Source organism: Methylotenera mobilis JLW8, assembly GCF_000023705.1.
Classification (GTDB): domain Bacteria; phylum Pseudomonadota; class Gammaproteobacteria; order Burkholderiales; family Methylophilaceae; genus Methylotenera; species Methylotenera mobilis.
The window spans coordinates 865,072-1,326,444 of the sequence record NC_012968.1 but is presented as its reverse complement, the minus strand read 5'-3'; the positions used below and the strand labels follow the sequence as shown (position 1 = coordinate 1,326,444).

416 protein-coding genes, 7 tRNA genes, 2 other RNA genes and 1 pseudogene (1 of these 426 only partly in view) are annotated in these 461,373 nt (G+C 44.5%); 176 read left to right on the top strand and 250 right to left on the bottom strand.

Features of this window, described 5'->3' with window-relative positions:
* Both MMOL_RS06210 and MMOL_RS06205 read left to right on the top strand, forming a co-directional pair.
* Nucleotides 1-24, top strand: the 3' portion of a protein-coding gene (locus tag MMOL_RS06210) for a diguanylate cyclase domain-containing protein (protein WP_015832165.1). It extends 1,071 nt beyond the left edge of the window; 24 of the gene's 1,095 nt are visible here — the last part of the coding sequence; the start codon falls outside the window, past its left edge; the stop codon is at nucleotides 22-24.
* Between the two features lie 405 nt (nucleotides 25-429).
* Nucleotides 430-2,208: a monovalent cation:proton antiporter-2 (CPA2) family protein gene (locus tag MMOL_RS06205; RefSeq protein ID WP_015832163.1), complete on the top strand. Its 1,779-nt coding sequence runs from the start codon at nucleotides 430-432 to the stop codon at nucleotides 2,206-2,208.
* Between the two features lie 6 nt (nucleotides 2,209-2,214).
* On the opposite strand, the gene MMOL_RS06200 is transcribed toward MMOL_RS06205, so the two are convergent.
* Complete coding sequence (locus tag MMOL_RS06200; RefSeq protein ID WP_015832162.1) at nucleotides 2,215-3,147, bottom strand: LysR family transcriptional regulator; 933 nt, start codon at nucleotides 3,145-3,147, stop codon at nucleotides 2,215-2,217.
* 122 nt (nucleotides 3,148-3,269) lie between these two features.
* On the opposite strand from MMOL_RS06200, the gene MMOL_RS06195 reads away from it, so the two are divergent.
* The gene (locus MMOL_RS06195) at nucleotides 3,270-3,503 is read left to right on the top strand and encodes a DUF2798 domain-containing protein (RefSeq protein ID WP_015832161.1); all 234 of its coding nucleotides are present in this window, start codon (nucleotides 3,270-3,272) and stop codon (nucleotides 3,501-3,503) included.
* A gap of 333 nt (nucleotides 3,504-3,836) precedes the next feature.
* Here the strand turns inward: MMOL_RS06195 and MMOL_RS06190 are convergent, their stop codons facing one another.
* Nucleotides 3,837-5,180: a putative bifunctional diguanylate cyclase/phosphodiesterase gene (locus MMOL_RS06190; protein WP_015832160.1), complete on the bottom strand. Its 1,344-nt coding sequence runs from the start codon at nucleotides 5,178-5,180 to the stop codon at nucleotides 3,837-3,839.
* 36 nt (nucleotides 5,181-5,216) lie between these two features.
* The gene (locus MMOL_RS06185) at nucleotides 5,217-6,992 is read right to left on the bottom strand and encodes a PAS domain-containing protein (RefSeq protein WP_015832159.1); all 1,776 of its coding nucleotides are present in this window, start codon (nucleotides 6,990-6,992) and stop codon (nucleotides 5,217-5,219) included.
* 132 nt (nucleotides 6,993-7,124) lie between these two features.
* Here MMOL_RS06185 and hrpA point away from each other — a divergent pair, with 132 nt between their 5' ends.
* Nucleotides 7,125-11,210, top strand: coding sequence for an ATP-dependent RNA helicase HrpA (gene hrpA / locus MMOL_RS06180; protein WP_015832158.1), 4,086 nt, complete (start codon nucleotides 7,125-7,127; stop codon nucleotides 11,208-11,210).
* Nucleotides 11,211-11,228: 18 nt separating this feature from the next.
* Entirely contained in the window at nucleotides 11,229-12,173 is a 945-nt protein-coding gene (locus MMOL_RS06175) for a hypothetical protein (RefSeq protein WP_015832157.1), read from the top strand.
* A 98-nt stretch (nucleotides 12,174-12,271) separates the two neighbouring features.
* Here MMOL_RS06175 and MMOL_RS06170 read toward each other — a convergent pair whose 3' ends face one another.
* A complete protein-coding gene (locus MMOL_RS06170; protein ID WP_015832156.1) occupies nucleotides 12,272-12,859 on the bottom strand; it encodes a hypothetical protein in 588 nt (195 codons plus the stop codon).
* A 206-nt stretch (nucleotides 12,860-13,065) separates the two neighbouring features.
* Here MMOL_RS06170 and MMOL_RS06165 point away from each other — a divergent pair, with 206 nt between their 5' ends.
* Both MMOL_RS06165 and MMOL_RS06160 read left to right on the top strand, forming a co-directional pair.
* Nucleotides 13,066-14,856 carry a pyrroloquinoline quinone-dependent dehydrogenase gene (locus MMOL_RS06165; RefSeq protein WP_015832155.1) on the top strand — a complete coding sequence of 597 codons (1,791 nt, stop codon included), beginning with the start codon at nucleotides 13,066-13,068 and terminating at the stop codon, nucleotides 14,854-14,856.
* A 19-nt stretch (nucleotides 14,857-14,875) separates the two neighbouring features.
* A complete protein-coding gene (locus MMOL_RS06160) occupies nucleotides 14,876-15,517 on the top strand; it encodes an arylesterase (RefSeq protein WP_015832154.1) in 642 nt (213 codons plus the stop codon).
* 38 nt (nucleotides 15,518-15,555) lie between these two features.
* Here MMOL_RS06160 and MMOL_RS06155 read toward each other — a convergent pair whose 3' ends face one another.
* Nucleotides 15,556-15,831: a SemiSWEET transporter gene (locus MMOL_RS06155; RefSeq protein WP_015832153.1), complete on the bottom strand. Its 276-nt coding sequence runs from the start codon at nucleotides 15,829-15,831 to the stop codon at nucleotides 15,556-15,558.
* Complete coding sequence (locus MMOL_RS06150; protein ID WP_015832152.1) at nucleotides 15,831-16,763, bottom strand: DUF808 domain-containing protein; 933 nt, start codon at nucleotides 16,761-16,763, stop codon at nucleotides 15,831-15,833. Before MMOL_RS06150 ends, MMOL_RS06155 begins: the two co-directional genes overlap by 1 nt.
* Nucleotides 16,764-16,859: 96 nt before the next feature.
* Here MMOL_RS06150 and MMOL_RS06145 point away from each other — a divergent pair, with 96 nt between their 5' ends.
* Entirely contained in the window at nucleotides 16,860-19,079 is a 2,220-nt protein-coding gene (locus MMOL_RS06145; protein WP_015832151.1) for a heavy metal translocating P-type ATPase, read from the top strand.
* 18 nt (nucleotides 19,080-19,097) lie between these two features.
* Here the strand turns inward: MMOL_RS06145 and MMOL_RS06140 are convergent, their stop codons facing one another.
* From MMOL_RS06140 to MMOL_RS06035, 22 genes are all read right to left on the bottom strand, one after another.
* On the bottom strand, nucleotides 19,098-20,438 hold the full coding sequence (locus MMOL_RS06140) for a tetratricopeptide repeat protein (protein WP_015832150.1): 1,341 nt from the start codon (nucleotides 20,436-20,438) through the stop codon (nucleotides 19,098-19,100).
* A 22-nt stretch (nucleotides 20,439-20,460) separates the two neighbouring features.
* Entirely contained in the window at nucleotides 20,461-21,381 is a 921-nt protein-coding gene (locus tag MMOL_RS06135; RefSeq protein ID WP_015832149.1) for an ExeA family protein, read from the bottom strand.
* Nucleotides 21,382-21,384: 3 nt separating this feature from the next.
* Nucleotides 21,385-23,136 (bottom strand): pilus (MSHA type) biogenesis protein MshL, encoded by a 1,752-nt coding sequence (mshL, locus tag MMOL_RS06130; protein WP_015832148.1) that lies wholly within the window; start codon nucleotides 23,134-23,136, stop codon nucleotides 21,385-21,387.
* Between the two features lie 37 nt (nucleotides 23,137-23,173).
* Nucleotides 23,174-23,572 carry a hypothetical protein gene (locus MMOL_RS06125; RefSeq protein WP_238524355.1) on the bottom strand — a complete coding sequence of 133 codons (399 nt, stop codon included), beginning with the start codon at nucleotides 23,570-23,572 and terminating at the stop codon, nucleotides 23,174-23,176.
* Nucleotides 23,573-23,580: 8 nt separating this feature from the next.
* Nucleotides 23,581-24,303: a mannose-sensitive agglutinin (MSHA) biogenesis protein MshJ gene (locus tag MMOL_RS06120; protein ID WP_015832146.1), complete on the bottom strand. Its 723-nt coding sequence runs from the start codon at nucleotides 24,301-24,303 to the stop codon at nucleotides 23,581-23,583.
* Nucleotides 24,300-24,899 (bottom strand): PilN domain-containing protein, encoded by a 600-nt coding sequence (locus MMOL_RS06115; protein ID WP_238524354.1) that lies wholly within the window; start codon nucleotides 24,897-24,899, stop codon nucleotides 24,300-24,302. Before MMOL_RS06115 ends, MMOL_RS06120 begins: the two co-directional genes overlap by 4 nt.
* A gap of 146 nt (nucleotides 24,900-25,045) precedes the next feature.
* Entirely contained in the window at nucleotides 25,046-25,996 is a 951-nt protein-coding gene (locus MMOL_RS06110; RefSeq protein ID WP_238524353.1) for an agglutinin biogenesis protein MshI, read from the bottom strand.
* A gap of 159 nt (nucleotides 25,997-26,155) precedes the next feature.
* A complete protein-coding gene (locus MMOL_RS06105; protein WP_015832143.1) occupies nucleotides 26,156-28,546 on the bottom strand; it encodes a DUF6701 domain-containing protein in 2,391 nt (796 codons plus the stop codon).
* Complete coding sequence (locus MMOL_RS06100) at nucleotides 28,543-29,625, bottom strand: hypothetical protein (protein WP_015832142.1); 1,083 nt, start codon at nucleotides 29,623-29,625, stop codon at nucleotides 28,543-28,545. The genes MMOL_RS06105 and MMOL_RS06100 overlap by 4 nt, the downstream gene beginning before the upstream one ends.
* 28 nt (nucleotides 29,626-29,653) lie before the next feature.
* On the bottom strand, nucleotides 29,654-30,124 hold the full coding sequence (locus MMOL_RS06095) for a hypothetical protein (RefSeq protein WP_015832141.1): 471 nt from the start codon (nucleotides 30,122-30,124) through the stop codon (nucleotides 29,654-29,656).
* Nucleotides 30,121-31,026 (bottom strand): type II secretion system protein, encoded by a 906-nt coding sequence (locus MMOL_RS06090; RefSeq protein ID WP_238524352.1) that lies wholly within the window; start codon nucleotides 31,024-31,026, stop codon nucleotides 30,121-30,123. Before MMOL_RS06090 ends, MMOL_RS06095 begins: the two co-directional genes overlap by 4 nt.
* Nucleotides 31,010-31,687: a type IV pilus modification PilV family protein gene (locus MMOL_RS06085; protein WP_015832139.1), complete on the bottom strand. Its 678-nt coding sequence runs from the start codon at nucleotides 31,685-31,687 to the stop codon at nucleotides 31,010-31,012. The genes MMOL_RS06090 and MMOL_RS06085 overlap by 17 nt, the downstream gene beginning before the upstream one ends.
* A complete protein-coding gene (locus tag MMOL_RS06080; RefSeq protein WP_015832138.1) occupies nucleotides 31,677-32,138 on the bottom strand; it encodes a pilus assembly FimT family protein in 462 nt (153 codons plus the stop codon). Before MMOL_RS06080 ends, MMOL_RS06085 begins: the two co-directional genes overlap by 11 nt.
* A gap of 65 nt (nucleotides 32,139-32,203) precedes the next feature.
* Nucleotides 32,204-32,650, bottom strand: coding sequence for a prepilin-type N-terminal cleavage/methylation domain-containing protein (locus MMOL_RS12295; RefSeq protein ID WP_015832137.1), 447 nt, complete (start codon nucleotides 32,648-32,650; stop codon nucleotides 32,204-32,206).
* Between the two features lie 158 nt (nucleotides 32,651-32,808).
* On the bottom strand, nucleotides 32,809-33,351 hold the full coding sequence (locus MMOL_RS06070; protein ID WP_015832136.1) for a prepilin-type N-terminal cleavage/methylation domain-containing protein: 543 nt from the start codon (nucleotides 33,349-33,351) through the stop codon (nucleotides 32,809-32,811).
* A gap of 26 nt (nucleotides 33,352-33,377) precedes the next feature.
* Complete coding sequence (locus tag MMOL_RS06065; RefSeq protein ID WP_015832135.1) at nucleotides 33,378-33,845, bottom strand: hypothetical protein; 468 nt, start codon at nucleotides 33,843-33,845, stop codon at nucleotides 33,378-33,380.
* 6 nt (nucleotides 33,846-33,851) lie between these two features.
* Complete coding sequence (locus tag MMOL_RS06060) at nucleotides 33,852-35,078, bottom strand: type II secretion system F family protein (protein WP_015832134.1); 1,227 nt, start codon at nucleotides 35,076-35,078, stop codon at nucleotides 33,852-33,854.
* Between the two features lie 6 nt (nucleotides 35,079-35,084).
* The gene (locus MMOL_RS06055; RefSeq protein ID WP_015832133.1) at nucleotides 35,085-36,788 is read right to left on the bottom strand and encodes a GspE/PulE family protein; all 1,704 of its coding nucleotides are present in this window, start codon (nucleotides 36,786-36,788) and stop codon (nucleotides 35,085-35,087) included.
* Between the two features lie 301 nt (nucleotides 36,789-37,089).
* The gene (locus MMOL_RS06050; protein ID WP_015832132.1) at nucleotides 37,090-37,554 is read right to left on the bottom strand and encodes a NanQ anomerase/TabA/YiaL family protein; all 465 of its coding nucleotides are present in this window, start codon (nucleotides 37,552-37,554) and stop codon (nucleotides 37,090-37,092) included.
* A gap of 11 nt (nucleotides 37,555-37,565) precedes the next feature.
* Entirely contained in the window at nucleotides 37,566-38,972 is a 1,407-nt protein-coding gene (locus MMOL_RS06045) for a leucine-rich repeat-containing protein kinase family protein (RefSeq protein WP_015832131.1), read from the bottom strand.
* A gap of 98 nt (nucleotides 38,973-39,070) precedes the next feature.
* Nucleotides 39,071-39,146 (bottom strand) — tRNA-Asn (locus MMOL_RS06040).
* A 53-nt stretch (nucleotides 39,147-39,199) separates the two neighbouring features.
* Nucleotides 39,200-39,275: transfer RNA gene (locus tag MMOL_RS06035), tRNA-Asn, on the bottom strand.
* A gap of 208 nt (nucleotides 39,276-39,483) precedes the next feature.
* On the opposite strand from MMOL_RS06035, the gene MMOL_RS06030 reads away from it, so the two are divergent.
* On the top strand, nucleotides 39,484-40,683 hold the full coding sequence (locus MMOL_RS06030; RefSeq protein WP_238524351.1) for an AsmA family protein: 1,200 nt from the start codon (nucleotides 39,484-39,486) through the stop codon (nucleotides 40,681-40,683).
* A 98-nt stretch (nucleotides 40,684-40,781) separates the two neighbouring features.
* Here the strand turns inward: MMOL_RS06030 and MMOL_RS06025 are convergent, their stop codons facing one another.
* Together MMOL_RS06025 and MMOL_RS06020 are read right to left on the bottom strand one after the other, a co-directional pair.
* Entirely contained in the window at nucleotides 40,782-41,984 is a 1,203-nt protein-coding gene (locus MMOL_RS06025) for a pyridoxal phosphate-dependent aminotransferase (protein ID WP_015832129.1), read from the bottom strand.
* A 163-nt stretch (nucleotides 41,985-42,147) separates the two neighbouring features.
* Entirely contained in the window at nucleotides 42,148-43,155 is a 1,008-nt protein-coding gene (locus tag MMOL_RS06020; protein ID WP_015832128.1) for a trypsin-like peptidase domain-containing protein, read from the bottom strand.
* A 297-nt stretch (nucleotides 43,156-43,452) separates the two neighbouring features.
* On the opposite strand from MMOL_RS06020, the gene uvrB reads away from it, so the two are divergent.
* The 8 genes from uvrB to radA all read left to right on the top strand — a co-directional run bounded on the left by uvrB (nucleotide 43,453) and on the right by radA (nucleotide 51,143).
* Nucleotides 43,453-45,486, top strand: a complete 2,034-nt coding sequence (uvrB, locus tag MMOL_RS06015) for an excinuclease ABC subunit UvrB (protein WP_015832127.1) — start codon at nucleotides 43,453-43,455, stop codon at nucleotides 45,484-45,486.
* A 205-nt stretch (nucleotides 45,487-45,691) separates the two neighbouring features.
* Entirely contained in the window at nucleotides 45,692-46,075 is a 384-nt protein-coding gene (gene rpsF, locus MMOL_RS06010) for a 30S ribosomal protein S6 (RefSeq protein ID WP_015832126.1), read from the top strand.
* A complete protein-coding gene (gene priB / locus MMOL_RS06005; protein ID WP_015832125.1) occupies nucleotides 46,076-46,360 on the top strand; it encodes a primosomal replication protein N in 285 nt (94 codons plus the stop codon).
* A gap of 38 nt (nucleotides 46,361-46,398) precedes the next feature.
* Nucleotides 46,399-46,632, top strand: a complete 234-nt coding sequence (gene rpsR / locus MMOL_RS06000; RefSeq protein WP_015832124.1) for a 30S ribosomal protein S18 — start codon at nucleotides 46,399-46,401, stop codon at nucleotides 46,630-46,632.
* Between the two features lie 12 nt (nucleotides 46,633-46,644).
* Nucleotides 46,645-47,094 (top strand): 50S ribosomal protein L9, encoded by a 450-nt coding sequence (gene rplI / locus MMOL_RS05995; protein ID WP_015832123.1) that lies wholly within the window; start codon nucleotides 46,645-46,647, stop codon nucleotides 47,092-47,094.
* Between the two features lie 213 nt (nucleotides 47,095-47,307).
* Complete coding sequence (gene dnaB, locus MMOL_RS05990) at nucleotides 47,308-48,690, top strand: replicative DNA helicase (protein ID WP_015832122.1); 1,383 nt, start codon at nucleotides 47,308-47,310, stop codon at nucleotides 48,688-48,690.
* A 9-nt stretch (nucleotides 48,691-48,699) separates the two neighbouring features.
* Entirely contained in the window at nucleotides 48,700-49,785 is a 1,086-nt protein-coding gene (gene alr / locus MMOL_RS05985) for an alanine racemase (protein WP_015832121.1), read from the top strand.
* Nucleotides 49,785-51,143, top strand: coding sequence for a DNA repair protein RadA (gene radA, locus MMOL_RS05980; protein ID WP_015832120.1), 1,359 nt, complete (start codon nucleotides 49,785-49,787; stop codon nucleotides 51,141-51,143). Before alr ends, radA begins: the two co-directional genes overlap by 1 nt.
* A gap of 90 nt (nucleotides 51,144-51,233) precedes the next feature.
* On the opposite strand, the gene hpnE is transcribed toward radA, so the two are convergent.
* From hpnE to hpnC, 3 genes are read right to left on the bottom strand one after another with little or no spacing between them, the layout of a single operon-like run.
* A complete protein-coding gene (gene hpnE / locus MMOL_RS05975; protein WP_015832119.1) occupies nucleotides 51,234-52,562 on the bottom strand; it encodes a hydroxysqualene dehydroxylase HpnE in 1,329 nt (442 codons plus the stop codon).
* A gap of 29 nt (nucleotides 52,563-52,591) precedes the next feature.
* A complete protein-coding gene (gene hpnD, locus MMOL_RS05970; protein WP_015832118.1) occupies nucleotides 52,592-53,434 on the bottom strand; it encodes a presqualene diphosphate synthase HpnD in 843 nt (280 codons plus the stop codon).
* 31 nt (nucleotides 53,435-53,465) lie between these two features.
* On the bottom strand, nucleotides 53,466-54,338 hold the full coding sequence (hpnC, locus tag MMOL_RS05965; protein WP_015832117.1) for a squalene synthase HpnC: 873 nt from the start codon (nucleotides 54,336-54,338) through the stop codon (nucleotides 53,466-53,468).
* 175 nt (nucleotides 54,339-54,513) lie between these two features.
* On the opposite strand from hpnC, the gene MMOL_RS05960 reads away from it, so the two are divergent.
* The 5 genes from MMOL_RS05960 (at nucleotide 54,514) to MMOL_RS05940 (ending at nucleotide 56,702) form a co-directional block, all read left to right on the top strand.
* A complete protein-coding gene (locus tag MMOL_RS05960) occupies nucleotides 54,514-55,263 on the top strand; it encodes an S-methyl-5'-thioinosine phosphorylase (RefSeq protein ID WP_015832116.1) in 750 nt (249 codons plus the stop codon).
* Nucleotides 55,264-55,312: 49 nt separating this feature from the next.
* Nucleotides 55,313-55,858 (top strand): peptide deformylase, encoded by a 546-nt coding sequence (gene def, locus MMOL_RS05955; protein ID WP_015832115.1) that lies wholly within the window; start codon nucleotides 55,313-55,315, stop codon nucleotides 55,856-55,858.
* Nucleotides 55,859-55,904: 46 nt separating this feature from the next.
* Nucleotides 55,905-55,994 (top strand) — tRNA-Ser (locus MMOL_RS05950).
* An 82-nt stretch (nucleotides 55,995-56,076) separates the two neighbouring features.
* Nucleotides 56,077-56,355, top strand: a complete 279-nt coding sequence (locus MMOL_RS05945; RefSeq protein WP_015832114.1) for a cupin domain-containing protein — start codon at nucleotides 56,077-56,079, stop codon at nucleotides 56,353-56,355.
* 74 nt (nucleotides 56,356-56,429) lie between these two features.
* Nucleotides 56,430-56,702: a cupin domain-containing protein gene (locus tag MMOL_RS05940; protein ID WP_015832113.1), complete on the top strand. Its 273-nt coding sequence runs from the start codon at nucleotides 56,430-56,432 to the stop codon at nucleotides 56,700-56,702.
* 21 nt (nucleotides 56,703-56,723) lie between these two features.
* On the opposite strand, the gene MMOL_RS05935 is transcribed toward MMOL_RS05940, so the two are convergent.
* Together MMOL_RS05935 and map are read right to left on the bottom strand one after the other, a co-directional pair.
* Nucleotides 56,724-59,342 (bottom strand): [protein-PII] uridylyltransferase, encoded by a 2,619-nt coding sequence (locus MMOL_RS05935; RefSeq protein ID WP_015832112.1) that lies wholly within the window; start codon nucleotides 59,340-59,342, stop codon nucleotides 56,724-56,726.
* 31 nt (nucleotides 59,343-59,373) lie between these two features.
* Nucleotides 59,374-60,189 carry a type I methionyl aminopeptidase gene (gene map, locus MMOL_RS05930; RefSeq protein WP_015832111.1) on the bottom strand — a complete coding sequence of 272 codons (816 nt, stop codon included), beginning with the start codon at nucleotides 60,187-60,189 and terminating at the stop codon, nucleotides 59,374-59,376.
* A 227-nt stretch (nucleotides 60,190-60,416) separates the two neighbouring features.
* Here map and MMOL_RS05925 point away from each other — a divergent pair, with 227 nt between their 5' ends.
* The 16 genes from MMOL_RS05925 (at nucleotide 60,417) to rnhB (ending at nucleotide 76,257) form a co-directional block, all read left to right on the top strand.
* Nucleotides 60,417-61,259, top strand: a complete 843-nt coding sequence (locus MMOL_RS05925) for an HDOD domain-containing protein (RefSeq protein WP_015832110.1) — start codon at nucleotides 60,417-60,419, stop codon at nucleotides 61,257-61,259.
* A 229-nt stretch (nucleotides 61,260-61,488) separates the two neighbouring features.
* Nucleotides 61,489-62,226 carry a 30S ribosomal protein S2 gene (gene rpsB / locus MMOL_RS05920; RefSeq protein ID WP_015832109.1) on the top strand — a complete coding sequence of 246 codons (738 nt, stop codon included), beginning with the start codon at nucleotides 61,489-61,491 and terminating at the stop codon, nucleotides 62,224-62,226.
* A gap of 129 nt (nucleotides 62,227-62,355) precedes the next feature.
* A complete protein-coding gene (tsf, locus tag MMOL_RS05915) occupies nucleotides 62,356-63,231 on the top strand; it encodes a translation elongation factor Ts (protein ID WP_015832108.1) in 876 nt (291 codons plus the stop codon).
* A gap of 168 nt (nucleotides 63,232-63,399) precedes the next feature.
* On the top strand, nucleotides 63,400-64,116 hold the full coding sequence (gene pyrH, locus MMOL_RS05910) for a UMP kinase (RefSeq protein WP_015832107.1): 717 nt from the start codon (nucleotides 63,400-63,402) through the stop codon (nucleotides 64,114-64,116).
* Nucleotides 64,117-64,239: 123 nt separating this feature from the next.
* Nucleotides 64,240-64,797 carry a ribosome recycling factor gene (frr, locus tag MMOL_RS05905; RefSeq protein ID WP_015832106.1) on the top strand — a complete coding sequence of 186 codons (558 nt, stop codon included), beginning with the start codon at nucleotides 64,240-64,242 and terminating at the stop codon, nucleotides 64,795-64,797.
* A gap of 65 nt (nucleotides 64,798-64,862) precedes the next feature.
* A complete protein-coding gene (locus tag MMOL_RS05900) occupies nucleotides 64,863-65,621 on the top strand; it encodes an isoprenyl transferase (protein ID WP_015832105.1) in 759 nt (252 codons plus the stop codon).
* A gap of 37 nt (nucleotides 65,622-65,658) precedes the next feature.
* Nucleotides 65,659-66,483 (top strand): phosphatidate cytidylyltransferase, encoded by an 825-nt coding sequence (locus tag MMOL_RS05895; RefSeq protein ID WP_015832104.1) that lies wholly within the window; start codon nucleotides 65,659-65,661, stop codon nucleotides 66,481-66,483.
* The gene (gene ispC / locus MMOL_RS05890) at nucleotides 66,476-67,729 is read left to right on the top strand and encodes a 1-deoxy-D-xylulose-5-phosphate reductoisomerase (RefSeq protein ID WP_015832103.1); all 1,254 of its coding nucleotides are present in this window, start codon (nucleotides 66,476-66,478) and stop codon (nucleotides 67,727-67,729) included. Before MMOL_RS05895 ends, ispC begins: the two co-directional genes overlap by 8 nt.
* Nucleotides 67,730-67,766: 37 nt before the next feature.
* Nucleotides 67,767-69,134 (top strand): RIP metalloprotease RseP, encoded by a 1,368-nt coding sequence (gene rseP, locus MMOL_RS05885; protein ID WP_015832102.1) that lies wholly within the window; start codon nucleotides 67,767-67,769, stop codon nucleotides 69,132-69,134.
* A 49-nt stretch (nucleotides 69,135-69,183) separates the two neighbouring features.
* A complete protein-coding gene (gene bamA, locus MMOL_RS05880; protein WP_476638823.1) occupies nucleotides 69,184-71,463 on the top strand; it encodes an outer membrane protein assembly factor BamA in 2,280 nt (759 codons plus the stop codon).
* Nucleotides 71,464-71,570: 107 nt separating this feature from the next.
* Nucleotides 71,571-72,074 (top strand): OmpH/Skp family outer membrane protein, encoded by a 504-nt coding sequence (locus MMOL_RS05875; RefSeq protein WP_015832100.1) that lies wholly within the window; start codon nucleotides 71,571-71,573, stop codon nucleotides 72,072-72,074.
* 38 nt (nucleotides 72,075-72,112) lie between these two features.
* The gene (gene lpxD / locus MMOL_RS05870; RefSeq protein WP_015832099.1) at nucleotides 72,113-73,147 is read left to right on the top strand and encodes a UDP-3-O-(3-hydroxymyristoyl)glucosamine N-acyltransferase; all 1,035 of its coding nucleotides are present in this window, start codon (nucleotides 72,113-72,115) and stop codon (nucleotides 73,145-73,147) included.
* Nucleotides 73,148-73,204: 57 nt separating this feature from the next.
* Nucleotides 73,205-73,675 (top strand): 3-hydroxyacyl-ACP dehydratase FabZ, encoded by a 471-nt coding sequence (fabZ, locus tag MMOL_RS05865; protein ID WP_015832098.1) that lies wholly within the window; start codon nucleotides 73,205-73,207, stop codon nucleotides 73,673-73,675.
* Nucleotides 73,676-73,723: 48 nt separating this feature from the next.
* Nucleotides 73,724-74,506 (top strand): acyl-ACP--UDP-N-acetylglucosamine O-acyltransferase, encoded by a 783-nt coding sequence (lpxA, locus tag MMOL_RS05860; protein ID WP_015832097.1) that lies wholly within the window; start codon nucleotides 73,724-73,726, stop codon nucleotides 74,504-74,506.
* 12 nt (nucleotides 74,507-74,518) lie between these two features.
* Entirely contained in the window at nucleotides 74,519-75,652 is a 1,134-nt protein-coding gene (gene lpxB, locus MMOL_RS05855) for a lipid-A-disaccharide synthase (protein ID WP_015832096.1), read from the top strand.
* A 5-nt stretch (nucleotides 75,653-75,657) separates the two neighbouring features.
* On the top strand, nucleotides 75,658-76,257 hold the full coding sequence (gene rnhB, locus MMOL_RS05850) for a ribonuclease HII (protein ID WP_015832095.1): 600 nt from the start codon (nucleotides 75,658-75,660) through the stop codon (nucleotides 76,255-76,257).
* 24 nt (nucleotides 76,258-76,281) lie between these two features.
* Here the strand turns inward: rnhB and MMOL_RS05845 are convergent, their stop codons facing one another.
* The 5 genes from MMOL_RS05845 to MMOL_RS05825 form a co-directional block, all read right to left on the bottom strand.
* Nucleotides 76,282-76,998, bottom strand: a complete 717-nt coding sequence (locus MMOL_RS05845; protein ID WP_015832094.1) for an SAM-dependent methyltransferase — start codon at nucleotides 76,996-76,998, stop codon at nucleotides 76,282-76,284.
* A gap of 14 nt (nucleotides 76,999-77,012) precedes the next feature.
* A complete protein-coding gene (locus MMOL_RS05840) occupies nucleotides 77,013-78,458 on the bottom strand; it encodes a DUF4139 domain-containing protein (RefSeq protein ID WP_015832093.1) in 1,446 nt (481 codons plus the stop codon).
* 88 nt (nucleotides 78,459-78,546) lie between these two features.
* The gene (locus MMOL_RS05835) at nucleotides 78,547-79,128 is read right to left on the bottom strand and encodes a Maf family nucleotide pyrophosphatase (RefSeq protein WP_015832092.1); all 582 of its coding nucleotides are present in this window, start codon (nucleotides 79,126-79,128) and stop codon (nucleotides 78,547-78,549) included.
* Between the two features lie 82 nt (nucleotides 79,129-79,210).
* Complete coding sequence (oadA, locus tag MMOL_RS05830) at nucleotides 79,211-81,058, bottom strand: sodium-extruding oxaloacetate decarboxylase subunit alpha (protein WP_015832091.1); 1,848 nt, start codon at nucleotides 81,056-81,058, stop codon at nucleotides 79,211-79,213.
* A 55-nt stretch (nucleotides 81,059-81,113) separates the two neighbouring features.
* Complete coding sequence (locus tag MMOL_RS05825) at nucleotides 81,114-82,532, bottom strand: acetyl-CoA carboxylase biotin carboxylase subunit (protein WP_015832090.1); 1,419 nt, start codon at nucleotides 82,530-82,532, stop codon at nucleotides 81,114-81,116.
* A 288-nt stretch (nucleotides 82,533-82,820) separates the two neighbouring features.
* On the opposite strand from MMOL_RS05825, the gene MMOL_RS05820 reads away from it, so the two are divergent.
* From MMOL_RS05820 to MMOL_RS05735, 18 genes are all read left to right on the top strand, one after another.
* On the top strand, nucleotides 82,821-83,366 hold the full coding sequence (locus MMOL_RS05820) for a YceD family protein (protein ID WP_015832089.1): 546 nt from the start codon (nucleotides 82,821-82,823) through the stop codon (nucleotides 83,364-83,366).
* 154 nt (nucleotides 83,367-83,520) lie between these two features.
* A complete protein-coding gene (gene rpmF, locus MMOL_RS05815; protein WP_015832088.1) occupies nucleotides 83,521-83,700 on the top strand; it encodes a 50S ribosomal protein L32 in 180 nt (59 codons plus the stop codon).
* Between the two features lie 190 nt (nucleotides 83,701-83,890).
* Nucleotides 83,891-84,952 (top strand): phosphate acyltransferase PlsX, encoded by a 1,062-nt coding sequence (gene plsX, locus MMOL_RS05810; RefSeq protein ID WP_015832087.1) that lies wholly within the window; start codon nucleotides 83,891-83,893, stop codon nucleotides 84,950-84,952.
* Nucleotides 84,949-85,893, top strand: coding sequence for a beta-ketoacyl-ACP synthase III (locus tag MMOL_RS05805; RefSeq protein WP_015832086.1), 945 nt, complete (start codon nucleotides 84,949-84,951; stop codon nucleotides 85,891-85,893). Before plsX ends, MMOL_RS05805 begins: the two co-directional genes overlap by 4 nt.
* 36 nt (nucleotides 85,894-85,929) lie before the next feature.
* Nucleotides 85,930-86,856 (top strand): ACP S-malonyltransferase, encoded by a 927-nt coding sequence (fabD, locus tag MMOL_RS05800; protein ID WP_015832085.1) that lies wholly within the window; start codon nucleotides 85,930-85,932, stop codon nucleotides 86,854-86,856.
* A 20-nt stretch (nucleotides 86,857-86,876) separates the two neighbouring features.
* Nucleotides 86,877-87,617 carry a 3-oxoacyl-ACP reductase FabG gene (gene fabG, locus MMOL_RS05795; RefSeq protein WP_015832084.1) on the top strand — a complete coding sequence of 247 codons (741 nt, stop codon included), beginning with the start codon at nucleotides 86,877-86,879 and terminating at the stop codon, nucleotides 87,615-87,617.
* Between the two features lie 140 nt (nucleotides 87,618-87,757).
* Nucleotides 87,758-87,994 (top strand): acyl carrier protein, encoded by a 237-nt coding sequence (gene acpP / locus MMOL_RS05790; RefSeq protein ID WP_015832083.1) that lies wholly within the window; start codon nucleotides 87,758-87,760, stop codon nucleotides 87,992-87,994.
* Nucleotides 87,995-88,228: 234 nt separating this feature from the next.
* Nucleotides 88,229-89,461 carry a beta-ketoacyl-ACP synthase II gene (gene fabF, locus MMOL_RS05785; RefSeq protein ID WP_015832082.1) on the top strand — a complete coding sequence of 411 codons (1,233 nt, stop codon included), beginning with the start codon at nucleotides 88,229-88,231 and terminating at the stop codon, nucleotides 89,459-89,461.
* Between the two features lie 108 nt (nucleotides 89,462-89,569).
* On the top strand, nucleotides 89,570-90,406 hold the full coding sequence (pabC, locus tag MMOL_RS05780; RefSeq protein WP_015832081.1) for an aminodeoxychorismate lyase: 837 nt from the start codon (nucleotides 89,570-89,572) through the stop codon (nucleotides 90,404-90,406).
* Nucleotides 90,399-91,394 (top strand): endolytic transglycosylase MltG, encoded by a 996-nt coding sequence (gene mltG, locus MMOL_RS05775; RefSeq protein ID WP_015832080.1) that lies wholly within the window; start codon nucleotides 90,399-90,401, stop codon nucleotides 91,392-91,394. Before pabC ends, mltG begins: the two co-directional genes overlap by 8 nt.
* 4 nt (nucleotides 91,395-91,398) lie before the next feature.
* The gene (tmk, locus tag MMOL_RS05770; RefSeq protein ID WP_015832079.1) at nucleotides 91,399-92,004 is read left to right on the top strand and encodes a dTMP kinase; all 606 of its coding nucleotides are present in this window, start codon (nucleotides 91,399-91,401) and stop codon (nucleotides 92,002-92,004) included.
* A gap of 5 nt (nucleotides 92,005-92,009) precedes the next feature.
* On the top strand, nucleotides 92,010-93,020 hold the full coding sequence (gene holB / locus MMOL_RS05765) for a DNA polymerase III subunit delta' (RefSeq protein WP_015832078.1): 1,011 nt from the start codon (nucleotides 92,010-92,012) through the stop codon (nucleotides 93,018-93,020).
* 120 nt (nucleotides 93,021-93,140) lie between these two features.
* A complete protein-coding gene (locus tag MMOL_RS05760) occupies nucleotides 93,141-93,524 on the top strand; it encodes a PilZ domain-containing protein (protein WP_015832077.1) in 384 nt (127 codons plus the stop codon).
* A 25-nt stretch (nucleotides 93,525-93,549) separates the two neighbouring features.
* Complete coding sequence (locus MMOL_RS05755) at nucleotides 93,550-94,320, top strand: TatD family hydrolase (RefSeq protein ID WP_015832076.1); 771 nt, start codon at nucleotides 93,550-93,552, stop codon at nucleotides 94,318-94,320.
* A 60-nt stretch (nucleotides 94,321-94,380) separates the two neighbouring features.
* On the top strand, nucleotides 94,381-95,142 hold the full coding sequence (locus MMOL_RS05750; RefSeq protein ID WP_015832075.1) for an MBL fold metallo-hydrolase: 762 nt from the start codon (nucleotides 94,381-94,383) through the stop codon (nucleotides 95,140-95,142).
* A gap of 79 nt (nucleotides 95,143-95,221) precedes the next feature.
* Nucleotides 95,222-95,602, top strand: a complete 381-nt coding sequence (locus MMOL_RS05745) for a hypothetical protein (RefSeq protein WP_015832074.1) — start codon at nucleotides 95,222-95,224, stop codon at nucleotides 95,600-95,602.
* Nucleotides 95,603-95,880: 278 nt separating this feature from the next.
* Entirely contained in the window at nucleotides 95,881-96,657 is a 777-nt protein-coding gene (locus tag MMOL_RS05740; protein WP_015832073.1) for a TIGR01458 family HAD-type hydrolase, read from the top strand.
* A gap of 65 nt (nucleotides 96,658-96,722) precedes the next feature.
* Nucleotides 96,723-96,929 (top strand): DUF6494 family protein, encoded by a 207-nt coding sequence (locus MMOL_RS05735; RefSeq protein WP_015832072.1) that lies wholly within the window; start codon nucleotides 96,723-96,725, stop codon nucleotides 96,927-96,929.
* A gap of 125 nt (nucleotides 96,930-97,054) precedes the next feature.
* On the opposite strand, the pseudogene MMOL_RS05730 reads toward MMOL_RS05735, so the two are convergent.
* Nucleotides 97,055-97,342: pseudogene (locus MMOL_RS05730) on the bottom strand (4a-hydroxytetrahydrobiopterin dehydratase).
* Nucleotides 97,343-97,687: 345 nt separating this feature from the next.
* Between MMOL_RS05730 and sufB the strand changes: the two are divergent.
* The 8 genes from sufB to MMOL_RS05690 all read left to right on the top strand — a co-directional run bounded on the left by sufB (nucleotide 97,688) and on the right by MMOL_RS05690 (nucleotide 104,672).
* Entirely contained in the window at nucleotides 97,688-99,133 is a 1,446-nt protein-coding gene (sufB, locus tag MMOL_RS05725) for a Fe-S cluster assembly protein SufB (RefSeq protein ID WP_015832071.1), read from the top strand.
* Nucleotides 99,134-99,142: 9 nt separating this feature from the next.
* Entirely contained in the window at nucleotides 99,143-99,964 is an 822-nt protein-coding gene (gene sufC / locus MMOL_RS05720; protein ID WP_015832070.1) for a Fe-S cluster assembly ATPase SufC, read from the top strand.
* Nucleotides 99,965-99,974: 10 nt separating this feature from the next.
* Nucleotides 99,975-101,303, top strand: coding sequence for a Fe-S cluster assembly protein SufD (gene sufD, locus MMOL_RS05715; RefSeq protein ID WP_015832069.1), 1,329 nt, complete (start codon nucleotides 99,975-99,977; stop codon nucleotides 101,301-101,303).
* On the top strand, nucleotides 101,300-102,607 hold the full coding sequence (locus MMOL_RS05710; protein WP_015832068.1) for a cysteine desulfurase: 1,308 nt from the start codon (nucleotides 101,300-101,302) through the stop codon (nucleotides 102,605-102,607). Before sufD ends, MMOL_RS05710 begins: the two co-directional genes overlap by 4 nt.
* Nucleotides 102,604-103,044, top strand: a complete 441-nt coding sequence (gene sufU, locus MMOL_RS05705; RefSeq protein WP_015832067.1) for a Fe-S cluster assembly sulfur transfer protein SufU — start codon at nucleotides 102,604-102,606, stop codon at nucleotides 103,042-103,044. The genes MMOL_RS05710 and sufU overlap by 4 nt, the downstream gene beginning before the upstream one ends.
* A gap of 21 nt (nucleotides 103,045-103,065) precedes the next feature.
* The gene (locus MMOL_RS05700) at nucleotides 103,066-103,425 is read left to right on the top strand and encodes a DUF59 domain-containing protein (RefSeq protein WP_015832066.1); all 360 of its coding nucleotides are present in this window, start codon (nucleotides 103,066-103,068) and stop codon (nucleotides 103,423-103,425) included.
* A gap of 26 nt (nucleotides 103,426-103,451) precedes the next feature.
* A complete protein-coding gene (locus tag MMOL_RS05695; protein WP_015832065.1) occupies nucleotides 103,452-103,781 on the top strand; it encodes a Rieske (2Fe-2S) protein in 330 nt (109 codons plus the stop codon).
* A 309-nt stretch (nucleotides 103,782-104,090) separates the two neighbouring features.
* Nucleotides 104,091-104,672: a Yip1 family protein gene (locus MMOL_RS05690; RefSeq protein WP_015832064.1), complete on the top strand. Its 582-nt coding sequence runs from the start codon at nucleotides 104,091-104,093 to the stop codon at nucleotides 104,670-104,672.
* A 408-nt stretch (nucleotides 104,673-105,080) separates the two neighbouring features.
* On the opposite strand, the gene MMOL_RS05685 is transcribed toward MMOL_RS05690, so the two are convergent.
* From MMOL_RS05685 to MMOL_RS05675, 3 genes are all read right to left on the bottom strand, one after another.
* On the bottom strand, nucleotides 105,081-105,980 hold the full coding sequence (locus MMOL_RS05685; RefSeq protein WP_015832062.1) for a recombination-associated protein RdgC: 900 nt from the start codon (nucleotides 105,978-105,980) through the stop codon (nucleotides 105,081-105,083).
* A gap of 148 nt (nucleotides 105,981-106,128) precedes the next feature.
* Nucleotides 106,129-106,437 carry a DUF5710 domain-containing protein gene (locus tag MMOL_RS05680; protein ID WP_041928543.1) on the bottom strand — a complete coding sequence of 103 codons (309 nt, stop codon included), beginning with the start codon at nucleotides 106,435-106,437 and terminating at the stop codon, nucleotides 106,129-106,131.
* A gap of 197 nt (nucleotides 106,438-106,634) precedes the next feature.
* Nucleotides 106,635-107,519, bottom strand: a complete 885-nt coding sequence (locus tag MMOL_RS05675; RefSeq protein WP_015832061.1) for a LysR family transcriptional regulator — start codon at nucleotides 107,517-107,519, stop codon at nucleotides 106,635-106,637.
* 105 nt (nucleotides 107,520-107,624) lie between these two features.
* Here MMOL_RS05675 and MMOL_RS05670 point away from each other — a divergent pair, with 105 nt between their 5' ends.
* From MMOL_RS05670 to MMOL_RS05650, 5 genes are all read left to right on the top strand, one after another.
* Complete coding sequence (locus tag MMOL_RS05670) at nucleotides 107,625-108,164, top strand: cytochrome b (RefSeq protein WP_015832060.1); 540 nt, start codon at nucleotides 107,625-107,627, stop codon at nucleotides 108,162-108,164.
* 65 nt (nucleotides 108,165-108,229) lie between these two features.
* Entirely contained in the window at nucleotides 108,230-108,793 is a 564-nt protein-coding gene (locus MMOL_RS05665; protein ID WP_015832059.1) for a YceI family protein, read from the top strand.
* 48 nt (nucleotides 108,794-108,841) lie between these two features.
* On the top strand, nucleotides 108,842-109,408 hold the full coding sequence (locus MMOL_RS05660) for a YceI family protein (protein WP_015832058.1): 567 nt from the start codon (nucleotides 108,842-108,844) through the stop codon (nucleotides 109,406-109,408).
* 126 nt (nucleotides 109,409-109,534) lie between these two features.
* Nucleotides 109,535-110,410, top strand: a complete 876-nt coding sequence (locus tag MMOL_RS05655) for a pirin family protein (RefSeq protein WP_015832057.1) — start codon at nucleotides 109,535-109,537, stop codon at nucleotides 110,408-110,410.
* Nucleotides 110,411-110,417: 7 nt separating this feature from the next.
* Nucleotides 110,418-111,653 carry an MFS transporter gene (locus MMOL_RS05650; protein WP_015832056.1) on the top strand — a complete coding sequence of 412 codons (1,236 nt, stop codon included), beginning with the start codon at nucleotides 110,418-110,420 and terminating at the stop codon, nucleotides 111,651-111,653.
* Nucleotides 111,654-111,715: 62 nt separating this feature from the next.
* On the opposite strand, the gene MMOL_RS05645 is transcribed toward MMOL_RS05650, so the two are convergent.
* The 4 genes from MMOL_RS05645 to MMOL_RS05630 all read right to left on the bottom strand — a co-directional run bounded on the left by MMOL_RS05645 (nucleotide 111,716) and on the right by MMOL_RS05630 (nucleotide 114,890).
* On the bottom strand, nucleotides 111,716-112,660 hold the full coding sequence (locus tag MMOL_RS05645; protein WP_015832055.1) for a DedA family protein/thiosulfate sulfurtransferase GlpE: 945 nt from the start codon (nucleotides 112,658-112,660) through the stop codon (nucleotides 111,716-111,718).
* A 392-nt stretch (nucleotides 112,661-113,052) separates the two neighbouring features.
* Entirely contained in the window at nucleotides 113,053-113,325 is a 273-nt protein-coding gene (locus MMOL_RS05640) for an HU family DNA-binding protein (protein WP_015832053.1), read from the bottom strand.
* 225 nt (nucleotides 113,326-113,550) lie between these two features.
* Nucleotides 113,551-114,105, bottom strand: coding sequence for a TetR/AcrR family transcriptional regulator (locus MMOL_RS05635; RefSeq protein ID WP_015832052.1), 555 nt, complete (start codon nucleotides 114,103-114,105; stop codon nucleotides 113,551-113,553).
* Nucleotides 114,106-114,158: 53 nt separating this feature from the next.
* A complete protein-coding gene (locus MMOL_RS05630) occupies nucleotides 114,159-114,890 on the bottom strand; it encodes a hypothetical protein (protein ID WP_015832051.1) in 732 nt (243 codons plus the stop codon).
* Nucleotides 114,891-115,078: 188 nt separating this feature from the next.
* Here MMOL_RS05630 and MMOL_RS05625 point away from each other — a divergent pair, with 188 nt between their 5' ends.
* From MMOL_RS05625 to MMOL_RS05570, 12 genes are all read left to right on the top strand, one after another.
* Nucleotides 115,079-116,125: an AAA family ATPase gene (locus MMOL_RS05625; protein WP_015832050.1), complete on the top strand. Its 1,047-nt coding sequence runs from the start codon at nucleotides 115,079-115,081 to the stop codon at nucleotides 116,123-116,125.
* Nucleotides 116,122-116,982 (top strand): DUF58 domain-containing protein, encoded by an 861-nt coding sequence (locus MMOL_RS05620; protein WP_015832049.1) that lies wholly within the window; start codon nucleotides 116,122-116,124, stop codon nucleotides 116,980-116,982. Before MMOL_RS05625 ends, MMOL_RS05620 begins: the two co-directional genes overlap by 4 nt.
* A 14-nt stretch (nucleotides 116,983-116,996) precedes the next feature.
* Complete coding sequence (locus MMOL_RS05615; RefSeq protein WP_015832048.1) at nucleotides 116,997-117,917, top strand: hypothetical protein; 921 nt, start codon at nucleotides 116,997-116,999, stop codon at nucleotides 117,915-117,917.
* Entirely contained in the window at nucleotides 117,918-118,883 is a 966-nt protein-coding gene (locus MMOL_RS05610) for a vWA domain-containing protein (RefSeq protein WP_015832047.1), read from the top strand.
* Entirely contained in the window at nucleotides 118,883-119,419 is a 537-nt protein-coding gene (locus MMOL_RS05605) for a hypothetical protein (protein WP_015832046.1), read from the top strand. Before MMOL_RS05610 ends, MMOL_RS05605 begins: the two co-directional genes overlap by 1 nt.
* On the top strand, nucleotides 119,416-120,387 hold the full coding sequence (locus tag MMOL_RS05600) for a VWA domain-containing protein (protein ID WP_015832045.1): 972 nt from the start codon (nucleotides 119,416-119,418) through the stop codon (nucleotides 120,385-120,387). The genes MMOL_RS05605 and MMOL_RS05600 overlap by 4 nt, the downstream gene beginning before the upstream one ends.
* A 245-nt stretch (nucleotides 120,388-120,632) precedes the next feature.
* Nucleotides 120,633-121,229, top strand: coding sequence for a TetR/AcrR family transcriptional regulator (locus MMOL_RS05595; RefSeq protein ID WP_238524401.1), 597 nt, complete (start codon nucleotides 120,633-120,635; stop codon nucleotides 121,227-121,229).
* Nucleotides 121,230-121,323: 94 nt separating this feature from the next.
* A complete protein-coding gene (locus tag MMOL_RS05590; protein WP_015832043.1) occupies nucleotides 121,324-122,325 on the top strand; it encodes an NADP-dependent oxidoreductase in 1,002 nt (333 codons plus the stop codon).
* 42 nt (nucleotides 122,326-122,367) lie between these two features.
* Nucleotides 122,368-123,195, top strand: coding sequence for an oxidoreductase (locus tag MMOL_RS05585; RefSeq protein ID WP_015832042.1), 828 nt, complete (start codon nucleotides 122,368-122,370; stop codon nucleotides 123,193-123,195).
* Between the two features lie 15 nt (nucleotides 123,196-123,210).
* The gene (locus tag MMOL_RS05580; protein WP_015832041.1) at nucleotides 123,211-123,591 is read left to right on the top strand and encodes a hypothetical protein; all 381 of its coding nucleotides are present in this window, start codon (nucleotides 123,211-123,213) and stop codon (nucleotides 123,589-123,591) included.
* A 354-nt stretch (nucleotides 123,592-123,945) separates the two neighbouring features.
* The gene (locus tag MMOL_RS05575) at nucleotides 123,946-124,341 is read left to right on the top strand and encodes a hypothetical protein (protein ID WP_015832040.1); all 396 of its coding nucleotides are present in this window, start codon (nucleotides 123,946-123,948) and stop codon (nucleotides 124,339-124,341) included.
* 743 nt (nucleotides 124,342-125,084) lie between these two features.
* On the top strand, nucleotides 125,085-125,687 hold the full coding sequence (locus MMOL_RS05570) for a TetR/AcrR family transcriptional regulator (protein ID WP_015832039.1): 603 nt from the start codon (nucleotides 125,085-125,087) through the stop codon (nucleotides 125,685-125,687).
* A gap of 197 nt (nucleotides 125,688-125,884) precedes the next feature.
* Here the strand turns inward: MMOL_RS05570 and MMOL_RS11915 are convergent, their stop codons facing one another.
* The 4 genes from MMOL_RS11915 to MMOL_RS05550 form a co-directional block, all read right to left on the bottom strand.
* Nucleotides 125,885-127,330, bottom strand: coding sequence for a sensor domain-containing protein (locus MMOL_RS11915; protein WP_015832038.1), 1,446 nt, complete (start codon nucleotides 127,328-127,330; stop codon nucleotides 125,885-125,887).
* A 119-nt stretch (nucleotides 127,331-127,449) separates the two neighbouring features.
* Entirely contained in the window at nucleotides 127,450-129,795 is a 2,346-nt protein-coding gene (locus MMOL_RS05560; RefSeq protein ID WP_015832037.1) for a bifunctional diguanylate cyclase/phosphodiesterase, read from the bottom strand.
* A gap of 19 nt (nucleotides 129,796-129,814) precedes the next feature.
* Complete coding sequence (locus tag MMOL_RS05555; RefSeq protein ID WP_015832036.1) at nucleotides 129,815-130,405, bottom strand: methylamine utilization protein; 591 nt, start codon at nucleotides 130,403-130,405, stop codon at nucleotides 129,815-129,817.
* A gap of 34 nt (nucleotides 130,406-130,439) precedes the next feature.
* A complete protein-coding gene (locus MMOL_RS05550; RefSeq protein ID WP_015832035.1) occupies nucleotides 130,440-130,874 on the bottom strand; it encodes a group I truncated hemoglobin in 435 nt (144 codons plus the stop codon).
* A 140-nt stretch (nucleotides 130,875-131,014) separates the two neighbouring features.
* Here MMOL_RS05550 and MMOL_RS05545 point away from each other — a divergent pair, with 140 nt between their 5' ends.
* A complete protein-coding gene (locus MMOL_RS05545; protein WP_420794744.1) occupies nucleotides 131,015-131,872 on the top strand; it encodes a DUF3034 family protein in 858 nt (285 codons plus the stop codon).
* 52 nt (nucleotides 131,873-131,924) lie between these two features.
* Here the strand turns inward: MMOL_RS05545 and MMOL_RS05540 are convergent, their stop codons facing one another.
* The 8 genes from MMOL_RS05540 to smc form a co-directional block, all read right to left on the bottom strand.
* Entirely contained in the window at nucleotides 131,925-132,449 is a 525-nt protein-coding gene (locus MMOL_RS05540; RefSeq protein ID WP_015832033.1) for an HvfX family Cu-binding RiPP maturation protein, read from the bottom strand.
* Nucleotides 132,450-132,538: 89 nt separating this feature from the next.
* On the bottom strand, nucleotides 132,539-133,204 hold the full coding sequence (locus MMOL_RS05535; RefSeq protein ID WP_015832032.1) for a protein-methionine-sulfoxide reductase heme-binding subunit MsrQ: 666 nt from the start codon (nucleotides 133,202-133,204) through the stop codon (nucleotides 132,539-132,541).
* Between the two features lie 17 nt (nucleotides 133,205-133,221).
* Nucleotides 133,222-134,220 carry a protein-methionine-sulfoxide reductase catalytic subunit MsrP gene (gene msrP / locus MMOL_RS05530; RefSeq protein ID WP_015832031.1) on the bottom strand — a complete coding sequence of 333 codons (999 nt, stop codon included), beginning with the start codon at nucleotides 134,218-134,220 and terminating at the stop codon, nucleotides 133,222-133,224.
* A 216-nt stretch (nucleotides 134,221-134,436) separates the two neighbouring features.
* Nucleotides 134,437-135,339, bottom strand: a complete 903-nt coding sequence (locus tag MMOL_RS05525) for a tetratricopeptide repeat protein (RefSeq protein WP_238524399.1) — start codon at nucleotides 135,337-135,339, stop codon at nucleotides 134,437-134,439.
* A gap of 50 nt (nucleotides 135,340-135,389) precedes the next feature.
* A complete protein-coding gene (gene cysQ / locus MMOL_RS05520) occupies nucleotides 135,390-136,202 on the bottom strand; it encodes a 3'(2'),5'-bisphosphate nucleotidase CysQ (RefSeq protein ID WP_015832029.1) in 813 nt (270 codons plus the stop codon).
* Nucleotides 136,199-138,232 (bottom strand): NAD-dependent DNA ligase LigA, encoded by a 2,034-nt coding sequence (gene ligA / locus MMOL_RS05515; RefSeq protein WP_015832028.1) that lies wholly within the window; start codon nucleotides 138,230-138,232, stop codon nucleotides 136,199-136,201. The genes cysQ and ligA overlap by 4 nt, the downstream gene beginning before the upstream one ends.
* 32 nt (nucleotides 138,233-138,264) lie before the next feature.
* Entirely contained in the window at nucleotides 138,265-139,788 is a 1,524-nt protein-coding gene (locus tag MMOL_RS05510; protein ID WP_015832027.1) for a cell division protein ZipA C-terminal FtsZ-binding domain-containing protein, read from the bottom strand.
* Between the two features lie 75 nt (nucleotides 139,789-139,863).
* The gene (gene smc / locus MMOL_RS05505) at nucleotides 139,864-143,412 is read right to left on the bottom strand and encodes a chromosome segregation protein SMC (RefSeq protein WP_015832026.1); all 3,549 of its coding nucleotides are present in this window, start codon (nucleotides 143,410-143,412) and stop codon (nucleotides 139,864-139,866) included.
* Nucleotides 143,413-143,511: 99 nt separating this feature from the next.
* On the opposite strand from smc, the gene queF reads away from it, so the two are divergent.
* The 4 genes from queF (at nucleotide 143,512) to MMOL_RS05485 (ending at nucleotide 144,484) form a co-directional block, all read left to right on the top strand.
* A complete protein-coding gene (gene queF, locus MMOL_RS05500) occupies nucleotides 143,512-143,958 on the top strand; it encodes a preQ(1) synthase (RefSeq protein WP_015832025.1) in 447 nt (148 codons plus the stop codon).
* A gap of 159 nt (nucleotides 143,959-144,117) precedes the next feature.
* A tRNA-Ala gene (locus tag MMOL_RS05495) sits at nucleotides 144,118-144,193 on the top strand.
* Nucleotides 144,194-144,273: 80 nt separating this feature from the next.
* A tRNA-Glu gene (locus tag MMOL_RS05490) sits at nucleotides 144,274-144,349 on the top strand.
* 59 nt (nucleotides 144,350-144,408) lie between these two features.
* Nucleotides 144,409-144,484: transfer RNA gene (locus MMOL_RS05485), tRNA-Glu, on the top strand.
* Nucleotides 144,485-144,634: 150 nt separating this feature from the next.
* Here the strand turns inward: MMOL_RS05485 and MMOL_RS05480 are convergent.
* The 16 genes from MMOL_RS05480 to MMOL_RS05405 all read right to left on the bottom strand — a co-directional run bounded on the left by MMOL_RS05480 (nucleotide 144,635) and on the right by MMOL_RS05405 (nucleotide 161,901).
* Entirely contained in the window at nucleotides 144,635-145,105 is a 471-nt protein-coding gene (locus tag MMOL_RS05480; protein WP_015832024.1) for a type II secretion system protein, read from the bottom strand.
* Entirely contained in the window at nucleotides 145,092-145,478 is a 387-nt protein-coding gene (locus MMOL_RS05475) for a type II secretion system protein (protein WP_015832023.1), read from the bottom strand. The genes MMOL_RS05480 and MMOL_RS05475 overlap by 14 nt, the downstream gene beginning before the upstream one ends.
* Nucleotides 145,478-145,963, bottom strand: coding sequence for a type II secretion system protein (locus tag MMOL_RS05470; protein WP_015832022.1), 486 nt, complete (start codon nucleotides 145,961-145,963; stop codon nucleotides 145,478-145,480). Before MMOL_RS05470 ends, MMOL_RS05475 begins: the two co-directional genes overlap by 1 nt.
* 6 nt (nucleotides 145,964-145,969) lie before the next feature.
* Nucleotides 145,970-147,949 (bottom strand): secretin and TonB N-terminal domain-containing protein, encoded by a 1,980-nt coding sequence (locus MMOL_RS05465; protein ID WP_015832021.1) that lies wholly within the window; start codon nucleotides 147,947-147,949, stop codon nucleotides 145,970-145,972.
* 53 nt (nucleotides 147,950-148,002) lie between these two features.
* On the bottom strand, nucleotides 148,003-148,509 hold the full coding sequence (locus MMOL_RS05460; protein WP_148207847.1) for a hypothetical protein: 507 nt from the start codon (nucleotides 148,507-148,509) through the stop codon (nucleotides 148,003-148,005).
* A gap of 10 nt (nucleotides 148,510-148,519) precedes the next feature.
* Nucleotides 148,520-149,077 carry a type 4a pilus biogenesis protein PilO gene (gene pilO / locus MMOL_RS05455; RefSeq protein ID WP_015832019.1) on the bottom strand — a complete coding sequence of 186 codons (558 nt, stop codon included), beginning with the start codon at nucleotides 149,075-149,077 and terminating at the stop codon, nucleotides 148,520-148,522.
* Complete coding sequence (locus MMOL_RS05450; protein ID WP_015832018.1) at nucleotides 149,071-149,592, bottom strand: PilN domain-containing protein; 522 nt, start codon at nucleotides 149,590-149,592, stop codon at nucleotides 149,071-149,073. Before MMOL_RS05450 ends, pilO begins: the two co-directional genes overlap by 7 nt.
* Nucleotides 149,589-150,479 (bottom strand): hypothetical protein, encoded by an 891-nt coding sequence (locus MMOL_RS05445; RefSeq protein ID WP_015832017.1) that lies wholly within the window; start codon nucleotides 150,477-150,479, stop codon nucleotides 149,589-149,591. Before MMOL_RS05445 ends, MMOL_RS05450 begins: the two co-directional genes overlap by 4 nt.
* Entirely contained in the window at nucleotides 150,460-152,220 is a 1,761-nt protein-coding gene (locus MMOL_RS05440; RefSeq protein WP_015832016.1) for a GspE/PulE family protein, read from the bottom strand. Before MMOL_RS05440 ends, MMOL_RS05445 begins: the two co-directional genes overlap by 20 nt.
* Nucleotides 152,217-153,404 carry a type II secretion system F family protein gene (locus MMOL_RS05435; RefSeq protein ID WP_015832015.1) on the bottom strand — a complete coding sequence of 396 codons (1,188 nt, stop codon included), beginning with the start codon at nucleotides 153,402-153,404 and terminating at the stop codon, nucleotides 152,217-152,219. The genes MMOL_RS05440 and MMOL_RS05435 overlap by 4 nt, the downstream gene beginning before the upstream one ends.
* A 9-nt stretch (nucleotides 153,405-153,413) precedes the next feature.
* Nucleotides 153,414-153,836: a type II secretion system major pseudopilin GspG gene (gene gspG / locus MMOL_RS05430; protein WP_015832014.1), complete on the bottom strand. Its 423-nt coding sequence runs from the start codon at nucleotides 153,834-153,836 to the stop codon at nucleotides 153,414-153,416.
* A gap of 7 nt (nucleotides 153,837-153,843) precedes the next feature.
* Entirely contained in the window at nucleotides 153,844-154,743 is a 900-nt protein-coding gene (locus MMOL_RS05425) for a hypothetical protein (RefSeq protein ID WP_148207846.1), read from the bottom strand.
* Nucleotides 154,744-154,824: 81 nt separating this feature from the next.
* Nucleotides 154,825-155,793 carry a hypothetical protein gene (locus tag MMOL_RS05420; RefSeq protein WP_015832012.1) on the bottom strand — a complete coding sequence of 323 codons (969 nt, stop codon included), beginning with the start codon at nucleotides 155,791-155,793 and terminating at the stop codon, nucleotides 154,825-154,827.
* A gap of 165 nt (nucleotides 155,794-155,958) precedes the next feature.
* Entirely contained in the window at nucleotides 155,959-159,642 is a 3,684-nt protein-coding gene (locus MMOL_RS05415) for a TonB-dependent receptor (RefSeq protein ID WP_015832011.1), read from the bottom strand.
* Between the two features lie 265 nt (nucleotides 159,643-159,907).
* Nucleotides 159,908-160,549: a response regulator gene (locus MMOL_RS05410; protein ID WP_015832010.1), complete on the bottom strand. Its 642-nt coding sequence runs from the start codon at nucleotides 160,547-160,549 to the stop codon at nucleotides 159,908-159,910.
* Entirely contained in the window at nucleotides 160,546-161,901 is a 1,356-nt protein-coding gene (locus MMOL_RS05405) for a histidine kinase (protein WP_015832009.1), read from the bottom strand. The genes MMOL_RS05410 and MMOL_RS05405 overlap by 4 nt, the downstream gene beginning before the upstream one ends.
* A gap of 441 nt (nucleotides 161,902-162,342) precedes the next feature.
* Here MMOL_RS05405 and MMOL_RS12190 point away from each other — a divergent pair, with 441 nt between their 5' ends.
* Nucleotides 162,343-162,516 carry a hypothetical protein gene (locus tag MMOL_RS12190; RefSeq protein WP_187287232.1) on the top strand — a complete coding sequence of 58 codons (174 nt, stop codon included), beginning with the start codon at nucleotides 162,343-162,345 and terminating at the stop codon, nucleotides 162,514-162,516.
* A 230-nt stretch (nucleotides 162,517-162,746) separates the two neighbouring features.
* Here MMOL_RS12190 and MMOL_RS05400 read toward each other — a convergent pair whose 3' ends face one another.
* The 3 genes from MMOL_RS05400 to MMOL_RS05390 form a co-directional block, all read right to left on the bottom strand.
* Nucleotides 162,747-165,158, bottom strand: a complete 2,412-nt coding sequence (locus tag MMOL_RS05400) for an EAL domain-containing protein (protein ID WP_015832008.1) — start codon at nucleotides 165,156-165,158, stop codon at nucleotides 162,747-162,749.
* A gap of 351 nt (nucleotides 165,159-165,509) precedes the next feature.
* Complete coding sequence (gene hmpA, locus MMOL_RS05395; protein ID WP_015832007.1) at nucleotides 165,510-166,709, bottom strand: NO-inducible flavohemoprotein; 1,200 nt, start codon at nucleotides 166,707-166,709, stop codon at nucleotides 165,510-165,512.
* 181 nt (nucleotides 166,710-166,890) lie between these two features.
* Nucleotides 166,891-167,331 carry an Rrf2 family transcriptional regulator gene (locus tag MMOL_RS05390; protein WP_015832006.1) on the bottom strand — a complete coding sequence of 147 codons (441 nt, stop codon included), beginning with the start codon at nucleotides 167,329-167,331 and terminating at the stop codon, nucleotides 166,891-166,893.
* A gap of 302 nt (nucleotides 167,332-167,633) precedes the next feature.
* On the opposite strand from MMOL_RS05390, the gene nirK reads away from it, so the two are divergent.
* The 6 genes from nirK (at nucleotide 167,634) to MMOL_RS05360 (ending at nucleotide 172,791) form a co-directional block, all read left to right on the top strand.
* The gene (gene nirK, locus MMOL_RS05385) at nucleotides 167,634-169,076 is read left to right on the top strand and encodes a copper-containing nitrite reductase (RefSeq protein ID WP_015832005.1); all 1,443 of its coding nucleotides are present in this window, start codon (nucleotides 167,634-167,636) and stop codon (nucleotides 169,074-169,076) included.
* Nucleotides 169,066-169,869 (top strand): formylglycine-generating enzyme family protein, encoded by an 804-nt coding sequence (locus tag MMOL_RS05380; RefSeq protein WP_015832004.1) that lies wholly within the window; start codon nucleotides 169,066-169,068, stop codon nucleotides 169,867-169,869. The genes nirK and MMOL_RS05380 overlap by 11 nt, the downstream gene beginning before the upstream one ends.
* Nucleotides 169,866-170,477, top strand: a complete 612-nt coding sequence (locus MMOL_RS05375) for an SCO family protein (protein WP_015832003.1) — start codon at nucleotides 169,866-169,868, stop codon at nucleotides 170,475-170,477. Before MMOL_RS05380 ends, MMOL_RS05375 begins: the two co-directional genes overlap by 4 nt.
* A gap of 6 nt (nucleotides 170,478-170,483) precedes the next feature.
* Nucleotides 170,484-170,825 carry a metal-sulfur cluster assembly factor gene (locus MMOL_RS05370; protein ID WP_015832002.1) on the top strand — a complete coding sequence of 114 codons (342 nt, stop codon included), beginning with the start codon at nucleotides 170,484-170,486 and terminating at the stop codon, nucleotides 170,823-170,825.
* A 117-nt stretch (nucleotides 170,826-170,942) separates the two neighbouring features.
* The gene (locus tag MMOL_RS05365) at nucleotides 170,943-172,037 is read left to right on the top strand and encodes a hypothetical protein (RefSeq protein WP_015832001.1); all 1,095 of its coding nucleotides are present in this window, start codon (nucleotides 170,943-170,945) and stop codon (nucleotides 172,035-172,037) included.
* Nucleotides 172,038-172,107: 70 nt separating this feature from the next.
* Nucleotides 172,108-172,791 (top strand): Crp/Fnr family transcriptional regulator, encoded by a 684-nt coding sequence (locus MMOL_RS05360; RefSeq protein ID WP_015832000.1) that lies wholly within the window; start codon nucleotides 172,108-172,110, stop codon nucleotides 172,789-172,791.
* On the opposite strand, the gene MMOL_RS05355 is transcribed toward MMOL_RS05360, so the two are convergent.
* From MMOL_RS05355 to MMOL_RS05330, 6 genes are all read right to left on the bottom strand, one after another.
* Nucleotides 172,788-174,617, bottom strand: a complete 1,830-nt coding sequence (locus MMOL_RS05355) for a nitric oxide reductase activation protein NorD (protein WP_015831999.1) — start codon at nucleotides 174,615-174,617, stop codon at nucleotides 172,788-172,790. The two genes, MMOL_RS05360 and MMOL_RS05355, sit on opposite strands and share 4 nt — an antisense overlap.
* Nucleotides 174,617-175,411 (bottom strand): CbbQ/NirQ/NorQ/GpvN family protein, encoded by a 795-nt coding sequence (locus MMOL_RS05350; RefSeq protein ID WP_015831998.1) that lies wholly within the window; start codon nucleotides 175,409-175,411, stop codon nucleotides 174,617-174,619. The genes MMOL_RS05355 and MMOL_RS05350 overlap by 1 nt, the downstream gene beginning before the upstream one ends.
* A gap of 54 nt (nucleotides 175,412-175,465) precedes the next feature.
* Entirely contained in the window at nucleotides 175,466-175,729 is a 264-nt protein-coding gene (locus MMOL_RS05345) for a cytochrome C oxidase subunit IV family protein (protein ID WP_238524398.1), read from the bottom strand.
* A 13-nt stretch (nucleotides 175,730-175,742) separates the two neighbouring features.
* Nucleotides 175,743-176,372 (bottom strand): cytochrome c oxidase subunit 3 family protein, encoded by a 630-nt coding sequence (locus MMOL_RS05340; protein WP_015831996.1) that lies wholly within the window; start codon nucleotides 176,370-176,372, stop codon nucleotides 175,743-175,745.
* 94 nt (nucleotides 176,373-176,466) lie between these two features.
* Nucleotides 176,467-177,840 carry a cbb3-type cytochrome c oxidase subunit I gene (locus tag MMOL_RS05335; protein WP_015831995.1) on the bottom strand — a complete coding sequence of 458 codons (1,374 nt, stop codon included), beginning with the start codon at nucleotides 177,838-177,840 and terminating at the stop codon, nucleotides 176,467-176,469.
* A gap of 24 nt (nucleotides 177,841-177,864) precedes the next feature.
* Complete coding sequence (locus MMOL_RS05330) at nucleotides 177,865-178,290, bottom strand: c-type cytochrome (RefSeq protein ID WP_015831994.1); 426 nt, start codon at nucleotides 178,288-178,290, stop codon at nucleotides 177,865-177,867.
* A gap of 253 nt (nucleotides 178,291-178,543) precedes the next feature.
* On the opposite strand from MMOL_RS05330, the gene MMOL_RS05325 reads away from it, so the two are divergent.
* The 6 genes from MMOL_RS05325 to mqo all read left to right on the top strand — a co-directional run bounded on the left by MMOL_RS05325 (nucleotide 178,544) and on the right by mqo (nucleotide 190,061).
* Nucleotides 178,544-182,533, top strand: a complete 3,990-nt coding sequence (locus MMOL_RS05325) for an EAL domain-containing protein (RefSeq protein WP_015831993.1) — start codon at nucleotides 178,544-178,546, stop codon at nucleotides 182,531-182,533.
* A gap of 35 nt (nucleotides 182,534-182,568) precedes the next feature.
* The gene (locus tag MMOL_RS05320; RefSeq protein WP_015831992.1) at nucleotides 182,569-183,405 is read left to right on the top strand and encodes a sulfite exporter TauE/SafE family protein; all 837 of its coding nucleotides are present in this window, start codon (nucleotides 182,569-182,571) and stop codon (nucleotides 183,403-183,405) included.
* Between the two features lie 67 nt (nucleotides 183,406-183,472).
* Entirely contained in the window at nucleotides 183,473-185,947 is a 2,475-nt protein-coding gene (locus MMOL_RS05315) for a cyclic nucleotide-binding domain-containing protein (protein ID WP_015831991.1), read from the top strand.
* A gap of 12 nt (nucleotides 185,948-185,959) precedes the next feature.
* Nucleotides 185,960-186,790 carry a hypothetical protein gene (locus tag MMOL_RS05310; RefSeq protein WP_015831990.1) on the top strand — a complete coding sequence of 277 codons (831 nt, stop codon included), beginning with the start codon at nucleotides 185,960-185,962 and terminating at the stop codon, nucleotides 186,788-186,790.
* A gap of 86 nt (nucleotides 186,791-186,876) precedes the next feature.
* The gene (locus tag MMOL_RS05305; protein WP_015831989.1) at nucleotides 186,877-188,523 is read left to right on the top strand and encodes a cytochrome c3 family protein; all 1,647 of its coding nucleotides are present in this window, start codon (nucleotides 186,877-186,879) and stop codon (nucleotides 188,521-188,523) included.
* Between the two features lie 56 nt (nucleotides 188,524-188,579).
* On the top strand, nucleotides 188,580-190,061 hold the full coding sequence (gene mqo, locus MMOL_RS05300) for a malate dehydrogenase (quinone) (RefSeq protein ID WP_015831988.1): 1,482 nt from the start codon (nucleotides 188,580-188,582) through the stop codon (nucleotides 190,059-190,061).
* 255 nt (nucleotides 190,062-190,316) lie between these two features.
* Here mqo and rlmB read toward each other — a convergent pair whose 3' ends face one another.
* A complete protein-coding gene (gene rlmB, locus MMOL_RS05295; RefSeq protein WP_015831987.1) occupies nucleotides 190,317-191,069 on the bottom strand; it encodes a 23S rRNA (guanosine(2251)-2'-O)-methyltransferase RlmB in 753 nt (250 codons plus the stop codon).
* The gene (rnr, locus tag MMOL_RS05290) at nucleotides 191,066-193,573 is read right to left on the bottom strand and encodes a ribonuclease R (protein ID WP_015831986.1); all 2,508 of its coding nucleotides are present in this window, start codon (nucleotides 193,571-193,573) and stop codon (nucleotides 191,066-191,068) included. Before rnr ends, rlmB begins: the two co-directional genes overlap by 4 nt.
* 64 nt (nucleotides 193,574-193,637) lie before the next feature.
* On the opposite strand from rnr, the gene MMOL_RS05285 reads away from it, so the two are divergent.
* Nucleotides 193,638-193,722, top strand: a tRNA-Leu gene (locus MMOL_RS05285).
* A gap of 169 nt (nucleotides 193,723-193,891) precedes the next feature.
* Here the strand turns inward: MMOL_RS05285 and epsA are convergent.
* From epsA to MMOL_RS05160, 25 genes are all read right to left on the bottom strand, one after another.
* Nucleotides 193,892-194,716 carry an XrtB/PEP-CTERM-associated transcriptional regulator EpsA gene (gene epsA / locus MMOL_RS05280; protein WP_015831985.1) on the bottom strand — a complete coding sequence of 275 codons (825 nt, stop codon included), beginning with the start codon at nucleotides 194,714-194,716 and terminating at the stop codon, nucleotides 193,892-193,894.
* A 284-nt stretch (nucleotides 194,717-195,000) separates the two neighbouring features.
* The gene (locus MMOL_RS05275; protein ID WP_015831984.1) at nucleotides 195,001-195,543 is read right to left on the bottom strand and encodes a hypoxanthine-guanine phosphoribosyltransferase; all 543 of its coding nucleotides are present in this window, start codon (nucleotides 195,541-195,543) and stop codon (nucleotides 195,001-195,003) included.
* A gap of 152 nt (nucleotides 195,544-195,695) precedes the next feature.
* Nucleotides 195,696-197,579 (bottom strand): polysaccharide biosynthesis protein, encoded by a 1,884-nt coding sequence (locus MMOL_RS05270; protein WP_015831983.1) that lies wholly within the window; start codon nucleotides 197,577-197,579, stop codon nucleotides 195,696-195,698.
* A 40-nt stretch (nucleotides 197,580-197,619) separates the two neighbouring features.
* Nucleotides 197,620-198,183, bottom strand: coding sequence for a sugar transferase (locus MMOL_RS05265; RefSeq protein ID WP_015831982.1), 564 nt, complete (start codon nucleotides 198,181-198,183; stop codon nucleotides 197,620-197,622).
* A complete protein-coding gene (locus tag MMOL_RS05260; protein WP_015831981.1) occupies nucleotides 198,183-199,139 on the bottom strand; it encodes a UDP-glucose 4-epimerase family protein in 957 nt (318 codons plus the stop codon). Before MMOL_RS05260 ends, MMOL_RS05265 begins: the two co-directional genes overlap by 1 nt.
* 9 nt (nucleotides 199,140-199,148) lie before the next feature.
* Entirely contained in the window at nucleotides 199,149-200,060 is a 912-nt protein-coding gene (locus tag MMOL_RS05255; protein ID WP_015831980.1) for a glycosyltransferase, read from the bottom strand.
* Nucleotides 200,050-201,000: a glycosyltransferase family 2 protein gene (locus tag MMOL_RS05250; protein ID WP_015831979.1), complete on the bottom strand. Its 951-nt coding sequence runs from the start codon at nucleotides 200,998-201,000 to the stop codon at nucleotides 200,050-200,052. The genes MMOL_RS05255 and MMOL_RS05250 overlap by 11 nt, the downstream gene beginning before the upstream one ends.
* A 31-nt stretch (nucleotides 201,001-201,031) precedes the next feature.
* Nucleotides 201,032-202,912, bottom strand: coding sequence for a glycosyltransferase (locus tag MMOL_RS11910; protein ID WP_015831978.1), 1,881 nt, complete (start codon nucleotides 202,910-202,912; stop codon nucleotides 201,032-201,034).
* A 31-nt stretch (nucleotides 202,913-202,943) separates the two neighbouring features.
* Nucleotides 202,944-203,933, bottom strand: coding sequence for a glycosyltransferase family 2 protein (locus MMOL_RS05240; RefSeq protein WP_015831977.1), 990 nt, complete (start codon nucleotides 203,931-203,933; stop codon nucleotides 202,944-202,946).
* Nucleotides 203,926-204,774 (bottom strand): class I SAM-dependent methyltransferase, encoded by an 849-nt coding sequence (locus tag MMOL_RS11905; RefSeq protein ID WP_015831976.1) that lies wholly within the window; start codon nucleotides 204,772-204,774, stop codon nucleotides 203,926-203,928. Before MMOL_RS11905 ends, MMOL_RS05240 begins: the two co-directional genes overlap by 8 nt.
* Nucleotides 204,775-204,776: 2 nt before the next feature.
* Nucleotides 204,777-205,643, bottom strand: coding sequence for an alpha-1,2-fucosyltransferase (locus tag MMOL_RS05230; RefSeq protein ID WP_015831975.1), 867 nt, complete (start codon nucleotides 205,641-205,643; stop codon nucleotides 204,777-204,779).
* Nucleotides 205,643-206,356: an FkbM family methyltransferase gene (locus tag MMOL_RS05225; RefSeq protein ID WP_015831974.1), complete on the bottom strand. Its 714-nt coding sequence runs from the start codon at nucleotides 206,354-206,356 to the stop codon at nucleotides 205,643-205,645. Before MMOL_RS05225 ends, MMOL_RS05230 begins: the two co-directional genes overlap by 1 nt.
* A gap of 10 nt (nucleotides 206,357-206,366) precedes the next feature.
* On the bottom strand, nucleotides 206,367-207,647 hold the full coding sequence (locus MMOL_RS12185; RefSeq protein ID WP_015831973.1) for an ABC transporter ATP-binding protein: 1,281 nt from the start codon (nucleotides 207,645-207,647) through the stop codon (nucleotides 206,367-206,369).
* Between the two features lie 2 nt (nucleotides 207,648-207,649).
* Nucleotides 207,650-208,492 carry an ABC transporter permease gene (locus tag MMOL_RS05215; RefSeq protein ID WP_015831972.1) on the bottom strand — a complete coding sequence of 281 codons (843 nt, stop codon included), beginning with the start codon at nucleotides 208,490-208,492 and terminating at the stop codon, nucleotides 207,650-207,652.
* A 6-nt stretch (nucleotides 208,493-208,498) separates the two neighbouring features.
* Entirely contained in the window at nucleotides 208,499-209,689 is a 1,191-nt protein-coding gene (locus MMOL_RS05210) for a DegT/DnrJ/EryC1/StrS family aminotransferase (protein ID WP_015831971.1), read from the bottom strand.
* Nucleotides 209,686-210,615, bottom strand: a complete 930-nt coding sequence (locus MMOL_RS05205; RefSeq protein ID WP_015831970.1) for a GDP-L-fucose synthase family protein — start codon at nucleotides 210,613-210,615, stop codon at nucleotides 209,686-209,688. The genes MMOL_RS05210 and MMOL_RS05205 overlap by 4 nt, the downstream gene beginning before the upstream one ends.
* Nucleotides 210,616-210,623: 8 nt before the next feature.
* The gene (gene gmd, locus MMOL_RS05200; RefSeq protein ID WP_015831969.1) at nucleotides 210,624-211,709 is read right to left on the bottom strand and encodes a GDP-mannose 4,6-dehydratase; all 1,086 of its coding nucleotides are present in this window, start codon (nucleotides 211,707-211,709) and stop codon (nucleotides 210,624-210,626) included.
* Complete coding sequence (locus MMOL_RS05195) at nucleotides 211,706-213,175, bottom strand: mannose-1-phosphate guanylyltransferase/mannose-6-phosphate isomerase (RefSeq protein WP_015831968.1); 1,470 nt, start codon at nucleotides 213,173-213,175, stop codon at nucleotides 211,706-211,708. The genes gmd and MMOL_RS05195 overlap by 4 nt, the downstream gene beginning before the upstream one ends.
* Nucleotides 213,176-213,187: 12 nt before the next feature.
* A complete protein-coding gene (locus MMOL_RS05190; protein WP_015831967.1) occupies nucleotides 213,188-213,580 on the bottom strand; it encodes a MarR family EPS-associated transcriptional regulator in 393 nt (130 codons plus the stop codon).
* 142 nt (nucleotides 213,581-213,722) lie between these two features.
* Entirely contained in the window at nucleotides 213,723-215,174 is a 1,452-nt protein-coding gene (locus MMOL_RS05185) for a phosphomannomutase (protein ID WP_015831966.1), read from the bottom strand.
* A 63-nt stretch (nucleotides 215,175-215,237) separates the two neighbouring features.
* Nucleotides 215,238-215,636, bottom strand: coding sequence for an RNA-binding S4 domain-containing protein (locus tag MMOL_RS05180; RefSeq protein WP_015831965.1), 399 nt, complete (start codon nucleotides 215,634-215,636; stop codon nucleotides 215,238-215,240).
* A 13-nt stretch (nucleotides 215,637-215,649) separates the two neighbouring features.
* The gene (locus tag MMOL_RS05175) at nucleotides 215,650-217,758 is read right to left on the bottom strand and encodes a Lon protease family protein (RefSeq protein ID WP_015831964.1); all 2,109 of its coding nucleotides are present in this window, start codon (nucleotides 217,756-217,758) and stop codon (nucleotides 215,650-215,652) included.
* A gap of 1 nt (nucleotide 217,759) precedes the next feature.
* Entirely contained in the window at nucleotides 217,760-218,218 is a 459-nt protein-coding gene (gene moaE, locus MMOL_RS05170) for a molybdopterin synthase catalytic subunit MoaE (RefSeq protein ID WP_015831963.1), read from the bottom strand.
* A gap of 31 nt (nucleotides 218,219-218,249) precedes the next feature.
* Entirely contained in the window at nucleotides 218,250-218,507 is a 258-nt protein-coding gene (moaD, locus tag MMOL_RS05165) for a molybdopterin converting factor subunit 1 (RefSeq protein ID WP_015831962.1), read from the bottom strand.
* Nucleotides 218,508-218,524: 17 nt separating this feature from the next.
* Nucleotides 218,525-219,844, bottom strand: a complete 1,320-nt coding sequence (locus MMOL_RS05160) for a DNA recombination protein RmuC (RefSeq protein WP_015831961.1) — start codon at nucleotides 219,842-219,844, stop codon at nucleotides 218,525-218,527.
* Nucleotides 219,845-220,034: 190 nt separating this feature from the next.
* On the opposite strand from MMOL_RS05160, the gene MMOL_RS05155 reads away from it, so the two are divergent.
* From MMOL_RS05155 to ppk2, 4 genes are all read left to right on the top strand, one after another.
* Nucleotides 220,035-221,720 carry a CHASE2 domain-containing protein gene (locus MMOL_RS05155; RefSeq protein WP_041928541.1) on the top strand — a complete coding sequence of 562 codons (1,686 nt, stop codon included), beginning with the start codon at nucleotides 220,035-220,037 and terminating at the stop codon, nucleotides 221,718-221,720.
* A 23-nt stretch (nucleotides 221,721-221,743) separates the two neighbouring features.
* Nucleotides 221,744-222,262, top strand: a complete 519-nt coding sequence (locus MMOL_RS05150; RefSeq protein ID WP_015831959.1) for an SH3 domain-containing protein — start codon at nucleotides 221,744-221,746, stop codon at nucleotides 222,260-222,262.
* Nucleotides 222,259-223,212, top strand: coding sequence for a M48 family metallopeptidase (locus MMOL_RS05145; protein ID WP_015831958.1), 954 nt, complete (start codon nucleotides 222,259-222,261; stop codon nucleotides 223,210-223,212). Before MMOL_RS05150 ends, MMOL_RS05145 begins: the two co-directional genes overlap by 4 nt.
* A 135-nt stretch (nucleotides 223,213-223,347) precedes the next feature.
* On the top strand, nucleotides 223,348-224,523 hold the full coding sequence (ppk2, locus tag MMOL_RS05140) for a polyphosphate kinase 2 (RefSeq protein WP_015831957.1): 1,176 nt from the start codon (nucleotides 223,348-223,350) through the stop codon (nucleotides 224,521-224,523).
* Nucleotides 224,524-224,724: 201 nt separating this feature from the next.
* On the opposite strand, the gene MMOL_RS05135 is transcribed toward ppk2, so the two are convergent.
* The 5 genes from MMOL_RS05135 to cysB form a co-directional block, all read right to left on the bottom strand.
* Entirely contained in the window at nucleotides 224,725-225,768 is a 1,044-nt protein-coding gene (locus MMOL_RS05135) for an AI-2E family transporter (protein WP_015831956.1), read from the bottom strand.
* An 81-nt stretch (nucleotides 225,769-225,849) separates the two neighbouring features.
* Nucleotides 225,850-226,422 carry an IMPACT family protein gene (locus MMOL_RS05130; RefSeq protein ID WP_015831955.1) on the bottom strand — a complete coding sequence of 191 codons (573 nt, stop codon included), beginning with the start codon at nucleotides 226,420-226,422 and terminating at the stop codon, nucleotides 225,850-225,852.
* Nucleotides 226,423-227,871, bottom strand: a complete 1,449-nt coding sequence (locus tag MMOL_RS05125; protein ID WP_015831954.1) for a helicase HerA-like domain-containing protein — start codon at nucleotides 227,869-227,871, stop codon at nucleotides 226,423-226,425.
* 97 nt (nucleotides 227,872-227,968) lie between these two features.
* Entirely contained in the window at nucleotides 227,969-228,556 is a 588-nt protein-coding gene (locus MMOL_RS05120) for a DUF302 domain-containing protein (protein WP_015831953.1), read from the bottom strand.
* A gap of 34 nt (nucleotides 228,557-228,590) precedes the next feature.
* Complete coding sequence (gene cysB / locus MMOL_RS05115; protein ID WP_015831952.1) at nucleotides 228,591-229,517, bottom strand: HTH-type transcriptional regulator CysB; 927 nt, start codon at nucleotides 229,515-229,517, stop codon at nucleotides 228,591-228,593.
* A gap of 192 nt (nucleotides 229,518-229,709) precedes the next feature.
* On the opposite strand from cysB, the gene MMOL_RS05110 reads away from it, so the two are divergent.
* The 8 genes from MMOL_RS05110 to MMOL_RS05075 all read left to right on the top strand — a co-directional run bounded on the left by MMOL_RS05110 (nucleotide 229,710) and on the right by MMOL_RS05075 (nucleotide 237,050).
* Nucleotides 229,710-230,504 carry a sulfite exporter TauE/SafE family protein gene (locus MMOL_RS05110; protein WP_015831951.1) on the top strand — a complete coding sequence of 265 codons (795 nt, stop codon included), beginning with the start codon at nucleotides 229,710-229,712 and terminating at the stop codon, nucleotides 230,502-230,504.
* Between the two features lie 27 nt (nucleotides 230,505-230,531).
* Nucleotides 230,532-232,199 (top strand): nitrite/sulfite reductase, encoded by a 1,668-nt coding sequence (locus MMOL_RS05105; protein ID WP_015831950.1) that lies wholly within the window; start codon nucleotides 230,532-230,534, stop codon nucleotides 232,197-232,199.
* Entirely contained in the window at nucleotides 232,196-232,813 is a 618-nt protein-coding gene (locus MMOL_RS05100; protein WP_015831949.1) for a DUF934 domain-containing protein, read from the top strand. The genes MMOL_RS05105 and MMOL_RS05100 overlap by 4 nt, the downstream gene beginning before the upstream one ends.
* Nucleotides 232,814-233,593 (top strand): phosphoadenylyl-sulfate reductase, encoded by a 780-nt coding sequence (locus tag MMOL_RS05095; protein ID WP_015831948.1) that lies wholly within the window; start codon nucleotides 232,814-232,816, stop codon nucleotides 233,591-233,593.
* 64 nt (nucleotides 233,594-233,657) lie between these two features.
* On the top strand, nucleotides 233,658-234,590 hold the full coding sequence (gene cysD / locus MMOL_RS05090) for a sulfate adenylyltransferase subunit CysD (protein ID WP_015831947.1): 933 nt from the start codon (nucleotides 233,658-233,660) through the stop codon (nucleotides 234,588-234,590).
* An 82-nt stretch (nucleotides 234,591-234,672) separates the two neighbouring features.
* Nucleotides 234,673-235,947 (top strand): sulfate adenylyltransferase subunit CysN, encoded by a 1,275-nt coding sequence (gene cysN, locus MMOL_RS05085; protein WP_015831946.1) that lies wholly within the window; start codon nucleotides 234,673-234,675, stop codon nucleotides 235,945-235,947.
* A 111-nt stretch (nucleotides 235,948-236,058) separates the two neighbouring features.
* Nucleotides 236,059-236,382, top strand: a complete 324-nt coding sequence (gene fdxA, locus MMOL_RS05080; RefSeq protein ID WP_015831945.1) for a ferredoxin FdxA — start codon at nucleotides 236,059-236,061, stop codon at nucleotides 236,380-236,382.
* A gap of 158 nt (nucleotides 236,383-236,540) precedes the next feature.
* The gene (locus MMOL_RS05075) at nucleotides 236,541-237,050 is read left to right on the top strand and encodes a M48 family metallopeptidase (RefSeq protein WP_015831944.1); all 510 of its coding nucleotides are present in this window, start codon (nucleotides 236,541-236,543) and stop codon (nucleotides 237,048-237,050) included.
* Between the two features lie 65 nt (nucleotides 237,051-237,115).
* Here MMOL_RS05075 and MMOL_RS05070 read toward each other — a convergent pair whose 3' ends face one another.
* From MMOL_RS05070 to ppnP, 31 genes are all read right to left on the bottom strand, one after another.
* Nucleotides 237,116-237,523, bottom strand: a complete 408-nt coding sequence (locus MMOL_RS05070) for a DoxX family protein (RefSeq protein ID WP_015831943.1) — start codon at nucleotides 237,521-237,523, stop codon at nucleotides 237,116-237,118.
* A gap of 67 nt (nucleotides 237,524-237,590) precedes the next feature.
* Complete coding sequence (locus MMOL_RS05065; RefSeq protein WP_041928540.1) at nucleotides 237,591-238,778, bottom strand: multidrug effflux MFS transporter; 1,188 nt, start codon at nucleotides 238,776-238,778, stop codon at nucleotides 237,591-237,593.
* Nucleotides 238,779-238,916: 138 nt separating this feature from the next.
* The gene (gene pqqE, locus MMOL_RS05060; RefSeq protein ID WP_015831941.1) at nucleotides 238,917-240,152 is read right to left on the bottom strand and encodes a pyrroloquinoline quinone biosynthesis protein PqqE; all 1,236 of its coding nucleotides are present in this window, start codon (nucleotides 240,150-240,152) and stop codon (nucleotides 238,917-238,919) included.
* 20 nt (nucleotides 240,153-240,172) lie between these two features.
* Nucleotides 240,173-240,457 (bottom strand): pyrroloquinoline quinone biosynthesis peptide chaperone PqqD, encoded by a 285-nt coding sequence (gene pqqD / locus MMOL_RS05055; RefSeq protein WP_015831940.1) that lies wholly within the window; start codon nucleotides 240,455-240,457, stop codon nucleotides 240,173-240,175.
* 7 nt (nucleotides 240,458-240,464) lie between these two features.
* On the bottom strand, nucleotides 240,465-241,229 hold the full coding sequence (gene pqqC / locus MMOL_RS05050) for a pyrroloquinoline-quinone synthase PqqC (protein WP_015831939.1): 765 nt from the start codon (nucleotides 241,227-241,229) through the stop codon (nucleotides 240,465-240,467).
* Between the two features lie 122 nt (nucleotides 241,230-241,351).
* Nucleotides 241,352-242,269 carry a pyrroloquinoline quinone biosynthesis protein PqqB gene (gene pqqB, locus MMOL_RS05045; protein ID WP_015831938.1) on the bottom strand — a complete coding sequence of 306 codons (918 nt, stop codon included), beginning with the start codon at nucleotides 242,267-242,269 and terminating at the stop codon, nucleotides 241,352-241,354.
* Nucleotides 242,270-242,434: 165 nt separating this feature from the next.
* Nucleotides 242,435-242,506 (bottom strand): pyrroloquinoline quinone precursor peptide PqqA, encoded by a 72-nt coding sequence (gene pqqA / locus MMOL_RS12090; RefSeq protein ID WP_012777389.1) that lies wholly within the window; start codon nucleotides 242,504-242,506, stop codon nucleotides 242,435-242,437.
* Between the two features lie 177 nt (nucleotides 242,507-242,683).
* On the bottom strand, nucleotides 242,684-243,778 hold the full coding sequence (hisC, locus tag MMOL_RS05040) for a histidinol-phosphate transaminase (protein ID WP_015831937.1): 1,095 nt from the start codon (nucleotides 243,776-243,778) through the stop codon (nucleotides 242,684-242,686).
* Nucleotides 243,779-244,016: 238 nt separating this feature from the next.
* Nucleotides 244,017-245,114, bottom strand: a complete 1,098-nt coding sequence (pheA, locus tag MMOL_RS05035; RefSeq protein WP_015831936.1) for a prephenate dehydratase — start codon at nucleotides 245,112-245,114, stop codon at nucleotides 244,017-244,019.
* Nucleotides 245,115-245,116: 2 nt separating this feature from the next.
* Nucleotides 245,117-246,193 carry a 3-phosphoserine/phosphohydroxythreonine transaminase gene (gene serC, locus MMOL_RS05030; RefSeq protein WP_015831935.1) on the bottom strand — a complete coding sequence of 359 codons (1,077 nt, stop codon included), beginning with the start codon at nucleotides 246,191-246,193 and terminating at the stop codon, nucleotides 245,117-245,119.
* A gap of 90 nt (nucleotides 246,194-246,283) precedes the next feature.
* The gene (gene gyrA, locus MMOL_RS05025; RefSeq protein WP_015831934.1) at nucleotides 246,284-248,872 is read right to left on the bottom strand and encodes a DNA gyrase subunit A; all 2,589 of its coding nucleotides are present in this window, start codon (nucleotides 248,870-248,872) and stop codon (nucleotides 246,284-246,286) included.
* Between the two features lie 421 nt (nucleotides 248,873-249,293).
* Nucleotides 249,294-250,067, bottom strand: a complete 774-nt coding sequence (locus MMOL_RS05020) for an oxygen-binding di-iron domain-containing protein (protein ID WP_015831933.1) — start codon at nucleotides 250,065-250,067, stop codon at nucleotides 249,294-249,296.
* Between the two features lie 154 nt (nucleotides 250,068-250,221).
* Nucleotides 250,222-251,412 carry an O-succinylhomoserine sulfhydrylase gene (locus MMOL_RS05015; RefSeq protein WP_015831932.1) on the bottom strand — a complete coding sequence of 397 codons (1,191 nt, stop codon included), beginning with the start codon at nucleotides 251,410-251,412 and terminating at the stop codon, nucleotides 250,222-250,224.
* A gap of 281 nt (nucleotides 251,413-251,693) precedes the next feature.
* Nucleotides 251,694-253,229 carry an amidophosphoribosyltransferase gene (gene purF / locus MMOL_RS05010; RefSeq protein WP_015831931.1) on the bottom strand — a complete coding sequence of 512 codons (1,536 nt, stop codon included), beginning with the start codon at nucleotides 253,227-253,229 and terminating at the stop codon, nucleotides 251,694-251,696.
* A 29-nt stretch (nucleotides 253,230-253,258) separates the two neighbouring features.
* Nucleotides 253,259-253,750 carry a CvpA family protein gene (locus tag MMOL_RS05005; protein WP_015831930.1) on the bottom strand — a complete coding sequence of 164 codons (492 nt, stop codon included), beginning with the start codon at nucleotides 253,748-253,750 and terminating at the stop codon, nucleotides 253,259-253,261.
* 75 nt (nucleotides 253,751-253,825) lie between these two features.
* Nucleotides 253,826-254,617, bottom strand: coding sequence for an SPOR domain-containing protein (locus tag MMOL_RS05000; protein WP_015831929.1), 792 nt, complete (start codon nucleotides 254,615-254,617; stop codon nucleotides 253,826-253,828).
* The gene (gene folC, locus MMOL_RS04995; RefSeq protein ID WP_015831928.1) at nucleotides 254,617-255,993 is read right to left on the bottom strand and encodes a bifunctional tetrahydrofolate synthase/dihydrofolate synthase; all 1,377 of its coding nucleotides are present in this window, start codon (nucleotides 255,991-255,993) and stop codon (nucleotides 254,617-254,619) included. Before folC ends, MMOL_RS05000 begins: the two co-directional genes overlap by 1 nt.
* 95 nt (nucleotides 255,994-256,088) lie before the next feature.
* The gene (gene accD / locus MMOL_RS04990; RefSeq protein WP_015831927.1) at nucleotides 256,089-256,952 is read right to left on the bottom strand and encodes an acetyl-CoA carboxylase, carboxyltransferase subunit beta; all 864 of its coding nucleotides are present in this window, start codon (nucleotides 256,950-256,952) and stop codon (nucleotides 256,089-256,091) included.
* Between the two features lie 19 nt (nucleotides 256,953-256,971).
* Nucleotides 256,972-257,772: a tryptophan synthase subunit alpha gene (gene trpA, locus MMOL_RS04985; RefSeq protein WP_015831926.1), complete on the bottom strand. Its 801-nt coding sequence runs from the start codon at nucleotides 257,770-257,772 to the stop codon at nucleotides 256,972-256,974.
* Between the two features lie 141 nt (nucleotides 257,773-257,913).
* Nucleotides 257,914-259,116 (bottom strand): tryptophan synthase subunit beta, encoded by a 1,203-nt coding sequence (gene trpB, locus MMOL_RS04980; RefSeq protein ID WP_015831925.1) that lies wholly within the window; start codon nucleotides 259,114-259,116, stop codon nucleotides 257,914-257,916.
* A gap of 89 nt (nucleotides 259,117-259,205) precedes the next feature.
* Nucleotides 259,206-259,820, bottom strand: a complete 615-nt coding sequence (locus MMOL_RS04975) for a phosphoribosylanthranilate isomerase (RefSeq protein WP_015831924.1) — start codon at nucleotides 259,818-259,820, stop codon at nucleotides 259,206-259,208.
* Between the two features lie 77 nt (nucleotides 259,821-259,897).
* Nucleotides 259,898-260,683, bottom strand: coding sequence for a tRNA pseudouridine(38-40) synthase TruA (gene truA / locus MMOL_RS04970; protein ID WP_015831923.1), 786 nt, complete (start codon nucleotides 260,681-260,683; stop codon nucleotides 259,898-259,900).
* A complete protein-coding gene (locus tag MMOL_RS04965; RefSeq protein WP_015831922.1) occupies nucleotides 260,680-261,309 on the bottom strand; it encodes a CbiQ family ECF transporter T component in 630 nt (209 codons plus the stop codon). The genes truA and MMOL_RS04965 overlap by 4 nt, the downstream gene beginning before the upstream one ends.
* Before the next feature lie 178 nt (nucleotides 261,310-261,487).
* A complete protein-coding gene (locus MMOL_RS04960) occupies nucleotides 261,488-264,562 on the bottom strand; it encodes a motility hub landmark protein FimV (protein WP_049764471.1) in 3,075 nt (1,024 codons plus the stop codon).
* A 194-nt stretch (nucleotides 264,563-264,756) separates the two neighbouring features.
* Nucleotides 264,757-265,869 carry an aspartate-semialdehyde dehydrogenase gene (asd, locus tag MMOL_RS04955; protein WP_015831920.1) on the bottom strand — a complete coding sequence of 371 codons (1,113 nt, stop codon included), beginning with the start codon at nucleotides 265,867-265,869 and terminating at the stop codon, nucleotides 264,757-264,759.
* Between the two features lie 181 nt (nucleotides 265,870-266,050).
* A complete protein-coding gene (leuB, locus tag MMOL_RS04950) occupies nucleotides 266,051-267,106 on the bottom strand; it encodes a 3-isopropylmalate dehydrogenase (protein WP_015831919.1) in 1,056 nt (351 codons plus the stop codon).
* A 125-nt stretch (nucleotides 267,107-267,231) separates the two neighbouring features.
* The gene (gene leuD / locus MMOL_RS04945; RefSeq protein WP_015831918.1) at nucleotides 267,232-267,870 is read right to left on the bottom strand and encodes a 3-isopropylmalate dehydratase small subunit; all 639 of its coding nucleotides are present in this window, start codon (nucleotides 267,868-267,870) and stop codon (nucleotides 267,232-267,234) included.
* Nucleotides 267,871-267,970: 100 nt separating this feature from the next.
* Nucleotides 267,971-268,090 carry an entericidin A/B family lipoprotein gene (locus MMOL_RS04940; RefSeq protein ID WP_015831917.1) on the bottom strand — a complete coding sequence of 40 codons (120 nt, stop codon included), beginning with the start codon at nucleotides 268,088-268,090 and terminating at the stop codon, nucleotides 267,971-267,973.
* A gap of 22 nt (nucleotides 268,091-268,112) precedes the next feature.
* Complete coding sequence (leuC, locus tag MMOL_RS04935) at nucleotides 268,113-269,525, bottom strand: 3-isopropylmalate dehydratase large subunit (protein WP_015831916.1); 1,413 nt, start codon at nucleotides 269,523-269,525, stop codon at nucleotides 268,113-268,115.
* A 41-nt stretch (nucleotides 269,526-269,566) separates the two neighbouring features.
* On the bottom strand, nucleotides 269,567-270,061 hold the full coding sequence (locus MMOL_RS04930) for a YajQ family cyclic di-GMP-binding protein (protein WP_015831915.1): 495 nt from the start codon (nucleotides 270,059-270,061) through the stop codon (nucleotides 269,567-269,569).
* Nucleotides 270,062-270,185: 124 nt separating this feature from the next.
* On the bottom strand, nucleotides 270,186-270,497 hold the full coding sequence (ppnP, locus tag MMOL_RS04925) for a pyrimidine/purine nucleoside phosphorylase (protein ID WP_015831914.1): 312 nt from the start codon (nucleotides 270,495-270,497) through the stop codon (nucleotides 270,186-270,188).
* Between the two features lie 363 nt (nucleotides 270,498-270,860).
* On the opposite strand from ppnP, the gene MMOL_RS11900 reads away from it, so the two are divergent.
* Nucleotides 270,861-273,074 (top strand): PAS domain S-box protein, encoded by a 2,214-nt coding sequence (locus MMOL_RS11900; RefSeq protein ID WP_015831913.1) that lies wholly within the window; start codon nucleotides 270,861-270,863, stop codon nucleotides 273,072-273,074.
* Between the two features lie 210 nt (nucleotides 273,075-273,284).
* On the opposite strand, the gene metE is transcribed toward MMOL_RS11900, so the two are convergent.
* On the bottom strand, nucleotides 273,285-275,570 hold the full coding sequence (gene metE / locus MMOL_RS04910) for a 5-methyltetrahydropteroyltriglutamate--homocysteine S-methyltransferase (protein WP_015831911.1): 2,286 nt from the start codon (nucleotides 275,568-275,570) through the stop codon (nucleotides 273,285-273,287).
* A gap of 103 nt (nucleotides 275,571-275,673) precedes the next feature.
* On the opposite strand from metE, the gene MMOL_RS04905 reads away from it, so the two are divergent.
* Together MMOL_RS04905 and MMOL_RS04900 are read left to right on the top strand one after the other, a co-directional pair.
* Entirely contained in the window at nucleotides 275,674-276,567 is an 894-nt protein-coding gene (locus MMOL_RS04905; RefSeq protein WP_015831910.1) for a LysR family transcriptional regulator, read from the top strand.
* Nucleotides 276,568-276,744: 177 nt separating this feature from the next.
* Nucleotides 276,745-278,931 (top strand): putative bifunctional diguanylate cyclase/phosphodiesterase, encoded by a 2,187-nt coding sequence (locus MMOL_RS04900; RefSeq protein WP_015831909.1) that lies wholly within the window; start codon nucleotides 276,745-276,747, stop codon nucleotides 278,929-278,931.
* Between the two features lie 449 nt (nucleotides 278,932-279,380).
* Here MMOL_RS04900 and ssrA read toward each other — a convergent pair.
* Nucleotides 279,381-279,745, bottom strand: a transfer-messenger RNA (tmRNA) gene (gene ssrA / locus MMOL_RS12085).
* A 114-nt stretch (nucleotides 279,746-279,859) separates the two neighbouring features.
* A complete protein-coding gene (gene smpB / locus MMOL_RS04895; RefSeq protein WP_015831908.1) occupies nucleotides 279,860-280,309 on the bottom strand; it encodes an SsrA-binding protein SmpB in 450 nt (149 codons plus the stop codon).
* A 143-nt stretch (nucleotides 280,310-280,452) separates the two neighbouring features.
* Here smpB and MMOL_RS04890 point away from each other — a divergent pair, with 143 nt between their 5' ends.
* On the top strand, nucleotides 280,453-280,887 hold the full coding sequence (locus tag MMOL_RS04890) for a type II toxin-antitoxin system RatA family toxin (RefSeq protein WP_015831907.1): 435 nt from the start codon (nucleotides 280,453-280,455) through the stop codon (nucleotides 280,885-280,887).
* A 12-nt stretch (nucleotides 280,888-280,899) separates the two neighbouring features.
* Nucleotides 280,900-281,223, top strand: coding sequence for an RnfH family protein (locus MMOL_RS04885; protein ID WP_015831906.1), 324 nt, complete (start codon nucleotides 280,900-280,902; stop codon nucleotides 281,221-281,223).
* A gap of 151 nt (nucleotides 281,224-281,374) precedes the next feature.
* Here MMOL_RS04885 and MMOL_RS04880 read toward each other — a convergent pair whose 3' ends face one another.
* The gene (locus tag MMOL_RS04880; protein ID WP_015831905.1) at nucleotides 281,375-281,884 is read right to left on the bottom strand and encodes a DUF4124 domain-containing protein; all 510 of its coding nucleotides are present in this window, start codon (nucleotides 281,882-281,884) and stop codon (nucleotides 281,375-281,377) included.
* Between the two features lie 172 nt (nucleotides 281,885-282,056).
* Between MMOL_RS04880 and guaB the strand changes: the two genes are divergently transcribed.
* From guaB to recQ, 6 genes are all read left to right on the top strand, one after another.
* Nucleotides 282,057-283,517: an IMP dehydrogenase gene (guaB, locus tag MMOL_RS04875; protein WP_015831904.1), complete on the top strand. Its 1,461-nt coding sequence runs from the start codon at nucleotides 282,057-282,059 to the stop codon at nucleotides 283,515-283,517.
* 94 nt (nucleotides 283,518-283,611) lie between these two features.
* Nucleotides 283,612-285,219 carry a glutamine-hydrolyzing GMP synthase gene (gene guaA, locus MMOL_RS04870; protein ID WP_015831903.1) on the top strand — a complete coding sequence of 536 codons (1,608 nt, stop codon included), beginning with the start codon at nucleotides 283,612-283,614 and terminating at the stop codon, nucleotides 285,217-285,219.
* A gap of 21 nt (nucleotides 285,220-285,240) precedes the next feature.
* Complete coding sequence (locus MMOL_RS04865; protein ID WP_015831902.1) at nucleotides 285,241-285,747, top strand: GreA/GreB family elongation factor; 507 nt, start codon at nucleotides 285,241-285,243, stop codon at nucleotides 285,745-285,747.
* Complete coding sequence (locus MMOL_RS04860) at nucleotides 285,744-286,346, top strand: nitroreductase family protein (RefSeq protein WP_015831901.1); 603 nt, start codon at nucleotides 285,744-285,746, stop codon at nucleotides 286,344-286,346. Before MMOL_RS04865 ends, MMOL_RS04860 begins: the two co-directional genes overlap by 4 nt.
* Nucleotides 286,347-286,447: 101 nt before the next feature.
* Entirely contained in the window at nucleotides 286,448-288,043 is a 1,596-nt protein-coding gene (locus tag MMOL_RS04855; protein ID WP_015831900.1) for an ABC-F family ATPase, read from the top strand.
* 39 nt (nucleotides 288,044-288,082) lie between these two features.
* Nucleotides 288,083-289,918: a DNA helicase RecQ gene (gene recQ / locus MMOL_RS04850; protein WP_015831899.1), complete on the top strand. Its 1,836-nt coding sequence runs from the start codon at nucleotides 288,083-288,085 to the stop codon at nucleotides 289,916-289,918.
* Between the two features lie 135 nt (nucleotides 289,919-290,053).
* On the opposite strand, the gene MMOL_RS04845 is transcribed toward recQ, so the two are convergent.
* The 3 genes from MMOL_RS04845 to flgA all read right to left on the bottom strand — a co-directional run bounded on the left by MMOL_RS04845 (nucleotide 290,054) and on the right by flgA (nucleotide 291,840).
* Complete coding sequence (locus MMOL_RS04845) at nucleotides 290,054-290,527, bottom strand: flagella synthesis protein FlgN (RefSeq protein WP_015831898.1); 474 nt, start codon at nucleotides 290,525-290,527, stop codon at nucleotides 290,054-290,056.
* 7 nt (nucleotides 290,528-290,534) lie between these two features.
* Complete coding sequence (gene flgM / locus MMOL_RS04840) at nucleotides 290,535-290,873, bottom strand: flagellar biosynthesis anti-sigma factor FlgM (protein ID WP_015831897.1); 339 nt, start codon at nucleotides 290,871-290,873, stop codon at nucleotides 290,535-290,537.
* 169 nt (nucleotides 290,874-291,042) lie between these two features.
* A complete protein-coding gene (gene flgA / locus MMOL_RS04835; protein WP_015831896.1) occupies nucleotides 291,043-291,840 on the bottom strand; it encodes a flagellar basal body P-ring formation chaperone FlgA in 798 nt (265 codons plus the stop codon).
* Between the two features lie 278 nt (nucleotides 291,841-292,118).
* Here flgA and flgB point away from each other — a divergent pair, with 278 nt between their 5' ends.
* From flgB to flgL, 11 genes are all read left to right on the top strand, one after another.
* On the top strand, nucleotides 292,119-292,526 hold the full coding sequence (flgB, locus tag MMOL_RS04830) for a flagellar basal body rod protein FlgB (RefSeq protein WP_015831895.1): 408 nt from the start codon (nucleotides 292,119-292,121) through the stop codon (nucleotides 292,524-292,526).
* 60 nt (nucleotides 292,527-292,586) lie between these two features.
* Nucleotides 292,587-292,994, top strand: a complete 408-nt coding sequence (gene flgC, locus MMOL_RS04825) for a flagellar basal body rod protein FlgC (protein WP_015831894.1) — start codon at nucleotides 292,587-292,589, stop codon at nucleotides 292,992-292,994.
* A 61-nt stretch (nucleotides 292,995-293,055) separates the two neighbouring features.
* Nucleotides 293,056-293,730: a flagellar hook assembly protein FlgD gene (locus MMOL_RS04820; RefSeq protein ID WP_015831893.1), complete on the top strand. Its 675-nt coding sequence runs from the start codon at nucleotides 293,056-293,058 to the stop codon at nucleotides 293,728-293,730.
* 56 nt (nucleotides 293,731-293,786) lie between these two features.
* Nucleotides 293,787-295,052, top strand: coding sequence for a flagellar hook protein FlgE (gene flgE / locus MMOL_RS04815; RefSeq protein ID WP_015831892.1), 1,266 nt, complete (start codon nucleotides 293,787-293,789; stop codon nucleotides 295,050-295,052).
* Nucleotides 295,053-295,079: 27 nt separating this feature from the next.
* A complete protein-coding gene (flgF, locus tag MMOL_RS04810) occupies nucleotides 295,080-295,820 on the top strand; it encodes a flagellar basal-body rod protein FlgF (protein WP_015831891.1) in 741 nt (246 codons plus the stop codon).
* 94 nt (nucleotides 295,821-295,914) lie between these two features.
* Nucleotides 295,915-296,697 carry a flagellar basal-body rod protein FlgG gene (gene flgG / locus MMOL_RS04805; RefSeq protein WP_015831890.1) on the top strand — a complete coding sequence of 261 codons (783 nt, stop codon included), beginning with the start codon at nucleotides 295,915-295,917 and terminating at the stop codon, nucleotides 296,695-296,697.
* Between the two features lie 120 nt (nucleotides 296,698-296,817).
* Nucleotides 296,818-297,600 carry a flagellar basal body L-ring protein FlgH gene (locus MMOL_RS04800; protein WP_015831889.1) on the top strand — a complete coding sequence of 261 codons (783 nt, stop codon included), beginning with the start codon at nucleotides 296,818-296,820 and terminating at the stop codon, nucleotides 297,598-297,600.
* A gap of 79 nt (nucleotides 297,601-297,679) precedes the next feature.
* Nucleotides 297,680-298,780, top strand: a complete 1,101-nt coding sequence (locus MMOL_RS04795) for a flagellar basal body P-ring protein FlgI (protein ID WP_238524411.1) — start codon at nucleotides 297,680-297,682, stop codon at nucleotides 298,778-298,780.
* Nucleotides 298,781-298,809: 29 nt separating this feature from the next.
* Nucleotides 298,810-299,787, top strand: coding sequence for a flagellar assembly peptidoglycan hydrolase FlgJ (gene flgJ, locus MMOL_RS04790; RefSeq protein WP_015831887.1), 978 nt, complete (start codon nucleotides 298,810-298,812; stop codon nucleotides 299,785-299,787).
* 84 nt (nucleotides 299,788-299,871) lie between these two features.
* Nucleotides 299,872-301,845 (top strand): flagellar hook-associated protein FlgK, encoded by a 1,974-nt coding sequence (gene flgK, locus MMOL_RS04785; RefSeq protein ID WP_015831886.1) that lies wholly within the window; start codon nucleotides 299,872-299,874, stop codon nucleotides 301,843-301,845.
* A 21-nt stretch (nucleotides 301,846-301,866) separates the two neighbouring features.
* Nucleotides 301,867-302,778 (top strand): flagellar hook-associated protein FlgL, encoded by a 912-nt coding sequence (gene flgL, locus MMOL_RS04780; protein ID WP_015831885.1) that lies wholly within the window; start codon nucleotides 301,867-301,869, stop codon nucleotides 302,776-302,778.
* Nucleotides 302,779-302,809: 31 nt separating this feature from the next.
* On the opposite strand, the gene fliR is transcribed toward flgL, so the two are convergent.
* From fliR to fliF, 13 genes are all read right to left on the bottom strand, one after another.
* On the bottom strand, nucleotides 302,810-303,601 hold the full coding sequence (gene fliR, locus MMOL_RS04775; protein ID WP_015831884.1) for a flagellar biosynthetic protein FliR: 792 nt from the start codon (nucleotides 303,599-303,601) through the stop codon (nucleotides 302,810-302,812).
* A gap of 30 nt (nucleotides 303,602-303,631) precedes the next feature.
* The gene (gene fliQ, locus MMOL_RS04770; RefSeq protein ID WP_015831883.1) at nucleotides 303,632-303,901 is read right to left on the bottom strand and encodes a flagellar biosynthesis protein FliQ; all 270 of its coding nucleotides are present in this window, start codon (nucleotides 303,899-303,901) and stop codon (nucleotides 303,632-303,634) included.
* 40 nt (nucleotides 303,902-303,941) lie between these two features.
* Nucleotides 303,942-304,697, bottom strand: a complete 756-nt coding sequence (gene fliP, locus MMOL_RS04765; RefSeq protein ID WP_015831882.1) for a flagellar type III secretion system pore protein FliP — start codon at nucleotides 304,695-304,697, stop codon at nucleotides 303,942-303,944.
* Nucleotides 304,690-305,154: a flagellar biosynthetic protein FliO gene (gene fliO, locus MMOL_RS04760; protein ID WP_015831881.1), complete on the bottom strand. Its 465-nt coding sequence runs from the start codon at nucleotides 305,152-305,154 to the stop codon at nucleotides 304,690-304,692. Before fliO ends, fliP begins: the two co-directional genes overlap by 8 nt.
* Nucleotides 305,155-305,196: 42 nt before the next feature.
* Nucleotides 305,197-305,670: a flagellar motor switch protein FliN gene (gene fliN / locus MMOL_RS04755; protein ID WP_015831880.1), complete on the bottom strand. Its 474-nt coding sequence runs from the start codon at nucleotides 305,668-305,670 to the stop codon at nucleotides 305,197-305,199.
* Nucleotides 305,660-306,664, bottom strand: coding sequence for a flagellar motor switch protein FliM (gene fliM, locus MMOL_RS04750; protein ID WP_015831879.1), 1,005 nt, complete (start codon nucleotides 306,662-306,664; stop codon nucleotides 305,660-305,662). Before fliM ends, fliN begins: the two co-directional genes overlap by 11 nt.
* Nucleotides 306,665-306,683: 19 nt before the next feature.
* Nucleotides 306,684-307,175: a flagellar basal body-associated protein FliL gene (gene fliL, locus MMOL_RS04745; protein ID WP_015831878.1), complete on the bottom strand. Its 492-nt coding sequence runs from the start codon at nucleotides 307,173-307,175 to the stop codon at nucleotides 306,684-306,686.
* Between the two features lie 178 nt (nucleotides 307,176-307,353).
* Complete coding sequence (locus tag MMOL_RS04740; protein ID WP_015831877.1) at nucleotides 307,354-308,637, bottom strand: flagellar hook-length control protein FliK; 1,284 nt, start codon at nucleotides 308,635-308,637, stop codon at nucleotides 307,354-307,356.
* A gap of 108 nt (nucleotides 308,638-308,745) precedes the next feature.
* Nucleotides 308,746-309,192, bottom strand: coding sequence for a flagellar export protein FliJ (fliJ, locus tag MMOL_RS04735; RefSeq protein WP_015831876.1), 447 nt, complete (start codon nucleotides 309,190-309,192; stop codon nucleotides 308,746-308,748).
* Between the two features lie 43 nt (nucleotides 309,193-309,235).
* Complete coding sequence (fliI, locus tag MMOL_RS04730) at nucleotides 309,236-310,684, bottom strand: flagellar protein export ATPase FliI (RefSeq protein WP_015831875.1); 1,449 nt, start codon at nucleotides 310,682-310,684, stop codon at nucleotides 309,236-309,238.
* A complete protein-coding gene (locus MMOL_RS04725; RefSeq protein WP_015831874.1) occupies nucleotides 310,681-311,355 on the bottom strand; it encodes a flagellar assembly protein FliH in 675 nt (224 codons plus the stop codon). Before MMOL_RS04725 ends, fliI begins: the two co-directional genes overlap by 4 nt.
* 11 nt (nucleotides 311,356-311,366) lie before the next feature.
* Complete coding sequence (fliG, locus tag MMOL_RS04720; RefSeq protein ID WP_015831873.1) at nucleotides 311,367-312,365, bottom strand: flagellar motor switch protein FliG; 999 nt, start codon at nucleotides 312,363-312,365, stop codon at nucleotides 311,367-311,369.
* Nucleotides 312,366-312,371: 6 nt separating this feature from the next.
* Nucleotides 312,372-314,012, bottom strand: coding sequence for a flagellar basal-body MS-ring/collar protein FliF (gene fliF / locus MMOL_RS04715; protein ID WP_015831872.1), 1,641 nt, complete (start codon nucleotides 314,010-314,012; stop codon nucleotides 312,372-312,374).
* Between the two features lie 203 nt (nucleotides 314,013-314,215).
* Between fliF and fliE the strand changes: the two genes are divergently transcribed.
* Nucleotides 314,216-314,572 carry a flagellar hook-basal body complex protein FliE gene (fliE, locus tag MMOL_RS04710; protein ID WP_015831871.1) on the top strand — a complete coding sequence of 119 codons (357 nt, stop codon included), beginning with the start codon at nucleotides 314,216-314,218 and terminating at the stop codon, nucleotides 314,570-314,572.
* Here the strand turns inward: fliE and MMOL_RS04705 are convergent.
* The 18 genes from MMOL_RS04705 to MMOL_RS04620 all read right to left on the bottom strand — a co-directional run bounded on the left by MMOL_RS04705 (nucleotide 314,569) and on the right by MMOL_RS04620 (nucleotide 337,687).
* Complete coding sequence (locus MMOL_RS04705; protein ID WP_015831870.1) at nucleotides 314,569-314,928, bottom strand: EscU/YscU/HrcU family type III secretion system export apparatus switch protein; 360 nt, start codon at nucleotides 314,926-314,928, stop codon at nucleotides 314,569-314,571. The two genes, fliE and MMOL_RS04705, sit on opposite strands and share 4 nt — an antisense overlap.
* The gene (gene fliK / locus MMOL_RS04700) at nucleotides 314,921-315,889 is read right to left on the bottom strand and encodes a flagellar hook-length control protein FliK (RefSeq protein ID WP_015831869.1); all 969 of its coding nucleotides are present in this window, start codon (nucleotides 315,887-315,889) and stop codon (nucleotides 314,921-314,923) included. Before fliK ends, MMOL_RS04705 begins: the two co-directional genes overlap by 8 nt.
* A gap of 11 nt (nucleotides 315,890-315,900) precedes the next feature.
* A complete protein-coding gene (locus MMOL_RS04695; protein WP_015831868.1) occupies nucleotides 315,901-316,224 on the bottom strand; it encodes a flagellar protein FliT in 324 nt (107 codons plus the stop codon).
* Between the two features lie 15 nt (nucleotides 316,225-316,239).
* Nucleotides 316,240-316,701 carry a flagellar export chaperone FliS gene (fliS, locus tag MMOL_RS04690; RefSeq protein WP_015831867.1) on the bottom strand — a complete coding sequence of 154 codons (462 nt, stop codon included), beginning with the start codon at nucleotides 316,699-316,701 and terminating at the stop codon, nucleotides 316,240-316,242.
* 21 nt (nucleotides 316,702-316,722) lie between these two features.
* On the bottom strand, nucleotides 316,723-318,408 hold the full coding sequence (gene fliD / locus MMOL_RS04685) for a flagellar filament capping protein FliD (protein ID WP_015831866.1): 1,686 nt from the start codon (nucleotides 318,406-318,408) through the stop codon (nucleotides 316,723-316,725).
* 148 nt (nucleotides 318,409-318,556) lie between these two features.
* Nucleotides 318,557-318,931 (bottom strand): flagellar protein FlaG, encoded by a 375-nt coding sequence (locus MMOL_RS04680; protein WP_015831865.1) that lies wholly within the window; start codon nucleotides 318,929-318,931, stop codon nucleotides 318,557-318,559.
* Between the two features lie 70 nt (nucleotides 318,932-319,001).
* Nucleotides 319,002-319,799, bottom strand: a complete 798-nt coding sequence (locus MMOL_RS04675) for a flagellin N-terminal helical domain-containing protein (RefSeq protein WP_015831864.1) — start codon at nucleotides 319,797-319,799, stop codon at nucleotides 319,002-319,004.
* 334 nt (nucleotides 319,800-320,133) lie between these two features.
* Nucleotides 320,134-322,215, bottom strand: a complete 2,082-nt coding sequence (locus tag MMOL_RS04670) for a tetratricopeptide repeat protein (protein ID WP_015831863.1) — start codon at nucleotides 322,213-322,215, stop codon at nucleotides 320,134-320,136.
* Between the two features lie 44 nt (nucleotides 322,216-322,259).
* Nucleotides 322,260-323,288 carry a class I SAM-dependent methyltransferase gene (locus MMOL_RS04665; RefSeq protein WP_015831862.1) on the bottom strand — a complete coding sequence of 343 codons (1,029 nt, stop codon included), beginning with the start codon at nucleotides 323,286-323,288 and terminating at the stop codon, nucleotides 322,260-322,262.
* 71 nt (nucleotides 323,289-323,359) lie between these two features.
* Nucleotides 323,360-324,484, bottom strand: a complete 1,125-nt coding sequence (locus tag MMOL_RS04660; protein ID WP_015831861.1) for a DegT/DnrJ/EryC1/StrS family aminotransferase — start codon at nucleotides 324,482-324,484, stop codon at nucleotides 323,360-323,362.
* Between the two features lie 12 nt (nucleotides 324,485-324,496).
* Nucleotides 324,497-324,907, bottom strand: coding sequence for a sugar 3,4-ketoisomerase (locus MMOL_RS04655; RefSeq protein ID WP_015831860.1), 411 nt, complete (start codon nucleotides 324,905-324,907; stop codon nucleotides 324,497-324,499).
* Between the two features lie 50 nt (nucleotides 324,908-324,957).
* Complete coding sequence (locus tag MMOL_RS04650; RefSeq protein ID WP_015831859.1) at nucleotides 324,958-325,377, bottom strand: FAD synthase family protein; 420 nt, start codon at nucleotides 325,375-325,377, stop codon at nucleotides 324,958-324,960.
* Entirely contained in the window at nucleotides 325,371-326,897 is a 1,527-nt protein-coding gene (asnB, locus tag MMOL_RS04645; RefSeq protein ID WP_015831858.1) for an asparagine synthase (glutamine-hydrolyzing), read from the bottom strand. The genes MMOL_RS04650 and asnB overlap by 7 nt, the downstream gene beginning before the upstream one ends.
* 3 nt (nucleotides 326,898-326,900) lie before the next feature.
* Nucleotides 326,901-329,753: a glycosyltransferase 61 family protein gene (locus MMOL_RS11895; RefSeq protein WP_049764470.1), complete on the bottom strand. Its 2,853-nt coding sequence runs from the start codon at nucleotides 329,751-329,753 to the stop codon at nucleotides 326,901-326,903.
* Nucleotides 329,754-329,760: 7 nt separating this feature from the next.
* Nucleotides 329,761-330,219: an acyltransferase gene (locus MMOL_RS04635; protein WP_015831856.1), complete on the bottom strand. Its 459-nt coding sequence runs from the start codon at nucleotides 330,217-330,219 to the stop codon at nucleotides 329,761-329,763.
* A gap of 45 nt (nucleotides 330,220-330,264) precedes the next feature.
* Nucleotides 330,265-335,286, bottom strand: coding sequence for an O-linked N-acetylglucosamine transferase family protein (locus MMOL_RS04630; RefSeq protein WP_015831855.1), 5,022 nt, complete (start codon nucleotides 335,284-335,286; stop codon nucleotides 330,265-330,267).
* A 188-nt stretch (nucleotides 335,287-335,474) separates the two neighbouring features.
* Nucleotides 335,475-336,125 carry a response regulator gene (locus MMOL_RS04625; protein ID WP_015831854.1) on the bottom strand — a complete coding sequence of 217 codons (651 nt, stop codon included), beginning with the start codon at nucleotides 336,123-336,125 and terminating at the stop codon, nucleotides 335,475-335,477.
* A 62-nt stretch (nucleotides 336,126-336,187) separates the two neighbouring features.
* Complete coding sequence (locus MMOL_RS04620; RefSeq protein ID WP_015831853.1) at nucleotides 336,188-337,687, bottom strand: sensor histidine kinase; 1,500 nt, start codon at nucleotides 337,685-337,687, stop codon at nucleotides 336,188-336,190.
* 261 nt (nucleotides 337,688-337,948) lie between these two features.
* Between MMOL_RS04620 and MMOL_RS04615 the strand changes: the two genes are divergently transcribed.
* From MMOL_RS04615 to recR, 5 genes are all read left to right on the top strand, one after another.
* Complete coding sequence (locus MMOL_RS04615) at nucleotides 337,949-339,019, top strand: response regulator (protein ID WP_041928695.1); 1,071 nt, start codon at nucleotides 337,949-337,951, stop codon at nucleotides 339,017-339,019.
* Nucleotides 339,020-339,191: 172 nt separating this feature from the next.
* An RNA gene (ffs, locus tag MMOL_RS11985) (signal recognition particle sRNA small type) lies at nucleotides 339,192-339,288 on the top strand.
* Between the two features lie 89 nt (nucleotides 339,289-339,377).
* Entirely contained in the window at nucleotides 339,378-341,072 is a 1,695-nt protein-coding gene (gene dnaX, locus MMOL_RS04610; RefSeq protein WP_015831851.1) for a DNA polymerase III subunit gamma/tau, read from the top strand.
* A 19-nt stretch (nucleotides 341,073-341,091) separates the two neighbouring features.
* Nucleotides 341,092-341,400: a YbaB/EbfC family nucleoid-associated protein gene (locus tag MMOL_RS04605; RefSeq protein WP_015831850.1), complete on the top strand. Its 309-nt coding sequence runs from the start codon at nucleotides 341,092-341,094 to the stop codon at nucleotides 341,398-341,400.
* A gap of 23 nt (nucleotides 341,401-341,423) precedes the next feature.
* Nucleotides 341,424-342,026, top strand: coding sequence for a recombination mediator RecR (gene recR, locus MMOL_RS04600; protein WP_015831849.1), 603 nt, complete (start codon nucleotides 341,424-341,426; stop codon nucleotides 342,024-342,026).
* Nucleotides 342,027-342,163: 137 nt separating this feature from the next.
* Here the strand turns inward: recR and MMOL_RS04595 are convergent, their stop codons facing one another.
* The 16 genes from MMOL_RS04595 to gltX all read right to left on the bottom strand — a co-directional run bounded on the left by MMOL_RS04595 (nucleotide 342,164) and on the right by gltX (nucleotide 357,619).
* Nucleotides 342,164-342,826 (bottom strand): HAD family hydrolase, encoded by a 663-nt coding sequence (locus MMOL_RS04595; protein WP_015831848.1) that lies wholly within the window; start codon nucleotides 342,824-342,826, stop codon nucleotides 342,164-342,166.
* On the bottom strand, nucleotides 342,823-343,557 hold the full coding sequence (gene ubiG / locus MMOL_RS04590; protein WP_015831847.1) for a bifunctional 2-polyprenyl-6-hydroxyphenol methylase/3-demethylubiquinol 3-O-methyltransferase UbiG: 735 nt from the start codon (nucleotides 343,555-343,557) through the stop codon (nucleotides 342,823-342,825). Before ubiG ends, MMOL_RS04595 begins: the two co-directional genes overlap by 4 nt.
* On the bottom strand, nucleotides 343,524-344,876 hold the full coding sequence (locus MMOL_RS04585) for a TRZ/ATZ family hydrolase (RefSeq protein WP_015831846.1): 1,353 nt from the start codon (nucleotides 344,874-344,876) through the stop codon (nucleotides 343,524-343,526). Before MMOL_RS04585 ends, ubiG begins: the two co-directional genes overlap by 34 nt.
* 59 nt (nucleotides 344,877-344,935) lie before the next feature.
* Nucleotides 344,936-346,033: an outer membrane beta-barrel protein gene (locus MMOL_RS04580; protein WP_015831845.1), complete on the bottom strand. Its 1,098-nt coding sequence runs from the start codon at nucleotides 346,031-346,033 to the stop codon at nucleotides 344,936-344,938.
* A gap of 125 nt (nucleotides 346,034-346,158) precedes the next feature.
* Complete coding sequence (locus MMOL_RS04575) at nucleotides 346,159-346,845, bottom strand: (5-formylfuran-3-yl)methyl phosphate synthase (RefSeq protein ID WP_015831844.1); 687 nt, start codon at nucleotides 346,843-346,845, stop codon at nucleotides 346,159-346,161.
* A 71-nt stretch (nucleotides 346,846-346,916) separates the two neighbouring features.
* The gene (locus MMOL_RS04570) at nucleotides 346,917-347,492 is read right to left on the bottom strand and encodes a DUF447 domain-containing protein (RefSeq protein WP_015831843.1); all 576 of its coding nucleotides are present in this window, start codon (nucleotides 347,490-347,492) and stop codon (nucleotides 346,917-346,919) included.
* A gap of 64 nt (nucleotides 347,493-347,556) precedes the next feature.
* A complete protein-coding gene (locus MMOL_RS04565; protein ID WP_015831842.1) occupies nucleotides 347,557-348,972 on the bottom strand; it encodes a DUF6513 domain-containing protein in 1,416 nt (471 codons plus the stop codon).
* A 1-nt stretch (nucleotide 348,973) separates the two neighbouring features.
* On the bottom strand, nucleotides 348,974-349,531 hold the full coding sequence (locus tag MMOL_RS04560) for a flavoprotein (protein ID WP_015831841.1): 558 nt from the start codon (nucleotides 349,529-349,531) through the stop codon (nucleotides 348,974-348,976).
* A 176-nt stretch (nucleotides 349,532-349,707) separates the two neighbouring features.
* Nucleotides 349,708-351,039 carry an adenylosuccinate synthase gene (locus tag MMOL_RS04555; RefSeq protein ID WP_015831840.1) on the bottom strand — a complete coding sequence of 444 codons (1,332 nt, stop codon included), beginning with the start codon at nucleotides 351,037-351,039 and terminating at the stop codon, nucleotides 349,708-349,710.
* A gap of 71 nt (nucleotides 351,040-351,110) precedes the next feature.
* On the bottom strand, nucleotides 351,111-352,274 hold the full coding sequence (locus MMOL_RS04550) for an ATP phosphoribosyltransferase regulatory subunit (protein ID WP_015831839.1): 1,164 nt from the start codon (nucleotides 352,272-352,274) through the stop codon (nucleotides 351,111-351,113).
* Nucleotides 352,275-352,283: 9 nt separating this feature from the next.
* Complete coding sequence (locus MMOL_RS04545; protein WP_081433039.1) at nucleotides 352,284-352,469, bottom strand: DUF2065 domain-containing protein; 186 nt, start codon at nucleotides 352,467-352,469, stop codon at nucleotides 352,284-352,286.
* A 9-nt stretch (nucleotides 352,470-352,478) separates the two neighbouring features.
* Nucleotides 352,479-353,351 (bottom strand): protease modulator HflC, encoded by an 873-nt coding sequence (gene hflC, locus MMOL_RS04540; RefSeq protein WP_015831838.1) that lies wholly within the window; start codon nucleotides 353,349-353,351, stop codon nucleotides 352,479-352,481.
* A 9-nt stretch (nucleotides 353,352-353,360) separates the two neighbouring features.
* Nucleotides 353,361-354,563 carry an FtsH protease activity modulator HflK gene (gene hflK, locus MMOL_RS04535; RefSeq protein WP_015831837.1) on the bottom strand — a complete coding sequence of 401 codons (1,203 nt, stop codon included), beginning with the start codon at nucleotides 354,561-354,563 and terminating at the stop codon, nucleotides 353,361-353,363.
* Nucleotides 354,564-354,730: 167 nt separating this feature from the next.
* Nucleotides 354,731-355,858 carry a GTPase HflX gene (hflX, locus tag MMOL_RS04530; RefSeq protein WP_041928693.1) on the bottom strand — a complete coding sequence of 376 codons (1,128 nt, stop codon included), beginning with the start codon at nucleotides 355,856-355,858 and terminating at the stop codon, nucleotides 354,731-354,733.
* A 12-nt stretch (nucleotides 355,859-355,870) separates the two neighbouring features.
* On the bottom strand, nucleotides 355,871-356,107 hold the full coding sequence (gene hfq, locus MMOL_RS04525; RefSeq protein WP_015831835.1) for an RNA chaperone Hfq: 237 nt from the start codon (nucleotides 356,105-356,107) through the stop codon (nucleotides 355,871-355,873).
* A 117-nt stretch (nucleotides 356,108-356,224) separates the two neighbouring features.
* On the bottom strand, nucleotides 356,225-357,619 hold the full coding sequence (gltX, locus tag MMOL_RS04520; protein ID WP_015831834.1) for a glutamate--tRNA ligase: 1,395 nt from the start codon (nucleotides 357,617-357,619) through the stop codon (nucleotides 356,225-356,227).
* A gap of 217 nt (nucleotides 357,620-357,836) precedes the next feature.
* On the opposite strand from gltX, the gene MMOL_RS04515 reads away from it, so the two are divergent.
* Nucleotides 357,837-359,540, top strand: a complete 1,704-nt coding sequence (locus tag MMOL_RS04515; protein ID WP_015831833.1) for a hypothetical protein — start codon at nucleotides 357,837-357,839, stop codon at nucleotides 359,538-359,540.
* A 25-nt stretch (nucleotides 359,541-359,565) separates the two neighbouring features.
* Here the strand turns inward: MMOL_RS04515 and MMOL_RS04510 are convergent, their stop codons facing one another.
* Genes MMOL_RS04510 through MMOL_RS04500 form a run of 3 tightly spaced genes read right to left on the bottom strand, consistent with a single transcriptional unit; the run spans nucleotide 359,566 to nucleotide 365,450 of the window.
* A complete protein-coding gene (locus MMOL_RS04510) occupies nucleotides 359,566-361,008 on the bottom strand; it encodes an efflux transporter outer membrane subunit (protein WP_015831832.1) in 1,443 nt (480 codons plus the stop codon).
* Nucleotides 361,005-364,160, bottom strand: a complete 3,156-nt coding sequence (locus MMOL_RS04505) for an efflux RND transporter permease subunit (protein WP_015831831.1) — start codon at nucleotides 364,158-364,160, stop codon at nucleotides 361,005-361,007. The genes MMOL_RS04510 and MMOL_RS04505 overlap by 4 nt, the downstream gene beginning before the upstream one ends.
* 45 nt (nucleotides 364,161-364,205) lie before the next feature.
* On the bottom strand, nucleotides 364,206-365,450 hold the full coding sequence (locus tag MMOL_RS04500) for an efflux RND transporter periplasmic adaptor subunit (RefSeq protein WP_015831830.1): 1,245 nt from the start codon (nucleotides 365,448-365,450) through the stop codon (nucleotides 364,206-364,208).
* 189 nt (nucleotides 365,451-365,639) lie between these two features.
* On the opposite strand from MMOL_RS04500, the gene MMOL_RS04495 reads away from it, so the two are divergent.
* Nucleotides 365,640-366,263, top strand: a complete 624-nt coding sequence (locus MMOL_RS04495) for a TetR family transcriptional regulator (RefSeq protein ID WP_015831829.1) — start codon at nucleotides 365,640-365,642, stop codon at nucleotides 366,261-366,263.
* Between the two features lie 66 nt (nucleotides 366,264-366,329).
* Complete coding sequence (locus tag MMOL_RS04490; protein WP_015831828.1) at nucleotides 366,330-366,653, top strand: hypothetical protein; 324 nt, start codon at nucleotides 366,330-366,332, stop codon at nucleotides 366,651-366,653.
* Nucleotides 366,654-366,716: 63 nt separating this feature from the next.
* On the opposite strand, the gene rimO is transcribed toward MMOL_RS04490, so the two are convergent.
* Complete coding sequence (rimO, locus tag MMOL_RS04485) at nucleotides 366,717-368,072, bottom strand: 30S ribosomal protein S12 methylthiotransferase RimO (protein WP_015831827.1); 1,356 nt, start codon at nucleotides 368,070-368,072, stop codon at nucleotides 366,717-366,719.
* 31 nt (nucleotides 368,073-368,103) lie between these two features.
* Here rimO and MMOL_RS12080 point away from each other — a divergent pair, with 31 nt between their 5' ends.
* Entirely contained in the window at nucleotides 368,104-368,328 is a 225-nt protein-coding gene (locus tag MMOL_RS12080; protein ID WP_015831826.1) for a hypothetical protein, read from the top strand.
* Here MMOL_RS12080 and MMOL_RS04480 read toward each other — a convergent pair.
* From MMOL_RS04480 to rluD, 3 genes are read right to left on the bottom strand one after another with little or no spacing between them, the layout of a single operon-like run.
* Nucleotides 368,272-369,171, bottom strand: coding sequence for a ZIP family metal transporter (locus MMOL_RS04480; RefSeq protein WP_015831825.1), 900 nt, complete (start codon nucleotides 369,169-369,171; stop codon nucleotides 368,272-368,274). The two genes, MMOL_RS12080 and MMOL_RS04480, sit on opposite strands and share 57 nt — an antisense overlap.
* Before the next feature lie 59 nt (nucleotides 369,172-369,230).
* The gene (pgeF, locus tag MMOL_RS04475; RefSeq protein ID WP_015831824.1) at nucleotides 369,231-370,001 is read right to left on the bottom strand and encodes a peptidoglycan editing factor PgeF; all 771 of its coding nucleotides are present in this window, start codon (nucleotides 369,999-370,001) and stop codon (nucleotides 369,231-369,233) included.
* Between the two features lie 18 nt (nucleotides 370,002-370,019).
* On the bottom strand, nucleotides 370,020-371,126 hold the full coding sequence (gene rluD / locus MMOL_RS04470) for a 23S rRNA pseudouridine(1911/1915/1917) synthase RluD (protein ID WP_015831823.1): 1,107 nt from the start codon (nucleotides 371,124-371,126) through the stop codon (nucleotides 370,020-370,022).
* Nucleotides 371,127-371,164: 38 nt separating this feature from the next.
* Here rluD and MMOL_RS04465 point away from each other — a divergent pair, with 38 nt between their 5' ends.
* The 3 genes from MMOL_RS04465 to MMOL_RS04455 all read left to right on the top strand — a co-directional run bounded on the left by MMOL_RS04465 (nucleotide 371,165) and on the right by MMOL_RS04455 (nucleotide 375,940).
* Nucleotides 371,165-371,968 (top strand): outer membrane protein assembly factor BamD, encoded by an 804-nt coding sequence (locus MMOL_RS04465; RefSeq protein ID WP_015831822.1) that lies wholly within the window; start codon nucleotides 371,165-371,167, stop codon nucleotides 371,966-371,968.
* A 36-nt stretch (nucleotides 371,969-372,004) separates the two neighbouring features.
* Nucleotides 372,005-372,337 (top strand): hypothetical protein, encoded by a 333-nt coding sequence (locus MMOL_RS04460; RefSeq protein WP_015831821.1) that lies wholly within the window; start codon nucleotides 372,005-372,007, stop codon nucleotides 372,335-372,337.
* Between the two features lie 528 nt (nucleotides 372,338-372,865).
* Nucleotides 372,866-375,940, top strand: coding sequence for a methyl-accepting chemotaxis protein (locus tag MMOL_RS04455; protein ID WP_015831820.1), 3,075 nt, complete (start codon nucleotides 372,866-372,868; stop codon nucleotides 375,938-375,940).
* 225 nt (nucleotides 375,941-376,165) lie between these two features.
* Here MMOL_RS04455 and der read toward each other — a convergent pair whose 3' ends face one another.
* From der to ndk, 11 genes are all read right to left on the bottom strand, one after another.
* A complete protein-coding gene (der, locus tag MMOL_RS04445; protein ID WP_015831818.1) occupies nucleotides 376,166-377,620 on the bottom strand; it encodes a ribosome biogenesis GTPase Der in 1,455 nt (484 codons plus the stop codon).
* 105 nt (nucleotides 377,621-377,725) lie between these two features.
* Nucleotides 377,726-378,904 (bottom strand): outer membrane protein assembly factor BamB, encoded by a 1,179-nt coding sequence (gene bamB, locus MMOL_RS04440; RefSeq protein ID WP_015831817.1) that lies wholly within the window; start codon nucleotides 378,902-378,904, stop codon nucleotides 377,726-377,728.
* Between the two features lie 6 nt (nucleotides 378,905-378,910).
* Nucleotides 378,911-379,534: a tetratricopeptide repeat protein gene (locus MMOL_RS04435; protein ID WP_015831816.1), complete on the bottom strand. Its 624-nt coding sequence runs from the start codon at nucleotides 379,532-379,534 to the stop codon at nucleotides 378,911-378,913.
* A gap of 46 nt (nucleotides 379,535-379,580) precedes the next feature.
* Nucleotides 379,581-380,384 carry an ATP-binding cassette domain-containing protein gene (locus MMOL_RS04430; RefSeq protein WP_015831815.1) on the bottom strand — a complete coding sequence of 268 codons (804 nt, stop codon included), beginning with the start codon at nucleotides 380,382-380,384 and terminating at the stop codon, nucleotides 379,581-379,583.
* Nucleotides 380,381-381,301 carry an ATP-binding cassette domain-containing protein gene (locus tag MMOL_RS04425; protein ID WP_015831814.1) on the bottom strand — a complete coding sequence of 307 codons (921 nt, stop codon included), beginning with the start codon at nucleotides 381,299-381,301 and terminating at the stop codon, nucleotides 380,381-380,383. Before MMOL_RS04425 ends, MMOL_RS04430 begins: the two co-directional genes overlap by 4 nt.
* A 61-nt stretch (nucleotides 381,302-381,362) precedes the next feature.
* Nucleotides 381,363-382,631 (bottom strand): histidine--tRNA ligase, encoded by a 1,269-nt coding sequence (hisS, locus tag MMOL_RS04420; protein ID WP_015831813.1) that lies wholly within the window; start codon nucleotides 382,629-382,631, stop codon nucleotides 381,363-381,365.
* 19 nt (nucleotides 382,632-382,650) lie between these two features.
* Complete coding sequence (gene ispG / locus MMOL_RS04415; RefSeq protein WP_015831812.1) at nucleotides 382,651-383,943, bottom strand: flavodoxin-dependent (E)-4-hydroxy-3-methylbut-2-enyl-diphosphate synthase; 1,293 nt, start codon at nucleotides 383,941-383,943, stop codon at nucleotides 382,651-382,653.
* A gap of 15 nt (nucleotides 383,944-383,958) precedes the next feature.
* Nucleotides 383,959-385,032, bottom strand: coding sequence for a helix-turn-helix domain-containing protein (locus MMOL_RS04410; RefSeq protein ID WP_015831811.1), 1,074 nt, complete (start codon nucleotides 385,030-385,032; stop codon nucleotides 383,959-383,961).
* A gap of 2 nt (nucleotides 385,033-385,034) precedes the next feature.
* Nucleotides 385,035-385,847: a type IV pilus biogenesis/stability protein PilW gene (pilW, locus tag MMOL_RS04405; RefSeq protein WP_015831810.1), complete on the bottom strand. Its 813-nt coding sequence runs from the start codon at nucleotides 385,845-385,847 to the stop codon at nucleotides 385,035-385,037.
* A gap of 16 nt (nucleotides 385,848-385,863) precedes the next feature.
* Nucleotides 385,864-386,967, bottom strand: a complete 1,104-nt coding sequence (gene rlmN, locus MMOL_RS04400) for a dual-specificity RNA methyltransferase RlmN (protein ID WP_015831809.1) — start codon at nucleotides 386,965-386,967, stop codon at nucleotides 385,864-385,866.
* A gap of 109 nt (nucleotides 386,968-387,076) precedes the next feature.
* The gene (gene ndk / locus MMOL_RS04395; RefSeq protein WP_015831808.1) at nucleotides 387,077-387,484 is read right to left on the bottom strand and encodes a nucleoside-diphosphate kinase; all 408 of its coding nucleotides are present in this window, start codon (nucleotides 387,482-387,484) and stop codon (nucleotides 387,077-387,079) included.
* 235 nt (nucleotides 387,485-387,719) lie between these two features.
* Between ndk and MMOL_RS04390 the strand changes: the two genes are divergently transcribed.
* The 13 genes from MMOL_RS04390 to MMOL_RS04330 all read left to right on the top strand — a co-directional run bounded on the left by MMOL_RS04390 (nucleotide 387,720) and on the right by MMOL_RS04330 (nucleotide 402,134).
* Nucleotides 387,720-388,895: a formylmethanofuran dehydrogenase gene (locus tag MMOL_RS04390; protein WP_238524396.1), complete on the top strand. Its 1,176-nt coding sequence runs from the start codon at nucleotides 387,720-387,722 to the stop codon at nucleotides 388,893-388,895.
* Entirely contained in the window at nucleotides 388,892-390,568 is a 1,677-nt protein-coding gene (locus MMOL_RS04385) for a formylmethanofuran dehydrogenase subunit A (protein ID WP_015831806.1), read from the top strand. The genes MMOL_RS04390 and MMOL_RS04385 overlap by 4 nt, the downstream gene beginning before the upstream one ends.
* A gap of 26 nt (nucleotides 390,569-390,594) precedes the next feature.
* Nucleotides 390,595-391,254 carry a pyridoxamine 5'-phosphate oxidase family protein gene (locus MMOL_RS04380; protein WP_015831805.1) on the top strand — a complete coding sequence of 220 codons (660 nt, stop codon included), beginning with the start codon at nucleotides 390,595-390,597 and terminating at the stop codon, nucleotides 391,252-391,254.
* Nucleotides 391,255-391,260: 6 nt separating this feature from the next.
* Nucleotides 391,261-392,169, top strand: coding sequence for a formylmethanofuran--tetrahydromethanopterin N-formyltransferase (gene fhcD, locus MMOL_RS04375; RefSeq protein WP_041928688.1), 909 nt, complete (start codon nucleotides 391,261-391,263; stop codon nucleotides 392,167-392,169).
* Nucleotides 392,166-392,975: a formylmethanofuran dehydrogenase subunit C gene (locus MMOL_RS04370; RefSeq protein WP_015831803.1), complete on the top strand. Its 810-nt coding sequence runs from the start codon at nucleotides 392,166-392,168 to the stop codon at nucleotides 392,973-392,975. The genes fhcD and MMOL_RS04370 overlap by 4 nt, the downstream gene beginning before the upstream one ends.
* 171 nt (nucleotides 392,976-393,146) lie before the next feature.
* On the top strand, nucleotides 393,147-394,076 hold the full coding sequence (gene trhO, locus MMOL_RS04365) for an oxygen-dependent tRNA uridine(34) hydroxylase TrhO (protein WP_015831802.1): 930 nt from the start codon (nucleotides 393,147-393,149) through the stop codon (nucleotides 394,074-394,076).
* On the top strand, nucleotides 394,077-394,751 hold the full coding sequence (locus tag MMOL_RS04360; protein WP_015831801.1) for a hypothetical protein: 675 nt from the start codon (nucleotides 394,077-394,079) through the stop codon (nucleotides 394,749-394,751).
* Between the two features lie 23 nt (nucleotides 394,752-394,774).
* Nucleotides 394,775-395,530, top strand: coding sequence for an endonuclease/exonuclease/phosphatase family protein (locus MMOL_RS04355; protein ID WP_015831800.1), 756 nt, complete (start codon nucleotides 394,775-394,777; stop codon nucleotides 395,528-395,530).
* 3 nt (nucleotides 395,531-395,533) lie between these two features.
* On the top strand, nucleotides 395,534-396,691 hold the full coding sequence (gene clsB, locus MMOL_RS04350) for a cardiolipin synthase ClsB (protein WP_015831799.1): 1,158 nt from the start codon (nucleotides 395,534-395,536) through the stop codon (nucleotides 396,689-396,691).
* Nucleotides 396,692-396,786: 95 nt separating this feature from the next.
* The gene (mnmC2, locus tag MMOL_RS04345) at nucleotides 396,787-397,539 is read left to right on the top strand and encodes a tRNA (5-methylaminomethyl-2-thiouridine)(34)-methyltransferase MnmC2 (RefSeq protein WP_041928535.1); all 753 of its coding nucleotides are present in this window, start codon (nucleotides 396,787-396,789) and stop codon (nucleotides 397,537-397,539) included.
* A complete protein-coding gene (mnmC1, locus tag MMOL_RS04340) occupies nucleotides 397,532-398,770 on the top strand; it encodes an FAD-dependent 5-carboxymethylaminomethyl-2-thiouridine(34) oxidoreductase MnmC1 (RefSeq protein ID WP_041928534.1) in 1,239 nt (412 codons plus the stop codon). Before mnmC2 ends, mnmC1 begins: the two co-directional genes overlap by 8 nt.
* A gap of 9 nt (nucleotides 398,771-398,779) precedes the next feature.
* Complete coding sequence (locus tag MMOL_RS04335) at nucleotides 398,780-400,885, top strand: tetratricopeptide repeat protein (RefSeq protein ID WP_015831798.1); 2,106 nt, start codon at nucleotides 398,780-398,782, stop codon at nucleotides 400,883-400,885.
* Nucleotides 400,886-401,030: 145 nt separating this feature from the next.
* Nucleotides 401,031-402,134: a PilT/PilU family type 4a pilus ATPase gene (locus tag MMOL_RS04330; RefSeq protein ID WP_015831797.1), complete on the top strand. Its 1,104-nt coding sequence runs from the start codon at nucleotides 401,031-401,033 to the stop codon at nucleotides 402,132-402,134.
* 108 nt (nucleotides 402,135-402,242) lie between these two features.
* Here MMOL_RS04330 and MMOL_RS04325 read toward each other — a convergent pair whose 3' ends face one another.
* The gene (locus MMOL_RS04325) at nucleotides 402,243-404,783 is read right to left on the bottom strand and encodes a chemotaxis protein CheW (protein WP_015831796.1); all 2,541 of its coding nucleotides are present in this window, start codon (nucleotides 404,781-404,783) and stop codon (nucleotides 402,243-402,245) included.
* A gap of 371 nt (nucleotides 404,784-405,154) precedes the next feature.
* Here MMOL_RS04325 and MMOL_RS04320 point away from each other — a divergent pair, with 371 nt between their 5' ends.
* Entirely contained in the window at nucleotides 405,155-407,293 is a 2,139-nt protein-coding gene (locus MMOL_RS04320; RefSeq protein ID WP_041928533.1) for a putative bifunctional diguanylate cyclase/phosphodiesterase, read from the top strand.
* A 53-nt stretch (nucleotides 407,294-407,346) separates the two neighbouring features.
* Here the strand turns inward: MMOL_RS04320 and MMOL_RS04315 are convergent, their stop codons facing one another.
* Nucleotides 407,347-408,237, bottom strand: coding sequence for a DMT family transporter (locus MMOL_RS04315; RefSeq protein ID WP_015831794.1), 891 nt, complete (start codon nucleotides 408,235-408,237; stop codon nucleotides 407,347-407,349).
* A 14-nt stretch (nucleotides 408,238-408,251) separates the two neighbouring features.
* Between MMOL_RS04315 and dapC the strand changes: the two genes are divergently transcribed.
* Nucleotides 408,252-409,454, top strand: coding sequence for a succinyldiaminopimelate transaminase (dapC, locus tag MMOL_RS04310; protein WP_015831793.1), 1,203 nt, complete (start codon nucleotides 408,252-408,254; stop codon nucleotides 409,452-409,454).
* 76 nt (nucleotides 409,455-409,530) lie between these two features.
* On the opposite strand, the gene MMOL_RS04305 is transcribed toward dapC, so the two are convergent.
* From MMOL_RS04305 to miaA, 3 genes are all read right to left on the bottom strand, one after another.
* On the bottom strand, nucleotides 409,531-410,460 hold the full coding sequence (locus tag MMOL_RS04305) for a DUF2157 domain-containing protein (protein ID WP_015831792.1): 930 nt from the start codon (nucleotides 410,458-410,460) through the stop codon (nucleotides 409,531-409,533).
* A 9-nt stretch (nucleotides 410,461-410,469) separates the two neighbouring features.
* Nucleotides 410,470-411,051 carry a hypothetical protein gene (locus MMOL_RS04300; protein ID WP_015831791.1) on the bottom strand — a complete coding sequence of 194 codons (582 nt, stop codon included), beginning with the start codon at nucleotides 411,049-411,051 and terminating at the stop codon, nucleotides 410,470-410,472.
* Between the two features lie 121 nt (nucleotides 411,052-411,172).
* Nucleotides 411,173-412,132 (bottom strand): tRNA (adenosine(37)-N6)-dimethylallyltransferase MiaA, encoded by a 960-nt coding sequence (miaA, locus tag MMOL_RS04295; RefSeq protein ID WP_015831790.1) that lies wholly within the window; start codon nucleotides 412,130-412,132, stop codon nucleotides 411,173-411,175.
* Nucleotides 412,133-412,352: 220 nt separating this feature from the next.
* Between miaA and MMOL_RS04290 the strand changes: the two genes are divergently transcribed.
* Entirely contained in the window at nucleotides 412,353-412,727 is a 375-nt protein-coding gene (locus tag MMOL_RS04290; RefSeq protein WP_015831789.1) for a DUF6394 family protein, read from the top strand.
* 40 nt (nucleotides 412,728-412,767) lie between these two features.
* The gene (locus MMOL_RS04285) at nucleotides 412,768-414,471 is read left to right on the top strand and encodes a potassium channel family protein (RefSeq protein ID WP_015831788.1); all 1,704 of its coding nucleotides are present in this window, start codon (nucleotides 412,768-412,770) and stop codon (nucleotides 414,469-414,471) included.
* Between the two features lie 59 nt (nucleotides 414,472-414,530).
* On the opposite strand, the gene mutL is transcribed toward MMOL_RS04285, so the two are convergent.
* Nucleotides 414,531-416,363, bottom strand: a complete 1,833-nt coding sequence (mutL, locus tag MMOL_RS04280) for a DNA mismatch repair endonuclease MutL (protein WP_015831787.1) — start codon at nucleotides 416,361-416,363, stop codon at nucleotides 414,531-414,533.
* Nucleotides 416,364-416,854: 491 nt separating this feature from the next.
* The gene (locus tag MMOL_RS04275; protein WP_015831786.1) at nucleotides 416,855-417,559 is read right to left on the bottom strand and encodes a type IV pili methyl-accepting chemotaxis transducer N-terminal domain-containing protein; all 705 of its coding nucleotides are present in this window, start codon (nucleotides 417,557-417,559) and stop codon (nucleotides 416,855-416,857) included.
* A 370-nt stretch (nucleotides 417,560-417,929) separates the two neighbouring features.
* Here MMOL_RS04275 and MMOL_RS04270 point away from each other — a divergent pair, with 370 nt between their 5' ends.
* Complete coding sequence (locus MMOL_RS04270) at nucleotides 417,930-419,468, top strand: helicase-related protein (protein ID WP_015831784.1); 1,539 nt, start codon at nucleotides 417,930-417,932, stop codon at nucleotides 419,466-419,468.
* A gap of 24 nt (nucleotides 419,469-419,492) precedes the next feature.
* Here the strand turns inward: MMOL_RS04270 and MMOL_RS04265 are convergent, their stop codons facing one another.
* The 3 genes from MMOL_RS04265 to tsaE form a co-directional block, all read right to left on the bottom strand.
* Nucleotides 419,493-420,854 (bottom strand): MBL fold metallo-hydrolase, encoded by a 1,362-nt coding sequence (locus MMOL_RS04265; RefSeq protein WP_015831783.1) that lies wholly within the window; start codon nucleotides 420,852-420,854, stop codon nucleotides 419,493-419,495.
* Nucleotides 420,855-420,941: 87 nt separating this feature from the next.
* Complete coding sequence (locus tag MMOL_RS04260) at nucleotides 420,942-422,372, bottom strand: N-acetylmuramoyl-L-alanine amidase (RefSeq protein ID WP_015831782.1); 1,431 nt, start codon at nucleotides 422,370-422,372, stop codon at nucleotides 420,942-420,944.
* A 3-nt stretch (nucleotides 422,373-422,375) separates the two neighbouring features.
* Nucleotides 422,376-422,864: a tRNA (adenosine(37)-N6)-threonylcarbamoyltransferase complex ATPase subunit type 1 TsaE gene (tsaE, locus tag MMOL_RS04255; protein WP_015831781.1), complete on the bottom strand. Its 489-nt coding sequence runs from the start codon at nucleotides 422,862-422,864 to the stop codon at nucleotides 422,376-422,378.
* On the opposite strand from tsaE, the gene queG reads away from it, so the two are divergent.
* Nucleotides 422,863-423,942, top strand: a complete 1,080-nt coding sequence (gene queG / locus MMOL_RS04250) for a tRNA epoxyqueuosine(34) reductase QueG (protein ID WP_015831780.1) — start codon at nucleotides 422,863-422,865, stop codon at nucleotides 423,940-423,942. The genes tsaE and queG overlap by 2 nt on opposite strands.
* A gap of 12 nt (nucleotides 423,943-423,954) precedes the next feature.
* Here queG and MMOL_RS04245 read toward each other — a convergent pair whose 3' ends face one another.
* The 5 genes from MMOL_RS04245 to glgC form a co-directional block, all read right to left on the bottom strand.
* Nucleotides 423,955-426,459, bottom strand: a complete 2,505-nt coding sequence (locus MMOL_RS04245; RefSeq protein WP_015831779.1) for a sensor domain-containing protein — start codon at nucleotides 426,457-426,459, stop codon at nucleotides 423,955-423,957.
* 77 nt (nucleotides 426,460-426,536) lie between these two features.
* A complete protein-coding gene (locus MMOL_RS04240) occupies nucleotides 426,537-427,490 on the bottom strand; it encodes an ROK family protein (protein ID WP_015831778.1) in 954 nt (317 codons plus the stop codon).
* 5 nt (nucleotides 427,491-427,495) lie between these two features.
* Entirely contained in the window at nucleotides 427,496-428,998 is a 1,503-nt protein-coding gene (malQ, locus tag MMOL_RS04235; protein ID WP_015831777.1) for a 4-alpha-glucanotransferase, read from the bottom strand.
* Between the two features lie 44 nt (nucleotides 428,999-429,042).
* Nucleotides 429,043-430,776, bottom strand: coding sequence for a glycoside hydrolase family 57 protein (locus MMOL_RS04230; RefSeq protein WP_041928532.1), 1,734 nt, complete (start codon nucleotides 430,774-430,776; stop codon nucleotides 429,043-429,045).
* Between the two features lie 109 nt (nucleotides 430,777-430,885).
* Nucleotides 430,886-432,178 carry a glucose-1-phosphate adenylyltransferase gene (glgC, locus tag MMOL_RS04225; RefSeq protein ID WP_015831775.1) on the bottom strand — a complete coding sequence of 431 codons (1,293 nt, stop codon included), beginning with the start codon at nucleotides 432,176-432,178 and terminating at the stop codon, nucleotides 430,886-430,888.
* Between the two features lie 181 nt (nucleotides 432,179-432,359).
* On the opposite strand from glgC, the gene glgB reads away from it, so the two are divergent.
* The 3 genes from glgB to MMOL_RS04210 all read left to right on the top strand — a co-directional run bounded on the left by glgB (nucleotide 432,360) and on the right by MMOL_RS04210 (nucleotide 437,285).
* Nucleotides 432,360-434,597, top strand: coding sequence for a 1,4-alpha-glucan branching protein GlgB (gene glgB / locus MMOL_RS04220; RefSeq protein WP_015831774.1), 2,238 nt, complete (start codon nucleotides 432,360-432,362; stop codon nucleotides 434,595-434,597).
* Nucleotides 434,598-434,623: 26 nt separating this feature from the next.
* A complete protein-coding gene (gene pgi, locus MMOL_RS04215; RefSeq protein WP_015831773.1) occupies nucleotides 434,624-436,282 on the top strand; it encodes a glucose-6-phosphate isomerase in 1,659 nt (552 codons plus the stop codon).
* 190 nt (nucleotides 436,283-436,472) lie between these two features.
* Complete coding sequence (locus MMOL_RS04210) at nucleotides 436,473-437,285, top strand: polyphosphate kinase 2 family protein (protein WP_015831772.1); 813 nt, start codon at nucleotides 436,473-436,475, stop codon at nucleotides 437,283-437,285.
* On the opposite strand, the gene MMOL_RS04205 is transcribed toward MMOL_RS04210, so the two are convergent.
* From MMOL_RS04205 to MMOL_RS04190, 4 genes are read right to left on the bottom strand one after another with little or no spacing between them, the layout of a single operon-like run.
* Nucleotides 437,282-438,280 (bottom strand): S49 family peptidase, encoded by a 999-nt coding sequence (locus tag MMOL_RS04205; protein ID WP_015831771.1) that lies wholly within the window; start codon nucleotides 438,278-438,280, stop codon nucleotides 437,282-437,284. The two genes, MMOL_RS04210 and MMOL_RS04205, sit on opposite strands and share 4 nt — an antisense overlap.
* A 41-nt stretch (nucleotides 438,281-438,321) precedes the next feature.
* Nucleotides 438,322-438,684 (bottom strand): Rieske (2Fe-2S) protein, encoded by a 363-nt coding sequence (locus MMOL_RS04200; protein ID WP_187287231.1) that lies wholly within the window; start codon nucleotides 438,682-438,684, stop codon nucleotides 438,322-438,324.
* Nucleotides 438,685-438,696: 12 nt separating this feature from the next.
* Nucleotides 438,697-439,353 (bottom strand): HAD-IIIA family hydrolase, encoded by a 657-nt coding sequence (locus MMOL_RS04195; protein WP_015831769.1) that lies wholly within the window; start codon nucleotides 439,351-439,353, stop codon nucleotides 438,697-438,699.
* A gap of 6 nt (nucleotides 439,354-439,359) precedes the next feature.
* A complete protein-coding gene (locus MMOL_RS04190) occupies nucleotides 439,360-440,382 on the bottom strand; it encodes an RluA family pseudouridine synthase (protein ID WP_015831768.1) in 1,023 nt (340 codons plus the stop codon).
* An 868-nt stretch (nucleotides 440,383-441,250) separates the two neighbouring features.
* On the opposite strand from MMOL_RS04190, the gene MMOL_RS04185 reads away from it, so the two are divergent.
* The gene (locus tag MMOL_RS04185) at nucleotides 441,251-444,013 is read left to right on the top strand and encodes an Rne/Rng family ribonuclease (protein ID WP_015831767.1); all 2,763 of its coding nucleotides are present in this window, start codon (nucleotides 441,251-441,253) and stop codon (nucleotides 444,011-444,013) included.
* Nucleotides 444,014-444,498: 485 nt separating this feature from the next.
* On the opposite strand, the gene MMOL_RS04180 is transcribed toward MMOL_RS04185, so the two are convergent.
* From MMOL_RS04180 to MMOL_RS04155, 6 genes are all read right to left on the bottom strand, one after another.
* Entirely contained in the window at nucleotides 444,499-445,164 is a 666-nt protein-coding gene (locus tag MMOL_RS04180; protein WP_015831766.1) for a protein phosphatase CheZ, read from the bottom strand.
* On the bottom strand, nucleotides 445,161-445,568 hold the full coding sequence (gene cheY, locus MMOL_RS04175) for a chemotaxis response regulator CheY (protein ID WP_015831765.1): 408 nt from the start codon (nucleotides 445,566-445,568) through the stop codon (nucleotides 445,161-445,163). Before cheY ends, MMOL_RS04180 begins: the two co-directional genes overlap by 4 nt.
* A gap of 59 nt (nucleotides 445,569-445,627) precedes the next feature.
* Nucleotides 445,628-445,999 carry a hypothetical protein gene (locus tag MMOL_RS04170; protein WP_015831764.1) on the bottom strand — a complete coding sequence of 124 codons (372 nt, stop codon included), beginning with the start codon at nucleotides 445,997-445,999 and terminating at the stop codon, nucleotides 445,628-445,630.
* Nucleotides 446,000-446,140: 141 nt separating this feature from the next.
* Entirely contained in the window at nucleotides 446,141-446,509 is a 369-nt protein-coding gene (locus MMOL_RS04165; protein ID WP_015831763.1) for a response regulator, read from the bottom strand.
* A 68-nt stretch (nucleotides 446,510-446,577) separates the two neighbouring features.
* Entirely contained in the window at nucleotides 446,578-450,078 is a 3,501-nt protein-coding gene (locus tag MMOL_RS04160; RefSeq protein ID WP_015831762.1) for a PAS domain S-box protein, read from the bottom strand.
* Between the two features lie 86 nt (nucleotides 450,079-450,164).
* Nucleotides 450,165-450,671 (bottom strand): chemotaxis protein CheW, encoded by a 507-nt coding sequence (locus MMOL_RS04155; RefSeq protein ID WP_015831761.1) that lies wholly within the window; start codon nucleotides 450,669-450,671, stop codon nucleotides 450,165-450,167.
* A 398-nt stretch (nucleotides 450,672-451,069) separates the two neighbouring features.
* Here MMOL_RS04155 and MMOL_RS04150 point away from each other — a divergent pair, with 398 nt between their 5' ends.
* From MMOL_RS04150 to MMOL_RS04140, 3 genes are all read left to right on the top strand, one after another.
* On the top strand, nucleotides 451,070-451,672 hold the full coding sequence (locus tag MMOL_RS04150) for a response regulator (protein WP_015831760.1): 603 nt from the start codon (nucleotides 451,070-451,072) through the stop codon (nucleotides 451,670-451,672).
* 4 nt (nucleotides 451,673-451,676) lie between these two features.
* Complete coding sequence (locus tag MMOL_RS04145; protein WP_015831759.1) at nucleotides 451,677-452,732, top strand: sensor histidine kinase; 1,056 nt, start codon at nucleotides 451,677-451,679, stop codon at nucleotides 452,730-452,732.
* A 303-nt stretch (nucleotides 452,733-453,035) separates the two neighbouring features.
* A complete protein-coding gene (locus MMOL_RS04140; protein WP_015831758.1) occupies nucleotides 453,036-453,431 on the top strand; it encodes a response regulator in 396 nt (131 codons plus the stop codon).
* A 33-nt stretch (nucleotides 453,432-453,464) separates the two neighbouring features.
* Here the strand turns inward: MMOL_RS04140 and MMOL_RS04135 are convergent, their stop codons facing one another.
* The 3 genes from MMOL_RS04135 to MMOL_RS04125 are packed head-to-tail and all read right to left on the bottom strand — an operon-like array spanning nucleotide 453,465 to nucleotide 454,960.
* Nucleotides 453,465-454,298 carry a sulfite exporter TauE/SafE family protein gene (locus MMOL_RS04135; RefSeq protein ID WP_015831757.1) on the bottom strand — a complete coding sequence of 278 codons (834 nt, stop codon included), beginning with the start codon at nucleotides 454,296-454,298 and terminating at the stop codon, nucleotides 453,465-453,467.
* Nucleotides 454,285-454,638 (bottom strand): protein tyrosine phosphatase family protein, encoded by a 354-nt coding sequence (locus MMOL_RS04130; RefSeq protein ID WP_015831756.1) that lies wholly within the window; start codon nucleotides 454,636-454,638, stop codon nucleotides 454,285-454,287. The genes MMOL_RS04135 and MMOL_RS04130 overlap by 14 nt, the downstream gene beginning before the upstream one ends.
* Before the next feature lies 1 nt (nucleotide 454,639).
* Complete coding sequence (locus MMOL_RS04125; protein ID WP_015831755.1) at nucleotides 454,640-454,960, bottom strand: ArsR/SmtB family transcription factor; 321 nt, start codon at nucleotides 454,958-454,960, stop codon at nucleotides 454,640-454,642.
* Nucleotides 454,961-455,043: 83 nt separating this feature from the next.
* Here MMOL_RS04125 and MMOL_RS04120 point away from each other — a divergent pair, with 83 nt between their 5' ends.
* Genes MMOL_RS04120 through MMOL_RS04110 form a run of 3 tightly spaced genes read left to right on the top strand, consistent with a single transcriptional unit; the run spans nucleotide 455,044 to nucleotide 456,584 of the window.
* Nucleotides 455,044-455,739, top strand: a complete 696-nt coding sequence (locus MMOL_RS04120) for an MBL fold metallo-hydrolase (RefSeq protein ID WP_015831754.1) — start codon at nucleotides 455,044-455,046, stop codon at nucleotides 455,737-455,739.
* A gap of 5 nt (nucleotides 455,740-455,744) precedes the next feature.
* A complete protein-coding gene (locus MMOL_RS04115) occupies nucleotides 455,745-456,170 on the top strand; it encodes a YeeE/YedE family protein (protein WP_015831753.1) in 426 nt (141 codons plus the stop codon).
* 3 nt (nucleotides 456,171-456,173) lie between these two features.
* Complete coding sequence (locus tag MMOL_RS04110; RefSeq protein ID WP_041928681.1) at nucleotides 456,174-456,584, top strand: DUF6691 family protein; 411 nt, start codon at nucleotides 456,174-456,176, stop codon at nucleotides 456,582-456,584.
* A gap of 125 nt (nucleotides 456,585-456,709) precedes the next feature.
* Here the strand turns inward: MMOL_RS04110 and parC are convergent, their stop codons facing one another.
* Both parC and MMOL_RS04100 read right to left on the bottom strand, forming a co-directional pair.
* Complete coding sequence (gene parC, locus MMOL_RS04105) at nucleotides 456,710-458,983, bottom strand: DNA topoisomerase IV subunit A (protein WP_238524395.1); 2,274 nt, start codon at nucleotides 458,981-458,983, stop codon at nucleotides 456,710-456,712.
* Between the two features lie 11 nt (nucleotides 458,984-458,994).
* On the bottom strand, nucleotides 458,995-460,980 hold the full coding sequence (locus MMOL_RS04100; protein ID WP_015831750.1) for a DNA topoisomerase IV subunit B: 1,986 nt from the start codon (nucleotides 460,978-460,980) through the stop codon (nucleotides 458,995-458,997).
* Nucleotides 460,981-461,373 lie beyond the last annotated feature (393 nt).

The window sequence follows — 461,373 nt, the reverse complement described above, 5'->3', positions numbered from 1 at the left end:
AAAAATCAGGCAGTTATTCATTAATAGCTAGCTGCTGTAAGCCACTTTTACTAGTCGATAATCTTAAGTTGCTGTTAGCTTTTTGCGCAACATGCGGGCAATATATTCATATAAGTCCTTCACCTAATCTTCTGTCATGTAATAGTTTAATTTCTAGAATTTTTCTTTCTGCATTTTACTTGCATCTTAATTAATTATTAATATTCATTATCTTAATTGTTTTTTTAAAGTTAAATATTAATTATTTTTGTGGTATTTATTGCTCAGTTAGCTAGCATATGATGCATATTTGTGGGGATTCATGTAACCTGCGTGAGGCGGAAATTTACTCGAATATTCCAATGTCGCTTAATGTTAAAGGGCATGCAAAACAAGCTGAGCATAAATAACGCTACATTTATTATCAATATCAAAAAACGGTTACTTTTTATGGGCACCTCTAACTTTCTGATTCAAACGATGATCTATTTATCATCAGCCATACTGCTTGTGCCAATTTTTAAAAGATTAGGTTTGGGTTCAGTACTTGGTTATTTAATCGCAGGTATATTGATTGGTCCTTATGCGTTGAAGCTGATTCCAGATCCTGAACATGTTCTGCATTTTGCTGAATTTGGTGTTGTGCTAATGCTGTTTTTGATTGGGCTTGAGCTTGAGTCTCAAAAAGTTTGGGAGCTGCGAAAGATATTACTAGGGCTAGGTGGCCTGCAGGTCGTTAGCACTTTAGGTCTGATAGCAATTATTGCGCACATGATGCATTTTTCATGGCCTGTAGCTATTGTGATTGGCATGGGTGTGACAATGTCATCTACTGCGATTGGACTTACTGCACTTGCAGAAAAAAAACAATTAAGCACGCATGGAGGGCAAGCATCATTTGCCACATTGCTGTTTCAGGATTTGTCTGTTATTCCATTGTTTATGTTGCTGGCATTTATTGCACCAGATAGCGGCCAATCTAGTTTTGATGTATGGGCAGTCGCGAAAGCATTAGCTGTGATCGCCGCTATTATCGTTGCCAGTAGAACTTTGCTGCGTTCCATTATGCGTATTGTTGCACAAACGGAGATTCGTGAGATTTTCGTGGCATTTTCATTGTTGCTAGTGATTGGTGTATCACTGGCAATGCAATCTGTAGGCTTGTCTATGGCATTAGGCACCTTTTTGGCAGGCGTATTGTTAGCAGATTCAGAGTATCGCTATGAGCTGAGGCTGGATATAGAACCGGTAAAAGGCTTACTACTAGGTTTGTTTTTTATTGCGGTCGGTATGTCTGTAGATCTGTCGTTATTGGCAAACTCACCATTGATGATTTTTGGATTAGCCTTACTCGTTGTACTAGTAAAGATAACGATATTGTTAGGTTTGGCTTATGTATTTAAATACTCATTGAGAGATGGATTGTTATATGGTGCCGCGCTCTCGCAAATTGGTGAGTTTGCGTTTGTGATATTTGGCATTGCATTCACACAAAATACTATTCCGCGTGAGATTTACAATGTGCTTAATGCAATTGTGGCGGTATCTATGCTTATCACTCCTATATTGTTGTTACTTTATGATCGATTTTTAACGTTACAATGCGGCGAGCGCCCTAAGGATAATATTGAGGAAAACAATTCAGTAATCATTGCGGGTTTTGGTCGTTTTGGCCAAATTGTTGGTAGGGTTTTACTAGCTAAGGGTATTGCCGCAACGCTAATTGATAATGACCCGAATCAGGTTGATCTGATGCGCAAGTTTAAATGGCGTTGTTATTATGGCGATGCATCCAGGTTGGATTTGCTGGAGGAGGCCGGCATAGCCACAGCCAAACTGTTGGTGATTTCTGTGAATGATCCTGTGGCTGCCCTGCATATTGGTAAGCTTGTAAGAGAGAGGTGGCCTACACTTGCTGTTGTTACAAGGGCGCGTAGTAGAACCGATGCTTTTGATCTGCTTGATATAGGCTTAGATCCTATACGCGAAACTTTCTATTCTTCATTAGTGGCTGCCAAGCAAGCTTTGTTGGCACTCGGTGAAACGCCAACCTCTGCCGCAAAAATCATTAAACACTTTGAGCGTCATGATATAGAGCAGATTGAGTCAGCCCGTACCATCAAGCACGATATGAACGCATTGCTGAGCATGTCAGAAAAAGGGCGTCAGGACCTTAAAGATTTGCTCGCGCTTGAGCTAGGCGAAGCAGGTAAATCTAGCGGTAATTAATTTATATTAAATTACATCCCAATTGGCGGGCAGGGCAGAGGTTAAATGATTGATGAATGTTTTAACTTTTAACGTCATGGCATGGTGGTCACGAAAACAGGCGTAAAACTCCAGTGGTTCGTTATCCGCATGCATAATTGAAGGATTGTTTGTATCACGCTGGAACAATGGGATTAATTGTCCATTCTTGATGAGAGGGTTGGCAATAAATGCAGCAAGTCTTACTATGCCAGCGCCGGCGATCGCTAACTCTGCTAACGAATTGATATCGTTACTGATAATGGACGGTTTAAGCTCAGGCTCAAAGCGTAGTTCGTCACGCAAAAAGCCCCAGTTTAATAATCGCCCGCTGGTGGGCATGCGGAACATGAGACAGTCGTGTCGTTGTAAGCCCTCAGGTGTATGCGGCTCTCCCTTACGACTAATATAAGTCGGAGATGCACAAAACAGCACAGGAACAACGGCAATTCTCTTTGCAACCAAGCCAAGCTCTAATTGTTGCTTGAATCTGATGCTGATGTCGATATCCTCTTTGACGTGATCAATATTCTGATCGGTCAAAATCAGTTCAATCGATAGTTTTGGATACATGGCAGTAAATGACGGGATAATGGTGGAAAGTACATGTCGACCGAATGCCACGGATGTTGCTATTTTTAGCCGTCCTTGAGGTTCACCTTGAAGCTCTGTTACCAATGACTGAGCGTTTTCAATATCATTGATAACAAGCCGCACTTTTTCATAATAGATTGCACCAGCCTCCGTTAAGGCTAAACTTCGCGTTGTTCTAGTCAGCAAACGAGCGTTCAGTGAAGCTTCAAGCCGGATAATATTCTGACTGGCAGCCGCAGGGGTAATGCCTTGCATACGTGCGGCGGCAGCAATACTCCCTCCTTCTATTGCTTTAACAAAACTTTCAATACTTCTTAATGTATCCATATGGCTATCGAGTTTATGTGGTTATTCGATAGTTTATATTTAAACTGAGTGTAGTGTTAGTGGTCTATGCATCATTTTAGTTAAGCGTTAAAGTTGCAGCCTAATCATTCTTTTCTAGGACTATGATGAAAATTCATCACCGATACACTGGCTACGTGTTCGCATTCTTTATGGCTACCATCATGGCATTTTTAATGTGCACTATTATTGTAGCTGCTAATAGTGGTGTTGGTGCTGGCTACTTGCTACGTGTTATCCATGCCTATACATTAGCTATGCCATCAGCCTTTATATGCATACTTTTTGTAAGGCCTATTGTGTTGAAGTTAATGACATGGGTTGTTGAGGCACAATGATTATTGGTTTTTTCTAGATGTCCTACCAATTAGTTGTTCATGATTAACTAATTGGTAGGTTTTATTTTCTGATACGAATAAATCAGTGATTGTTTCTACGGGGAAACGTTTCCCGCTAGTTGAAATGATGGATGTTGTGATGGAGCAGGTTCGCCAATTGGGCCGTAAAGCTCAGCTTACAACTAGGTAGTGAAATCTTTGGTTCACTCTAGTTCACAGGAGACTATGCTACAAATGATTGATGTTGAGCAGCTAAGCAATCGCTTGCAAGAAGCTGCCAAAGCTTAAATTTACTATGACATTCTGCGCTATTATGTTACTAGATACACTATTTTAAGATTTAAGTGCTGACTCAAAGTCATGTATTGGTAAAGGTTTTCCTAGCAGATAGCCTTGAAAGTGTGTGCAGCCATTTGTGAGTAAATATGTGCGCTGGGCTTCAGTTTCTACCCCTTCCGCAATCGTTTCTAAACCAAGGCTCTGTGCCATAGCAATAATGGTACGAATAATCACTCGATTGCTTTCATCTACTGTAATATCTCGCACAAATGATTGATCGATTTTTAATTGATTAAGTGGGAGTCGTTTTAGATATTGGAGTGAAGAGTAACCTGTACCAAAATCATCGAGTGAAAATCTAACGCCAATGGTTTGTAATCTACTCATGATGTTAATCGTGTCCTCAATCGAGTTAAGCAGCATGCTTTCAGTAATCTCGAGCTTGAGTAAATTAGGGTTTATTGCATACTTGTTAATCGTATTTTGCACGGTAGAGGTGAAGTCAACTTGATGCAACTGCTTTGCGCTTACATTCACAGATAGTACTAAACCTTGAGTTGATGTGTCTTTTTGCCATTGTTTTAGTTGAGCACAGGCTGTATCAAGTACCCATGAGCCGATAGGGATAATTAGATCAGTTTCCTCTGCCAGTGGGATGAACTTGGCTGGTGAGATTAACCCTAGCTCTGGATGTGGCCAGCGAATGAGGGCCTCCGCACCGATTGCCTGACCGTGGATGTCTAGTTGTATTTGGTAAAACAGCTCAAATTGCTGCTCATTAATGGCGATATTCAGATCTCTCTCAAGTTCAACACGTGCATTAATACTAGTTTGCATTCCTGGGTCAAAGAAACATATCGCATTACGTCCAACTTTTTTGGCCTGGTACATAGCAATGTCAGCTTGTTTAAGTAATTCATCTTGCGACTGTTCGTGATGATGAAACAATGCCACACCAATACTGCAGGTGATTTGGTGCTCATGACCGCCCAAATTGTAAGGCTGGCTTACCTGGTGTAAAATCTTTTCTCCAATTAATTTTGTTTTAGATGCCGCTTCATCTAACTGCAGGCTTAAATCCTCTAAGGTAACCACAAACTCATCGCCACCCAGTCTAGCCACAGTGTCGCCTTCTCGCACGCAGTTGTTGAGCCTTTCCGCAACCTGAAGTAAAAGCATGTCACCAACAGCATGCCCCAGTGAGTCATTAAGGTTTTTAAAGTTATCTAAATCAATAAATAGTAAAGCCCCTTTATTTTGGCTACGAGCACTTGAGGCGAGGGCGTGATTTAAACGGTCGGTAAATAATCGACGATTAGGAAGCAGCGTTAGTGGGTCATAAAATGCCAACACTTCTATTTCTTTTGCAGCAGCCTTGTTAGAGGTGATATCAGCCATTGTCGCTACATAATTAGTCACCGTGCCATGCTGGTCTTATACTGCAGTAATCGTGAGGTATTCTGGGTAAATTTCACCATTTTTACGACGATTCCATATTTCCCCACTCCATGAACCTTTATTGGCAATACTTTCCCACATGGCATTATAAAAATTGGCATCACCTTTACTGGAGCTAAGTATGCGGGGGTTTTTGCCAATGACCTCTTCAGCAAGATAACCAGTAATAGAGGTAAATGCATGGTTGACACGAAGAATTACATTTTTTGAGTCAGTGACCATCATTCCTTCTTGCGCTTCAAATACATATGCTGAAATTTTCAGCTCATTTTCTATACTTTTACGTTCAGTAATGTTGTGGCTAATGCCAAGAACACCTGTAACGTTGCCTTGTTCATCGTAGATTGCAGTCTTTGTGGTTTCTAATAACTCAACATGTCCGTCATCTGCAAATGTAATCCACTCTTCATTAATGCACGGCACACTACTTTCCATCGCTTTTCTGTCGTTATTTCTAAAAGATTCGGCAAGCGCAGTATCTACAAAATCGTAGTCAGTTTTCCCGACAATCTCAGATTCTTTCTTACCAAAAAACTTCTCAAAGCGAGAGTTGCAAGTGAGGTATATACCGTCAGGGCTTTTCAACCAAACCAAATCTGGAATTGCTGTAAGTAATCCTCTAAGGCGTGATTCACTGTCCTGCAGCGCGTGTCTGGATAGTTGATGTTCTGTTGTATCTCTTAGCACACCAATAATCCGTGTGGGCTCTCCAGCTGCGTTACGAGCAACAGCTACCCCTTGCTCAAGTATCCATTTGATGTTTCCGTGTTCATCAATAATACGATGCTCACTGCTGTATGTTTTTGTTTTACTGTTTAAGTAATCAAGTACACTTGAAAAAACGCGCGTCTTATCTTCAGGATGGATGTTGCTCTCCCAAGTGTCCATATCATTATTGATAATCTTATTGCTTAAACCATGGATCTCTGCCCATTTGCTTGAATAATACGTTTTATTGGTTTCTAGGTTCCAATCCCAAACGCCGTCACTTGTTCCCTCAATTGCAAATCGCCATCTATTTTCTGTTTCAATGCGTTTGGTCATTTCATCACGCAAGGTTTTTAGTGTGTAAAACAGAATGCCAATACCAATCAGCAAGCTAACTAGCATTACTGTTTGCGCTAGACCAACTTTAAGAGAGGCAAACTTCTGACGCTCATTTGATCTGTTTTGCACGGTGATATCAAAGGTATGTAGTTTTGAAGTCAATAAATTAGTGAGATGATTGATGTTTCCTTCGGTAATGATAGAAATACTGGGGCCAACGATTACTAAGCCGCCTTTAGTCGGTAAAATAGACTCAGACTCCTCAATGGACTCTCTGAAAACTTCTTCGACACTACTAATCTGGCGTTGCATTTCAATGTTTTCGCCCGTCATTTTTTTTATAGTGGACAGTGACTCGAACACATTGGAGCGTACTGACTGCAAGTTTTCTAGAAGGCTGGGGGTTGGGTTGTGTAGATACTGGTTGATTAGGGATTTGTGGTCATAAAATCCACTTTGTAGGTTTTTAGATAGATTCAGTAACTGGTAGGTTTGTTCTAATGTATGAGCAGAGATTTTGCTTTGCTCTGTACTCGTGAGCATTGCCGCTGAGGAAATGATGAGCATTCCCAATGACAGCATGATATTAAAAACGATAAATCTGGGGTGTTTGAATGACAGCCTTGAGCAAAGCCTTTCATTCAACATATTGCCAGCCCTAGAGAAATATAATACGGCTGATGATGCTAATTTTTCTACGGGCATTGGTTACCGCGCCTAATTCAAATAATCTAATTACTATGGGCTACGGTATTTTATTTACTATAAAAGCAGCTTGATGTAAGTCAAATCGTTAGCACTCTTTGTAAATTAAGTGTCATTTACAAATGCTTTTGTATGATTATTAAAGTAGAACAGCATGGCATGTTAAAATTTGCGCCTATGAACGTGAGTAAACCTGATAATTTAATTCCCACTAACTTTGAACACGCCCTAAATAGCTGCATGCTGGCTGATAGGCATGCATTACGCCGCAAAATGCAAGAGATCAAAACACTGCAAAAACTTGCAGATGAAAGGTCATTAGCCAAGGTGCAGCGCATGGTGAATGAAGTAGTGCAAAAAATGCACACTTCACAGCAAAAGTACCAATTGCGTTTAGCACAACTGCCTAAGCCAGAATATCCGTTAGATTTGCCTGTAAGCGGAAAACGGGAGGAAATCGCCACCGCCATCAGCAAACACCAAGTGGTGATTGTATGCGGCGAAACCGGATCAGGTAAAACCACACAGTTACCCAAGATTTGTTTAGAGCTAGGGCGCGGCGTTTCTGGGTTTATCGGTCATACCCAGCCGCGGCGTATTGCTGCAAGATCGGTCGCTAGCCGCATCGCCCAAGAGCTTAAAACGCCGTTAGGCGAAGCGGTGGGCTACAAGGTTAGGTTTAACGATAAGCTATCTGAATCCAGCTACGTGAAGCTGATGACTGATGGTATTTTGCTGGCGGAAACCCAGGGCGATAAGTTTCTCAACGCTTACGACACTATCATTATTGATGAGGCGCACGAACGTAGTCTCAACATCGACTTTCTGCTGGGTTACCTCAAACAGCTGTTACCTAAACGCCCTGATTTAAAAGTGATTGTCACCTCAGCTACCATTGATGCTGATCGCTTTTCACAGCACTTTAATGGCGCCCCCGTGATTGAAGTTTCCGGGCGTACCTTCCCGGTAGAGATTCGCTATCGTCCTTTGGGCGCAGCTGGCTTCCGTGCGCGTGAAGTGGCTGAAGCAGAGAACGCACAATTTGATCTGGATGATGACACTATTTTTGGCATTGCACGCAAAGCCAAAACAGAAGCACGCTGGCTGGAAGAAGATGATGAAGAAGAGGCGATTGAAGAGGCTATTTTAGATGCGGCCGATGATTTATTACGCCAAGGTGATGGCGATATTCTGGTGTTTTTACCCGGCGAGCGTGAGATCCGTGATGTAGCAGACCATTTGCGCAAATATCAAGGCCGCTCCGCCAAGCTTAAGCATATAGAAGTACTGCCGCTGTTTGCCCGTTTAAGTATTGAAGATCAGCAGAAGATATTTAGAAGCCATAGCAGCAGACGCATTGTGCTGGCAACCAATGTGGCCGAAACCTCGCTCACCGTGCCTGGCATTAAATACGTGATTGATGCAGGTTTAGCGCGGGTGAACCGCTATAGTACCCGCGCCAAGGTTGAGCAACTGCAAATTGAGAAGATTAGCCAGGCAGCTGCCAAGCAGCGAGCAGGGCGCTGCGGCCGGGTTTCAAATGGTATCTGTGTGCGTCTATATTCTGAGCAAGATTTTAATGGTCGACCAGAGTTTACTGAGCCGGAAATCTTACGTAGCTCGTTAGCCGCGGTCATTTTACGCATGGCCGCACTGCGTTTGGGTGATGTTACCGAGTTTCCGTTTATCGAGGCACCTTCATCACGTTTAATCGCTGATGGTTACCTGTTATTACAAGAGCTGGGCGCGGTAGATGCACGTCGCCAAATTACCGATACTGGCTTGCAATTAGCCAAACTGCCGTTAGACCCGCGTGTGGGGCGCATGATACTTGCCGCCAAGCGTGAGCATTGCTTAAGAGAAATATTGATTATTGCCAGTGTGCTCAGCATACAAGACCCACGTGAACGTCCCATGGATAAGCGTGAAGCCGCCGATAATGCACATGCCAAGTTTGCAGGTGAAGGCTCAGATTTTATGAGCTATCTCAAGCTGTGGGATTTCTTCGATAATGCGCTTAAAACTAAAAAATCTAATAAAGACTTACTTAACCAGTGCCATAGCAACTTTTTATCATTCTTACGTTTGAAGGAATGGCGTGAGTTACACGGGCAGTTGCTAGATATCGTTTTAGAGATGGAATTTAAGCTGAATGAACAAGAAGCGAACTTTGAGCAAATCCATAAAGCGCTACTGGCTGGGTTATTAGGCAATATTGGTTTTAAAGATGGTGATAGTGATTCTTACGCGGGTGCACGCGGTATCCGCTTCCATGTGGCGCCAGGCTCTACACTTAAGAAAACTCGTCCAAAATGGGTGATGGCAGCCGAGTTGGTCGATACTTCTAAACTGTACGCACGTGGTGTGGCTAAGATTGAGCCAGACTGGATAGAACCGCTTGCCAGAGGCCTCACCGACAGCCATTATTCAGACCCGCGCTGGGATAGAAAAATGGGTATGGTTAACGCTTGGGAGCGTGTGAGCCTGTATGGCCTGACCATTATCCCCAAGCGTCGTGTGCACTATGGCCCGATTAACGCGGTAGAGTCCCGTGAGATATTTATCCGCGAAGCATTGGCCAATGGCGAGTTTGATACCAAAGCGGCCTTTTTTAGCGCGAATGAGCGCTTGATTGCCGAGGTTGAAGAGCTGGAACATAAAGCGCGCCGCCAAGACGTATTGGTGGATGAGCATAAACTTTTTGCTTTTTATGATGCCAAAATACCTGCTGATATTTTTAATGCCGCCAGTTTTGAAAAGTGGCGCACCGATGCGGAAAAAGTATCGCCAAGGCTGTTGTATCTGACGCGTGATGACTTAATGCGCCATGGTGCAGATGCCATTACCGCAGTGCAGTTTCCTGAGAAAGTCATGTTAGATGGGGTTGAAACCAATTTGAAGTATCGTTTTGAGCCGGGGCACGTGCTGGACGGCGTGACCGCCACGGTACCGCTTGCCTTGTTGAATCAGTTAAACCCAGTGCAAACCGAATGGCTAGTGCCGGGCATGCTGCGCGAGAAAATCACCTATTTGATTAAAGCGTTGCCTAAAACATTCAGGCGAGTGTGTGTTCCTGTGCCAGAGTTCGTTACCGGCTTTTTAGATGATGTGAACGAGCAATTTTCTCAGCCCATGCTAGACGCATTAGCTTCATACATACAGCGTAAAACCACGCTTAAAATTAGTAAAGAAGATTGGGACCTGAGCGATATACCGCCGCACCATCTAATGAACTTCAGCGTGCTGGATGATAGCGGTAGGGAACTGGCCATGGGGCGTGACTGGAATGCCCTGAAAAAACAACTGGGGTCGGCTGCACAGCTTACTTTTAGAAACACTTCGCCAGATATTGAAAAAACGGGTTTAAAACAATGGGACTTTGGCGACTTACCACAAACGCTTAGTTTCGAACGTGATGGCCTCAAAGTCACAGGCTATCCAGCACTGGAAGATGCGCATGACAGTATCGCCGTGAAGCTGTTTGATACGGAGCGTGAGGCTGCGCTTAGCCATCGTAGAGGTGTGTGCCGTTTGATGCGATTCGAATTAAAAGAGCAGATGAAACAGTTGGAAAAAAGTCTGCCAAACTTTAATCAATACGCGCTAGTTTTACGTAATGTGATGCAGGCCGATGATTTGCGTGAGGACATGATTCTAGCAATCGCAGACCGTGCCTTTATTGGTGAAGATGAGTTGCCGCGCACCAATGCCGAGTTTATGGTGCTAAAACAACGCGCCAGAACACGCTTGCCTGCCGTAACGCAAGCAGTAGCGCGGCAAGCACAGGCTATTGCCACTGAGTACCAGTTGTTGGTGCAGAAGCAAGGTCAAATGGGCGCCGCAGCCAATAGGTTAAAGCGTGATTTAGAGCAGCAAATTGGTTTGTTAGTATATAAGGGTTGTTTTCACCAAACACCTTGGGAGCAATTGCAGCATATTCCGCGCTATTTAAAGGCACTCAGATTGCGTATTGAGAAGCACCCGGCTAACCCAGACCGTGATGGTAAAAATGCTGCAAGTGTGGGCTTGGTTTGGCAGAAGTGGCAGGATAAGGTGAGCGCTTTGCATGCCGCACATTTAGACATCCCGCAGCACTTGCAGGATTTTAGATGGTTAATTGAAGAGCTACGAGTGTCTTTGTTTGCGCAAGAACTTAAAACACCGTTTCCCGTATCGCTTAAGCGTCTGGAAAAAACTTGGGCAGATATGCGCTTTTAACGCTCTTTTACCTATCTCATGTACCTAAATCAAACCAATAGCAGCCAAGTTGATAGCAATCATGTCGAAGAAAACTTTGATGAGTTTTTAGCGCGAGCGCTTAAATTCAAGCCTGTTAGCGAACCGCTGATACGTGTGAACGTCAGCCGTAACACCTTGCTCGCGATTATTATTTCAATCTTGGTGCATTTGGGAATTTTCTTTTTTGCGCCCAAAGTTGAGTTTGATCAGCCACCAGCCAGCCCAGCCAGTAGCATTGAGGTTAGTTTGGCTCCTCCACAAAAGCCAGCGGTTGCACCTCAGCCCAAAATCGAACCGCCAAAAAACGAGACTATAGCAAAGCCCGTTAAGAAAACGCCGCCAATTAAGCCAGAAAAGCATAAACCCATTATTAATGTACCAACCACCAAGGCTGATTCCAGCCTAAAAGTGCCTGATACACCTACATTGCCTCCACCGCCGGTGCAGGAAAATAAGCTAGACCCAAGTAAGTTTCCGGATATGGCTTCCTATATGAAAGCGGTACAGGCCAGCAGGCAGGGCACTGAGTACGACGCAGCGCGGCAAAATGCGGAGGCAATTGCCAAGGAGCGCGGACCTAGTGCAGAGCAAATGCGTGATGAACGTATTAAAAACAACTTTAAAAGCGGTACCAATGGTATTTTTGAGATTACTAGCAAAAGCTCACGTCACGCGACTTTTGCCTTTAAAGGCTGGACTAATGACTATAGCAACGCCAAACTACAGTACTTTGAAGTAGAGGCTGGCAGCGGCCAGGATATTCGCTTGATGATAATAAAACGGATGATTGCGTTAATTCGTGAGCATTATCAAGGTGATTTTACTTGGGAGTCTCGTCGACTTGCACGCTCGGTCACGCAGTCTGCTCGGTTAGAAGACAATGCCGGTTTGGAAGACTTCTTAATGATGGAGTTTTTCGGTACTAATTACCGCAATAACTGAATAAATTAATTACTCATTGCATTAATTATTAAGCGAATTAAACATCGTGTCTAATCCGCTAGTGCTGCGGTGCTTTCTGTTTAAATTATGTGATTAATTTACTTTTCTTTATTCAGCGCACGTCTGTATTCTTCAAGTCTTTCCTGATAATGCTCAGCATCCCCATAATCAATAAAGCGCGCATAGCGTGAGTGCGTGCCCAGTATCTTTCTGGCATGCTTAATCGGACAAAAGTACTGTTCTGTGCGAGCCACGATTTCACTGATGTATGCAATCATACCGCTGCCATAAGCGCAGTAAGTGCAATGAAATTTTTCAATGAAATTTAGGTAGTGCAGTTGCTGTCTATCGTAAATGATGTAATCAGCCCTGCGTACTTTCTTGATGCCGTAAATGGGAAAGCACGTGAACTGATAAAACGTGATGAAAATATCAGTAATCACTAAGGGAATGATCATGGCGTAGATGATAGGCCCGGTAATCAGGTTTTGTGGGCGGTTGGTGACTAGCCAAGTGAAAAAGTTTCTTTTAAGCCGTTTGTGGGTATCTTTCATTGACTTTTCAAACTCAACGCGCTTGCCTTTGATTTGAAAAAATATGGTGGATTGCTGTTCATTTAATGCGGTACGTAAATCATCTTCAAGCTCGGTAATTTGGTTAAGTAATTGTTGAATCCGCTCGTTCATGCAAACCCCTTATGCAATACTTTGGTTAAATGGCTTATATAAATTACAGTACAGCATTTGATGCTCCCTGTCGGTGAGTATAGCGCTATATTGGTGAATTGGCAGAGATAAGGTAATTAGCCGTACAGCTCGTTGGCAAAAACTATACACATCTGTATACTTTAATTAAGTCTTGCCAATTTAGGCTAAATAAAAGGATGTTTTTCATGTATAAGCAATTGAGTTTGGGGCGGTTAAGTCCGCTACTAGTGGTTGCCACAGTTACAATGTCTGCATGTTCTGGCTTAGGTAATCAGCATACAGCCTCTACAGAAAAGGATTGGCCGCTACATGGCAGAGATTACACCAACCAGCGTTTATCACCTCTCACGCAAATTAACACGCAAAATATCAATAAGCTATCGCTAGCCTGGTCGTTTAAAACAGGCGTATCTGCGAGTTTCCAAGCTACTCCAATCGTGCAGAATGGGGTGATGTATGTAGCCTTACCTTATAACCACGTTGTCGCACTGGATGCAAAAACCGGTAAGGAAATTTGGCGTTATCAGCACAACCGTAAAGCAGATTGGAAAATGTGCTGCGGGCCGGCTAGTCGCGGTGTGGCAGTGAGCGATGGCAAAGTGTTTATCGGTACTGTAGATGCTAGACTTATCGCGCTGGATGCAAAGTCCGGGCTTAAGTTATGGGACATTGATGTGGCGGAAGATACCGCTTTAACTGAAAACACAGGCTTGCTCAGCAAGGCAGATGCTAAAAGCAAAAAAGAAAGATATGGCGGCACTGGTATTGGTATCGCAATGGCACCGGTAGTGTACCGTGGCAAGGTCATTGTAGGTGTGACTGGCGTGGGTTATGGCTTGCACATTGATAAACCTAGGATAGATGCACCGTTAGGCGCCGTGGTCGGGGTGAGTGGTCAATATGGTCGCTCTGGTTTTATGGCTGCATTTGATGTACATAACGGCGCTAAAGTCTGGCAATTTGATACCATTCCATCTCAGGGCTGGGAGGGGGCTTTTGCTGAAACCACCTCAGATGGTGTGCAACTCAATCGTGACATTGCCGCTGAAAAAGAAAATCTGAAGACACATCAAGATGCCTGGAAATTTGGTGGCGGCTCGGCTTGGACGACACCTGCGATTGATACCAAAACCAATACTTTGTTTTTTGGCACAGGTAACCCTTCACCGCAGATGAATGATGTATCTCGTCCAGGTGATAATTTATACACGGTATCTCTCGTTGCCTTAAACACTGAAACTGGCAAGATTAAATGGCATTATCAGCAAGTGCCGCATGATGTTTGGGGCTACGATGTAGCAAGCCCGCCAGTGCTGTTTGACTATGTGAAAAACGGTAAAAAAATTGCTGCCGTTGGCCAAGCGGGTAAAACCGGCTGGTACTACGTCAACGATAGAAAAACCGGTGTTTTATTAGCGAAATCAGATGCGTTTGTACCGCAACACAATATGTTTGCCAAGGCTAGCAAAGAAGGTACTGTGCTGTATCCAGGCATTCTGGGCGGCTCAAACTGGAGCCCTAGTGCATTAGATGAAAGCAGCCAAACCAGTTATGTGGCGGGCATCCATGCACCAATTAAATATACCTTAGTGGAAGAGCCAGCCAAGGGTGATTTACCTGCTATCCAATACGTTTCATCAGAGCCAACCAATGATGCGCGTTGGGGCGTGCTATCTGCAATTAACTTAAGCACAGGCAAAATGCGCTGGCAAGTAAAAACCGAGCAGCCGTTAATGGGTGGCTTGTTGGCAACGCGTGGCGGCTTGGTGTTTATGGGTGAGGGCAATGGTTACTTTAAAGCCTATAACAGCAGCACGGGCCAGCAAGTTTGGCAGTCTAAAGCTACTGCCGGCGTGAATGCACCGCCTATCAGTTATGAGATTGATGGCGTACAGTATGTGGCTGTAGTTGCCGGCGGTAATGCTATTTTTGGCTTCCCCGCTGGGGATGAAGTGCTGGTTTACGCCCTGCATTAATGCATAGGATAAGTATTCAATGATTAAAAGTTTTTTGCTAGGAGCTGTTTTACTATTTTTTTCAGCTTGTGGCGGAGGCCATCAGTTTACGGCGCTATCTCCCAACGCTAACGTGGTTGCGCTGGGAGATAGCCTAACCTACGGTACCGGCGCGGCGGATGGTGAAGATTATGTAAGTCTGTTAAGTAGCAGTACGGGCTGGAGCATTATCAATGCTGGCGTGCCAGGCAATACTTCTGCGGACGGCCTAGAACGGCTTGATGCCTTGTTGGCATCACATGATAATGGCGAGCAGAAAATTGATTTACTTATCGTAGAGCTTGGCGGTAACGACTTTTTGCGACACATTCCTGAACCCGAAACTGTACGTAACCTGCGCGCAATATTGGAAAAAAGCAAAGCACGCAATATCAATACTGTATTGATAGCTATACCAAAGTTTAGCCCGATAAGCGCCGCCTTGGGCAGCCTTGAAGATCACCCTTTGTATGAAAAGCTGGCAGAGCAAACCAATACGCCGCTAGTGGAAAATGTGTTTTCAGATGTGTTAGGTAAGAATAGCTTAAAAGCTGATCCTGTGCATCCTAATGCCGAGGGTTACCGCATTGTGGCTAGTGGTTTAAAGCAGTCTCTATCGGACTTTGGCCTGTTAAAGCACTAAAACCGGACTGGCTTATATAGATTTACTTCTATATGGATTTATTTAGCTATTGTTGAGTTGGCATGTGTGATTTTTAGATAAAGCACGACACAGGCCAGCATGAAGGTAATGCTGTTGGCAACAATAATCGGCCAGCATGTCATCAAAATGCCATAAACCAGCCAGCCGAACACGCCTAGACTAAATATGCTGTACATAGGCAGGGATACCCCAGATAAGTCCCTGGTTTTCCAAGAGTGTAGCGCTTGTGGCACAAAAGCAAATGTCGTTAGAAATGCGGATAAATAGCCAATAAAATCTGTCGTATTCAACATTAGCTCGCTTTAGCAACTGGTAGTAATTTTTTAATTATCAGTATTGCCATCAATGCGGCAATGCCTGCAACAACACCAAATAATCCATTTAATAAGGTTGGCATGATGTTTTGTAAAAAGCCGCTGCTCATGCCAGCGCTGATATGCTCAATGGCATGATGCACTACTGGAATACCGTGAACCAAAATCGCTCCACCGACTAAGAACATAGCGGCCGTACCCACCACGGATAAGATCCTCATCATGTGCGGTGCAAACCATAAAATGCCGAAACCAAGTTTACGTTTTAAGCTGGCCAGTAAAGTGTGACCTTTGTCACTGGCTAGGTATAAGCCGCCATCATCCAGTTTTACAATACCTGCAACTAGGCCATAAACCCCAACCGTCATTATGGCAGCAATCCCTGTCAGCACTAGTATTTGCTGTGTAAATGCTGCGGTTGCCACCGTACCTAAGGTGATCACAATGATTTCGGCTGAGAGTACAAAGTCAGTGCGAATTGCGCCTTTGATTTTCTCTTGTTCTAACACCTCTAAGGTTTTGCTCTCATCCTGACCTATCAATTTTTTAGGGTCATGATGGATATCTTCTTTAGCATGGAAAAACTTGTGAAACAGCTTTTCTACGCCCTCAAAGCACAGAAATAAACCACCCAGCATGAGCAAGGGCGTTACCAGCCAATTTGCTAAAGCGCTAATCACCAATGCCAGCGGTACTAGTATCACTTTGTTTACTGCTGAGCCTTTGGCCACCGCCCAAACGACAGGTAGCTCTCTATCTGCGTTGACGCCTGCCACTTGCTGTGCGTTGAGTGCAAGGTCATCCCCCAATACACCTGCGGTTTTTTTTGCCGCAACTTTAGTCATGACAGATACATCATCTAAGATGGTTGCAATATCATCAATCAGTGTTAAAAGACTGGCGCCGGCCATGATTGCTCGTTTCTACACAAAAGTTGAGGGTGAATTGGATAGTCGAGGATTATAATGGATTACCAACATAATCATCTTTATCAATACTAAAAAATCATGGCTAATCAAGTAAATAATGAACGGACCTTCGCGATTAACGGTATGACTTGCGCCTCTTGCGCGAGCCGCGTTGAGAAGGCGCTGCTTAAAGTGCCTGGGGTGACAAGCGCTGAGATTAATCTTGCTTTAGAAACCGCTCAGGTTACGGCTACAGATAAAGTCATGACTCAGCAGTTGGTTGATGCAGTGGTGGCAGCTGGTTACCAAGCACAGTTGTTAAGTGCAGAGCAGGATAGAGTAGAACATCTGGCAGATAAAGATAAACAGCATTTATGGTGGCCAAGTGCGTTGGCTGCTTTATTCTCAATGCCTCTGGTGATTGCTATGGTTGCGCAGTGGCTAGGGTGGCAAGTGGCGATTCCCGGCTGGCTGCAGTGGTTGCTGGCAACGCCGGTACAGTTTTGGCTTGGTTGGCGTTTTTATCAGGCTGGTTGGCATGCGCTCAAGGCCAGAGCCGGCAATATGGATTTACTGGTGGCTATCGGCACCTCTGCGGCTTACGGCTTAAGCGTGTATTTGTTATTTACCCCATCACACGGTGGGGCTTTGCACCACTTGTATTTTGAGTCATCTACGATAGTAATTACCCTGGTGCTGTTTGGAAAATGGTTAGAAAGCCGCGCAAAATCGCAAACAACACAGGCAATCCGTGCTCTCAATACTTTGAGGCCAGAGTTTGCGACAGTTGTTAGCAATGGGCAAACGCAGCAAGTCGCGATTGCTACTGTGAAAGTTGGTGATGTGGTTTTAGTGCGGCCAGGAGAGCGCATTGCGGTGGATGGTAATGTAGAGCAAGGTGATAGCCAGGTAGACGAGTCTCTGATTACCGGTGAAAGCCTGCCAGTGGCTAAAAATATGGGCGATAAGGTCACTGGCGGCGCGATGAATGGGGAAGGCGTGCTATACGTTAAAACCACTGCGGTGGGTGCTGAAACGGTATTGGCACGTATCGTGCGATTGGTTGAATCAGCGCAAGCAAAAAAAGCCCCAATTCAGCGCTTGGTAGATAAAGTCAGCGCAGTTTTTGTGCCGATAGTGATGGCAATTGCCGCACTTACTTTGCTAGTTTGGGGCTTTTACAATGGCAATTGGGAGGCTGCCATTATTAATGCAGTCACCGTGCTCGTTATTGCCTGCCCATGTGCGCTAGGCTTGGCAACACCAACAGCGATTATGGTGGGGACTGGCGTTGCTGCGCAGCATGGTATTTTAATTAAAGATGCAGAGGCGTTGGAGCTAGCACATGCACTTAAAACCGTAGCGTTTGACAAAACAGGCACCCTGACTGAAGGACATCCAAAATTGCTTGTGTTGCGCTCCACTGCGAAAGAAGGTGATGCACTAGATAGTGATCAGTTGTTGATGTTGGCGGCAAGCTTGCAGGCGAGCAGTGAGCATCCATTAGCCAAGGCGGTGACAGATGCCGCTAAGGCCAAAGGTATAACGCTACAATTAGCACAGGGATTACAAGCGTTGGCTGGTAAAGGCGTAGTGGGTGAGGTTGGCGGACAAAAGCTGTATATTGGCAGTACGCGCCTGATGACTGAGTTGAAAGTTAACCTTGCTAAATATAAGGAAGATGCATTGTTGCTGGAGCAATCTGGGCAAAGTGTTTCATGGATAGCGCAGGCGAGGGTGCTAGATAATTTTGCACCTAAGCTATTAGGTTTTTTTAGCTTTGGTGACAGCATCAAACCCACAGCACAGCAGGCGATTACTGCTTTATCTAAGGCAGGTATCAAAACTGTGCTGATATCGGGGGATAACCAAGGCAGTGCCGCTAATGTTGCTCATCAATTGGGGATTTCTCAATATTTTGCGCAAGTGTTGCCGGATGAAAAAGCTAGCATCGTAGCGCAACTCAAGCAAGATGGCTTGGTTGCTATGGTGGGGGATGGTTTGAATGATGCGCCAGCACTTGCCATGGCAGACGTTGGTGTTGCTATGTCTAGTGGTACCGATGTAGCGATGCACACTTCTGGTATTACGCTTATGCGCGGCGATCCGGCTTTAATCGCACACGCGATTGATATCTCTAAGCGCAGTTATCAAAAGATCAGGCAGAATTTATTTTGGGCATTTATTTATAATGTAGTTGGCATCCCGCTTGCGGCGATGGGCATATTAAGCCCAGTATTGGCTGGTGCAGCCATGGCGTTAAGCAGTGTGAGTGTGATTTCCAATGCGCTATTGCTTAAGCTCTGGCGGCCGACATAAAGCGTTGACTGATATTTTTTACTTGCTTAGGTTTTGATGGATTTTTTTGAGTTGCTGATCAACAAAACTAGCAAGGGTGGGGCTGAGAGAACCGGATTGTTGCGCTCTAGTAAATACTTGTTGAGCATTTTCCAGTTTGCCTATGGCTTGTAAAGAAATGCCTAATCCTACCAAGGTGTTAACTTTTACACTGGCGGTGTTGTTTTCAAGTGCAATGGCCTTGGTGTAGTGGGTGATTGCCATATCATGCTGGCCGCTGCGCTGTAGTAATGTGGCGAGAAAGGCATAATAGTCAGCACGATTTCCTGCATAAGGTAAACCTTGCTCTAAAGTGCTTAAAGCAGCAGCTTGCTCGTTTGCATTGATTTGCAGGCGAGCTAAGGCGATACGGAACTCATTTTGCTCAGGGCTAATCTGTAACCCTGTATTGAGCACGTCTTTTGCGTCATTTAGCCTTTTGTTATCAAGTAATAGGCTTGCAAGCGTAAGTCTAGCTTCATGGTGCGTAGGATTAAACTCAAGTGCTTTTGCCAAATAAGCCTCAGACTCTGACACTCTACCTTGCTGTAAGTAAATCAACGCTTGTTGATAATTGCTATTAGCCGTTTGTTCTGGGCTCAATTTTTTATGGATATTAGACTGTTTGTTGGCAAATGTCGGCGCATTTGTAGCTTTATTGCTAACAGACTTTTCTACCTCATTTTTTATACTGTCTTTTAATGTAGGTTCTTTAACGTCAGGTTCTTTTTTTGTGGCCTCGTTTATTTGTGGTGTTGCTGCGCTGTTTTTTTCAGCCTGCACTAATGATGGTGCGCTTTTTTTTTGCAGATTGGGGTCTGGGTTTTTAGCTGGTTGATCTTTAATTGTTTGCGGTGAGAATTTAAGTGCTCTCTCAAATAAATTCGCCGGGAGCTTATTAGGCTTGGTTAAATTGCTAGTGGCGAGATTGCTAATAACAGGGGGGGTGATATCAGATTCATTGCTGATGTCTATATTAACGGTTTGAGATGGCTGGATTTGCGCTGATGCTTCGTGTGGTGTAGCCGGGGCTGCCACTTTATCTTGTATTGAGTGCCCAAATTTGGAGGCTTCAATTTTTAAGGCAGGATTACCACTGTCATTGTTGTCAGATTGATTGCGATTTAGCACTTCTTTGATGCGGGCTGACTGCAAAGGGGTTGAAAGTACTGTGTAGCCAAATGCAATGATAGTCAGGCTAGCACCAATAATATAAATGGATTTGCTGCCTTTTCTTTTGGTATATGCGCCAAATTGCGGCGTGATGGAAGATTGTTGAACCTCTGTGGATGTTGCGCCACGTTGTTCAAGGTCTTTCAGCATTTGATTGATTAAACTCATCGATTGTCTTTTTTATTGAGATTTAATATGGCTTAAGATTGTTAATGAAAATAAACAGGATTAAGCCGAACGCGCCAAGCAGCATAGTTAAGGATAAGCTTTTTGACCCTAAGTATTGCCATTTTGTACCAACTGACTCTGTGTCAGACGCAGCTGCCAATACTTCGCGCATGCCTACTTGATGCTTGCCTTTACCATAGGTGGCCAATAAAGCTTTATGTGCCAATATGTTAATAAGCCTAGGCACGCCTTTTGAGTAATGATACATTAAATATAAAGCAGTATGGCTAAACATACGGCTGCCTTTGTAACCGGCAATCGTGAGGCGGTGATTCAGATAGTAGGCCATTTCATCACGGTTTAACAGGTCAAGCTGATAAGAAAAAGTAATTCTTTGCTTCAGTTGACGGATGGATGCATGGTTGAGTTTATCTTCCAGTTCTGGTTGCCCAAAGATGACAACTTGCAGTAACTTTCTTTTCTCAGTCTCAAGGTTGCTGAGTAAACGTAGTGCCTCTAATGTTTCTATAGGCATAGCCTGTACTTCATCAAGGCAGACCACTACTTTAATGTTGTCTCGCGCAAAGTTTAACAGAGCATGGGTCAACGCATTGAGTATCACGTGTTGCGTTATCTGCGTATCAGTGGGTAAATTAATGTTTAACTCTTCAGCCAATACCATTAAAAGAGATTGCGGCTCTAGATATGGGTTGGGTACGTATGCAATTTTATAACTCTGATCTAAGCTGGACATGAGCTTGCGGCATAGCAGGGTTTTTCCTGTGCCAACTTCACCGGTGATTTTAATAAATCCCTCACCGGTGGTTACTGCGAATATGACTGTGTTTAGTGCATCTTGATAGCTAGCAGATGCAAAGTAATAACTCGTATCTGGTGTAATGCTAAAAGGAAATTCATTAAGCCCGAAGTGTTGCAGATACATGGGTTATTGACCTTCGGCGCCCGTGTCTTGCCTGCGCATATCTTCGATACGCTGCTTACTTGATAACATGTCGTTTGACCAGCTCTCTTGGCCTTGAACAACAGATGCTTTTAGCAAAATGACCAGTTCAGTTTTTGTTTTGCTAGCGCTCTGTTGGCGGAAAGCTGCGCCTACGCCTTTGACATCACCCAAGCCAGGTACTTTAGATTTAGTGCTTGATGCGCTTTCTGTCATCAAACCGCCAATCACTATCACGCGCCCGTCACGGGTACGAACAATACTGTCGGTCTCACTAATATTGCTAGATGCTAATGGTAGGTTAATTTGACCAGCGGTCCCACCTAATGTTACTTGTTTATTGACGGTTGAAACCTGGCTGATAGAAGGATGCATGTGCAGAATGATATTGTCATCTTTATCAATCTGCGGCGTTACATCCAAGGTAATCCCCGAGAAAAATGGCTGTAATATTACTTCTGGCACGGTGGTGGTTGCACCTACTGATGCAGTAGTATTAGAAGAAATACCTGTTACAAAAAACTCATCAGTACCGACTTTGAGCACTGCTTTTTGATTGTTAATCGAAGAAATACGTGGGCTGGATAGTACTTGTACGTCGCCTTGTGTCTCTAAGAAAGATAGTAGGGTAGAGAAATTAGCGCCTTGAAGTGCAATGGCAAACAGCGGTCCACCTAAGGCGGTTGTTGCAGCATTAGACAATACGGTGCCGGTAGAAGCCGTTAAGTCACCGCTTACTAGGTTGCCATTTCCACTGCTTGAAAGGCGAGTGTTTGCATTGATGTTTCCTACAATACCGGTATTAGAACCGCTGCGACCGAATACGGACCAGTTCACACCGCTTTGGGATTGATCATTCAGCTGTACATTGAGTATTTTGGCTTCAAGTATCACTTGGCGCTCAATAGATACCTGCATTAAGTTTAAAAAGGACTCAACGTTACGAATCTCGTTCGGCATTGCGCGCACGACAATCACACCTGATTGCAGGTTAACAATAACGCGCCGGCCATTTTCGTTACCCACAATACCATTTAAAGACTCTGTTAAATCACGCCAAAAATCGTTATTGGACGTAGTGTTAATACTTGAGCTAGTAAAGGTACGGTTGTTGTTGGCGCCACCACTAATGTTGTTTGATACTTGTGAAGTAGCTCCAGTGCTATTAGCACCTTGCTGATTGTTTTGGCTGCCACCACTAATCGAGCCTGATGTGACGCGTATATCAGATGCGCCCTTACGTTGCCCAACAATGTAATTCACTTGAAATACTCGGGTTTGCATTGATTGTTGCTCAATAAAGATGCGAGAGCCATCTATCTTATATTCGTAGCCATAAAGCTCTCTTAAAGCGTCTAGAGCCTCAAAGACAGTGACATCTTTTAAATTAACCGAGATATCTCCTTTAATGTCGGGATGCACCAACATGCTGTAACGTGTTCCACCTACAATCCCCATCAAAACCTGATTTGCCGGGGCGTTGTTAATGACTAAATCAAAACGTTGTTCAAGTTTTTTGGCGGTAGCTTTTGGGATTTCAATTTTTAATGGTGGTAGTAGTGCGTCATTGATTTCTACTGGCGTAACAGACTTAGTGGACTTTGTTTCAGCCCCAACTGTTAACTCATCTTTGATTGTGTTTAGCGTAGTTTGATCATGAGGCTGCAAAAATCCAGCGCAGCTAGTGAGCAGCATTACAATCAGTAGTGGAGATAGTCGTATTGCAGTTATCGGCATTTTGTTCTCGTTTAGTACATTTTTCTATATTGAACAGTCATTTTTGCTTGAGTTGACTGCTTTTTTTAGCGAGGTTAGCTTGATCATTAGGCGGTAGTATTTTCTTTTGTATAGAATATTCCATCGTTAATATTTTTAAAGTATTGTCTGGATTGCGCAGAACGGCCTCTCGCTCATTAAGCCTGATTAATGTGGCGCCGTCATATTTTTTTCCTAGCATTACCTTTTGCCCATTAATAATCGCTGCATGGTAATTGGCGCCGAGGATGATTGATTGTAACACGGGGCCATCAAGCAAACCGCTACCGTCAATGCTATGCGCCTGATTATAAAAAGCTAGAGGCGGTTGGGTTGGGTCTTTTAGTGCTTCTGCGTAAGCAGTATTTAGTGTAAGCAACCATATTGTCCCGATCTGCCATAATTGGTTAAAAGTCATGTTCATACTTATATGCTCAACCATGTTTTATCTGAGCTTAAAGTATATACCGTTAGTTTAAGCTGGTTATTCGGAAATGATTTTACAGTAAGTTCACCACGGTCCCACAGCACATGCCAATGCATACCTTCGATAGTAGCAACATACTCCAGTAAATCTAAATAACGACCCTCTACTGTAATTTCCACGCCATGTTTAAATAAAGTGTCCTCCTGAGTAGGTGCTGGATTTTGCTCGGCTGAGTTAGGTGTAGATTGTGCATCGGATCTATCAGTAGGTTTTAATGGCATCTCTACGATATTTTGTGTAGGCAGCGTATTTAATGCGATTAATTTTAATTTGCCATTTTTGGATAGTAAATCCCTTAATAACTCAGGCATTTTTTCTGGACTAATTAAGCTAACATCAAGCTGACTTTGGGCGGATTTAAGCGCTTGTAGCTGCGTATTTAGTTCCGCAATCCGCTCCTTATTTTGTGCGTCTGGATCAATAGGAGGTTTGTTTATGTATAAGGCTGTCTGTTGCTGCAACTCTTGCACTAGTGCCTGATCTGTCGAAATTTCAGTTAGCAATCTTTTTTTGTGTGTCTCCAATGAGTCGAGTAAAAGCATCTGCATGACGGTATAGGTAAGTAACGCAGCTGCTCCAAGCACCATCAAACGTTCACGTTGATTAAGTGATTCAACTTTATTGGAAAGTAGTACCCATTTTTGTATAAAGGTGGCTTTCAAGGATTACCTCCAGTCATGGGAACTGTGTTCGTGTTGCGAAGGGGAGTGCTAGCTGTTGCTGCTGATGTGTTATCAAACTTGGACTCTAATGAAAACTCAATGTAATTAGGTTCATTTGTAATCGTTAATGTGTTCTTTGTATTACTTTTTTCCGCTTCTGGCTTGTTTTGCGTTGTTTGCGTCTGTGTACTAGCTACTTTAGGCATGCTGATATTTAAACCAGAAAACAATTTACCTTTTAGTGCAGGTTCGTTGCTTAAGCCATTGATATATTGCGGCACCAAATCGCCACGAAGAGCACGACCCTGAATATTAAGTGTATCTGTTTGACTATCAACACTAAAGCCAGTTAACCAAAGCCCCTCAATGTTCTGTTTGGCAAATGCTCGCATTAATGCAGCGTAGCTGTTGGTCGGCATATTGCTTGATTGCCTAAGTGTGTTAAGTATCTTCTGATGTATTTTTTCGCTTTCCTCAAGCGCTTCAATCTGTTTTTCCAGTGCGTTGTCTTTATCACGCGGCATGTGCAATGCAGTGATTGCTTTGAGTTCGGTTTGTATTTTGATGAGCTCATTAGCCACTTGCTGGCGCTGCATGCTAAGAGAGTTAACTTCGCTTTTAACATAAGCGTAATAAGTTAGCATTGCAATTGTGATCACCCCAAGTATTACAGCGATGCTATTCAGGGTTAAGAATTGCTTTTGTTTGATTAATGCAAGGTTTACGAGGTTAATCTGTTGGCTCACTGTTCGCCCCCGTCACGCAGAGCAGCACCCAACACTGGGAAGAACAGGGCTTGTGACTCTAAAGTATTGAGCTTAGCATTACTTTCAAAGTCGAATATGTCCGATAAATCCAAACGTTCAACTTTAATGTACAAATAAGAGCTTAGATAATCGTAAAAGTCCTCACGTCCGACAAAAGGTGAGAGCACTAGGCGGTTAATTGTAAGTTGTGGAAACTGACGCTCAAAATTGTCTAGAGAACGTTGGATTTCCAATCCAAATCGCTCGAAAATATTGGATTTTTGTTCGCTGTTGTCGCTGGAAAACGCCTCTGTGTTTAATTCAATCTGCCTCGCGTGGTATAGCGCCTTATTAGCTGTGAAGGTAAGCAAGCCGCCATTGCTGTCGATAGATAATAACGCTAGCCCACGGTTTTCTTCTTCAATGTATGATGCAATATTCCTTTGCGCCATCTCTTGAATATCAATCACCTCTAAGCCGGATTTGCTAATATCTGCAAATGGCTGCATATAGTTGCTAATCAAGGCATTCTTGGCTGACACCGCATACACATATGACTGTCTATTTGACTTGGTATCATCAACTGGGATATGAATCACGTCTACAGTTGCTTGTTCAACGGCATAATCAATCATATCTCTAAGCTTCCAACCAATGGCCTGCTTTAATTCATTATCAGGCACATTTGGCTTTTCAATCTGAAATATCTGGTATTCGCCTTGCTTCATCAGCAAAGCGCAATGGAAATTATTGAAATCTAAGTCAGCATCGGCAGTGATTGACTTAATGTCAAAAGTCTCTTTATTGTTATTTACCTGTGTAAGCGTCATTTTTACCAAGGGCTTACGGTCGCGGATTTTTATCACATGAGCTAATTGCGTGCTATGCCCAGATGGTTCGATATACAGCCATCCTTGCGATTTTTTCTTGGTAAAAAATTTCATCATGAGCATTTAATAGGAGCCAAAATTTCTTGTTGTTTCCAAATAGTATATACTACATTAAGTTGTGCGTCGTAACTTATTGTAATATATCATTTATTTATTTAACTTTATTTTGATTAACCTTTTGTTTTTCACTTATGTAGGCTCAGTCAAGTGAGAGCACTAGAAAACCTCTCGTAAGTAAATAATAGGGGTTCTATAAGTGCCAAATGTGGCGCGTGCACTTGGATTAGTGTTTCCTGTGCCTGTCCAGTTATATTTAAGCCAAGCAGGCACGGTTGCAGTCACGTCCATTGAGCCGGTGTTGCCTGCACCGGGCGCCCTGAGTGTTAGGTTGAAGTTACCATTACTTGGCGGTACTTTAAAGCGTTTGGATGCAATTCCTGACGCTGTACAACCTAAACCGCTACTGCCTGGGTTGCCTGTATCCAGAACACACAACTCACTGGGCACTAAGCCATCTGCGATATTGGGATCTGTCAGAGCCAAGCTAATACCTGTTGTACAAATGTCGTTGCTATTGAGTACCCATGAACCATTATTCCAGTACTGTGCCACCATTGGCATTGGTAAGTCTAGCAACTCAGAGCCGTAGGCATTTTGTATGCGCATACGGCCACTGCGCACCAACGTGCCACCTTCAATTATTCCAGATGCAGAACTTACAGAGTCGGTGTCAATAGCTCTCAATTTAATGGTGGCAGGTGAAGTAAGTGCACTGGTGAATGTGTAATTTGGTGTGGCATTGGCAATTCCTTGTGTGAAGGATGCCAAAGGCACGCTTGCGTTTAAAAGCGAGCCGGTTGCAATTGCATTAGCATCGCTCAATGTTGCGGTCTTGGAGAAGTTAGGGCTGGTATTTGCCGTGCCATCATAATTTATTGTGATGTTGCCAAGCGCATTCATTGCCTTAACTTGCACATTAAAGGGTTGGGCAGAGTAGCTAAAGTTTCCTGCATTACATCCTTGTGTAACGATGGTATCAAAGTGATCTGGGATAAAACGGCCAACGTTACCTGCGCCATTGCACACGGTGCCACTATTGCCAGTATTACTGCTAGCCGTTATCCCTGATCCTAAATAGCTACCACTGGTTAAAGTTGCCGTGATATCTCCGTTTCCAACTTCAGTCCATTTTAGCGTACTGGCTGTTGCCACGCCATTTGTAAATGGTCCTAATGAACCTGTAAAGCTACCGTTGACTGAATTGCTACCGGATGGTTGGCATTTATTAAAACCCAGTGAAGCGCCTTCTGCCGTAGTTTCTTTGCCAAAGTTTGGGGTAGTTGCATTTGCTGAGTTTTGTGCAGTGACGGTGATGCCAAAGTTGCTACCGGCTTTAATCGGGGCTGTACTAATTCCTGAAAATGCAAAAATAGCTGGTGCAGTAATAAAATTATCAGAGCCTGTCATATTTAGACCACCTGTGGTAATTTTAGCGGTTAGAGTCATATTGCCCACATCTGCATATTGCACTGTAGTAGTGGCAACGCCGCTAGCGTTAAAGCTTAAGCTAACGTTTTGGCCGCTAGTGTCGCAGGCCGTGGTTGTGCTGTTACTAGAGTTTAATGCCTTACTGCCAACTCTTACTGGCATAGCGCCTGTGGCAGGATTGCTGTAGTTACAAGTGAAATTGATATTTCTGTTAACGCTAGCGAATGCAGGCGTACAGGTTAGGCTGTTATTCGACTTTCTAACTGCACTGACTGTGACTGTTTGACTGACTTCTGAAATATGGTTTAAAACATCAAATAAAAAACCTGCTTCCAAAAAGGTAAGGTTGCTGTCACAGCTAGATCCAAATGTGTAGTCTTGATTTACACAAATAGCACCTGCGCCGCTTGCTTCGCTAATTAAGCCTGACGCTAAATTAATGTTAAGTGTCTCGTTAAAACCGTTCGTTAAGCCGAGCGTGATGCGGGATTCATTACTGAATGTGTAATTAGCTGTGCCGTTACCAGTGTCGTTAACTGGGTTAATGGTGGAAATGCCAGACCAAGTACCATGGCTGGTTGAGGTTGCAATTTGCATGGTCGTTCCAGCTAAATTAAATAACGCATGCGTCGCATCATGGGCTTCCACTACGATATTTGCAGGGTTGCAGCCAACGACCTGCCCACTATGCACAATATGGAAATGATCTAATGACGTACAAGTGGTACGTACGATATTCATATCGGCTTCAGCTTGTGTTGCACTAATATCTCTGGCGTATATGTAAACCTCATCAATGGTGCCATTTGCGCCATTAGGCGTGCCAGTATTGGGTGTTATGCCAGAGGTTCGGTTGTCACCAATGTAGATGGAGCTTAAGTTTGTAATATTACCACTGGAGGTTGAGCGATAAGGTGTGGTGGTGTTGGTTGTTTCTAAAACACCATCAAGAAAGACCTGCAAAACAGTCTGGCTGCTACCCGGTTTGATGTTCCAGCTTACGCCTACATGGTGCCAAGTATTTGCGGAAAAAGTACGGCTCGTCGAGGTTTCTGCAGTAAGCACTGTGCCTGCGCTGTCTGTAATAACGAATCGTAGCCTACCGTTGGCTAGTTTCATAAAAAAAATGGTCGCGTAGCAATTTTGGTTGCATCAAAAAATGTTGCATCTGAAGCAGCTGCATTCCATGCGACATTTGATTTGTACCACATATCTACCGAGCCTGTATTGCCCGGCACAATTGGCGTGGAAATTGCGTCTATTGTAGTGTTAGATGTGTTGTTGGTAAAACTTCCACCACGGCAAAGCTTACCAGCAGCGGTATTAGTAGCCAGTCCAGCCACTGATGCATTTTGACTGTTACCAGAAGTATCTTTAACTTCATTAGGGGTGTTAGCCCAAATGCTTTCATCGAACCGGTACTCAGCAGTTTTTGGGTCTAATTGATTGGCTGGATACCATAAAATAGAAGTGCCGTTGGTGGTGTCGATAAACGCTTGATTGTACGAGTATTGTGTGGAGTCAGTAGTGCTTAATTGCACGCCTACAGTAGCCGCAGAGCCTGTGCTGCTGCCTGTGGTGTAGTTGTACTTAAAATTGCCGTTAACACCGGTGTTACTTTCGTAAAGTACAACCTGAAAGTTGTAGCGCGTAGTGGTATTGTATAACTTCACGTTGACCCATGAGATCACAAAGCGATCTTGATTAGTTACAGGGTCGGTAATAAGCTCATACTTTACAGAAGCGCCAGCTGTACTGTTACCCGTGCCGGCAACAATATCAGTCCAATAAGGCAACATAATGTTGGTCGGCACACCTTGTGAGCAACCCGAAAAAGCCAGTGCATTGGCAGTAATTGGGAGTGCTAGGTTTGAGTAGTTTCGATGGTAGCCAGACGCGTCATTACCAAATTTTAGGATGCCGTTAGAGTAAATTCGAACACTAGTGTAATCAACACCGCCAAACGTGAACTTAAACCCGGATGGAAAGCTAATGTCAGCCCAGTCATCATCGCCTAGAGGGTAAGTTGTACATGCCGGTGACGCACCAGTGGCGTGCCAAGTAACCGTGCTGGCTGAAACTGAAGGTGTATCGTAACTAAAGCTGTCATTCCTATATGCATAGGTTGCAGCATGCGCAAGGCTACTTATTAATGATAGCGCTAAGCTTAATATTAAAATAAGAAACCGGAAGTTCATTATTATTTAATCCAAATTACCATCAATATTAAATATTATTTTGGCCTAATTGCACTGGCTGGCTGGCTGGTGTGGTGTCCGTTGCACGGCATTTACTTACAGTTGCCTGTAAGCGGCGCTCACTGTATTCGATTGTACCAGCAACCCCTGAGCTTGCTGTGGATGTGATTTCAAAGATGCGAATAGTACGATCGGTGCCTTGCTCAAAGTAATCTACCGATTGACTACAAGTAATAGAAACCAAATAGGATTCAATATTAATGGTCGCTGGAGCAGGGCAGTTCACAAGGTTTGCTGTGCCTGGGTCCAACACTTGAAATATTGCCAACTCAAGTCCTGCTCGTGCTGCCTGGTAAGCTTGCGCACCTTGTACATCTTGCCTAGAGGTTGCTTGTTGTATGCTGCTGATATTTAAAGCATAAGCGCCTAGTGCAGCCAAAATAACCAGTAAGAAAATTGCAGCGGGCAGTAAAAATCCACGTGCGTAGTGTTTATTCATGGTGAATTAGCCACATTAATTTGATGCATAAGCGTTACTCTGGCTGAGTCTTCCGTTAAGCTGATATTGACAGAAACAATGCCTGATCTTTGCAAAACACCAGCCGTGTAGGTGATTTGGCAGCTTGCCAAATTATTAGCAAGTTGGCTACGCTGAACGCCAGCTAAGCCATCAAGCCCGGCAATGCTGGCTGGTTGAGCTGCCTGAAACGCATAGCCCTGATATCGCCACAATATACGATTAGTCATATCGCATGCATAAGTGACTGGCGTAGCGACAACTTGAAAACGGTTAGAGGGGGAGGCGAGTGGAAAGCTACTGCCAGTAAAGCTCAAAGTGTTGCTATTGGTTGCAGCGTTGAGTGTGCGCCTACTAGTTCCTTGGTAAACATCTGCCCCAGGAATACCTAAATTGTAGATGACTAAAGATTGATTATTTGTGACGGTCATTGCCGTGCCTAATACATCAAAACTATTGTCCGTAGGGTTTGAAAAATCCAAAGGATTATCTGTAGCAGGTGCAGTACCTACAGCTGCTCGGTAACGTCCTGCATTGAGTACAGGGGTAAACTCCAGCATGCTGTCAGCACCGTTGACCGTAGTTCTTACACTATTAGGTAGAGCGTTTCTGATGTCTCTAGACATGCGACGTAGAGCGGTATCAGCACGATCTGATAAATTTGCACGTCGCTCACCATCAAAAAAAGACTGAGTAGGGTTACCAATAAATAATGCCACTCCCCCTGCCAGTATGCCGACGATTGTAATGACTACAACCAGCTCAACCAAAGTAAAGCCTTGTGTGAAGGCTGGCTTAAAGCGCTCGCGGGCAAGGGGGCTCATCTGTAAATAACGTACAGATAAGTGGCTAGCTTTTAGTGGATGCTTATATATTGGGTGCATAACGAACACGGTAACCTGATAAGGTGACATCGGTATTGGCAGGGCCTGTCACTCGCACACTAATTTTCAGTGCTGCATCGTTACTTAAGCCGAAAAAACCGCCAGCTCGACTAATGGTGACTGCGGCGGCGTACGTTCCCAAACCTGCCAGTGGTGTAGTGTCGTTAGGGTTGCAAATACCGGCGCATGCGGCATTAGGCATCGAGAATCCGCCATAATCTGCAACATTATCAAAAGGGTTGGTGTTGCTGTAACGACTTTCTGAACTGGGGAATGGTCCAGCAATTGCTCCGGCACCTGCTGGGTCTATGTCTTGTGTTTGTGTGGCACAACCCGTGGTAGTGGTTGCTGTTGATGCGTTGGCATCATCTGGGTCACAAAAGGTAAAGGGTTGCTGCTGGATTTCTAGTAGTAGTGACTCTGCAATAGATAAAGCTTGTTTTCTTACTAGCGGGTCAGCACTACTGCGTCCAGTGATTTCCAGTACCTTCAGCACACCGGCTAAAGCAACGCCAATGATCACAATAAACACAACCAGCTCTACCAAAGTAACACCGCGTTGAGTAGTAGTCTCTGCGCTTGCCAAAGCGACTGGGATTGAGGGCTTTATTGCCCCGGCGTGGCGCGCATGTGCTGGCAGCTGGTTAGGTTTATCGAACATAACCGGTTTCTGCTTCCACTGTAATTGTACGTGCTGGCTCTGATGGTACCACCGCGTTTTGAATTTGGAAGGTCGCTACGGCATTGGGTAATGGGCTGCCTAAGCCATCAAAACCAATAATAGCAGTGCTTGCAGTAACGGTTACGTTATTAGGTAATACTTTTACGTATGCAGCGCGTGTGGCAGGGTCTAGTACGGGCGTGCTACAGTTGTTGGTGTAGCCTAAGCAAACGGTTCGTGTTGCGGTGTTCACATTGGTGAAAACTGTAGTGCGCTGCGCAATAGCTGTTTTTTGAGCGTAACGTAAGGCTGACATCAGGGTGCCATAGGCACCCCTTGCATCAAAAGCATCTCTACCAATAAAGCGCGGGGCAGCAATTGCGGCAATTAAGCCTGTAATCACAATCACTGCTACCAGTTCTACAACAGTAAAGCCTCTTAATTGACGCATGCTTAAAAGAATCTACGCTGCATTGACACTTATGATGTTTACATTAAGCTGGGATTAGTAAGTAGCTAGCATCCACTAGTTGCTACAGCAACTGCACCTGTAGTACCGTTGTAAGTAGCTTGGCATGTTGCATTGCCGCCGTTAACTGGTCGGAATGTAACGGCCGTTGCTGTTGTGTAGTCAGGCGTAACTCCCTCTGCAACGGTTAAGCCTGTCATTGCAGCTCCAATGCCAGCGAGTGTGCCAGTAGGTATGCCGGTAGCTGCAGCAACCGCAACTGCCGTGCCATCAACCATAGTTACCGTATTTGCTGTGCCACCATTTGCAAAATGTCTTGCTTGTACTACACCTACTGATGATCGCAGTCCGCCAGCCAGACCATTTACCGCTGCAATCCGAGCATCATTTGTTAAGTTAATAAATCTAGGCAAAGCAGTGGCCGCCAAAATACCTAAAATCACAATCACCACTACTAATTCAACTAAGGTAAAACCAGATTGTTGTTGCTTCATTGTTAAAACTCCTTGATACGTTATACGGTATTAAATAGATTTTTTATAAATTTAAAGTGTCTATGTTAATTACAATTAAATAAAAGCAGTGTTAAGTTTTTAACGGGCAGATATCCAATTAATGAAGAGCCATACTTGAAATTTAGATTTTTTAAAAGTTAGCAACCAGTTGGGTCAATCGGCGTGATCACTGGCGCACCGTTAGCAGCTGCCTCAGTGTAAGTAAACTGGCATTGTGCAGGCGTAGGTGCACCTTGAATTTGAAACGTTGCAACCGTGCCTGTTTCTGTGTAGTTATAGCCATCTGCCTGCAACTGTGCCAGTGTAGGATTAAATGTTGTGGTCAAGCCAGCAGCCGAAAGTACGCCAGCCGTACCTATTGCAGTAACATCAGGGTATGCGTTTACTAGGTTAATAATGCCACTTTCCGTACATACTGTACCGGTTGCCCCGTTGCTATTGTCTGCAGTACCACCGCCTGGGCAGGCTGTTGTGTCGGCTACATTATTCCTTGCCAGCACTGTGGCGTGATTAAGTGCTGCTGCTGCTGCAACACTACCTCTAGCCGCATTCAGTTTTGCAATACGCGCATCACGCTGTAGATTGGTGAATCTAGGTAGGGCAACTGCTGCCAAAATACCAAGAATAATAATTACCACAATTAACTCAATGAGGGTAAAGCCTTTAATTTTGCTAGGCATTTTTTTCCTTTTTTTAACAAAAATAATTAATTTGTTACCAACGCTAAATCTAGACCACCGGCACTCAGTTTTGATGAACTTTGACTGGTGGAGGTGTTAATGAGCTCATACCGCGCTTCAGTATCATCACTATGTACGTATACTAACTGTTTTTTGTTGATATCGAAATACCAAACCGTATGTAATCCGGGCGGTTTGGCTGACATTTCTCCAATATAGTTGATTGGTATTTCATTAATGAAGCGCATTGGATTGGTTTTGACCAATTTTTTTACATCAGCCGATTCATGTCTTGCTTGTTTGTGTACCCAGCTCTCGGCAATTGCTAAACGTATATTGTTAAGCTCTGCATCACGCGTTACTTTACCTATGCTCACTTGCGCCCGGTTCAGGCTGTAAAGCAGCCAGGTTGTTAATATACTAATAATGACCAACGTGACGACAAAGTCAAATCGGTGCGCGCCAGCACTGTACTTTTTTAACAAAGTGGGCACGGAGTATTAGCCTTTGTGTAATGCAACGTTGCCAAGATCCCATATTGGTAAGAAGATACCCAGTGCCAGAATCAACACCATCACCCCTAAAAATACGATTAAGATAGGCTCAATCTGTGCACCTAAGGTTTTAATTTCATATTCAACATCACGCTGATACATGTCGGCAATTTCCTCCATGAGGTCATCTAATGAGCCTGATTCTTCACCTACGGCAATCATCTGCAGAACTATTGGGTTAAATACACCGCTATTGGTTGCAGTGCGTAGAATGCTTTCACCACGTTCTACACCTTCGCGCATTTGGTCGATACGGCTACCCACATAATCATTATCAGCAGTTTGTGCAACGAGTTTTAGCCCATTGGTAATCGGTACACCACTTTTACTTGAGAGTGCAAAACTTCTGGCAAAGCGTGCCATGGTCGCTTTATGGACAATTTTACCGGCAATAGGTATTTTTAATTTGAAGCCATCCCAGTTATACCTACCGATACTGGTTGCAGTATATGAGCGAAACAAAAACACAGCACCAACTATTAAGGCTAATAAATATGGCCAAAATGCCTGCATAAAGCCTGAGAACGCCAACAAGCCTCGAGTCATTAAGGGGAGCTCAACACCAAAGCTTTGAAATACTTTTGCAAACGCCGGAATGACAAATAAGTTCACTACCACAATAGCAACAGCCATCGCAATTACCACAAAAGTAGGGTAGCGCAATGCAGCTTTAATTTGATCGCGCATAAACCGTTCAAACTCTATATGTTCGAATAACCTAAAAAATACGCTATCCAATAAACCTGTACTTTCGCCTACACGTACCATGCTGACATAAAAGCTTGAAAAAACGCTAGGGTGCTGCGCTAGTGCTACTGAGAGTTCACGGCCACCAGCCAAGCTCTCCCGTACATTACCTATGACTAAAGAAAAAGCTTTGTTTTGTGTGGATGCTTGTAAGCCGTTGAGTGCGTTCATAATTGGAATGCCGGCTTTTAATAAGGTGTACATTTGTCTGCTAAAAAGCATGACATCTAGCGTACTAATCTTTTCTTTAAATAAATTAAAGTTGACTTCTTTAGTTGCCGTTTTTGCAGATTGAGCTTTAATTTCTATCGGCGTGATATTGAGGCTGGATAGTTGCGAGGCAACATTGCTGCTGTCTATACTTTCTATGGTGCCCTGTACCAATACCCCTTGGCTGTCTCTACCTTTGTAAACAAACGATGGCATGCTACTTTATTCCTCGAACTGATTGTTGATGCGCATAGCCTCGGCAATCGTCGTGCGTTTGGCTAACACTAGGTCAATCGCGCTTTTACGTAAGGTTTTCCCAGCCATGTTTTGGCGGCCTAATTTAATGAATTGATTCGGATCGCTATGGCTAGCAGCGTCAACTAGGTCGTTATTCATCTCTAGCAACTCATACACGCCAAGCCGCCCTTGATAGCCGGTGCCATTGCAGAGGCTACAACCTTTGCCATGTGCATATTGGTGTTTTTCGGTTTCATTGCCGATTTCGTATCGCAGCCATGCATGCTCAAACGGTAAAGGCTCGTAGGGTTCAGAACATCCCTCGCACAGCAGGCGCACTAGTCGCTGAGCAACAACGCCTACGATTGAAGTGGCCACCATGTAGCGAGGGACACCCATATCCATCATTCTAATTAGTGTGCTGGTTGCATCATTAGTATGTAGTGTTGATAGCACCAAATGGCCGGTCATCGCCGCTCTTAGACCAATTTGCGCTGTTTCTTGGTCGCGCATCTCACCAACAAGAATAATGTCAGGATCTTGCCGCAGTGCTGATCTTAATACGCGCGAGAAGTCTAAATCAATTTTCTCATTAACTTGCACTTGATTGATGCCGGGTAGGCGATATTCGACAGGATCCTCAACTGTAATGATTTTATTGGCAGAGGAGTTTCTCTCGTTTAGCGCGGCATATAGTGTTGTAGTTTTACCGCTACCAGTTGGACCAGTTACGAGCACCATACCGCTAGGGCGATGAATTAGCTTGCGGAAGCGCTCCAGCATATCCGGCGGCATCCCTAGTTTTTCTAATGCAAAGTTGCTACTATTTTGGATCAACAGACGCATGACCACAGACTCACCGTACTGAGTTGGCATGGTGGAAATACGAATATCAACTGGCTGTTGTTTGATTTTTAATGCAAAGCGACCATCTTGAGGTAAGCGCTTTTCAGAAATGTCTAAACTAGACATTAATTTAAGACGTAACACTAATGCTGAAGCGATTTTTAGTTCTGCTTCAGTTTGTAGGTGCATAACACCATCTATCCTGAATCGAATATATAGCTTGTTTTCCTGTGGTTCAATATGAATATCTGATGCGCGCACTTGTGCGGCATCCTCGAAAATTGTTTGTAGTAGCTTAACAACTGGGGCTTCTTCGCTATTCCCAGTAATCCCTAGTGCAGCAAAGTTAATTGTGGTGTCACCAAGGTCTTGACCAAGCTCCATGGCAAGGTTTGAAATTTCGTCGGTACGGCGATAACTGCGGTCAATCAACTGTAGTAGTGCATTTTCTTGCACAACCGCTAGCTCTATATCTTTGTGCAGGATACGAACGATTTCATCGTAAGCAAATAGGTCAGTCGGATCAACCATGCCAACTAGATAAGTGGCGCCTCTGTCTTCCAAAACCGCGCTACGGAAGCGTCTAGCTTGCGCCTCTGGAAGTTTGTTAATCACTTCAGTTTTGGTACTGAATTGCTGGATATTGATATAGGGAATTTTTAACTGATGTGCGAGTGCTTCAGAAATTTGTGTTTCTGTCACATAGCCACTGTCTACAAAAATACGGCCTAGCTTGCGGCCTGTACGTTTTTGCTCTTCTAGTGATTTATTTAAATCGTCAGCAGAAATCAGGTTTTGCTGAACCAGTACTTCACCAAGGCGAATCTTTTCAGGACGTGCCATTTAAACCTCAAGTTTATTCATTTTATTAGTGTTTAGTTTTGTGATGATTGATTATTACACTTGGCAAGTAATTGAGTTTGTCCTGAGCATGCTTAAATTTACTCTTTAATTAATATATACGCTGTATATTGCACCGAACGTATTGAATGTGCAACAAACTCAGTGGCATTTATCACTATGCACATGGAAGATAGACCCAGAGGTACAGTGTGATGCTATTCAGGCTTTATTGTGCATCCTGTCAGGTTGGCTAAAAAAACCTCGGTAAAGCTCTTAAGTTTTATGATTATGGTAAGTGAGCTTAGATTCTAGTTTCAGGATTTACTGCAATTTTAAACACCGCTTTGTGTATGCTACCTGTGCCAACTAATGCGGTATGTGCATCTTCAGGAAAGAAAATACAAAATGAGTTGGCAGGGGTAGCAATCCAAGCAGTTGGCATAGCATTGAACAGCTGCACGTCATACGCTGGACTATATTCGTCTACGGGATTTTGGCAGTCGGTAAGTGATTTCCAGCCCATTTCATCTACGCCATCCAGCACCAGTTGAATATCAATATATTTGCGGTGGCACTCTAGCTGCGTAGATTCTCTACTGCGGCCTTGCACATGTTCGATGATGACAAATAAGTCATCACCATCAATGGCATGCTTGCCTGGTGTTAGCCCATATAAGTCGGTGCTTTGTATATAAGCGAACACCTTTGCAAACAGTGGATGCAGATTAGCGTAGCGATGTGCGTTGGTGATTGTGTCCAAAATCATTGGGGCAACCTTTAATCATGAGTAATTAGCTGGCTATTTATATTCTGGGCTAGCGTTCTGAGCGTGTAAGTTATCTCGCTAAATGCAGGGCGCATACTTACTTCAGGTAATCCGCAACGTTGCTGCAGTGCACCTAAGGCACCTATGATATGTTGATTTTCATTGGTATGTTGATTTTCATTGGTATGTTGATTTTTATGAGCATGCTTATTTTCAAGCGATTGACAACGCTCAAGCAACTCCTCAAGCAGGCAAGAGAATGCGCGTACTTCTATGCGCTCCAAGCTGGATGCGAGTTGACTGTTGTGCTCGGGAACAAAAGAGGCAGCACCAAAGTCGCCCAGCAAGCAGCCGTTATGTTCGTCCCACAGAATATTATGCGCATATAAATCACCATGCATAATGCCTTGTGCGTGCAGGTGTTGTGCAACACTAGCGATGGTCGCAGCTATATCTAGTACAGAGCTTAGACTAAAGCTAGTTCGCTCTGTATAGCAGTCACGCGTGCAAGAGGCTAAGCTCGGTGGTCCAGCCAGATTAACGAAACTGTTTGGGATTAATGACATGACTAGGCCTGATTGATTTGCAGGGTGCCCAGTGACCATTCCTACAATCGGGATTAGCCCGGTGTGTGCGCCAGCCGCGATGCTCGCACATTGCTCACTGCCTGGTAAGCCATCACTTGTTAATGTGCCTTTAAACATCTTTACTGCTACCAGTGATTCCGTGCCTGCCTCTTGTTGCGTGGCATGGTAAATAGTACCGGACGCACCTTCACCAAGCTGCTGCTGGATATGAAGATGATGCCAATCTATCTGTTGAATGTTTTGACGCCCAATGGCGGCTGCCTCATATACATCACTGAGAGGGTTGCCAGCATACGCCAGCCAAGCAAGGCGGGGTAGTGTCAGTAACCAGTGAGGTAAGCAGGTAAAGCAGTTGGCTGAGATGCGTAGCAGCTCCAGTTTAGTGCAAGCTGCCATGGATGCCGGTAAATCTTGTAATTTGTTTCCAGCAAGCATTAGCTTTTGCAGTGCGGTGCAGTTACCCAGTTCTTGCGGAAGCTCTGCTATTTTGTTGTCTGTTAAAATCAGCCAGCGCAATTTGCCAGGCAAAGCTAAGGCCGTAACCTTGCTAATTTGATTGGATTTGAACCCAATCATTTCCAAATTTTGGCACTGGCCTAATACTTCTGGTAGTTGGGTGAAGTTATTTTCGGAGCAAAAGATAACGCGTAACTTGCGTAGCTTAGGTAAATCATCTGGTAGGCTGCATAGAGCGTTGTTCGATAAATTAAGAATTTCCAGCGAATCGCTTAGCTGGAAGATTTCTCTAGGGAACTCTGTTAGCTCACAGGCAAGATCAAGGCGCTTGATGCCTGCCAGCTTGCCAGCGCGCAATAAGGAGAGGGTGTGCATATTTAACTAATTCACCTAGTTTTTTACTACCTGATTTCTTTACCTAGCCTGTGCCAGAAAGTAAAAAAGCCTTGCATTTCTGCAAGGCTTTATATGTTTGGCTCCTCAACCTGGGCTCGAACCAGGGACCTACGGATTAACAGTCCGGCGCTCTACCGACTGAGCTATTGAGGAATATTTATCACTCGAAATAAGTTTATGCTCGGACACATAAGCTTATGCAAACTTGGCTCCTCAACCTGGGCTCGAACCAGGGACCTACGGATTAACAGTCCGGCGCTCTACCGACTGAGCTATTGAGGAATCGGTGAAGGCGCTATAATACTTACCGAGCGGGCTTTGGTCAATCGCTACTAGCGAATTTTTTAGGTTATTTTCATGAAAAAAATAAAAAATATTAATTGGAATGCTGATTCTAATTAGCCTGTTGATTATTCTACCTTTTTTTATTCCAATCAAAACTTACTTAAATGAGGCGGAAAAGCAAGCTAGCGACAAATTAGGTGTGTCAGTGACCATATCTTCTGGTCGTTTGCTATTGTTGCCCAGCCCGCGCGTGGTTATTAACGGAGTAAGTATTGCAGAGAATGGGGCAATAAAGATTGAACAACTCACTGTGACCCCATCTTTAAGCAGCATTTTTTCAGCTCCTAGAGTGATTGACATTCACATCAACAAGCCCGTCGTTAGTAATGATGGTGTAGATATGATGCTGGCCTTGGCCAGCAAAAAGACAGGGGATAACAGTGAACCTAATATGGTCAATGTTAGGCATGTCAAGATTGATGCCTTGCAATTGGATTTACCTAAGCTATCGTTACCGGCGCTTAATGTTGAGTTTAGCCTGTTGGATGGCCATCAATTAAGCGCTGTAGCGCTTAAGTCTGCGGATGGCACTTTAAGTGCCACAGTGACACCTGAGCAGGATGGACATTTAATATCTGTTTTGGCTAAAAAATTGACGTTGCCAGTAGGCTTGCCGATGATGATTGATAACGCGGTGTTGGAAATGCACTTAAAAGGACAGCGTTTAGATGTGCCGCGTATTGAGATGGATTTATATGGCGGTAAAGTGAATGCCAATCTTGACCTATTGTGGCATAAGGATTGGCGTGTTAACGGCAAAGTGAAAGTAGCGGGACTTTCTGTCAGAGAGCCTAGCAAGCTGATCAGCAAGGCGGTTTACTTGAGTGGCCAGTTATCTGGCAATGGCTATTTTTCAGCCACGGCAAAAGATGCTGGTAAGTTAATGGATAACATCAATGCTAACTTTACATTTCAAGTGCATGACGGAGTGGTGCATGGGGTGGACTTAATCAAGGTGGCGAGCTTGCTCACTAAGCAAACCACGGGTGGCGAAACTGCATTTGATGACTTTTCTGGCGTGGCTAACGCTAAAGGCAAGCAGTATCATCTAAAAGATCTTAAGCTTAGTTCGGGTTTACTGTCAGGCAGTGGGCAAGTGGCAATTGCACCGAATAAAGAGCTGGATGGTAGTGGCGAGGTGGAGATTAAGCGTGGCGTGAGTTTGGTGGCAGTGCCGCTGGATATATCAGGTACGCTGGATAATCCGGTGATTTTACCTTCTAAGGCTGCAGTTGCGGGCGCGGTTGCCGGTACTGCTATTTTGGGCCCAGGTCTCGGTACCAGCGTGGGGATTAAAGCCGCGGGCGCTTTAGATAAGCTTAAAGGCCTATTTAAGAACGAATAACCGTTTTAAATAAGCCTTTAATTTTGTGTGGCAACTTTAGTGGGACCCCTTAAGTAGAGCTCGTGAGTTGAGCTCATGTTGCCATTTACGTCGCTATCTTATTGGAGTGCTTTTTCAATGCGGTCTAGCGCGTTGCGCAGGTTGTCCATAGAAGTTGCAAACGAGATTCTGAAATAGCCTTCTGCACCAAATGCTGAACCTGGCACAACAGCAACGTCAAACTCTTCAAGCAGGTATTCAGCCAGAGCCATATCGGTTGCAGCTTTAATTTTGCCAGCTTGAAATAGATTATCAATTGCGCCACGCGCATCTGGGAACGCATAAAATGCACCGCCTGCCATCAGGCAACTCAAGCCAGGCATGCTGTTGAAGCGATTGACCACATAAGTGTGGCGTTCTTTAAATGCAGTCACCATCGGCACGATGCATTCTTGCGAGCCTTCAAGCGCGGCTTGTGCGGCTACCTGGGAGATGGAAGTCGGGTTGCTGGTTGATTGCGACTGTAAAATTTCCATCGCTTTAATAATGTATGCCGGGCCTGCCGCATAACCAATACGCCAGCCAGTCATTGAGTAAGCTTTTGATACGCCATTTAGCACGATGCAGCGGTCTTTAAGCGCTGGTGTAGCGTTCAGGATATTGTAGAACTTGTCGCCTGTGAGATTAACGTGCTCATACATATCATCGGTTGCGATTAGCACGTGTGGGTGCTTAAGCAATACTTCGCCCAAAGCTTGCAACTCAGCCAGTGTGTAAACTGCACCCGTCGGATTGGACGGCGAGTTAATCATAAACAGCTTGGTTTTAGGGGTAATCGCAGCATCTAATTGTGCGGCAGTTAGTTTAAAGCCTTGTTCAATACCGCACTCAAGAATCACCGGTGTTGCTTCTGCAACTAATGCGATATCTGCATAAGATACCCAGTACGGTGCAGGAACGATTACTTCGTCGCCCTTGTTCAGGACGGCTAGGCACAGGTTGAAAATAGTTTGCTTGCCACCTACGCCTACAATCACTTCATTTAGTGCGTAATCAAAACCATTTTCGTTTTTAAATTTTGCAACAATCGCTTTTTTTAACCCAGGAATACCTGCAACTGGGGTGTATTTTGTAAAGCCAGCATCAATTGCCGCTTTTGCCGCATCTTTAATGTGTTGAGGCGTATCAAAATCAGGTTCTCCAGCCGCAAGGCCGATAATGTCTCGACCCTCAGCTTTGTATTTACCTGCCTTAGCGGTAATCGCTAATGTAGGAGACTCTTTGATAGATAAAACGCGTTGAGATAATACGGAGTGTGACAAGGTCTGTTCCTTAAGACAAATTTGTATGTAACCGGTTGAATTGCCGCCATTTTACGCACAAATATGTGGATTAGGAATAGCACAGAGTCTAAAAAGTGCAAGAAGACGGCATGCAAATGTATGCCGTCTTGAATTGATTGGCTAGCGATTGAGTTATGCTAGGCTAGCAGTGGATATTGCAACCTAACATTTCACTAAATTCTTTGGCTAGATTTTCATCAATTTTAGCAATGGTCGAGTTGATGGTTGACATGCTGTTTTTATCGCCTTGAGTTTGGGCAATCACCCCTAGCCTAAATAGCGCACTGGTGTTGTTAGCGTCTATCGCTACAGATTTCAAATAAGATTGTTTTGCATCGTCAATTTTATTCAAATGCTCCTGCGCTAATCCGAGCTCAAACCATGCCTCGGTATCTTTGGGGTGAACTTCTGTCCATTTGGTGGCAATCTGCTCCAGTTTTGGCCAGTCCTGGTTAATTTCCGGAATCGCCATTTGCATGAAGAACGGCTTATCGTCGTCCTCGTCTTCCCAAAATGCCTTACCAGTGATAGGAAACTTAGTTTCTGTAGGCAGTTTTTTCAAATCCGCCAGCCACTCTATGGGCAGGGAGTAAAAATAAGCAGGGCGGCCGGGTGTTTTAAACGTATTGATACCCAGCAGATTGCCCTCGGTATCAAACAAGCCGCTACCGCTGGCGCCCATTAAAAACTTTGCGCTACTGCGAATCACTTTGCCGCCATCAAAGTTATAAGTGGTTTTAATAACGCCGGAAGAGGTGATGGGGCTGGGGGTACCGTTAGAGTGGCCAATAGATAGTATTTCTTGTTCTCTTTTAATGTAGTCGCTATTGCCGATAGGCGCAGGTGAAAAAGGGATGTTGGCGGTCACTAAACATAAATCGTGCCTACGATCCGCCTGTACTGATTCAATTTCATAGGCATCTTCACCACGCGTTACCCACGGTGCGCTCGTGCTGCGAAAAATATGACAGTTGGTAATAACCTTGTTTTGCTCAACCACAACACCGGAGCCATATGCTAGTCCGCCACTGCTGTTGTAACCACGTATCATCACGACTGACTGAAGAGATTTAAGCACCTTGGCTTGGTCCAAGGCTAAGGACGTTTGTGTAAAGCTCATTAGTGCTGCAAGCAGAATAAATCCACGCATAAGTGACTCCAAGAGTTAATGGCTGCTTATTGTTAGGTAAGCCCAAATTAAAGTGGACAAGGGTTGGCAGCTTAATGGTTGATCGTTATTTGAATTCCTGCACTTAGCTGGCTAGAGTTTCGCTGGTTAGAGGGCCGTATTGTTATTTCGCTAAGTGACTTTATTTTGTTAAATGACTATGTATCCTCGGCAAAGTTCGCATTAATTTATATTTAAGATAATAGCACCCACATTGTTGGCTGATGTGCTTGGATTTTCTGTTAAAATTTAAGCGTTTATATCCACATAAAGCATAACGTGTTCGTTACCTTCCCTAATAGTAAATATCAATTGCATCAACCATTCCCGCCCGCTGGTGATCAACCGCAGGCTATCGAAAAGCTGACGCAAGGCGTGAATGATGGGCTGAAATTCCAAACTTTGCTTGGAGTGACCGGCTCAGGCAAAACGTTCACCATGGCGAACGTGATTGCGCGTACTGGCAAACCTGCCATTGTGATGGCACCGAATAAAACGTTGGCTGCACAGTTATATAGTGAGTTTCGGGAGTTTTTCCCCAACAACTCGGTTGAGTACTTCGTGAGTTATTACGATTACTACCAGCCTGAAGCCTATGTACCGTCGCGAGACTTGTTCATTGAAAAAGACTCCAGTATTAATGATCACATCGAACAGATGCGCTTATCTGCAACCAAGGCGATGCTGGAACGAGAGGATTGCGTCGTTGTGGCAACGGTTTCTGCCATTTACGGTATCGGTGACCCAAGTGAGTATCATGGCATGGTGCTGCATATTCATTTAGGCCAAAAGATAGGTCAGCGCGATATTGTGGATCACCTTATCCGCATGCAGTATGACCGCAATGACTTTGATTTTGACCGTGGCGCATTCCGTGTGCGTGGCGACGTGATTGATGTATTCCCATCAGAAAACAGCGAAACCGCCGTGCGCATTAGTCTGTTTGATGACGAGATTGACGGCATACAGTTATTTGATCCGCTGACTGGGCAGATATTTAACAAAATCCATAATTTCAGGATATTTCCGTCCAGCCATTATGTAACGGCTCGCGAAGCTACGATTCGTGCCATGGAAACCATCAAGGAAGAGCTACGCGATCGCGTTAACTTCTATATTAAGGAAAACAAATTGGTTGAAGCGCAGCGCGTTGAGCAGCGTACACGCTTTGACTTGGAAATGTTGAATGAGATCGGTTTTTGTAAAGGTATTGAGAATTACAGCCGTCACTTAACAGGTGCAAAACCGGGCGACCCGCCACCCACTCTGATGGATTATTTGCCAGACAGCGCCTTACTTATTATTGATGAGAGCCATGTCACCGTGCCTCAAATAGGCGCCATGTATAAAGGTGACCGTGCACGAAAAGAGAATTTGGTGGATTACGGCTTCAGGTTGCCATCCGCCATGGATAATCGACCGCTCAAATTTGAAGAGTTTGAACGCGTAATGCGCCAGTGCGTGTTTGTTTCTGCCACGCCGGCAGATTATGAAAAGGAGCACCAGCAACAAGTTGTGGAAATGATTGCACGGCCAACAGGGTTGATGGACCCTGAAATTATTGTGAAGCCAGCTGATACCCAAGTTGACGATCTGCTTAGTGAAATCAAAAAACGTGTTGAGCTTGGTGAGCGCGTATTGGCGACCACATTAACTAAGCGCATGTCGGAAGACCTTACCGATTATTTAAGCGAGCATGGCGTGAAAACGCGCTATTTGCACAGCGATATTGATACCGTAGAGCGCGTAGAAATCATTCGAGATTTACGCCTAGGCGAATTTGACGTGCTGGTAGGTATTAACCTGCTACGTGAAGGCTTGGATATTCCTGAGGTGTCTTTGGTAGCAGTGCTGGATGCAGATAAAGAAGGCTTTTTGCGCTCAGAACGCAGCTTGATTCAAACGGCAGGGCGTGCGGCACGTAATTTAAATGGTCAGGTAATCTTTTATGCCAACAGAATCACTCGTAGCATGCAGTTGGCGATGGATGAAACTGAGCGTAGGCGTGGTGTGCAAAAAGCGTTTAATGAGGCGCATGGCATCACACCTAGAGGCGTAAGTAAACGCATCAAGGATATTATTGATGGGGTTTATGATAAAGATGAGGCAGTGCGTGAGCGTAAAGCTATGCAAGATCAGGCTAGCTACGAAGCGCTAAGTGAGAAGCAAATTACCAAAGAAATGAAGCGCCTGGAAAAGGCTATGCATGATGCGGCTAAAAATCTTGAGTTTGAGAAGGCTGCGGACTTTAGAGATCAACTGAAAAAACTCCGGGTTAAATTCTACGGGGCAGAAATGCCAGACCTTGTTTAGCGCAGCCGCACGTGATTCGCACTCAAAAATGTTAACGCATGCAGTTGAATAGCACAAAACAATTGATTTTATTAAATATAATTTGATTAGTCCTACGCTTTTGTCTATAATCCTGCGCTTGCTCGGTAGTGATATCGAGTAGTTTTTGTTTTTTTACCTTGTCACACTGCGTAAAGCAGGTGGCTTTTATCCAAAAGGAGTGTCTATGAGACATTATGAAGTAGTATTTATCGTCCATCCGGACCAAAGCGAGCAAGTGCCAGCGATGATTGAGCGTTACCGCGCACTTATCACCAGCAACGGCGGTGCAATTCACCGTTTGGAAGACTGGGGCCGTCGTCAATTGGCTTATCCAATCCAAAAAATTCACAAAGCACACTACGTGTTAATGAACATTGAATGTAACCAAACAGTGTTAGAAGAATTAGAGCATGGCTTTAAATTCAACGATGCAGTATTGCGTCATCTAACTATGGCTACAAAAACTGCTGTTACTGCACCATCACCAATGATGAAAGAAGAGAAATCTAAGTCAGTGTTGAGTAAAGATGCGGCTCCAGCTGCACCAACAGAGGCAGCTGCTGCTTAATTGAATAAATTGGTGATCCAAGCTGAAGTGGTGCAAATTGAACCGCTTCGCTACACACCAGCAGGCATACCGTTGTTAAGTGTTGTATTGCGACATGTTTCAGAGCAAGTAGAAGCTGGCATGAAGCGCAAAGTAGAGTGTGAAGTTAATGCAGTAGTTTTAGGTAACTTAGCATTAACAGGCTTGAAGTTAGGCGCACAAGTAGTGGCGCAAGGATTTCTAGCTAAGCGCAGTCTTAAAAGCACACAGTTGGTTATGCATATTAATGACATGAAGAGTATGTAAGCAGCGCTTACATAAATTAAAGAATTTAGGAGTTTAAGATGGCAAGAGATATGTACAAACGCCGCCGTTACTGCCGTTTTTCAGCAGAAGGCATCAAAGAAGTAGATTACAAAGATGTTGATCTTTTAAAAGATTTCATCTCAGAAAATGCAAAAATCATCCCAGCACGTATGACGGGTACTAAAGCTCGTTATCAACGTCAATTAACATCAGCAGTTAAACGCGCTCGTTTCTTGGCATTGTTACCATACACTGACAAACACCCAGGCTAAGGAGAGATAAGCATGCAAGTAATTTTATTAGAAAAAGTAGCTAACCTTGGCGTGTTAGGTGATGTTGTTAAAGTTAAAGACGGTTTCGGTCGTAACTTTTTAATCCCACAAGGTAAAGCTAAACGTGCAACAGAAGCTAACAAAGCTGAATTTGCAGCACGTCGCGCTGAATTAGAAAAACAACAAGCTGCAATTTTAGCTGGTGCGCAAGCACGTGGCGAAAAATTAACTGGTTTCGTTGTGTCAATCACACAAAAAGCTGGTGTTGATGGCCGTCTGTTTGGTTCTGTAACCAACGGTGACATCGCTGAAGCTTTAGTTGCACAAGGTCATGAAGTTGCTAAATCATTGGTACGTTTACCAAACGGCCCATTGAAAACAATCGGTGACCACGCAGTGTCAGTAGCATTGCATCATGATGTTGTTGTTGACATCACTGTGACAGTAGTTGCTGAAGCGTAAGCTTTTGCTGCTTTAAAAGAAAGCCGGCCTGATGGTCGGCTTTTTTGTTTTCTACCATCCACTTTTCTTTTAGTCCATTAGCACTTATCACGCTTACTATCTTAAGCTGCGCAACGTAAAGCTTGAGCATCATTGCCTTTACGGCGCCGAATAGTTGATTTTAGATGTTATAAATTATTAGCGAGTTAATCGTGCGCTGATATAATCACGCCTATGGCTGACGAACAATTAGATGCATTTAAAGTACCCCCACATTCTGTAGAAGCAGAGCAATCCGTTATTGGCGGCTTGCTGCTTGAAAATGAAGCACTCGATAAAGTTGCGGATATTCTTAGCGCTAAAGATTTTTATCGCTTTGACCACAAAGTTATTTTTGAGCACATTTCCAGACTGATCGAACACAACAAACCTGCCGACATCGTAACTGTGGCGGAATCTTTGGAAAATGCTGCAGAGCTTTCCGGTGTGGGTGGCATTGCTTACCTAGGATTGCTGGCACAAAACACGCCAACCGCAGCCAACATCCGTCGTTATGCAGAAATCGTGCATGAACGCGCCGTGATGCGCCAATTGGTAGTCGTAGGCTCTGGTATTGCAGAGAGCGCCTACATGCCCAACGGCCGTGATGCGCAGCAGTTGCTGGATGAAGCTGAAGCTAAAATTTTTCAGATTGCTGAGGGCGGCAAGCGCAGCAGTGAAGGTTTTATTGATATTAAAGTGTTACTACCGCAAGTAGCTGATCGTATTGACCAGTTATTCTCACGTGATAATCAATCGGATGTGACGGGTATTCCAACCGGTTTTGCGGATTTGGATTCTATGACTTCAGGCCTACAAGGCGGCGACCTGATTATTGTAGCCGGGCGTCCTTCTATGGGTAAAACCGCTTTCTCACTCAATATCGCTGAGAATGTAGCCTTGGATACAGGCCTGCCAGTCGCCGTGTTCTCTATGGAGATGGGCGGCGCACAGCTCGCAATGCGTATGATAGGCTCAGTAGGGCGTTTGGATCAGCACCGCATGCGTACCGGTAAGTTGGAAGATGAAGACTGGGAAAAGCTCACCACCGCATTGGGTAAACTAAACGAAGCACCTATCTTTATTGATGAGGGTGCAGGCTTAAGCAGCTTTGATGTGCGCGCAAGGGCGCGGAGGTTACACCGCCAAACCGGTAAGCTGGGCTTAATCGTAATCGACTACTTACAGTTGATGGCTGCGCCAGCCGGTAAGCAGGGTGAAAACCGTGCAACCGAAATTTCTGAAATTTCTCGCTCGTTAAAAGCTTTGGCTAAAGAGTTAGATGTGCCGGTGATTGCACTGTCACAGCTTAACCGTGGCTTAGAGCAGCGCCCAGACAAGCGTCCGGTAATGAGTGACTTGCGTGAATCTGGCGCGATTGAGCAGGATGCGGACGTAATCTTGTTTATTTATCGTGATGAAGTCTACAACGCAGATTCCGCAGATAAAGGCACGGCAGAAATTATTATTGGTAAACAGCGTAACGGTCCAATTGGCCGGGTTCGCTTGACCTTCCTTGGTCAACATACGCGCTTTGAGAACTTTGCCGGCAGCGCCCACATGGCAGACGAATACTAGAGCTGTTGCATGCGTCCCATCCTTACCACAGTTTCTCTTAATGCATTACGGCACAATTTGTCCGTTGTGCATAAATTTGCACCGCACTCAAAAATCATGGCAGTGGTTAAAGCCAACGGTTATGGTCACGGCTTAATCAATGTTGCGCATGGCTTGAGTGCCGCAGATGGTTTTGCCGTGCTGGGCATCAATGAAGCCATGGATTTACGCGATGCAGGCTTTCAGCAAACCATTTTATTGTTAGAAGGTGTGTTTTGCGCGCAAGAGCTCAATGTTGCCTCTAATCTAGGCCTTAATGTTGTGATTCATTCACAGCCGCAGCTAGAAATGCTGGAGTCAGCAGTATTAAACAAACCTATGCATGTTCATCTTAAAATGAACAGCGGCATGAATCGCTTAGGCTTCCAGCCAGAGGCGTTTAACCGCGCTTATGAGCGTTTGCTAGCGTGCGAGAATGTTGCCGACATTACGTTGATGACACATTTTGCGACAGCCGATGATGAAACTGGCATTGAACAGCCATATAATCTATTCAAAACTACCACTCAAGGGCTAAATTTGCCCGTATCCCTAGCTAACTCCGCCACGATCTTACGTCACCCTAAAGCGCATGCGGATTGGGTGCGCCCTGGCATTATGCTGTATGGCGCTAGTCCGGTCGGCGACACTGCCGCGGCTACTTATGGATTAATGCCAGCCATGCAGTTCACATCAGAAATTATCGGGGTGCAAGAAGTTAAGGCCGGAGAGACTGTAGGTTATGGTAATCGCTTTACCGCAACTAGGTCTACACGGATAGGTATTGTGGCTTGCGGCTATGCTGATGGTTACCCAAGACATGCAGGCTTAGTGAGTGGTCAGAGTAGCGGTGCGCCAATTGCCGTGGCTGGCCAATTAACTAACACATTAGGCCGTGTTTCTATGGATATGCTGTTTTGTGATTTAACTGATATTCCAAATGCCAATATCGGTTCCCCAGTCGAGCTTTGGGGTAAACAGGTACCGGTAGATGCGGTTGCTGCAGCTTCTGATACCGTAGGCTATGAGCTGTTATGTGCTGTTGCGCCACGCGTACCAATGAAAGTTGTTGACTAATGGCTAAGGCCAAAACCGTTTACACCTGCACAGAGTGCGGTGCTAATGAGCCCAAGTGGCAAGGCCAGTGCCCTAGTTGCCATGCATGGAATACACTAGTTGAAACCATTGCAGAAACGGCCAGCACCAGCCGCTTTGCACCATTGGCTGAAACTGCAGGCTTGCAAAAGTTGGCAGAGGTCGAAGCAGCGGAAGTACCGCGCCAGCCTACAGGCGTCAGTGAGTTTGATCGCGTATTGGGCGGTGGTCTAGTCCCCGGCGGTGTGGTATTAATTGGTGGCGACCCGGGTATCGGTAAATCTACTCTGTTGTTGCAAACCCTGTGTCATATAGGCAGTGCACGTAAGGCTATTTATGTCAGTGGTGAAGAGTCTCCACAGCAGATTGCCATGCGCGCCAAGCGGCTTGGTTTGGACGCTAGTCCAATATCACTGTTGGCAGAAATTAACCTAGAAAAAATTATCAGCACACTGCAAAAGTATAAGCCTGATATAGCGGTAATTGACTCCATTCAAACTGTATATTCAGAGGCATTGCAATCAGCCCCTGGCTCTGTGGCGCAGGTGCGAGAATGCTCCGCACAATTGACACGCTTAGCCAAGCAAGCTGGCATTACGGTGATTCTGGTTGGCCACGTTACCAAAGAGGGCTCGTTAGCAGGCCCACGTGTGCTGGAGCATATTGTAGACACCGTGCTGTATTTCGAAGGTGACCAAAGCTCCAGTTTCCGCCTGATTCGCGCATTTAAAAACAGGTTTGGTGCGGTGAATGAACTGGGTGTATTTGCGATGACCGAAAAAGGTTTGCGCGAAGTTACTAATCCTTCTGCCTTGTTTTTATCTCACCACAGCGAGCAGGTTGCGGGCTCTTGCATTACCGTGACCATGGAAGGTACGCGCCCATTACTAATTGAAATACAAGCACTGGTGGATGAAGCACACGCGCCTAACCCTAAACGCTTGTGTGTGGGCTTGGAGCAAAACCGTTTGGCCATGCTGTTAGCGGTATTGCACCGTCATGCCGGTGTCGCGTGTTTTGATCAAGACGTGTTTATCAATGCAGTGGGCGGCGTTAAAATCTCAGAACCAGCCGTAGATTTGGCTGTGCTACTTTCCATCACTTCTTCATTAAAAAACAAACCATTAGACAATAAACTTATAGTGTTTGGTGAGGTTGGTTTGGCGGGAGAGGTGAGGCCGGTGCAACGCGGTCAAGAGCGCCTGAAAGAAGCTGCCAAGCTTGGCTTTACTAAAGCAATCGTACCTAAAGCGAATGCACCTAAGCAACGTATCGATGGTATTGAGGTGATTGCAGTAGAGCGTTTGGAACAAGCGCTTAACTATGTTAAAAATTATTAGGCTAAGAACTCTTTGCTTAACAACTCGTCACTTTATGTAACAACGCTAGGTGCTTCAACAACGCTCAGCGCTTAAAATCTGCTTAAAAGCTTAAGATGCGTTAGCAATCAAATTGGCGCAATATATGCCGCTTCTTACTGCACCTTCAATCGTAGCTGGATAGCTGGCGTAAGTGTAGTCGCCCGCCAGGTAAAGATTATTCTGTGCTGTTCTATTGGTAGGTCTAGCCAAGTCCGGTAAGCATGCAAAGGTTGCGCGCTTTTCTGCGATTACTTTATGCCATAGCGGCTTAGGCAAGTGGGGGAACACCTGTTTTAGCTCATTTGCCACGCTTAATGCCAGCGCATCTTGTGTCAGCTTTTGATGCGCGCCCTCAGCGCTAACAATCACCGCCAGCAATCCTTTTTCTCCGCATAGCTCACCCCGGTCAAACACCCATTGACTAGTGCTATTGGTCAATCCGGTCATCACTTGCGGCAGTTTAGTTTCGACCGGGTATTGTAAGTACACCGTATAAATAGGCTGGTATTGATAATGATGCGTCTTATCCTGACTCGCCTTGAGTTTCGGTAGTTGCGCCAGCAACTTATCTGTTCTAGCGGGCGAGGTGGCAACAATCACATGGCTAAAATGCAGCATGCCGTGTTTAGTTTCTAAGTGAAAACCGTGATCAGCCTCTACCAGTGAGCGTATTCTATGGTTTAACTTAATGGTGCCGCCTTTTGCTTGTATATAGTGCGCTAGCGGCTGCGAGATGATTTTTGATAGTTCTAGTTTGGGAATCAAAAAATCACTGTTCTTTTTATGCCCACTAAATGTATCGCGCAATACGTTTAAGAATATACGGCTACTCGCTTTTTTGAGCGGTGTATTTAATGCAGCTAAACACAAAGGCTCCCAAAGCATTTGGATTAACTTTCTGCTCTGTTTGTGCTGTTTTAAAAAGCTAGCGAGTGATAAGTCATTGTGAATCTCATAGCCAGATGCTTGCAGATAGCGCATAAACTTTAATGCGGCAATGCGCTCACCGAAAGTCAGACCTTTGCTAAACAAGAAACCAACCAGTAAATTAAGTGGTGCCGGCAAATAATGTGCAGATTTGAGTGAAAGGGTGGCTTTGGTCAAAGCCGACTGCATATTCAACTGTAATGGCAGCCGCAGAAATGCCTCTTCTTCTTTTACGCCAGCTTTTTCCAGCAGAGATAGCGTAGCATTGTAAGCGCCCAACAGTATATGTTGACCATTGTCCAGCAGTTGCAATAAGTCTTTGTTCTCCACTACCACACTACGTGCGCGCCCGCCTAGCTGCGAGCTGGCCTCAAACAGTGTGACAGCATAACCACGTTCGGTTAAAGTCGCCGCCGCGCTTAAGCCAGCACAGCCGCCGCCAATGATTGCAATATGCTGATGTGTATTCAAACGTACTCTCAGTAATCGTTATAAAGTGTTTACGCTAAATGTTTAACCCAGGTACTGAAGGAAATCCACAACTTGCGCAGGGTGCCTAGTGAGATACGTGCATTCAGTACCTTTTCTGCGCCATCTGCCTTTATTTCACGCAGCAATGTGCGGTAAATAGCGGTCATGATCAATCCTACGCGCTGGCTCTTCTTATCCTCGGCAGGTAATTCATGTAGCGCTTTGTCGTAATACGTTTCAGCGCGTTCAATCTGATTTTCTAGCAGTTTTTTTACTGCTTCAGATTCCCGGCTGCGCAAAATATCTTCTTCCGTGATATTAAATCTCGCCAACTCATCCAACGGAATATAAATACGATTACGGCGCGCATCTTCACCAACATCTCTAATAATGTTTGTGAGCTGAAATGCCATACCAAGGTCGTGGGCGAACTTAAGGGTTTTTCTATTTTTAAAGCCAAATATTTGGGCGGAGAGGATACCTACAACGCTTGCAACCCGGTAGCAATACAGCTGTAACTGCTTAAAATCTTCATAACGGTTGAAGTTTAGATCCATCTCCATGCCATCAATAATCTCAAGAAAGTGCTCTTCACTCAGCTGATATTGTTTGATAACAGGCTCTAGCGCTTTGGTAACAGGGTGTATCGGTTTATTTTGATATAAATTGCGTATCTCATCCTTCCACCAGGCCAGTTTGACTTGCGCTACCTTTAACTCAGTACACTCATCTACAACGTCATCCACCTCGCGGCAAAAAGCATATAGCGCAGTTATCGCCTCGCGTTTCTGTTTAGGTAGAAACATAAAGCTATAATAAAAACTGGAGCCGCTTTTTGCAGCTTTTTCTTGGCAATATTGCTTTGGGGTCATATTGAGATGGTCGAAACTGAGTGGTTAATATTTATAGCTTAAGCAATGCTTTGGAGAAAACAATAGCCCAGTCCCAATAATTGAGTTTGGGTCTGCGGTTAAATACGTCGCCATTCACTGCGCTAATTTTATGAATAATGCGTTCGCCGCCAGCAATGACCATGCGCATTTCAAAACCAATACGTCCCCTTAAGATTTTTCCTAATGGCTTGCCTGAGTTAAGCAGGGCATGGACGCGGCGTAAATTAAAATGCATAAACTGCTGCCAGTAGTCATCAATCGGCTGCTTTGCATGCACATAGGCGCCAATTGTTTGCTCGGTGATACCAAAAGCCGCCATTTCATCCTGGCATAAGTAAATGCGCTGTTTACCTTCGTTTTTCTTAAAATCAATGGCAATGTCCTGCAGGAAGTTAATCAGTTGTAATGCAGAACAAATATGATTGGAATATGTAATATTTTCAGGGGTTGCTTGGTGATACAAATGCAATAAGAGGCTGCCGATGGGGTTTGCAGAGCGTGCACAGTAATCAAGCACATCTTCGTAATCGGCGTAGCGCGTTTTAGTTACATCTTGGCTGAATGCATCTAACAAGTCGTAAAATGGGACAAGGGGTAATTTTCTCTCTCGAATCATTTGACCAAGAGTCATAAAAAAAGCAGACTGTGGCTTGATGTAGGCCTGCAACAAATCAAGCTCATCACGAAAGCCAGTAATCAAATTTAGCCGCTGCTCAATAGTCAGATCACCCTCATCGGCAAAATCATCCGCTTGCCTTGCAAAGCTGTAAATTAAGGCAATTGGCTCCCGCAAACTTTCAGGCAAAAAGCATGAAGCAACAGGAAAGTTTTCATAATGGCGGCTGGCTAAGTCGAGGCTTTGCTGGGCCACGGCTACAGACATATCGCTAGACTTTGCGCAAAAATTTACCATGGCGTGAGTATGCCACAAAATCAAATCATTTTTGATGACAACGGTCGCTATTTCTAATGGGCATTTGTTTTACGAGGCGGTAAAATTTTTAAGTAAATAATTAAAGCTTTGTTAGAATGAAAACGTATTTATATAGAAAGCGATTATGTTAGCAATTATTGGCGGCACCGGTCTAACCCAACTGGACAACTTAAATATTAATAGGCGTTTAATTGTACGAACCCCTTATGGTGAGCCGTCGCAACCACTGATCTTCGGTGAGATTTCTGGACGTGAGGTCATCTTTTTAGCGCGTCACGGCAACGGGCATACCATTCCACCGCATGAGGTGAATTACCGCGCCAATATTGCCGCACTACACTTGCAAGGGGTCACAGAAATTGCGGCCATTGCAACGGTAGGGGGTATACATCCGGATTTGTCTGCCGGCAAGATTGTGATTCCGCACCAAATCATTGATTACACCTACGGCAGGAAAACAACTTTCCATGATGGCATTAGCAACCCTGTGAAACATATTGATTTTACCGAGCCATATTGCCAAACCTTACGCGAAAAGTGGAAAAATGCTGCAATTGCAGTAGGTGAAGAAGTAGTTGATCACGGTGTGTACGCTGCTACGCAAGGCCCTAGACTGGAAACGGCTGCTGAAATTAACCGTCTGGAGCGCGATGGTGCAACCGTCGTCGGCATGACTGGTATGCCAGAAGCGGCACTGGCGCGTGAATTAGGTATTAGCTATGCAACGATTTGCCCTGTGGCCAATTACGCAGCTGGCCGTGGCGATAATTTACATGAAATTAAATATGAGGAAGTCATCTCTAATTTAAATCTCACCATGGTACGTGTGCGCAATATTATTGCGCAGTTGGTTAAGCAAAATGGGCATCACTAACAATAGCGCATCCCACTGATAATATTTGTATAAGATTTAAGGTAATTTTATGGCAATTGGAGCTGTATTGAGAATGGGCGAGCCATGCTTGCTGGCAAAAGCTGAACCTGTGGCGCAATTTAATACTGCCGAATTGCATCAGCTCATTCAAGATTTAGAAGATACTATGCAACATATGAACGGGGCAGGCATCGCTGCTCCGCAAATTGGCGTAAGTCTTAGGGTGGTTATTTTTGGGCAGAAAGAGCCAGCAGCTGTTAATCCGCGCTATCCGGATGCCGATGCGGTACCTTATACTGTGCTCATCAACCCTAAATTAACATTAATTGGCGATAAAATTGAAAATGATTGGGAAGGGTGCTTGTCAGTTCCCGGAATGCGAGGTATAGTGCCGCGTCATCTGAAATTGCACTACACAGGGTTTGATCAGTACGGCAATAAAGTCGATAGATTAGTCAGCGGCTTTCATGCACGAGTGGTTCAGCATGAGTGTGATCACTTAGATGGTGTTTTATATCCGATGCGGATAAGAGATTTAAAAGATTTTGGATATTCTGATGTTTTTTTTCCAAATCAGGATGTTCAAGATGATTAATTTGTTGTTATAATGCTGACCTCGTAACGCAAGTAACGATTTAGATGGAAGAGTGGCAGAGCGGTTTAATGCTACAGTCTTGAAAACTGTCGTGGGTGCAAGCCCACCGTGAGTTCGAATCTCACCTCTTCCGCCAAGAATTTTAAGCCGCTTAAATTTACAGTTAAGCGGCTTTGTTTTTTAAACGTTAGTATCATCACATTATCCTAGGAATGAACATGACTCAAATCATCGTAGATCACAACCCATCAGAAGAGAAATTGAAACAATTAGGCGTATCAAGCTGGTCTATCTGGGATTGCGCTCCTTCTAAATTCCCACTTAACTTTGATTCAGCAACTGAAAGCGCATACGTGCTTGAAGGTGAAATCCACGTAACACCACAAGGTGGCGAAACTGTTGTGATCAAGGCTGGTGATTTCGTTGTGTTCCCTAAAGGTTTGAAATCAAACTGGGAAGTAACTAAACAACTGAAAAAACACTACAAGCATTCATAATTGCAATTTAGTGAATAAAGCTTAAAATAAAGCCTCGATTCGTCGGGGCTTTTTTTATTGCTAAGGAGTTTGGAATGAGTAAAATCATCGTAGAAAAACCTAGTGCTGACCAGCTGGCATCTTTAGGTGTAAAAAGTTGGCCGACTTGGTCAAAAGAGGTATCACAGTTCCCTTGGCGCTTTAGCACACAGGAAATTGCCTATATCTTAGAAGGTGAGGTGACCGTGCAGCCAGCGGATGGCGAGCCCGTAAGCTTTACCGTAGGTGACTTAGTGACTTTCCCAGCAGGATTGTCTTGTGTTTGGCATGTTAAAAAGCCACTTAGAAAACACTATCAGCTTGGTTAGGGAGCGTAACCGTCCCTTAGCTTAAATTTCATCAAGCAAGGCCATTTGTAATGCGTTGATACGATTAAAATCAAGACACTCGCCATTTTGGTCGGAGATTAAAAACGTATCTTCAGCGCGGTTGCCTAGCGTATTGATTTTCGCGTTGTGTAGCTTGATGTTGTATTTCAAGAGCTGCTGCGCTAGCGTAGCGAGCAAGCCTGGTCTGTCATTGGCAATAATATCTAACCGGTGGTTATTATTTTCCACTTCTTTGATAATGGTGATTTGTGCCTGAATTGGCATGTGCTTCACTTGGCGACTAACGCGACCTTTCAGCGGCGACTCTAGCTGATAGTGGTCGTTGAGTTGGTTAGCCAGCTCCAACTCAATAAACTTCAACAAACCACTGTAACTCACAGACTTGCCCGATTGATCCAAAATAATGAAGCTATTTAACGCGTAATTATGTTGGGTGGTGAAGATTTTGGCTTCAACAATGCCATAACCCATGCGGTCAAAGAAGTTGCAGATTCTTGCAAATAAGTCATTCTTGTCTTTGATATAAATCATGACCTGAATGCCATCGCCATGCGGGCTGAGCCTTGCACGCACGATAGGGTTCTCGCTATAGAGGTGAGGCGTTAATAAGCGGCTATGCCATGCAATTTCATCGCTTTCATGGCGCACAAAATAGTGCTCGCCAAACTGTATCCAAAGTGGCTCGTAAGCGTGTTCGCTTAAGCCAAATCTGCTCAGCTTTTCTGCCGCCTCTTTAACTCGGCGCTGTATAGTTTGTTTGGCATGGAAGCTTGGGTCTGACAGCGCATGATTGGTGGCAGAATACAGGCATTCCAACAACCTAGCTTTCCATGCGTTCCATACTACCGGACTGGTTCCGCGAATGTCAGCCACGGTTAGTAGATATAAAGCATTTAACCTACGTTTATTCTCTACAAAGTCCGCAAATGATTCAATCACACTAGGGTCTGATAGATCGGTTTTTTGGGCAACGGATGACATTTTCAAATGCGCTGCTACTAACCACGCAACTAATGCACAATCTGCTTTAGATAAATGGTGTAACTTACAGAATTTAAACGCATCTACCGTGCCCAGTGTGGAGTGATCACCGCCACGTCCTTTGGCAATATCGTGGAATAATGCAGCTATATAAAGCAAATGTGGCGCATCGAACTCTGCGAATATCTGACTACAAAGCGGAAACTCATGCTTGAGCTCAGGTTTGGCAAAGCGGCGCAAATTCGCCAATACATTCAGAATATGCTCGTCTACGGTATAGACATGAAACAAATCATGCTGCATTTGGCCGACAATCTTACCAAAAGCCGGAATATAACTGCCCAGTATCCCATAGCGGTTCATGGCACGTAGCGCACGATTAACGCCACTGGGCTGGGAAAGTATGTCGATAAAGGTCTTTTTATTGTTAGCGTTATGTCTAAAGTCTTTATTGACCAATGGTTTAACGCGCTGCAGAGTGCGCAGTAGTGTGGCGCCCATGCCTGATAGTTCAGGGTGTTGCTGTAGCAGCAAGAAGGCTTCAAAGATTGCGGCAGGATGTTGTTGCAGCAAGTTTGCGGTTCTTGCCTCCAGCAAGTCATTACGCGCTTCAAACTGCTCATTAAGGACGCGGATGGCAGGCGGCGTAGCGACAATAATTTCCTCTAATAACTTCAGCACAATCTCGTTCATCAACTCAATGAACTTTACGCTTCGGTAATAGCTTTGCATCAGTTGCTCACTGGCTCGCCTACGCGGTGTATTAGTGTAACCTAATGTCGCTGCTAAATCGTTTTGAAAGTCAAACAGCAGGCGGTCTTCACGCCGGCTACTTAGAAAATGTAAGTGGGTACGTAGTAGCTGTAACTTTTTTTCATGGTGACGAATACGCCTTGCTTCCGCCACTGAGATAATTTGCTCTTTTGCTAGCGCGGACCAAGGGTTAGCTGCTGAAAGCTGCTGGTTTTTAACCTGCAAGCTGCGCGCTATCCAGATGATCATGTGTAAATCACGCAAGCCGCCAGGGCTTTCTTTGAGGTTAGGCTCCAAGTTGTATGCGGTGTCGTTAAACTTCGAGTGACGTAACTCCTGCTCTTGTAGCTTTGCCTTCAAAAAGTCAATTGGGCTGAGATTCTTGGCAATGCTTGCCAAAAAGTCTTGGTACATATTGCCGCTACCCGTTAGCAAACGTGATTCAAGCACATTGGTTTGCACCGTGATGTCTTTTTGCGCTTCGGTGATGCACTCATCCAGATTGCGCACACTGTGTCCAATGTTCAAACCCAAGTCCCACATGAGTCCAATCAGATTTTCAATGCTTTGGTTTAACGCACGATTTTCTTGTGGCTCGTTTGGAATTAAAACTAACAGGTCAATATCGGAGTAGGGGTAAAGTTCACCACGACCATAGCCACCAACAGCAATAAGGCAGCAGGCTGGATCAATATGTAAATCTGACCAAAGTTCTATAAGCAGATGGTCAATAAATTTGCAATGCTGTTTAAATAGGCGAGTGGTGTTGGGTTGAAGATTAAAATCTTCTTTTAATGCCAAGAATTGCTTTTTTAAGTTAGCACGTAAAAAAGCAATTCTTTCTTTTGAAACTTCGATGGATTCTATCTTGTTATCTAGTTGCATACTGCACCATCGTTCACTGATCAATCTGGCATTAAGTACTTGATGAATTGGTAATAAAAGCTGGTGGTGGCGGTGAGCCTGCCGACAGCGTCATCACTTCATAGCCTGTATCCGTCACTAAAATGGTGTGTTCCCACTGTGCAGATAAGCTACGATCTTTAGTCACGATAGTCCAGCCGTCCGGCATTTGCTTAATATCACGCTTGCCTGCATTAATCATGGGTTCAATCGTAAACATCATGCCGGCTTGCAGCTTAAGCCCGGCGCCAGGTCTGCCATAGTGCAGCACTTGTGGCTCTTCATGAAACACAGTGCCTATACCATGGCCACAAAACTCGCGCACAACGCTATAACCGCTTTTCTCGGCAAACGTTTGTATGGCAAAACCGATATCACCCAATGTTGCGCCAGGCTTCACTTTGTTGATACCTAGCCACATGGCTTGATAAGTGATATCGCACAGGCGCTTTGCTTGTATTGAGGTTTCACCCACATGAAACATACGGCTAGTATCGCCGTGGTAGCCATCTTTGATCACGGTAATATCAATGTTGACAATGTCACCATTTTTGAGGACTTTATCACTCGGCACACCGTGACAAATCTGCTGGTTAATAGAAGTGCAAATTGATTTCGGGTACGGCTTATGCCCATCCGGTGCGTAATTTAATGGTGCTGGGATTGCCTTCTGCACATCTACGATATAGTCATGACACAGCTTATCTAGCGCTTCCGTTGTTACGCCATGCACTACATAGGGGGTGATGAAATCCAGCACTTCAGAGGCTAGCCTGCCTGCGATGCGCATCTTTTCAATATCTTGTTGATTTTTAATTGAGATTGCCATGAGTTTTGTTGAATGTTGCTAATGTGTCATTTTATCATAGCATATCTACGCATACGCAATGCGGCATCTATCAATTTGCAAGCTATGAGTATTTTACACCACATAGTGAGGTTTATATTTTGAGCGGATTACAGAGACCACCGATCAATAGCCTTTAATTTTTTATAGATTTTGTTTCAGATTGAAAATCTAACATGTAATATAGCCAAGAAAAAGGAGATTGGCGCATGGCAGCGATACCGGTAGACTTGGCAGCAAGAGATTTAAATGCGTGGGTGAATTTTCTAAGAACCGCAGAAATTCCTGTGCTAAAGCAAACTGCACGCGAAATCGGGCGCCTGAAAGAAGACGAAGACAATCTGAGCGCGCGAGCCATCACTAATGTGGTGCTGAATGACCCGATGATGGTTTTCAAAGTGTTAAGTTACGCCCAAAAGCACAAATCGCGCAGTCAGCTGCAAGATCTGGCGCAAGTCGAGCAGGCCATCATGATGATGGGTACCGGTACTTTTTTTAGAAACATCCCCCCTGTACCACTAGTTGAAGATGCGCTAAAAACCAACTTAACAGCGCTCATGCAGCTGCTCAAGCTGATTAAACGCGCACATCGGGCCGCCAACTTCGCCGTTGAATGGGCTGCGCATTTAAATGACTTGCATGCAGAGGAGGTGCTGATAGCTGCATTGTTGCACGACTTATCAGAGATGTTGATGTGGTGTTATGCTCCAGAAAAGATGAATCATATTCATAATTTTCAAGCTGCTGACAAAACCTTGCGCAGCAAGGCGGTGCAGCAGGAGGTGTTGGGCTTTATTCTGCATGACTTACAAGTGCAATTGGTGGAAGTTTTTCAATTACCACCGCTGCTGGGCAAGTTGATGCAAGACGGTGCCTCAGGCGAACAGCGCGTCAAGAACGTTACGCTTGCGGTCAATTTGGCAAGGCACTCAGCTAACGGCTGGGATGATGCAGCACTGCCGGACGATTACCGCGATATAGCTGAGCTATTACGCTTGGATGTGGATAGGGTGATGCGTGTAGTGGGTGTGCCTGATGCACCGCAATCTTAAAAACAATGCACATGATTAAAACATTGTGAGCTTTAAAAAATACCAACTAAAGTCTAGCAAACTCAGCCACTTGGTGTTATTATCCCGCCTTTGCATTTTCTTGCAAAAACATTCGCCATTAATTGGTGAGTGACTAATTTACATACAACCCATTCTAGGGTGCTTGGATTTGTATCTGGGTGTTTCTGGTGTTGTGTGAATTGATAACCCTTTAGAAGAGAGATTTAACATGTCTGTTACCATGCGTCAAATGCTGGAAGCTGGAGTTCACTTCGGCCATCAAACTCGTTACTGGAACCCAAAAATGGCACCGTTCATTTTCGGTGACCGCAACAAAATTCATATTGTAAACCTTGAAAAAACATTGCCAATGTTTGAAGATGCACTTAAACACGTGCGTACATTGGCTGCAAACAAGGGTCGTATTTTATTCGTAGGTACAAAACGCCAAGCTCGTGACATCGTTAAAGAAGAAGCGACTCGTGCTGGTTGTGCTTATGTAAACCACCGTTGGTTAGGCGGTATGTTAACTAACTTTAAAACTGTTAAACAATCTATCAAACGCTTGCAAGATTTTGAAGTAATGTTGCAAGACGGTAGCTTGGACAAGTTCGGTAAAAAAGAAGCACTAGGCTACAAACGTGAAGTTGAAAAACTAGAGCGTTCTATCGGTGGCATTAAAGAAATGGGTGGCTTGCCAGACGCGATTTTCATCATTGACGTTGGCCATGAAAGTGGTGCGATTACTGAAGCTGCTAAATTAGGCATTCCAGTGATTGGTGTTGTTGATACAAACAACTCACCAGACGGTGTTGCTTACGTAATTCCTGGTAACGATGACTCTAGCCGTGCAATTCGCTTGTACGCTCGTGGTATCGCTGATGCGGTATTGGAAGGTCGTAGCTCAGTAATTACTGAAATTGTTAAATCAGCTAGCGAAGAAGCTGCTGAGACTGCTGCAGAATAATTATCTCTGCTTAAAAAAGGGGCTTCAGGCCCCTTTTTGATTTTGACAGTTTAAATATAAAAAAATACAACCAAATCAAACTATTAATTTGCATTTTTAATGCAAGTTGTGAATATTAAGGAGCTTAAAATGGCTGAAATTACCGCAAGCATGGTAAAAGAATTACGTGAGCGCACCGATGCGCCTATGATGGACTGTAAAAAAGCATTGACCGAAGCTGAAGGCGATATGACACGTGCAGAAGAAATCTTGCGCGTACGTTTTGGTAACAAAGCAAGTAAAGCTGCTGGCCGTGTTGCTGCTGAAGGTACTGTTGGTATCAGCATCAGTGCTGATGGTAAATCTGGCGCGATGGTTGAAGTTAACTCTGAAACAGACTTCTGTGCTAAAAACGAAGACTTCTTGAAATATGTAAACGAATTAGCTGGCGTGATTGCTGCTAGTGCTGCAAGCGACATCGCTGAAGTTGGTGCACTTGCAATGAGCGGTTCAACAGCTGAAGAAACTCGTGCACAATTGGTTGGTAAAATTGGTGAGAACATCACGCCACGTCGTTTCGTTCGCCCAGCAGTTCAAGGTAAATTAACAAGCTATGTTCACGGTAGCCGTATCGGTGTTTTAGTTGACATCGTTGGTGGTGATGACGCTTTAGCTAAAGATATTGCGATGCACATTGCTGCAGCAAAACCAAAATCATTAGATGCTTCTGGTATTGATGCAAGTCTGATCGAAGCTGAGCGTCGCGTAGCTATCGAAAAAGCAAAAGAAGCTGGTAAGCCTGAAGCAATGTTAGAAAAAATTGCAGATGGTACTGTGCAAAAATTCTTGAAAGAAGTTACGCTATTAAGCCAAGTGTTTGTTAAAGACGACAAATTCACGATTGAGCAATTGCTTAAATCAAAAGGTGCAACGGTCGCTTCTTTCACAATGTACACCGTTGGTGAAGGCATTGAAAAAGCTGTTGTTGATTACGCAGCAGAGGTTGCGGCAGCAGCTAAAGTGTAATTAACGATAAGGCTAACAGCCTTTGAAAATTAAAATGGATTAAGCAGTTTGCTTAGTCCATTTTTTTAATAAAAATAAGCATGCAAATTGCGTTTCTGTGGGTTAATTTTGTGCCTAAGACCGTTATTTTATGCTTAAATAAGCAAACTTAAAATTTGAGGAGTCCTCGTGTCTGCACCAGCTTATAAGCGCATTTTACTTAAACTTTCTGGCGAGGCCTTAATGGGCGATGATGCTTACGGCATCAACCGCGCAACCATCACTAGAATTGTGAGTGAAGTCAAAGAAGTAGTAGATTTAGGCGTGCAAGTTGCAGTGGTCATTGGTGGTGGCAATATCTTTCGTGGCGTAGCACCGGCCGCAGAGGGTATGGATAGAGCAACCGCTGACTACATGGGTATGTTGGCAACTGTGATGAACGCGATGGCATTACAAGATGCAATGAAAAATATTGGCCTTAATGCGCGCGTGCAATCTGCATTAAGCATTGAGCAAGTAGCTGAGCCGTATATCCGTGGTAAAGCGATTCGCTACCTGGAAGAAGGGCGTGTTGTAATTTTTGGTGCAGGTACCGGCAACCCATTCTTTACCACTGATACTGCTGCTGCACTACGCGGCATGGAAATTAATGCCGAAATCGTCATTAAAGCGACCAAGGTTGACGGTGTTTACACGGATGACCCGAAAACCAACCCTGAAGCGATGCGCTACAAAACCATCAGTTTTGATGAGGCTATCACTAAAAACCTGAAAGTAATGGACGCTACTGCATTAACCTTATGTCGCGACCAGAAACTACCTATCTCTGTGTTCAGCATCTTTAAGCAAGGTGCACTGAAAAAAGTGATCATGGGTGAAGACGAAGGTACGATGGTATTGCCGTAATAGACTAATTGCCATATGTAGCTCAGTACACATATGGCAACTTTTATAGATGTAACATTGATTACAGAGTAAAAATTGATAAATAAATCAGCTTGAAGCGTTTAAGCTGAGTTGGAGAAATAAATGTTAGAAGATGTGAAAAAAAATGCCGACCTAAAAATGCAGAAGTCATTAGAGGCGTTAAAAAATGACTTGGCTAAAGTTCGTACTGGCCGTGCACACGTTGGTTTATTAGATCACGTGATGGTTGAGTATTACGGCTCTATGGTAGCGGTGAATCAGGTTGCCAACGTTAACTTGGGCGATGCACGTACCATCAACGTACAACCTTATGAGAAAAACATGATCGCTAAAGTAGAAAAAGCGATTCGTGACAGTGATTTAGGCTTAAATCCAGCAACCAATGGCGACTTGATTCGCGTGCCAATGCCGATGTTGACTGAAGAGCGTCGTCGCGATTTAACTAAAATCGTGCGTACAGAAGGTGAGGGCGCTAAAGTAGCTATCCGCAACGTACGCCGTGACGCGAATGATGCCCTTAAAAAACTGGTGAAAGATAAAGCTATCTCAGAAGATGACGAGCGTCGTGCACAAGATGAGGTGCAAAAATCAACAGACAAAGCGGTTGCTGAAGTTGATAAAATGTTGCAAGTAAAAGAAGCAGACTTGATGGCAGTTTAATCGCATATATGGTGAATGCATTGACATATATTAACTGCAATTTCCTTGTGCACTTGGGGCGTTAATTGGCTTTATTCTCAAGTGCTACACAGCGTGTACCTCCGGTTGCCGAGGTGCCTAAGCATGTCGCGGTGATCATGGATGGTAATGGACGTTGGGCGCGCAAGCGATTTTTACCACGTATCGCCGGTCATAAACGCGGTGTAGAAACCGTACGTGACATAGTAAAGCAATGTATTGAACTTAAAGTGGAGTATCTCACTTTATTTGCTTTCAGTAGTGAAAACTGGCGCCGCCCACCAGAAGAGGTGTCTTTCTTGATGTCCTTATTCATGGAAGCGCTTAAGCGTGAAGTGAATAAGCTGCATCAGAACAACATTAAGCTCATCATGATTGGCGACCGTAGCCGTTTTGATAGCAGTCTCATTGAAAAGATTGAAGCATCAGAACAGCTGACAGCAAACAACACAGGTTTGGTGTTAACGATTGCCGCTAACTACGGTGGCCGCTGGGATGTGCTGCAAGCCGTGAATAAAATGCAAAAGGCTCAACCTGAACTGTCTGGCGCTTACGATGAAGCCCATCTTACGCCTTATTTGTCGATGAACTATGCGCCTGAGCCAGATTTATTTATACGCACCGGCGGTGAAAAACGCATCAGCAATTTTCTGTTGTGGCAATTAGCTTATACCGAACTCTATTTCACAGACACATTGTGGCCAGACTTTAATGAAGCTGCATTTAAAGCGGCAATTCAATCTTATCAGCAACGTGAGCGCCGTTTTGGGCGCACTAGCGAACAACTCACAGAGCCGCCTCGCTGAAGCTCACTCAAACTCTAATTAATATAATGATCTAAAAATGCTAAGAACCCGAGTGATTACCGCAGTATTGTTGGTTACAGGTCTGTTATTGACTGTATTTTTAGCGTCTAAACCAGTATGGGCAATAGTAATGCTTGGCATCTCTCTGCTTGCCGTCACTGAGTGGTCGCATCTGATTAAGCTGAGTCGTACGCAATCTGTCGTTTATGTGGTGATCGCTGCAATCACTGGCATTGGCTTGCTATCGTTGCCATACACTGCGTTGGCGTCATATCAGTCCCATATTCAACTTAGCCTATTAAGCCTTTCTGCATTATTTTGGCTTGTCATAGCGCCTGCATGGTTAAAGCAGCGCAAATCTTGCCAACATCGCTTTATGATGTGTGTTCTAGGCGCTGTGCTTATTTTCGCCACATGGGTCGCATTTGTAGAACTTCGCACAATCAACCCCTGGCTGTTAATCGGCGCAATCGCTACGGTAAGCTTGGCAGACAGCGCTGCATATTTCGCGGGAAAACGCTTTGGTCGTCGTAAATTAGCACCCAATATCAGCCCAGGCAAAACATGGGAAGGTGTGTTGGGCGCACTTGCGGCTGTGACCGTGTATGGCAGCTTGCTTTGCTATTACCAACAAATTAGCCTGTGGTTAGTTGTAGCCTTATGGTTGGTAGTTTTATTTAGCGTTATGGGTGACTTGGTAGAGTCTTTAATGAAGCGCCAAGCTGGATTAAAAGATAGCGGTCAATTGTTGCCTGGGCATGGTGGAATCCTAGATAGGATTGATGGCTTTATTCCAACATTGCCGATGATTTTGCTTGCTATCTCTCTTTTACATTTCTCAGGATTTAACGTGCATGGTTAGTGTGTCATCAGTTGATAATGTGGACTTAAACACACAAGGTAAGGTACAGCAGGTAACGATACTTGGCGCAACTGGCACAATCGGCACACAAACTTTAGATGTGATTAGCCAACACCCTGAGCGCTTTGGTGTGTTTGCGTTAACAGCCAGCACTAATGTAGAGGGCTTATTTGATTTATGCATCAAGTATCAACCTCGCTATGCCGTATTGTTATCGGCAAGTGCAGCCTCAGCATTGGCGGACAAACTTAAAAGCGCAGGAGTGGCAACCACTGTATTGCAGGGGGAAACAGCACTTAGCGAGGTTGCCTCGCACCAAGACGTTGATGTTGTCATGGCAGCAATTGTGGGCGCGGCGGGTTTGCACCCAGCGATGGCGGCAGCAAAAGCCGGCAAGCGTATTCTATTGGCTAACAAAGAAACCTTGGTGATGGCAGGCAACTTGTTTATGCAGGCAGTCATTGATGGCGGTGCAACATTGCTTCCTATCGACAGTGAACATAACGCAATTTTTCAAGTCATGCCATACCAGCGTACTCCATATCAGCAAACCAGAGTATTGGCAGACATGGGGGTGAAACGTATTCTGCTCACAGCATCTGGCGGTCCATTCCGCAACGCCAGCATAGAGCAGTTGCATAATGTAACACGCGCACAAGCCTTAAACCACCCAAACTGGGTGATGGGCCCTAAAATCACCATAGACTCAGCAACCATGATGAATAAAGGGCTAGAAGTGATTGAGGCACATTGGCTGTTCAATGCAAGTTCTGCACAAATTGAAGTGGTTGTGCATCCGCAAAGCGTTATACACTCCATGGTTGAGTATAACGATGGTAGCGTACTGGCTCAGTTGGGCAATCCTGATATGCGTACGCCAATTGCTTATGGTTTAGGTTACCCAGACCGTTTAGTGAGCGGAGTTAGCAGCTTGGATTTATTAAAGATAGGGCGCCTGGACTTTTGCGCACCAGACCAAAGTAAGTTTCCTTGCTTGCGCCTAGCCTATGAGGCTCTAGATATCGGCGGTACTGCACCAGCCATTCTTAATGCAGCGAATGAAATCGCAGTTGAGGCGTTTCTTGCTGATCAGATAGGCTTTATGGAGATACCAGCATTGATTGATTCTGTATTAAGCAAATCTAATATCGAGGCGGTGACTTCGATACCGCAACTGGTGGATGTAGATGCTACCGCCAGACGCGCAGCAAAGCAGTGGTTAAGTACCTTATCTGTTGCCCATTAATGCCATCCCACATATTTTATCGACATAAACTGCCCACATGCTAACAACACTCGCTTTTATACTGACCATAGGTATCGTAGTCACGGTACATGAGTATGGACACTTTCAAGTGGCCAGATGGTGCGGTGTAAAAGTACTTAAATTTTCTATAGGCTTCGGCCATCCGCTTTGGAGTAGAAAATTTGGTAAAGACCAAACCGAGTATGTGATTGCAGCAATTCCGCTAGGTGGGTATGTAAAAATGTTTGGGGAAGAACCGCTATCAGATGCTACGCAGGCTAGTGATCAAGACATGTCGCGTGCACTGAATAGGCAAAGCTTGGGTAAGCGCATGGCAATCGTACTTGCTGGCCCCGTTGCTAACTTATTACTTGCCATTTTACTGTACTGGGTTTTATTCATGGCTGGCGTAGTCGGGATGAAGCCAGTCATTGGCAAGCTGGTAGATAACAGCCCCGCAGCAATGCAGCAACTGCAAGTTGGTGAGGTAGTTCAAACGATCAACCAGCAAAGTGTGACTAGTTGGCAAGATGTCCGCTGGGCTCTATTAAAAGAGTCACTCAAGAAAGCTGACATTGAAGTACAAACAATCACCCAACAAAACGAAATCAAACTCTACCATCTCAATGTGTCCAATATTAACTTGGAAGATGAGAAGCAAGACATATTAGAAAAAATCGGATTTTTGGTTGCAATGCCAGCTATCCCTGCTGAAATTGGAGAAGTGACTGCAGGTAGTCCAGCAGAAAAAGCGGGCTTAAAAACTAAGGATTTAGTGCTTGAGCTTAATCAAATAAAGGTTAACGATTGGGAAGCCTTTGTTAAAGAAATTAGGTCGCATCCAGAAACACCAATAACATTGATAGTAGAGCGCAACGGCCAGCCAATTCGGCTGAATATCACACCGGAGCTCATAGAGGAAAATGGTGAGAAAGTAGGCCGCATTGGCGCTGGCTTTAACACGCCGCAAAGTGAGTTAGACAAACTTTTCGTTACCACTCATTACTCAGTTGCTGGCGCCATGCTAAAGGCCATAGACAAAACATGGGACACAGCGGCATTTAGCCTAAAGATGATGGGTAATATGTTGATAGGTAACGTGTCTTGGAAGGGCATGAGTGGCCCAGTGACGATTGCCAGCTATGCCGGACAAAGTGCAAATATGGGTATTAAGGCTTTTATCGGCTTTCTGGCGCTGATCAGTATTAGCATCGGAGTGCTTAATCTATTACCGATTCCCATACTAGATGGTGGGCATTTCATGTATTATATGGTTGAATTTTTTACAGGACGCCCTGTATCTGAAGCCGTAATGAGTATAGGGCAAAGAATAGGCGTACTGATTCTCGCGTTTATGATGGTTTTGGCGTTCTATAACGATATAAATAGATTAATAACAGGCTGATTGAATGGCAATTCAAAATTTGAAATACCCTAAATTAAAACTTAAATCTATGTTGTTGCTGGTCTCAAGCTTGTATGCTGGCTCAGTGATGGCGCTTGAACCATTTCAAGTGAAAGATATTCGAGTAGAAGGTATTCAGAGAACAGAAGCTGGTACAGTATTTAGTCATCTGCCGGTTAAAGTTGGCGAGATCATGGATGATGACCTTGCATCACAAGCCATTAAGTCGTTATACAGCACAGGCTTTTTCAAGGATGTACGTATTGAAGCCGAAAACAACGTGCTGATTGTGACGGTGCAAGAGCGCGCAGCTATTGCACAAATTGAATTCAGCGGCAATAAATCATTCCCCACCGACAAAATGAAAGAGGGCTTAAAGCAAATTGGTATTGCTGAGAGCCAGATTTTTGACAAATCGCAACTAGACCGTGCTGAGCAGGAAATTAAACGCCAGTACTTATCACAAGGTAAATATGGCGCTACGGTAAAAACAGTGGTGACGCCATTGGAACGTAACCGTGTTGCTGTACGTTTCGATATTGAAGAGGGCGCGGTTTCCAAGATTCGCGATATTAATATCGTTGGCAACAAGGCCTACACCATTGAGGATCTTCGAGCGCAGTTTTTGCTGACTACCCCTAACTGGATGAGTTGGTGGAATAAAGATGACCAATACTCCAAGCAAAAGCTAAATGCCGATTTAGAGGCCTTGCGCTCGTTTTATATGAACCAAGGCTATCTTGAGTTTAATATCGATTCAACACAGGTATCGATTACCCCAGATAAAAAAGATATCTACATCACTATTAATATTACTGAAGGTGAAAAGTACACGATTTCAGAAGTGAAGTTAGCTGGCGAAACACTGGTGCCTGAAGATGAGTTGCGTCAATTGATTCAGGTGCAGGCTGGGGATACGTTTAGCCGTGAGAAAGTGACGCAAACAAGCAAAGCAATCAGTGATAGATTAAGTAATGATGGTTATGCATTCTCAAATGTGAATCCAGTGCCAGACATCAACAAAGAACAGCATACTGCCGCCTTTACCTTTTTTGTTGATCCTGGCAAGCGTGTATACGTAAGACGTATCAACGTGGTTGGCAACACGCGTACGCGTGATGAAGTAATTCGCCGTGAAGTACGTCAACTCGAGTCTGCTTGGTATGCGTCAAATAAAATTAACCGTTCAAAAGAGCGTATTACTCGTACAGACTTTTTCTCTGATGTCAATGTAGAAACCCCCGCAGTGGCTGGCACTGCCGATCAGGTTGATTTAAATATTAGTGTGACAGAAAAATCTACGGGCAGCGTACAGTTTGGTGCCGGTTTGTCTAGTAACGAGGGTGTGGTATTCGGTATTACCGTTAATCAGAATAACTTCTTAGGTACAGGTAACCGTGTCAGTGCTCAAGTAAATACGGGTAAAGTCAATACCACTTACTCCCTTTCATACACCGATCCTTATTTCACACCGGATGGTGTTAGTCGAGGTATCGATTTATATCGTCGTGACGTGAATACTAGTTCACTTAATATCGGTACTTACAGCACCTCATCTTATGGCGGTGGTGTTCGATTTGGCATCCCGTTAAATGAGCGTGACGGTGTTAACTTTGGCCTTGCTGCTGACTTTACATCGGTGGATTTAACCTCACAAAGCCCGCAGCAGTATAAGGACTTCTGTGATAAGGCCAGCGGTTGTAGCAGCAATTCTATTGTAGCGAGTGCAGGCTGGACGCATGATTCTAGAGATAGCATTATGTTTACCACCAAAGGGGTGTTACAACGATTGTCTGGCGAGGTTACTATCCCAGTGCTTGATTTAGAGTATTACAAAATAGATTACAAGCATGCATGGTTTAAAGAATTACTTACCGGCTACACCTTGATGCTAAACGGCGAGATTGGCTATGCTGACTCCTATGGCAATAAAAACTATCCATTCTTTAAAAACTTCTACATGGGTGGCGTTAACTCTGTCAGAGGCTATACCAATGGCTCATTGGGACCTAGGGGCATCGACTCTACTACCGGTAACGATTTTGCTTTAGGTGGTACTAAGCGCATGCTGGGTAATGCGGAGTTATATGTTCCCATTCCGGGCTTAAAAGACTCGAAACAGTTTAGAATGAGCGTGTTTGCTGACGCTGGTAATGTTTTTGGCGCCAATGACTCTTATGATTTTGGTGAGTTACGCTATTCAACAGGTCTAGGCTTAAGCTGGGTTTCGCCGTTTGGCCCATTGAAACTAGTGTTTGCTAAACCATTAAATAGCAAACCAGGTGATAATACACAGACTATCCAGTTCCAGTTGGGACAACAGTTCTAAAGAGATTTATACATAATTCAATCGAATACAGCCTAGCCGCTTATTCGATTGAATGTCTTATGGCATAATGATGCACATATGTCCGGTACCGCGTTAGGAGAAATTAATTGAGTCAGTTTTTAAAAAGTTTATTAGTTGCAAGCTTAATCACATTCGCAGCAAGTGCTCAATCGGCAGAGTTAAAAGTTGGTTATGTACAAGTGGATAAAATTTTGCAAGACGCACCACAGACGGCTGAGAGCGGCAAAAAATTAGAAAAAGAATTTAGTCCGCGTTCACAAGAGCTTGAGCGTATGGCTAAGCAAATTAAGGATATTGAAACCGTGTTAGATAAAGAAGGTTTAACGCTTTCTGAATCAGAGCGCCGCAGCAAAGAGCGCGATGCACAAAATATTAAAATTGAATTCCAACGTAAACAACGTGAATTACGTGAAGATATCAATTTACGTAAAAACGAAGAGCTAGGCTCTTTGCAAGACCGTATTAACAAAGCCGTTCAATCAGTATCTGAAGCTGAAGGTTACGATTTGGTTGTATACAGCGGAGTTGCTTACGCCAGCAAAAAAATTGACATTACAGACAAGGTATTAAAATTGCTGGGTAAGAAATAAGCAATTTGTTTGATAACGTCATATTTTCGAGCTAAAGCATGGGTCAGCAATACTCACTTAACGATATTGTTAGTGCGCTAGGTGGTCATGTTGTAGGCGATGGCAGTGTTTTAATCAGTAGAGTGTCTTCGATTGCAAATGCGCAAGCAGGCTCTATTAGTTTCTTCAATGATAGTAAGTACCAAAAGGCGCTAGCTGATAGTAAAGCTAGTGCTTTTATCATGAAAGAAGCACATGCCAACCTCACGACACAACCAAAGATTATCGTTGATAATCCTTACGCGTACTTTGCAAAACTATCCGCCTTTCTAAATCCATTAGCTGTCGCGCCTACTGGCCTGCATAAAACTGCTGTCATTCATGCGTCTGCCCAAATTCCAGCTTCCTGCAGCATAGGTTCACTCGTTGTGATTGGTGAAAATGTAACGCTAGGCGAGCACGTGGTTATCACTAGTGGTTGCGTGATTGAAAATGATGTAAAGATTGCAGCAAGAACGCGCTTAGAACCCAACGTGGTCATTAAACATCATTGCGAAATTGGCGAAAATTGCCATATATTTTCGGGTGTGATTATTGGCTCAGATGGTTTTGGCTATGCTGAGGAAGCCGGAAAATGGCTCAAAATCCCGCAAGTAGGGCGCGTAGTGATTCATGCCAATGTCGACATTGGCGCCAATACGACGGTTGACCGCGGTGCGATTGATGACACGATTATCGAAGAAGGTGTCAAGCTAGATAACCTGATTCAAATCGGACATAACTGCGTCATTGGCGCGCATACTGTCATTGCTGGTTGTGTTGGTGTAGCAGGCAGTGCACGTATAGGTAAACACTGTAAAATAGGTGGCGCAGCCATGATTCTAGGCCATCTTGAAATTGCTGATCACGTAACGATTTCACCTGGAAGCATGATTACGCGCTCATTGGCAACGGCTGATACGTACACAGCGCTGATGCCTTTCCAGACACATAAGGCATGGCTCAACACTGCGGCAAAAATTCGTCACTTAGATGACTTTTCCGCAAGAATTAAACAACTTGAAGCTGAAATTAGTTTTTTAAAAACAAAGTAATAGACAAATTTCACAAATTAACAATAAAACTCTTTAAAGAAGTAAACCGAGATTAATATGACTAATAATGCAACCGCTACTACTAGTATGGATATTCATGAAATTTTAGAGCATTTGCCGCATCGTTATCCATTTGTATTGGTTGATCGCGTGCTGTCTCTAGAGTTGGGTAAGGAAATCACCGCCATTAAAAACGTCAGTGTGAATGAGCCTTACTTTCCTGGACACTTCCCATATCACCCAGTCATGCCTGGCGTTTTGATTGTTGAAGCCATGGCACAAGCCGCTGCCATCTTGTCGTTCAAAACCATGGACACCAAACCTACAGATGACTCTGTTTATTATTTTGCAGGGATTGATAGCGCACGCTTTAAAAAACCAGTGTCACCTGGCGATCAAATTGTACTGAACGTAAAAATTGACCGCATTCTGAAAGGTATCTGGAAATATTCAGGCGTTGCCACTGTAGATGGTACAGTTGTGGCTGAGGCGCAAATGATGTGCATATTAAAAGCAATTGAAAAGTAAGCTAATCATTAGCGCTATATCGCACACAAAGAATAAGTGAAGTCAAAAATGCATACTGCAAAAATTCATCCAACCGCCATCATAGATGCCTCAGCCGAGTTGGACTCCAGCGTTGAAGTAGGCGCGTATACTGTTATTGGGCCGCAAGTAAAAATTGATGCAGGCACGCGCGTAGCTAGCCATGTTGCGATTAATGGTCCAACAACTATTGGCAAAAATAACCAAATTTTTCAGTATTCATCGCTAGGTGAAGCGCCTCAGGATAAGAAATACAAAGGCGAGCCAACACTACTTGAGATTGGCGATAACAATACCATTCGTGAGTTCTGTACTTTTAATCGTGGCACGGTGCAGGACAAAGGCACTACAAAAATTGGCAACGATAACTGGATCATGGCATACGTACATATTGCGCATGATTGCCAGGTAGGTAATCACACTATTTTGGCCAACAACTCATCGCTGGCAGGTCACGTGGACATGCACGACTACGCGATTTTAGGCGGGTTTACACTGGTACATCAGTTCTGCAAAATTGGCTCGCATGTGATTACCGCTGTCGGTTCTGTGGTGTTTAAAGATATTCCACCTTATGTGACAGCCGCTGGTTACGATGCAAAACCGCATGGTATCAACGCTGAAGGTCTCAAACGCCGTGGCTTCTCACCTGAAAGCATTTTGCAAATCAAACGTGCTTATAAAGCGTTGTATCGCAAAGGCTTAACTTTAGAAGAAGCTAAAGTTGAACTAGAAGCCATGCTATCAAAAACACCAGAAATTGGACTGTTAACTGATTTTCTGAATGTATCTACTCGCGGCATTGTCCGTTAATCGCGCAATATTATGATTAGAATTGGCATCGTGGCTGGAGAAGCCTCAGGTGATCTACTTGGTAGTCATCTGATACAAGCACTTAAACAAAAACGTTCTGATATTGAGTTTGTCGGTATCGCTGGACCTAAAATGATCAGCGAGGGCGCTAAATCACTTTACCCAATTGAGCGGCTTTCTGTAAGAGGTTATCTCGAGGTGATTAAGCATTTGTGGGGCTTACTCAAGCTACGCCGCGAATTACTCAATCATTTTTTAAGTGACCCTCCAGATTTGTTTATTGGCATTGATGCGCCTGATTTTAATTTCTGGCTAGAGAGAAAGCTTAAAAACAAAGGTGTTAAAACGATACATTATGTGAGTCCATCTATTTGGGCTTGGCGTAAGAATCGCATTAACAAGATCAAGAAAGCAGTCAATCAAGTGTTGGCACTATTTCCTTTCGAGCCAGCTTTATACAAAGAGAAGGGCGTCCCTGTCGCCTACGTAGGCCACCCATTGGCTGACATGTTACCAATAGAGCCGGATGTTGCTGGTGCACGTGAGATTCTGAAATTAGATGCAGATGCGTTAATTGTAGCAATGCTGCCTGGTAGCCGTCAAAGCGAAGTGCAGCAGCATGCAGATTTATTTGTGCAAACAGCTAAGCAGATTTTCGCACAGCAGCCTAATGCCATTTTCTTAGTGCCGTTGATTACGCGCGAAACACGCCGTATTTTTGAACTGGCTATTTTTAACGAGCATGAGGCGCTGCCGATTCAGCTACTATTTGGTCATGCACATGATGCGATGGAAGCAGCGAACGTAGTGATTGTTGCATCAGGTACAGCGACGCTTGAGGCTGCATTGCTCAAAAAGCCAATGGTAATTACCTATCGCATGTCTAATATGAGCTGGCAATTGCTTAAACGCATGCGCTTGCAGCCGTATGTAGGCTTACCTAACATACTGGCAGAAAAATTTGTAGTGCCAGAATTACTACAAGACGATGCCACTGCTGAAAAAATTGCGCAGACAGCGCTGGATCTTGTGAATGACAAAGAGAAACTTGCCGCGATTAAAAGTGAGTTTACTGACATTCATTATCAATTAAAGCAAAACACTGCTGAAAAAGCGGCAATTGCTGTGCTTTCGCATCTAAAGTGAATTTCATGCAGTTAATTTGCGGCGTAGATGAAGCAGGGCGAGGGCCTCTAGCTGGCGCGGTATACGCGGCAGCTGTGATACTCGATCCGGCAAAACCGATTCATGGTTTAGCCGACTCAAAAAAACTCAGTGAAAAAAAGCGTGACGCTTTGGCGCTTGAGATTAAAACACATGCCCTAGCTTGGGGAGTTGCTCACAGCACCGTAGAGGAAATTGATGCGATCAATATATTGCAAGCTAGTTTGCTTGCAATGCAGCGTGCCATTGAGTCGATACAGAATAGCCAAGCCGTACAAGCTAGCTTAACGAATATGCAGTTACTAGTACAAGTAGATGGCAATAAATGTCCTAAGATTAGCTTACCATGTGAGGCTATCGTAAAAGGGGATAGCAAAGTGCAGGCTATTTCTGCAGCATCTATTTTGGCAAAAACTGCGCGCGATGCCGCACTGTATGAGCTAGACCAACAATATCCCATGTACGGATTTGCACAGCATAAAGGCTATCCCACAGCCGCTCATATGGCATTGTTGCGCCAGCATGGTGTTTCACCTGTGCACCGGCGCAGCTATGCACCGGTACGGGCGCTTATTCCAAACTATTAATTCAAGTAATTAAGTTCAAGCCAATTAAGCCAACAATAAAAATACGGTTGGCTTTTTGTGTAAATCCGGCAGTGCCTGTGCTTTCCACTCTTTCACACGCTTAGTCACAATAAACTCATCGCCACAGCTAATATTGCAGGCAATACACAGCCTAGTTTCGCCATGACATGTATTCAGTATATCTTCCAACATATGCTGGTTACGATAAGGTGTTTCAATAAAGATTTGGGTTTCCTGCTGCTTGGAGCGTTTTTCAATTTCTTTGAGCTGATTAACGCGTGCGGCCTTGTCGCTAGGTAAATAGCCTAAAAAGGTAAAGCGCTGTCCATTCAAGCCACTTGCCATTAGGCTGAGTAAGATAGAAGAGGGGCCGACCAATGGAGCTATGCGAATCCCTTTTTGATGGGCTAGTGCAGCAAGCTTGGCTCCAGGGTCCGCAATACCAGGGCATCCAGCTTCACTCATTAAGCCTACATCTTTACCTGCTATCAGTGAACTCAGTAATGCGGGCAGTTCTTTATCGCTGGTGTGCTCGTTCAATGGTTTAAGTACGAGCTCACGTATTGGTTTGCTATGTTTAATTGCACTTAAGAAATGACGCGCAGTTTTCTCGTTTTCTACGATAAACTCATCCAATTGTTGTGCGATTCCGATCACCTCTGATGGCAATACCTTGGTGATATTGTCTTCACCCATGGTGACCGGAATAAAATACAGTGTGCCTGCTTTTTGATTAATCATTAATATTTCACTTTTTAATACTTCACTTGTACTCGATAACTTAGTGTAGCCTTACCTTCCGCCGGCACGTCAATTTTCCACACAGCCGTATTGCTGGTAGCTTTTTGGCTAGGGTGACTTTCTTTGATTATTTTCCAATCAGCAGGAATCGGCTCTTGTACGGTGACAGAAACATGCTCTTTTTTTGCATTCTTGATTACAATCTCATACGCACTTTCAAACATACTGTTGCCTTTGGCAGGGCGTGGCAGCGTTTTAAAGTCTGCCTGTTTTTTATCTGCGGTCACATCAAATGTCTCACCCAGTTTCAGGCGTACTGTTTCATTTTTTGGTGTATGGTCGATATGGTCCTCACCTACAAATTGCGCATTGCCTTGACTATCTTTTTTATAGACACGCATCACGCCTTTGGGTAATGGCATACCTAGCTTTGCCGCTTCTTTGTTATCAAAATCTATAAATACGCTAACTTTTAACTTCTGACCCAAGTCGCCATAACTAGCGTTGTAATAATAGTCCGCGCCACGTAACACCAACTCTTTGCGTGCCGGCACCTGTGATGCTGAGAGTAATGCCACTTGTTTAGTTTGGTTCTCTGCAATAGTGGTTTGGCGATCTAGGCTATATAAATGGTATTCAAGCAGTGATTCTTCCGCCATAGGTGCAGCGGCTTCAGCTGCCATTACAGCGCCTTTTCTCATACTCATGGCGCGCGGATAATTATCTTGCACACGATTCACATCTCCAGCCACCAGCTGCAATTTAGCATTCTGGTAACTGGTGCCGCTGGTATTGGTGAGGGTCACCCAGCCTGATAAATCTAGGCTATCCTCTTTGGGGCTTAGTTCAGCCACGTAATCTGCTTTCCAATCCAAACCACCAGTGAGGTAACTCAACTCAACAGATTGGTCGCCTGCTGTTTTATTCTGTAGCTTAGTAATTAAAGTAGGGCGATCACGTAAATTGATAGGGACGTTGTCGTACACAATACGCCCAGGCATACCAGTCTCGATACGGTTACCGATTTTCATTACCACGCCGCCATTGGCGGACAACACGGTAGCTTGCTCGCTAGTTTCCACGCCGGTGGCAGGATTTACGTTAAGCACGCGCACCATTTTTCCTACATATTTCTCAAGCAGCTTTTGTGGCGTGAGTAAGTCAAAATCAAAATTCTGCTCTAAGGTATCAAAACTACCCTTGTGGCTAATACTGCGCAACAAAGCTGTTTCTGGCCGGATTTGTGCGCTTACGTCACGTAATGCCAAGTTGTTTAACCCACTATTTAACTTCACTTTACGCTGATCTTTTACTAGCGCCAGATTGCCGTTATAGATTGTGACTGCAACAGATTGCTGATCGTTTAAACTACTGGCAACTTCATCTGCGTCAGCAGACATGACATTGCCAGATAACACAGACAGCACGCACAGTGTGATCAGTTTATATTGATTTGGCATTACAAACTCCTTCTTGGTGAGAGTGGGTAAATGTGGCAACAAGCCATACTACTTAGTTCATTGATAGCGTTTATTTATTATTGTTAATTTATATGACGTACACTTGCTCATGGTTCAGCATATTAATCAAAGCAATCAGCGGTAAGCCAATCAGTGCGTTAGGGTCTTCACCTGTCATCTTCTCGATAATGGCAATGCCTAAGCCTTCGGATTTAGCACTGCCGGCACAATGATAAGGCTGTTCTTTTAATAAGTAACTTTCAATCTGTGCATCGGTTAAGTTTCTAAACTTCACAACATAAGGAACAACGGTTGCTTGCATATGCTGTGTTTTAGCGTTGTATAAACATAAGGCACTATGAAAAATCACCTCACGGCCACGCATCATGCGCAGCTGTTTAGTCGCGTTGTCATGATTTAACGGTTTACCCAGTTGCATATTATCTAGCGTAGCTACTTGATCGCAGCCAATCACCAGCGCATCTGTATGTGTAGTGCCAATTTTGATGGCCTTTTCTTTAGCTAGCCTTAAAGCGGTTTCTTGCGGCAACTCATGCTCAAATGGTGTTTCATCAACATCAGGAGAAATGCAGCTAAAAGGAATCTGTAAGCGGGTTAATAACTCACGTCGGTAAACGGAGGATGAAGCAAGGATTAGATTGTTATGCATGATTGTCACAGTAATAAAAAAGCCGACAGTAAGTATCCGTCGGCCTAGTCTTTAAATTAAAGTTTGTTAATTAAAACATCTCTTATTCAGGTTGAATTTCCAGTAGAGATTCGTCAGGGGTAACTGTATCACCTTTAGCCGCGTGTATTGCTACTACGGTGCCTGTGACAGAAGCTTGGATTTCATTCTCCATCTTCATGGCCTCGATCACCAACACGCCATCACCAGCTTTTACTTTATCGCCAACGTTAACCTTAATAGCAACAATAGTGCCAGGCATAGAGGTTGTCACATGGCCAGGGTGAGAAGGGCGTGGACGACCGCTGCTTGTATTGCTGGCTACTTTTCTTTTGCCACCGCTACTTGTAGCGCCACCGTTAGAAATCTCAATTTCACTGAGTGTTTCCACAATCACTTCTTCAGCAATACCGTCAATCGATACAAAATAAGGACGCTGCTCTTCACCTGCGTGGCCACTACCAGTCACGTTGATGTGGAATGTTTCGCCATGCAAGGTCACTTTAAATTCATTTGGCGCAAATCGCGGGCCACTGGATTTAATTGAGTTCTTATCTAACAACACTTCAGGCACTAATGAACCGGCATTACGCTCTTGTAAATAAGTTTGACCAATATCCGGGAACATTGCATAAGTCAGTACATCTTCTTCAGACTTCGCAAATCGCTCAGCTTCACTGCTTAATCTTGCCATTTCTGGCTTGAGTAAATCAGCTGGTCTACAGCTCACTACTACAGCATCACCAACTGCTTGTTGCTTGATGGTTTCGTTAACCGCAGCAGGGGCTTTACCGTATTGACCCAAGAAGTAATTTTTAACTTCATTGGTAATAGATTTATAACGTGCGCCTGTCATCACGTTGAGCACTGCTTGTGTACCCACAATTTGTGAGGTTGGCGTTACCAAAGGAGGGTAGCCTAAGTCTTCACGTACGCGTGGAATCTCTTGCAGCACTTCATCCATGCGGTTAAGCGCGCCTTGTTCTTTAAGCTGGTTAGACAGATTTGAAATCATGCCACCAGGAATCTGGTTGACCAGCACGCGAGTATCTACACCAGTAAATTCACTTTCAAACTGCCAGTATTTCTTACGCACATCTCTGAAGTAAGCAGTAATTTCTTGCAATGCACCCAAATCTAAACCAGTGTCGTATTCAGTGCCTTGCAATGCCGCCACTAAACTTTCAGTAGATGAATGGCTAGCACCTTCACCAAACGATGAGTTACAAGTGTCAATAATACTTGCGCCGGCTTCAATACCTTTTAGCAAACTCATGGCAGAAAGGCCTGAAGTCGCATGGCTATGTAATTGAATTGGCAAATTAACAGCACTGCGCAATGCAGCAACCAACTCACCGGTGCCTTGTGGCGTGAGCAAGCCAGCCATATCTTTAATGGCAATGGTGTCGCAACCCATGGCTTCTAACTCTTTGGCTAATTGCACAAAATAATTAACATCATGTACTGGGCTAGTGGTGTATGCAATGGCACCTTCAGCGTGTTTGCCCAATTTTTTAACAGCGTCTACTGAGGTTTGAATGTTACGCAAGTCATTCATTGCGTCAAAAATACGGAAAACATCTACACCGTTATCTGCTGATTTCTGTACGAAAGCACGCACTACGTCATCAGAGTAGTGGCGGTAACCCAACAAGTTCTGACCACGCAGCAGCATTTTAATGCGGCTGTTAGGTAACGCTTTACGCAATTTAGCCAAACGCTCCCACGGGTCTTCTTTCAGAAAACGTACACATGCATCGAATGTTGCACCGCCCCAAGCTTCAAGCGACCAAAAGCCAATAGCATCAAGCTTTGCACAAATTGGTAGCATATCCTCAGTGCGCATGCGGGTTGCTATAAGCGACTGGTGACCATCGCGTAAAACTAGTTCAGTAACAGATACTTTTGCCATATTTTTAATCTATCAATCTAAGGTTAAAATTAATTGTTAATACTTTGAAATCTTGTTAAATACCTTCGTGCGCCGCAATTACCGCTGAAATCGCTGCTGCGATTAGCTCTGGCGGAATTTCATTAGCGTAGTTCGCTAATTCTGGATGCATCTCTACAAAGCTGGTATTAAACTCGGCATCCCTAAACTCCTGATGCTTAAGAATTTCCTGATAATAAGGGATGGTCGTTTTCACCCCATAAATAATCATGTCGTCCAGTGCGCGACGTCCGCGCTCAATCACACCTTCCCATGTCAGCGCCCATACCGTTAACTTGGCGCACATAGAGTCGTAGTAGGGCGGAATTTCATAGCCACTAAATATCGCAGCATCCATACGCACACCTGGACCACCGGGCGCGTAATAACGTGTAATTTTACCAAAACTTGGCAAGAATCCATTTTTAGGATCTTCCGCATTGATACGGAACTCCATCGCGTAACCTCTAAAGGACACGTCTTTTTGCTTGTACTGTAAAGGCAAGCCATAAGCCACACGGATTTGCTCCTGCACAATATCAATACCTGTGATTGTTTCTGTCACCGTATGTTCCACTTGCAAGCGTGTATTCATTTCCATGAAGTAGAAAGTATTGTCAGAGTCCAATAGGAACTCAACGGTACCTGCATTTTCATAGCCAACTGCTTTCGCAGCTTTTACTGCTAGCCCACCAATATATTCACGCTGCGCTTGGGAAAGCTGAGGTGAGGGGGCAATTTCGATTAATTTTTGGTTGCGGCGCTGAATTGAACAGTCACGCTCAAATAGGTGAATAGCATTTCCCTGAGAGTCAGCCAACACCTGCACTTCAATATGCCGCGGTGACACAACGCACTTTTCAATAAACACTTCAGGTTTACCGAAAGCCTTGCTCGCTTCACTAATTACGCGATCATAATTACCTAATAACTCTTTTTCGCTATCGCAACGACGAATACCGCGGCCACCGCCACCATTCGTTGCTTTCAGCATTACTGGATAGCCAATTTTATTGGCAAGCGCTACGGCTTCTTCCAAATCCTTTAAATTGCCATTGCTACCAGGAGTGCACGGAATGCCTGCTTTAGTCATCGCATTACGCGCTTGAATCTTGTCACCCATTTGACGAATCACGTCAGCATTCGGGCCGATAAATTTAACGCCACGACGTTCACAAATCTCAGCCAACTCTGGATTTTCAGACAAAAAGCCATAGCCAGGGTGTAGTGCATCGCAACCTGCAGCCACTGCCAAATTAACAATATTATGCGCATTTAAATAGCCGGCGACAGGGTCTGTACCAATATGATAAGCTTCATCTGCCTTTTTAACATGTAAAGCCTGACGGTCTGCATCTGTATAGATTGCAACAGATTTGATGCCCATCTCAGAGCATGCGCGCACAATACGTACTGCAATTTCACCGCGGTTAGCAACTAGAATTTTTTTGAACACGTAGGTAAGCCTTAATTTTATTAAATATCGTTACAAAAACAGCGCAATTGTACCATGGGAGGCTTAATTGCTAAATCCCTAGCGCAAATTTAAGCGCCAAATTCAGCATGAAAAGTCATTTCAACTATCCATCAACACCTAGATTAAACACCAAATAACTATAAAAATGATCATGCGCCCGAGGTGCCACAAAAATTTTTCCCCATAGGATAGGAATATTTACCTTAACCGCTCATTATCTAGGATAATTTCACCTAATGAAATTCAATCCAATTTGAAACTTTAGTTATGACCAATCAAAACATCTTAATCGATAACCTAGCTTTTGCCGCCCGCGGTGAGCGCTTGCAAGCAAAGCTGCCGCTCACGGAGTTTCCTAGGCTGTGCGAATTAACCACCTCCCGGCAGGGAAAATCTACAGGAGACAGTAAGCACACTAACACCGCCGAGCAGGCTGGTGAAATTGAATTCACTCTCTCAGGTGAAAAAAATGCACTTGGACAATCTTTTTTGCACCTAACACTAAATGCCAACCTGATAACAAGCTGCCAGCGCTGCCTATCGGAAATGCCTTTAACTTTAGCACTTAACTTTCACTACCTCATCAGCAATGCAGACGAAGAATCGCTAGAGGATCTTGAAGCGGAGATTGGTGACGATATTGATATTCAAGAGGTGAGCCAAGCCATGGATGTTAAGCTGCTAATCGAAGATGAGGTTATACTGGCGCTACCTATCGCACCCGTGCACGAAAGTGACTGCGCTCCGGCAACAACACAAAGCGGCGAGAAACCCAACCCATTTGCGGCACTCAAAGGATTAATTAAATCTTAAAATATATAGTATTGGCTGACAAAACTAATGTTTTGTATTATTATTACGGGTTAGTTATTTAGTGTAATCTTAAATTAGTGATGCGTTATTCATTTATTCGCGTCGATTTACAAGTAATTGAGATGATGTTTTAATCATTTTATTGGAGTTTATTATGGCAGTTCAGCAAAACAAAAAGACACCTTCAAAGCGCGGCATGCACCGTTCGCACGACTTTTTGACAAATCCACCATTAGCAGTTGAGCCAACTACTGGCGAAACGCACTTGCGTCACCATATTAGTCCTAATGGCTACTACCGTGGCCGTAAAGTATTGCCATCAAAAGGCGAGTAAATCTACTCGGCGAACAATTTCAATAACAGCTTTGGTGTAGATTGAATTGTTTGGCAGTACAGGAAACATAACGCCGCTCCATTAGCTTGGAGCGGCGTTATGTTTTAATAGCGCACCTAATTAATCTGTTGCCAGCTTGTGGCAACGATGTTCCGATTAAACCCTTACTATTCAGATTGAGTATAAAGTAATGGATATTACAATTGCGATTGACGCAATGGGTGGTGATCACGGCCCCCACGTAACAGTGCCGGCGGCATTGAAAGCACTGAATTCAGATTCTGAGTTAAATATTGTTTTAGTGGGCTTAAGTGACGTAATTGAAGCTGAACTTAAAGCACATAAGGCAAGTGTTAATCCGCGCCTGCGCATTCATCATGCAACTGAGGTTGTGACTATGGATGAATCGCCGCAAAGTGCCCTAAAAAATAAAAAAGATTCCTCCATGCGCGTTGCCATTAATTTGGTGAAAAGCGGCGAAGCCAATGCTTGCGTTAGTGCAGGCAACACAGGCGCCCTTATGGCAACAGCACGTTTTGTATTAAAAACTTTACCTGGCATTGATCGCCCAGCCATCGCATCCGCCTTGCCTAGTGAAAAAGGCAATACCTATATGTTGGATTTAGGCGCAAACGCAGACTGCACACCTGAACACCTTTATCAGTTTGCAATCATGGGCGCTATGCTGGTGAGTTGTGTGGAGCACAAAGAACGCCCGACTGTTGGCTTGCTGAACATTGGATCAGAAGACATCAAAGGCAATGAAGTAGTTAAGCAGGCTGGTGAGTTACTGAAAGCCAGTCATTTAAACTTTTATGGTAATGTTGAAGGTGATGACATTTTCAAAGGCACCACGGATTTAGTTGTGTGCGATGGCTTTGTGGGCAATGTCTCACTAAAAACCACAGAGGGCTTGGCTCATATGATGGGCAAGTTTTTAACACAGGAATTCAAAAAAAGCTGGCTAACCAAATTAATGGCACTTTGTGCCATGCCGGTACTCAAAGCTTTTAAAAATCGCTTAGACCCTCGTCGCTATAATGGCGCTAGTTTTTTAGGCTTGCGCGGCATCGTGGTTAAAAGCCACGGCGGCGCAGATCAGGTAGCTTTTTTCTCCGCAATTCATGTGGCAATAGAAGAAGCGCGTAGCGGAGTGCTACGCCGTATTACCGAGCAGCTAGAAATTGAACATTTACAACCAAGCCCTGACGCAAAAGGCGCGGCTGTAAACAACCCTCAGGATATGCAATGATATTTTCTCGTATAGCAGGTACCGGTAGCTATTTACCAAGCAAAATACTCACCAACGCCGATTTGGAGCGTATGGTAGATACCACCGATGAATGGATTTTTACACGCACAGGTATCCGTGAGCGCCACATTGCAGCCGAAGGTGAATTCACCAGCGACTTAGCGCTGCAAGCTGCTAAAAATGCAATTGCAAGCGCTGGCTTAAGCCCCAATGATATTGATTTAATTATTGTTGCAACAGCTACACCAGATAAAGTGTTTCCTAGCGTGGCAACCATGGTGCAAAGAAAATTAGAGATTTCTGGCTGCCCAGCGTTTGACATTCAAGCAGTGTGCAGCGGCTTTGTGTATGCGCTAACCACCGCTGATAATTTTATTAAAGCCGGTAGCGCTAAATGTGCATTGGTGATTGGTGCGGAAACATTCTCACGCATCACCGATTACACAGACCGTGGCAACTGCATTTTATGGGGCGATGGCGCTGGTGCAGTTGTGCTGCAGGCATCAAGTGAACAGGGCATTATTTCTACCCACTTACATGCGGATGGCCGCTATGAAAACATGCTGCATGTACCACGCAATGCAGATAAGCCAGATACCGTAGTGATGGAAGGTAACGCCGTGTTCAAGGTGGCAGTTAACACTTTAGATCAGATTGTTGATGAAACGCTGGCTGCCAACAATATGCAAAAATCAGATATTGACTGGCTGGTGCCACACCAAGCCAATATCCGTATCTTGCAGGCAACGGCCAAAAAATTAGACATGAGTATGGATCGTGTGGTGGTTACTGTGGATAAACATGGTAATACCTCCGCAGCATCTATTCCTTTGGCGCTAGATACCGCGGTAAAAGATGGCCGCATCAAACGTGGCGACATGATATTGATGGAAGCTTTTGGTGGTGGATTCACCTGGGGTTCTGCATTAATTAAATATTAATATTCAATTAACTATATAGATAATATAAAGTAATTTATGAAAAAAACAGCATTCTTTTTCCCAGGCCAAGGCTCACAGTCAGTAGGCATGATGAGCGGCTTTGGTGATAACCAAATTGTTCGCGACACATTTCAAGAAGCATCAGATATTTTAGGTGTGGATTTTTGGTCTATGGCGACCGAAGCTAATGAGCTAATTAACGAAACAACAAGCACACAGCCTATTATGCTAACTGCAGGTGTAGCTGCTTGGCGCGCATGGCAAGCTGTATCAGACCAAGTGCCTGCAGTGGTAGCAGGTCACAGCCTAGGAGAATACACTGCATTAGTAGCCGCTGGTGCATTGTCATTTAAAGATGCACTGCCACTAGTGAGATACCGTGCAGAAGTGATGCAAAGTGCTGTGCCTGCTGGCGTAGGTGCCATGGCTGCAATTTTAGGCCTTGATGATGACGCAGTGCGCGCAGTTTGCACTGAGGCTGCACAAGGCGAGGTGTTGGAAGCTGTTAACCTAAACTCACCAGGCCAAGTAGTGATTGCAGGCAATAAAGCCGCGGTAGAACGCGGCATGGAAGCTGCCAAAGCAAAAGGTGCCAAACGTGCGTTAGCGCTGCCAGTAAGCGTGCCATCGCACTGCGCGCTGATGCGCCCAGCCGCAGTTAAATTGGCGGACTACTTAGCGAACATCACGATTAACGCACCGATCATTCCTGTCATACACAACGCCGATGTTGCTGCTCACGATGATGGTGCTAAAATAAAAGACGCGCTGGTGCGCCAATTGTACAGCCCCGTGCGCTGGGTAGAAACTGTGCAGCATATCGCCGCGCTAGGTGTTACACAATCTGCAGAATGCGGCCCTGGTAAAGTATTGGCAGGGTTAACCAAGCGCATCGTTGCTGAGTTACCATGCGCAGCATTAACAAGTAATGACGCATTACTTGAGTTCAAAAATACACTTTAAAAATTAATAAGGGTTTGCTTATGTTAGCTGGTCAAATTGCATTAATCACAGGCGCAAGCCGCGGCATTGGTGCTGCTATTGCTTTAGAATTGGGTAAACAAGGCGCAATCGTCATCGGTACCGCAACCTCAGATAAGGGCGCATCTGCTATCAGTGAGACATTGGCTGCTGCCGGCATCAAAGGCGAGGGCATGGCTTTGGATGTGAATGATGCAGCACAAGTAGAAGCTACGCTAAAAGCGATTGGCGAAAAATATGGTGATGTGAGCGTGCTAGTCAACAATGCAGGCATTACACGTGACACTTTGCTGATGCGCATGAAGGATGATGACTGGGATGCTGTGATCAGCACCAATTTAACATCAGTGTTCCGCATGAGCCAGGCTGTATTGCGCCCAATGATGAAAGCACGTGCTGGTCGCATTATTAGCATTTCATCCGTGGTTGGTCATATGGGTAATGCAGGTCAAACCAATTATGCTGCGGCAAAAGCAGGCATGACAGGATTTACAAAATCGTTGGCAGCCGAGGTTGGCAGCCGCGGAATTACCGTAAACTGCGTGGCTCCAGGTTTTATTGAAACTGATATGACAGCTGAGTTGTCTGAAGACATCACCAATAAAATGTTGGCTCGTATTCCGGTAGGGCGCCTAGGTTCTGTAAAAGAGATTGCCGCGACGGTTGCGTTTTTAGCCTCACCGAATGCTGCTTATATTACTGGTGAAACAATCCATGTAAACGGCGGAATGTTAATGGTTTAATGCTGTTTTTATATAAAGACACCATTAGATTTGCTATCGATTGATTAAGTTTTTTGTATTATTGTTGAGTTTTGGTAGAATGCTGCCTTAGCTGACTATTTTTTATATTTAAGCTATTTTTTATATTAAGGGGTATTTAGATGTCTGACATCGAACAACGTGTTAAAAAAATTGTTGCTGAACAACTAGGTGCAAATGAAGCTGATGTTAAAAATGCATCATCATTTGTAGATGATTTAGGTGCTGATTCACTAGATACAGTAGAGTTGGTAATGGCGCTAGAAGAAGAGTTTGACTGTGAAATCCCTGATGAGGAAGCAGAAAAAATCACTACAGTTCAATTAGCGATTGATTACATCAATACTAACCTCAAATAAATTCACAATTAGGCAGTTTGCTCATTCAGAGCTTGCTGCCTTTTGCCTTTTTGTTTCCTAATCCCTGTGCCAGTGTTTTTAGAGGTGTCTCTAAATTCCACCGGCTAAGCTTTATCTCAAAGCAGCAGGGATGACAGAAACAGAGATAGTCCTTGTTGTACAATCTTGTTGTACAGTGCGGCTGCGAGCAATTTGCAGCATACACATAGTAAAGAATTCTTAGAGGTATCCTGTATGTCTAAACGTAGAGTGGTAGTTACTGGTCTTGGCGTTGTATCACCTGTAGGTATTGGTGTTAAAACTGCTTGGGATAATCTTGTTGCCGGTAAATCTGGCATCACACAAATCACCAAATTTGACACGAGTGCATTTGCATCAACCATCGCGGGCGAAGTCAAAGATTTTAATCCTGAAGATTTCATCACAGCAAAAGACGCAAGACGTATGGATACGTTTATTCAATACGGCTTAGCAGCTGCGATTGAAGCGGTTAAAGATTCAGGTATCGTGGCTACCGAAGAAAATGCTGAGCGCATCGGCGTTTCTATTGGCTCAGGTATCGGTGGCATGCAACTGATTGAAGACACAGACATACTGTACAAAGAGTCTGGGCCACGCAAGATTTCGCCATTTTTCATTCCTGGCACCATTATTAATATGATTTCAGGTAACTTAAGCATTATGTTTGGCTTTAAGGGCCCGAATGTTTCTATTGTTACCGCTTGTACAACTGGTACGCACTCTATCGGTGATGCTTCACGTATGATTGAATACGGCGATGCAGATGTGATGATTGCCGGTGGTGCTGAGGCTGCAATCACACGTTTAAGCGTTGGTGGCTTTGCGGCAGCGCGGGCACTTTCAACACGCAACGATGACCCTGCAACCGCTAGCCGCCCATGGGATAAAGACCGCGATGGCTTTGTGATTGGTGAGGGCGCAGGTGTGATGGTGTTGGAAGAATACGAACACGCTAAAAAACGTGGCGCAAAAATTTATGCCGAACTAAGCGGCTACGGCATGAGTGCAGATGCGTTCCACATGACCGCGCCCAATATGGATGGCCCACGCCGCTCTATGCGTAATGCAATGCAAAACGCTGGTATTAATGCAGATGCAGTGCAGTACGTTAACGCGCACGGCACATCTACACCACTAGGTGATACCAATGAAACCAACGCAATTAAAGCTGCTTTTGGTGAACATGCCTATAAATTAGTGGTTAACTCAACCAAATCCATGACCGGCCATTTACTTGGTGGTGCAGGTGGTTTGGAGTCTGTGTTTACCGTGCTGGCAATTCACAACCAATTGTCACCACCGACCATTAACATCTTTAATCAAGACCCTGACTGTGATCTGGATTACTGTGCCAATACTGCACGCGATATGAAAATCGAGTACGCACTGAAGAACAACTTTGGTTTTGGCGGTACCAACGGCAGCTTGGTGTTTAAAAAAGTCTAACTAGCCATTAACAGCAGTGATTGAAGCCCGCATTGATCATCAATAGCGGGCTTTTTATTCGCCGTTTTGGGTAGTGTATTTATGGTGTGTATGGTTTAATTACGCCTTATGGCATCTCTTCGCACATCTTTAATCAATGGCAGTTTTGATCAGACCATTTCCGCTGTAGACCGTGGTTTTAGCTACGGCGATGGCGTGTTCCGCACTATGAAAATTAAAGGTGGGCAGCCTATCAGTTGGCCTTTTCATTACCAGAAATTGGTGGCCGATTGTGCAGCGATTGGCATCGTCTGCCCGAGCGCAGAGTTGTTGATGAGCGACATGCAACAGCTGTTCCCAATTAATGAGTTTGACGACGAGCAAGTGCAAGTTGTGAAAATCATTATTACCAGAGGCGAGGGTGAGCGTGGTTATGCGCCGCCTGCGGTAACTATTCCTACTCGGGTATTGATTAAATCAAACATGCCCAGCTATGCTGATGCGCATTATACGCAAGGCGTACGATTGCACATATGTGACACACGTTTAGCACTGCAGCCTAAGCTTGCCGGTATTAAGCATCTAAACCGCCTAGAAAACGTACTGGCGCGCATGGAATGGCGAGATGAATCTGTATTTGATGGGCTGATGTTAGACCAAAATGATCATGTCATTGAGTGCACCATGAGCAATATTTTTGCGCGCGTGGGCCAGACTCTATACACCCCAGACTTAAGTCAATGCGGTGTGGCCGGCATCACTAGGCAGCATATACTTGGCTTAGAAAACTTACTTGGCTTAACCGCGCACGTGGCAACAATCTCATTACAAGAGTTGCTAAACGCGGATGAAGTGATTATTTGTAATAGTCTATATGGCGCATTTCAGGTAGCGGCCATAGGCGATCAAACATGGAAACAACAGTCGTTGGCTTCCACAATAAGAAACATACTGACTCATGGTTAAACGTATTAAAAGATGGCTGTTGATTAGCCTAGTCTCAATTGCATTAATAGCAGCCTGGTTAGGGTATTACGCCATCACCCCACTTAAATTACAGCCCAGTAGCCAGGAAGTAGTGATTGCACCTAATAGCGGCCTGCGCAGCATTGCCAATCAACTAGTTGCACAAGGTGTGTTACGTGAGCCATGGCGCTTCATTTTGCTGGCCAGACTTTTACAAAAAGAACAATATTTACAGGCTGGTAGCTATACCTTAAACAAAAATGTTTCGCCCTATCAGTTATTGCTTTCACTCAATTATGGCAAGGCTACGCAAGGCAGTGTCACCTTTATTGAGGGGCGCACTTTTGCACAAATGCGTGAAAAACTAGCCAAGAATGATGCTGTTAAGCAAACCACCACAGCTTTAACTGATAGCGAAATCATGCAGTTATTAGGATCTCAACATACGACTCCTGAAGGCTTGTTTTTCCCGGATACGTTTTACTTTAATCGCCACACACCAGATATTGCTCTGTTAAAAATCAGCTACGACGCTATGCAGGTCAAGCTGAATAAAGCATGGCAAAATCGCGACCCTAACTTGCCTTACAAAGATAGCTATGAAGCACTGATTATGGCTTCAATCGTCGAAAAAGAAACCGGAAAACCTAGCGAACGCCCAATGATTGCCGGTGTTTTCATCAACAGAATGCGCTTTGGCATGCGCTTGCAAACCGACCCTACGGTCATTTATGGCATGGGAGTACGGTATGACGGCAATATCCGCAAAAAAGATTTGCTCACAGACACCCCTTACAACACTTATACCAGAGGTGGCTTGCCGCCAACGCCAATTGCGATGCCTGGCATGGCCTCGATCGAAGCTGCGCTGCACCCAGCCGATACTAAAGCGCTGTATTTTGTAGGCAAGGGCGATGGTAGCCATGAGTTTTCTAATAACTTAAATGAACATAACCGTGCGGTAGTACGTTATCAGTTGAAGAAATAAAAATATGACAGCCAAGTTTATTACTTTAGAGGGCATGGATGGCGCGGGTAAAAGCACGCATATCGCCGACATTATTAAGGCACTTAGCGCACGCGGCGTAGAGGTTGTATCTACGCGCGAACCAGGCGGCACCGAACTAGGCGAGCGTCTGCGTGAGTTGCTGCTGCATGATGCCATGCACCCAGAAACGGAAACCCTGCTCATGTTCGCCGCCAGACGTGAACATATTGCCAATGTGATTGCGCCTGCATTAGCACGTGGTGCTTATGTGCTGTCGGATCGCTTTACAGATGCGACCTATGCTTACCAATGCGGTGCTAAAGGCGTATTGGCCTCTAAAATAGAGCAGTTGGAATTATGGGTGCAAGAAAGCCTACAGCCAGATTTAACCTTACTGTTCGACGTACCGGTTGAAGTCAGTATGCAGCGCTTATCTGCGGCCCGTGCCCCTGATAAATTTGAACGAGAATCGGCTGATTTTTTCACCCGTATTCGTAATGCCTACCTACAGCGGGCACAGCAAAACCCTGCTAGGTTTAAAGTGATTGATAGCAATCGGCCTTTAGATGAGGTTGCCCAATCCGTGATGCAGGCAATAGCATCATTTTGATTGATATGAATAATGTTGCTGATATTTACCCATGGCAAACTCAAATATGGGAGCGTCTAGCGCAGGGCGGCCAGCGCCTACCGCATGCAATCTTACTGCACGGCAGGGCAGGTATAGGTAAGTACGATTTTGCGCGCAGCTTTAGCCAATCACTACTATGCTTGAATAGAATGCCCAATGGCGGCGCATGCAAAACCTGCCCAAGCTGTAACTGGTTTAATGAGGAAAGCCACCCAGACTTTCGCTTATTAAGCCCAGAGCAGGAGGCTGAGCCTGAAGACGCGGCGCCAAGCAAAAAGACCAAGAAAAAAACACAGATATCCGTTGCCCAGATTCGCGATTTAAGTGATTTTTTAAGTTTATCCAGCCATCAAAGCAGCGGAGTGCGTATCGTATTACTACACCCGGCGGAAACCTTGAATGTTGCTTCTGCTAATGCGTTACTTAAAATGCTGGAAGAGCCGGCGCCAGGCGTGATTTTCATTTTGGTTGCACACCAATTGCAGCGTTTATTGCCCACCATCATTAGCCGCTGCCAAAAAATCAACATGCCAGTACCAAATGAGCTGCAAGCGCTGACGTGGCTGGAACAGCAGGGGGTTAAAAATGCTAAGCAACAGCTGGCCTATTTAGAGGGCTCGCCGATTAAGGTATTTGCTGAGCAAGTGCAATTTGAGCAGCTGTCTGAAATCTGGCGCCACTTAGCACTTGGTGCCAAGTTAGAACCCTATGCGCTTGCACCTTTGTTAATTGCCAACTCTGTTGAAGCGGGCGTGATTACCGTGCAAAAATGGGTCTATGATATGGTTGCCATCAAGTTAGGGCAACAGGCTCGCTACCACTTGCAGCACATCGGTGCTTTGCAATCGCTAGCCGACAGGGTAAACTTGAGTCGGTTATTTGATATGCATAAAAAACTTAACGAGCTAAGAAAGCTAGCCTCACATCCGCTGAATCACGACCTGCAGATGGAAGGCTTGTTACTTGATTACACTAAACTTTTTAATGCACAGTAATGTTTAATATGTAGTTTTTTTGCTTTACTAGAAACGGTAAGTTTTAGTATTTTAATTTCGACATCATTTCTTAACTTAACAGTAACGAATCATTAAGTAGAACCCCAATAGAGTTTAATTATGGCCGAAGATACACAAGACGAAATTAAATCCCCGAATACCGTTGCACCCAAGCCCGGTGTGCTGTCATTGGCCATTAAGGAAAAAGCTGCGCTCTACGCTGCATATATGCCGTTTTTAGTGGGTGGTGGCTTATTTATCCCGACAACAAAATCATTTCAAATCGGTGAAGAAGTATTCATGTTACTTAGCCTGATTGATGACCCAGTTAAGTTAAAAGTAGTAGGCAATGTGGTTTGGATTACACCCAATACACAAGGCAACAAACCACAGGGCATAGGTGTCCAATTTAACGAGAAAAGCGGCGGCTTAGAAGCGCGTACCAAAATTGAAGGACTGTTAGGTAACGCGCTAAAGTCGTTACGTGCTACCCATACCATTTAGTTGAAAAAACCATTTAATAAACACCATGCTTGTTGATTCTCATTGCCATCTTAATTTTCCAGAGCTATTAGCTAACCTACCTGCCATCAAACAGTCTATGCAGGATAATCAGGTAAGCCATGCATTATGCATTTCTGTTACCTTGCCAGATTTTCCGCAAGTATTGGCTCTTGCAGAAGAAAATGAAAACTTCTATGCGTCTGTTGGCGTGCACCCTGATTACGAAGATATTCAGGAGCCTACGGTGGAAGAACTGATTAATCTAGCTAACCATCCCAAAGTGATTGCGATTGGCGAAACCGGGCTGGATTACTTTAGGCTGACCGGTGATTTAGAATGGCAGCGCACGCGTTTTCGTACACACATTCGTGCCGCGATTGCTACCGGCAAGCCATTGGTGATTCATACCCGCAACTCGCCTGAAGACACCTTGCGGATTATGCGCGAAGAGAATGCACAGCAAGTTGGCGGTGTCATGCATTGCTTTACCGAAAGTCTGGATGTTGCATTAGAAGCGATAGCGCTCGGCTTTTATATTTCATTTTCCGGAATTATTACCTTTAAGAACGCCCATAGCATCAAAGAGGTAGCAAAGCATGTGCCGCTAGATAGAATTTTAGTTGAAACGGATTCTCCATATTTAGCACCAACGCCTTACCGTGGCAAAACCAACCAGCCTAGTTACGTGAAACACGTAGCGGAAGAGGTGGCAAATTTACGTGGCATTTCCTTTGACACGTTGTCAGCGGCAACTACCGATAACTTTTTCAGATTGTTTAAGCACGCCAAGCGCTAACTACATGCTATCACGTCGCTATCAGGGATTAATCAAAGCAACATCAGGCAAAGGCTGTCCATGCAATTAACAATGTTAGGGGTAGGTTCTAGTGCTGGTACACCAATGATAGGTTGCCAATGTAGCACATGTATCTCTACCGATAAGCGCAATCACAGAACACGCTGTTCAAGTGCCATCACCCTAGATAATGGCAAGGTTATCCTGATTGATACTGGCCCAGACCTACGCCAGCAAGCGCTAAGAGAAAGGCTTATGAACGTTGATGCCGTGCTTTATACGCACACGCATGCCGACCATTTGCATGGGATTGATGATTTACGCGCCTATTGTCAAAGACAGCGCTGCCAGATTCCACTATACGGCAGCCCTGATGCCATGCGGCATATTGCTGATAAGTTTGGGTACACGCTACGTGAGGCTGGTGACTTTTGGGACTTGCCTATATTAAAAGTAAACCCTGTTATTTCATCGTTTAGCTTGTTTGAGCAAACCATCACCCCTATTCCTATCAAACATGGGCATAGCGATATATACGGCTACCGTATTGGAAACTTAGTTTACTTAACTGATGTGTCTGCAGTACCAGCGAGTTCAATGGAGTTTTTAAATGATGTTGATGTGCTACTACTAGATTGCTTACGTATCACCCCGCATTACACGCACGTTAATTTGGAACAAAGCCTAGCCCTGGCTAGTCAGATTGGGGCTAAGGCCACTTACTTAATTCATATGACGCATGATTTGGAGTATGCAGAACTCAGTGCACAACTGCCAGCCAATGTGTTTGTGGGCTACGATGGATTAAAAATTAAAATTTAGCAGTAAACCGATTGCTCAGTGTATCGTTTGTTTATGCACTGAACAGTGAGATAATAAAGCGTTAACTTTGGAGATAGATATGCAATTTAGTTTTAAGAAAGCCTTAACAACCGTAGCAATGGCCTCTTTCTTAGTGGCTTCAATTTCAGTGTCGCATGCTGCCCCTCCAAAAACTTATACTGAAAATGAGTTTTTGAGTACATTTAGTGGAAAAAATAAAAAAGTAATCACGGATAAATTAGGCACACCGTTCAAAAAAGAAATGTCGGTTAAACCATCAGGCGCAAACACTGTAATGCTTAAAGCTGGTGCAGATGAAAGCAAATCTAAACCAGTTAAAGTTGAAATGTGGTACTACAAAAACATCGTGAAATATGACCCAAAACGCACTTATAAAGAAACTGAAATTACGTTTGTAAATGATAAAGCAATGAATATTGCATTCTTCAACAACCGCTAATTCCAATAATTGTACCCAAGCGCTTAAAACGTAGCTTACCAAATCAACCTGCAAGCATCAGCAAGTTACGTTTTAAGCCTTAATCGTTGTAAGTGAACCACCAAGTCCACTAGACCGTCTAAAGTTTGACTTCAACTCGCAGGCGTTAACCGCCAAGCGCACGAGCTGTTTGCGATATCGTTTCAATGTGGTTTAAACTAGGTTATGTCTGAGCATTGTTATGTTGCGTATTAATTAAAAATATTATTTGCTCACCCGCGTTGGAGGTCATGCAAAATATGAACAAGCAACCACCAAAAGGCATACTGTTTGATCTAGATGGTGTGCTTTACACCGGCTCCAGCGCTATCTCAGGGGCAATTGATGCAGTAAACACCATCCGCGCTAGCGGCATGCCATGCCGTTTTGTGACTAACACCAGCACCTTGTCGTTAGCATCTTTACATCACAAGCTCACAACCTTAGGTTTCTCTATCCCCAGCACTGAGATTATCAGCGCACCCCAAGCTACTTTGCTGTACTTAAAGCAACAAGCGCACGCCACTTGCCGCTTATTACTGGCGGATGATGTTAAAAAAGATTTTGATGCTTTGCCTCAGGCAGCGACTAACCCAGATTACATCGTCATTGGCGATATCGGTAACGCTTGGACTTATACACTGCTTAACGATGTCTTTAATGCATTGATGCAAGGTGCCAAGCTGATTACCATCCATAAAAACAAGTTCTGGCAAACCGAGCATGGGCTGCAGATGGATATAGGCGGCTTTGTCGACGCTTTGGAATACGCCAGTGGCGTTAAGGCTATGGTGATTGGCAAGCCAGCCCCGGATTTTTTTAAAATTGCACTGGATGATTTAGGGCTAACGCCAGCTGAGGCCATGATGGTGGGTGACGATATTGATGTGGATGTAGGAGGAGGGCAGCAAGTGGGGCTGACTGGGGTGCTGGTTAAAACCGGCAAGTATCGCCAGCACTACGCCGACGCCTCGGCAATCAAGCCAGATATCGTGATTGATTCGGTGGCAGATTTACCGAAAATACTAGGGCTGTAAAGCTAGGATTGTAAATATCTAATATCACTCGCATGGCTGTTAAACAGTGAAGAATGGAGTTTGATATGAACAATGAAACCTTCAATATGAGCATCCGTCAGTTTTTAAAAATGGCCGGCATTAACTCCCAGCGGGAGATCGAACAAGCCGTGGCACGCGCCAATGCAAATAACACGCTTAAGGGTAATGAGCATTTACCCGTTAAAATGACGTTATCAATAGACGCATTAAATCTGAATGTAAGCTTTGATGGGTCTATTGATCTTAACTAGCTTAGTCAGGTTAGCTTAATCAGGTTAATTTAATCAGCAAGTTACAAGCCAACGTTACTTTAAAAACTTAGCATTATTCCATACTGGATTTTGTACTAAATTTTGCGCTAGTCCATGCTTCAAAACTAATGGCTATCGCCTGCCAGCATATTAACCTTGGTTGCCATGATGAAGTCATTCTCATGCAAGCCGTTAATTTTGTGCGTCTGAAACACTACGCTACAGTATCCCCAGCCTATCGTAATATCTGGGTGGTGACCTTCTTGCTCACACAACTAACCAACTCGCTGCGCTAGCGCTAATGCCTCCATGAAGTTTTTAAGCTTAAAGGTACGTTTAATCTTGGTAGCATCTTCGCGTAACTCCCAACCTGGCGCTAAAGTCAGATATTGGTTGGCCACTTCACAGGTCATGGGGGGAATGCCGCCCTGGCAAGGCGTACACTGTTTGGTAGTCAGGTCGATATTTTTCATGGAGTCTCTCCTTAATAAAAAAAATAGAGATACGTAATTTCTGACAAACTTTAAAGATATTAGTTGTTTATTAAGCACTTTTTCACCAGTAGGCGTATCATGGAACTTATAAACTAGCCCTAAGTCCCATTTATGTCATAGGGCTTGGTGTGGCACAAAGCATATGGAGATAGCGCCAGAATTGGTTCAGCCGATGCTGAAGTTTTACCAGTTTAAGGTTGAACCGATACTGATAACAGTGCCAAATAGTTGCGCTAGAAGTTAATAGCGATTGTGGTGGGCTAGATGACTACAACTAAACAATTAGATGCGTTGATTAACCGTGAATATCAACATGGTTTCTATACTCAGCTAGAGGCTGACACCATCCCCCTTGGCCTAAACGAGAACACGGTTAGGCTGATTTCTGCCAAGAAAAATGAACCGGCGTTCATGCTGGAGTGGCGCCTAAAGGCTTACCAGCACTGGTTAACGCTCTCTGAGCCCACATGGCCGAATCTGCATTATCCGCCAATCGACTACCAACATGCTTATTACTACTCCGCGCCTAAGTCAGAAAAAGCCGGGCCCCGTGATTTATCAGAAATCGACCCAGAATTATTACGCACCTACGAAAAACTAGGTATTCCGCTGCGGGAACAGCAGGTATTGGCAGGTGTAGCGGTAGATGCGGTATTTGATAGCGTATCGGTCGCGACCACTTTTAAACAAAAGCTCTCGACGCTGGGCATTATTTTCTGCCCATTTTCAGAAGCGGTGCAGCAACACCCTGAGTTAGTACAGCAATACCTGGGCTCAGTCGTGCCTTATACAGACAACTTCTTTGCCAGCTTGAATGCCGCAGTCTTTAGCGACGGCACATTCTGCTACATTCCGCCCGGGGTGAAATGCCCGATGGAGCTTTCTACCTACTTCCGCATTAATGCCAAGAATACCGGCCAATTTGAGCGTACGCTCATTATCGCAGACAAAGACGCCTACGTTAGTTATCTAGAAGGCTGCACGGCACCCATGCGCGATGAAAACCAGCTGCATGCAGCCGTGGTAGAGCTGATTGCATTAGAGGGTGCACGCATTAAATACGCAACCGTACAGAACTGGTACCCTGGCGATAAAGACGGCAAAGGGGGCATTTATAACTTTGTTACCAAACGTGGGGATTGCCGTGGGGATAGGTCGCATATCTCATGGACGCAGGTAGAAACAGGCTCGGCAATTACCTGGAAGTATCCTAGTGTCATTTTGCGTGGCAATGGCGCTATCGGTGAGTTTTACTCAGTGGCGCTGACCAACCATCACCAGCAAGCTGACACCGGTACTAAAATGATTCATATCGGCCGAGATACCAAGAGTACGGTGCTCTCTAAGGGAATTAGTGCAGGGCATGGTCAAAACACATATCGTGGCCTGATTAAGGTATTGGCGGGCGCAGAAAACGCACGCAACTACACGCAATGCGACTCGCTATTGCTAGGTAATCAATGCGGTGCGCATACGTTTCCATACATTGAGGTAAAAAACCCAAGTGCCAAAGTGGAGCACGAAGCCTCCACCTCGCGCATCGGTGAAGACCAATTATTTTACTGCACCCAACGTGGCATCTCTCCTGAGGATGCCGTATCAATGATAGTAAGCGGTTTCTGCAAGGTTGTGTTTCAAGAGCTACCCATGGAGTTTGCAGTAGAGGCTCAAAAACTACTGGGGGTTAGCCTAGAAGGCAGTACAGGATAGGAGAGGCATATGCTATCTATTAACAACCTGCACGCATCAATTGATGGCAAGGAAATATTGCGCGGCATTAACCTTGAAGTGAAGGCGGGGGAAATGCATGCCATCATGGGTCCCAACGCATCAGGAAAAAGCACACTGGCACAGTTGCTGGCTGGCAGGGAGCTTTATGATGTGACCGCCGGTAGCGTGCGGTATCTTGGTCACGATTTACTTAGCATGTCACCAGAACAAAGGGCTTGCGAAGGTATGTTCCTAGCTTTTCAGTACCCTGTAGAAATTCCGGGGATCAGCAATGCGCTATTTCTGAAAACGGCGCTTAACGCCATACGAAAATATCACCTACAGCCAGAGCTTGATGCGATGGATTTTTTAAGCATGGTGCGCGAGCGTATGCAGCGGGTAGGGATGGATGACGCCATGCTGCTACGCGCGGTCAATGAAGGGTTTTCCGGCGGGGAGAAAAAGCGTAATGAAATTTTACAGTTAAGTGTGCTGCAACCACGGCTGGCCATACTCGATGAAACTGATTCCGGCCTTGATATTGACGCTCTCAAGCTGATTGCGAATGGCATCAATGATATGCGAGACCCTGCACGTGCGATTATATTGGTAACGCACTATCAACGACTTTTAGACTACGTGGTGCCAGACTTTGTACATGTGCTGTCACAAGGACGCATTATTAAATCAGGCGGGGCTGACCTGGCTAAAAATCTGGAACAACATGGGTATGGCTGGGTGAATGCTGATGAGATTGACAGCGAATTAACGCAAGCGGCTCAATTAACTACAGTTAATAATAAGGTAACCCAATCCAGCCAGCCACCCTAGGAGCTCATCCATGCATGTGCAACCACAATCTTGGCAAAATATAGCATTATCGCTAGTGCCGTATGAGCTAGCTGGCAACGATACACCTTGGGTATTGGCAACAAGGAAAGCTGCATTCAAACGCTTTGAAGCGCATGGTTTTCCAAGCCGACGTGAAGAAGAGTGGAAATACACCGATGTGTCGATGATTAGCAAACGTGGCACGCTGGCACCTGACAATATACCGCCAGAAGCGTCATCAGAAGCCAAGTTGCTCGCTTGGTCTTTATCTAGCGAGCGCATGCATCTCATGGTGTTTGTAAATGGCCATTTTGACAATGGATTGTCCACGCTGGATGATTTACCTGCAGGCGTGCAATTAAGCAGCTTGGCCGATATGCTGGAGGATGGTGCGGAATTGCCAAAACCATTATTTCAACAGCAACATGAACACACTGTTTTTTCTGCGCTAAACAACGCATTTGTCACTGATGGCGCGGTGTTGAATATTGCACCTGGCATCGTATTAGACAAACCTATTTATCTTTTACTGATCGCGAGCGGGCATGGCACCGCCATTTATCCGCGCATTATTGTCATGGCAGGGGCTGGCACACGAGCCACTATCATTGAGCATTACATGGGTACTTTAGATGCGCATAATTTCACCAATGCAACCACCCAGCTTAACTTAGACGCAGGTGCCAGCATTGAGCATTGCAAGCTGACACAAGAGGGCCCAGCGGCTGCGCATATTGCGGGCATACACGCACAACTGGCGGAAGGTAGTACTTTTACTTCTAAATCATTTGTATTTGGCGGGCGTTTGGTCCGTAACGATATTACCGCCAGTCTGAATGAACCTAATTGCACCTGCAACTTAGATGGTTTATATCTGCTGAATGATAAACAGCATGTAGATCACCATACGCGTATTGACCATAGGGCCGCCTCATGCACCAGCCGTGAATACTACCGCGGCGTGCTGGATGGAGACTCTAGAGGCGTGTTCAATGGCAAAGTGGTTGTGCATGCTGGCGCTAACCATACCGATGCCAATCAGACCAATCATAACTTGCTGTTATCACGGCAAGCTGAAATAAATACCAAGCCGCAACTGGAGATTTTTGCCGATGATGTCAAATGCACGCATGGCGCAACCGTGGGGCAATTAAGCGATGAAAGCTTGTTTTATTTGCGCACACGCGGCCTAGATGAAGAAGTGGCGCGCTCCATGCTGATTTATGGCTTTGCCAATGACGTTATCCGCAGCGTAGATGTGCCTTACTTGCGCACACGCCTAGAGCATCTTTTACTGGATCGATTGCCACAGGGCGATATGGTGAAGGATTTGCTATGAAAATAGGTGAATTCAATATGAACAAGCATGGTGGTAAAGATGGTGGTGAAACTGATCCAAGCGCAGTTGAGTCCGAGATTAAAAACCACCTGCTAGTACAGCATTGGAGAAAAGACTTCCCAATACTGCACACCAGTTTGTACGGTAAACCGCTAGTTTATTTTGACAACGCAGCCACCACACAAAAACCATCGATTGTCATTGAGGCAGAAAGCTATTATTACCGACACACTAATGCTAATGTGCACCGCGGCATTCATACTCTAAGCCAACAGGCGACAGAAGCTTTTGAAGCTGCCAGAAGCAAGCTGCAGCGGTTTATTAACGCACGCCACCCCCATGAAGTTATCTTTGTGCACGGCACCACAGAGGCGATTAATCTAGTGGCACAAAGCTATGGCCGGTGCAGATTCAAAACAGGCGATGAAATTATTATCAGCGCCATGGAGCATCACTCTAACATCGTGCCGTGGCAAATGCTGTGCCAGCAAACCGGTGCCATACTGCGTATCGTGCCTGTCAATGATGCGGGCGAACTAGACATCAATGCTTACCAGAATCTGTTTAACCCCAACACCAAATTAGTGGCAATCACTCACGTCTCCAATACCTTAGGGACCATTAATCCGGTTAAATCCATTATTCACTACGCTCATACACAGCACGTGCCTGTGTTGCTGGATGGAGCACAGGCAATTGCACATATTGCGGTGGATGTACAAGATTTAGATTGCGACTTTTATGCTTTTTCTGGCCACAAACTCTATGGGCCAACTGGCATAGGCGTACTGTATGGTAAAGCTGATTTGCTAGAGGATATGCCTCCATACCAAGGGGGAGGGGATATGATCAGCTCGGTAAGCTTTTCGGCCACAACTTATAACAAACTGCCCTATAAGTTTGAGGCAGGCACCCCCAATATTGCCGGTGTTGTTGGGTTGGGCGCTGCGGTAGACTACCTGAGTGCAATTGGTATGGATACCATTATCAAACATGAACAATCGCTGTTAAATTACGCAACCGAGTTGATTGTAAATATCCCGGATATACGCATGATAGGCAGCGCTACAGAAAAAACAGGCATTATTTCATGGGTACTAGCTGGCATGCACCCACATGATATTGGCACTTTTTTAGACAGGCAAGCCATCGCCGTGCGCACAGGTCACCATTGCACAATGCCGCTGATGGAGCGTTTTGGCGTACCGGCAACGGTGCGTGCCTCATTTGCACTGTACAACACAAAAAATGAAGTAGATAAACTAGTAAACGCGATTTACCAAGCTCGGGAGCTATTCAAGTGAACGATCTGCGTGACCTCTATCAGGATATGATTTTTGACCATTACCGTCAGCCCAGAAACTATGGTCGGCTCGCGCATGCCAACCACACGGCAGAAGGCTACAACCCACTGTGTGGAGATAAAGTCAGCATCACGCTGATACTGAAAGATGGCGTGATACACGATCTAAAGTTTGAAGGTGTTGGCTGTGCTATTTCCACGGCGTCTGCCTCGTTAATGACAGAGTCGCTCAAGGGAAAAACTGAAGCAGAGGCACTCGGCATTTTGGAAGATTTTAAATCACTGGTCACTGGTAGCAGTGTAGCTAGGGATATGGGGAAGCTTTCAGTATTGGCTGGCGTGCAAGCCTTTCCACAGCGCGTTAAATGCGCCACGCTAGCATGGCACACATTGCAAGCGGCATTAAAAAACAATACAGAGCCAGTAAGCACTGAGTAAATAATGAATGCCGGATAAATCATGATATTTGATTGGCAAAAATTCGCGGAGCAGCAGCTAGACACAGCACCAAGCAGAGAAGCGCTGTTAGTACGCGTAAAAGAGATGCTGCAGACCATTTACGACCCTGAGTTACCAGTCAACATCTACGACCTAGGCTTGGTTTATAAGCTAGAAGCAACAGAATCTGGGCAAGTAAGTATAGAGATGACGCTCACCACGCCCAACTGTCCGGTGGCACAAACCTTCCCAGACACTGTGCGAGAAAAACTGCTGTGTGTACCAGGTGTTAGCAGCGTAGGAGTGACCTTGGTATGGGATCCACCATGGGGTCGAGACAGCATGAGTGAGGCGGCTAAACTACAATTAGGCATGTTGTAACTAGACATGCTACAAGGAGCGAAATCATGAGTAACTGGATAGATGTAGCAGCAATTGATGATTTTAAATATGGCACCTGCCGCGTAGTGAAAACAGATGATGCATGTATTGCCATCTTTAATATTGATGGGCGCTACTATGCAATCGATAACCTATGTAGCCACGAAGAGGCTGAGCTATCTACTGGCAAACTAGAACGTGATGAGATTATTTGCCCGTTACATGGTGCGCATTTTTCTCTGATAACCGGAGAGGCGCTCACCGCACCGGCTTATGAGAACTTACGTATCTATCCTGTTAGGGTGAATAACGGATGGCTAGAGGTGGACACCGAGCTACAGTGGGATGTAGCCTGACCACAGCGCCTAGCCAACAGGATAGCCTATCTATAGAGAACTAATTACAGAGTTATGCTGATGATTAAATAGCTTATTTAGTCAATTGTAATTAAATGTAATGAATTAAAACTTAAATAGTTTTACAATGAATCGCGGTCGCATAAAAATATCTAATAAGTATAGTTCAAATAAGTACAGTTCAAAGTCAATATAGTCAATAGCAAGACTAAGTAAACAAAAGCTTCAATAAATAAAAGGTTAAGTAAACACAAGATTTAGAGATAACGATACATAAGCTAATAACCAATTTTTTGGGAGGGTAGTTTCATGAGTCTTTTAAATTTATTCTGGTTGTTTTTCGTACCAACAAAAGGATGGCGACATCTTGTACAGCGCAAGCTGTCTATGCACAGGCTTTATTTGTTACATGTAGTCCCAATGTCATTGATTCCCCCACTTTTTGTCTACTGTGCAGCGGGGAAATACGCGGGAGGCTTACTTCCAGCGTTACCTAGTCATAAATTACTATTAGTCGCAGCTATTCTGTTCGTGGTTGAGTTAGCCTCAGTACCGGTTATGGGGCTCATTATTCGCCAATTAGGGGAGGTGGCAGAAATCCACCCCAGCTACCATCAAGCATTTACACTGGCAGCAGTAGCACCTACTCCTTTATGGTTAGCACCTATCGTGCTGCTGGTTCCTGACATGACGTTTAACTTGGTGGTACTCACCATGGCATTAATGGCAACGGTTGGGTTTATCTATTACGGCGTACCGGCGGTGTTTCATATTAAAGAGCGTGGACACGCGATTCTGATGTTTGGCGCGGTATTAACCGCAGGGGTGATTGGATGGGCTTTGCTCATGATTGTTACGCTAGTGGTACTGGGTAGCGTACAGAACTTATAATAACGACCTTGTTTAAACGCACACTAACAAAAGGCTCCATTGCGGAGCCTTTTGTTTATATTTACAGAAAACTGAATTAAAAGGTAATCAAGACATGCTTTGGCGTAATAATAAAAACCTAAATCTTTATAAAATCTTACATCACGCCACAGACTGCACCAACAGCCGTGATGGTACAAAGATGGTAGTGTATTCCCCCGTTGATCGGCCAGAACAGGTATTCGTTCGAGATGAGGCTGAGTTTATGCTGAAATTTACATCAGTAGAGTAATCATTCAGGCAAAACTCAAGCTTTACAGGCTAGGTATGCCCAACTGCGTATCCAAGTTGGGCGGCATCGCGTCTTGATTGCACATTTTAATACACACCTCAATTACACAGACTAACTCATGCCCGGGCTGATAAACACTAATTACGTGGTGCCTCTCCACCAAGTGCATGGGTCAAATCAGTAAACATTTTTGCCAACTCACCTGTCATCAGGGTGAAATCCAGCGCAAATATCTCATCTGCATCTTCTGCCAGTGTTGTGACGTCCTCTTTAATAATATCTAAAAATTCCAAGCGTTTAATTTGCATTTGCTCAGTTAGCACAAAAGAAATTCTGTCATTCCAAGTCATGCCTAAGCGCGTCACACGTTTGCCTGAGGCAATATGCTTCAGTATTTCATCGCCTTCAAGGGCATGGTTAGCATAGCGAATGGTGGCTTTACCTTCGCCAGCGGCGCGCAACTCTAACTCACGGTCTATAGTAAAACCTGATGGCGCATTGCCACTAGCCAACCAATCCGTCATCGCGCTCACTGCAGATACATTCGTATGTAATTGTTTGAACGGCACATTTTCAATGGACTTATTAAAAAACTCTAATAACTCCTCCGCTTTAGTTGAAGAAGCGGCATCTATCACTAAGTAGCCATTGATAGGGTCTAACCAAGCATATGTGGTGCGCTGCAATGCGAAAGCACGCGGTAGCAACTCTTCAGTCACCGCTTCTTTGATTTCTTTTTTCTCTTTACGGCCAACTTTATAGCCTTGCTGAGCTTCAATCTCAGTAACACGCTCTTTTAAGAATCGGTTAATGATAGTGGCTGGCAACAGCTTTTGCTCTACGCCTAACGCAAACAGCAATTGTCCATTACCATGATGTACCAACTTGTCACTGTGGCATGCAATCCAGCCACGGCTTTGCTTATCTAGGCCGCCACATGGTAGCAAAGGCTTCTCTGATAGCTTTTCAAGTAGCTGGTCGTGCGTAATGGTGCTGTCTGTTGCCAGACGATAGATAAAGGTGTTTTTAAACCACATGGGAAGGGCGCTCGAAAAAAAGCGCCGATTATACTGAACTTAGGCGTTGATGGATGCCTTCTTTATTTTAATTAAAGGTTGGTCTTCATTAAATTCCAGATTTATTTAAATGCGGATGGCATCAGCTAACTATTGGATAATTTTTAAGCTATTCAAAATCTCTTGCTTCGAATGCATCTCTCAATCGTGCATTGATGGCATCAAGATCGTCGTCAATTGCGTCATTGCTAATAGGCGCTGATTTAGCGGCTGGCGCATGTTTGACAGCTGATTTAACAGCTGGGGCTGGCATGCTGGATGGTGCTGCACCGACGGTGATCCATTTGGCAAATGGCTCCGCGTTCACACCTTGCGGCACGTACCAGTGTTTTGCCTCTGCATTCCACTTAGCACCCAACGCTTTGGCTTGGTCTTTTTCACTAAAGGGTACTTTAAGCGCTATATTTGTTGCTGTCATGCTTATCCTGATTTCTATTGCAAATTGATTGAATTAGTTAAAAATAATCTAGTAATTAATGACTATTTATTCGATCTCAAATCGAGCCGAGATAATACCAATATCCAATAAATTTATATAGGAAAAATGCATCTAGCAATCATGATTAAAATTAATGTTTTACATTAACTAATAACAATATCTTATTGTATTAAATTTTATTTACCATATGCAGCCTGCATTAATATTTCCGCCAAACGCCTAACTCCTGGCCCGGCCAGATCAGGCCTTGCGTAAATAAGATAGAGCGGGATGATGCGTATGCCGCCTTCGCGTAGTGGCAGCGCTTTTAACTGCCCAGATTGCAACTGCTCATTGATATGTGAAGCCGGCAGCCAGGCAAAACCAAAACCCATCGTTAAGGCTTCAATCGAGGTTGCAATATTGCTCACCGTCCAGCGTTGATTCACTTCTATGGTCGCCGTGCTTTTATCACGCTTGGCGCCAGAATCACGCACCACGATATGACGATGTGACTGCAAGTCCCTATAGGTTAATACACGATTTAATTGATGCAACGGATGATCACATTGCGCCACAGCAATCAGCTGGATCGTCATAATCTCATCCCCTAAAAAACCTGACGGGATATTAGGGGAGATAGCTAAATCGGCCTCGCCTTTATATAGCGCATCGGAAGTGCCGCCTAAGACAGATTCAATCAACTCCACTCGCGTATGCGGGCTTTCTTGCCCAAATTGATTGAGGCAATTCAAGAGCAAGCGGGTAGGGAATAAGATTTCAGCCGCGATATGAATCACCGCCTCCCAACCAGCAGAAAGACGATTGGCAGCCGCTTCCAAATCGTTAGCCTCATTCACCAGCGCAAGGGCGCGCCGATACAACATTTGCCCAGTGGGCGTCAGCACTGCTTTACGCCCTTGAATCTCAAATGCTTTTAGTGCCAACAAGGATTCAATCTTTTGCACGGCATAAGTCACCGCCGACTGGCTTTTATAAAGCTTCTCTGCGGCCTGCGCATAGCTGCCAGTTTCCACTACTGCAATCAGGGAACGCCATTGTTCAAGAGAGATATTCGGCATGGTATTAATCTAATTTTTAGATAATAAATAGCTAAATATTATACTTTTTTATCTGATAAATAAAATGTTTAATAGCATCCTATCAACTTAACACAAACCATTGCCATGCAAGAAACTCGCTACACACTGACTGCTATCGTTATCCATTGGTTAATGGCGCTATTACTCATTGCGCTATTTGCCGTTGGTTTGTATATGCATGAGCTTAAATTTTCCCCATTTAAGCTGCAAATTTACTCATGGCACAAATGGGCCGGGGTAACGGCGTTTATGTTGGTAATGCTACGTCTAGCATGGCGTATAAAGCATCGCCCACCGGTATTACCATGGACCATATCTAAGCTAGCAAAGCTTGGCGCACACATTGGGCACGGCGTGCTTTACTTTTTAATGATAGCTATTCCGTTGTCCGGCTGGTTGATGAGTTCTGCCAAAGGTTTCCAAACCGTATATTTTGGCGTGCTACCTATCCCAGATTTACTGGCTAAAGATAAGGCTCTGGGTGATTCCCTACAAGCTGTACACATGATTTTAAGTTACTCAATGGCAGCTGTAGTGCTCGGACATATCACCGCCGCCATCAAACACCATGTGCTAGATAAAGATGATGTGTTGCGTCGCATACTGCCATGGCGTGCTCGTTAAAACGTATAGCAGAAAACATATTCCAATAAAACATCTGCCAATTAAGATAAATGAAAGGCTACAAAATGAACATTAAAGTATGGTCTAGCGCAATCAGTGCTTTGCTGCTAGTGCCTGCGGCTCAGGCAGCGGAATTCACCAGTATTCAGTACGATAAAAGCTCGTTGCATTTTGTGTATAAGCAAATGGGCGTGCCGGTAGATGGCAGCTTTAAAAAATTCAATGTGCAATTGGCATTTGACCCTGCCAAGCTCGCTAATGCCAAAGTTGCATTTGATCTTAATTTAGCCAGTATCGATGCCGGCTCAGATGAGGCCAATGATGAAGTATCAAGTAAGAGCTGGTTCAACACCAAGGTATACCCTAAGGCAACTTTTACATCGACCGCTGTTAAACAGCTAGCAGGTAACCGCTATGAGGTCAGCGGGAAAATAACCATTAAAGGGCACACACAAACGATTAGCGCGCCATTCACCTTTAGCCCGCAGGGCAACACAGCCACAGTTGACGGTGGCTTTGTACTCAAGCGCGCTGACTTTGCGATTGGCGAGGGCGTGTGGTCAGACTTTGGCACCGTTGCTAACGATATACAAATCAACTTCCACTTTTTGGCTAACACCAGCAAGTAACTTTTTCAAATCAACACTATTTACATCACTACTATCAGGAGTAACACTATGAAACGTATCGCACTTTTAGCAATTGCAGCCAGTTTTTCAACCGCAGCACTAGCAGCACCAGAAACTTATGTAATTGACAATACACATACATTCCCACGCTTCTCTTACAGCCATTTTGGATACTCAACACAATTGAGCCACTTTGACAAAACAACAGGGAAAATCACCATTGACCGTGAAACAAAAACTGGCTCAATGGATGTCACTATCGACACCACCTCTGTGAACACTGGCTACCCACTGTTTAATGAGCACATTCAAGGTGAGGATTTCTTAAGCACAGAGAAATTTCCTACCGCTAACTTCACTTCAAAGAAACTTAATTTCAATGGTGACAAATTAGCCTCTGTAGACGGCACACTGACACTTAAGGGCGTTAGCAAACCAGTCACGTTAACTGTGACCTCATTTATGTGCATGCCGCACCCTATGCTGAAAAAAGATGCTTGCGGCGCAAACGCAACCGCAACAGTGAAGCGCTCTGACTTCAATATGAGCAAATATGTGCCATACGTTGGTGATGAAGTTACCATTACCTTGCCGGTTGAAGCGGTTAAACAATAACTAGCACAACCAGGCGCACACTAAGAAATCAGCGGCTCCGCAGCAAAGGTCTGCGGTAGCACTGTCGTTAGTGCCAACCGAGGCAATAGCAGTAACAGGTGCCTCAGCACCTGAAAGGATGTTTTGATGAAAACACGCACATTGCAGCAATTAATTACCGCCATCCCCACCACGGACGGTGCAGGGGTAAGGTTGAGCCGCAGCATAGGCAAGGCATCATCTTTTCGCCTTGATCCATTTTTGATGCTGGATGAGTTTTCATCAAACAACCCTGACGACTACATTGCAGGCTTTCCAGACCATCCTCACCGTGGGTTTGAAACGGTAACCTACATGCTAGAAGGTTACATGCTGCACAAAGACCACCTTGGCAATCAAGGCGAGTTAAAAAGTGGCGGCGCACAGTGGATGGCAGCGGGGCGAGGCATCATACACTCGGAAATTCCGCAGCAAGAAAGTGGCCGCATGCACGGCTTTCAGTTATGGCTAAATTTACCAGCCAAAGAAAAAATGAAGCCAACGGCATACAAAGATATTTGCCCAGAAGAAATTCCTGAAGTACATTTAAAGAGTGGTGGAAAAGTAAGAGCCGTTGCTGGCAAGTTAGAAATGGAAGGTCAAGGATTGTCTGGCCCCATTCAAGGCGGCACAACAGCACCACTGTTTTGGGATATACACTTACCGGCCGGGGCGACATTTGCACATGCAATTCCAGCAGGGCACACAGCCTTCATCTACGCATACGAGGGCAGGGTGAGCATCGGCGAAGACACACGCCAAAACCAACTTATGCCCCAAGTAGCAGGTGAACTTACTGATGGAGACTTTGTAGTAATTAACGCACTAAATCAGCCAGCAGCTTTCTTACTGGTAGCGGCCAAGCCATTGCATGAACCAATTGCCCAATACGGACCTTTTGTCATGAATACGCAAGACGAAATTTTACAAGCGATTACCGATTACCAAACAGGTCAACTGACAAGCACTACACAACGACCATGATTGACCTATGCCAACAGTAACTCCCGTCCACAATGAACGCAGCGTATTACTGACGCTTGCTGGCATTCAGTTTACTCATATCCTAGACTTCATGATCATGATGCCTTTAGGCCCAATGATCATGAAAGAATTTAGCATTAATACGCACGAGTTTGGCTTATTGGTTGCCGCCTATAGCTTTAGCTCTGCGCTGTCTGGGCTATTAGGTGCAGCGTTTATTGATAGATTTGAACGCAAACAACTCCTAGTAGCGATGTCTATTTGCTTCGGCATCGCTACTGTAGCCTGCGGGTTAGCCTCGAGCTATGCCGCCTTGCTTGTGTTTCGTGGATTAGCCGGCGTCTTTGGCGGCATCATGGGAGCGATGGTTCAAACCATGGTGGGCGACATTATCCCGTTTACACGTCGTGGTAAAGCCAATGGCATCATTTCCACGGCATTCTCCATCTCTACTGTGGCGGGAGTTCCGCTTTCATTGTGGATTGCTACACACTACGTTTGGCGTTCACCATTCTTCTTGATTGCAGTCGTCACGGCAATATTTGTATTGATTGCTCAGCGTTTGCTACCCACCATAGATCACCATTTAAGCATTAAGCGCAGCCATCCATTTGCGCCCATGCTTGCCGTGTTGCGCGATACCAATCATATACGGGCACTCCTGTTTTCTGCGCTGATCATTTTTTCCAGCTTTACCGTCATCCCTTATTTGACAGTATATGCCGTCAACAACGTAGAGATTTCACAGCATGACATCCCCTTGATTTACCTTGCAGGTGGCGCCGCAACGCTGATTACGGCACGGCTGATTGGGCGATGGACTGATAAATCAGGGAAAGTGCTGGTGTATAGGCTGGTGGCGCTGGCGGCGGTTTTCCCCATCATCTGCATTACCCAGTCAGGGCCAGTGCCTTTATGGGCTTGGCTGCTCTATACCACGGCTTTTTTCGTGTTAGTTTCCGGGCGTATGATTCCGGCCATGACAGTGATTATTTCTGCGGCACAACCCAAGTTGCGCGGCACCTTTATGTTACTTAACTCCACAGTACAATCGCTAGCGATGGGCTTATCGACCACGCTGGGTGGATTCATCGTCACACAAAACGCCAGCGGTACGTTTAGCGGCTACGAAAGTGCAGGCTATATCGCAGTATTACTGAATATATTGGCGATTATCTTCGTGTCGAAAATTGTCATGCATGACCACACGGTGGCGGCGGCCACCACATGCAGCGAGTCTTAAGTCAGGACGCCGTGCCAGAAGCTAGCACTGCTAAGAGCCCACAAGATGGTGCAGGCGGCCTGCTAGTTTTGCCCACCATCAGCAGGCTTATGTACATCAAACCCTGACGCCACCCATGCATCTATGCCGCCAGCGAGCGGCCGCACATTGAAATAACCATGATTCATAAACGCCTTGGCTACTTTAGCGGCAGTCACTTCATTTGGGCAGGCGCAATATAAAACGATATCTTCACTAATGTCTATTTCAGGCAAAATGTCCTTCACCTGGTCGGTAGTAACAAATCTAGCACTAGGAATCCACCCATCTTCTATTAGATTTGGCGGCCTAGTATCAATAATTACAGGCTGCTTACCGCTTACCAACAATTCATTTAACGCATCTACACTAATGCGCGCCATTCTTAACGCTTTAAGAAAGCGATAGCGCTCCCACCATTTATTCACAATAAACAGCGTAAACGCTAAGGCAATGATTAACGCACCCCATTTACCCATTTCTACCAGCGTAAGCAGTAGCTGGTCAATCGAAGCGCTAAACATGGAACCCAGCAACACGGCTGAGCCTACCCATATCGCTGCACCTATGCCGTCAAGCACAATAAAAGTAATTGTTTTAGTGCCTAATGCCCCAGCCAGCGCACTGGAAATAGAAGCAAAGCCCGGCACAAACTTGCAAAACAACAACGCTGACGGCCCAATCTTAAGATACATCGACTCGGTTTGTTTTACGCATGAGTCTGGCGATAGCGAGATTTTGCACAGCTTACTCATCACTTTTTTACCGTAACGGCGTCCGGCAACATACCAGAACATATCGGCAAGTAGTGCGCCAATCACGGCAACCAGCATCAAGCTTGCTAGGGAGGTTCCATTGCTAACGCTAATAGCACTTGCGATCAACACTGTAGGGTAAGCAGGCAAGGGCAGGCCAATCTGTTCCAGAAGTACATTCAAGAACACTATCAGCAAGCCGTATTGATGTAATAAATTAAGCAATAAATCCATAGGTGCAATCCGTGGGTTAAATCAGTATGTTTGGTGTGTTACTCGTGGCTGAAATAGGTAAGTACTGTTCCGCTTTCACAAGTACGGCTTTACCATGAACAATCGGGGGTAGATCATCAATCGTTGCTATCATGCACCCGATACTAGGTGAAGTTTAGTGAGGTGCTTTCGATGTACCTATTTAAAACGACATCGGCCTGATGTAGCTTTTGACACAAGCAGCAGTGAGTTTAAAGCTACTGAGTTAAATAAAGGTAGTGAGTAAGGGTAATGAATTTAAAGGTATTGCGGAGGTTAATTCTAAGATATTCCCACAGCAAGAGTACCTTGCACTGTGGGATATTTAAGCATGGCTTAACTAATAGCATCTACCTTGGACGGTAGATAAGTTCTTAGTTAACTTTATCTTTAAGTGTTTTACCAGCTTTGAATACAGGCGCATTGCGTGCAGCAATTTGAATGGTTGCGCCAGTAGAAGGGTTACGGCCAGAACGAGCAGCTTTTTTAGTTACTTGGAATGTACCAAAGCCAACAAGCGCTACGTTGTCTCCAGCTTTTAATGCTTCACCAACCGTATTGATGATGGCATCTAATACGCGATTTGTGTCAGCTTGTGTTACGCCAGCTTCAGCCGCTACTTTTGCGACTAATTCAGATTTGTTCATATAAATTCCTAAAAATATGGTTAAGAGCCTCCAAAGCCACGATTCATAAGGCTTGCAGAGAGATTACATCCTAGCACACATTTTTAAGCCATCAACCATCATTAGCACTCTATATTCACAATTCTGGTCAGAATTGGCATAAAAACTAGCAAAAAAGTACAAGACTACATACATCAAAGCAATTAACAACACCCCAAAGTCGTTAATTCAGGGCAGGGGTAACGGTTATATGGAGCTGTTAATCAGTGCAATGGCAGCACTTTTGGCTCGGCTGGCGGCACCTGAACCAGGGTTTAATCTTTCTACCAGCGCAGCACCTTCAAAGATAATGGTGAGTTGCTGACCAAGTGCAACAGCGTCACGCGCACCGGCAGTTTTTGCAATCTTAGCCAGATAGTCTTGCAGCTCTGCTGCCAGCACCGCTGAGTATTGGTTGATTGGATGCTCAGGGCTAGGAAACTCTACGGAGGCAATATGGAAAGGCAACCCGTGAAACTCAGGAGTGGTAATCCAGGTTTCAACCAACTCGCACAACGATATAAGAATATCGATGGAGTTAGCCTTGTTAGACACCAGGCGCGAGTTTAACCATTCGTAAAACTTATCAGATTTACTTCTAAGGTAAGCCATAACCAAATGATTTTTGCTTGGAAAGTGCTTATATAGCGTAGCCTTGGCTACGCCAGATTCGGCAATGATAGTATCAACACCTGAAGCCTGTATGCCTCTACTATCAAATAGCATAGTGGCTACGGTTAATATTTTTTCATTGGTTTTCATGTCGTTCCTTTTATCAAAACCTATTCAAAGTTTTATTATTACTATTCAATCAATTACAACGCAGTTATGAGTGGTCGCATTAACTCTTGCGGGTACAAACAGCTCACATAGCCGAACGCCTGCCTTAGGTTTTCCACGTTATTCACATCAATCGTGCCTTTGTTCACAAAGGCTAGAAATGCCTGCCGCTGACTTTCTGGCAACATGGCGGCCTGTGGTAACTGGCAAGTACCACTTTTCATCTTGTCATACGCCAGTTGAAGCATGCTGATTGTCACCGGATCTGCCGTGCTTGCAGATGCCTCAATAAATGAGCCTTGCGATTGTGCCGGGCTAGCATGGCCTTTTTTATTGCTCATTTGCATCGCACTCATACCAAGTATCAACACCGTTACTAACATGCCTATCGCTAATAATTGGCGGTCATTCTTTGGTTTTAAATGCGTGCCTATGGTTTTGTTAAGCAACTTCCAGGCATCGCTAGAATGTGTCTGCGATTCAATCTGTATGGCACCAATCGTCAAAAAGAACAATTGATCGATAAATACAGCGTGATTTTTTATTGTTGAGCGACTAATTGCATCCTCAATCAATGTTCTCACCATATTAATTTCATCAAGCGACAAATGCGCATTACCCGCACTTGTGGTGCGCTGAGCGATGCGCTCATTGTTCCAAGCACTGAGTGTTTTAGGCAACTTAACGACTGCTGCATCTGTGGCGCGAATACGCTGCACTCGACTTTTAAGGGAAGAGAAAGAAAGCAACTCACGCGACTTCCACATACCTAGACTTCCCACATATAAATTACGCAACTGGCTCAAAATTAATCACCTCAAAAAATGTCTTGCATTTTTCAGAAAGCTTAAAGTAGACTATAAAAAAGTGAACAGACCTGTCTGAATATTAACTCAGCGTATTACAAAATGCAATACCGAGCTCCACCTAAAACATTATTTTACATAGGATTATTATGCAGATTACAAATTTTGACACAAATTTAGCCGATTGGCGCGCTCATGCATTAAAACTGGAAAGCGAGGTAAAAAAAGTTATTGTGGGGCAGAACAAAGCCATTCACTTGATGAATATCGCCATCTTTGCACGTGGTCACGTTTTACTGGAGGGCGGCGTAGGCGTTGGTAAAACCACGCTGCTACAATCTATCGCCAGATGTATCGGTGGTGATTACGAGCGGATAGAAGGCACCGTGGATTTAATGCCAAACGATTTGATTTACCACACGTATCTAGGTGAAGACGGCAAACCAAAAATTGATGAAGGTCCGCTGTTAAAAGCCGGCGAGAATTTATCAGTGTTCTTCTTTAACGAAATCAACCGAGCTAGACCACAGGTACATGCTTTGATGCTACGCGTCATGGCAGAACGACATATCACAGCATTTAAACAAGAATACCGTTTGCCACATATGGTGGTGTTTGCAGACAGAAACCAAGTTGAGAAAAACGAAACGTTTGAAATTCCTTCAGCTGCAAGAGATCGCTTCATGATGGAAATTCCAATCAATATTCCTGATGACAGAGAGCTACGTAAAGCCTTAATGTTTGATGTGAAGTTTCAGCATGCTGAAAGCTTAACTAAACAAGTTGAACCGAATGTGCTCCAGTTTGACCAGCTCAATGCTTTCTCCGATGTACTCCAAAGCCATATCAAATCCAGCAATGTATTAGAAGAGTACGCATTAGACTTATGGGAATCCACACAAAACCCAGATAAATTTGGTATCAAGCTTGATAGCGTAGACGTCAATAGACTTATCCATACTGGCGCTAGCCCACGTGGCATGGGTATGCTACTAAAAGCCGCACGTGTAAATGCCTGGCTGATGAACAGAGATAGTTTATATCCTGAAGATATCCATGCCGTTTTCCATGAATTGATTGCCCATCGCTTGGTGTTCAATACCATGTATGAAAACCGTAGAACGGTGCTTGCGCGTGAGTTAACTTCACAAATATTGGCAACGGTTGCCGTGCCATCTCAGGCAAAAGCTGCATGATTCCCGCATACGCAAAGCCATTCCACTACCAGATCCCGTGGAAATCCAACAGCATCCACTATGGCGGCCATAGGGGCACACAACGCGGATTAGGGTTTGAATTTAAGGGTAACGTGTCGCTCATTGATTACCCTGACCCTAGACGGATGGACATGCGCCAGACCCTAAGAGACCCTTACGAACAAGTACAGGTAAGGGTGTTCAATCAGGATAACACCACGCCTATCTTTGCCATCTGCGACGTTTCTAGCTCCATGCAATTTAAAGGCGCGGTGCGTAAGCTAGATGTCGCCAAAGAAGTTGCTGCTTCTATTGCTTATTCTGCACATGAAGCAGGCGACTTATTCAGCTTGATTTGCTACAGCCAAACGGTGATAGAGGATATTTCACACAACCTCAATCACAACGTGCAGCAATCGTTTGAAACCATAGAGCAACTATCAAACATCCACACCATGCGAGCCGGCTGTGAAGGTATTTTAGAAGTACCACAATACTTGAGTCAGCATAAAGGCTTGGTGTTCTGGATTTCTGATTTTCATATGCCGCTAGAAATGGTGGAGCAAACGCTGAGTGCAATGTCCATTCACCACATCGTACCCATCGTACTGTGGGACGCACGCGAATACCAAAAACTACCTAAGTTTGGATTTGGCAACATGATAGACCCTGAAACCGGGCTACAAAAAACCATATTCTTCCGCGAGTCGGTGCGAGATCAATTTATCGCAGCATTTGAGGCGCGCAAACAGGCACTGGAAACTTTATTCTCCAGATTTGACTATCAAGCCATTTATTTGGGTGACAAGTTTGAGCCGGATTTATTGTCACGATACTTTGAACAACTATCGAGTTAGAAAATTAAGTCATTATGAAAACACTCATTATTAAATTCCTGTTATTACTCGGTATCGCGTCTTATGCTGTTTCTTATGCATCTATCGCATCAGCTCAAACCCCTAATGTGAGGCTGCTTAGCATTCAAAACCCACAATTTAACAGCGGCGTGCAGATAGGTGATGTGTTACAGCGCCACATAACACTAGAGGTAAACCAAGCTTACACTTTATCCAAGAGTGATCTGCCGACAAAAGGGCGCAGCGCAGATGGTATAGAACTAAAAGACGTTACGCTGCAAGCATCTAAGTCTGGAGACAAAAATAGCTACACCATCAATTTTTCTTATCAAGTTTTTGCTACAGCGAGCAAACCAGCACGCATGCAATTACCAAAAGAGCTGTTGAAATTTAACGGAGAGGGCAGCAGCCTGGCGGCAGAAATTCCAGCCTGGACGTTTTGGTACGCGGCCTTAGTGCCGGAAAATATAGAAAACGCCAAAAAACTGATGTATCCGCAACGTCAGCCAGAACCTGTTAACCTAACATCACACCAAACCAAGCTTGGCGTATTCTTAACCATGCTCACGCTAGGATTATTAGGTCTGTTCTACATTAATGCAGATGGGCACTGGCTACCATGGATGAATGGCGCATTCGCACAGGCTCATCGCCGTGTAAAAAAAGCACCTAAATCATTAGATGGTTTAAAAGTAGCCTCTGTATCCATTCACCAGGCATTTAACAAAGCACACGGCTCTAATCTTTTTGCGGATGATATTGAGCCATTTATTAAAAACAACCCGCATTTTTCTCAATTAAAAGCTGAGATTTGTGCTTTTTTTGAGCAGTCAAACGCACTGTTATTTACGAACAACGCCGTCTATTCAGAACAACGCATTGGCGAATTGCTTAAATTAAGTAAGCGCTTAAGAGATTGTGAGAGAGGCGCATAAATGACTCTATTACAACCCTGGGCATTGCTGCTATTGCCGTTAGCCGCCATTCCCTTTATTTTAAAAAGTCATCAAGGCCAATTTTACTCATGGATTGAGATGGTGCCGGCAGACAAACACTCTGAAATTGCAAACCTCCTGCTGAAAGCAACCATATCACTACTGATCATTTGCATTGTTTTGGCCTTAGCGTCACCACAAGGGGAGAGCAAACAAGAGCAAAAGATAGGCAAGGGCGCACAAACTGTATTAGTAATTGATAGAAGCGTGAGTATGGATCACCCCTTTGCAGGCCAGGCTACGGGTGGTCGCGCCGCTGAAATAAAATCTATGGCTGCACGGCGTTTAATTACCGACTTTATTGACTCACGTCCAGACGACATGATGGGCGTGGTGGGCTTCACCAACTCCGCGCTATATGGCATGAAAATCACCGCTAATCGTGATGCTATTCATGCTGCGATTAAAGCTGCGACTGGCCCCGCGCTCAACCAAACCAATATTGGTGCAGGTATTACTCAGGGTGTGACTTTATTCGACAATATTCAAAGCTCTGGTTCACGCGCAGTGATTTTGCTGTCAGATGGTGCAGGTAAATTAAGCCCACGAGTGAAATATAAAATATCCCAGCAACTGACCGGCAAGAAAATCAATCTTTATTGGATTGTGCTGCGTGAGCCAGATGACATCAGCATCTTTAATGGTGCTAATTACAGTGACGAACAAGCGCCAGACGCTATCAATCTGGATCGTTTTTTCAAGTCACTTAATATCAAATATAAAGCATTTGAGGCGGACAACCCGACAACGCTAGAGTCTGCACTGCGCGAAATCAATGCTAAAGAAAAAAACATGATCCAGTACAGCGTTATTATTCCAGGCCATGATTATGCTAACAACCTGATTATGATAGCAATGGTACTGAGTCTTTTAATTTTATTGATTAAAAACCTTAGGATACATTAATGGCAAAACACATTAAAAATCGCAATATAGCATTCACTATATTGGTGGCGATAGGCCTAGTGGGGGCAAGTTACGAGGCTTATCAATACCACACGCTTTCAACGCTTAACAAGCAAATCACTGCTGGCAAGGTCATTACGGATGATAGCTATCCTTACTTGCAGAAATACACAGCTGCTTATGATCAAGGCAATAAATCAGATTATAAACATGCGGTACAGACTTACAGCCAATTATTAGACCAGTCACCGTCTATAGAAAACCAGGCCAAGATTCATTTTAATATTGGTAACAATCTGTTCGTTTTCGGCTTAATTCGCCGTATTAATGAAGATGGCACACTTCAAGATGAAGCAAGGCACGCCTATACACAAGCAAAAATCGCTTATGAGCAGTCACTACGTCTAGAACCAAACGATATGTCAGCCAAATTTAATCTAAGCCTGCTCAACTCAATGATGGCGAAGAACATGAAGGCTGCCCCTAAAGAACAATCAACCATGGAATTAAGTAATTTACCGATAGGTCTGCCATGAATAAGTTAATGCTATTGATTAAAAGCCACTACGAAACACTGTTATACCTATCAGCCGTTGGGTTAATGGCGCTGGCGCTATGGATGCCCACCATACAATTAAAGCAGCAAGTACATAATTACTTGCTGGTGGCAGACGTATCGCAGAGCATGAACGCGGAAGATGAGAAAATCAACAATCAAGCGGTCAGCCGGTTAGCCTATACGCGGTATCTGATGAAAAACATCGTAAAAACATCGCCATGCGGCACCTACTTTAGCGTTGGCATCTTTGCTTCAGACAATGTTGCATTGCTGCTTAACCCATTAGAGGTCTGCAAAAACCTAGATGTTATTACCGACTCTATCGACCACCTGGAATGGCGCATGGCATGGAAGGGCAATAGTCGCTTAAGTTTTGGCGTACGCGCAGCAGCCAATGTTTTTGACTCCCTAAACGTGCCTGCACAAATGCTATTTTTTACTGACGGTGACGAAGCACCAAGGGTGAATGTCACTATTCAACAAGATTTAAGTGGGATTCAACTAGGAAAAAACCTAGCGTTTGTCGGCGTAGGTACAACCACGAAAACTGGCGTGCCTAGATTTAACTCAAACAATAAAAGAGTAGGGTACTGGCCAATCAGTGAGAATAATAACTCCGGCGCCGTCAGCGTGACTTATTCAGACCCTAGCCAAGATGAGCCTGACCCGCCAGTTGCATTTGCTGAGTACGATAGATTCTTATCTCAACTAGAAGATGAATATCTCAAGAAACTATCTGGAGATATCAACGCAAGCTATATCAAGGGTGCAGACACTCCAACATTCTACGAGTTTGTTCAGGGGCAAAAACCAGCCGCCAGCTTTGTTAGCGACTATAAAATACGCTGGCTTTACCTAAGCCTAGGCTTACTTATGCTAGTTGCTACCTACATCCCTAATCTAATATCGCTAAACTTGATCGCCTTTAGATTGAAACGCGGTTGATATAACAATTGATTATAAATCATACGGAAGTAGTGGCTTTGCAATCAAGCTACTTGGTAAGTACTCTTGCTAAAAAGCCACTCAATCCGTTCAAAAGTATCACCTATAATCGTTAACATTAGGTATGTTGGCTTAAGTTAAATCATTCCTTCAAGTTAAAACTTTTAATCTAAATGCTGTATTTTTGGCTTTAATTCATCATAATATGCTTGATAGCATGATGACCATCATATATGATGGTCATCATGAAGAAAATTACTACCAACAATGATAACTCCTCACGTAAAGAGATTACTCACGCACGTATTGTAGAAACTGCAGCCAAAGCAATTCGCAGAAGTGGTTATAGTGGCACGGGTGTTGCCGACATTATGAAAGAGGCCGGCCTTACGCATGGAGGTTTTTATGCGCACTTTTCCTCTAGGGACGACATGTTAGCCGAAGCGGCAAACCATGCAGGTGCAAAGACGATTGAAATCATAGAACAGGTATTCGCTAACACCCCAAAAGAACAGCGCCTATGGGCACTGATCAATGCTTATTTATCGAATGAGCATGTGGCCAATATAGAGATGGGATGCTCATTCGCCGCGCTTGGTTCTGAAATGCATAGACAAGCACCTGAAGTGAGAGCTGTTTCTACTCAACGAATTAAGGAAATGATTACCCTCATTGAAAATGAGTTGTCTGATAATGAGCAGTCAAATGCCCATGAAGAGACGCTTCTAATGATATCAACGATGGTAGGTACCTTAATGTTGGCGCGTGCAGTAGACGACCCTGAGCTTTCTGCGGCCTTCCAACAAGCTGCACTTAAACATTACAACCTTAAGCGTAATTAATTTTTTTAAAAAGCATGGCATTCGGCATTTTTTTAATCAAAAATATGATGATCATCATATTTTATGCAACAAGCAATCACATAAGGACAATGCAATGAAGGCACTTATCTTAGAGCGTTACGGAAAATCGAACCAACTTGCATTTGCTGATATTCCTCGCCCCACAATTCAACCCAACGAAATACTGGTTCATGTACACGCAGTCGGCCTCAACCCGATTGACATCATGATTCCCAAAGGCACATTCAAACCAATACTTAAGTTTGAACTCCCAGCAACCATGGGTAGCGACCTTGCTGGCGTGGTGCAAGAAGTGGGAAGCCATGTGACACGATTTAAGCCAGGTGACGCGGTATATGCCAGCATTTTTGATTTAGGCACAGGATCACTCGCTGAATATGCTGTTGTACCAGAAAGCGCCGCCGCACTAAAACCAGAAAAATTAGACTTTGTGCAAGCAGCCTCTATCCCTATGGTTGGGCTTACCTCTTGGCAAGCACTCAAAGAACGTGCACGCATCAAATCTGGAGACAAGGTATTTATCCCTGCAGGCTCTGGTGGTATTGGAACATTTGCGATTCAACTCGCAAAATACCTGGGCGCAAAAGTGGCAACTACTACAAGTAGCACAAATATAGGTTTAGTTACAAAGCTAGGAGCTGATGAAATCATTGATTACAAAACGCAGGCTTTCGAGAAGTTGCTGCATGGTTACGATGCTGTGCTGGGAACAGTAAGAGGAAACGAGATTGAAAAATCTCTTCAAATTCTAAAACCAAACAGCAGTGTAGTGTCTTTAATTGGCCCTCCAGACGCAGCTTTTGCTCGCAAAAGAGGTATGAGCTTTTTGATGAAACTGGTCTTCGGCTTAATCAGTAGCAAAATCATTAGGCTGGCTAAAAAACGCAATATTGAATATTCATTCCTTTTTGTTCACCCAGACGGTCAGCAGTTGGCAGAAATAAGCAAGATTATAGATACAGGGCACATTCAGCCTGTCATAGACAAAGTATTTCCATTTGAACAAACCCTAAAGGCTCTGGCTTATTTGGAACAAGGTCGCGCCAAAGGCAAGGTAGTTGTTAAGTTAATTTAAAAGAAAGTTAATCAATTTTAATATGAGCACAGGAGAAATATCATGAAAAGTAAAGTTGCGATTGTAACAGGAGCATCATCAGGAATAGGCGAGGCCACAGCGGAGTTACTAACAAGCGCTGGGTATACAGTTTATGGCACCAGCAGAAATGTCGGAAAATCTAGCCGTTACCCATTCAAAATAATTACCTTAGATGTGAATAGTGAAGAATCAATACAGGCGGCTTTAAAGGCGGTGATTGATAAGGAAGGACGCATTGATCTTGTTGTGAATAACGCAGGTTTCGGCGTAGCTGCTGGAGGTGCCGAAGAAAGCTCAATGTCACAAATCCAACAGATTTTTGATACTAATTTCTTTGGCGTTGTACGTGTCATTAAAGCTGTTGTACCTTATATGCGCAAGCAGGGGAAAGGCAGAATAATCAATATAGGCTCCGTTCTTGGTTTGATACCAGCACCTTACATGGCGGCCTACGCAGCGACCAAACATGCTGTTGAAGGATATTCAGAGTCGTTAGACCATGAACTACGTACTAGGGGCATCCGCGTTTCTGTGATTGAACCTGCCTATACAAAAACTAACTTTGAGGCAAACGCTCCAGAACTAGATAGCAAGATAGAAGAGTATGCCATTGCAAGAAAATCGCTATCGAAAATCTTGAAACTAGCTGTAGAGGGTGGCGATGATCCCAAAATGGTGGCTAAAGTAGTATTAAAAGCAGCCGAAGCGAAACACCCAAAAGTACGTTATGCTGCGGGAAAGTTAGCTTGTCGATTAAGCTTATTGAGAAGATTCGCCCCTGCTGCAATGATGGACAAGGGCATTCGCCAAGAGATGAAGTTAGACATTCTTGAAAAAATTGCGGGTTAACGCATAAGGAACACCATGCACTTATCCTTTTATTTGCTTGCCATGATAACCGCCGGCGCATTTGTAATATTGGCTGCTGTATGGATGTTTGCCCCAACAAAATTTCTCTCTGCATGGGGTGTGGATTACTCAGTATCTACCGGATTGATTGGCAGGCGAGCCGCCGCCCTTTATGCAGGTATAGCAACGATATTCTTTTTAGCTAGAAATGCAGAGCCCTCAGCAACGCTAAATGCACTCATCTATGGACTCATTACCACCTGTGTCATGCTGGCACTTTTGGGCTTATATGAGTTTTTTAGAGGATCTGCTAGCAAGGGCATCTTACCTGCAGTTGTTATCGAGATTGTATTAAGCCTGTTGTTTTTTATGGTAGTTTCAATCGCTGGTAACTAGTGATGTTTCAACAGTCACTGGCAAGCAAGTATTACTAAAGATACGTCATTTAAAAGGTACGTCATTGATTAGTTACCAAATAGTGTACGTCTAATGCAAAGTGACCTCTACAACATAATCTGAATGGCATATGTTGCTACTTCTATTCAGAATGTAGCTAGCATCCACCTTAAAAGTTAAGATAATTTAAAAATTTTAGTCATCATTTAGCCATCGCCAAGCATTAACTATTGTCACTTTTTTCACTAACAATACTTCTCATATATTAATACAAAAACTGTAAATTTTAGTTGCAAATGAACAGACCTGTCTGTATTATTTATTTGCACTTCAATATTAATTTAGGAGAAAAAAATGGAAGTATTACTAGTCGGATCCGTAGCGTGCATTACCGCATTAATAACATCTGCATGGTTAATGACCTTTGCTAAATGGTTTCCAATTAAAAGAGTTGATGCCTTTGTTGTGGACTACAAAACCCTGATAAGGGCACACGTTGATTATGCATTGATGGCGCTATTTGGATTGGGCTTTTATGGTGCAGGCGTTGAGCTTCCTGTGGTCGCTTGCTGGTGTATCGCAATTGGCGGCTTTACTAATCCTACAATTTTCACCATAGCTGCATTTGATACCAACTTTTGGGATAAAACCAAATGGAAAGTTTTCAGCGCAGTAAGTTTTGTCATTACCTCTATTGGCTTTATGTGGATTGCGTATACACTGTTCAAATATGCAATGGGTAAACTCTAATTGATTTAGTACTAAGAACATTTAAAGGGATGAATTTACAGTCAATTTAATCAACAAGCCTTAGGAGAATCTCATATGTCAGAAAATAACTTTTTGCACACTAGTAGCTTTCTAAAGCTTTATAAAAAAATCAAACAGACAATCTCCCCAACAATAACTTGGGTATTAGATTCCTACATCTCAATATACGAATACTGAATCACGCATTTTAAATATTCGCATTACAAATAGGTGGCATCAAACTCCCGGTGCCACCTAATCACTTTTTCATCACACATCATATTGCTCTTAATCACATGGCAGCATAGGTATTAGGCATTGTCATTTACACATCACAGCATCCTGTACGCAACAGATCAAACTAACTAGCACCGTTTTAACCAGACATCCCACGCACGTCATCTCGATTTATCAATCATCTAGAGCCTGTTCTTACAGGCTGAAACTACGCAGTAATATCAAACAGATTTAAATGTAAAAGTAGGGCAGTTGCTATAAATTAGCTCTATTTAATCTGCCCGCAGCACTGCGATATGCACGCTGTACGTCAATTATTAAACTTACCAGTCTTTTAAGTTAGTTATCACTAACACCAAAACTAGTTTTTAACACAAAAATATAAATCTATTAAATTCAATAAGTTAGTTGCAACAAAAAATAATGTAATGTATATTATATTATTACCTAAATTATGTAACTCAATTTACATAATTAATTTATCGGTATTTTTATAAGGAATTGACATGGCATCTGTAGGACGCCCAAGAACATTTGATAGAGACGATGCGCTTAATAAAGCAATGCTAATCTTTTGGGAAAAAGGCTACGAAGGCACAACAATGACGGATATCATTAATGTCATTGGCACCAAAGCACCCAGCGTATACGCAGCTTTTGGCAATAAAGATAAGCTTTTTAATGAAGTGGTAAATCTATATGCTGAAATACTAAAAGCAGGGCCGCTAAAAGCTTTAAACGACCATTCATCTATTTATGATGCAATTAGGAGTTCGCTATACAGCAATGTGGAAATATTCACGAGCTCAAACAACCCATGCAGCTGCCTGATTATGACTGCGGCAAATAATTGCTCCCCTGAGCATAGTGAACACATGAGCAATCTGAAAAACCTCAGAACCAACTACAAGAGAGCTATAGAAGTTAGATTTCAACAAGCAGTCGCAGATGGTCAACTAATCAGCTCCGCCAATCCTCAAACATTAGCCGAGTACTACATGACTTTTGTGCATGGGTTAGCTTTACGCGCTAAAGATGGAGTTAATAAATCTGAATTACTAACATCCACAGACTACGCATTAGTAACAGTTAAACTAATGCTGAAGTAAGCATGGTAAAACCAAGACTCATTAATTGAATTGATAGACATCATATAAATGAAATCTAGAAGAAGCACATCAACCACGCAGAAATATGCTAATTATTTATTTCGTATAATGTATATTATGTTAAATAACACATGGGCACTTAATTTGCACATTAAGGGAGTAAATACCTTATGTGCTACGATCCAGACTATTTCACCCTACAAGTGCTGAGCAATTAGATCTGCAAAGACATGCATAATTGAAATGTCACGCTCATTAAGCGTTTGGTCTGATGTGTAGCTAAAACAACAGAAGGTACCGTAAAGTTTTCCGTTACTCAGCCTAATAGGTACACTCATGTGTGCACGAACGGGCACTAAAGTAGTGACATCCATACTCATGGCTTCTGGTAGCTCAAAAGCATCATTAATGATTTCAGGCAAACGCCCGTCAATTACTCTTTGGCAATAACTATCATCCAAAGAACCACTATCACCAACAGCAATCGGTGGATTGAGATCTTTTGAATCAACAAACATGAACTCACGAACACCGTCGTGAATGTGAGAAATAAATGCTACATCCATATCTAGGTGGCGACGCAAAGTAGCTAAAGTGCTTTGTAAAAAATTACTGCCCGCTTCTTTTTGAATACTCAAAAGGTGCTGAGTGTTGATGAAACTTTCAAGAGATTTAAGATGAGATTTACCTTCAACGGTGACCTCTATATCATCAAATCTCAATATTTTAAAATTATTACGTCCTGAGTGTTTTGCTTTGTACATTGCCTTGTCAGCGAGCGCCACAAGCTTGTCAGCATCGATTACACGCCCATCATAAATGGCAATACCAATACTTGAAGTAATCTTAAAATTAGGAGTATCTAACCAATTACCTCGATTTAGCTCGTTAATAATATTAGTTGCCACTTTACTTACATCATCTAAAGTAGCAATACCCTCAATAATGACAGTAAACTCATCACCACCTAGACGTGACACAATATCAGCTTCGCGCAATGTCGCTTTCAGCCTAGTTGCAAACTCTTTTAAAAGAGAATCTCCTGCCTCGTGTCCTAAAGAATCATTAATAGATTTAAAATGATCTATATCTAGATACATCAAAGCTAGGTTCTTATCACTACGTTTACTTCTTGCCATCGCCTCTGGCAAGTTTGCATTAAAGTAAGAGCGATTTCTTATCCCAGTAAGTGTGTCGTTAGAAGCCAAAGAACGCAGCTTTTGCTCTTCAACTTTGCGATTTGAAATATCCTGTATAAATGCATAAAACTCATAAGAGCCTGCATTCAAAATATAAGTAACAGCCATTTCAACTGGAAACTCCTCACCCGTTTTTCTTTTAGCTTCCAGCTGAATACGGCGGCTCAATAGCTCAGCATGACCACTCTCCAGAGCGCGCAGCATTCCTTGCCGATGCGCATCTCTAAACCTTTCAGGAATAATCATTTCATCAAGGTTATGACCTATCGCCTCATCATAACTCCAGCCAAAAATATTAGCGGCTTGCTGGTTCCACTCTGTAACGAGCCCATTATGATCAACTCCAACAAAAGCATCTAAACTGTTAAAAAGAATTTTTCTGAGACGCTGTTCTTGATTTTCGTCTGTCATGGCGGATTTTGGTAAGCTAAATAAACGGGTCATAAAGTATCAAAATTTTTATTTACTGTCTATTAATGAAATGAATTAACAGTATTCATTTCAACTTTAATAAAAGCTTTGCGGCTGTTATGTTTTAGGAAAGATAGTGGGTTCAGTGGCAATTAAGCCCACTGCTGGTACCAAGTTTCAAAATCACTGATCGGAATAGGCCTAGACATATAATAACCCTGACCATAGTCGCAACCCATTTCTTGCAAGGACTTCCATGCATCAATGTTTTCAACTCCTTCGGCCACTACATGCAAGCCCATGTTGTGCGCTAGTTCAATCGTTGAATTGACAATAATCCTATCGTTCTGACTAGCCTCTATATGCATAACGAATGACTTATCAATTTTAAGCTCGCTCACTGGTAGCTCTTTTAAATATGATAATGATGAGTAGCCTGTACCAAAATCATCAATGGCAAGCTTAATGCCCATTTCAGACAAATGCAGCAAGGTCTGCTTGGCACGATGTGGGTCATCCATGATGCTGCTCTCAGTCACCTCTAGTGAGATAAGCGAGGTGTTTGAACCAGTAGCTTTGAGTATTTCAGCTACCTTATTGGGAAAGTCTGAGTCAATTAAATCTCGTGCGGAAATGTTCACGGCAATTGGGATTGACATCCCTTTTTGCAGCCATGCTACGCTCACTTTAGCAGCCTCGGCAATCATCCAAAGCGTCACATCTCGAATTAATCCGGTCTGTTCTGCAAACGGAATAAATTGGTCAGGAAAAATCATTCCTCTAGTTGGATGCTTCCATCTAATCAACGCTTCAACTGACCTCACCGCCCTGCTTTGCAGATTAACTTTAGGTTGAACAAAAACAGACAACTCATTGTTATATATTGATTTTTTAAGTTCAGAAACCAAAGTCAAATTTACGTTACTTCCCACATCAAAGCTCGGTTGAAACACCACCGGCCCAGATTTTTGAGCCTTGGAAACCTGCATGGCAACCTCAGCAAAGTTCAGCAACTGTTCTATTTGGTTACCATGAACCGGGTAACTTGCTATGCCAATACCAGCGCTAATATCAACAAAATTGTCTTCTAACTGAATTGGTTTCTCAAAAGCCTGTAAAAGCTTTTGCGCAATATTGACTGCAAGGCTGGCATCTGTCGCCGGCAAGAGCACAGCAAACTCATCTCCAGAAGTTCTCGCCACCACATCATTATCTTTACGAAACACTTGTGAAATACGAATCGACACCGCATGCAATAGTTGATTACCAAAGTCATGTCCGAGCACGTTGTTAATTTGCTTAAATCGATCGAGATTCATCACCAAAACAGAAAGAGGCTCATGGTTGATTTCTGACTTGTTGATAGCAATGTTAAGCTCTTTCATAAAAGATGCGCGGTTAGGCAAGCCCGTCATCTCATCCCAGTAAGCCAATCTGGTAATGCTTCTTTCTCTATCAGCAATTGCGGTACGCATGCTACTGAAAGCACTACTTAGCTTACCCAGCTCATCTTTTCTGGAAACATCAACATTGAAGGTGTAATCCCCCTGCTCTAGCTTTCTCGCAGTATTAGCAAGCTCTACAATCGGCTGCGCCACAATACGTGAAACATACAAAATACTGACGATAAAAATGAGCATGCCAACAATACTTAAAATGAGGAAGTTAAGTAGTAAGGTCTGAAAAGGTGCCGTAGCTTCATCGATAGATCGCTGTAAAACTACATAGAGTGATTCATTAATATTTTTAAATATAGAGACATACCGCGTACCAAAAGCAACATCGCCGATAGTGAGCTCTAAATTATTGGACTTATTAAAAGCGTGACGCTCTGTTGTATATTTAACAATCTGTTCACTGGCGCTAACACTCATGGTACTGGCGGTGGAGTGCCATGGATTTTTTCCAGCCTGGCTAATAAAAGTAACTTCCAGGTTGCTCAGCTTATGTAATGTATTTGCCAAACTGTTATTGATTTTAAAGCCCATCACAACCCAGCCTATGGTGAGTGGGGCTTTCACTGGCACTGCAACCAGCTGGTATGGTTGATTTTTGAAGATAGTAAAGTTATTTTTTTGCGTGTCGCTTTGTGCCGTATAAATGACTTCTGCTATTTTTTCACTCACTTCATTTTCTGACAGGTTTTCTGAGATCACCAAACTATTTTGGTTAGGGGAGTAAAAAATTGCGATATCCGCATTGATTCTCGACTGGTGGTTGATCAGTGCTGAAAGGATGGTTTCGTGGTCATTACTCGCAATTGCAGCCTTAAAACCAAAATCGGCCGCTAATATACGAGCACCCACACTTAAACTCTCGCCATTGTTTTGTAGTAGGTTTAAAAATACACGCTCCCCCACCTCTAACTGTTGGTTTACTGAGCGCCGTGCATTTTTATCAATACTTAATTTAATGGCGATAGAGCTTAAAACTTGAATCACCAATATAAGTGATAAGAAGATAACGGAGATTCGGCTTTTTAAACTTTTGAATTGCATGTGTTAGCTGTGAAAGTAATTAGTTATGGGTTTCAAGCTTCAATGAAATCGTTTCATTGTTTTTTATAGTTATTTTTTGTTCAGTAATAAAGTTTTCTTTAACCGTAGCGTAGTGCCAGGCTTTTAACGTATGTTGGCCGCTAGGTAAATCCGTCAGTTTGACGATACCCTTCACGTCGCTTTTACCAAAATATGGCGTCTCTACAATATGTATATAGGCAAGCATATTGTCATGAATATTACACCCTAGTATCACCGTGCCTGGCTTATCGAACACCACCGGCTTTGCCGGAACGCCGGAGTAAAGCTTTAACTCAAAGACTTTAGCAGGTGAAAATGAGTAAACATGGTGTCTGACTGAGTCTTTATTAGGGAAGTTTATACTGGTGCCAACTTGAACAACGCTTACAAAGGGCCAGAACTGCTTATTTTTTTGTTCAATATTAGCTTCACTCAATGCGTTATGGCTAGGTTTCACATCTGTCTCTAAATAAACCACAGCGTTGCTCAGCGGGTTACCGGCTTGGTCATTCACTTGAACCGTAAGGTCTGCAGCATGCGATTGAAATGATGTTGCTAAAAGAAATAAACTAAGGGCAGCATGCTTCATAAGTTGGCTTTATATAATTTTTATAATTTAATTATTAATCGGTAACAATATCACGCTTCATCGGAGCCAGTATTTTTAATAGCTCATTTTTTTCCTTAACACCCACATGCTTATTTAAGGAAGTTCTAAACGTTTCTACGAACAACTCAAACTCTGCACTAGTGACCTTAAGATCGCGATGAGAGTTTTTCATGGTTTCCCCTTCATAGACGCAATTTCCGCCAGTCAAAACACATAACTGATCGACAACGCTTTGCTTTAATGTAGCTAATTTGACACCATCGAACGAACGTTTAAGTTTAGGGTCAGACGCAGACGTATCTATCGTTTCAGACACGACAAGGGTTAACACAGGCAAGCCACCAATACGCTCAAATAAGGAAGATTGATTGTCAGACTGCTTTGAGGGTTGCACTTGCGCACAAGAGGAGAGCAGCAGCATTAAAGTCATCAAGACAGTTTTATTCATGAGTTCAATCTCTGTTTTTATGTATCATTACTTTAATATAAGCGCTATGATTAATCCATGTAATTAGCTTTGTTATTACCTTTTAAATCATACTAAGAAAGACAAATGTGTTGTTACCGCCCTCCTCCAGAAAGCAACTCATTACTTGGTCGTTGAACATTGTTGCAATCTCCGCACTCAGTTATACCGATACCCTATTGGCAGGTGACCGTTTATTAGCAACGGGCGGTGTCATGCAAATAGAGGGCGCTGGTGGTGGTGGACTAACTCCTTGGGCTTTAATATCAGGTTATGGTACCGATAAACAAATAGGCGGATCTGCCTTTTATACCGAAGCAAAAACAAGTGGTGATTTTGAGATAAGCTCAGGTGGCGTAAGTATCGGCTTATATAATCGCCTAGAAGTTTCTTTAAGCCAGCAAAAGTTAGGGCTGAGCGACACTGTTCCAGGTGAAAGTATTCGCGTGGATACATTGGGCGTAAAGTTGCGCTTATTTGGCGATGCTGTCTATGATCAAGACAAATGGCTGCCGCAAGTAGCGATAGGCGCTCAAATCAAACACAATGAAGACTTTAATTACATACCTAAAGCCCTTGGCGCTAAACATCAAACCGGCGTGGATCTGTACTTATCCGCAACCAAGCTGTATTTAGATGCCATCTTTGGCAGAAACCTACTACTGAACGGTACGCTACAGGCAACAAAAGCCAATCAGTTTGGCTTTTTAGGTTTTGGTGGCGACAATCGCGATCACTATCAAATACAGCCAGCAGCCTCTGTTGCCGTCATGCTGACAGACCAGTTACTGCTGGGTACTGAATATCGTTACAAACCTGATAACTTAGGTGTATATAAAGAGCAAAATGCCCATGATATATTTTTAGCTTGGTTTCCAGTTAAAAACATATCACTAACCGCTGCTTACTTAGATCTAGGCAACATTGCAAACAAAGCCAATCAATCTGGCTGGTATTTATCTGGGCAAATCTCTTACTAAACCAGACTAGCCACTTCATTTGCAGTATTTTAGGTATGCCTTAGTTTTAGGGCTATCGATTAAACCATTTTTGTCTAATCAAATAATCTAAGCTCAACTTACCGGCACCGCCAAACAGCAAGGGTGAGAACATCACTATATAAAGCAGTGGTAATTTATAGTTACCAAAGCCATCCCCCGCTTCATCAACAATGCGATAGCCTGTCCACAAATCATCTAAGCTCATCCACTGCACAGGCCAGTGCACGGTTGCAATGGCAACAATGGTTAGCACCATGAGTGAAACTGAAAAGAATCTGGTCGCAATGCCTAACAGCAGCGCAGCCGCACCCAATATTTCAAAATAAGTTGCGATTTGCCAATTGAGTTCTGGAGGAATCAGGCTAAACGGAAAAGGAAACGTGACGTCAACAAACCAATTGGTGCCATGCAGTTTTTCAAACCCAGCTTCCCCAAACTCATAGGCAAGTATCAGGCGTAAAAATAAGGATGGTACGCTGGCAGAAAGTTGGTTTAGGTGGCCAATTGCACTGGCATAAAGCATGTAACTACGGTTAATCAGGTTGTTTTTATACATTGGGTTTATCCTCGACATTGTTGGTATGGTTTAGTCGGCACAAACCGTAAAAGCTTACAGAGTTTTTTTATCTCGTTTTAAATCATGTTTTAAATCACGGCGGAAAGTTTAATTTTCCGCGCCTTGTCTAGCTTTGACTTCATCTGGCGTAACTTGTAAAACAAACGAACCCCCAGCAGCAATGCCAGTACAAGCGCATAAAACAATGGCTCACGTACATCTTTCTTCACCAACCACCAGAAGTGCACTACACCTAGCGTGGCGATTAAATAAACGCTCAGATGCAGTTGTTTCCAATGCTGGCGCAACACCTGCATCATGTATTGGTTCGAGGTCACGGCCAATGGCACGGTCAATAGATATGCGGTTGCGCCGACTAAAACATAAGGATGCTTGATAATATCCTTCGCAATATCCGACCAATCAAAGCCATAATCCAGCCATAAGTAGGCCGTGATGTGCAGGCTGGCGTAAAAAAACATCATCAAGCCTACCATACGCCTAAACTGCAATTGCCAGCTAACGCCCCACAATAAGCGGATAGGGGTAAGGCTAAGCGTAGCCAGTAAAATAACTAATGCCCAAAAACCCGTTGATCTTTCTACAAACTCGACTGGATTGGCGCCCAAACCATCATGAATACCAAGCCAAACTAAACGGATGAGTGGCACTAGGCAAAGCAGAAATATGGAGGATTTAATCCAGCTAATTTGGCTTCTACTTGGTACGCGTCGAAGAAATTGTTTAATGTCCATGTTACTAAGCCTGCAATCTAAAAGTTTTTACGTAAATCTAAACCTGCATACATCTGTCCTACTTGCTCAGCATATCCATTAAACATTTGCGTTTTAATGCGCCCTGCAAATAATCCCGCCCCGATTCTCTTTTCTGAAGATTGTGTCCAGCGCGGATGATCTACCTGCGGATTTACATTTGCATAAAACCCATACTCTCTAGGCCCTGCCTTCATCCAAGTGGTCATTGGCATTTTTTCTGTAAAGCGAATTTTCACGATAGACTTGGCGCCTTTAAAGCCATATTTCCACGGCACCACTAAGCGCATCGGTGCGCCGTTCTGATTAGGTAGCTTCTCACCGTACAAGCCTACAGCCATCAGCGTGAGCGGGTTCATGGCTTCATCCATGCGCAAGCCTTCAATATAAGGCCAATCTAATATTGGCAGATTTACCCCCGACATTTGTTGTGAATCGGCAAGCGAGATAAATTCAATATATTTAGCATTGGCATTAGGCTCAGCCCATTTAATGAGCTGCGCAAGCGGGAAACCTAACCAAGGAATGACCATAGACCACCCCTCTACACAGCGCATACGGTAAATACGCTCTTCTAGCGGGGCTAGTTTTAAAATTTCATCAATACCTATAGTTTTGTTTTTCTTAACCTCACCCTCAATGCTGACTGTCCAAGGATGCGGCTTAAATAACTTGGAATTTACTGCAGGCTCACTTTTGCTTGTACCAAATTCGTAGAAATTATTATAGGTCGTGACATCTTCGTATGGGGTCAGCTTTTCCTCTTTGCCATAAGACGTTTTGGTGAAGCTAGGCAGCGTTGGTGCAGACTTAGATAAATAGCCAGCAGGAGCGGCTTGGTGCGGCGTATTGGCTGCCAACAGCAGATTGCTATGCGCCAGCGCAGAAGTGGCAAGCAAACCCAAACCAGCTTGCTTGATAAAACGACGTCTATCTTCAAACACCTCTTTAGGGGTTATTTCTGAAGATAGAATATCTGATTTTGGTAGAATAATCATAAGGATACCCAGTAGCAAATATATGTTTTAAAGGCATTAAATCATCATGTACGCTGCACGAATTGACTGTCTAGCTGTGACCATTCAATTCATCATGAGTTTAACTAACATACCTTAGTCTGGGTTGGGCTGATATCCTTACAAAAAATTGGTCCTGACAAAACGTGCAACGAAACTTAATTTAAGAGATTAGATTAAGAATCTTCTATTGAAATATTAAATCAGGCCCTTAGTTTCTTTTTCAATCTCATCAGCAAGTGCTTGATCATGTGAGTTTTTTGCAATCACTTTAGCTTGATCAATTAACGTTTTCGCTGTTGAGCTATCTCCTGTTGCGGCCTTTACTTGCGCTAATATGCAGTAACCATAAGCTTCATAATAGGCACCGCCCTGCTCTTTTGCAAACTTGATGATTTTATTCAAGGTACGTTCTGCGCGCTCATAATTCTTTGCGGCAGCGTAATAGCGGCCTAGCTCAATACTGGCATGGGCATATTGGTCCAACGTACCCGATTTTTCATGCATCATAAAGGCTTTGATTTGATACTCCAGCGCTGCATCATGCTGGTTTAATCGATGGTGAGCTAATGCAATAGACTCAAAGCTTTCACCACGCTCATTATCGTTTGCTGCCAGTGCATTACCAGCCATATATGCATCAAGCGCTTGTTGATACTTGCCAGCATTTAGGTATACATTACCTTCACTTTGGTAGGCCACTCGTTCAAATGCTTTACTTTTAATGGTTTTTGCCTGCTGTAAGCTTTGCTCGTAGCTTGCAATCGCCTGTTCATGCAAGCCCGCATCTTTGTACGCATGCCCGGTAACCAAAGCCACTATCATTTTATCAAATCCGTCAGTCGCCTGCTTTTCTGCTAATTGAAACGATTTAAGCGCATCATCCAATTTACCCTGCGCGCTATAAACACGCCCCTGACACAACAATGCATCCTTGTCATTTTTATTGGCATCTATCGCCTTGCTCGCCAAGCTTAACGCCGTAGGAAAGTTCATTTGCTCATACGCCTTATTGCATGCAGAAGCATCATCTGATGCAGCATAAATAGTATTAAAAAACAAAGAGGTGGCTATTACAGTTAAAGTTTTATGTAGCTTCATTTTCAATCTATGCTCTTTCAATCTATGCTCTAAGATGAGATAAGTAAATCTTATAAAAAAACTGCCCATTGCTGAGACTTTTCAGCAGTTGCAAAAAAATGCGGGTTTAGCAGCGACGACTTAGTGTTATAGCCGAGTGGCGTCGCATGTATATCAACGATATCACCACCAGCCTCTTGCAACACACAATGCCCCGCTGCGGTATCCCATTCATAAGTAGGCCCTAGGCGGGGATAGACATCAGCCCGGCCTTCAGCCACTAAACAAATTTTTAGAGAACTACCCAAGCAGATAAGTTCTGGTTTCACCAAGGTAGCAACTTCTACGCTGTGCAAAAACTTCTGAAATCTCTCGTCAGAGTGCGATCGGCTACCGGCAATCGTAATCTGCGTCATATCTAGCGGTTTGGCATAAATTCTTTGCGCAGGAGCATCGCCCTCTTGCTTATACGCGCCCTGCTCCTTGCTCGCATAGTAAGTTAGCCCGGTCACCGGGGCGTAGACCACGCCCATGATGGACTGATGCTGGCTAATTAGAGCAATATTGACCGTAAACTCACCATTACGCTTAAGAAACTCGCGAGTACCATCTAGTGGATCAATCAACCAGTATGTTTGCCAATTCAAACGTGAGCTAATATCAGTTTCTTCAGACTCTTCCGATAACACAGGTATATCAGGTGTCAGTTGGCTGAGTTTTGCGACAATAATATCGTGCGCAGCAATATCAGCCTGAGTGAGGGGTGAGTTATCTAACTTCATTTCAAAACCGAAATCAGTCGAGTAAATTTGCATAATTGCCTCACCAGCCTCTTTGGCAATGGCAATCACCTCTGCTTGAAATTGATGGTATTCATTTATCATGATGCTTCACCTTCCGCTAATACGGCCAAGAGATTTGCCTCATCAATAATCGCAACGCCCAATAATTGTGCTTTTTCCAGCTTGCTGCCAGCGTCAGCACCGGCCACTACAAAGTCTGTTTTCTTAGATACACTGCCACTGACTTTACCGCCTGCAGCTTCTATCAACGCTTTGGCGTCATCACGCGCCAGGTTTGGCAATGTGCCGGTGAGCACAAAGGTTTTACCTACAAGATTACCCGTTGCTTGCTGCTTGCCTTCTGTCTCTACCCAGTGTATTCCAGCATTTAACAATGCAGCGATGACGCTTTTATTATGCTCTTCAGAGAAGAAGTTCTTAATAGACTCAGCAACAATCGGGCCAACATCATTCACTTCCAGTAAGTCTTCAATACTTGCTGCCATTAACGCGTTTAAATTGCCAAAATGTTTGGCCAAATCTTTAGCGGTGGCCTCACCTACGTTACGCATACCTAGCGCATAAATAAAGCGCGCCAGTGTCGTATCTTTGCTGGCGTTTAGCGCATCCAAGATATTTTGGGCAGATTTTTCGGCCATACGCTCAAGATTACTCAGCGTATGTATATCCAGGCTATAAACATCTGCTAGCGTATGCACCAAATTGGCCTCAACCAGTTGATCCACCAGCTTTTCGCCTAAGCCCTCAATATCCATCGCGCGACGCGATGCATAGTGGGTAATGGCCTGTTTGCGCTGCGCCGGACAAAACAACCCGCCGGTACAACGCGCAACTGCTTCATCGGCCTGCTTGAGAATATGCGAGCCACACTCCGGGCATACCGTTGGCATTTCAAAACGGCGTGCATGGGCAGGCCGTTTTTCAACTACCACGCTCACTACTTCAGGAATCACATCACCAGCCCTACGTACGCTGACGGTATCGCCAATTAATATATCTTTACGGCGGATTTCATCCTCATTATGCAAAGTTGCATTAGTTACCGTAACGCCGCCGACGAAGACTGGCTTCAAACGCGCAACAGGGGTGATGGCGCCAGTGCGGCCTACCTGTACGGTAATATCTTCCACCAAGGTAAGCGCTTCCTGTGCGGGAAACTTATGCGCAACTGCCCAGCGTGGTGCGCGTGACACAAATCCCAACTCATTCTGCTGATTAAATTGGTTAACTTTATAGACCACACCATCGATATCGAACGGCAATTGCTGGCGCTGCTGACCTATCTTTTCATAATAATCGCTCAAGCCTTGCACGCCACGCACCACAGCACGCGCGCTACTGACGGGAAAATGTAGGCTTGCCAGGTAATCCATCGCAGCCCCATGACTAGTCAACGCTGGAACACCCTCAGCTACGCCCAGCCCGTAAGCAAAAAATGTAAGTGGGCGCGTAGCCGTCACCTTGGCGTCTAATTGACGTAGGCTACCGGCGGCAGCATTGCGTGGGTTGGCAAATAACTTTTCGCCTTTGGCTAGCTGCGCTTGGTTAAGTTTATCGAAATCACGTTTTAGCATGAGTACCTCACCGCGTACTTCTAGTAACTGCGGTGGATTTTCACAATTTAAACGCATTGGTATGGCACGTAAGGTACGCAGGTTATGTGTAACATCTTCACCAGTGTAACCATCGCCGCGCGTAGCACCCTGGATAAAAACGCCATGCTCGTAAGTTAAGGTAATCGCTAAGCCATCAAACTTTGGTTCTACGGCATATTCAACTTGTGCAACACCCAAAGCTTCACGGATACGTTTATCAAAAGCCTCTAACTCACTCTGCTCGAACGCATTATTTAAAGAGAGCATGGCTTGGCGATGAGTGATGCTGCCAAACGCATTAGTCGCTGTGCCACTCACGCGCTGGGTTGGCGAGTCGGCTACCACTAAGCTAGGATACGCTTGCTCTAGCGTTTGTAATTCACGATAAATCTTATCGTATTCGCTATCAGGCACAGAAGGCGCATCAAGCACATAATACTCGTAGTCATAACGCGCAATTAGCCCTCGCAACTCCAATACACGCAGCTCTGCGCTACTTAACTTCAAATCTGGCATTGATTAAACCTTGAAACTTAAAACCGTAAAACTTATGAAAATAATCTACGCGCACTGTCTGAGCCGGGTACTATGCCGCGCACTAACATGGTGGCGTAAATCACTTTGAGTTGCTGCCGAATTTTTTCAATTTGCATGTCGCCAAGCGGCCTATTGTTATCGTCCACCAACACTGCGTTTAGGCCGGTTTCCATATGTCTGGCAATTTGCACCATGTGGTTAAATGCCTCAGTGCAATGCACCACATGCGGGATATCTAGCTGAAATGTAACCGCTTTCACGACACTAGTTCTTAACATTTCTGGGCTAAATGGGTAATTGTCGCGATTAAACATGGCAAATGAAACAGACGGTGCCTGGCTAATGGATGGGTCGCTTTCATCATAATATTTAAACGCACCATCAGCCTCCAGCACCATGCCCTGTGCTTCACTCAGCCCTCTTAACTTAGTACCGGTAAACGCACCATGATCACCATGCACCAAATGAAAGCCCATGGTTTTATCTACTTCTATGCAGAAAGCATCTAAAGCTGACGCAGCTAATAATGAGTCGCCGTTGCTCTGCCATTCCACATGACCATCAATATCTAAACCCAAAGTTTCTACCGCCAGCTGAAATCGATTCAATATGCTACGAGTCACTGCACCGGCACGGTCAGCAAGCTGTAGGCTGCAGGTGATTTTTGTAGTGGTATAGTCTGCAATATCAGGCTGCGCTGACAATGTCGTTAACGCTACCCAATCTGTTTCACGAATTAAGGCATGCAGGTGAATAGGCTTGTCGTAATCTTCAAAGAAACCGCCAATACTCGCTTTAATATCAGCAATGCTGGTTTCATTGGCTAAATAAATCACTGCAATTAAGTCCATCTGCGATTGCAGCATGGCAGGCAGACTCGACTTTGTCACATCAACAGATTTTGTCACATCATTAGCGGTAGCCGCTTTAGGCGCTGCGGGTGTTACAAGTTTCGCTGGTACGGCAGGCTCAGCACTCGCCTGCTCAACCACGCTATCAGGTGCGTTACTGACCGCGGGTGCAGTATTTATTTGCTTAAATGCATCATTAAAAATCGCTTTAATTTCTTCATGTTGTGCAGGCTGTGTGCTCCCTGCATCGCTGTCGTCCTCGTCAGCGGCATGCAAGCCAGCATGCTGTGCATGGTGGTGATGCTCATGTTCATGGCTCTGTCTAGCGACCAACTCCGAATATGCTTCGTCTATATCTTCCAAAGCCTCTTCATCGCCTGCCGCGTCTGTTTCATTAAACGCAGCAAATCTACTGTCATGAGCATCATGCTCAAAACGCTCTTTCAAACGCTCCGCATCAATAGAAAAATCATCATCCTCAAACGCACCCTCTACATCCGCATGGGCATGCACACTATTGCTACTATCGTTGCTAGCCTCGTTTAAAAGTGCGTCATTTTGCAGTTTAGAAAAGCTGTCTTCTACCTGCTGGTTAAACTTCCGCTCCTGCCACCAGTTAAACAACAAGACGGCGGCAATGATTAAAGCACCAATAATGATTAATATGATTTGCAAATCGTTCATTTACATTAAACTCTCAACTAAATGACAGCCGTCACTAAAGATTTCTTACTAAGATTTTTTCAGTAAGACTTTGTCTCAGGACGCTATCTCAACCATTTTCACAGCGGCTTCCATGTCTACGTCCACTATGCGCGAAACCCCAGACTCCTGCATAGTAACACCGATTAATTGCTGCGCCATTTCCATCGTAATTTTATTATGACTCACATATAAAAACTGTGTTTTCTCAGACATTTTTTGCACCATTGCACAAAAGCGCTCAGTGTTGCTATCGTCCAGCGGTGCATCCACTTCATCCATCAGGCAAAATGGCGCTGGATTCAGCCTGAAAAGTGCAAATACTAAGGCTAGCGCCGTCAGTGCCTTTTCACCGCCAGACAGCAAATGTATCGTGCTATTTTTCTTACCTGGCGGCTGTGCAAACACCTGCATGCCTGTATCTAAAATCTCATCGCCCAACATCTCTAGCTTGGCCTGCCCACCGCCAAACAAGGTGGTGAACAGCTCATTAAAATGCTTATTGGCCTCATCAAACGTGTGCTGCAAACGGCTACGTGTTTCCCGGTCAATTTTATAAATTGCATCCTCTAGGGTTTTGCTTGCTTCAGTCAAGTCTTGGCATTGGCTATCAATATATTGCTTACGTGATTGCTCTGAAGCCAACTCCTCGATGGCAGCCAAATTCACGGCACCCAAGCCCTCAATATCAGATACTAGCTTGGTCTTTTTTCTTTCCAGATCAGTAACTTTAACTTCAGTGCCGGCACTTTGCTTCAAATGACTTTCCAGCACATCCTCTTCAATATCGGACGCTTCCAAGCCCTCTTGGCATTGCTCAAAATGAATACGCGCCTCTTGCTCGCTCAGGCGGCTAGCCTCTAGCTTGTCACGTAAAGGATGTAGTTGCTGCTCATGCTGCAAACGCTCGCGCTCCTGCTGCTGCAAAATAGCTTCATTCTCTACCATCGTATTACGCAAGCTCACCAATGATGACTCACGTTGCTGTTTGATATTTAGCGCTGCATCCAGATTTGTTCTTAAAGCCTCCATCTTAATTGCAGCCAACGTTGCTTCAACCTCGGCACTACGTAGTTTCAGCGAAGATTCCTCTTCAAGTACGGATTTAGATTTAGATTTCAATTCGTTGATTTTATTTGAAATTAATTTTACATCAAATCCTTTTTCTTGATGCAAACGCTCCGTTAACTGCAGCTGCGAACGTGCTTCACTTAAGTGCTTATCTGCAAGTTTTTTACTTGCTTCTAGCGATACTTTCTCTTGCTGCAACGCTGCAAGGTTTTCCGTGAGCGCATTCAACACTGTTTGCTTTTGTGCACTTTCAACCTGCAGTTGCTGCAATTTTTCTTCGGCCAAATTACAGTCGGCTTGCAACATGCTCTGCCGCTGGATTGCATTGGCTTGCTGCTGCTTGAGTTGTTGTAAACTCAGGTTTAGCTGATGGGCCTGCTGAGTCACGTGCTTCAACTGCTGCTGCTGTGTATGCTGTGCAGCACGTAGCTGCTGCATACTGTGTTCTAACTGCACTAGCTGCTCATTTTTAAGCGCCAATTGCGCTTGCGCCTCAGGTAGCTGGTTTTGCAAGCTAGTTAAGCGTGTTTGGCGCTCAAGCACACCATGCAGCCCTGACTGCTCACCAAAATAAGTCACGCTATGCGCGGTGTAAATATCACCGTGTTGGTTAACCAAACACTCACCTGGCTGTAACGCAAGCATGGCTTGCGTAGCATCGGCGCCTGCATCTAACACATACACGCCAGCTAACCAACCTTGCAACACCGCGCGATAGCTAGGTTCTATGTGCTCCACTAGCGATAGCATCGTAGTGAAAGATGTAGATAGATTACTGGCCGCCTCCTCAACAGCAAAAGCAGTAGCTAGCGTAATCGCAACCGGCGCGCGTTCTTCCACTCCCGTCGCCAGTAATGACTGGTCACAAGCAATCGCGTTAAGCTTTGCACCAAGAAAAGCTTCAAATGCCGACTCCCAACCAGACTTAATTCGCAACAATTGCCATAGCCTCATATTTTGCTGCTCATTATTCAAACCGGCACCAGTTAGCCATGCGCTTAATGCAGATGCGTCATCCACCTTGTGCATAGACTGCTGCAGCTTGGCCAACGAGTTAACTTCCGCCTCTAACACATGCAGCGCACGTTGCTGCTGATGCACCTCATCTCTTTGGTTCTTAATTTCAGCATGCAAAGCCTGCTCTTGTTGTGCGGCATGCGCACTATGCTGCTCAAGTTCAGCAACCTGTAGTTCTAAAGCGTCAAGTTCTGATTGTTTTTCAATCAACAAGCTATCCGCTGGTATCTGCAACGCAGCATAACTTTGCTGCAAACGCTTAAGCTGCTCGTTGGTTTCTGTAATGGAACGCGACAAATGCGTCATATTAGCCTGCTCCAGACGCAAGCGCTGCTCAGTATTGAGCCAAGTGGATTGACTAGTATTAAACGCCGCCAGTGCAGCCTGAAATGTCTGCAGCAGCACAGGAACTGCCGTACGCGCCGCACTCAACTCATCTTCAGCATGCGTAAAGCCTGCGTTCGCCTGCACCAGTTCAGCCTGTGCCAAAGCATATGCGCTATCAACCAAGCTGCGCTGCTGCGCATTTTTTTCTAACTGCACTGATAATTGATGCAACTGTATTTGCAGGCGATCTCTGGCATCAGCGGTGTTTTGCACTTGATTTTCAAGGTTAGATACTTCTGCATTGGCTTCATAATAAGCAGCCTGTGCCGCATTTACTGCTTCACTCGAGGCAACGTGCTGCTGTTTCAGCGTCTCTAGCGTATTTTCACTATGGCGCAGACTTGCCATCTGTGCTTCCAGCGCATTCACCAATGCTTCAACCGCGCGTTGCGACTTTTCCCACTGCGCACTAGCGTCGCGCTTTTTTAATAACCAAATCTGCGCTTTGGTCATATTCAAAGCTTGCTGCATTTGATTGTATTGCGCGGCGACTACGGCTTGTGATTGCAAGCGTACAATTTGCGTATCCAGCTCACGCAGAATATCTTCTACCCGTAATAAGTTCTCACGCGTATCACGTAAGCGCTGCTCGGTTTCCTTACGTCGCTCTTTATACTTACTAACCCCAGCAGCCTCTTCCAGAAATACCCGCATCTCTTCAGGGCGCGCCTCCACAATACGGCTAATGGTATTTTGTCCAATAATGGCATAAGCCCTGCCACCCAGACCGGTACCCAAAAACAAATCCGCCACATCACGACGGCGCACCACACTATTATTAATATAGTAAGTAGAGCCTTTATCACGCTCAATCACCCGTTTTACCGAAATTTCCGCATACTGCGACCATTCGCCAGCGGCGCTGCCTAAGCTATTATCAAACACCAGCTCTACGCTGGCACGCGAAATAGGCTTGCGATTACCGGAGCCATTAAAAATTACCGCATCCATCGCATCTGCGCGCATTTCTTTGGCAGACGACTCACCCAGCACCCAGCGCACAGACTCCATCACATTAGATTTGCCACAACCATTCGGGCCAACCACGCCCACACGCTGCCCGTGAATATGCAGCGTTGTCGGATCGACAAAAGATTTGAAACCTGAGAGTTTGAGATGGGTTAAACGCAAAATGAAGTTTTACTGATTAGGTTTGGATTAGGTTTAGTTTAGATTTGTATTTAGGGCGTTATAATAACGTTTTTTAAGCCAAAAGCTCTACTCTCTATCATGACCGATCTATCATTAGGTGCGAAACCAACCGCACAACCCTCTAAAACTTTAGAGACATTTGAAAGCCCAACCACTACACGTGATTTTCATATCCATATGGAAATCCCTGAGTTCACATGCTTATGCCCAAAGACAGGCCAGCCTGATTTTGCTGTCATTTATCTAGATTACATTCCGGACCAACTGTGTGTAGAGCTAAAAAGCCTAAAACTCTATATGTGGTCATTCCGCGATGAGGGCTGCTTCCATGAAGCGGTGACTAATCGCATCTTAGATGACTTGGTAGCAGCCACCCAGCCTAAATTTATGCGTGTAACCGCTAAATTTTATGTAAGGGGTGGTGTATTTACCAATGTGATTGCTGAACATCGCAAACCAGGTTGGCAGCCACAACCACGCGTTGAATTAACGCAGTTTGAAAGCCAATCTAACATCAGAGGTTAAGCGTAAACATCAATAAAGATAGGAGCGGCTTGGTTTGCGTATAAATTCTTTTAGATTTTGCACAAATTAACAGGAAAGTGATTGACAAGCCCCGCGCCCGTCTTTAATATGGCGCCTCGCTAACAATGCAACAACTTAGAACAATATGTTGTAGGTTTTGGGGGTATAGCTCAGCTGGGAGAGCGCTTGCATGGCATGCAAGAGGTCAGCGGTTCGATCCCGCTTACCTCCACCAAAAAGACTTACAAATCGCTTCGGTTTATAAGCAAATTGTTGTAAAATACTGCACTTGTTAGTTTAGCGGTAAATTCTTAGGTCCCCATCGTCTAGAGGCCTAGGACACCTCCCTTTCACGGAGGCGACCGGGGTTCGAATCCCCGTGGGGACGCCAAAATTTTTCTTAAAATTTGGCAATTTAAAGCAATAGCAGTAAACGGTAGTAATTCTTAGGTCCCCATCGTCTAGAGGCCTAGGACACCTCCCTTTCACGGAGGCGACCGGGGTTCGAATCCCCGTGGGGACGCCAATAAATTGGCAGTATAAACACAGAAGATTCAATCAAAGCAACCAGCACATGTTAACAATGTTCTGGTTTTTTCGTTCTTAACGTCCGCAATTACTCCAGCCTTTTATACCCAACTCATTCTTGTGTTATTTTTTGATTAACTAACCATGATTATCTTTCTGGCACGTATGCAAAAAACCATCCCTCATAGGCTGGTTGATTTTCAAAATATCGATACACTGGCCTGAAGTTTTTGGTTTTGAAAGGCTTTAAAGGTGATTTGCTGTACACCCCCAATACACCACCACTAGGCGCCTGCAATATACCCCAATCTGGAACTTGAGTAATTGGGTCAGCATAAATCTTTCTTAAATAACGCCGTGGTACAGGGAAGCGGTCATCTTTTAACAACGCCTCTAAATTTGGCGGGTACTGTTTAATCACACCAGGCGTTTGGTTGTAATAATTACCGATTGCCCGCCTGATAGTATCTCCCACTTTAAGTAGCTCCTGCTCCCTTTCGCGCTTTCTAGCTTCATTCCATTTAACGCCTGCCGCAGCTAATACTAGGCCGGCAATCATAATAAGTACAAGCAACCCAAATAAGATAAAACCAGCCCGCTGCTTACTACCAGTCTGCATAATTAGTACCGTCAGATGCAACCATATCAGCCCCACTGTGAATATCGTAAATTGCGCCCTTGTCTTCAACATCCAGCGGCGGAGAAAAAACCCAAGTCAACGTACTTTGGGTAATGGGGTCTTCTGGCACAGACCGTAAATACTTATACTGTACTAACTCCTCAATCGTTTCGGGATAAGCATTCTTGTCGCTATAAAACTTATCTATCGCGTCTCGCATAGTAATGAGATCATGTTTAAGGATTGCCTCTTTAGAACGATCAATCGAATTGAAATACCTAGGTGTTACCAAACTTAGCAGCGTGGCTATAATCGCTAGCACTACCAATACTTCTATCAGTGTAAAGCCTTGATTATTATTTTTCACGCGCATTACCATTCACGATAAGGTTGCTGATTAATGCCGATTTCATTGGAAAGTGAATGTACATCATAGACATCATCTCCTGCCTCTGGCGTTTGAAAGGAACTCATATAGCTACGCTTACCCCATGTTTCATCTGCACTTAAAGAGGTATCGTTTGAAAATGGGTCTCGCGGTATATTGCGCATAAAGTAAATCTTCCGTTTTTTTGGATCTTGAATATTTTCCACCCCGACAACCAACACCTTTAGTGATGGCGGATACCCTGACTGGTCAATAGACTTTTTAATCAGGCCATCATCCACAGCTTGTTTGTAGTGATCGATGGCATCACGAATTTGCCATAGGGATTTTTTTAGCTCCTGCTCCTTATTACGCTTTGCCGATAGCTGTACCATTGGCGCGGCAGAGCTCACAAGCAAGGCAAGCAGTAACAAAGATACCAATAACTCAATTAGCGTGAAGCCTTTGTATTTTATAAATGACTTAGGCATAGCCTGTTATCTCTGAGCATTAGCGCCAGCATTGGGTGCGCCATTCTCCTCCGCTGCTGGCTGCAACAATTGGTTGGCGAAGCTCTGGTCAACCTGCACCCTACCAGCCTGAATGGATTGTGGGGTTGGAGCCGGCGCTTGTGCAGGCGCAGTCTCCGCCGCAACTAACGCTGGCTCAGAAGCTTTTGCACCTCGGGTACTTATCGAATGGTTCACACCGGATGGAAACATGGTATAAACAGCATTGGCAGGCGCAATATTATGCAAAATACGTGGCGTAATCAGCAGAACAATTTCATTCTTACGCTTGTCGTTATTCTTATCCGTAAACAGTCTGCCGATGAAAGGCAAGCTAGATAGCCCGGGTACTTTGTTAGAAATGTTTTGCCCATCATCCCGGAATAGCCCAGCAAGAATCTGTGTCTCTCCATTTTTAAGTTGCAAGGTAGTATTCGCATTACGGCTACCAATGGTATAGGCCAACACGCCTGTGTCGGTTTTTACTTGGTCTGTGATATTGCTGACCTCCAGTCCTACTTTAATATTGACTTGGTCTTGTAACAGAATCGTGGGCTCCACATCCAACTTGATACCTACTTCAAGATAATTAACCGTTTGAGAAACAAAACCTGTGGAGTTTGCTACGCTGGTAAACACAGGAATTTTGTCACCTACATGAATTTTTGCTTTTTCACGATTTTTGACGCGGATTTGCGGATTAGCCAAAAGATTGGTATCGGTGTCCTGATGCAACAGATTTAGCGCTAATACAGGATCACTAATAGTAAAAACGCCCAGCCCAGAATTGAAGTTCTTAAGTTCAGCTAAAGACAACCTTCCTGGAGTGTTAGTCGAGACTCCATTGCTGCTTGTTTTACCTTGGACACCTACACTCACTTGTGAAGGATAGCGCACACCAATATTTTCTAAGCTTCTACGATTGATTTCCATCACTTCAACTTCCAACATTACTTCTGGCTCAATCAAGTCTTGCGAGGCAATTAGTTTTTCTGCAATTTCAATTGATTCAGCAGTATCACGCATGACCAAAGTATTAAGTTTCTCATCTATATAAACGTCTTTAGATTTGAGCACGGTTTTAATCAAGTTCATGGCACGCTTGGCATCTATGCTATTCAAATAAAAACTTCGTACGTACAGTTCTTGATACTCTTGGCTACGGCTCACTGGGTAAATCAGTAACGTATTGTCATTCAATACTTTTTTTGCAAGTTGATTGGTCGTCAAAATAACCTGTATCGCATCTTCAATAGGGGTATCACGTACAAAGATACTGGTGCGTTGATTATCACGTAGTTCTTGATCATAAGAAAAATTGATATTGGCAGCCTTACCTATAAATTCAAAAACAGATCTCACAGAAACATTTTTAAATTCCAATGTAATTGGTTTCTTAAATGCAGACTTAATCTGCGGGATAGCCGTTATTTTTCCTATGCGCTTATTTTCCATGTTCTCAAACAGTAGACGAGCGCCTTCGTGCTTACTGTCTTCTGCTAAGATAGCTCTTGTTAGGTTATGGGCAGAATCAATATCATCTTTATCAAAGGCATTTTTGGCATTTGCGAGCATCATGTCATGGTTCTGTGCTAAACCCAGCCTATAAGAGCCCTCCTGTGCTCTTTGGTTATTTGGGTCTAACATCAATACTTTTTTATAATTTGACTCTGCGTCTGTGAACAAGCCTTGCTGAGCTTGGTTATCTGCCAGCTTTAATAGGGTTGATAGCTGCAACTCTTGCTGCACCTTCAACATGCTTCGATATTGAGGATTATCTGGATACAAGGTAACCAATTGTTTTAGCTTATCTATACCTGCATCTACATCACCACTATTGATCAATAGCCTAGCTGCTTCATACGTTTGATTATCGTCATCTGATTTACTCTTTAGATGGTTAAAACCTGTACAACTTGTTGCAAAGGTCATCACAACCAAATAGGAAGTAAGTTTTTTTATATTCATATGCAATCTTTGCGTTGTGATTACCTTAATGAAAGTCTGGGAAAATGATAATTTCAACTTACTGCTCCAATTTGCATCTGCATCTCAATATTTAAAGGAATGTACTTAATCGTCATTAGCGGTGGAATAATGGCTTTAATTTCCCAACTATCCTCAAGCACATCACCCACTTTTACTGAATAATTCTTCTGCCCTTCTATCAGAAAGACCAGTATTTCACCGTCATCAACTAACTTACCGGCATATCTAAATGGATTTTCTGGCGGAAGTTCTATTTCTTGATCCACTGACTGTTGATTTAAATCATCTTGAGAAACAAACATCGTGAATATGTTTTCAGGTTCATCAACTATCTGTGCCCTACTAAACGCTGCACCATTGGAACTTATAAGGGATAAGTGATTAGTATCTAATGGTGCATCTTGTTTAACCAAACGCTCTTTGCGAGGTTTGGCTGTAACCGCCAGCTCATCATCAACATGATCTTGTTTAGACTCTACCCAATAACAAGCAATCACTGTCAACACTAGCACTACCCAAACTGCGTATTTCTTCGCCATGCCCATCAATTTATTCGTGCCTTTTTCGTAAATAGATAGTGAATTTGATATTGGCTTCAATCAAATCTGAGCCAACATTTTCTCGTTTCATGCTGATATCATTGAGTGCTACGGTAGGTAAGTTATTCAGCACTACATTAATAAATTGACGAATCTGCACATAACTACCCTGTACCGGAAGACTAATTTGGTACTTAATTAAGGTCGCTGAGAGAGATTGAGAGGAATATTCAACCTTGTTGGTGACGATACCTACACTGGTCGCAGCATGTAATATTTCAGTGATTTTGTTATTTGCTTCGTTTTTTTGAGGCAATAGTGCATAAAATTTCTGCTCAATATCAAACTGAGTGTCAGTCTTGATTCTTAGTTTATTGATATTAGGATTGGTTTTAAGCTCAAGAATATGGGCCGTTAGCGTCTTAATTCTACTTTCCTGAGGTCGAACAACCATGACCATTAACAACAAACTCACTAGCAATAACGACAAACCCAGCCAACCCGGCCAACCAAGTTGTCGTAACTTGTATTGCAACAACTCTCTAGAGAAAAACCTTGTGTTTACCATGCTGTTTCCACCACAAAATGCACTGCCGGCTGGCCGTTAACCTCTGCAGACTCTTGTGAAACTAGAGCCACGTTTTTAAGCATTTTTTGCTGGATTAAACTATCCACATAAGCCATCATGTTATCTACATCCAACGCCAAAGCGGTGATGCGCAGCGTTTGTTTTTTTATACTAGGCTCCACGGCAAGGAGTTTCACGGCATCGCTTTTCGTCGCCTCCAGCATCTTAAATATCGCATTCCACGGCAAGACTATCTCAGCGATTGCCGCATTTACAGCCGCAATATCATGCGTCTTTTGTGCGCTATTATTTACATTAACCTTTGGTAAATAACGCACAGACTTTGCACGACTAAGTGCATCGATATTGGCTTCCAACTTACGCGTGTCATTTAATAAAGATTGATGGTAATTAATTATCAAGCAGTTTATTAGCACTCCTGTCACCAATAACACCAACGCCGTTAAGTTGACTCTTTTTACTGCCAATGCATGATTCAAAGTAATAGTGCTCATGCCGCCACCCAGTTTTCAAAGCGCTTTTCAAGCTGTTGGTTGAGTAATTCAAAGTCATGTAATTTGATTTTGATATGACGACTATCAGCTTTATGAGCATTGCCAACCACAGGTGTTTTTCCATACCAAAATATTGGCAAGTGTGCATTGGTATTACTAATGACCCCCTCACGCTGAATGAGGTCATCCACCTGTTTAGCAACATCTTCTCCTGCTGCAATGTTTCTAATAAAACGCCACTCACCGTTATCTATTAACGATAGGCAAACACGATTAGACTCGATAACGACAAACCAAAAATGATGTTTATTTTTTTGTTTTTTAATATGCTTTAGCATCTGATTACCAGCCAGCATCAAATGCGGAGATATCGCATTAACATCAATGCCCTGTTGCTCAAATACCTGATGTAGCTCTTTCAACAATACAGAACATACGCCACTGGCAATCGATGCCTGACCAAATGCTGGTTCATCCATACATAAATCCCAAGCTTTAGCAGCCTCTCCATATGCAATCTTGAAGCGATGCTGCATATATGCCTGACGCTCACTTTCTATCGCAAGCTCCTTGCTCCATGGAATCACTGTATATTTAATCAAGTGGTTAGAAATGATCACTTTTGTGTATGTCCCACTTTTTGCAAGTACTTGCCAATATTTAGCCTGCAACACCTGTTTCAAGGTTAAAACTAGACCATTCCATTGCGCTACTTCATTCCCGTTTACTTCTTTTTTTTGTGGTAAATCAACAAACTGCTGATGCACCAACGCTTGTTTAAAACCACTCTTGAACGTTCTTTTTAAATGAAGTAGCAATACACGCTGTGGGTATATAAACACACGCAGCTCATCATTAAATACAGTGTTAAACCAGCGATGTAACACGATTGATCTCCTCTAATGTAGTTTCACCACGCCTTACCAGCGCTAGTGCTGCCTCGCGCATAGTGAGGGTACCGTTAGCACGTGCTGCCTCTTTAACCTTACGCACCGGTTCTCTGGTGACAATCAACTCTCTAATTTCATCGTTAAAACACAATAGCTCAGCGATTGCCTTACGTCCTTTATACCCAGTACCATGGCATTGCCCACATCCTTGGCCTTTTCTAAAGTTGAAGTCTTTCGCTTGTTCCGGCGTTAGGCCAGATTTACTAATGAGCAACGTATCAGGCGTATCTGCAACTGTGCAATTTGGGCAGTTAATACGCACCAAACGCTGCGCCATGATGCCGTTGATAGCCGATACAAAACTGTATGGATCTACATTCATGTTGGTAAAGCGACCAATGACATCAAACACGTTATTGGCGTGTACCGTGGTCAGCACCAAATGCCCTGTCAGTGCTGATTGCACGGCAATTTGCGCTGTTTCTGAATCACGAATTTCACCCACCATAATTTTGTCTGGGTCATGCCGCAAAATAGAACGTAACCCTCGGGCAAAGGTAAGTCCCTTTTTCTCATTGACTGGGATTTGCAGTACACCTGGCAGTTGATACTCAACCGGATCTTCAATCGTGACTATCTTGTCTTGCCCATGGTTTATTTCAGAAATAATGCCGTATAGCGTGGTAGTTTTACCACTACCGGTGGGTCCAGTAACCAACAACATGCCATATGGTTCTTCTGCCAACAATCTGAAGCGCGCCATGATTGACTCTTCAAAACCTAAGGTTTCTAGGCTCAACCCTTTAGCTTCGTCACTCAATGCCTTACGGTCTAGAATACGTAGCACGGCATCTTCACCGAAAACGCTAGGCATAATAGATACTCGCATATCCACCTCGCGTGGTTTACCATCACCGCTAGCTACCAGTACCTTAAAGCGCCCGTCTTGAGGCACCCTACGTTCTGCAATATCTAGCTCAGACATCACTTTAATGCGTGAAATAGCTTGCTCTGCCTGTGCTAAACCTTGGATACCCCCCTCTTGACTCAGCACCCCATCAATACGGTATTTAACTTTTAGGCCAGTTGGGTCTGTTTCCATATGAATGTCACTAGCGCCGGCTTTGAGTGCATCATAAAGTGTGGATCGCACAAACTTCACTACTGGGCTAGTATCTTCGCTAATTGAACGTAGGGAGATATCTTCAATCCCCTGATGTTCGGCGTGGTACTCAACTTGCTCAGCAGTTAAGCCATCCATAGCTCGCATGCTTTGCTCATGGTGACTGAGATACGCAGTTAAGTCTTTATGATGCGCAAGACTCCAAACTACAACCTCTGCATGACCATATCTAGAAATGATTAAATCTATTTTGGGCTGTAAATATGTGTCGAACGGGTTAGAGAACACCAGCTGCAATTGCCCATCATCATTGCGTAATGCTATGCAGCCAAGCTTGCCAGCCTCTGCGAATGGCAGCAAGGTGAAGTCTGGATGCAACTCATAAAGATGCAGTATGCTTAGTACTGGGTAGCGCATCATCTGTCCGAGCGCTACGACAAAATCATCGGAGTCTAAGCCGGATTCATTTTCAAGCACATCCAGCAAGTCTTGCTTGGTATTATTAGCAATAAGTCTGGCTTGGCATAACAGTTCAGGCGTCAGCTTAGGCTCGATACCCGCGCTTTTATTCATGGCATTAATATCCAAACCCATCTTATCGAGTGGCATGTTCATTGAATATTCCCCGCCAGCTCAAAAATAGGCATATACATCAGCACCACAACCAGCCCTACAACTAAACCAATAATAATCATCAGAACTGGCTCCAAAAGCTTGGTCAACCACTCTACTTTCCTACCTATCTCTTCATCATAGAACGCACCTATGCGCTCCATCATTTCGCCCATTTGCCCGGTGCGCTCACCTACACGCAACATGCGGATTGAGATTGAGGTCGTCATACCGTGCTGTTCCATAGCAACTGACATAGGCTTACCCTCACGCACATCAAAAGACACTTTATCTAAGCTAACTCGCAGTAAAGGTTGCAACAATGAAGACACCATGCTCATTGCCGTTACTAATGGAATACCACCACGCAACAACATGCCAAGTGTTCGGTAAAATCTAGCCAGCTGATAGATGCGCATGGTTTCGCCGAGCGCAGGAATCTGCCATACTTTAGCCATAATTGCGGCACGAACAAATGGCCTACTCAATATCAAGGCCAGCATCACCACACCAGAAACAAAAACCAAAAACACTTCGCTTCCATGCTCTTGCAATAATTGCCCCCAGCTTAATAATAGCTGTGACATCCAAGGTAAATCTGTACTGGCACTCTCATAAATAGTGCTGAATTTTGGTACTACATACCCCAACAAGAACAGCACTACCAGGCCGCCAACAATAATCAGCAGTACAGGATAAATAGAGGCTGTGATAATTTTTTTGCGCACAGCATCAATTTGAGTTTGGTAGGCCACATGTCTTGCTAGTGCTTGCACCATGTCACCTGTACGCTCACTCGCCCGAATTAAGGCGATATATAGCGGAGTAAAAACTTGAGGCACTTTTTCTAAAGCTGTCGATAACGGCAAGCCTTCAAATAAAGCGCCCATTACTTGATTAAGTATCGCCTTAGATTCAGCCTGCTGTTCCTTTTCTGCTAAAGCCTCAATGGCTTCTACCAAACTTAACCCAGATTCCAGCAATGCCAGTAGCTCCTGGCTAAACAGCATCAAATTAAATTTTGGCGCGGATGATTTAACCGTGAACAATGCCATACCTACGCTTTTGACATTCAGCACACTCAAGCCTTGAGACTCAGCTATAGCGCGTGCTTGCACAGCGTTACTTGCTTCCAAAGCGAGCAATCTCACCTCTTCACCCTGCGCTACTTTTAACTCGAACTTCATATGAATAGCCTATTCCCAGTTCACTACGTCAGCAGCTTCAGCAGTCCCACCACTCATACCATCGCTGCCCAATGACCATAAGTCATACTCCCCATGCTCACCTGGCATCTTGTACTGGTAAGGCTTACCCCACGGGTCGTTAGGTACCTTTTTCTTTAGGTATGGCCCCTGCCATTTGGCCTCGTTTGCCGGCGCTTCATTAAGCGCGGATAATCCATTATCTGTGCTTGGGTAATGGCCGTTATCTAAGCGGTATTGATCAATGGCTTTTTCTAAAGAATCGATCTGAGCCTTAGCCGTTTTCACTTCAGACTTACCAATCTGGGCAAAGTATTTAGGCCCTACATAGCCAGCAAGCAAACCAATAATGACCATGACGACCAATAGCTCCAACAAGGTAAAGCCATGTTGTGTTGATTTTGTTTGTTTCATATATGCCTCAATACCTTTCAATCGTTGCGCCAAATGGCACCAAGCCAGGTACCTCTACCTCTAACCAATCTTGCCCATTACCACCGGTGGTGCGTAGGCGAATGGCACCTTCTTTTTCTTCTGGCTGACGTTGCTCGCAGGTTGTTTTGATATACAACATAGATGTCATTTTTTTTGTTACCCCATCAGCATCGTCAAAACTAATGTCGGTAGTAAAATCTACCCAGTTTTCATTCATAGCCGCTGACTGGTTTTTGCTGATTGCTTTTGTGGGGGCTGGCGCGTCTTGTAAAGCTGGCAAGGTCAACCTGTTTTTGTCATATGGTACGGAGGTATAAGTTCTGCCAGCTCGAAACAAAGCCTCAGGCATGCCGTAATCTTTGCTAGGTTTTGGTTTCATAAAGTAAGCAATAGCAACTGGGCGTCCGGCAAAACCACCACGTGTGATATCGTTAATTTCCCAGCGCTTACCATTGGCTAAGGTTTGGTCTTTCATCAAAATATGGGTGCCAAAAATACATTCTTTGGTATCGTTGTTATGCCAAACGGTATCGGTCAAGGTGGCAAACTCCTCACCGCCTGCTGCGGCATAAGGTTCTGGGATAGGCACACCGCGGGAAATAATACCCACTAACGTAAAACCATCTATAGGCGCATTCATTGGGCTATCTGCAAGCTTATCGTCACTCACGGCACATTGGCCGAGCGAGCTTTGATTGCTATTACTGGCGTTTTTTTCACTCAATCCAAAGTTTGTGCTTGTGTCACATAAAACATAGGCTGAATTGGTATTGCCTATGGCTGGTAAGTTCACAAAACCACTTTGGCTGTCGTTAGCAACATCAGCACTTGCTGATAAATGCTGCATACAAAGCATTAAACCAAATAGGTAACAACTTCTTTTCATTTTTATCATCCAGGTCATTTATAAGGCTGGCAGAGCAAAGCCCCGCCAGCTTTTATCAAGCTAGTTCAAATCAAAACACTATTAGAAGTTAGCGTTAGCGCCACTACGTGCCAATCCTGAAGCCAAGATAGTGACCCATGGCTGTGTTTCTTGACCTGTTTGACGGATACGCACACTGTTAGCTAAGGATGCTGGTGCGGTAGAAGTACAAGCAGCACGTACGTACATCATTGGTGCATCTTGCTCAGTACCACCGTCCTCATCTACACCACCGGTAACATCAACAGTAAAATCCACCCAGTTAGTACGGATTTCACTCGTTTGTTGTGCTGCAGTTGGCGCTGTTGCACCTGGGCTAGAAGTTTGACCAACACCATTGATCTCTGTACCTGATGCTGGCACAGATGGACTATTGATTGGACGATGTACGAAGCCTGTTGCCACTAAAGTTTCATCAGATGGGTCAGCTTGCATTTGTACAGAAGTAAATGCACGGCCTACTCTATAAACTGCTGAATCCGATACTCCAGAACGGTAATAATAGCCTGCTGAAACATCCGTAGTAGCGCTAAACCCACCAAAAGCAAAGTCATTTACTTCCAGATACTGTTGGCCAGCTAAGCTACTGTTATAGTCAAAAGTAGTGCTGGTATCCATGGAGATTTGTTTACCGTAGATACACTCAGTATTTGCCGTGTTGCGGAAAGTACGTGATGTCATATAAGCGATGTTTTCACCATTGGCAGTAATCGCCACATTGGTTAGATCACTTAAGGTAACTTTACTAAAGCCTGAAACTGGGCTGGTATTGATATTTGCCGGGAACACAGCGCAATTATTATTCGCACCCGTGGTTGGCGCAGTAAAGCTACCCGCACCGTAGTTACCGGTTGCGTTACATGTAACCCATGCAGTTGTACCTGCTGGCTGATTAGTACCTGCTGAAACAGACAAGCCTGCTGCTGGCAATGAAACCAAGCCAGTTGCAAATGCTTGGCCAGACGTGCCCAAAACTGCGATCACTGCTAATTTAAGTAATTGACTCTTCATTACTTTATCTCCTAAAACAGTTACAATAAGCAGGCATTTGTGGCTGCCTACGACACCAATTCACCCAAATCAGCTAAAGGCCCTTGTAAGTTCTTAGGTTGATTCGAGTTGAACGCTCAAGTGGGCAGTTCGCAAATGCCCTTTCTTATTATTTATTTCGCTAACTTACTTCCCTATATCAAAGTCATACGTCAATGTGAAGTAGGCAGAGCGCGGTGCGCCCGTCGCCAAGAAGGTGCTGTTAGTCCAGTCTCTTGAGTTGTAATTAAAACCACTTACCGGATCGATGGCACCACGAATAGATGGTGCGAAGGCATTAATGCCTAAGCGCCCCCCACTGTAATAAGTGCGGTCGAACAAGTTATTAATCTGCAAGCCAGCTGTTAATCCTTTTGTAATTTTGTAAGAGGTATTGAAGTTAAATACTGCATAGCCTGGCGTTTTTCCTGAGTCTTTAAAATCTGGACGCGCTACCATGCACTGGAAATCAGTACCGCTTGTATTGCATATATCCTGTATGGGTTTAGCAGCCCCTTGACGGTGTGCGTTATTCTCATTGCCACGTACAAATGCTTCGGAGTGTATTATTGCTGTTAAGCCAATTTTCCAATCGGGGGTGACCTCATAACTCACACTAGCATTCAAGTTATGAAGGGGAACACCAGGCATGCGGTTACCCTTTTTCACTTTAATTTGCTGATAATCACTTATTGCATCACATTCTGGAGGACGGAAACTACCATTGCACCCCGCGTAATTCTGGACAGTGCCAGCTTCGCTATTGTGTGGACTACCCATACGGAAATCGGACTGAAATGTTGCGTCCGTCAACGAATAATTCAGTGCAAAGGTGGCTTTACCGACCTTACCTTTCAAACCCATTTCCAAGCCTTGGCGTCGTGTATCGCCGATATTTTGGAAAAAACTACGTTCCGGGCGGAATGCTACAAAGTAAATATCGTCTTGCAGATCCGTACGATATACGCTGGCATTCCATTCAATATTTTCCGTTAACTTGCCTCGAATACCAGTTTCAACAGTTTCTGATCGAACCTGTTTTAAATAAGGGTCGCCAGACATTGCGCTAGGCAAGCTACAGAAGCGATTCTCTGAAAGGGATCTAGCACGATATTTCTTTTCTCCAGTGACTGGGTCAGTGTAGTAAAGCACCGGTGAGTCATCGAATGCGCAGCCTAACTCAATCACGGTAGGGGTGCGTGCACCACGGCTCCAGTTACCATAGATATTGGTATTAGGGTTGGCTTGCCAAGTGGCACCTAAAGAAGGGTTAAAAGAATAATAATGGAACTCCTCATGCTCCCCTGCGCGCATACCACCTTTTCCTCCGGTTCGCTCCGGTGAGAATGGCACAATAAAGTTATCGAGGCCAGCCTGGCATTCACTACCTTCCACCACTCCATCACCATCAAGATCATGGCACACCTGAGCCTCGTCTATTGTATTAAGAAAAGCATTGGCACCTTTAATACCAAGAATATTATTGGTAGCTAGGTAGTTGTTAATGGTGGTGTAGTTATAACGTGCAGCACCTGTTAGGCTGAATGTTTCAACTGGTGTCCAAGTTTCGCTGAAATACACGCTTTTGGTAATGGAGTCACCTTTAAAGTCGTTCATTGAAATTGGATGCGTAGCGGCATAAAACTCATAACCCAAGCGGTCTGGTGCTAAAGCACCGCGGTGACTAGCATCAAACAAGCCCAGCATTTGGCTACTAGTGTAGGTGGTATCAGCAGCGTCATAGGATGCGCCTATCATGAACTTATGTTTTTCCAGATTCCAATTCAGTTGAAGCGCGGCACCGTCACTAACCTGATTGATATTAGTATTAGTGATAATCGCATTGGGCGTACCAACTACGTAGCCTGCCCCTCCACCTATGGTGCCATCGGCTTGTTTGCCACCTCCATCACGTTGAATTGGAAGGCCATTGCTATCCAACACCGGAAGAATAGGTACGCTTTCATATACTGAATTATCTTTATCTGAACCGGTAAATTTACTTGAACCATCAGGGTTGAGTGCTTCAGCAGCATTGACCACGCCAAACGGCACCAATAGCACATAATACCCACTACCATCCGTATAGTTGCCAGAGACAGCGCCACCTATTATTGCGTATGTATTTGACGCTCCAGTTTGCGGATGGGGATCACCATATTGAGAATTGCCAGGTGCAATATTTGCTTTGTTTTGCCAATAATTAACAGCAAACTGATAATAGGTACTTGGTAACGCAGCATTGAAAAATCCTGATACTGGTTGAGTTGAATAATCAACCGTATTAAGTATTGGGTTATAGGTCCAAGAAGGAATAGGTGTTACACCGTCCGCACCTACAGTCATACCCTGATTAGCATGGGCAAGCGCATTAAAATTTGAGCCCACAAGTGGTATGCCGTTAGAAAGACTGTTAGCACTACCGTCATCTAGGTAAAGTCGTTCACCATTGGTATCCAAAGCATTGCCATTGGCATCCGCCGCAATGTTGAATGGAACGGCATTATAATCAGGCAGGCCATCATTGTTGATATCTGCATAGCCTGGAATAACTTGCTCGCCAGGGGCCGGTCTTCTTGTAGCGTAGCCACCAAAATCCTGATTAATATCTGACGTTTTGCTCTTACGATTGCTGCTGCGCTTGTAGATTTGCCCTGTAACATTAAAGGTGTCCGTTACATCCCATAAACCAGTGAGTTGAAATTGCAGCAATTTATTCTTAGTTTGGTCCGGGCTGGTAAAAACTTTGCTAGGGTCTTGACGCGCCATCTCTGCTGGCAACACACCATTACCAATCAGGTCATTACCTGCGTACAGCGTAGATAATCCAATCTGCACCTTGTCATTGCGCCATTCACCCTTGGCAAATAATTGATTCACTTTACTAGGTGAATTGTCACGCCAACCATCTTCATTAAAAATATTAGCGGCAACAAAACCAGCAATCACGCCATTATTGCCACCGACACTACCTTGAATTTGTTTGCGGTTAAACGAGCCACCCAAAGCCTCAATGGTGCCTTCTTTAGCATCAAAACCACTCTTGGTACGCATAGATAATGCGCCACCCAGCGTACCTAAACCAAAGATAGGGTTGGAACCTGGGAAAACATCTAATCCAGATAAAGCGTTAAGCGGCAGCATGTCCCAGTTCACTACATCGCCAAATGGCTCGTTCACACGTACACCATCCAGAAACACGCTCAAACCTTGTGCGGTGCCGATTTGCGGTGAAGCAGTAAATCCACGATAGCTCACATCCATTTGAAATGGGTTGCTTTGATAGTCGTTCACATTGACAGACTGCAGCTTGGAGTTCATTAAGTCGGAGATGCTTAATGCATGTGAATCTTTAATTTCTTTAGCAGTAATACTTTGTACGTTGCCTGGAATCTCTTCTTTAGTGAGTGATAAACCACGCAACGGGCCTATTTCATAAAGGCGTTTGGCTCGAACTTGAATATCCTGAAGCTCAATACCTATTGGCAGGTCATTCTTGCCTTTATCATCAGCCAAAGATTTCGCATACTCTTTAGCAGCAGGACTCGTGCCAACTGCGTTAGCATCACTCACCTTTCCTGATAGCAATATCTTTTTATTGGCACCATACTTTGTGGAAACCGAGGGCAGAACCACAGATTTACCAACATTAACACTACCAATTTCATTGACATCGTCAACTGATGGTTGAGTAAGGCTAGTAGCGGCATTATTTTTAGATGAGTTTTCTTCAGCCTGACCGTATTGTGAAAACGTAGATAAGATAATTAGCGGGATGGTTTTTAACTTAAAAGACAATAAACCTTTAGACGATTTTCTGTACAAACTCATTCTTACTTCATCCCCCTAGCTAATACACCTTAATATTGTTTTTGGTATAGAAATTCATGTGAATTTTTACCTATGCGCCAATTGCGCTAGCCAGCAAATATAAGGCTTAGGGGGAGTTTCGCGTAAGAGCGAGACTCCCGAGTTATACCGGGAGTTGCTCACTATTTATATCGGGATTTTTTCCCGAGTCAGTAACAAGCAAGAATGGGAGATGTGAATGAGCGAAACAATTAGCTGTAACTAATTTTAATGCCGCTGGAAACGTTTACTCCAGAATGACACCGTACCTAATTGCGAGCCGCACTAGCTCAACTGCATTGGTAATACCAAGTTTTTGTTTAAGAATGGTTTGGTAGTTCGCCACAGTTTTTTGGCTTACATTTAACATCAGCGCAATATCGTCAACCCCACTGCCCTCAGCCAGCAACCTGAATACCTCAAACTCTCTGGCTGATAGACGCTCGGTAGGGTCTGCCGCGCCAGCAAGTGACTGCATGACAATTTTTTGCGCAATATTGGGACTAATATAAGTTTTACCAGAGTTAGCCTCACGTACTGCCAATAGCAAATCATCGGCCAGCCCTGACTTTAAAACATAGCATTTGGCGCCAGCAGCAAGCGCCTGTGTGGCAAACGCGGTATTTTGATGCATAGTGAAAATGACTATTTTTGCTGATGGGTCACGCTGCAATATTCGCCTCAAGGCTTCTAGTCCGCCCAGCCCAGGCATGGAAATATCCATGACCATTACGTCTGCCGGAAACTCAGTGTAGAGTTGGCAAGCCTGCTCACCGCTATCGGCTTCCGCCACTACTTCAATATCACCACCAAGCTCTAATAAACGGCGTAACCCTGAACGCACAACATTGTGATCATCTACTAAAATGACCCTAATTTTGGTAATCATATTCCTGCCTTTAGCATAACTGGTAAACTGATGCATATCTCAACACCAGAAGATGGATTGGTATTGAGACTGAACGAGCCACTCAGCCCTTCTACACGTTCACGCATACCAGCCAAACCAAAACCTTGTGTGTTTAAAGTACGGTCAAAGCCTTGACCATTATCTTTGACCAGTAACTTCAAACGCCCAAGTTTCAATTCCACCTTAATCGTCACCAAGCGCGCTTTTGAATGTTTAGTCACGTTAGTTAAGCACTCTTGAACAATACGATAAGTAGTAATTGCCATTGTTTCATTCAGGCAGTTGACCTGACTAGAAATATTAATGCTGAGATTGACACCTCGATTACGCTGTCGCCAGTTGTCGATAAGCTCATTTAATGATGCATGTAGCCCCAGCTCATCCAGCACCGCTGGTCTCAAGCGCTGCAACATCTGTCTGACTATTTCCATCATTTGTCTAGCGACAATACTAATAGCCTGCGCGCTTTCATAAGTGGATGTCAGGTCATTTGCCTTAAGTATGGCCGATGCATCAATATTGATAGCAGTTAAATGCTGCCCGATTTCATCATGCAAATCATGGGCGATATTTTTACGTTCATCTTCTTGCAGCCTAATTAATTGGGTTGTAAGGCGGTGGTTGTTCAATATACTGTTTTCTAAGGTCTGAGCCATGGCATTGAATTTACTGCTAACACTGGAAAGCTCGGGGAGAGAAAACAAGGGTAAACGTGCACCCCAATTCCCATGTTCAAGCTCGGTGAGGGCATTCAGTATAGTATTTAATGGACGTAGGGCTCGGTTTACCGCCCAATAAATCATGCCATTAACTACGATAAAAAATAGTAAACCCAAGCTTAATAAACCTAAGGTGTCATGCCATATTTCAGCAATCTCATAGGATGGATCAGGCGTAATCACAAGCTCACCTAGCATGCGGTTATTGATAACAATTGGGCGGCGCGTAGTCTTTAATGAAGACGAAACCTTACCCATTAATTTTCCAAACCAAGCTGGGGGTAATGTGCTTCCATGGCCGGCAGGTGGACGATTGCTATCGCGCAGATTACCTTGCGCATCAAAAAACTCAATACGCAAATGGCGTACGTTATCTAAGCTTTGCAAACGAAAGATATCCACCCTATTTTTATCGCTATTATTCGCCCATGTGTAATCTGAGACATAATGCAGTAACTCAGCATCTAGTAAATGCAATGCTAAAACCGTGGTGGAATCGACCTCCGCCCTGACATCCTCTCGGGCATTATCAATCATCATCCCTGCCCCTATCAGCATAACTAACGCCAATATCAAGGTAATAATTAAATTAATCCTGAGTTTTAAATTCATGTTATTTTTCTTTTTTTTAGTCTATCTTTTTAAATTTTAAATAACTTTAAAAACATTATTTTTAGATCAGCTTTTTATTAAAGCCACATCTATGCCAACGTAAAGAAAATACACTAACCATATGTATTTATTAATTTAATTAATTGATTCAGGCTGGCGTTATAACGTGACTTATGGCTCTATTCAGCCTAATGCTGGCTGAAATCAACAAACAAGATAACTCACTAACAGATGATGATCACTTTTGTACGGCAGTCATCTAATAAAGAGCAATTTTTGTGGGAACACTTAAACTGAAGCACATCATCGGATGTTTGAAAACCAACTCATCAGATTCAAATGGTGTGTGTGGTATCGTACAGATTAGGTTTGCTAACATCTGCGAACATATAACGCTCCTAGTACGTGAAAACGTTACTCAAAATAAATAGGAGAATGAATATGATAGAAATGGTAAATACTTTTGCCAAGGTAAGCAGGCAACCAGTACCGTATAAAGTAGTGGCAAGGCGTCTGGGGGATGTAGCCCAGCGCCATGTCTACACTCGCTTGGCACATGATTTGATTAGCTGGGATGTTAAACGCAACATTGCTCAGATGTGCGCGGACGCATGATACTGGCAAGACAAAACAAGTGAAGTCAGATAACGCAGTATTGCCATAGCATACCAGCTAAAATCAGCGCACATGCGTAATCAACCTTGGCTGTATTTAGGTTTGGTGGCATTTACATAAGCCCTTGCTTTTCTGAAGTATCAAGCGCAAGGTATAGCAACACCGACAAGCACATGCTTCTGGCACAAATAATGTGCATAGTGCAGAACTAAACGCCCTTCCAGTACTAGCTATCCAATACTCTTCGATAGTTGACTGCTCACGCCACTCAGCATCGCCATTGCGGCAATACTGATGTCAGCAACGATTATCGACTCCAAGCCACCCAACCGATTAAGAATAGGCAACGATACCGTCAAACAAAAATCTTCTGTCGCTGTTGATAAGTAAATATTCGAGATATACGGCTTGAGCGCTTCATGCGCTGCGCTGTAATAAGCTTGTTGGCTACGATCAACTCCTGCCCCACCCGCTTTAATCTTGCCGTACATGTTCGGGTTAATCCAATTAGGATAGCGCTGTACTCCATCAGCGTTAAGCTCAAATACCACCTCAAAAAATGGATAATCAGTAAAGCAGCTATCCATACAGTGTGAATCTTCCGAGCGACGATATGTAAGTAGGGATTGCAATGCCTCCAACGCGCGTGCCTGCCAATCGGAATGCACCTCATGCTCTGGTACTACCAACCTAGGCGTCGCTTCTTCCACCACAATGATACTGCCAATGTTAGATTTTCCTATTTTTTTCAGGTAAGCGGCACGCTCTGCAGCCGCAACACTATTAGATAGTGCACCCTGACTGCCATTGACGACTGCAATTGAGATACTGGCAACGGGATGCTCGCAGCCATCTTCTGTGGTAAAAAATCCACGCTCTAGGTCTGATGCGTCATATAAGTGACTGGCAAGGTCTTGAAAATGATAGATGACATCCAGCAACTTGTCTTCAAGGCTTGTATTGATGTGATCAAGAATCAACACAAAATCATCACCGCCAATATGGCCTACTAATATTCCTGCAGCACCAAGAAACTCTTGCCGGACTATTTCGGATAATAAACGAATCATGGCATCGCCACGGATAAACCCATACCTGTCGTTGTAAGCCTTAAAGTGATCAAGATCAATATAGACTAATACTGTGTTGGGGTTGTTGCGTAAGCTGACATCTAGCGATTGTCGTAATGTTGGCCCTGTGGTCAGCTGGCTAAGTGGATGCAGGCTAGCAGTACTCATCTTGCGGCTGATTAGCTGCGCCATGATTTCCAGTGGCTGTAAAATGCCGATATATATGCCATCATCACCCACCATAATCCAGGGTTCGGCATCACCACGCTCCAGATAGAGCCCGCGCGCCAATAATGAAGATGGAGTACGGCTGTTAACCATCTTCGGCAATGCATCACAATAAGCCCCCAATGAGTTACTACGCTGGGTAAATACTTTGCCACGCCTGAGTAAGCCGATAGGCCGCAAATTATCCAGCACCACAGCAATTTCGGTATCTGGGTGCTTCCGGAAAAGGGCTCGGGCCTCTTCAATGGAAGTATTAACCTCTATCGTTAGCCCGCGCATTACAAACTCGCCAATTCTGAACTCATCTGAAATATGCGAGCGATGCGCCTCATCCTGTTTAGGCAACTCTGTTACCGACCGGGTCGGCTTACTTTCTGGTTTTGCAAAGTAATAGCCTTGTGCATAGGCAAGCCCCAAATCTAGGCAGAAGTTGATATCCTCAACGCGCTCCAAGCCCTCAGCCACCACAGTACAGCCAAGTCTTTGCGCCATGGAGATAATGGCTTCCAGCAAGACCGTACGCACACGGCTACCTTGTGCTTCGTGGACAATTGCGCGATCAATTTTTATATAGTCAGCACGAACAGCGGCTAATGTACGTAAGCCATTGAAGCCAGAGCCCATATCATCCAGTGCGATACGCAGGCCGTGGGCACGAATTTCATCGCAGCACTCCGATAAAAGCTCGGGAGATACTTTCTCACTTTCAACAATTTCAATCACAACCTCACGTTGTTCAATGCCATATTTATTGATGGTTTCCAGCATCATGGACAACCAGCGCTTTTTCATCATGGTTTGCGGTAGCACATTAATGAAAATAGGCGTGCCTGGTGCAATTGAATGCGCTTTTCCAACCAAAGCACTTTGCTGACAAGCAATATCCAGCTCTTCGCTACATTTCAGTTGGTTCGCCAACTTAAATGACTCTTCGCCATTCAGCAACTCGCCTGATGGATTCTTGATGCGACACAAAGCCTCATAGGCGAAAATTTTTCCGTTCTGGGCAAAATCAACAATAGGCTGGAAATATATCTGCACATGTAGACCAATGTCATCTAGCAACCATGAGTGCAGGCGTCTGGTATAAAAGGTGTTGAATGGCAGTATGGCCGGAATCACTGCTGCAGGATCTACCGGGCTATTATCTTTTGCGACCATCACATAAGAATTATCAAGCAGCTGTTCCGGTAGCTTATCCGCAAGCTGGTTGAGCGTGTGCGTTAATGACTCCTCATCATCGAAGTCAAAAATTAAAACAGTCTTTTCAGGGTTATGTGTATGCGTTAAATTAAGGTTGGCAAGATCAAAGGTCTGATCTGATGTATTTAAATATAATTTCATGCGCTAGTTGTTCTTTTCTATGATCAAAAATCAAAGAATAACTAAGCAATAACTGCGCCAATACCCACGGTATGCATACCAAAAGCTTAAGCCAACAAAGATGGTTTAAGCTTTTGGGATAGAAAAAGAGAAACCAACGAATTAACGAACGCCCCAGCCAACTGTAATTCACAGCGTTTGCTGCGCTCCACCTTAGTGCCTGGCTTGCAAGGCGAATTACCCAAAACTTTCAAATCTACAGGTAAAGGCAACATTACATCGCAAAAGAGTAATCAGTTAAATCGCATATAAATGCCAAAATTCGGTGAGCATTAGCCTTCAAGCTCACCGAATCAATGCATCAACGCACCATTAAATGATATGGTTCAGGCTTTCTGGCCCAAACACCTCTCTATGTATCATGCTAGGGTCAACGCCAAGCTCAAGTAACGCATCTCGCTGATCGTCCATAAAGGATTGCGGTCCGCAGATGTAATAAATGCCATCTTTAAAGTCTGCCGAAATATGCGCTGACAAGTCCATACGCCCTTCTTGCTCGTCTGCATGCTGTTTTTTTGATTCATTTAAAAAGAAAACCGTTTTAAGCTGATTTAATTCATCTTTAGCTTGTTGGATTTCGTCTAAATGCGCGATGCTAGCGCGGCTTCTGGCAGCGTGGGCAAATAATACCTTTCGGGTTGGGTTGTTAATAGAAATTTCTTTAACCATTGAAATCATCGGAGTAATACCAACGCCGGCGGAAATTAATCCTATCGGCTGCTGCGCCAAGACATCTGGGGTAAAGTTGCCACATGGATAGCTGATATCAACCACACTACCCACCCGCACATGCTGATGCAGCCAGTTTGATACATTACCGCGTGGCTTGTATTCATCGCCTTTTTCACGCTTAACTGTAATTTTATAGGTGTTATCCTGATTCGCATCAGACAAACTATATTGTCTGATTTGCCTTAAATTAAGCTCTTCAATATGCACAGCCACACTAATGTATTGACCAGGTTTAAATTTAGGCAATGCTAAGCCGCTTTCTGCCTGCAGGGTGAAAGTCACCACATCATCGGATTGATGCTGTTTATCGACCACTTTTACTTTAAGCCACTCATCTGGCTGCTGATTATTCTGTTGATACAACTTCGCTTCTGCATCGATTAGTGCATCGGCTAGCAGTCCATAAGCCTCTTCCCATGCTGCTAATAGCTCAGGCGTTGCCGCATCACCTAGCACCCCTTTGATCGCGCCAATCAAATTACTGCCTACGATTGGATAATGCTCAGCCTTAATACCCACAGATACGTGCTTATGTACAATACGTTCAATCACTGGCGCCAAGGCTGCGCTGTTTTCAATATTAGCGGCATAAGCAAATACGGCAGCGGCTAATGATTGCTGTTGAGAGCCATTGGCTTGGTTACCCATGTTAAAGAGATTTTTCAGCTCAGGGTGTGATGCAAACATATTCTTATAAAACAATGTGGTAATTGCAAGACCATGCTGCCTGAGCACAGGAACGCTGGCGTCTATATAGGGTTTTGCTGCTGCTGATAACATAACTATCTCCTTATTAAGTTGCATTTAAAATGCTACATTTAAAATCTAAAAAAACACTCGTTCGAGTGTTGGTTAAATCCGAGCTGTAATTAAAACCAGCTAATTACGTTTAGCCAATGGTACCTGGCTACTTGCGACCCGTTAACAAAACTTAGCTGCCTAGGTTTGATTGCGCAAGATATTAGGCGACAAAGCGTTGATGCAATTTAATCACCGCTTGCTGTGTTTTTTGATCCACGATGCTTTGCAACGTGTATTTATTCATTTCCTCATAAAAGCTCTGTAAGCCGTGGTCCAAAATCTCTTTCAAATTACACTGGCCGCTCAAAACACAAGGCGGCTCACTGCAATTGATTAATGAGGTTTTATTCTCGAGCTCTCTTAAAACATTTCCCAGCTTTAGCTCAGATGGCTGAATACCAAGTCTTAAACCACCACTACGTCCACGCGTAGCGGAAACCCACTTTAACTTATTTAACCTAGCCACCACTTTAATCAGATGATTCCTCGGCACATCAAACTGCTGTGCAATCTCATTAATCGTGACCATAGAGTCGCCCACCTCTTGCGTGAGGTACATCAACACTCTTAAACTAAGATCAGTGAATTTGGTAATTTGCATATGAGAGATTCATTTTATATATGTTGCATTTAATATGCAACATATAGTCAATTAAAAAATAATACGTTAGAGAACTAAGCATGTTTTAAAAGCGGGATATAACATAACTAGATTGACAGTTAATTGTAGTTCAATGATGATTAATATTGCTATCTGCTGAAAATAATAACTTTTTACTAATTGATATGCATCAATTTATTTTCAAAGTAAATTAACTAACATGGCATAACATGCAGTCCAGATTCACTCTGTCCATGTGTTTTTTAATTCAATGCAGTAAATACTGGGGGAACGAGAAAATCATGAAAAAGATACCGCTTTTAGTACTGGGAGCTGCACTTTGTATGGCCAACATAGCTGTAGCAGCAACGGTTACCAAATCCAACAGCGACAAAGTGATTGGTCAAGAAACTGCAGTGCTGACCGATGCACCCGCCGTGCCTCCGCGCATTACCAGAAAACATGCCACTAAAGTTATCGTTAACCTTGAAGTGAAAGAACTGGAAGGCCGCCTTGCAGACGGCGTCAGCTATACTTTCTGGACTTTTGGCGGAAAAGTGCCTGGTAAGTTTATCCGCATTCGTGAGGGTGATGATGTTGAGTTTCACCTGAACAATCACCCTGATAACAAAATGCCGCACAACATCGACCTGCATGCAGTTACCGGCCCGGGTGGCGGCGCAGCGGCCTCTCTTACTGCTCCTGGTCATAGCTCGGTATTTTCATTCAAGGCGCTTAACCCTGGGCTATATGTATATCACTGCGCAACCGCACCTGTAGCCATGCACGTAGCTAACGGCATGTATGGGCTGATTCTTGTGGAGCCTAAAGCCGGCATGTCTAAAGTTGACCACGAGTTTTACGTCATGCAAGGGGACTTTTACACTCAGGGCAAAAACGGTGAACAAGGCTTGCAAGCATTCAGCATGGCTAAAGCAATTGATGAAAAACCTGAATATGTGGTGTTTAACGGTGCGGCTGGCGCATTGACTGGCGACAATGCGCTGAAAGCGAAAAAAGGCGACACTGTGCGGCTATTTGTTGGTGTTGGTGGCCCTAACCTAACCTCATCTTTTCACGTGATTGGTGAGATATTCGATAAAGTTAACCATGAGGGCAACACTGCCGCCCCTGCCAAAAACATACAAACGACAATGATTCCAGCAGGCGGTGCCGCCTATATGGAGTTTAAAGTGAACGTGCCTGGCACCTACATCATGGTAGACCACTCATTAACCCGAGCCTTTAATAAAGGCGCGTTAGGCATGCTAAAAGTATCTGGTGATGAAGATAAAACCATCTACTCAGGAAAAATGACTGATGAGGTTTACTTGCCTGAAGGTACTAGCATGAGAAATGCAGAAAGATCTCAAGCACAGGCACCTACTGCCAAAACCAAAGCAGACCGCGTAAAACTGGGTGAAGCTATCTACAATAACAACTGTGCGGCTTGCCACCAAACTACCGGTGTGGGTGTACCACAAGCATTCCCTCCCCTAGCAAAATCAGATTACTTGCTTAACGGCAAAGCACCTACCATCAAGGCAGTTACTGGTGGCTTACAGGGAAAACTGGTTGTTAACGGTAATGAGTACAATGGCGTGATGCCGGCATGGACCCTCAGCGATGAGGAGGTTGCCAATGTACTGACTTACATTTACAGCAGCTGGGGTAATAGCGGCGATGAGGTCACACCAGAAGAGGTGAAACAGCATCGTGTAGCACCTGTAAAACATGTCGAGTAACAGATTAAAACTCGCAACCCTGATAGCACTACCTGCCGCCCTTATTTACGGGGCGGCGGTATCTGCGGAAGAAATGGTAATGATTCCGCAAGGAAGTTTCACTCCTTTCTTTCTGAAGAAAGATTCGGCAAATAGCAGTACGGCAAGCAAAGTAAAAGTTGATGCATTCTGGATGGATGCCGCCCCTGTTACCAATCGCGAGTTTCAGGCCTTTGTAGGCCAACATCCGGACTGGCATCCGGCAAATGTCAAAAAGATATTTTCTGACTCACACTATCTAGAGCACTGGAAAAGCATACAAGGTGCGACTGATACAGCAAACCCAGATACACTCAACTTAGATGCCCCAGTAGTTAATGTGTCATGGTTTGCAGCCACGGCGTATTGCGAGGCACAGAATAAACGCATGCCATCGACCGATGAGTGGGAATACACCCTCAACGACAATGATCGGGATAAAGAAAACCTGCAGAAACAGATTATTGGTTGGTACTCAGTTCCTAACAGAGCGCCATTAGCCGTTAAAAGCCAGCCAGCCAATGGGTTTGCAGTGTTTGATATGGCAGGCCTAATTTGGGAGTGGACTGCAGATTTTAACAGCTATATGGCGCCACCTGACACTAGAAACTCTGGCGACAAGACCCTGTTTTGCGGAAGCGGCAGCCTGAACGCTAGCAACCTTGATGATTATGCTGCATTTATGCGGTACTCTTACCGTGAAAGCCTGAAAGGTAATTTTACAGGTAAAAACTTAGGATTCCGCTGTGCAAAAGATGCAAAGGATGAAAAATGAAAAAAACGCTAAAACATACACTCCTGTTGTCATTCATACTGGCTAGCACCTCTCCAGCATTTGCCGATAACCATGAGCATCACCATCACTCGCAGCAAACGGCAGTCTCAGCGGCCAGCACTGACTCTGTCTTCAATATCACAGACGATTGGACTGCGGCAAATGGCACTACTTTTCAGCTGAGCGCATTGGGAGGCAAGCCAACCGTGGTAGCCATGGTCTACACCTCATGCCAGTATGTTTGCCCTCTTACCGTGCAAAATATCAAACGCATAGAGCGTTCATTGAGCGCCGCACAGGCCACAAATGCTAACTTTGCCCTATTCTCGCTGGACCCGGAGCGCGACACCCCAGCAAAATTGGCAGAGTTTGCCAAGCTGCATGGCATCAACACTCCGTCTTGGACTTTAGCGCAAGGCAGTGCTGGCTCTATACGCAAGCTGGCAGTCACGCTAGGCGTTAAATACAAAAAAGTAGAGTCTGGTGATTATGAACATGATGCGACTATTTTTATTCTAGATAAGGACGGTGTGGTCAAATATCAGGCCGATGCTATGAGTAAAAATATGAATGGTGCATCAGATGCACTCAAAGTATTATTGAAGTGAATACGGATGACTCTAAACGCTAACCAACTTAACTTTAGTCAACTAAACATAGATGAACAGCGCATCTACTCTGCACTGCAATTGGTAATAGACCCAGAAATCGGCGAGAACCTGATCGACCTTGGCTTAATTTATGGCATTCAAATCCAGGACAACATTGCCAAGGTGACTTTTACTATGACTTCTCAGGCATGCCCGATGTCAGAAATGGTGATTGAAAACATACATGATGCAGTGAACCAAACACTGGCAGACAACATGGTGTTGGAACTGGATTTGGTTTGGGAACCCGCGTGGGAACCAGAGTTGATGAGCGCACAGGCAAAACAACGACTGGGCTGGGACTAAACAGATTACTATACAGCGCTATAGTACTACACTGACTCATAGTACAACTTCACTATAGGTACAAACTCAAGGTACACTTCACCAGCGCAATAGCCAGCCAACTACTAACATCTTTTTATGCAAACCAATCTCGCCGTGCACTATCGCATCCCAATGTTGATCGTAGGCTTCATCAGCCTGATATGTGGCATGTATGTCGGCTTGATCCGCTTAGGCTGGAGCTTGCCTGTATCCTCTACTACACATTTAGCGCTGCACGCGCCACTGATGGTATGCGGCTTTTTGGGTACTGTAATCTGCCTAGAGCGCGCAGTAGCCATCGGCGAGCGCTGGGCCTATCTGGCGCCATTATCCTCTGCCGTCGGCGTAGTTCTCATGACTGCAAATGCGGAGTCTTCCATGGCAGTAGTACTGATTTTTATCGCCAGTGCACTACTGAGCCTAGTCTCTCTGAAAATACTTGTTAAGCAACGCGAGCTCTTCACTTTTACATTACTCCTCGCCGCCTTGTGCTGGTGTATAGGCTGCTTGCTATGGTTGGCAGGCTTTAGTCTTGCCCGTATCATGCCTTGGTGGATAGGCTTCTTAATCATTACCATCGTCGGCGAGCGCCTGGAGTTATCTAGATTTATGCGCCCTAGCCAGGGCAGCAAATTACTTTTTATATTAGCTCTTTTATTGTTCTTTGAAGGGGCAACGCGCGCCTCGTTCAGCGCATGGCCTAACTTTCAACTACTTTCCGTGGCATTGGTCGTAATGACCTTATGGCTGATGCGTCATGACATCGTGCGCCACGCTATCCGCCAACAGGGGCTCACGCGCTATATTGCGATCGCCCTATGCAGCGGCTATGTCTGGTTATTAACTGCTGGCATTATTGGCTTAAGTTGGCCGGTGTTAACTGCTGGCTCTAGCTATGATGCCTTCAGCCACAGTATTTTTATCGGTTTTGTATTTTCTATGATATTCGGCCATGCTCCGCTTATCTTTCCGGCCATCACCAAAATAAAAATTCCTTACCATGCCAGCTTCTATCTGCCATTGGCACTACTGCATACTTCATTACTGGCAAGGGTAGTCGGTGACTTTCTATATCTACCTGCACTGCGCAAAGCTGGCGGCCTAATGCATGTGGTAGCCATAACCCTGTTTATACTGGTATTAGCTACAGCGGCACTGCGCAATAAAAAAGTAGGCGCATCTACAAAATAGCTGCATAATCCAAGCCCACTAGTTAACAACATTACCAGTTAATTAGATTAACAGTTAAAAAGGCGCGTAGATGAGTAAGCTGTTCATTTCCCAAGCTTTGTCAGCATTCTTTATGTTCAAGGAACTCAGTGCTGAACAAATCACCAGCATTGCAGAGCACTCTCAGCTGATTGATTACCCTAAGGGCACCTCCGTTTTTAACCGGGGAGAGGCTGCCGTTGGTCTTTACATTTTATTGAAGGGCCAATTAAAGCTGGGGGTTACCTCACCGCAAGGTAGTGAAAAAATCATCAGCATCGTCTCTCCGGGTGATAGCTTTGGCGAGGCTATTTTATTTCTGGAGCGCCAGTTTCCGGTATACGCGCAAGCCACGCTAGACTCTCAAGTATTATTGGTGCCTAAAAGTCTGATTTTTTCTATGCTGGACAACGACACCATGTTTGCACGCAAAATGCTGGCGGGGCTCTCGGTGCGGATGCACCAACTAGTGCAGGATATTGAAATGCTATCGTTGCAATCGTGTACCCAACGCTTTATCGGCTATTTATTACAGATTAGTGCTGATGCTACCGATGCCAGCAACATCACCCTACCGGCAAGTAAATCCACCATTGCCTCCCTGCTCAACCTGACCCCAGAAACCTTATCGCGCACCATGGCAAAACTACAGCAGCTAGGTTTAATCGAGGTAAATGGTAAGGATGTGATGATTATTGATGTGAAAAAACTGCGCAGTTACGACTTAGGCACTTAACGTGTCATTTGTGCGTACAGCAGCGGTAGCTCTTTAGGCAGGTCTTCAGGATTGCGAATCACCACATAACCGCCAGCACCAAACAAATGCGGCAGGTAATCACTAGCTTCTGTATCAATCGTGACGCAGAACGGCCGTAACCCTAGCTTTCTCGCCTCAATCAGGGCCACACGCGTATCCTCAATACCGTAGCGCCCTTCATACTGGTCTAAATCATTGGGCTTGCCATCAGTCAGTATTAGCAGCAAACGCTGCCGCTTTTTCTGCTGTGCCAATAAACTGGAAGCCTGCCTGATGGCCGCACCCATGCGCGTGTAATAGCCGGGTTTAATGGCAGTAATGCGGCCGCGCACTTGATTACTGTATTTTTCATCAAAGCCTTTAATGTAATGAAAGCGCACATGGCTACGTTTGAGAGAAGAAAAACCATAAAGTGCAAAGCTATCACCAGTGGCGGTAAGCGCCTCTGAAAATAACAATAAACTATCTCGAATTACATCAACGACACGGGCGTGATTAGAAACATAAGCATCGGTAGAAAGTGACAAGTCAGCCAGCAATAGGCAAGCAAGATCACGCTCCTGATTCACCTGCGCGCGGTAAAGCCCATGTTCAGAAGTTGGCATGGTACTGTTTCTTTCAGAGGTAAGCTGCACCCAGGCGTCCAGGTCTAGCTCCTCGCCATCTTGCTGACCTCTAAGCCAGTGCCTAGTTGGCGTTAGCGCCTGAAACTGACGTCTTAAACGATTAGCTGTGTTTTTTAAGTTATGCGGTAGCTCGCAAGGTTTAGCATCTGTGGCGATTAGCTGCTGTAAGCTACAGTAGTCAGGCTGCAACACCTGTTTTTTCCAATTCCACTCCGGCAATAATACGCCCTCACCCAGCGGCGTATCATCCGCAGCACTAGCTGGCAAATCCAAATCAAATCTGACATTGGCAGCGCTAGTCTTACCATCACGGGCAATGGTGAGGTTATCCATGTCTTCAGCCGCCAGTTGTGCAGTTTCAGCATCGTCCTCCTCATCCTGCGGGCGACTCACTTTCACAAACTCAGACCATGAAAACAAGCTCTCAGCGCGAAACATCATCAGAAAGCCGTTTTTATCTTCCACTGCGTCAGTACGTTGTGCCAGATGTTTACGCCGATTTTTTTTCTGCGTGGTCTGGCCAGCTTGCTCAGGAGAGCCGGTACCAGCAACAGATGAAGTCACACTAACAGGGGGATTAGGATGAGGCCACAATGGTACTGGCTGAAACGGACGCTTTGCCAGCGTAATCTCAGTAATCGTACCTGGGTATTGCAATGCTTGCCTGATTGCATGTTCCTGCGCGGCTTCATCTGCCGGTAGCTTATGCGGTGGAGTACGCATAGCAAGCAAAGCCTCGACCAGCCGAGTGTAGCGCCCCTGTAAGCCGGGAAACCGTTGCAAGGTACTTTGAGTAGCGTGCTGGTTTCTAACAATCCATGGTTGATTACTATCGCTATCTACTGCGGCCAGAGCTACCAGCCAGAAGTAAAGGTCACGATTTAGTGCATATTCGGCAAACAAATCTATCTGCGATGGTAAGCGTAGCACCTCACCATCGCGCCATGACAACTCGATTTTTTCACCACTGCCAGCCATACGCTGTAGCAAGCGCCGGCGCGCACCGTGACGTATAGCCGGTGCGGCTGAAATGCCAAGCCCTGAGTCTCCGCCTAACGCCCTAAAAAATATAGCAGCTGATTTGGCAATATCATCCAGCTTAACGGCAGCTGCAGCATGACGCTTTTCTGCTGCGCCGGTAATCAGGCGATCCCACAGCTCTCCTACATACTCTTCCATTAACGGCCAAAGGTGGCGCTCACCACCTCGCTCAAGGCAACTGCAGTTTCGGTATCATCGGTTAAAGTTTCCACCAATGCGGCACGGCAAGCACGTACCGGGTCATAACCATCTTTAATCAAGGTTGCCGCATACACCAGGAGGCGGGTGCTGGCTACTTCTTCCAGATCATGATCACGCAGTGCTCTGAATGCACCCGCAATAGAGACCAGCCGTTTTGCGGTCATGCTATCAATACCGGTTTCTCCAACCAGTACAGCCTCCTCTTGCGCCGCTGTTGGGAAATCAAACGTTAGCGATACAAAACGCTGCCGTGTCGAAGGCTTCATGCCTTTTAGAAAATTTTGATAGCCCGGATTATACGAAACCACCAGCATAAACGATGGCGGCGCCTGCAATAGCTCGCCAGTACGGTCTATCGGCAGCATACGTCTGTCATCCGCCAGCGGGTGCAGCACAACCGTGGTATCTTTACGCGCCTCCACCACCTCATCCAAATAACAAATACCGCCTTCACGCACCGCGCGAGTTAACGGCCCATCATTCCAGATAGTTTCACCATCGCCTATCAAGTGCCGCCCTACCAAATCTGCCGCGGTCAAATCATCATGACAGGCCACCGTATGCAGTGGCAAACCAAGGCGCGCCGCCATATGTGAAACAAAGCGTGTTTTACCACAACCAGTGGGGCCTTTGATTAAGAGCGGCAGGCGATTTTTCCATGCGCGCTCAAACAGCTCACACTCATCACCGCTAGGTTCATAAAATGGAGTATTGCTTGTTTGTGTTTCCATAAAGTCTTTCAGTCACAAGTTTGTATTCACAAACGCTATTTAATTAGCGCCGTCTTACATTAAATAAGCGATAGCAACCATCACGCCTACCACCACAAAATACCCAAGAATAATGCCGCGCCAAAGCCAACTTACCTGACGCAACCCCATAAAGTAATTCGCGATCAACTGGCCTTTGATTAAGGCAATGACCAGCACACTCAGCATGATTGCCTTACCTGCAGTCACTTCCTCGCCAATAAAGTAAGTCACTATCGTAAGTGCAACCAGCGCTAGCCAGATGCATATAGAAAAATGGTTGTTAGATTGATTCATCATGACCTACCCATGATTAGTGAATGATATAAACCAGCGGGAAAAGTACTATCCATAACAAATCAACCATATGCCAAAACGAGGCGCCACTCTCTACGCCAAAATGCTCAGCCGCGCTATAGGCACCTTTGTTTAATTTATATACGACACAGGCCAAAATAATCATGCCCATCAGCACATGCATCAAGTGAAACGATGTCAGCGTCAGGTAGTACATATAAAAATCATTGGTTTCCAGCGTAATGCCTGCAGAAAACTTCTGAGAGAACTCCCATAATTTCACCACCACAAACATAGCACCCAATACCATAGCGCCGATTAGCCAGCGCGCAGACTGTTTAGCATTATTCACTTTAATTGCAGCAACCGAACGCACCACAAAATAACTGCTGCTAATCAGAATAACGGTATTCAGGGTGCCGAGGCCACGACTTAATGTAAGCTGAGATGCATTAAACACCTCCAACTGATGCGCACGCGCAAAGGCATAAACAATAAACAGCACGCCAAACACCAGCATTTCTGCAAGTATAAATATCCAGATAGCGAAGTCGCCGGGCAAATCTGCCGCTAGCTGGCTTTCTGCTTCATTTAGCTCAATCACATCTGGCTCTACTGCATCTGGCACAGCTGTATTTGTATTCATGCCACACTCCCAAACGACTGAGTCACCAGTTTAACGAAAAGAAGGAGGCAAGCCTCCTTCTTTGCCTTACCCTAATAAAAATCAGGGTAAAAGATTAACTCGCTTTAGTTTCACCTTTGATGAAAAAGCTAGTGATGTAGGCAATCAAGCCAATCAGGAACACCACACCCGCTACTTCACGCATCCAGTAGAAAATTGCGACTGAATCCTGTGTTGCCATAAAGCTCATCGGTACAGTAGCGATACGTTGTAACCATGTTTGCAGCACACCAGCCGCAGTCAGGAACAAGGTGATAAACACCATTGCCACTGTCATCAGCCAGAACGACCACATTTCCACTACTTGTGCTTTGTTGCCATTGGCGGCACGACCACGCAGTATAGGCATTGCGTACGAAATAATGGTCAGCACCACCATGGCATAAGCACCGTAGAACGCCATGTGGCCATGCGCTGCCGTGAGCTGTGTACCGTGTGTGTAATAGTTCACTGGCGCCAAAGTATGCATAAAGCCCCATACGCCAGCCCCCAAGAACGACATCACGCCAGTACCAAGTGCCCATAATGTTGCAGCTTGGTTAGGGTGCTCACGGCGACGTTTATTCACCATATTGAACGCAAAGATAGTCAGCATGAAGAACGGTATTGGTTCTAATGCGGAGAAAACACTACCCCACACTTGCCAGTAGGCAGGTGCGCCTATCCAGTAATAATGGTGACCAGTACCGATAATGCCGGTAATCAGGGTCATGGTGATAATGACATATAACCACTTCTCCACTACTTCACGGTCAACCCCGGTTACTTTAATCAACACGAAAGCCAGAATTGCACCTAGGATAAGCTCCCACACGCCCTCTACCCATAAATGCACTACCCACCACCAGTAATATTTATCTTTTACCAAGTTGTGCGGGTTGTAGAACGAGAACAGGAAGAACACGGCCAAGCCAACCAAACCCAACACCAGCACTAGACTAATGGCAGTTTTACGACCTTTCAGCATCGTCATCACAACATTAAACAGGAACGACAACACTACAATGACGATACCTACCTTGGTCGGTAATGGTTGCTCTAGGAACTCGCGCCCCATGGTGGCCAGTAAATCATTACCGGTAAGTTTCGCCAATGTCGCATAAGGCACCAAAAGGTAGCCCAGCACCGTGGCAGCACCCGCCGCTAAGAACACCCAAAATGTGATGAGTGCCAGCTTAGGGCTGAACAGCTCCGTTTCTGACTCTTCGGGTATTAAATAATAAGTTGCCCCCATGAAGCCGAACAGCAGCCATACGATAAGCAAGTTGGTGTGCACCATACGTGCGACGTTAAACGGAATTGCAGGAAATAGGAAATCTCCCACGACGTACTGCATGCCCATAATCAGGCCAAATATAATCTGGCCAAGAAACAAGGCGATTGCGGCGATAAAATAAGGCTTCGCCACTGCCTGAGATTGATATTGCATAATAACTCCTGGTAATGGTGACGGTTAACCTTCGATATTTGGCGGCCAATTATTGGTGTCAATTTCTGAGCTGTATTTCAGAAAGTCCACCAAATCATCCAACTCTTTATCCGTGAAATTAAACTGCGGCATTTGTCTTCTACCAGGAACACCGGTAGGCTGACCTTTAATCCATGCCTTGATAAAATCAGGACCGCGGCGTTTGTACACATTACCCAGCTCCGGCGCAAAATAAGCGCCCTCGCCTAGCAAAGTATGGCAACCGATGCAGTTATTGGTCTCCCACAACTTCTTACCATGAATCACCGAAGCTGTTAGATTTTGGCTGTTATCACGTTTTGGCAGCTTTTGATTGGTATCAAAAGTTAGCGCAAGAAACAGCAGGAAAAAAAACAGCGACCCTCCCATGAAAATATTACGCGCCATGGATTTAGTAAATCTTGTTGCCATTGCGTCCTCCCCCATTAATGTAAATGACGTTAAGAATGTACAGTATTGAAACTCACATATCCTTGACTTGGGTCAATTTCAAATTACCCTAGGATAAACCTGCCATCACAATATACACCAAAAGATACTTATATAAGACATAACATAGGTAATGACAAATATTAGTTAAAGACTAAATAAAAAATGCATTACACCAATCATGTGTTTCATGTAAACTTGGCCTAGAATAATTAATTGGTAGTTAATCATTTAAATGCAAATTAACACTAAACCAACTAGCCAAGCTCTGCAAAAAACGATTTTGTGGCTACTTACCGGCACTATATTATTAGTTGGTTCTGTGATCACCTATCAACTTTGGTCCAACGCTAGAGTTGAGAACTTACAAAAGCTCACTTCAGCCTTAGAAGACTCCGCAGATGTCACCGTTAGCAATCTTCAAGCGCGCTTTAATGCAATTTTGGTCATTATGCGCGGTGTTAAAGGGTTTATTGACGGCTCAGATACAGTTAAGCCAAATGAATTCCATACTTATATAAAATCCCTTAATTTAGGTGATAGGTTCGGCGTGCGGGGCATTGCCCTGGTTGAGCTTGTCGATAATACCAATAAAGAAGCACACATTACCCATATCCAAACGCGTGGGCTGGCTAATTATCAAATTAAACCTGCAGGAGAACGGCAGCGTTACGCGCCTATCACCTTAATTGAGCCTCTGGACGCTCTCAATGCCAAAGTGCTAGGGTTAGATGTATTAACTTTACCTACCGCATTAAATGCGCTGGAGCAAGCTAGGGACTCAAACAACCCGCGTATTTCAAAACGCATGACGCTTGGTCAGGATGCAGGTCAAAAAAATCAGCAGTCATTTGTCATGTACTTGCCAATTTATAAGAAAAACAGTGTCTTAAACAACGTAGAAGCCAGACGTAAGGCCATCATTGGCTGGGTAGATGTTCCCTTCCGCATGAATGACTTAATGAGTGGGTTTAAAGGTGAAATTGACCCAGACATCAATATCAGCATTTATCAGGGTAGTGAAGCCAATGAACAATCGTTTTTATACAAATCTTCACATCAACCACAAGAGTCTAAACACAATCACGAGAGAGCTTTGACTCAAATAATATCAAGAGTGATAGAGGTTGGCGGCACTAAGTGGACACTTTTTTTCCAAACCACACCAGCTTTTGAGACGCGAATTTTACCTTACGGTAAACCCATGCTCGTTGCCTTACTAGGCTCCACACTCACGATTTTGTCGGCATTTTTAGCATGGTTTTTATTGAGCAGCAGACAGCTTGCAGAAAGCCGTTACCAAAAACTGTTTGATCAAGCGAGTGATGGCGTTTTGGTCCTCGATCATCAACATCAATTTATTGCTGCTAATCTAGCGGCGACCAATATGTTAGGTTATCAACAAGGCGAATTACTCGGCATGCGCTTGCCAGATGTCCTAATCAATAACGTGACCAAGCACCCAGAATTCAACACCAACTTGATATCAGACATTCCTACTAAAGATGAATGGCAATACCGCCGTAAAGATGGGTCTCGGTTTATCGCTGAGGTGAACTGCAGAAAACTGGATAAAAATTACTATTTCACAATCATTCGAGACCTAACAGAGCGCAAACTGGCTGAAAATCGCATATTGCACCTTACCCAGTTGTACCAAGCCCTAAGTGAAGTCAACCAAGCTATTGTACGCATGGGTGATGATCATGAATTATTCCCAGTCGTTTGCCGCAGCTCTGTTAACTTTGGTGGCATGAAAATGGCATGGGTTGGTCAACTAGATGAAGAATCGCAACAGATTTTCCCTGTGGCAGTCCATGGTGATGGTATTGAGTATATTGATGGCTTAGTTATTTCAGCCAATGCCGACATTCCTGAAGGTCAAGGCCCTACTAGTACAGCATTAAGAAATAACCGAATGATGATTATCAACGATTTTTTAACAAGTCCAAATACCACGCTTTGGCTTGATAAAGCTAAGTACTTCGGATGGAGATCATCTGCTTGTTTTCCAATTCAGCGCGATCAAAAACCATTTGCCGTACTTAATGTTTATCATGAAAGCACTAACGCTTTTGACAGTGAAGCCATCGCCCTACTGCAAGAAATGGCAAGTGACATTAGTTTTGCACTCGATAACTTTGACAGAGAACAAAAAAAGCAAAAGCTCATGTCAGAGCTAGATTACGCAAACAAACGCATCAATCAAATTGTGAACCTTAGCCCTGCCGTGATTTATACACTTAAACCAAACGCAGAAGGTATATTTCACTCTGACTTTATCAGTGAAAATATCTATCAGATTACAGGGTATGCTAAAGATGAATGGCTTAAGGATAACTTCTGGCTTGACCATATACATACTGAAGATTTAGCTGCTGCTTTAGATTCTAAGAAAATCTTGTTTGAAACAGGGTCACTGAATCATCAATATCGATTCATGCATGCAAATGGTGGCTACATATGGATTGAAGACCAACTAACTTTAACGCGTGATAACAATGGTAAACCATTAGAAATCGTAGGCGCGTGGCTAGATATTACTGACCGCCTATCTGCTGAAGAGAAGCTGCGCCTCAACGCTAAGGTGTTTGAATCCAGTCGTGACGGTATTGTTATTACAGACAAAAATAACAAAATTATTTCAGTGAATAATGCCTTCACTACAATCACTGGCTATGAAGCCAAAGAGGTTGTCGGCAAGAATCCACACATGCTTGCATCAGAAAAACTAGAAGAGTCTTTCTACAGTGCAATGTGGGATAGCATTGGCGTCATGGGCTATTGGCAAGGAGAGGTAATTAACCAGCGTAAAAACGGCGAGATATACACTCAGTGGCTTTCTATCAGCACAATTAAAGATGCAGACGGTAAAATTTCACAGCATATTGGGATTATCAGCGACATTTCAGAGCGAAAAGTAGCTGAGGAACGTATACAGTTCTTAAGCAATTTTGACCCACTCACTAACTTGCCTAACAAGAATTTATTAAACGATAGAACGAAACTTGCTCTAGCCACCGCAAAACGCTTAAAAACAGCAGTAACGCTAATGTTTGTTGATCTTGACCGTTTCAAATTTATCAACGAATCACTAGGACCATCTATTGGTGACCAAGTAGTCAAAGAGCTTGCTGAGCGTTTTGTCGCTTATATGCGCCCAGAAGATACCGTATGCCGCCAAGGTGGTGATGAGTTTATTTTATTACTGCCCAATACAGATGCAGAAGGTGCAGCCCATGTCGCTAAAAAGCTATTGGATATCGTTGCACAACCTTTTAATTTTCATGGTCAAAAAATCGTACTGACAGCCAGTATTGGTATTTCTGCATATCCGCAGGATGGCGAAAGTTTTGAGCAATTAGCGCAGTCAGCAGATGCCGCACTATATCGTGCCAAATATGAAGGCCGTAATAACTTTCAGTTCTTTGCACGCCAAATGCATGAGCAAGCACACGATATTCTGCTACTCGAAAGCGAACTACGCAGTGCAATTGAGCATGAAGAGTTTTTACTGTATTACCAACCGCAGTACGATAGTAAAACATCTAAGATTATTGGGTTAGAGGCACTTATACGCTGGCAACATCCAGAAAAAGGATTGGTCTCCCCTGCCGTTTTTATTCCAATTGCTGAAGAAAGTGGTTTAATTGCCGAAATTGGCGATTGGGTGCTGCGTACGGCCGTGAAGCAGCTTGCCTCTTGGCAAGAGGCAGGCTTAGGTGCTGTACCCGTTGCTGTCAACTTATCTGTTGTCCAATTTCATCAAGACACGCTCTATGGTAGCGTGTGTCAAATTCTAAGAGATACCAAAGTTGACCCAAGCATGCTAGAGCTAGAATTGACTGAAGGGATCGCTATGGAAGATTCGGAGCGCACACTAAATGTCCTAAACCAACTCAACTCACTTGGCGTTAGACTTTCTATCGACGATTTTGGCACAGGCTACTCATCACTCAGCTACTTAAAAAAATTCAAAATTGATAAGCTGAAGATTGATCAATCTTTTGTACGTGGTATCGGAAGTCACCCTCAAGATGCCGCGATTATCACCGCAATTATCAGCATGGCAAAAAGCCTGAGCTTTAAAACCATTGCAGAAGGCGTAGAAACACTGGAACAACTTAACTTCTTAATCGCAAATAGCTGCGATGAAATCCAAGGCTATTATTTTAGCAAGCCACTTCCGAGCACTGAAGTCACAAAACTACTAGCCAATCAATAACAAGACCTTCCATTTTAAAACATACTGCATAACACATGAATTTTGATCTGATTTTAACTTTCTTGGCATTAGGTGCCTTTGTTGGTTTAGCTGCTGGCCTATTGGGCATTGGCGGTGGTGGCGTGATGGTGCCTATGCTGACCGCTATATTTTTAAGCCAAAACGTTCCAGCCGACCAAGTCGTGCATTTAGCCCTAGGCACTTCTATGGCATGTATTATGGTCACTTCTCTATCCAGCTTACGTGCTCATCATGCTAATGGTGCCGTGGTGTGGCCATTGGTTAAACTAATGGTAATAGGGGTGGTATTGGGCACTTTTTCAGCCACATTTATTGCCTCTAAAATCAGCTCAAAGGCATTAGCCATCTTCTTTGCCTGCTTTATGGGTTATGTGGCGATTCAAATGTTTTCTAATTCCAAATCAGGCCAAGCGACAAGCACAGCCACGCACCATGCAATAAATCGGCTTGAACTCATGCTCGCCTCCATCGGCATAGGCTCTATCTCCGCGATTGTATCTATCGGTGGCGGCTCCATTACCGTACCCTACCTCACCTGGCGCAAGATTGACATCAAAAAAGCCATCGGCACATCCGCGGCGATTGGTTTCCCGTTATCGATTGCCGGCAGCCTTGGCTATTTGTTAAGCGGCTGGTCACATGCGGCATCGATTCCATACACTTACGGCTTTATTAACTTACCTGCCGTATTAGTCATTTCTATCACCAGTTTTTTTACCGCGCCAATTGGTGCAAATCTGACACAAAAATTACCAGTTGCCATGCTTAAAAAAATCTTTGCTTTGCTATTGGCAACATTAAGCCTAAAAATGCTTTGGAACTTGCAATTATTGCCTTGTTGCAATTTTTAACGCCAATCCTGACGCCGATTTTGGCATATAATCCATATCCTATATTATTGCTTTTGCTAACGTTTTCATGCGCAATCACTTTGATGTCATTATTATTGGAGCAGGCCCCAGTGGCTTATCAGCAGCGGCACGTGCGTCCGAGCAAAAGCTATCCTATCTACTATTAGAGGCAACAGAAGCCGCCGCCAATACCATACGCAACTATCAGCGCCGTAAATTGGTCATGGCGGAGCCTCGTGGCTTACCATTGCGCAGCCCCTTGCCATTCGCTGCATCTCTGCGCGAATCTGTACTAATCTCGTGGGAAAGCGTAATTGCTGATTACAAAATCAACATTCGCTACAACTCAAAGGTTGTTGCAATCACCCGTGATACCGAAAGCAAACAGCCAGAAGCGTTAACCGTTGAACTCAGTGACGGTAATTCATTTACAGCCGATCATGTGATACTGGCGATTGGCGTACAAGGCAACCTACGTAAACTGGAAATTCCCGGCGGCGATTTACCGCAAGTACAGTATCAACTAGATGACCCAGAAGCCTACCAAAATGAAACTATCGTTGTCATTGGTGGTGGTGATACCGGGGTTGAGAATGCGCTAGCACTGACTGGCCGCAATCAGGTGATTGTCTTAAATCGTGCCGAAGACTTTAGCAATTGTAAGGAAAGCAACCTTACTCAACTAACCGAAGCAAGGCAAAGAGGCGCGCTGGACTGGCTATTGGAAACGCGACCACAATCAATTGAGGCCAATACCACTGGCGAGTTTCCCATAACTCTGTTAGCAAACACCCCTAAAGGGGTAGAACGCATCCCCTGCCATCGGATTATTGCTCGTCTTGGTGCACTGCCATCCAGACCGCTGCTGGAAAGCTTTGGCGTAGCCTTTCCTACCGCAGACTTAGCTGCCCTGCCCGTACTGACCTCACGTTACGAGTCCAACGTACCGGGCTTATATATCATAGGCGCGCTTGCTGGTTACCCGTTAATCAAACAGGGTATTAACCAGGGCTATGAAGTCATTGAGCATATCCTCGGCAACCCGGTTGAGGCTGCAGATACTGCGCTACTTCGCGAAAAGTTTGCTAGCTTTTGCTCAGACCGCGGCATTGAAGATGTGCTGGATAAAATTCAGCGCAGCGTTCCGCTATTACGCCTTCTCAACTCACTGCAATTAAGAGAGCTGATTTTAGAGAGCAACATTTTACAGCCTGCCGCTGGCGACATTATTTTTGAACGCAACGATTACAGCACCTCCTTCTTTTTTGTGATTGAAGGCGAGTTGGAAATGTTCATCGATGAAGACGATATTGCCGATGACAGATTTAAAAGCGGTGAGTTTTTTGGCGAAATGGGCCTATTATCTGGACGGCGCAGAATCGCTACGGTAAGAGCAACAAGCCAGTGCGCGCTGATTGAAACGCCACGACGGGTGATATTAAAGCTAATCAATTCTGTGCAGACAATGCGCAGAACGCTGGATGAAGTCGCAATCAAGCGTATCGTACATGCTTGCATTGGTCTTTCCTTAAGTGAAGATGACCTTAACGACCTAGCCACACATGCAGTGATTAAACAATACGCTGCGGGTGAAGAACTGTTTCATGAAGGTGATGAAGCGGATGGCTTGTACCTGATTAGGCGCGGCTCCGTTACAGTTTCTCGCATGATGACTGGACGAGAAGTAGTTTTATTCTATGTAGCAGCCGGCAATTATGTGGGTGAAATGTCCCTCATTTCAGGCGAGCCGCGTTACGCTACGGTGCGTGCCGCAATTGCAACTGAGGCGATTTTAATTGATATAGGACGCATGCAGGGCATCATCGCACGTAACCCTGAGGTGCGCTCATCATTAGATGCACGCTACTTACAACATCTCCAAGAGCAGGAAAAAAGACAGCAATCCGAAACCTCTTCTGATAGCAGCAGCGGTTTTTCAAATCAATCCGCACAATCCAGCCTGATCTCGTTCTTGATACAACAAGGCGTAGGTGAGGCCACGGACGTTCTTTTGATTGACGAATCACTTTGTGTGCGTTGCAACCATTGTGAGCAGGCGTGCGCTGATACGCATGGTGGCGCAACACGGTTAGACCGCGACACCGGCCCTATTTACGCCAATATTCGTGTCCCTACTTCTTGCCGCCACTGCGAGCATCCTCATTGCATGAAAGACTGCCCGCCAGATGCTATCCATCGGGCACCGCATGGCGAAGTTTATATTGATGATAGCTGCATAGGCTGCGGCAACTGCCAGCAAAACTGCCCCTATGACGTGATTCAAATGGCAGTGATTCAAGACCAGCCAGAACAAAGCTTATGGCAAATGCTATTGGGGATTCGCCCCAAACAGGTTGCCTCTACCAACAATACAAAAGTCGCGGTGAAATGTGACATGTGTAAGGATATTGCCGATGGGCCAGTATGCGTACGTGCGTGCCCAGTTGGCGCAGCATTACGCGTGAACCCTGAACAACTTTTAGGTTATGCAAGTAACAATGTCGCAGATGAACACCACATACTAGGGTTTGATGATGCATAGAGGAAATACTTAATGCAACAGAGCAATATGTTCGACTATAAAAACTATCGCTATTTCAAAATAGCGGTAGTGGTTATCTTAATTGCATTAGCAGCTTTTTTGTTTTTTGAACCAGCTGTCGGCCATTACGGCGGCAGTTGGCTAGGTTATACATTAGGCACCATATCCGCATGCATGGTGCTATGGATGACATGGTATGGCATTAGAAAACGGCGCTATCGTGGCACAGGGGCTACGCAAGGCTGGCTATCCGCCCATATTTACCTAGGTACCGCACTCACGTTTATTGTCACCCTACACAGCGGCTTTAACTTTGGGCTAAATATCCACACTTTGGCCTACGCCCTACTGCTCATTGTGGTTGCAAGCGGTTTCTTTGGCAATTACACCTACATGATTTACCCACGCAAGATGACAGAAAACATGGGCGAAGATAGCCTGGATGGTCTACTGTTAAGGATTGCAGAGGCTGATAAACTGGCACGTAAGATTGCACTGCTGATGCCGGATGAAATTAATAACACGGTACTACGCGCATGTCGCGAAACTTCGATTGGCCTGAGCTTGATTGATCAATTAAGCGGTTTCCAGCCTAACTGCCCTTCTGCCAAAGCTGTGCAAGAGCTCACAGCGCTAGGTAAAGATTTAGCCGTAGAACAACGTAAACTATACCGAGAACTGTATTCGATTATGGTGCGCCGCGAATCGTTAGTAAGACGCGCGCGGCAAGACCTGATGTACCGCGCCAGACTTGGTATCTGGCTATACTTGCATGTACCGTTTACTGTAGGCTTACTAGTCGCGATGCTCGCACATATCGTTGCGGTATTTGTTTATTGGTAGGGCAAACTTAACACTACCCATCTAAATGCATTTGAAATAACAAAAATAATGTCGGGCAAAGCAAAAGCAGATGAATAGAACTCTTTATGATTAATTGTTTGTTAATAAAAATCACAACCAACTCGCGCGGGCTACCTGTACGCAATTACCGTACTATCCATGCAACAGAGTTAATGATTGGCCGTGGCGCGGAGTGCACAATTCACTTGGCTGATCCACGCATTGCCATGCATCACGCGGTGATTAAAGAGTTAGAGGATGGTCACATTTACGTGGTCAGCCTAAACGGTGAAGTTGAAGTAGACGGTGCAATACTACAAAACGTCAAACTTACCCCCGGCAAACAAGTCATGATTGGTCCCTACCAGCTGAATGTAGAGCCGGCACCGCCTGATGTGAACTTATCCATCTCACTCACGCTCACGCAACCACTGCCAGATGATTATCAAGACCTAAAAGCGCGTACGCACGACCCCTTACCAAACGCCTTTAAATTCAAATGGCATTTATCCATATGGCTAGCAGCACTGATTGCCCTCACCTTTTTGCTCTTGCCGCTAGCGCAAAACCTAATACAGCCCTTGCAAACATCCATGTCCACGCTGCCCTTTGGCTTTGATCGAGTATGGAGCCCTGGCCGCATTTCCACAGCACACCGTCACTTTGGCTCTCAGTGTTTTAACTGCCATCAGGCTCCGCTCAAAAAAGTGTCAGACCAGGCCTGCGTACACTGCCATCAGGATACTGCACCACATATTGCCGACCCAGAACTGCAAAAACGTTCACTGAAGGCTGCACACCGCTTTATTGGCAGCATGCGCTGCGCAGAATGCCACCAAGAACATAAGGCACCGCATCCATTGGCACGTCAGGACAATGAAATGTGCATTAAATGCCACGGTGCTATCAGAACCATAGATCGGGATACCAAACTACCCAATATCCGCGACTTTGAAAAACAGCACCCTGACTTTAAACTTAGCTTCAAAACCGGACCAAACGATAAAGACGTTGTACGTATTCCGCAAGCAGATAAAGCTAAACTGATAGAAAACTCCGGGTTAAAATTCCCGCATAATCAACACGTTGGGAAAGTACAGGGCCCTAACGGCATTTGGGATGTGCGTGAGCTAGCTTGTACCAGCTGCCATCAAGCTGAAGGTAAAGAAATGCGCTTTAAGGCACTCTCTTACAAAAACAACTGCAGTACCTGCCATAGCGGAGAACTGCAAGTTGGCCCTAAAGACAATAAGCTGACCCTACCGCATGGCGACGAGCACAATATGTTCAACGCCTTGAAGTTATACGCACCCAAGAAGTTTGATCACTATTCAGACCAGCTTAAAAACAATGGCTGTGCATATTGCCATGAGGTACAGGCAACACCAGCAGGCGACGCAATGCCGTGGCGCACCCTGCCCTTGCGTATTAACAATGACTGGCTCAGCAAGGCGCAGTTCAACCATGCCGCCCACAGAACACAGCAATGCACCAGTTGCCACAAAGTTGAGGAGTCAACCAGTAGCGCCGATATTGCTATCCCTGACAGGCAATCATGTTTGCAATGCCACTCTGGCAATACACCGAAACATAAGCGTATTGCAAGCAGCTGCATGTCTTGCCATACCTTCCATAATGCACACCAAGGTTATGATTTGATTACCGGCGCTAAAGTCGAGTCTAAAGACATTGATATCTTGAACGCATTACCTAACAACGCTAAGCAGCAATAAGCGTGGTAGCAATAGGTGTGATACACAAAATTTAAATTTTTTATCCTTAAACGACCATGACTGTAAAAAAAGTAGATGTACTCTTAGTAGGCGGTGGTGTGATGAGCGCCACACTAGCCACATTACTCAATGAGCTAGACCCATTGATGCGCATGATGATGGTAGAACGCCTGTCTTCAATTGCGACCGAAAGCACAGATGCCTGGAATAACGCAGGTACAGGTCATGCCGGCTATTGCGAGCTAAACTACACTCCTGTGGATGACGCTGGTAACATCAGCATCAATCGTGCGTTAGCTATCAATGCTTCTTTTGAGGTTTCTCTGCAGTTATGGGCGAGCCTGGTGGAAAAAAATGCACTCCCCGCACCAGCCAAATTCATCAATAAAACACCACATCTAAGCTTTGTATGGGGTAAGGATAATGTTGAGTTCTTACGCCAGCGTTACCATATGCTTAAAATGCATCCGCTGTTCAAAGACATGGAGTTCAGTGACGACATTGCACAACTAACCGAGTGGATGCCACTGATGATGCAACAGCGTGATGGCGATGAAAAAGTCGCGGCAACGCGTGTCAGCTATGGCTCAGACGTAGACTTTGGCTCGCTGACACGTGAGCTGGTTAAACACCTGCAGCAAAGCCCTAGCTTTGAGTTAAACACGAGCACTGAAGTCACAAGCCTTAAGCGCCTGGATAACGGCCACTGGTTAGTTAATATCAAAGACATCAACACCACAAAACACCATAAGATTGAAGCTGGGTTTGTGTTTCTAGGGGCTGGCGGCGGCGCATTAAAGCTACTGCAAAAGTCAGGCATCCCAGAAAGCCAAGGTTATGGCGGTTTCCCGGTTAGTGGTCAATGGCTGGTATGCAACAATCCTGAGATTATTAAACAACATAACAGCAAGGTTTACGGCAAAGCCGCACTTGGCGCACCGCCTATGTCAGTGCCTCATTTAGATACACGTATTATCAACGGTAAACCAGCACTACTGTTTGGCCCATACGCCGGTTTTACCACCAAGTTTTTGAAAAAAGGCTCTTACCTGGATTTATTTAAATCAGTAAAGCCAAGCAATTTAAAATCACTAATGGGCGCTGGGCGCCACAATATGGATTTGACGCGCTATTTAATCGGCGAAGCACTACAAAAACATTCATCGCGTGTCACTACCCTACGCGAATTTTACCCACTGGCTGCAGACGCCGACTGGCACTTGGAAAATGCCGGCAAACGTGTACAAATCATTAAGCAATGTGATGAAAAAGGCGGAAAGCTAGAGTTTGGTACAGAAATCGTTGCGGCTAAAGATGGCAGTATCGCTGCGCTATTAGGCGCCTCACCGGGCGCTTCGGTTTCGGTACAGGCGATGATTAATGTGATTGAGCGCTGCTTCTCAGACAAAATCAAAACCGAGCAATGGCACAACAGAATTAAAGCATTAATTCCTAGCTATGGTGAGTCATTAATCGATGATAGCCAGCTTTTAGCGCAAGTGCGTAGCCGTACCTTAGAAGTATTGAATTTACGTTAGTACAAGCGCCTATACGTGACTTTTGCACGAATGGTATTTACCTATTTACACGCTTCATGTCGTGACTCCCGCTTTTGCTGGAATCACGACAGTAGATAATTGGATAGAAAATAGTCAGCTTTATCGGTTCACTCAAAGAAAAATAGGGCTGCGATTGTTAAATCGCAGCCCTATCAATTTTATCTGTGCCTTAAAGCTATCTGTCTAGCTAAGAAAGTTATAAGTAATACACAAGCTAGCCACAGTTAACACCCGCTACACCGCTAAACTGCGTTGGCGCCTTACCTCATACAGGCAAATACCACTAGCCACGCTCACGTTTAAACTCTGTACGGAGCCGAACATCGGAATCGTCATCAGCGCATCACAGGTTTCTGCAGTCAATCGACGCATACCATCGCCCTCTGCGCCTAACACCAACGCAATTGGGCCATTCAGCTTAGTGTTTAATAAAGTGCTGGGCGAATCCATTGTTGTACCCACTACAAAAACACCAGCTTCTTTTAACTCGCGAATCGTTCTCGCTAAGTTGGTTACCGCAATAAACGGCACGGTCTCAGCTGCGCCACACGCCACCTTACGCACGGTAGCGTTAAGCCCTGCCGCGCGGTCTTTAGGCGCAATCACCGCATGTACTCCCATGGCATCCGCCACACGTAAACAGGCGCCCAGATTATGCGGGTCTTCTACACCATCTAAAATCAAAAAGAATGCAGGTTCAGATAAATCTGACTCCAAAATATCATGGATATCTTTGTATGGAATTGGGGTATCCACCACGCGTGCAATCACCCCTTGATGACGGCCGTTCATGCCAGCCATACCATCTAAGCGGCTACGCTCTACTTGCATGGTACGCACACCAGATGACTCTGCCATGTTCAGCAAGTCTTTCATACGTGCATCCACACGGTCACGGTCAATTAAAATTTCTTGCACGCTAGCACTATGCTGGCGTAATCGGCTTAACACTGCATGAAAGCCAAATAAAATACGGGCGTCACTCATTTTTTTACCTTACGTTTTGTGGTTACTTTACTCGTGGTTGCTTTATTGGCCACTTTTTTTGGTTTACTGGTTTTGGTTTTATTTTTTGGTTTAGGTGAGGCTTTAGATGTGCTCGCAGGTTTATCAGAGAAACCTGCTTTAGGTCCACGTTTAGGCTTTTTACCAAACGGATCGCCAAATTTCACATTATCCGCTTTAGGGCTTAGTGCACCTACCCCTTCAGATTTAGGGGTGGATTTTACAGCAGATTGACTGCGAGCACTTGATTTATTCACAGCACCCTTTACTTTACAATCAACATTAGACTCAACATCTAACTCATTGCTTTTATTTACCAAAGTGAAATCTATCTTCGTGGTTTCCAAATCCACACGCACGACTTTAATGGTTAATCTGTCACCTAGTCGGTAGCGCACACCGGTACGTTCACCGGCCATCTCATGCCGCGCTTTGTCATAAATAAAGTAATCATTACCCAGCTCAGTCACATGCAACAAGCCTTCAACATACACGCCATCTAATGCCACAAACAAACCAAAGCTAGTTACACCGGCGACAGTACCCTCAAATACCTCGCCAATCTTATCCTGCATATAAAAACACTTCAGCCAATTGGTCACGTCGCGCGTAGCATCGTCGGCACGGCGCTCCGTCATAGAGCATTGCTCACCTAGGCTATTCCAATCGCCCGCTTTGTATCGCTCGCCATTTAGCACCGCCTTAATCGCACGATGAATCAATAAATCTGGATAACGACGAATCGGCGACGTAAAGTGTGCATAAGCTTCATAAGCTAAGCCAAAGTGACCAACATTATCTGGGCTGTAGACAGCCTGCTGCATAGAGCGCAGTAGCACCGTTTGTAGTAGTTGCGCATCTGGGCGGTCTTTAATCCGTGCCAACAGTTTACCGTAGTCTTTAGCATGCGGCGAATCACCACCACCCACACCAAAACCAAACTCGCCCATGAATGTGCGCAACAGCTCTAGCTTTTCAGGCGTAGGCCCTTCGTGAATACGATATAGTGCAGGATGTTCATGTTTTTTAAGAAACTCAGCTGCACACACATTGGCCGCTAGCATACATTCTTCAATCAGCTTATGCGCTTCATTACGTGTACTAGGTTCAATGCGCTCGATTTTGCCTTGATCATTAAAGATCATGATGGTTTCTGAAGACTCAAACTCAATCGCGCCACGTTTTTCTCGCTGCGCTTGTAATAACTGATACACGCTATTTAAATGCTGCAAATGCGGCATTAACCAAGTGTACTCTTGCGCCAACTCCCCTTCTGGGTTCTGCAAAATTTCAAACACCTTGTTGTACGTCATGCGCGCTTTTGAACGCATCACAGACGGGTAAAATTTATACTGCTTAACGATACCAGCACCATCTATCTGCATATCGCAAATCATGCATAAGCGCTCAACATCAGGGTTAAGCGAGCACAAGCCGTTAGATAATGCCTCAGGCAACATTGGAATCACACGACGCGGGAAATAAACTGAGTTACCACGCTCCAAGGCCCCTTTATCGAGTGCATCATGCGGCCTCACATAGAAGCTTACGTCGGCAATCGCCACCACCAAACGCCAGCCCTTGCCTTGAGGCTCAGCATAAACCGCATCATCAAAGTCACGTGCGGTTTCACCATCAATAGTAATCAATGGCATTTCTCGGCAATCAATGCGGCCTTTATAATCTTCAGGCTGTACGAGTTTAGGGTAAGACTCAGCTAGGCTGATGGCCTCTGCGCTAAACTGATGCGGCAAATTATGCTTGCGCAACGCAATTTCTATTTCCATGCCGCTATCGGCATAGTTTCCTAACACTTCCACCACCTTGCCCATGGGCTGTGCGTGTGATGACGGCTGCTCGGTAAGCTCGACCATCACTACTTGGCCAGACTTAGCCTGCATATCAAGGTGATACGGAATCAGAATATCCTGGTTAATGCGTTTATCTTCTGCCGCTACAATCGTCACACCAGCGGTGCGTATCACACGTCCCACCAAGCGCTGCGTTCTGCGTTCCAGCACTTCTACAATTTTTCCTTCAGGGCGGCCTCTTCTATCTAAGCCACTCATACGCACAATGGCACGGTCACCATGCATCACTTGCGACATTTCTTTAGGGCTTAAAAACAAATCCTCGCTCTTGGTTTTATCATCTGGAATCAAAAATCCAAAACCATCAGGATGCCCTTGGATAACACCAGCAATTAAATCCAACTTATCTGCAATACAAAGCGCACCTTTTCTGTTTTTAATAATCTGACCTTCACGCTCCATTGCATTGAGTCGCCGATTAAAAACTTCGCGCTCATCGTTGCTGATGTCCAGCAGCAAGTACAACTGCTCCACACTTAACGGCACACCTTGATCGCTCATGGTGCTAAGTATCAATTCACGGCTGGGTAGTGGGGTTTCATAGCGGCTAGCCTCACGTGCAGCGTGAGGATCATTACTTCTTTTACTTTTGTGAGTATTTTTATGGTTTGTCATTGACAAAGCTTACCTTTAATATAAAATTCAACCCCTTGATTTGCTAAGTATTTAAGTAGCAATTGCCCAGATGGCGGAATTGGTAGACGCGCTAGTTTCAGGTACTAGTATCGAAAGATGTGGAGATTCGAGTTCTCTTCTGGGCACCATCATATTTATCCAGCCACAAGCAACGATTGAGCTTATAGCTTGTTCATTACGATCATGCCACATTGTAACGCTAACAATGATGATTAGGGGCGTGATATCAATAAAGAATCACGTGACATCAGCAAGAGAATCAAAAAAACTCTATCTATGACGCCACATTATAGGCTATTAGTTGTAAACCGAATGCGTGCCCTGCTGCACCTGCAACTGCTTCAGTTTGTTTGAAGGCACATTTGCCAGCAAAGCCACCGCTTGTGCCCTGCGCCCAATGTTAAGTTTCTGAAAAATTCTTTTTAGGTGGCTCTTCACTGTATTTTGGCTAATGCTCAAGATCATGCCAATTTCTTGGTTGGTTTTGCCAGCCTTAATCCAACTAATCACCTCAATCTCGCGCTCACTCAAGCTTGATAAACTTACGCCATCAGCCTCTGCCAGCATATCCAACTGCTCCAGCGGTTTGATTTTTCGCAAGATATAATCAATATGCGGCATGATAAAATCCATCATCGGTGCATTGATATCTAACTTATATTCTTTACTGAAAAATACGTATAAACACTCATCACTACTTCTTTGATCTCTTACGGCATAAACCAGTAGTGAGTTAATCTCAAGCAACTGCTCAGGGAATACTGTTTTAATTTTCTGGATGATTGCACTTTGCCCAGCTGAGTCGATAACAAAACAATCACTGCCGGACGCAATCCAATAGTTATATAAATCACCCAAAAACTCACTTACGCGATCTGAGGCATCAATAATGCCGGAGGTTCTAAGGTCTTTTAGGTTCGAGGCCGCATCATAATGTAACTGGCCATCTTGCTGCTGCCTAAAATCACCCCAAGCAGTGAGTAGCATGTCATGTGGGATTAACTCAGCAACGCTGTTTTGCAGCCACACAAAGTAATCTAAGTGAGTTTTGATTTGATGCGAGCGCTGAATAACAGCTGTCGCTATATTTACATATTGATTGATAGATTCTTTTTTCATCATTGGCACCTATTCATGGGCATTTTGCTCATGTTGATAAGGTTGCAAATTAGATGCCAAAAACCATACCTATAACAATCAATAGGTTACATACAAAACATCTTAAAAAACAGTAAGTATATTGTTATGATGCTGACTGTAATGTCAAAATCACAACACCTTTTGTACAAAAACGGGTGAATGCGGGTGAATAGGATACATGTCTAAAATATGACACTCTGTTTAATCTGGTATCAAGTTTAAGGCTGGCAGGACGCTTGAATATGCCTCTATATCCAGATATAGCGCTATGTCTGCAAAGCATAAATCGCTGGCAAATTACGCCACCAGCCATAAACATCCATGCCATAGCCAAATACATATTCGTTTGGCACTTCAAGGCCAACAAAATCAGCTTTGATCGGCTTCTCATGATCAAGCTTCTTCTCAATCAATACCGCAGTCAGCACCCGTGCGGCACCAAGCATCATGCATTTATCCTGAATCGCCTTAAGCGTAATCCCTTCATCCAGAATATCGTCTAACAAAAGCACGACACGGCCAGACAAATCAAGCTTAGGCAACGCTTTCCACTCCAGCATTTTACCTACCGTTTTATTTTGGTACCTGCTGGCATGTACATAATCAAGCTCTAGCGGAAAGCTCAACTGGGTAAGCAATTGTCCAGAAAATACAACACCACCACCCATAACACAAATCACCACAGGGGTCGTGGCTTCGAGTGTTTTAGTAATGTCATTCGACATCGTGGTAATTGCCGCCTCCACCATTTCTTTTGGATGAATGATATTTGATCGCTCTAAAAGTTGTTGGGGGTGCAATGTTTCCATTTGTCGATTAACTCATTAAAAATTACAAAAAAGAGAGGAATGGCTTAAAGCTTTTAATCCGCTTAGCATCTAACGTAGAAACAATCTCTAACTGTATATATAGTACGCCAGGAGTAAACTTAAGCTCACTCACTGTAATATTAATCTACAGCCTAGTGCACAGTGACTTGCTTTGAGGCAGGCATCTGCGCATCAACACCACCAGCTATTTGCGGACTATACTCCTCCACCCAGCCAGATAGCTCAAGCTTAATTTGAGCCTCATGCGTACCATGCAAACCCTCAACCCATATAAGCAAACTATTCACCCAACCCATATTGGCGGCTCTAGCTTGTGCAATTCGCAATTTTTCGTGTGGTGTTGGCATAGTATGCTCGTCATCAGCCAACAACTCTTCATAAAGCTTTTCACCTGGTCGCAACCCGACATACTCAATCTTAATTTCATCGGCACTAAATCCAGACAGCCTAATCATATCCAAGGCTAAATCAGTAATCTTAACCGGCTCACCCATATCCAGCACAAAAATCTCGCCGCCCTTGCCCATCAAGCCAGCCTGCATCACTAACTGCGCTGCTTCAGGAATAGACATAAAGTAGCGCGTAATCTCGGGATGTGTAATAGTGATCGGGCCACCTTTAGCAATCTGCTCGCGGAACTTTGGAATCACGCTGCCGCTGCTGCCTAATACATTACCAAAACGCACAATCACAAAACGTGTGCCAGCCTCACTTTGCAAGCCCTGACACACCATTTCAGCCAAACGCTTGCTGGCGCCCATTACGTTAGTCGGGTTCACAGCCTTATCTGTAGAAATTAAAACAAACTTGCTAACGCCATGGTCTTTACACGCCTGTGCAATAGTATAGGTACCAATCACATTGTTAGAAAGCGCTTCCCAAACGTTACCATTTTCCATCATCGGCACGTGCTTATAAGCCGCAGCATGGAACACAACCGATGGCTGATGCTGGGCTAACACATGATGCATACGCGTGTGATTTTTCACATCACCCGTTAAATAAATCAGTCTGGTGGGTAAATTTAAAGCACTCAACTCCTGCTCGAGCTGGTAAAGAGAGAACTCAGAAATATCCAAACAAATCAAGGTGCTGGGCTGGTACTTAACAATCTGACGGCATAACTCCGAGCCAATCGAACCACCAGCACCGCTCACCATGACAACTTTTTGATCAATCAGCATCTGCAAACCTGAACTATCAAGCTTAACTGAATCACGCCCCAACAAATCTTCCACATCCACCTTGCGGATTTGAGAGACGCTGACCTTACCACTCATCAAATCATCAATCGCTGGTACGGTCATTACTTCCAGCCCCAGCGCATTTGCAAATTCAATGGCCTCTCTGCGTTTTTGGTGATGCACTGACGGCATCGCTACAATTACGTAGTTAACACTCAAGTGACTGCATATAGACGCTAACTGCTGGATATTGCCTCTGACTTTAACGCCAAAGACCTCACGTCCCAACATGGTGACATCATCATCTAGCAAAGCCACAACTCGCCACTGGGTACTGCGCGCCAAGTCTTTTACCAACGCAATAGCCGCATCGCCTGCCCCTAACACGATTACAGGCTCGCCCTGTTTTAAGGTCGTACCATACAGCACGTGCTCTTTCCACGCACGGTAAGCAAAGCGGCTTCCGCCCATAGCCAATATTAATAGCAACGGATCCAGCACTAGCACCGAACGCGGGATCACAATATTGGTCTTGACCATAAAAAAGAATGCGGCCAGCAACACTGAAGCAAAGCTCACTGCTAAAAAAATACGCTTTAAATCGTTAACACTAGCAAAGCGCCAAACGCCACGATACAAGCCAAAGCTAACAAACACGGTAACTTGCAATAAAACCACCCAGCCAACCGTGGCCAGCATTTCTAATGCAAATTCAGGAGGAATTGAGAGGTTAAAACGCAACAAGTAGGCAAAAATCCACGCGCCTGCTGCAGCGATAATATCGTGAAATACCGCTAAAAGAGTACGCGGATTTGTCATTGATTTTTTCATTTAGTAATTAATGTCTTCAGATTTAATGCGTTCTGCCATTCTAATGCTGAACACCGTCTCTTCTTAAAACTTTTACAAAAGTTAAAACAATAATCTTCAGGTCAAACCAAAACGATTGATGCTGCATATAAGCGACATCTAAATTCACCTTATCAGGAATCGGCAACTCATCTCGACCATTAATCTGCGCCCAGCCGGTGAGTCCTGGCATCAGCGCATCCACCCCATACTTGGTACGTAAAGCAATTAAATCATCTTGGTTAAACAATGCAGGGCGCGGCCCTACAAAACTCATGTCACCCCTAATGATACTCAATAGTTGCGGCAATTCATCTAAACTAGACTTTCTTAAGAACGAACCGATAGGCGTCAAAAACTGCTGGGGATTATTGAGCAGATGTGTGGCAACGGCCGGCGTATCCACTCGCATAGAGCGAAATTTAGGCATCTTGAAAATCACGTTATGACGGCCTACACGGTCAGACCAATATAAAGCTGGGCCAGTTGAAGTAACCTTCACCAACAACCAAATCAATAAAAATGGTATCAGCAAAAACAGCGCGGCAAAACACGATAGACACAAATCAAAAATACGTTTAATCATCAAATTTTATCTTTTACAGTCGCTTTCAAACCATCATCCACAGAAAATGGCGGCACCCAGCCCAGCTCACGGCGTACTTTACTGCTATCCACTTGCAAAGAACCGAGCAAGCGCCCTACTTGATCAGACTTTCTAAATATTTTGGCAGCTAATTTTAACAAAACAACTGGGCATGAAAATAAACGTGATTTTTTGCCCATCACAACAGCTAATTTACGCAATAAATCCGTGGTAGAAACATCTTCGCCATCGCTCACTAAATACGTATTCCCAGCGGCAGCCGGATGTGTTGCACATAACATTAATGCATCCGCCAAATTTTTCACATAAATCAAACTGCGTTTATTATTCACAGATGCAAATGGAAGTGGCACACCTTTGGCAACCACAGAAATCATCTGTGCAAAATTACCTTTTACACCAGCACCATATACCAATGGTGGGCGTACTATCACCACCTCAAGCCCAGTTTCTTTTGCTACACAATGCAGTGCTTGCTCGGCTTCCCATTTAGAAACCCCATAAGGGTCTTGAGGCGCAGCATTGTCTTGTTCGGTATATGCCGTTCCCTTGCTCGTTTCTTCCCCGTTCACTTTAATAGAACTCACGTAAACGAATCGTCTTACACCTGCAGCCGCAGCACTACGCGCCAAGTGCTCAGTCCCCGCAACATTCACATGACGAAACTCAGCCAAGGGATCATCAGAAGTCTCACGCATCACATGCACACGCGCAGCAAGATGCATCACTACATCACAACCCACTAAAGCGAACGACCAGTCAGTCGTGCCATTAATGTCACTCACTACAACGTTTTTAACATTAGGTAGTGACGCACCAGAAAGCCTTGTTACGCCAAAGACCTCCAAGCCACGCGCCAAGGCTTCTGCGCAAAAAAGCTGCCCTACAAAACCATTAGCACCAGTCACCATGATGCGATTAATAGCAACTCTCAAGTTCGTATCCTAAAATAAATCAAAAACGATCATCAATCCCAAAATAAAACGATCAGATAGTTTCCGCCGAGCTTGTGGAACAAACCGCAATAACTTTAAACGAGATAATAAATCTGATTTTTCGAGCAAACCTGAAATAGTTAGTAATTTAGGATTATTAGATAACTGAAAAGAAACAGCTAAAATCTTTAATACCTCCGCCTTATACCAGCCATTAGATATTTTTCTTAGTCGAGAAAATTTAGCTTTTAAGCCAATATTCGCGCCAACTACATTTTTTTCATGCTGTCGATACTGCAAAGAGGGCGTTGAATCAATCAACCATTTTCTACCAGATATCCTGCAAACTGCATATACAAGCCAGTCGTGTAAAGCTACTTTATTAGCTATACCTCCTGGGTCGCTTAGAAGCTTCTTTACCAGCCCTACGAGCTGGGAAGTCATCAAGAACGTGCATCCAGGCCCTGCAGACTCAAATAAATAATCTAACTCTCTCTGAGGCTGCGCCTTATCAATTAACTTAGTTTTCCCATTAGGCCAAAATGCAATGACATTAGATGACACGGCATCTACGCCACTCTGTTGCATAAGTCCAATATGTCGAATAAGTTTGTCTTGTTCCCAAATGTCATCTTGATCAGCAAAGGCGACATAATCACAATCATTTAAATCTACATCTAAAATAAGCCTGTAAAAATTTTTACCTGCGCCGCCAAATATTACAGTCCTCGGTAGCAATTCAATGCGAGACTCTTGCTTAGTAAGACCTTCAAGAAGCGCTATAGTAGTATCACTGGAAAAATCATCAGAGACATAAACTTGCACATCAACACCGACTTGCCGCAAAATACTATCAATCTGCTCTTGAATCCAAGCTGATCCATTAAAGGTGGCGAGAAAGACCTTAACTCTAAACTTCATGAGATAAATTATTTTTCAACTTTACCAACTTATCATAGCGACCATAATTATTTGATACTCCATCATAAAAGCCACTACACATCATTTTTAGGTGCGAAAATCTATTAGATGGTACTAAAGAGTAAAAGAAAAAGGTTTTTAGCATACTTATTAAAATGATAATTTTTTTATTGACGGGAATATAACTTCGCTTCATTAGATGAAGAGCATTTCGCGCAATGTAATAATGCCTCAAAGGGCTATGCATTGGCATTTTTTTATTAAAAAAAACCACAGGATCATCTCCCAATGAATGTTCCATTTTTACCGTGCTCAAACCATATAATTTGTAACCTTTAGCGACAGCTCTCAAGCACCACTCGGTGTCAACATAATCTATAAACAAACCATCTTCCATAACTCCAATATTCTTTATGGCGCTTAGCGTGATTAAACTCCCAGAAGTAATTAAAAAATCAACAGGCACATATGGAACCATAGGATCTGGGTTAATTTTTTTAATACTGAAGTTATCAAATTGAATAAAAGGAGCATTTTTATCTAATCGTGAATTAAAGTAAGATGGACCAACTGCAGCTATCTGGTTTGTAGAATCGCTTAAATGATTGACAGCCTTTATCAACTCAGAAACCATGCTTTTAGGAACTTTGCTATCTTGATCCAGTAGTAAAAAATATTCACAGTTTTTTGCTATTAAATATTCAATACCAAGATTTAGGGCTTTAGCAATGCCGACATTATCTTTATTCTCAATTACCGTAATCTGAAGACCATTGACCTCTGCACATAACTCATGAAGAGGCTCTCTACTATTATTTACAACCACAAGATAATCTACTTCATTTAAAGCAGAGTTTAAAGTGTCAGAAAATACTTTCGCATCAGGGTAATATGCAACAACAACCCCCCCTACTAAACTACTCATTTGCGATAACTTCATAAAATTCTTCAACTACAATTAACATAATTTTTTATTTTCTATATTTTTTTACATTAACTGAACGGAGCAATGATTTCATCTTGTTAGCCAACTTATATGAAAGAGGATGGATTGACGCAGCAGCCAATAGTCTATATTTAACACCTGCCCATAAAGTAGGTATAGGTAGCAATTTCGCATTACCTGCAACATTCCATGTAGTTACTGATGAAAGCGCATGTTCTCGATAATATAGTTCATCGTCAACCAAATTATTCGTATCCAAATACCAAGGCAAATGTCGCGCCTTATATGCCCCCATTGTTCTTAAAGCAGGGCCAAAACAATACTGAGTTCCAGGTCGATATAACGCAAAAGTCGTATCTATATCAGCGTTATATATATCAGTGCTAATGGGTTTTTTATAGAACTGCGCCTCCCACTCAATCACCCTATCTCTTAAATGATAATGATCAGGTAGGTCATCAATGCGGAGTCCAAAACCAGCTTTAATATAATTGGGATTATTTAACAGAATATTATAAAAATTACCTACTGCATCTAAAGGGCAGTTTTCATCAGGAATAACATCGGGGTCCGTATATACAAACCAGTTAGCATTAATTACTTCTTGCAACTCAGGAATCTTCCATAACGCAGTATGGCCGAGATTTTCACTTGATCTGATAACTTTATAAGTAGTCTTCGACAAAAACTCAACCAAGGGAGGATAAGTAGAAGCATTATCAATTAATATAATATTTTTATGCCCTGCCCGTGCCAACCAATCAACTAGAGATTGAAGACAAGTCAACCGATCTCGCACGATAATAAAAATATGTACATTTTCAATAAAGCTCTGAATTTCCGATACTGTTAAGCTTATTACGGGCGTTTTTTTGACTGCACTGATTGTTCGTGCCAAGTTATATATATTTCTTTTATAGTTTCTAAATACATCTGACCAAGCGTTATCTGTCTTAATAGCTTCTAAGCGCTTATACATTAATGTTTTTATGTGAGATATATCTTCAGGCATCAAACCCATTTCAGGAGATATAGAGTCAAATAAGGCTATAACCTGCTTGCCAAATTTTTTGGAGTTGTAAGAAAATTTAAATATATTTCCGGTTAGAAGATAGTGTGCAACAGCTTGATATTCTCCTGCACATATTTTTTTAATCTGGGTTGGAAACTTTATGTACCGTTTTATCTGTTGTAATTTAATTGCCTCCGCCATTTGATGATGTCTAAGAGAGCGGACATTGCTATCAGATTGCATAGATACGCGGTAACTTACCAGAGCTTCGGATAAATTTTCAGCCTTGGCCCCAGAATTTATCATTCTCACCCATAACTCATAATCCTGAGCAGGTACCTCTAAGTAACTTATTCTAGATCTATCTAAAAAAGATTTGCGAATAACTATTGACGGATGTGCGAAAGGTGTACCGAATAGAGTATGAAAAACTATGGCTGCGTGACTTAATGGTTCACGATGTAACTTAATAAAACTACCAGACTCATCAATCATGTCGATGCAAGAACCTAGAATATCTATATCAGGATTCTTCTCAAGATATGCGATTTGTGTTGCTAATCTATGTTGCTTAGAAATGTCATCAGCGTCATGCCGCACTAGGTACTTACCTGTTGCATGTTTAATACCTAGATTCAGAGCATTTGATAACCCAGGCAAACTTTCATTAGTTATGACTTTTACTCGCTCATCTGAAGCAGCTAGCTCCTTAAGGATATTTGCAGTTGAGTCTACTGAATAATCATCTATCACAATTAATTCAAAATCATGATATGTTTGCCTAAGAATACTATTCAAAGACTCTACTAAATACTTTTCCCCATTTTTAACAGATGTAATAATCGAAACTTTAGGTGTTAAAACGTGAAATTTTGAGATGTTGTTTATAGTCATTCGAAGGTGTGTTTTATTGTTTAAAGTAGTTCTAAAAATTACGAATGCATGAAAAAAAATTGTAAGAAAATCGCACGATGGCTCGAAGAGTAGCTTTTATAAATGGTGGTGCATCCAATTGCCAGTATAAAAAATAAATAAACTTTAATAATGGCCGTTTATGAAACACCAAGAGCATTTCACTAATTATTTTCTTTTGGCTTTCACTAAAACTATCAAAATTTTCAATGTCACTTACAGAGTAAATTCCATACCGCCCAAAAATACCAAGCCAGTAATTTACAACCTCAGGGCGTGACGCAAGTTGGCTTGAATTTTTATCGTATAAAATTAAATGCTCCATCAGCACTATGTCAGCATTATTCTTACAACACTCAGTTACTTGATGCTCTGCATTTGTTGGTGTGATTATCAATGTTTCAGCTGCATACGCAAAACGATTGTTCTTTTGCAATGCTCGGATATAGAAATCAATATCTACAAGCCACTTTAACTGTTTGTCATAATTTAAATTTATTAGGTTTCTTCTGTAAATCGTTGCACTAGGTGCCCCAATCAGATTACCTAGAAACAAAAGTTCTGGCATATCAGATAACATCTGAAGTTGCATATCATTAGGCCTGTGCTCTCGGAATTTATTTGTTACAAGATCAAAAACCTTACTACTACAAAATCCAAAATCAGCATCTGGATTTTCATCCATCAATGTTACAAATTCTTGCAAAGCACCAATATGAGAAAATTTATCATCGTGATGAAGAACTTTGATAAGTTCACCATTCGCTTTACTAATCGCGTTATTCCAGTTTTCAGGAGAACCCAAATTGATTGGGTTTTTAAAGTAGCGTAAACGCGAACCAAAACTGAATTCTGTCAAAAGATTTAAAACGGAATCATCTGGTGAATCATCATTAATAATAAGTTCATAATCTTTAAATTCTTGCTCTAATACAGACTTTAACGTACTCCTCAAAAAATCAACTTGCCGATAAGTTGGAATACAAATTGACACTTTAGGCATTTAACTTCCTCAATTGACGATAAGCCCTATGCAGTAAGGGCATTAATTGAGAACTACCAAAAATATAGTCTTGCATTATTGTTATTCCATTTACGCCTTTATGTTCTTGGGGAACGCGAGAACTATTGCTGACTTTCCCGTCACACTTGTTCAACACAAAAAGATATTGATATGCCCGTGCATCACTGCTAAAAGCTAATTTAAGCATCGTAATAAAAGATGCAGACATTTTTGATCTACTAAATTCCGTTCTATAAAAACTACGCTCCAGTGAAATTGCTCGATCAACTTCCAATCCTATTAAAGAGAAAAGTTCTTTTAAGGTGTTTTTAGTAAAAAACCTTAAGTGAGTATGCTCTAGCAATCCAGAATCCACGTAATCAAAATTACCGTTTAGTAGTGCTAGACGAATACCTCCAAATGCAACATTTGGTACAGAAACAATTAATTTTGTCTTAGGAGATAAACACATCAGCAACTCAGATAATACTTCTTGAGGATTCGGCATATGCTCAATTACGTCAGCTAATATAACGAAATCATATTGAGCATTAGAAATTTGCTCATAGAACTCCTCAGCAAACCCTGTATAAACACTTCTGTAGTATTTACGTGCAAGATTTGCCGCAAAGGCATTTGGCTCTATCCCATCGATTTCAACATTTAGGCCTGCACGCGAAAGCACTCTTCCCAATACTCCACTACCAGCACCTATATCTAAAACATGTGCGCCATTCGTTAACAAGCCTGCTATACAAGATAATGGGTGTGCTAGATCGGAAAGTATCCCATCAACAACTTGATCGGACACCTCATAATTCTGCTCTGGTCTCTTAAACATCGTTACAACCTAACCCAAGAAGCCGGAACTATATCATCAGAGTTTAACAAAGTGCTTTTAAACCATTGACGTGGCGCAATTACAACTTTCTGCTTAGATGGATTTAACCAAGCGGCCCACCAACTAAATGAGCTATTCGCAATAATATGATGCTTGCATGCGCTCATCAAACGCATATCTTCGTAGTTTTTTGCTGCGTCATTATGTGAAATAAAAGTAGTGTCCGAACCAAAACTAATGTTTTCTTTTACCCAATCAGTGTCATCTGAAAACACAAAAAAGTGTAAGTTTTCCGGCCCAATTCTAGCGCGCATAAACTCCGCGGCTCTTTGGTAATAATCTAAGTCACACACACCATGAATCTCATTCGTTGTTGAGTTGCTAACATAATCACCGCGTCGAATATGCACAGACACAGCGTTAACAGAATCAATAAGCTCCAGATACCTCTGATTTAGTGCATCAGGTGCGAACTTAAAGCTAAAGTCCTGTCGAATTTGTTTATCAAAATCAATAAAATAACGCTCACATTGCCAATAACCATCCAAATAAGTGTTATCGTTTAACTCCAACACCTTTGAATCAAAAGACAAATCACTTTCGCGGAAAGATTCTAATTGAATAAGCCCTCTTAAGTACTTTTTAATTTTTTTTAATAGTGACTCTGGTGCACCTATAAAGTAATCATCTTTTTTAGCTACATCTTCAACAATATTGAAATTATTTAATCCATAGGCATGCAAATCGTAAGTTTCAAAACCACTCAAATCCAATTTCAATTGAACACTAATTCTTAGCGAAGCAGCGCGAGCTGCAGCATACTCAAACATTTGATTGCCTAATCCGCCTATAATACGTGACACTAGCATTAACTTTGATCCTTTAGAGTCCAGTTTTCCCAAATAAACTTATATTGATAAGTCAAATAATGAGTTTTTTGCAAGCTCGCTTGAATATCAAGCATACGCTTCTCTGCATCAGGGAAAAAATCATGAAATTGAACCTGTAAATTTTTAATGTTATTAATTAAACCAGTTTCAATTAAATGCTCTAACAGGTCATACTCGCCACCTTCAATATTCACCTTCATAAGAGCGATTTCTTTTATATCGTTTTGCTCATACCAATTTCTGAAGGCGACAATACGCGCTTGGACTAAATGATTACCACGCACTATGGAGGAAGATGCATCGCCCGCAATAGAAAACTCAATTACATCATTAACCTTGCCTAGGCCAATTTTATGTAATTTAATATGCTTATTTTGTAAAAAGCTCTCTTCAATCATTGATGAATAATGTGGAATAGGCTCAAAAATATGTACTTTACAAAGATATCGTGAAAATATATCGCTAGCCCATTGCCCTTCATAGCCCCCCACATCCAACACAACATCATCAGAAGTTAATTGATAATTCAAGCGTAATGTCTTATCTCCATTATCTTTTAACCATAATGAATGAGGCGTGACATGCGTACAGAGAACTTCCTTATCATTTATCTCCAAGAGTACTAAATAATCAGCATAATATTTTAGTCGCCATGATAAGGAACGTAAAACTCTAGCAATAAATTTTTTCATATATAAACCTTCAAATTGTACTTAGTTTCCACTTTGGAGTTAAAAATTGCATAGCAGTCCCGCTGGGTAGTCGTCGAAATACTTTATCCCCACCTTCACTAACCTCGAACTTTCCACATTCAATGACGTAATCAATTGGCGACGAAGAGCTATCACCAATCCATATATTTACTGAATACTCCCCAGGGTAAAATCTGACATCGTCTAAATGAACTTCAAAAACATACTCACCCACATTTACCCCGCTTTTAAAACCAGAATCAGAAGCCAACATATTTGCCATTTGGTAACCAGATGTTGTAGAGATTTCCACAGCCAACGTAATATCTTCCTGTTGCATTGTAGTAAAGAAATTCACAGAGAACCTGATGAGTAAATCTGACCCAATATACACCAACTTTGATGAATCATCTGAAGTGGCTATCTGTAACCAGCTAACTCTAGCTTTTTCTGCATTTCCCTCTCTATTTTCATGGTGTGAAAGATCCACTTTATCACCAAGCCCCATCTCAAAGTCTTGCAGTGCATATTGCGCTAAAACATTATTTGTTTCGCCATCTGCAACTAACCTTCCTTTATCCAACAATAAGCAACGTGAGCATATTTGAGAAATGGCTGACATGTTGTGCGACACAAGGATAACTGCTCTACCGCTATCCTTACCCAGTTTTCTTATCTGATCAAAACATTTCTTTTGAAACCGTTGATCACCTACAGCTAATACTTCATCAAGAATCAATAAATCCGGTTCTAGGTGCGCTGCAACTGAAAAAGCCAATTTTACATACATACCACTTGAATATCTTTTGACGGGCGTATCAAGAAACTTTTCAATTTCGGCAAACTCAACTATTTCATCAAATTTACTCTTAATCTCTGCTGAGCCCATACCAAGAATAGCGCCATTAAGATATATATTTTCGCGCCCGGTTAATTCCGGATGAAAACCAGTCCCTACCTCTAACAGACTACCCAATTTACCAACTAGTTGAATTTTTCCTTTTGTAGGCTTTGTGATTCGAGAGAGTATTTTCAATAATGTAGATTTACCTGCTCCGTTTCTACCTATAACTCCTACCCGCTCACCGGCACCAATCGAAAATGAAACATCATCAAGCGCCCAAAACACCTCATCAGTAACTTGCTTACCAACCTGTGAGGATTGCCTACGCCCAATAACATTATTAAGGCCAAACATTATCTCTTCTCGTATGGACCTATATTTAGCAGATTGTTTATGTTGAATTAAATAACTTTTAGAAATGCTTTCAACTTGTATAACTGATGACATACTCAAATCCCGTCTGCAAAACTAGCTTCTGTACTTCTGAAGAAAACTAAGCCATAGACCAATAGTAAAAGTGTAAAAACGAGAGAAGGTATTATTAACATAAAATTGTACGTTTCATGATATCCAAAGATAGACCAACGAAACCCATCTATAACCCCAGCAACAGGATTCAAATAAAAAACCCACAACCATTTTTCTGGAATAATTGCACTACTAAAACCTACTGGTGAAACATACATCCCCAACTGCAGCATAAAAGGAACTAAATACCTAAAGTCTCGATAAGTTACATTTAAAGCAGCTATCCACAAACTTAACCCCAAAGTAATTAATGCGAGCCATAGAATAAACACTGGCAAAAATACTATATGCCAATCTGGTACCACGCCGTACCAAAATATCAAACCAATAAAAAGAATACCGGCAATTAAGGCATCAACAAAGCAAACCAAAATACTAGATAATGGCAACAGTAAACGAGGAAAGTAAATTTTCGTTACTAAATTTGCATTACTAACAACACTATTCCCAGCCTCAGCAAGTGCAGAGGAAAAAAATTGCCAAGGTAACATTCCCGCGAAGACAAAGAGGGCATAAGGCGTATCACCAGAGGGTAATTTGGCTATTTTCCCGAATACAAATGTAAATACCATCACTGTAATAAGTGGTCGCAAGACTGCCCAAGCAACTCCAATCATAGTTTGCTTGTACCTCACAAGTAAATCTCGCCAAGCAAGCAAAAAGAATAGCTCCTTAAAACGCCAGAGCTCACGCCAATAATGTTTTGGCCCATCCGTTGCTGAAATTACAGTTATTTGCTGTGATGAGTAATCTGTTTGACTCATACTAATTTAAACGCTTTCTTTCATATTATTTAATGCACTTCTCAAATGTACAAATGCATCATTTAATGAGTAATGATGATTACCTATAAACAATCCGTTATTATCAATATGCTCTGCATTTTTCAGAGCAAATGGCGTTTCAGAGTCAAAGTATTTTACGACTTCGTTCTTGGCGAAGTTTCCTGCAACAATGGGCCTACACTCAAAACCAGCGTCATTGAGCTTTTTAACCAATTCCTTACGAGTGAGTTTAGAGCCTGGACGAATTACCAAACTAAACCCAAACCAGCTGCTTTCACCTATCTCCTGTTGAATCAATATATCAGGATGGTCTTTCATCTCAACAACAAATCGTTTGCCATTTTCTTGGCGAGATGCAATAAATCCAGGCAGCTTCTTGATTTGCTCTATGCCAAGCGCACCTTCCATTTCTATTGGACGCACGTTATAGCCAGGCAACACAAACCTGAAAGACTCTTCAAATGGGTCATCACTTTTTTCACCACATACTAGGTTATGTTTAGGCAAATTACGCGTCCAGCCATGTGCACGGAGTGAAAGCAATATTTGGTAAAGCTCTTCATCGTCCGTAACAATGAAGCCGCCTTCCATTGTGGAGATATGGTGGCTGAAAAATGAGCTGAAAGTCCCCATCACCCCAAAAGTGCCGGCTTTCTTACCTTGGAAGGTAGCGCCCATTGATTCGCAGTTATCTTCGATCAATGTGATATTGCGCCCATCGATAATCTGATTAATACGCGAAAAATCATTAGGATTGCCTAACAGATTGACTACCATGATCGCTTTGGTTTTATCAGTAACTGATTTTTCTAATTGATCAAAATCATAGTTCAGAGTATTCAAGTCAATATCTACAAATTTGATCTTTAACCCATATTGATAAAGCGGATAATAAGTTGTGCTCCAAGAGACAGCCGGCACAATGACTTCATCGCCCCTTTCCAATTTCAACGCGCCATTTTTTGTATAAAACAATGCACCTACCATCAATAAGTTAGCAGATGAGCCTGAATTCACCATTACACAGTACTTGCTACCGATATAGTGTGCAAAAGATTGCTCGCATTCTTGCACGTGTTTGCCCATGGTATACATGCCAGAATCGATTACACGATGCATGGCATTAATTTCTGCTTGATCCCACGTGGTTGTGGCGAGAGGGAATCTTGGACTCATTGTAAATACTCTTTCAAATAAAATTCGTAGGACTGCTTAATACCATCGGTCAAGCTATTATTAGCCGACCAGCCCCATAAGGATTGCTGCTGAACGTCTACTAACTTGCGTGCCATACCGACAGGTTTGCTCAGATTGTGTGTAAAACTGCCTTGGTAACCTATTACCGCGGCAACCGCTTGATAGTATTCATTGATTGTATAGTCTTGCCCCAGGCCAACATTCATGAGATTTGGCAAGGTATCAAAATGCTCCAAAGCACGGATAACAGCACTAGCAAGATCGCCAGCATACATAAACTCCCTTCTAGCAGTACCATCACCCCATATTTCCACTTGAGGCTCGTTGTTAATCATTGCTTGATACGTCTTATGAATGATTGCCGGAATCAAGTGTGAATGCTGAGGTAAGAACTTATCATGACGCCCATACAAGTTACATGGAATCAAAGTCTTATATTGGAAACTAGCATCTTGTTTTGCTATATATTGGCACAAGCGCATGGTAGCGATTTTTGCAAGCGCATAACCTTCGTTGGTTGGCTCCAACTCACCAGTCAGAATCATATCTTCTGTAAGCGGAGTGGATATATTTCGTGGATACATGCAGGAACTGCTTAGATTGATCAGGCGCTTGACGCCGTTTCTCTGCGCAGCCATCACCACATTACGCCCCATATCAAGGTTGTCTATCAGAAAGTCTACAGGAGCTGCAATATTAGCCTGGATCCCGCCTACCCGTCCAGCCGCGTGTATGATGAAATCCGGCTGATACAGTGCTATATATGCCTCTACATCAGCATATATAGTAAGGTCGAGCTCAGTGCTTGAAGGCGTAAGGAACTGCCATTTTGTACTAGATGGATGCTCCAGTATGTTTTTACCCACCATGCCGCGGGCGCCAGTTAATAAAACTTTTTCAGTCATTGCTATTTTTATTCGTGGTAATTGAAAGCAGAATAACCGTGGCGCTTAACAAGCTCATCTCTCTCAGCGCTTTTCAGGTCTTCTCTTACCATTTCGCTGACAAGCTCATCAAAACTGATTTTTGGTACCCAGCCTAGTTTATTTTTTGCTTTGCTGGCATCACCAAGCAAGGTTTCCACTTCTGTTGGACGGAAGTAGCGCGAATCTACAGCAACAATGCATTTACCGGATGCATCGTACCCTTTTTCATCAACGCCTTCACCTTTCCATGCAATTGCCATGCCAAGCTCTTTGGCAGCTGCATTAACGAAATCGCGCACGCTATATTGCACCCCTGTTGCAATTACAAAGTCTTCTGGCTGCTCTTGTTGCAGCATCAGCCATTGCATTTCTACATAGTCTTTTGCATGCCCCCAATCACGCAGCGCATTCATATTACCCAAATACAGGCATTCTTGAAGGCCAAGTTTGATACGTGCCAAGGCACGCGTGATTTTCCTAGTTACAAAAGTCTCACCGCGAATAGGAGATTCATGATTGAACAAAATCCCATTACAGGCATATATACCATAAGCCTCCCGGTAGTTAATCGTAATCCAATAAGCATAGAGTTTAGCAACTGCATAAGGGCTGCGAGGATAAAATGGCGTAGTTTCTTTTTGCGGTGTTTCCTGAACTAAACCATAGAGCTCAGAGGTAGATGCTTGATAAAAACGTGTTTTGTTTTGAAGGCCAAGAATACGAATAGCTTCTAAAATGCGAAGCGCTCCCAATGCATCAGAGTTTGCGGTGTACTCCGGCTCTTCAAATGAAACAGCAACGTGACTTTGTGCTGCCAAATTATAAATTTCGTCTGGCTGTACTTTTTGGATAATATGAGTCAAGCTAGATGAGTCTGTCATGTCTCCATGATGTAAAAAGAAAGGCAAACCCTTTTCGTGTACATCATGAAATAGATGATCAATTCTAGCTGTGTTAAATAAAGAACTGCGACGTTTAACACCATGCACCTCATAGCCTTTTTTCAATAAAAACTCAGCCAAATAAGCGCCATCTTGCCCAGTAACACCTGTGATCAATGCAACTTTAGTCATGCTTTTCCTTCTTCAATTCTACCGTAAGTGTCTTCAAAACGAATTATATCATCCTCACCCAAATAACTACCTGACTGAACTTCAACAATCTCAAGCGGAACTGCACCAGCATTAGCCAAACGATGCGTTTCACCTAATGGAATATAAGTTGACTCGTTTTCATGAAGCGTAATCACTTTATCACCACAGGTTACTTCTGCAGTTCCGGTTACTACAACCCAATGCTCAGCTCGCTTGGTATGCTTCTGTAAGCTCAGGCTAGCGCCAGGACTGACCTGTATGCGCTTAACTTTAAATCGCTCACCTACATCTATGGTGTCATACCAACCCCACGGTCTAGATACTTTGCGATGCAACACACGCTCTTCTCTTTTTTGCAACTCCAGCTGACTCACAATCTTTTTCACGCCCTGACTCATGCTTCGGTCAGCAACCAATACTGCATCAGCGGTCTCAACAATTACTAAATTGCTAACACCTACGGTGCTGACCAGTCGATGGCTTGCATTAATCAACGTGTTGTTTGTGTTTTCAATTATCGTGTCGCCATTAGATACATTTCCATTAGCATCTTGCTCACCTACTTGCCAAACAGCATCCCATGCACCAAGATCATTCCAGCCAGCATCAAGCGGCACCATCTTAATCTGGAACTTAGAGCCCGGACACTTCTCCATCACGGCGTAATCAACAGATTCGCTCGCTACATTGGCAAACAAAGCAGCATCAGGGCGCACAAATAGGTTATCTCGAACACTATTTACAAAAGAATTTGAAGTAGATTCAAATATATCTAGTCTAAAGTGCTGCAATGCTTTGAGCCACACGCTAGCACGAACCACAAACATGCCGCTATTCCAAGTGTAATCACCAGATGCGAAGTAGGCTTGTGCAGTTTCATAATCAGGTTTTTCGGCAAACTGTGCTACGTTGTACTCATTGTGCAATCCTGCAGCACCCTCACGCCTGATATAACCAAAGCCAGTTTCAGGCTTATTTGGCTGAATCCCTAAAATTACGATTGCACCAGTTGTTGCCACACGAATACTATTTTGGAGTGTTGTGGTAAATGCCTCTTCATTTTGCACGGTTTGATCAGCTGGCGTAACAACAAGAATAGGATCATCGCCATTTGCGACTGCCTGCAATGCTGCCAACGTTAGCGCAGGAGCTGTATTGCGCCCTACTGGCTCAAGCAATAAGCTGGCTGACACTTGAGAAAGCTCTCGCAACTGGTCGAGCACTAAAAAGCGATGCGCTTCATTGGTAACAATTAAAGTCTCTCCAACTGCAATATCAGCAGCAGATAACTGACTTAAGCGATTGGTAGCTTGCTGAAATAGACTGTTAGTACCAGAAAGCACTAGAAACTGTTTAGGGAACCCAGTGCGTGATAGCGGCCATAATCTTGTACCGGATCCTCCACAAAGAATCACAGGAGTAATATTAATAGGTGTTTTGTTCATTAGAAGAAAGGGCTATTTCGCGTTATCTACTATGTTTAAATTAAGTGCTAAAGGCATAATATCTGCATTTACTTCTTGTGATAATGACTTTATTTCAGCATCAAGCATTTCATATTCTTTAATTTTTGCTTTAAGAAAAGCGAGTGTTATCGCTGACTTTTCTTCAATCCCCTTTGGAGTTAGCAAATACATGTAAGCCAGCTTGTTTTTGCTATTTTTAAAATTACTTACCTTAAGCATACCTTTTTCAATAAGCGCTTGAAGGCAATAATTGGTTTTCCCCAAACTAATACCTAGAGCTTTTGACAGCTCTCGTTGACTAGTTTCAGAGTTAGCGGCTACTAATTTAAGTATTTTGTACTTGTATTCGTCAGTTAGCATATTAATAAGCAGAAGTCCGTTCATTCAATGAACGCAATTTTATCAGCAAAAGATGCTTCATGATAATTTAATGGTGCATATTAAGAGATATTTATCTGATGGCAATAACTGCTTTCTATCAATCAAAATGACAGTTTAGATAACGCCATTCGAGCAAAAGCATTATTTAAGAATATATGCGTTTGAGGTTAGATAAACACACCTTGCACAAATGCTGCGCTTTTTCTTGCGTGTCAGATTCGACATAACAACGCAACTCTGGTGCATTACCTGATGGACGAAAATGGATAATATCTCCACCATCTAATATAACTCTATAACCATCAGTATGATCTATTGACACTACCTGGCCTAAATCTGACGGTATTAGCTTAAACAAAAATACACTGTCTTGATTTAATGTACTGATTAGTTGTGAGCTGAGCTCTGTAGAGAAATTTTGCAATCGGTCACTCGCTGTATATCGATTTGGTAACAAACCAACAAGCGCAGAAATAGGCTTCTGATTTTGCTTTGATAAGGAAAGTAGCGCTAAAACAGGAAGAACGGCATCGCGCGTTGGGAGCGCATTTAAAACACTATTATTCAAAATAACGTTAGTACCAAGCAAAAAGCCTCCATTAGCCTCAAAACCAACGACATTTTTACTCTTAGGCAATGACTGCATAGCTTCTATGACATAGGGTGAACCTATTTTGGTGCGGATAACTTGCTTAAACCATTCTGATTTCTCTGTGAGAGTATTACTACTCACCGGGGTGACGACAGTCTCTGCCGATAAAAATTTTGCACATAAAACACCAACAACGTCTCCACGTAACCAGTTACCATGCTCATCACCAATTAATGGTCTATCTGCATCACCATCAGTAGAAATGATCGCATCAAAGCTATACTCCTTTGCCCATTGCTGCGCCTGCAAAACATCTTCTGGCCTAACGGCTTCTGTATCAATTGGCACAAACTCTTCACTACGCCCCAGTGAAATCACCGTAGCCCCTAATGCTTCTAGTATTTCACGCAAAATGTCTCTTGCAACACTTGAATGCTCGTATATCGCAACACGCATACCAGCAATCTTAAAGCTTTCGAAGAAATCTATATACCGCTTTAAGTAGTGCAACTTAACTGATGCATTTCGCACAACCGAGCTGTTTGGTAAACTTGTGCCAGTATCTGGCAAATCTACAGAGGCTTGCTGTATCAGTAGCTCATCTAATTTGGATATCTCTCCTGTTGCTTTGTAGAATTTAATACCATTGCGATTGAAAGGGATATGGCTACCAGTTACGACCACAGCCGGCAATTGATATTCATAAGCGTATGAAGCAAGTGCCGGTGTAGGCAACTCACCAGCATACATAACCTCCCTACCCGAGTCGATGATAGCTTTGGCGCATGCACTCGCTATACGAGGACTACTAGGTCGCAAATCATGCCCTAACACCACTCTTTTATCCGATGCTGCATCACCAGCGACCGCTCTCAAAAATGCCGAAACATATGCATAACAAAGCTCATCACTCATTTGCTCAACTAAACCACGTAAACCACTTGTACCAAAACGTACATCCGTGGTTTTTATCAAAGAGTCGATGCTTATTTTTTTAGAAGCCATATTAGGAAAGCACTATCAAGTGTCTAAATTAATGTTACGTATATACCTGAAAGGTGCACGATGCTAGTAAGCCCCACCAGTAAACTTCTTAATATCCCTCAGCTGCCGTTTGGTCGGTCGCCCCGCGCCTCTATCTCGCTGTGCAAAGTCATGCTCGCCAGTGAGTTTTGCATTTTCGCGCTTGCTAATGCTAGCTGGTGTTTCTGTGTACAGCAGCGCGGCCTCAGGCGCGCCTTTACGTACATTTGAAAGCGCTTGTACCGTAACTTCAATCTCGAAATCACGGTTACGGATATGGATGGTTTGGCCAATATGCACTTCTTTTGCTGGTTTTACCCGGTCGCCATCTACGTGTACTTTGCCAGTATCTATTGCCGTAGTAGCAAGGCTACGTGTTTTGAAAAAACGTGCGGCCCATAGCCATTTATCTAGCCGGCATTTGCTGTCTGCTTCGCTTGCCATTTTCAATCCAGACCTAAGCTGGTCGCTTAGGGAAGTTAGTTTCCAGGATTATTTTAAAATCTTTAAGTACCACTTCTGCCATTACATTTACTGACTGCAGCGAATGTCCGGTAAGGTACTGAATGCCATCAGCTACATTATTCATCGTAGCAATGTGAAACTGCCCTTGCTCAACAGCTTGAATCACTTCATCGCTCAGCATGAGATGACGCATATTACGCTCAGGCATCAGTACGCCTTGGTTGCCATCCAGACCTATTTCCTTGCAGACTCGGAAATACCCCTCAATCTTTTCATTCAGCCCACCAACTGGCAGCACTTCACCATGCTGGTTCATTGCTCCTGTCACCGCAATACCTTGTTTGATTGGTACTTGTGCGAGTGATGAGAGCAGCGCAAACAATTCAGCACAGGAGGCAGAGTCACCATCCACACCGCTGTACTCTTGCTCAAACACGAGTGAGGCTGTGAGGTTGAGTGGGTTTAAATGTGCAAAATTAGTGTGCAACCAGCTTTGTAAAATCATCACGCCTTTATCATGGGTCGGCCCGCTCATCTTCACTTCACGGTCTATTGTCAGCACACCACGACTACCTGGATAACAATTCGCGGAGATGCGTACTGGCGATCCAAAGCTAGCTTCAGATAGATCAATATGCGTTAGGCCATTAATTTGACCAATGCAATCACCATGCACACTGATGATTAACTCTTTATCTACGATAGAGTCTCGCATATGCGCCTCAATGTAGCTATGGCGCGCATATTTACGCTGAATCGCAGACTTAACATCCTCTATAGTGACTAACTCAGCGCCACGCAAGCTGGCTGCAGCTGCGCTCTCTAACAGTAATTTTTCTAGCACTGCAAACTTGGTACTCAATCTAGTTTGATCTTCAATCAAGCGATGCATCGCCTGCAACAAGGCAGCAACAGCGTCAGCTGTCACGTGGCGGCAGTGATGTTGCTGGCACTTATGTGCAATAAAAGACGCATATGCAGCATAATTCTCAGCACTAGCTTTTACTTGGTCTGCAAACTCGATCTTAATGGGGAAGTAATCAAAGAAATCAGGTTTAACGCCTAGCAACTCGTAATAATCTTCACGCGTAGTGATCAACACAATTTTCACTGAAACCGGAATGGCCGCTTGTGCACTAATCAGGCTACTACCTTGATTGCTACTGCTGCTCAAGTCTTCTATCTGTAAGGTGCCATTACGCAGGAAGCGATGTAGCTTTTCCAGTATATGTGCACCATTTTGCTCATCAGCAAGAATGTCGCGCAGGTGCAGCAACAATGTGCCGCCATCCGCGCGCATCAGATTACCTGCGCGTAAACGCATAAAGTCTGGGATATTGCTGGCTTCGCTGGCACCTTCTATGCCGCCAAACAAAGACTGTAAGCTAGGGTCGTTATCATAAAGGACTGGCGCATGCTGTGTAGCATGGTGCTCGACCAGCACATTGGCACGGTAGCGGCCAAAAAAACTCTCGGACATGAGAGCCTCAAGATTACTCTCACCTTCAGGACCTGTTGTCGGTTGCCACGTTTCCAGCGTTTCTAATATATCTTTTTGTAGTGTACTAAAATAATGTGCAGGTATTTTGTCAGGCTCAATCAGTGTCAAACTAGCTTTAACCGTATTTAACTGCTCATCTATAAAGGTCTGCAACGGTGTGATAGAGTTTTGCTGCACTTTAGCATCTAGCAAACTGGCAAGCTCTTTGGCAAAAACGCGCACAAACGTATCCAACGCCTGTTTAAGCTGCGTGCCTGCACCAGCAGGTAGTTTAATAAACAAAGGCTTACCGCTTGCTTCAAACTGATACAGCGCAACTAAATCACAGGCTGCCGGCCACTTTTTGGCGGCTTCATGCATCACGCTTAGCATTAACGTGGTTCTACCCGAACCAGGCTCGCCTAAAGCCAGCAAATTAAATCCGGTCTGCTGTATGCTTAAGCCAAATTCTGCTGCCTTTTTTGCCTCGGCTTGCGCCACCCATGCTTGATACTGCGCACTATCAGGCGCTTCAGCAATCAGCGCTGACGTATCAGCAAAGTTAAATTGTTGCCTTGCAACATTAAGGGTTAACTCTTGAGGGGTTAGTATTTTTTGCATATTATTTTTCTATATTCCAACGATCACGCGCCGTATCGTCTGCGGATTTTGCTTCGATCCAGTGCTCGCCAGTTGAATTTGCTTCTTTTTTCCAGAATGGTGCTTCTGTTTTGAGGTAGTCCATCATAAATTCACAAGCCGAGAACGCATCACCACGATGTGCACTCGTTACGATAACCAGTACAATTTGATCGCTAGGCTGTAGCGTACCAACTCGATGCACGATCAAGGCATCCATGATACTCCAGCGATTTTTGGCCTGCTCGATAATGGCAGCCAGTGATTTCTCGGTCATACCAGGATAATGCTCAAGTGTGAGCTGTGAAACCGTATCACCATCGTTTAAATCGCGCACTAAGCCAACAAAACTCACCACTGCGCCAACATTTTTACGTGCTTGACGCAACTGATTGATCTCAGCGCCTATATCAAAATCTGCTGTCTGTACTCTTACTGTCATAGTGTTACCGCATTAGTATCAAACAAGCGCACTAACCACCTGTCACTGGTGGGAAAAACGCTACCTCATCACCGTCATTAATAACGGCCATATCGTCAACAAGCTCATGGTTGATGGCTGCACGCACCTTCAGTTTACCCATTAGCATTTGCCCCCAAACATCACCACGTTTGGCGAGCACCGCCTTCAACTTCAAAATGGTCAAAGAGTCGTCTGGCAGCTCTAAATCTTCCGTAGAATACTTAAGCGTTTCCTTCAATCTTGCAAAATAAAATAATTTAATTTTCATTTGGTTACTTAGTTTAGTTAATCTTCTTTATCATCAATTAAATCTAGCAAATCTGGTGTGCTTTTTGTTAATTCTACACGCTCAATCTGCGCAAATCTCTGTGAGATTTTCTGGCTGGAAATATGCACGTCCTGTGCATTTTCATGCGCCATGCGAATATTGTCTGCCAGCTTTTTCATACGCAGGTCAAAACGTCCAAAATCCTTACTGAGCTTGCCTAACTCTTCCTTAATCACGTGTACTTGTTTACGCGTTTCAACATCTTTTAACACAGCTCTGGCTGTATTCAGCACGGCCATTAAGGTGGTTGGTGAAACCACCCAAACCCGCTTATTCATCGCATAAGTAATCACATCAGCGTGGTATGCATGCAACTCAGCAAACACCGCCTCTGCCGGAATAAACATAACCGCACCATCAGACGTGACATTAGAAATAATGTACTTAGCTGCAATGTCATCTACATGCTTCTTCACATCTAATTTGAACTGTTTTTCTGCAATCAGTTTTTCAGCTTCGCTCAACTTGTTATCCAGCATGCGGTGGTAATTTTCCAGTGGAAACTTGCTATCCACCGCTACCACGCCTGTTGGCTCAGGTAAAAATAATGCGCAGTCGGCACGGGTGCCATTTTCAAAGGTGTGTTGCATCGCAAAGGAACCAACGGGCAACACGTTGCGAACCAACGCCTCCAATTGCACTTCACCAAAAGCGCCACGCGAGCGTTTATCACCCAACAGCTCCTGCAAGCTCACCACATTGGTGGTTAAGCCATCGATTTTCTTCTGTGCTTCATCAATGGTCGCGAGGCGCGCCATCACATCCATAAAGGTCTGATTCGTCTTTTTAAACCCTTCATCTAGACGCTCAGAAACCTTGCCGCCAATTAACTCCAGGCGACCATCCACAGACTTGGTCAACCCTTCAATGCTTGCTGTAAGCTGCAAAGTTGCATTGCGCATCGTTGACTGAATCAACTCCTGCTCTGCCTTGCCCTGCTCGGCTAGTGTGGTGTGCAGTTTTTCTAATACGGTTTCACGTGTTTGAGCTAGGCTATTACTTTGCGCTAGCTGCAAGGCTTGCATGGCATCACGTGTGGCTTGCAACTCTGTTGCCACACTGGCACGCAAGCGCTCGCTGGTTTCGTTGGTTGCGCTACTTAACCGATCACCAAGCTTGTTGAGGCCATCGTTAAAATCCAACAGCATGGCGCGATGCTTCTCCTCAAGCTGCTGCAATATCAGCAAGTTCCGGTCAGTCTTGCTTTCTCGCCACATCTGCAATAGCAGCAACACAAGAATAACAAAGGCAGTAATTAATATAATGATTTGTACCATAAGCTAAATTATACCCGATGCTTGTTTAGCATCTGTATAAATTCGCCGCATTGATGCGGGTGGTGATACAAACTTACTGGAGATAGTTCTGTGCAAAAGCAGTAATCTATAAAAAATTTAGAAAGAGCATTTTTAAAATAATAAAGATTATGCCAAACTTAAGCCTGTTATCACTCTCGTTAGGCTTATCGTGCTTAAACTCAAATTAATGCTAAACCAGCAACTGGCAAATATCACACGCAGACTGCATAACAACTTTTATTTATATTTGAGCGCTCTGCTCACCGTGTTAGTTTTACTAGATGCCAGCGTGTTTCATGTAGGTGAGAACATGCGCGACCGCGCGTTTGACATGATGGTAAAGAACCGAATCATCGTGCCGAAACCAGACGCGGATATTGTGATTGTGGATATCAACGAAGCCTCTTTAAGCGCTATGTCTGCTGAGTATGGCCGCTGGCCTTGGCCTAGGCAGGTATTGGGTGAGTTTTTAGAGAATATCGAAGCGCAGCAACCTAAAGCCGTGGTGTTTGATATTCTGTTTAGCGACCCTGACATTTACAATCCAGACAGTGATGCTTACTTTAACGAAGTGATTGCGGGTACACAAAACACATTCTTCCCTATGCTGCGTCTGGCAGAGGAAAGTGACCAATTAAGCCAGATTACGCCGAATATGATCCCAGGCATTAAGCGTACAGGTGCAGACCAGAGTAATACGGCTAAACCGATTGCAATTGTTTTACCGCATTTAGAAGCTGCGCTGAACTCTGAGCACTTAGGCACACACAATATTTACCCAGATAAAGACGGCATCGTGCGCGAGTACAAACTATGGCATGATGAAAGCGGCTGGATATTGCCGTCTCTGCCCCTTGCCGTGGCGAACTTCACGAAAGCTAACGCTGCTGACCTGCCGCAAAACATGCTAATCAACTGGCGCGGCAAGCCTTTCACTTATCAATTTGCTACCTTTAGCGATGTTTATACCGACATGGCTAGCAAAGTGAAAAAGCGCCCAGCCAATGAGTTTAAAGACAAAATAGTGATTATCGGGTCTACTGCACCATCGCTATTTGACCTGAAAGCCACGGCCATGGCTAAAGCGCATCCTGGCGTAGAGATATTAGCAACGGCTATCGATAACATTAAACACGATGATTACTTGAAGGTATGGCGTGGCAAGACACCGTACATCCTAATGAGCTTGACCTTAGTCTGGCTCACTGCACTGGCATTTTTCCGCAATATAGATCGCGATAAAGTCACGCGCGTTTTTAGTAGCAGCCAGATCATCCTGATTACGCTATCTTATCTAGCGATTAACTTCACTAACACCTATCTAGACTTAACCGGCCCGATTACTTGGGCAGTGTTGTATTTCAGTGTAGCCAAGATATATGCATTGGCAAACGATAGAGCGATGCAACGCTTACTGGCCAATGATGTAGAGTCAGGTAAAAAAGGGGCGGCTATCTTACTCATGCCGATAATGTTTGAAACACGAGAACCATTAAGCGACAGTCTGCTCAAAAAATTACAGTACAAAATTGAGCAACAGACTCAGCGACACGCAACTGTGGAAATTTTAAAAGGCACGCAAAGTGGTATATGGGGGCTATTTAGCGACATGATTATCGTCAGCTGGGCTTATGCGCATGACAATGAAGCAGAGGCAAGCAAAGCTACGCAAGAAGCAACGCAGTTGGGCACGCAGCTGAACCAACTGATACAAGGCACAGGTATTCCTGAAGACACAACTGCGCGTTATACGCTGCATAGCGGCACATTAAATACAGAAAAACCTATGGCAAATCAATGGCGCGGCTTGTTTGCGCAAGCCATTATCAAGTTAGATATTTTAGAAGCAAGTTAATTACTTTAAGAAGGTAAAAACCAATGAAACATTACTTAAAACAAGCACTTCTCCTAAGTAGTTTAGTGCCGTTACTTTATGCCGGTATCAGTGTCGCTGCCGAAAAAGGCAGCGCACTCAAGAATGATAGCCTACGTAACGAACCATTTGCTGACGCCAAAGTGACCGGTAGCTTTGCACGTGGTGAAAATTTAGAAATCATCAAGAAACAAGGCGCATGGCTGCAAGTGAAAGCTGCAAAAGGTTCAGGCTGGGTGCGCCTGCTTTCAGTTAAGCGCGGCACAGCTACCAAGAGTAATCAAGCAGCAGGTGTGCTGGCTGTGGCCAGTGGACGCGCTGGCACTGGCCAAGTGGTGTCCACTACCGGTGTACGCGGCCTGAGCGAGCAAGAATTAAAAGCCGCCAAATTTAATGAAGAAGAAGTTAAAACCATGGAAAGCTATACACTAAGTGCAGACAAGGGGCGTGCCTTTGCCAAAGCTGGCAATTTAAACAGCATTGCATTTAAGAACCTAAAAGAAGTGAAAGGCGGTACGCAATGAACCCCAACTCAACATTGAGCAACATCATGTCCACACATAAACGCCGCCTCATCTCTACCCTGCTTGCGTCAGCACTAGGGCTAGCCAGCCTGCAAACTGCAGCTTTTGATATTAAAGGCGCACTTAAAGACGCGGTAGAAAAAGAAATTGGTCAACAAACGGGCAATCAAGCTACGCCAGCCGATAGCAATGCTGACAGTGCAAAATCAAGCAGTGCGACAACCAGCGAACCGGCAGCTTTTAACTGGAAAAACCCAAGTACCACAGAAGAAATTAGCTTGGGTCGAGAAATAGCTGGCAACTTGCTAGGTGCAGCGCCCTTGGTTAAAGATGCTGCACTGCAAAAATATGTTAATTCTGTTGGGCGCTGGGTTGCATCGCAATCGGAGCGTCCAGAGCTACCTTGGCGTTTTGGCGTAATCGAGAGTGACGATTTGAATGCCTTTGCCGCACCTGGTGGCTACATTATGCTGACCAAAGGCTTGTATAAAAAACTGCAGAATGAAGCGCAACTTGCCGGCGTATTAGGGCATGAGATTGCGCATGTGGTTAAAAAACACCAGCTCAAGGTACTGCAAAAACAGCAACTACTTAGCATGGGTGCCGGCTTGTTAAGTGACAAATATGCCAAAGACAATGCCCTTGTGAGCAAAGCCATTGGCAGCGGCGCTGAAATCAGTGCGCGCAGCCTGGATAAATCTGCCGAATATGAAGCCGACCGATTAGGCTTAAGCTATGCAACACGTGCGGGTTACGACCCATATGGTTTGACTGATGTACTACAAACACTGGGACAATCCAGCAGTAGCGATGCCAGTGTTGCCCTATTATTTAAAACGCATCCACACCCAGATGAAAGACTCACGGCATTAAGCGAGTCTGTGGGTACGCAATTGGACAAGGTCACTAATGGCAAAACCTTAGAGAATCGGTTTTATTTATTACCGTAACTTATATTCTACTCACCTAAATTCAACCACTTTGTTTGAGAATTATCAAACAAAGTGGTTTTTGTTGAGTAGAGCATTTGACATCTGATTGTGCAAGGATAAAAATACAATCAAAGCATTGTCGGAGACGGTTTTATGGCAACAAAACAAAAAGTTAAGAAGCCTTTGGGCACTTTACAAGAGTCAGTGGCTGAGTCTGTTAGCAACACACAAAAGCAGCGTAAAGTATCATCAGGTGATATCACCCCCAATACCACCGTGAGCGGGATTGAAAACTTTGCAGTGAGTGAAAAGATACAGGCTGCACAAGGCTCTAAAATCGAAGCTGTGCAAGATATTATTCAGCGCATTTCCAGCAATGATCTATCAATGTTGCCTGAGGCATTACATACTATCCTCAAAGGTGCCTCTCCAGACGATGCCGCAGCGTTGAGTAAAGCGCTCACAGTGATTAAAAATAGTAAAACGATCAAATCAAGGATACGTAACGACCAAGCTCTTGCTAAAGACTGGCGCGATGGAGGTTATCCTTATCAAAATCTGCTATCACGCAAATCTTATGAGAAGCAAAAATATCGCCTGCAAGTTGAGCTGTTAAAACTGCAAGCATGGGTTAAAGAAACAGGCCAACGTGTCGTCATTTTATTTGAGGGTCGCGATGCTGCTGGCAAAGGCGGTACTATTCGACGCTTCATGGAGCACTTGAATCCACGTGGTGCACGTGTAGTTGCCCTTGAAAAACCGAGTGAGGTTGAACGTGGACAATGGTATTTTCAACGCTATGTTTCGCAACTACCTACCGCAGGTGAAATCGTGTTGTTTGACCGCTCTTGGTACAACCGTGCAGGTGTTGAACGCGTCATGGGCTTTTGTAACAACGATGAATATCTTGAGTTTATGCGCCAAGCCCCAGATTTTGAACGCAACCTCACAAGATGTGGTATTCATGTCATTAAATTCTGGTTCTCAGTGAGCCGCTCAGAACAGCGCAGACGCTTTAAAGAGCGCGAAATGCACCCACTGAAACAATGGAAGCTTAGCCCAATTGATTTAGCGTCACTTGATAAATGGGATGATTACACCAAGGCCAAAGAAGCCATGTTTTTTCACACAGATACCGCAGACTCTCCTTGGACTGTCATCAAGTCTGACTGTAAAAAACGTGCCCGCCTCAATGCCATGCGTTATGTGCTACACAAACTCCCCTACGCCAATAAAGACCTTGAGGCAATTGGTAGTTTAGACCCACTACTGGTAGGACGCGCCCACATTGTGTATGAACGTGGTGAACATAATCATATTATTCTCTAAGCTACCGCCTTGAAGACTTGATAGACAGAAACTGGGATTCAAAAAAAGTTCGAAAAACTAGGGTTCGGAATAATTTAGAGGCTCAATAATTGATTAAGCGTGAAAGCTAATTAACGCCAAAACTAATGAACTTAGGGGTTAATTAGCTGGAAAAATCATACCGAACTTAAAGATTAAGAGCATCAACAATATAAGTTACGGTTATATCAAATCACGCACACGTAGCTCGGCTTTAACGTAAGCATAGTAAATAGGTGCAGCCACAATCCCTATCAGGCCAAAAGCAGCCTCCATACACAGCATGGCGATTAGCAGCTCCCATGCGTTGGCACGAATTTGGCCGCCCACGATGCGCGCGTTCAAAAAATACTCAAACTTATGAATCACCACCAAGTAAAGTAAAGAGCCCAGCGCCACCGCCAACGTTTGGCTTAAACTCACCACCACGATTACGGCGTTAGAAATCAGGTTACCAATCACCGGAATCAAGCCCACCACAAAAGTAATCGCAATCATGGTTTTGACTAAAGGCAAATGGATACCCATCAAAGGTAAGACCACTGCTAGATAAATGCCCGTGAAGAACGTATTGATAGCAGAGATGCGTATTTGCGCAAAAACCACTCGTTTGAAAGCATCGCTCAACAGTGCACAGCGCATGTAAAGCGCACCGGCAAACGGTTTAAAATGCTCCACAGTCACCGCCTCTCGCAGGGCCAGCATGCCGCCAATAATCATCCCGATCAAAATATGCGCAGTAACACGCCCTGCTTCTTTTCCCACCACTTGCAACTCACCGGCATGCGTACGTAGCCATGTGGTTAACATTTCTTTAAATGTTAAGGCATCTGCCGGTAAATGCATCAGCAGCCAACTCGGTAATATTTTTTTGGAGTCTTCTAATATTTGCGCCATTTTAGCTAGCAGCACGGTTAGGCTGCCGGCATCAGAGCGCAAAAAGGCAGTTAACCCGGCACCAGCCAGTGATAACAAACTCACAATAAAAAACACTAAAATACCTACCGCCCAAAATTTAGAGTAGTTATTTTGGCGCTTGCTTGGAAACTTACGTGAGATATACGGCGTGAGCATGTGTACCAGCTGATACACCAGCAAACCCGCTAACAGTGCAGGTAACAAGCTAAGCTTAAGCACAAACAACAAGGCAAACCCAGTTAGCAGCCAAGCTGCAATATCATAGCTGGTTGCTTGGGCCACTGATGATTTCTGTGTTTTATTAGCCATAGTTACCTTATATAAATCACTTCAATATACCAGTTAAAACACTGGTTAAATAACAGTCAGTCATTAGTAACCAACTGTTTATTAATAGCTTTTAATCGAGAACCTATTCACAAAATCAGCAACATCGGCCGCCGGAATTGAGACAATCAAATCTATATTCTCATTAAAAGCTTTATCTAAGATACCACCATTACATTTTGATAATGCTTTTGTAACATAATCCATTTGATTATAAGCAATGGTCAGCTTCACAGCCTTCATTTCTACATAATCTGCCACTTTAGTAGCATCCAGCGCCAGCTTTGCTGTACCACCATAAGCGCGCGCCAAGCCGCCAGTGCCTAGATTAATGCCACCATAATAGCGAATAACGCCTACACAAGCATTAATCAGGTTGCGCCCCTCTAGCAGCTTTAACACCGGCATGCCAGCCGTGCCAGAGGGCTCGCCAGCATCAGAAAAGCGCTGCACGATACCATCCTCCGTTTTCAGTCTGAACGCATAAGCCAAATGATGCGCAGTTGGATGTTTAGCCGCAAAAGCGCGTAAGGCCATACCAACTTCTCGCTCCGAAGTACACGGCACCACCATGGCAATAAAACGTGACTTAGTAATGGTTTGCTCAGCAAACCCAGTTTCTATTAATATCTGCAACTACTTACGTCCGCCTAAAATACTACCTAAAATACCACGAATGATTTGCCTGCCCAATTGTGAGCCTATTGCGCGTGCGGCACTTTTAGCAGCCGTTGCAAACACGCTCTCGGCAAGGCTTACCGCCTCTTTCTTGCCTGCGGTTTCTATTGCATCATCCTCTGCAGCCGTAGCCACTTGCGCGTTTAAAATCTCATAAGCAGATTCGCGATCTACCTGTTTTTCGTAAACATTACTCAGGATTGATGTACGGATTGTCTCTGCACGTTCAGCATCGGTTGCCGGGCCAACACGGCTACCTGGCGGGCAGACAAAGGTGCGCTCCACCGGTGTCGGAATGCCCTTATCATCCAAGAATGAAACCAGCGCCTCGCCCACTCCAAGCTCTGTAATCACACTTTCCACATCTAATTTAGGATTAACTCTAAAGGTAGTTGCCGCAGATTTCACGGCTTTTTGGTCACGTGGCGTAAAGGCGCGCAAGGCATGCTGCACACGGTTGCCTAATTGCCCTAACACCGCATCAGGAATATCCAGTGGGTTTTGGCTCACAAAATACACGCCTACCCCTTTTGAACGAATCAAGCGTACGACCTGTTCAATTTTTTCAAGCAGTACCGCTGGCGCATCATTAAATAACAAGTGTGCTTCATCAAAAAAGAAGACGAGTTTTGGTTTATCTAAATCACCAGCCTCTGGAAGCTTTTCAAACAGTTCGGACAGCAGCCACAACAGCAAGGTTGCATAAATACGCGGTGAGTTAAACAGCTTGTCACTCATCAAGATATTAACGACGCCATGTCCCCGCTCATCGGTCTGCATCAAGTCATCTAAATTAAGCGCAGGCTCACCAAACAGCATATCAGCGCCTTGCGTCTCCAGCTGTAGCAATGCACGCTGCACTGCGCCCACGCTTGCCGCAGAAATATTACCGTATGAGGCTTGATATTCTGCTGAGTTCTCAGAGGCATGCTGCATCATGGCACGCAAATCTTTCAAATCCAGCAGTAACCAGCCTTTATCATCGGCAATTTTAAATACGGCGTTAAGCACACCGGCCTGTACCTCGTTTAAATTGAGTAAACGCGCCAGTAGCAAAGGCCCCATTTCGGCAATGGTGGTGCGAACCGGATGCCCTTTTTCACCAAACATATCCCAAAAAGTAACCGGGCACTTGGCATAGCTAAAATCAGAAAGCGCCAATTGCTGCACCCTAGCCTCTACACGGGCGTTACCGCCACCCTGCTGAGACATACCTGACAAATCACCCTTCACATCGGCCATAAATACTGGCACACCATTTTTTGAGAAACCTTCTGCCAGCGTCTGTAATGTGACAGTTTTGCCAGTGCCCGTTGCGCCAGCAATCAAGCCATGACGGTTTGCCATTCTTGGCAAAATTACGCTGGAAATTTCATTATTCTTTGCAATTAAAATGGGGTTAGCCATGAATTGATTACCTAAATCTTAGTAATAAACGTTAATAAATAGTGATAGTAATAACAGGCTGTTTTACAGCACAGTCAGTTTTTACGGAACAAGCAGATTAAAAGTCGCCTTTGCGCGCCCTATCCATGATTTCAAGCAACTTGGTTTCTAGTTCCTGTGCAGATTTTTTCGCACGTTCAGTTGGATGCTTAATGTTCTTTAAATCAAAGGTGGGGCGATCTAGGGCAATATAAAGCCTGAGCTTATTATCTTGATCAAGCTTTTCATAAATCGCCACTCGACAAGGCGCAAACACCAAAAATTCGGGATGATCCAAAATAATCTCGGTACCCATGCTCAGGTTGCAAAATGAGCGCACTTCTTTAATACCTTGCGGATCAACACCACGTAGCTTCAAATGCTCACCAATCGGGAAGTTAGCTGGATTTACAAAATTCATGCCTTCAGAAACGCTTTTTAAGCTCTCAACCACATCCTTGTAACTCACATTAGCGTTAACCGGAAGCTCATAAATAGCATTAGTAGGGTCAATAGCTGGCATGCCGGGCCGCACTTGGCCAATCAAGGCATTATCTTTGCGCGTTAGGTTGGGCTGGTTAAAACTGCAGGCAACCATGCCCAGACTAAGAAAAAACACAGCACAATAACTTTGGTGCAACATACGTCTCGCGCTCAGCATAAACATGGTGACCACCTAATCTAAATTAATCAGCAATCTGTTAATCAGCGATTTTAAGTGCCTGATTAACCGCCGCACGGTTAAAATGCGGCGCAATCAGTTCAATAAAACCATACATATAGCCACGTAAAAATGCATCTTTACGCACGCCTAAGTAGGTCGTGCTATCGGCAAATAAATGATCAACGTCAATTTTGGCTAGATGCGTATCACGCTCAGCGTCATACGCCATATTAGCAAGCAAGCCCACCCCTAGTCCCAAGCTGACATATGTCTTGATCACATCCGCGTCAATCGCGGTAAGCACAACATTCGGCGTTAAGCCTGCATCGGTAAAAGTCTTAGACACCAACGTACCGCCAGTAAATGCAAAGTCATAGGTAATCAGCGGGTACTTCGCTAGCTTTTCCAAGGTCAAAGGCACATCGTCCAACAATGGGTGGCCAGGCGGCACCACAACGCAGCGATTCCAATGGTAACAAGGCAAGCATAACAAGCTTTCGCGCTCGCTGATAGACTCAGTCGCAATCCCAATATCCGCCTCGCCGCTCTCCACTTGCTCAGCCACTTGGCTAGGGTTACCTTGGTGAATATTTAGCTTCACACGCGGATAATTGGTCATAAAGGCTTTGACCGCCGCGGGCAGCTTATAGCGCGCCTGCGTATGCGTGGTGGCAATGGTTAAAGTACCGGTCTCTACATCACTAAACTCATCACCGACACGCTTGATATTTTCAATATCGCGCATCACTTTGTCTGCCAGCATCACAATCTGCTGACCAGGTACCGTTAAACCCGTTAAGCGCTTGCCATTGCGTTTAAATATCTGCAGACCAAGCTCTTCCTCAATCAACTGAATTTGCTTACTTACTCCGGGTTGCGAGGTATACAAAGCATCGGCAGCGCTGGTAATATTCAAGCCCTGCTTTACGACTTCATGCAAATAACGTAACTGATGTAACTTCATGAGATTAGCTTCTTCTAAATAATCTATTAACAAGATATTTCAAGCGCACCGCTTACATTATCAACGCATACAAACGCGCATCTTTTATATAACTAAACGATATATCCATAGAATAACATATTCTTAAAAAAGTTAACTACATACTGTTATAGTGCGCGTCTAAATTTAGTTAACTAATAACGGATACTCCACATGGAATTTGGTTATGTAATATCAGGCTTTGCTGTAGGCCTGCTTGTTGGCGTCACAGGTGTAGGCGGCGGTTCATTAATGACACCATTGCTGGTTTTTTTATTTGGTTTTAAAGCAACAGTGGCGGTAGGTACAGACTTACTATATGCCGCCATTACCAAAACAGGCGGTGTGTTTGTGCATCACAATACGCATAAATCTGTGGACTGGCGAGTAGTAGGATGGATGGCAACAGGTAGTTTACCTTCTGCGGTAATCACCATTTTTGTGATTAAACACCTTATCCAAATTGAAAAAGATATTTCCGGCATCATCACCCACACTTTGGGCGTTGCGCTGATTTTAACTGCGGTAGCTTTGATCATCCGCAGCTACCTAACGCGTAAGAAAATGCGCGAAATCGAAGATACTATCATTAGTAGTGGTCGTTTTGATAAAATTCAAATCCCAGCAACCATATTTACTGGCATAATACTGGGTGCGCTAGTTACAATTTCTTCAGTAGGTGCAGGTGTGCTTGGCACACTGGCACTGCTCTTCCTTTATCCTAAGATGAGCACGCTCAAAGTAGTAGGTACTGATTTAGCGCATGCAATCCCGTTAACGGCGGTTGCTGGCTTCGGTCATTGGACGCTTGGACATGTCAACTTTGAACTGTTAGGCACATTGCTCATCGGATCTCTACCTGGAATATGGGTCGGTAGCCACTTGAGTGTAAAAATTCCAGAAAAAACATTACGCCTAATTTTAGCCACGTTACTACTAGTGATTGGTTTGAAATTCGTTTTAGTTTAATTTAAAGGTTAGTTTAAAAAGCACTATATGTATAAATATGATGAAATAGATCAACAGATTGTTGATGAACGCGTTGCCCAATACCGCGACCAAACTCGCCGCTACTTGGCAGGCGAACTATCAGAAGACGAGTTCCGCCCACTACGCCTTCAAAATGGCTTATATATTCAACGTCAGGCACCAATGCTTCGCATTGCCGTGCCTTACGGCATGTTATCTAGCGCACAACTGCGCAAACTAGGCGACATTTCTAAGAAATACGACAAAGGCTACGGCCACTTCAGTACCCGTCAGAACCTGCAATTAAACTGGCCAAAACTAGAAGACGTGCCTGAAATCTTGGCAGATCTAGCCACGGTTGAAATGCATGCGATTCAAACCTCTGGTAACTGCATCCGTAACATTACTACCGACCAGTTCGTAGGCGTTGCACCGGATGAAGTCATCGACCCACGCGCGATTGCAGAAATCATGCGCCAATGGAGCACGTTCCATCCTGAGTTTGCTTTATTGCCACGTAAATTCAAAATTGCAGTTTCTGGTACTAAAAACGACCGTGCATTAGTGCAAGCGCACGATATCGGCCTTGAGTTCTACCGTGACAGCAATAACCAAGTGGCCATCAAAGTATGGGTTGGCGGTGGCTTAGGCCGTACACCAATCTTGGGCACCGTGATACGCGAGCATCTGGAGTGGCAACACGCCCTTACCTATTGCGAAGCGATTATCCGTGTGTACAACCTGCATGGCCGTCGCGACAATATCTACAAAGCGCGTATCAAGATTTTAGTGAAAGCTTTAGGCATTGATGAGTTCCGTAAACAAGTGGACGCTGAATGGGCGCACATTAAGGATACAGAAAACACGATTACCGAAGCTGAGTTAGCACGCGTGGCGCAGCACTTTGACGTGATGCCGTATGAGAACGTACCTGCACATAACGCCGGCTTTGATACAGCAGTTGCCAGCAACCCTGCATTTGCAGCATGGGTGAAACGTTGCGTACACCCACATAAGCAAGCGGGGTACCGTGCAGTAACGCTTTCACTCAAACCACATGGTCAAGCCCCTGGCGACATTAGCTCTGAGCAAATGTGGACGGTAGCAGACCTCGCTGATGAATACAGCTTTAGTGAGTTACGTTCATCTCATGAGCAAAACCTAATTCTGGCCGATGTTAAATTAAGCGACCTGTTTGCATTATGGGAAAAAGCACGTGCCAATGGTTTGGCAAGCCCTAACATTGGCTTACTCACAGACATTATCTGCTGCCCAGGCGGTGACTTCTGCTCACTGGCAAACGCGAAGAGCATTCCTATCGCTAAAGCGATTCAAATGCAATTTGATGATTTGGACTACCTGCACGACATCGGTGAGATGGAGCTCAACATTTCAGGTTGTATGAATGCTTGCGGTCACCACCATGTAGGCCATATTGGTATTCTTGGCGTAGATAAAGATGGTTCTGAGTGGTATCAAGTCTCTATTGGCGGCAAACAAGGCAACGATGCAAGTCTTGGCACCGTGATCGGGCCTTCATTCTCAGCAGAAGAAATGCCTGGTGTAGTGCAAAAACTAATTGAGGTTTACATTCAAGAACGTACACCTGAAGAAAGATTTATTGACACTGTGCGTCGCTTGGGCGTTGCCCCATTCAAGGCACATGTCTATGCAAAAAATGAGGTTGCAGCATGAGTAATTTAATCAAACTAAACAATGGCGTGGCTAGCATAGTAGCTGATGACTGGACACTAGTTCAGTTGCCAGCGACGCAAGTAGAAGAGCGCAAACAAGCCGGTAAAGTGGTGTTATTTAAACTTACTGGTGAAGCTACTGTGACTGAGGCGCAGATTGCCGACACAGTGATTCCGGCAACTGGCAAAATCATTTTGCCTTTAAGCGTATTCGTTGCTCGCAATAACGAAATTAAAGACCGTATTGCACAAGGTGAAATCGGCGTTTGGTTAGCAACGCATGAACTGCTTGAAAACCTGACACAAAAACAAGCCGACTTAAACGTGTTACCTATCATCGCGATTTTTGTAGAGCGTTTTGCTGATGGTCGTATTTTCTCATTAGGCAACCTGCTACGCACACGCTTTGGCTTTAAAAATGAGCTACGTGCGTTTGGCGACGTATTACGTGACCAATTGTTTTTCTTAAAACGCAGCGGCTTTACCAGCTACTTAGTGCGTGCTGACCGCTCTGCACAGGAAGCGATTGCCAGCTTGAGCGATTTCACTAAACCATACCAAGGTGCGGTTGATGAACCTCGCCCAGTGTTTAAGCGTTATAACAGAGGCGCATAAATGACTACGGATGTAGATTTAGGCCAGGTAGTAATGTTAAAACCTAGCGCCAACAACCCTGCGACCAGACCAACACTGACGGATGAGTTGGTAGCAAGCGTTAAACAAAAGGCGGACGAAGTCCTCGCCTTACTGAGCAGCGCAGCCAATGAGTTTGGCGCAAATGAAGTCACCTTTGCTAATAGCTTTGGCGCAGAAGATATGGTGTTAACCGACATCATTCAACGCCAAAAAATTGCAATTGAGATTTTCTCGCTAGACACTGGCCGTCTGCCGGTTGAAACCTACGATTTAATTGCTAAAACAGAGCAAACGTACAACACCAAGCTTAAAATCTTTTTCCCGCAGTCTGATGCGGTAGAAAGCTATGTAAGAACCAACGGCATCAATGCATTCTACGAATCTATAGATTTGCGCAAAGCGTGCTGCTTTATGCGCAAAGTAGAGCCATTGCAACGTGCTTTAAAAGATAAAAAAGCATGGGTTACCGGTATGCGTGCAGAGCAATCTACCACGCGCGTCAACCTGCCCTTCCGTGAGTTTGATAGCGGCAACCAGCTGGAAAAATTTAACCCACTCAGCAACTGGACTGAAAAAGAAGTATGGGCATACATCCGTATGTTTGATGTGCCATACAACAAACTGCACGACCAATTTTACCCAAGCATAGGTTGCGCACCATGTACGCGCGCAATTGCTATGGGCGAAGATGTGCGCGCCGGTCGCTGGTGGTGGGAAGACCCCAACAGCAAAGAATGCGGATTACACGTAAAGAAGTGATTTTATAAAACGCTGCAACGTATCCAGTATTAAGTAGTACTTTTGATTTTTGAAACCTAAGAATATGACAACGACTAAACAACCTTTATCTCATTTAGACTGGCTAGAGTCTGAGGCCATTTACATTCTGCGCGAGGTCGCGGGGCAATGTAGCAACCCTGTACTATTATTCTCAGGTGGCAAAGATTCACTATGTATTTTGCGTTTGGCAGAAAAAGCATTCCGCCCTGGTAAGTTTCCATTTCCACTCATGCATATTGATACCGGCCACAACTATCAAGAAGTGCTGGATTTCCGTGACCAACGTGCTGCAGAGTTAGGCGAGCGCCTAATCGTGCGTTCTGTTGAAGACTCAATGAAACGCGGTACCGTGGTATTAAAATCACCAGACGAACCACGTAACAAACACCAATCTGTAACCTTACTGGAAGCGATTGAAGAGTTCGGCTTTGACTGCTGCATCGGTGGCGCACGTCGCGATGAAGAAAAAGCACGTGCCAAAGAACGTATCATGAGTTTCCGTGACGAGTTTGGCCAATGGGATCCGAAAAACCAACGTCCTGAATTGTGGAACCTGTACAACGCACGTTCACATAAAGGTGAAAACATCCGTGCCTTCCCTATTTCTAACTGGACAGAAATGGATGTATGGCAGTATATCGAGCGTGAAAACCTAGGCTTACCGAGCATCTACTTTTCACACCAGCGCGACATCATTATGCGCGGCGGTGCCATGATGCCAGCAAACGTGCCACTTGCTAACGGCGAAATCATTAACCAGCCTAAAGCTGGTGAAGAAGTAATCAACATGCAAGTGCGTTTCAGAACTGTAGGTGACATTACATGTACCGCACCTGTACTTTCAGATGCTGATAATGTAAGCAAAATTGTGATTGAAACTGCCACCACCACGATTACTGAGCGCGGTGCGACACGTCTGGACGACCAAACTTCAGACGCTTCAATGGAGCAACGTAAAAAAGAGGGATATTTCTAAAAATGCAACCTAACAGGTGATTGAAAAAATAATTCAACAACCTGCTTTATCTAGCATTTTTGATAATTTGAAAACTAAACTTATGACTACACAACACAACGACTCACTCTTACGCTTTATGACCTGCGGTAGCGTAGATGACGGCAAAAGTACGCTGATTGGCCGTTTGCTATACGACACCAAAACCATTTTGGCTGATACGCTGACACAAATTTCAAATACCTCTAAAAAGCGCGGCATGGAAGCAGTTGACCTTTCATTGCTGACCGATGGCTTACAAGCTGAGCGTGAGCAAGGCATTACCATCGACGTTGCTTACCGTTATTTCAGCACTGGCACACGCAAATATATTATTGCTGATGCACCAGGCCACGAACAATACACACGTAACATGGTAACGGCAGCATCGACTGCTAACCTTGCCATCATTTTGATTGATGCACGTAGAGGCGTACTCACGCAAACTCGCCGCCATAGTTACTTAGCTCATTTAGTAGGCATTCCACACATTGTGGTAGCTGTAAACAAAATGGACCTGGTGAATTATGACCAAGCAACTTTCGACAAGATTTGTGCCGACTACACTGCGTTTGCTACTGAGCTTGGCTTAGCCGCCGCTAGGGACATCCGCTTTATTCCAATGTCTGCATTGAATGGCGACATGTTGGTTGACCGTTTAGACAATATGTCTTGGTACCAAGGTGAAACATTGCTTGAGATGCTGGAAAAAGCACCAGCAGCACATACCGAGCAATCTGAAGCGTTCCGATTCCCTGTGCAGTTCGTATGCCGCCCACATGCTTCTGACAACCCAGAGTTACATGACTTCCGTGGTTTCATGGGCCGCATCGAATCTGGTGAAATTGCAGTTGGTGATGCAGTGACCGTATTGCCAAATGGCTATACTTCTAAAGTAAAAGCTATTCAGCTTGGCGCAGAGCAACTGCAGTCAGCATCGACAGAGCAAAGTGTTACCCTGCTACTAGAGGATGAAATCGACACTTCACGTGGTGACATGATTGTGAAGAGCACAGAAACCATTGAACCGGTAAAACAAGTAGAGGCTTTTGTTTGCTGGCTATCAGAAACGCCAATGTCTACAGCGCGTACGTATATCGTTCGTCACACCACGCGTGAGTCTAAAGCTAAAGTGGGTGCTATCAGTTACAAAGTAGATGTCAACACGCTAGAGCAGCAAGCGACGACTGAGCTGAAAATGAATGACATTGCGCGTATTAGCTTTAAATTAGCGCAACCATTGATGATTGACAGCTATAAAAACAATCGTGCTACCGGCGCATTCATCATTATTGATGAGTCAACCAATAACACCGTTGGCGCAGGGATGATTGTTTAAGTTCTGCATAGTCACCGTTACGGCGGTGGCTAGATAGAATTAGTCATCGCAAACTAATAGAATTTCTAATAAAATAACGTTTTAGCTTTTAAGCTGTAAAGGACTATAAAAATGACTTACGTCGTTACCGAAAACTGTATTCAATGTAAATTCACTGACTGTGTAGATGTTTGCCCAGTTGATTGCTTTGTAGAAGGCCCTAACTTCCTGGCAATTAACCCAGACGAATGTATCGACTGCACACTATGCGTTGCGGAATGTCCAGCGGAAGCCATCTTTGCCGAAGATGATGTGCCGGCAGATCAACAAGAGTATATTGCGTTGAACGCCCGCTTGGCACAGGTATGGCCAACCATTACCGCACGTAAAGAAGCTCTGCCAGATGCAGAAGCTATGAATGGCGCGCCAAACAAACGTAGTTTATTGGTTGAATAACCTCTAGATTGCGCTAAATAGACGCGTCAAAAATTAAAAGGAGGCACATGCCTCCTTTTCTTTATGTGCTGACTACTTCAGGGTACTGATTCTCTGGGTGCTAACGTCTAGTAAGCATTTATCAGGGATAGAATGGTTAAAATACCTAAGCCACTGTGATGACCACACCATTAAAATTTCTCCAACACTACTCACCGACCCTGCAAGATAAAATCAGGCAAATGCAAGCACAGGGTTTGCTTGGCGAATACATCAAGCAACGCTACCCACAACAGCACAGCATACAGACCGACAAAGCCCTCTACCAATACAGCAATGAAATTAAGCAGGCCTTTATACGTAATGCACCGCCATTAGATAAAGTACATTACGACAGTAAACTAGGCATAGAACACCATGCACTAGGCCTAAACACCGCAATCTCTCGCGTGCAGGGTGTCAAGCTCAAGGCTAAAAAAGAAATCAGGATTTCATCCTTTTTTAAGCAGTCCCCTGCTGAGTTTCTACGTATGATTGTTGTGCATGAATTGGCACACTTAAAAGAGCGTGATCATGACAAGGCGTTTTACCAACTGTGTCAGCACATGGAGCCTAATTATCATCAGCTTGAATTTGATTGCCGCGTATACCTGCTCTGGAAAAATGAAGCAACAGATGGCTCTGAGTAATCATTGCCGAATCCGCTTTTATGACTAAAGAAGTTTTAGCGGATTCGGATAAAGAGATTTTTGGACTAGTGAGACTTTTTACAGCACATGCTATCTACGCTTAATTTACCAGCGCCCGCAAACGCAAAGTATAAAAATACAAAGCTGTACAATACTGCCAATTCACCTTGATTTAAGATCGGCAAGAAGCCGCCAGGTGCATGTGCCATAAAATACGCCGCAGCCATTTGACCAGAAAGAATAAACGCCACTGGCCTTGTAAATAAGCCTATTAGTATCAATACGCCACCACCTAGTTCCAATATCCCTGCCAGCCCCATAAGCGACATCAACTGCAAGCCATCAAACATCGCAATATGCGGCATACCTAAAAGCTTGGCAGAACCATGCTGCAAGAACAGAAATCCCACAATGATTCGCAGTAAACCTAAAACATAAGGTGTCCATTTTTCACAGCTTTGCGTATTTAACATGACCGCTCCTTTTTATTAATTTAAATGAATCGAGTTAATACCAATGTGTTCACTTTGTACTACTTATTTACTTTGCAGTCCATAATTTACTTCTGTATATCATCAGCCAGCTGAGCACTAGGTAAGCCATCATGCCAAACGCAAGCCCAGATGGTGCGTACCAAACAATAGGCACGATCAAACCGGCAGATACCGTAGATAACAGCATCTGTATAAAGGCCTGGCCAGATGCGGCAGTGCCGCGGATTTTAGGGTGACGCTCCAAGGCAGCTAAAGAAAGTATAGGCATAGCCAAAGCCATGCCTATGTTAAAGAGTGCTACAGGTGCAATATTGTAGATAACCTGCGTAGGTAAGTATAAGCAAACACCAATATTGAGTGCGGCCATTACCGTCATCCAAATATAGGCAACTTTAAGTACTTTGCCTTGCGCGTATTTGCCAGCTGCGCGCTTTGCCAAGTATGAGCCGATCACCATGCCACAGACGGTAGGCACAAACATATAGGCAAACTGGTGCTCAGATAAGCCCAAATGCTTCACCAAAAATACTGGGCTTGCTAATACGTAAAGAAAGAAGCCCGCAAAATTTGCTCCAACGGCAAACACCACGTAATTAAACTCTTTATCGCTGAAAATCGCTCGATAATCCTTAACCACTTGCTTGGCGGATAGCGGCAAACGCTTTTCTAGCGGCATGGTTTCAGGTAGATACTTAACGGCCGCCCACAAACTTACCGCCGCATACAAGGCCAAAAACACAAAGATAGCCTGCCAATGAATGCCAAGCAGCAAGCCACCTATGATCGGGGCAACTGCTGGAGCAATCCCAAACAGCATTTGTACCGTGGCCATTACACGCTGCGCCTGTGGCCCCTCAAACAGATCTCGCACCATAGCCCTAGCCACCACGTTGCCAGCACCGCCAGACAGGCCTTGTAGCGCACGGAAGAACCATAGCATTTCTACATTGGGTGCAAAGGCACAACCAATGGAGGCGATAACAAAAATGCCTAACCCCCACTTAATGGTCGTGATACGCCCTATTGAATCTGAAATTGCGCCGTGCCATAGCGTCATCAGCGCATATGGCAGTAAATAAAAGGTCAGGCTTTGCTGCAACGCTAATGAAGTGCCATGCAGTTCACGCTCTAGGACTGGAAACGCAGGTAGGTAGGTATCAATTGCAAATGGGGCAAGCGCCGCGAGACCGGCCAGTACGAACGACAGTAACAATGGAGATGACTGATGCTTCAAGGTAGAACTTTCAATAAAATATAGTAACTGGCAATAAAAAACGCGCTACTGTTTGATTACAGTAGCGCGTTTAGATTAAATCACAATAACGCGATTAACGCACCTGCGAGATGCAAGGGCTTAAGTCCCTAAAGCGTATTATGGCAAGGCATGTAACTCACCTACGCGGTCTTTAAGCTCACCAGCAATAATGCGCTTAGAGTTTTTATCATTTCTAAACACAATAGGCTGCGCTGCAATGGCAGGGTTTCTTGCATCTAAAATCGCCTGCTCGATCAAATGGTGGTGCGGTGACTTGCTGCACACTGGGTCAGCAGCTTCCGCATCGCCGGTGAGCAAGAATGTCTGGCAACGGCAGCCGCCTAGATCATTTTCTTTTTCGTCGCAGCTACGGCATGGCTCTTTCATCCAGCTGTCACCACGGTATTTGTTAAACGCTGGTGAATCTTTCCAGCTCCAGCCCAAATCGGTATCTTTAACGTTGGGAAACTTCATATTCGGCAATACGCGCGCTGAATGGCAAGGTAGTACATCACCATTGGCAGTCACAATCATAAACACCTCGCCCCAGCCATTCATACATTTTTTAGGGCGATCTGAGAAGTAATCTGGCACCACAAAGAAAATCTTCATCTTGCTGCCAGATTTTTCCCTGAACTCATTGGTGATACGCTCGGCCTCTTCTACCTGCTCTCTAGTAGGCATTAATTGGCTACGATTCACCAAAGACCAGCCATAATATTGCGTATTAGCCAGTTCAATGTATTCTGCGCCCAGCGCATCAGCCATCTCTAAAATTTCTTTCATATGGCCAATGTTATAGCGATGAATCACCACGTTCAGCACCATTGGATAGCCATGACCTTTAATCATGGCTGCCACTTTTTTCTTCAGCTCAAACGTTTTAGTATTGGTAATAAAGTTATTAATTTCTTCAGTAATATCATGCATAGATAACTGAATGTGATCCAAACCACCCTCTTTAAAAGCCTGGATGCGCTTTTCAGTCAACCCTACACCAGAAGTAATTAAATTACTGTAATAACCAAGTTTTCTGGCCTCAACAACGATCTCTTCAATATCATCGCGTAGCAACGGCTCGCCACCGGATATCCCCAACTGTATCGCGCCTAATTTGCGCGCGTCTCGCAAGGCCTGTATCCATTGCTCTGTAGTGAGCTCATTTTGCGTATGTTTGTCGTAATCAGTAGGGTTATAGCAAAATGCACAATGCAAAGGGCAGCGATACGTCACCTCTGCTAACAGCCATAGCGGCTGCGTTTGCGTAACGCTGGCTGCAACCCCATTATTTTGAGCATGAGTGGCATGGATGGTCTTTTGTACCACTGACTCACCTAAAGACGCTTGTGTCATTTTGCTACTCCTAAATTAATTTAAGCTTTGCGTATCCAAGCTTTGCTTAACGCTAGCTCAAACATACCAATAATATCTTTTTCGATGTTTTCAGCATCCGGAAATGTGGCTTCTAAATCTGCCACCACATCGCCTACAGTTGCCTTACCATTTAGACGTTTAATCACTTCACCAGCACCGCCGTGTAGTTTGACCATGCCTTCAGGGAAAAGTATCACATAGCTATTTTGTGCCTCTTCCCACTGAAAACGGTGGTGCATGGCAAGTGTGTAAATATCGCTGTCTTGTATCTTGTTATCCATCATTTGCTTTCTAGCTTACGTTCATCACCGGTTGGCGCAGATAATCACGGCCCTCAACCTTAATGTCTGCTGATTGCAGCATAATCGCATCAGCCATCACCCACAACACATCCAGTTTGAATTGCAGTATTTCCAAGGCACGCATTTGCATTTCACGGCTTTGGCTGAAGTAATCTAGCGTCACTTGCAAGCCTTGCTCAACGTCGCGACGCGCTTGCGTCAATCTATTCTTAAAGTACTGCATACCTTCTGCGTTAATCCACGGGTACATTGAAGGCCATGAATCTATGCGCTGCTGATGAATATGTGGAGCAAATAACTCTGTCAGACTAGAACAAACTGACTCCTGCCATGAGCGTTGTTTTGCAAAGTTAATATAGGCGTCTACAGCAAACTTAGTACCAGGCGCCACTAGTTTTAATGAGGTAACATCTTCACGGCTTAAACCCACTGCTGCACCTAGATGAATCCACGCTTCAATGCCGCCTTCGCCACCCTCTGCAATTGCGCCGCTACCGTCATGGTCAAAAATACGTTGAATCCAGCCACGACGTATTTCACGATCTGGACAGTTAGATAAAATAGCTGCGTCTTTCATTGGAATCGCAATTTGATAATAATAGCGATTTGCTACCCATGCCTGCATTTGCTGTTGTGTCAGTTTGCCTTCATACATCAACACGTGGATTGGGTGATAGATATGATAGCCTTTACCTTTCTCACGTAGCTTAGCTTCGAACTCTTCTCTAGACCAGGGTGCCAATTTTTCAGCCATTTTATTCTCCAAATATTTTAAAGTGATCAAACCAACAAAGACGCTTCTATTTAAGTTCTGATTACCAAGGGTTGCGTAAGCGCATACCCTTGTGCATAAAAGCGTCTAAGCACTTTGCATTCTTACAAAATAATATCCATGCCATCATAGGCCACTTCAATCTTGTGTTCATTCAACACAGCGCGCTCGGCTGAATCTTCACGTAAAATCGGATTGGTGTTGTTGATATGAATCAACACTTTTCTTACATCACCAAATTTATCTAACTCTTCAATCATGCCGCCTTTACCAAACTGAGGATTGTGACCGATACTGCGCGCAGTCTTAGTCATCAAGCCTAGATCCAGCATCTCGGTATCGGTCCAGAACGTACCATCCACCATAATGCAGTCTGCCTGATTCATTAGCTCTGGCAGGTGTGGCTCGATCTCACCCAGACCTGGCGAGTACCAGCATTTTTTGCCTGAGCTGATCTCTTCGATCAGCACACCAATCGTGTCGCCAGGATGTGGGTCATTGCGATGAGGTGAATAAGGAGGCGCCGCACTCTTTAGTGCAACGGCTGTGAATTTCAAGTTAGGCACATTCGGGATGGTGAAGCTGGTTTTACCATCAATCGGAACATTGTGATGATTAACGCCGCAGTAGTGGCCGAGGATGTTTAAAATCTGATTACCTGAGGTTAAATCACCGTACACCATATCAGTACAGTAAATTTCGCGTTTTACTTTGCCTTCACGCAACATAAACAGGCCGGTTGTATGGTCAATTTGCGCATCAATCAGCACAATCGCCTGAATACCGGTATCTCTTACTGCGCGACCTGGCTGTAACGGTGCAAAGTCTTGAATCTGTTGCAACACATCTGGAGAAGCATTAAACAGAACCCAGTTCACACCATCACCGCTGACGCAAATGGATGACTGTGTACGCTTGGTTGCTTTGATTGTGCCTTTACGTAAACCATCACAGTTAAAACAATTACAATTCCACTGTGGAAAACCACCCCCAGCACCAGCCCCTAATACGTGTATATGCATGAATCTCTACATTTCTATTTAAATTAAAATTTTTATCATTAAAAAATGTGTTGTTAAAACATCACGATTCTTTTGTAAAAAAATGACATAAGCTTAATAAAACGCATTCTTTTACAAAAAAAGGCTGTCTCTCGGCAGCCTTTTTTAATATTACGTGAACAATAATTACTTGTTCATTACGTACATTGTTACTTCAAAGCCAAAACGCATTTCAGTAGCTGCTGGTGTTGTCCACATAATAATATCCTTTTAAAATTTAGTTAATTCGCTACGCGTATCTCGCTGTAACGTGAGAAGCATTCTGCGCCCTAATTAATATAGATAACACTGCAAACTTACCCAATATCTACTAAGTAAATTCATGATGCAGAGGCGCGTACTGGCTTAAGTCTTTAATATTGCTGATCCCAATATTTAGGACTTCAATATTTTAGTCAACACCTCTAAAAACTTCGCGTTCTCTGAGAACAGTCCTATACTCACTCGCAGGTACTCAGGCATTTCATAATTAGCCACAGGCCTAACAATCACGCCGTTCTGTAACAACTTTTGATTAATCGCTGCAGCATCCCATACTTTAACGCTAATGAAGTTGGCAAAAGATGGAATATAAGTCAGACCCAGCTGCTCAAAGCCCTGCTTCAGTTGCGCCATACCAGCCTGGTTCAAGGCATAACTGCGCTCAACGAAGTCATCATCCGCTAATGAAGCCACGGCTGCAGCTTGCGCCACACTATTCACATTAAAAGGCTGGCGTACACGATTCATCATATCTGCCACTTGGGTGTGGCACAAACCAAACCCTATGCGCAAACCAGCCAAACCATACGCTTTGGAGAAAGTGCGTGAAATAACCAAGTTTTCAAACTCTTTCAGCCAGGCTATGGCTTCAGACTTATGTTCAGCAGACAAGTATTCATCATAGGCTTCATCCAGCACCACCAGTACATGCTGTGGCACTTGTTGCAAGAATGCATACAAAGCATCTTTCGTTAACAAGGTACCGGTTGGATTATTGGGGTTAGCGATAAAAATCAAACTTGTTTTATCAGTTACAGCGGCCAGCATGGCAGATAAATCATGGCCAAAATCTTTTGCAGGTACCACTACCCCCTTAGCGCCCATGGCTTGGGTCACTAATGGGTACACCGCAAAAGCATGTTGCGAGTAAATAACTTCGCTATCGCTAGTTAAATATGCACGCGCCACCAACTCTAAAATATCATTAGAGCCATTGCCAAACACTATCTGCTCAGGAGCAACGCTAAATTTATGACTAACGGCTTCACGTAAGGCAAAGCTATTGCCATCCGGATATCTAGCAATACCCAAAATTGCTTCCTGAATCGCATAATCCGCTTTAGGGCTGATGCCTAGGGGGTTTTCATTGGAAGCCAGTTTCACAATATCTTCAACGTTTAGATTCATTTCACGCGCAAGCTCGGTAATTGGCTTACCACCTTGATATGGTGCGATTTTCTGGATATGTTGAGGTGCTTGTATGCTCATGATGTGATTTAGATAGATTAAGTTAAGGTTTAGATTGGATATAGAAAGTTAAAGCAAAGAAGACAAGAAAAGATCATTCACGAACTGCCAAGTTAACAAGTGCAGAGAATGACCTGCAACTTGTTGTTTAATGATTAACAGCAAGTCAATATCTGCATGCTAAATACATCATCATGCAGGTATTTTTGCATTAAACTCCGCAATATCACGCGATTTAATGCCATTAAGCCAAGCAGAGCTAAACCACTGCCTGCGGGTAAGAGCCTAATAACTTAAGATAAGAGGCCTTGGCCGTGACTTCTTCTAGCGCTGAAGCGACATTGGCATCTTGCACATGCCCTTCGATATCCACATAGAATACATACTCCCACATGCCGCCTTTAGCTGGTCTGGACTCCAGTTTGGTCATGCTGACATTATGCTTAGCCAATGGCTCTAATAGTCCTAAAATCGCCCCTGGCTGATTTTTGGTCGCGGTGACAAAAGAGGTTTTATCCTCACCAGATGGCGCTACATCATGCGCAGACAATACTAAAAATCGTGTAGTGTTTTTAGGGTCATCTTCAATATTTTCGGCAAGAATATTTAAATTGAACAGTTCAGCCGCTCGTTTGCTCGCAATCGCTGCCGCAAAAGTACCATCTGCCGCAATCAAATCATGAATCATCTGTGCTGCACGTGCATTGCTGGTGACCGGCTCACGCTCGGCTCTTGGCAGCATTTTATTTAGCCACTCATGGCACTGCGCTAAAGACTGCGAATGCGAAAACACATGCGATATTTGCTGTAGATCAGTCTGCTTTGACAGTAAACAGTGATGAATAGGAATAGTAACTTCACCGCAAATTTTAAGTGGGCTACTTAACAACAAATCTAAGGTTAAACCAACCGCACCTTCGTTTGAGTTTTCTACCGGCACCACGCCATAATCAGCCTGGCCAGACTCTACGGTACGGAACACCTCATCAATAGAGCCGCAAACAACCGCATGCTTACCTTCACCAAACTGCTTGAGTGCAGCCTCTTCACTGTAAGTACCAAGTGGACCTAAAAAAGCGACAGTAAGCTCTTTTTCTAGCGCACGGCAATTCGACATGATGCTACGAAAAATGTTGGTGACAGATTCAGCTGGTAGCGGCCCATCGTTCAGCTCCATTAGGCGTCTTAAAACCTGTGCCTCGCGTTCAGGACGGTAAATCACACCATCATCTTTAAGCTCACCAATATGGCGCGCGTGATTTGCACGCGCGTTGGCAAGTTTCAGTATCTGTTCATCAATTGCATCAATTTGATCACGATGTTGCTTTAGCAGGCTGGATAATTGTTCTTTAGACATATTTAGTGCGCTTTTTCAAATTCCTGCATATAGCTTACCAATGCCTGCACACCCTCAATTGGCATTGCATTATAAATTGAGGCGCGCATACCGCCCACCATCCGGTGCCCTTTTAGCTGTAGCAAACCTTTCGCCTCTGCACCCTTCAAGAAGGCATCATTTAATGATTCATCCGCCAAGAAAAATGGAATATTCATGCGTGAGCGATTATGCAGTGCGATGTTATTGATATAAAAATCAGTGCTATCAATGTAGTCATAAAGCAAATTAGCTTTTTGAATATTCACCTGCTCAATTGCGCTTACACCGCCCTGCTCTAACAACCACTCAAACACTAAACCTGCAATGTAAATGCCATAGGTTGGTGGTGTGTTAATCATCGATTGATTTTCAGACTGAGTTTTCCAGTTAAACACGGCTGGTGTTAACGGTGATGCGCGGTCTAATAAATCTTCACGCACAATCACAATACACAGTCCGGCCGGGCCTATGTTTTTTTGTGCGCCACCGTAAATCACACCATACTTGCTCACATCAATCGGGCGTGACAGGATATGTGATGACATATCTGCCACAATCGGTACATCACCGGCATCTGGTAGGCCATCAAACTCTACGCCATTGATGGTTTCATTGGTACAGATATGTAAATAAGCTGCGTCTTTATTGAGCTTCCAAGTTGAAAACGCAGGCACATGAGTGAAGCCGTCAGCTTCGCTACTAGCGACCACATTGATTTTGCCATAGGCATTAGCGTCTTCCACACTGCGTTTGGACCATGAGCCGGTCACCACGTAATCTGCCGCACCACCGTTTAACAGGTTCATCGGGATGATTGCATTTTCTGCAATGGCACCACCCTGTAAAAACAGCACTTTATAATTGTTCGGCACATCCAGCAGCTTGCGTAAATCCGCCTCAGTTTTAGCCAAAATACTGGTAAATTCTTTACCACGGTGTGACATTTCCATCACACTCATGCCTGAACCATGCCAATCAAGCATTTCGGCTTGAGCACGCTCTAAAACCGGCTTGGGTAATACTGCAGGACCTGCAGAAAAGTTATAAATTGTAGTCATCAATTAAGTTCTAAATCAAAAAATATTATTGAAAATTAAGTAATTAATTTAATTAGCTAAGTTAGGTACACACTAGCCAATTCCCAAGCGCTATTCGATTTCACCACCAACTTCGTTATCAGCTTCGGTTTCACCATCTTCTTCGTCATCGGTTTCTACAATTTTTTCGATGCCTGAGAGTTTTTCACCCTCACCTAGATTAATCAGGGTAACACCTTGCGTTGCGCGGCCTAGCTCACGAATCTCGCTGACACGTGTGCGAATCAATACGCCACCTGTGGTAATCAGCATAATTTCATCTTCATCGCTCACCAACTTGGCTGCCACCACCAGACCGTTACGCTCGCTAACTGCAATCGCTTTTACACCTTGGGTACCACGGCCTGAACGACGGAAATCTGCCAGTACGGTACGTTTACCATAGCCGTTTTCAGTTGCCACCATTACCGTTTGCTGATCATTAGATGCAATCAGTAGCGATAGAACTTGCTGGTCTTCGGCAAGCTTCATGCCACGTACGCCACGAGTTGCGCGGCCCATTTGGCGTACTTCATCTTCATCAAACCATACGGCTTTACCGCCGTTAGAAACCAGCACCACATCATTACTGCCGTTAGTGATTTCAGCGCCGATCAGGTAATCGCCTTCATCCAGGTTAATCGCAATAATGCCGGATCTACGTGGGTTAGCAAATTCGGTCAAAGCTGTTTTCTTCACAGTACCTAGTGATGTTGCCATGAAAATAAAGTGATTTTCATCAAAGCTCTTCACAGACAGAATCGCGTTGATTTTTTCGTTTTCTTCCAGCGGGAATAAGTTAACAATAGGCTTACCACGGCTAGTACGGCTGCCTTGTGGTACCTCATACACTTTAAGCCAGTAAACTCGACCACGGTTTGAGAAGCATAAAATGTAATCGTGCGTGTTCGCTACGAACATTTTATCGATAAAGTCATCTTCTTTTGTTGCAGCAGCCTGCTTACCACGTCCACCGCGTTTTTGTGCACGATACTCATCTAAAGGCTGAGATTTAATGTAACCAGTGTGTGACAAGGTCACCACGACATCTTGTGGTGCGATTAAATCCTCTAGAGATAAATCTTGCGCATTTTCAACGATTTCACTGCGGCGCTTATCACCAAACTGCCTTCTGATCTCAGTCAACTCATCTGTAATAATCGCAGTCACGCGGGCAGCTGTTGCTAGAATATCCAGCAAGTCTGCAATCACATCCATGACTTCTTTGTATTCGTTAACGATTTTATCTTGTTCTAGACCAGTCAAGCGTTGCAGACGCATTTGCAGAATTTCCTGCGCTTGTACATCGCTTAATTTGTAGCCGTTAGGCGTCAAGCCAAAATTCACAGCCAAGCCTTCTGGGCGTGCAGCTTCCATCGCAGCACGTTTCAACATCTCTTCCACTACTGGTGACTGCCAAGATTTAGCCATCAAGTCTTTTTTGGCTTCTGGTGGTGTTGGCGCAGCTTTAATGATGGCAATCATTTCGTCTACGTTAGCCAATGCAACAGCTAGACCTTCCAGCACATGGCCGCGCTCGCGTGCTTTACGCAACTCGAACACAGTTCTACGTGTCACAACCTCACGACGGTGGCGTAAAAACGCTTCTAACATCTGCTTCAGGTTCAGCAAGCGCGGCTGACCATCCAGCAAGGCCACCATATTCATACCAAACGTGTCTTGCAGCTGAGTCTGTTTATACAGATTATTCAACACAACATCTGGAATCTCGCCACGTTTCAGCTCAATCACCACGCGCATGCCTGATTTATCAGACTCGTCACGCAAATCAGAAATGCCTTCGATTTTTTTCTCGTTTACAAGCTCCGCGATTTTCTCAATCAGCGTTTTCTTGTTCACTTGGTATGGCAGTTCATCAATGATGATGGATTGACGACCGCCTTTATCCATATCTTCAAAGTGGGTGCGACCACGCATCACCACACGGCCACGACCTGTGCGATAGCCCTCTTTAACACCCACAGTGCCGTAAATAATGCCCGCAGTTGGGAAGTCCGGCGCAGGTACCAGCTCAATTAACTCCTCGACTGTTGTCTCCGGATTTTTAAGCAGTGAAAAACAGGCATCTAATACTTCGTTCAGATTGTGTGGCGGAATGTTGGTGGCCATACCTACCGCAATACCCGAACTGCCGTTAATCAGCAGGTTAGGAATTCGAGCTGGCATGATTAATGGCTCATGCTCAGAACCATCATAGTTAGGGCCAAAATCTACGGTTTCTTTGTCAATATCGGCTAACAGCTCGTGTGCAATTTTAGCCATACGGATTTCCGTATAACGCATCGCTGCCGCGTTATCGCCATCCACTGAACCAAAGTTACCCTGACCATCCACCAGCATGTAGCGCAATGAGAAATCCTGCGCCATACGAACGATGGTGTCATAAACCGCAGTATCGCCATGAGGGTGATACTTACCGATAACATCACCAACGATACGTGCTGATTTTTTGTATGGTTTATTGTAATCGTTAGACAGTTCATGCATCGCATACAGAACGCGTCTATGCACAGGCTTCAAACCATCCCGAACATCAGGTAACGCACGACCAACGATTACGCTCATTGCGTAATCAAGGTAAGAGCGGCGCATTTCATCTTCTAGACTGATGGGGAGGGTTTCTTTAGCGAATTGATCCATATTTTTACTGTCTTATAATGGTTTTTATACGAGGCAAATTTTAGCATGATTAGCGCGCAAAATAACGCTTGTAACCATACTTTTAACATAGTTTTTCAAGCCTGAAAATGAGGGGTAAATATTGTGCAGAGCGAATAAAACGGCAAACACAGAAACATTGTGCCTTGCCTATATAGAACAGCGTAGCAGACCGCCCAAAATACCTGCATGCAGTGCCTTGCTCACCTAATGATGTTTAAGTAACTTTTATAGCCGTCACCACTTGCTAACGGGTAAAACTTACGAGCAACTGAAGCATGCACAACAGTAAGATATTTACTGCCAATCTAAACGCTAGGACATACAGCTTATGTGATAAATTTCATATCATAAATGACGATATAGCCTGCTGCGCAAAGCAATGCACGCCTTGAGGCACGTTCTAAGGCACACAATAGTTCTCTTGCGTCATCAAATCTATCCCGCACTGTAGATTATCAACCCAATCAATAAACTGATTGACCATGGCCTTGCCCACAAAGGAGCGGCCATGTTGCGGCACTATAGACTCGATCTCCAAATTACGCACCATGGCAGCCCACAGGCGACAAGCTTTGTTGGATGTCATATAGCGGCGGTGAAACGGCAACATAGTAGGTAAATGTGCATCAAAATCAGTAACCGGTTCAACGGCAAGGTCATGGTGTACCAGTGACGCGCCTAAATCGCCAGAAAACAGAATCTTGCTGGTCACATCGTAAAACTGAAAATTGCCTTCGGAGTGAAGAAAGTGTGCAGGTATCGCCTTGATGGTGGCGCTACCCAAGGTGATATTCACCCCGCGATCAGGAATGCCGATAATGCGGTTTTTGGTATTACCCACACTGCAAAAGTGCGGCAAAAAGCGCTCCCAAATTGCGGGCGCAAGCACCTTACATTCAGTGCCGACCAGCCATTTATTGATGGATGCAACGATATCCGGATCCTGATGCGAGGCTAAAATATAATCCAGCTTGCGAAAGTGAAAATATTTACCCATCCCCATGACCAGCGCGCTATAGGTCATATTACCGCCGGGGTCAATCAGCGCGCCATGACCGTCATTAACAATCAAAAACTGGTTGGATTGCACTGCTTCATCCGATGAATCAGTGTCTGACAGGTCACTGAATTTCACACAGATGTGCTTACCGTTATTAAATAATTCTGATGCCACGTTTTGCTAACCTTTTAACGACAAATCAAAACTGCGCATCACTTAATCACAGCACAATGCGCAGAATGCTAATTAAAAAAAAGACAACCCTAAGGTTGTCTTTTTAACTCAATTAAACATTGCTGCTCATGACGTACATCAAACTGGCCAGCATTTAGCGCGTTAATAGCGCCAAATCTGCTTTTAAATCCTCAATATGCTCAAGCCCCACTGCGATACGCACCAAACCATCACTAATGCCAGCAGCTGCACGTGCCTCTGCGGTTACACGGCTATGTGTGGTGGTTGCCGGATGCGTAATGGTACTTTTCGCATCACCCAAGTTCGCAGTAATGGAGATTAATTGGGTAGAATCAATTAAAGCCCATGCGGACTCTTGTGCCGTTTTACCTGCACTTGACTTCACTTCAAAGGTCACAATCCCAGCGCCACTCAACTGCTGACTCATGGCGAGCGCATGCTGTGGGTGAGACTTCAGCCCTGGGTAATGCACACGGCTCACCTGCGGCTGCGATTCCAACCAGGTTGCTAATGCCAAAGCATTTCTAGCATGCGCCTCCATGCGCACATGCAATGTCTCTAAGCCCTTTAAAAACACCCAGGCATTAAACGCACTCATGGTCACACCTGCCGTACGCAAGAAAGCGTATACCGGCTCCATCAAGACCTTAGAGCCCAACACCGCACCACCCAAGCACCTACCCTGCCCATCGATATATTTAGTGGCTGAGTGAATCACGATATCAGCACCCAATGCTAATGGGCGCTGTATCGCTGGCGTGCAAAAGCAATTATCTACCACTAGATGTGCGCCAGCCTGATGCGCTATATCAGCCAACAAACGTATATCGCATACTTCAGTTAACGGGTTAGAAGGTGTTTCCACAAAAAACAGCTTGGTTTTGGCCGTAGCTGCTGCTTGCCACTCGCTCGCATCTGTGAGCGACACGAAGGTAACATCCAGACCCCACCGTTTCAGGATATTGCCAAACAACTGCACACTAGTACCAAAAATGCTGCGTGAAGCCACAATGTGATCGCCTGCAGAGCATAAGCCCATGACGCACGCCAGAATGGCAGACATACCGCTAGAAGTTGCCACGCACTGCTCTGCGCCCTCTAAGGCCGCCAACTTGTTCTGAAACATAGTGACGGTAGGGTTGGTGAAGCGTGAATAGATATTGCCGGGTTCTGTACCACCAAATCGAGCAGCTGCTTGCGCTGCACTTTCAAACCTAAAGCTAGAGTTCAAGAACATCGCTTCGGAGTTCTCTCCATATGGCGTTGATTCGCTACCGGCACGCACACTAAGTGTTTCTGGGTGAAATTGTAAATTATTATTCATCATTACCTCTAAATTCTTGATTACAGCTACTTTTAGTCAACGCCATTTTTTTGCGCCATAAAAAAACCCGCTTAAGCATTGCGCTAAAACGGGTTCTTTGTGTACTCGCTTTAGCTGTGTTTATAACGCGCCCGCAAGCTGAGTGTGGCCTTGATTAATGTTGGCAAACTCAAATCAGCGCAATTTCATGTTAGCCCTAAGTTCAAACCCAGTCAAGCGTTAAACCTGAGCAAACATGCATTCCAAGTAACCTAGCCTAGTACCCCAGACTAGGCAACACTTCAGTCTACCTCAAGCGCATGCGCGTTGATTAAATTCAAATCTAATTGCGTGCTTGAATTTGCCGGTTTAGCATTTTTCTGGCCATCACCACGTGCAGATTCGATTTTTGATAAATACGCTTCACTGATATCGCCAGTCACATATTTACCATCAAAACATGAGCAATCAAACGCTTTGATTTTTGGATTGCTTAACTTGATATCCTCAACTAGCGCATCAAGATCTTGATAGATAAGCGCATCCGCACCAATTTCTTTACAGATTTCTTCATCGGTGCGACCTGTAGCTAATAACTCATCACGGCTAGGCATATCAATGCCGTATACGTTAGGGAAACGTACCGGAGGCGCGGCTGAAGCAAAGTACACTTTGGTTGCACCAGCGTCACGTGCCATCTGCACAATTTGTTGTGAGGTGGTACCGCGTACGATAGAGTCATCTACCAGCAAAACATTTTTGCCTTTAAACTCAATACCAATCGGGTTTAGTTTTTGGCGTACTGATTTTTTACGTAGCGCCTGACCCGGCATAATAAAGGTGCGGCCAATGTAACGGTTTTTGATAAAGCCTTCACGGTAATCCAAACCCAAGGCTAAACCAACTTGCAGCGCGCTAGGACGGCTAGTATCAGGAATTGGAATGACCACATCAATCTTCTTATCAGCCCATTCACGCTTGATTTTCTCTGCTAGGCTTTTGCCCATATCCAAACGGGTTTGATACACAGACACGCCATCAATCACTGAATCTGGACGAGCTAGGTACACATACTCAAAAATACATGGGTTTAATTTTGCTTCATCAGAACATTGGCGTGAGTAGAAGTTACCTTCCAAATCAATAAATACTGCTTCACCTGGCTCTACATCGCGCAAAAATTCGAAACCTAATACATCCAAAGCCACGCTTTCAGAAGCCACCATGTACTCGGTGCCTTTATCTGTTTCGCTCTTACCGATTACTAACGGACGAATACCGTTCGGATCGCGGAACGCAAGCAAACCAAAATTAGCGATCATCGCCACCACGGCATATGCACCTTTACAGCGCTTGTGCACGCCAGCTACCGCATCGAATGCCATATCAGTGTTCAACACTGCGTTACGTGATGTTTTTTCAATTTCATGCGCCAGCACGTTAAGCAATACTTCCGAGTCTGAACTAGTATTGATATGGCGTAAATCCTGACGGAACATCTCGGATTTTAATTGCTCTGAATTGGTCAAGTTACCGTTATGACCCAGCACGATACCAAATGGAGAGTTCACATAAAACGGCTGCGCTTCAGCCGCATTTGATGAGCCAGCGGTTGGGTAGCGCACATGTGCAATACCGGCATTACCAACTAGGCTACGCATATGGCGGGTTTGAAACACATCTTTTACCAACCCGTTATTTTTATGCATAAAGAAGGTATTACCATCACAGGTCACAATCCCAGCAGCATCCTGTCCTCTATGCTGAAGCACTAGTAAACCATCGTACAACAACTGATTAACTGGGTTCTTACCTACAATCCCTATAATTCCACACATGTGTCGAGCCTTCTATATAAATGATAATTCTAGTCGTATTTAACGTGCTTCGCGATGCCCTCAGGCACCCAAGGCAACAAGTTAACTACTAATGCTTCTATCGGTGCGCTAAACATTGCATTGCGCCACCTAGGGTCTTTAGGAATATCCGTCAACCCTGCCAAAAAGACAATAACGCACACGATAAGCAAGCCGCGGGCCACGCCAAACAAAGCCCCTAAAAATCGATTCAACCAGCCTAAGCCAGCCTTTTTAAAAATTGCAGATAACGCGATACCAAGCAATGTCGCCAGCAATATGGTTGCTAAAAACAGTACCAAGAAAGCCGCAAGCACACGCAACGCGTCATTCGGAATATCCATCGGCATCATCGGCAACAATTGATTGGTATAAGTAACGCCGACGTAAAACGCTGCAACCAAGCCAACAATCGCAATCACTTCTCTCACCATGCCGCGCATGACGCTTAATATTACTGATAAACCTATTATACTTAATACAATGTAGTCAAAAATCGTCATTTCAAGTCTCTACCAGCGCTATCAAAACACATTGCACCTACTAGTGAATAATATATTGAACAATGTTGGACCAATTTAATCATTACTGATCACAATACCGGGCAAGCCAATCTCTTTTATCTTCGCTAACGCGTTCATCGCGTCCTGACGAGATGTAAACTTACCTGCTTTAAGGCGTAGCGCCTCACCTTTAGGCGTAGTGGTTTTTTCAGTCGTGGTTGCAAAACCGGCTTGTTTAAGCTGATCCTGTAAGCGTTTTACATTTGCAGCATCAGAATACACGCCAACCTGCACCGTAAAATTAGAAGCTGACTTAGCTGCCGATTTTTCCTCGGCGGCTTTAGATGGGGTCGTAGTGACTTCAGGTGTAGCTTTTTCGACTGGCTTCACAACCTTTGCCGGCTCAGATTTCTTGATTTCAGGCTTAGGCACAACAACTGGCTCGACTTTCACTTCTGCAGCTTTAGCTTCTGCTACTTTAATTTCAGCCGCCTTGGCCTCTGCTGCTTTTGCTAAGACTTTTTTGCGCTCCAGCTCTTTCGCTTCTGCTTCTTTAATCGCGGCGATATTTTCCACATTAGGGGTATCTATCAGCTCAGCTTCCGCGTCATTTTGCGTAGAAGCTACCGCCTGGTCGATCACAGGCTGACTAGCTACTGATGACTCATTTTGCAATGAAGTTTGCTCATGCGTCACCTCAGGCATCGTAATCTTGATAGGCTCAGGCTTAGTCAACGCAGAACGATCTTGCAAGATCTGCGGCAATATAATAATCATCAACAGTACAAGTGCGATTGCACCCACTAAGCGCCTGCGCGCTCTTTTTTTGAGTATTAATGCTTGATCCACTTGCAAATCTACGGACATCACTGCTTCCTTAAGGGGGTGTTGACATGTTCATTTAAATATTGCATCACGCTAGAAACCGTGAAAAACGAACCGAACGCGACGATTTTATCATTTTCGTGCTGTTCTATACAGCTTTCTCTATCCAGATAAGCCTGAGTATAAGCATCTGCCAAACTAGCAAAAGTTTTCACCGACGCATCGGGGATTACTTCATGAATTGCCGTAACCAAGGCTTTAACACTGGTACCCCTAGCATGCTCAATCGGAGCCACATACCAAGTATCAACTTCACCCTTCAATATCTCAACCACGCCTTTGATATCTTTATCTGCCAGCATTGAGAATACCGAAAGAATACGTACGGGCTCACCGCTCTTATTGCTAGTTAAAGATTTGAGTGATTTTAGATTCTCGGCCAAAGCCACTGCGGCATGCGGATTATGGGCAACATCAAAAATCAACCATGGGAAGCGTTCATCCGTATAAAATCTGCCCATCAGCTTAATCTCTTGCATCGCCTTTACAATAGACTCAAGCGCGACTGGCAATACTGATTGCAATGCGGTGACAGCAGTGATTGCACATGCTGCATTTGTGAGTTGATATTGACCTTTTAAGGCCGGAATAGGCAAATGGTAGACGCGCTGCTGGTTGTTTAAATAGTACCAGCCAGCATCGGCTAACTCATAGCCAAATTCATGCTGCACACATTTTAAATCAGCTTTCACTTCTTTAGCGTAGGCAATTAACGTACTGGGTGGATTAATATCCCCACAAATGGCTGGGATTGATGCACGATACACACCGGCTTTTTCATAGCCGATCAGTTCACGCGTATCGCCTAACAGGTCTTGGTGATCTAAATCTACGTTGGTCACAATAGTACAATCCGGCTCAAAGGCATTGACCGCATCCAGCCTGCCGCCCAACCCGATTTCCAGCACCGCAACATCTACTCCGGTCTGTACAAAATGCCATACAGCTGCCAGGGTCCCTATTTCAAAATAAGTAAGTGATATTGCAAAACTTTGGTTTGCAGTACCCAGCCTTGCCGCTTCTACTGCTGCGAATGCGGCGCATAAAGATGCATCGCTAGCCTCTTGGCCGTTGACCTGAACACGCTCGTTATAACGCAAAATGTGCGGTGATGTGTAGCAACCCACTCGATAACCCGCATGCTGATAAATCTGAGACAGCATGGTACAAGTTGAGCCCTTACCATTCGTGCCGGCTACGGTAATAATCTTGAATGTTGGCTTGAGCGCCAATCTATCAGCAACCGTTTTAATACGACCCAAGCCCATTTCGATGGCACTCGGGTGTAATTGCTCAATGTATGTTAACCAAGCTGATAAATCTTTGGGTGGCGCCTCCAGTGAAAAGCCATTAGACATGCAACAAGCCTTTATGCATTTAAAGTCAGCCCCAAAAAAGTCATCTTTATATTCTAAAGTTACAGCAAAAGATTCAAGTTACAACAAAATCCGCATTAAGCTACTGCTGGCAAACGCATCAAGTTAGCTAACAGTGTAGCCAAACGATTGCGCATTTCACGGCGATCAATAATCAAATCAATCGCGCCATGTTCTAGCAGGAACTCTGCACGTTGGAAACCATCTGGCAATGTTTCACGTACGGTTTGCTCAATCACACGTGGGCCAGCAAAGCCAATCAACGCTTGCGGCTCAGCCACAATTACATCGCCCAACATGGCAAAGCTGGCAGAAACACCGCCCATGGTCGGGTCAGTCAGTACTGAGATATAGGGTAAGCCGGCTTTGCTTAATTGCGTTAATGCTGCACTGGTTTTCGCCATCTGCATCAGCGACAGCAAGCCCTCTTGCATACGAGCACCGCCACTGGCAGAAATACAAATAAATGCCATTTTGTTATCAATTGCCGTTTGCACACCACGCGCAAAACGCTCGCCAACCACAGAGCCCATAGAACCGCCCATGTACTTGAACTCAAATACTGCAACTACCGCAGGCACAGACTTAATGCTGCCTTGCATCACGATAAGTGCGTCTTTTTCATTGATCGCTTTTTGTGACTCTTTGATACGGTCTGCGTAGCTCTTACTATCTTTGAATTTTAGCGGGTCGATTGGTTGCACATTGGCACCAATTTCAAATTGCCCTTCAGCGTCTAACAGTTGTGCTAAACGTGCACGTGCGCCAATACGGTTGTGGTAACCACACTTAGGGCACACTTCTGCATTGTCTTCCAAATCTTTACGGTAGAGTACAGACTGGCATGATGAACACTTGCTCCAAAGTCCTTCTGGCACTGTTTTCTTGTCAGCACCAACCACACGTTGAATTTTTTGCGGTAATTTATTTAACCAACCCATTGCATATTCCCTTTAACAATTACGCAGCATCAACTGCGGTTTTTAACTCTTGCATCAATGCAGCAACATTGTCTAACAAATTATCATCGTTAGAAGCTTCAATCTCCAGCACCATACGGCTACCTACCACCACTGCATCAGCGATTGCAGCAGTGGCCTTAGCCGTCGCTGCATCACGAATACCAAAACCCACGCCTACCGGCAGTTTAGTTTGCTGACGAATCGATGCCACACGTGCAGAAACCTCTACGATATCCAGATTCGCGGCGCCGGTAACGCCTTTAAGCGACACATAATACACAAAACCACTTGCCTGATTAACGATAAGCTCCACACGCTTAGGCTCGGTTGTTGGCGACAATAAAAATACAGGGTCAATATCACGTGCACGTAGCTCTTGCACAAAACCCACACACTCCTCAGGTGGGTAATCAACCGTAATCACACCATCAACATCAGCAGCCTTAGCTCTGTCGGCAAATACTGTCGCACCAATTGCTTCAATCGGGTTGGCGTAGCCCATCAACACAATCGGTGTAACCTGATCGGTTTTACGAAACTCTTTCACCATATCCAGCACTGAGGTTAAACCCACTTTATGCACCAATGCGCGCTCGCTCGCACGTTGAATTACCGGGCCATCAGCCATCGGGTCTGAAAAAGGCACACCTAACTCAATCATATCGGCGCCGTTTTTAACCAATGTGTGCATTAAATTAACGGTGTGTTTAGGATGTGGATCTCCAGCCGTAATGTAAGGGATCAAGGCTGTTTTGCCTTGCTGTTTTAATGTAGCAAAAGTTGTTTGAATTCGTGACATAGTGAGCTTAATGTTTTACTAGTGAGTTAATTTTAAAATCAGAACTTAGTGAGCGTTAACTGGACTGGCAGGGTTGTGATACGGCCCTGCATGCACAATAATTTAACGAGCCCCACTAACACCCTGAGTCTTAACGTTTATTTATAAAGTGATATTTGCCAGCTTAGCAACGGTATTAATATCTTTATCACCACGGCCAGACAGGTTAACCAACACAATCTGATCTTTGCTCATGGTTTTAGCCAATTTTTGCCCATATGCGAGTGCATGGCTAGACTCTAATGCAGGAATAATACCTTCAGTACGGCATAGGTTATGGAATGCTGCCATGGCTTCATCATCAGTAATCGCCACGTATTCTGCGCGTTTAATATCTTTCAACCATGCATGCTCAGGGCCAACGCCTGGGTAATCCAAACCGGCTGAAATAGAATGCGTTTCAATAATCTGACCGTCTCTGTCTTGCATCAGGTAAGTACGGTTGCCATGTAACACACCCACTGGACTGTTAGCAGTAAGCGGCGCCGCATGCATGCCGGTTTCAATACCGTGACCCGCAGCTTCCACACCAATCAATCGCACATTAGGTACGTCAATGTACGGGTAGAATATACCCATCGCATTTGAGCCGCCACCTACACAAGCCACGACAGCATCAGGCTGGCGCCCTGCCATTTCCAGCATTTGCTCTTTAGCCTCTATACCAATCACCGCTTGGAAATCACGCACCATCATTGGGTATGGATGTGGGCCAGCCACGGTACCGATGATGTAGAAAGTATTATGAATGTTAGTTACCCAGTCACGCATGGCTTCATTCAGTGCGTCTTTAAGCGTTTTAGAACCACTCTCGACTGGCACAACGGTCGCGCCTAACAATTTCATTCTATAAACATTAGGTGCCTGACGTTTCACGTCTTCGCTACCCATATAGACCACACATTCCAAACCCAAGCGCGCTGCAATGGTTGCAGTAGCCACGCCATGCTGGCCAGCACCAGTTTCAGCAATCACTCTAGGCTTACCCATGCGCTTAGCTAACAGTGCTTGGCCTATCGTATTATTAATTTTGTGCGCACCCGTGTGGTTTAAGTCTTCGCGCTTCAAGTAAATTTGCGCACCACCAACTTGATCAGACAAGCGTTTTGCATGATAAATTGGGCTGGGACGGCCAACAAAATGTTTCAAGTCATATGCATACTCAGCCAAGAACTCAGGGTCATGACGGTATTTTTCATACATCACACGCAGCTCATCAAGTGCTTCCACCAAAGTTTCTGCGACAAAAGTACCACCGAACTGTCCAAAATGTCCACGTGCATCTGGCATATCATAAAGCTGCATATTCAATCTCCACTTAAACTCACTGCAATCCATTCAAATTACAAATAGATTAAAATACAAACAGATTTAAAACTATTAATAGGGTTCAATTACAAATAGACTTGTTGCATAAATGCAGCAATTTTTGCTGCATCTTTAATTCCTTTTGATGCTTCCACACCGCCGCTCACATCCACTGCATATGGCATAACTTGCCTAATCGCCGCAGCCACATTATCTGCAGTTAATCCGCCCGCCAATATAACAGGCTTATCTAAGCCCGGCGGGATTAAACCCCAATCAAACACATGACCGGTGCCACCGGCGACACCTTCTGTATAGGTATCTAACAATAGAGCTCTTGATGCAGCATAATCTTTCGCACATTGTACCAAATTTGTGTCTGACTTAACGCGAACTGCCTTGATAAAAGGTAAGCCATAGCGCGCGCACTGCTCTGGCGTTTCGTCTCCGTGAAATTGCAGCAAGTCCAAAGCCACACGTGAGGTCACTTCTTTCACAAAGCTCTCTTCAGCATTTACAAACAAACCCACCACACTCACGAAAGCAGGTATCTGCTGTGCAATAGCCGCTGCTTGCTCGATAGAAACTGCGCGAGGGCTAGGTGCATAAAAAACCAAGCCAATGGCATCTGCACCCTGCTCTACTGCAGATAAGGCATCTTCCACCCTGGTAATACCACAGATTTTTACTCTGACTCTCAAAACCGTATCCTTAAACTTGCACGCCCCAAAATGACTAGACTTTATTCAGCATAAAGTAAACGTACAGCATTGTAACGCTAAACCAATAATTTCAAACCAGGCTGCATATTTTTCGGTAGCCCCCATTTTGCATCATAGCCAACATCGGTTAAATACAAGCCATTGGGCGAAAATGTGGGCGGTGATAAGGTGCGATCTTTGCCTTGCAACAACTCTCGCATGTAGGCTGGCGGGTACTTGCCTTTGCCTATATAGATTAACGCGCCCACCATATTGCGCACTTGATGCTGTAAAAATGCATTAGCCGAAAAGTTAAACAAAAAGAACTGGCCAGACTGCACCACCCCAGCCTGAGACATATGCCTGATCGCAGTTTTTGCCTGGCACTCAGAGGCGCGGAAGGCAGTAAAATCATGCTCGCCTATCAAATAGCTGGCTGCCTCGGACATCGCCGCATAATCTAAAGGTAAATGAAACCACCCTGCCTTATCAGCCATCAGCGCAGAGGCTACTGGCGCGTTATACAGCAAATACTGATAACTTCTGCTAAATGCAGAAAATCTAGCATGAAAATCATCATCCACAGCATGCGCCCACTCCACACGTATAGTTGCTGGCAGATGCGCGTTAACGCCACGAACCCAGGCCGATAGTGGGCGCTTGGCATCCGTTTCAAAATGTACAATTTGCCCCAAGGCATGTACCCCGGTATCAGTTCTACCTGCAGCATGCACCCTCACCGCATGCTGCGCGACATCTTGCAGCGCAGACTCTAGCGCATCCTGCACGCCGCAAGCAGACGGCTGGCTCTGCCAACCGCAATACAGTGAACCATCGTAAGACACCCCTAAAGCAATTTTCACACAAACCTCATTGCAATCATTACCATCAAAATAAACAACATCAGCACCACAGCAACTTTATCGGCCAGACTAAAAGACCTCTGCTCGAGACTTACAGCATCAAAAGTAGGCATAACCTCTAACTCGCGATCAATTTCGTTAAGGTGACGAAAGCGAAAACCAGATTTAGCCTTGCTTGCAAACTCATCAACATAATTCAAGGTAAGCAACAAGCGCACTGAAAACCGCTCAACATCCAAACCTAAATAACCCAAGGGCTTTAGCAGCATATGCAAGGCTAGCATTAGCTCTGTTTTAGCCAAAGTGGCGAGCAGTACGCTAAGTGCGGCTAACGCAATCACCAAACGTGAAATTTGCAGCAACCCCAACTGCAGGCCTTCAAAGCTAGGCGCAATGCTGATTGGAAATTGAGGAAGCAATTCTCCTGGCGTACCAAATGCATAAATCAGAAAAATTGAGAAAAAAAACCAGCGCATACGCCGCATACTAGCCAAAAAACCTTTGTACTGCAGCTTAAGTGCTAACACACAAAGCACTAGCGACAATACAATTAATCGCTGTGCATCTACAACGCCAGCAAGTAACAGCAGTAAAAAAAGCAATAATACCTTAACGAAGGGATGCATACTCAATAAATGTCAGTCAGGGTTTAATTTACTATCGGCCTACATCAGCAGTCCATATAAGATTCAAAACATTTAGCTCACCCACAAAGCTACTGCAATTTAAGCACGACGGTTACAACAATGGCTTCAATGAACAAAAAGGCCGAGCATAAGCTCGGCCTTTTTGTTCAAGTGGTCATTACAAGCTAGCTAGCAAATGCTCAGCACGTGATTTTTGCTGAGGACCGCCCTCTTTCAACACTTCTTCGAGCAATTCGCGCGCACCTTCTTTATCATCCATATCAATATAAGCTGCAACTAAATCCAGTTTAATATCAACATCTTGGTTCTCTGAAGCACTAGACGCAGGCGCTGTTAGCGTTAAGTCATCGGCTGATTCAGATAACGCATCTTCACCTAAATCTAAACTAATCGCCGAAAAATCAAAATCATTGGACGCAAGCTCATTAGTCGGCTCTTTGGCCTCAATTGTTGCGGGCGCATCTAACTCGCTATCTAATGAGAAATCAAAGTTGATATCTTCAACTACAGGCTCTTGAACTGCACCATTAACTGCTGCGCTATCAGGCTGCAGCAAGCTACTGAAATCTACATCTTCGGCCTTGTCCAAATCTAACGGCGTGTTAAATGAAATCTCCATAGGCGTATCTGGAATCTCAATAGCCACAGGTTCTTCAATCGAAAATTCAAAACCAGTAGTATCTGCCACGCTTGGCATACTAGCTGATGTTAAGTCATCACCAGCTACTAAATCACTTGGTGCTAGATCATTGGCAAACTCAATATTGGGAGCAGTATCCAAGAATGACGGCACTTCAAAAGAAGCCATGTCATTTGCTTTAGCTTCCAGCTCAGCACTAGCTGGGTCTACTGCCTTTGGCTCGATGAACTCTGGCACGACCATTTCAGGTTCAACTACAGCCAGGTCAGCACTATCATCAGTGCCCATGCTAAATTCTAATAAATTATCATCAGCACTTAGATTATTATTGGTCAAAGCCGCATCACTATCGTCTGCAATAACAAGCTCTTCAGCCGCAACTGCAGATGGCTCAGGCTCAGCAACGCCCAAATCAAACTCCAGACTATTATCCGCTTCTTGTACTGAAGCAAAGCTTTCCATCACAGCGGAGCTTGGGCTCAGCTTGCTATCGAATGCTTCTGTTTCTGATGCCAACATATCCAATGCAAGTGGATCAGCCGTTGGCACTTCAGCTTTATATGTAGTAGCAGGTTCAGAAACATCATCTAAAGAAAAGTCTAGACTAACATCTTGCGATGAGAACAATTCACTCTCGGCGGCACTACTATCGTTGAGCGAAGCTGAAACAGCAGAACTTGAAACCGCAGCGACAGAAGCCACAGCAGCAACACCAGCCAGTTTATACAGTGGATTATCGGGTTCCAGCTTACTACCCATCTCGGCAACTTTTGTCCAAGTTGGATCATCTGCACCTAAGGTGGTATATAACTCACCTGCCACAGCCTCAAATGCAGAAACGTCATTACGGCCTGCATACATTTCTAGTAGTTTCAGGTGCAACTCATAACGTTTAGGCTCTTTAACAATCGCATCTTTAAGAATCTCTTCAGCCTGTGCATCACGACCGTAAGCCATATAGACTTCAGCCTCGGCAATAGGGTCAACGTCATTCGTATCAATCATGCTGCCATCAGCACTTTGCGCGAAGTCTGTTAAGAAAGACGTATCAGATGTGCTTGAATTACCCGTTGTATTACCAAACACGGTATTTGCACGCAAACCACCAGAGGTCAGAATACCGCGTTCGAAGCTATCCAACTCTTTTCTGCGTTTATTACGCAGGAATAACCAACCAGCACCCAACATAACCAGAGCAGAGGTTCCACCCAATAGTTTAATATCAAGCCCCTCAAGCAGGCTTTCAAAGAAAGATGGCTCTGGTGCGGGATTAACGACAGGAGGTGGCGGTGCTTTAACCACCGGCTTAGCTGGCGGTGGTTTTGGAGGCTCTACTTTGGCTGCAGGTTCAGCCTTTGCCTCAGGCTCTACTTTTGCTGTAGATTCAGCCGGCACTGGTTTAGCCGCAGACGGCGCTGGTGTAGCTTCTGCATTTTTTTGCAAATCAGTCATGGTCTGATTCTTCAGCGCCAATAACTTTTGCATATCTTCAATTTGTTTTTCTAATGCGGCAGCACGTGACTGCGACTCTTTTAGTGCTTTTTCACGCGCGATAGCCTCTTCTTGCAAAGCGGTCACTTTGGCATCAGCCTCTGCGCCACCCGGCTTCTGACCATTCCCTACACTTTTATCGCCTGCAGAAAGTTTAACCACATCCTGCACGCCAGGCTTAACTGGCGCTGACTTATCTTCAGCCGAAGCAATTTTCCCTGACGCGGACTGCTTTGGTTCACTCTCTTCTGCGGCTACTGCAGTTTTTACATTGCCAGCAAGTGAGTTACGGTAAGCGTTCCAGTTAGAAGCGTGTACTTTTAAGGCTTGTTTTGCTTGTTTTGTATCGATTGCTGTGAGTTTTTCAACAGAAGGCGCTTTAATGATTTGCCCAACTTTAAGCTGGTTCATGTTTGCGTTGGCAAAGGCAGACTTATTGTTTTCAAACAGGCCAACCAGCATTTGATCTAAGCTAACACCTTCAACCTGCATTTTCTGCGCGATTGCAGCCAAGGTATCACCACGCTTGGTAGTCAACTCAGCAGCACCGGCCTCTTTTTGCTCAGCATCTACTGGCGCAGCCTCTTCCTGTTTAGCTGCTGCATTGACATTTTTCTTTTGTGATTTTTTAGCACTGCGCGCTAAAGGTTTAGCTGTACCGACATCTCTGGAAGCGCTAGCAGCATTAATGCTAGGTCTGGTAACCGGCGCAAAGTCAGAAGCGGTATTGCTTGCCTGCTTATACTCAGGCGGATCAAGTAAAAGCGTATATTCACGTAGTAAGCGGCCTGATGCCCAGTCCACTTGGATCAACATATCTAGGTACGGGTCATTGATAGGCGTGTTGGAGCGTATCCTCAAGATTGGTGCGCCAGTATCGCTCTTAGCGACATCAACTCTGATGTTGCTGTGGATGCCTAAACGTGTAATCCCCTGCACGTTATAAGCTTCTTCGGAAGCGATTGCTGCGGTCAAGGTGGAAAGCTCTTCTGGCGTCGCAGATAGAAGCTCAACCTCTGCTTTTAATGGCTCACCCAGACCTGAATTAACATTTAGTTTCCCCAAGCCTGCTGTATAGCCAACGATAGGCATAAATGCCATGCAGACCGCTAACGAAATTTGCTTTATTTTTGATTTATGCACATCGCTACCTTTAAACGTACTAAATATTTGCAATATGAAAATAACATCAAATAGTTAGGTATGCAAGCTCATAATGCACATTATGTATAGCCGCAATCAGGTAGCGATATTTTGTCAGCCATTTTCACAATCCAGATTTGCTCTGGATTGATTTATTTTTCTATTAAAATCCGCAACATACGACGTAATGGTTCAGCAGCGCCCCACAGCAATTGATCACCTACAGTAAACGCTGACAGATAATCATTACCCATATTAAGTTTGCGCAATCTACCCACTGGGGTGATTAGCGTACCTGTTACCGCTGCTGGCGTTAACTCACGCATGCTTGCTTCACGCTCATTAGGCACAACTTTTGCCCATTGATTGGCCTCTGCCAACATCTGGCTGATTTCATCTAATGGCACATCTTTTTTAAGTTTGATGGTCAGCGCTTGGCTGTGACAGCGCATTGCACCAATACGCACACACAAACCATCAATCAGCACAGGATTAGCTTCGCGACCCAGAATCTTATTGGTCTCTACGCCCCCTTTCCACTCTTCTTTACTTTGGCCATTGCCCAGGTCTTTGTCAATCCAAGGGATTAAGCTACCAGCTAAAGGCACACCAAAATGCGCAGTAGGAAAACGCTCATCACGTAATGTACCGGCAACTTCTCTATCAATATCTAAAATTGCAGATGCAGGGTCTTTTAAAAAACTACTGGCTACACGGTGCGCCTCGCCCATTTGATTCAGCAGCTCGCGCATATTTTGTGCACCAGCACCTGAAGCCGCCTGATATGTCATAGAAGTAGCCCACTCAACCAAGTCAGCTTTAAACAAGCCATTTAAAGCCATTAGCATCAATGAAACTGTACAGTTACCACCCACCCAGTTTTTAGTGCCTTGTGCATAAGCATCTTGGATAACATGCATATTCACCGGGTCGAGCACGATTACTGCATCTTTTTCCATGCGCAATGTAGATGCAGCATCAATCCAGTGACCATTCCAGCCAGCTGCGCGCAACTGTGGAAATACCTCAGTTGTGTAGTCGCCACCTTGGCAAGACACGATAGCATCCATAGCTTTCAGTGCATTAATATCTTTAGCATCCAGTAATGCCGGCGTATCTTTACCTACATTTGGGCCTTTGCCGCCTACTTGTGAGGTGGTGAAAAATTGCGGCTCAATGAGTGCAAAGTCATTTTCTTCTAACATGCGTTGCATCAAAACGGACCCAACCATGCCACGCCAGCCTACAAAACCTACTTTAAGCATTTTATTTTCCACTTTTAATAATTAACTGTTGCTGAAAAATCAGCAGGTTATCAAATAATAAACCCTAATTACTGCCAATGCTGAATTACTTTAAACACTGGGATTGCTGCAACCACTAAGTCACTTAAACCAGTTACGCACTGAAGCCGGATTTCTGACGCCCGGCTTCCTTAAGTCAAAATTACAGCGCAGCAACTACGGCATCACCCATGGCATTACAACCCACTTTGTTTGAACCTTCAGTCCAAATATCAGCTGTTCTGTAACCTTGTGCCAACGCTTTTTTCACGGCATTTTCAACACGTTGCGCATTGGCTTCATCATTGAATGTGTAACGCAGCATCATGGCAACGGAAAGTATGGTCGCCAATGGGTTAGCAATGTCTTTACCCGCGATATCAGGTGCTGAACCGTGACTAGGCTCATACATACCCTTATTGTTTTCATCTAAAGAGGCAGATGGCAACATACCGATAGAACCGGTCAGCATAGAGGCTTCATCAGACAAGATATCGCCAAAGATATTACCAGTTACCATCACATCAAACTGTTTAGGTGCGCGAATCAATTGCATCGCCGCGTTATCTACATACATGTGACTAAGCTCAACTTCTGGGTACTCTACAGACAGCTCAATCATCACTTGGCGCCACAATTCAGTCGCTTCCAACACGTTAGCTTTATCTACTGAACATACTTTTTTATTGCGCTTCATCGCAATATCAAACGCTACGCGGCCAATGCGGCGAATCTCTGATTCGTTATAGCGCATGGTATTTACGCCTTCGCGTTCACCGTTTTCTAATTTAGAAATGCCGCGTGGCTGACCAAAGTAGATATCGCCAGTTAACTCACGCACGATCATGATATCTAAACCAGAAACCACTTCCGGCTTCAATGTAGATGCTGAAGCAAGCTCTGGGTAAAGCAAAGCTGGGCGCAAGTTAGCAAATAAATTTAGCTCTTTACGAATGCGCAACAAACCGCGCTCCGGACGTAAATGGCGCTCTAGTTTGTCGTATTTCCAATCACCAACAGCACCTAGCAACACCGCATCTGCTTCTTTAGCTAACTTTAGCGTTGCATCAGGTAACGGATCACCAGCTGCTTCATAACCGGCACCACCAATTGGTGCTTCAGTCATGCTGATATCTAAATCAAGTGCGTTTAATACTTTAACCGCTTGTGCAACGATTTCTGGACCAATACCATCACCTGGCAATACTGCTATTTTCATGAAAATACTTTCTTAAGCTTAATGTTGACTATACTAAATTCGAATTATCGCGATTTGAATAAAAGCGGCTGATGCACCACAACTTTAAAGCAATCGGCTTAGCGATTGCCTTAGCCGCAGGTACCTCAGTTAAAAAGCCAAGGTTGAGATTGCTGATGCTTAAGCTCAAATGCCTTAATCTTATCCTGATGCTGCATGGTTAAACCGATGTCATCCAAACCATTTAACAAGCAGTGCTTACGGAAAGCATCTACTTCAAATGCATATGACTCACCCGCAGGAGTCGTAATGGTTTGCGCTTCTAAATTGACATCAAGCTTGTAACCTTCATTGGCAGACACTTGATTGAACAAGACATCAATCACATCGGCGCTCAACACGATAGGTAACATGCCATTTTTGAAGCAGTTATTAAAGAAAATATCGGCAAAGCTTGAAGCAAGGATGACTTTAAAACCGTAATCCTCCAAGGCCCATGGCGCGTGCTCACGGCTAGAGCCACAGCCAAAGTTTTCACGCGTTAACAATACGCTCGCACCTTGATAGCGTGGCTGATTCAGCACAAAATCAGGGTTTAATGGACGCTTGCTATTATCCATACCTGGCTCGCCTTGGTCTAAATAGCGCCACTCATCAAATGCGTTAGGACCAAAACCACTACGTTTGATCGATTTCAAAAACTGTTTAGGAATAATCGCATCCGTATCCACATTAGCACGGTCTAATGGTGCGACCAATCCATTCAATTGCGTAAAAGCTTGCATGATATTTTCTTAAATTTTGGTTAATAATCTGGCTAAATACTTTAGCGCCCTACCTACTCAATGAAGCACTAATTAACCAGGTATTGCTTAATTTCTGATCTTAGTTTGCTGACTTCTGAATCGCTTCGCCGCCTTTTTCCAGATCCTTGCCAATACCGGCTACGGTATTGCAAGCTGATAACACGGCTGCGATCATCACAAAGAAGAATAGTTTTTTCATTTATTTTTACCCTTTAATAAAGTTAACTTAAATCTCTTACGTCAACAAAATGACCGGCAACCGCAGCTGCCGCCGCCATTTCAGGACTAACCAAATGCGTACGTCCCCCCTGCCCTTGACGTCCCTCAAAATTACGGTTGCTGGTTGACGCACAGCGCTCACCAGATGCCAAACGGTCAGCATTCATGGCTAAACACATAGAGCAACCAGGCTCGCGCCACTCAAAACCGGCTTCAGTAAAAATCTTATCCAAGCCTTCTTGCTCAGCTTGTGCTTTTACCAAACCAGAGCCCGGCACCACCAATGCCAATTTCACATTAGGTGCAATGCGTTTGCCTTTAGCAACCGCTGCCGCTGCGCGTAAATCTTCAATACGTGAATTGGTGCAAGAGCCAATAAACACTTTATCAATGCTAATTTCATTGATTGGCGTGTTAGGAATTAAGCCCATGTAAGCATAGGCACGCTCCCAATCATGACGTTGCACATCGTTTTTAGCCATGTCTAAGCTAGGCACTTTTCCGTCAATACCAACCACCATCTCTGGTGAAGTACCCCAAGTCACTTGTGGCTGAATCTCTTCTGCGGCTACTGTAATTACTGTATCGAATTTGGCACCTTCATCACTGTGCAAGGTACTCCAGTAAGCAACAGCCGCATCCCATTGCTCCGCTTTAGGTGCAAATGGTCGGCCTTTCACATACTCAATAGTTGTATTATCTACTGCCACCATGCCGGCGCGTGCGCCTGCCTCAATCGCCATATTGCACAAGGTCATGCGACCTTCCATGCTCATATTGCGAATCACGGAGCCTGCAAACTCAATCGCAAAGCCATTACCACCCGCGGTACCGGTTTTACCAATAATCGCCAGTGCAACATCCTTAGCCGTGACGCCTTTACCTAAAGTGCCATTCACTACCACTTGCATGGTTTTAGACTTCTTTTGCACCAGACATTGGGTAGCCATCACATGCTCAACTTCTGAGGTACCGATACCATGCGCCAATGCACCAAACGCACCATGCGTACTGGTATGCGAGTCACCGCACACCACAGTCATACCCGGTAAGGTAGCGCCCTGCTCAGGTCCAACCACATGTACGATGCCTTGACGAGCATCCATGAACGGGAAGTAAGCTTTTGCGCCAAACTCGCGAATGTTGTCGCTCAAGGTTTCTATCTGCAAACGTGCCACCGGATCTGCAATGCCAGCCAGGCCTTTTTCCCAGCCATTGGTTGGCGTGTTGTGGTCTGCCGTAGCTACGATAGAAGAAATGCGCCAAGGCTTACGCCCTGCCAAACGCAGCCCCTCAAACGCTTGCGGACTAGTCACTTCGTGCACCAAATGACGGTCAATATAAATGAGCGCTGTGCCGTTTTCCTCGGTCACAACGTGGGAATCAAACAATTTGTCGTATAACGTTTTTGCCATAGTTCTCTGCTTTTAAGTTCGCCAGTCAATACTGCACTTACTTAATCCCTAAAATTACCAAACTGCAACGGAAAATCCGTCACACTCTTCTTCACAAATGCAATCGCGTCTTGCAGGATATCTCGCTTAGCACCATTAACACGTACGGTATCACCCTGAATACTCGCTTGCACCTTCATGCCTGAGTCCTTAATCAGCTTGGTGATACGCTTAGCTAAATCACTATCAATACCAGCGCGGATTTTCATCTCCTGCTTCACCTTATTGCCCGATATTTTTTGGACATCTTTATGATCCAAGCGTTTAGATGAATCAGGCTCTTTCTTTTCCATCGCTGGCAACAGAATATCTTTAACCTGGTCGAGCTGAAAGTCATTGTCGCCAAACAAGGTAATCACGCTATCTTTTTCGTTCAGCTCAACCTTAGCTGAGCTGCCTTTAAAATCATAGCGATTGGTAATTTGCTTACCTGCGGTATCAATCGCATTCTTCAAAGCAACCATATCGACTTCTGAAGAAATATCAAATGAAGGCATATATATTCCTAAATATATTTTCTAACCAAACTTCTAACTAAGATTAGGTCAAACCAAGATGGTCAAACCAAGATGGCCAAACCAATTGCAGGCAACTCCATCAGCCACCTACAACACATAATCATTACTCAAAGTGACAAACGTAATCTAATGTTTCCACTGTTTCGATATCAAATGATGAGTTACCTGGCACAGTGAATTTTTCACCTGCGCTGTATGTTTTCCAGTCATCTTCACCTTGCAAGCGCACTTTACATACACCGGCATTAATTTCCATCAACTCTGGAGCGGCTGTATTAAATGTAAGTGTGCTAGGAAAAATAACACCAATCGTACTGCGTGTTCCATTTGGGAACATAACCGTGTGACTAACGCACTTGCCATCAAAATAAACGTTAGCTTTCTTTTTAACACTGACATTATCAAATTGCGCCATTTGCTTTAGCTTTCAGAAAAAATCAAAACACTATTATCGCAGAAAAGGCTTGCCAAACCAATAAATGACTTGCAAATGCTTAGAACAAGCAAACACATGACCCAGCTTAAAACAAAACATCCAGCTTTCACTCAATTTGAGATAGTTTTTGAGATGATTTATCACTGTATTATCTAGACACCTCACTTTAAAACAAAGTTGAATAAAAGATAAATTTAACTACAAAACAAATAGTTAGCACACATTTAATCACCTGGAAAAATTAAAGTAATATTTACGATTGGCAATCAATAAATATTTTAGGTAAGATGAAAATGAGATTTATTCATTGATTTAATCACATACATTAGAAGCTACGATAACTTGAAAACTCCTAGCCTCCCACACAACGAAGTTAGTCGTCTTGAGTTTCTCAAGAATCTCAACATTCTCGATTCTTTACCAGAACAAAGCTTCGATGATCTAGCTACTCTTGCATCAGAAATCTGCAAAACACCGATTGCTATCATTACGCTGCTTGATGAAAGTCGCCAATGGTTCAAGAGCAAAGTTGGATTAACCGCTACTGAAACCCCTAGAGAAATTTCATTTTGCGGGCACGCCATTCTAGGAAATGACATATTTGAAATACCCAATGCTTTAGATGACGATAGATTTATCGACAACCCTTTAGTAACTGGCAATCCTAATATACGTTTTTATGCTGGGATTCCACTCGTTAGTAGCGTCAATTATGCGCTTGGGACGCTCTGTGTGATAGACCAAAAGGCGCGCGAGTTATCTGAAGAACAGCGCCACTCACTTAAGAAACTTGGTCGCTTAGTAGAAGCATTAATCGAAGCGCGCATCCAGTACCAGAAACTGCAAGAAATGAGTGCAGCGCTATTTGATAAAACAACGTTTCTGAACACGCTACTATCTAGTACAGACGAATCAATCATTTCAACCGATCTTAATGGATTAATTACTAGCTTTAGTCGGGGCTCTGAAAGCATGCTAGGTTATACAGCAGATGAAGTGGTTGGCCTAAAAACACCGGCTATATTTCATGATGTAAAAGAAATGCATCAACGCGCTCATGAGCTGAGTCACATTTTAAATAAACCGATAGAAACCAGTTTTTATGTTTTTATATCCCAAGCGTTACAAAGAAAATCTGAAACTCGTGAGTGGACGTATATTCGCAAAAATGGCACATCGTTACCTGTCAGCTTAACTGTCACCCCAATGTACGACAACACAGGTGAATTATTTGGCTATCTCGGTGTTGCGCATGACATTAGCCTGCGCAAGCAAGCGGAACAAGAAACAAGTTATATGGCCGGAATATTGGAGCGTACCGGAGAGTTAGCGAAAGTCGGCGGATGGGAGTTTGATATTGCCAGCATGCAGATTAAACATTGGACGACAGAGGTATTTCGCATCCATGAGCTAGATCCCCCACAATTACCGTCACTTGAACAGGCCATGACGTTTTATCCACCAGAATCCCGGCGCGAGCTGGAAGCTACGATTGATCAAGCAACCCAGACAGGTATGCCATGGGATATGGAGTTACCGTTCACCACAGCCAAAGGCAAGCACATTTGGGTGCGTACCCAAGGCTCAGCCATCATGCGTGACGGCAAGGCGACTAGCCTGATTGGCGCGTTTCAAGATATTACCTCACAAAAGACGGTTGAGAATGCATTGAAAACCAGAGAAAAAAGTTTTAATGACATTATTGAGTACGCTCCGATTGGCATGGCTATTGTGTCACTAGAGGGTAGATTCACTCGAGTCAATCAAGCTTTGTGCAATATTGTTGGCTATAGTAGTGAGGAGCTGATGCAGCTCACGTTCCAGGAAATCACGTTCCCTGATGATTTAGAGGCTGACTTAGAGCGTGTTAGCCAGTTGATTGAAGATAAAATTAGCACATATCAAACACAAAAACGCTACATCCACAAAGATAAAAGAATTGTATGGGTTCAGTTATCAGTGAGTATTTCTAGAGATCAGGACCGCACGCCTAAATATTTAATTGCACAAATTGAAGACATTACCGAACGTAAATACCAACATGAGGAAGCAGAGCAGTTTGCGTATCACGACCCGCTGACTAATTTGCCTAACCGCAGAATGCTATTAAGCAGATTACACCATGCTTTGATGCAAACTGAGCGCTTCTATCGAGCAATGGCCCTGATGTTTCTTGATTTAGATCATTTTAAGAATATCAATGACTCATTAGGCCACGACGTAGGAGATATGTTGCTAAAAGAGGTAGCCAATCGACTGCTAAAGTGTGTGCGCTCTATTGACACGGTTTCAAGGCATGGTGGTGACGAGTTTGTTATTGTCCTTTCAGAAATCTCACACACTGAAGATGCAGAGCTTGTGGCACAAAAAATCATAGCGAGCTTTAAGGAACCGATTCTAATTAACGGGCATGAGATTATGATGAGCACAAGCATTGGAATTGCAGTGAGCAAGCACGAAAAACCAACTAAAGCAGATGAGTTAATGAAACACGCAGACAAGGCAATGTATGAGGCTAAGGGCGCCGGTAGAAACAGATACTGTTTTCACGATTAAATTTAATGCTGATCAAGCTAACTAAACTAAGGCAGGAATTAGCTATTACCCCACTAATTACTTGGCCTATTTTTTTATTGATTACTATTTTCTCTGCTAAATTATAAAGATAGCAACCTAAAGCAAAGCCGCCCAATCCTCACTGGGCGGCTTTATGAACTATCGCCGTAAGTAACGCCGTGCCGCTACTACTTACAGCAACGGTTAATCTTAAGCCGTGGCGCGTAGCTTTTTGGCGGCGGCAACCATATTAGTCAATGCAGGCAAAACTTCTTCCCATTGCCGTGTTTTCAAACCACAATCAGGGTTTACCCATAAACGCTCAGCAGGCACGCGTTCAGCAGCTTTCTGCATTAATTGAATAATATGTTCTTGCGTCGGAATATTAGGCGAATGAATATCATATACACCTGGCCCGATTTCATTCGGGTAGTTGAAATTGTCAAAAGCGTCTAATAACTCCATATCGGAGCGAGAAGTCTCTATCGTAATCACATCTGCATCCATCTCAGCAATCGCCGCAATGATGTCGTTGAACTCTGAATAACACATATGCGTATGTATCTGTGTTTCATCTTTCACTCCATTAGCAGCAATGCGATATGATTCCACCGCCCAATTCAAATACTCTTTCCACTGTGATTTACGTAACGGCAAACCTTCACGCAATGCTGCTTCGTCAATCTGAATAATATTGATGCCTGCTTTTTCTAAGTCCAGCACCTCCTCGCGAATCGCCAGTGCCAACTGATAGCAACTTACTGCGCGAGGCTGATCATCGCGAACAAAAGACCAGTTAAGGATAGTCACAGGGCCTGTCAACATGCCCTTCATTGGCTTACTAGTCAATGACTGGGCATACTTAATCCACGAGACTGTCATAGCTTGCGGACGGCTAATATCACCAAACAAAATCGGTGGTTTAACACATCTTGAACCATAAGACTGTACCCAGCCAAATTGACTAAATGCGTAGCCTTCTAGTTTCTCACCAAAGTATTCAACCATATCATTACGTTCAGCTTCACCATGCACTAGCACGTCCAATCCTAGCGCTTCCTGCTCCCTCACGCTACGTTCAATTTCTGCTTTCATCGCTAGCTGATAACCAGAGTAATCAAGTTCTCTAGATTTAAATTGGCTACGTGCCAGACGGATTTCTGCAGTCTGCGGAAAAGAGCCTATGGTAGTAGTTGGATACTTAGGTAAATTGAGCAATGCCGCTTGTTTTCTAGCCCGCTGTGCGTACACATTCTGACGCTGACCAAGTTTCGGCGTTAGCTTGCCCAACGCTTCTCTGACTGCAGGATTATGCACGCGCGCTGAATGACTGCGATCTTCAATTGCTACATGATTGCTTGCCAATTGCTCTCTAACTGCCTCGCGGCCTTGATTTAAGGCGATAGATAAAATATGTAGTTCTTCCAACTTTTGTTGCGCGAATGCCAACCAAGACTTAATGTCGCTATCTATGTTTTCTTCACTGTCGAGATCTACCGGAACATGCAGCAAAGAGCAAGAAGGCGCAATCCATAAACGATCCATCAAACGCTCAGCCAACGGCTCTAACCAATCAAGTGTAGCCGTCAGATCCGTCTTCCAAATATTACGGCCATTGATCACACCAATGGAAAGCACCATGTGAGAAGGGAGCATGCCAATCAAAGGTAATACTTCGTGACGACTATTAATAGCATCTACATGCAAACCTGCTACCGGTAGATTAGCAGCCAAATACTGATTATCAGCTAATTGACCAAAATATGTTGCCAACAATAATTTAACGCGGCTGGCCTTCAATTGATGGTATGCCAACTTAAATGCATGTTGCCAATTAGCATCCAGCTCAGTCACCAATATAGGCTCATCAATCTGCACCCACTCAACCTCTTGCTCTGCCAAATCTTCCAGCAGATTAGTATAGACTTGCACTAGTTGTGGCAGTAAATCCAGCTTGTCCGAACCATCTTTGGTCTTACCAATTGCAAGATAAGTCAAAGGACCAATTATCACTGGCTTAGCTTTAACACCTAGCTTCTTGGCCTCAATTAATTGCTCGAGCAAACGGGTGGAATCCAATTTGAATTTAGTTGCCGCTGTGAACTCAGGCACAATATAGTGATAATTAGTATCAAACCACTTAGTCATTTCCCCAGCGGCAATATCGCCACAGCAATACGCATGATTAGATTGTGCAGAGCGACCACGTGCAACACGGAAGTAATTATCTAGTGGGTCACCATGAAAGCCTCTTACACGCTCAGGTAAATTACCGAGCGTAAAAGACATGTCCAACACCTGATCATAAAAAGAAAAGTCACCTACGGGTACCAAATCCAACGTTGATTGCAAACGCCAGTGACGCTGACGCAGCTCTTTTCCACATGATTTCAATTCTTCACATGTTGATTGCCCTTTCCAGTAAGACTCCAACGCAAATTTAAGCTCTCGTTTCGCACCTATCCGCGAAAAACCAAGATTGTGTGTAGATACCATCATAATTCCCATCATTTTTAAAAGATGCTGAATTTTATAAAGAGAAATCTATGAAGTAAAATGGTAATATTTCAATAATTAATTAATTTTATTCATACATAAGATGTTAGAACGTATCCATTTAGCCATTATTCGTGAGGTTGATCGACAAGGCTCACTGACTGCAGCAGCCAATACTTTGTGCTTAACACAGTCAGCACTAAGCCATTCAATAAAAAAACTAGAGCAACAGCTAGAAACAGCCATTTGGTTACGCGAAGGGCGCACCTTACGACCAACCCAAGCCGGAGAATATTTACTGGCTGTGGCTAACAGAGTATTACCGCAACTATCGCTAGCGGAAGAACAATTGCGGCAATTTGCTCAAGGCGAACGCGGTACACTACGTATTGGCATGGAGTGCCACCCCTGCTATCAATGGTTGCTGAAAGTGGTGTCCCCCTACCTAGAGGAGTGGCCAGACGTAGATGTAGATGTCAAACAGAAGTTTCAATTTGGCGGCATAGGTGCACTATTTGGTTATGAAATTGAGATACTGGTCACGCCAGACCCATTGTATAGACCTGGGCTACATTTCGAGCCTGTCTTTGATTATGAGCAAGTATTGGTCGTTAGCTGCAACCATCATTTGGCCACGCAAAACCATGTAGAACCCGAGCAATTAAGCCATGAAACACTGATAACCTATCCGGTAGAGATTAATCGATTAGACATTTACAATCAGTTTCTCCAACCTGCCGGCATCCATCCAAAACACCACAAAACGATTGAAACTACCGACATCATGCTGCAAATGGTTGCCTCAAACCGTGGAGTTGCCGCCCTGCCACGATGGCTCGTAGAAAAGTATGCACATGAAATAGCTATTACCCCGGTAAAGCTAGGCAAGCAAGGTATTGCAAAACAAATTTTTCTAGGTTCTCGCGAAGACGATCTGAATATCGACTATTTAAAAGCATTCTTCCAAACAGCACGCTCAGCCTCATTTGAAGGATAGAAAACAAACTACTACACGCCAACACAGGCCCATCCATTTAAAGCTTAATCATATAGAAGAGTTACTTATAAATCTGATTGCAATTTTCAAAATATATTAATAGAATCAATAGTGTTCTGCTCCATGCTAGAAATAAAAAACCACTCTGGCTACAAATAAAAATAAAGGAGACCTTGGATGAGATGTCCGGCGATACTACCGACCGAGTCAGAGAGACTAAGTGCTTTATTAGATCATGGATTAGACGACGAATGCCTGATTCCCAATTTGGACCCTGTTGTTCACATTGCAGCACGCATGTTTGGCATGCCTGTAGCCGCAGTCAATATGATAGGCAGTGATCATGTCTTCTTTGCAGCGCATGTCGGCGCTGGCAAATTTGATATGAGCCGTGATGTCTCTTTCTGCGCCCACGCTATCAATCAATCAGGTGTAATGGTCGTGCCAGACGCCACCTTGGATGAGCGTTTTCACGACAATCCTTTAGTCACAGGTGAAACAAATCTTCGCTTCTATGCAGGCGCCCCGCTACGCTCCCCAGAGGGGTTAGCGCTTGGTGCACTTTGCATTGCAGATAGCCAGCCTCATACCGACTTCTCTACGAGCGACCAGTTAAGGTTAGAGGAGCTTGCCAAAATGGCCTCAGACAGATTGGAGTTACGCCGTATTGAAATCAGCGGCAATCAGTCTAGGCCAGACTTTGAAGAGTACGCCGGCAATTCCACCACACCTGTCGTGTGGTTTGACCAGACGCTTTGCATCACTGCATGGAACAATGCCGCAGCACAATCTCATGGCTACAGCCTAGAAGAAGGCATTGGTAAACCCATTGAACAATTAATGCCAGCGCGCGCACGCTCTATCTTCCAAGAGATCATCAACAAAGCAATTTCAGCAGGCTCCTTAAACGATTTGGTTATTCCCTCAGAGATAAATGGGCTTCGTAAAGACGGCACTCAGTTCATTCTAGGTTTCTCACTATTCAGCTGGAAAGACGCAGGCAATATTAAGTTTGAAGCCGTACTTAAAGATATTACTGCACAACGCCTTGAGGAAATTGAGCTTCATCAGCAAGCAAATATTGACCCGCTAACAGGGCTGGTAAATCGTGGTAGTTTTTACAGGGCAGTAGAGTCAGCAATGATTACACCATCACCGATGACCGTGCTGATGATTGACCTTGATGGTTTTAAAGACGTTAACGACACCCTAGGCGATGCAGTAGGAGATAGTATCCTTAAAGAAGTATCAAACCGACTACTTAAATTAGTCAATACCGTAGGCGTTGCCGCGAGAATTGGCGGTGACGAATTTGCAATCATGTGGCCGCAAATGACAAATCCTGGGCTAGCAATCCAACTAGCAGAAGCAGCTGTTGCAACGATCGCGATGCCCATCAGCGTCAATGGGCAGGAAGTACGGGTTGCCGCCAGTTGCGGTGTAGCCATTGCCCCTGACCAAGCACATGAAGCATTAGAGCTAATCAGTAACGCAGATTTAGCCTTATTTAAAGCGAAAAGTATTGGTCGTGGACAGGCTTTTCTATATGTCACAGCATTACGTCTAGATGCAGTGGTGCGTCGTCTTTACGCTTTGGAGTTACACCGCGCTGTCGATGAGGGTGAATTCTTGCTTCTTTATCAACCACAGGTAGACTTAATCACAGGTGAGATCACAGGTGCAGAAGCCCTGTTGCGCTGGCACCACCCCGAGAGAGGCATATTGTCGCCAATTACTTTCTTACCAGCATTAGAGCGTGGCACTTTGGCCGCAACTGTTGGGACATGGGTGCTGGATGAAGCATGCGCACAAGTTGCATATTGGCGCAGGAATGGCGCACCTAACATGCGCATGGGCGTAAATCTTTTCGGGGCTCAGTTTCATGTCGGCGACATAGTGACTGAAGTAATTGAAACACTAGATCGACATGGTTTGCCGCCGGAGGCACTAGAGTTAGAGGTTACAGAAAATATTGCACCGGACAACGATGACGTAGTGCTTAACAGCCTCCGCCAGTTGCACAATTATGGGGTTGGTATTGCCATGGATGACTTTGGCACTGGCTACGCCTCATTAAGTTTACTCAAAACCTACCCATTAACGCGCATCAAGATTGACCAATCATTTGTGCATGGCATGCTAGATCAAGAACAAGATGCTTCCGTAATACGAGCCACTTTAGATATAGCGCGCAGTTTTAAATTAAAAACCATTGCAGAAGGAATCGAAACAGAAAACCAGCGACACTATTTGCTTGAGAAAAAATGCATGGAAGGACAAGGCTACTTGTTTGGAAAACCTATCCCTGCGGCACAATTCTCTGCATTAATTGAGGCAAACAAACTGTCTAACGAGCTTGCATAAAATAACCAAAAGTTTATTGAGGTAGCAAAATGTAGATAGCATCGGAATAAAGCAGGTGAAAAGTTGCAAGCACCAGCCTGCTAAACTTCAGGCTTTATTTCACACACTTCAATTTAAAATACTAGAGTTAGTAAATATCACTCTACCATTCACATCAAGCGACTTGCTAAACTTATGGAGAATTTTTCTTCAAGTATTTGAATGTCATGCACACTAAAAATCTTATTAATAATACTCACGAACTCATACCCACCTAAATCGCTACACTCTATCGCTGTTTTATTTGAAATGATCCAACTTCAAAAAGAACAAAGCAAATTGGCATTGATAATATTCATTAGGCGAAAAAAAACCTGCGTTTAAGCAGGTTTTATAAGTGTTAAATTGAGCTGTATATTCTAACAATCAACCAAAAAGCACTTTATTTGATACTAGATGAAACACTAAAATGGTGGAGCAGGCGGGAATCGAACCCGCGTCCGCAAGCCCTCCACAGACAGTTCTACATACTTAGCCTTGTTGTTTAATTTAACGTGTAACACACCAACAGACAAGCAGTTTACACGCGAGCTACCTTAAGGTTAATGATGTGCTAAGTAACCCAACACAACACGTATCCCGTGTATATGACACTGCGTATGGGTTACCCCAATCCACCCCACGGGAGAGATGGTGCAGCGTCCAGCAGGATTAAGCTGCTAGAGAGTAAGTTTCGTCGTTTGCGACTATACTTTTTCTAGTTTATTTACGAGGTGACTAGTCCTCGGTATGCCCTGCACTGCTTTGCAACCCACGTCGAAACCTGGTCAGCCCCATAAGTCTGTAACTAAGAAAACAGCTACAATCTGACAGATGAAATCTCCAACAGTTCAACCGTTGTAATTTCATAAGCAAGCTAGATTATACGCTTTTACAATGGTCAACAAAACTATTTATTATGCGCACGCATGATTCGGCCTTTTTCGCGCTCCCAATCCTTGGCTTTTTCTGTGTCACGTTTATCATGCTGCTTCTTACCTTTAGCAAGGCCAATCTGCACTTTTACGCGCCCTTTAGAAAAATGCATATCAAGCGGCACCAAAGTGTAACCTGAACGCTCCACCTTGCCGATCAATCTTGATATTTCTTCATTATGTAGCAGCAACTTACGCGTTCTAATTGCATCTGGACGAATATGTGTAGAAGCAGCGCCCAGCGGCGTTACGTGGCACCCGATCAAATAGACCTCGCCACGCTGAATAATGACATACGCCTCTTTAATATTAATACGATTTTCTCGTATCGCCTTGACTTCCCAGCCCTCTAAAACGATACCAGCCTCATATTTATCTTCGATAAAATAATCAAAAAAAGCTTTTTTATTTTGTGCGATGCTCATAAAACTAAAAATTTCTTGGCGAATAGCTTAAAATCGCCATTTTACTCTACTCTCTTGTTTGTTTGGTTGAACATCTTGAGTAATAACAAGTAATTTGCTCATGTTTGAGCCAATCAGATTTAAGGTAACGTTTAAAGGCAAGCATGGCGCATGTTAAAAAAACCGTTTTAGTCAACCACTCAGCAGGCAGCATGTTCCTGTTAGTCGATGACGTAGAGCAATACCCCAAATTTTTACCTTGGTGTGGCGGGGTTGATTTAATTCAACAAGATGATGCCAGCACGGTAGCCACTTTGCATATAGATTATCATGGTCTACGCCAGAATTTCACTACAGAAAACCATAAGACCTTTCCGCTTGCCATGGAGATACAATTAAAAAATGGACCATTCAAGCATTTGAATGGCTCATGGCATTTTTTGGCACTAAGTGACGATGCCTGCAAAGTTGAATTTTCACTTAACTATGAGTTTGAAAATCATTTTCTAGAAAAAATCATTGCGCCAGTTTTCAACCATATCGCCAATACATTTGTAGATGGTTTTGTGAAGCGCGCTAATGCTGTTTATGCAAAATAATGGGAAACGACCATGAGCCTACCCACCGAAATTACCGTTGAAGTTGCTTATGCATTACCTGATGAGCAATTGATCATCCCCATCAAAGTGCATGACGGCACCAGCGCGAAAGATGCAATCAAGGCTTCTGGAATCATGGAAAAATTCCCTAACATTGATTTAAGCATCAATAAAATAGGTATTTTTGGCAAACTCACCAAGCTGGACACAAAGCTGCGTCATTTAGACCGTGTAGAAATATATCGCCCACTTGTTGCCGACCCGAAAGAAGTAAGAAAACAAAGGGCTGCCGATGGCAAAGCGATGAAAAAAGGCGGCGGGGATGTCTCTGCTTAAACTGCATCTCCAGTTAAACTGCGTACCCAGCTTAAACTAAATACCTAATTAAACTACCTACTAGGTAGCTTAATACCGCACCTTAGATAATTAAACTATGACGCAAAAGAATGGGCGCATATAGCGCCCTAGAAATCAATCAAACTTAAACTTAATTGCAATAGGCATCTACATCTTTTTGCGAATCAGCCTTACCACGCGCAACGTCTTCATCACTTAGATACTCACGCTCACCAGCATCGTTAATTCTGGAAATTCTGCCGCCTATTGTATATGTCGCCAAGTTCTTTTTAGCTGTCATGCAATTTTCTTGCTTAACTTTTAACTCCGCCTGCTTTTGCTTATCAGCCGCCTTTTCCACCTCGGCATCTTGTGCGCGCTTCTTGGCAGCATCGTCTTGAGCTGCTGCACCCTCTTTGGCTTTATCCTGTGTTTTATTCTTACTGATGGCGGTTGTGATATCACCAGCTACAGGCGCCAATGGCGCTTGCCCCGTTGGCTTTGCCACCTTTTTGCCGTTAATAGGCTCTTGTTTAATATTAGAAGGCGGTGGCACATCGCTATAACGAGTGACGCCATCTTTATCTTTCCATTTGTAAATTTCAGCGCCGGCCATCAATGGCAACGCCGCCAAACATAGCAACAGTAAACGAGCTAGCATAAAACATCCCTTTGCTTGATAGGTATTCAGTCATATTATTGCTAATCTAAATTACTAGCAAGTAGCACAAATAACGACTAATTGCATTTATAGTTTACAAATAAATGATTGACACTCTCGCTAAGTCGATTATAAGTCTGTATAATTTCGTTTTGGGTACAAGGATTTACGCATGCGTTTATTGCAACAAGCTCTCACTTTTGATGATGTTTTACTAGTGCCGGCCTACTCTAATGTGCTGCCACGCGAAGTTTCGCTTACCACACAACTCTCACGAAACATTCGTTTAAACATCCCCCTCATCTCTGCCGCGATGGATACCGTTACCGAAGCGCCTCTTGCGATTGCATTGGCACAAGAAGGTGGCTTGGGCTTCATCCACAAGAACATGACTGCCATGAAACAGGCAGCACACGTAGCACGTGTTAAACGTTTTGAATCAGGCGTGGTAAACGACCCGATTACGATTCAAAGCCACATGACGGTGCGTGATGTATTAAACCTCACTAACACACACAAAATTTCTGGCATTCCTGTTGTTGATCACGGCAAGATTGTTGGCATCGTTACCAATCGTGATTTGCGTTTCGAAACCAACTTAGACCAGCCAATCAAAAACATCATGACGCCTAGAGATAGATTAGTCACGGTGAAAGAAGGCGCGACAAAAGAAGATGTGATTCGCTTATTGCACCAACACCGCCTTGAGCGCGTTTTGGTGGTTGATGATGCCGATACATTAAAAGGCCTAATCACAGTTAAAGATATTCAAAAATCAACCGACCACCCACTAGCATGTAAAGATGCGCATGGCAGACTTCGCGTTGGTGCGGCAGTTGGCGTGGGTGACGGTACAGAAGAGCGCGTTGCAGCGCTGGCTGAAGCTGGTGTTGACGTCATTGTAGTAGACACTGCACACGGTCACTCACAAGGTGTTCTGGACCGCGTGACCTGGGTTAAGAAAAACTTCCCTCAAATTGACGTAATCGGCGGCAACATCGCAACAGCTAGTGCTGCACTAGCGTTGGTAGATGCAGGTGCTGATGGCGTTAAAGTAGGTATCGGCCCTGGTTCAATTTGTACCACTCGTATTGTGGCTGGTGTAGGCGTTCCACAAATCAGCGCAATTGCTAACGTTGAAGAGGCACTACGCGGCACTGGCGTTCCATTTATCGCGGATGGTGGTATCAGGTACTCTGGCGACATTGCAAAAGCAATTGCTGCTGGTGCTTACAGCGTGATGTTGGGCGGTATGTTTGCAGGTACGGAAGAGGCTCCTGGTGATATCGAGCTATTCCAAGGTCGTTCATACAAATCTTACCGCGGCATGGGCTCTATCGGAGCAATGCAAAAAGGCTCTAGCGACCGTTACTTCCAAGATAACAATGGCAATGCTGACAAATTGGTACCAGAAGGTATTGAAGGCCGCGTGCCATACAAAGGTAGCGTACTTGCAGTGATTCATCAATTGATGGGCGGTTTGCGTGCTTCTATGGGCTACGCTGGTTGCGCTACGATTGAGGAAATGCGCTCACGTGCCGAGTTTGTACAAATCACTAGTGCAGGTATGCGTGAATCACACGTGCATGATGTGCAAATTACCAAAGAAGCACCTAACTACCGCGTTGACTAACTCCATTTAATATTAACTTTAACAACAGAGAACACAATATCAGGGCACTTTGCCTTGACGTTGTGTTCTCTGTGCATTTTGTGACCAAACAATAATGACTCATTCCAAAATTTTAATCCTAGACTTCGGCTCTCAAGTAACGCAACTGATTGCTCGCCGCGTACGTGAAGCGCATGTGTACTGTGAAATTCACCCATGTGACGTTACCGATGATTTCGTGCGTGATTTTGGCGCCGATGGCATCATTTTATCTGGCAGCCACGCAAGCGTGTACGAAGAAGAAACAGACAGAGCCCCGCAAGCGGTGTTTGAATTGAATGTACCAGTGTTAGGCATTTGCTATGGTATGCAAACCATGGCGCAACAACTGGGCGGCAAAGTAGAAGCTGGTCATAAACGTGAATTTGGCTATGCAGCAGTCCGTGCACGCGGTCACTCTGCCCTATTCCGCGATATTCAAGATAGCACCAACGATGAAGGCCACGGTTTGCTTGATGTATGGATGAGCCATGGCGATAAAGTAACGGAGTTACCAGCTGGCTTCAAGATAATTGCAAGCAATGCAACCACCCCAATCGCTGCAATGGCAGATGAAACCCGCAAGTTCTACGCGGTTCAATTCCACCCGGAAGTGACACATACCAAACAAGGTCAGGCCATGCTTAATCGCTTTGTGCTTGAGATTTGCGGTGCAAAACCTGACTGGATTATGGGCGACTATATCGCAGAAGCAGTCGCAAAGATCAAAGCCCAAGTTGGCGATGAAGAAGTAATTTTAGGTTTGTCTGGCGGTGTGGATTCTAGCGTCGCTGCCGCCCTAATTCATCGTGCCATTGGCGACCAGCTCACCTGCGTGTTTGTAGACCACGGTTTGCTACGCCTAAATGAAGGTGATTTAGTGATGGATATGTTTGCAGGTCGCTTACATGTCAACGTCATTCGCGTCGATGCAACGAATCAATTTATGGGGCATCTAAATGGTGTGAGCGACCCGGAAGCTAAACGTAAAATTATCGGTCGTGAGTTTGTAGAAGTGTTTAAAACCGAAGCAGCTAAGCTCAAGGCTGGTACAGGTGGCCATAAAGGTGCAACATTCTTAGCACAAGGTACCATTTATCCGGACGTGATCGAATCAGGCGGTGCTAAATCTAAAAAAGCCGTCACCATTAAGAGCCACCACAATGTGGGTGGTCTGCCTGAGCAACTGGGTCTTAAACTCTTAGAGCCATTGCGCGACTTGTTTAAAGATGAAGTGCGTGAGTTAGGGGTAGCACTAGGCTTGCCTGCTGACATGGTATATCGCCATCCATTCCCAGGCCCAGGTTTAGGCGTACGTATCTTAGGCGAAGTCAAGCAAGAGTATGCTGACTTACTGCGCCGTGCCGATGCAATTTTCATCGAAGAATTAAGAAACACCAAAGATGAAGCAACTGGCAAAACTTGGTACGAATTAACCAGCCAAGCTTTCACCGTATTTTTACCGGTGAAATCAGTAGGTGTGATGGGCGATGGTCGTACTTATGATTACGTAGTAGCACTGCGCGCTGTTATCACCAGCGACTTTATGACTGCACATTGGGCAGAATTGCCATACGCATTATTGGGTCGTGTTTCAAACCGAATTATCAATGAGGTACGTGGTATCAACCGCGTGGTTTATGATGTTTCTGGTAAACCACCAGCCACGATCGAATGGGAATAAAGTAGTCGGAGGTCAATCATTATGAGCCGAGCATTTGTAAATGAAGAGCGCTTTGAACAAGCCGGAGGAAAAGAGCTTGTTGAGCGCCCGATCAGCGAACACCCTAACTACGTAACGCCTAGTGGCGCGCTTGAACTGCAAACGTTGGAGGAGTCACTAGTAGCAGAGCTTAATCGCCTCAAACTGACTGCTGACGACACCTTTGCCAAAGACAAAGTAGCTGAAATTGAGCGTGATTTGCGCTACGTAAGAGCAAGATTAGACTCTGCAATCTTGGTAGATCCCACCAAACAGAGTCATGAAACCGTGTTATTTGGCGCAACTATTGAGGTTGAGGACGGCGCAGGTGCGCAGCATACGTTTCATATCGTAGGCGAAGATGAGGCGGACGCAAGCATCAACAAGGTTAGCTGGGTCTCACCACTTGCCAAATCACTGCTTGGTCAAAAAGTTGGCGACACGGTAACTTGGCAGCGCCCAGCAGGTAACATCAATTTAGAAATTCTGGATATTCACTACCAATCATGAAAGTAAGCCAAGCCATTATCGAGCGACGCTCAGTTAAAGCGTACGATCCGCAACACAAAATGAGTGAAGAAGAAATCTCCAAACTCATGTCATTAGCTATGCTCTCTCCTACTGCATTTAATATCCAAAACTGGAGATTTGTGGTGGTAACGGACCCTGCGTTACGTCAGAAAATTCGTAGTGCAAGCTGGAACCAAGCCCAAGTTGAAGAAGCATCATTACTTATCGTGCTAACTGCAGACTTACACGCATGGGCAAAACAGCCTGAGCGCTACTGGTCTAATGCAGCTAAGCCGGTACAAGACTATTTAGTGCCAGCGATTGGCCAATATTACAATGGCAATACACAAGTACAACGTGACGAAGCCATGCGCTCATGCGGTATGGCCGCTACAACCATTATGCTGGCAGCAAAAGAAATGGGCTACGATACCTGCCCAATGGATGGATTTGATTTTGATGCAGTAGCACAACTATTGAATCTGCCTGAAGACCATATCCCAGCAATGTTTGTTGTGGTTGGCAAAGCACTAAAAGAAGCCATGCCACGCGGCGGCCAGCTACCTATGGATGAAGTGGTTATTTATAATCAATTTTAAACGCTGATTGAATGTTTAATGCCACTTGTATCAATACCGGCAAGCATCCAATACATACACGCACTATATTTTGTAATTAATTTATTTTTAAGGTCTACATTTTGTTAATTTCTAACAATATCACGATGCAGTTTGGCGCCAAGCCACTCTTTGAAAACATCTCAGTTAAATTCGGTGATGGTAATCGCTACGGTTTAATTGGTGCCAATGGTTGTGGTAAATCAACCTATATGAAAATTCTAGCCAAGGTGCTAGAGCCAACCTCAGGCAATATCTCGCTAGATAACAATGAGCGCATGGCATTCTTGCGCCAAGATCAGTTTGCTTACGAAGACCAACGCGTGCTGGATGTTGTGATGATGGGCCACGAACAAATGTGGAAAGCTAACGTAGAAAAAAATGCAATCTACGCTAACTTAGAAGCCACGGAAGAAGACTACATGCGCGCAGCTGAGCTGGAAGCTGTATTTGCTGAATATGATGGCTATACGGCCGAGGCGCGCGCTGGTGAATTGTTACTAGGCGTTGGCATCCCTACTGAGCAGCATAACGGTCCGATGAGCGCTGTAGCGCCGGGCTGGAAGCTGCGCGTATTACTAGTGCAGGCCTTGTTTGCAAATCCAGACATTCTGCTGCTGGATGAGCCAACCAACAACTTGGACATCAACACCATCCGCTGGTTAGAAGACGTGTTAAATAATCGTAACTGCACCATGATTATTATTTCGCATGACCGCCACTTTTTAAACCAAGTGTGTACGCATACCTGTGACATGGACTACGGTAAAATTGCCGTATATCCAGGTAACTATGATGACTACATGGAAGCCAGCACCGCTGCACGCGCACAGCAAGCTAAAGATAACGCAAAAGCTAAACAGCAAATTGCCGACTTACAAGATTTCGTACGCCGCTTCTCTGCCAACGCTTCTAAAGCAAAACAGGCAACCAGTCGCGCGAAACAAATTGATAAAATCAAAATCGAAGAATTCAAGCCTTCATCTCGCCAATATCCGTTTATTCGCTTTGAATACGATGATCGCGAAAAACTGCATCGTAATGCGGTAGAGTTGAAAAAACTCAGCCACGGCTTTGATCGTACATTGTTCAATGATATTGACCTGATGTTTGAAGCTGGTGAAAAAGTAGCGATTATTGGTGAAAACGGCATCGGTAAAACCACATTCTTACGTTGCTTAGCAGGTGACTTAGAGCCAAAACACGGCGAAGTAAAATGGGCTGAGAAAGCAAAAATCGGCTACTTTGCACAAGACCACGAATACGAGTTTGAAGATGGTGAAGAATTGTTCGAATGGATGACTAAATTTACCCAGCAAGGTGATGATGATCAAACCGTGCGCAGCATGCTAGGCCGTCTGTTATTTTCTGGTGACGACACCAAGAAGTCAGTTAAAGTACTGTCTGGTGGTGAAAAAGGCCGCATGCTATATGGCAAACTGATGCTAGGCAAAACCAACGTATTGCTAATGGATGAGCCAACCAACCATATGGACATGGAATCCATCGAAGCACTGAATACTGCGCTAGACAAATACAAAGGCACATTATTCTTTGTCAGCCACGACCGCGAGTTCGTCAGCTCCATTGCTACACGTATTATTGAAATCAAGGCAGATGGTATCGTAGACTTTAGTGGTAACTATGAAGACTACCTATTAAGCCAGGGTGTTGCATAACATCCTCGCCTTCAATACCAAATCATCAGCGCAGTTAAATTGCTAAACCCATCAGCACGCCATTTGACTGCGCAAGCCTGCTTGCAGGACGTATTTGGTTATAATTCCTTTCGCGGTGAGCAACAAGAAATTGTTGATCACATGGTTGCAGGCGGTGACGCACTCGTACTGATGCCAACAGGCGGCGGCAAGTCACTGTGTTATCAGCTACCAGCACTGTTGCGTCAAGGCGTTGGCATTGTGGTATCACCGCTCATTGCCCTTATGCAAGACCAAGTGGATGCCCTGCAGCAGCTTGGTGTAAAAGCCGCCTTTCTCAACTCTAGCTTAAACTCAGAAGAATTTAGCAAAGTAACTGCCGCACTGCTGCGCGGCGAGTTGCAAGTGTTGTACGTTGCGCCTGAGCGTTTGCTCATACCCAACTTTCTTTCCCTGTTGGAACAGGTTGCAGATCACATCGGCATTGCACTCTTTGCAATTGATGAGGCGCATTGCGTTTCACAATGGGGGCACGACTTCAGGCCAGAATACCGCAAGCTCACTGTACTGCACGAGCGCTTTCCACATGTACCCAGAATCGCGCTAACCGCTACCGCAGATGCACCGACTAGGGCTGAAATCATAGAACGTCTAGCGCTGGAAGATGCACGCCAATTTATCTCTAGTTTTGATCGCCCTAATATTAAATACCGCGTGCTACTTAAAGCCAACGCACGGCAGCAGCTAGAGTCTTTTATTGAGTCTGAACATCCGAATGATGCAGGCATCATCTACTGCTTATCGCGCCGTAAAGTAGAAGAAACTGCCGAAAGGCTAAAAGCAAAGGGCTGGGATGCTCTACCCTACCATGCTGGGCTGGATGCAGATATACGCCACGCCCATCAAAGGCGATTCTTACGCGAAGAAGGTGTGATTATGGTGGCCACGGTTGCATTTGGCATGGGTATAGATAAACCTAACGTCCGCTTTGTAGCGCACCTAGACTTACCTAAGAGCATGGAAGGTTATTACCAGGAAACAGGCCGTGCCGGCAGAGATGGCCTGCCAGCCAATGCATGGATGACGTATGGCTTAGGCGATGTGGTCAACATGAAACAAATGCTGGAAAACAGCGACGCCCCTGCTGAACGCCAGCATGTGGAGCGACAAAAACTGGATGCTCTGCTTGGTTTCTGCGAGTCAACGGCATGTCGTCACCAAACCATATTACGTTACTTTGGAGAACAGCATCCAGGTGATTGCGGACAATGCGACAACTGCCTCACGCCTACAGATACATGGGATGGCACTCAGGCTGCACAAATGGCATTGTCGTGTGTATATCGCACTGGGCAAAGATTTGGCGTAGTGCATCTGATTGACGTACTTCTTGGAAAAACCAGTCCCAAAGTTACACAGTTTAACCATGAGCAATTAAGCACTTTTGGTATAGGCAAAAGCCTATCACAGACGCAATGGAGCAGCGTGTTCAGGCAGTTAGTTGCAAGTGGCTACCTAGAAACTGACATGGATGCGTTTGGTGGGCTACGTCTCACCGAGGCTGCCCGCCCAGTGCTACGTAGCGAAGTAATGGTATGGCTACGCCAAGATCAGGAAACACCTAAACGCGCAAGCAAAGTTGAACGTGGCGCGCGTGCCAAAGAGGCTTATGCACATGTGGCGGATGACCCGTTGTGGCATGCACTCAAAGCCAAGCGTACGGAGCTGGCAAAAGAGCAAGGTGTACCACCTTACCTAATTTTCCACGATAGCACACTGCTAGAAATTCTAAATCATCGCCCAACCAGCTTGACCGAGATGGGTAGGATTAGTGGTATTGGACAGGCCAAACTCACACATTACGGTGATGCATTTTTAGAGGTATTGGAAGGCTAGAAAAGTATCGGTTGAATTATGGTTGAATAACCATGATCAATAAAAATACAAATTAACTGCTGATTGATTAATTGGCGATTAATTAACTGGTGATTTTAAATCGCGCTGAAGTAAGTACATGAAATAGGCACAAACCTATACAATTAAACCTGAACGTGAAGGTCCTTTGGGTTTAGCTTGGCCATCTGGGCCATAAACTGAGTTGGCATCATTATTACCTTGCAGGTGATTGAGCAACTCCTGATTACGATTAAAGTGCTTACTAATTAGCACACCATTTAGTCTATTCAACTCTTTAGCTTGTGCCAAAGATTTTTGGAACTGCATCCAAGCTGCTTTAATCTCTTTTTTGGCTTGCGTCTCAACCCAAGCAGTCATGCCAGCCTCATTGGATTGGAAACCATGCGCTTGCAACTGCTGGTAGCGTGATTTTGCTGCTAAGTTTAAGCGCTGCAACAACAATGACTTCTCTTCCAGAACAGCTTCGATTGCAGCCACATCCGCCTTGACCAGATGCGCTTGCTCGCGCTCAAGCAGAGCGACTAACTCGGCCACCAGCTGAGTATCTTGTGAGAAACTAACAGGCTGGTTGGAAGATGTATTAACCATAGTAGTATTAAGCGAAACGGCTAGTGAGTAAATCTTTTACAGTTTCAATCAGGCCTTCAGCCACTTTTTCTGAATTTACAGAAAACTGACCGTTAGCAATAGCTGACTTAATTGCATCTACTTTCTCAGTATCATAAACATTACTTGCTTTAACTTTAGTTTCTAAAGTTTGCAATTTGGCTGATAGTGGTGATAACGTCACATTACCAGAAGCACTTTCACTTGATGCTGATTTCCCAGCCTTTTGCTTAGCATCAGCCTCGACTTTAGCAGCATTCGCTTTTTCGATACTAGCTTTATCAAGACCTAAGCCAGCAGCATTTTTAATTGATTCATTGATTTTCATGGCATTTCATCCTTTTTGCTTACTTGCTTAATGCGTATACACGCATCCTTAATGCAAATATCGGCATAGTTTAAGCTAACTTTAATCTTTTACCTAAAATAAAACAATAAATAAACAATTGTTTATGCATCACTAAAAACGAACATTCACCATCGCCGATTACGCGCCATTAGAACACAACCTCAACTTGACCACCTTGGCGCGCAATGCCGCTCACCACTTGCCCGCTCGCCACTTTAACCTGCACCACTTGGCCTTCATTTGCCTTGGTCATTGCTTTGCCTTCGGCAGAGACGCGGAAGCCCTTACCCGATGAAGTCACCATCACGGTCTGCCCTTGCTGCACAACCGGAGACACCTTTAACATTTCTTGTCTAAGTACGGTACCTGCAGTCATGGATATATTCACAATACGTCCCTGCGCCTGCGCCAAATCGGTGAATATGCCAGCAGGTAGCTGCGTTAAGTCTCCAGACTGAAACAAGAGGTCATCTGCCGTAACAACTCTACCCTGCGCTAACGGCACTGCCGCAACCAAGTATTGCGCCACTACGTTAACCGTGGCCTGAGCATAGATGGTCCAGGCACTAGGGGTGTTACAGCGAATACCGACACTGGTTTTGCCCCAGGCGCGACTGCCCGTCGGTAAAAAAACTTGAGCATCCTGACATTGCGCTAATTTCAAGTTTGGATCAATCGCACCAGCCTGTACCGTCACCTTACCGGGGTAACCTACCGTTTGCGTTTGCAAAAACTCAACTACTTTTGCACTCAATTGCGATAAATCTTGCTTAGGGTATTGTTTATTTAAGGCCGCTTGGCTGGTGGCAGCATGCAATGTCTGAGCACTACCCAGCATCAACGCGATTAGCATTACAAAGCAACTTAACAGACCATTTCTCATGCGCACTTTCAAGCTATTTTTTGCAATCAATTGCAAGGGTAAATGATAGTTAACATTAGGCATATTGCAGTCCTATGCAGCTTACAAAGATTCAACGTGCATTCTACGGACACTACTGTCTAGCAAAACTAAGAAAAGGGCAAGAAATACCCCTCTTCTTATGCAATCAAAGCTTAGGTTAAATCATTAGAATTGCTGACAAGTATGTTATCGGCAATAAAAGTAATTTCTTTTGTTTTTTTAGACTTGCAATTAAATGGCGCTGATTGATGAATAATCCTAACTTAAGCCGCTACGTTAAAAACAAGCAACACTAGGACAAGCAACACCGGGAAACGATCATGATCAATAAACTAGATGCAGCTTTAAGTTTTCATCAAAACGCACTGAGAGTGCGTGGTCAGCGTCAGGAACTAATTGCCGCAAATATTGCCAATGCAGATACTCCCAATTACAAGGCTCGTGATTTAGATTTTGGCGCAGCCATGAAAAGCGCAATGGCGGGCGCTGCGAATAAAGAAGCATTCAATACCAACAAAACTTCAGACAAACACTTGGATGGCATACCTTCCAGCATTGGTGGTGGCGCAATGTTTAGACCTATTGTACAAGGCAGTGTTGATGGCAATACCGTAGACATGGACGTTGAGCGCAATCAGTTCGCAGACAATGCGATTCGCTACGAAGCCAGCATCATCATGATTAACGGACAGCTGAAAAAAATGCTGGCAGCCATCCAAGGGCAATAAGCACTAATCAAGATGGTCCAAGTTAGCTAAGCAGCTAGGTAACAGTTTAAGGAGAAATCGATGTCATTATTCAATGTGTTTAATATTTCTGGCTCAGCAATGAGCGCTCAAGCGCAGCGTCTCAACACGGTAGCCAGTAATCTTGCAAACGCAGATAGTGCAACCAGCGCCAATGGCACTCCTTACAAATCAAAACAAGTCGTTTTTAGCGCGATGCCAAGCAAGTCCCCTGATGTAAGCGGCGTCAAAGTAACAAAAGTAGTTGAAGACAAATCTGCACCAAGAATGATATACGACCCTAAACACCCGTTAGCCAACGACAAAGGCTACGTCAGCATGCCGAATGTAAACGTTACCGAGGAAATGGTAAACATGATCTCTGCATCTCGTGCTTACCAAAACAATGTGGAAACCATGAATGCAACAAAAACGATGTTGATGAAAACACTTACTATCGGCCAAGGATAGACATTCGAATACAGAATGCAGCCGACCGCCCAATTAAGCACATCCAGCTAGGAGCCTTTAAATGACAACCGTAAACACCACCAATACCGCATCACAAACCTTGTTAGATGCTGTAAACGGCAAAAAGAATACAACAACAACCTCTGTGGATGCTGCCCAAGACCGCTTTATGAAGTTACTCGTGACACAAATGAGAAATCAAGACCCTCTCAACCCGATGGACAATGCCCAGGTAACCAGCCAAATGGCTCAGCTTTCAACAGTAACCGGCATTGATAAATTAAACAACACATTGGAAACCTTAATCAACAATGTGCAAATGGGTCAGTCATATCAAGCCTCAAACATGATAGGCCGCAACATACTCACCCCTGGCAATACGGTTGAAACCGCTGGTGAAGGTGGCTATTTTGGCGTGGAGTTACCTATCGGTGCAGACAAAGTTAAGGTCAGCATTAAAGACAGCGCAGGCGCCGTGATTAGAACCATCGACCTAGGCAAACAAGACACCGGTACTTTGCCGCTAACATGGGATGGATTAAAAGATGATGGCACCGCTGCGGCAACAGGCAGCTATAAATTCGAAGTGAGCGCAACCATAGGCACCAACACGGCTGAGGCTAACGCTTTAAGTTTTGCAAAAGTCTTAAGTATTTCCAATTACTCAACAGGAGTTAAGCTGAATTTGAGCAACTTAATGACAGTTGACACTAGCGCAGTAAAAGAAATTTTTTAAGCTCTACATTATAGTTAGCGTTAGCAAATAAATAATTTAGCTCCAAGGAGAATAGAATGAGTTTTCAACAAGGTTTAAGCGGTCTTAACGCAGCTTCTAAACAGTTAGAAGTGATTGGCAACAACGTATCTAATGCAAACACTGTAGGCTTTAAGCAGTCTAGAGCCGAGTTTGCCGATGTATTTGCGAACTCAATCACCGGTGGTGGTGGCAGCCAAATTGGTATTGGTACCAACTTAGCCACCGTAGCTCAGCAATTCACCCAAGGCAACATTACCGCAACCAACAACTCATTGGACATCGCGATTAATGGCAACGGTTTTTTCCGCATGTCATCAGGCGGCGCCGTTACCTATACGCGTAACGGTCAATTTCAATTAGACAAGCAAGGTTTCATCGTAGACTCAGCCAGCAAACGCTTAACCGGTTATGCTGCAGATGCTAACGGCAACATATTAAGCGGCGCAGCCGTTGACCTGCAGATCAACACTGCAGATATTCAGCCAGTGGCAACCACCAAGATTGAGGGTACAATTAATCTGGACTCTAGAAACAACCCGATGCCGGCGGCTCCTGTATTTAGCTCAACGGATCCGACCACTTATAACAACTCAACGGCTGTAACGGTTTATGATAGTTTGGGTAACTCCCATACGCTGCAAAACTTCTTCCGCAAAACCGCAGCCAACGTTTGGGATATTTATACGACGGTAGATGGCGCACCGATCCCGGCTTCAGGTGCAGCAACAGCACAGATGACATTCACCGGCACAGGCGTGTCACCAACAATCACGCCGACAGCGCCTGCAACAGGAATACCATCTGTCACCTTTACGCCAATGAATACTGCAACAACACCAGTTGCCAACGGTGCAGCTAACGTGACAACTACAATTGATTACTCTAAGAGCACGCAGTTCGGCTCAGCATTTAGTATCAACGCCTTATCGCAAGATGGCTTCACGTCTGGTCGCTTATCTGGCTTCAATACAGCAAGTGATGGCACGATTGTTGGCCGTTACAGCAATGGCCAATCTAAAAACTTAGGTAGGGTTGTACTCTCTAGCTTTACCAACCCGAATGGTTTGCAATCGTTAGGCGGTAATGCATGGGCTGTTAGTGCAAGCTCTGGTCCGGCATTAACTGGCGCACCAGGTAGCGGTTTACTAGGCGTACTGCAATCATCCGCAGTGGAAGACTCTAACGTAGACTTAACCGCTGAGCTGGTCAACATGATTACCGCACAGCGTGTTTACCAAGCCAATGCGCAGACCATCAAAACGCAGGACCAGGTCTTGCAAACACTAGTGAATCTTCGTTAATAGTTAGCCACTAAAGGGAGCACCGAAATGGATCGCATGATATACACCGCAATGACAGGTGCGAAACATATCCTTGAGAAACAAGCTACAACCAGCCACAACTTGGCCAATGCTACGTCTACTGGTTTTAAATCGCAAATAGACTCGTTTCGGGCGGTGCCAGTGCTAAGCACAGGCTTGCCCACACGTGCTTTTGTGGTGGACTCTACTAGTGGCAGCGACTTTAACTCAGGTGCAATTCAATCGACTAATCGAAACTTAGATATCGCAGTCAAGGGCGACGGTTGGCTAGCGGTGCAGCGCGCTGATGGCTCAGAAGCATACACGCGCAACGGCTCCCTTAAAACCAGTCCTAATGGCTTACTGCAAACCGCTAACGGACTGACTATCATGGGCGATGGCGGCCCTATCACCATTCCGCCCGATGTGGCGGTAAGTATAGGTAAAGACGGTACGGTTTCTACAGTGAACAATTTAACTCTGCCCGGCCCTTCTAATATTATTGGACGTATCAAGCTGGTTAATCCGCCACAGGCAAACTTGGTACGCGCTGACGATGGTTTATTTACCACCAAAGATGGCAACCCAGCTACCGCAGATGCAAATGTCAGCGTAGTGCAAGGCGCATTAGAGAGCAGCAATGTCAATGTGGTAGACGCTATGGTCACTATGATCAGCCTGTCTCGACAATTTGAAACTCAAATGAAACTGATTCAAACTGCTGAGAATAACGCCAATAAAGCAAGTCAACTCCTGCAATTGACTTAGCCGTATCTCAGTTATGATGAAACTATTGTAACAATCTATCAGTACACTTTAGGCAAAAGCAGTTAACTATTGGCTGTGATTAAAGGGAAATAAAATGATACGCTCACTATGGATCTCGAAAACTGGTTTAGATGCGCAACAAACGCAAATGGACGTGATTTCAAACAACTTGGCAAACGTTAGTACCAATGGTTTTAAAAGATCACGTGCGGTATTTGAAGACTTGCTATATCAAACGATTAGACAGCCAGGCGCACAAACATCCCAACAGACACAGCTGCCTTCTGGTTTGCAATTAGGTACCGGTGTGAGACCAGTAGCAACAGAGCGTATCTTTACGCAAGGCAATATACAGCAAACTGGCAATGATAAAGATGTAGCCATCCAAGGCGCCGGTTTCTTTCAAGTATTACTTCCGGACGGCACAACGGCTTACACACGCGACGGCGCGTTTCAAGTAGACTTCCAAGGCCAACTAGTCACTTCTAGCGGCTTTTCCGTGCAACCACCGATTACCGTACCAAGCAACGCACAAACACTGACTGTTGGCCGCGACGGTACTGTGTCGGTGACTTTAGCTGGCTCAACAGCTGTGACCCAAATCGGCCAATTGCAACTAGCCACGTTTATTAATCCGGCCGGCCTACAAGGTAACGGTGAGAATTTATACGTTGAAACAGCGGCATCGGGCACTGCCAACGCCAACACCCCTGGCACCAATGGGGCGGGCTTGCTCACGCAAGGTTATGTGGAGACATCCAACGTAAACGTAGTAGAAGAGTTGGTGAATATGATTCAAACCCAACGCGCCTATGAAATTAACAGTAAGGCAATTACTACCTCTGACCAAATGTTGCAGAAATTAACACAAATGTAAATTTAAACTGGTGATAACATTAAGGAATCATCTAACAAACTTTAAAAAAGCATATCTACAAACCAACATATACAAAGATGCATTTTTAAGGTTTTATTGTCAGAACATTAAGAGGCAATCATGCTGAATACCACGCAAGGTAAATTGCTAAATACGACAATCAAACCGGTAGTGAATACAAAAACATACCTAGTGACTGTGAGCAGAAAATTTAGCCGCGGTGCTGCTGCAACATTTGCAGCAGCCCTACTCTACGGCTGTGCAGTAACGCCCACTTCTATCGTCAACCAGCCGACCACAGCGAGAGCTCCGTCAATAGGTAACACACCTAATAATAATGGTGGCATATATAGCGCTTCGTCTTATCGTCCGATGTTTGAAGACCATCGCCCACGTTTTATCGGCGATATTGTCACCATCAGCATTACAGAAAACACTTCCGCCACCAAAGCAAACGGCAGTTCCGCCAGCAAACAAGGTTCAGTAAGCTTTAGTACCGATGCAAAACTTGGGGATAACATACCCGTTGTTGGTGGCCTGGTATCAAGATTACCTTACGCAAAATTAGGCTCGGCCTCTGCTAGTTCAGATAACTCCTATACAGATGACGCTGCAGGCAATGCAAAAAATGTATTCAGCGGCTCTATCACTACTACTGTCGTCGATGTGTTACCCAATGGTTACTTAGCTGTGAGTGGTGAAAAACAAGTAGCACTAGATAAAGGTACAGAGTTTATTCGCTTCTCAGGCGTGGTGAATCCAGACACCATCACTTTAGGCAACACTGTGCCTTCTACGAAAGTTGCAGATGCCCGCATCGAATACAGAACCAATAGCAAAATTGATGGTGCAGCAGTGGCATCCATTTTCGCCCGCTTCTTCTTAAGCGTGAGCCCATGGTAGAAATCATATGGCACAACTATCTCACATAAAAGTTTTACCTACACCGAGCCCCCGCTTGGGGCAAATTGTTAAAGGCATTATGCTGCCCTGCCTGCTGCTAGCAAGCACTGTACTTAGTATCACAACAGCGCCAGTTGCACATGCAGAACGCCTGAAAGACTTGGCTTCCATACAAGGCGTACGTAGCAACCAGCTTATCGGTTACGGCTTGGTAGTGGGTTTAGATGGCACTGGCGACCAAACCGTGCAAACACCATTTACCGTACAAAGTATTATCAGCATGATGCAGCAAATGGGCGTCAATTTACCGACAGGTACATCATTGCAACTTAAAAACGTAGCGGCCGTCATCGTTACAAGTAGCCTGCCCGCCTTTGCGCAACCTGGGCAAACATTAGACATCACCGTCTCATCTATGGGTAATGCTAAAAGCCTGAGAGGCGGCACATTGCTGATGACCCCATTAAAAGGTGCAGATGGCCAGGTGTATGCAATGGCACAAGGCAGCTTGGTTGTGGGTGGGGTTGGTGCATCAGCCAATGGCTCACAAACACAGGTTAATCACTTAAGTGTAGGTAGAATTACGGCAGGTGCCACTGTTGAGCGCGCAGTGCCTTCCAACGTCACCCAAAACAACACGTTTAATTTAGAGTTAAAAGACTCTGATTTCTCTACCGCATCATTAGTAGTAGACGCTGTAAACCGCCAATTTGGTCAAAATACGGCACTGGCACAAAATGCACGCGTGATTCAAATTAACCCACCAGCCAGTTACAGCCGAGTTGCATTTTTAGCCGCACTAGAAAGCTTAAATGTAGCACCAGCAGCGAGCTACGCCAAAGTCATTGTCAATGCGCGTACCGGTTCAGTGGTCATGAATCAGACTGTAACGCTTGAAAGTTGCGCGGTATCACATGGCAATTTAACCGTTACTATCAATACCGACCCAGTGATAAGCCAGCCAGGCGCATTAGCTAGCGGACAAACCGTTGCAACAGCACGCTCAGAGATTGATATCAAAAAAGACCCTGGACAAGTAGTTAAGCTAGACAGTGGCGCCAACCTTTCAGACGTGGTGAAAGCATTAAATGCAATAGGTGCAACACCGCAAGACTTACTTGCAATATTACAGGCCATGAAAGCTGCAGGCTCTCTGCGTGCTGAGTTGGAAGTAATTTAAGTACGAACTAGATTAAATGCAAACTAGCCATGACTAACAACATTAACAACAGCATCACAAACAAGGCAGACTTGTCCGGCAACCTTGCTATTGATGCCAGCAGCCTGAACAACCTAAAACAGGCCGCAAGAGAAAACTCACCCGAGGCAATCAAGGGGGTAGCTAAGCAGTTTGAAGCTATTTTCATGAACATGATGCTGAAAAGCATGCGTGATGCAACGCCGCAAGACGGCTTATTAGATAACGATCAAAGCCGCACGTTTATCAGCATGCTAGACCAGCAATTGACCAGCAACCTTTCATCTAAAGGCCTAGGTTTGGCTGACGTACTGGCAAGACAGTTGAGCAAAAATGGCTATGCTACAAACAACGCGCTGGAACAAGCAGTAGATAACAGCACCGGCCTAACAGACCGGCAATCTGGCCTGAATGAGGGCTTAATCAACAACCCGTTTTTGCATCAAGCACAGATTGCCTTGCAACAAAACCCTAGTCGTTTAAATCACTCCATGAAAGATAGTAACGAGTTTAAACCACTAAATGACGACAGTAGTGCTGACAGTTTCCAAAGAAAAATGGCTCAACATGCTGATGTTGCAAGCCGTGCTACCGGCATTCCTGCTAACTTAATGCTGGGCCAGGCTGCGCTGGAGAGTGGTTGGGGAAAACGCGAAATTAGGGGCGCAGACGGCACAGCAAGCAACAATCTTTTTGGCATCAAAGCTACAGGCAATTGGAATGGCAAGGTCGTTGAAGCCGTAACCTCAGAGTACGTTAACGGCATTAAACAAAAGCGCATTGAGAAATTTCGTGCATATGACAATTATGCCGATTCGTTTAAAGACTTTGCTAACTTAATGCGCAACACCCCGCGTTATGAGAACGTAATGGCAAACCTAGACAACGTACAAGGCTACGCAAAAGCCATGCAAAAAGCAGGATACGCGACTGACCCTAATTATGCAGAAAAACTCACTAATGTAATTAAAAAAGTGTCATCATCATAAGAAGTAATCACCACCCATGGCCTAAAGTTTTAATATTTGATGCCGTCATACAATATATGAAATTAGTTAAAGTGAGACGCTACCATGGCCTCTAACATCTTAAATATCGGGAAAAGTGCCCTTGCTGCCGCACAAGTCGGTATCAGTACCACTGGTCACAATATTGCGAATGCCTCCACACCTGGCTACTCAAGACAAGTAGTTGTGCAAGCTGCAGCGCAATCACAAAACTTTGGATATGGTTTTGTTGGCCAAGGCACGGAAATCGCCTCAGTCACTAGGATTTTTAACGACATACTAGCGGCACAAGCTGTGCGTAGCCAGTCAAATAGCTCTAGCGCCAACACCTACCTGTCGCAGATGACATCTATCAATGATATGTTGTCTAACTCAACTGCTGGCCTTAACCCGGCCATGAGTGATTTTTTTGGTGCGGTACAAAAATTAAGTGCAAACCCGAGTGACATTCCCACGCGTCAATCCATGCTGTCATATGCACAATCTCTTGCAAGCCGCTTTCAAACCACCAATAACCGATTAAATGAGATTCGTGACAGTGTAAACACACAACTTACGTCCAGCGTAGGTCTTGTTAATACTTATGCAAAACAAATTGCCAGCCTCAATGATGTAATTGAAAAATCAATTAGCGCAAACGGCAGCACGCCTAATGACTTAATGGACCAAAGGGATCAACTAGTATTAGAGCTCAGTAAGCAGATTAAAACTACCGTGGTATCTCAAGGGCAAGGTGGCTATAACGTATACGTAGGTAACGGCCTACCATTAGTGGTGGGTAAAGAAACCTTTAATCTCCTGACAACTCCCTCACCCACAGATCCAAGCCGGCTTGAAGTTGCATACCAATCTAGTAGTAAAACAACGGTACTTGGCGCAAATAGCCTGCCTGGCGGCGTAATCGGCGGCTTATTACAATTCCGTGCAGAGTCTTTAGACGCTGTACAAAATCAAATAGGTCAGATTGCTGTAGTGCTAGGAAATACGTTTAACTCTCAACTGATGCAAGGCTATGATCTAGACGGCACTCTCGGCTCAGCACTATTTAACATTGCGGAACCTGTAGTCAACTCAAGTGCATTGAACTCAGGCCCAACCACTACACCAGCCAATGCAAGCCCGGCAGAAGTAGCGGCAAAAATTGTAGATGCCAAGGCGCTGACTACCAGCGATTATAAATTACTATTTGATGGCACTAATTATAGCGTTACCAGATTAAGCGATAACACAACGCAAAACTTTAGCAGCCTGCCGGCCAATATTGACGGTTTAACCATCAGTCAAACCACGGGCACCATGCTAGCTGGCGATAGCTTCTTAATTAAACCAACACAGAACGCCGCCACTAAATTCACATTGGCCATTACCGATGCAAGAAAACTTGCTATTGGTGGCAGCATACTAAGTTCCAGCGCTAATGTTGCCAACACTGGCACAGCTAGTATTAGCAGCCCTGCGGCTGACAGCACGTACGCTTCCAGCCCTATTGCCAGCCCATTTAATATTACTTACAACGCTGGTGCACCTAATACACTCACTGGCTTTATTGCTACAGAGCCTGTAACAGTGACGTCTAATGGCACCTCTGTTACCTATGCGGCAGGCGCCCCGGTAACGTTTGTTAACGGAGCAACAATATCCACTGCCGGCATGAGTTTTACCATTTCTGGGACGCCAAATAATGGCGACCAATTTACAGTGACTCCAAACAGTGTGACTGGCCCTGGTGATAATACTAATGGTTTATTATTGGCTAAATTGCAAAATGCCGACACCATTACCGGCAACAAAAGCTACTCTGATGCATTTGGCCAGATGGTGAATGGCGTAGGTAATAAAACCCGTGAGCTTGGCATTCTGAGTGTGTCAGAGGGTCAGGTACTGGAACAAATCAATGCATCAGTTCAGGCTGAGTCAGGTGTTAACCTAGATGAAGAGGCAACCAATCTAATTCGTTACCAGCAAGCCTACCAGGCCGCAGGAAAAATGATGCAAATTGCGAGCCAACTGTTTGATGTGCTATTGCAACTTGGTACCTAGTCAATAGCTTAAGGAGTTATCATGCGAATCAGCACCAATACAATCTATCAATCCGGTATTTCCAAAATTACGAATTTGCAATCAGAACAAACTAAACTGATGCAGCAAATAGCTACCGGGCAACGCATTGCCTCCCCTTCAGACGACCCTGTAGGCGCAGCAAGGGCTGCTGAGCTTGCACAAGCAAAGAGTGCTAACTCAAAATTTGCCGACACCAGACAAACCGCCCAGCTCAAACTGAACACGCTAGAGTCAAACCTAACCAGTGTCACAAACTTGATGACATCAATCCAATCATCATTAGTCTCAGCTGGTAATGCAACCTACTCTGACCTAGAGCGAGGCTTTGTTGCCGCGGATTTAAAAACAGCATTAGAAGGTTTAATCGGCCTTGCAAACACAAAAGATGCATCAGGCAATTACTTATACTCAGGCTTTCAAACAGATACCGCGCCATTTGTTGCGAATGCCACTGGGGCTGCATATGTAGGCGATACTAACAATCAATCACTACAAGTGGATACGTCGCGACAAATGGTAGTAAACGCCACGGGAGATGATGTATTTCAGGCTGGTGGTAACGATGTTTTTGCTACCATACAGAACTTGGTCACTTTATTAAACACCCCGCTCACACCTGCAAATCAGGCTGCATTTACTGCGGGCGTTGCTTCCGGGCTTAGCAGCATGCGTCAAGGTCTAGATAATGTACTTACTGTGCGTGCAAGCATAGGCTCAAGACTAAACGAATTAGACCAGTTGGATATCTCAGGCAGTGATTTAGACCTACAGTACAGCAAATCATTATCTGATATCCAAGATCTAGATTATGCAGCAGCATTGTCTGACTTGTCTAAAAATCAAACGATTATGGAAGCTGCGCAGAAGTCATTTGTGGCAACAACCAACTTGTCTTTATTTAACTTTATTTAAGATTATTCCAACTTAATAGATAGCCCAATTGCTATTTATTATCAACATGCTTGGGCACAGACACTTGCATCATATTGTCTGTGCCTTGCTCAATAAACTTGATGATAGGTTGCAGCATACTGCTTAGTGACAGCGCTACCACCACAAAGCCCATACTCAATGTAATTGGGAAGCCAATACCAAATAGATTAAGTTGCGGTGCTGTGCGCGTTAAAATGCCTAATGCCATGTTGGTAATCAGTAAGGCGCATACCGCTGGCAGTGCCAACATTAACCCAGCACTGAAAATAGTATTGCCCCACAATGCAATTTGCATTGCATCAATCCCCGCTCCACCTAACCCTATCGGCATGGTAATAAAGCTACGAGCCATCGCGCTGACAATGATCAAATGTCCGTCCAAACTCAGGAAAATAAGCATCGCCAGCAACACTAAGAGCTGGTTTAAAGCTGTTGACTGACCATTGGTTTGTGGATCAAAAAACTGTGCGAAGCCTAGACCCATGGTTAAGCCTATTAATTGCCCAGCCAAATCAACCGCAGCAAATACCAAGCGCATGCTAAAGCCGATTGCAAAGCCGATAATCACCTGCTGGACTAGAATCAATAAGCCTTCTAATGAAAAGGCCTCAAATTGCGGGAGAGGCGGAATGGTAGGCACAATAATAATGGTAAGCAGTACACTCAACCCTAATTTAACGCGTCTAGGGATAGTAGCGTGGCTGAGGATAGGAACAATCGCGATAACAGCCAGAATACGTGTAAGCGGCCACAATAAACTGATTACCCAAGTTTGTAGAAACTCACCACTGAATGTAATCATGATTTAAATGGCTATTACTATCAGGCAAAATTAATTGGCCATTGCCGGTATGCTAGTAAAAACCAAATGCATATAGTCAACCATTGTGCCTAGCATCCACGGACCAGCAAGCATCAGCGCTACAAACACCCCTACCAACTTAGGAATAAAAGACAATGTTTGCTCATTAATTTGCGTTGCCGCCTGGAAGATACTCACTAGCAAGCCTATCGCCAGCACGGTAAGCAAGATCGGAGCCGCAATCATTAAAGTAATGCTCATCGCATCTCTACCTAACGTCATTACACTTTCTGGCGTCATTAGATACTCCCTACTTTATCTTGATTAAGAATGAACACGGCTAATAAAAACTTTCCACTAACGAGCCAAGTATCAGCTGCCATCCATCTACCAGCACAAACAGCATCAGCTTAAATGGCAGCGCCACGATTGCCGGAGATACCATCATCATCCCCATCGACATCAATACACTGGCAACCACCATATCAATAATCAAAAATGGTATAAATATGGCGAAACCAATTTGAAACGCTGTTTTTAACTCACTAGTCACAAAGGCTGGCACCAGCACTTTAAGCGGCACTTGGTCAGGGCTCTCAATTTTCTCTACTTCTGCCATCTTTACAAACAAAGCGAGGTCACCCTCTCGCGTTTGCTTCAGCATAAACTCTTTGAGCGGTGCAACACCTTTATCCATAGCTTCTTGCATCGAGATTTGATTCTCAGACAACGGTTTATATGCATCAACATAAATCTTATCAATCACAGGTGACATCACAAAAAAAGTGAGAAACAAGGCCAAGCCTATCATCACTTGATTAGGTGGTACAGATTGGGTGCCCAATGCCTGACGCAGTAGGGAAAGTACAATAATAATACGAGTGAAACCCGTCATCATTAGCACAATGGCGGGTAAAAACGTGAGTGATGTGAGTAGGATTAAAGTTTGTAAACTTAATGTGTAATCTTGACCACCACCAGCGCTTGGCGAGGCGTGCACTAGCGGCAAAGCATCTGCGGCTAATACTGAAAAAGGTAGTAACACCAAGCCTAGAAGAAACAACCCCTTTAAACGAACAGCCCAACTCTTAACCATTAGTTTTCTCAGTAAATTTACTTGCCGAATTCTTTAATATTTTTCCAAACGATGAGGCAAGGGTTTCAGCATGGCTAATTTGAGCATTAGTTTCCAAGCTATCAACTTTGTCAGCTAACGTGGTCATGCCTTTTTCTAGATTAGCGATTGCACTCACCTGTCCTGGCGCGACACCTACTACTAACCACCGGTCGCCAACTTCCAATACCACCACGCGCTCACGTGTACCTACACTGGCACTGCCCACAATATGAATTGTAGACTGCTGATGGCCGACACCAGGCAACATACGCTTAACTAGGTACGCCACCCCAGCCATCACGCCCAACACCAACATTAGACCTAGTATCATCTTAAGCAGGCTACCTGTCGGCGAGGGGTGTACCACCGCCTCTGCAGCTAATGCTGAACTTGATAGCCAATAAAGCAGGGAGATAAATAGTAATTTAAACTTCATTAGGTTTGGCTGTTTCTAGGTAGGCAATGTAATAAAGGGCTATTAACGATTAATTTTACGTATGCGCTCTGCAGGGGTAATAATGTCAGTTAAACGAATACCAAACTTGTCATTAACCACCACAACTTCGCCCTGCGCAATCAAACAGCCATTGACCAACACATCCATTGGCTCACCTGCCATGCCATCCAACTCAACGACAGAACCTTGAGCTAGTTGCAGCAAGTTCTTAATTGCAATTTTAGTGCGGCCTAATTCAACGGTCAGCTGTACCGGAATATCTAAAATAAAATCTATATCGTTTTGAGTTTCGTGCAATTTATTTTTCGCTGTAAATTCTGTAAATACCTGAGCTTTTTCAGCCTTATCGTCCTGCAATGCAGCGGCTTGCTCATTCATGGCAGCGCCCCAATCATCTGCTGCAGTCTCAGACGATGCCTGCTCTGCCATTGCAGCGCCCCAATCATCCTCAGCGATACTGTCTATATTGCTATCATCCACTGGATCAGTCGCCATAAGGTTCTCCTTTAATATATTCTGTAGAGTTCGATCTCAAAAGTTTTTCTACACGCAAGGCATACTGCCCATTAAACAACCCATACTTACATAACATAACGGGCACACCGTCTACTTTTGCCTCAATAGCGTCATCCATACTAATTGGAATCACATCGCCAACCTTCATATTAAGCACTTTACCCAGATGCATCTCGGTAGTGGCTAAATCAGCAACAATTTCAATTTCAGCGGCCTGAACCTGTTGTGTCATGAGCTTAACCCAACGCTTATCTGCCCCCAGAACCTCGCCCTGTAATGGTGAGGTTAATAAATCACGAATAGGCTCAACCATGGAATATGGCATGCAGAAATGAATTTCTCCGCTAGCTGGCCCCAGCTCCACATTAAAGGTAGTCACCACCACAACCTCATTTGGGGTTGCAATGTTGGCGAACTGCGTATTCATCTCTGAGCGCAGATACTCAAACTCTATCGGGTACACTGGTTCCCATGATTTTGCATAGGTTTCGAACACAATGGCTAGAATACGCTGAATAATCCGCTGTTCAGTCTGCGTAAAATCTCTGCCCTCCACACGCGTATGGAATCTACCATCGCCGCCAAACATATTATCAACCACCAGAAACACTAGCGTTGGATCAAACACCATTAACGCAGTACCGCGCAATGGCTTCATTTGCACAAGATTTAAATTGGTGGGGACAACTAAATTACGAATAAAGTCGCTATATTTGGTGATGCGTACAGGGCCAACAGAGACTTCAACAGTACGCCTTAAAAAGTTAAACAGCTCAATACGTACAAGACGAGCAAAGCGCTCATTGATAATCTCTAACGTAGGCATACGCCCACGCACGATACGCTCCTGTGTGGCTAGATTATAGTCACGAACACCCTCGGCTTCTGAGGCGGCCTGATCATCATCATGATCCCCCCCTACACCCTTTAACAGTGCATCAACTTCGTCTTGTGATAAAAATTTATCGGCCATAATTTAAATTCAGTGTGGATTACTGAACCACGAAAGAAGTGAAAAACACGTCCAAAACCTCTTGAGGTTTAGCGTTAGGCGCAAAAGGTTTTTTTACCTCTGCAATAATTTCATTGCTCAAATCCTGCTTGCCTTCAACAGTTGATATTTCTGCAGCACTTTTGCTAGTTAATAGTAACAACAAACGATTTTTAACCGCAGGCATATGTAACTTAATGGCTTCAGCTGCTTCAGCGCTAGCAACCTGCAGCGAAATATCTACTTGCAAGAATTTCTCATCTGGGTCTGGCTGTAAATTAACGGTAAAGGTATCTAAGGTTAGGAAAACAGGCGCTTTCGCTGGCTCCTCTTTTTTCACTTCTTCTTTTTTTGCGTGTGATTTTTGTTGAGTCAAAAACCATGCTGCACCACCGCCACCCAATGCTAATACAACAGCCGCAATAATAATGATTAGTTTTTTCTTGGAGGCTGGGGCCGCTTCTTCTGGTGCCTGTACTGGATCTTGAGCCATGAACTTTTCCTTTAATTTAACTTAGGTTGCATATTATGCAATCATAGCCATATTATGGCTACATTATGCAAAAAATTAAACCAAAAGACACCGAAATAAAAGGTGGAAAAGCGCCTTAGATTCTTATTTAACTGAAGATAACTTTAAATGAAGACAACAGTGACGAGCTTAATCGCCCTTAAGCAAAGGTATCAACCAATCCGTCTGATACGCGCACAGTCACTTTGGCATGGCTGTCATTCTCTACTACTTTTGTATTTGATTGACTATTGCTACCTCCAAATACTTTAGCACCCTGCGCAGTCTGCTGAAACTCCTGCTGCGATTGCTGACTAGTACTTACATTGGCCTGACCCAATTGAATTCCAGATTCGCTCATTTTTTCGCGCAAGTGTGACATCCCGCTCTCAAGCGCTTTTCTTACTTCATCATTATCTGAAATAAATGTCGTATCGGCCTGATCGTTATGCACATTAATCACAACTTTTAATGGCCCCATATCTGGCGGATTTAATGTAAGTGAGGCTGATTGTTGCCCAGCACCTACCATCCATACTACCTTTTGACTGATTGCTTGGTCCCAGCCGGTCTTGCCCGGGTAAACGCTTATCACATTTGAGCTCGCCAATTGCTGTGCTGCAACATTGTTATTGTTTTGCACAGCACTCGTTGTTGCAGCTTGCATTTGCGCTACATTAGGCACAACATCTTTTACCGGCAACTCTTTAGTCGACAAGTCTTTAGCGGCATTAGCCATCGCCTTACCAAACGTAGCATCATCTACAGCCGATTTCAAATCAGGCTTAGCTGCCAGAACATCTGCCAAGCCATCAGGTTGAGGTTTAGCACTAACATCAGCAGGCTGCTGTGCAGAGACTGCTGAGTTATTAAAGGCAGCTATTAAGTTTTTTTGCTGTGCAGCGGCACCTGCCGTGCTTAATGTAGAATTACCTGCTTCTGACGCTACCGACGCACGCCTATTACCAGCAACATTTTGCAAACCTTGTGCTGAAGCCAAGCCCAATGATGAAATCAACTCAGAGACAATCGCCTCTTTATTTTCTGCATCTACAGGTACAGTAACTTGAGGTTGATTTTTAGCATCACTCAAGTCAGCTTGGTTGGCCACATCACGCGCTGCATCTAATTGTTTATTAAAATCAGCTAACAAAGCAGCATCTGCAGATGTGGTGTTTGTGTCTTTATTGGCTTGATCCGTTTGCTCAACCTTAGACGAATCCTTTACTGACGAATTTTGCTGCGCTGTATTTTTGGCAGGTTCTGAACTTTTATCTTGCTTGATTTGTGCCTGTTTAGCTTTAACCTGCTTATTGAGTTCGGCCTGAAATGCCGCTTTAGCGTTTTCTGTTGATGATTTACTTACAGACGAACCATTTTTGCTCGCCACATCAGCCAAATTAAGCGCTTTTGTTTGCGTTACGGGCGTTGGTAATGACTGCATGATAATTCACCTATTAGATAATGATTAGATATTAAACTTAAGCATCATGATTCAATTCACCGATATGAACACCAAATCATGGCTAGTTCTACAAATCTAGCGCTAAACTTAACGCTTCATACGCGACATGCGTGTTGCAAATTCATCCATTAATTTCTGGTCGCGCTTTTGCTCTACTTTGGCAATACGTTTGTCTGAGCGTGAAATCAACACATCATAAGACAACTTTTTACGCTGGCTTTCTTGCCATAATGTACGGTGCACCTTCACCTGCTGCTCAGCAATCAACACGACATCTCTCTGACCGGCAATTGCATGATCTAGTTTCTTAAAGAAATTCTGGAAATTTTGATACGCTTCAGCTGTCATGCCTTTAGCAAGATTTGCAGCCAAGTTATCTTGATAACCTTTACGATACTCTAACAACATATCGTATTTCCCTTGCGCCTCATCTACAACTTTCATGGCCTTGGCCAATGCTTCCGTTGCTAACTCTACTTCTCTGGCTGCAATTTCTTCTAACATTTTTAATACGTTGCTAGATTTTGTCGTCATAAGATGGCCCCTCGCTATGCTCACTAAGAATAATGCCTAACAATCAACTCAATGGTACGCCATGCATGACTGCTGCCAAAAACTGTAAACTCTCTTCCCAATCAGAGCGTTCTGCCACGTCTTGCTGCAACAACCTCTCGATTAGCTCATGCTTAGAAATCGCCATATCCAACACAGCATCACTCCCAGCCTCATAAGCACCCACATTAATTAAATCTACACTACGTGCATAACGCGAGTTTAGCTGTTTTAGTTTACGCGCTAACTTTTGATGTTCTGGGCTCGTAATATTGTGCATAGCTCGACTAATAGACTGCTCAACATCAATCGCCGGGTAATGCCCGCTTTCTGCCAAGCTACGGCTTAACACGATATGGCCATCTAAAATCGCGCGTGCAGCATCCGCAATCGGATCTTGCTGGTCATCCCCCTCGGTCAGCACTGTATAAAACGCAGTAATTGACCCCTCACCCCTACGACCATTGCCAGCACGCTCCACCAATGCCGGCAACTTGGCGAACACTGAAGGTGGATAACCTTTGGTGGCAGGCGGCTCACCGATTGCCAGCGCAATCTCACGCTGCGCCATCGCATAACGCGTTAGCGAATCCATAATCAGCAGTACGTTTTTACCTTCATTACGAAAGCTTTCTGCAATAGTAGTGGCATAACTCGCTCCTTGTAAACGCATCAACGCCGGGGCATCCGCAGGCGCAGCCACAACCACCGAGCGCGCAAGACCTTCTGGCCCTAAAATCTGCTCAATGAACTCTTGTACCTCACGCCCACGCTCACCAATCAAACCCACGACAATCACGTCAGCAGTGGTATAGCGTGCCATCATACCAAGTAGCACACTCTTACCGACACCAGAGCCAGCAAACAGCCCCATGCGCTGACCACGTCCCACCGTCAACATGCTGTTGATGGCACGAACACCTACATCCAACACTTCTTCTATCGGTGCACGCATGAGTGGGTTCATTGGCCGCGCATTTAATGCCGAGCTTTGGCTTGGCTTAATATCACCCAAGTCATCCAGCGGATTACCAGCACCATCCACCACCCTACCCAACAAATCGGCACCAACGGGTAAATGACGCGCCCTATCGGTAGCACGACGACGCGGCGGTTGACCATGGTGCGGCTTAGGCAGACTCTCAGCCACCTCCAATGCAAATACTTTAGCACCTGGTGTAATGCCATCAACGCTACTTTGCGGCATTAACAACATGCGCTCACCATCAAACCCTACAACCTCGGCTTCCACACGCCTGCCTTCTGCCAGCGGCACATAACAGGCGCTGCCAATTGGTAGCTTAATCCCCACAGCTTCCATCACAAGACCCGTCAATTTGACAATACGTCCCGCAATTTCTAGTGGCTCGACGATGCGTAAAATTTCTTTACAATCGCGAATATGACTACGCCAGCGTTGCTGGTGCACATTCAAGTGCCGGCTCTCAGCAAGCTCTAGCACCTCATCACTCATGGTAATAGCCAATCATTACTTTGTGCCAAGGCCTCGGTAATCCTTTTCCAGCGCATAGCGTTAGTAGCATCCACATGGTTTGCGCCAGTCTCTACCAAACAACCGCCACGCTCTATACTACTGTCTTCATGTATTTGCCAGTGATCATTAGCGATTTCATCCGCCATGTGCTCGCGCAATAAATGCATATCATCATGGTGAACTAAAATTCTAGCCGGCCGCTGAATTTGTGGAAGGTAGTGGATAGCATCCAATACGATGGGAAGCAGTACCTTCTTATCAACGTTTAACTTCACCTTGAGCATAGACTTTGCAATATCCAGTGCCAAGGAAAGTACATCTTCAGCAATTTGCTCGTCAGAACTCTCCAGCGCATGACTAAATGCATTCATCAGTGCTAAAAACTGCGCCCGCTCAGCTTGTGCTAACTCTTTAGCCTGAGCCATTCCGGCGGCAAAGCCTTCTTGCATGCCTTTATTGTAGGCATCCTTGCGCGTAGCCTCAAAAACCAATGCGACATCCGCAGGGTTAGCAGATGGCACTTCCTTTTTTTTAGGTTGGCTGGCTGCCACCATTCCACCACCGTGTGCATGACCAAGCTCAGAAAACGAGGCCATTTCCCAACGCTCATAAGCACTCTGCTGCTCTTTAGGTATATTGGCATTAGCCATGCGAATGTGCCTTATACATACTGATCATCGCCACCTTTGCCCGCCAACTGAATTTGCCCTTCGTCGGCAAGTCTACGTACAATCTGCAAGATTTGTTTTTGTTGCGCCTCAACTTCTGAAAGCTTGACCGGCCCTTTTGACTCTAAATCTTCACGCATCATTTCAGCAGCACGAGAAGACATATTTTTAAATATTTTCTCGCGCATTTCTTCGGTAGTACCTTTAAGCGCGATAATCAAGGTCTCAGACTGCACCTCTCTCAACATCACTTGGATACCCTTATCGTCAATATCCATAATGTTATCGAACACGAACATCTCATCCATGATACGCTGAGCCATCTCATCATCGTAATTCCTAAGGCCTTCCAACACCACAGCCTCGGTCTCACCACTCATGAAGTTCATGATATTGGCGGCCACTTTCACTCCACCCATGGTTTGCTTCTTGATATTTTCGTTGCCTGTAAGCAGCTTGGTCATCACGTCATTTAGTTCACGCAACGCTATCGGCTTAACGCCATCCAAAGTTGCAATGCGCAACATCACATCCTGACGTAAACGATCAGTAAAATGGCCAAACACTTCAGCCACTTGATCTGGCTCCAAATGCACTAAAATCGTAGCAATAATCTGTGGATGCTCGTTTTTAATAAACTCTGCCACAGTATGCGCGTCCATCCATTTCAAGCTCTCGATACCACTTGCATCACGCGTCTGTAGAATACGGTTAAGTAGACTAGAGGCCTTGTCATCACCCAGTGCTTTGGTTAATACAGAACGAATATACTCATCTGAATCCAAACCAAGATTGCTGTTCATCTCCGCCTCTGCAAGAAACTCGTTCACTACGGTTTCCACTTGCTCGCGTCCAACTGACTTCAACGTTGCCATCGCAGCCCCGAGCTTTTGCACCTCTTTGGGACTAAGAAACTTCATCACCTCAGCTGCCTCGTCTTCACCCAAAGCCAGCATTAGCACAGCACTTCTCATTACACCTGCATCACTCATGTATTGTTACTCGTTTCCATTGGTCCAGTTGGCCACCACACTCGCCACCATTCTAGGGTTATCTTTTGCGATTTGTTTTGCTGTTTCTATCTTTTGGGTATAGGCTGGTTTTTCGGCTGCATTGCTGCCATCAGCACTAATACTTACGACAGCATCAGGTGCCTCACCTTGATTAACAGCCGCCTTAGGCGGTGTAGTTAATTTATTTAAAAGTGGCTTTAAAACTTTGCGGTAAATAATAAGCAGTGCGATTACACCGACTGCAAAGCGCAACACATCTTTCACATTTTCAATCACGCGCGGATTCTCCCATAGTGGAATTGCAGGCAACACCTCTTGAGGCTCGCCAGCAAACGGCGTATTGACGATAGCGAGCGAATCACCGCGCTCTTTATTGAAACCCATCGCCTGCATTGCAAGGTCGTTAATCTGCGTTTTCTCTGCAACGGTTAAAGCTCGATAACTCACTTTACCCGTCTTTTTATCGACCACTGGCATATTGTTCACAACCACGGCAACGTTTAAGCGTTTAACACCACCCATCGGCTGCTGTCTGTAGCTCACCGTTTTATCCACCTCGTAGTTCGTTGTCAGATTTTTCTCAGTGTTGGTAGGTGTTGCATTACTAGCAGGCTGACCGTTAGCGTCGGCATTAGCTTCTGTGGTAATCGGTGCGGTCGCCGCTGGTGGTGGCTGATTAGAAAGCGCACCAGGGACACCAGCAGTCTCACCATTTGCAGATTTTGTTTCATTACTTTGCATGCTGCGAACAGCCGCTGCATCAGGCTGCTGGTTAGGCTTGTAGGTCTCAGCCGCTTGCTCCTGTACAGAAAAGTCAATTTCAGCACTCGCCTCTGCTCGCACATTCTTAGCCCCAACAATCGGGCTAATAATTGACTCAACACGTTTCACAATGCTTTGCTGAATTTCTTCCACATACTTCAACTGCTCCGGGTCTAAATTCTTCGCACCCATTTTTTTAGTAGTATCTGAAAGTAAGTTGCCATTTTGGTCAACCACGGTAACATTGGTTGTAGGCAAATTAGGCACACTGCTGGCAACCAAATGCACAACGGCGCTTACCTGCTGCGCATCTAATGTTCTACCGGGTCTGAGATTCAATAGTACAGACGCCGTCGGTTTTTGCTGATCGCGCACAAACACCGATGGCTTCGGAATTGCCAAATGGATTCTCGCCACCTCTACGGCTGCGATAGATTGAATGCTGCGTTCAAGCTCGCCTTCCAAGCCCCGCTGAAAATTCACTTGCTCAACAAACTGTGATACGCCAAATTTCTGGTTCTCCAACAACTCAAAACCAATATTACCGCCTTTAGGCAACCCGTCTGCAGCTAGCTTAAGGCGTACTTGATGGACTTGTGCGGCAGGCACCATAATGGCTGTACCACTATCAGAAAACTTATAAGGTACGTTCAATTTTTCCAGTGCAGCCACAATAGCCCCACCGTCTTTATCAGAGTAATTAGAAAACAACACTCGATAGTCTGGCTGTTGGCTCCACAGCCAAAACACAACCATCACAGCAACGACAGCGGCAATCCCTGCTACTAAAAGCAATTTACCTCCCATCTGGGCTAATACGCCAGTACTGCCTTCATTCGCCAAGGCGGCGTCAGCTGCTGCCATTTAATTTCTCCATTAGACTCTAAACACACTACTACAAATCAAGGCGGTTTAACCACTACTTAAACCACATTATGCCAATTCCATCACACATCTAACCCACGAATAGAGTGATTTTACTCTTCTTATTTACCAACTTGGTATTTCAATTAGATGTTACATTAGCAGTGAGAAATTTTAGGTTAGATATTAACAGGAGGTCAATCATGAAGGCAGGTGGTATTGATTCAAGCACAATAGAGTCTATGCTTGCGCAAATGAGGGCTGCAGCACAACGTCCACAAGCAGAGAGTATCGCAAACTTAGCCTCTCCAATCGGCGCAAATAAAAGCACCGGAAAGGTTGATTTTGCAGACGCATTAAAAGCATCACTTGATCAAGTAAACCAAGTACAGAAAAGTGCTGAAACATTAGGCAAGAACTTTGCCTTAGGTGACGATAGCGTCAGCTTATCTGACGTAATGATTGCCGGACAAAAAGCAAATATTTCATTTCAGGCAACTATTCAGGTACGCAACAAGTTAGTTTCTGCTTATCAAGACATCATGAGTATGCAGATTTAGCCTTCAGGCAATTCGTCACTTATGGCACCGGCTCTACCCTCTTCCATGCGATAGAGCCAGGATAAAATCTCTGCGATTGCTTGGTAAAGCGTAGGTGGAATGTGGTCATCTAAGTCCACTTGCATCAGCAGCGCGACCAAATCTTTAGATTCATGCACAAACACATCATGCTGCTTCGCCCTAGCGATGATTTGCTCAGCAATTAAACCACGCCCTTTAGCCACCACACGTGGCGCATAATCACCCGTCGCATAGGTTAACGCTATTGCTTGCTGATTCGGGTTAAAGGGGGCATGCCGATTGGGGGCAAGCCCCAAGGTTGGGTTCAACCGCTTATGTTCGTCCGATTTACTCATATGCTGAAATAATCAAACCGTCTAATTTCAACCCAGTATTATTAATCGCCTGAGTTAAAGCGCGACTTTTATTCCTGAGCTCATCCATCGTCGCATCTTGCTCCGCTCGTAGATTAATAGACACGTAGCCATTGATGATGGTTAATTTGGCAGCAACCACACCCAAATTTGGGAAGTCTAGCTTTACCTCACTCACCACAGGCCTCTCACTGTCCTCACGCGGTACATCCGCTGCCTCACCACGCTCTTTATCGCGCGACTCCATATAAACATCCCAATCCATCATCTGTCCAGGCCACACCTCACCATGCCAATTAATCCGATTTTGCTCTAACACCGCAAGCTGCTGTGATGTTAGCGCAGCAATTTGACTCAGGGTTTGATGCTGATTTTGAGGTTCTTGCATGATAGTAGCTACAGAGCGTCCGCCTTGCAGCATTTCATTTAAGTGAGACTCGTAAAACAGACCGCTATTACTAATGGCTTGCTTTAACCCATGCGCCACCGCCAGAGGCTCTTTGGGGCTATGAGTGACAATAGCTGCCGCCTCATACTTGTTTGACACTTGGTTTTTTTCAGCTTCCTGCAGATACTGTCCGATTAAGCGGGCACCTTGGCTAATCTCAGGTGACCCTTCTGCGGGCGCAGTTACTTGGGGCATAAAGAAAAAGGTTGGCGCTGGACCGTCTTTGATATAACGCAGATTAATCGATTGACCCGCTTGCGCTGTGTCGCCTAGCTCCATCTTCAACACCGCATTATCTACTTTCACCAGATAAGCACGGTCATCAACTTTGGAAACAACTTGTGCGGTGTATTCGCGACCGATTACAAATTGCGTAGCTCTGGCATTTAACTCTTGTAACGTAGCCCCGATGTTATCAACAGCTAATACGGGTATTACTCTACCGACCGGTACTGGACCAGGACTAATACTTAGATTGTCTGGTAGCTTAAGCATAAAAATTACAATTACTGACTATAGGCTTGTGTCAGTCGTCTTTCGGTTTGATTAGCATTCATCAAAGCATTTAATTTAGCCATCCAAGGTGAAATTAAATTGCGAATTTCGCGATCGTCAGCCAGTATGCTTTTAATGCTCGCTACTTTGCGCTTCAATGCGTCATTTGGCAAAGGCTGCCCATTTTCCATGGTCTTCAAGGTTGCCACATGTTGCGCACAAAAAGCCTCAAGTTCTGTTAGCTTATCCCAATCTTCCATTTTTGCAGCAAGCAACATCTGCTGCATAATCTTAGCAACCGTCTCATAAAGCTGAATAGTATTCTGATATTCCATTACTTTAATCCCTCACTAAACCTTCGCCTGCTGCGTATATCCCTGCTGGGTACCTTTTGCCTGATTCAACACCTGAGCCGTTGCTTTATTACTATCAATCGCCTCCCATGCTCCCTTTAAATCCAACAGTAATTTAATTACTTCTTGCACGGGTGCCGGCTCATTACGGACATTAGCGGCAGCTAATCTACTGCTCATGTAGGCATAAAGCGCATCCAAACTTTCTGCAATCTCGCCACCAGCTTTTCTGTCTAAGCTTAGTCGCAAGCCACTTTCAATAATCATAATCGCTTTAGACAACATCGCACCTTTTTGCTCTATGTCCATACGTTGCATACTGGCAACCGCACTGTGACAGGCTGAAATAGCACCATCATAAAGCATCACAATCAACTTAACCGGACTCGCAGCCAGCACACCTGTCTCTACACCAACTTTAGCGTATCCGTTAACACCTTTTTGGTTTAGTCCGAACATAACGATAACCTCTTCAATTGACTATTTTGCATTAAGCGCCGCTATTTGCTGCGTAAGGAAAGTACTTGTGGTCGACATGTTTGTCAGTAGAACATCAAGCCTAGAATACTGCGCTCTATATCGATCTTCTATAGCTGTCAAACGTGAACTAATACGCTCACTCTGGGTATCCAGTCGCTTAATCGAAGTGTTGATACCATCGGTTCTTGCAGCCAAGATACCATCTTCACTCAACAAACTATCTAATAACGTACCTAATTTTGCAGCATAACCCAGACTAAAGCTCACAGTGCCACGCGCACCTGTCGCGCCACCAGCCACATTCACGGTTAAGCCTTCACTATCATCACCCACAGCACCTCGTAAGGTAGTGGTACTACCCGCAGCCGTCACGCCATTAATCGTGCCCTGCGCATTGACCAAAGTAGAACCAAGCTGTGTTACAGAAACTGCGTAGGTACCCTCTTTGGTTTTAGAGGAACTGCTCACAAAACTCACTTGCGGGTCTGTTGCCCTAGCGCTAGCAGCAAATAAGCTTGCTATATCATTAAAGTTAGTGCTCACAGCACTAGCAAATTTAGTGCTGTCTAAGCTCAGCTTACCATCACGCTGAAAGCTCACACCTATTTGGGTAAGCGAATTGACAGAGCTGCCATTATTGATTGCAGTATTCATCACAGCGCGAATCTGATTAATCACAGAACGCGCGGTAGAGTCGCCCAATAAAGCACCGTTCGCCTGACCAGTTTCATCAAACTTCGTTAGGCTACGTAAGGTGGTGTCTAATTTATTGTAAGCATCTACAAACGAACTGACCGAAGTTTTTACCGCATCTTGGTTGGTTGCAACAGATAGATTCAATGCGTTACCAGCGGTTAAACCCAATAGATTCAATGTCACACCATCAATAGCGTCAGAGATTGAGTTGCTAGACTTAACGATATCAATACCATCGATTTTTAAAAGCGCGTTTTTAGCATCCTGCAATACTGTCAAATTTTTACCGTTGCCAGCAGTGGCCTGCGGATCATAAGCCAGCTTGGATAAGCCAGATGCATCCAAATTGTTACCATCGCTATCAGTCACGGCAATTTTAAGGCTGTTCACCTCGCCGGTATCTTTTGAAGTGATCACCAAGCGATTAGTCGTGCCGTCATTCACAATAGTAGCGTTAACGCTAGCATTAGCCGCATTAATCGCATCACGCACACCGGCCAATGTATTGTTGGAACTATCAATAGTGATATTAATGTCGGATTTAGCCGTGTTTGGAGCAAAAGAACTTGCAGTAAATGGCACAGCCACTTCTGGTGTAAATGTACCGAACGAAATGGTAAGACTACCGGTGCCAACCACATCAGAAACGCTGGAAAAACCGCCAACACTTAATTTCTGGGATTTAGCCAGCTGACTGACATTGATGTCATAGCTGCCAACTGTAGCTGTACCGTTGGAGCTAGCAGTTAGTACGCTGGTATTACTTGATGTAACGCTCTGGGCGTTGAATTTAGATAAACTTGAAAGTGCATTTACAGAAGTTTGAAACGTCGACAACGCACTTTTAAGCGTACCATATGCTGAAATTTGCGATTGATATGCTGTTTTTTGTGTGGCAATTTTAGTTAGAGGAGCTTTTTCAACACTCATCAAGCTAGAAACGATGCTAGTAACATCAAGGACTGAACCCACTCCTGAAGTTGTAGCCATATTGATTCTCCTCGTTAAAATTACTTGTTAAATGTCTGTCACATTTTGCACACGAAACAACACAAATACATTTAATTTAACAAGCATAGATTATAAACAATAATTCATTTACTCAATAAAGCATCAAAACAAGCCTCTTATTACAAGTTTAGGCTTGTTCCCTTACTACTAGACCTTGCAACCTACCCAAAGTTTTAGAAAATGCTAAAACCTCTTCGTTTGGTATTTGCCTTAATACTTTATCGGTTGAAGTATCCACTACTTGAACAATCACACGATCTGACTCTTCATCCATCTTAAACTGAACAGTTTGTAACGCTGGCGCTACAAGTTCATTCAGCTTGTTTACTGCATTGGATAATGCAGTTTTATCTATCTCTGCAGACTGCCTGGTTTCCGGTTTCACATTTTCCACCGCCTTAGCGCCTGTCGGGCCTGAAATGGCATTTGGGCCCCCGGCAATATTTTGCACGGCGGCCTGATTTTTTACTGCACCATAACCATCTACTGGTGTACTAAACATGATTTATTCTCCTAAAAACCCCACTGGATGATCAGTCCAGTGGGGGATAAGGGCTTTACGCTATTAAAACTTAACCTCTTAACAGTGACAACACGTTGTTAGGTAGTGAGTTTGCTTGCGCTAACATCGCTGTACCTGCTTGTTGCAAGATTTGACCACGTGTCAAGTTAGCTGTTTCTGCCGCGAAGTCAGCATCCATGATGCGTGATTTAGCTGCTGCTTGGTTTTCTACTGAAATTTGTAGGTTGCTTACTACAGACTCAAAGCGGTTTTGGATCGCACCCAATGTTGCACGGTTTGTGTTTGCAGCTGTAAGTGCAGCATCAATTGCAGTAATCGCTGTAGAAGCAGAAGCAACAGATGATACGTTACCTGAGATAGTCGCTGCTGCTACAGAAGCAGTAGTGATGGTGTCACCAGCGTCAGCACCAACTTGGAAAGTTTGAGCAGCGCCGAACACTGAAGTACCGTTGAATTTAGTAGCTGTTGAAAGACGTGAAACCTCAGCTGATAACTGTGTAAACTCAGCATCTAAGTTTGCACGGTCTGTACTTGTGTTAGTACCGTTTAGTGATTGCACAGCCAGTTCACGCATACGTTGCAACGCGTCAGTTTGTTTAGCTAAACCACCCTCAGCAACTTGTGCAAATGAGATTGCATCGTTAGCGTTACGGATTGCTACTTGTTGACCACGTACTTGTGAGTCCATACGTGTAGCAATTGCCAAGCCAGCAGCGTCATCTTTTGAGCTGTTGATACGTAAGCCTGATGACAAGCGTTGTAATGATGTGTTTAATGCACTTTGTGAAGATGCTAAGTTACGTTGTGTATTCAATGACGCAATGTTTGTATTGATAACTGAAGCCATGATGATTCTCCTAATATTTAGTTAATTACAACTACATCTTATTGCCGTTAGCTTTGCAGATTCAGTTCAATTTGCGCTGCTGTTATTTCATTTATCGGACAGTTTTCTAGAAAGTTTAGGGTCAGATTCAAATATTTTTTAAATTCTGAATTTCCTTAACTACACTTTCCTTATCAGCTGTTGATTAAGCAATCCTGATGTTTAGGATATCGGTTCAATTAAAAAAATCTTTAATGCGTATTTAATAAGAAGATGAATATTAATGGAAAAATAAACGCAAAAAATCAATTCAACACATTGATTATAAATGTTAATAAAATTAATTCACTTAGCATTAATCTGGTATTTTGAACGAGATGGTAGGTTGTTTTTTGCACCACCTAACCCACATGGTGCGTAACGCTAAGACTAAGTTTTCGCTAATGAACTGAGGCTGATTTAATGCGGAATCATTAAATTTCTTGCGTAATGCTGCGCGCACTTCAGATAAATATTGCAAATGCTCAGCCCAATCAATGCCCTTATTAATAAAATCATCATGTGATTTCACCACAAACTCAGGCAAACCTAAATGCAGCATCACGGCCATGGCACCTCGGCTCATCAGGCTTTGCCCCTCTAAGCACAGCGTCGGCACCCCCATCCACGCTGCGTGACAAGTTGTGGTCACCCCGTTGGATGGAAAAGTATCTAAGCAAATATCAACAAGATTATGCAGCTTTAAATAATTATCCATGGTACTGCGATGGTGAATGATTAACCTATCCGCACTAATTGCATGGCTGGCAAGCTCGTTAATTACCCCGTCATAACTACCATCTTTTGGCATTGCACCCAATAATAGTTTTGAGTTTGGCACCGCATTTAATAAGCCTGACCACAATTTAATAACGCTAGGCGTAATTTTCTCTACGCGATTAAAGCAGCCGAAAGTAATAAAATCATTACTCAGTGCAGGCAAAGCGCCCACTGCTGGCGATAAAGCGGATGGCGTAAACGGCGCATTGGCCGGTAACTGCACTATTTTTTCCGTAAACTGCTGATCAAACTGCCCCGGCGGTAACAAGTGTGCATCTGCTAAATAGTAATCCATCGCCGTCAGACCAGTGGTAGCAAGGTAACCCAGCCAGCTAATTTGGATGGGTGCAGGTTTCATGGCAAAGCTAATCAGCCTATTGCCCGCGGTGTGCCCATCTAAATCAACCAGAATATCAATCTTATCTGCACGGACTCTTTCTGCAAGCGCAGCATCGGTTAAGTCATCGACTTTATTCCAATATTTAAATTTAGCTTTAAGTCGCTGCGTTACCCCATCTTCAATGGCATTGTTTGCGTAGGCGTGTAGTGCGATATCGGCTACTTGTGATAAATGCTCAAGCACAGGCTCAAAGAAGTTGGCTAAAGAATGCTCTCTAAAATCGGCAGAAACAAAGCCAACATGCAAGCGCTTTGCCACGTCGGCTTGATGTGAGTGCTTAGGCCACGCTGATTTATAGACTGCTTCATACTGAGCGCCAAATTTACGGTGCTCGATAAATAAATCATCAGCACTTACAATGTCAGTATGTGATAGGCAAAACAACAAATTACTGTAACAGCTAGCATAGCCAGGATTGATGGCGAGCGCCTTACGATAATAAGCAACGGCAGCCGCTACATCCCCCATGTCTTTAGTGACGATGCCTAAATTATTGTAAGCCGCAGCATAATCTGGCTGTAGCTCGATTGCTTGCTTAAAAGTGGCAGCAGCGTTCACTAAATCACCCTGCCCTTTTAAGACCAAACCATAATAGCAATGCTCCTGTGCGTCATCTTGGTTTAATGCTAAGGCATGGCTTGCAGCCAATCTGGCATCCTTTTTTTGCACTAATAGGATATCGCTCAGCATTTTCCAGCCGACAAGCCATTTGGGATAGGTTGCTAGCAGCGGCTGTAATGCAGCCTCGGCTACCTGATAACGCTTGTTGAGAAATAGTTGAATCAGCTTTTCTTGCATATGCGCAGCTGGCATTGCCTCAGTCTTGGCAGCTAACTGTAAGCTTTCGGCTTGTCGCTGCGCCAGCAACTGCTCCAGATAATCAACAGACTTACCGTCAAGACCAGCATCACGCCCATACGTCAGAACCAGTTTGGCATCTTCATAGTGCTCAGCGTCAATCAAAGCAGCAATATAGCTCAGCCAATGCTGTGCCTGCTGAGGGTCCGACTCCAGCGCAGCATTGAAATAGGGCAAGCTTTCTAATGCTTGCAGGCTTTCGAGCAATACCGTGCCTAGGTAGTAATTAGCTTGGACTTGTAGCGGATCAGATTCCAGTATGGCACGTAACTGTTTCTCAGCCTCAAGCAAATCACCGGACGCATGCAACTGTACTGCCCGATGTAGCGTATGGGTAATGTCCTCAGCGCTCTGAATCATATTAGTACATCATATCCATCATCTGACATCACCATACGTAATAGTTACTTAGCTGCTAGCAGCTCAGCTAACTCATTCGCTAATATTTGTGCGGTTTCAGGTTGCAAGCCATGTTGCTGACCAAGCGCCAATACATCTGGAACAGAATGGGTAATGCCAGACAGCATTAAGGCATCGACATAAGATACCCAGTACTGCTCAACTGCTGGGTTAGACTCTACCGCAATCTCTAAGCGAGGCAGCGCGTCTGCTGCACTTTTCAAATTCACCTCAATTAAGCCTAGGCCATAGTTGGCTTCTGCATGCCGAGGCTCAATATTGAGTATCTCCAAATACAAACTCTGCGCCTCTGCTAGATGACCATTTTGCTGATGCGTCTGTGCGAGGCTTAATACATCCTGAATTGCCTGCTGCATGTCTTGCGCCGCTTGTTCGCTTTGATTGATATCAGCAGACTGTTCTGGCAAGTATCGCCTTGCTAAGCCTAATAATTGCTCATTGCTAATATCCGACACGCAAGCGAGTGCCCATAGATCAAAACAATCCGGCCTACAGCTGCCAACTACTTTAGCAAATCCGGATGATTCCAAGGTGCCAAGCAGTACGTTAAGGGTAAAGCCGCAACGGTGCGACATATATAAATTACCTTGGCTCATCGGCGGACGGTGACCGTATAAAATATCTAAAGGCGCAATTGGACCAGCTGCAGAAATATAAGCAGGCTCAGTTAATTTACCCTGCGCAACCAATGCACAGACTGACTGCAAATCTGGACAAGTAATGACTACAAAACCGTCTGGGCGCAGTACGCGTTTAAACTCAGCTAACGCAATTGGCACCTCATGCGGATAAAGATGCTCAATATTATGTGATGAGAAAATCGCATCCACACTGCCTGAAGGCACTGCAGACATATCCGTCATGGTGCCAACTACGTCTGGCTTCACTGCTGGGTTAATGTCCAGACGTAATTCATTCCAACTATTAAGATCAAATCCCTGTGGGCGACTAGGTTGCTGCGTCACTGGGTCAAGATAAAGAGGACCACAGCCCACATGTAAAAACGTTTTCATTCAAAAATTCTCTTTTTAAAAATTACTGCTATATATTAAGTTTGGTTAATAAAATGTTTAGTTAGCTAAAACTATATTTGACTGACCACTGGAGAGCCTGAAGCTAACGCAGCCAGCACCCGTTCAACATCTGCTGCAGCCAGATGCGGCCCTATAGGTAAACTCAACACCTGCTGTGCCAAACGCTCAGCCACCGGCAAGCTTCCGGCCTTGATATCTAGTGTTTGGTAGGCTTTTTGCAAATGTGGCGGCACCGGATAATGAATCAACGTTTGTATACCCGCTGCTGCCAAATGTGATTGCAAGGCTTCACGTACTGGCGTAGCCACCACGTATAAATGCCAAACCGGTTCAGCCCACGCTGGCACATGAGGCAAACCTAAGGCTAAATCGCTCAATGCCTGATTATAGGTTTGTGCGATATGCTGACGACGTTGATTCCATACATCAAGATGCTTGAGTTTCACCGAAAGTGCTGCCGCCTGAATGGGGTCTAGGCGACTGTTAACACCACGCTCGTCGTTGTAATATTTCACTGCGGAGCCATAATTACCTAACTCTCGCACACGTGCAGCAATGGCCTCATTATTCGTGGTAATTGCACCACCATCACCCAAAGCGCCTAAATTCTTGCCAGGGTAAAAACTCCAGGCGACAATATCGCCGTGACTACCAATCTTTTTCCCGCGCACCTTGGCACCATGAGCTTGCGCTGCATCTTCCACAACAGCCAACCCATGCTTTTTGGCTAAGGCGCAAATTGCATCCATATCTACCGGCATACCGTATAAATGCACAGGCATAATGGCCTTAGTGCGAGGCGTAATAGCGCACTCGATACTAGCAATATCAATGTTATAGCTATCAGTTGCTGGTTCCACAGCAATCGGTTTGGCACCAACAGCACTCACCGCCAGCCATGTGGCAATAAAAGTATGCGAAGGTACAATTACTTCATCACCCGCGCCTATATCTAGCGCACGTAATGCCAGTGTTAAAGCATCTAAGCCATTACCCACACCTACACAATATTTAGCCTCAGTGTAAGCAGCAAAGTCAGCTTCAAATCGCTCAACTTCTGGGCCACCGATGTACCAGCCTGAACGACTAGCTCTGAGCACAGCATCATCTAACGCTTGTTGCAACTCACTATAAGCAGCCTTAAGGTCTAAAAATGGCACCTTTGCCTCATTCATTACATTTGTCACCTATTTAACCCACCTAGCTCGCATAAAATCATCGTAATTACGGTAATAGTCTTCTTCTGTATACTTATTTGAAGCAAGCACCATCAGCACGGAACCAGATGAGAAATTATCGATTTCCCGCCAGATCATAGGGCATACATAAAGCCCGTAATAAGAGCGCGCCAAATGAAATGTCTTTTTATTTTTACCGTCATCAAGAGTGATATCAAAGCTGCCTGACATGGCAACGATTAACTGATGCAACTCTTTGTGCGCATGCCCTCCGCGTTCCGCACCACCAGGGACATCATACACATAGTAAACGCGCTGAATCGCAAAAGGAATTTGTGAATCGCTCTCGATAAAAGTCAGATTCCCTTGTGGGTTATGAATCTTAGGTAACTCAATAATTCTGCAATCTTCTAATGACATGATTAGGACTCTTTTAAATTAAGCTTGATGAACGTTTGTTGAGTTGATGATTAATCAATGCCTCTAAGTTTTAGCAGAGTCTCGTTAATTAATGTAGAAGAGACATTTTGCGTATATGGGAAATAAACCACTCGCACCCCTTTAGAGGTAAATGCATCGTCAAACTCTTGCCACTTATCAGTTTTATACCAGTCATCCCCAACAAATACCATGTCAAACTTATAGCGATTATAAGCATCCATCTTATCCATATTTTGCTGCGGCACGACTAAATCCACATACTTACAAGCCCTAACGATTTCCACCCGCTCCTCATATGGAATCACAGCCTTCTTATTCTTATAGGCAACCAATTCATCCGTAGTCACGCCAACAATCAGCCTATCGCACATCGACTTGGCATTTCTCAATACATTGACATGCCCAACGTGAAACAAATCAAATACACCAGTTGTATAGCCAACTACCATCTTAATGACTCCAATATTATTTTTTGAAAACTGCCATAATCATCATATCTTGAAGCTGCTTGATTTAACTGTGCACTGAAGCCTATTTTTTTTCTATTCAAGGCTCCATCCAAACCTAATTTCTTTGCAAACAACCTAAGCGGGATTTTTGAATGCTCATCGTTAATCTTAATCTGCGCAGATTGACGGTACATATAAGCCACCAGCGCTTTATCTACAAACGGCACTCGCGCCTCTTTTGAGGCAGCCATAGAAGCAAAATCCATTCTGCGCAACAAGCCTGGCAAATGCAGCTGATAGAAAAAGTCTTCAACAAAATCAATCGATTGCTTATTACGCATCAAGTCACTCACATAGTCTAACAACCGCTCTGTTGCTGCCACTGATGAATAACCATAGCGACTCAAAAAGCTAGCTGGCTCCAGCGGCGTACTTCCTAGCGCCCATCGGTAAATACCATCATAGCCAAACAACAACTCATCGGCACCCTCACCCGTTAACACCACTTTTTGCTTCGGGCTCATTGCCTTACAGACACTGTAGATTAAGCCCTCATTAGGCAAACCTATCGGCTCACCTCGAAGCTTGGTTAAATCTTGCCAAGCCGCTACCAGCTCATCCTCACTCAAACTTACTTTAATTAAATCGCGCTGCAGATGCTGCGCAGTATCTTCCGCGCCTAAAAACTCATTATTCTGTACTAACCCTACTGTATAACACTTTTCTACAGTTGATAACGCAGAAATGAGGGCACTATCCAAGCCTCCACTCAATAACGATACATTCTCAACATCACTTAACTCATGCGCTTTTACCGATTTAGTAAGTAAATCTTCGAACTGCTCCTGATTAAATATGTGTTCAGATGCTGCCCACTGCCAGTGGCCAGTTGCATTACCATCACTATCTATCACAGTACCTGGTAGTAGTTCATCCACCCCCTCAAAAAAGGTCTTACCGGGAATTGGGCGCCGAATCAAACGCCACTCTTCTATAGACTGCATAGAAACATCAGCCTTAGTCATGAACGCAATAGCAGAAGCTTCAGAGGATAAAATTACACTCTCTTTACTCTTATAAATAAATAAGGGCTTGATGCCAAACGCATCTCTGGCGGCAATCCATTTGCTGGTATGTTTGTCATAGATAACCAGAGCAAACATACCATCCAGTTTTGGGAAAACTTGCTTGCCAATTTTGACGTAGGCTTCCAGTATGGTTTCAGTGTCTGAGGTAGTTCTACACTGCAGACCAAGCTCCCGCCTTAGATCTAAGTGATTATAGATTTCGCCATTAAACGCGATCAGATATCGGCCACAGTTTGACAGCATCGGCTGATCCGATCTAGCTAGGGGATCGATGATGGATAAACGGCAATGCCCAACTTTCACTTTCCCATGCTGCTCAGTCACCAAGCTCTGCGCATCTGGCCCGCGCCAGCGCATGGAATCAAGCGCTTGCGAGAAAAGCTGCGTATTGACAGGAGTTGATGCCGAAACTTGGAATAAAAAACCGCACATAAATTAATGACCAAAACTCAGTTTGATATCAGCGATTATCTTTAACGAAGGTTTTACCCCATCAAAGTAAGGTGCAATCTGGTTCTGGTAAAACATATTAACCTTAGTCATTGGCACATTTGAAAAGGTATCGATAAAACAAATAATGTCTTCTTTGGTGTATGCATGCTCGCAAACATCAAAGGCTTGTACACCAAAGGGGTTGAGATAATCTTTGATATTAACTGCGGCAACTAAATACAACACCGGTTTTTTTAAATATAAGTATTCTGCAAGAAATGAGCCACTGTCGTGAATCATCGCATCGGACGCTATAAATAAATCTTGGTACTCACCATTCTCTAACTGTGTGTTGGGCTGACTTTCCCAAAATTTGTAATAGCTATCAGTTTTTTCTTTGCCCCATCCTTCATATTCATAAAGCTTAGACTTGAGCATAGGATGCGGTTTAAACGCCCACTGCACAGTATCTGCATACTGCAAAGCCAATTGCTGAAACAATTCTGCATAGCGCAAGAAGTTTGAATAAGGCAACTCGGGAGAGTTAATGGTGTGATGTGGCGCCCAGATAAATCTAGCTTTATTTGTGTCTTGTGGCTTCCAAACAGATGTACTTGGCAAGATGCTATCAACGTAGGGCTCGCAAGCTGGATAACCTGTCACACTCACATTAGCACCTTGCGTCATAGCTGTATGGATAAAAATATCTTTAGATTCAGTATGCGGTACAAATATCTGCCACATTGCATTATGAAAACACTGGTTGTATTGCTCTTGATTATTATTGTATTGGGAAACCTGATGGTCATACGGCACGTAGCAAGACAAATAATTCATATAGGCCACGTCGTAATATTCAGGCCGAGTAATACCGTGCGGATTAGTAAAGAAAATCAAATCTGGGGCAAGTGTCTGCAACTCAATCCAGCTATCTGTCTCCTGCATATATGAATTAATAACAGGATAGCCCTTTTTCTGAAAGTGCTGATAGGTGCCCTCCAACTCTGCCATCATTTCCTCATGCTGGAGCGAAACACAGGGACAAACCAGCATGACCGGGTCGAACAATGGATCACTTAACATTGCTCGAAACACAGTATCTAACTTCCATACACTTTTTTGCAGTACAAAAAATAGCACTTTAATTTTAGAGAGTGACTGTTTTTCATTAAGCAATCTTGCATGCTTTAAGCGCATAACCAAAGCTAGTAAGCGCTTTTTATCATCATCGGCCTGTGTAGTATGTAGTTGAGAAAAAATATCCTGCCCTAAGATTTCTGCCGTAGTGGCAGCCAAACCAAAATTAAGCCCTAATACTAAAGCATCAACCACTTGTGGTATTGCGCCAGACATCACCAATGCATCAATGTAGGTTACCCAAAATTGCTCGCACTCTGGTTTGCTTGTAATCGCTGTTTCCAGCATAGGCAAGGCATCTACTGCCCCTGCGGTTTGTGCAACCATGACCCCAAAATGATGATTAGCCTCTGCATGGTTAGGTACTTTTGCTAAAATAGTTTTATATGCAACAGTCGCCAGCTCAAACAAACTATCATGCTGAAGCTGTACCGCATGTTTAAGCACCTCCTCTACAGGCAACTGCTTCAGCTCTTCTTGAGAAGTAATATTGGCAAGCGCCACACTAAGCCCAGCTGCATTAAGTGCTTGGCAAACACATTGATAGTCAATCATAAAGTCGGCATGATTAATATCATTCCAATTTCCAGTATTCACTGCCTTACCCAGTACATAGCTCAGTTGGTGCCCAACTGCAAAAGCGATATTACTGAAATACCAATAATTAACCACTTTGGCATCATTCATCAGCACAATAATTTTTGCGCCCACTGGCGCCCAAATCATATTAAGCAAAGCTGCCCCAGAGGCTGACACAATATACTTTGCCTTACTAAACACTCTGATTTGCTCAGTAAAACTTAAAGTACTAGGGTCAATACTTACGAAACCTTCTGCCTCCAGTTTTTTCTGTATCAAAGCTTCATTCACCACAGCACGCGCGTGATATTGTCTACCTGAAAATCGTTTGATGAAAATTTTCTCTGGTGCAGTCTCACAATCGTGCTGTGCTACCAACGCCAAAAAAGTATTTCTAGTCGCGATTAAAGCATCTGGATGAAAAATCGCATGCTGTGGCTCAGCTAGCTGATGCAAAGCGTCCGAAGAAATAGCATTGGGTCGCTGAAATACAACATTTGCCACGGGACTCACCCACAGCCCTTCAGGGAAGGTATTTAACGACATGGCATCTATTTTGATCAGCTGATCTTCTGTAATCCCTAATAAAAACAGAGCATCTAACATACTGGGGTATGACCTTGAATCAACCACCACTTTATAGCAGGATAGGTTGGTTCCTGCTTCCTTAAGTAATACCAGCTGAGGCAGAAATTCCGTCATCCAGTGAGCATAATTATATGACCCATTACCTACAAGATTGATAACGCTACATGCGTAATTGTTTCGCTCTTTTATATTACGATAGCCGATCATGTTTTGATCTTGCTTAATGTAACAACTCAATGTAGCTTGCTCTGATGTCTCCCAATATTCAGTGGAAAAATATTGGTGGCAGATACTTTTATTTTGAATGATAGGAAAAGCCGCTGCGCCTATAATCTTAACGTCCTTAACCACTGCGCTATAAACAGCAGGATGCGTTAACTCATGGCTACTGAACACATTAGGGTTAAGGCACGGCTCACCAAACATCGGAATGGCAGGCGTAATATAGGTAACCTCTTCTTTTAATTTTTTGCCACCGAATTGAGCTACCGTATCATCAACAGTACCCAGCTCAAATATATCAAACTTTCTTTCATCCATAGCTTCGCTCATTCTGCTGCTAACCTCTCTTTGGCTTAGCTGGATTACCAATCACAACTTCATGATCAGCAACATCTTTTGTAACAACAGAACCAGCGCCGACAATCGCACCGACACCAATTCTAAGGCCCGGCAACAACACAGCTCCGCCACCAATAGATGCACCTTTACACACTACCGTTTTTTCTAACTTAAATGCCGTATTTTTAGATTTTGGGTACCGATCATTAGTAAAGGTGACATTCGGGCCGATAAAGGCATCATCTTCAATCGTAATACCATCCCACAGATAATTACCGCATTTAACCGTGACATTATCACCAATCACCACCTCATTTTCGATAAAACAATGTGCGTTGATATTGCAGTTATTGCCTACCTTGGCATTAGCTAGCACCACGGTGAACTGCCATATTTGCGTATCAGTACCGATATGTTCAGACTGGCAGTCAGCAAGTGGATGAATTTTTTTGGACATGAAAAACCTTAATCACTACTTCAGATTTAATATTAAAATCAATGCTTAAGCTACATCACATAACTGTGTTAGCTTTTGTTTAAACATATCACTAGAGCAATTTGATACATAAAACTGCCTAGATTGCTCAGAGAACTGTGCATGTTGTTCCATCACCTGCTTCAAACCTAACACAAGCTCCTCTAGCGTAGACCACGTTATACCGACTTGCGCCTCAGCACCTACATACAGGTAGCGTGGCGCATCGCTTGGCACATAAGCAAGTAAAGGATATCCAGCACCGGCAGCTTCCAAATTGGACTTACCACCTGGCGTGGGGGCTGAGCCTAGAAAAATATGCGCATCAATCGTACGTAGCCCTTCCCATAACGATGGCACATTACCCACATACAAAAATAAGGCGGGGTCGATCGAAGACTGGGCTAACGTATCCTGCACTGCCTGCATCTGCTCAGCAGACAAATCACCAAAGTGGTAATGTTTGCCACCACAAGTTTGCAGACACGCTCGCACTATGTTGCCTAAGCTAAGCTCGCCGCTCATTGCAAATTTACCAGCTGAGCCGGCAGTAACCGTAGAGAACGTTTGAACTGGATAGTTAAATTCTTTAACACCCAAATCATCGGAAGATGTCGGTAAGAAAGTCACTGGTTTATTCAGATCTTGTGCGCACAACTTGGCCATAGGCTCAAATAAGTCTACATGATCAAAATGTGCAACAGTACTCCCTAATGCCGGATTATGGTCTGCATGGTGTACAAAGTAATACTTAGTATCTAATGACTTTTGACATGCTGCGATTGCTACTGCATCTTCATGGTGGGGCAGAACAAATACATTTTTTGCGCTACTGTTAATAAAAGCCGCTAACCTTGCTGCCTTGTCTATATAAGCTTCTGTTGGCAGTAGCATTACTGGGCATTTAAATGCCGAGGCAACTTTTTCAAATAATTGATTCTTAGCAAAACGGTCGTAGATGTCGGTGATGATTAAAATGGGGTTCTCAACCGCAGCAAGAATCTCTTGAATCACTTTGGTATGACCTCCATAGTCGTAAACCTCTGAGGCAATCACAACGTTGGCCAGTTTGCGATCTCTCGCTACGATATTAGTGAGCCCCAAATCTATCCCTGCTAACACTTGATCAAAATATGGCGTGAAAACTTTGGTGCCAACAAACTCGGGCTGTAACTTAATGGCACTAATCGACTTATAAATCAGCGCTAGAATTTCATTCTGCTCATTATCGCAAAGCAATGCCTCAATAGTGGGCTCGAATACAGATAAATCTAGGTGCGGGGCGATACTGTTTCTATCAGTTTGACTCAACGCATCGTTAATGGCATTGATATTATTGCTCAGCATCTCCGTCAAACATTGCTTGATAGCTTCATTTGAGCATAAAGGATTAGTAGCAACTACAGATTTCTGAGTGTCTATCTGCGCTAAGAAATCGGCAGCAATGATTTGTGCCGTTTCTGTCGTAAGGCCAAATTTCTGCCCTAACTCTAAAGCTTCTAATACCGTGGCCACATCTGCAGACTGCATCAACGCATCAATATAAGTGACCCAATACTGCTCGTTTTCTGGTTGCGCTTGCACGGCGGCTTCAAATCTCGGTAATGCTACCGCCACGCCATTCAGGTTAAACTCCAGCACCCCCAACTTATAATTAGCTTCGGCATGGTCAGGCTGTATTTTCAACACCTCCTGATAAAACAGTGCGGCTTGCTCATACTGCCCTTGCTGTTCGTTATCGTCAGCGAGTTGCATCACCTCATGCATAGCGTCGTGCAACGCGATTTGTTGCGCGCTATCACTTTCCCACTTATTAAAATACAGTTGGCACTTCTGCGCCCAATGCGGCGAGCCAAAGGCTCCCTTGCTCTGGTGCGTTAATTTGATAGGCCATGTACCCAAACTCAACCCTGCTGCTCTGGCACTGCGGCAAAAGTCTATATCGTACAGATGAAAGTCAAACTGCGGATCAAAACTGACTTGTGCCGCATCAAGTACAGATTTCTTTACAGCAAGAAATACACCATCCAGCAACTCACACACAGCAGGTACTTCACCGTAATATTTATCTTCGCCAAAAGCATGCGGGCCATGTGACACCGTGCCGCTCAAGTATTCTGGCTCATCCCAAGTGAGCGCTGTATCAGTAAACAGCCAAGCCGGCTGGTTAGGCAGCCTGCGTTTGTTACCAGCCACCCCTATCACATCAAAATGTGCCAAGCCTGCAGCTAGGGTGTCACCAAAGTTTGCTTCATCTATCCACACATCATCGTGCACAAACACCAGAATCGCACGCTCATCTGCTTGCGCTATGGCGCGGTTAAATACCGCAGAGAGTCCTAGCGTGTTATTAAATGCCACACTTACCGTGATACCGCTATCCTGCTTCAAGTGTCGATGCAGTGACAAACCAAGTGCAGACTTGTGCCAAAAATCTTCTTCTGAATATCGCGTCGCACTCACAACCTGCACATGACGTTCGTGGCTATCAGGCACTTGCGGCTGATCGGTTGCTAGTTGATTACTTACTGATTTTGGCTGCACGCTACTGTCGCCCTCTAATTTATCTGTATATGCACGCCACATTTCCAGCATGGCTGTTTCCATGTTCATAGCAAAGCGCTCGGCATCAAACAAAGGAGAAGCCAGCACTTGCGCTCTAAGCCCTGCTCTTAAATCAGAAAGCCGTCCCAAGTCGCTGCAGTGCTTCAAGGCTTTATCTAAATACTCTGCCTTAGTTTCCGCCACCCAATCCGCGAGGCCGGCGGCAGTAAGCATGCTTGCACCCTGCCGTGCAATTAAACTATCGCCAGCCAGTGTCAGTGTAGGTACACCCATCCACAGCGCTTCACAGGTGGTGGTACCGCCCGGATAGGGAAATGTATCCAAGATCATGTCTACATCGTGATGTGAAGCAAAATAATTTTCACGTGATACCGCGCCGAGCAGGCTCAGCCTAGCTACATCTATCCCTAGCTTGGCAAATTTGGCCGCCATATTTGCTACCACATTAGCATCGCCAAACGATTTACATTGCCAGCGCAATCTGGAATCTGGCAACGCACGCATCACCTCGGCCCATAACGCAAGCACATCATCGCCAGCTTTAGCCAACGTCTGGAAACTGGCAAAGGTAATATGGCCTCGCGCAATTGCAGGCAAGGCAGAAACATCGATCGCCACATGCGGCGCAGTGAAGCACAGTCTAGTATCCGGTACATATTTTATTTTTTCGACAAAATGCTGCTGATGCTCGGGCGGCACGCCAACTTCATCTGCAATAAAATAATCCAGCGCCCTCATCCCCGTGGTCGCAAAATAACCCAGCCAGCTCACCTGTATAGGCGCGGGCTTCCAAGCAAGTATCTGTAGACGGTTACCCGATGTATGCCCGGAAAGGTCAAATAGAATATCAACGCCATCGGCGTGAATCAGCTCAGCCGCAGCATGATCACTCATGCCGACCAGCGATTTCCAATGTGCAAAATTTGGTTTAAGACGGCCAGTAAACGCATCTTCACGAATATCAGTTAAATAGGCAGTGAGCTCAAATTTAGAAAAATCAATATTCCGTACCCAATGCTCCAGGAAATATGCCACCGGGTGTTGGCGCAAATCGCCAGACATCAGGCCTATGCGTAATCTCCGGCCATTTTGCCATGATTGCCAGCTCGTATATGGTTGAGCTACCTTGTCTGTTACCACCTTGTCGAACTCTATCGCCTGTTGCAAGCGGTACTCTGCACTATGATGTCCAGAATAATTCATCGCAAACAGTAAATTACTTCGGGCCTTATTGGAGGCAGGGTCATACTTAAGCGCTTCAAAGCACTCCTGCTCAGCTTCATCCAAGCGGCCTTGTGCGATGTAATTGGTGCACAAATTGATATGCGCATTCACATACTCAGGCATGATTTCTATCGCCTTGAGGAGCATGGCTTCCGCTCTTTTTATTTGCCCTAATGCCGCTAAAGTTAGCCCTAAGTTACTGTAAAGCAGTGCTTCCTCAGGGTGTAGCTTAATGGCCTGATCAAATGCCTGCTCAGCCTCTTGGTAGCGCTCCATGCGGTGTAAAGCCAAACCTAAATTGTTATAAGCCAACCAATAATCCGGTGCCAACTCTAATGCGCGGCGATAGCACACTTCAGCCTCGGAGAAAAAGCCTTGTTCAGCCTTGGCTAAGCCAAGGTCAACGTACACATCTTTACGTGTTTGGTCGATAGATAATGCTTGGGTAAAGTATGGGATAGACTCGGGAACTCGGCCTAGCGTCCTTAAAAACACGGCCATTTTGACTTGCGCATCAACCGACTGCGGATATGTTGTGATTGCGGCCTGTAGGCATGCTTCAGCCTCGGTTAGTCGACCATCGGCATGTAGCAAATCTGCCAGATTGCCATAGGCTTCAAACTCGGCACCTATTTCAATCGCCTTCTTGAAACCGTCTTCAGCCTCTTGCAGCCGCCCCAAGGCTTTAGCCACGGCAGCCAATCCAATATGCGCAGCAACAAAATCTGGCTGTATGGCTAATGCTTGCTCGTAATAAACCTTTGCCTCAGCAAAACGACCAAGCTCGTAAAGTACGTGTGCTAAGTTATCAAAAATCCAAATGTTATTGGCATCAAAACGCAATGCATTTTTATAGCTCAGCTCAGCCTGCTCTAATAACTCTTGATTTTTAAACGCATTGCCTAAATTGTAATGCGCTTGTGCAAATCCAGGATTAAGTTGAATCGCCTTTTGATAACAGCTAACCGCCGCCTCTAACTGCTGCTGGTCGTAAAAACAATTGCCCAGGTTATATTGCACTTCATAGTCATCAGCCAAAAATTGTGCCGCATTTTTTAATGCCTGCAGCGCCAAATCCACCGCACCTTGATTTTGATAGATAGCACCCAGCACTTTCCAACCAAAACCATGCTTAGGGTATTGCTTCACCATCAATAAAGCTAATGCCAAGGCGTCAGGGAATTTTCTTTGATTAAACAACGCTAACAAGGCGTTCATTTCATCTAAAGCAGGATTTGTATTATTTTTAGTTTTAACCATTACCCTATTTCAGCCATAGTTTAACGAGCAAATAGCAATATAACATGTGATTGCCGCTAGTTTTAGATAATGACATTATTCTGAAGGCAGCGAATGCTTAATGCTCAAAACAAATATACAAAAGCAGCTTACTTTGATTAATATCATCTCAAGCCAACTACTCGCTGCCTAAATTAACTGACTCTAGACTAACTGACTAAGTTATGCTTAAAAGCATAATGCGTTAACTCTGCATTATGTTTGAGCTGCATTTTCTCCAGAAGCCGTGCACGATACATGCTCACAGTTTTGACCGAAAGCGAAAGCTTATTCGCCACATCCGTCACTGACAAACCGGAAGCAATCATGATAAAGGTTTGGTACTCACGGTCTGAGAGCAACTCATGCGGCGCTTTTTGGTCATCACGGCCTATCTGATTCGCCAAGATTTCCGCAACTTCTGGGGTAATGTATTTTTTGCCTCTCGCTACGGTCTGAATGGCATTCACCAACTCTGACGAAGCACTTTGTTTGCATAAATAGCCGGCTGCCCCAGATTTCAAGGCGCGTATGGCGTACTCATCTTCCCTGTGCATAGAAAGCATGAGTACAGCAATATGGCTATTCTCACGCTTAATGTACTTAAGTGCCTCCATGCCACTTCTATCTGGCAAGGAAATATCCAGCAACAAAACATCTGCCTCAGGCTGCGACCCCAGCTTGATGGCTTCATTAGCATTTTGCGCTTCTGCGATGACCAGAATATCCTCGGTTTCCGACAAAATCTGCTTAAGCCCTGCCCTTAAAATGGCATGATCATCTGCGATAATGACTTTAATTTTAGGTTTTTTACTCATCATTCACACCATCGTTTCATTTTTGAACGGTATTTCCATGCTCGCGGCGAAGTCCAATAGCAGCATTATTCTATAGGCAACGTAACCGCAATTACCGTACCTTGACCAGCCAATTGCTCAATATCAAAACTGCCATACAAAGCGGCAACGCGCTCCTGCATGCCTCTTAAACCAAAAGAGTTAGGTTTATAAGTATCGGCAGTATTGATACCTATACCATTATCACTAATTTTCATGATTATTTCACCATAATGTAAGTTCAAATCTACATGCACAGCACTGGCATTGGCATGTTTAGCGATATTGGACATAGATTCCTGACAAATTCTAAACAAAGTGATGGCCTGATCCGGCGTCACCACAATATCAGCCTGGTTTGTAGTGAACGTACAAGTCACACCAACCTGTTTCTCAAACTCTTTCGCCTGCCATTCAAGCGCTGCCACTATGCCTAAATCCAAGATATTTGGTCTTAAGTCGCTGGATATTTTATGTATGGCCTCAAAAGTATTATCTACAATGGACTCCAGACCCTTGGCCTGTTCAAACGACACAGGCAGCCCCGTCGCTATACGATTGATAATCGAGGTTAGCCCAATCTTAATCGCCGTTAAGTTGCCGCCTAAGTCATCGTGGATTTCCCGCGCAATTCTGGTGCGCTCCAGCTCTTTAATCTGATTCATGTGTGCTGTCAGCTGCGCCAACTCATGGCGGGACTCCTGCAGCTCCAGCTTCTCATTTTTACTTTGGGTGATATTAATCATCATCCCCACCCACTGCACAACGCCATCAGCCAGCACTTTAGGAATAGCGCGAAGATTCACCCACTTATGATCCTGCCAGTCATTAATCCACACTCGCCCCTCCCAGTCTAACTGGGTCAACGCATCTGCAGACGAAACTAAACGCTTTCTCAATGAAGCTTTGTCTCTGGCATTCATCATGGCGAAAAACAATTTTGATTGCTGCATCAGATCGGCAGCATTAAACCCTAACAACGCCTTACAGCCTTCGCTTAGGTAAGTAAACACAATATCGCCACGAGGGTCGAGCTGTAACTGAAACACCAAGCCTGGTGTATTGGAGATAATCGCCTCTACCCTAGACTCACTATCCATCAGCACCTGATTGAAAGCGCCTTCGCAATCATGACAATCGCTGCCCGAAATCGGAGCAAGATCACTTTTAATCAATAACAAAAAGGGAGACTGCGCTATAGCAATAATTTTAACGCGCAACTGCTCATGGCTAATACGCCCTATCACAGGCGCTTGATCCTGCATTAGGCGTAGAAATTTAGCTTCATTACTGTGTGCTTGCAAATGCGCTCGTAAAGTTGCTGGGCTAACGCCCAGCACATCGGATAATTGTAAATTTTGCAAGCCAGCCAAGTCATAGCCTGTGTTGCTAAGGGTGCTGGCATTGGCGTACACCAGCTGCATATCAGATGCATCCAGCAAGTAAATTTCGTCGGCAACTGCATGCAGCAACTCATTTAATAGCGCTGAGCTATCATTTAAAAATACCGGCAGAGAGGTGAGAGGCAGCTTAGCTGAAACAGTCATTTGATTAAACCTTATATTTTCAATAAGTTATTAAATACAGCATCACCACAAGCGCTTTTAATCGTTAAATCCATTATACATTTAAGTATACATTCAAGTTTCCATGCAAGCGGCACAATCACGTACGAAACCCGCTATCAGTAAAGCCCAGATCTAGATTTCACGCCCCAATGTTCACTAAAAATTGTAACTACGCACTGTGCCAGCACCTCTGTTTTGAGACATAATGACGAGGTGTTTTAATCAATGTCTAAGAAAAGCATGCGCATATTATTAATTGACGACACCGAACTTAACATCACACAGCTGAAGCACCTCATTAAAAAGATTCCAGAATATGAGGCAATCGCATTTACCAACCCGGTTAAGGCGTTGCTTTGGTGTAGGGATAATGAGCCAGATTTGGTGGTAGTCGATTATGCCATGCCTGAAATGGATGGCATTCAGTTCACCCAGCAGTTCAGGGGCTTTGTTAACTACGAAGACATTCCAGTGCTGATGATAACCACCAATAGCGATACCTCAGTCCGCCAAAAAGCACTGAGCACTGGTGTTACCGACTTCCTGAACACGCCTTTAGATAATATTGAGTTTATTACCCGCGCCAGAAACATGTTGGCACTACGTCAAAATCAAAAAAAGTTAATCGACCGTGCAGCATGGCTCACAGAAGAAATACGCAAAGCCACCAGAAAAGTTAAAGACCAGGAACGTGAAACCATATTCTGCTTAGCGAAAGCGGTGGAATACCGTAATCCAGAAACAGGTGCACATATACAACGTATGGCACACTACTCCAAGCATATTGCACACGTGCTGGGGCTTTCGGTACAAGAGCAAGAGCTGTTACTTGAAGCTGCACCTATGCACGATATTGGTAAAGTTGGCATCACTGATGCCATTTTACTGAAACCAGGCCGCCTAACGCCGGCAGAGTATGCCACCATGCAACAGCACGCATTAATTGGCTATGAGCTACTCAGCGCTGGCAGCTCTCCCTTACTCAAAGTCGCAGCAGAGATCGCACTCACACATCATGAAAAATATGACGGCAGCGGCTATCCACATGGCCTATCCGGTGAAAATATCCCACTCTTCGGCCGTATCGTGGCAGTGGCGGATGTATTTGATGCACTCACCTCTGCACGCCCATACAAACAAGCTTGGTCAATTGAAGAAGCTTGCCAGCTACTGCGAGATGGCAGTGGCAAACACTTTGACCCAGCATGCGTTGAGGCATTCCTCAGTGACTTTGGCGAGGTCATTGCTATCAAGAATGCTTTTCTTGATGAATCTGATTCAGAAGAAAATCGCGCACGATATGGAGCCTAAGCAATTAAGAAATCAACACTCAAGCAATCTATAGTGTTCAAGAAACCATAATTGGGTTTAAGAAACCATGGTGTTCAAGAAATTGTAGTGATTGCAGCAAAATTATCCCCAGTCACATAAATATCAATAAAGCACTAACGTAAATTTGGCAAAGTATTGTAAAATTACGTCCGGCGGGCCTCCCCGCATTGTGAAGTAGCCAATCTGGTCAGGTGCGGAAGCAAGCAGCCACAACTATTAAGCAAGTGCCGGGGCAAAGGCTCGCCTCTTCTTTTCTTTAGCTCAAGCACGGTTTACAGGCCAAAGAACCTCCTAATAATTAAAGACGAAAATACAATTTTCAGCTAAAGTTTAGGTTATGTCATATCAAGTGCTAGCGCGTAAATGGCGCCCAAAATCGTTTGAAACGTTGGTCGGTCAAGATCACGTTGTACGTGCGCTCACCAATGCCCTTGAACAAAATCGCTTACATCATGCTTATTTATTTACCGGCACACGCGGTGTTGGTAAAACCACATTAGCACGTATTCTGGCAAAATCTCTCAATTGTGAAACTGGCATCACCGCAAAGCCTTGTGGCGTTTGCAATGCCTGTACCGAAATTGATAAAGGTCGCTTTGTCGATTTAATCGAGGTGGATGCGGCAAGTAACACGCAGGTAGATGCCATGCGTGATTTACTCGATAACGCACAATATGCACCTACGGCCGGCCGCTTTAAAGTGTACATCATCGATGAAGTGCACATGCTGTCAAAAAGTGCATTTAATGCCATGCTAAAAACGCTGGAAGAACCACCAGCGCACGTCAAATTCATCTTGGCCACCACCGACCCGCAAAAAGTACCGGTCACCGTATTATCACGCTGTCTGCAATTTAATCTGCGCCAAATGGCTGGCACTTCTATTACCAGCCACCTGCAAAACATTCTTACCCAAGAAAACATTGCATTTGAGCCAACCGCACTGCACTTAATCTCGCGCGCAGCAGCAGGCAGTATGCGTGATGCACTCTCTCTAACAGACCAAGCGATTGCCTATGGTGGCCAAACAGTACACGAGTCCGAAGTGCGCGCGATGCTGGGGGCGATTGATCAAAGCTACTTATACCAACTGTTGGATGCGCTATTGGTAAATGATGGCAACAGCCTGATTAATCAAGCGAAGGCTATGGAAGAGCGTAGCATCTCATTTGATGCGGCCTTCAATGACCTCGCTCAATTATTGCACCAAATTGCAGTTGCGCAGACGGTACCTGAGAGTGTTGCGCATGACTTACCGGAACGTGAAGCCCTGCTCAGCTTAGCACAAAGAATCCCAGCAGAAACCTTACAGCTGTATTACCAAATTGCCCTGTTAGGACGCCGTGATATAGGTCTAGCACCAGATGAATTTGCTGGCTTTACCATGAGTTTATTACGCATGCTGGCATTCACGCCTAACGAAAACAGTGCACAAAAGGCTAAACCAACGAGCCCTATTAACAGCGCGCGTCCAACGGCGGCGGCACTCATCTCCACTACTGAAAGATCAGCATCCATTGTTGTAGTGGAAGCAGCTTCGGCTGCAGTGGCAGATAACAGTGTAGCAATACCAAACACAGTAACACCCAATGTAGTAACACCAGCAATAGAAACACCAGTTGAAGATATAGCCAGAGCACCGCGCTCCGGTGGCACCAGCTTTAATGGCAACTGGCGCGCGTTAGTCGATGCACTAAAACTTGGACTAGCCAGAGAACTAGCCAAGCACTGTGAACTAGTATCTTATGACGATGACAGCATTACACTCAGCGTGCCGGAGAGTCAGAAACACTTAGTTTCTGCCAACTATCAAGAAAAGTTAACCACAGCGATTACTCAGCATTTTGATAGAAAAATCAAGCTGCAATTTAGCATTGGCGGTACCGGCAACACGCCAGCCAAGCAGATCTCTCAAGAAAAAGCACAAGCGCAAGCCAATGCCGAATCAGCCATTGAAGAAGACAGTTTTGTACAAGCACTGATTGATGATTTCGGCGCGACAATCATCCCGAACAGCATCAAACCAATTTAATCAAATTAAGGAGAACATTATGATGAAAGGTGGCATGGGCAATTTAATGAAGCAAGCCCAGCAAATGCAAGCTAACATGCAAAAAGCACAAGAAGAGCTTGCTAACATTGACGTTGAAGGTATTGCGGCCAACGGTTTGGTTAAAGTACAAATGTCCTGCAAAAATGAAGTAAAACGCGTCACTTTAGATGACAGCGTCATGGATGACAAAGAAACTTTAGAAGACTTATTAGTAATTGCTTTAAAAGATGCAACAGCAAAAGCTGAAGCGACCTCCTCTGCACGCCTATCAAGCTTTATGCCTGCTGGCATGAAACTGCCATTCTAAATTACGCCTAGTTTAATATTGCAATGAAAAACCCGCCTGCCCTTGAACAACTGATCGACAGCTTACGTTGTTTGCCGGGCGTGGGGCCAAAATCGGCGCAACGCATGGCTTACTATTTGCTGCAACGCGACAGACAGGGTGCTAATGGCCTAGCATTAGCCTTGAACAATGCATTGCAAGTAGTTGATCATTGCAAGCTGTGCAACACCTTTAGCGAACAGCCCATCTGCCCGCTATGCGAATCAGCGCAGCGAGACAAAACTGTGCTGTGCGTGGTTGAAATGCCAACCGACCTGATTATGCTTGAAAACACCCGTGCTTACAGCGGTATGTATTTTGTGTTGATGGGCAGACTATCTCCGCTCGATGGCATTGGCCCTAAAGAAATCCATCTGGACAGACTGATTAAACGCGCTAATGACGGCGTGGTCACTGAGGTTATCTTGGCAACCAATTACACGGTAGAAGGCGATGCAACTGCCCATTACATTAGTGAGTTACTGCGTGCTCGTGGCATTAAAGTGAGCCGTATCGCACGCGGCATGCCGATGGGTGGGGAAATTGAATACGTAGACACCGGAACATTGGCGCAAGCCATGTTAGAACGCAGAAGCGTATTCAAATAACCATTACCAGCCTAGCAGCACAACTCAGACATACTGCGTCAAGCTGACTTTAGATACAGACTAGCGCTAACCCCGCGCCATACTCCATACGCACCAACGCCAGCTAGATTAACAAGCTCAAAGCGAGCAAATTCAAGTTAGCAAGTTGCGGGGAGCTTCAGATTCACCAAAGTGAGTAAATCCAGAGGGCCTTGAATTGCTTTGTCTGCACCCCACGTCTCCGGCTGGTCCGCTTCAGATAAATAGCCATACAAGGCCACAACCGTTTGCATGCCTGCTGCTTTACCTGCTTGAATATCACGCTCAGCATCACCCACATACCAGCATTGCTGCGGACTCACACCGGCTTGTTTACAGGCCATGAATAAGGTGTCTGGGTAAGGTTTAGGCCGTGCCGCATCATCGCCACTCACTACGCATGCCGCACGTGTCAGTAATCCTATGCTTTGCATCAAAGGTTGTGTGAATCGTCGCGGTTTATTAGTGACTACACCCCAAGGGATATTATTTGCTTCCAACACGGCTAACAGCTCAGCAATACCATCAAACAAAATTGGTTGGCGTGTTAACACTTGGTCATAGATAGCGAGATATTCATCGCGCATACGGGCAAAAGCCTCATTTTCATCGCTTAAATCAAACCCAATCGCAAGCAAGCCTTTAGAGCCATGTGAGGCATAGGGCCTAATTACGTCTAGCGGCAATTCGGCCAAACCATGTCGTATCCGTTGTAGATTCAGTGCATACGCAAGGTCATGTGCGGTATCAACTAAAGTACCGTCTAGATCAAATAAAATCATGATGAATAATCACTAAGTTCAGTGTGTAAAAGATAATTCACAGAAACATCATCACTTAAGGAATAATGCTGTGTCAGTGGTTGATAGCTCATGCCAGCCATACCAGCAACATTCAGCCCAGATTGTCGCACCCAACCTGAAAGCTCGGATGGTTTAATAAACTTGGCATAATCATGGGTACCTTTGGGCAGCATATTGAGAATATACTCGGCACCTAGCACCGCAAATAAATAAGCTTTCGGGTTACGGTTAATGGTAGAGAAGAATACTGAGCCACCTGGCTTCACCAAACGCGCGCATGCTGCCACGATGGATGCAGGGTCGGGTACATGCTCTAACATCTCCATACATGTCACCACATCAAAGCTTGCTGGCTGCTCCAGCGCTAACTGTTCAACAGAAATGAGTTCATAGTTTACTTTGGCTCCGCTTTCCAGCTGATGCAATTTGGCAACATTAAGCGCCTGTTCACCTAAGTCGATTCCTGTCACATCTGCACCTTTAAAGTACATAGATTCAGACAGGATACCGCCACCACAACCCACATCGAGCACACGCTTACCACTCAAGCTGGCTAAGTTGTCGATATAGTTTAAACGTAATGGATTAATCTCATGCAGCGGCTTAAATTCGCTATTTTTATCCCACCATTTATGTGCAAGTTCGCCAAACTTTTGCAACTCCAGCACATCTGCGTTTAATGTTTGTATTGTCTTAGCTTCGGTTGCCATATTTGGATAATTTCCTTTAACTCTACTGGTTCTATATTCGCATAAGTGCCATTACTGTAACGCAATTCTCCTGCCACCCAAGTGTGGGTCACATGCTCACGGCCACAGCTGTATACCAAGTGCGAAACCGGGTCATAACAAGGCGATATTGCAAAGTCACTTAACTTCACGGCCACCAAGTCAGCCTGTTTTCCTACTTCAATACTGCCAATTTTATGGTCTAGTCCTATCGCCTTAGCTGCATTAATCGTCACCATTTTCAGCGCCTGATGCGCGGGCAATACTGCTGCATCCTCACTCACGCCTTTGCACAGCAAAGCAGCAAGCCGCATTTCACTAAACATGTCTAAACGGTTGTTACTCGCTGCACCATCTGTACCTATGCACACATTGACATTATTTTTCAATAAAGCTTGCACTGGTGCGATACCACTACCCAATTTCAAATTAGAGGCAGGACAGTGCGCAATATGACAGCCATATTCAGCTAACATATCAATTTCATGCGGCAATAAATGTACGCCGTGTGCAGCAATAAAGCCTGGACCTAGCAGGCCAAGTGCCGCAATCCTTTGTATGGGCCGCACGCCATGCGCTGTTTCACCTTGGACAATCTCGTCGCGTGTTTCATGCAAATGCGTATGGATACCTAAGCCCAACTGCTCAGCATAGATCAGCACTTTTTCAAAAGTCTGGTTAGAAATCGTGTACGGCGCATGCGGCGCCAATGCAGAGCTGATTAATGCATTGCCGCGCCAGCTATCATGCGCTTCAAAACCCTTTTGCAAATAGTCATCGGCATCAGCTGCGTAATTGGTAGGAAACTCCAGCACGGTTAAACCTAAGTGCGCGCGCATCCCCGCTTTATTGGCAGCCAGCGCCGTAGCTTGCGGGTAGAAGTACATATCATTAAAGCACGTAGTCCCGCCGCTTAACATTTCTGCGCAGGCGAGCAAGGAGGCATCTTCTACATAGCGCTCCGTCACAATCGCGCGCTCTGCTGGCCATATGTGCGAGTTAAGCCAATCCATTAAAGGCTGGTCATCTGCAATACCCCGCATCAATGTCATAGCTGCATGCGTATGCGCATTAATTAAACCTGGCATCAGCACATGCTCATCGGCAACAAGTAATTCAGCTGCCGTATACTTCACACGTGCCTGCTCTGTGGGCAATACATCAACAATCAACTGCTGATCAATCACTACCGAGTAAAACTCATGCAACGTATTATTAGCGTCAACGGGCACAACCCAGCGCGCTTCAATCACTAATTCAACTTGGGTTGCTTGCATCGGTAATTGATCTGATTTTGTCATAGAAGCTCATTTTACCAATAAAAAAGCCCCGCAAGCGGGGCTTTTTACAATCAAGGAAATTATTTACAACCTTTTTCCATTGAACGTGTAGCTTCGATCTCAACACGGCGGTTTGGTGCTAAGCATTCGATTAATGCTTTACGGCCTTTTACGCCATCGCAACTAACCACTGGTACTAACTCACCTTTACCTACAGCAACCAAACGGTCTGCTTCGATACCTTGAGCAATCAAGTAGTCACGCACTTGGTTAGCACGTTTTTCTGATAGTTTTTGGTTGTAAGCTTCGCTACCAAGTTTGTCTGTATGGCCAGTTACTTTCACGCTTGCGAAAATTTTGTTTTCTTTCATTTTCGGCACAACTTCGTTATCAAGAACGCTAGTGTCTTTCAACTTAGCTTCGTCAAACGCAAACAATTTAGAAGCTTCAATTGTGATTGTTTCGTATTGTGGTACGCATGCAACTGGAGCAGGAGCTGGCTCTGGTGTTGGTGCAACAGCTGCTGGTGCTACTGGTGCTGGCTCAGGCTCAACTGCAGCTACTGGCATAGGAGCTGGTGCGCCAAAACGGAAGATACCGCCTAAGCTTAATAAAGTGTTACCAATTGTGTCAGTCTCGCTCGCTGTAGTTGCGCCATCGCTCACTTTAACTGATGCACGGCTCCATTGGTGACGCAAGTCAGCTTGTAAACCAAATGAATCATTAAACAGATATTGTGCACCAAGACCAACGTTAGCTAACCAAGATGTTTTTTTACCATCAACATCAAGGGTAGGATGGCTGTAGTCAACATCATTACGTGCTACGCCTAGACCTGCTAACAAGAATGGACGGAATTTATCACGGCTGAACATGTATAAAGCATCAAGGCCCAGTGTCGTTTGTTTGTAACGACCACTAACGCCAGCAATGCCTGTGTCTTCACTTGCACGGTTGTAACCTAAGCCACCTTGGATGTCCCAGTGCTCAGACAACTCTTTACCAAGTTTTAGAAATGCGCCGCCACCGTTGTTAGCTTCCAAATCACTATCTGTGTTCATGTAGCTAACACCTGGTACTGCATACCAAGCGCCACGGTACATATCTTCTGCAGTTGCTGCAAATGCTGCCAACCCTAATGTAGCTGCTACAGCAAAAGTTAACATGTTCTTTTTCATTCTTATTACTCCTTGTTAATGAATCTTTATGCTGGCAATAATACGCATATACATAACGCAACGCAACTTATAACTCCATGTAAATATTAGCTTACAGCTACTGTTGTTGCAAAACAACAACAAATTTACAGCGCAGCTCGAATTGCTTTTATTTTAGCCGCATCCAAATTTAATTTGCGCTGATTAGACATACTCACGCCACCTCTAAAACCAATGTAACTCGGGCTGTAGGCCCGTACTTTTTCCAAATGTTGTACGTTGAGTGAACCAGCTAATCCAAAGGCCATCGCATGGCTTCTAACACGTGTTGCAAATAAGCACATTTGCTCATGCGTATAGTAATCCATGAATGTCCCCCCATTCTTTTGGGCAGTATCCAGCATCAACCCATAAAAACCGGCGGCTTTGATGTCATCAATCAAATGCTCGGGATATTGCATCTCGGCAAAGAGTACCGCAATTAACTTAACTCCTTGATGGGCAATATGCTTAAGCGTATCTAAACAAGATTGATAGTCTTCTGACTCAAAGAAACCGATTTTGACGAAATCTACTTTGGTATTGGCAATACGCAATACCTGCTGTGCAATCAAGTCCGCTTGCATTGGTAAATCACCCACGGTGGCACTAGTGTACTGCTGTGGGTGACTACGATTGATGCCAACGAAATCAACAACTTCTTGAATGGTTTGAATAGGTAATGCGCCTAGCGCACCCTGATGCGGATCTTTTAAATCAATTAAATCTGCACCGTGCACCAAGGCTATCTGCGCCTCGTTAACATCTGTCACGCTAATCAATAATTGTGTCATGCGAATACAACGCCTAAACCAGTATCATTTATAAATTAGGGCTAGCGTTAAGGCTAAGCCCAGTTTTCCAGCTAAGCCAGGTTCTCAAGGTTAAGGGCAGCTTTGTGATTTTCCACCATTTCTATCAACCAGCCCCAAGCCTCCAACTCACGCGGGCCAGCAGTCTTTTCGATCGCAATCGTTAAATAATCGATTTCCTGGCAGATTTTTTCCAACGGCAGTCTTTTTAAACGGCTCACTAGAACCGCCAGTTCGATCACTGCTGCCTGCGCTCGGTTAAAGCCTTGAAATGGCTGATGCTGTGCTTCATGCACAATCTCTAAAAAAAGCTGCGGACGTACATCATCATCCTCAAATCTCACTAATTTCAGCTCTTTATGTGCCAGCACTTCGGCTAACCTAACTCCGTTAATTTTGGTCGCAGGCATCAAGCTTGCAACAGGCTTCTCCGCTAGTGCGGCAGCAAATACGCGTACATCGTCGGTTAAATTAACAACCGCATGGCCTGTCGCCAAGATATTGGCTAAAGTAGTCGATGGTTTAAACGGGGCAATCACCACCAAACCATCCTGCATACGGATGCCAAATGGGGTGACGTGTGGAACACCTTCAGCACTAACAGAACTAACTATGGTTTCATAAATCATGTATTAACCTTCAATTCGCGGCGTGTTTATACTTGCTCGCACCCACAACAATTTACTTGAGAACTTACTGCTCATCTTTTTTTACGCGTTTTTCTTTGATAGAAGCCTCACGATGCGCTGTCTTACCGGCAACATCGGTACGCTTAGTACGAATACCCCACTCCAACTCTTGATCTTGCGCGTAGCGCTTGCCAAGCTGCCATGCAATTTGCGCGCGCGCTAGCTCCACACCTAAATAAAAAGCATGAGAGGCATCATCCTCTACTTTTAAATGCGGATACAACACAAAGGGATCAAGCGCTTCATGGATACCATCGCGGTTGTAGATATGCAAACCCTGCTCACTCACCTGAATACGGAAGCTAGGATCTTTAATCTGTGACGCGATTTCGTTAATCTCGTCAGCACTGTAGGTAAATGGGCGCTTATCATGCAGACCTAACAAGCCATTGCTGTAACCACGCGGCAAGCGCTCATCTCGCTTGGCTGCAAACATAGTGCGCCTAGCGATATCAGCTTCAGCAATCGCATTGACTGCATGCGTACTGACCGAAGTGGCTAATACTGCATTAATATTCAACTCGCTAATCATGCCAAACAATAACGCATTGATACCTGTGGTATCCGCATCGGTAAGCTCAGTTAGATTGCCAATGCCCATCATAATTTCAATATCAGGGTATTTCTTACGTAAACGATGGTAACGCACGATGGAGTCGGTCAAACCAAAATGGATAGGATCCAAAATCGCATCCGCTAAAAAAGGCTTGCCTAACTTAATACAGCCTTCAATCGCACGATACAGCGAAGGCAAGCTATGCGGCTTTGCTGGAATTAACACCGGAGTAGAAGCTACCTCCTCTGCAATCCAAAGTGTTTTCTCAGTGAGACTCAATAGATAGTCAGCACCAGCGCGCCCTGCTGCAAGCAAATCATCGGTATTTAAAGAGTCTACACTGACACTTAGCCCCTGCTGTTTAAGTGCTTGTATGCTTTCTGCTAAGTGCGGAAAAGGCACCGCAGGCAAACAGCCCAGATCAATCACATTGGCACCTTGCGCTCGGTATTGCAAAGCCTTGTGCAGAATACCTTCCACACTTAAATATGGCGCATCCACAATTTCTGCGAATATTTCAACTTGGTACTGACTTATATCAGGCGCTATGCCCTGATGCCCGAAATATTGTGGTAAATCTTTTAAGTCTACAGGGCCACGCTCAACAGGTATGCCATACTTGGCTTCCAGCATGGTTAAATCCCCTTGGCACAAACCGGGCACAATCACCTTATCCGCGTCGCCAGTTTCTTTGACCCTACGCGCTATCAAGTCAGGCGTCATCAATGCCGCTACCGAAACCCCTATCTGTTCTACACGGTACTTAAACGGCACTGTTTTAGGGTTACTTTGCACTTCATTTAGTACTTTGTTCAAACTTTTTTCGGCAAGCTTACCCGTTAAAAAAAGTAGATTTTTTGTCATACTAATCGGCGTGCGTTAGCGATTGCAAATGCTGCTGGATACAGCTGCTTAAGCTTTCCATGTCTTCTACAACACTGGTCATTTCAAACGATTTAAGTTTGGTGATATTTTCTAAATCAATCTTACGCGGATAAACCTTAACGATATTGTCACGTGGCGCTTCAGACTCCAGTTCAGGCGCAGTATCACATGCGAATACGATACTAGGCACGCGCGTTTTTCCAGCCTGCGCGTATAAATTAGTCACCAAACTATCAGAAAAGCCATACGCCATTTTTGCAATGGTATTTGAGGTTGCCGGAGCAATAACCAGCCCGTGGTATTTACCTTTATAAAACATCCCCACAGGCACACTACTGGCTGTCTTGTCTTGATAAACACGGTGCCCAGCAGCGTTTAACGCTTGCTGAAAACCGTACTGCTGAATAATTTCTGCGCCGGCACTACTTAGAAAAATATCAACATTTTCTAATGTATTCAGCATATCAATAGACTCGCGTAAATAATGACCAGAGCCTGTAATCGCCCATGCCAAACGCTGACTTTTTTTATCTATCATTTTTAAACCAAACTTGTACTAAAAAACACACTTCAGCCACACAAAGTCACACCAAGCATGCTGCCAAGCTACTAAACCTGAAACAAGGTCATAGCAGCATAAGCCGGACTGATAGCGGGCATGGCGCAAGACACTTTTAATGCCTAATTAATACCTAGGCATCAAAGCAATTACAATTAAGCAAAAGGATGCTCAATCACGATCGTTTCATCACGCTCAGGGCCTGTAGAAACGATAGCGATTGGCACACCACACAATGCCTCTAAGCGTTTTAAGTAGTTTTGTGCATTTTTAGGCAAGCCGTCCCACGTTTTAACGCCAAACGTAGTCTCTGACCAACCTGGTACAGTTTCATAAATAGGTTTACAGCCAGCAACATCGTCCGCACCGATTGGTAGCAAATCAATTTTCTTGCCGTCTAACTCATACCCTGTACAGATGTTCAGCTCTTTGATGCCGTCTAACACATCCAATTTGGTGATACATAAACCAGTTAAGCCGTTGATCATGGCAGAACGGCGCAAGGCTGCTGCATCAAACCAACCACAACGACGCTTACGTTTAGTCACAGTGCCAATCTCTTGGCCTTTATTGGACATTTGGTAGCCTGGCAGACCTTGTGTTTCGATATCCAGTTCACTTGGGAACGGGCCGCCACCTACACGTGTTGTATAAGCTTTAGTAATACCCAATACATAGTGCAGCATATTTGCACCCACGCCGGTACCGGCTGAAGCTTGACCTGCGATACAGTTGCTTGAAGTCACATAAGGATAAGTGCCGTGGTCAATATCGAGCAAGGTGCCTTGTGCGCCCTCAAACAACAGACTTTCGCCTTTAGCATTAGCCGCGTAAATTTCTGCAGAAACGTCCGCGATCATCGGTTTCAGCGCAATGGCCTGCTGCATGCTGGCATCGAATTGCTCATTAAAATCTACTGGTTTAGCATCAAGATAATTGGTTAATACGAAGTTATGGTAATCCATTACCTCGCGTAATTTTTCTGAAAAACGCTCTGGGTAAAACAAGTCGTACACACGCAAAGCACGGCGTGCCACTTTGTCCTCATAGGTTGGGCCAATGCCTTTACCTGTAGTGCCGATTTTTTTCTCTGCGCTACGTTTTGCTTCACGCGCGACGTCTACAGCCACGTGGTGGCTCATAATCAATGGACAACCTGGGCTGACTTTTAAACGATTGGTGACTTCTAAGCCGTCTTTTTCTAAAGAAGAGATTTCTTTAAGCAAATGCCCGGCATCCAATACAACGCCATTACCAATATAGCAGTTAACGCCAGCACGCACGATACCAGAAGGCACAAGGTTCAATTTATACACGCGTTGCGCATCTCCCTGACCAACCACCAATGTGTGACCAGCATTGTGACCGCCTTGAAAGCGCACCACACCTTGGGCATGATCGGTTAACCAATCAACAATTTTACCTTTGCCTTCATCGCCCCACTGCGTACCAATGACGACCACATTTTTTGCTGCTTTATTTGCCATAACGTTTTACTTTGATTAAATATTAATTTTTGGAGTAGTGAATTTGCCTAGAGCAAAATCACGTGCAACTTTTAGTTTCTTACTACATCAACCACATGCCAGCCAGAATTGTAATGCTCTAACACCTGATTACAATTTAGTTCATTTAAATCTGCATCGGCGCTATCCAAGGCTTCAATCACCACTCGGCCTTCGTTGCGTAGGCTTGCGATTTTATTAGCAAGCGCCGGGTCCGCCGACACTGGGGCATAAATTGCCATATTAGATTGCGCTGGGGGTAAAGCACTCACCACACCGCGCAAATCAAGACTAAATCCTGTAGCCGGACGCGCACGGCCGAAAGACTGACCAACCTCATCATAACGACCACCTAATGCCAACGGCCCTTTGTAACATTTGGCATAGGCCGCAAATACAATACCGCTATGGTAATGGTAACCACGCAATTCACTTAAATCGAAACTGACGCTAGCACCCAATTGATCAATCGCACTACTTACTTGCTGCAAGCTTTCCAATGCCTTTTTAATTGCAGGTGTCGCCGGCAACACCTGGGATGCTTTGGCTAGAATTGATTGATCACCATTTAGCTCGGTTAAATGCAACAACGCCTCACGCGTTGCATGATCCAGTGCTTTAGTTAATGCTGCAACAGCCGGTTGGTCTTTGCTTTGTAAAGCCGCATACAAATCCTGCTCTAACTGCGCATCAACATTGCTAGTTTCTATTAAACTACCGAAGACATTTACGTGACTAAAATCTAGATGGATTTCATCAATACCAATCGCTTGCAATGCTTTAATCAATAAACGTTGAATCTCGATATCGCTCTCAATGCCAGCATGGCCATACAACTCAGCGCCAATTTGCAAAGGCTCACGTGTTAACGCCAATCCATCTGGCTTAGTGCGCAACACACTGCCGGCATAACATAAGCGCGTCACACCTTGATGATTCAACAAGTGTGCGTCGATTCTGGCTGCCTGTGGTGTCATGTCCGCACGCACCCCCATCAACCTGCCGGTTAACTGGTCAACCACTTTAAACGTAGCTAAATCCAAATCATGCCCAGCACCGGTAATCAGGGACTCCATATACTCCAACATGGGTGGAATTACATACTGATAACCATGCACTTTAAATAAGTCTAGTAATTTGCGGCGCAAGACCTCAATACGCAAAGCCTCGGCAGGTAACACATCTTCAATATATTCAGGCAACAACCAATTACGCATATTTATCAATCATTTACTTAACAAAATTAAGAGCAATCCGCCTACAATGGATATCAAACCAACGAAGCGGAGTTGCCCATCTTTTAATGCCACCATCTTTAAAAACGTTTCACGCCAGGCACGGGGCATGAGCAAAGGCAGCAAACCCTCAAGCACCAGCATTAAACCTAAAGCAGTTAACACATAGTCACGCACCACAACGGATTATTTTCTGTTAGGGCTGCGCATGTATTTAAAGAAATCTGAATTTGGATCCAGCACCATTACGTCACTCTTGCTCTTGAAGCTATTTTTATAAGCTTCTTGGCTACGATAAAACGCATAGAACTCTGGGTTGCGGCTATAAGACTGATTATAAATCTCACCCGCTTTTGCATCACCTTCACCCTTGGTTTTTTGCGCCTCACTGTAAGCCTCAGCAATAATCACTTCGCGCTGCTTATCTGCGTCTGCACGAATTTTTTCTGAAGCCGCTGCACCCTCTGAGCGCAATTGATTTGCTAAGCGTTTACGCTCTGCAATCATACGGTCAAACACAGACTTACTGATTTCCTCTGCATAATCAACACGTTTTAGGCGCACATCCACCACCGCAATACCCATTTGGCGCGCTTCAGTATCAGCAGTCTTACGCAAGTTATCCATCACTGCGCCACGTTCACCGGCAATCACGTCACGTACGGTACGTTTACCAAACTCGGTACGCAACACCGCATTCACCACTTTAGATAACCTATCCTCCGCAGCGGCTTCACCACCTTCTTTAATCGACACATAGTATTTTACTGGGTCAATAATGCGCCATTTAACGAAAGAGTCCACCATCATGTATTTGTTTTCGCTGGTAATAAACTTAGCAGGCTGTTCCCAGTCCAGTGTCAAAATACGGTTGTCAAAGTACTTAAGGTTATCCACGAATGGCATTTTAAAGTACAGGCCAGGCTCTTTCTTCACAGAAACAATCTCACCTAATCTTTGTACCACTACATACTGAGTTTGTTTCACCGTGAACGCAGAAGCTGATAGCAACATTAAGCCAATAATTCCTACGAAAATAATATTTTTTGCCTTGTTCATTATTTTTCCTTATCTACTTTCTCTGTCACGGCTGCGAAAAGCTTCTCTCGAGCGATCGGTAGTAGCGGCGGATGAATCAAACGCTGCATCGGATCCAGTTTGCGGATTTAATGACGGTGCAGGTTGCGGTGTACCAGCTGATGCGCCAGTTGCATTAATTAATTTATCCAGCGGCAAATACAACAAGCTGTTACCTGCTTTTTGATCAACAATCACTTTGCTGGTGGTAGATAAAATCTGCTCTTGTGCGTCAAGGTATAGACGCTGGCGTGTCACTTCTGGCGCGTTATTGTACTGCGCTAGAATTTGGTCAAAGCGGCTGGCATTACCCCTTGCTTCACTTTCAACTTTTAATTTATAACCAGCTGCCTCTGATAATAGCCGTGAAGCCGTACCACGTGCTTTTGGAATCACGTCATTAGCATAGGCTTGGCCTTCATTGATTTGGCGCTGATTATCTTGGTTAGCGCGGTTAACGTCTTCAAACGCCTCTTGCACTTGCTCTGGTGGCTGTGCGCTTTGTAGCGATACGCTAATAATTTTCACGCCAGTTTTATAGCTATCTAAAATCACCTGCATGCGCTCAGACGTATCCGCCAAGCCTTTTTGCAGTAAATCATCCAACTTATTCTTACCAACCACTTCACGGATTGCTGACTCAGCCGCTGACATCACTGCAGTGTCAGTAGAACGGTTATTGAATAAATAATATTTAGCGTTGTTCAGGTTGTATTGCACTGCAAACTGCAGATCAATAATATTCTCATCTTCTGTAAGCATTAAGGCTTCTTTAGGCAGTTTAGTTTTACCACCGCCAGAACCTTCTGCACTACTTCTATAGCCGACTTCCAGCCTACGCACTTGCTCCATATTTACAACTTCTACCGTTTCGATCGGGTACGGTAAATGCCAGCGTGGGCCAGGCTCAGTGGTTTCATCCAAGGCCTTACCAAAACGCATCACCACGCCTGTAGAACCTTGATCTACAATGTAAAATCCAGAACCAAGCCAAATTAAAAACACCAAACCCATGATTGGTAGCAATGGCAAATTAATCTCACCAGATGATGGACGTCTTGGCTGAGAGTTAGAGTGATTGCCGCCATTTTTGCCAAACATGGCATTAATTTTTCGGCTTAGATCACGCATCACCTCATCCAGATCAGGCGGCCCTTCATTATTTTGCTGTCTCCAACCAGGGAATTTAATCATTCATCACTCCAACACTAAAAATTGAATTACTTTAAATCTTGATTCAGGCAATGTAACGATTAGAAATCAAGCACATCAAACTTTTATACTTCGCAATTTAATTGCACTTATCTAACCGCGCTTAAAATTAAACCGTACTTAAATTTAATTGAATCTAAATACACCTCTTAAATAAAAGCGCTCTCTTCTGTACTTTGTTTTTGTACGTACTGATAGTGTTCTGCCATCGCCGCTCTCAGAAAATCAAGTCCTTCACCTGTTTTTGCCGATACATGCAAGCTCGTAATTCTACCATATTCATCACGACCAATCGCAGGCTCAAGACCCACGCGGTCTATTTGGTTATACACTAGAATCTGCGGTACTTCTGAGGCGCCGATTTCATGCAGTACTTTATTCACTTGTGCAATCTGTTCGTCACGATTGGTGCTGGCCGTATCCACTATATGCAATAGCAGGTCAGCCTGCACAGCCTCTTCCAACGTGGCACCAAACGCTTCTACCAGTGCATGCGGCAAGTGCTTAATAAACCCCACTGTATCGGAAAGCACTACCGAGCCACAGCCTTCAATATAAATCTTATGCGTAGTTGTATCTAACGTTGCAAATAACTGGTCAGCTGCATAGATATTCGCTTTTGTCAGCCGATTAAAAATCGTAGATTTACCGGCATTGGTATAGCCCACCAGCGACACCGTCATCACGTTAGAACGCTTGCGTGCCCTACGCTGCATACCACGCTGCGCTTTTAACTTGAGTAACTTCTCGCGTAGCTGCTTTACGCGCACACGCAACATACGCCTATCCAGTTCGAGCTGCGTTTCACCAGGACCGCCTCGCACACCGATACCGCCTTTTTGACGTTCCAAGTGGGTCCAGCCACGCACCAAACGTGTAGACAAATGTTCAAGCTGAGCCAACTCAACCTGCAGCTTACCCTCGTGCGTCTGCGCACGCTGGCTAAATATATCCAGAATCAAGCCCGTTCTATCCACCACGCGTGCCTGTAACAGCCGTTCAAGATTACGCTGCTGCGATGGTGTTAAATCGTGATTAAAGACGGCAACATGAGATTCCGTCGCCTGCATCATCTGCGCCAACTCATCAGCCTTACCACTGCCAATAAATAGCTTAGCGTCCGGGACAGACCGCTTACCCTCCACCTTACCCAGCACAGCCAAACCCGCACTCAAGCTTAATTGGCGAAGCTCTTCCAAACTTTCTTGGTAATCATTTTCGCCAAAATCCACACTTACCAATATAGCGGCATCACCGCCACTTGGCCTTTCAAACAAATCTTTCAACGCTTAATCATCACCTTCAGACACATTAATATTCACTGCACGCGCCGGCACTATTGTTGAAATAGCATGCTTATACACCATTTGCGTTACAGTATTTTTGAGCAGTATCACGTACTGATCAAACGAATCCACCTGCCCTTGCAATTTGATACCATTCACGAGATAAATAGATACAGCTACATGTTCTTTGCGTAGTGCGTTGAGAAATGGGTCTTGTAACATTTGCCCTTTTTGATTCATGATGTCTCCTATTGTTTGGAGTTAAATAAAGTTGACTGCCTGACGCTTATACAGCCACATACAAATATCTTACTCTCGTTAAGATATAGAACAACCAAATTCGTTCTTTAATTAAAATTAAAATTTAACTTCGTTCATTCGCGCAATTACTTCATCTCTACCCAGCAACACCATCACCTGATCAATGCTTGGCGATTGCGCAATACCAGTCAACATCACGCGTAATGGCATTGCTACTTTCGGGAACTTCAACTGAAACTCTGTTACCACATCATTTAATACATGATGAATAGCCTCAGCCTGCCACTCAACCGTAGCTAGGGCTTGCGTCAACTTCAACATCGCCGGTTTAATTTCAGCCGTTAAGTGCTTTTCCGCAGCCGCTTGGTCAATCACTGGCTTTTGGTAAAAATAGGCAATGCTGCTAGCAAGCTCATTCAAAGTATGTGCACGTTCTCTGTACAAATCAATCACCGCTGCTAGATTAGGCATGACCGTTACTTGCACACCCAGCTTAGCAAGACGCTTAGTCTGATCATTCACCAAATAGCTTGAATCTGCTTGCTTAATGTAATGTGCATTCAACCAGCGGAGCTTCTCAGTGTTAAATTGTGCAGCAGATGGCGTAATGTGGTCTAAATCAAACCACTCACAGAACTGCTGCATACTGAAAATTTCTTCATCACCATGACTCCAGCCTAAGCGCGCCAAATAGTTCAACACCGCTTCAGGTAGGTAACCATCTTCATCATATTGCATCACACTCACTGCACCATGACGCTTAGATAACTTCTGACCATCATCGCCTAAAATCATAGACAAGTGCGCGTATTGCGGAATCGTTGCGCCTAGCGCCATCAGCATATTGATTTGGCGCGGGGTATTATTCACATGATCATCGCCTCGTATCACTTGCGTGATGCCCATTTCCCAATCATCTACCACCACACAGAAATTGTAAGTAGGCGTACCGTCGGCACGTGCAATGATTAAATCATCCAGCTCCTGATTGGCAATACTGATTTCGCCTTTAACCAAATCATTCCATACCACATTGCCATCTTTAGGGTTCTTGAAGCGAATAACCGGCGGAATACCTTGAGGCGGATTTGGCAGCACTTTGCCGTCTTCCGGGCGCCAGCGGCCATCGTAGCGCGGCTTAACCCCTTGCTGCATTTGTGCTTCACGTAGGGCATCCAGTTCTTCTTTACTGCAATAGCAATAGTACGCACTACCTTGCGCCAACATAGTTTGAATCACTTCTTTGTAGCGATCCATACGCCGCATCTGATAAAACGGCCCCTCATCGTGATGCAAGCCCAACCATTCCATTCCATCCAGAATAGCCTGCACAGCTTCAGGTGTGCTGCGGGCAACGTCAGTATCCTCGATGCGTAGAATAAAGTCACCTTGGTGCTTTTTAGCAAAGGCCCATGAGAACAAAGCGGTACGTGCACCACCTATATGGAGAAAGCCGGTTGGACTGGGAGCAAAACGTGTGCGAACTGTCATATCTGTTGAATTTTTTACTATCTATATTATTAGGCGTACATTTTATCACGCCAGCATAAACTCTAAAAAATTAAAAATAGTATTAATAAGCAATATCTATACACCATATGTAACGGCGCGGTGACGGGCTAGGTTGCGATTGGGTTTTGGCTTAAAATATCAACCTGGCATACTACTTGCTTTTCATACTATACCTAGTGAAAGAATTTAGCTAAAAATGGCATTTCTCCAAAACCTGTTCAAAAATGTAGCCGCACCTAAGATGAAATCATCTATGGCGTGGATGCATCAACTCAAAGGCATGGATGATCTCTCTGCCATTGAATTCGCGACAGTAAAATTAGGGGATGAGTTTAAAACGAATGCATTTAGTGACCCGACTCACCTGCAAGCGCTATTCAGTATCGACGAAAATACACACATCACTGTCGAAAGAATCACAACGCATTTCATTCACATTGAGCATATCAGCGCGGAGTTTGAAGAACGTGTAACTAACGCTGTCTTTTTTTACCACCGCCAGCTTTTCTTGATTTACTATGCGCTGATTGACCATTTCTCCGATCAATACCAAAATCATCTTCATATTTTTCTAGCGCGTGCCATGAGAAATGCCACGCAAATGATCAAATGGCGCTATTACATCTACCAAAGCGCACCAGCTAATGTATGGACACAGATATCCCAACTATATTTATTAGCCGAGAAACGGTCACTATTAAATGCAAAAATCCAACCCTATGCCGACTTGGAGCCTATCTCAGTGTCCAATGCTTATATTCATGTATGCATGCTAGGTACACTAGAAAGCTTGAGTTTGAAATGTGAGCAAATTGAATTTGTGAGCAAAATGCTATCAGCCTGGACCGGAAAAACCACCGTTGACAGCGTGTTTGATGAGAGTCAACATTTGTTTTATGTTGACACCACTGCCAACAAACCGGCTAAACGTATCCGCACGTTTAAACCAGCCAGTACCTATCGTTACTGGAACCTTGACAGTGTTATTTCCAAAATACAACTCTGCACTTCATTGATTGAGTTCAATATCTCCCCCAAACAACCCTTTATGAAAGAGTTGATTTCACACAGAGATGCTTCCACCACTTTTGATGTACTCAATACCGAATGGTCTCGTCTTGACTACAATCGTCAACGCAGATTAGAAGAGCGAAGCAAAAATGTATCTCAAGCAACTACCAGCTTAGGCTTCAAAGAGGTATGCGAGCAAATCAAGCAATATGAGAACATCAAGATGCAACGCGGTGAGCGTGGCTATCAGGGTGAAAAATCATTTGAAGAGAGATTAGCGACGCACAATATCAATCGCAGTGAGCCTAATATCATTCACATGAACATAAGTGCTGATCACTCCAGCATAATTGATCAATCCAGCAAGGGATTGGGCCTGCACGTCAGCAGACATCCTCATGAAGTAGCGACCGGCATGTTAATCGGCATTTCTACTAAAGAGCTAAGAAACAATACCAAATTAGGGATTATCAAGAATATACGGCCAATTGCACAGGGAGAGCTGCACCTAGGGATTGAACTACTTAGCAATATCGGATTTTACTCTCAAGCAGAAAACATAAGTCTAAGAACACCTAAAGTCGCCATATCAATAGGAAGTAATGAAAATAAAGAAAATTATTTTGCCAATACAGTATTTGCCAACACTACCAGCTTTTTAGACAGTAGTTTTGGCACAGACCCAAGTAACTTCATGTGCCTATACTTACCTAAAGAGCAATCACTGTCCAGACAAGAAACACTGATTATTCCTAAGCTGCAATACAATAAAAACGACATTTTCAAAGTGCTGATCTTAGGTGAAGAAATATTAGTCAGATTCACTAAGTCGTTTGAGCGCCACGGTAACTGGGTGCGTGTCACGTTTACCACAGATCTTAATCGGTAAATATCACACACCCATTACGTTATCGCTATGGCATAGGCTGTGCTTGCCAGCCGCCGCCCAACACTTTAAATAAGTCTACCGTTGCAATCAACCTAGCCTGACGCGCCTGCACAAAGGCTAGACTCGCATCGTTATAGGTACGCTGCGCATCCAACACCTCAATATAAGCTGAGTAGCCTGACTGGTATCTATTTTCTGACAAAGTCAGCATTTTTTGCGCCGAAGTCTGGCTAATCAACAATGATTGCTCGCGCTCGGTTTGCTGACGTAAGCTGATCAATGCATCATTCACCTCGGTAAATGCAGTTTGAATCGTACGCTCATAAGTGGCAAGCGTCTTTTTCTGTTTAGCTGCTTCCTGGTCTACTCTCGCATTGAGTCTGCCACCATTAAAGATAGGCAAACTCAAACCCAGCCCACCAGTCCAAATACGTGCTGCTGAACTTAAGATATCTTTCAATTCCAAGCTTTCGCCACCCCAGTTTGCAGTGAGTGAAATGCTTGGGTATAAGGCTGCTTTTGCCACAGCAATATTAGCATTGGCTGCAACCATCTGCTGCTCAGCCTGACGTACATCAGGACGCGACTCCAGTAAACTTGAAGGCAAACCTAGTGGCGGCACAGGTGGAATCGGCAGTGCCATAATATCGGCTTTGGTCTGTCCTAAGCCACGCACAGCCAAATCTAGATCTCCAGTTAACAATGCCAGTTGGTTCAAACTCAAAGACTGCAGGCGTTTTAAATCCGCAATCTGCGCACGCAAATTGGTATTGGCAACCTCGGCCTGATGCACATCTAATGCCGATACAATGCCACCTTCCAAGCGACGCTTGGTAAGCGCCAAACTAGCATCGCGGCTAACCAGGTTTTGTTCGGCAATCTGGATTTGTTTTTCCAAACTACGCAAGGTCAAATACTGACTAGCCACCAAACCGGTAAGTGATAGTGTCACCGTATCTTTCGCATAGCGACTGGATAAAGCAGATGCGCGAGCTGACTCTTTCGCACGACCCAGCTTACCCCAGAAATCCAGCTCAAAAGTAGTCCCCAACTTAATATTAAAATTATTACGTGGGTTGGCTGAAAACACAGGGAAAGCACCAGCTTCGGTTACACGCGAACGTGTACCTGCTCCATCCAGATTAACCGAAGGAATCAAGAAGGTACCGGCCTCCTTCATCACTGCATCCGCTTGCTCTATGTTAGCTACCGCTGCCTTGATATCCGTATTATGCTTTAACGCATTCGCAATCAACGTGTTAAGAGTTTCGTCCTGATACAGCGTCCACCAGTCATTTGCAATCTGGTTTTGCGCTGCATTTTGACTCAGTTCAACATAACGATCCGGCGTCGCTACCTGCGGCCTTAGATAGTCAGGCCAAACCATGCTCTGGCAACCTGTCAGTACCAAGCTACCTACAAGATAAAAAACTGGCTTGATTAAATATTTATTTTTATGTTGTTTCATACCGTACCTTTATTCTCAGCATCTACTGAAGTTGCAACTACTGGACCATCGTCCGGCACTTCATGGTGTTTTCTATGTACATTTTTATTACTCAACCATGTAAAAAAGAGTGGGATAAAAATCGTCGCAACAAAAGTCGCTAATAACATACCGCCAAATACACCTGTACCCATTGAGCGTCTAGCTGCTGCACCTGCACCTGTTGCAATCACCAATGGCACAATACCCAACACAAACGCCATTGAAGTCATCACAATCGGTCTAAAACGCAACCTTGCAGCTTCAAGAGCAGCTTCTGCAATCGGTAGCCCCTCCTCCATCAACTGGCTTGCAAACTCTACGATTAGAATCGCATTTTTTGCCGCCAAACCAACCAGCGTAATCAAGCCGATCTGGAAGTAAATATCATTTGGCATCCCTCTGAACAGCACAGCGATCAACGCACCAGCCAAGGCGAAAGGTACCGCCATAATCACGGCCAACGGTAAAGCCCATGTTTCAAACTGCGCAGCCAAGATCAAGAACACCATGATAATGGCAAAACCGAACGCCAGGATTGCAGCAGAACCTGTGCGCTTTTCTTGATACGCTTGTCCGGTCCATGCAATCTGGTAGCCATCAGGCAAGTTTTGTGCGGCAATCTTCTCCACCATCTTAATGGCGTCACCTGAGCTCACGCCGGCTGCACCTTTACCTAGCACCTTAGCTGAAAGCAAACCGTTGTAGCGCTCTAATTGCTCAGCACCCACAATATCACTCACCTTGCTCAATGCTGATAATGGCACCATCAGGCCTTTATCCGAACGTACATAAACCTTGCCTAAATCTTCTGCTTTAGTACGGTACTCGGCTTCAGCTTGTAATTGCACACGATAAGTACGGCCAGATTTATTAAAGTCATTCACGTACAACGAGCCCATGGTGCTTTGCAATGTATCGTAAATGCTGGATACAGGCACCCCTTGTGAGAGGGCCTTAGCTTCATCCACCTCTAAGAACAACTGTGGCACAGTTGGTCGGAAGAAGGTGTTGATTTCAGTTAATTTAGGCTCTTTCTTCATCGCCTCAATCAGGTTATTTACCACCGCAGACAAGCGTGCAGGATCAGAATCACCACGTGTTTGCACATACAGCTCAAAACCACCTGAGCTACCCAAACCACGAATCGCTGGCGGGTTAAATGCAATCGCCATACCATCTGGTTGTTGCATACCAATACCAAACAGTTTTTTCACGATATCGTCTGCTGTAGTTTTACGCTCTGACCAATCTGTCAAACGCACAAACATGGTCGCTGCACTGGTTTTATTACCGCCACCAATCAAGTCAAACCCATTTACAGCAAACTCGTGTGCTACCGCAGGGTCTTGTGCGATCGCAGCGCGCACGCTTTCTGTGGTCTTACTTGTACGGCTCAAGGTTGCACCATCCGGCATAATCACCGCAGAAATCACGTAACCTTGATCTTCTGGTGGTACAAAACTGCCAGGAATCACTCGCAACAACACAACCACGATGGCAATAATTGCTGCAAACACAAAGGTACCGATAATTCTATGATGCAAGGTCAAATTAACCACGGCTGTATATACATGCGTGATACGCACAAACATACGGTTAAACGCTTTAAAGAATGCAGATTCGCCGTGTGTTTTCTTTAATAATATTGCGCACAGCGCTGGCGTCAGAGTTAAGGCAACAATGCCTGAGATCACCACAGCCACTGCAACGGTTACCGCAAACTGCTTGTACATTTCACCAGCGATACCGCCCAAGAATGCCACTGGCACGAACACTGCACAAAGTACTAGCACAATCGCCACCACAGCGGCAGACACTTGCTCCATAGATTTCACCGCTGCTTTAATTGCAGACAGCTTCTCTTCTTCCATCAAGCGCTCTACGTTCTCCAACACCACGATAGCATCGTCCACCACGATACCGATAGAAAGCACCATCGCAAATAAGGTAAGCGTATTAATAGAGAAGCCAAATATCCATAAACCTGCAAACGTACCAATTAAGGAAATAGGCACTGCAATCATAGGAATCAATGTCGCACGGAAGCTTTGCAAGAACAAGAACACCACAAGCACCACAAGCACCATGGCTTCGCCTAGTGTTTTCAACACCTCTTCAATAGAAGCCTTCACAAAGTCACTAGTATCATAGGGCACTTCCCAATCAACACCTTCTGGGAAACGCGCTTTCAGCTCAGTCATTTTTGCTTTAACTGCAGCTGCTGTATCCAGCGCATTGGCACCTGTTTGCAAGAAAATAGGAATACCTACACCAGGCGTACCATCCAATGCTGTACGCACGTTATAGCTTTGTGAACCTAACTCAATACGTGCAACGTCTTTTAAATGCAGCACACCACGCTGACCATCAGCACGAATAATGATATTGCCGAACTCTGACGAATCAATTAAGCGGCCTTTAGCCGTTACTGTGTAAACCAATTGCTGATCAGATGGCGCTGGGTCTTGGCCAATCTTACCTGCTGCATATTGTGCATTCTGTGCACGAATCGCATTGGCAATATCCGTGGTAGTTACCCCTAATTGCGCCATACGGTCAGGGCGTAACCAAATACGCATAGAGTAATCTTGCGCACCAAAAATAACAGAGTCGCCTACACCCTTAATACGCTTGATTTCATCCAGCACATTCAATGTAGCGTAATTGCTCAAAAATAGCGTGTCATACTTTTTCTGCTTGTCTGTCAGCATCACCACCAACAAAATATCGTTGGAGCGCTTTTGCACAACCAAGCCGGTACGCCTCACTTCATCTGGTAAGCGTGGCAAAGCAATATTGACGCGGTTACTTACGTTAAATGTAGCCTGGTCAACATTGGTGCCTACTTCAAACGTAGCAGTAATGGTTAAAGTACCGCTGGAGTCTGCACTAGAGTTGAAGTACAGCAAGCCTTCAACGCCGCTCAGTTGCTCCTCAATTGGCGCAGCCACTGTTTTTGAAAGCGTATCAGCACTTGCACCAGGGTAAGTTGCTGTGATTAATACGGTAGGTGGCGCAATTTGCGGGTACTGTGCAATCGGTAATTTAAAGGCGGCAGCTAAGCCCGCCAACACGATAATGATAGACAGTACACTCGCAAAAATAGGCCGTGTAATAAAAAATTTACTCATAAGGGTTCTCGATTAAGCCTGACGATTTAGCATAAGGTGATGAATTTATTTTGCTGATTCATTTTTTGCTGGCGCCGCACCGGCAACAGCCTCACCTGCAGGATGCGGTGCTACAACCGCACCAGGGCGTAGCTTGATGATATTGTCGGTAATTACTTTATCACCGGTCTCCAAGCCACTTAATATCACCCAGTTTTTACCAACCCAATTACCTACAACTACAGGCTTAACCGTCACTTCATTTTTCTCATTGGCTACATACACAAACTTGCCCTGATCACTATTGAGCACTGAAGTTTGCGGCACAACAAACACGCCGTCTTTTTGCCCAGTAACCACTCTCACTCTGGCGAATTGGCCAGGTAACAAGCGTTTATCTGCATTATCAAAAGTTGCGCGTAATTGCTGCGTACCTAATTGCGGATCAATACCGCTTGCAGCAAAGTTGAGCTGGCCTGATTTTGCATATTCCTCACCGCTAGGCAGTACCAATCTGACTTCTTTTACGCTTTTTTGCGTTAATGGGCCGCCTAACTGTGCCAACTCAGCATCAGACAAACTAAAGCGCACCCAAATTGGGCTGATTTGGCTGACTGTGCTCAACAAACTAGTGTTAGCAGCTACCAAAGCACCTTCAGATAATTGGAATCTACCAGCAACGCCAGACAATGGCGATGTCACAGTGGTATAAGATAAATTCAACTCAGCTTCGCGTACCGCAGCTTCATATTGTGCCAAGCTAGCTGTAGCTAAGGCATTATCAGAATTAGCATTATCTGCTTCACGCTGACTGACAGATTGCGTAGCAACCAATGTCTGTAAACGTTGCGCCTCACGCTTTGCTTGCTCGAAGCGTGCTTTTTGTTGCGCCAATTGTGCTTTGGCATTAGCCAATGCAATTTGATAAGGCACAGGGTCGATTAAAAACATTGCCTGACCAGCCTTAATTGGCTCGCCTTCCTCAAACAGTTTTTTAAGCAGAATACCGCCAACACGTGGTCTGATTTCCACTTCTTTTGCACCTTCAGTTTGCGCCACTGCTTCTGCACTTAGCGGCACACTACCTGGCGCCATTGTAATGACGCTTACCGGCATAGGCGGCATGGCACCTTGCGCCTGGCCACCATTTTCTTGCTTACTACAAGCGGCCAGCATAGACCCAACCAAGACGCCAATCAGCGCCAACATCATGCCTGATGCCATCAAGGTTCGTTTCGCATGCGCAGCCTGTGCGCTAATCGACTGTATTTGAATATGCTGCTGATTCTGACTTGCGGTCTTATGTGCCATTGAAAACTCCACGATTGTTTTATAACTAACTAATTATTCTACATTTTTATTAAAAATAGAAGGCATCTGCTATTGCTTACATACAGATTTGTATGTATATTATATACAAACATGCATGTATGTAAATAGCAATTGATTTAAAATATGCACGATTAAAGCTTTAACTATAGTTATATCAGTGAGATTAATATGGTCAGAAAAACCAAAGAAGATGCAGAACTTACCCGCCAAAAGATTGTGGACGCGGCGCGCACGGTGTTTTTAGCGCGCGGGGTAAGCCGATCAACCTTGGAGCATATTGCCTCACAGGCCGAGGTAACGCGTGGTGCCGTTTACTGGCACTTTAAAAACAAAACAGAAATCTTTCACGCCATCCGCGAGCAAGTGTTTTTACCACTGATAGACCGCATGGATGACACATTGGCAATTTCTGCCGATAACTCACAAAACCCGTTAGATCAAATTGAAGCCAGTATGTGCAGTACTATACAGGCACTAAATGACAATATTGAGATGCGTGAGATTTACGAAATCATGATGATTAAATGCGAATATGTAGATGAATTTGCATTGGTACTGCATCAAATCATGAACAACTGCTCTAGCCTAGTAGAAAAAATTGAAGCAACTTACGCACGCGCACAGTCGCAAAATCTGTTAGCCAGTTCAATTACCCCGGGCGCACTCGCCCTAGACACGCACTTATTTTTTGGTGGGTTGCTGCATATGTGGGTGAAAGATGCCGATGGTAGTAAGTTTAGATATCAAGCCATAGACCTGATCAAGTCACACATCAAATTACGTAGAAAGTAGATAATAAATCTTGTAGATCAGTTATTGTAGAGATACCATACGCAGATATTACGCGCTGGAGGCATTGTGGCTATTTATACTGGGGAAATTTACGGTAAACAAACCGCAAGCAAGTTTGTAATGTACAACGTGATAAAAGTAAGCAAGCAAGTTGTTACCCTGCAAAATATCGACAACCCACTGAGCCTGTTTGAAACAACCGAACAAAAACTAAACGCATCAGGCTATATCCGCGTTAGCCAAACCCCATTCATCGATTTAGAATCAACCACACCAAAACGTAGAAAAGCAGCTAAGAAACCAACACGCTGCCCACTTACTTTAGACTTTTTAGAAGATCGGGCAGACAGTGAACGTCCTGCACCAATCATGCAGGACTTGTTTAGTTAACAACCTTTTTAACTAGCAATATTTTTAATTAGCAGCTAACTAACTTAGCTGCGTGGCGGATGATTAGCTACGTGGTGGGCCACCGCGTAAATCGTGACCATCCGCGCTGTAAATCTCTACTTCTACAAAGTCACCTGGGTTTAAGCCCTCTGCATCTTCAAGGTAAACCACTCCGTCAATCTCTGGTGCATCCGCTTTGGTACGGCCAATCGCCTCGACGTTACCTTCAACGTCTGTTACGATTTCATCGACTAGTACGGTTTGAATGCTGCCAATCTTGGCATGTACTTTAGCAGCACTGATACGCTCCTGCACTTCCATAAAGCGGCTTAAACGCTCTTGCTTCACTTCTTCTGGCACTTGATCCGGCAAGGCATTAGCCGCTGCACCGTCTACCGCAGAGTAAGCAAAACAGCCTACTCTGTCTAACTGTGCCTCTTCCATAAAGTCCAGCAGTTGCTTAAAGTCATCTTCAGTTTCACCAGGGAAACCAGCAATAAACGTACTGCGAATCGTAATATCTGGGCAGATGTCACGCCAAGCTTTAATACGTGCTAAGTTATTTTCACTGCTTGCCGGACGCTTCATCGCTTTTAAGATACGTGGGCTAGCATGCTGAAATGGCACATCCAAATAAGGAAGAATCAAGCCATCAGCCATCAATGGAATCACTTCATCCACATGTGGATATGGGTAAACATAGTGTAGCCGTGTCCAAACACCAAGCTCACTTAACGCTTGCGTTAATTCCGTCATACGGGTTTTAACCGGGCGGCCATTCCAGAAGCCTGGGCGATACTTAACATCAACACCATAAGCTGAGGTGTCTTGTGAAATCACCAAAATCTCGCTCACACCAGCATTTACCAAATTTTCAGCCTCATTCAGCACTTCGCCGATTGGGCGGCTGACTAAATCACCACGCATGCTAGGAATAATACAGAAACTGCAGCGGTGGTTACAGCCTTCTGAAATCTTAAGGTAAGCATAATGCTTAGGTGTCAACCTTACCCCTTGCGGCGGTACTAAATCGATAAATGGCTCATGCGGTTTAGGCAGGTTTGCATGCACGGCGGTCATCACTTCTTCTAACGCATGCGGGCCGGTCACCGCCAATACACTAGGATGCGCAGCTTCTACCACGCCCTTTTTGGCGCCCAAACAACCGGTTACAATCACTTTTCCGTTTTTGTTAATCGCTTCACCAATGGCGTCCAAAGACTCCTCAACCGCGCTGTCAATAAAACCACAGGTGTTCACCACCACTAAATCTGCTTCACCATAGCTGCCAGAAATTTCGTAGCCTTCTGCCCGCAATTGGGTGAGAATACGCTCTGCGTCTGAGCCAGCTTTAGGGCAGCCTAGCGATACAAAGCCTACTTTAGGCGTGGAGTTTTTGCTTGTAGTACTCATTGTCATAAAAACCTATAAATCTTAAAAATTAATTCAAATGTATATTATTGCAATTGCTTGGATGTATGTTGTGGTGCTTATGGCAGCCACTGAAAAATCAATCACCGCGGGCTTACTCACCTTTGTCTTTTACGGCTTACTGCCCTGCGCCCTGCTACTGTGGTTGCTCGGCGTTAAACATCGCCGCCACCAGCACAACAAACAATTAGTGGATGAAGTAACCCATCAAGAAGATGCTACCGACGCCAAAAGCGATGAGTAGCACCTGACTGATGGTTGCCTTTAATTCTGTGCGCTTATGCAAACTAGGAATCAAATCCGCCACCGCCACATACAGCATACTGGCTGCTGCCAAGCCTAAAATATAGGGCACCCAACCCATCACATATTGCAAAGCATAATAAGCAATCAGTCCGCCAACCAAGGTGGCCAAGCTAGACACTAAATTAAACACCAGCGCCTTCTTTTTACTATATCCTGAGTGCAGCAAGATTAAAAAGTCACCTACTTCTTGCGGGATTTCGTGCGAAATAATGGCCAGTGCCGTTACCACGCCCAATTTCACATCCACTAAAAATGCTGCCGCAATTAAAACGCCATCCACAAAGTTATGAAAAGTATCTCCTATCATAATCATCATGCCACTGCGCCCGCTATCATGATGATGCGTATGCGCATGACTATGCACCTGCGTTAGTGATGGTGCCTTGGCTGCTGTTACCGCTTTATACTTGGTTTCGCCTGGCGTACCAGCCTGCGGATGCGTTAATGGGCAATCTTCTTCAGTGTGAATCGCGTGTACTTCACAGTGATCACCATGGCAGTGTCGCCATATCACTAATTTCTCAAGTACAAAGAACAATAACAACCCGAATAACAGGGTGATAGAAACGCTCTCTATACTACTCGCTTCACTAAAAGCATGGGGTAGAATTTCTAAAAACACTGCACCTAACATCGCACCTATGGCGTAGCTAACCAGCATAGGAATCCATGCAGTGCGAAGATTGAGTGCAAACAATGCTGCCAAAGATACGCTCAACACCCCGCCAGTAAAGCTAGCGAGAATAATCCATGCAAGAATAGGTAACTCGGGAATTGTCATGCAACACTTTTAGGCAATAATTTAAAGGGCGTTATTATAACTGAGCAACCGTCACATCTCTAATTTGATTCCAACCAAATCATGCTTGCCATACGTCCGGTGACGTTATCGCGCCTGAATGAGAAAAAGCGCGCTTGATCGGTGTAGGTGCAAAAGTCTTCATTCACGCCAGCGCCATAGATTGCGCTCACACCAATACGGTTAAGGCGCTGCTGTGCGATCAAGTATAAGTTACCTAGCCATTTATCGCCGGATGCTGATGACTCCAGCAACTTAAACGCCTGAGCCGCATGGCTATCTTTTTCTATAAACTGCGCACGTACATCCCCGCCCACTTCAAAGGCATTAGGGCCGATGGCCGGACCTAACCACACCAACACCTCGCTAGGCGGCACTTGCATTTTTTGCACGGCAGCTTCTATCACGCCATCACACAGACCTCGCCAGCCAGCATGCACTGCAGCCACTACCTTACCCTGCTTATCGCAAAGCAACACTGGTAGGCAATCGGCTGTCATGGTGACACACACAACATTGGCTTTAGTCGTAAACGAAGCATCTGCATTTTGCAGGCAAGTGCTAGTGGCGGCATCAATCACATCGGTTCCGTGCACCTGATTCACCCAGATCGGCTCACTAGGCAGGTATGGACTTAATCGCTGACGATTAGTGGCTACTGCCATAGCGTCATCTTGCACATGCGCGCCCAAATTCAAGCTATCAAAAGGCGCAACGCTTACACCGCCCACACGCGTCGTTTGCAATGCCTTTACGTTACTGGGTGCAGGCCAGTTCGGTGTGATAAAAGTAGGTTCAGTGTTAACCATCATGATTGCACTCGTTTAAAACTAAACATCTTCCTCATCATCGAAGTCAGAGTCATCCTCGTCTTCGTCGAACATGTCATCATCGTCATATTCGTAATCTTCATCTGCCAGATAAGGCTCCATGCTTAACTCGAAGCCCTCCTCCTCATCATCACGCTCATCTTCGTGGCGCATCGCTTCTAACAATACTTTCATATCATCAGCCAGCTCAATCTGCCACTCCATAAACTCATTGGTGGCAGGATGCACTAAACCAAGCTTGATTGCGTGCAAAGCCTGACGGTGGAACTGGCTCACCGCATCACGTAGCGTTTGCGTCATGGCACGTATTGGCACAATGCCGCGGAAGCCATAAACCGGATCGCCCACTAAAGGCGCTTTCAGGTGCTGCATATGCACGCGAATCTGGTGGGTACGACCAGTTTCTAAGTTACAACGCAAATAAGTTTGGACAGAAAAACGCTCTAATATTTCATAACGAGTTATCGCAGGCTTACCCATGCGGTTAATCGCCATTTTAGTGCGGGAGCGCGGATCACGACCCAACGGCTGATCCACCACACCATTACGCCAGAGCTGACCCCACACAATGGCACGGTACTCACGTTTCACGGTGCGCGCTTGTAGTTGGCGCACTAAATGCGTCTGTGCGTTTAATGTTTTAGCTACCACCAGCAAGCCACTGGTTTCTTTATCTAAGCGGTGCACAATGCCGGCACGCGGCACATCATGCAATTGCGGCGCATGAAATAACAATGCATTGAGCAAAGTACCGTCCCAATTACCAGCTGCAGGATGCACCACCATACCGGCCGGTTTATTCACCACCAGAATATGATCATCTTCATAGACGATATCCAGCGGAATATCCTGTGCGATAAAGGCGCGGCTCTCAGGCTTCACTTGCACATCGACCGACACTTTCTCCCCGCCCCACACTTTGGTTTTTGCTGTACTGGCTTTGCCGTCAACCGTCACTAGACCAGATTTAATCCAAGATTGCAGCCTTGAGCGTGAGTGTTCAGGAAGTAGGCGTTGTAAAGCCACATCAAGGCGTAAGCCTCCCAAGTCTGATGAAATTGTGAGATGAATTAGGTTAGTAAGAGATTGTTGAGTAGCGTCTGTCATCGGTTATAATTGCGAGAAATTCTTAAAGGTGGTTTTGCATGAAGTATATCTCAATTTTGGCTTTTACCTTCCTACTCAGTGGATGTGCGATTTTTGGTGCACCAACTGAAATTGATGATACAAAGGGCTGGACTGCTGAACGTATCTATCAAGAAGGTGCGGCAAAAATGCAAGACCGCGACTACGATAAGGCCATTGTTTACTTCCAAAAGCTTGAGTCTCGCTATCCTCATGGCAAATATGCGACACAAGCGCAGTTAGAAACCGCCTACGCCCATTACAAAAAGCAAGACCCGGTATCCGCCGTGGCCGCAGCTGACCGCTTTATTAAACTACATCCTGATCACCCTAACGTAGATTACGCCTATTACCTCAAAGGACTAGCCGTATTTAATGAGCGCGGCATTATCGAAAAGCTCACCAAACAACAAGTGAGCGACCGCGACCCCCGTGCACTAAAAGATTCTTTCGCTACATTCAAAGAGCTAGTAACACGCTACCCAAAAAGCCGCTATGTAAAAGATGCTACACAACGCATGGTTTACCTGGCAAACAGCTTGTCAGAGCATGAGCTCCACGTGGCACGTTACTACATGAAGCGCAAAGCTTACGTGGCAGCAATTAACCGCACAAAATACGTGATTGAATACTACCCGCAATCGCCGCATGTGGAAGAAGCGCTAGTGATTATGATTAGCGCCTACGACTTAATGGGTATGGATGATTTAAAAAATGACACCTTGCGCGTGCTGAAGACCAACTACCCAGATAGCGCGATTTTGACCAAAAACGCCCCTGAAGATGAGCGTATATGGTGGAAGTTCTGGGAAAGCATGTACTAAATGAACTAAAGCGCATTAAATGCATCCATTATATTAATGAACTACTTGAATAAATTACCAGGTTTCATTAAAGCGCCATCAGGCCTAGAGTGGATTTTGTTCAAAAAACTCCCACTAATTTTTAGCATTGGAACAGCAGCGCCCTGCATTCCAATGCTAATTCTCTATTTTAGCAACGACCCACTACAACGAGAACAACAGCAAGTCATCTATCAATTGCTCGGTGTGCTGTTCAGCACTTGGTTTTTTGTGGGTGCGATTGCAATCGGCTGCATTGTCGTTACCATCATGAAAGGACCCGCTTATGTCGCAGATCCTTATGAGCTACCTAAAGAAAATAAAAAGTTAGAACATCCCCCAAATTGGTAGTAGCCAGTCAGACATTGCAGTAGCTTTACAGCCGTTAACCACCACTAGAGACCAGCTCAATAAACTGGCACTCCAATCTTTTATTAACTGTCCCTGCAAAAAATCTCACAGTGATTGCTATTCATAAGTGAATTGTGTTTAATTACACAACTAAGTGTATTAATGTGAGTTTAATTACGCAATCGCCTACATTAATCAACCAAAGTTGTTACAAAAATTTGTGTTATCAATTTTTAGCTAGTGATAAATGGCTACAAGCAATAATGCCAACTGCAACGGCGCAGTTAGCGTAAATTTAAAACTGCCTAACAACTTAAGCTATTAACCCGCTCCCCAACGATGGGGAGTTTGGACTTTGTGATCAATCAACAAAGTCAAATTTATTCCAACGTGGGAATAAGTATTGCAAAGCAATGTGCCTAACCAAGCATGCTTAGGCCATGCTCATATCAATGCATAAGCTAAGCACATACAAACACTTTGCTTGTGTCGTCGCTATGTTAATAAATTTAGGTTAGGGATATCACTATGAGTAAAAAAAACTCTTTTAATATTGGTAGCTTATTAAGCAATCTAAGCTATAAGAGAAAATTCACCCTACTTGGCTTGGTTACGATTGTACCGCTACTAGTATTACTGTTTATCAATATAGATAGACTAAATTCAGATAAACAAGTCACCAAGACTGAACTTCAAGGCGTTAGTTACTTAAATCCTTTACGCGCCTTCATTGAGAATGTACAAGCTCATCGTGGCATGTCTAATTCTTATCTATCTGGCAACCTTGGTTTTGTAGAAAAAATAGATGCGAATGAAAAAAAATCTACCGACCTTATTTTAAACATTGACGCTATAGACCGTGAGCTTGGTGCTCGATTCAAAACGACAGACAACTGGAATAAAATCAAAAAAGACTGGGATAAAATCAAATCTAACTGGGGACAAATAAAATCAAAATCATTAGAAATTTCTCCAAAAGATAGCTTTACTGAACATACTAATTTAATTAACCAATTACTTGAGTTTTCACTACAAGTGGCCGATGCAAGCACGCTTACTTTAGACCCTGAAATCGATACCTACTATTTAATAGATATCGTTTACTTAAGGACGATTAATGTAATTGAAAATATGGCTAAAATTCGTGGTCTAGGTGCTGGTGTTGCATCTAGGCAAGTTGCAACTAGCGATGAAAAGTTAAAGCTTTCCATATTATCCAACCAAGTAGAAGCATCTCTCAAAAGTTATGAGCACGATATGATTGTACTCAAAAACTACCCTAGCACTTATGACGAAGTCAAACCGGTCATGAGCACTTTACAAAAGTCCATTTCCGAACTGAATACGCTTGTAAAAAAAGAAATTATTGATACTGAATCCATCAGTTTGGACTCTAAAATCTACTTTGATAACGCAACTCAATCGATCAATCAAGGCTACCAAACTTATGACAATCTGAGCGATATGCTCAAAAATCTATTAGCTAAGCGATTAGCGCAACAAGAAGAATTATTATTAATAGTATTAACTTTAGCAGCTATAACAATAGCAATCGTCTGCATCATGTTATTCACGGTTTCAAAAAGCATCGTTCAAGCTACTAACGAAGCCAAAAACTTAATGAATGACCTAGCACAAGGCAAGCTCACTCAACACAGCGAGGGCAAAATCTTCAGTCGCGATGAAATGGGCGATGTCATACGCTCAGCCTACAGCCTTGAGAAAACCATTAAAAATCTGATTGATGCGATGCAAACTGTTAGTCAACAACATAATGCTGGTGATATAGACGCAACGCTAAATGCACATCAGTTTAACGGCGTGTACGCCGAAATGGCGCTGGGCATTAATCAAATGGTGAGCGACCATATTGAAATGAACAAAAAGGCTATTGCGGTTGTTAAAGCTTTTGGTGAAGGTGACTTAACGCCACCGTTGGAAAAGTTTCCAGGGAAAAAAGCTTTTGTGAATGAGGCTATTGAGCAAGTAAGGGCTAATATTAATGCACTTGTTGTAGATACGCATGTGCTCGTTAATGCCGCTATTCAGGGTGAGCTTTCAACACGTGCCGATGCTAGCCGTCACCAAGGAGACTTCCACAAGATTGTTCAAGGAGTAAACAACACCTTAGACGCAGTCATCAACCCATTGAATATGGCAGCGCAATATGTCGATGACATTGCTAAAGGGGATATTCCTGCAAAAATTACAGACACTTACAATGGTGACTTTAACGCAATCAAAAACAATTTAAACCAATGTATTGATGCAGTTAATGCAATGATTGCAGATACAGCTACATTAGTAGAAGCAGCGGAAAAAGGAGAACTTTCAACACGCGCAGATACCAGCCGCCATCAGGGTGACTTCCGCAAAATTGTAGAGGGCGTTAATAACACATTGGACTATGTAGTTAACCCTCTCAATATTGCAGCGCAATATGTAGACCGTATTTCGAAAGGTGATATACCCGCACACATCAATGAACCATATAAAGGTGATTTTAATGTTATCAAACAAAACCTTAACACCTGTATCGATGCTGTTAATCGTCTAGTAACCGACGCCAACATGCTTGCTGAGGCTGCAGCAGAAGGTCGCATCAGTACTAGGGCAGATGCTAGCCAGCATCAAGGTGACTTCCGCAAGGTGGTAGAGGGGGTAAACGCGACACTAGAAACGATTGTAGAACCTATCGTTGCTGTTAAAGATGCCATTGAAACGATTACCACTGCAGCGAATGAAATATCGACAGGGAATAATGACCTCTCAAGCAGAACAGAGCAACAAGCCTCCAGCCTGGAAGAAACCGCCGCTAGCATGGAGCAGCTCGCCAGTACAGTCAAACACAATGCAGAAAATGCAAAACAGGCGAATCAGTTAGCGCTCAGCGCCTCTGATATTGCAGTCAAAGGTGGCAGTGTTGTTTCAGATGTCGTCACAACCATGATTGCTATTAATGATAGCGCACGCAAAATTGAAGACATTATTTCCGTGATTGATGGTATCGCTTTCCAAACTAATATTCTAGCATTAAATGCGGCGGTGGAAGCAGCAAGAGCTGGCGAGCAAGGCCGCGGCTTTGCTGTGGTAGCCGGTGAAGTGCGTAATCTGGCACAACGCTCAGCCAGCGCAGCTAAGGAAATTAAGGAACTGATTACCGACTCAGTGAACAAAACTGCTGAAGGTACCACTTTGGTACAAAATGCTGGGAAAACCATGGAAGAAGTAGTGATATCGGTTAAACATGTTGCCGATATTATTGGCGAAATTGCCGCGGCATCGGTCGAGCAAGCATCGGGTATCGACCTGGTCAATGAAGCGGTCACCAGCATGGATGAATCTACCCAACAAAACGCAGCCCTGGTAGAACAAGCAGCCGCCGCAGCCGAATCACTGGTGGAACAGGCCAACCAATTAGCCAGTGCCATTAGTGCATTTAAGCTGAATGATACCAAGGACACGCAAGTTGCGCGCCAGCCCTCAGCATCACAGCAACACCATACAGCACTATCTGTAGTTAAAAGTCGTCCAGAACCCGTGCAAATAAGAAAAGTTGCAATTCAACAGGCAAATGGCGAAGGAGATTGGGAAGAGTTCTAAGCACCAGAGCTACACACGCTATGCCTGCAACATATAGCGTGTGTAGAAAATGCAGATATTGCAGCTTATTTTGATCACGGAAAGTGGTAAAACACCACTATCAGCGCTAAAAGTGAACAAACAACTTAAAGCAGGAGCACAAGTACTAGTCCTGCTGTATACGTGCGTTACCGCACGCCCAGCAGCGGACATTCTGCTTGATGCCACTATGAGGGGTTTTAAGCTTTAGTGCTTTTTAGCACGGCGGTCTTTGTCTTCTGCCTCTTTTTTCGCCTTTAATTCAGCACGTTGTGCAGTTTTACGACGGCGCATGCTGACAATACCCTCACCTGGCTTACGTTTATCCTCTTCTTCAGCAAACGGGTTGTGCCCTTGCTTGTACTCTACGCGTAATGGTGTGCCAGAAAGCTGGAAGGTTCTACGGAAGGTTTTTTCCAAAAAGCGCGTATATGCATCTTTCACGCCATCTACATGGCTGCCGTGAATTACCACGATAGGTGGGTTGCTACCGCCCTGATGCGCATAACGTAGTTTTGGACGAATGCCTTTACTGATAGGTGGCTGATGCTGTTGCAAAGCATCAATCAGCACGCGTGTTAGCTGCGGTGTTGCCAGTTTGGCAAAGGCTGCTTTATAAGCCACATCTACTGATTTAAACAGCTCTGGCAAACCTTTTTTGCGCAAAGCAGAAATATAGTGAAACTCAGCAAAGTCCAAGAACTGTAACTTACGATCGATTTCACGCTTGATCCAATCGCGCTCGTCTTCTTTCAAGCCATCCCATTTATTGATAGCTACTACTAAAGCGCGACCTGCATCTAAAATATAAGCGGCAACGTGCGCGTCCTGCTCGGTGATGCCTTCTTGTGCATCTACCACCAGAATCACCACATTCGCCTCTTCAATCGCCTGTATGGTTTTAATGACAGAGAACTTCTCAATCGCTTCAAAAACACGGCCGCGTTTACGCACCCCTGCCGTATCAATCAGCGTGTAGTGTTTGCCGTTCTTTTCCAAGTCAATATGGATTGAATCACGCGTGGTGCCAGGCTCATCATAAGCAATCACACGCTCTTCCCCTAGCAAGGCATTCACCAAGGTAGATTTACCTACGTTAGGGCGGCCTACAATCGCTACTTTAGGAATTCTGTCACCAGTGTAGTCAGTGACGGGCTCATCTTCAACCTCTTTAAAATTCTCTAAAGCAAGTTCAACGATATCGCGTACACCTTCACCGTGTGCTGAAGAAATTGAAAGCGGATAACCCAAGCCCAGCTCGTGGAAATCAGCACTGACCACTGCCTTTTGCATACCTTCAGTTTTGTTCACGGCGAGCAATACTGGACATTTGCTTCTTCTTAAACGATTAGCAATCTCCATGTCTTGCGGTGAAACACCTTGGCGGCCATCTACCAAAAAGATAATGGCATCAGCTTCATCAATGGCTTGCAGCGTTTGCTTCGCCATCGCCTTTAAAATGCCGCTGTCGGTATGCGGCTCAAAGCCACCGGTATCCACAACTAAATACGGCTGGCTGGCACCTATGCCGCGTCCGTAATGTCGATCGCGGGTCAATCCAGGCAAATCAGCCACTAGCGCATCACGCGTTTTGGTTAATCGGTTAAATAATGTTGATTTGCCGACGTTAGGTCGACCAACCAAGACAATGGTAGGTATCATGTGAGCCTTCTATAAAGCATTGAAGCTAATTGATAATTTAAGTCATCAATTAGCTCAATTAATTTTTTAATTCTAATAATAAGCGATTAAAGCAAATGCGGTATTTTATTTCACCTGTATTGCGTACAAGCCGCCACCTCGTGACTGTGCCAGCAAGGTATCGCTGCTAATCACCGCCATTTGCGGCAACATTGCACCGCTGTCAGTTTTAATTCTGGCTGAAAATGCGCCGTCTTCACGTTTGAGAAAATGCACGTAGCCTTCAACGTCCCCTACTGCTACGTGGTCACCCATGGGCAAAGGCGTAGTAGGCTGTCTGTTTTTCAGTCCGGCCTGACGCCAGAATGTTTTACCAGTAGTGTAATCAAGCGCATAAATTGAGCCGATTGCATGCGATACATAAATGCGCGCATCCTCATGACTTAAACCCGTTAAACTTGAAATATCGCGGTTCCAGACAACACGTCCGGATGCACGGTCAACCGCTGCAATACGACCTTGATAAGCTACTGCATAAACTAAAGGGCCATCTACCATCGGTAAACTGGTAATGTCGGCAATACGTTCAATCTCCGTCACGCCCTTAGGTTGCGCCACGGATGCTTCCCACAGCATCTTGCCGTTATCAGCACGAATTGCCGCAAGTTTGCCGCCTGCAAAACCGGCATATACAGCACCGCCATCGACCACAACGCCAGCACTGCTACGTACGGTGAGCGCAGGGCTGGTACGGTCATAAACCCATTTTCTGCTGCCATCATCTGCGTTAATACCATAAATGCGGCTATCACCGGTACGTACAATCACCATGCCATCGTAGTATCTAGGTGCACTTAACACTTCACTACTCAGTCTGGATACCCATTGCAGCTTGCCGGATAAATCATAAGCATAGACTGCACCTTTTTGTGTACCAACCAACACCAAGCTACCGCCAACGCCAACACCGCCAGTTACTTTCTCTCCAACTTTGGCGTGCCACAACTCTTTACCGTTACTGGTATCCAGCTTGACTAAATCACCATCAACAGTAGCTGCATAAGCCACACCAGCCTCTACCACTGGTGCCAGGTCATAATTACCTGATGCACCGAGTTTAGTCTGCCATAAGATTTTAGCGGTTGCGTTGGCTTCAAACTCAGTCAAAGGCTCCAGATCCACCACCTCACGCCCGAACACACGTTCTGACAAATCAGTTTTCAGGTCGGTAATAGATGTGCAGGCAGGTAGCAGCGTAACACCGCATAAAGCCAACAATACTGTTGATTGTTTAATAAAACGCATTACTTATTAGCCTAGCGAATCAATTTTTTGTTGTGTCAGATGACGATAGCGGCCTTGCACATCAAGTTTAGTCAGCGCAAGCTCGTATGCTGCTTTAGCTTCGTCACGTTTACCTAAACCCAGTAATACATCGCCTTTCATATCTAGGAACAAACCATCAAAACCTGCATCATGTTTTGCTTCCAGCACTTTTAAGGCTGCGTCGAAATTGTTTTCTTCGGCTAGGATATTAGCCAACTGTAAGCTAGCAATCGCGCTCACAGAAGTCTCTTTAGCATTACTGACCGCCCATTCCAACTGTGCTTTAGCACTTTTGATATCATTGGCTTCGTAATTAGCTTTCGCTGCGAACACGACAGCGCGACCTGCATATGGCGTCGCACTGTATTTGTCCATCAACACGGCAGTTTTCGCTTGCACACCTTTTAAATCTTTAGCATCTACAACTAGCAACGCCTGATACTCAGTAGAAGCATTCACCGCCTGTTTAGTTTGATAGTATGTCCAGCCTTGGTAAGCGACATAAGCCACTAACAAACCTATCACCGAATTGATGACCATTTTTCCGTAAGTTTTCCACCACGCTTTTAACTCATCTAACTGTTCTTGCTCTTCTAAATCGTATGCCATTCTTAATCCTAATATATATTTAATTCAAAAACTTACGCTACAGCGCTTATCCATTTACCACTTTTTTACCCGGAATCGCTGCCAATAAACTCTGTGTATAGGCATGTTGCGGCTGCTCATAAATATCAGCGACTTTTCCTAACTCGACCACTCGCCCTTGATGCATCACCACAATATCATCTGCAATATGACGTACCACACGTAAATCATGGCTAATAAAAATATAACTTAATGCCATTTCTTGCTGTAACTCTTTAAGCAGCAACAGTATTTGTGCCTGTATCGACACATCCAGCGCGGATACCGGCTCATCACACACCACGACCTTAGGTTGTAGCACTAACGCTCTGGCAATACCGATACGCTGCCTTTGCCCGCCCGAAAATTCATGCGGGTATTTTTGCATATCAGCCTCAGTTAAGCCAACACGCTTTAACATGGCAATTACTTTGCGTTTACGCTCGGCTGTATCACCCAGGCCATGTATCAGCAAGCCCTCACCTACTAAATCGCCAATACGCATACGTGGATTAAGCGACGCAAACGGGTCTTGAAACACCATTTGCAGATCTTTACGCATGGATCGTAGCGTTTCTGCATCAAGCTTAGCTAAATCCTTACCTGCAAAAATCACTTCGCCACTGTCAATCGACTGCAATTGTAACAGACATCTTGCCAAGGTGGATTTACCGCTGCCAGATTCACCAACTACAGCCAGCGTTTTACCCGCACGCAAATTGATGCTGACATCATTCAATGCTTTTACCGTAGTTTTACCAAAGCCAAACTTGCCGCTACGCTGCGTGTAGGTTTTGGTTAGGTGGTTGGCTTCTAGGATGTACTCACTCATAATGCGGCACCCGTTGATTGATTGTTATTGTTTGGCAACCAAGCATAATCAATCGGTTTTAAATCTTTCTTACCCTCGGCGTCTGGCACACATGCCAACAATGCTTTGGTATATGGGTGCTGCGGATTATCCAGCACCTGCTGTTTAGTGCCAGATTCTACAATCTCGCCCCTAAACATCACGACGACGTTATCTGCAATATCGGCTACCACGCCAAAATCATGTGTAATAAACAGCATGCCCATATTCATGCGAGTTTTCAGATCGTCCAGCAATTTCAAAATTTGGGCTTGCACCGTCACATCTAGCGCAGTAGTAGGCTCATCCGCAATCAGCAAACGTGGCTCGCAAGCGATGCTCATTGCAATCATCACACGCTGGCGCTGACCGCCAGATAGCTCATCCGGATAGCTACCTGCACGGCTAGGCGGGATACCCACCATTTCCAGCAAACCAGCAACTTTATCTTTTAAAGCCTGATTTTTCAGGCCTAAGTGCGTCGTTAAGCTCTCGCCAATTTGATAACCAATGGTCAGCACTGGGTTCAGTGAGGTCATGGGCTCCTGAAAAATCATGGCGATTTTAGCGCCACGGATTTTTTGCAGGGCTTTCTCGGATAGCAAGCTAATATCTTGCAGGCCGGTTTCATTGTCGTTAAATAAAACCTTGCCATTGTTGAGCTGTAACTGCTGCGACAACAAACCCATGACCGATAATGCGGTCAAACTTTTACCGCTGCCAGACTCGCCCACCACACAAGTGGTTTTACCAGCTTCTATAGTAAAACTCACATCATTGACCAATAAGCGTGATGGCGCAGCTTTAGGAGAGATGCTCACATGCTGCAACTGCAATAGCGGCTGCTTTGTACCTGACAGATTGGTACTTGGCTGTGCTGTATCAGTAAGTATGCTCATCACGCTCCGCCTAGATTGACTTTTAAATGTTAGGCTTACTATTTAGTTAAGTTAATTAGTATTAAAGATTAATAGTTAAATAAGTAACTGCGGCCTCTACACTCAGCTTCTGCTGCTCGCCCTTCACTGTTGCTAACAAGGGTTTCAATGCCACTTCGTTATTGGCAACTTCATCATCACCCAAGATCACCGCATACTTAGCACGGCTACGGTCGGCCTTTTTCATCTGTGACTTAAAGCTGCCGCCACCAGCATGCAATATCACTTGAATATTAGCATTTCGTAAACGCTCGGCAATACCAAACGCAGCTGCTTCGGCTTGCTCACCTACATTCACTAAATACACATCGGGTGCATCATCCGCTACAACTTGGTACTCTTGCATCAGCAAAAATACGCGTTCTAAACCGATACCAAAACCGCATGCAGGCGTTGCATCACCGCCTAGGCGTTCAACCAAGCTATCGTAACGACCACCGCCAGCAATTGTGCCCTGTGCGCCAAGCTTTGTGGTTACCCACTCAAATACCGTGCGGTTATAGTAATCCAGACCGCGCACCAAACGTGGATTAATTGTGTAAGCAACACCAGCGTCATTCAGACGTTTACACAGACCCTCAAAATGGGCACGAGTTTCAGCGCCTAAGCAATCCAGCAGTTTGGGTGCTGCCTCACACATGGCTTGCATGCGCGGATTTTTAGTATCAAGGATACGCAGGGGATTGGTATGCAAACGGCGCTTAGCATCTTCATCCAGTAAGTCTGCATGTTGCTCAAAATAGGCAATCAGCACATTGCGATATTCGGCACGCTCGTGCGCATCGCCAATACTGTTAATTTGCAGCTCAACATCCGCAATACCAAGCTCACGCCACAGCCTTGCCAGCAATACAATTTGCTCAGCATCCACCTCTGGTGTATTGAAGCCAAACGCTTCTACACCAATTTGATGGAATTGGCGCTGACGTCCTTTTTGTACATTCTCATGGCGGAACATCGCACCGCTATACCACAAACGCACAGGACCATTATAGGTAAGGTTATTTTCAACCACGGCGCGCACACAACCGGCGGTACCTTCAGGACGCAAGGTCAACTTGTCGCCGTTAAGCGCGTCTTCCCATGCATACATTTCTTTTTCTACGATATCAGTATGCTCACCCACGCTGCGCACAAATAAATCGGTAGATTCAACTAAGGGCATACGGATATTTTTGTAGCCATACTGCGACAACACGCGCCGTGCTGTGTCTTCTAACTTAAACCATAAAGGCGTAGCCTCAGGCAGAATGTCGTAAAAACCTTTGATGCTTTGAAATTTGTTACTCATGAACTTTTGTAATTGCCTATTATGAATTGACTGCTTGTATTGGAATTATTTTTGGCGCAGATGCTAGGCGCAACTTACCACCTTCGGCATAGTTTTTCTGCACGTAAGCTTCAACAATTGCCTGAAACTCTTGGGCAATGTGGTCGCCTTTCAGCGTGACGGTTTTTTCACCGTCTACAAATACTGGCGCAACCGGCACTTCACCCGTACCTGGCAGGCTAATGCCTACATTGGCTAGCTTGGACTCACCTGGACCATTCACCACACATCCCATCACTGCCACGCTCATGTTTTCAACCCCAGCATACGCATCGCGCCAGATCGGCATTTGATTACGTAAGTAGGTTTGAATCTGCATCGCAAGTTCTTGGAAATAAGTTGATGTAGTACGGCCACAACCTGGGCAAGCTGTTACCAGTGGAGTAAATGAGCGTATGCCCATCGTTTGCAGAATCTCCTGCGCAACCACCACCTCTTTCGTGCGTGACTCATTGGGTTCCGGCGTGAGCGAAACTCTAATCGTATTGCCTATACCTTGCTGTAACAGCAAAGCCAAAGCAGCGGTTGACGCGACGATACCTTTAGAACCCATGCCAGCTTCGGTTAAACCTAAATGCAGCGGATAATCACTGCGATTAGCTAGCTCGGTATAGACTTTAACCAAATCCTGCACATCACTGACTTTGCAAGAAATAATAATCTGATTTGGTGACAACCCTAACGCTACCGCCTGCTCCGCACTCTCCAGCGCAGACTGTATTAACGCTTCACGCATTAATGCATCAGCAGTCAATGGCTCTGCCAGTTTGGCATTGTCGTCCATCATCTGTGCCATTTTGGCTTGATCCAGGCTGCCCCAGTTCACACCGATACGCACAGCCTTCTTATACTGAATTGCAGCCTCAATCATCGCCGCGAACTGCTCATCGCGCTTAGAGCCTTTGCCTACGTTACCTGGGTTGATGCGGTATTTCGCTAGCGATTCAGCGCAATCTGGATATTGCGCCAGTAGTTTATGTCCGTTGTAATGAAAATCACCCACCAGCGGTACATTGCAGCCTAGCTTATCCAAGCCACGACGGATATTACCAACTTGCGCAGCAGCTTCAGGAGAGTTCACCGTGATACGCACCACCTCGGAACCAGCCTGCCATAGCTCATAAACCTGTTTGATGGTTGCTTCCGCATCCGCAGTATCGGTATTGGTCATACTCTGTACCACCACTGGCGCCGGCAAAGTATCTAACAAGCCGCCACCTACTGGCACATGCCCCACCATCACTTGCAAGGTATTGCGGGCTTTATTTTGCATAAACAAACTCAATGATTACTCCAAACTGATACGTGCAACATTGTTTCGAGTATAACCAGCTAAATCCATAGCCTGTCCAGAAACATTGACAGCAGTCGCTTTAGCATTACCAATCACGACATTAAACGGTGTCTGAAAGCTCAGTGACTGTGTATCGCCAGCATTCAAAGTAGCTTCATACAATATCTGTCCAGCTTTATCGCTCACGCGCACCCAAGATTTCTCAGTCGCCGTCATGCCGACTTTTTTCAAACCCGCGCTTGTTTGCAACTCTGGCTTTACTTTAAGTTCGGGGTTAGCTTTAGACTCAGGTTTAATTTGAGACTCTACCTTAGCTGGCGCCTCTGCTTTAACTGGCGCTGGAGAAACTGGAACTTGAACTGACGAAACTTGAGCTGACGGCGTTGCCGCAGTTGCTGGCTGTACCGGCGCAATAACTGGAGTGGCAGGCTGTGCGTTTGCCACAGCGCCATTAGCAAGACCAGTATCCTGACCCTGCACTGCGTCTTCTGGGAATTGACGTTCCGCCGCTGGCAAAGCGGCTTCTGGTAAGGCAGCCTCAGGCAAAGTTACTTCTGTAGCACTTTGCGTATCCGCTGGCTGCTCGGCTACGGGTGCAGCTACCTGAGGCGCAGCTTCGTCCGCGATTTTAGCCTGATGTGGCAAGTATTCAATGTAAACAAACCATGCCAGTAAAAAGAACAAAACCAAAATGCTGCCTAAAATATAAGTCAGCCATGGCGTATTATCCTTAGTGAGCTGCACAGGCTGCATCGAAGGGTTTACCGCAAGCAGACTAGGTGACTGTACTGGCGACAATTGGCGGTAGATATCCAGCAGCGGTGCTGCATCTATCTCTAGCAAACGCGCGTAGTTACGGATAAAACCACGCGTAATCATCGCATCCGGCAGTAAATCAAAGGCATCACGCTCTAGCGCATCCACTTGTTTCACGCTGTAACGCAAGCTATCTGACACATCTTGCTGCGATAATTTCTTTGCATCCCTTGCTGCCTGTAGCACAGCGCCTAATGACGCACTCACAGCAACTTCTTCGACTATCTCTTCAACCTGTTGTGTATCTGTCATTGTTAATTTCCACTCTGTAACAACTTAGCTTGTTCTGAATCTGGATATTGACGTCTTAACTCAAGCGCATAGCTTGATTCATCATCATGGTTACCTAACAAACGCGCAACTCTTACTGACAGCCACAGCAACTCAGGGCCTGGTCTGCTTAACATCGCGTTTTGCAGGGTATTTCTGGCGTTAGCTACATCATTGCGGTTGAATTGAATGAGCGCTAGCTGATAAGCAGCAGAATGAAGCAGCGGTTCTAACTGTAATGCGCGTTGAAAATAAACTTCTGCATTACGCACATCTTGCTTGCGTAGCGAGCATACACCGGCGTTGGTGTATGCAATGGCTGGTGTAGCATACAATGGGTTTTTCACCGCAGCCATAAACTCTTTAATTGACTCGTCTACACGGCCACGTGAACACAAAAAATTACCAAAGTTATTATGTGACTCTGAGTTATTAGGCTCGATTTGCACAGCCTGCTTGAAACTCGCCTCAGCTAAAGCATCTTGACCAAGTGCTGAATGCACCATACCCAAACCGTTGTATGCCATCGCAGAGCTAGGATCAATTTTCGTTGCGATTGTAAACTCATCCAAAGCCACCTCCAGATTGCGCTGCTGCAAATACACGGAACCAAGATCCGAGTGCGCACGCGCACGCGCCTTTGAAGCACCGTTATCATTGGCTTGCTGGGACTGAGTGACGCAAGCGGTCATCAGCAAAGCAAGCACAGCGACAAAACTCAACCCATATGCAGGAGATTTACGTGGAGAAGACTTAACTGACTCAAACTGCTGAGTAAGTAACTGGATCAAATTCATTTAACACTCACCTCGTTTAATCAACGGATTCTATAGGAATATGCCTAGCAGTGCGTTTCGTTTTGTCTAGCACTTTACCTGCTAATTGACCGCAGGCGGCATCAATATCGTCACCGCGAGTTTTACGTACGGTCACAACATAACCGGCCTGCATCAAGATATCACGGAACACACGTACATGATTTGGTTTAGACGTATCATAACCGCTATTAGGGAATGGATTAAATGGTATTAAGTTAAATTTACAAGAAACGTTCTTCACTAACTCTAGAAGCTGGTGTGCGTGTTCAACGGTATCATTCACACCATCTAACATCACGTACTCAAACGTAACGAAGTCGCGTGGCGCTTTTTCTAGGTAGCGATTGCACGCTGCCATTAATTCTTTGAGTGGATATTTTTTATTGATAGGCACGATCACGTCACGCAGCGCATCATTTGGCGCGTGTAAAGACACCGCCAATGCCACAGGGCAATCTTCTTTCAGCCTATCCATCGCTGGCACCATGCCACTGGTGGACAAAGTCACGCGGCGGCGACTTAAACCATATGCTGAGTCATCCAGCATAATCTGCATAGCGGTAACTACGTTATCGTAGTTAGCTAACGGCTCACCCATGCCCATCATTACCACATTACTGATGATGCGGTCATTCGCAGGCAACATATCGTAGCCCGGCTCTTGTCGCAATGTTTGATTAGCGATAGCCACCTGACCAATAATTTCGGCAACACTTAGGTTGCGATTAAATCCTTGACGCCCAGTAGAGCAAAAGGTGCACTCAAGTGCACAGCCTACCTGGCTAGAAACACATAAAGTACCGCGGTCATCTTCAGGGATAAACACAGTCTCTATGCTATTTGCAGTATCAGTACCGATCAGCCACTTACGTGTACCGTCGTTAGACACCTGAGCTAACTGCACTGTCGGCAAAGTAATCTCTGCATCGACAGCCAGTTTTTCGCGCAGGTTTTTGGCAATATCAGTCATCTGCTCAAAATCATGCACCCCAAAGTGATGCATCCAGCGCATTAATTGTTTGGCACGAAAAGGTTTCTCACCTCTATCAGCAAACCATTGAGCGAGCTGTTTTTGATTGTAATTGAGCAGATTGACCAAAATTGTTTACACCTTAATATTAACGATTAATTATTCGCTAGATTGCAAGATTCGCTAGCTCGCAAGTCATTAGCTTGCAAGGCAACCCTATGCAACCTGAATAATTAAATTACTTACCGAAGAAGTAAGCGATTTCGATAGCTGCATTTTCAGCAGAATCAGAACCGTGCACTGCGTTTGCATCGATGCTTTCAGCAAAGTCAGCACGGATGGTACCAGCAGCAGCTTCTTTAGGGTTAGTTGCACCCATCAAGTCACGGTTAACTTGCACTGCATTTTCGCCTTCTAAAGCTTGAATCATTACAGGACCAGAAACCATGAATTTTACTAAGTCAGCAAAGAAAGGACGCTCTTTGTGTACTGCGTAGAAACCTTCAGCTTCAGCTTGTGTTAGTTGTGCCATTTTAGCTTCAACAATTTTCAAACCAGCGTTTTCAAAACGTGTGTAGATTTTACCGATTACGTTTTTTGCTACTGCATCTGGTTTGATGATAGAAAGCGTGCGTTGAACTGCCATAATTACTCCATTAAATTGACTTATTGAAAAGACCGTTAAAATACCATTTTTAGCACTTAAAATAAACCAACATTTTATGTTACTGTGTTAATTAAATGAGTTTTAGAATCACCTTTGATGTGTCAAAATTGACGTTATTATGAAAAACAATTTAAATCCCCACCTCCCCACCTCAATTACCTGCCCTGCCTGTGGCATGCTTTGTGATGATTTAGTGCTAACAAGTTCCGCACCAATGTCTATTCAAAACGCCTGTGCCAAAAGCATTCGCTTTTTTGAGCAGTCATTTCATGCAGGTATCGCCAACACTGCACCTAGCGTAGCAGGTAAAACGACTGATCTGGAGACTGCCATTAAAGCTGCTGCGGCTATTCTGGCGCAAAGTAAGGCGCCATTGATTGCCGGGCTTGGCACCGAGGTACAAGGCATGCGCGCTATCATGCGCTTAGCTGCTACCAGCAATGCAACGTTAGACCACATGCACAGCGAATCGTCCGTTCGCAATACGCTCACCATGCAAAATGGCGGCTGGCTCACCACAACGCTGTCAGAAGTTAAAAATCGTGCTGACTTGATTTTAGCCATCGGCACAGACATTGGCTCCAGCCATCCACGCTTCTTTGAAAAACTGGTTTGGGATTCTGCCAGCCTGTTTAACAAACCAAGCCCAGAAGTAGTTTACTTGGGCGTACCTGCAGACAAAATCCACGCAACAACCTCACCAGAAGGCAAACTTGCTAGCACAATAGGCAACGACCCTAAGCAAGTGCCAGAAATCGTGAACGCGCTTAACGCCTTGTTAATCAATAAAAAGATCAATGCAGAAAGCGTAGGCGGCGTGGCAATTGCCACCTTGCAAGCCTTGGTAGAAAAATTAAAAGCCGCTAAATACGCAGTGGTAGTCTGGTCGGCGAGCAGCCTTAAATTCAGCCACGCAGAACTCACCATCCAAAGTATCGTGCAGCTGGTAAACCAGCTGAATGAAACCACGCGCGCTGCGGGCTTGCCACTAAACTCAGGTGATGGCGACTCATCAGTCAACAACACCAGCACATGGTTAAGCGGCTACCCTACTAGAAACCGCTTTGTAAACGGCAAACCTGAATATGACAACTATCATTTCAGCACACAAAAACAATTACAAAATAGCGATACCCTACTCTGGGTAAGCAGTTTCAACCCAATCGACGTACCACAAACCACACTACCTACTGTGGTCATTGGGCACCCAGACACTAAGTTTGAGCGCACACCAGATGTATTTATTCCGGTTGGCATCCCAGGTGTTGACCATGCAGGCTCAATGTTCCGCATGGATAGCTCTATCACGCTACCACTAAAAAAATTACGTAATAACGAATTACCCAACTTGAGCGAGGTAATCACGAAAATCGAGGCAGAATTAGCATGATCACTTTACTCAAGAACGGCAGACTATACGACCCGGCACACAACAAAAATGGTGTGGTCGAAGACATTTATATTCACCAAGGCCGTATCGCACCTAAACCGCTAGATAACACTAAAATCAGCCAAACCTATGATTTAACTGGCAAAGTAGTGATGGCGGGCGCGATTGACATGCATAGCCACATCGGCGGCGGCAAGGTCAATATTGCACGTATGATGCTGCCTGAATACCAGCAAAAACAGATGCAGGAAATCAAAAACCTGAGCGAACCAGAAGCGCACATCTGTACGCCTTACTGTAGCCACCACGCTACACCAACCGCGACTGACACAGGCTTTAGATATATTGAGATGGGTTATACCGCTGCGTTCGAACCAGCGATTTCACCTATCAACGCACGCCAAGCGCACTTAGAGATGGGCGACACCCCGATGATCGACAAAGGCGGCTACGCAATGCTGGGTAATGATGATTACTTCTTGCGCATGCTAACTGCGAAAAAAGATCAAAAGGCGATTAACGACTACGTCGCGTGGATCTTACATGCCACACAGACCATCGGTATTAAAGTGGTGAACCCAGGCGGTATTAGCGCATTTAAATTCAATCAACGTCGCTTGAATTTAGACGAAAACCATCAGCATTACCAAGTAAGCCCGCGTGAGGTGCTGCAAAGCCTGAGCCGCGCGGTGCATGAACTTGGCATTGCCAAACCACTGCACGTACACTGTAACAACCTAGGCGCGGCTGGTAATTTCCAAACCACACTGGATACCATGACAGCAAGTAATGGCCTGCCTATGCACTTAACGCATATTCAGTTCCATAGTTACGGTACGGAAGGCGATAAGAAGTTTTCATCAGCAGCAGCGCAAATTGCAGAAGCGATCAATAAAAACAAAAACATCACGGCAGACGTAGGTCAAATCCTGTTTAACCAAACGGTGACTGCATCCGGCGACTCCATGATGCAGCATTTGAATGCTAAGCATGCAAACCCGAAAAAATCCGTGATTATGGATATTGAGTGCGATGCTGGCTGTGGTGTATTACCGTTTAAATATCGCGACCAGAACTATGTGAACGCTTTGCAATGGGCAATCGGTTTGGAGATTTTCTTATCAGTGGAAGATCCGTGGCGTATTTTCTTAACCACAGACCATCCGAATGGCGCACCGTTTACCAGCTACCCACACTTAATTCGCTTACTGATGGATAAGTCTTTCAGAAATGAAGCCTTTGCTAAGTTGAACCTAGACGCGCAGTCTATGAGCAACCTCACTAGTCTAGACCGCGAATACAGCCTATATGACATCGCAATCATGACACGCGCCGGCGCCAGCAAGCTAATTGGTATGAACGAGCGTGGCCACTTGGGTGTAGGCGCTAATGCAGACATTACGGTTTATACCGACCAAGCAGACCGCGAAGCCATGTTTGCCAAACCTAATTACGTATTTAAAAATGGTGAGCTGGTGGTGAAAGACGGTACCGTGGTTAAAGTGGTATGGGGTGCTACGCATACCGCAAAACCAAACTTTGATATCAGCGTAGAAAAAGAGCTGAAACAATATTTTGACCGCTACCAAACCATCAGCATGGATAATTTCAAAATTAGCGATGCGGAGATTTTTGATGATGGCAGAGGCAGCGTTGTCGTCAATGAAAACTAACAGTCTCGCGACTGAAAGGATGCGAAATGAGTAGACTATATGGCGAACAGCACCGTCAACTGCAGGATGAATTTGCCACACGTAAAATGGCAGATCGCGTTGAGGAGTTAGCTTGTAAAACCGAATTTGATGATGAATCAAAAGGCTTTATCGAGCACATGGATATGTTTTTCCTATCCACCGTAGACCATCAAGGCCGCCCTACCGTGTCTTACAAAGGTGGCGATGCTGGCTTTGTTAAAGTGATCGATAGCAAAACCTTGGCTTTTCCAAGCTACGACGGCAATGGCATGTTCTTTTCTATGGGGAACATTACCACACAGCCACAAGTAGGCTTGCTGTTTATTTCATTTGAAACACCGCATCGTATTCGTGTGCAAGGCACAGCCACAATCTCACGTAATGACCCGCTGATGAGCGAGTACAAAGAAGCAGACTTTATCGTGCGCGTGACCTTATCTGAGTTATGGCAGAACTGCCCGCGCTACGTTCACCAGCGTACCAAAGTACGTGATTCACGTTACGTGCCGCGTGAGCATTGCGAAACACCGCTTGCCGAGTGGAAGCGTCTGGATTTAGTACAAGATGTACTGCCGGACACAGACCTCAACAAAGTAAAAGAACTAGGTACCATTCAGATTGAAGAATGGATTGATAAAATTAAAACTGCTGATCCAACGGCCTAAATAATGATGTTGCTAAATAATATACAAATTGATGATACCTTTGCCGAAGCATTTAACATGCGCGGTACGCGCGTGATTATTACCGCGCAAAACCTTAAATGGGCATACCATGCCGCTAATGCCATGACAGGCTTTGCTACCTCCGTAATTGGCTGTGGTGTAGAAGCTGGTATCGAGCGCGAGCTCTCTACCAAAGAAACCCCGGATGGCAGACCAGGCGTAAGCATTTTGATGTTCGCCATGGGCAGCAAAGTACTGATGCAACAACTAGAAACACGCATGGGGCAATGTATTTTAACCTGCCCCACTGCGGCAGCATTCTCCGGCATAGACGGCGAAGATAAAATCAGTCTGGGCAAGCACTTGCGCTATTTTGGTGATGGCTACCAAACCTCTAAACTGATTGATGGTAAACGCTACTGGCGTATTCCGGTGATGGACGGCGAATTTATCACTGAAGAAACCACTGGTATGGTACGCGCTATCGGCGGTGGCAACTTTCTGATTTTGGCCACCTCACAACCAGCGGCATTAGCTGCGGCTGAAGTTGCGATTGAAGCCATGAAGAAAGTACCGAACGTGATTATGCCGTTCCCAGGCGGCGTAGTACGCTCCGGCTCTAAAGTCGGCAGTAAATACAAAACCATGTTTGCCTCCACCAATGATGCATTCTGCCCTACGCTAAAAGGCGCTACCAACACCGAGCTTTCACCTGAGATTGAAAGCGTGATGGAAATTGTGATTGACGGCTTAACCTTCGAAGACATCGCACTCTCGATGAAAGTGGGTATAGAAGCCATCTGCAACCTAGGTGCTGACAGCGGCGTAAGACGCATTTCAGCAGGTAACTACGGCGGCAAACTTGGTCCTCACTTATTCAAATTACATGACATTTTAAACGGCAGCAATTCATGAACGCGCTTACTTTTACTCTAAAGAATCCACTTCAATTCTCGGTTAATTGCAGTGCTTTAACACCAGATCATTTAGCCAACAAATCAGCCTCAGACATTGCCAACATTAAGGTGACTTATGGCAACAGCACGGCATTGGCTGGCGACTTGTTTGACATTAGCGGCGATGATGCAGCGCACGTAGTATTTAAAAATGCATCAAACAAGCTGGATTACATTGGTGCGCATATGTCTAGCGGAAAAATCACTGTTGATGGTAACGCTGGCGCATATTTAGGCTTTACCATGAAAAACGGTGAAATCCACTGTACCGGCAGTGCTGAAAGCTATGCTGCGTGCAATATGGTGAATGGCCTGTTGCAAGTTGATGCCAACGTGGGTGACTTTTTAGGTGCAGGTTCTGAAGGCCTACGCAAAGGTATGCGCGGCGGCACCGTGATTATTAAAGGCAATGCCGGCGACCGCGTTGGCGACCAAATGCGCAGAGGCTTGATTCTGATAGAAGGCAACGCCGGTGATTATTGCGGTAGCCGCATGATTGCAGGCACCATTGGCGTATGGGGTCAGGTAGGCGCTTATACCGCATTTAATATGCACCGCGGCACCCTACTGCTAAAAAGTGCGCCAGCCCTGCACGCCACCATTCAGAATTGCGGCACACACACACTGCCCTACCTGAGCTTGTTATTTAAATCGTTTAAGAAATACAACACACAATTTAGCCAATTAAGTTCACAGCGCGTACAGCGCTTTGTAGGTGATGCAGCCTACAAAGGCAACGGTGAAGTGCTAGTTTTCAACGCTTAAGCATGTAACTTTAGCGTCATGTAGTTGTCCATACCAGAAGTCGTCCCTATGGCAATTACATGGCGAGTAAAACTTTGAGTACAACTTGATGTAGAGCAACGCCATTTGAGATAAACATCGATTTATAAAATCATCTGTTAAAATAGCGTATTACATTGAAATTTTGCTGCTATGCCTAAGTACCTGACCGCCGCCCTTTATAAATTTGTTAGCTTGCCTGAGTATCAGGCTTTGCAAGCACCCATTATGGACGCGTGCAAAGCGCACCAGATTAAAGGCACACTCCTGCTTGCAGAAGAAGGCATCAATGGCACCATTGCCGGCCTCCCGGACGACATTCGTCAAGTATTGCACTACTTACGCACCGATCCAAAATTTTCCGGGAAATTTGCAGATTTAGAGCATAAAGAATCTTTTGCCGATGAACATCCGTTTTATCGCATGAAGGTAAAACTGAAAAAAGAAATCGTAACCCTAGGCGTGCCAGGCGTCAGTCCGACTAAAAAAGTAGGCACCTATGTGAAGCCTCAAGACTGGAATGCGCTGATTTCAGACCCGGATGTTGTGCTGATTGATACGCGTAATGATTACGAAGTAGACATTGGCACCTTTAAAGGCGCAATCGACCCAAAAACCACCACGTTCCGTGAGTTCCCCGAGTATGTGGCCAAACACTTTGATAAAACCAAACATAAAAAAGTAGCGATGTTCTGCACTGGCGGCATCCGCTGTGAAAAGGCATCTTCTTACATGCTGGACCAAGGGTTTGATGAGGTGTATCACTTAGAAGGTGGTATATTAAAATACTTGGAAACCGTGCCTGAAGAGCAAAGCATGTGGGAAGGCGAATGCTTTGTATTTGACCAGCGCGTTGCGGTTAAACACAATTTGGAAGTTGGGGACTATGATCAGTGCTACGCATGCAGATACCCACTATCACCCGCAGAAATGCAAAGCGAAAAATACGTTGCCGGCATCTCTTGCCCACACTGTTATGATCAAGTCTCAGAAGAAAAACGCGCGAAATTGCTAGAGCGACAAAAACAAGTAACGCTAGCAAAACAGCGCGGAGAAACACATATTGGTGAAAAACAAAAATAAATGACCCACACCCGCGAACAAGAAGCCATTAGTGCCTATTTCAAATTACTTGAAAAAAAAGGCGCAAAAAGTGGCATGCTTTACAAACGTTCATTGTTTTTAGATCAGTTTATCCCGCTTTTAGAAAACCAGGCCTTGGAGCGCACAAGCTACAGCAAGGCCATAGAAAAAATCATCAAAACCATCCCGGCCGATATCTGGCATGACAGCCTGAATACCGCACGGGAGTTCTACCCATTTTGGATGCAAGATATCAAGGCCATCGCTGCGTTCAGCAGACAAGGCGGCTTTGATATCCAACCATTAAAATGGCAGCCGGTACCAACTACGCTGAAAGCACTGACCGATCGCTTAGGCACTGCAAAATTCGATGTTACCGAAACCAGACATCTAACTGCCTACGCTCAGGCCTTGAAAGACAAAGGTGCCAATCCACAGTTGCTGGATAATCGTCTTAATTTAGCAAAGATACTGTTGTTACAATTAAAAGGTGCTCCTACTGACGATGCCCGCGTATACCGCGTTGCGGTAGACATGACGCTGCCTTTATTTAAAATTGATGAAAACAAGCAGCTGTTTTTACTCGTGATACGCGAGTTTTATCAATACTGGATAGATAACCCTGATAAAAATCTGGGGTCTGATCAGGGCATAGAAGTGACTTTTATCGACTAAACACTTTATCAAGCGGAATTAACGTGCACAACACTCTTCGTATTGCCACATTTAATATCCATAAAGGGTTAACGCACTTTAATACTAGCTTATCACTACACCACCAGCGTGAACTGCTAAGAAAACTACATGCAGACGTGGTATTTCTTCAAGAAGTGCGTGACGTGCATCACGAGCACAGTAGACGTTTTGACGCTTGGCCTACCGCAGGACAAATGGAGTTCTTGGCCGATACTATATGGAAAGACTACGCTTACGGTAAAAATGCGGTATACCCTGCCGGCCATCACGGCAACGCTTTGCTGTCTAAATTTCCAATTATCAAAACCACCAATATTGATATCTCTGCACATAGCAGCGAAGAGCGCGGCATGCTGCATAGCGAAATCAACATCCCAAACTGGGATACGCCACTGCATACCATATGTGTGCATTTAGGGCTGTTTGCACGCTGGCGTAAACAGCAGCTGATATTGATTAAAGATTATATCCAGCGCCATATTCCGGCCCATTCACCACTGATCGTTGCCGGTGACTTTAACGATTGGGGTATGCGCTCCGGCAGACATTTTTCACATCAAGTTGGTTTACAGGAGGTGTTTGCCCATCAAAACGGCAAGCCTGCGCGCAGCTTTCCTTCATGGCTGCCTATTCTCAGGTTAGATCGAATTTACACCCGCGGATTTAAGATTCAACACGTAGAGGTGCACTCTGGTGCACATTTCGTGAAACTATCTGACCATGCCATGCTGTCCGCTACCCTTATCAAAGGGCATTAAGGCATGATGCATTTCACCAGCGGCAATCACATCCAACTGTTACGCAACGGGGCGGAGTACTTCCCCGCGCTTGAACACGCGATTGACCATGCGCGACATGAAGTGTACTTACAAAGTTATATCTACGAAGCAGACAAAGTGGGCACCCGCATTGGCGAAGCAATGATACGGGCGGTGCAACGCGGGGTTGCTGTATATTTGTTGATTGATGGTTTTGGCTCCAAGACTTTAGCGCCAGCTTATATAGAGTCACTGAGAGCTGCTGGCATCCATGTCATGATTTACCGCCAGAAAATATCACCGTGGACTTTTAAAAAAAATCGGCTACGTAGACTGCATCAAAAAGTGGTGGTCATCGACAATGTCACTGCGTTTGTGGGCGGTATTAACATCATCGACGACAATAACGTGCCACATCAGGTCGCCCCTAGAATTGATTACGCGGTACGCGTACAAGGCACATTGCTCCCCATCATCGCTACTAGTGTAAGAAAACTATGGCAGCACTTGGCATGGCTGCATTTTCACACCAAACCTTTACCTAGAATCAGCACACAAGCACCCACGCGCTACACCAAGGGCAGCATTAAAGCCGCTTTCATCACGCGTGACAATATCTTGCACCGGCGCGATATCGAAGCGGCTTACCTCAAGGCGATTTATCGTGCTAAACGTGAGATTATTATCGCCAATGCTTACTTTATCCCCGGCAGGCGCTTTCGCAAGGCATTAATCAGTGCGGCGGCACGCGGAGTGGAAGTCAAACTGCTGCTGCAGGGACGTAAAGAATACTTTCTAATGTTTGCCACCCATGCTTTTTATAATGTCTTCTTAAAAAATGGCATACAGATTTACGAGTATCGTAAAAGCTTTATGCATAGCAAGGTAGCAGTGATTGACCAAGAATGGGCCACAGTTGGCTCATCCAACATTGACCCATTTAGCCTATTTTTAGCACGTGAAGCCAATATATTTGTTAAAAACAAGCATTTTTCCGCCACGTTACACCAAGACATTAGCGCCGCCATCAATAATGGAGCCTACCAGATTAAGGCCAACGACTGGGCAAAAGGCCACAGTGCAAAGCGTTTCCTTTCATGGATTGCATATGGTTTAGTACGAGTTTTTCTAGGCGTCATTGGCTACACAGATCGGCCTTAAACAAACGCCCAAGATTACGCACATGGTCTCACGCTGCGTGTCTTTATCGTTTAAAATTGAGCAGATACTTGAGCCTCATACCAATATTAAAATCCATGTCAGATATCCACCTCACCAACTCAGATAGCCGAAGCCAGGCCATGCAATTGGCATGGAAGGATGGCTTACCTTACTCTAGCGAATTTCAAGACGTTTATTTCTCTAGCGATAATGGCTTATTAGAAACCGAATATGTATTTTTACAAGGCAATGACTTACAAAGACGCTGGCAACAGCCTGATTTAACTCACTTTACCATTATTGAAACCGGTTTTGGTACTGGCCTAAATTTCTTATGTGCAGCTCAACTGTGGTTAGCGTATGCACCTCAACATGCGACATTACATTTTGTCAGTGTAGAAAAATACCCACTGAGCTTGGCTGACCTGAGGGCAGCGTTGGCGTTATGGCCTCAACTCGCGGCATTCAGCGCCACAATGCTGCATCAATACAATGCATTGGTGCATAAGCAGACCATCAATCTTTATGAACAAAGAGTGCAGCTAACTCTGCATATCGGTGATGCTACTGAGCAATTAACGCGCATTCCCAACATAGCCGATGCTTGGTTTCTAGACGGTTTTGCTCCTGCCAAAAACCCGGACATGTGGCAGCACGCCTTATTTCGTGAGATGGCAGCACATGCACATCACGACACCACATTTGCGACCTTTACCAGCGCAGGCGATGTAAGACGCGGTTTAATCGCGGCTGGCTTTCACGTTAGCAAACGTCCAGGTTTTGGCAAAAAGCGCGAAATGCTTTGTGGAAGCTTTAGTGGGAAAATGATAGGTACGCCGCATGACTAATACGGCCATAGTGATTGGTGGTGGTATTGCTGGCTGCAGCAGTGCGTATGCCCTCGCCCGACGTGGCATAAAAGTTACCTTAATTGAGCGTCAAGCACAGATTGCCAACGTAGCCTCAGGCAACCCGCTCGCCATGCTCTACCCACGTTTAAGTGGCGATGATGCAGGCAGCCAATTTGCACTGGCGAGCTATGTATACAGTTTGGCGGTTTACCAATCACTGCAGCTCCCTGAGGCTGATTTTTCTGCTTGCGGCATGCTGCAACTGGGATTTAATGCTAGAGAGCTCGCACGTATTCAAAAGGTTGCGGCGCAGAATTACCCAGCCAGCCTACTCCGCTATGTAACACAGTATGAAGCCAGCGTCATTGCCGGCATCCCGCTTACACATGACGCTTTGTACTTTCCGACGGCTGGCTGGCTACAGCCACAGCATCTATGCCAGCACTTAACGCAGCACCCTAATATTAGCGTTTTACATAGCCAGCAAGTGACTGGATTCAGCAAAGAAACCCATGGCTTTGAAGTTTACAATCAAGCTCAACTACTTGCCACGGCACAAGTGTTAATTATTGCCAACGCCAACGACGCACAGCAGTTACTACCTGATTTGCCACTACAAGCCAAAGCCGTACGCGGCCAAGTTAGCGTATTGCAACCAAGCGCGATGAGCCGTCGCATTAATACCATACTTTGCAGCGATGGCTATCTAAGCCCGGCCGTTGGCCTACAGCCAATACACTGTTTAGGCGCATCATTTGCCAACGTAGAGACGCCATCTACCGCACCGCAGGATTTAAGCCCTACAACGCAAGATCATATTGAGAACCTCAATAAACTCGGGCATATTTCCACATCACTCTATCAGGAGTTACAGCCAAATATCATGAGTGGTCGCGTGTCTTACCGCTGTACTACTAATGATTATTGGCCTTTAGTAGGCGAGTTGATAGACGGTGCAGCTCTCAAGATAAAACCGGTGAGACCCAGTGCCCCGTCTAGCGCGCTACCCTGGATATCAGGCTTATATATCAACGCGGCGCACGGGAGTAAGGGCTTCACCAGCGCTCCACTGTGTGCGGAAATACTAGCCAGCATGATTACACACGAGCCGTTACCCATCAGCCATGTACTCGCTAGCCTGCTTAACCCTAATCGTTTCTTGCTACGGGAAATGGGTTTAAAACAATTGGCAAAAACGGTAGCCTCTGCGCATAAAATTTCAGGTTAAAATGAGTTCATGACGCAATCACCGTATCTAACAGCAGTGCAATATCATCGTGCAGGTCAATTAGCTGAGGCAGAGTCACTCTACCGACAAGCACTCGCTGCACAACCGCAACAGGCTGACGCGCACCACATGCTTGGTCTTGTATATTACCAAACTAACCGTAATGCACTTGCCGTTAAGCATCTGGAACAAGCCCTGGCGATTAACCCCAAACAAGTCGATTACCTCAATCACTATGGACTGGCATTGCGCGCAGCGGGCAACATAGATGCCAGCATCAAAAGCTTTCAGCAGGCAATCTTGTTGCAGCCTAAAGACTTAGATCTACAGCTCAATCTGGGCAATACGCTACTTGCAGCGAACAGGTTTGAAGAGGCCGCCTCTTACTACCACCGTGTGCTTAAAGTCAAACCAAGAGAGGATGAAGTACGTGCAGCACTATGCCACTGCTTATCATCACTAGGCAATCAGGCGCATACCATAGGTAATTTCACACAGGCAGAAGCTTGCTTTCAGGAAGCCTTGCAGCTTGGGCCACAAGACGCAAGGCTGCTGTATAACCTGGGCAACGCACAGCGCGAGCTAGGCAAACCCAATGATGCTGCCAAACAATATCAGAAAGCGTTACAGCTAGACCCAAACGATGCTGATACCCATAACAATTTAGGTAACGTACAACGTGAACTAGGCCAGCTGGATTTAGCGGTAGCCAGTTATACAACTGCGCTTAAACTCAACCCCAAGCTGTATCACGCTAAAGTACATTTGGTACACCAAAAGCAGCATATGTGTGACTGGGATGGGCTAGAGGCTGATATACAGCAGATTCGCCACTGGGTAATGCACGAACCTAGCGCACAAATATCACCTTTTGCCTTTTTGGCGATGCCTAGCACCAGTGCTGAAGAGCAAAGAATCTGTGCCAGCAATTGGGCCAACAGTCGTTATGCGCAATTGATACAGCTAGGAAAACAGCTCAACTTTGCTAATACAACCAGCCCTAACAACAAAATTAGAATCGCCTATTTATCCGCAGATTTCAGATTGCACCCGCTGGCGTTTCTTATCAGCGAGTTGATTGAGCTACATGACAAAAACCGCTTTGAAACTTATGCTTTCTCCTATGGCGTGAATGATAAAACCAGTGCCAGAGCTAGACTGGAAAAATCTTTTGACCAATTTCACGATATACGTACACTCTCTGACATTGACGCTGCCAAAAAGATACATAGTTGCGGCATTGATATTTTGGTGGACTTAACCGGCTTTACACAAACCAGCCGCAGCGGGATTGCTGCACTGCGCCCAGCTAAGGTTAACGTTAACTGGCTGGGGTTTCCCGGCACTATGGGGGAAATGCACCAGCAGAACGCACCCGACACGCCGCTGTTCGACTACCTACTGACTGACGCATTTATCACACCGGCTGACACTACACCGCACTATGCAGAAAAGCTGGCACTGCTACCATATAGCTACCAACCCAATGACCGCAAACGCCCTATTGGCAAAGCCCCTACACGTCAGGCATGCAACCTACCTGATAACGCTTTTGTATTTTGTAGTTTTAACCAGTCATTTAAAATTACCGCAGACGTGTTTAGCATTTGGTTGCGCTTACTCAACAAGCTACCCAATAGCGTGCTGTGGTTGCTAGACTGCAACACTTGGGCCAAGCAGAATTTATGGCTGGCAGCACAACGCAGTGGCATCGCCAAGGAGCGCATTGTTTTTGCACCGCGCGTTAACATTGCCGACCATCTGGCTCGCCACATACATGCTGATTTATTTTTAGACACACAGCCATACAATGCCCACACTACTTGCAGCGATGCACTGTGGATGGGCTTACCGGTATTAACCTGTGCTGGAGATACATTTTCCTCACGCGTTGCCGGCAGTTTATTGCAAGCAGCAGGCCTACCCCAGCTAATCACCCATTCATTGGTCGAATATGAAGCGCGTGCATTACAACTTGCACAGCAGCCAAACGAGCTCGCCGCCATAAAAGCAAAACTGCAAGATGAAAACATGACATCCAACTTATTTGATACCGCACAATTCACGCTATCTTTAGAGAGAATTTATACACAAATCATGGCAAACATTGGCTAGCGGCTCGCATTGGTTCACCCAGTAACACGGCGCAGAACTGATGACTTCAATCAAATTTATGCTAAAGTCATTGATATGCAATTGATGTGCAAATGCACTAAATTATAAAAAACAAAACACATTTGAGAAGGTTCAGGACACCATCATGGCTGCAATTGACATCACCCCTGTATTGAAATTTATGCTGGACAAAGGTGGTTCAGATTTATTCTTTAGCTCAGGCACCAGTATCCATATAGAGGTTGAAGGCGAAACCACGCCCATCAACGCCCAAATCATGCAGCCTGGCATGATTAAAGAAATTGCTTACTCACTGATGAGTGAAGATCAGATTAAAGAGTTTGAAGCCACACTGGAGTGCAATTTTGCATTAGGTAAAAAAGATATTGGCCGCTTCCGCGTGAATGTGTTCAGGCAACGCGGTGAAGTGGGTATGGTGATTCGGCATATCAAGACAGATATCCCTTCATTAGAAAGCTTAGGCCTGCCGCCAGTGCTCAAGGATTTAATCTCACGCAAACGCGGGCTGATTTTGGTAGTGGGTGCTACAGGCTCGGGTAAATCTACTACCTTAGCTTCAATGATTGATTACCGTAATGAAACCAGCAATGGTCATATACTCACGCTGGAAGACCCTATCGAGTTTATTCACCCGCATAAGAAATCAGTAGTGGACCAGCGCGAAATCGGTATCGACACGCTATCTTTCGAGAATGGCCTTAAAAATGCCATGCGCCAAGCCCCGGATGTGATTCTGATTGGTGAGGTACGCGATATGGAAGGTATGAAAAACGCACTAGCCTACGCAGAAACCGGGCATTTATGCTTAGCTACCTTACATGCTAATAATGCCAACCAAGCACTTGAGCGCATTATTTCCTTCTTCCCAGAAGATGGCAGGAATGGATTGCTATTGGGAATCTCTATGAATCTGGTGAGCATCATATCGCAGCGTTTAATCCCGGGGGTGCAAAGCAAACGTGTGGCCGCTACTGAGGTGATGATTAACACCCCCTATATGAACGAGCTGATACAGAAGCAAAAAATGGGGGAAATCAAAGAAATCATGGCTGAGAATACCGATATCGGCATGCATACCTTTGACCAATCCCTATTCAAGCTCTTCTCTAATGGCAAAATTGACGATGAAAACGCGCTGGCTTATGCGGATTCCCGTAACGATTTGTCATTAAAAATCCGCTTCTCGGCTGAAGGCACGCGCAACAGCGCGAGCGGCCTAGGTCTCTAATCCAAAGTTCTAGTTTAGGGTTGTAATTATTCAACCACTATGACGTAACGTCTGCAACAGCAGGCTTTACGTCATGGTTTTAATCCCCAGTTTTCTTACCCCCTCGGCTTACTGTTGTTTCACCGGATCGAACGGATTAGTCAGCATCCTTAATAAGAAATCCACATCCACGCACTGAATAAACAGATTACCGTCGTTGGCTTTGATTATCCACTTAATCAGGTTGCCTCTTTTGTCATTTGCTAACGGCGTTTTGCTAATTTGATCTTCACTAAACTGTGCAACAGAATGCAGTGCACCCACAAGCAAACCAACTTTGTGCTCACCGCACATGATGACAATCACCTGACTATTACTATCAACCACTGAAGGCACACCGCTTAATAGATAGCTCAGGTCGTATACCCAAACATAGTGTGAGCCTTTGACATCACTCTGCACGGAAACCACCCCTACTCGCTCAGAACGACTGCCGATAGAGACCGAAGAAATCTCAGATGCCGGCAATGCCTCTAAAACGATTTCAGCTTCCAGCGCAAACAGTATTTCATCTACAAAGAAGGTGGCAAACTCAGGGTCTGATGACTGTGTCAATGAACTATGAATAATTGATGCTGAATCATTCCCTGAGCTAAAGTGATTACGCACCTCACCAAACGCATCGTACACTACGGCAATTACGTCTTCTTTATACCCGTCCGACACCTTAAACTCGCGATAACCGTTGGATACACTGCAGCCGAGAATACAGTAATGCCCATCACGAATCACGATCCGCGATGCGCTCTTACCATTACGCATCGTCAGTAGATCCGGGTCTATATCTAAAGTAGAACCTACTGGACGGCTAGGGTCGGTGCTGGAAATGATTTTAGCTTGCCTATCAATATAAAAAGCCTTGATAGAATCGCTTTCGGCAATACTACCGCGCAACATGGCATTAAATTCAGGCGTAGCATCGAACACAATACCAATACCGCCCACTACGTCGGTACCATCAGGTGCCATAATCGCCGCATGGTAAATATAGGTAGGCTTATCGCTATAAAGTGAGCTCGCCTCAAACGGTGACACATAATATTGCTGCTCATTATACAAAGACAGTACGCCATCTAATGTAGCATCGTCTATCGTGGTGCCGATAATAGTGCCTTTCTCATCAACAGGATTAGTGCTGGCGATGATAGTGCCTTGTTTATCATAGACAAAAATACGGGTATACACGGTGTAGAGCTGATTAATATAATTCAGTATCTCGGTAATGCGCGACACACTCGCAGCATCTACACGTCCGGATGCCAGCGCGAATCTCAGCTCTGGCGTCACCGCCCACCAGCGGCAATCATCAGAACGCTCATACAAATTACGATCCAATAAATCCACCAGCAAGTGTGATAGAAATTCAGAGTCCTGCAATCTAGAAGCAAGCACAGTCTCGTACAAATCATTGATGGATTGTGCAAACAGCTCATTACTGCGCGTACCAGTCTCACTAATCTGGTCCAGAATAGTTTTTAGTTTAAATAACTCACCAGTTTGGCCCACAGTCATGACCTGACCATTCCACACCACGCGGCGGATGGTAGAAGCTGCCGTCATCACTTCATACAGCGGTGGGCAGAAAGACTGCGCATGCGATAGCAAACCTCTGGCTACTTTTGCATCCAGCGATTTTAGCGCGCTAGTCTCCTGTCCGGTAAATGCAATATCTACCGGTGTCATCACCTGCCCTTGCCAGCCTTTTGGCCCCATATATCCTTGGTAGCCATTGGCTTTAAATGTAGCCACCAGATACTCACGTCCGCCATAAATCATTAAGCTTGATTTTGCGTCATGATTGACCGGCACCACCGCACCTACGGGCACCCAGCGCGCATCGCTGGTCTCAATCACTTGTTGATTCTGGTCTAACAGCAGCATTACAGAGCGCATGCTAGGGTCGCGATGCGAATGGAAAATCCCTGCCATCTCTTCTACAAAATTAAAGCACAAACATAAAATACCAATCACTGCGCCGGTTTCCGGGTGCAACATGCGTTTTGAATAAACCAGCGCCTTATCTTTATTGGGGCGTAAATCTGTATGACGATACGTTTCTACATAATCTTCCGAGTGCAGTGTTTCATGAATCAACGGGTCTAAACTGCCCTCAATTGGTGTTTCTTGATTAATCTGCACCAAAACGTTGCCAGAAACATCAAGCAGAATAATTTCGTCATAAACCGTATATTTGCTTCGGTAAGCACGCAAACGTAAACGTATCTCATCCACAGTACCACCAAGCCCAGCCACAAAACTGCATAGCTCACGGTCGGTAGCCAGAAAACCAACATCCGCTGTACGCTCATACAGGTTACGCACCAAAATATCGATGACATATTTAGCCTTGGTGCCAATCTCGTTAAATACAGTAGCAACTTTTTCCTGTACCAAGCTTAACACCAGCTCTTTTTCCAAGCGATTAAAGCCGGCGCGGGTTGCAGCCATGGTAGGTAATATACTTTTGGCCTCGACCGGGCAATTCATTTTTGCCGACGATTCAATGATTCTCCACATTAAATTTAACTCATGTAACGACTGCTCACAACGCACTACGTCGCGCATAAATGGCAGGTAATTATCGATTTGAAACGAAGAAATCTGATTCATTATTTACTCACATCATTATGGTATTTATTTTATGCACCGTTGCATGTTTAGCATTTAAGCAAAATACAAGCCAACCAGAAAAACCCATGCCTACTGCCTTGAATATGTATATACACTTGAGCCACTTAGTGTGCAGCAAGCGTAAGCAAGCAAAAATTAATATGGTGCAGTGCGTGATGTGATGCACTTTATAGGTGCATTAAAATGAATGCCATTGGATAGGTCATCGACTTACATTAGCAATAGCTCCTTTTAAAAAGCGGAGTTTGAATCGGCCTACTTCAACTGGCATCTAATACCAACATCTAATATAAGATGGCACAGTTAATGCTTAAGTAGTGAGAGATAAATTTTGATATAACAAACACTCAATGAAACTCGTTTCATCACAACATCAATCTGGGGCATCCATGGTCGCATTTAAGAACGATAAGCACATGCATGATGCACTGATTCATAACCTTGAAGGGATGTTGTACTGCTGCTTGTATGATCAAGACTGGACCATGGTGTTTGTAAGTAATGGCTGCAAAGAGCTGACCGGCTATGCTCCTGAAGACCTGCTGCATAACCAGTATATTTCTTATGAAGCTGTGACGTTTGCAGAAGATAGAGTGATGGTGCGCGACACGATTCAGAACGCACTAACAGAAGGTAACCGCTACGAAGTTGAATACCGTATCAATCATGCAGATGGCAGTGTGATTTGGGTATTAGAGCGCGGCAATCCAATTTATAACAATGCCGGCATGGTGATTGCGCTAGAGGGTTATATTCAGAATATCGCTAAGCGCAAAGGCATTGAACAGTCATTGCTGGCCGCAGAACTTAAATACCGATCCATCTTTGAAAACACACTGGAAGGTATCTTCCAAACTACAGCAGATGGTCACTACCTCATTGTTAACCAATCACTTGCGCACATGTACGGCTACAGCTCACCGGATGAGCTTATCCATGCATTCAATAGCATACAAGAGCAGCTCTATGTAAAACCGGGGCGTCGTGAAGAATTTGTACAGCTCTTGAAAGAGAACGAGAGCGTAGAGAAGTTTGAGTCATTGGTTTACCGCAAAGATAAAAGCACTATCTGGATCTCTGAAAATGCCCGTGTGGTCAATGATGAGTCCGGCAATATCCTGTATTACGAAGGCACAGTCGAGAATATCACCGCCCGCAAGAATTACGAAGAAAAGCTAGAATACCAAGCAATGCATGACAGCCTCACCGGCTTGCCTAATCGCAACATGCTCAACGACAGGCTGCAGTTGTGCATCAACTTTGCCAATCGCTACAAAAACAAAATGGCAGTTGCCTTCTTGGATTTAGACCAATTCAAACTGATTAACGACAGTATGGGACATGAAGTCGGTGACCAGTTACTGGTTATTATGGCCAAAAGATTATCCAGCGCCGTGCGTGAAATCGACACCGTAGTCAGGCTGGGGGGCGATGAGTTTGTTATCGTACTCACCAATATAGACGACACCAATGATATTTTTATGAGTATGCAACGCATACTGGAAGCGGTGGCTGTACCGCTTACCATCAACAATATGGATTATCTGGTCACTTGCAGCATTGGCGTCAGCATTTATCCAGATGATGGCTTGGATGCCAATTTACTATTGCGTAATGCCGATACCGCCATGTACAAGGCTAAGAAAGCCGGTAGAAATAACTTCCAGATTTACACACAGGCACTCAACGCCGCATTAACCGAGCGCGTCACCCTAGAATACAATCTGCGCCAAGCCATTGAGTTAGAAGAGTTTATATTGCATTACCAACCCAAGGTAGATTTTGCAACGGGCAAAGTATGCGGGGCCGAAGCTTTGATCCGGTGGCAACCCGAAGGTCAAGACCTTATCTCCCCTTTAAAATTTATTAACATCGCGGAAGAAACCGGCCTTATTGAAACCATAGGGGAATGGGTGCTCGCCACCGCCTGCTATAAAGCCAAAGCTCTACAGCAGAAAACTGGCCTCCATGTCCCGATTGCCGTCAATGTATCGCCCAGGCAATTCAGGCAATCTAACCTAGCCAACACCATCAAGAAAATCCTCGCCGTAACGCAGCTAGATCCCAGCTACCTAGAGCTAGAAATTACCGAAAATACACTGATCGATGACTCATCCAAGTTTATTGAGACCTTACACTCATTGAAAAAACTTGGCGTAAAACTGGCGATTGATGACTTTGGCACTGGTTATTCCAGTTTGGCCTATTTAAAAGATTTTCCAATTGATCGATTAAAAATCGATAAAGTGTTTGTCAGCAGCATTGAGGAAGACCCTACCAACAAAGCCATCTTGAAAGCCATCGTGGTATTGGGGCAGAGCTTAGGGATAGAGGTGATTGCGGAAGGCGTAGAAACACAGTATCAATACGACTACCTCAAATCCATAGGCTGCGACCAGCTACAGGGCTACTATTACAGCAAACCACTACCGGAGCAGCAGTTTGAACAGTTTTTACTCACCCAACCCAACAGCCCTACACCACAATAAACCACGCCCGTTTTAACCAACCCAGTCAGACCCACATTGCAGATTAGAGCAGCCTAAGCAGCATCCGGATGTTGAATCGCGGCAAATACCGCAGCAACCACAATCAAGCTTCCACCCAGCCACTCATTCAGCTCCATGGTTTCATGCGCTAAGTAATAGGAAGCAATAGCAGCTACCACCAGTTCAAACAAAAACAGCACAGATGCACGCGTTGCTTCAATTTTGGCTACGCCGTACTGCACAAAAAAAGTGGCGGCAATCAGCAGCAATGCAATTAACGACATCACTGCCCATTCTGTGAAACCGAATAAGGTAGGGCTGGGGATGGATGTCTGCATAATCGGCACAAACAACAGGGCAACCATCATCACCCCTATCCAAATCGCATAGGATTTCGCTACTAACGTTAAATGACTGGATTTTCTGGTAATGACATTCGTCAATGAAAATCCAATCCCAGAGGATAAGGCCAACCACTCCGGCATATTCCTCGGCAATGGTAAGCCGCCAAGTTTAGCGTCATACAACATGATGAATGCGCCAACTAATGAGGCCACTATGGCAATATAACCAGTGAAGCGTGTTTTTTCTTTTAACCAAAAATGCGCGAGGATCAGGGTCCAAAGGGGTGATAAATAAAACAACAGCATCACCCGCATCACTTCACCGTCGATAATCGCCAGTACGTAACTGAGATTGGTCCAGCCGGCCACCAAACCCAGCCACACTATGCTGACCGGTAGCTTGGCAGCACCGCGCCAATGCTTACCTAATAAAAGGCTGGCAAAGATAATGGCAAGCGCATAAGTATAAAAGCTGGAGGCTACCCCAGGCACGCCAGCCTCGGACATCAAGCGATATGGATACCAAATGATGCCCCAACAAAATGCACCAAAAAGTAGGCCAAATACCGCAAAAAAGTTTTTATTATTGCTGTTGCTCACTATAATGCTACCTTATGAATCCAAATCTAAATTTATTACAGCCATATCCGTTTCAACGTCTGCGTGATCTATTTAAAGGTGTTACTCCCAATGCAGCTTTTAAGCCGATTAATCTGTCCATCGGCGAGCCTAAGCACGACACCCCACAATTAATTAAAGACGCTTTAGTCAATAATCTAGGTGGTTTAGCTAATTATCCCACGACTATCGGCTCTATTGAGCTAAGAACTACGATTTCCGACTGGATTTCACGTCGCTATCAAATCCCTGCACTGAATCCTGAAAAAGCCATCCTGCCAGTGACCGGCAGCCGCGAAGCTTTATTTGCGTTCGCGCAGGTGATTATCGACCATAAAAAACCTGATCCTATCGTGATTTCACCTAATCCGTTTTATCAGATTTACGAAGGTGCTGCATTTTTAGCCGGTGCCACTCCCTACTTTTTAAACACGCTGCCACATCAGGATGCTAACTATAACCACGTGATGGATTTCTCCAGCGTACCTGCGGATGTATTAGCACGTACGCAACTGGTATACATTTGCAGCCCAGGCAACCCGTCTGGCAAGGTGATGAGCCTGGAGCAATGGCGCACTGTTTTTAACTTGTCAGACCAATACGGCTTTGTGATTGCAGCCGATGAGTGTTATTCAGAAATTTATTTTGATGAAGCATCACCGCCGTTAGGTGCATTACAGGCAGCGCATCTACTGGGTAGAGACTATAAAAATCTGATTGTGTTCAGCTCACTTTCCAAGCGTTCTAATGTACCTGGCATGCGCTCAGGCTTTGTGGCTGGCGATGAAAAAATCATTGAGTCATACACCCTCTATCGCACTTATCATGGCTGCGCTATGAACCCAGCGGTACAGGCAGCTTCTGTTGCAGCATGGAATGATGAAGCGCATGTGATCGAAAACCGCAGGCTTTACGCTGCCAAGTTTAAAGACGTCACGCCATTGCTAAGTAATGTATTGGAAGTAGCGGTGCCAGATGCCGCATTTTACCTATGGGCTAAAATCAAAGACGCTAATATTTCTGATACTGAGTTTGCTGTAAAGCTATATCGTGACCTTAACATCACTGTGCTACCAGGCAGTTATTTGGCACGTGAAGCGCACGGCGTAAATCCAGGCAAAAACTTTATTCGCATGGCGCTAGTGGCCTCATATGAAGAATGTGTAGAAGCAGCTAAGCGCATCAGCGCGCATTTCTAAAACGTGCATCATAATCAGCATCGCAAGGCTAATCCAAACTTAAAACAGATTTGCCTTGCGCTAATGATTACATACCCTACTTGATATATCGGTTATTTAAACGCACAGCTAGCGCACTCAAGCCAATCAAGGCAATACCAATAATCACTAGCGCAATCGGCCATCCCACCGTATTGGCAAAATGTTCCGCTGTGTAGTAGCCAATATAAATCAGCATCGCCAATGTCCCCACCAGTAACAGCGTTCTGCTACGCACATAGGTACTTAAAAATATAACAAAGGCAGTCGCCCCAAGATACACCGGCTCCAGCAAACTGTTCTCTACCGATTCAAAAATAGACCACAACAGCAATACTGCCCCTACAAAGTACCAGAACGGAGCAATCGCCATATGCCTGGATTGCTGCATGGCATAGGCAATACAAAGCAACGAGCTACCAATGACGATGCCGATTAGCTTTTCATCAACATCCCAGAGATCAAATTGATTGGCAAAAAAGATGCAGCCAAACAGCACTGCACTAAACGCCAGTACCGTGCGTTGCTTTGCCCAAAACGTTGCACCTTGCTGCACCAACATATAGGCCGCCATAAACAGTAAGCCATGGCGCACATCGCCGCCCGACGAGTACTCCTGCAGCATTACCATAATGCCGGTAGGCTGTAGCAGCGCAGCCATTAAAAACAGTGGTGTTACCGCACGCTCGTACTTTTGGTCACTCAGGCACACCAAGCCCATGACAAAAGCCATCAACCCTGAGCCTAGCGTGATGATCACTCTTGATGCGGAGCCAAAATCATCCCAATACATGGAAATAAAAACGCCGATACCAGCAAACACAAATATGCCGCCTACATAACCAAACAACTTGGGTAGCACACTAGCGGATGCAGCATTAGGCTGCTCAGAAGACATTTCAAGCGCCTGAGCAATTTCTGCTAACGTAATCTGATTATTCTGCGCTAATGCAACAATATCCTGCAAAGCATCATCTTTAAGCGACATAGCAACCCCTTATTTTTTGATGACCCAACCAATAAACTGCACTTGGTTATAGTAATAATGCTGCTGAGTATGCGGAATCTTGTAACCGACATTACCTTTCTTCAATCTGAAGCCACCATCTCGATTACCGCCACCAAACAGCCCGCCCATCAGGCCACCACCGCCGTAACTGGGGCCATCCAATGTGTAGCCATCTGGTGAAACAATCGCTGTATCTATCACCATGTTTTCCGTTTCGTGCAGCGCTACAGCACCAGCTGTCGCCGACACCTGAGACATATCAATAGCAATCTCACGTACCGTATCAGTTTTGGCGTCGTATACCATTAGCCGTTTTACATCGTAATTAATATCCTTCCCCTCGTGCTTCTTGGCGCTAACCATTAGCTTCTGATTTTTCACTGAAAAATCCAACATGTAATCCACCGTATTTTGATAGTCATACGATTTAGTCGTAAATAGCACTTCATACTGTGGCGGTGCACTCATCGCCTTTGGAATCACCGTCGAAGCGAAAAAAATAAGTATCAACAATAAAGGAAAGGTCAGCCCGACCACTAAAACCAAATTTTCTTTTATAAAGTTCTTCATCATGGTCCTTTAATTATTGGTTATCTAAATTACTGCTTATCTATTAGTCATTACTTAACTATTAATTATTGCTTAACTTGGTAAATACACACCTTAGTAAATGCTTAACTGGCGTAATTGCTTATCTGGACGTTGACTCTTTAATAAACGCACTTACGGTATTCAATACATTTTCCTGCATCTGCGGATCTAGGCAATCGACTTGATGCAGATCCTGCATACTGCGCAACCAGGTTAGCTGACGTTTCGCCAGCTGCCTTGTAGCAAAAATACCGCGGTCACGCAATTCAGTTGCATCATACTCTCCGGCCAAATACTCCAAAGCCTGACGATAGCCTACACAGCGCATGGAGGTGCTATCTGAAGTTAAGGCAGGATATTTACGTACCAATGCTTTTACTTCGTCGACAAAGCCATGCGCTAACATTTTCTCAAATCGCAATGCAATACGGGCGTGCAGCACTTTACGATCACTCGGCACCAGTGCAATTTTAAGCAAGCGGTATGGTAACGTATCACCACTGCTAGCCTGATGTAACGCAGTCATCGACTTGCCTGTAATACGGTAAACTTCTAAGGCTCGTTCGATTCTTTGCACATCATTCGGCTGCAAACGTGCGGCACTTTCCGGATCAACCAGCGCCAGTTTGGCATGCATAGCAGGCCAACCCAATGCCGAGGCTTCCTGCTCTATTTGCTGCCTGACTGCCGGGTCAGCTTCAGGCAGCTGGCTTAAGCCTTCCTCCAACGCCTTGAAATAAAGCATAGTGCCGCCCACCAACACTGGAATCTTGCCACGCGCAGTGATATCCGCCATTAGCTGCAGCGTGTCATTCCTAAAATGTGCAGCTGAATAAACCTCGGTAGGCGGAATAATATCAATCAAGGCATGCGGCGCTTGCTTCAACTCCTCAGCGCTAGGCTTGGCTGTGCCGATATTCATATCCTCATAAACCAAGGCAGAATCTACACTAATCAATTCAATCGGTAGTTTTTTATACAAACTAATAGCCAAATCGGTTTTACCGCTTGCGGTTGGCCCCATGACAAAAATAGCTGGTGGTAGTGTGGTTTGATTCATTCCATTTATTCTTAAACTTAATGCGTTATCTTAAGATTAGATACTCGCCAATAGACATCAGATGACCCTTTCGAGCCCTTACTTCTTACAATCAATGCCAGATGAAAGCTGTATAATGCTGATTAACGTTAGTTTGCTGCAAACATACGCTACTTGCTACAGATAACTAGATGTCTGTGCCTCATCTTACTTGATTAGATTTTGTTGATTAGGATTATCCATGAATTTAGAAAAAGTTGTTTTTGGTTTTTTCATCGTTCTGGCAATGACACTGAATTTTGGTTTTTTTATAGGCGACATTGATAACGCCAGCCACCACCATGCATATGAGCTGTATGCGGCGATTATCGTGAGCCTGATTGCGACTGTACTCAAATTTGGCGACCGTACACACGTAGGCGCAATTTTACTTTCCACCAGCTTGGCAGCCGACTTGCAACTGATTGCAGCCGCCATTTTATGGGCAGCACTCAGTGGTACCTACGACGAAGCCAGCTTAACGGTGTACATCGTCTCCCTGTCAGGCGGTGCACTGATGGCTAACATTATCTCGGTTGTATTACTTATTTCGGAAACCATAAGCCAAAAACGCTAAGCACCTAGCATAGCAAACTTGGCATACCAAGTTAATCAGCATGGATAGCATACTGTTTCTGATACTGCGCCGCTTAAGGCGCCCGCTGATACTCATTATCGTTAGCTTTGCTATTGCCATTATCGGTTTAACCCTGATGCCAGGGCAGGATGACCAAGGTCACCCTTGGAAAATAAGCATCTTTGATGCGCTGTATGTCATCAGCTACACCGCCACCACCATTGGCTTTGGCGAGATTCCCTACGCCTACAGCAAAGCACAGCGCTTATGGCTAACATTTTCTATTTACCTGACGGTGATTCCCTGGTTCTACGCTGTCGGTAAAATTATTACTTTGCTGCAAGACACCGGTTTACGCCAGGCAGTTACTACAGAGCGCTTCGCTAAAAGAGTGCGCCAGTTGCAAGAGCCGTTTTACATACTTTGCAGCTATGGCCAGTCATCCAACATTCTGGCTAAGGCGCTCGATGAAAAAGGCATGCGGGTAGTGGTGATTGAACCACAGCAAGAGCGGCTCAACGAACTAGAGCTGATTGACACCAGAAACATCATCCCCTACTTATGTGCAGACGCCATCTTGCCAGAAAGTCTGGAAAGAGCTGGTGTGTTGCACCCACTATGCAGCGGCGTGATTGCACTGACCGATGACGATAACGTTAACCTGGCCGTGGCTGTGGCGGTAAAGCTAATGAACCCTGAACTGCTGGTGATTGCACGTGCCGAGCGCGATGATATTACAGCGAACATGGCGTCTTTCGGTACCGACCGCATCATCAACCCTTACACCTTATTTGGCGACCAACTAGCGATGCGTGTACACGCGTTGGGCACCTACCTACTGCATGAATGGCTGACCGGCGTACCCGGCGACACCCTACCACCACCGGAAAACCCACCCAAAGGCCGCTGGGTAGTCTGTGGTTATGGCCGTTTTGGTAAATCGGTAGTGGAGAACCTGGAGCGTGAGCAGATCACCACCACCATTATTGAAGCCATGCCAGAGCTGACCGGCTGTGATTACTGTATTGTAGGCAGCGGTACCGAGGCAAAAACTTTACTCGAAGCTGATATTACCAATGCGGTAGGTATCGTTGCTGGTACCGATAACGACATCAACAATCTATCTATCGTGATGACCGCTTTCGAGCTCAACCCCAAGCTATTTGTTGTGATACGTAAAAACAGACGTCACAATAGCCGGCTGTTTAAACAGTTTAATGCAGACATTACCATGCAGCCGACCGAGATTATTGCCCATGAGTGTCTGGCACACATGATATCGCCGCTGCTGGCGCAGTTTTTAAGCCTAGCACGCGGCCAGAGCAATGACTGGGCTAACAAACTGATTAGCCAGCTGGTGATGACCATGGGCGAAACCGTACCGGAAACCTGGGCGATCAGAGTTGACAATGAAGATACGCCGGCCGCTGTAGAACTGATTGAAGCAGGTTTAAATGTTAACTTACGGCACCTGATGCAAGACCCTGCCAAGAGAGAGCAGCAGTTAGAGCTGGTCCCTATCCTGTTATTGCGTAACAATGTGCCTAGCCTGGTGCCTGCCCCGAATACCAGCTTACAGATTGGAGATAGAATCCTATTCTGCGGCAGTCCATCGACCAAATCCACCCTGCCTTCTATCCTCAACAACACCAAAACACTGACTTATATTATTGATGGTGTGGAAGTACCGAACAGCCTGGTTTGGCGATGGCTAGAGAAAAAATTTAGTAAAAAAACTCAATAAAATAAATTCAGAAGACAAGTTGAGCACCCGGCACCCACGTAATGGCAGCGCCAGGCGGGCTATTTACCGCGCATAAACATCTTGTCTAAATCACCCATGCTGACTTGAAACCAAGTCGGGCGACCATGATTACACTGCCCTGAACGCTCGGTGGCTTCCATATCACGTAGCAAAGCATTCATTTCAGGGATAGTGAGGCTGCGATTGGCGCGCACGGCAGCATGGCAGGCCATGGTGCCTAACAGCTCATTTCTACGCTCGGTCAACACTCGGCTCGCGCCATATTCACGCAAGTCACGTAATACATCTCGCGCTAAAATCACGGCATCCGCATCTTGCAGCATGGTTGGCACTGCCCGCACTGCAAGGGTGGTGGGCGACAGTATCGCTATATCAAACCCCAGTTGCTGCAGTGTTGCCTGATTGCCGGCCAAGGCTTCATGTACGGTTGCCACCTCCAGCTTATCAGCATTAAAACTGACTGGCAGCAGTAGCGGCTGCATCTGTACGGTCTGGCTATCTAAGGCATGTTTTAACTTTTCATACATAATGCGCTCATGCGCCGCATGCATATCGATAACCACCAAACCCTCTTTATTCTGGGCTAGTACGTACACGCCATGCACTTGCCCCACGGCAAAACCAAGCGGGTATTCATTGATGCTTTCCGCCTTCAGCGAATTGTCTGCTAGCACGTCTAGCGTTAACGTTGCAGGGGTGGCTGGCTGATTAGCATTATTGCCAAACAAGGTCTGATAAAAACCAGCAGGCTCATGCGCACTCAAATTGATTTGAGATTGCTGCGTTGGATAGAGCATACCGCCATTAGCGAGCGCCGTATTTGAAACTTGCGGACTAAACGGATTATATTGCGCTTGATTAGCCGTCACTGCGTTGGAAACACCGGTAGGAATCGCCAGCGCTTTATGCAGGGCATGAAAGATAAAGCGGTGTACCGCTTGGCTATCCCTAAATCTGACCTCAGTTTTAGCCGGGTGCACATTCACATCCACCAAGCTTGGATCTAGTTCTAAGAACAGCACAAAGGCAGGATGCCTGTCATGATGCAGCACATCCTGATACGCCTGCCTGATGGCGTGCGCAATCACTTTATCCCGCACAAAGCGGCCATTTACGTAAACATATTGCGTATCGCGGCTATTGCGGTTAAACGTCGGCTTTGCTGCCATTCCCCATAAACGCAAGCCAGCGGCAGACTCATCAACAGGTATAGACTCCGCAACAAACTCGCTACCTAGCACTTCAGAGAACCTGCGCTCAGGCTGGCCAATAGCAAAGCGGCTGAGCGCACGTCCATTGTGCTGCAACATTAAACTGACATCAGGGCGCGATAAGGCAATGCGCGTAAACATCTCTTCGCAATGCCCAAACTCAGTTGCTTCTGTTTTTAAAAACTTACGGCGTGCCGGTGTGTTGAAATATAAATCAGAGACTTCTATCACCGTGCCTGCATCTAATGCCGCTGGTTCAATAGTGGAAACCTCACTGCCCTCTGAACCAATACGCCACGCATGCTTGCTACCACTTTGACGGCTTAACAGCTGCGTGCGGGAAATTGACGCGATACTAGCCAACGCCTCACCGCGAAAGCCCAAGCTGGCCACTGATTCTAAATCTTCCAGGCTAGAAATTTTGCTAGTAGCATGGCGCGTTAACGCCAACATCAAATCCTCTTTTGCTACCCCAGCACCATTGTCGGTAACGCGCATTTGCTTAATACCACCCTGTAGCAAAGACACCTGAATATCAGTACTACCGGCATCCAAACTATTTTCCAATAACTCTTTCAGTGCCGATGCTGGGCGCTCTACCACCTCGCCCGCGGCGATCTGGCTGATAAGCTGATCAGGAAGTAAACGTATAGTTGCCATAAGGTCTTAGTATTGTTTGATACTGGTATTTTACCTTGCTTTGCAACTGCAATTTAACTATTAAGCAGGGTAAATCACTAGAAAGGTGCGCACAAAAAGCACATTACCGCGCTTGCACACACTAATGGCATAGACTTATGAAAAGAATATTGAAAGGCAGTGTTTAGCAAGTAATTTTAGCTGGCAACGGTTAACTCGACCAAGTAATCACTAGGTAATATTAAGTAGCACCTGCTCAGGCTACGCACTAATCAATCATGAGATTAACGCACTAAAACAGTGCTGTCGCACTAATCTGAAAACCAACCGATTACTACAAACCAGCAGCTAAATAATCTGCATCCACTCCCGTGCAAGCTAAGCTGCATGCACAGCCAAGTGTACATCAGCGCGGCACGTAAGGGTCACGCAACACCAACCATCTACAAAGGATGATGCAATGTCAGCTATTACACCTCAGCATTTAAAACTAAGCATTTAAACCTAAATATTTAAACTGAGGCATTACCTACGGCCACACGTACCAGCTCATCTATTTTCGCTGTGATATTGGTCAACTCACCTGCCACCACCGCAAACTCACGCCCAACCTCACCGGCACGTGCCGCTACAATTTGCGCATTCACAGACACAATACGTGCCTGTTTCGCAATATTCTGAATGCTGCTCATCAACTCATGGTGCTGTTTACGCTGTACCTTGGCATGTTTTTTAGACTCTTCCTCATACACCACGGTCACACGGTTCAGCAGTGCAACGATGGGCGTCGCTTGCTGACCCAACTCACTTAGCAAATCAGGTGCAGTGCGGAACTTTGACTCACAAGCGCTGATGGTTTTCTCCACTAGGCTGATGAACTCCGTGATTTTTCTGTCAGCCTCAATCTCGCCAAAATAAACCAAACGCAGCTCTTCAAAAAACACGCCTGGCAGTTCACTATTCCCGTGCACCAAGGCAGCATGGCTCACTCTAAACAAAGCCAAGGCCTCTCGTGCAGTCTCCAATGCACTTTCATGTCCCATGGTTGAAAGCACCGCATTTAATACAATACGTTGCGATAGCATACGTTGACGCCCAGCCAAATTGATGAGTGCACCAAACGTCTCCGTGCTCACCTCCGAACTGTTGGTCTTAAAATGGTGACCTTGCGCAACCTGATGTTTCACGGCTTGATTAGGCTTTAGATCTGCTAACAAGATATTCTCCCTTTGTCATAATATTCACAACGAACGTCATCAGCACAGTTACCCAGCACTTAAAACTATTCATACTTAAGTGCATATAAGCAATTTCTATTCCAAGCAGCCATGGCTAGCTGAGAAGCAATATAACCGTGACTAAACTACTGCACTTAAACAGGGAAATTTGGAAACACGGAAATTGGGAGACAATAAAACCCATAGATTAAGAAAACCTAGGTGAGTAACACCTATGATAGGTACTGTTGATAGGTACTCTAAAATAATTACAGACAAGATAAATGCAACCAGCCATAACATCAAAATCCAGCAGCAGCAGCATTTGCATATTGGTGTTTTAACGGATTTGATATAAATTCTCATCAGCATGACATCACCCAACCAAGACTCAGCAGCTGACAGCTATACGGACAGTTTTCACCTCGCACGTAAGCTGAAGCGGCATCATCGCTTTTATCTCGGACCGACTAATTCCGGTAAAACTTATCAGGCACTATTAGCGCTAGAGCAGGCTAAGTCTGGTGTATACCTGGCACCACTTAGGCTGCTTGCTATGGAGATTAGAGACCGCCTAGTAGCGGCTGGCGTGCCCTGCAACCTAATTACCGGCGAAGAACGCGTGATGATGGAGCATGCGCAACACACCGCATCCACCATCGAAATGATGAACGCACACAAAGAAGTAGAAGTCGCAGTGATTGATGAAATTCAAATGCTGCAAGACCCAGATCGCGGCTCGGCTTGGACAGCTGCTCTAGTAGGCGTACCTGCTGCCACAGTATTCATCTGCGGCTCAACTGCCGTGACCGCCCCCTGTATTGCCACCATAAAAACACTCAATGAAAGCTATGATATTACGCAGCTGGTACGTAAAACACCGCTAGTGCTAGAACAAGATAGCCTGTGTGGCAAACATTACAGCCGGCAAAAATTAAAGCCAAAATTACAAAAAGGCGATGCCATCATTGCCTTTAGCCGCAAAGATGTACTGACTTTTGCAGCTAGGTTTCGCCAATGGGGCTTTAGCGTGGCCAGTATTTATGGCGCACTCTCACCCGAGGTGCGCAGAACCGAATCTGAACGCTTTAACACAGGACAAGCGGATATCTTAGTAGCAACCGATGCGATTGGCATGGGGCTAAATTTACCGATACGCCGCATTATATTTGCCAATATCCATAAGTTTGACGGCGTTGCATCCAGGCTGCTTAACATGACTGAGGTAAGACAGATTGCAGGCCGTGCCGGGCGCTTTGGCATTTACGCCACCGGTTACGTCAGCGTACTGGAAAATGATGAGCTGCTTCATATTGAGCACATGCTCTCCGCAGACGACACAGCAGATTTAAGCAAACTACCCGTTAATATTAATCTACAACAGGTCAGCAACATTGCACATCAAATGCATACCAATAAAATTGCGGAGGTGCTGAGTTACCATCAGGAAAGAACACGCTTTAACCATGCCATCTTTGAGCAGGCATCTCTCACCACGCAAATCACACAAGCACTGATTGTGGATGCATATGCACCTAAAATGTCGTTAAAAGATAAATATATCTTTGTTTTCGCGCCTATCTCACTCAATGTTGCATTTGAAAAAGATTATTACCTACTGTGCCTCAAAAGCGTTGCCGAGTCTACTATCAGGCATTTACCAGCCGCACCAAGCTGGCTAGAGGCACAAAACCCTAAGCATTTAGAAGAGGCTGAAATGCTCAGCCACAACCTAAGCCTATACGCATGGCTAAGCTTTAAATTCCCCCAGCATTTTGTAGATGGACAACAGGTCAGTGCCTTGCGTACACAAGTGAGCCGCTATATAGAGCGTGCGTTACTCACGCAAGCAGGTTATGGCGACACCAGCAGAGAGTTGGATTACTTAAGCAGCAGAAGAAGATACTAAGCGCTTATTGCGACCCAGCGCTAGTTACGTTAGCTGAACAGTTTGCAAGTACTCAGGCATGACAACTCGCCAATGCAACTTCTCTTCTATATGACGCCGCATTGCATCAGCCGCAACCGGCTCACCATGCACGATAAAGGTTTTCTTAGGCGGCGCTTCAAACCCACCAAGCCAATCTAATATTTCAGAGTAATCAGCATGCGCAGAAAGATTGGAGATCAACTCCACGTGTGCGCGTACCGGTATATATTCACCGTGAATCTTAATACTTTCTGCGCCATCCAACATCGCAGCACCGCGAGTGCCTGCTGCCTGGAAACCTACAAACAAAATAGTGTTACGGGCATTAGTAACGAAAGCTTTTAAATGATGCACCACCCGCCCGCCAGACGCCATCCCACTGGCAGATAAAATAATCATAGGGCCTTTGGCTTCATTCAGCGCTTTAGATTGCTCTATGCTGTTTACTACATGCGCCGTACTGAATAATGCGCGACATTGCTCGGCACTTAAACGATGCTCACCATGATAGAGGTTAAAAATTTCGGTCGCATCAACTGCCATCGGGCTATTTAAATACACCGGAGTATCACCTGCAATCGCGCAAGATGCTTTTAATAGATGAATGTAATACAGCAACTCTTGCGCCCTGCCTACCGCAAATACCGGAATAACAAGCACACCTTTGCGGCTGACTGTTTTATTAATAATCGCGGCTAATTTAACTTGGGGGTCATCACGCTCATGCCGACGGTTACCGTAAGTGGATTCAATCAACAAATAATCGGCTTGCTTAATCCGTACCGGAGGGCGCATCAAAATATCATTGGAGCGCCCAATATCGCCAGAAAACAGCACTGAAGTTTTTTTGTCATGAATGCGCACAAATGCAGACCCCAAAATATGGCCGTTGGGGGACAGCCTGAGAGTTAAGCCGTCGCCTAAATCTACATCCTGCTCAAAGCTAACCGGCATGAGCAGCTTAAGTGTATTTTCGGCATCTTCCTGGGTATATAGAGGTAACGCCGGATTATGCTTAGAAAAGCCGCGGCGATTTGCATATTCGGCCTCTTCTTCTTGCAAGTGGGCAGAATCTGGCAGCATAATCTTGCACAAATCAGCCGTCCCCTCACTGCAATAGACTTTGCCCGCAAAGCCGTTTTTCACCAATACCGGTAAATAGCCACTATGATCAATATGCGCATGGGTCAGCACCACTGCATCAATTTGCGCTGGGTTGACTGGTAGCTTTGCCCAGTTGCGTAAGCGCAATTGCTTAAGCCCCTGAAACAAGCCGCAATCTACCAATATCTGCTTGTCACCACTTTTCAACAAATACTTAGAACCAGTCACGGTTCCAGTTGCACCTAAAAATGTGAGTTCCATAGCACACCCCTTTTAAATGAACACTGGCAAATCCACGCTGTGTATTGTATTAGCTATGTACTAGCTGGGTATCATTAGTTAGTAAGCTTAATCCAGTGCAAGTTTCGTTTTAGCAAGCGCCGGGTTGGTCGAGAAGTATTTTTTAACGCCAGCAACGATCGACGACACCAGTTTGTCTTGGTAAGCTTCATCATTCAGCCTGCGCTCTTCATCAGGGTTGCTGATAAATGCAGTTTCCACCAGGATAGAAGGAATATCCGGTGATTTCAACACAGCAAAACCAGCCTGCTCCACATGGTTTTTATGTAATTTATTAATCTCGCCAATATTGCCCAGCACAGCTTTACCCAGCTTCAGGCTATCGTTAATCGTGGCTGTTTGCGATAAATCCAATAGTGTTCTTGCAAGCAACGGGTCCTTTACATTCAAGCTCACACCGCCAATCAAATCAGACTCGTTTTCCTTCTTCGCCAAATAGCGTGCGCCGGCACTGGTTGCGCCTTTTTCAGATAGCGCAAATACGGATGAACCGCGAGCAGCCGGGTTAGTAAATGCATCAGCGTGGATAGAAATAAACAGGTCGGCTTGCAACTTACGCGCTTTAATCACGCGCATATGCAGTGGAATAAAGTAATCACCATCACGCGTCAAAACACCACGCATATTAGGGTCTTCGTCTATTTTTGCCTTCAGTTTTTTAGCAATCGCCAAGGTAATCTCTTTTTCATGGCTTCCTGTAGCACCCATCGCCCCCGGGTCTTCACCGCCGTGGCCTGCATCAATCGCAATCGTAATTTGACGTAAACCTTTAGTAGTCGGTTTATTCTCAATTACCTCTTTTGCAGGAGTGACTGGTGATGTAACAGGCGGCGTAGCAGTAGATTGAGCCACGGCAGGCGTAGCTTCAGTCACACTATTGGCTGCGGGCTTAATTGCCGGCTCCACCTTCACCTCTGGCACAGGATTGCTCGATACGGCCACAGCGGGCGCATCAGTAAGCGGAGCAGTGGTGACTGCTGGCGTGTTGTTTTTAGTAGCAGTGCTATCGATAGCGGGCTCAGTATTATCACGCTGATCCAGCATCGCCATTAACGGGTCTTTAATTGGATAAATATCTAACACCAAGCGGTGTTTGTAATCACCCGCTGGTGCTAAAGTAAATATTGCAGGCTTTACCTCAGCCTTCAAATCCACCACTAGTCGCACTACTTTAGGTTTAAAGTTGGCAACGCGAATTTTAGCGATATAGGGGTCGCTTTCCGAAACCTTCTCGCCTAAGGCCTTAATCACAGTATTTAAGTCAATATCCTCTATATCCACCACCACACGCTCTGGGTCTTTTAACACTGTCATTTTATAGACGATAGACTTGTCGGCTTCTATGGTAATTCTGGTGTAAACATCCGCAGGCCAAATACGCACCGCAGTCACGGTATTTGCCTCTGCTGCCGTAATGGCAAACGCGCCAATCAGGCTGAGCGTTAAGGACAATAAAATAGAGAAATAATGTTTAATCATAAGTTAGTTATATAACTCTTTAATGTTTTTCATACAGACCTGAGCAAGTGGTGAGTGCCCTATCACCCGCACCTTACGCCCATCTGGTTTAATCTCAAAGTAAATATCCAAGTCTGGGGTGGGTAATATATGCTCGGCTTTTTCCGGCCACTCGATCAAGCAAACACTGGCTGCATTAAAGTAATCCCTAAAGCCAGCAGACTCCCACTCTTCCTCGTCGTTAAATCTATATAAATCAAAGTGATAAAGATTCAATACACCTTGTGCCGCCTCAATATTTTCATAAGGTTCAACTAAAGTATAGGTCGGGCTTTTTACCTTGCCGGCAAACCCTAGGCCATGCAGTAAACCTCTGACCAAGGTGGTTTTTCCGGCACCCAGGTCTCCATGCAAGTAAATAGTGAGATTAGCGACGATAGCTTTGCTTAATACGGTACCAAAGGCAAGCGTTGCAGCCTCATCGGCCAATTCAAGTGTAAAATTATTATCCATGAGTCATTCTACTAAAAACTTGAGCGATCTGAGCCTTGCCATTAAAAATTGGGGGCTGGCGCTGGGCTTTAGTCAAATCGGCATTACAGACACCAACCTGCAAGCTGCAGAATCTGAACATCAAGCTTGGATTGAAAAAGGTTTGCATGGTGACATGGATTATATGGCAAAACACGGGACTAAACGTACCCGCCCCCATGAATTAGTCCCGAATACGCAACGCATCATTTCCGCACGCCTAGATTACCTGCCACCGCAGGCTGCGGACAGCGATACCATCTTGCAAGACGGTAGCAAAGCCTTTATCTCGCGCTATGCATTGGGACGTGATTACCACAAGGTGATGCGGAATAAACTGCAAAAACTGTGCGAAAAAATTCAAAGTGAATTGCAACACTATCAAGTGGATGGATTTGAGTATCGTGCCTTTACGGATAGCGCACCGGTATTGGAAGTGGCGCTGGCAGAAAAAGCAGGTATAGGTTGGCGTGGTAAACATACGCTATTAATCAACAAGAACCATGGCTCTTGGTTCTTTTTAGGTGAGATATACACCAACCTAGCTTTACCTATTGACGAACCTGCCAGCAATCACTGCGGCAGTTGCAGCAAATGTATGGAAGTATGCCCGACACAGGCCATTACGGCGCCGTATGAAGTGGACGCAAGACGCTGCATTTCATATCTCACTATAGAACTCAAAACCAGCATCCCTGTTGAGTTCCGCCCGTTAATTGGCAACCGCGTGTACGGCTGTGATGACTGCCAACTATATTGCCCATGGAATAAATTCGCAGAAATCACCAAAGAAACAGATTTTGCAGTGAAACATGGCCTCGATGACGTGAGCCTAATTGACTGTTTCAACTGGACTGAAGAGGAATTCAAAACAAAAATGGCTGGCAGTGCTATTTATAGAATCGGCTATACGCAATGGCTAAGAAACATTGCGGTAGGCCTTGGTAACGCAGAAACTACCCCAGAAGTCATCAATGCACTCAAACAACACCAACATCATGAAAATGAAACGCTGCAAGAGCATGTACGCTGGGCGCTTAGCCGCCATACCCCAGCGTAATTGTAAGCCAGACTAAGCTTCTCTTAACTCCAAATACTGCTGGACAGCCTGCAAACTAATCGGCTTTGAGTACAAATAGCCTTGCGCATACCGACAACCATATGACTGCAGAAGTGTGGCTTGCGCTGAAGTTTCAACCCCCTCGGCAATTAGCTCCTTATTTAAGGTGGCAGTCAACGCAATAATTGCCTTCACCAAAAGTGCATCATTTGGATTGCTGGTGATTTCTTTTACGAAAGAATAATCAATTTTCACTTGATGAATAGGAAACTTACTCAAATAAGCAAGTGCAGACTGGCCAGTACCAAAGTCATCTAGCGAAACTTTGATACCAAGGTCATTAAAAGCATTGAGCGCATTTAACACGCTCTGGTTACTTTCCAGCAACAAACTTTCTGTAATTTCGAACTTAATCCATGCAGGATTACACTGCTGCTCTTTCAACAAATGACGTACCTGATGGATAAGGTCAACCTCAAAGAACTGACGTGCAGATAAATTTACTGAAACAGATACTGGGTGCTTAAGTTGTGCGTTAAGAAGCCGAGCTGCTTTAAAGGCTTCCCGCATAATCCACTGGCCGAGTTCAACAATCATGCCTGTTTCTTCAGCAATCTGAATAAAAACCATCGGGGATACGATACCCAACTTACGACTATGCCATCGGCATAGCGACTCCAATCCCTTTACCTGATTACTTGTCATATCCACTATCGGCTGATATTCCAAATAAATCTCGTCATTCTCAATTGCCCGTCTTAGCTCAGTTTCTACATTGAGGCGATGTTGTATAGATTCCGTGATAGCTGGAGAGTAAGTATGGTAACGATTGCGCCCACCCTTTTTTGCATGATACATGGCCGAATCAGCATATTTAAGCAGGTCATCCATATCCTCACTGTCATCTGGAAAATATGCAATACCAATACTTGCGGAAATGAAATATTCAGAACCGTCGATAACGTAGACCTGCATAATCTGATTCAGAAGTACATTAGACACATATTCGACATGCTCACGGCTCGGTACTGACTCAACCAAAATAATAAACTCATCGCCACCTAAGCGGGCACACGTACAATGTTGATCGAGGCTATTAGTAATTCTTCTAGCAACTTCAATCAACAACTTATCGCCAATTGCGTGACCCATTGTGTCATTGATTGATTTAAATTGGTCTAAATCAAGAATGATTAAAGCAAACTGGCTGTTATTAGTTTTAGCTTGATCGATTGCTACTGAGAGTTGCTGAGAAAACAAAGTACGATTAGGTAAGCCCGTTAATTGATCGTGAAAAGCCATGCTCTCGATTTTACGTCTGTATTCAGCCACTTCCGTGATATCAGTCGCAATCGTTAATGCGCCACACACCTGATGCACTTCGTCAAACTCAGGCACAATGCGCAACTGATGCACAGCCACTTTATCCTCATGCATACTATGGATTTCTAACGTCTTCTGGACATTAAATTGCATAACCTCCATTAATTGCGTCATAAACTCCGCCCCCGTCACATTCACAATATAAGGGCTCCACCACTCTAAAGGAGTTTTATTCAGCTCATACGGAACTTCTATGTTATATGTTTCAAAACAGCGTGAGTTTACAAAAATTCTCTTGCCATCAAGGTCGTAGCGAATAATGGTCGTCGGTAAGTTTTGTACTAAAGATTGGTAGGCGTTTCGCTGTTTAGTAACTTCAGATACCAGATGCTGCTTTTCACTAATATCACGTGCAAAGCCTACAGTGCCAATCACTTGTCCATCTAACTGTACTGGAGATTTATAGGTTTCAGCCCAATAAATCTCGCCAGTTTCTTTCTTTATCTGCTCATTGAAGCTTTTAGGCACACCGGTTTTTAAGATCTCTTCATCATCACAGGCGTAACCTTGCGCCATCTCTGTCGGGAAAAAATCAAAATCAGTTTTACCTTCTAAGTCCTCATAATGTTTAGCACCAACGACCTCTACAAACTTGCGATTGGTTGCCATAAAGCGGCCTGACTTGTCTTTCATCCACACGATAAAAGGGAATGTGTCCATCAGTGCGCGCAAATATTGCTCACGCTGCACCGTCTCCTGATTTTTCTGTTGTTTATTAAAGTCAAGATCTCTCCCAACAGCAATGACGCCAACCACTTGGTTTTGTTGGTTCTTAATAGCTGAGAAGTGAACTAGGTCATAAATCACCCTAGAAAGGCTAGCGTGCTCGAAATTGATTAATACTGCACGAGGCTCACCACTAGAAATCGTTCGATTAAGCGCATCGTAATATTGATCAAATGCTTCCTGACTTTTAATGTCCACATAGTCAGCACCCGTGTCTTTTTTTAGATTCAGTGCATTGCGCAAGGCTGCGTTTGCATAAACCAACTGCCCCGCTAAGCCATACACAGCAATATTATCTAGTGAGGTGTCAAAAAAAGTTTGAAATAAAGATAAATAATCTGAAACACTACGAACATCAGCATTAGCACCTAAGAGCTGGCTAAGCTTGCTTGATTCTACTTCCATCATCAAACACTACTCCCAATAGCAGAACATCAAGACACCTAAACTCCATGAAAATGAAGATAGTCTATATTGGAATAATTTTAATTATTCGAGCGAAATGCTAACATTGCTGCGCCAACAATACCAGCCTGATCCCCCATATCAGAAATATGTAGTTTTAACTTACCATGTAAGGCTGGAATCAAGTCTTGCGACAACCGCTCTTCAAAAGAGGGAGAAATCAACGGCCAGGCAGCGCTCATCCCGCCGCCTAACACGATATTTGTTACATCAATCACCTTAAGTATATGTGCTAACGTTTGCGCCAAAGCCTTGCCCGCTTGCGCGTATGCAGCAATCGCTGCTTTATCGCCCTGTGCGGCATAGCTGGCGATTTCAGCGGCGCTAATGCGTTGTTGCGTTGCTTCGAAATAACTGATTGCCACGCCACTAGCTGAAGCATACTGCTCCATACAACCCGAGTTACCGCAGCCACAAAGCCTGCCGCCCTCTTGCACAATGATATGCCCCACTTCCATCGCAACTCCGTGCTGGCCCTGAAATGGCTGGCCATTTAAGATTAAACCGCCACCTACTCCGGTGCCCAAGCCCACGTAAATTAAATTGCTAATGCGATCAGGATACATCACATATTCGCCATAAGCTGCGGCAAGCGCATCATTTTCAGTGATTACCGGCAGGCCAATCAATGCACTCAAGTCTTTACTCAAGTCAACGTTGCGCAAGCCTGGCAAATTGGGGGATTGTAAAATCTGTTGGTTATCAGGTGCGATAAACCCAGGAAAGCCAATACCCACAGCACTTACCTCTGGGTACTTGCTGGCAACCGTACGAATTGCGTTGGCCGTAGTTGTCAATATTTGCTGCCATGCAAGCTCAGGCGCTTGCTGGTGCAGCTTACATAAACTGGAAAAATCCGCCTGAAACCGCATTTCTTCCAACAAGCGCGGCTTAGCTAAGCCTGCCGCATCAATCTCCACCACGCCTAAACGTAGATTAGTGCCGCCAACATCAATCCCGATTAGCATAGGCATATAGTTTAACGTCCAGTACGTGCAATAGTGCCGTGAATAGAATTCTTCTGCTGTGCCGTCAACTGTTGCCAGCTAAAGCGCCAGTGCCAGTTACCGCTAGTCGTGCCAGGCGTATTCATCCGGTGGTGGCCATTTAATTGCAAGATATCCTGCATAGGCACTATAGCCAATAGCGCAGTGGTCTCTAATGCCATGTCAATCAAGTCATTTGGCATATTGGGGGTATGCCCCTCACCATGCAATGCCGCTAGGCGGCTATGCACATTACCACGCTGATAGTCATCCAGAGTGCTGTACCAGCTCAAGGTCGTATCATTATCATGGGTGCCGGTGTATACCACACTATTTTCTACAATATTTTCAGGCAAATACGGGTTATCACTTGCGCCACTAAATGCAAACTGCAGAATCTTCATGCCGGGCAGATGGTATTTCTTACGCAAGGCATCGACTTCTATCGTAATAATGCCTAAGTCTTCAGCAACTAAATTAATTTCTGGCAGTGCCTGCTTAATCGCCCCCAGCAGCGCATCACCAGGCGCCAAGACCCACTCACCATTAATGGCAGTATCTTCTACAGCGGGGATCTCCCACGCTGCTTCCAACCCTCTAAAGTGGTCAATCCGCACAATGTCGAACAGTTCACTTTGCGTCGCCATGCGCGAAATCCACCATGCAAAGCCATCTTGTTGCATCGCTTCCCAGTTGTAATGCGGATTACCCCAACGCTGCCCAGTTTCTGAGAAGTAATCGGGCGGCACGCCGGCCACCACGCTCATAGTTTTGTCAGAGTTAAGCTTGAACAAGTCAGAATGTGCCCACACATCCGCGCTGTCATAAGCAACAAAAATGGGGATGTCGCCAAATAAAGCGATATTTTTTTCGGCAGCGTAAGCTTTCAGCGCAAGCCACTGGCTGAAAAACACAAACTGCGTAAATTTAACCACTGCAATTTCGTGTGCTAGCTGCACCTGCACCTGTTTAATAGTTTTTTTATCGCGGTTTTTATAAGGCTCAGGCCAATGATCCCAGCCAGCTTGATTGAAATGTTGGCGCAAGGCCAAAAACAAGGCAAAGTCATCTAGCCAGCTTGCCTGCTTTTTACAAAAGCGGTTAAAAGCCTGACGTAGCTTCTTATATTCAGCTTGGATTTCAGATTGCTGGCTAAAATTAAGATAAGCCTTGTTGAGTAAGTCTAATTTACTGGTAATTAAACCGGCACAATCTTGCTTGGTCAGCAGCCCTTGTGCCTGCAGTGACTCTAAACTAATGAAGTCCGGGTTGCCAGCGTGGGCAGACAAGCACTGATAAGGCGAATTATCCGCATGCGGCATATTGATCGGTAAGGTCTGCCAGACCTTGGCTCCTATTTCATGTAGGAAATCAATAAAACGATAAGACTCAACGCCTAGGTCACCTGTATAAAACGCACTGGGCAGGGAGCTGATATGTAACAACACACCGGCTTGGCGCTGATTTAAAAGTGATGCTTGAGTCTGTAACGTCATAAGTACCTACTTAAAATTAAGAGCTAAAACTTAAATCGTACTAATCATTCCTGTCCGCGGCGCATGGTGCCTCCGTTATCGGCATTACCACCGCCCACGCTAATTTGATGGTGCAATGTTTCTGGGATGGGTTGACCAAGCAGCGTATATAAATTAATCAAGTTACGGCGGTATAGTTGGTCAAAACTGGCGACACTGTCAGATGAGTTGTAATCGCCAAACCACCAAAACCAATCAGAACCCTCACATATCGCCAACTGCCGCTCAACCGCCTCACGTTGACGCTTGTTGAATTTGCTTTTAGCCATCACCACGTCGTAGGTTTTCTTAGCGGAACAAAGCAAATCCCAAGCCAGATTTTTATCCTTACTGCCTATCCAGGTGCTGAAGGTACCGTATACCCAGCTACCCGCAGCGATCTGCGGCAAGATAGGCACAGATAATCCCGCATCTACTGCATCAGTGGATTGATACATATCAACAATATCGCTAAATGTGGTCATCTCAATATCAGGATGATTGACCAATGCCTCGTATAACTCGCTCAGGAAATAAAAGCCGTTATATGGGAAGTATTCCCAAGCATTTTCCCCATCCAGAATCACACTGACTATCTTGGATTGGCTGCTGTTATTGCTAGCATGAATATGTTCCAAGGTTTGCACAAAATCGCTCACTGCATCATGCGTATGCATTTTTGCGTATTCAAAACCTATTTTGTCTGAGAGCTGATCATCCCTGAAGAAACATAAAATATCGTTTTGGCCATCGGTCACACGATAAGGCTGGTATAGGTAATCATGCTTATTGTCTGCACTCAACTGCGACTTCTGCAAACTATTTGCCAGTACGCCTTGGCCGGTCGCAGCCCAACTCACATTATGCTCCGCCATTAAAGACAGTGCAGCGTGAGAAACGGCACCTTCTGCAGGCCACATGCCGCGTGGATTAGCACCAAAATAGTGCTCATGCGCCTTTTTGGCGGACAAAATATGCGCAACAGCTCTGCTCTGCCCACCTGCATACGCCTTGTTTTCGGGCAAAGGCGCATCCGGCATCGCATCTAGTGTAGATTGAAAATCCAGCAATAAAGGCAGGATTGGGTGATAATACGGCGTAGTGGAAATCTCAATCTGACCACTTTGCATTAATGCTTTATAGCGCGGAATCAAGCCAGCAATCGTTTCTGCAATCACGTCATACAACTGCAAGCGCTCTTCATGCGTAAACAACACACCTTTTGCCATCAAGGTCTGCACCACAGGGTTAGTACGACGTAAACTCTCACCGCACCATGCCAAGTGGTACCAAACCAGTAAGTCTGCTTTATATTGCCCAGATAAATAATGGAATTGATCGTTGGTCATCATTGGCTCTACCAACTGATACATTTGCAGTAAGCGCTGGTAGTGCGGAAACGGGCTCAACATCTTTTCATGGTGACTTTTAAAGCAGCTTTGCACAATCAAACTACACTCGCTATTGCTAATGTCTGTCAGATTTTTTTTGGTTAGCAAAGCAAGCAACGGGTCACGAATTTTATTGTGCTTAACTTGCTCAGTGTAATCTTCCAACTGCTCCAATAAAATGGGTACAAAGTTAAACGTTACGCGCGCTTTAGGGTTCACCTCAAGGTGATACGCCATATCGCTATAGTCTTTGATGGCGTGCAAATATGTCCACGGCAACACATATTGATTTGTTGCCAGGTCACGGTAATCTGGCTGATGCATATGCCAGTACAGATTAAGATATAGCTTTGGACGAGCAGTATTCACTTCAACGGAAACCTCAAACAATTGTCATTAAACAGTAACTAATCACGTAAAGCCCATGTTTTTACACTATACGATTAATAAGCTACAAAATCTTTACACTATACGATCCCTACACTACACGATATAAATCCTGGCCCAGCATATCAGGGGTCACTAACACCACACCTTTTTCTGACACATAAAAACGCTCAGCATCCAGTGCTAAATCGACACCAATTTGCATGCCTTCAGGAATCACACAACCACGATCCACCACTACATTTCTCAGGGTAACGTTTCGGTGAATCGTTGCTTTAGGCAAAATCACAGAACCATCAATATTAGCGTAACTATGCACGCGCACATCCGAAAACAGCACGCTATTGGTTACGCATGATCCACTAATCAAGCAGCCACCAGAAACCAACGAGTCAGTAGCCTTACCGGTACGGCCCTCATCTCTAAATACAAACTTAGCTGGCGGCAATTGCTCTTGATAAGTCCAGATTGGCCATTCTCTATCGTATAAATTGAGCTCAGGAATCACTTTCGTTAATTCCATGTTCGCTTCCCAATAAGCATCAATCGTACCAACATCACGCCAATAGTAATTGCCGTTCTGTGCACCTACGCAACTATCGGTGAAACGATGTGCCTGCACTTTATACTTTTTAATGATGTACGGAATAATGTCGCCACCAAAATCGTGGCTAGATTTAGAGTCACCGGCATCACGAATCAATTGCTCATATAAGAACTTTGCGTTGAACACATAAATCCCCATACTGGCAAACGCCTTGGTCGGATCATCAGGCATAGCTTTAGGGTTGGCCGGTTTCTCAGCAAACTCCACCACCCTGTCGGTTTCATCTACCGCCAGCACGCCAAATCCTTTGGCATCCTCTAGCGGTACATTAATGCAAGCAACAGTCATATCAGCATTATTGCGCACATGGGTCGCCAACATCTTGCCGTAGTCCATCTTATATATGTGGTCACCAGCCAAAATCAGCACGTATTCGGCACCACCCTCACGTAAAATATCTATATTCTGATAAACCGCATCGGCAGTACCTTTGTACCACTCTTCAGATATCCGTTGCTGCGCCGGAATAATGTTGACATACTCATTAAACTCACCGCGCAAGAAACCCCAACCGCGCTGGATATGTTGAATTAAACTTTGAGCTTTATATTGGGTGGCTACGTTAATACGGCGGATGCCTGAGTTAACGCAATTAGAAAGCGGGAAATCAATAATTCTGAACTTACCACCAAACTGAACAGCTGGCTTTGCGCGCCAGTCTGTGAGGCTTTTGAGACGACTGCCTCGACCACCCGCTAAAATCATCGCGACGGTATTTTTGGTTAAGGTACTAATAAAACGCTCTGAATTTTGATCCGCTTGTCGTGTCTGCGACATGATGCCCTCCTGAAGTTTGTATAGTTACTTAAGTTACGCTAGCCGGGCTCACTAGCTTATTTTACGTACGACTGCTTGCGTTTACATTATAATCAGCTTAAAGCACTATAATCTAGCTAAATATAGCGCAAAAAATACAAATAAAAGCCAAAGACCTTAAAATCATTAGGGATGTCATATTTTGTTAAAAACTAAATCAATTCAGACTGCATCCAAAGCTTACACCCACGCGCTACACCGCATTCTAGAAGCGCGCCATCACGACCCTTTCAGTTTTTTAGGACTACACTCCATCAAGATTGATGAGCAGCAACATTATGCTTATCGTGCGTTTTTGCCATACGCTACCAACGCAAAATTGAAAGTAGGCAAAACGTGGGTGGATTTAGAAAAAACACATCAAGATGGCCTGTTTGAGTACACCAGTTTTGAACACATTAGTGAAGTCGAATTGAGCGCACCGTGCCTACTAAAAATTACAGCAGGTACAAACACTTACGAAACAGACGACCCCTACACGTTTAGCTCTAGCATCACGCAAGATGAGCTACATCTCTTTGGCGAAGGCCGCTTAAAACTCGCTTACAAAACACTGGGTGCACAATGCATTACGCAAAACAATGTTGCAGGCGTACGCTTTGCAGTGTGGGCACCCAATGCGGAACGCGTGAGCGTTATCGGCAGCTTTAACCAATGGGATGGACGCATTCACAGTATGCGCGCGCACGGCTCCAGCGGTGTGTGGGATATTTTCATCCCCAACCTGACCACCAGCGACACTTATAAGTTTGAGATACGGAACCGCCATACTGGCAACATTCTAGTTAAAACCGACCCTTATGGTTTTGAGTTTGAACATCGCCCTGGCACAGCAGCAAAAATCAGCACCAGCAGCCATCAATGGGAAGACAAAGCATGGCTAGAAGCACGCAAGCAGCGTGATTGGCTACATGCGCCATTCAATTGCTACGAAGTGCATTTAGGTTCATGGCAACGTAACGATAAAGGGCACTTCCTCAGCTATCGCGAACTGGCAAAAACATTGGTGCCACATGTCGCGTCGATGGGCTACACCCACGTAGAGCTGTTGCCTATTTCAGAACATCCACTGAACGAATCATGGGGTTATCAGACCACTGGCTATTTTGGTGTCACCAATCGCTTTGGCTCACCTGATGATTTGCGCTTCTTAATCGATGCGTTCCATCAAGCCAATATTGGTGTGATATTAGACTGGGTACCCGGACATTTCCCTAAAGATGATTGGGCACTAGCGCGTTTTGACGGTACAGCACTGTACGAACACGAAGACCCTCGTCTGGGTGAGCATCAGGACTGGGGTACCTATATCTTCAATTACGGCCGCAATGAAGTCCGCAACTTTTTGATTAGCAACGCTTACTTCTGGCTGCAAGAGTTTCACATTGATGGTTTACGTGTAGATGCAGTAGCCTCTATGCTGTACTTAGACTATTCACGCAACCCAGGTGAATGGCTGCCCAACAAATTTGGCGGTAGAGAAAACCTGGATGTGATTGATTTCTTAAAACAGCTGAACGTTATGGTAGGTGAAGACTTTGCCGGGGTGCTCACGATTGCGGAAGAATCCACCGCATGGCCTATGGTATCGCGCCCAGTATATTTGGGCGGACTGGGTTTCAGCATGAAGTGGAACATGGGTTGGATGAATGACACCCTATCCTACATTGAGAACGACCCGGTACACAGACGTTATTACCATGACAAGCTGACCTTCGGTCAACTTTACGCTTATTCAGAAAACTTTGTGTTACCGTTTTCACATGATGAAGTCGTGCACGGCAAAAAATCACTGTTAGACAAAATGCCAGGAGACGCATGGCAAAAATTCGCTAACTTGCGCTTATTGACCACCTATCAAATGACAACTCCCGGCAAAAAGCTCAATTTTATGGGTAATGAGTTCGGACAAGGCCGCGAGTGGAACGTCAACGCTAGCCTAGACTGGCACCTACTTGACGACAACAATGCAGGTAGCAAATGGCATAAAGGCATTCAACAACTGCATACCGACCTCAACCGCCTTTATAAACAGGTAAATGCGTTACATACCCTAGATTTTGAGGGACATGGATTTGAATGGATAGATTGCCACGATACAGAACAATCAATAATCAGTTACGTAAGACGCGGATTAGACAATAGTTTTGTTATAATAGTGTTGAATTTTACGCCCGTGTTACGTAATGAATACCGCATTGGTGTTCCACAAGCCGGTAGCTATGCAGAAATATTCAATAGCGATGCAGACTGCTACGGTGGCAGTAACAAGGGTAACGGCACAGGGCTGCACACAGAAAACATACCATGGATGCATCATGGCCAATCAGTGGTCATCACGTTGCCACCATTGGCTGGTATAGTTTTAAAAATACAATAACCTATTGAAAATAAATTACTAAATAAATGGCTAGTCTTAACAAACACCCAGTATGGCAATTACTTTGCCAACATCAAGAAAAAATAGCATCTATGCACATGCGCGATATGTTCGCCAATGATGCTAATCGTTTTAGCAAATATAGCCTTAAGTTTTCCGATATATTGCTTGATTACTCTAAACACCGCATTACCGATGAAACGCTACCACTATTATTTCAAATGGCGCGTGAAGCCAACGTTGAACAATGGCGCGACAGAATGTTTAGCGGTGAGAAAATCAACATCACCGAAAACCGCGCAGTATTGCATACAGCGCTTCGCAATCGCGCCAATACACCAATCTTGGTGGATGGCAATGACGTAATGCCGGAAGTGAATGCAGTATTGGCACAAATGCGCCAATTCTCAGACAATGTACGTAGCGGCAAATGGTTAGGCTACACCGGCAAACGCATCACCGACATTGTGAACATCGGTATTGGCGGCTCAGATCTTGGCCCAGTAATGGTATGCGATGCGTTAAAACCATACGCAAGCCCTGATCTAAAAGTACACTTTGTATCTAACATTGATGGCGCACATTTAATGCGCGCACTGAATGTTTGCAACCCAGAAACCACGCTATTCATTGTGGCATCAAAAACATTCACCACCCAAGAAACCATGACCAACGCACATTCTGCACGCGCATGGTTCTTGAACGCGGCAAAAGATGAAGCACACGTGCCTAAACACTTTGTGGCGCTATCGACCAATGCTAAAGCTGTGAAAGATTTTGGCATTGATACCGCCAACATGTTCGCATTCTGGGATTGGGTTGGCGGTCGCTACTCATTATGGTCTGCTATTGGTTTATCTATCGCGCTTTACGTTGGCATGGATAACTTTGAAGAGCTGCTCACCGGCGCATTTGAAATGGATGAGCATTTTAAAAATGCCCCTTTAGAGCAAAACATGCCGGTTATCATGGCTTTAGTGGGCGTGTGGTACAACAACTTCTTCCACGTAGATTCACAAGCGATTTTACCTTACGACCAAGGCTTATCACGCTTCCCTGCTTACTTGCAGCAGGCAGACATGGAAAGTAACGGTAAGTTTATTTGCCGCGATGGTAGCCGTGTCACTTACAAAACAGGCCCAGTAATTTGGGGTGAGGCTGGTACCAATGGTCAGCATGCGTTTTATCAACTGATACACCAAGGTACACAAATTGTGCCGGCTGACTTTTTGATTCCAGTGCACAGCCACTATAAAGTAAGCAGTAATGGCTATGCGCACCACAAAATTCTGCTGGCAAACTTTTTGGCACAGACACAATCGCTGATGCTGGGTAAAACTACCGAGCAAGCCCGTGCTGAGTTGGAAAAACAAGGCTTATCAGGTGAAGCATTAGAGCAACTGTTACCGCACAAAACATTTGAAGGTAACCGTCCGACCACCTCAATCTTGTTTGACAAGTTAACGCCAAACACCTTGGGTAAACTAATCGCGCTGTACGAACATAAAATATTCGTACAAGGCATTATCTGGGATATCAATAGCTACGATCAATGGGGCGTTGAATACGGCAAGCAAATTGCACAGCAAATTCTGCCACAACTTACCAACGATGAAGTAGTAAGCAACTATGATAGCTCTACCAACGGTCTGATCAACTACACTAAAGCGCTTAAGCCAGACTAATAAAATACCAATATCTCGCATCAAAACCAACCTGGTTGATCCTCAAAAAGCCCAATCGATAAAAATCGTTGGGCTTTTTTGTTAACTAAGCACCAAACTGAGATTAAAGTTATATAAACTCATAGCCACATATATTCAGTTAAATACATTCGGCTAAATACGTTAAAAAATAATACTCACGGAGCTGACGATGGCAAACCTTGATAGATATCGTGTAAACCAAAAAAAATTCTCGCTCAAAGATTTTGACACCAAAGATAAAACCGAGCGCAGCGGCAGCAAAGAAGAAAATGAGGCCGTGCTATTTGAACTGGCAAGTGAAATCAATGCGTATCAGGATATTTTACATGCACAAGGCAAGCACAAAATACTGCTGATTCTGCAAGGTATGGATACTAGCGGCAAGGATGGCACAGTACGCCATGTATTTAGAGAAACCGACCCATTAGGCATACGTGTAGCAAGCTTTAAGGCGCCAAATAGCGAAGAGTTAGCGCACGACTATCTATGGCGCGTACACCAGCAAGTACCGCGTACCGGTGAGTTGGTGATTTTTAACCGCAGCCATTATGAGGATGTGCTGATCGTTAAAGTACACAAATGGATTGATGAAGCAGAATGTGAACGCAGATATAAGCAAATAAACGATTTTGAGCGCCTGTTAGCAGAAACTGGCACTACCCTCATTAAATGCTACTTGCATATTTCGAAACAGGAACAAAAGAAACGCTTACAAGAACGTCTGGATAACCCAATCAAAAGCTGGAAATTCAATCCAGGCGACCTGAAAGAGCGCGAGTCGTGGTCAGATTACAGTGACGCTTATGAGCAGGCAATCAGGGCCACCTCCACAGAGCATGCCCCTTGGTATATCGTGCCGGCTGATTCAAAAACTAACCGGAACCTGTTGATATCCAAACTACTGCTCAACACACTCAAGAAACTAGATTTGAACTACCCACCAGTGCCGGAGGCGTTCAAATCTATTGTGATTAATGATTAACGCAGCTTGATTTGACCAGCATCGACTAACTGCTTGGAAATCACTTCACCGATTGCAGCGCTGGCACTGGCACCAATGCGCTTAGCAATACGGCTGGCAAAGTCATCTTGGTAGGTAAAGTCTACAATATCTTCTTGCTTGATAACTTCTCGTGCAACGTATTCCGCACTACCCATGCCATCAGCCAAGCCGATTTTGATACTTTGCTCACCACTCCAGAACAAACCGCTGAAGGTTTCCGGCGTTTCTTTTAGACGAGCGCCTCTACCTTGACGTACCACTGTTTTAAACTGCTCATGAATTTCATTCAACATCGCCTGCGCCAACTCTTGATGATGCGGATTCACTGGTGAGAATGGGTCTAGCATGGCTTTGTTCTCACCCGCCGTCATTAAGCGGCGCTCTACACCCACTTTTTTCATAGCTTCAGTAAAGCCATAGCCATCCATCAGCACACCGATAGAGCCAACGATACTCGCTTTATCTACATAGATTTTGTCTGCTGCAGCGGCGATATAATAACCACCTGACGCACAAATATCTTCTACCACAGCATATACCGGGATACTAGGATGCAATGTCTTTTGGCGTCTAATTTCATCATTGATAATCCCGGCCTGCACTGGGCTTCCGCCTGGACTATTCACTCTTAAAATAATGCCTTTGGTGCCTTTGTTATCGTAGGCCTCTTTCAAGCTGGATATTACCGCATCTGCCGTAACATCACCGCCGGCCTGAATCACACCGTTGATTTCAATTAAGGCGGTATGTGCTTCTAGCGATTTTTTATCTCCGCCCATTATCCCAAACAGCATCAGTAGGAAAATAAGAAGATAGCCAAACGTCAGCGATTTAAAAAAAGTACTCCAACGGCGAGCTGTCTTTTGTTCGGTTAATGCAGCGGTCGCTAACTTCTCTATGACACCACGCTGCCAAGCGCTATCTTCGGTTGCAGATGAGTTGCTGTCTGCGTTATGTTGATTCTGCTCAGTCATTTGTATACTCACTTAACAATTATTTTAATTAGTCATTTATTTTATTTAGAAATAGACGCTAGGTTGATCATTATTTTTTGATTCTGCTCAACCAACGCTATCGGTTTCAAACTTTTACCCTTGCACGGCCCCAGCACACAGAAACCATTATCAGGGCGATAATGGGCACCGTGCGTAGCACAGATTAAATAATCACCCTGCGCGGTAAAGAACTCGCCTTCGTTCCAATCCAGTTCGACAGAAACGTGTGCACATTGGTTTACATAAGCATAGGGCAATTGGTTAAAACGCACCACAAAACCGGTGGCAAACTCACCCAGTGCCGGCAGCGAAAACCTAACACCCTTGCCGCCATCTTGCACGGCGGCACTATCAATCGCAATCATATCCTGCTCTATGTGCATACTGCCAACTTTCTAAGCGTGTTCTAATAACCACTGACGCAAATCGGAAAATGCATCAAATTGTGCAACTGGGTCTAGATGCTGCCAATGCTCTGCAGGCTGTGCTCCGTAAGTGACGCCAACGGCACTAACCCCTGCATTTTTAGCCATCTGTAAATCATAACTGGTGTCACCTATCATTAAGGTACGCTCAGGCAGCACCACTAAGTGATCCATCAACTCATCCAGCATTTGCGGATGCGGCTTAGAAAAGCACTCATCCACCGTACGCGTGGCATGAAACTGCCGGGTCAAGCCTGCATGCTCCAAAGCCAAGTTCAGGCCTCTACGACCTTTACCGGTTGCTACCGCCAATTTAAAGCCACGTTTATTTAGCTCAACAATGGTGTCAGCCGCCCCAGAAAACAAGAGTATCTCACCCTCTTCAGCATAATAATTAGCATTATATTGTGCGGCAAGTGCTTGCGCCTGTGTGGCTGGAATATCGCCATATAACGCCTGAATCGACTCGCGCAAACCTAAACCGATGATACTACTTGCAGCTTCACGCGTAATTGCAGGCAAACCAACCTGCTCTGCTGCTTTCAAAATGGCATTGACGATCATGCCGGTAGAATCCGCTAACGTGCCATCCCAATCCCATACGATTAAATCAAACTTCTTTGGCATTACCACTTACTCTTTCTCTAATTTAATTAAAAACTTATTTAACTCGGCTGGCACTGGTGCAATTAACTCTAATTTTTCCGCGGTTAAGGGATGGCGTATTTTGGTCACTGACGAATGCAAGAACATACGCTTTAAACCATGCTTAGCTAAAAATTTGTTTAAGTCAAAATCGCCATACTTATCATCACCCACGATAGGAAAGCCTAAATGCGCCAATTGCACACGCAGTTGATGCGTTCTGCCCGTCACTAGTTGCGCCTCTAATAAACTAAACTTGCCGATGACAGGATGGCTGAAATTTTTAAGCAGCCTGAACATGGTTTCTGAAGTCTGGCGCTCACCAAACTTGTCTTTAGACACGTCAGTTACCACGTTAACGCGGCGCTCACCGTTAGGCAGTACGTATTTCTGCAAATCCAACACCACGCGCTTTTTAGGCTCTAACCACTCACCCTGCACTAATACCAGATAACGTTTATCAGTCTGATTGTTGCGAATCGCCTCATGCAGCGCCACCAATGCGCTTCTCTTCTTAGCAAGCATCAATACGCCTGAGGTTTCACGGTCCAAACGATGCACCAGCTCTAAAAACTTAGCGCGTGGGCGCTCTAAGCGCAATTGCTCAATCACGCCACGGCTAATGCCACTGCCACCGTGCACAGCAAAACCAGCCGCCTTATCAATCACTAGCATGGCATCATCTTCATAAATAACCGCCTGCTCGAATTTTGAGGTCACAGGTACTGCCGACTCGGTTTTTTCAACCGCAGTTGAGCGCGTAGGCGGCACCCTCACCACATCGCCTAAACTTAGGCGAAAATCTGCATCTATGCGCTTTTTATTCACGCGCACTTCACCACTGCGCAAAATGCGGTAAACATGGCTCTTAGGCACGCCTTTTAAGGTTTTGGTTAGAAAGTTATCAATGCGCTGACCTTCGCTCGCTTCGTCTATGGTTAAAAATGCAGCCGCAGACTCGCTGACTGTTGATACTGGATTGCCTTGCTCAGGTGTAATTAAATTGTTCATGCTTTGCTTAAATGGTTGATGTAGCTTATACTCTGCGAGTTCTTATCAATTTAACCAACAAAATTACAGTTAAATTCTTGATAAGAATACAATTGTTGAATATAAATACATCTAATCAAGACAATTTCTTGCGCTTGATATGTTTGTTAATAGATGTGTTTTGTTAATAAATAGTGACAACTAAATACTTGGTTAACACCGCTCGCCACATTATAAAGTAGCGGTTAAGTAAAAATTAGCGCTCAAGCCGCCGCAGACAAATAAAGATAAAGCGCGACTTAAAGTGAAAAGTTAAATTTGGCCTATTATTTAATCAGCTCATAAGCCATTAAATAATTTAAACAAATTAGAATTTACTAAAGATAGAATTTTAACGAATTTAAGCTGCAACTGGCAGAATACTTCGCCACATTTAAGCATAAATTTAACAATAAGTTTGCTTTAACGAACAAATAAACATGTTTTGCACAAGTTGCATCTGCCAAAACAATAGCTAGACGATTCAATCTGACGCAGTCCTATTTGACCGAAGTGATGAATCTCTATGTATAGGGTGTGCATAGTGCCTGGTATATGTAGTAACTTACATATGTAACTAGGGTACGGTTATCCACCCATGTCTTAATTAAGACTTCGTTAAATTGCACCATTGTTATATTGCAAATGTTACATTGCAGATCGTTAATGCCCGCAAGCTTATCGGTACACTATTCAGTACACCGTTGGCTTATTGTAAGGGCTTAATTCAGCTGACACCTTGTGTCTCCTTTAGTATTAATTCAGCAAACTCACTTTAAATACAGCTTTTATAGCACTGCATCAATTTATGCATTGTGTCTGTCCGCCTTGTTGTGCTTAGGAGCAAACAATGAAACGCATGTTATTTAATGCAACGCAATCTGAAGAGTTACGCGTTGCGATTGTTGATGGACAAAAACTCATCGACTTGGATATTGAGCACGCTGGTAAAGAACAACGTAAAAGCAATATTTACAAAGGTGTGATCACCCGCATCGAGCCTTCTTTAGAGGCTGCTTTTGTGGACTACGGTCAAGATCGTCATGGCTTTTTGCCATTTAAAGAAGTAGCACGTAGCTACTATAAAGAAGGTGCTGATGGCCGTGCACGCATTCAGGATGCGTTAAAAGAAGGTCAAGAGTTAATCGTTCAGGTTGATAAAGATGAGCGTGGCAACAAAGGTGCTGCACTCACCACCTTTATCTCACTTGCAGGCCGCTATTTGGTATTGATGCCAAACAACCCTCGTGGCGGCGGTGTATCACGCCGTATTGAAGGTGAAGACCGTGACGAATTACGCGATGTATTAGCACAGCTTGAAGTACCAAAAGGTATGAGCATCATTGCACGCACTGCTGGTATTGGCCGCAATGCAGAAGAGTTACAATGGGACTTAAACTACCTGACTCAGCTTTGGTCTGCGATTGATGGCGCTTCAGCCATGCAAGCTGGCGCTTACTTAATCTACCAAGAAGGTAGCCTGGTGATTCGTGCAATCCGCGATTACTTCAGCTCAGATATTGGCGAGATTTTAATCGATACGCCAGATATCCATGAGCAAGCAGTGCAGTTTATGAATCACGTGATGCCAAGCAATGTAGCACGCGTTAAGTTGTACCAAGATGAAATTCCGCTGTTCACACGTTTCCAAATTGAACACCAAATTGAATCAGCATTTGCACGCGAAGTGCGCTTGCCATCAGGCGGTGCGATTGTGATTGACCATACAGAAGCTTTGGTTTCTGTAGACGTGAACTCAGGCCGCGCTACACGTGGTAGCGATATTGAAAACACGGCGTTCAACACTAACTTGGAAGCCGCTGAAGAAGTTGCACGCCAACTGCGTTTACGTGACTTAGGTGGCTTGGTCGTGATTGACTTCATTGACATGGAAAGCCAACGTAATCAGCGTGAAGTTGAAAACGCGCTACGTGATGCATTACATGCTGACCGCGCACGTGTACAAACCGGCAAAATCTCACGCTTTGGTTTGTTAGAGTTGTCACGCCAACGCCTACGCCCTAGCCTAGGTGAAACTAATCATATCCCTTGCCCACGCTGCCATGGCACTGGCCATATTCGCGGTATTGAGTCTACAGCGCTACATATCTTGCGTATCACACAAGAAGACGCGATGAAAGAAAACAGCGCGATCATTCAAGTGCAATTACCAGTGGAAGTTGCCACTTTCTTGCTTAACGAGAAACGTGCTGACATTCACAAAATTGAAGAGCGCATGGGTGTAGAGGTGGTGTTGATTCCTAATATCCATCTTGAAACACCAAATTACAACATCATCCGCATCAAGCATGATGACGTAAATGAAGACACCAGCAAAGCTAGCTATCAAATGGTAGAGCTGCCTTCAGAAACAACTTATGTAAGCAAGGCCGCTGAAGAAGCGAAAGCGGTAAAACCAGTGGCTGCAGTTAAAGGCATTACACCTGCTGCACCGGCACCAATGCCTGTAGAGAAGGTTGAGCCTAAGCTATCACTATTCGCAAAGATCAAGAAATTCTTGGGTATAGGTGAAAAATCAGAAGCTGAAAAAGGCGCTGAAAAATCTAGCGATGCACGTCGTGATCATCCGCGCAACAATCGTAATCGTAACGAGCGTAACCGCAACCGTAGCGAACGTAATCGCAACGAGCGTGGCGATAAAAATGCAAATCAGGAACGTGCGCCAAAAAATGCGGAACAAAAAGCGCAGGAGCCACGTCAAGCAGAAGGCAGACAGCAAGAGCAACGTCAGCAAAAACCACAGCAACAACGTAATGAAAACCAGCGTCAAGACAACCAACGTCAAGAGCAAAGAAACCAAGATGCTGCCCGTCAAGATGCTGCACGTAATGCTGCGCAGGCAAACACTGGTGAAACTGCTGCAAACGAGTCTACAGAGCAACGTAGTGAGCGTAGCAGCCGTCGCAACCGCAACAACCGCCGCAACCGTCGTGACCGCGATGAAAATGCAGCACGTGACAACGCTCGTCCATTTGTACCAAATGAAGAGCTAAATGCGGCAGCAAACACTACAGTAGAAGCAGTTAATGTTGCAGAGCCAGCAGTAGCGGCAAGTAGCAATGTGGCAGCTAAACCTGAAGCGGCACCTGTGACCAAAGCAGTGGTTGAAATTACAGAAGCAGTTGAAACCACAGACACTAAAGTTCAGGCTCCTATGGCACAAGCTGCTGCAGTAGCTCAAACCGTGGAACTGGTTGAAACTGCACCTGTAGAAAAAGAGACTAGAAAATCTAAGCCACAAAGAAATGCAGGCAACAAGACTGCACCTAGCGGCAAAGAAGTCGAGCCGACTGGAGCTGTTAACGTAACTGCCGGTGAAAGCCAAGCTGCGGATGAAGCAACAGCAGATGTGGTAGAGAAGGCAGAGAAAAAACGCCCTGCTCGCCCACGCAAGGCAAAAGCTGAGCCGAAAAAAATCGACCTAGCAGATTCAGGCTTACAACTGGTTGAAACAAAAGCGGATGCTGCACAAGCTATCGCGCCAGTTGAAGTAGAGAAACGCGGTGCGCGTAAGGCCGCTTCTTGGCAAAAAGAGAAAAAAGAGGAGGCAGTTAGTGAGCCTCTAGTGATGGTGGAAACACAGAATAAATAACTCTGCCGTTCAAAATCATCATGTAGTTTAAAACATAAAGCCCGATTTAATCGGGCTTTATGTTTTTATAGCTCCATACAACTAGCTTGCATAAACACTACCCACAAATAGGCACTACCCACACAGGACGCAGAATTCATCACAATTTATTTACAAATGGCAAGTAAAAAAACCACTAAAAACCGTTAATTTTCTTCAAAAAACGGGTTGACTTATACACACGAATTTAGACGCTAATGTCAAATAGTTAAAAAACCTATACAAATCAACACTAAAAACGTAACCTATTGATTAATATAAACTAAATTAAAAGTGCAAAGTTTAACCTTTTTTAAAAAAACCTTATAAATTGGTAAGTTACGGATAATAGCCACAAGTAATCACAGAGTTATCCACAGATTTTGTGGAATACCGCGTTTTAGCTATACATTGTAAATTTCTGACATGTATCTAAACTGTAACGCAAATTAAATACTGAAAGCACACTAGAACCCTAGGCTCTCCAACAGACCATCAACCTCAGTCTGATTAATATTTGTATTGCTTTCGCCTAAGCTATGATCAACAAGCGTTTGATTGTAGTTAGTGTGTATAGTGCCTGTCGTTTTAATCTCTGAAAAATCTACCAAAACCTGCATTAACTGACTTTCCATGTCATTCATTAACTGCGTAATTTTTTTGATGACCTGACCAGTTAGATCCTGGAAATCTTGCGCCATCATGATTTCAATTAAAATAGCTTTAGTCTCATTAGACCCCTGATCTAATCGTTGCAGATGTTTTATGGTTTGCTCCGCGACTAGATTGTATTCACTTTTTAATGCAGCATGCTCCAACGTAGCATGCCATTGCTTGGTCAAAAATTTTGTCGTTTCTGTCAACTCATCCTGAATTGGTATAGCAACATCTGTTGCGTTAAGTACGCGCTCTGCAGCCTGCTCAGTCATTGTGGCAATGTAGCTAAGACGGTCTCTAGTATCCGGAATATCTCTTGCGACTTGTTCTAATATCTGGCTTAAGCCCAACCCAGCCATTGACTCATGTAACGCTCTGACGATATGACCTACTCTTGATAGAATGTTGGCATCATCATGATTAGTGTGCGGACTAGGCTGTAGATTTTTACTTATGTTTGTAGTATCAAGAGTCATATTGCATCCACCACATTTTTTAGTCTTTCAAAAATCTTTGAAATTTTCTCATCCAATATTTGCGCTGAAAATGGTTTAACTACATAACCATTGGCACCAGCTTTAGCTGCAGCCAAGATGTTTTCTTTCTTTGCCTCAGCAGTCACCATCAAAACTGGGATGTGTCCTATATCGCGATCTGCGCGAACGCGTTGTAACAGCGCCAAGCCATCCATATTAGGCATATTCCAATCAGTGATGACAAAATTATAATAACCACTCTGGAGCTTACTCCAAGCGACAACTCCATCCTCAGCTTCATCGATATTGGTATATCCTATTTGTTTTAATAGGTTAATCACAACTCTACGCATAGTAGAAAAATCATCGACTACAAGAATTTTGATATCTGGATTACCGTCCATACACCTCACCATCAATGTTTTTTTTAATTTTAGTCACCATGATTACCTCAATACCTAAGCTAGTGCCTAGTTGCACGATAATGGGCATTCAAGTCAGCCTGTAGCACATGTCGAATTGCTTTTAGCTTTTTAATATGTTCCACACCAAGAGCTTTTCGATTAATATTTACGCCAGATAGCACACTCTCTGATAACTTGGATGTTAGAGATAAATCTATTAGCGCGTTATCTGCGGCATAAATCATTGCGGCAATCTCCATCATGATACGCATCACATCAACTATCGCCTCAAGCTCCACAATGTCATCTTTGCACCTACAGGTCTGCATTAAAGACTCTGCTTGATCTAATAAACTCTCTGTTTCTGCTAGAAACAAGGCATATGCTTGCTCAATCACTACTTCGTTATGCTGGTTACGTTCAATTAACATGATGCAACACTGTCATGACAAAAATACTTAAAAAAACACATAAAGTGCTTCCAACTTTTATTTTTTCAATGTTGTTTAACATCCTATTTAAAATCATCACAAAGCTCCCCAGAGAACTAAACGCTCGCTAAAATAAAACAGTTATGCACCTAGTACTTTTTGCACAACATCCAACAAACGCTCAGGATAGAAAGGCTTAACCAACCAACCAGTCGCGCCAGCAGCTTTACCTTCCATTTTAATTTCAGCGCTAGACTCTGTCGTTAACATCAAAATAGGGACGGATTGATAGGAGCCTAACTGACGCAATCTTTTAATCAGAGACAAACCATCCATGACTGGCATATTGTGATCAGTGAGCACAAGATCTACCGTTTTCTCTTTCGCTTTTTCTAGACCATCCTGGCCATCTACCGCTTGGACAACTTGATAACCTGCTTGCTCAAGGCTAAACACCACCATTCTTCGCAAAGAATCAGAATCATCAACAGCAAGAATTGTTTTAGTCATAGAACGGCTCCTATCTTTTCATTACATCTTTTACTTAAAAAATATTCATTTTAGTAAGTGATTTATATTTAGAACTCTTCCCAATCAGATTCATCATTAAAAGACTTACCTGAGTTATTAGAGTTACTGCGGTGCTGCTTATTAGCCCGTTGAGCAATAGTTTCAACAGGTTTAATCGTTTTTAAATTTGCATTAACTTGTGTTGGAACACCATTTAATTTGAACGCACTCACGGTATCCATTAATGCTACTGCTTGGTCAACCAGAGACTCCGCAGCGGCAGCAGCTTCTTCTACTAACGCAGCATTCTGTTGCGTCACTTCATCCATGCTGGTAATGGCTGTATTAACTTGACTAATACCTGAGCTTTGTTCTACTGATGCAGCGGCAATCTCTCCCATGATGTTCGTCACTCGTTGTACTGAAGTGACAATCTCTTGCATAGTGGCACCAGCATTTTCAACTTGCTTAGTACCTTCTGCTGTTTTGTTAACTGAGTCGGTAATCAGCTCCTTGATTTCTTTGGCGGCACTGGCTGAACGTTGTGCAAGATTACGCACCTCACCAGCCACAACTGCGAAGCCACGACCTTGCTCACCTGCCCTTGCTGCCTCTACCGCTGCATTTAGCGCCAGTATGTTTGTTTGAAAGGCTATGCCGTCAATCACACTGATAATGTCTTCAATCTTGTGCGCACTTTGGTTGATGGCAATCATGGTGCTTACAACTTGCCCTACAACTTCGCCTCCTTTGACTGCAACATCTGAGGCTACCGTAGCAAGTTGATTGGCTTGTTTGGCATTTTCTGCATTATTCTTAACAGTTGCGGCTAGCTGCTCCATGCTGGCAGCAGTTTCTTCTAAGCTTGATGCTTGCTGCTCAGTACGGCTTGAAAGATCGGTGTTACCTGAGGAAATTTCACCTGCAGCGGTGTTGATGGTTTCTCCGGCTTCCCTGACTTGAACAATGACCTCTGTCATCTTGTCCATCAATGCGTTCACACCATCACAGAGGCTAGCAATTGCGCCAGTTTTTCCTGCTAACGGCACTCTGCTACTTAAGTCTCCAAGTTTAGCTTTTTCAATCACACTCTGTGATTCAACTACAGCAGAGCTAAGCACTAGAGCATTTTGATGTTGCTCGGTGATATCTGTTGCATACTTCACTACTTTGAACGGTTTTCCATTCATATCAAAAATAGGGTTGTAGCTAGCTTGCAACCATATTTCTTTACCACCTTTACCAATACGTTTATATTGGCCTGCATCAGGCTCACCTCTAGCTAGTTTCTCCCACAATGCCTTGTACTCGGCACTATTGTGTTGTGAGGCTTCCAAAAACATACGATGATGGTTACCAATAATTTCTTTTTCGCTGTACCCAGTGACACGGCCAAAATTATCATTAACGCTAGTAATTTTTCCGGTCAAATCAAACTCAACAACTGCTTGGATTTTATCAATCGCAGAAATTTGCCCTGCATTGTCTGCTGCTTGTAACTTTTGCTCCGTGATATCAATAGTGTAATTCGCAATTTTCTCCAACTTACCATTGACATCGTAAATTGGATTATATGAAGCTTGAATCCAAACCTCTTTTCCATCTTTAGCAATTCTTTTGTACTGTCCTGCGTCACTATTGCCCTGTAACAAACTTGCCCACAAATTGCTATATGCTGTACTTTTTGCGTATCCAGGATCTAAAACAGTGTTGACATGATGACCAACAAGCTCATTTTCGTTATAGCCAAGCATATTTAGATAAACAGAATTTGTTTTTAAAATAGTGCCGTCAAGCCCAATCTCTATTACACCTTGTGAACGATTAATCGCTGCTACCTGGCCAGCAAAGTCAGCATTCTTGATCTTTTGCTCAGTAATATCCGTTGCATACTGCACCACTTTATAAGGCTCACCTGATGTAGCTAAGATAGGGTTATAGGATGCTTGCATCCAAACCTCTTTATTATTTTTTCCAATACGTTTGAACTCACCCGTAACAGCCTCGCCACGTAATAGCTTTTGCCATAATTGTTTGTTAGCATCGCTATTAGACTCTGAAACTACAGTATGCGCGTCGTGCTTTTGTCCAAGCACTTCATCACGGGAAAAACCCAACATATTGAGATAAATATCATTGATTGCGATTACACTCTCTTGCATATCAAACTCAATCACAGCTGTAGATTGACTGATTGCTGCTAACTGTCCTTCATACTGAGCTGACTGCTCTTTGACGGCATACGCTAACTCTTTTGCCTCGTTTACATTGACACTAAGCATGGTTTGAGTCACTTTTAACGCCCTGAGCACACGTCCTAGTTCGTTATTACCACTAGTTACAAACTCAGTATCTAATCTGTTGGATTTAATATTATCTAGGACTCTAAATATCACAGTTAATGGATTAGCTATCGAACGCATAATGAAGTATGCAAAACAAGCTAAAAACCCTATCGCAACAAATAAGCTAGCAATAGTCCAATTACGTATTGACTGGTAACTTGCAACTGAATTGTCGTATTCAGCTTTTGAGTGTTCGCGCTGATAGTTGATTAATGCAGTTACATTAGGATAGGACAGCTCATATAATGCTTTAGCTTTAGTTGAATATAATTTTGTATGCTCATAATCATTATCACGCAACGATGCAACTGCCGGGAGTAATGCCTCTCGCACAAACGACCCTCGTGTTTCTGCAAACCGGTCTGCAAGTACTTTTTCTTCACTGGTAATATTTGTCGCCAAGTATTTTTTCCACAGAGCTGTGATTACAGCGACATTTGTCTCAATAGATTCAGCCGCATCAGTAGAAGTTTTAGGGTCCATTTGCATCAATAAGACACCATCATTCACTTTATATTTAACGTCAGTCAACGCGTCACGCAACAACACTCTATTCTCTAGCATCAAATTAGAAATGCGCCCCAGATCATCAATTGGCAACATACGGTCAGTGTAAATTGTCATCATGCGCTGATTAGTGGCATCTATTTTCTCAAGAGAAAGCCAAGCCTGCACTATCAGTAACAAAGCAGCTGTCGTCACAACTACAGCTAATCGTTGTGATAATTTAAAATTTAGCAGCTTGTATTTAACTTTACTGAATAAATTGTTATTCATTATTTGACCATCATGAATAACAAGATGCTGAGCTTTACCCTCTTTAAATAAACGATATGCGGCATCAGCCTCATCTACCTGCTGACGTGTAGGTTTTCTGCGTGCCGAGAAATAACCTACTACTTGGCTATTTTCTACAATTGGAGCAACGTCGGCTTTTACCCAATAATAATCTCCCAGCTTAGTGCGATTTTTAACCAGCCCACTCCAAGGTCTGCCGACCTTTAAATTTTTCCAAAGATCAGCAAATGCTTCAACAGGCATATCTGGGTGCCTAACAATGTTATGACTTGATCCAATAAGTTCATCTGCTGTAAAACCAGAAGTCTTAATAAAGTCATGGTTGGCATACGTGATAATGCCTTTAAGATCTGTTCTGGTGAGCATAAATTCATCGTCCCCAAACAGGACCTCATTATTTGTCACTGGCATATTGATTTTCATCATTTTCCCCTTTGCTGCACTCTTATAATTAAACGCTGGATAAACGTTCAACTTTACAACATGTTAAACACCCTTATCATTGACCTAAATTAAACACTCAGCTCATCAGTTAAACCCATTTCCTGACTAGTCATCAATTGCTCTATTGCAACTAGAACTAGCATTCTTTCTTCATAAGTGGCCAAGCCGATAATGTATTTGGTGTCAATGCTCGTATCTAAAGCCGGCATCGGTTCTATTTGTGATGTTTTTAATGCAATCACATCAGAAACCGCGTCAACCACTACACCGACGATACGTCCGTTTAGATTCATTACAATCACGACCGTAAGTTCGTTATAGCGCACATCATTTAGCTTAAACTTAATGCGTAAATCGATAATAGGAACAATTCTTCCTCTTAGATTTATTACTCCTTTGATAAAGCTTGGCGTATTTGGAATCTGTGTCACCGCCTCATAACCACGTATCTCCTGTACATTCATAATTTGAATACCGTACTCTTCAGAACCTAACAAAAAAGTAAGATACTCACCTTCATCTGAAACCATCCCAGTTGAAGTCTGTACATCAGAAGTTGGTATTGTTGATGTCATGTTTACCTCGGCTCTAATCTCTTTGCTCACATGCAATTTATTTTGTGCGGATAATTTAAAAAATATAATTTCGTTACTAGCTATCAATTTAATGAAACAAACAGCCACTCAGTGAGTAAATTAAATTTAATATTTAAATGTTAAATATGATACCTAAATGATATTAAATTTTTCATTTTTTGTATACATAAATTATTAAAAATATAAAAAATAAGATTTTTACCAATCTAAATATGATAAATATTCTTATTTAATATCAAATGTGTATTAGAATAATCAGCGGAAGAATAAGGGAGCAATCACGACAACCTTAACATCTAACAATACTTGCATTGCATACACAGAATGAGTAGTAACCAAGTACGTGCTGTATGATTAACCTTAATTAAAGTAAAAATATGTCGATTAAAAAATCAGCACTAAAAACTCTTGATTTAATGACAACCACCGATGTTGCTAAAGCACTTGGCGTAACGGTTAGGTCCGTTCAATTATGGGTTGAACAAGGTGCATTAGAAGGCTGGAAAACGCCAGGCGGCCATCGAAGAATTACACGCGCTTCATTTAACAAATTTAATGCAAATATTGCACCTAACGAAAATAAAGCAACGACGCGTTTAAACGTAGTGGTAGTAGAAGATAGCTTGGCAATGCAAAAACTTTATCGAATGACGATTGAGTCTTGGCAATTACCTATTGACGTGAAGTTTGTCTCAAATGGCTGCGAAGGCATTATTTATGTAAGTCAGCACACACCGGACTTACTGATTACAGACCTAAAAATGCCGGAGATGGATGGTTTTGCTATGCTAAAATCACTGCGAGATGTAGATGATTTTTCCAAAATGGCAATTGTTGTAGTGACCGGTATGCAAGCACAAGAGATTGAAGAAAAAGGTGGTTTACCCAAAGGGGTTAGACTCTATGGTAAAAGCCCTGTTCCATTTTGGGAAATGCGTGAACTGATGCAAGGTTTAATCGACAGAAAACTAGAAGCGTAACCGTTTGAATAAGTCAAAAACAATCCCTACCGATATCGCTGAAATTATCGATGCTTGCCCATATGGCATCATAACAGTAGATAGCACCAGCTTAGTCAATTATGCTAACTCAGCATTCACGAAGGTGACGGGGATTGAGGTAGACAGCATCATCAACACACCCAATCATACTATGTGGCAAACGTTGCTAAAACACTACTCAGTAGATGGCAACATGAAAACATATATTGGTGGTGTCTTGACATTAAGGGCAAGAGACTCAGCAAAAGTGGTTAGATTGAGCTGCCAACTACCCAAACAAAGCAACACCAAGCAAATACTTTATTTTCAAGACATTACAGCTGAATCTGAAGTTGATAATATGAAAAGCGAGTTTTTATATTCCGCCACCCATGAGCTACGCAATCCAATTGCTATTATTTTTGGCTTTTCCGAACTTCTATTGAATACAGAATTTAATCGTGATGCATCAATCGATATTCTTGAAACCATACACGAGCAAGCAAAAGAGCTCAATCACCTCACGAACGAACTACTCGATATTGCCAGAATAGAATCACGCAAAGGCAAAGACTTTTCTTTATCTGAAGAAGCTATCGAGAATATATTACTGACAGTACGTAAAGAATGGGCTGGCAGAGTGGAAGAGGAAAGAATAATCCTCACTATGCCAACACAGATTCCCAGTGTATTTATCGACAAAGATAAAATAAAACAAGCAATCAGCAATATCATGAGCAATGCCTGCAAATATTCGCCTGAAAGCAGTGTAGTTTCTATTGAGGTCATATTAGACAAGGTAACATCAGATAGCATGGTTGGCATCACTATCCGCGATGAAGGATTTGGCATGTCAACAGAAGATCTTGATCACATATTTGAACGATTCTGGCGTTCAGACAGATTCAGAAATTTACCAGGTACAGGCTTAGGTATGTCAATCGTAAAGGAAATCATTGAATACCATCAAGGTTTAATTGAAATTGATAGCGCAGTTAATCAAGGCACCACCGTCACACTTTGGTTACCTGTCTATATTGATTTAGCATCAATCATGTAATAAGCCCTGCCAACGCAAAAAACTTAAATATTCTCACCTATTCAAATTAAGTGCCTCCTGGGCTAGCCATTCCAACACCTCGTTTTTGGCAATGTAGTTGTAATTTCCCCTATTAAAAATACCGCATTAATTTAAATAAACACTGTGCAATGCACACAAAGACAGATCTGAGTGGTTAATTAAATTTGATAAATTTGATAAATTTGATATTTAATGTAATGTTGTAATAAAATTTATTTAGAGTTGAGACTGATAGGAACAACAAGTAAAGAGAATTTTAATAAAATGAATAGGAGATGCTAAATGGAAAAATTGTTAATTATTGATGATGGGTACGAGTTGTTTAATAGCTTACAACTCTCGTTTGGCTATGATGAGTATAAGATATCGCAAGCAAAAAATGAGCAACAAGCTATAAAACTAGCAGAAACAGAAGTACCAAAAATCATCATTATGAATTTAACCGCTACAGGTGATTACGGACTAGATAAATTAAAAAAATTAAAAGAGACAGCTCAACTTAAAAAAAGTAATCTAATTTTGTTATCTACACAGGCACAACAAAAGGAAATCTCTAAAGAAGTGAACGATGATGCTACTTACTTCATCCCCCAGCCATTTAGCCCCAACGACCTCACTACAGTGCTAACTGGCATAAGAACAAAAGAGTTTGCCAAAAATAGTAAAATATCAGTTTAGATCAAGTAATCACTTCACTTATCATCGAACATGCTAATGGTGAATAATTGCTTGATAAGCTAAATTCAGACACATAACTATTGCTATGAATAGGCTAATTATTCCAAAGGTTAGTCTAGATTGAGAAATAGATATGTTTGCTGACTTAAGCTTACCAAGCATACTACCTATAAGCGTTGCTACGACGAATGGAAATGCAATTTTCCATTCAATTGTAGAATAGATAGCATAAGTAATTACCCCTGACAACGCTACCAAAGCTGTCATCGCTAGAGAAGTAGCAACTACCATGCGATATTCAATGTTACTCACTTTTTGTAGGATAGGTATCACAATAAAACCTCCTCCAACACCCAATAGTCCTGATAAAAAACCGGCAATCGTTCCTGTAAGCAATAATTTTCTTGTACAGGATGCCGTCCAAAACAACTTGGCGTTAACAGGATTCACTTCACATGGTATAGCTTTATTCGGGTACAAATTATCCTGCATAAGTGTCGTGTTTCTTGAACTAAGTAGCGCCTGTATACCCACGAAAAAAAGTAATACCACAAACAATAGCTGCAACCAAAGTGCAGTCAGTTGGTGAGCAACGTAGACACCTACAGGCGCTGTTATTACACCCATCACAGCTAAAAGTGTTGCGGCTTTATACCTCACGACACCTTGCTTCAGGCCGATAACTACAGCAGCACCTGCCGCGACAAAAATTGCTAATAATGCGATAGGCACAGCTTCTTTTAAGGACACATTCATGATGAACATCAACACTGGCAATGAGAGTATGGCACCACCAGCGCCTGTGATAGACATCAGAAAGCCAATGGCTAACCCTGATAATATTGCGACTAAATTAAGGTCTACCATGATTTTCTAATGCTAGTTTACACATCGTCATTGCGCGATTTCCTGTTTTACAGAACCCTAGTATTGGTTTAGGTGCATTAGCATAAACCTCGCTAAACTTTGCTACCTGATGCGATTCTATCTGATTTGGAATGACAGGAATGTGGACATAAGTCAAACCGTTACTCAGTGCTGCAGCTTCTAATGCTTCGCTTGTTGGCTGCTCAGATCCCCCCTCATTATCAGGTCGATGATTGATGATTGTTTTAAACCCCAAACTGATTATTTCAGGAAAATCATCAACCTCTATTTGGCTGGTGTAACTAAAATACTGATTTAATTGATGCACTTGCATTGTCATTTCACTCTCCTGATTTCATACAAATTTCCTGGTAAAGCACATGCATAATTGCTAACGCAGAAGTATTGGATATCGTATAGTAAATACTCTTACCTTCACGCCGCGTACTTACAAGCTCTGCTTTCCTAAGCACCGTTAATTGCTGCGATAGTGTTGGTTGCTTGATGCCAAGAATTGCTTCTAGCTCACCAACCGACTTCTCACCTTGTGATAACTGACACAAGAGCATGAGGCGATCACTATTCGCCATGACTTTTAATAGGTTTGTTGCAACCTCTGCTGAGGTTCTCAATTTTTCGAAATTAACTTCTTGTATTTGCATACCAATACACTATACTTATAAACAATATATTTAATTATATAATATTAAATTGCAATATAAAAAATAATTTTGAAAGGATGATCATGTTTAAGCAGTTTTATGACGAGACCTCATCTACGCTGACGTACTTAATCGCAGACGAAGTTAGCAAACAAGCAGTGTTAATTGACTCGATAGCGGAGAATATTGACGCATATTTGCATGTGATCAATACACACAATTTAACACTAGTTTATTCACTAGAAACCCATGTGCATGCAGACCATATTACGGGCGGCGGAAAACTTAAATCTATGACAACAGCCCAAACCGGGGTTAGTCAGGGTTGCGGCGCAGACAGCGCTGATATACAGTTAAAAGATAACGATGTCATTACATTTGGTCATGAGTCGATCACGGTGATTGCCACACCTGGGCATACTGCGGGCAGTGTGAGTTTTATATGGCAAGACAGAGTTTTCACGGGCGATAGCTTATTGATTAATGGCTGTGGCAGAACAGATTTTCAAAATGGAGATGCAGGTAAACTTTATGATTGCATCACGGAAAAATTATTCACATTACCTGATGAAACTTTAGTTTACCCAGGCCACGACTACAACGGCAGAAGAGTAAGTTCTATTGGGCAAGAAAAACGCATCAATCCGCGCTTAGCTAATCAATCTAGAGATGAATTTATTGATACGATGGCAAACCTGAATTTACCCAAACCAAAAATGATTGATATTGCAGTACCCGCAAACCGAAAATGCGGCGTGCCTGAACCACAGCAAGGATAAACCATATGGAAAATTTCACACCTATACAATCACTTATTGGTGGCTTATTGATTGGCGCATCAGCATCCATGCTGATTCTTTTCATGGGAAAAATTACAGGTATCAGTGGGATCATTGCATCGTTACTACAGTTTAAAAACACACCGAAAGGACACTATACATGGAGGCTACTGTTTATTGCTGGCCTACTCATCTCTAGCACGGTGTATCAAACATTCGCCCCACCACCAGCCTCTGAAATTTCCGCTTCCACCGGTACATTAATCATCGCAGGCCTATTGGTTGGATTCGGTACTAAAATGGGTTCCGGCTGCACCAGTGGCCATGGTGTTTGTGGACTGAGCCGATTATCCTTACGCTCATTGATGGCTACCATGTGCTTTATGTTCACTGGTTTTGTAGTGGCTTATCTGATGTTACATGTGGTGTAAATGATGAAAAATATAATGACATTCAGCGCTGGACTCATTTTTGGACTGGGCTTGATTATTTCAGGCATGACCAACCCAGCGAAAGTAATAGGCTTTTTAGACCTTGCTGGCGATTGGGATCCTAGCCTAGCATTCGTGATGCTAGGCGCTATTGCGGTGGCGTTCTTTGCATTTAGGAAAGCAGAGTCTAAGGGAACTACCATATTCGATGAAGCTATACACTTACCTGCAAAAACGCACATCACCAAAGAACTTATCATTGGCAGTATGCTGTTTGGCGCAGGCTGGGCATTGGCAGGGTTTTGTCCGGGGCCAGCCATCGTTGCCTTAGGGGCAGGCTATCAACAGGCCCTTATTTTTGTTATCGCCATGCTCGCGGGAATGGCGGCACATGAGTACTTATATAAAAAATGAACAGTGACTGCGAACCAAAAGCATCTCGCAGTAACATCACCATCTACAGCTAAAGCATGTGATTCAAACTAGGCATAGTTCACATCTACTATGCCTAGCCGTACAGCGCCGTATTTAGCTAAAACTTAGAACAGACCTGCCTGCCTTTTAATCACAGGTTTAGTATCTAATACAGAGTAGCCTTTTCTGGCACGCTTTTGTATGAATTTAGATAGAACATCCCCTTCAATCACTTTGGCTTTACCTTTCACCAGAATATTGGCAGACAGCCCATTACTTAACTCAAGCCGAGACAGTGAGGCATTATCTGGAATATCCATGATGCGCACCCCTTTACCACCATTGGGGTATTCATTCATCTCGGTCACAGCGAATACTAGGAGCTTATTCTCAGACGAAGTCACAACCAGATGAGTTCTATCATCCAGCGCTAATGGTGGCAGAATAGTGGCCTTACCTTCAGGTTTCATAAAGGCTTTCCCAGCTTTAGGTCTGGCTACCAACCCTTTTAGGGGCGCAATAAAGCCATAGCTATTCGAGGTAGCAAACAGGTAGCGGTCATCATCTTTGCCTGATAGTGCATGGACTAACTTCGCCCCATTTTGTACCTCAATGATAGAACTGAGCGGGATACCATCACCCTTGCCACCCGGCACGGTTGACGCATCAAACGCATAACAGCGCCCATTGCTATCTAGCAGCACAATAGGTAGCGTAGTGCGTGTTTCAATCACAGCAAACTCGCTGTCACCCGCTTTCCAGCTAATTGCATCGCGTTCCACACCGTGGCCTTGTCTTGCACGAATCCAGCCGTTTTTAGATAGAAGAATGGTTACCGGTTCATCTACTACAAAGGCTTTTTGTCCACCCTGCACGCGCTCTACAGGTTCTATCAAGGTACGGCGGTCATCACCATACTTTTCTGCATCCTGTTTGATTTCCTTAGCAGTCAATCTACGTAATTTGGTATCACTACCTAAAATAGTCTGCAAGCCATCCGCTTCTTCTCGCAAGTCTTTTAGCTCTTTCTCAATCTTAAAACCTTCTAGGCGGGCAAGCTGGCGCAATCTGATTTCCAGAATATCTTCTGCCTGGATTTCACTAAGCTGAAAAGCTGCAATCAAATCAGTTTTCGGTTCATCTGAATTACGAATCACCTTAATCACCTCATCAATATGCAGAAAGGCAATCATGCGCCCTTCTAAAATATGGATGCGTTTATTAATTTTGTCTAAGTCAAACTGGCAACGCCTGCGCACTACATTCAGCCTGAATGCAATCCACTCTTTCAAGATAGCAATCATGCCTTTTTGCGCTGGGCGCCCATCGGTACCAATCATCACCATATTGACCGGGCATGAGACCTCCATACTGGTATGCAGCAACAGGAACGCCATCAACTCATCACTAGATACCTTGCTGGTCTTAGGCTCGATAATCAGGCGCACGTCCTTCTTACCTTCACTCTTAACTGTATCTATCATGCTCAATGCTGACTGTTTAATCAGCAACTGATCTTGGTCGATAGTTTTTTTATCTTTTTTCGGCTTAGGGTTGGATATGGCTAAAATTTCATCCTGTATCGTTTCTACTGATACGCCATGTGGCAACTCATTGATGATGATGCGCCATTGACCACGCGCCATTGGCTCTACCACCCAGCGTGCACGCAACCTTAATGAACCTCTGCCTGTTTCGTAAGTAGAAAGTATGTCCGCAGTTTGCGTAATCAACTGACCACCGCCCGGAAAGTCTGGCCCCGGCACATGCTGCATAAAATCGGCAGTAGTGCAGTTCGGGTTATCCATTATATGCAGCACCGCGTTTGCAATCTCGCGCATATTGTGCGGCACGATTTCTGTCGCCATACCAACAGCAATACCAGATGCGCCGTTCAACAGCATCATCGGCAAACGAGCCGGCAGCAACACAGGCTCCTGGAAAGCCCCATCATAGTTACTCTGAAAATCTACAGTGCCGCGGTCAATTTCAGACAATAATAAGTCAGCAATCGGCGATAAACGCATCTCAGTGTAACGCATTGCCGCAGCGCCATCACCATCACGTGAGCCAAAGTTACCTTGGCCATCAATCAACGGGTAACGCAGCGTAAAGTCTTGCGCTAAACGCACCGCTGCCTCGTAAGCCGAACTATCACCATGCGGATGGTACATACCCAATACGTTACCCACCACGCGCGCGGACTTCACCGGCTTCACGCCAGCGACCAGCCCCATTTCTTTCATTGCATATAGAATGCGGCGTTGCACCGGCTTTTGACCGTCTTCTACTGATGGTAAAGCGCGTCCTTTTACCACGGATACTGCGTAGGCTAGATAGGCTTCTTCAGCATACTCGCCAATCGGCACTGCATTTTCTTCGTTATTATTTTCTAACATACTGGTATCCATTAAACGTCAGCCTCCACATCATTACCGCGGCGTTCCATCCACTCTTTTCTAGATGCTGACTCATTTTTGGCCATGAGCATATCAAACATTTTCAGCGCCTCGCTTACCTCGCCTTCAGGTAAGCGTACCTGTATCAAACGTCTAGTATCAGGGCAAAGCGTGGTTTCCCATAACTGCTCCGGGTTCATTTCCCCTAGCCCTTTAAAACGCTGAATACTGAGTTTTTCTTCAGCAATGCCTTCACGCTTAAGCTTTTCTATCATCGACATTTTTTCAACATCATCTGAAACATAGATTTTACGCAAAGGCTTGTTCTTGCCTTGTGCAGGCACATCAATCCGATATAGCGGCGGCTGGGAAATATACACATGCCCGCGCTCAATCAGCTTAGGCGCGTGCCTCAACAGCATAGTCAGTAGCAGCACTTGAATATGCGAACCATCGACGTCCGCATCAGATAAAATACATAATTTACCGTAGCGCAGGCCAGAAAAATCCGGGTTGTCTTTTAACGTATGTGGCTCTATACCCAAGGCGACAAAAATGTCATGCACTTCTGAGTTAGCAAAGATACGTCCAGCATCCACCTCCCAAGTATTCAATACTTTACCGCGCAGTGGCAACAAAGACTGAAACTCGTTATTACGCCCCATCTTCGCGCTGCCACCTGCCGAGTCGCCCTCCACTAAGAACAGCTCAGCCTCCATCGTGCCCGCTGCTTCACAGTCTGTGAGTTTGGCTGGCATCAGGTTAATGCCTGTGGTTTTACGCTTTTCAATTTTCTGCGTGGATTTATTGCGCGCTGCCGCACTCCGATTCACCAAATCAGAAATACGTTTAGCATGGTCTACGTTTTGCGTGAGCCAGGTTTCCATCATCGGCTTCACCGCCGATGCCACCATTTTCATCGCGTCGCGATTGGTCAATTTTTCTTTGGTTTGGCCTTGGAATTGCGGGTCCAGCACTTTAGCTGCCAGTACGTAGTAAACGTTATTCCACACGTCTTCTGACGACACTTTGACGCCACGTTGCATCATGCTGTGATGCTCCATAAACGACTTTACAGCTTCAAACACGCCGTTACGCATGCCTGCCTCGTGCGTGCCACCTGAGAGAGTAGGAATCAGATTCACATAAGATTCGCCGCGGCCACCGCCTGGCCCAAAAGATAATGCCCAAATGGCGCCTTCACCTTTGGAGATTCCGTCCGTGTTTTCCTGATGATAAAACTCACCAGCAATGATAGGCACCGGCACTTCATCATCTGCTATTTCACGCTCGCCAATCAGTTCATCCAGATATTGCGGTAAGCCATCTGCATAAGTCCAAGTACGCTCTTCAAAGCCATCAGTCCCTTCTATTGAAAGCGAAACACTCACACCACGCAGTAAAACGGCTTTTGATTTAATCAGGTGTTCTAACTGCTGAATCGACACCTTAGGAGAGTCAAAGTACTTAGGATCTGGCCAACACTTCACCGTGGTACCAGTATCGCGCTTCAGACACTTACCTACCTCGGCTAAAGGCTCAACACAGTGACCATTTTCAAAAATAAGACCATGCACCTTGCCGCCACGCTTCACTTTTACTTCCAAGCGTGTGGATAATGCATTAGTAACAGAGACACCCACCCCATGCAAACCGCCTGAGAAGCGGTAGGAGCTGTTTTCATCCTCTTTATCAAACTTGCCGCCGGCATGCAGCTGTACGAACACTAGCTCCACTGCTGGCTGTGTTTCCCCTTTGGGAATCTCGACAGGAATACCGCGACCATTATCCGTCACCTCTACCGCACCGTCTTTATACACGGTGACCTCAATGTTGGTAGCATGCCCACCTAAGGCCTCATCTGCCGCGTTATCAATTACCTCTTGAACAATATGCGTAGGAGAGTCAGTTCGGGTATACATACCGGGTCTGGCACGTACAGGCTCCAGCCCCCTTAACACCTTTACCGAGTCTGCATCGTATTCTTTTTCTGCCATTGATTAGCCTTTAACGTTGGATACTGCGAGTGTATTTTTGCAAGTGTAATTTAATCTAGAAGTGTAATTTATCTGGCGCTATTTTATAAAACTAATTCACCTTTTTGCGCTGGATTCTATTAAAAATTAGCGCCTCTGTTAAATATTAATTAGCGCAATATAATATTTATGATATTCACACCTGAAGCTAGCTAAATAGCTAGCTATCATGCGGTTTCACTCCACAATTTCTGTGGATAACATTGTGGGGTGCATGGGGATAGGCAAGCTAAGTCACTGGTGAGAATAGAAAACGCTAAAAAGAAGCATTTTTAGACAAAGCGGCAGGCACGCTGAATTAAATGATTGCGGCTGAATACGCAATGATATGCACAGCAACGCTCCACCGGTTAA

Excerpts from the sequence above, each read along its gene's own strand:
- MMOL_RS06205 (WP_015832163.1), top strand. The coding sequence starts at position 430 with ATGGGCACCTCTAACTTTCTGATTCAAACGATGATCTATTTATCATCA.
- MMOL_RS06200 (WP_015832162.1), bottom strand. The coding sequence starts at position 3,147 with ATGGATACATTAAGAAGTATTGAAAGTTTTGTTAAAGCAATAGAAGGA.
- MMOL_RS06195 (WP_015832161.1), top strand. The coding sequence starts at position 3,270 with ATGATGAAAATTCATCACCGATACACTGGCTACGTGTTCGCATTCTTT.
- MMOL_RS06190 (WP_015832160.1), bottom strand. The coding sequence starts at position 5,180 with ATGGCTGATATCACCTCTAACAAGGCTGCTGCAAAAGAAATAGAAGTG.
- MMOL_RS06185 (WP_015832159.1), bottom strand. The coding sequence starts at position 6,992 with ATGCCCGTAGAAAAATTAGCATCATCAGCCGTATTATATTTCTCTAGG.
- hrpA (WP_015832158.1), top strand. The coding sequence starts at position 7,125 with ATGATTATTAAAGTAGAACAGCATGGCATGTTAAAATTTGCGCCTATG.
- MMOL_RS06175 (WP_015832157.1), top strand. The coding sequence starts at position 11,229 with ATGTACCTAAATCAAACCAATAGCAGCCAAGTTGATAGCAATCATGTC.
- MMOL_RS06170 (WP_015832156.1), bottom strand. The coding sequence starts at position 12,859 with ATGAACGAGCGGATTCAACAATTACTTAACCAAATTACCGAGCTTGAA.
- MMOL_RS06165 (WP_015832155.1), top strand. The coding sequence starts at position 13,066 with ATGTATAAGCAATTGAGTTTGGGGCGGTTAAGTCCGCTACTAGTGGTT.
- MMOL_RS06160 (WP_015832154.1), top strand. The coding sequence starts at position 14,876 with ATGATTAAAAGTTTTTTGCTAGGAGCTGTTTTACTATTTTTTTCAGCT.
- MMOL_RS06155 (WP_015832153.1), bottom strand. The coding sequence starts at position 15,831 with ATGTTGAATACGACAGATTTTATTGGCTATTTATCCGCATTTCTAACG.
- MMOL_RS06150 (WP_015832152.1), bottom strand. The coding sequence starts at position 16,763 with ATGGCCGGCGCCAGTCTTTTAACACTGATTGATGATATTGCAACCATC.
- MMOL_RS06145 (WP_015832151.1), top strand. The coding sequence starts at position 16,860 with ATGGCTAATCAAGTAAATAATGAACGGACCTTCGCGATTAACGGTATG.
- MMOL_RS06140 (WP_015832150.1), bottom strand. The coding sequence starts at position 20,438 with ATGAGTTTAATCAATCAAATGCTGAAAGACCTTGAACAACGTGGCGCA.
- MMOL_RS06135 (WP_015832149.1), bottom strand. The coding sequence starts at position 21,381 with ATGTATCTGCAACACTTCGGGCTTAATGAATTTCCTTTTAGCATTACA.
- mshL (WP_015832148.1), bottom strand. The coding sequence starts at position 23,136 with ATGCCGATAACTGCAATACGACTATCTCCACTACTGATTGTAATGCTG.
- MMOL_RS06125 (WP_238524355.1), bottom strand. The coding sequence starts at position 23,572 with ATGACTTTTAACCAATTATGGCAGATCGGGACAATATGGTTGCTTACA.
- MMOL_RS06115 (WP_238524354.1), bottom strand. The coding sequence starts at position 24,899 with ATGCAGCGCCAGCAAGTGGCTAATGAGCTCATCAAAATACAAACCGAA.
- MMOL_RS06110 (WP_238524353.1), bottom strand. The coding sequence starts at position 25,996 with ATGATGAAATTTTTTACCAAGAAAAAATCGCAAGGATGGCTGTATATC.
- MMOL_RS06105 (WP_015832143.1), bottom strand. The coding sequence starts at position 28,546 with ATGAAACTAGCCAACGGTAGGCTACGATTCGTTATTACAGACAGCGCA.
- MMOL_RS06100 (WP_015832142.1), bottom strand. The coding sequence starts at position 29,625 with ATGAACTTCCGGTTTCTTATTTTAATATTAAGCTTAGCGCTATCATTA.
- MMOL_RS06095 (WP_015832141.1), bottom strand. The coding sequence starts at position 30,124 with ATGAATAAACACTACGCACGTGGATTTTTACTGCCCGCTGCAATTTTC.
- MMOL_RS06090 (WP_238524352.1), bottom strand. The coding sequence starts at position 31,026 with ATGCACCCAATATATAAGCATCCACTAAAAGCTAGCCACTTATCTGTA.
- MMOL_RS06085 (WP_015832139.1), bottom strand. The coding sequence starts at position 31,687 with ATGTTCGATAAACCTAACCAGCTGCCAGCACATGCGCGCCACGCCGGG.
- MMOL_RS06080 (WP_015832138.1), bottom strand. The coding sequence starts at position 32,138 with ATGCGTCAATTAAGAGGCTTTACTGTTGTAGAACTGGTAGCAGTGATT.
- MMOL_RS12295 (WP_015832137.1), bottom strand. The coding sequence starts at position 32,650 with ATGAAGCAACAACAATCTGGTTTTACCTTAGTTGAATTAGTAGTGGTG.
- MMOL_RS06070 (WP_015832136.1), bottom strand. The coding sequence starts at position 33,351 with ATGCCTAGCAAAATTAAAGGCTTTACCCTCATTGAGTTAATTGTGGTA.
- MMOL_RS06060 (WP_015832134.1), bottom strand. The coding sequence starts at position 35,078 with ATGCCATCGTTTGTTTACAAAGGTAGAGACAGCCAAGGGGTATTGGTA.
- MMOL_RS06055 (WP_015832133.1), bottom strand. The coding sequence starts at position 36,788 with ATGGCACGTCCTGAAAAGATTCGCCTTGGTGAAGTACTGGTTCAGCAA.
- MMOL_RS06050 (WP_015832132.1), bottom strand. The coding sequence starts at position 37,554 with ATGATTTTGGACACAATCACCAACGCACATCGCTACGCTAATCTGCAT.
- MMOL_RS06045 (WP_015832131.1), bottom strand. The coding sequence starts at position 38,972 with ATGCACACCCTCTCCTTATTGCGCGCTGGCAAGCTGGCAGGCATCAAG.
- MMOL_RS06020 (WP_015832128.1), bottom strand. The coding sequence starts at position 43,155 with ATGCGTGGATTTATTCTGCTTGCAGCACTAATGAGCTTTACACAAACG.
- rpsF (WP_015832126.1), top strand. The coding sequence starts at position 45,692 with ATGAGACATTATGAAGTAGTATTTATCGTCCATCCGGACCAAAGCGAG.
- rpsR (WP_015832124.1), top strand. The coding sequence starts at position 46,399 with ATGGCAAGAGATATGTACAAACGCCGCCGTTACTGCCGTTTTTCAGCA.
- rplI (WP_015832123.1), top strand. The coding sequence starts at position 46,645 with ATGCAAGTAATTTTATTAGAAAAAGTAGCTAACCTTGGCGTGTTAGGT.
- dnaB (WP_015832122.1), top strand. The coding sequence starts at position 47,308 with ATGGCTGACGAACAATTAGATGCATTTAAAGTACCCCCACATTCTGTA.
- alr (WP_015832121.1), top strand. The coding sequence starts at position 48,700 with ATGCGTCCCATCCTTACCACAGTTTCTCTTAATGCATTACGGCACAAT.
- radA (WP_015832120.1), top strand. The coding sequence starts at position 49,785 with ATGGCTAAGGCCAAAACCGTTTACACCTGCACAGAGTGCGGTGCTAAT.
- hpnD (WP_015832118.1), bottom strand. The coding sequence starts at position 53,434 with ATGACCCCAAAGCAATATTGCCAAGAAAAAGCTGCAAAAAGCGGCTCC.
- hpnC (WP_015832117.1), bottom strand. The coding sequence starts at position 54,338 with ATGTCTGTAGCCGTGGCCCAGCAAAGCCTCGACTTAGCCAGCCGCCAT.
- MMOL_RS05960 (WP_015832116.1), top strand. The coding sequence starts at position 54,514 with ATGTTAGCAATTATTGGCGGCACCGGTCTAACCCAACTGGACAACTTA.
- def (WP_015832115.1), top strand. The coding sequence starts at position 55,313 with ATGGCAATTGGAGCTGTATTGAGAATGGGCGAGCCATGCTTGCTGGCA.
- MMOL_RS05945 (WP_015832114.1), top strand. The coding sequence starts at position 56,077 with ATGACTCAAATCATCGTAGATCACAACCCATCAGAAGAGAAATTGAAA.
- MMOL_RS05940 (WP_015832113.1), top strand. The coding sequence starts at position 56,430 with ATGAGTAAAATCATCGTAGAAAAACCTAGTGCTGACCAGCTGGCATCT.
- MMOL_RS05935 (WP_015832112.1), bottom strand. The coding sequence starts at position 59,342 with ATGCAACTAGATAACAAGATAGAATCCATCGAAGTTTCAAAAGAAAGA.
- map (WP_015832111.1), bottom strand. The coding sequence starts at position 60,189 with ATGGCAATCTCAATTAAAAATCAACAAGATATTGAAAAGATGCGCATC.
- MMOL_RS05925 (WP_015832110.1), top strand. The coding sequence starts at position 60,417 with ATGGCAGCGATACCGGTAGACTTGGCAGCAAGAGATTTAAATGCGTGG.
- rpsB (WP_015832109.1), top strand. The coding sequence starts at position 61,489 with ATGTCTGTTACCATGCGTCAAATGCTGGAAGCTGGAGTTCACTTCGGC.
- tsf (WP_015832108.1), top strand. The coding sequence starts at position 62,356 with ATGGCTGAAATTACCGCAAGCATGGTAAAAGAATTACGTGAGCGCACC.
- frr (WP_015832106.1), top strand. The coding sequence starts at position 64,240 with ATGTTAGAAGATGTGAAAAAAAATGCCGACCTAAAAATGCAGAAGTCA.
- MMOL_RS05895 (WP_015832104.1), top strand. The coding sequence starts at position 65,659 with ATGCTAAGAACCCGAGTGATTACCGCAGTATTGTTGGTTACAGGTCTG.
- ispC (WP_015832103.1), top strand. The coding sequence starts at position 66,476 with ATGGTTAGTGTGTCATCAGTTGATAATGTGGACTTAAACACACAAGGT.
- rseP (WP_015832102.1), top strand. The coding sequence starts at position 67,767 with ATGCTAACAACACTCGCTTTTATACTGACCATAGGTATCGTAGTCACG.
- bamA (WP_476638823.1), top strand. The coding sequence starts at position 69,184 with ATGTTGTTGCTGGTCTCAAGCTTGTATGCTGGCTCAGTGATGGCGCTT.
- lpxD (WP_015832099.1), top strand. The coding sequence starts at position 72,113 with ATGGGTCAGCAATACTCACTTAACGATATTGTTAGTGCGCTAGGTGGT.
- fabZ (WP_015832098.1), top strand. The coding sequence starts at position 73,205 with ATGACTAATAATGCAACCGCTACTACTAGTATGGATATTCATGAAATT.
- lpxA (WP_015832097.1), top strand. The coding sequence starts at position 73,724 with ATGCATACTGCAAAAATTCATCCAACCGCCATCATAGATGCCTCAGCC.
- lpxB (WP_015832096.1), top strand. The coding sequence starts at position 74,519 with ATGATTAGAATTGGCATCGTGGCTGGAGAAGCCTCAGGTGATCTACTT.
- rnhB (WP_015832095.1), top strand. The coding sequence starts at position 75,658 with ATGCAGTTAATTTGCGGCGTAGATGAAGCAGGGCGAGGGCCTCTAGCT.
- MMOL_RS05845 (WP_015832094.1), bottom strand. The coding sequence starts at position 76,998 with ATGATTAATCAAAAAGCAGGCACACTGTATTTTATTCCGGTCACCATG.
- MMOL_RS05840 (WP_015832093.1), bottom strand. The coding sequence starts at position 78,458 with ATGCCAAATCAATATAAACTGATCACACTGTGCGTGCTGTCTGTGTTA.
- MMOL_RS05835 (WP_015832092.1), bottom strand. The coding sequence starts at position 79,128 with ATGCATAACAATCTAATCCTTGCTTCATCCTCCGTTTACCGACGTGAG.
- oadA (WP_015832091.1), bottom strand. The coding sequence starts at position 81,058 with ATGGCAAAAGTATCTGTTACTGAACTAGTTTTACGCGATGGTCACCAG.
- MMOL_RS05820 (WP_015832089.1), top strand. The coding sequence starts at position 82,821 with ATGACCAATCAAAACATCTTAATCGATAACCTAGCTTTTGCCGCCCGC.
- rpmF (WP_015832088.1), top strand. The coding sequence starts at position 83,521 with ATGGCAGTTCAGCAAAACAAAAAGACACCTTCAAAGCGCGGCATGCAC.
- plsX (WP_015832087.1), top strand. The coding sequence starts at position 83,891 with ATGGATATTACAATTGCGATTGACGCAATGGGTGGTGATCACGGCCCC.
- MMOL_RS05805 (WP_015832086.1), top strand. The coding sequence starts at position 84,949 with ATGATATTTTCTCGTATAGCAGGTACCGGTAGCTATTTACCAAGCAAA.
- fabD (WP_015832085.1), top strand. The coding sequence starts at position 85,930 with ATGAAAAAAACAGCATTCTTTTTCCCAGGCCAAGGCTCACAGTCAGTA.
- fabG (WP_015832084.1), top strand. The coding sequence starts at position 86,877 with ATGTTAGCTGGTCAAATTGCATTAATCACAGGCGCAAGCCGCGGCATT.
- acpP (WP_015832083.1), top strand. The coding sequence starts at position 87,758 with ATGTCTGACATCGAACAACGTGTTAAAAAAATTGTTGCTGAACAACTA.
- fabF (WP_015832082.1), top strand. The coding sequence starts at position 88,229 with ATGTCTAAACGTAGAGTGGTAGTTACTGGTCTTGGCGTTGTATCACCT.
- pabC (WP_015832081.1), top strand. The coding sequence starts at position 89,570 with ATGGCATCTCTTCGCACATCTTTAATCAATGGCAGTTTTGATCAGACC.
- mltG (WP_015832080.1), top strand. The coding sequence starts at position 90,399 with ATGGTTAAACGTATTAAAAGATGGCTGTTGATTAGCCTAGTCTCAATT.
- tmk (WP_015832079.1), top strand. The coding sequence starts at position 91,399 with ATGACAGCCAAGTTTATTACTTTAGAGGGCATGGATGGCGCGGGTAAA.
- holB (WP_015832078.1), top strand. The coding sequence starts at position 92,010 with ATGAATAATGTTGCTGATATTTACCCATGGCAAACTCAAATATGGGAG.
- MMOL_RS05760 (WP_015832077.1), top strand. The coding sequence starts at position 93,141 with ATGGCCGAAGATACACAAGACGAAATTAAATCCCCGAATACCGTTGCA.
- MMOL_RS05755 (WP_015832076.1), top strand. The coding sequence starts at position 93,550 with ATGCTTGTTGATTCTCATTGCCATCTTAATTTTCCAGAGCTATTAGCT.
- MMOL_RS05750 (WP_015832075.1), top strand. The coding sequence starts at position 94,381 with ATGCAATTAACAATGTTAGGGGTAGGTTCTAGTGCTGGTACACCAATG.
- MMOL_RS05745 (WP_015832074.1), top strand. The coding sequence starts at position 95,222 with ATGCAATTTAGTTTTAAGAAAGCCTTAACAACCGTAGCAATGGCCTCT.
- MMOL_RS05740 (WP_015832073.1), top strand. The coding sequence starts at position 95,881 with ATGAACAAGCAACCACCAAAAGGCATACTGTTTGATCTAGATGGTGTG.
- MMOL_RS05735 (WP_015832072.1), top strand. The coding sequence starts at position 96,723 with ATGAACAATGAAACCTTCAATATGAGCATCCGTCAGTTTTTAAAAATG.
- sufB (WP_015832071.1), top strand. The coding sequence starts at position 97,688 with ATGACTACAACTAAACAATTAGATGCGTTGATTAACCGTGAATATCAA.
- sufC (WP_015832070.1), top strand. The coding sequence starts at position 99,143 with ATGCTATCTATTAACAACCTGCACGCATCAATTGATGGCAAGGAAATA.
- sufD (WP_015832069.1), top strand. The coding sequence starts at position 99,975 with ATGCATGTGCAACCACAATCTTGGCAAAATATAGCATTATCGCTAGTG.
- MMOL_RS05710 (WP_015832068.1), top strand. The coding sequence starts at position 101,300 with ATGAAAATAGGTGAATTCAATATGAACAAGCATGGTGGTAAAGATGGT.
- MMOL_RS05700 (WP_015832066.1), top strand. The coding sequence starts at position 103,066 with ATGATATTTGATTGGCAAAAATTCGCGGAGCAGCAGCTAGACACAGCA.
- MMOL_RS05695 (WP_015832065.1), top strand. The coding sequence starts at position 103,452 with ATGAGTAACTGGATAGATGTAGCAGCAATTGATGATTTTAAATATGGC.
- MMOL_RS05690 (WP_015832064.1), top strand. The coding sequence starts at position 104,091 with ATGAGTCTTTTAAATTTATTCTGGTTGTTTTTCGTACCAACAAAAGGA.
- MMOL_RS05685 (WP_015832062.1), bottom strand. The coding sequence starts at position 105,980 with ATGTGGTTTAAAAACACCTTTATCTATCGTCTGGCAACAGACAGCACC.
- MMOL_RS05680 (WP_041928543.1), bottom strand. The coding sequence starts at position 106,437 with ATGACAGCAACAAATATAGCGCTTAAAGTACCCTTTAGTGAAAAAGAC.
- MMOL_RS05675 (WP_015832061.1), bottom strand. The coding sequence starts at position 107,519 with ATGCCGAATATCTCTCTTGAACAATGGCGTTCCCTGATTGCAGTAGTG.
- MMOL_RS05670 (WP_015832060.1), top strand. The coding sequence starts at position 107,625 with ATGCAAGAAACTCGCTACACACTGACTGCTATCGTTATCCATTGGTTA.
- MMOL_RS05665 (WP_015832059.1), top strand. The coding sequence starts at position 108,230 with ATGAACATTAAAGTATGGTCTAGCGCAATCAGTGCTTTGCTGCTAGTG.
- MMOL_RS05660 (WP_015832058.1), top strand. The coding sequence starts at position 108,842 with ATGAAACGTATCGCACTTTTAGCAATTGCAGCCAGTTTTTCAACCGCA.
- MMOL_RS05655 (WP_015832057.1), top strand. The coding sequence starts at position 109,535 with ATGAAAACACGCACATTGCAGCAATTAATTACCGCCATCCCCACCACG.
- MMOL_RS05650 (WP_015832056.1), top strand. The coding sequence starts at position 110,418 with ATGCCAACAGTAACTCCCGTCCACAATGAACGCAGCGTATTACTGACG.
- MMOL_RS05645 (WP_015832055.1), bottom strand. The coding sequence starts at position 112,660 with ATGGATTTATTGCTTAATTTATTACATCAATACGGCTTGCTGATAGTG.
- MMOL_RS05640 (WP_015832053.1), bottom strand. The coding sequence starts at position 113,325 with ATGAACAAATCTGAATTAGTCGCAAAAGTAGCGGCTGAAGCTGGCGTA.
- MMOL_RS05635 (WP_015832052.1), bottom strand. The coding sequence starts at position 114,105 with ATGAAAACCAATGAAAAAATATTAACCGTAGCCACTATGCTATTTGAT.
- MMOL_RS05630 (WP_015832051.1), bottom strand. The coding sequence starts at position 114,890 with ATGTGGAAGTCGCGTGAGTTGCTTTCTTTCTCTTCCCTTAAAAGTCGA.
- MMOL_RS05625 (WP_015832050.1), top strand. The coding sequence starts at position 115,079 with ATGCAGATTACAAATTTTGACACAAATTTAGCCGATTGGCGCGCTCAT.
- MMOL_RS05620 (WP_015832049.1), top strand. The coding sequence starts at position 116,122 with ATGATTCCCGCATACGCAAAGCCATTCCACTACCAGATCCCGTGGAAA.
- MMOL_RS05615 (WP_015832048.1), top strand. The coding sequence starts at position 116,997 with ATGAAAACACTCATTATTAAATTCCTGTTATTACTCGGTATCGCGTCT.
- MMOL_RS05610 (WP_015832047.1), top strand. The coding sequence starts at position 117,918 with ATGACTCTATTACAACCCTGGGCATTGCTGCTATTGCCGTTAGCCGCC.
- MMOL_RS05605 (WP_015832046.1), top strand. The coding sequence starts at position 118,883 with ATGGCAAAACACATTAAAAATCGCAATATAGCATTCACTATATTGGTG.
- MMOL_RS05600 (WP_015832045.1), top strand. The coding sequence starts at position 119,416 with ATGAATAAGTTAATGCTATTGATTAAAAGCCACTACGAAACACTGTTA.
- MMOL_RS05595 (WP_238524401.1), top strand. The coding sequence starts at position 120,633 with ATGAAGAAAATTACTACCAACAATGATAACTCCTCACGTAAAGAGATT.
- MMOL_RS05590 (WP_015832043.1), top strand. The coding sequence starts at position 121,324 with ATGAAGGCACTTATCTTAGAGCGTTACGGAAAATCGAACCAACTTGCA.
- MMOL_RS05585 (WP_015832042.1), top strand. The coding sequence starts at position 122,368 with ATGAAAAGTAAAGTTGCGATTGTAACAGGAGCATCATCAGGAATAGGC.
- MMOL_RS05580 (WP_015832041.1), top strand. The coding sequence starts at position 123,211 with ATGCACTTATCCTTTTATTTGCTTGCCATGATAACCGCCGGCGCATTT.
- MMOL_RS05575 (WP_015832040.1), top strand. The coding sequence starts at position 123,946 with ATGGAAGTATTACTAGTCGGATCCGTAGCGTGCATTACCGCATTAATA.
- MMOL_RS05570 (WP_015832039.1), top strand. The coding sequence starts at position 125,085 with ATGGCATCTGTAGGACGCCCAAGAACATTTGATAGAGACGATGCGCTT.
- MMOL_RS11915 (WP_015832038.1), bottom strand. The coding sequence starts at position 127,330 with ATGACCCGTTTATTTAGCTTACCAAAATCCGCCATGACAGACGAAAAT.
- MMOL_RS05560 (WP_015832037.1), bottom strand. The coding sequence starts at position 129,795 with ATGCAATTCAAAAGTTTAAAAAGCCGAATCTCCGTTATCTTCTTATCA.
- MMOL_RS05555 (WP_015832036.1), bottom strand. The coding sequence starts at position 130,405 with ATGAAGCATGCTGCCCTTAGTTTATTTCTTTTAGCAACATCATTTCAA.
- MMOL_RS05550 (WP_015832035.1), bottom strand. The coding sequence starts at position 130,874 with ATGAATAAAACTGTCTTGATGACTTTAATGCTGCTGCTCTCCTCTTGT.
- MMOL_RS05540 (WP_015832033.1), bottom strand. The coding sequence starts at position 132,449 with ATGTATAAAAACAACCTGATTAACCGTAGTTACATGCTTTATGCCAGT.
- MMOL_RS05535 (WP_015832032.1), bottom strand. The coding sequence starts at position 133,204 with ATGGACATTAAACAATTTCTTCGACGCGTACCAAGTAGAAGCCAAATT.
- msrP (WP_015832031.1), bottom strand. The coding sequence starts at position 134,220 with ATGATTATTCTACCAAAATCAGATATTCTATCTTCAGAAATAACCCCT.
- MMOL_RS05525 (WP_238524399.1), bottom strand. The coding sequence starts at position 135,339 with ATGAAGCTACATAAAACTTTAACTGTAATAGCCACCTCTTTGTTTTTT.
- cysQ (WP_015832029.1), bottom strand. The coding sequence starts at position 136,202 with ATGATAAATGAATACCATCAATTTCAAGCAGAGGTGATTGCCATTGCC.
- ligA (WP_015832028.1), bottom strand. The coding sequence starts at position 138,232 with ATGCCAGATTTGAAGTTAAGTAGCGCAGAGCTGCGTGTATTGGAGTTG.
- MMOL_RS05510 (WP_015832027.1), bottom strand. The coding sequence starts at position 139,788 with ATGAACGATTTGCAAATCATATTAATCATTATTGGTGCTTTAATCATT.
- queF (WP_015832025.1), top strand. The coding sequence starts at position 143,512 with ATGACCGATCTATCATTAGGTGCGAAACCAACCGCACAACCCTCTAAA.
- MMOL_RS05480 (WP_015832024.1), bottom strand. The coding sequence starts at position 145,105 with ATGCAGACTGGTAGTAAGCAGCGGGCTGGTTTTATCTTATTTGGGTTG.
- MMOL_RS05475 (WP_015832023.1), bottom strand. The coding sequence starts at position 145,478 with ATGCGCGTGAAAAATAATAATCAAGGCTTTACACTGATAGAAGTATTG.
- MMOL_RS05470 (WP_015832022.1), bottom strand. The coding sequence starts at position 145,963 with ATGCCTAAGTCATTTATAAAATACAAAGGCTTCACGCTAATTGAGTTA.
- MMOL_RS05465 (WP_015832021.1), bottom strand. The coding sequence starts at position 147,949 with ATGAATATAAAAAAACTTACTTCCTATTTGGTTGTGATGACCTTTGCA.
- MMOL_RS05460 (WP_148207847.1), bottom strand. The coding sequence starts at position 148,509 with ATGGCGAAGAAATACGCAGTTTGGGTAGTGCTAGTGTTGACAGTGATT.
- pilO (WP_015832019.1), bottom strand. The coding sequence starts at position 149,077 with ATGGTAAACACAAGGTTTTTCTCTAGAGAGTTGTTGCAATACAAGTTA.
- MMOL_RS05450 (WP_015832018.1), bottom strand. The coding sequence starts at position 149,592 with ATGAGCACTATTACTTTGAATCATGCATTGGCAGTAAAAAGAGTCAAC.
- MMOL_RS05440 (WP_015832016.1), bottom strand. The coding sequence starts at position 152,220 with ATGAACATGCCACTCGATAAGATGGGTTTGGATATTAATGCCATGAAT.
- MMOL_RS05435 (WP_015832015.1), bottom strand. The coding sequence starts at position 153,404 with ATGAAGTTCGAGTTAAAAGTAGCGCAGGGTGAAGAGGTGAGATTGCTC.
- gspG (WP_015832014.1), bottom strand. The coding sequence starts at position 153,836 with ATGAAACAAACAAAATCAACACAACATGGCTTTACCTTGTTGGAGCTA.
- MMOL_RS05425 (WP_148207846.1), bottom strand. The coding sequence starts at position 154,743 with ATGAAAAGAAGTTGTTACCTATTTGGTTTAATGCTTTGTATGCAGCAT.
- MMOL_RS05420 (WP_015832012.1), bottom strand. The coding sequence starts at position 155,793 with ATGAAGAGTCAATTACTTAAATTAGCAGTGATCGCAGTTTTGGGCACG.
- MMOL_RS05415 (WP_015832011.1), bottom strand. The coding sequence starts at position 159,642 with ATGAGTTTGTACAGAAAATCGTCTAAAGGTTTATTGTCTTTTAAGTTA.
- MMOL_RS05410 (WP_015832010.1), bottom strand. The coding sequence starts at position 160,549 with ATGATTACCAAAATTAGGGTCATTTTAGTAGATGATCACAATGTTGTG.
- MMOL_RS05405 (WP_015832009.1), bottom strand. The coding sequence starts at position 161,901 with ATGAATTTAAAACTCAGGATTAATTTAATTATTACCTTGATATTGGCG.
- MMOL_RS12190 (WP_187287232.1), top strand. The coding sequence starts at position 162,343 with ATGATAGAAATGGTAAATACTTTTGCCAAGGTAAGCAGGCAACCAGTA.
- MMOL_RS05400 (WP_015832008.1), bottom strand. The coding sequence starts at position 165,158 with ATGAAATTATATTTAAATACATCAGATCAGACCTTTGATCTTGCCAAC.
- hmpA (WP_015832007.1), bottom strand. The coding sequence starts at position 166,709 with ATGTTATCAGCAGCAGCAAAACCCTATATAGACGCCAGCGTTCCTGTG.
- MMOL_RS05390 (WP_015832006.1), bottom strand. The coding sequence starts at position 167,331 with ATGCAAATTACCAAATTCACTGATCTTAGTTTAAGAGTGTTGATGTAC.
- nirK (WP_015832005.1), top strand. The coding sequence starts at position 167,634 with ATGAAAAAGATACCGCTTTTAGTACTGGGAGCTGCACTTTGTATGGCC.
- MMOL_RS05380 (WP_015832004.1), top strand. The coding sequence starts at position 169,066 with ATGTCGAGTAACAGATTAAAACTCGCAACCCTGATAGCACTACCTGCC.
- MMOL_RS05375 (WP_015832003.1), top strand. The coding sequence starts at position 169,866 with ATGAAAAAAACGCTAAAACATACACTCCTGTTGTCATTCATACTGGCT.
- MMOL_RS05370 (WP_015832002.1), top strand. The coding sequence starts at position 170,484 with ATGACTCTAAACGCTAACCAACTTAACTTTAGTCAACTAAACATAGAT.
- MMOL_RS05365 (WP_015832001.1), top strand. The coding sequence starts at position 170,943 with ATGCAAACCAATCTCGCCGTGCACTATCGCATCCCAATGTTGATCGTA.
- MMOL_RS05360 (WP_015832000.1), top strand. The coding sequence starts at position 172,108 with ATGAGTAAGCTGTTCATTTCCCAAGCTTTGTCAGCATTCTTTATGTTC.
- MMOL_RS05355 (WP_015831999.1), bottom strand. The coding sequence starts at position 174,617 with ATGGAAGAGTATGTAGGAGAGCTGTGGGATCGCCTGATTACCGGCGCA.
- MMOL_RS05350 (WP_015831998.1), bottom strand. The coding sequence starts at position 175,411 with ATGGAAACACAAACAAGCAATACTCCATTTTATGAACCTAGCGGTGAT.
- MMOL_RS05345 (WP_238524398.1), bottom strand. The coding sequence starts at position 175,729 with ATGATGAATCAATCTAACAACCATTTTTCTATATGCATCTGGCTAGCG.
- MMOL_RS05340 (WP_015831996.1), bottom strand. The coding sequence starts at position 176,372 with ATGAATACAAATACAGCTGTGCCAGATGCAGTAGAGCCAGATGTGATT.
- MMOL_RS05335 (WP_015831995.1), bottom strand. The coding sequence starts at position 177,840 with ATGCAATATCAATCTCAGGCAGTGGCGAAGCCTTATTTTATCGCCGCA.
- MMOL_RS05330 (WP_015831994.1), bottom strand. The coding sequence starts at position 178,290 with ATGGCAACAAGATTTACTAAATCCATGGCGCGTAATATTTTCATGGGA.
- MMOL_RS05325 (WP_015831993.1), top strand. The coding sequence starts at position 178,544 with ATGCAAATTAACACTAAACCAACTAGCCAAGCTCTGCAAAAAACGATT.
- MMOL_RS05320 (WP_015831992.1), top strand. The coding sequence starts at position 182,569 with ATGAATTTTGATCTGATTTTAACTTTCTTGGCATTAGGTGCCTTTGTT.
- MMOL_RS05315 (WP_015831991.1), top strand. The coding sequence starts at position 183,473 with ATGCGCAATCACTTTGATGTCATTATTATTGGAGCAGGCCCCAGTGGC.
- MMOL_RS05310 (WP_015831990.1), top strand. The coding sequence starts at position 185,960 with ATGCAACAGAGCAATATGTTCGACTATAAAAACTATCGCTATTTCAAA.
- MMOL_RS05305 (WP_015831989.1), top strand. The coding sequence starts at position 186,877 with ATGATTAATTGTTTGTTAATAAAAATCACAACCAACTCGCGCGGGCTA.
- mqo (WP_015831988.1), top strand. The coding sequence starts at position 188,580 with ATGACTGTAAAAAAAGTAGATGTACTCTTAGTAGGCGGTGGTGTGATG.
- rlmB (WP_015831987.1), bottom strand. The coding sequence starts at position 191,069 with ATGAGTGACGCCCGTATTTTATTTGGCTTTCATGCAGTGTTAAGCCGA.
- rnr (WP_015831986.1), bottom strand. The coding sequence starts at position 193,573 with ATGACAAACCATAAAAATACTCACAAAAGTAAAAGAAGTAATGATCCT.
- epsA (WP_015831985.1), bottom strand. The coding sequence starts at position 194,716 with ATGATGAAAAAAGAATCTATCAATCAATATGTAAATATAGCGACAGCT.
- MMOL_RS05275 (WP_015831984.1), bottom strand. The coding sequence starts at position 195,543 with ATGGAAACATTGCACCCCCAACAACTTTTAGAGCGATCAAATATCATT.
- MMOL_RS05270 (WP_015831983.1), bottom strand. The coding sequence starts at position 197,579 with ATGAAAAAATCAATGACAAATCCGCGTACTCTTTTAGCGGTATTTCAC.
- MMOL_RS05265 (WP_015831982.1), bottom strand. The coding sequence starts at position 198,183 with ATGATTAAACGTATTTTTGATTTGTGTCTATCGTGTTTTGCCGCGCTG.
- MMOL_RS05255 (WP_015831980.1), bottom strand. The coding sequence starts at position 200,060 with ATGAAGTTTAGAGTTAAGGTCTTTCTCGCCACCTTTAATGGATCAGCT.
- MMOL_RS05250 (WP_015831979.1), bottom strand. The coding sequence starts at position 201,000 with ATGAAGTTATCGCAAATGAGTAGTTTAGTAGGGGGGGTTGTTGTTGCA.
- MMOL_RS11910 (WP_015831978.1), bottom strand. The coding sequence starts at position 202,912 with ATGACTATAAACAACATCTCAAAATTTCACGTTTTAACACCTAAAGTT.
- MMOL_RS05240 (WP_015831977.1), bottom strand. The coding sequence starts at position 203,933 with ATGCCTAAAGTGTCAATTTGTATTCCAACTTATCGGCAAGTTGATTTT.
- MMOL_RS11905 (WP_015831976.1), bottom strand. The coding sequence starts at position 204,774 with ATGTTTAAGAGACCAGAGCAGAATTATGAGGTGTCCGATCAAGTTGTT.
- MMOL_RS05230 (WP_015831975.1), bottom strand. The coding sequence starts at position 205,643 with ATGCTAGTGTCACGTATTATAGGCGGATTAGGCAATCAAATGTTTGAG.
- MMOL_RS05225 (WP_015831974.1), bottom strand. The coding sequence starts at position 206,356 with ATGAAAAAATTTATTGCTAGAGTTTTACGTTCCTTATCATGGCGACTA.
- MMOL_RS12185 (WP_015831973.1), bottom strand. The coding sequence starts at position 207,647 with ATGTCATCAGTTATACAAGTTGAAAGCATTTCTAAAAGTTATTTAATT.
- MMOL_RS05215 (WP_015831972.1), bottom strand. The coding sequence starts at position 208,492 with ATGAGTCAAACAGATTACTCATCACAGCAAATAACTGTAATTTCAGCA.
- MMOL_RS05210 (WP_015831971.1), bottom strand. The coding sequence starts at position 209,689 with ATGAGTCCAAGATTCCCTCTCGCCACAACCACGTGGGATCAAGCAGAA.
- MMOL_RS05205 (WP_015831970.1), bottom strand. The coding sequence starts at position 210,615 with ATGACTGAAAAAGTTTTATTAACTGGCGCCCGCGGCATGGTGGGTAAA.
- gmd (WP_015831969.1), bottom strand. The coding sequence starts at position 211,709 with ATGACTAAAGTTGCATTGATCACAGGTGTTACTGGGCAAGATGGCGCT.
- MMOL_RS05195 (WP_015831968.1), bottom strand. The coding sequence starts at position 213,175 with ATGAACAAAACACCTATTAATATTACTCCTGTGATTCTTTGTGGAGGA.
- MMOL_RS05190 (WP_015831967.1), bottom strand. The coding sequence starts at position 213,580 with ATGAACGGACTTCTGCTTATTAATATGCTAACTGACGAATACAAGTAC.
- MMOL_RS05185 (WP_015831966.1), bottom strand. The coding sequence starts at position 215,174 with ATGGCTTCTAAAAAAATAAGCATCGACTCTTTGATAAAAACCACGGAT.
- MMOL_RS05180 (WP_015831965.1), bottom strand. The coding sequence starts at position 215,636 with ATGGCAAGCGAAGCAGACAGCAAATGCCGGCTAGATAAATGGCTATGG.
- MMOL_RS05175 (WP_015831964.1), bottom strand. The coding sequence starts at position 217,758 with ATGCAAAAAATACTAACCCCTCAAGAGTTAACCCTTAATGTTGCAAGG.
- moaE (WP_015831963.1), bottom strand. The coding sequence starts at position 218,218 with ATGACAGTAAGAGTACAGACAGCAGATTTTGATATAGGCGCTGAGATC.
- moaD (WP_015831962.1), bottom strand. The coding sequence starts at position 218,507 with ATGAAAATTAAATTATTTTATTTTGCAAGATTGAAGGAAACGCTTAAG.
- MMOL_RS05160 (WP_015831961.1), bottom strand. The coding sequence starts at position 219,844 with ATGGTACAAATCATTATATTAATTACTGCCTTTGTTATTCTTGTGTTG.
- MMOL_RS05150 (WP_015831959.1), top strand. The coding sequence starts at position 221,744 with ATGAAACATTACTTAAAACAAGCACTTCTCCTAAGTAGTTTAGTGCCG.
- MMOL_RS05145 (WP_015831958.1), top strand. The coding sequence starts at position 222,259 with ATGAACCCCAACTCAACATTGAGCAACATCATGTCCACACATAAACGC.
- ppk2 (WP_015831957.1), top strand. The coding sequence starts at position 223,348 with ATGGCAACAAAACAAAAAGTTAAGAAGCCTTTGGGCACTTTACAAGAG.
- MMOL_RS05135 (WP_015831956.1), bottom strand. The coding sequence starts at position 225,768 with ATGGCTAATAAAACACAGAAATCATCAGTGGCCCAAGCAACCAGCTAT.
- MMOL_RS05125 (WP_015831954.1), bottom strand. The coding sequence starts at position 227,871 with ATGGCTAACCCCATTTTAATTGCAAAGAATAATGAAATTTCCAGCGTA.
- MMOL_RS05120 (WP_015831953.1), bottom strand. The coding sequence starts at position 228,556 with ATGTTTATGCTGAGCGCGAGACGTATGTTGCACCAAAGTTATTGTGCT.
- cysB (WP_015831952.1), bottom strand. The coding sequence starts at position 229,517 with ATGAAGTTACATCAGTTACGTTATTTGCATGAAGTCGTAAAGCAGGGC.
- MMOL_RS05110 (WP_015831951.1), top strand. The coding sequence starts at position 229,710 with ATGGAATTTGGTTATGTAATATCAGGCTTTGCTGTAGGCCTGCTTGTT.
- MMOL_RS05105 (WP_015831950.1), top strand. The coding sequence starts at position 230,532 with ATGTATAAATATGATGAAATAGATCAACAGATTGTTGATGAACGCGTT.
- MMOL_RS05100 (WP_015831949.1), top strand. The coding sequence starts at position 232,196 with ATGAGTAATTTAATCAAACTAAACAATGGCGTGGCTAGCATAGTAGCT.
- MMOL_RS05095 (WP_015831948.1), top strand. The coding sequence starts at position 232,814 with ATGACTACGGATGTAGATTTAGGCCAGGTAGTAATGTTAAAACCTAGC.
- cysD (WP_015831947.1), top strand. The coding sequence starts at position 233,658 with ATGACAACGACTAAACAACCTTTATCTCATTTAGACTGGCTAGAGTCT.
- cysN (WP_015831946.1), top strand. The coding sequence starts at position 234,673 with ATGACTACACAACACAACGACTCACTCTTACGCTTTATGACCTGCGGT.
- fdxA (WP_015831945.1), top strand. The coding sequence starts at position 236,059 with ATGACTTACGTCGTTACCGAAAACTGTATTCAATGTAAATTCACTGAC.
- MMOL_RS05075 (WP_015831944.1), top strand. The coding sequence starts at position 236,541 with ATGACCACACCATTAAAATTTCTCCAACACTACTCACCGACCCTGCAA.
- MMOL_RS05070 (WP_015831943.1), bottom strand. The coding sequence starts at position 237,523 with ATGTTAAATACGCAAAGCTGTGAAAAATGGACACCTTATGTTTTAGGT.
- pqqE (WP_015831941.1), bottom strand. The coding sequence starts at position 240,152 with ATGACACAAGCGTCTTTAGGTGAGTCAGTGGTACAAAAGACCATCCAT.
- pqqD (WP_015831940.1), bottom strand. The coding sequence starts at position 240,457 with ATGATGGATAACAAGATACAAGACAGCGATATTTACACACTTGCCATG.
- pqqC (WP_015831939.1), bottom strand. The coding sequence starts at position 241,229 with ATGGCTGAAAAATTGGCACCCTGGTCTAGAGAAGAGTTCGAAGCTAAG.
- pqqB (WP_015831938.1), bottom strand. The coding sequence starts at position 242,269 with ATGCATATACACGTATTAGGGGCTGGTGCTGGGGGTGGTTTTCCACAG.
- hisC (WP_015831937.1), bottom strand. The coding sequence starts at position 243,778 with ATGAGCATACAAGCACCTCAACATATCCAGAAAATCGCACCATATCAA.
- pheA (WP_015831936.1), bottom strand. The coding sequence starts at position 245,114 with ATGTCTAAAGAACAATTATCCAGCCTGCTAAAGCAACATCGTGATCAA.
- serC (WP_015831935.1), bottom strand. The coding sequence starts at position 246,193 with ATGACTACAATTTATAACTTTTCTGCAGGTCCTGCAGTATTACCCAAG.
- gyrA (WP_015831934.1), bottom strand. The coding sequence starts at position 248,872 with ATGGATCAATTCGCTAAAGAAACCCTCCCCATCAGTCTAGAAGATGAA.
- MMOL_RS05015 (WP_015831932.1), bottom strand. The coding sequence starts at position 251,412 with ATGAATAATAATTTACAATTTCACCCAGAAACACTTAGTGTGCGTGCC.
- purF (WP_015831931.1), bottom strand. The coding sequence starts at position 253,229 with ATGTGTGGAATTATAGGGATTGTAGGTAAGAACCCAGTTAATCAGTTG.
- MMOL_RS05005 (WP_015831930.1), bottom strand. The coding sequence starts at position 253,750 with ATGACGATTTTTGACTACATTGTATTAAGTATAATAGGTTTATCAGTA.
- MMOL_RS05000 (WP_015831929.1), bottom strand. The coding sequence starts at position 254,617 with ATGTCCGTAGATTTGCAAGTGGATCAAGCATTAATACTCAAAAAAAGA.
- folC (WP_015831928.1), bottom strand. The coding sequence starts at position 255,993 with ATGTCTAATGGCTTTTCACTGGAGGCGCCACCCAAAGATTTATCAGCT.
- accD (WP_015831927.1), bottom strand. The coding sequence starts at position 256,952 with ATGGGTTGGTTAAATAAATTACCGCAAAAAATTCAACGTGTGGTTGGT.
- trpA (WP_015831926.1), bottom strand. The coding sequence starts at position 257,772 with ATGTCACGAATTCAAACAACTTTTGCTACATTAAAACAGCAAGGCAAA.
- trpB (WP_015831925.1), bottom strand. The coding sequence starts at position 259,116 with ATGCAGCTTTATGATATGCCAGATGCACGTGGACATTTTGGACAGTTC.
- MMOL_RS04965 (WP_015831922.1), bottom strand. The coding sequence starts at position 261,309 with ATGCATCCCTTCGTTAAGGTATTATTGCTTTTTTTACTGCTGTTACTT.
- MMOL_RS04960 (WP_049764471.1), bottom strand. The coding sequence starts at position 264,562 with ATGGCATTTATGCCTATCGTTGGCTATACAGCAGGCTTGGGGAAACTA.
- asd (WP_015831920.1), bottom strand. The coding sequence starts at position 265,869 with ATGCTTAAAGTAGGTTTTGTAGGCTGGCGTGGCATGGTTGGGTCCGTT.
- leuB (WP_015831919.1), bottom strand. The coding sequence starts at position 267,106 with ATGAAAATAGCAGTATTGCCAGGTGATGGTATTGGTCCAGAAATCGTT.
- leuD (WP_015831918.1), bottom strand. The coding sequence starts at position 267,870 with ATGCAAGCTTTTACGCAATTGAATGGATTGGTCGCACCATTAGACCGT.
- MMOL_RS04940 (WP_015831917.1), bottom strand. The coding sequence starts at position 268,090 with ATGAAAAAACTATTCTTCTTTGTGATGATCGCAGCCGTGTTATCAGCT.
- leuC (WP_015831916.1), bottom strand. The coding sequence starts at position 269,525 with ATGGCAAAAACGTTATACGACAAATTGTTTGATTCCCACGTTGTGACC.
- MMOL_RS04930 (WP_015831915.1), bottom strand. The coding sequence starts at position 270,061 with ATGCCTTCATTTGATATTTCTTCAGAAGTCGATATGGTTGCTTTGAAG.
- ppnP (WP_015831914.1), bottom strand. The coding sequence starts at position 270,497 with ATGGCGCAATTTGATAATGTCAGTGTTAAAAAGAAAGCTAACGTTTAT.
- metE (WP_015831911.1), bottom strand. The coding sequence starts at position 275,570 with ATGGTATCTACACACAATCTTGGTTTTTCGCGGATAGGTGCGAAACGA.
- MMOL_RS04905 (WP_015831910.1), top strand. The coding sequence starts at position 275,674 with ATGTTAGAACGTATCCATTTAGCCATTATTCGTGAGGTTGATCGACAA.
- MMOL_RS04900 (WP_015831909.1), top strand. The coding sequence starts at position 276,745 with ATGAGATGTCCGGCGATACTACCGACCGAGTCAGAGAGACTAAGTGCT.
- smpB (WP_015831908.1), bottom strand. The coding sequence starts at position 280,309 with ATGAGCATCGCACAAAATAAAAAAGCTTTTTTTGATTATTTTATCGAA.
- MMOL_RS04890 (WP_015831907.1), top strand. The coding sequence starts at position 280,453 with ATGGCGCATGTTAAAAAAACCGTTTTAGTCAACCACTCAGCAGGCAGC.
- MMOL_RS04885 (WP_015831906.1), top strand. The coding sequence starts at position 280,900 with ATGAGCCTACCCACCGAAATTACCGTTGAAGTTGCTTATGCATTACCT.
- MMOL_RS04880 (WP_015831905.1), bottom strand. The coding sequence starts at position 281,884 with ATGCTAGCTCGTTTACTGTTGCTATGTTTGGCGGCGTTGCCATTGATG.
- guaB (WP_015831904.1), top strand. The coding sequence starts at position 282,057 with ATGCGTTTATTGCAACAAGCTCTCACTTTTGATGATGTTTTACTAGTG.
- guaA (WP_015831903.1), top strand. The coding sequence starts at position 283,612 with ATGACTCATTCCAAAATTTTAATCCTAGACTTCGGCTCTCAAGTAACG.
- MMOL_RS04865 (WP_015831902.1), top strand. The coding sequence starts at position 285,241 with ATGAGCCGAGCATTTGTAAATGAAGAGCGCTTTGAACAAGCCGGAGGA.
- MMOL_RS04860 (WP_015831901.1), top strand. The coding sequence starts at position 285,744 with ATGAAAGTAAGCCAAGCCATTATCGAGCGACGCTCAGTTAAAGCGTAC.
- MMOL_RS04845 (WP_015831898.1), bottom strand. The coding sequence starts at position 290,527 with ATGGTTAATACATCTTCCAACCAGCCTGTTAGTTTCTCACAAGATACT.
- flgM (WP_015831897.1), bottom strand. The coding sequence starts at position 290,873 with ATGAAAATCAATGAATCAATTAAAAATGCTGCTGGCTTAGGTCTTGAT.
- flgA (WP_015831896.1), bottom strand. The coding sequence starts at position 291,840 with ATGCCTAATGTTAACTATCATTTACCCTTGCAATTGATTGCAAAAAAT.
- flgB (WP_015831895.1), top strand. The coding sequence starts at position 292,119 with ATGATCAATAAACTAGATGCAGCTTTAAGTTTTCATCAAAACGCACTG.
- flgC (WP_015831894.1), top strand. The coding sequence starts at position 292,587 with ATGTCATTATTCAATGTGTTTAATATTTCTGGCTCAGCAATGAGCGCT.
- MMOL_RS04820 (WP_015831893.1), top strand. The coding sequence starts at position 293,056 with ATGACAACCGTAAACACCACCAATACCGCATCACAAACCTTGTTAGAT.
- flgE (WP_015831892.1), top strand. The coding sequence starts at position 293,787 with ATGAGTTTTCAACAAGGTTTAAGCGGTCTTAACGCAGCTTCTAAACAG.
- flgF (WP_015831891.1), top strand. The coding sequence starts at position 295,080 with ATGGATCGCATGATATACACCGCAATGACAGGTGCGAAACATATCCTT.
- flgG (WP_015831890.1), top strand. The coding sequence starts at position 295,915 with ATGATACGCTCACTATGGATCTCGAAAACTGGTTTAGATGCGCAACAA.
- MMOL_RS04800 (WP_015831889.1), top strand. The coding sequence starts at position 296,818 with ATGCTGAATACCACGCAAGGTAAATTGCTAAATACGACAATCAAACCG.
- MMOL_RS04795 (WP_238524411.1), top strand. The coding sequence starts at position 297,680 with ATGCTGCCCTGCCTGCTGCTAGCAAGCACTGTACTTAGTATCACAACA.
- flgJ (WP_015831887.1), top strand. The coding sequence starts at position 298,810 with ATGACTAACAACATTAACAACAGCATCACAAACAAGGCAGACTTGTCC.
- flgK (WP_015831886.1), top strand. The coding sequence starts at position 299,872 with ATGGCCTCTAACATCTTAAATATCGGGAAAAGTGCCCTTGCTGCCGCA.
- flgL (WP_015831885.1), top strand. The coding sequence starts at position 301,867 with ATGCGAATCAGCACCAATACAATCTATCAATCCGGTATTTCCAAAATT.
- fliR (WP_015831884.1), bottom strand. The coding sequence starts at position 303,601 with ATGATTACATTCAGTGGTGAGTTTCTACAAACTTGGGTAATCAGTTTA.
- fliQ (WP_015831883.1), bottom strand. The coding sequence starts at position 303,901 with ATGACGCCAGAAAGTGTAATGACGTTAGGTAGAGATGCGATGAGCATT.
- fliP (WP_015831882.1), bottom strand. The coding sequence starts at position 304,697 with ATGGTTAAGAGTTGGGCTGTTCGTTTAAAGGGGTTGTTTCTTCTAGGC.
- fliO (WP_015831881.1), bottom strand. The coding sequence starts at position 305,154 with ATGAAGTTTAAATTACTATTTATCTCCCTGCTTTATTGGCTATCAAGT.
- fliN (WP_015831880.1), bottom strand. The coding sequence starts at position 305,670 with ATGGCGACTGATCCAGTGGATGATAGCAATATAGACAGTATCGCTGAG.
- fliM (WP_015831879.1), bottom strand. The coding sequence starts at position 306,664 with ATGGCCGATAAATTTTTATCACAAGACGAAGTTGATGCACTGTTAAAG.
- fliL (WP_015831878.1), bottom strand. The coding sequence starts at position 307,175 with ATGGCTCAAGATCCAGTACAGGCACCAGAAGAAGCGGCCCCAGCCTCC.
- MMOL_RS04740 (WP_015831877.1), bottom strand. The coding sequence starts at position 308,637 with ATGCAGTCATTACCAACGCCCGTAACGCAAACAAAAGCGCTTAATTTG.
- fliJ (WP_015831876.1), bottom strand. The coding sequence starts at position 309,192 with ATGACGACAAAATCTAGCAACGTATTAAAAATGTTAGAAGAAATTGCA.
- fliI (WP_015831875.1), bottom strand. The coding sequence starts at position 310,684 with ATGAGTGATGAGGTGCTAGAGCTTGCTGAGAGCCGGCACTTGAATGTG.
- MMOL_RS04725 (WP_015831874.1), bottom strand. The coding sequence starts at position 311,355 with ATGGCTAATGCCAATATACCTAAAGAGCAGCAGAGTGCTTATGAGCGT.
- fliG (WP_015831873.1), bottom strand. The coding sequence starts at position 312,365 with ATGAGTGATGCAGGTGTAATGAGAAGTGCTGTGCTAATGCTGGCTTTG.
- fliF (WP_015831872.1), bottom strand. The coding sequence starts at position 314,012 with ATGGCAGCAGCTGACGCCGCCTTGGCGAATGAAGGCAGTACTGGCGTA.
- fliE (WP_015831871.1), top strand. The coding sequence starts at position 314,216 with ATGAAGGCAGGTGGTATTGATTCAAGCACAATAGAGTCTATGCTTGCG.
- MMOL_RS04705 (WP_015831870.1), bottom strand. The coding sequence starts at position 314,928 with ATGAGTAAATCGGACGAACATAAGCGGTTGAACCCAACCTTGGGGCTT.
- fliK (WP_015831869.1), bottom strand. The coding sequence starts at position 315,889 with ATGCTTAAGCTACCAGACAATCTAAGTATTAGTCCTGGTCCAGTACCG.
- MMOL_RS04695 (WP_015831868.1), bottom strand. The coding sequence starts at position 316,224 with ATGGAATATCAGAATACTATTCAGCTTTATGAGACGGTTGCTAAGATT.
- fliS (WP_015831867.1), bottom strand. The coding sequence starts at position 316,701 with ATGTTCGGACTAAACCAAAAAGGTGTTAACGGATACGCTAAAGTTGGT.
- fliD (WP_015831866.1), bottom strand. The coding sequence starts at position 318,408 with ATGGCTACAACTTCAGGAGTGGGTTCAGTCCTTGATGTTACTAGCATC.
- MMOL_RS04680 (WP_015831865.1), bottom strand. The coding sequence starts at position 318,931 with ATGTTTAGTACACCAGTAGATGGTTATGGTGCAGTAAAAAATCAGGCC.
- MMOL_RS04675 (WP_015831864.1), bottom strand. The coding sequence starts at position 319,799 with ATGGCTTCAGTTATCAATACAAACATTGCGTCATTGAATACACAACGT.
- MMOL_RS04670 (WP_015831863.1), bottom strand. The coding sequence starts at position 322,215 with ATGATTCAGAGCGCTGAGGACATTACCCATACGCTACATCGGGCAGTA.
- MMOL_RS04665 (WP_015831862.1), bottom strand. The coding sequence starts at position 323,288 with ATGAAAACGTTTTTACATGTGGGCTGTGGTCCTCTTTATCTTGACCCA.
- MMOL_RS04660 (WP_015831861.1), bottom strand. The coding sequence starts at position 324,484 with ATGAATGAGGCAAAGGTGCCATTTTTAGACCTTAAGGCTGCTTATAGT.
- MMOL_RS04655 (WP_015831860.1), bottom strand. The coding sequence starts at position 324,907 with ATGTCATTAGAAGATTGCAGAATTATTGAGTTACCTAAGATTCATAAC.
- MMOL_RS04650 (WP_015831859.1), bottom strand. The coding sequence starts at position 325,377 with ATGGTAGTTGGCTATACAACTGGTGTATTTGATTTGTTTCACGTTGGG.
- asnB (WP_015831858.1), bottom strand. The coding sequence starts at position 326,897 with ATGTGCGGTTTTTTATTCCAAGTTTCGGCATCAACTCCTGTCAATACG.
- MMOL_RS11895 (WP_049764470.1), bottom strand. The coding sequence starts at position 329,753 with ATGAGCGAAGCTATGGATGAAAGAAAGTTTGATATATTTGAGCTGGGT.
- MMOL_RS04635 (WP_015831856.1), bottom strand. The coding sequence starts at position 330,219 with ATGTCCAAAAAAATTCATCCACTTGCTGACTGCCAGTCTGAACATATC.
- MMOL_RS04630 (WP_015831855.1), bottom strand. The coding sequence starts at position 335,286 with ATGGTTAAAACTAAAAATAATACAAATCCTGCTTTAGATGAAATGAAC.
- MMOL_RS04625 (WP_015831854.1), bottom strand. The coding sequence starts at position 336,125 with ATGATGAGTAAAAAACCTAAAATTAAAGTCATTATCGCAGATGATCAT.
- MMOL_RS04620 (WP_015831853.1), bottom strand. The coding sequence starts at position 337,687 with ATGACTGTTTCAGCTAAGCTGCCTCTCACCTCTCTGCCGGTATTTTTA.
- MMOL_RS04615 (WP_041928695.1), top strand. The coding sequence starts at position 337,949 with ATGCGCATATTATTAATTGACGACACCGAACTTAACATCACACAGCTG.
- dnaX (WP_015831851.1), top strand. The coding sequence starts at position 339,378 with ATGTCATATCAAGTGCTAGCGCGTAAATGGCGCCCAAAATCGTTTGAA.
- MMOL_RS04605 (WP_015831850.1), top strand. The coding sequence starts at position 341,092 with ATGATGAAAGGTGGCATGGGCAATTTAATGAAGCAAGCCCAGCAAATG.
- recR (WP_015831849.1), top strand. The coding sequence starts at position 341,424 with ATGAAAAACCCGCCTGCCCTTGAACAACTGATCGACAGCTTACGTTGT.
- MMOL_RS04595 (WP_015831848.1), bottom strand. The coding sequence starts at position 342,826 with ATGATTTTATTTGATCTAGACGGTACTTTAGTTGATACCGCACATGAC.
- ubiG (WP_015831847.1), bottom strand. The coding sequence starts at position 343,557 with ATGGCAACCGAAGCTAAGACAATACAAACATTAAACGCAGATGTGCTG.
- MMOL_RS04585 (WP_015831846.1), bottom strand. The coding sequence starts at position 344,876 with ATGACAAAATCAGATCAATTACCGATGCAAGCAACCCAAGTTGAATTA.
- MMOL_RS04580 (WP_015831845.1), bottom strand. The coding sequence starts at position 346,033 with ATGAAAAAGAACATGTTAACTTTTGCTGTAGCAGCTACATTAGGGTTG.
- MMOL_RS04575 (WP_015831844.1), bottom strand. The coding sequence starts at position 346,845 with ATGACACAATTATTGATTAGCGTGACAGATGTTAACGAGGCGCAGATA.
- MMOL_RS04570 (WP_015831843.1), bottom strand. The coding sequence starts at position 347,492 with ATGATTTATGAAACCATAGTTAGTTCTGTTAGTGCTGAAGGTGTTCCA.
- MMOL_RS04565 (WP_015831842.1), bottom strand. The coding sequence starts at position 348,972 with ATGACAAAAAATCTACTTTTTTTAACGGGTAAGCTTGCCGAAAAAAGT.
- MMOL_RS04560 (WP_015831841.1), bottom strand. The coding sequence starts at position 349,531 with ATGATAGATAAAAAAAGTCAGCGTTTGGCATGGGCGATTACAGGCTCT.
- MMOL_RS04555 (WP_015831840.1), bottom strand. The coding sequence starts at position 351,039 with ATGGCAAATAAAGCAGCAAAAAATGTGGTCGTCATTGGTACGCAGTGG.
- MMOL_RS04550 (WP_015831839.1), bottom strand. The coding sequence starts at position 352,274 with ATGCGTAATTGGTTGTTGCCTGAATATATTGAAGATGTGTTACCTGCC.
- hflC (WP_015831838.1), bottom strand. The coding sequence starts at position 353,351 with ATGAACAAGGCAAAAAATATTATTTTCGTAGGAATTATTGGCTTAATG.
- hflK (WP_015831837.1), bottom strand. The coding sequence starts at position 354,563 with ATGATTAAATTCCCTGGTTGGAGACAGCAAAATAATGAAGGGCCGCCT.
- hfq (WP_015831835.1), bottom strand. The coding sequence starts at position 356,107 with ATGAATCAAAAAGGGCAAATGTTACAAGACCCATTTCTCAACGCACTA.
- gltX (WP_015831834.1), bottom strand. The coding sequence starts at position 357,619 with ATGACAGTTCGCACACGTTTTGCTCCCAGTCCAACCGGCTTTCTCCAT.
- MMOL_RS04515 (WP_015831833.1), top strand. The coding sequence starts at position 357,837 with ATGGCATTTCTCCAAAACCTGTTCAAAAATGTAGCCGCACCTAAGATG.
- MMOL_RS04510 (WP_015831832.1), bottom strand. The coding sequence starts at position 361,008 with ATGAAACAACATAAAAATAAATATTTAATCAAGCCAGTTTTTTATCTT.
- MMOL_RS04505 (WP_015831831.1), bottom strand. The coding sequence starts at position 364,160 with ATGAGTAAATTTTTTATTACACGGCCTATTTTTGCGAGTGTACTGTCT.
- MMOL_RS04500 (WP_015831830.1), bottom strand. The coding sequence starts at position 365,450 with ATGGCACATAAGACCGCAAGTCAGAATCAGCAGCATATTCAAATACAG.
- MMOL_RS04495 (WP_015831829.1), top strand. The coding sequence starts at position 365,640 with ATGGTCAGAAAAACCAAAGAAGATGCAGAACTTACCCGCCAAAAGATT.
- rimO (WP_015831827.1), bottom strand. The coding sequence starts at position 368,072 with ATGACAATGAGTACTACAAGCAAAAACTCCACGCCTAAAGTAGGCTTT.
- MMOL_RS12080 (WP_015831826.1), top strand. The coding sequence starts at position 368,104 with ATGTATATTATTGCAATTGCTTGGATGTATGTTGTGGTGCTTATGGCA.
- MMOL_RS04480 (WP_015831825.1), bottom strand. The coding sequence starts at position 369,171 with ATGACAATTCCCGAGTTACCTATTCTTGCATGGATTATTCTCGCTAGC.
- pgeF (WP_015831824.1), bottom strand. The coding sequence starts at position 370,001 with ATGATGGTTAACACTGAACCTACTTTTATCACACCGAACTGGCCTGCA.
- rluD (WP_015831823.1), bottom strand. The coding sequence starts at position 371,126 with ATGACAGACGCTACTCAACAATCTCTTACTAACCTAATTCATCTCACA.
- MMOL_RS04465 (WP_015831822.1), top strand. The coding sequence starts at position 371,165 with ATGAAGTATATCTCAATTTTGGCTTTTACCTTCCTACTCAGTGGATGT.
- MMOL_RS04460 (WP_015831821.1), top strand. The coding sequence starts at position 372,005 with ATGAACTACTTGAATAAATTACCAGGTTTCATTAAAGCGCCATCAGGC.
- MMOL_RS04455 (WP_015831820.1), top strand. The coding sequence starts at position 372,866 with ATGAGTAAAAAAAACTCTTTTAATATTGGTAGCTTATTAAGCAATCTA.
- der (WP_015831818.1), bottom strand. The coding sequence starts at position 377,620 with ATGATACCTACCATTGTCTTGGTTGGTCGACCTAACGTCGGCAAATCA.
- bamB (WP_015831817.1), bottom strand. The coding sequence starts at position 378,904 with ATGCGTTTTATTAAACAATCAACAGTATTGTTGGCTTTATGCGGTGTT.
- MMOL_RS04435 (WP_015831816.1), bottom strand. The coding sequence starts at position 379,534 with ATGGCATACGATTTAGAAGAGCAAGAACAGTTAGATGAGTTAAAAGCG.
- MMOL_RS04430 (WP_015831815.1), bottom strand. The coding sequence starts at position 380,384 with ATGAGTGAGTACATCCTAGAAGCCAACCACCTAACCAAAACCTACACG.
- MMOL_RS04425 (WP_015831814.1), bottom strand. The coding sequence starts at position 381,301 with ATGAGCATACTTACTGATACAGCACAGCCAAGTACCAATCTGTCAGGT.
- hisS (WP_015831813.1), bottom strand. The coding sequence starts at position 382,631 with ATGAGTAACAAATTTCAAAGCATCAAAGGTTTTTACGACATTCTGCCT.
- ispG (WP_015831812.1), bottom strand. The coding sequence starts at position 383,943 with ATGCAAAATAAAGCCCGCAATACCTTGCAAGTGATGGTGGGGCATGTG.
- MMOL_RS04410 (WP_015831811.1), bottom strand. The coding sequence starts at position 385,032 with ATGACAGATACACAACAGGTTGAAGAGATAGTCGAAGAAGTTGCTGTG.
- pilW (WP_015831810.1), bottom strand. The coding sequence starts at position 385,847 with ATGAATTTGATCCAGTTACTTACTCAGCAGTTTGAGTCAGTTAAGTCT.
- ndk (WP_015831808.1), bottom strand. The coding sequence starts at position 387,484 with ATGGCAGTTCAACGCACGCTTTCTATCATCAAACCAGATGCAGTAGCA.
- MMOL_RS04390 (WP_238524396.1), top strand. The coding sequence starts at position 387,720 with ATGTCTATTCAAAACGCCTGTGCCAAAAGCATTCGCTTTTTTGAGCAG.
- MMOL_RS04385 (WP_015831806.1), top strand. The coding sequence starts at position 388,892 with ATGATCACTTTACTCAAGAACGGCAGACTATACGACCCGGCACACAAC.
- MMOL_RS04380 (WP_015831805.1), top strand. The coding sequence starts at position 390,595 with ATGAGTAGACTATATGGCGAACAGCACCGTCAACTGCAGGATGAATTT.
- fhcD (WP_041928688.1), top strand. The coding sequence starts at position 391,261 with ATGTTGCTAAATAATATACAAATTGATGATACCTTTGCCGAAGCATTT.
- MMOL_RS04370 (WP_015831803.1), top strand. The coding sequence starts at position 392,166 with ATGAACGCGCTTACTTTTACTCTAAAGAATCCACTTCAATTCTCGGTT.
- trhO (WP_015831802.1), top strand. The coding sequence starts at position 393,147 with ATGCCTAAGTACCTGACCGCCGCCCTTTATAAATTTGTTAGCTTGCCT.
- MMOL_RS04360 (WP_015831801.1), top strand. The coding sequence starts at position 394,077 with ATGACCCACACCCGCGAACAAGAAGCCATTAGTGCCTATTTCAAATTA.
- clsB (WP_015831799.1), top strand. The coding sequence starts at position 395,534 with ATGATGCATTTCACCAGCGGCAATCACATCCAACTGTTACGCAACGGG.
- mnmC2 (WP_041928535.1), top strand. The coding sequence starts at position 396,787 with ATGTCAGATATCCACCTCACCAACTCAGATAGCCGAAGCCAGGCCATG.
- mnmC1 (WP_041928534.1), top strand. The coding sequence starts at position 397,532 with ATGACTAATACGGCCATAGTGATTGGTGGTGGTATTGCTGGCTGCAGC.
- MMOL_RS04335 (WP_015831798.1), top strand. The coding sequence starts at position 398,780 with ATGACGCAATCACCGTATCTAACAGCAGTGCAATATCATCGTGCAGGT.
- MMOL_RS04330 (WP_015831797.1), top strand. The coding sequence starts at position 401,031 with ATGGCTGCAATTGACATCACCCCTGTATTGAAATTTATGCTGGACAAA.
- MMOL_RS04325 (WP_015831796.1), bottom strand. The coding sequence starts at position 404,783 with ATGAATCAGATTTCTTCGTTTCAAATCGATAATTACCTGCCATTTATG.
- MMOL_RS04320 (WP_041928533.1), top strand. The coding sequence starts at position 405,155 with ATGAAACTCGTTTCATCACAACATCAATCTGGGGCATCCATGGTCGCA.
- dapC (WP_015831793.1), top strand. The coding sequence starts at position 408,252 with ATGAATCCAAATCTAAATTTATTACAGCCATATCCGTTTCAACGTCTG.
- MMOL_RS04305 (WP_015831792.1), bottom strand. The coding sequence starts at position 410,460 with ATGTCGCTTAAAGATGATGCTTTGCAGGATATTGTTGCATTAGCGCAG.
- MMOL_RS04300 (WP_015831791.1), bottom strand. The coding sequence starts at position 411,051 with ATGAAGAACTTTATAAAAGAAAATTTGGTTTTAGTGGTCGGGCTGACC.
- miaA (WP_015831790.1), bottom strand. The coding sequence starts at position 412,132 with ATGAATCAAACCACACTACCACCAGCTATTTTTGTCATGGGGCCAACC.
- MMOL_RS04290 (WP_015831789.1), top strand. The coding sequence starts at position 412,353 with ATGAATTTAGAAAAAGTTGTTTTTGGTTTTTTCATCGTTCTGGCAATG.
- MMOL_RS04285 (WP_015831788.1), top strand. The coding sequence starts at position 412,768 with ATGGATAGCATACTGTTTCTGATACTGCGCCGCTTAAGGCGCCCGCTG.
- mutL (WP_015831787.1), bottom strand. The coding sequence starts at position 416,363 with ATGGCAACTATACGTTTACTTCCTGATCAGCTTATCAGCCAGATCGCC.
- MMOL_RS04270 (WP_015831784.1), top strand. The coding sequence starts at position 417,930 with ATGACATCACCCAACCAAGACTCAGCAGCTGACAGCTATACGGACAGT.
- MMOL_RS04265 (WP_015831783.1), bottom strand. The coding sequence starts at position 420,854 with ATGGAACTCACATTTTTAGGTGCAACTGGAACCGTGACTGGTTCTAAG.
- MMOL_RS04260 (WP_015831782.1), bottom strand. The coding sequence starts at position 422,372 with ATGATTAAACATTATTTCTCTATTTTATTGTCCTTAACGCTCAGCCTG.
- queG (WP_015831780.1), top strand. The coding sequence starts at position 422,863 with ATGAGTCATTCTACTAAAAACTTGAGCGATCTGAGCCTTGCCATTAAA.
- tsaE (WP_015831781.1), bottom strand. The coding sequence starts at position 422,864 with ATGGATAATAATTTTACACTTGAATTGGCCGATGAGGCTGCAACGCTT.
- MMOL_RS04245 (WP_015831779.1), bottom strand. The coding sequence starts at position 426,459 with ATGATGGAAGTAGAATCAAGCAAGCTTAGCCAGCTCTTAGGTGCTAAT.
- MMOL_RS04240 (WP_015831778.1), bottom strand. The coding sequence starts at position 427,490 with ATGCCTATGCTAATCGGGATTGATGTTGGCGGCACTAATCTACGTTTA.
- malQ (WP_015831777.1), bottom strand. The coding sequence starts at position 428,998 with ATGACGTTACAGACTCAAGCATCACTTTTAAATCAGCGCCAAGCCGGT.
- glgC (WP_015831775.1), bottom strand. The coding sequence starts at position 432,178 with ATGTCGCAGACACGACAAGCGGATCAAAATTCAGAGCGTTTTATTAGT.
- pgi (WP_015831773.1), top strand. The coding sequence starts at position 434,624 with ATGGCTAGTCTTAACAAACACCCAGTATGGCAATTACTTTGCCAACAT.
- MMOL_RS04210 (WP_015831772.1), top strand. The coding sequence starts at position 436,473 with ATGGCAAACCTTGATAGATATCGTGTAAACCAAAAAAAATTCTCGCTC.
- MMOL_RS04205 (WP_015831771.1), bottom strand. The coding sequence starts at position 438,280 with ATGACTGAGCAGAATCAACATAACGCAGACAGCAACTCATCTGCAACC.
- MMOL_RS04200 (WP_187287231.1), bottom strand. The coding sequence starts at position 438,684 with ATGCACATAGAGCAGGATATGATTGCGATTGATAGTGCCGCCGTGCAA.
- MMOL_RS04195 (WP_015831769.1), bottom strand. The coding sequence starts at position 439,353 with ATGCCAAAGAAGTTTGATTTAATCGTATGGGATTGGGATGGCACGTTA.
- MMOL_RS04190 (WP_015831768.1), bottom strand. The coding sequence starts at position 440,382 with ATGAACAATTTAATTACACCTGAGCAAGGCAATCCAGTATCAACAGTC.
- MMOL_RS04185 (WP_015831767.1), top strand. The coding sequence starts at position 441,251 with ATGAAACGCATGTTATTTAATGCAACGCAATCTGAAGAGTTACGCGTT.
- MMOL_RS04180 (WP_015831766.1), bottom strand. The coding sequence starts at position 445,164 with ATGACTCTTGATACTACAAACATAAGTAAAAATCTACAGCCTAGTCCG.
- cheY (WP_015831765.1), bottom strand. The coding sequence starts at position 445,568 with ATGGACGGTAATCCAGATATCAAAATTCTTGTAGTCGATGATTTTTCT.
- MMOL_RS04170 (WP_015831764.1), bottom strand. The coding sequence starts at position 445,999 with ATGTTAATTGAACGTAACCAGCATAACGAAGTAGTGATTGAGCAAGCA.
- MMOL_RS04165 (WP_015831763.1), bottom strand. The coding sequence starts at position 446,509 with ATGACTAAAACAATTCTTGCTGTTGATGATTCTGATTCTTTGCGAAGA.
- MMOL_RS04160 (WP_015831762.1), bottom strand. The coding sequence starts at position 450,078 with ATGATGAAAATCAATATGCCAGTGACAAATAATGAGGTCCTGTTTGGG.
- MMOL_RS04155 (WP_015831761.1), bottom strand. The coding sequence starts at position 450,671 with ATGACATCAACAATACCAACTTCTGATGTACAGACTTCAACTGGGATG.
- MMOL_RS04150 (WP_015831760.1), top strand. The coding sequence starts at position 451,070 with ATGTCGATTAAAAAATCAGCACTAAAAACTCTTGATTTAATGACAACC.
- MMOL_RS04140 (WP_015831758.1), top strand. The coding sequence starts at position 453,036 with ATGGAAAAATTGTTAATTATTGATGATGGGTACGAGTTGTTTAATAGC.
- MMOL_RS04135 (WP_015831757.1), bottom strand. The coding sequence starts at position 454,298 with ATGGTAGACCTTAATTTAGTCGCAATATTATCAGGGTTAGCCATTGGC.
- MMOL_RS04130 (WP_015831756.1), bottom strand. The coding sequence starts at position 454,638 with ATGACAATGCAAGTGCATCAATTAAATCAGTATTTTAGTTACACCAGC.
- MMOL_RS04125 (WP_015831755.1), bottom strand. The coding sequence starts at position 454,960 with ATGCAAATACAAGAAGTTAATTTCGAAAAATTGAGAACCTCAGCAGAG.
- MMOL_RS04120 (WP_015831754.1), top strand. The coding sequence starts at position 455,044 with ATGTTTAAGCAGTTTTATGACGAGACCTCATCTACGCTGACGTACTTA.
- MMOL_RS04115 (WP_015831753.1), top strand. The coding sequence starts at position 455,745 with ATGGAAAATTTCACACCTATACAATCACTTATTGGTGGCTTATTGATT.
- MMOL_RS04110 (WP_041928681.1), top strand. The coding sequence starts at position 456,174 with ATGAAAAATATAATGACATTCAGCGCTGGACTCATTTTTGGACTGGGC.
- parC (WP_238524395.1), bottom strand. The coding sequence starts at position 458,983 with ATGTTAGAAAATAATAACGAAGAAAATGCAGTGCCGATTGGCGAGTAT.
- MMOL_RS04100 (WP_015831750.1), bottom strand. The coding sequence starts at position 460,980 with ATGGCAGAAAAAGAATACGATGCAGACTCGGTAAAGGTGTTAAGGGGG.